The sequence below is a fragment of the Pandoraea pneumonica genome, from assembly GCF_902459645.1.
In the GTDB taxonomy this organism is placed as follows: domain Bacteria; phylum Pseudomonadota; class Gammaproteobacteria; order Burkholderiales; family Burkholderiaceae; genus Pandoraea; species Pandoraea pneumonica.
In genome coordinates this window covers 516,735-971,466 of record NZ_CABPSK010000002.1, presented here as the reverse complement: position 1 = coordinate 971,466, position 454,732 = coordinate 516,735, and the positions used below count along the sequence as shown (strand labels likewise).

Annotated in this window: 428 protein-coding genes, 2 tRNA genes, 4 pseudogenes and 2 riboswitches (2 of these 436 only partly in view); of the genes and pseudogenes, 204 read left to right on the top strand and 230 right to left on the bottom strand. The window is 63.1% G+C overall.

Annotation, left to right across the window (positions count from 1 at the left end; genetic code table 11):
• The 6 genes from uvrA to PPN31114_RS13480 form a co-directional block, all read left to right on the top strand.
• Positions 1-2,069: the 3' portion of an excinuclease ABC subunit UvrA gene (uvrA, locus tag PPN31114_RS13505; protein WP_150679982.1), read on the top strand. It extends 796 nt beyond the left edge of the window; 2,069 of the gene's 2,865 nt are visible here — the last part of the coding sequence; its start codon lies off the left edge, out of view; it ends in the stop codon at positions 2,067-2,069.
• Between the two features lie 60 nt (positions 2,070-2,129).
• Positions 2,130-3,158 (top strand): AI-2E family transporter, encoded by a 1,029-nt coding sequence (locus PPN31114_RS13500; RefSeq protein ID WP_150679981.1) that lies wholly within the window; start codon positions 2,130-2,132, stop codon positions 3,156-3,158.
• Positions 3,159-3,277: 119 nt separating this feature from the next.
• On the top strand, positions 3,278-3,952 hold the full coding sequence (locus PPN31114_RS13495) for a helix-turn-helix transcriptional regulator (protein WP_150679980.1): 675 nt from the start codon (positions 3,278-3,280) through the stop codon (positions 3,950-3,952).
• The gene (locus PPN31114_RS13490) at positions 3,949-4,929 is read left to right on the top strand and encodes a threo-3-hydroxy-L-aspartate ammonia-lyase (RefSeq protein ID WP_150679979.1); all 981 of its coding nucleotides are present in this window, start codon (positions 3,949-3,951) and stop codon (positions 4,927-4,929) included. The genes PPN31114_RS13495 and PPN31114_RS13490 overlap by 4 nt, the downstream gene beginning before the upstream one ends.
• Positions 4,926-5,324 (top strand): RidA family protein, encoded by a 399-nt coding sequence (locus tag PPN31114_RS13485; RefSeq protein ID WP_150679978.1) that lies wholly within the window; start codon positions 4,926-4,928, stop codon positions 5,322-5,324. Before PPN31114_RS13490 ends, PPN31114_RS13485 begins: the two co-directional genes overlap by 4 nt.
• Before the next feature lie 253 nt (positions 5,325-5,577).
• Entirely contained in the window at positions 5,578-6,495 is a 918-nt protein-coding gene (locus tag PPN31114_RS13480; protein WP_150679977.1) for a hypothetical protein, read from the top strand.
• Positions 6,496-6,565: 70 nt separating this feature from the next.
• Here the strand turns inward: PPN31114_RS13480 and PPN31114_RS13475 are convergent, their stop codons facing one another.
• The 5 genes from PPN31114_RS13475 to PPN31114_RS13455 all read right to left on the bottom strand — a co-directional run bounded on the left by PPN31114_RS13475 (position 6,566) and on the right by PPN31114_RS13455 (position 12,686).
• The gene (locus PPN31114_RS13475; RefSeq protein ID WP_150679976.1) at positions 6,566-7,114 is read right to left on the bottom strand and encodes a phosphonate degradation HD-domain oxygenase; all 549 of its coding nucleotides are present in this window, start codon (positions 7,112-7,114) and stop codon (positions 6,566-6,568) included.
• A complete protein-coding gene (locus PPN31114_RS13470; RefSeq protein WP_150679975.1) occupies positions 7,074-8,876 on the bottom strand; it encodes a Na/Pi cotransporter family protein in 1,803 nt (600 codons plus the stop codon). The genes PPN31114_RS13475 and PPN31114_RS13470 overlap by 41 nt, the downstream gene beginning before the upstream one ends.
• 317 nt (positions 8,877-9,193) lie before the next feature.
• The gene (gene phnY, locus PPN31114_RS13465; RefSeq protein ID WP_150679974.1) at positions 9,194-10,648 is read right to left on the bottom strand and encodes a phosphonoacetaldehyde dehydrogenase; all 1,455 of its coding nucleotides are present in this window, start codon (positions 10,646-10,648) and stop codon (positions 9,194-9,196) included.
• A gap of 18 nt (positions 10,649-10,666) precedes the next feature.
• Complete coding sequence (phnA, locus tag PPN31114_RS13460; protein WP_150679973.1) at positions 10,667-11,920, bottom strand: phosphonoacetate hydrolase; 1,254 nt, start codon at positions 11,918-11,920, stop codon at positions 10,667-10,669.
• A gap of 46 nt (positions 11,921-11,966) precedes the next feature.
• The gene (locus PPN31114_RS13455) at positions 11,967-12,686 is read right to left on the bottom strand and encodes a phosphonate utilization associated transcriptional regulator (protein WP_150679972.1); all 720 of its coding nucleotides are present in this window, start codon (positions 12,684-12,686) and stop codon (positions 11,967-11,969) included.
• 358 nt (positions 12,687-13,044) lie between these two features.
• On the opposite strand from PPN31114_RS13455, the gene PPN31114_RS13450 reads away from it, so the two are divergent.
• From PPN31114_RS13450 to PPN31114_RS13420, 7 genes are all read left to right on the top strand, one after another.
• Positions 13,045-14,073, top strand: a complete 1,029-nt coding sequence (locus PPN31114_RS13450; protein WP_370865884.1) for a putative 2-aminoethylphosphonate ABC transporter substrate-binding protein — start codon at positions 13,045-13,047, stop codon at positions 14,071-14,073.
• A 100-nt stretch (positions 14,074-14,173) separates the two neighbouring features.
• Positions 14,174-15,256, top strand: coding sequence for a putative 2-aminoethylphosphonate ABC transporter ATP-binding protein (locus PPN31114_RS13445; RefSeq protein WP_150679970.1), 1,083 nt, complete (start codon positions 14,174-14,176; stop codon positions 15,254-15,256).
• 7 nt (positions 15,257-15,263) lie between these two features.
• Positions 15,264-17,084 (top strand): putative 2-aminoethylphosphonate ABC transporter permease subunit, encoded by a 1,821-nt coding sequence (locus PPN31114_RS13440; RefSeq protein WP_150679969.1) that lies wholly within the window; start codon positions 15,264-15,266, stop codon positions 17,082-17,084.
• Between the two features lie 88 nt (positions 17,085-17,172).
• Positions 17,173-18,306 carry a 2-aminoethylphosphonate--pyruvate transaminase gene (locus PPN31114_RS13435; protein WP_150679968.1) on the top strand — a complete coding sequence of 378 codons (1,134 nt, stop codon included), beginning with the start codon at positions 17,173-17,175 and terminating at the stop codon, positions 18,304-18,306.
• 117 nt (positions 18,307-18,423) lie between these two features.
• Complete coding sequence (locus PPN31114_RS13430) at positions 18,424-18,813, top strand: DUF488 domain-containing protein (protein ID WP_150679967.1); 390 nt, start codon at positions 18,424-18,426, stop codon at positions 18,811-18,813.
• A 233-nt stretch (positions 18,814-19,046) separates the two neighbouring features.
• Entirely contained in the window at positions 19,047-20,417 is a 1,371-nt protein-coding gene (locus PPN31114_RS13425) for an MFS transporter (protein WP_150679966.1), read from the top strand.
• A gap of 151 nt (positions 20,418-20,568) precedes the next feature.
• Entirely contained in the window at positions 20,569-21,996 is a 1,428-nt protein-coding gene (locus tag PPN31114_RS13420) for a serpin family protein (RefSeq protein ID WP_150679965.1), read from the top strand.
• Between the two features lie 82 nt (positions 21,997-22,078).
• On the opposite strand, the gene purU is transcribed toward PPN31114_RS13420, so the two are convergent.
• The 6 genes from purU to phnF all read right to left on the bottom strand — a co-directional run bounded on the left by purU (position 22,079) and on the right by phnF (position 28,915).
• Positions 22,079-22,951, bottom strand: coding sequence for a formyltetrahydrofolate deformylase (purU, locus tag PPN31114_RS13415; protein ID WP_150679964.1), 873 nt, complete (start codon positions 22,949-22,951; stop codon positions 22,079-22,081).
• A gap of 117 nt (positions 22,952-23,068) precedes the next feature.
• On the bottom strand, positions 23,069-23,920 hold the full coding sequence (locus PPN31114_RS13410) for an NUDIX hydrolase (RefSeq protein ID WP_150679963.1): 852 nt from the start codon (positions 23,918-23,920) through the stop codon (positions 23,069-23,071).
• A gap of 179 nt (positions 23,921-24,099) precedes the next feature.
• A complete protein-coding gene (locus PPN31114_RS13405) occupies positions 24,100-26,580 on the bottom strand; it encodes a GcvT family protein (protein ID WP_150679962.1) in 2,481 nt (826 codons plus the stop codon).
• A gap of 138 nt (positions 26,581-26,718) precedes the next feature.
• The gene (phnN, locus tag PPN31114_RS13400; RefSeq protein WP_150679961.1) at positions 26,719-27,306 is read right to left on the bottom strand and encodes a phosphonate metabolism protein/1,5-bisphosphokinase (PRPP-forming) PhnN; all 588 of its coding nucleotides are present in this window, start codon (positions 27,304-27,306) and stop codon (positions 26,719-26,721) included.
• The gene (locus PPN31114_RS13395) at positions 27,303-28,157 is read right to left on the bottom strand and encodes a DUF1045 domain-containing protein (RefSeq protein WP_150679960.1); all 855 of its coding nucleotides are present in this window, start codon (positions 28,155-28,157) and stop codon (positions 27,303-27,305) included. The genes phnN and PPN31114_RS13395 overlap by 4 nt, the downstream gene beginning before the upstream one ends.
• Positions 28,154-28,915 carry a phosphonate metabolism transcriptional regulator PhnF gene (phnF, locus tag PPN31114_RS13390; RefSeq protein WP_150679959.1) on the bottom strand — a complete coding sequence of 254 codons (762 nt, stop codon included), beginning with the start codon at positions 28,913-28,915 and terminating at the stop codon, positions 28,154-28,156. Before phnF ends, PPN31114_RS13395 begins: the two co-directional genes overlap by 4 nt.
• Positions 28,916-29,009: 94 nt before the next feature.
• On the opposite strand from phnF, the gene phnG reads away from it, so the two are divergent.
• From phnG to PPN31114_RS13355, 7 genes are read left to right on the top strand one after another with little or no spacing between them, the layout of a single operon-like run.
• Positions 29,010-29,492, top strand: coding sequence for a phosphonate C-P lyase system protein PhnG (gene phnG, locus PPN31114_RS13385; protein ID WP_150679958.1), 483 nt, complete (start codon positions 29,010-29,012; stop codon positions 29,490-29,492).
• Positions 29,493-30,128, top strand: coding sequence for a phosphonate C-P lyase system protein PhnH (phnH, locus tag PPN31114_RS13380; RefSeq protein WP_246182534.1), 636 nt, complete (start codon positions 29,493-29,495; stop codon positions 30,126-30,128). It abuts the gene before it with no gap.
• Complete coding sequence (locus PPN31114_RS13375) at positions 30,128-31,420, top strand: carbon-phosphorus lyase complex subunit (RefSeq protein ID WP_150679957.1); 1,293 nt, start codon at positions 30,128-30,130, stop codon at positions 31,418-31,420. Before phnH ends, PPN31114_RS13375 begins: the two co-directional genes overlap by 1 nt.
• Entirely contained in the window at positions 31,417-32,358 is a 942-nt protein-coding gene (locus PPN31114_RS13370; RefSeq protein ID WP_150679956.1) for an alpha-D-ribose 1-methylphosphonate 5-phosphate C-P-lyase PhnJ, read from the top strand. The genes PPN31114_RS13375 and PPN31114_RS13370 overlap by 4 nt, the downstream gene beginning before the upstream one ends.
• A 53-nt stretch (positions 32,359-32,411) precedes the next feature.
• Positions 32,412-33,197 carry a phosphonate C-P lyase system protein PhnK gene (phnK, locus tag PPN31114_RS13365; protein WP_150680411.1) on the top strand — a complete coding sequence of 262 codons (786 nt, stop codon included), beginning with the start codon at positions 32,412-32,414 and terminating at the stop codon, positions 33,195-33,197.
• Entirely contained in the window at positions 33,194-34,012 is an 819-nt protein-coding gene (gene phnL / locus PPN31114_RS13360) for a phosphonate C-P lyase system protein PhnL (protein WP_150679955.1), read from the top strand. The genes phnK and phnL overlap by 4 nt, the downstream gene beginning before the upstream one ends.
• 17 nt (positions 34,013-34,029) lie before the next feature.
• Positions 34,030-35,175, top strand: coding sequence for an alpha-D-ribose 1-methylphosphonate 5-triphosphate diphosphatase (locus PPN31114_RS13355; RefSeq protein ID WP_150679954.1), 1,146 nt, complete (start codon positions 34,030-34,032; stop codon positions 35,173-35,175).
• A 184-nt stretch (positions 35,176-35,359) separates the two neighbouring features.
• Here PPN31114_RS13355 and phnE read toward each other — a convergent pair whose 3' ends face one another.
• The 7 genes from phnE to PPN31114_RS13320 all read right to left on the bottom strand — a co-directional run bounded on the left by phnE (position 35,360) and on the right by PPN31114_RS13320 (position 42,897).
• Positions 35,360-36,184, bottom strand: a complete 825-nt coding sequence (phnE, locus tag PPN31114_RS13350) for a phosphonate ABC transporter, permease protein PhnE (protein WP_150679953.1) — start codon at positions 36,182-36,184, stop codon at positions 35,360-35,362.
• Between the two features lie 135 nt (positions 36,185-36,319).
• Positions 36,320-37,288 (bottom strand): phosphonate ABC transporter substrate-binding protein, encoded by a 969-nt coding sequence (gene phnD, locus PPN31114_RS13345; protein WP_150679952.1) that lies wholly within the window; start codon positions 37,286-37,288, stop codon positions 36,320-36,322.
• A gap of 16 nt (positions 37,289-37,304) precedes the next feature.
• Positions 37,305-38,174 carry a phosphonate ABC transporter ATP-binding protein gene (gene phnC / locus PPN31114_RS13340; RefSeq protein ID WP_150679951.1) on the bottom strand — a complete coding sequence of 290 codons (870 nt, stop codon included), beginning with the start codon at positions 38,172-38,174 and terminating at the stop codon, positions 37,305-37,307.
• Positions 38,175-38,701: 527 nt separating this feature from the next.
• Entirely contained in the window at positions 38,702-39,457 is a 756-nt protein-coding gene (locus tag PPN31114_RS13335; RefSeq protein WP_069340321.1) for a DeoR/GlpR family DNA-binding transcription regulator, read from the bottom strand.
• Positions 39,458-39,537: 80 nt separating this feature from the next.
• Positions 39,538-40,152 (bottom strand): LysE family translocator, encoded by a 615-nt coding sequence (locus tag PPN31114_RS13330; protein ID WP_150679950.1) that lies wholly within the window; start codon positions 40,150-40,152, stop codon positions 39,538-39,540.
• Positions 40,153-40,216: 64 nt separating this feature from the next.
• Entirely contained in the window at positions 40,217-40,768 is a 552-nt protein-coding gene (locus PPN31114_RS13325; RefSeq protein ID WP_150679949.1) for an adenine phosphoribosyltransferase, read from the bottom strand.
• A 146-nt stretch (positions 40,769-40,914) separates the two neighbouring features.
• Entirely contained in the window at positions 40,915-42,897 is a 1,983-nt protein-coding gene (locus PPN31114_RS13320) for a monovalent cation:proton antiporter family protein (protein ID WP_150679948.1), read from the bottom strand.
• A 180-nt stretch (positions 42,898-43,077) separates the two neighbouring features.
• Between PPN31114_RS13320 and PPN31114_RS13315 the strand changes: the two genes are divergently transcribed.
• The 11 genes from PPN31114_RS13315 (at position 43,078) to rapZ (ending at position 52,207) form a co-directional block, all read left to right on the top strand.
• Entirely contained in the window at positions 43,078-44,058 is a 981-nt protein-coding gene (locus PPN31114_RS13315; RefSeq protein WP_150679947.1) for a KpsF/GutQ family sugar-phosphate isomerase, read from the top strand.
• 11 nt (positions 44,059-44,069) lie between these two features.
• Positions 44,070-44,645, top strand: a complete 576-nt coding sequence (locus tag PPN31114_RS13310; RefSeq protein ID WP_150679946.1) for a KdsC family phosphatase — start codon at positions 44,070-44,072, stop codon at positions 44,643-44,645.
• Positions 44,646-44,669: 24 nt separating this feature from the next.
• On the top strand, positions 44,670-45,356 hold the full coding sequence (gene lptC / locus PPN31114_RS13305) for an LPS export ABC transporter periplasmic protein LptC (RefSeq protein WP_150679945.1): 687 nt from the start codon (positions 44,670-44,672) through the stop codon (positions 45,354-45,356).
• 50 nt (positions 45,357-45,406) lie between these two features.
• The gene (gene lptA, locus PPN31114_RS13300; protein ID WP_370865883.1) at positions 45,407-46,081 is read left to right on the top strand and encodes a lipopolysaccharide transport periplasmic protein LptA; all 675 of its coding nucleotides are present in this window, start codon (positions 45,407-45,409) and stop codon (positions 46,079-46,081) included.
• Positions 46,082-46,124: 43 nt separating this feature from the next.
• Positions 46,125-46,877: an LPS export ABC transporter ATP-binding protein gene (gene lptB, locus PPN31114_RS13295; RefSeq protein ID WP_150680410.1), complete on the top strand. Its 753-nt coding sequence runs from the start codon at positions 46,125-46,127 to the stop codon at positions 46,875-46,877.
• Positions 46,878-46,971: 94 nt separating this feature from the next.
• Entirely contained in the window at positions 46,972-48,462 is a 1,491-nt protein-coding gene (locus PPN31114_RS13290; RefSeq protein WP_150679943.1) for an RNA polymerase factor sigma-54, read from the top strand.
• A 139-nt stretch (positions 48,463-48,601) separates the two neighbouring features.
• On the top strand, positions 48,602-48,955 hold the full coding sequence (gene hpf / locus PPN31114_RS13285; RefSeq protein WP_150679942.1) for a ribosome hibernation-promoting factor, HPF/YfiA family: 354 nt from the start codon (positions 48,602-48,604) through the stop codon (positions 48,953-48,955).
• A gap of 236 nt (positions 48,956-49,191) precedes the next feature.
• Entirely contained in the window at positions 49,192-49,647 is a 456-nt protein-coding gene (gene ptsN / locus PPN31114_RS13280) for a PTS IIA-like nitrogen regulatory protein PtsN (RefSeq protein WP_150679941.1), read from the top strand.
• Positions 49,648-49,704: 57 nt separating this feature from the next.
• Positions 49,705-50,670, top strand: coding sequence for an HPr(Ser) kinase/phosphatase (hprK, locus tag PPN31114_RS13275; RefSeq protein WP_058377146.1), 966 nt, complete (start codon positions 49,705-49,707; stop codon positions 50,668-50,670).
• A gap of 153 nt (positions 50,671-50,823) precedes the next feature.
• Positions 50,824-51,153 carry a PsiF family protein gene (locus PPN31114_RS13270; RefSeq protein ID WP_150679940.1) on the top strand — a complete coding sequence of 110 codons (330 nt, stop codon included), beginning with the start codon at positions 50,824-50,826 and terminating at the stop codon, positions 51,151-51,153.
• Between the two features lie 181 nt (positions 51,154-51,334).
• On the top strand, positions 51,335-52,207 hold the full coding sequence (rapZ, locus tag PPN31114_RS13265) for an RNase adapter RapZ (RefSeq protein ID WP_150679939.1): 873 nt from the start codon (positions 51,335-51,337) through the stop codon (positions 52,205-52,207).
• A gap of 81 nt (positions 52,208-52,288) precedes the next feature.
• Here the strand turns inward: rapZ and mutY are convergent, their stop codons facing one another.
• The gene (mutY, locus tag PPN31114_RS13260; RefSeq protein WP_150679938.1) at positions 52,289-53,416 is read right to left on the bottom strand and encodes an A/G-specific adenine glycosylase; all 1,128 of its coding nucleotides are present in this window, start codon (positions 53,414-53,416) and stop codon (positions 52,289-52,291) included.
• Positions 53,417-53,437: 21 nt separating this feature from the next.
• A complete protein-coding gene (gene mutM, locus PPN31114_RS13255; protein ID WP_150679937.1) occupies positions 53,438-54,268 on the bottom strand; it encodes a bifunctional DNA-formamidopyrimidine glycosylase/DNA-(apurinic or apyrimidinic site) lyase in 831 nt (276 codons plus the stop codon).
• 79 nt (positions 54,269-54,347) lie between these two features.
• Between mutM and PPN31114_RS13250 the strand changes: the two genes are divergently transcribed.
• The 7 genes from PPN31114_RS13250 to pth all read left to right on the top strand — a co-directional run bounded on the left by PPN31114_RS13250 (position 54,348) and on the right by pth (position 60,580).
• Positions 54,348-56,288 (top strand): tetratricopeptide repeat protein, encoded by a 1,941-nt coding sequence (locus tag PPN31114_RS13250; RefSeq protein ID WP_150679936.1) that lies wholly within the window; start codon positions 54,348-54,350, stop codon positions 56,286-56,288.
• On the top strand, positions 56,288-56,908 hold the full coding sequence (locus tag PPN31114_RS13245; protein WP_246182533.1) for an outer membrane lipoprotein LolB: 621 nt from the start codon (positions 56,288-56,290) through the stop codon (positions 56,906-56,908). The genes PPN31114_RS13250 and PPN31114_RS13245 overlap by 1 nt, the downstream gene beginning before the upstream one ends.
• Before the next feature lie 171 nt (positions 56,909-57,079).
• Positions 57,080-57,949, top strand: a complete 870-nt coding sequence (ispE, locus tag PPN31114_RS13240; RefSeq protein ID WP_150679935.1) for a 4-(cytidine 5'-diphospho)-2-C-methyl-D-erythritol kinase — start codon at positions 57,080-57,082, stop codon at positions 57,947-57,949.
• Positions 57,950-58,003: 54 nt separating this feature from the next.
• Positions 58,004-58,080, top strand: a tRNA-Gln gene (locus PPN31114_RS13235).
• 49 nt (positions 58,081-58,129) lie between these two features.
• Positions 58,130-59,077, top strand: a complete 948-nt coding sequence (locus PPN31114_RS13230) for a ribose-phosphate pyrophosphokinase (RefSeq protein WP_150679934.1) — start codon at positions 58,130-58,132, stop codon at positions 59,075-59,077.
• A gap of 159 nt (positions 59,078-59,236) precedes the next feature.
• Positions 59,237-59,857, top strand: coding sequence for a 50S ribosomal protein L25/general stress protein Ctc (locus tag PPN31114_RS13225; RefSeq protein ID WP_150679933.1), 621 nt, complete (start codon positions 59,237-59,239; stop codon positions 59,855-59,857).
• A gap of 126 nt (positions 59,858-59,983) precedes the next feature.
• Positions 59,984-60,580, top strand: a complete 597-nt coding sequence (pth, locus tag PPN31114_RS13220; RefSeq protein WP_150679932.1) for an aminoacyl-tRNA hydrolase — start codon at positions 59,984-59,986, stop codon at positions 60,578-60,580.
• A 75-nt stretch (positions 60,581-60,655) separates the two neighbouring features.
• Here the strand turns inward: pth and PPN31114_RS13215 are convergent, their stop codons facing one another.
• The 3 genes from PPN31114_RS13215 to rsmD form a co-directional block, all read right to left on the bottom strand.
• Positions 60,656-60,913 carry a YfhL family 4Fe-4S dicluster ferredoxin gene (locus PPN31114_RS13215; RefSeq protein WP_150679931.1) on the bottom strand — a complete coding sequence of 86 codons (258 nt, stop codon included), beginning with the start codon at positions 60,911-60,913 and terminating at the stop codon, positions 60,656-60,658.
• Positions 60,914-60,989: 76 nt separating this feature from the next.
• Complete coding sequence (gene coaD, locus PPN31114_RS13210) at positions 60,990-61,484, bottom strand: pantetheine-phosphate adenylyltransferase (RefSeq protein WP_150679930.1); 495 nt, start codon at positions 61,482-61,484, stop codon at positions 60,990-60,992.
• Positions 61,485-61,539: 55 nt separating this feature from the next.
• Positions 61,540-62,133: a 16S rRNA (guanine(966)-N(2))-methyltransferase RsmD gene (rsmD, locus tag PPN31114_RS13205; RefSeq protein WP_150679929.1), complete on the bottom strand. Its 594-nt coding sequence runs from the start codon at positions 62,131-62,133 to the stop codon at positions 61,540-61,542.
• 248 nt (positions 62,134-62,381) lie between these two features.
• Here rsmD and nodI point away from each other — a divergent pair, with 248 nt between their 5' ends.
• Positions 62,382-63,299, top strand: a complete 918-nt coding sequence (nodI, locus tag PPN31114_RS13200) for a nodulation factor ABC transporter ATP-binding protein NodI (protein WP_150679928.1) — start codon at positions 62,382-62,384, stop codon at positions 63,297-63,299.
• Positions 63,292-64,137, top strand: a complete 846-nt coding sequence (locus PPN31114_RS13195; protein WP_246182532.1) for an ABC transporter permease — start codon at positions 63,292-63,294, stop codon at positions 64,135-64,137. Before nodI ends, PPN31114_RS13195 begins: the two co-directional genes overlap by 8 nt.
• Positions 64,138-64,258: 121 nt before the next feature.
• Here PPN31114_RS13195 and PPN31114_RS13190 read toward each other — a convergent pair whose 3' ends face one another.
• Positions 64,259-65,662 carry a M16 family metallopeptidase gene (locus PPN31114_RS13190; RefSeq protein ID WP_150679927.1) on the bottom strand — a complete coding sequence of 468 codons (1,404 nt, stop codon included), beginning with the start codon at positions 65,660-65,662 and terminating at the stop codon, positions 64,259-64,261.
• 11 nt (positions 65,663-65,673) lie between these two features.
• A complete protein-coding gene (locus PPN31114_RS13185; protein ID WP_150679926.1) occupies positions 65,674-67,092 on the bottom strand; it encodes a M16 family metallopeptidase in 1,419 nt (472 codons plus the stop codon).
• A gap of 191 nt (positions 67,093-67,283) precedes the next feature.
• Here PPN31114_RS13185 and ftsY point away from each other — a divergent pair, with 191 nt between their 5' ends.
• A complete protein-coding gene (gene ftsY, locus PPN31114_RS13180) occupies positions 67,284-68,753 on the top strand; it encodes a signal recognition particle-docking protein FtsY (protein WP_150679925.1) in 1,470 nt (489 codons plus the stop codon).
• 207 nt (positions 68,754-68,960) lie between these two features.
• Here the strand turns inward: ftsY and PPN31114_RS13175 are convergent, their stop codons facing one another.
• Entirely contained in the window at positions 68,961-69,587 is a 627-nt protein-coding gene (locus PPN31114_RS13175; protein ID WP_150679924.1) for a LysE/ArgO family amino acid transporter, read from the bottom strand.
• Positions 69,588-69,595: 8 nt separating this feature from the next.
• Positions 69,596-70,243: a maleylacetoacetate isomerase gene (gene maiA / locus PPN31114_RS13170; protein ID WP_150679923.1), complete on the bottom strand. Its 648-nt coding sequence runs from the start codon at positions 70,241-70,243 to the stop codon at positions 69,596-69,598.
• A gap of 190 nt (positions 70,244-70,433) precedes the next feature.
• Between maiA and ybiB the strand changes: the two genes are divergently transcribed.
• Positions 70,434-71,390 carry a DNA-binding protein YbiB gene (ybiB, locus tag PPN31114_RS13165; RefSeq protein ID WP_150679922.1) on the top strand — a complete coding sequence of 319 codons (957 nt, stop codon included), beginning with the start codon at positions 70,434-70,436 and terminating at the stop codon, positions 71,388-71,390.
• A 342-nt stretch (positions 71,391-71,732) separates the two neighbouring features.
• Here the strand turns inward: ybiB and PPN31114_RS13160 are convergent, their stop codons facing one another.
• Positions 71,733-72,116, bottom strand: coding sequence for a nuclear transport factor 2 family protein (locus tag PPN31114_RS13160; protein WP_150679921.1), 384 nt, complete (start codon positions 72,114-72,116; stop codon positions 71,733-71,735).
• Positions 72,117-72,339: 223 nt separating this feature from the next.
• Between PPN31114_RS13160 and rpoH the strand changes: the two genes are divergently transcribed.
• The 7 genes from rpoH to PPN31114_RS13125 all read left to right on the top strand — a co-directional run bounded on the left by rpoH (position 72,340) and on the right by PPN31114_RS13125 (position 78,794).
• Positions 72,340-73,278: an RNA polymerase sigma factor RpoH gene (gene rpoH, locus PPN31114_RS13155; RefSeq protein ID WP_150679920.1), complete on the top strand. Its 939-nt coding sequence runs from the start codon at positions 72,340-72,342 to the stop codon at positions 73,276-73,278.
• Positions 73,279-73,674: 396 nt separating this feature from the next.
• On the top strand, positions 73,675-73,986 hold the full coding sequence (gene cydP, locus PPN31114_RS13150; protein WP_150679919.1) for a cytochrome oxidase putative small subunit CydP: 312 nt from the start codon (positions 73,675-73,677) through the stop codon (positions 73,984-73,986).
• Positions 73,976-75,577: a cytochrome ubiquinol oxidase subunit I gene (locus PPN31114_RS13145; protein ID WP_087724032.1), complete on the top strand. Its 1,602-nt coding sequence runs from the start codon at positions 73,976-73,978 to the stop codon at positions 75,575-75,577. The genes cydP and PPN31114_RS13145 overlap by 11 nt, the downstream gene beginning before the upstream one ends.
• A 27-nt stretch (positions 75,578-75,604) precedes the next feature.
• Entirely contained in the window at positions 75,605-76,741 is a 1,137-nt protein-coding gene (gene cydB, locus PPN31114_RS13140) for a cytochrome d ubiquinol oxidase subunit II (RefSeq protein ID WP_150680407.1), read from the top strand.
• 15 nt (positions 76,742-76,756) lie between these two features.
• Complete coding sequence (gene cydX / locus PPN31114_RS13135) at positions 76,757-76,873, top strand: cytochrome bd-I oxidase subunit CydX (protein ID WP_064675025.1); 117 nt, start codon at positions 76,757-76,759, stop codon at positions 76,871-76,873.
• Positions 76,874-77,035: 162 nt separating this feature from the next.
• Positions 77,036-77,851 (top strand): hypothetical protein, encoded by an 816-nt coding sequence (locus PPN31114_RS13130; RefSeq protein ID WP_150679918.1) that lies wholly within the window; start codon positions 77,036-77,038, stop codon positions 77,849-77,851.
• Between the two features lie 28 nt (positions 77,852-77,879).
• Entirely contained in the window at positions 77,880-78,794 is a 915-nt protein-coding gene (locus PPN31114_RS13125; RefSeq protein ID WP_150679917.1) for a hypothetical protein, read from the top strand.
• On the opposite strand, the gene PPN31114_RS13120 is transcribed toward PPN31114_RS13125, so the two are convergent.
• The 5 genes from PPN31114_RS13120 to PPN31114_RS13100 form a co-directional block, all read right to left on the bottom strand.
• Positions 78,733-79,335, bottom strand: a complete 603-nt coding sequence (locus tag PPN31114_RS13120) for an SCO family protein (RefSeq protein WP_150679916.1) — start codon at positions 79,333-79,335, stop codon at positions 78,733-78,735. The genes PPN31114_RS13125 and PPN31114_RS13120 overlap by 62 nt on opposite strands.
• Positions 79,336-79,458: 123 nt before the next feature.
• On the bottom strand, positions 79,459-80,364 hold the full coding sequence (gene cyoE / locus PPN31114_RS13115) for a heme o synthase (RefSeq protein WP_150679915.1): 906 nt from the start codon (positions 80,362-80,364) through the stop codon (positions 79,459-79,461).
• A gap of 18 nt (positions 80,365-80,382) precedes the next feature.
• The gene (locus PPN31114_RS13110; protein ID WP_150679914.1) at positions 80,383-81,615 is read right to left on the bottom strand and encodes a COX15/CtaA family protein; all 1,233 of its coding nucleotides are present in this window, start codon (positions 81,613-81,615) and stop codon (positions 80,383-80,385) included.
• Between the two features lie 75 nt (positions 81,616-81,690).
• Positions 81,691-82,335 (bottom strand): SCO family protein, encoded by a 645-nt coding sequence (locus PPN31114_RS13105; protein WP_370865871.1) that lies wholly within the window; start codon positions 82,333-82,335, stop codon positions 81,691-81,693.
• A complete protein-coding gene (locus PPN31114_RS13100; protein WP_150680405.1) occupies positions 82,332-83,069 on the bottom strand; it encodes an SURF1 family protein in 738 nt (245 codons plus the stop codon). Before PPN31114_RS13100 ends, PPN31114_RS13105 begins: the two co-directional genes overlap by 4 nt.
• 142 nt (positions 83,070-83,211) lie before the next feature.
• Between PPN31114_RS13100 and PPN31114_RS13095 the strand changes: the two genes are divergently transcribed.
• Positions 83,212-83,415: a twin transmembrane helix small protein gene (locus PPN31114_RS13095; protein ID WP_058377116.1), complete on the top strand. Its 204-nt coding sequence runs from the start codon at positions 83,212-83,214 to the stop codon at positions 83,413-83,415.
• Between the two features lie 263 nt (positions 83,416-83,678).
• On the opposite strand, the gene PPN31114_RS13090 is transcribed toward PPN31114_RS13095, so the two are convergent.
• The 7 genes and pseudogenes from PPN31114_RS13090 to PPN31114_RS13065 all read right to left on the bottom strand — a co-directional run bounded on the left by PPN31114_RS13090 (position 83,679) and on the right by PPN31114_RS13065 (position 88,984).
• On the bottom strand, positions 83,679-84,539 hold the full coding sequence (locus tag PPN31114_RS13090; RefSeq protein ID WP_150679913.1) for a cytochrome c oxidase subunit 3: 861 nt from the start codon (positions 84,537-84,539) through the stop codon (positions 83,679-83,681).
• Positions 84,540-84,574: 35 nt separating this feature from the next.
• Positions 84,575-84,796, bottom strand: coding sequence for a DUF2970 domain-containing protein (locus PPN31114_RS13085; protein ID WP_150679912.1), 222 nt, complete (start codon positions 84,794-84,796; stop codon positions 84,575-84,577).
• A complete protein-coding gene (locus tag PPN31114_RS13080; protein WP_246182530.1) occupies positions 84,789-85,406 on the bottom strand; it encodes a cytochrome c oxidase assembly protein in 618 nt (205 codons plus the stop codon). Before PPN31114_RS13080 ends, PPN31114_RS13085 begins: the two co-directional genes overlap by 8 nt.
• 72 nt (positions 85,407-85,478) lie before the next feature.
• Positions 85,479-85,598: a cytochrome oxidase small assembly protein gene (locus tag PPN31114_RS26305; RefSeq protein ID WP_217426946.1), complete on the bottom strand. Its 120-nt coding sequence runs from the start codon at positions 85,596-85,598 to the stop codon at positions 85,479-85,481.
• 2 nt (positions 85,599-85,600) lie between these two features.
• Positions 85,601-87,193 carry a cytochrome c oxidase subunit I gene (gene ctaD, locus PPN31114_RS13075; RefSeq protein WP_150679911.1) on the bottom strand — a complete coding sequence of 531 codons (1,593 nt, stop codon included), beginning with the start codon at positions 87,191-87,193 and terminating at the stop codon, positions 85,601-85,603.
• 38 nt (positions 87,194-87,231) lie between these two features.
• Positions 87,232-88,467, bottom strand: a pseudogene (coxB, locus tag PPN31114_RS13070) (cytochrome c oxidase subunit II); the annotation flags it as partial.
• 43 nt (positions 88,468-88,510) lie between these two features.
• Positions 88,511-88,984: a DUF2244 domain-containing protein gene (locus tag PPN31114_RS13065; protein WP_150679909.1), complete on the bottom strand. Its 474-nt coding sequence runs from the start codon at positions 88,982-88,984 to the stop codon at positions 88,511-88,513.
• Between the two features lie 588 nt (positions 88,985-89,572).
• Between PPN31114_RS13065 and PPN31114_RS13060 the strand changes: the two genes are divergently transcribed.
• A complete protein-coding gene (locus PPN31114_RS13060; RefSeq protein ID WP_150679908.1) occupies positions 89,573-90,346 on the top strand; it encodes an autoinducer binding domain-containing protein in 774 nt (257 codons plus the stop codon).
• Here PPN31114_RS13060 and PPN31114_RS13055 read toward each other — a convergent pair.
• The 10 genes from PPN31114_RS13055 to PPN31114_RS13010 form a co-directional block, all read right to left on the bottom strand.
• Positions 90,321-91,172 carry an NHL repeat-containing protein gene (locus tag PPN31114_RS13055; RefSeq protein WP_150679907.1) on the bottom strand — a complete coding sequence of 284 codons (852 nt, stop codon included), beginning with the start codon at positions 91,170-91,172 and terminating at the stop codon, positions 90,321-90,323. The two genes, PPN31114_RS13060 and PPN31114_RS13055, sit on opposite strands and share 26 nt — an antisense overlap.
• Positions 91,169-91,852: a flavin reductase family protein gene (locus PPN31114_RS13050; protein WP_150679906.1), complete on the bottom strand. Its 684-nt coding sequence runs from the start codon at positions 91,850-91,852 to the stop codon at positions 91,169-91,171. The genes PPN31114_RS13055 and PPN31114_RS13050 overlap by 4 nt, the downstream gene beginning before the upstream one ends.
• A gap of 89 nt (positions 91,853-91,941) precedes the next feature.
• The gene (locus PPN31114_RS13045; RefSeq protein ID WP_174988008.1) at positions 91,942-92,901 is read right to left on the bottom strand and encodes an FAD-dependent oxidoreductase; all 960 of its coding nucleotides are present in this window, start codon (positions 92,899-92,901) and stop codon (positions 91,942-91,944) included.
• Positions 92,898-94,064 carry a threonine synthase gene (locus PPN31114_RS13040; protein WP_174988005.1) on the bottom strand — a complete coding sequence of 389 codons (1,167 nt, stop codon included), beginning with the start codon at positions 94,062-94,064 and terminating at the stop codon, positions 92,898-92,900. The genes PPN31114_RS13045 and PPN31114_RS13040 overlap by 4 nt, the downstream gene beginning before the upstream one ends.
• 104 nt (positions 94,065-94,168) lie before the next feature.
• Positions 94,169-95,215, bottom strand: a complete 1,047-nt coding sequence (locus tag PPN31114_RS13035; RefSeq protein ID WP_150679903.1) for an ornithine carbamoyltransferase — start codon at positions 95,213-95,215, stop codon at positions 94,169-94,171.
• A 99-nt stretch (positions 95,216-95,314) separates the two neighbouring features.
• Positions 95,315-96,211, bottom strand: coding sequence for a diiron oxygenase (locus PPN31114_RS13030; protein WP_150679902.1), 897 nt, complete (start codon positions 96,209-96,211; stop codon positions 95,315-95,317).
• Positions 96,204-97,697 carry an adenylosuccinate synthetase gene (locus PPN31114_RS13025; RefSeq protein ID WP_150679901.1) on the bottom strand — a complete coding sequence of 498 codons (1,494 nt, stop codon included), beginning with the start codon at positions 97,695-97,697 and terminating at the stop codon, positions 96,204-96,206. The genes PPN31114_RS13030 and PPN31114_RS13025 overlap by 8 nt, the downstream gene beginning before the upstream one ends.
• Complete coding sequence (sbnB, locus tag PPN31114_RS13020; protein ID WP_150679900.1) at positions 97,694-98,728, bottom strand: 2,3-diaminopropionate biosynthesis protein SbnB; 1,035 nt, start codon at positions 98,726-98,728, stop codon at positions 97,694-97,696. The genes PPN31114_RS13025 and sbnB overlap by 4 nt, the downstream gene beginning before the upstream one ends.
• Positions 98,725-99,810: a 2,3-diaminopropionate biosynthesis protein SbnA gene (gene sbnA, locus PPN31114_RS13015; protein ID WP_150679899.1), complete on the bottom strand. Its 1,086-nt coding sequence runs from the start codon at positions 99,808-99,810 to the stop codon at positions 98,725-98,727. Before sbnA ends, sbnB begins: the two co-directional genes overlap by 4 nt.
• Before the next feature lie 174 nt (positions 99,811-99,984).
• A complete protein-coding gene (locus tag PPN31114_RS13010) occupies positions 99,985-100,896 on the bottom strand; it encodes a methyltransferase domain-containing protein (RefSeq protein ID WP_150679898.1) in 912 nt (303 codons plus the stop codon).
• A gap of 444 nt (positions 100,897-101,340) precedes the next feature.
• Here PPN31114_RS13010 and PPN31114_RS26430 point away from each other — a divergent pair, with 444 nt between their 5' ends.
• Both PPN31114_RS26430 and trmL read left to right on the top strand, forming a co-directional pair.
• Positions 101,341-101,835: a ComF family protein gene (locus PPN31114_RS26430; RefSeq protein WP_246182529.1), complete on the top strand. Its 495-nt coding sequence runs from the start codon at positions 101,341-101,343 to the stop codon at positions 101,833-101,835.
• 26 nt (positions 101,836-101,861) lie between these two features.
• A complete protein-coding gene (gene trmL, locus PPN31114_RS13000) occupies positions 101,862-102,332 on the top strand; it encodes a tRNA (uridine(34)/cytosine(34)/5-carboxymethylaminomethyluridine(34)-2'-O)-methyltransferase TrmL (protein WP_150679897.1) in 471 nt (156 codons plus the stop codon).
• A 58-nt stretch (positions 102,333-102,390) separates the two neighbouring features.
• On the opposite strand, the gene PPN31114_RS12995 is transcribed toward trmL, so the two are convergent.
• The 5 genes from PPN31114_RS12995 to PPN31114_RS12975 all read right to left on the bottom strand — a co-directional run bounded on the left by PPN31114_RS12995 (position 102,391) and on the right by PPN31114_RS12975 (position 105,327).
• Positions 102,391-102,912 (bottom strand): O-acetyl-ADP-ribose deacetylase, encoded by a 522-nt coding sequence (locus tag PPN31114_RS12995; protein ID WP_217426952.1) that lies wholly within the window; start codon positions 102,910-102,912, stop codon positions 102,391-102,393.
• Positions 102,913-102,978: 66 nt separating this feature from the next.
• Complete coding sequence (locus tag PPN31114_RS12990; protein ID WP_150679895.1) at positions 102,979-103,989, bottom strand: NAD(P)H-dependent glycerol-3-phosphate dehydrogenase; 1,011 nt, start codon at positions 103,987-103,989, stop codon at positions 102,979-102,981.
• An 80-nt stretch (positions 103,990-104,069) separates the two neighbouring features.
• The gene (secB, locus tag PPN31114_RS12985; RefSeq protein ID WP_150679894.1) at positions 104,070-104,576 is read right to left on the bottom strand and encodes a protein-export chaperone SecB; all 507 of its coding nucleotides are present in this window, start codon (positions 104,574-104,576) and stop codon (positions 104,070-104,072) included.
• 65 nt (positions 104,577-104,641) lie between these two features.
• Positions 104,642-104,902, bottom strand: a complete 261-nt coding sequence (grxC, locus tag PPN31114_RS12980; RefSeq protein WP_150679893.1) for a glutaredoxin 3 — start codon at positions 104,900-104,902, stop codon at positions 104,642-104,644.
• A gap of 17 nt (positions 104,903-104,919) precedes the next feature.
• On the bottom strand, positions 104,920-105,327 hold the full coding sequence (locus tag PPN31114_RS12975) for a rhodanese-like domain-containing protein (protein ID WP_150679892.1): 408 nt from the start codon (positions 105,325-105,327) through the stop codon (positions 104,920-104,922).
• A 233-nt stretch (positions 105,328-105,560) separates the two neighbouring features.
• Here PPN31114_RS12975 and gpmA point away from each other — a divergent pair, with 233 nt between their 5' ends.
• From gpmA to PPN31114_RS12960, 3 genes are all read left to right on the top strand, one after another.
• Positions 105,561-106,307: a 2,3-diphosphoglycerate-dependent phosphoglycerate mutase gene (gpmA, locus tag PPN31114_RS12970; RefSeq protein WP_150679891.1), complete on the top strand. Its 747-nt coding sequence runs from the start codon at positions 105,561-105,563 to the stop codon at positions 106,305-106,307.
• 436 nt (positions 106,308-106,743) lie between these two features.
• Entirely contained in the window at positions 106,744-108,312 is a 1,569-nt protein-coding gene (locus PPN31114_RS12965) for a S41 family peptidase (RefSeq protein WP_150679890.1), read from the top strand.
• Between the two features lie 141 nt (positions 108,313-108,453).
• Positions 108,454-109,206: a HesA/MoeB/ThiF family protein gene (locus tag PPN31114_RS12960; RefSeq protein ID WP_150679889.1), complete on the top strand. Its 753-nt coding sequence runs from the start codon at positions 108,454-108,456 to the stop codon at positions 109,204-109,206.
• A 118-nt stretch (positions 109,207-109,324) separates the two neighbouring features.
• Here the strand turns inward: PPN31114_RS12960 and ptsP are convergent, their stop codons facing one another.
• The 9 genes from ptsP to PPN31114_RS12915 form a co-directional block, all read right to left on the bottom strand.
• Positions 109,325-111,061 (bottom strand): phosphoenolpyruvate--protein phosphotransferase, encoded by a 1,737-nt coding sequence (ptsP, locus tag PPN31114_RS12955; RefSeq protein ID WP_150679888.1) that lies wholly within the window; start codon positions 111,059-111,061, stop codon positions 109,325-109,327.
• A 146-nt stretch (positions 111,062-111,207) separates the two neighbouring features.
• Positions 111,208-111,477 carry an HPr family phosphocarrier protein gene (locus PPN31114_RS12950; protein ID WP_150679887.1) on the bottom strand — a complete coding sequence of 90 codons (270 nt, stop codon included), beginning with the start codon at positions 111,475-111,477 and terminating at the stop codon, positions 111,208-111,210.
• A 3-nt stretch (positions 111,478-111,480) separates the two neighbouring features.
• On the bottom strand, positions 111,481-111,894 hold the full coding sequence (locus tag PPN31114_RS12945; RefSeq protein WP_150679886.1) for a PTS sugar transporter subunit IIA: 414 nt from the start codon (positions 111,892-111,894) through the stop codon (positions 111,481-111,483).
• Between the two features lie 181 nt (positions 111,895-112,075).
• Entirely contained in the window at positions 112,076-113,014 is a 939-nt protein-coding gene (gshB, locus tag PPN31114_RS12940; RefSeq protein WP_150679885.1) for a glutathione synthase, read from the bottom strand.
• Positions 113,015-113,172: 158 nt separating this feature from the next.
• Positions 113,173-114,453, bottom strand: a complete 1,281-nt coding sequence (locus PPN31114_RS12935) for a helix-turn-helix transcriptional regulator (protein ID WP_150679884.1) — start codon at positions 114,451-114,453, stop codon at positions 113,173-113,175.
• Positions 114,454-114,824: 371 nt separating this feature from the next.
• Positions 114,825-116,114 (bottom strand): glutamate--cysteine ligase, encoded by a 1,290-nt coding sequence (gene gshA / locus PPN31114_RS12930; protein WP_150679883.1) that lies wholly within the window; start codon positions 116,112-116,114, stop codon positions 114,825-114,827.
• 242 nt (positions 116,115-116,356) lie between these two features.
• Positions 116,357-117,901: an ammonium transporter gene (amt, locus tag PPN31114_RS12925; RefSeq protein WP_150679882.1), complete on the bottom strand. Its 1,545-nt coding sequence runs from the start codon at positions 117,899-117,901 to the stop codon at positions 116,357-116,359.
• A 24-nt stretch (positions 117,902-117,925) separates the two neighbouring features.
• A complete protein-coding gene (locus tag PPN31114_RS12920) occupies positions 117,926-118,264 on the bottom strand; it encodes a P-II family nitrogen regulator (RefSeq protein WP_150679881.1) in 339 nt (112 codons plus the stop codon).
• Between the two features lie 13 nt (positions 118,265-118,277).
• Entirely contained in the window at positions 118,278-119,120 is an 843-nt protein-coding gene (locus PPN31114_RS12915; protein WP_150679880.1) for a TorF family putative porin, read from the bottom strand.
• A 385-nt stretch (positions 119,121-119,505) separates the two neighbouring features.
• On the opposite strand from PPN31114_RS12915, the gene PPN31114_RS12910 reads away from it, so the two are divergent.
• Positions 119,506-119,754, top strand: a complete 249-nt coding sequence (locus PPN31114_RS12910; RefSeq protein ID WP_150679879.1) for an accessory factor UbiK family protein — start codon at positions 119,506-119,508, stop codon at positions 119,752-119,754.
• Between the two features lie 219 nt (positions 119,755-119,973).
• Positions 119,974-121,515, top strand: a complete 1,542-nt coding sequence (locus tag PPN31114_RS12905) for a YifB family Mg chelatase-like AAA ATPase (RefSeq protein ID WP_150679878.1) — start codon at positions 119,974-119,976, stop codon at positions 121,513-121,515.
• Positions 121,516-121,530: 15 nt separating this feature from the next.
• Here the strand turns inward: PPN31114_RS12905 and PPN31114_RS12900 are convergent, their stop codons facing one another.
• On the bottom strand, positions 121,531-122,070 hold the full coding sequence (locus tag PPN31114_RS12900; protein WP_150679877.1) for a hypothetical protein: 540 nt from the start codon (positions 122,068-122,070) through the stop codon (positions 121,531-121,533).
• Positions 122,071-122,192: 122 nt separating this feature from the next.
• Between PPN31114_RS12900 and PPN31114_RS12895 the strand changes: the two genes are divergently transcribed.
• Positions 122,193-122,804, top strand: a complete 612-nt coding sequence (locus PPN31114_RS12895; RefSeq protein ID WP_174988002.1) for a thioredoxin domain-containing protein — start codon at positions 122,193-122,195, stop codon at positions 122,802-122,804.
• A gap of 85 nt (positions 122,805-122,889) precedes the next feature.
• Positions 122,890-123,414, top strand: a complete 525-nt coding sequence (locus PPN31114_RS12890; RefSeq protein WP_150679876.1) for a TlpA disulfide reductase family protein — start codon at positions 122,890-122,892, stop codon at positions 123,412-123,414.
• A 70-nt stretch (positions 123,415-123,484) separates the two neighbouring features.
• Here PPN31114_RS12890 and PPN31114_RS12885 read toward each other — a convergent pair whose 3' ends face one another.
• From PPN31114_RS12885 to PPN31114_RS12830, 12 genes are all read right to left on the bottom strand, one after another.
• Entirely contained in the window at positions 123,485-124,828 is a 1,344-nt protein-coding gene (locus tag PPN31114_RS12885; RefSeq protein WP_150680403.1) for a sigma-54-dependent transcriptional regulator, read from the bottom strand.
• Complete coding sequence (locus PPN31114_RS12880) at positions 124,828-126,822, bottom strand: sensor histidine kinase (protein WP_150679875.1); 1,995 nt, start codon at positions 126,820-126,822, stop codon at positions 124,828-124,830. The genes PPN31114_RS12885 and PPN31114_RS12880 overlap by 1 nt, the downstream gene beginning before the upstream one ends.
• Positions 126,823-127,030: 208 nt before the next feature.
• Positions 127,031-128,317, bottom strand: a complete 1,287-nt coding sequence (locus PPN31114_RS12875) for a dicarboxylate/amino acid:cation symporter (RefSeq protein WP_150679874.1) — start codon at positions 128,315-128,317, stop codon at positions 127,031-127,033.
• A gap of 44 nt (positions 128,318-128,361) precedes the next feature.
• On the bottom strand, positions 128,362-129,156 hold the full coding sequence (locus PPN31114_RS12870; RefSeq protein WP_150679873.1) for an ABC transporter ATP-binding protein: 795 nt from the start codon (positions 129,154-129,156) through the stop codon (positions 128,362-128,364).
• Positions 129,157-129,166: 10 nt separating this feature from the next.
• Positions 129,167-130,000: an ABC transporter permease gene (locus PPN31114_RS12865; protein ID WP_150679872.1), complete on the bottom strand. Its 834-nt coding sequence runs from the start codon at positions 129,998-130,000 to the stop codon at positions 129,167-129,169.
• 13 nt (positions 130,001-130,013) lie between these two features.
• Positions 130,014-130,985, bottom strand: a complete 972-nt coding sequence (locus tag PPN31114_RS12860; RefSeq protein ID WP_150679871.1) for an ABC transporter substrate-binding protein — start codon at positions 130,983-130,985, stop codon at positions 130,014-130,016.
• A 380-nt stretch (positions 130,986-131,365) separates the two neighbouring features.
• A complete protein-coding gene (locus tag PPN31114_RS12855; RefSeq protein WP_150679870.1) occupies positions 131,366-132,145 on the bottom strand; it encodes an IclR family transcriptional regulator in 780 nt (259 codons plus the stop codon).
• Positions 132,145-133,029 carry an N-formylglutamate amidohydrolase gene (locus PPN31114_RS12850; RefSeq protein ID WP_150679869.1) on the bottom strand — a complete coding sequence of 295 codons (885 nt, stop codon included), beginning with the start codon at positions 133,027-133,029 and terminating at the stop codon, positions 132,145-132,147. The genes PPN31114_RS12855 and PPN31114_RS12850 overlap by 1 nt, the downstream gene beginning before the upstream one ends.
• Positions 133,030-133,437: 408 nt before the next feature.
• On the bottom strand, positions 133,438-134,442 hold the full coding sequence (lipA, locus tag PPN31114_RS12845) for a lipoyl synthase (protein WP_150679868.1): 1,005 nt from the start codon (positions 134,440-134,442) through the stop codon (positions 133,438-133,440).
• A 23-nt stretch (positions 134,443-134,465) separates the two neighbouring features.
• Entirely contained in the window at positions 134,466-135,191 is a 726-nt protein-coding gene (gene lipB / locus PPN31114_RS12840) for a lipoyl(octanoyl) transferase LipB (RefSeq protein WP_150679867.1), read from the bottom strand.
• A gap of 81 nt (positions 135,192-135,272) precedes the next feature.
• Positions 135,273-136,265 carry a DMT family transporter gene (locus PPN31114_RS12835; protein ID WP_174987999.1) on the bottom strand — a complete coding sequence of 331 codons (993 nt, stop codon included), beginning with the start codon at positions 136,263-136,265 and terminating at the stop codon, positions 135,273-135,275.
• Between the two features lie 210 nt (positions 136,266-136,475).
• Positions 136,476-136,808, bottom strand: coding sequence for a DUF2917 domain-containing protein (locus tag PPN31114_RS12830; RefSeq protein ID WP_150679865.1), 333 nt, complete (start codon positions 136,806-136,808; stop codon positions 136,476-136,478).
• Positions 136,809-136,908: 100 nt separating this feature from the next.
• On the opposite strand from PPN31114_RS12830, the gene PPN31114_RS12825 reads away from it, so the two are divergent.
• Complete coding sequence (locus tag PPN31114_RS12825; protein ID WP_150679864.1) at positions 136,909-137,949, top strand: transcriptional regulator GcvA; 1,041 nt, start codon at positions 136,909-136,911, stop codon at positions 137,947-137,949.
• Positions 137,950-137,957: 8 nt separating this feature from the next.
• On the opposite strand, the gene PPN31114_RS12820 is transcribed toward PPN31114_RS12825, so the two are convergent.
• The 10 genes from PPN31114_RS12820 to PPN31114_RS12775 all read right to left on the bottom strand — a co-directional run bounded on the left by PPN31114_RS12820 (position 137,958) and on the right by PPN31114_RS12775 (position 146,692).
• On the bottom strand, positions 137,958-138,230 hold the full coding sequence (locus PPN31114_RS12820; RefSeq protein ID WP_150679863.1) for a DUF493 family protein: 273 nt from the start codon (positions 138,228-138,230) through the stop codon (positions 137,958-137,960).
• Positions 138,227-139,075 carry a D-amino acid aminotransferase gene (locus PPN31114_RS12815; protein WP_150679862.1) on the bottom strand — a complete coding sequence of 283 codons (849 nt, stop codon included), beginning with the start codon at positions 139,073-139,075 and terminating at the stop codon, positions 138,227-138,229. The genes PPN31114_RS12820 and PPN31114_RS12815 overlap by 4 nt, the downstream gene beginning before the upstream one ends.
• Positions 139,076-139,239: 164 nt before the next feature.
• Entirely contained in the window at positions 139,240-140,463 is a 1,224-nt protein-coding gene (locus PPN31114_RS12810; RefSeq protein ID WP_370865870.1) for a D-alanyl-D-alanine carboxypeptidase family protein, read from the bottom strand.
• 213 nt (positions 140,464-140,676) lie between these two features.
• Complete coding sequence (locus PPN31114_RS12805; protein WP_150679861.1) at positions 140,677-141,306, bottom strand: alpha/beta hydrolase; 630 nt, start codon at positions 141,304-141,306, stop codon at positions 140,677-140,679.
• Between the two features lie 96 nt (positions 141,307-141,402).
• Positions 141,403-141,732: a (2Fe-2S) ferredoxin domain-containing protein gene (locus tag PPN31114_RS12800; RefSeq protein ID WP_150679860.1), complete on the bottom strand. Its 330-nt coding sequence runs from the start codon at positions 141,730-141,732 to the stop codon at positions 141,403-141,405.
• 43 nt (positions 141,733-141,775) lie between these two features.
• Positions 141,776-142,948: a VanZ family protein gene (locus PPN31114_RS12795; protein ID WP_150679859.1), complete on the bottom strand. Its 1,173-nt coding sequence runs from the start codon at positions 142,946-142,948 to the stop codon at positions 141,776-141,778.
• 13 nt (positions 142,949-142,961) lie between these two features.
• On the bottom strand, positions 142,962-143,699 hold the full coding sequence (locus PPN31114_RS12790; RefSeq protein WP_174987993.1) for an ABC-type transport auxiliary lipoprotein family protein: 738 nt from the start codon (positions 143,697-143,699) through the stop codon (positions 142,962-142,964).
• Positions 143,700-143,731: 32 nt separating this feature from the next.
• Positions 143,732-144,691 (bottom strand): MlaD family protein, encoded by a 960-nt coding sequence (locus tag PPN31114_RS12785; protein WP_150679857.1) that lies wholly within the window; start codon positions 144,689-144,691, stop codon positions 143,732-143,734.
• Positions 144,681-145,571 carry an ABC transporter ATP-binding protein gene (locus PPN31114_RS12780; protein ID WP_246182527.1) on the bottom strand — a complete coding sequence of 297 codons (891 nt, stop codon included), beginning with the start codon at positions 145,569-145,571 and terminating at the stop codon, positions 144,681-144,683. The genes PPN31114_RS12785 and PPN31114_RS12780 overlap by 11 nt, the downstream gene beginning before the upstream one ends.
• A complete protein-coding gene (locus PPN31114_RS12775; protein ID WP_370865869.1) occupies positions 145,571-146,692 on the bottom strand; it encodes an MlaE family ABC transporter permease in 1,122 nt (373 codons plus the stop codon). The genes PPN31114_RS12780 and PPN31114_RS12775 overlap by 1 nt, the downstream gene beginning before the upstream one ends.
• Positions 146,693-146,898: 206 nt before the next feature.
• Here PPN31114_RS12775 and PPN31114_RS12770 point away from each other — a divergent pair, with 206 nt between their 5' ends.
• The 3 genes from PPN31114_RS12770 to PPN31114_RS12760 are packed head-to-tail and all read left to right on the top strand — an operon-like array spanning position 146,899 to position 149,919.
• On the top strand, positions 146,899-147,903 hold the full coding sequence (locus PPN31114_RS12770) for a biotin--[acetyl-CoA-carboxylase] ligase (RefSeq protein ID WP_174987990.1): 1,005 nt from the start codon (positions 146,899-146,901) through the stop codon (positions 147,901-147,903).
• Positions 147,900-148,985, top strand: coding sequence for a type III pantothenate kinase (locus PPN31114_RS12765; protein ID WP_150679854.1), 1,086 nt, complete (start codon positions 147,900-147,902; stop codon positions 148,983-148,985). The genes PPN31114_RS12770 and PPN31114_RS12765 overlap by 4 nt, the downstream gene beginning before the upstream one ends.
• Position 148,986: 1 nt before the next feature.
• Entirely contained in the window at positions 148,987-149,919 is a 933-nt protein-coding gene (locus PPN31114_RS12760; protein ID WP_174987987.1) for an SPOR domain-containing protein, read from the top strand.
• Positions 149,920-149,965: 46 nt separating this feature from the next.
• Here PPN31114_RS12760 and PPN31114_RS12755 read toward each other — a convergent pair whose 3' ends face one another.
• The 3 genes from PPN31114_RS12755 to PPN31114_RS12745 all read right to left on the bottom strand — a co-directional run bounded on the left by PPN31114_RS12755 (position 149,966) and on the right by PPN31114_RS12745 (position 152,479).
• Positions 149,966-150,973, bottom strand: coding sequence for an asparaginase (locus tag PPN31114_RS12755; RefSeq protein ID WP_150679852.1), 1,008 nt, complete (start codon positions 150,971-150,973; stop codon positions 149,966-149,968).
• A complete protein-coding gene (rfaE2, locus tag PPN31114_RS12750) occupies positions 150,970-151,464 on the bottom strand; it encodes a D-glycero-beta-D-manno-heptose 1-phosphate adenylyltransferase (RefSeq protein ID WP_150679851.1) in 495 nt (164 codons plus the stop codon). Before rfaE2 ends, PPN31114_RS12755 begins: the two co-directional genes overlap by 4 nt.
• Positions 151,465-151,594: 130 nt before the next feature.
• On the bottom strand, positions 151,595-152,479 hold the full coding sequence (locus tag PPN31114_RS12745) for a ferritin family protein (protein WP_150679850.1): 885 nt from the start codon (positions 152,477-152,479) through the stop codon (positions 151,595-151,597).
• A gap of 701 nt (positions 152,480-153,180) precedes the next feature.
• On the opposite strand from PPN31114_RS12745, the gene PPN31114_RS12740 reads away from it, so the two are divergent.
• From PPN31114_RS12740 to PPN31114_RS12730, 3 genes are all read left to right on the top strand, one after another.
• Complete coding sequence (locus PPN31114_RS12740) at positions 153,181-153,750, top strand: chalcone isomerase family protein (protein WP_150679849.1); 570 nt, start codon at positions 153,181-153,183, stop codon at positions 153,748-153,750.
• Positions 153,751-154,010: 260 nt separating this feature from the next.
• Positions 154,011-154,448 (top strand): nuclear transport factor 2 family protein, encoded by a 438-nt coding sequence (locus PPN31114_RS12735; RefSeq protein WP_174987983.1) that lies wholly within the window; start codon positions 154,011-154,013, stop codon positions 154,446-154,448.
• A gap of 199 nt (positions 154,449-154,647) precedes the next feature.
• On the top strand, positions 154,648-155,232 hold the full coding sequence (locus PPN31114_RS12730; RefSeq protein ID WP_150679847.1) for a LysE family translocator: 585 nt from the start codon (positions 154,648-154,650) through the stop codon (positions 155,230-155,232).
• A gap of 6 nt (positions 155,233-155,238) precedes the next feature.
• On the opposite strand, the gene PPN31114_RS12725 is transcribed toward PPN31114_RS12730, so the two are convergent.
• The 6 genes from PPN31114_RS12725 to PPN31114_RS12700 all read right to left on the bottom strand — a co-directional run bounded on the left by PPN31114_RS12725 (position 155,239) and on the right by PPN31114_RS12700 (position 162,072).
• Entirely contained in the window at positions 155,239-156,105 is an 867-nt protein-coding gene (locus PPN31114_RS12725) for an AraC family transcriptional regulator (RefSeq protein ID WP_150679846.1), read from the bottom strand.
• Between the two features lie 24 nt (positions 156,106-156,129).
• A complete protein-coding gene (locus PPN31114_RS12720) occupies positions 156,130-157,422 on the bottom strand; it encodes a patatin-like phospholipase family protein (protein ID WP_150679845.1) in 1,293 nt (430 codons plus the stop codon).
• A 109-nt stretch (positions 157,423-157,531) separates the two neighbouring features.
• A complete protein-coding gene (locus PPN31114_RS12715) occupies positions 157,532-158,650 on the bottom strand; it encodes a PhaM family polyhydroxyalkanoate granule multifunctional regulatory protein (RefSeq protein WP_150679844.1) in 1,119 nt (372 codons plus the stop codon).
• Positions 158,651-158,743: 93 nt separating this feature from the next.
• Positions 158,744-159,565, bottom strand: coding sequence for an enoyl-CoA hydratase/isomerase family protein (locus PPN31114_RS12710; RefSeq protein WP_150679843.1), 822 nt, complete (start codon positions 159,563-159,565; stop codon positions 158,744-158,746).
• Between the two features lie 138 nt (positions 159,566-159,703).
• Positions 159,704-160,855 carry an ABC transporter substrate-binding protein gene (locus PPN31114_RS12705; RefSeq protein ID WP_150679842.1) on the bottom strand — a complete coding sequence of 384 codons (1,152 nt, stop codon included), beginning with the start codon at positions 160,853-160,855 and terminating at the stop codon, positions 159,704-159,706.
• A 230-nt stretch (positions 160,856-161,085) separates the two neighbouring features.
• Positions 161,086-162,072: a fumarylacetoacetate hydrolase family protein gene (locus PPN31114_RS12700; RefSeq protein ID WP_150679841.1), complete on the bottom strand. Its 987-nt coding sequence runs from the start codon at positions 162,070-162,072 to the stop codon at positions 161,086-161,088.
• 246 nt (positions 162,073-162,318) lie between these two features.
• Here PPN31114_RS12700 and PPN31114_RS12695 point away from each other — a divergent pair, with 246 nt between their 5' ends.
• From PPN31114_RS12695 to PPN31114_RS12680, 4 genes are all read left to right on the top strand, one after another.
• On the top strand, positions 162,319-163,185 hold the full coding sequence (locus tag PPN31114_RS12695) for an IclR family transcriptional regulator (protein WP_246182574.1): 867 nt from the start codon (positions 162,319-162,321) through the stop codon (positions 163,183-163,185).
• 108 nt (positions 163,186-163,293) lie between these two features.
• Positions 163,294-164,433: a DUF3108 domain-containing protein gene (locus tag PPN31114_RS12690; RefSeq protein ID WP_150679839.1), complete on the top strand. Its 1,140-nt coding sequence runs from the start codon at positions 163,294-163,296 to the stop codon at positions 164,431-164,433.
• Positions 164,434-164,644: 211 nt separating this feature from the next.
• Complete coding sequence (gene pcaD, locus PPN31114_RS12685) at positions 164,645-165,439, top strand: 3-oxoadipate enol-lactonase (protein WP_150679838.1); 795 nt, start codon at positions 164,645-164,647, stop codon at positions 165,437-165,439.
• Positions 165,440-165,617: 178 nt separating this feature from the next.
• The gene (locus PPN31114_RS12680) at positions 165,618-165,875 is read left to right on the top strand and encodes a BTH_I0359 family protein (protein WP_150679837.1); all 258 of its coding nucleotides are present in this window, start codon (positions 165,618-165,620) and stop codon (positions 165,873-165,875) included.
• Between the two features lie 122 nt (positions 165,876-165,997).
• Here PPN31114_RS12680 and PPN31114_RS12675 read toward each other — a convergent pair whose 3' ends face one another.
• A complete protein-coding gene (locus tag PPN31114_RS12675; RefSeq protein WP_150679836.1) occupies positions 165,998-166,390 on the bottom strand; it encodes a rhodanese-like domain-containing protein in 393 nt (130 codons plus the stop codon).
• A gap of 172 nt (positions 166,391-166,562) precedes the next feature.
• Here PPN31114_RS12675 and PPN31114_RS12670 point away from each other — a divergent pair, with 172 nt between their 5' ends.
• The 4 genes from PPN31114_RS12670 (at position 166,563) to PPN31114_RS12655 (ending at position 171,887) form a co-directional block, all read left to right on the top strand.
• Positions 166,563-167,669 (top strand): homocysteine S-methyltransferase family protein, encoded by a 1,107-nt coding sequence (locus PPN31114_RS12670; RefSeq protein WP_150679835.1) that lies wholly within the window; start codon positions 166,563-166,565, stop codon positions 167,667-167,669.
• 23 nt (positions 167,670-167,692) lie between these two features.
• A complete protein-coding gene (gene metH, locus PPN31114_RS12665; protein ID WP_150680400.1) occupies positions 167,693-170,398 on the top strand; it encodes a methionine synthase in 2,706 nt (901 codons plus the stop codon).
• Positions 170,399-170,659: 261 nt separating this feature from the next.
• A complete protein-coding gene (locus PPN31114_RS12660) occupies positions 170,660-171,370 on the top strand; it encodes an MgtC/SapB family protein (RefSeq protein WP_150680399.1) in 711 nt (236 codons plus the stop codon).
• A gap of 193 nt (positions 171,371-171,563) precedes the next feature.
• Complete coding sequence (locus tag PPN31114_RS12655; protein WP_150679834.1) at positions 171,564-171,887, top strand: hypothetical protein; 324 nt, start codon at positions 171,564-171,566, stop codon at positions 171,885-171,887.
• Between the two features lie 213 nt (positions 171,888-172,100).
• Here PPN31114_RS12655 and PPN31114_RS12650 read toward each other — a convergent pair whose 3' ends face one another.
• Positions 172,101-172,424, bottom strand: coding sequence for a DUF1840 domain-containing protein (locus PPN31114_RS12650; protein WP_150679833.1), 324 nt, complete (start codon positions 172,422-172,424; stop codon positions 172,101-172,103).
• 172 nt (positions 172,425-172,596) lie between these two features.
• Between PPN31114_RS12650 and argS the strand changes: the two genes are divergently transcribed.
• The 6 genes from argS (at position 172,597) to PPN31114_RS12620 (ending at position 179,557) form a co-directional block, all read left to right on the top strand.
• Positions 172,597-174,360 carry an arginine--tRNA ligase gene (gene argS, locus PPN31114_RS12645; protein ID WP_150679832.1) on the top strand — a complete coding sequence of 588 codons (1,764 nt, stop codon included), beginning with the start codon at positions 172,597-172,599 and terminating at the stop codon, positions 174,358-174,360.
• A 63-nt stretch (positions 174,361-174,423) separates the two neighbouring features.
• On the top strand, positions 174,424-175,116 hold the full coding sequence (locus PPN31114_RS12640) for an SPOR domain-containing protein (RefSeq protein WP_150679831.1): 693 nt from the start codon (positions 174,424-174,426) through the stop codon (positions 175,114-175,116).
• A gap of 242 nt (positions 175,117-175,358) precedes the next feature.
• The gene (locus tag PPN31114_RS12635; RefSeq protein ID WP_150679830.1) at positions 175,359-176,057 is read left to right on the top strand and encodes a thiol:disulfide interchange protein DsbA/DsbL; all 699 of its coding nucleotides are present in this window, start codon (positions 175,359-175,361) and stop codon (positions 176,055-176,057) included.
• A gap of 45 nt (positions 176,058-176,102) precedes the next feature.
• A complete protein-coding gene (locus tag PPN31114_RS12630) occupies positions 176,103-176,942 on the top strand; it encodes an SDR family oxidoreductase (RefSeq protein WP_150679829.1) in 840 nt (279 codons plus the stop codon).
• A gap of 316 nt (positions 176,943-177,258) precedes the next feature.
• Positions 177,259-178,578, top strand: coding sequence for an MFS transporter (locus PPN31114_RS12625; protein ID WP_150679828.1), 1,320 nt, complete (start codon positions 177,259-177,261; stop codon positions 178,576-178,578).
• Between the two features lie 142 nt (positions 178,579-178,720).
• Positions 178,721-179,557, top strand: a complete 837-nt coding sequence (locus PPN31114_RS12620) for a hypothetical protein (protein ID WP_150679827.1) — start codon at positions 178,721-178,723, stop codon at positions 179,555-179,557.
• Positions 179,558-179,614: 57 nt separating this feature from the next.
• Here the strand turns inward: PPN31114_RS12620 and PPN31114_RS12615 are convergent, their stop codons facing one another.
• On the bottom strand, positions 179,615-180,697 hold the full coding sequence (locus tag PPN31114_RS12615) for an MBL fold metallo-hydrolase (RefSeq protein ID WP_150679826.1): 1,083 nt from the start codon (positions 180,695-180,697) through the stop codon (positions 179,615-179,617).
• Between the two features lie 161 nt (positions 180,698-180,858).
• Between PPN31114_RS12615 and PPN31114_RS12610 the strand changes: the two genes are divergently transcribed.
• The 16 genes from PPN31114_RS12610 (at position 180,859) to PPN31114_RS12535 (ending at position 198,764) form a co-directional block, all read left to right on the top strand.
• Entirely contained in the window at positions 180,859-181,311 is a 453-nt protein-coding gene (locus tag PPN31114_RS12610; RefSeq protein ID WP_370865868.1) for a MerR family transcriptional regulator, read from the top strand.
• Positions 181,312-181,482: 171 nt separating this feature from the next.
• Positions 181,483-181,938: a PaaI family thioesterase gene (locus PPN31114_RS12605; RefSeq protein WP_150679825.1), complete on the top strand. Its 456-nt coding sequence runs from the start codon at positions 181,483-181,485 to the stop codon at positions 181,936-181,938.
• Positions 181,939-182,062: 124 nt separating this feature from the next.
• Positions 182,063-183,244, top strand: coding sequence for an isovaleryl-CoA dehydrogenase (locus PPN31114_RS12600; protein WP_150679824.1), 1,182 nt, complete (start codon positions 182,063-182,065; stop codon positions 183,242-183,244).
• A gap of 115 nt (positions 183,245-183,359) precedes the next feature.
• A complete protein-coding gene (aceK, locus tag PPN31114_RS12595) occupies positions 183,360-185,177 on the top strand; it encodes a bifunctional isocitrate dehydrogenase kinase/phosphatase (protein WP_150679823.1) in 1,818 nt (605 codons plus the stop codon).
• Between the two features lie 48 nt (positions 185,178-185,225).
• Complete coding sequence (gene can / locus PPN31114_RS12590; RefSeq protein WP_058377007.1) at positions 185,226-185,906, top strand: carbonate dehydratase; 681 nt, start codon at positions 185,226-185,228, stop codon at positions 185,904-185,906.
• 136 nt (positions 185,907-186,042) lie between these two features.
• Positions 186,043-187,224: an acetyl-CoA C-acetyltransferase gene (locus PPN31114_RS12585; RefSeq protein WP_150679822.1), complete on the top strand. Its 1,182-nt coding sequence runs from the start codon at positions 186,043-186,045 to the stop codon at positions 187,222-187,224.
• Positions 187,225-187,288: 64 nt separating this feature from the next.
• A complete protein-coding gene (locus PPN31114_RS12580) occupies positions 187,289-187,966 on the top strand; it encodes an SDR family oxidoreductase (protein WP_150679821.1) in 678 nt (225 codons plus the stop codon).
• A gap of 159 nt (positions 187,967-188,125) precedes the next feature.
• Positions 188,126-188,731 carry a 2-hydroxychromene-2-carboxylate isomerase gene (locus PPN31114_RS12575; protein WP_150679820.1) on the top strand — a complete coding sequence of 202 codons (606 nt, stop codon included), beginning with the start codon at positions 188,126-188,128 and terminating at the stop codon, positions 188,729-188,731.
• A gap of 14 nt (positions 188,732-188,745) precedes the next feature.
• A complete protein-coding gene (locus tag PPN31114_RS12570) occupies positions 188,746-189,168 on the top strand; it encodes a YchJ family protein (RefSeq protein WP_150679819.1) in 423 nt (140 codons plus the stop codon).
• Positions 189,169-189,252: 84 nt separating this feature from the next.
• On the top strand, positions 189,253-190,860 hold the full coding sequence (locus PPN31114_RS12565) for a carboxyl transferase domain-containing protein (RefSeq protein ID WP_150679818.1): 1,608 nt from the start codon (positions 189,253-189,255) through the stop codon (positions 190,858-190,860).
• 31 nt (positions 190,861-190,891) lie between these two features.
• On the top strand, positions 190,892-191,683 hold the full coding sequence (locus tag PPN31114_RS12560; RefSeq protein WP_150679817.1) for an enoyl-CoA hydratase/isomerase family protein: 792 nt from the start codon (positions 190,892-190,894) through the stop codon (positions 191,681-191,683).
• Between the two features lie 356 nt (positions 191,684-192,039).
• The gene (bioA, locus tag PPN31114_RS12555) at positions 192,040-193,476 is read left to right on the top strand and encodes an adenosylmethionine--8-amino-7-oxononanoate transaminase (protein WP_246182526.1); all 1,437 of its coding nucleotides are present in this window, start codon (positions 192,040-192,042) and stop codon (positions 193,474-193,476) included.
• A complete protein-coding gene (bioF, locus tag PPN31114_RS12550; protein ID WP_150679816.1) occupies positions 193,473-194,681 on the top strand; it encodes an 8-amino-7-oxononanoate synthase in 1,209 nt (402 codons plus the stop codon). Before bioA ends, bioF begins: the two co-directional genes overlap by 4 nt.
• Complete coding sequence (bioD, locus tag PPN31114_RS12545; protein WP_150679815.1) at positions 194,674-195,429, top strand: dethiobiotin synthase; 756 nt, start codon at positions 194,674-194,676, stop codon at positions 195,427-195,429. The genes bioF and bioD overlap by 8 nt, the downstream gene beginning before the upstream one ends.
• Positions 195,430-195,462: 33 nt before the next feature.
• Positions 195,463-196,527: a biotin synthase BioB gene (gene bioB, locus PPN31114_RS12540; protein ID WP_150679814.1), complete on the top strand. Its 1,065-nt coding sequence runs from the start codon at positions 195,463-195,465 to the stop codon at positions 196,525-196,527.
• Positions 196,528-196,742: 215 nt separating this feature from the next.
• Positions 196,743-198,764, top strand: a complete 2,022-nt coding sequence (locus tag PPN31114_RS12535; RefSeq protein ID WP_150679813.1) for an acetyl-CoA carboxylase biotin carboxylase subunit — start codon at positions 196,743-196,745, stop codon at positions 198,762-198,764.
• Between the two features lie 30 nt (positions 198,765-198,794).
• Here the strand turns inward: PPN31114_RS12535 and PPN31114_RS12530 are convergent, their stop codons facing one another.
• Positions 198,795-199,601 carry an AraC family transcriptional regulator gene (locus PPN31114_RS12530; RefSeq protein WP_150679812.1) on the bottom strand — a complete coding sequence of 269 codons (807 nt, stop codon included), beginning with the start codon at positions 199,599-199,601 and terminating at the stop codon, positions 198,795-198,797.
• Positions 199,602-199,859: 258 nt separating this feature from the next.
• Between PPN31114_RS12530 and PPN31114_RS12525 the strand changes: the two genes are divergently transcribed.
• Both PPN31114_RS12525 and PPN31114_RS12520 read left to right on the top strand, forming a co-directional pair.
• The gene (locus PPN31114_RS12525; RefSeq protein WP_246182525.1) at positions 199,860-201,062 is read left to right on the top strand and encodes a porin; all 1,203 of its coding nucleotides are present in this window, start codon (positions 199,860-199,862) and stop codon (positions 201,060-201,062) included.
• A gap of 283 nt (positions 201,063-201,345) precedes the next feature.
• Positions 201,346-201,531: a hypothetical protein gene (locus tag PPN31114_RS12520; RefSeq protein WP_150679810.1), complete on the top strand. Its 186-nt coding sequence runs from the start codon at positions 201,346-201,348 to the stop codon at positions 201,529-201,531.
• Between the two features lie 266 nt (positions 201,532-201,797).
• On the opposite strand, the gene PPN31114_RS12515 is transcribed toward PPN31114_RS12520, so the two are convergent.
• Positions 201,798-201,980, bottom strand: coding sequence for a hypothetical protein (locus PPN31114_RS12515; protein WP_150679809.1), 183 nt, complete (start codon positions 201,978-201,980; stop codon positions 201,798-201,800).
• A gap of 124 nt (positions 201,981-202,104) precedes the next feature.
• Here PPN31114_RS12515 and PPN31114_RS12510 point away from each other — a divergent pair, with 124 nt between their 5' ends.
• Complete coding sequence (locus tag PPN31114_RS12510) at positions 202,105-202,350, top strand: hypothetical protein (protein WP_150679808.1); 246 nt, start codon at positions 202,105-202,107, stop codon at positions 202,348-202,350.
• Positions 202,351-202,433: 83 nt separating this feature from the next.
• Here PPN31114_RS12510 and PPN31114_RS12505 read toward each other — a convergent pair whose 3' ends face one another.
• Positions 202,434-203,615, bottom strand: a complete 1,182-nt coding sequence (locus PPN31114_RS12505) for a diguanylate cyclase (RefSeq protein WP_150679807.1) — start codon at positions 203,613-203,615, stop codon at positions 202,434-202,436.
• A 288-nt stretch (positions 203,616-203,903) separates the two neighbouring features.
• Here PPN31114_RS12505 and PPN31114_RS12500 point away from each other — a divergent pair, with 288 nt between their 5' ends.
• The 3 genes from PPN31114_RS12500 (at position 203,904) to PPN31114_RS12490 (ending at position 206,748) form a co-directional block, all read left to right on the top strand.
• The gene (locus tag PPN31114_RS12500) at positions 203,904-204,827 is read left to right on the top strand and encodes a DMT family transporter (RefSeq protein ID WP_150679806.1); all 924 of its coding nucleotides are present in this window, start codon (positions 203,904-203,906) and stop codon (positions 204,825-204,827) included.
• A gap of 129 nt (positions 204,828-204,956) precedes the next feature.
• On the top strand, positions 204,957-205,775 hold the full coding sequence (locus tag PPN31114_RS26570; RefSeq protein WP_306439715.1) for a helix-turn-helix domain-containing protein: 819 nt from the start codon (positions 204,957-204,959) through the stop codon (positions 205,773-205,775).
• Between the two features lie 595 nt (positions 205,776-206,370).
• A complete protein-coding gene (locus PPN31114_RS12490) occupies positions 206,371-206,748 on the top strand; it encodes a helix-turn-helix domain-containing protein (RefSeq protein WP_150679805.1) in 378 nt (125 codons plus the stop codon).
• 58 nt (positions 206,749-206,806) lie between these two features.
• Here the strand turns inward: PPN31114_RS12490 and PPN31114_RS12485 are convergent, their stop codons facing one another.
• A complete protein-coding gene (locus PPN31114_RS12485; protein ID WP_150679804.1) occupies positions 206,807-207,643 on the bottom strand; it encodes an alpha/beta fold hydrolase in 837 nt (278 codons plus the stop codon).
• A gap of 162 nt (positions 207,644-207,805) precedes the next feature.
• Here PPN31114_RS12485 and PPN31114_RS12480 point away from each other — a divergent pair, with 162 nt between their 5' ends.
• The 11 genes from PPN31114_RS12480 to PPN31114_RS12430 all read left to right on the top strand — a co-directional run bounded on the left by PPN31114_RS12480 (position 207,806) and on the right by PPN31114_RS12430 (position 218,834).
• On the top strand, positions 207,806-208,357 hold the full coding sequence (locus tag PPN31114_RS12480; protein ID WP_150679803.1) for a YaeQ family protein: 552 nt from the start codon (positions 207,806-207,808) through the stop codon (positions 208,355-208,357).
• Between the two features lie 133 nt (positions 208,358-208,490).
• Positions 208,491-209,435, top strand: coding sequence for a 2-hydroxyacid dehydrogenase (locus PPN31114_RS12475; RefSeq protein ID WP_150679802.1), 945 nt, complete (start codon positions 208,491-208,493; stop codon positions 209,433-209,435).
• A 58-nt stretch (positions 209,436-209,493) separates the two neighbouring features.
• Positions 209,494-210,429 carry a hydroxymethylglutaryl-CoA lyase gene (locus PPN31114_RS12470; protein ID WP_150679801.1) on the top strand — a complete coding sequence of 312 codons (936 nt, stop codon included), beginning with the start codon at positions 209,494-209,496 and terminating at the stop codon, positions 210,427-210,429.
• Positions 210,430-210,471: 42 nt separating this feature from the next.
• The gene (locus tag PPN31114_RS12465) at positions 210,472-210,990 is read left to right on the top strand and encodes a YbaK/EbsC family protein (protein ID WP_150679800.1); all 519 of its coding nucleotides are present in this window, start codon (positions 210,472-210,474) and stop codon (positions 210,988-210,990) included.
• Between the two features lie 124 nt (positions 210,991-211,114).
• On the top strand, positions 211,115-211,552 hold the full coding sequence (locus PPN31114_RS12460; protein WP_150679799.1) for a thioesterase family protein: 438 nt from the start codon (positions 211,115-211,117) through the stop codon (positions 211,550-211,552).
• Positions 211,549-211,815: a DUF1289 domain-containing protein gene (locus tag PPN31114_RS12455; protein WP_281350967.1), complete on the top strand. Its 267-nt coding sequence runs from the start codon at positions 211,549-211,551 to the stop codon at positions 211,813-211,815. The genes PPN31114_RS12460 and PPN31114_RS12455 overlap by 4 nt, the downstream gene beginning before the upstream one ends.
• A gap of 43 nt (positions 211,816-211,858) precedes the next feature.
• Positions 211,859-212,299 (top strand): MaoC family dehydratase, encoded by a 441-nt coding sequence (locus tag PPN31114_RS12450; protein ID WP_150679798.1) that lies wholly within the window; start codon positions 211,859-211,861, stop codon positions 212,297-212,299.
• 11 nt (positions 212,300-212,310) lie between these two features.
• A complete protein-coding gene (locus PPN31114_RS12445; protein ID WP_150680395.1) occupies positions 212,311-213,228 on the top strand; it encodes an MBL fold metallo-hydrolase in 918 nt (305 codons plus the stop codon).
• Between the two features lie 431 nt (positions 213,229-213,659).
• Complete coding sequence (locus tag PPN31114_RS12440) at positions 213,660-214,607, top strand: NAD(P)H-dependent flavin oxidoreductase (protein ID WP_150679797.1); 948 nt, start codon at positions 213,660-213,662, stop codon at positions 214,605-214,607.
• 527 nt (positions 214,608-215,134) lie between these two features.
• Positions 215,135-216,760, top strand: coding sequence for a hypothetical protein (locus tag PPN31114_RS12435; RefSeq protein ID WP_150679796.1), 1,626 nt, complete (start codon positions 215,135-215,137; stop codon positions 216,758-216,760).
• Between the two features lie 307 nt (positions 216,761-217,067).
• Complete coding sequence (locus PPN31114_RS12430) at positions 217,068-218,834, top strand: hypothetical protein (RefSeq protein WP_150679795.1); 1,767 nt, start codon at positions 217,068-217,070, stop codon at positions 218,832-218,834.
• A gap of 1 nt (position 218,835) precedes the next feature.
• Here PPN31114_RS12430 and PPN31114_RS12425 read toward each other — a convergent pair whose 3' ends face one another.
• From PPN31114_RS12425 to PPN31114_RS12410, 4 genes are all read right to left on the bottom strand, one after another.
• Positions 218,836-219,684, bottom strand: a complete 849-nt coding sequence (locus tag PPN31114_RS12425; protein WP_150679794.1) for a 3-hydroxybutyryl-CoA dehydrogenase — start codon at positions 219,682-219,684, stop codon at positions 218,836-218,838.
• A 229-nt stretch (positions 219,685-219,913) separates the two neighbouring features.
• Positions 219,914-220,942, bottom strand: a complete 1,029-nt coding sequence (locus PPN31114_RS12420; RefSeq protein WP_246182573.1) for a porin — start codon at positions 220,940-220,942, stop codon at positions 219,914-219,916.
• A gap of 440 nt (positions 220,943-221,382) precedes the next feature.
• Positions 221,383-221,646: a hypothetical protein gene (locus PPN31114_RS12415; RefSeq protein ID WP_150679792.1), complete on the bottom strand. Its 264-nt coding sequence runs from the start codon at positions 221,644-221,646 to the stop codon at positions 221,383-221,385.
• A 304-nt stretch (positions 221,647-221,950) separates the two neighbouring features.
• Positions 221,951-222,460: a hypothetical protein gene (locus PPN31114_RS12410; protein ID WP_150679791.1), complete on the bottom strand. Its 510-nt coding sequence runs from the start codon at positions 222,458-222,460 to the stop codon at positions 221,951-221,953.
• 604 nt (positions 222,461-223,064) lie between these two features.
• On the opposite strand from PPN31114_RS12410, the gene PPN31114_RS12405 reads away from it, so the two are divergent.
• The 7 genes from PPN31114_RS12405 (at position 223,065) to PPN31114_RS12375 (ending at position 228,534) form a co-directional block, all read left to right on the top strand.
• Entirely contained in the window at positions 223,065-223,415 is a 351-nt protein-coding gene (locus PPN31114_RS12405) for a hypothetical protein (protein ID WP_150679790.1), read from the top strand.
• Positions 223,412-223,816: a hypothetical protein gene (locus PPN31114_RS12400; RefSeq protein WP_150679789.1), complete on the top strand. Its 405-nt coding sequence runs from the start codon at positions 223,412-223,414 to the stop codon at positions 223,814-223,816. The genes PPN31114_RS12405 and PPN31114_RS12400 overlap by 4 nt, the downstream gene beginning before the upstream one ends.
• Before the next feature lie 68 nt (positions 223,817-223,884).
• Positions 223,885-224,364 (top strand): hypothetical protein, encoded by a 480-nt coding sequence (locus PPN31114_RS12395; protein WP_150679788.1) that lies wholly within the window; start codon positions 223,885-223,887, stop codon positions 224,362-224,364.
• A gap of 216 nt (positions 224,365-224,580) precedes the next feature.
• Positions 224,581-225,090 carry a hypothetical protein gene (locus tag PPN31114_RS12390; protein WP_150679787.1) on the top strand — a complete coding sequence of 170 codons (510 nt, stop codon included), beginning with the start codon at positions 224,581-224,583 and terminating at the stop codon, positions 225,088-225,090.
• Positions 225,087-226,682, top strand: coding sequence for a TolC family protein (locus PPN31114_RS12385; protein ID WP_246182524.1), 1,596 nt, complete (start codon positions 225,087-225,089; stop codon positions 226,680-226,682). The genes PPN31114_RS12390 and PPN31114_RS12385 overlap by 4 nt, the downstream gene beginning before the upstream one ends.
• Positions 226,679-228,025: a multicopper oxidase family protein gene (locus PPN31114_RS12380; RefSeq protein ID WP_150679786.1), complete on the top strand. Its 1,347-nt coding sequence runs from the start codon at positions 226,679-226,681 to the stop codon at positions 228,023-228,025. The genes PPN31114_RS12385 and PPN31114_RS12380 overlap by 4 nt, the downstream gene beginning before the upstream one ends.
• Positions 228,022-228,534, top strand: a complete 513-nt coding sequence (locus tag PPN31114_RS12375; RefSeq protein ID WP_150679785.1) for a cupredoxin domain-containing protein — start codon at positions 228,022-228,024, stop codon at positions 228,532-228,534. The genes PPN31114_RS12380 and PPN31114_RS12375 overlap by 4 nt, the downstream gene beginning before the upstream one ends.
• A gap of 51 nt (positions 228,535-228,585) precedes the next feature.
• Here PPN31114_RS12375 and PPN31114_RS12370 read toward each other — a convergent pair whose 3' ends face one another.
• Both PPN31114_RS12370 and PPN31114_RS12365 read right to left on the bottom strand, forming a co-directional pair.
• Positions 228,586-229,164: an IMPACT family protein gene (locus tag PPN31114_RS12370; RefSeq protein WP_150679784.1), complete on the bottom strand. Its 579-nt coding sequence runs from the start codon at positions 229,162-229,164 to the stop codon at positions 228,586-228,588.
• A 49-nt stretch (positions 229,165-229,213) separates the two neighbouring features.
• Positions 229,214-230,083, bottom strand: a complete 870-nt coding sequence (locus PPN31114_RS12365) for a PhzF family phenazine biosynthesis protein (RefSeq protein WP_150679783.1) — start codon at positions 230,081-230,083, stop codon at positions 229,214-229,216.
• A 354-nt stretch (positions 230,084-230,437) separates the two neighbouring features.
• On the opposite strand from PPN31114_RS12365, the gene PPN31114_RS12360 reads away from it, so the two are divergent.
• Positions 230,438-231,157 carry a pirin family protein gene (locus tag PPN31114_RS12360; RefSeq protein WP_150679782.1) on the top strand — a complete coding sequence of 240 codons (720 nt, stop codon included), beginning with the start codon at positions 230,438-230,440 and terminating at the stop codon, positions 231,155-231,157.
• 119 nt (positions 231,158-231,276) lie between these two features.
• Here PPN31114_RS12360 and PPN31114_RS12355 read toward each other — a convergent pair whose 3' ends face one another.
• Together PPN31114_RS12355 and PPN31114_RS12350 are read right to left on the bottom strand one after the other, a co-directional pair.
• The gene (locus PPN31114_RS12355; RefSeq protein ID WP_306439714.1) at positions 231,277-231,777 is read right to left on the bottom strand and encodes a 6-pyruvoyl trahydropterin synthase family protein; all 501 of its coding nucleotides are present in this window, start codon (positions 231,775-231,777) and stop codon (positions 231,277-231,279) included.
• Positions 231,774-233,024 carry a GTP-binding protein gene (locus tag PPN31114_RS12350; protein ID WP_150679781.1) on the bottom strand — a complete coding sequence of 417 codons (1,251 nt, stop codon included), beginning with the start codon at positions 233,022-233,024 and terminating at the stop codon, positions 231,774-231,776. Before PPN31114_RS12350 ends, PPN31114_RS12355 begins: the two co-directional genes overlap by 4 nt.
• Positions 233,025-233,520: 496 nt before the next feature.
• Here PPN31114_RS12350 and PPN31114_RS12345 point away from each other — a divergent pair, with 496 nt between their 5' ends.
• From PPN31114_RS12345 to alkB, 5 genes are all read left to right on the top strand, one after another.
• Positions 233,521-233,973 (top strand): copper resistance CopC family protein, encoded by a 453-nt coding sequence (locus PPN31114_RS12345; protein WP_370865867.1) that lies wholly within the window; start codon positions 233,521-233,523, stop codon positions 233,971-233,973.
• The gene (locus tag PPN31114_RS12340; protein ID WP_150679780.1) at positions 233,973-234,962 is read left to right on the top strand and encodes a copper resistance D family protein; all 990 of its coding nucleotides are present in this window, start codon (positions 233,973-233,975) and stop codon (positions 234,960-234,962) included. The genes PPN31114_RS12345 and PPN31114_RS12340 overlap by 1 nt, the downstream gene beginning before the upstream one ends.
• Before the next feature lie 203 nt (positions 234,963-235,165).
• Positions 235,166-236,299, top strand: coding sequence for a bifunctional DNA-binding transcriptional regulator/O6-methylguanine-DNA methyltransferase Ada (gene ada, locus PPN31114_RS12335; RefSeq protein WP_246182523.1), 1,134 nt, complete (start codon positions 235,166-235,168; stop codon positions 236,297-236,299).
• On the top strand, positions 236,296-237,042 hold the full coding sequence (locus PPN31114_RS12330) for a 2OG-Fe(II) oxygenase (protein ID WP_150679778.1): 747 nt from the start codon (positions 236,296-236,298) through the stop codon (positions 237,040-237,042). The genes ada and PPN31114_RS12330 overlap by 4 nt, the downstream gene beginning before the upstream one ends.
• Positions 237,039-237,719 carry a DNA oxidative demethylase AlkB gene (alkB, locus tag PPN31114_RS12325; RefSeq protein ID WP_150679777.1) on the top strand — a complete coding sequence of 227 codons (681 nt, stop codon included), beginning with the start codon at positions 237,039-237,041 and terminating at the stop codon, positions 237,717-237,719. Before PPN31114_RS12330 ends, alkB begins: the two co-directional genes overlap by 4 nt.
• 109 nt (positions 237,720-237,828) lie before the next feature.
• Here the strand turns inward: alkB and PPN31114_RS12320 are convergent, their stop codons facing one another.
• On the bottom strand, positions 237,829-238,449 hold the full coding sequence (locus tag PPN31114_RS12320) for an NAD(P)-dependent oxidoreductase (RefSeq protein ID WP_150679776.1): 621 nt from the start codon (positions 238,447-238,449) through the stop codon (positions 237,829-237,831).
• A gap of 74 nt (positions 238,450-238,523) precedes the next feature.
• Positions 238,524-239,273 (bottom strand): DsbA family protein, encoded by a 750-nt coding sequence (locus PPN31114_RS12315; RefSeq protein WP_150679775.1) that lies wholly within the window; start codon positions 239,271-239,273, stop codon positions 238,524-238,526.
• 147 nt (positions 239,274-239,420) lie between these two features.
• On the opposite strand from PPN31114_RS12315, the gene PPN31114_RS12310 reads away from it, so the two are divergent.
• Together PPN31114_RS12310 and PPN31114_RS12305 are read left to right on the top strand one after the other, a co-directional pair.
• Positions 239,421-240,332, top strand: coding sequence for a LysR family transcriptional regulator (locus PPN31114_RS12310; RefSeq protein WP_150679774.1), 912 nt, complete (start codon positions 239,421-239,423; stop codon positions 240,330-240,332).
• Positions 240,333-240,489: 157 nt separating this feature from the next.
• Positions 240,490-242,199: an acid phosphatase gene (locus PPN31114_RS12305; RefSeq protein ID WP_150679773.1), complete on the top strand. Its 1,710-nt coding sequence runs from the start codon at positions 240,490-240,492 to the stop codon at positions 242,197-242,199.
• 138 nt (positions 242,200-242,337) lie between these two features.
• Here PPN31114_RS12305 and PPN31114_RS12300 read toward each other — a convergent pair whose 3' ends face one another.
• The gene (locus PPN31114_RS12300; RefSeq protein WP_150679772.1) at positions 242,338-242,793 is read right to left on the bottom strand and encodes a MarR family winged helix-turn-helix transcriptional regulator; all 456 of its coding nucleotides are present in this window, start codon (positions 242,791-242,793) and stop codon (positions 242,338-242,340) included.
• Between the two features lie 104 nt (positions 242,794-242,897).
• Here PPN31114_RS12300 and PPN31114_RS12295 point away from each other — a divergent pair, with 104 nt between their 5' ends.
• From PPN31114_RS12295 to PPN31114_RS12275, 5 genes and pseudogenes are all read left to right on the top strand, one after another.
• Positions 242,898-244,595: an FAD-dependent monooxygenase gene (locus PPN31114_RS12295; RefSeq protein ID WP_150679771.1), complete on the top strand. Its 1,698-nt coding sequence runs from the start codon at positions 242,898-242,900 to the stop codon at positions 244,593-244,595.
• Between the two features lie 66 nt (positions 244,596-244,661).
• Positions 244,662-244,847 carry a DUF2783 domain-containing protein gene (locus tag PPN31114_RS12290; protein WP_150679770.1) on the top strand — a complete coding sequence of 62 codons (186 nt, stop codon included), beginning with the start codon at positions 244,662-244,664 and terminating at the stop codon, positions 244,845-244,847.
• Positions 244,848-244,997: 150 nt separating this feature from the next.
• Positions 244,998-245,789 (top strand): annotated as a pseudogene (locus PPN31114_RS12285) (NYN domain-containing protein); the annotation flags it as partial.
• An 85-nt stretch (positions 245,790-245,874) separates the two neighbouring features.
• Positions 245,875-245,951 (top strand) — tRNA-Val (locus PPN31114_RS12280).
• A 373-nt stretch (positions 245,952-246,324) separates the two neighbouring features.
• Positions 246,325-246,621 (top strand): PXPV repeat protein, encoded by a 297-nt coding sequence (locus tag PPN31114_RS12275; protein ID WP_150679768.1) that lies wholly within the window; start codon positions 246,325-246,327, stop codon positions 246,619-246,621.
• A gap of 183 nt (positions 246,622-246,804) precedes the next feature.
• On the opposite strand, the gene PPN31114_RS12270 is transcribed toward PPN31114_RS12275, so the two are convergent.
• Positions 246,805-247,698 carry a LysR substrate-binding domain-containing protein gene (locus PPN31114_RS12270; RefSeq protein WP_150679767.1) on the bottom strand — a complete coding sequence of 298 codons (894 nt, stop codon included), beginning with the start codon at positions 247,696-247,698 and terminating at the stop codon, positions 246,805-246,807.
• Between the two features lie 168 nt (positions 247,699-247,866).
• Here PPN31114_RS12270 and PPN31114_RS12265 point away from each other — a divergent pair, with 168 nt between their 5' ends.
• From PPN31114_RS12265 to PPN31114_RS12235, 7 genes are all read left to right on the top strand, one after another.
• Entirely contained in the window at positions 247,867-248,535 is a 669-nt protein-coding gene (locus PPN31114_RS12265) for a glutathione S-transferase family protein (protein ID WP_150679766.1), read from the top strand.
• Between the two features lie 126 nt (positions 248,536-248,661).
• On the top strand, positions 248,662-249,570 hold the full coding sequence (locus PPN31114_RS12260; RefSeq protein ID WP_370865882.1) for a pyridoxamine 5'-phosphate oxidase family protein: 909 nt from the start codon (positions 248,662-248,664) through the stop codon (positions 249,568-249,570).
• Between the two features lie 536 nt (positions 249,571-250,106).
• Positions 250,107-250,913 carry a DMT family transporter gene (locus PPN31114_RS12255; RefSeq protein ID WP_246182522.1) on the top strand — a complete coding sequence of 269 codons (807 nt, stop codon included), beginning with the start codon at positions 250,107-250,109 and terminating at the stop codon, positions 250,911-250,913.
• Positions 250,914-251,001: 88 nt separating this feature from the next.
• Positions 251,002-251,898 carry a LysR family transcriptional regulator gene (locus tag PPN31114_RS12250; RefSeq protein WP_150679763.1) on the top strand — a complete coding sequence of 299 codons (897 nt, stop codon included), beginning with the start codon at positions 251,002-251,004 and terminating at the stop codon, positions 251,896-251,898.
• A gap of 102 nt (positions 251,899-252,000) precedes the next feature.
• Positions 252,001-253,335, top strand: a complete 1,335-nt coding sequence (gene argG / locus PPN31114_RS12245) for an argininosuccinate synthase (RefSeq protein WP_150679762.1) — start codon at positions 252,001-252,003, stop codon at positions 253,333-253,335.
• A 232-nt stretch (positions 253,336-253,567) separates the two neighbouring features.
• A complete protein-coding gene (locus PPN31114_RS12240; protein ID WP_150679761.1) occupies positions 253,568-254,968 on the top strand; it encodes an HdeD family acid-resistance protein in 1,401 nt (466 codons plus the stop codon).
• Positions 254,969-255,053: 85 nt separating this feature from the next.
• Positions 255,054-256,226 (top strand): alpha/beta fold hydrolase, encoded by a 1,173-nt coding sequence (locus tag PPN31114_RS12235; protein WP_150679760.1) that lies wholly within the window; start codon positions 255,054-255,056, stop codon positions 256,224-256,226.
• 279 nt (positions 256,227-256,505) lie between these two features.
• Here the strand turns inward: PPN31114_RS12235 and PPN31114_RS12230 are convergent, their stop codons facing one another.
• The 5 genes from PPN31114_RS12230 to PPN31114_RS12210 form a co-directional block, all read right to left on the bottom strand.
• Positions 256,506-256,700, bottom strand: a complete 195-nt coding sequence (locus tag PPN31114_RS12230) for a DUF6726 family protein (RefSeq protein WP_306439726.1) — start codon at positions 256,698-256,700, stop codon at positions 256,506-256,508.
• Between the two features lie 122 nt (positions 256,701-256,822).
• A complete protein-coding gene (locus PPN31114_RS12225) occupies positions 256,823-257,113 on the bottom strand; it encodes a DUF1653 domain-containing protein (protein ID WP_150679758.1) in 291 nt (96 codons plus the stop codon).
• 91 nt (positions 257,114-257,204) lie between these two features.
• Complete coding sequence (locus PPN31114_RS12220) at positions 257,205-257,996, bottom strand: bestrophin-like domain (RefSeq protein WP_150679757.1); 792 nt, start codon at positions 257,994-257,996, stop codon at positions 257,205-257,207.
• Between the two features lie 257 nt (positions 257,997-258,253).
• On the bottom strand, positions 258,254-258,745 hold the full coding sequence (locus PPN31114_RS12215) for a GNAT family N-acetyltransferase (RefSeq protein ID WP_150679756.1): 492 nt from the start codon (positions 258,743-258,745) through the stop codon (positions 258,254-258,256).
• The gene (locus tag PPN31114_RS12210; protein ID WP_150679755.1) at positions 258,732-260,816 is read right to left on the bottom strand and encodes an ATP-dependent helicase; all 2,085 of its coding nucleotides are present in this window, start codon (positions 260,814-260,816) and stop codon (positions 258,732-258,734) included. The genes PPN31114_RS12215 and PPN31114_RS12210 overlap by 14 nt, the downstream gene beginning before the upstream one ends.
• A 137-nt stretch (positions 260,817-260,953) precedes the next feature.
• On the opposite strand from PPN31114_RS12210, the gene PPN31114_RS12205 reads away from it, so the two are divergent.
• The gene (locus tag PPN31114_RS12205) at positions 260,954-262,003 is read left to right on the top strand and encodes a DUF72 domain-containing protein (protein ID WP_150679754.1); all 1,050 of its coding nucleotides are present in this window, start codon (positions 260,954-260,956) and stop codon (positions 262,001-262,003) included.
• On the opposite strand, the gene PPN31114_RS12200 is transcribed toward PPN31114_RS12205, so the two are convergent.
• Positions 261,989-263,326 (bottom strand): voltage-gated chloride channel family protein, encoded by a 1,338-nt coding sequence (locus PPN31114_RS12200; RefSeq protein WP_150679753.1) that lies wholly within the window; start codon positions 263,324-263,326, stop codon positions 261,989-261,991. The genes PPN31114_RS12205 and PPN31114_RS12200 overlap by 15 nt on opposite strands.
• Positions 263,327-263,482: 156 nt before the next feature.
• A riboswitch (Fluoride riboswitch) is annotated at positions 263,483-263,569 on the bottom strand.
• Between the two features lie 166 nt (positions 263,570-263,735).
• Here PPN31114_RS12200 and PPN31114_RS12195 point away from each other — a divergent pair.
• Together PPN31114_RS12195 and PPN31114_RS12190 are read left to right on the top strand one after the other, a co-directional pair.
• On the top strand, positions 263,736-264,302 hold the full coding sequence (locus tag PPN31114_RS12195; RefSeq protein ID WP_246182521.1) for a restriction endonuclease: 567 nt from the start codon (positions 263,736-263,738) through the stop codon (positions 264,300-264,302).
• 5 nt (positions 264,303-264,307) lie between these two features.
• Positions 264,308-264,853 (top strand): hypothetical protein, encoded by a 546-nt coding sequence (locus tag PPN31114_RS12190; RefSeq protein ID WP_150679751.1) that lies wholly within the window; start codon positions 264,308-264,310, stop codon positions 264,851-264,853.
• A gap of 96 nt (positions 264,854-264,949) precedes the next feature.
• Here PPN31114_RS12190 and PPN31114_RS12185 read toward each other — a convergent pair whose 3' ends face one another.
• Together PPN31114_RS12185 and PPN31114_RS12180 are read right to left on the bottom strand one after the other, a co-directional pair.
• A complete protein-coding gene (locus PPN31114_RS12185; RefSeq protein ID WP_150679750.1) occupies positions 264,950-266,419 on the bottom strand; it encodes a catalase in 1,470 nt (489 codons plus the stop codon).
• 138 nt (positions 266,420-266,557) lie between these two features.
• The gene (locus tag PPN31114_RS12180) at positions 266,558-267,334 is read right to left on the bottom strand and encodes an SDR family NAD(P)-dependent oxidoreductase (protein WP_150679749.1); all 777 of its coding nucleotides are present in this window, start codon (positions 267,332-267,334) and stop codon (positions 266,558-266,560) included.
• A gap of 125 nt (positions 267,335-267,459) precedes the next feature.
• Between PPN31114_RS12180 and gcvA the strand changes: the two genes are divergently transcribed.
• Complete coding sequence (gene gcvA / locus PPN31114_RS12175) at positions 267,460-268,377, top strand: transcriptional regulator GcvA (RefSeq protein ID WP_150679748.1); 918 nt, start codon at positions 267,460-267,462, stop codon at positions 268,375-268,377.
• On the opposite strand, the pseudogene PPN31114_RS12170 reads toward gcvA, so the two are convergent.
• The 3 genes and pseudogenes from PPN31114_RS12170 to PPN31114_RS12160 form a co-directional block, all read right to left on the bottom strand.
• Positions 268,356-269,513, bottom strand: a pseudogene (locus PPN31114_RS12170) (cysteine desulfurase family protein); the annotation flags it as partial. The gene gcvA and the pseudogene PPN31114_RS12170 overlap by 22 nt on opposite strands.
• Positions 269,514-269,644: 131 nt before the next feature.
• The gene (locus PPN31114_RS12165; protein ID WP_150679746.1) at positions 269,645-271,057 is read right to left on the bottom strand and encodes a sensor histidine kinase; all 1,413 of its coding nucleotides are present in this window, start codon (positions 271,055-271,057) and stop codon (positions 269,645-269,647) included.
• A gap of 26 nt (positions 271,058-271,083) precedes the next feature.
• Entirely contained in the window at positions 271,084-271,782 is a 699-nt protein-coding gene (locus tag PPN31114_RS12160) for a response regulator (protein ID WP_150679745.1), read from the bottom strand.
• 169 nt (positions 271,783-271,951) lie between these two features.
• Here PPN31114_RS12160 and PPN31114_RS12155 point away from each other — a divergent pair, with 169 nt between their 5' ends.
• The 4 genes from PPN31114_RS12155 (at position 271,952) to PPN31114_RS12140 (ending at position 277,172) form a co-directional block, all read left to right on the top strand.
• On the top strand, positions 271,952-273,040 hold the full coding sequence (locus PPN31114_RS12155; RefSeq protein WP_150680391.1) for an ABC transporter substrate-binding protein: 1,089 nt from the start codon (positions 271,952-271,954) through the stop codon (positions 273,038-273,040).
• A 138-nt stretch (positions 273,041-273,178) separates the two neighbouring features.
• Entirely contained in the window at positions 273,179-274,942 is a 1,764-nt protein-coding gene (locus tag PPN31114_RS12150) for an ABC transporter permease (RefSeq protein WP_150679744.1), read from the top strand.
• The gene (locus tag PPN31114_RS12145) at positions 274,935-276,005 is read left to right on the top strand and encodes an ABC transporter ATP-binding protein (protein ID WP_150679743.1); all 1,071 of its coding nucleotides are present in this window, start codon (positions 274,935-274,937) and stop codon (positions 276,003-276,005) included. Before PPN31114_RS12150 ends, PPN31114_RS12145 begins: the two co-directional genes overlap by 8 nt.
• Positions 276,006-276,086: 81 nt before the next feature.
• Positions 276,087-277,172 (top strand): porin, encoded by a 1,086-nt coding sequence (locus PPN31114_RS12140; RefSeq protein ID WP_150679742.1) that lies wholly within the window; start codon positions 276,087-276,089, stop codon positions 277,170-277,172.
• Between the two features lie 105 nt (positions 277,173-277,277).
• Here PPN31114_RS12140 and PPN31114_RS12135 read toward each other — a convergent pair whose 3' ends face one another.
• The 9 genes from PPN31114_RS12135 to PPN31114_RS12095 all read right to left on the bottom strand — a co-directional run bounded on the left by PPN31114_RS12135 (position 277,278) and on the right by PPN31114_RS12095 (position 286,989).
• Entirely contained in the window at positions 277,278-278,810 is a 1,533-nt protein-coding gene (locus PPN31114_RS12135; RefSeq protein ID WP_150680390.1) for an ABC transporter substrate-binding protein, read from the bottom strand.
• A 65-nt stretch (positions 278,811-278,875) separates the two neighbouring features.
• The gene (locus PPN31114_RS12130) at positions 278,876-279,562 is read right to left on the bottom strand and encodes a GntR family transcriptional regulator (protein WP_246182520.1); all 687 of its coding nucleotides are present in this window, start codon (positions 279,560-279,562) and stop codon (positions 278,876-278,878) included.
• Positions 279,559-281,250: an ABC transporter ATP-binding protein gene (locus tag PPN31114_RS12125; protein WP_150680388.1), complete on the bottom strand. Its 1,692-nt coding sequence runs from the start codon at positions 281,248-281,250 to the stop codon at positions 279,559-279,561. Before PPN31114_RS12125 ends, PPN31114_RS12130 begins: the two co-directional genes overlap by 4 nt.
• A gap of 56 nt (positions 281,251-281,306) precedes the next feature.
• Positions 281,307-282,128 carry an ABC transporter permease gene (locus PPN31114_RS12120; RefSeq protein WP_150679741.1) on the bottom strand — a complete coding sequence of 274 codons (822 nt, stop codon included), beginning with the start codon at positions 282,126-282,128 and terminating at the stop codon, positions 281,307-281,309.
• Complete coding sequence (locus tag PPN31114_RS12115; RefSeq protein ID WP_150661940.1) at positions 282,125-283,069, bottom strand: ABC transporter permease; 945 nt, start codon at positions 283,067-283,069, stop codon at positions 282,125-282,127. Before PPN31114_RS12115 ends, PPN31114_RS12120 begins: the two co-directional genes overlap by 4 nt.
• A gap of 41 nt (positions 283,070-283,110) precedes the next feature.
• Complete coding sequence (locus PPN31114_RS12110) at positions 283,111-283,980, bottom strand: alpha/beta hydrolase (protein ID WP_150679740.1); 870 nt, start codon at positions 283,978-283,980, stop codon at positions 283,111-283,113.
• Positions 283,981-284,024: 44 nt separating this feature from the next.
• Positions 284,025-285,158, bottom strand: coding sequence for a C45 family autoproteolytic acyltransferase/hydrolase (locus PPN31114_RS12105; RefSeq protein WP_150679739.1), 1,134 nt, complete (start codon positions 285,156-285,158; stop codon positions 284,025-284,027).
• Between the two features lie 156 nt (positions 285,159-285,314).
• Complete coding sequence (locus PPN31114_RS12100) at positions 285,315-285,944, bottom strand: FMN-binding negative transcriptional regulator (RefSeq protein ID WP_150679738.1); 630 nt, start codon at positions 285,942-285,944, stop codon at positions 285,315-285,317.
• A gap of 52 nt (positions 285,945-285,996) precedes the next feature.
• Positions 285,997-286,989 carry an alpha/beta hydrolase fold domain-containing protein gene (locus tag PPN31114_RS12095; RefSeq protein ID WP_150679737.1) on the bottom strand — a complete coding sequence of 331 codons (993 nt, stop codon included), beginning with the start codon at positions 286,987-286,989 and terminating at the stop codon, positions 285,997-285,999.
• 156 nt (positions 286,990-287,145) lie between these two features.
• On the opposite strand from PPN31114_RS12095, the gene PPN31114_RS12090 reads away from it, so the two are divergent.
• Entirely contained in the window at positions 287,146-287,964 is an 819-nt protein-coding gene (locus PPN31114_RS12090) for an AraC family transcriptional regulator (RefSeq protein ID WP_150679736.1), read from the top strand.
• A gap of 36 nt (positions 287,965-288,000) precedes the next feature.
• On the opposite strand, the gene PPN31114_RS12085 is transcribed toward PPN31114_RS12090, so the two are convergent.
• Positions 288,001-289,071, bottom strand: a complete 1,071-nt coding sequence (locus tag PPN31114_RS12085) for a porin (RefSeq protein ID WP_150679735.1) — start codon at positions 289,069-289,071, stop codon at positions 288,001-288,003.
• A gap of 261 nt (positions 289,072-289,332) precedes the next feature.
• A complete protein-coding gene (locus PPN31114_RS12080; RefSeq protein ID WP_150679734.1) occupies positions 289,333-290,361 on the bottom strand; it encodes a histone deacetylase family protein in 1,029 nt (342 codons plus the stop codon).
• Positions 290,362-290,493: 132 nt separating this feature from the next.
• Here PPN31114_RS12080 and PPN31114_RS12075 point away from each other — a divergent pair, with 132 nt between their 5' ends.
• Positions 290,494-290,979 (top strand): Lrp/AsnC family transcriptional regulator, encoded by a 486-nt coding sequence (locus tag PPN31114_RS12075; RefSeq protein WP_150679733.1) that lies wholly within the window; start codon positions 290,494-290,496, stop codon positions 290,977-290,979.
• Positions 290,980-291,041: 62 nt separating this feature from the next.
• Here the strand turns inward: PPN31114_RS12075 and PPN31114_RS12070 are convergent, their stop codons facing one another.
• On the bottom strand, positions 291,042-292,139 hold the full coding sequence (locus PPN31114_RS12070; RefSeq protein WP_150679732.1) for a saccharopine dehydrogenase family protein: 1,098 nt from the start codon (positions 292,137-292,139) through the stop codon (positions 291,042-291,044).
• A 574-nt stretch (positions 292,140-292,713) separates the two neighbouring features.
• Here PPN31114_RS12070 and PPN31114_RS12065 point away from each other — a divergent pair.
• The 3 genes from PPN31114_RS12065 (at position 292,714) to PPN31114_RS12055 (ending at position 296,113) form a co-directional block, all read left to right on the top strand.
• A complete protein-coding gene (locus PPN31114_RS12065) occupies positions 292,714-293,865 on the top strand; it encodes a porin (protein WP_150679731.1) in 1,152 nt (383 codons plus the stop codon).
• Positions 293,866-294,056: 191 nt separating this feature from the next.
• On the top strand, positions 294,057-295,154 hold the full coding sequence (locus PPN31114_RS12060; RefSeq protein WP_174987973.1) for an asparaginase: 1,098 nt from the start codon (positions 294,057-294,059) through the stop codon (positions 295,152-295,154).
• Between the two features lie 200 nt (positions 295,155-295,354).
• Positions 295,355-296,113 (top strand): COG4705 family protein, encoded by a 759-nt coding sequence (locus PPN31114_RS12055; RefSeq protein ID WP_150679730.1) that lies wholly within the window; start codon positions 295,355-295,357, stop codon positions 296,111-296,113.
• Between the two features lie 364 nt (positions 296,114-296,477).
• Here the strand turns inward: PPN31114_RS12055 and glmS are convergent, their stop codons facing one another.
• From glmS to PPN31114_RS12030, 5 genes are all read right to left on the bottom strand, one after another.
• Complete coding sequence (gene glmS / locus PPN31114_RS12050) at positions 296,478-298,307, bottom strand: glutamine--fructose-6-phosphate transaminase (isomerizing) (RefSeq protein WP_150679729.1); 1,830 nt, start codon at positions 298,305-298,307, stop codon at positions 296,478-296,480.
• A gap of 97 nt (positions 298,308-298,404) precedes the next feature.
• Complete coding sequence (gene glmU, locus PPN31114_RS12045) at positions 298,405-299,766, bottom strand: bifunctional UDP-N-acetylglucosamine diphosphorylase/glucosamine-1-phosphate N-acetyltransferase GlmU (protein WP_150679728.1); 1,362 nt, start codon at positions 299,764-299,766, stop codon at positions 298,405-298,407.
• 110 nt (positions 299,767-299,876) lie between these two features.
• A complete protein-coding gene (ttcA, locus tag PPN31114_RS12040; protein WP_150679727.1) occupies positions 299,877-300,833 on the bottom strand; it encodes a tRNA 2-thiocytidine(32) synthetase TtcA in 957 nt (318 codons plus the stop codon).
• Position 300,834: 1 nt separating this feature from the next.
• Complete coding sequence (locus tag PPN31114_RS12035) at positions 300,835-301,230, bottom strand: dihydroneopterin aldolase (protein WP_150679726.1); 396 nt, start codon at positions 301,228-301,230, stop codon at positions 300,835-300,837.
• Between the two features lie 21 nt (positions 301,231-301,251).
• The gene (locus tag PPN31114_RS12030) at positions 301,252-302,097 is read right to left on the bottom strand and encodes an SDR family oxidoreductase (RefSeq protein ID WP_246182519.1); all 846 of its coding nucleotides are present in this window, start codon (positions 302,095-302,097) and stop codon (positions 301,252-301,254) included.
• 226 nt (positions 302,098-302,323) lie between these two features.
• Between PPN31114_RS12030 and PPN31114_RS12025 the strand changes: the two genes are divergently transcribed.
• The 4 genes from PPN31114_RS12025 to PPN31114_RS12010 all read left to right on the top strand — a co-directional run bounded on the left by PPN31114_RS12025 (position 302,324) and on the right by PPN31114_RS12010 (position 306,103).
• On the top strand, positions 302,324-303,538 hold the full coding sequence (locus tag PPN31114_RS12025) for a class I SAM-dependent methyltransferase (protein WP_150679725.1): 1,215 nt from the start codon (positions 302,324-302,326) through the stop codon (positions 303,536-303,538).
• A 30-nt stretch (positions 303,539-303,568) separates the two neighbouring features.
• Positions 303,569-303,763: a DUF2905 domain-containing protein gene (locus PPN31114_RS12020; protein WP_150679724.1), complete on the top strand. Its 195-nt coding sequence runs from the start codon at positions 303,569-303,571 to the stop codon at positions 303,761-303,763.
• Between the two features lie 252 nt (positions 303,764-304,015).
• On the top strand, positions 304,016-304,921 hold the full coding sequence (locus PPN31114_RS12015) for a glutamate/aspartate ABC transporter substrate-binding protein (protein WP_370865881.1): 906 nt from the start codon (positions 304,016-304,018) through the stop codon (positions 304,919-304,921).
• A 171-nt stretch (positions 304,922-305,092) separates the two neighbouring features.
• The gene (locus PPN31114_RS12010) at positions 305,093-306,103 is read left to right on the top strand and encodes a YopJ family acetyltransferase (protein WP_174987970.1); all 1,011 of its coding nucleotides are present in this window, start codon (positions 305,093-305,095) and stop codon (positions 306,101-306,103) included.
• A gap of 6 nt (positions 306,104-306,109) precedes the next feature.
• On the opposite strand, the gene PPN31114_RS12005 is transcribed toward PPN31114_RS12010, so the two are convergent.
• The 4 genes from PPN31114_RS12005 to PPN31114_RS11990 form a co-directional block, all read right to left on the bottom strand.
• Positions 306,110-307,360 (bottom strand): multifunctional CCA addition/repair protein, encoded by a 1,251-nt coding sequence (locus PPN31114_RS12005; protein ID WP_150679721.1) that lies wholly within the window; start codon positions 307,358-307,360, stop codon positions 306,110-306,112.
• Positions 307,357-308,001 carry a glutathione S-transferase family protein gene (locus PPN31114_RS12000; RefSeq protein ID WP_150679720.1) on the bottom strand — a complete coding sequence of 215 codons (645 nt, stop codon included), beginning with the start codon at positions 307,999-308,001 and terminating at the stop codon, positions 307,357-307,359. The genes PPN31114_RS12005 and PPN31114_RS12000 overlap by 4 nt, the downstream gene beginning before the upstream one ends.
• A 114-nt stretch (positions 308,002-308,115) precedes the next feature.
• A complete protein-coding gene (locus PPN31114_RS11995; RefSeq protein WP_150679719.1) occupies positions 308,116-309,066 on the bottom strand; it encodes a complex I NDUFA9 subunit family protein in 951 nt (316 codons plus the stop codon).
• Positions 309,067-309,117: 51 nt separating this feature from the next.
• Positions 309,118-311,133 carry a lytic transglycosylase domain-containing protein gene (locus PPN31114_RS11990; RefSeq protein WP_150679718.1) on the bottom strand — a complete coding sequence of 672 codons (2,016 nt, stop codon included), beginning with the start codon at positions 311,131-311,133 and terminating at the stop codon, positions 309,118-309,120.
• 24 nt (positions 311,134-311,157) lie between these two features.
• Here PPN31114_RS11990 and PPN31114_RS11985 point away from each other — a divergent pair, with 24 nt between their 5' ends.
• From PPN31114_RS11985 to pxpA, 4 genes are read left to right on the top strand one after another with little or no spacing between them, the layout of a single operon-like run.
• Entirely contained in the window at positions 311,158-311,862 is a 705-nt protein-coding gene (locus tag PPN31114_RS11985) for a 5-formyltetrahydrofolate cyclo-ligase (RefSeq protein WP_246182518.1), read from the top strand.
• A gap of 3 nt (positions 311,863-311,865) precedes the next feature.
• Positions 311,866-312,519, top strand: coding sequence for a 5-oxoprolinase subunit PxpB (gene pxpB / locus PPN31114_RS11980; protein WP_150679717.1), 654 nt, complete (start codon positions 311,866-311,868; stop codon positions 312,517-312,519).
• Positions 312,516-313,526: a 5-oxoprolinase subunit C family protein gene (locus PPN31114_RS11975; protein ID WP_150679716.1), complete on the top strand. Its 1,011-nt coding sequence runs from the start codon at positions 312,516-312,518 to the stop codon at positions 313,524-313,526. Before pxpB ends, PPN31114_RS11975 begins: the two co-directional genes overlap by 4 nt.
• A gap of 35 nt (positions 313,527-313,561) precedes the next feature.
• On the top strand, positions 313,562-314,302 hold the full coding sequence (gene pxpA / locus PPN31114_RS11970; protein ID WP_150679715.1) for a 5-oxoprolinase subunit PxpA: 741 nt from the start codon (positions 313,562-313,564) through the stop codon (positions 314,300-314,302).
• Between the two features lie 111 nt (positions 314,303-314,413).
• Here pxpA and PPN31114_RS11965 read toward each other — a convergent pair whose 3' ends face one another.
• Both PPN31114_RS11965 and aptA read right to left on the bottom strand, forming a co-directional pair.
• Entirely contained in the window at positions 314,414-315,940 is a 1,527-nt protein-coding gene (locus PPN31114_RS11965) for a CoA-acylating methylmalonate-semialdehyde dehydrogenase (protein WP_150680384.1), read from the bottom strand.
• 84 nt (positions 315,941-316,024) lie between these two features.
• Complete coding sequence (gene aptA / locus PPN31114_RS11960) at positions 316,025-317,353, bottom strand: omega-aminotransferase AptA (RefSeq protein ID WP_150679714.1); 1,329 nt, start codon at positions 317,351-317,353, stop codon at positions 316,025-316,027.
• Positions 317,354-317,665: 312 nt separating this feature from the next.
• Here aptA and PPN31114_RS11955 point away from each other — a divergent pair, with 312 nt between their 5' ends.
• Complete coding sequence (locus PPN31114_RS11955) at positions 317,666-319,114, top strand: aminotransferase-like domain-containing protein (protein WP_150679713.1); 1,449 nt, start codon at positions 317,666-317,668, stop codon at positions 319,112-319,114.
• 2 nt (positions 319,115-319,116) lie between these two features.
• Here PPN31114_RS11955 and PPN31114_RS11950 read toward each other — a convergent pair whose 3' ends face one another.
• On the bottom strand, positions 319,117-320,115 hold the full coding sequence (locus tag PPN31114_RS11950) for a GlxA family transcriptional regulator (protein WP_150679712.1): 999 nt from the start codon (positions 320,113-320,115) through the stop codon (positions 319,117-319,119).
• Positions 320,116-320,141: 26 nt separating this feature from the next.
• The gene (locus PPN31114_RS11945; RefSeq protein WP_246182517.1) at positions 320,142-321,422 is read right to left on the bottom strand and encodes an MFS transporter; all 1,281 of its coding nucleotides are present in this window, start codon (positions 321,420-321,422) and stop codon (positions 320,142-320,144) included.
• Between the two features lie 515 nt (positions 321,423-321,937).
• On the opposite strand from PPN31114_RS11945, the pseudogene urtA reads away from it, so the two are divergent.
• The 17 genes and pseudogenes from urtA to ureG form a co-directional block, all read left to right on the top strand.
• A pseudogene (gene urtA / locus PPN31114_RS11940) lies at positions 321,938-323,104 on the top strand (urea ABC transporter substrate-binding protein); the annotation flags it as partial.
• Between the two features lie 100 nt (positions 323,105-323,204).
• Positions 323,205-324,833, top strand: a complete 1,629-nt coding sequence (urtB, locus tag PPN31114_RS11935) for an urea ABC transporter permease subunit UrtB (RefSeq protein WP_370865880.1) — start codon at positions 323,205-323,207, stop codon at positions 324,831-324,833.
• Positions 324,833-326,044, top strand: a complete 1,212-nt coding sequence (urtC, locus tag PPN31114_RS11930; RefSeq protein ID WP_150679709.1) for an urea ABC transporter permease subunit UrtC — start codon at positions 324,833-324,835, stop codon at positions 326,042-326,044. The genes urtB and urtC overlap by 1 nt, the downstream gene beginning before the upstream one ends.
• On the top strand, positions 326,041-326,919 hold the full coding sequence (gene urtD, locus PPN31114_RS11925; RefSeq protein WP_150679708.1) for an urea ABC transporter ATP-binding protein UrtD: 879 nt from the start codon (positions 326,041-326,043) through the stop codon (positions 326,917-326,919). The genes urtC and urtD overlap by 4 nt, the downstream gene beginning before the upstream one ends.
• 2 nt (positions 326,920-326,921) lie before the next feature.
• Entirely contained in the window at positions 326,922-327,623 is a 702-nt protein-coding gene (gene urtE / locus PPN31114_RS11920) for an urea ABC transporter ATP-binding subunit UrtE (RefSeq protein WP_150679707.1), read from the top strand.
• A 79-nt stretch (positions 327,624-327,702) separates the two neighbouring features.
• Entirely contained in the window at positions 327,703-328,572 is an 870-nt protein-coding gene (locus tag PPN31114_RS11915) for an urease accessory protein UreD (protein WP_174988111.1), read from the top strand.
• A 418-nt stretch (positions 328,573-328,990) separates the two neighbouring features.
• Positions 328,991-329,761 carry a transporter substrate-binding domain-containing protein gene (locus tag PPN31114_RS11910; protein WP_246182570.1) on the top strand — a complete coding sequence of 257 codons (771 nt, stop codon included), beginning with the start codon at positions 328,991-328,993 and terminating at the stop codon, positions 329,759-329,761.
• A gap of 71 nt (positions 329,762-329,832) precedes the next feature.
• Positions 329,833-330,513: an amino acid ABC transporter permease gene (locus tag PPN31114_RS11905; protein WP_150679704.1), complete on the top strand. Its 681-nt coding sequence runs from the start codon at positions 329,833-329,835 to the stop codon at positions 330,511-330,513.
• Positions 330,510-331,160 (top strand): amino acid ABC transporter permease, encoded by a 651-nt coding sequence (locus PPN31114_RS11900; RefSeq protein ID WP_150679703.1) that lies wholly within the window; start codon positions 330,510-330,512, stop codon positions 331,158-331,160. The genes PPN31114_RS11905 and PPN31114_RS11900 overlap by 4 nt, the downstream gene beginning before the upstream one ends.
• A complete protein-coding gene (locus tag PPN31114_RS11895; protein WP_150679702.1) occupies positions 331,147-331,869 on the top strand; it encodes an amino acid ABC transporter ATP-binding protein in 723 nt (240 codons plus the stop codon). The genes PPN31114_RS11900 and PPN31114_RS11895 overlap by 14 nt, the downstream gene beginning before the upstream one ends.
• A gap of 179 nt (positions 331,870-332,048) precedes the next feature.
• Positions 332,049-332,351, top strand: a complete 303-nt coding sequence (ureA, locus tag PPN31114_RS11890) for an urease subunit gamma (protein ID WP_150679701.1) — start codon at positions 332,049-332,051, stop codon at positions 332,349-332,351.
• Between the two features lie 37 nt (positions 332,352-332,388).
• Positions 332,389-333,024, top strand: coding sequence for a HupE/UreJ family protein (locus PPN31114_RS11885; protein ID WP_150679700.1), 636 nt, complete (start codon positions 332,389-332,391; stop codon positions 333,022-333,024).
• 35 nt (positions 333,025-333,059) lie between these two features.
• Positions 333,060-333,365, top strand: coding sequence for an urease subunit beta (locus PPN31114_RS11880; protein WP_150679699.1), 306 nt, complete (start codon positions 333,060-333,062; stop codon positions 333,363-333,365).
• Entirely contained in the window at positions 333,362-335,062 is a 1,701-nt protein-coding gene (gene ureC / locus PPN31114_RS11875; RefSeq protein ID WP_150679698.1) for an urease subunit alpha, read from the top strand. Before PPN31114_RS11880 ends, ureC begins: the two co-directional genes overlap by 4 nt.
• Positions 335,063-335,173: 111 nt before the next feature.
• On the top strand, positions 335,174-335,917 hold the full coding sequence (ureE, locus tag PPN31114_RS11870; protein WP_150680382.1) for an urease accessory protein UreE: 744 nt from the start codon (positions 335,174-335,176) through the stop codon (positions 335,915-335,917).
• Positions 335,886-336,611: an urease accessory protein UreF gene (locus PPN31114_RS11865; RefSeq protein WP_150679697.1), complete on the top strand. Its 726-nt coding sequence runs from the start codon at positions 335,886-335,888 to the stop codon at positions 336,609-336,611. The genes ureE and PPN31114_RS11865 overlap by 32 nt, the downstream gene beginning before the upstream one ends.
• A gap of 84 nt (positions 336,612-336,695) precedes the next feature.
• A complete protein-coding gene (gene ureG, locus PPN31114_RS11860; RefSeq protein ID WP_150679696.1) occupies positions 336,696-337,334 on the top strand; it encodes an urease accessory protein UreG in 639 nt (212 codons plus the stop codon).
• Between the two features lie 105 nt (positions 337,335-337,439).
• Here ureG and PPN31114_RS11855 read toward each other — a convergent pair whose 3' ends face one another.
• The 14 genes from PPN31114_RS11855 to PPN31114_RS11790 all read right to left on the bottom strand — a co-directional run bounded on the left by PPN31114_RS11855 (position 337,440) and on the right by PPN31114_RS11790 (position 350,518).
• Positions 337,440-337,730, bottom strand: a complete 291-nt coding sequence (locus PPN31114_RS11855) for a type II toxin-antitoxin system RelE/ParE family toxin (RefSeq protein WP_150679695.1) — start codon at positions 337,728-337,730, stop codon at positions 337,440-337,442.
• Complete coding sequence (locus PPN31114_RS11850) at positions 337,727-338,008, bottom strand: hypothetical protein (RefSeq protein ID WP_150679694.1); 282 nt, start codon at positions 338,006-338,008, stop codon at positions 337,727-337,729. Before PPN31114_RS11850 ends, PPN31114_RS11855 begins: the two co-directional genes overlap by 4 nt.
• A gap of 146 nt (positions 338,009-338,154) precedes the next feature.
• Entirely contained in the window at positions 338,155-339,102 is a 948-nt protein-coding gene (locus tag PPN31114_RS11845; RefSeq protein WP_306439712.1) for a TraB/GumN family protein, read from the bottom strand.
• 50 nt (positions 339,103-339,152) lie between these two features.
• Positions 339,153-340,199: a peptide ABC transporter ATP-binding protein gene (locus PPN31114_RS11840; RefSeq protein WP_246182516.1), complete on the bottom strand. Its 1,047-nt coding sequence runs from the start codon at positions 340,197-340,199 to the stop codon at positions 339,153-339,155.
• Positions 340,196-341,218, bottom strand: a complete 1,023-nt coding sequence (locus PPN31114_RS11835; protein WP_150679692.1) for an ABC transporter ATP-binding protein — start codon at positions 341,216-341,218, stop codon at positions 340,196-340,198. The genes PPN31114_RS11840 and PPN31114_RS11835 overlap by 4 nt, the downstream gene beginning before the upstream one ends.
• Positions 341,215-342,135: an ABC transporter permease subunit gene (locus PPN31114_RS11830; protein WP_150679691.1), complete on the bottom strand. Its 921-nt coding sequence runs from the start codon at positions 342,133-342,135 to the stop codon at positions 341,215-341,217. Before PPN31114_RS11830 ends, PPN31114_RS11835 begins: the two co-directional genes overlap by 4 nt.
• A 12-nt stretch (positions 342,136-342,147) precedes the next feature.
• Positions 342,148-343,152 (bottom strand): ABC transporter permease subunit, encoded by a 1,005-nt coding sequence (locus PPN31114_RS11825; RefSeq protein ID WP_150679690.1) that lies wholly within the window; start codon positions 343,150-343,152, stop codon positions 342,148-342,150.
• 201 nt (positions 343,153-343,353) lie between these two features.
• Complete coding sequence (locus tag PPN31114_RS11820) at positions 343,354-344,994, bottom strand: ABC transporter substrate-binding protein (protein WP_150679689.1); 1,641 nt, start codon at positions 344,992-344,994, stop codon at positions 343,354-343,356.
• Positions 344,995-345,322: 328 nt separating this feature from the next.
• Complete coding sequence (metF, locus tag PPN31114_RS11815; RefSeq protein ID WP_150680380.1) at positions 345,323-346,153, bottom strand: methylenetetrahydrofolate reductase [NAD(P)H]; 831 nt, start codon at positions 346,151-346,153, stop codon at positions 345,323-345,325.
• A 37-nt stretch (positions 346,154-346,190) separates the two neighbouring features.
• On the bottom strand, positions 346,191-347,051 hold the full coding sequence (locus PPN31114_RS11810; RefSeq protein ID WP_150679688.1) for a TlyA family RNA methyltransferase: 861 nt from the start codon (positions 347,049-347,051) through the stop codon (positions 346,191-346,193).
• A gap of 45 nt (positions 347,052-347,096) precedes the next feature.
• Positions 347,097-347,456: a phage holin family protein gene (locus PPN31114_RS11805; protein ID WP_150679687.1), complete on the bottom strand. Its 360-nt coding sequence runs from the start codon at positions 347,454-347,456 to the stop codon at positions 347,097-347,099.
• Between the two features lie 137 nt (positions 347,457-347,593).
• Positions 347,594-349,009 carry an adenosylhomocysteinase gene (gene ahcY / locus PPN31114_RS11800; RefSeq protein WP_150679686.1) on the bottom strand — a complete coding sequence of 472 codons (1,416 nt, stop codon included), beginning with the start codon at positions 349,007-349,009 and terminating at the stop codon, positions 347,594-347,596.
• Between the two features lie 32 nt (positions 349,010-349,041).
• Positions 349,042-349,169, bottom strand: a riboswitch (S-adenosyl-L-homocysteine riboswitch).
• A 134-nt stretch (positions 349,170-349,303) separates the two neighbouring features.
• Positions 349,304-349,987, bottom strand: coding sequence for an LrgB family protein (locus PPN31114_RS11795; protein WP_058376859.1), 684 nt, complete (start codon positions 349,985-349,987; stop codon positions 349,304-349,306).
• 78 nt (positions 349,988-350,065) lie between these two features.
• The gene (locus PPN31114_RS11790) at positions 350,066-350,518 is read right to left on the bottom strand and encodes a CidA/LrgA family protein (protein ID WP_150679685.1); all 453 of its coding nucleotides are present in this window, start codon (positions 350,516-350,518) and stop codon (positions 350,066-350,068) included.
• 198 nt (positions 350,519-350,716) lie between these two features.
• Between PPN31114_RS11790 and PPN31114_RS11785 the strand changes: the two genes are divergently transcribed.
• The gene (locus PPN31114_RS11785) at positions 350,717-351,670 is read left to right on the top strand and encodes a LysR family transcriptional regulator (RefSeq protein ID WP_150679684.1); all 954 of its coding nucleotides are present in this window, start codon (positions 350,717-350,719) and stop codon (positions 351,668-351,670) included.
• Between the two features lie 73 nt (positions 351,671-351,743).
• The gene (locus PPN31114_RS11780; RefSeq protein WP_150679683.1) at positions 351,744-352,517 is read left to right on the top strand and encodes an exodeoxyribonuclease III; all 774 of its coding nucleotides are present in this window, start codon (positions 351,744-351,746) and stop codon (positions 352,515-352,517) included.
• A gap of 72 nt (positions 352,518-352,589) precedes the next feature.
• Here the strand turns inward: PPN31114_RS11780 and PPN31114_RS11775 are convergent, their stop codons facing one another.
• The 20 genes from PPN31114_RS11775 to PPN31114_RS11680 all read right to left on the bottom strand — a co-directional run bounded on the left by PPN31114_RS11775 (position 352,590) and on the right by PPN31114_RS11680 (position 372,501).
• Positions 352,590-353,885 carry an AmpG family muropeptide MFS transporter gene (locus PPN31114_RS11775; RefSeq protein ID WP_150679682.1) on the bottom strand — a complete coding sequence of 432 codons (1,296 nt, stop codon included), beginning with the start codon at positions 353,883-353,885 and terminating at the stop codon, positions 352,590-352,592.
• Between the two features lie 114 nt (positions 353,886-353,999).
• Positions 354,000-354,674 (bottom strand): methionine biosynthesis protein MetW, encoded by a 675-nt coding sequence (metW, locus tag PPN31114_RS11770; protein WP_246182515.1) that lies wholly within the window; start codon positions 354,672-354,674, stop codon positions 354,000-354,002.
• Positions 354,671-355,861 (bottom strand): homoserine O-succinyltransferase MetX, encoded by a 1,191-nt coding sequence (gene metX, locus PPN31114_RS11765; protein ID WP_150679681.1) that lies wholly within the window; start codon positions 355,859-355,861, stop codon positions 354,671-354,673. The genes metW and metX overlap by 4 nt, the downstream gene beginning before the upstream one ends.
• A 381-nt stretch (positions 355,862-356,242) precedes the next feature.
• Positions 356,243-356,899: a nucleoid occlusion factor SlmA gene (gene slmA, locus PPN31114_RS11760; protein ID WP_150679680.1), complete on the bottom strand. Its 657-nt coding sequence runs from the start codon at positions 356,897-356,899 to the stop codon at positions 356,243-356,245.
• A gap of 10 nt (positions 356,900-356,909) precedes the next feature.
• Positions 356,910-357,728, bottom strand: coding sequence for a pyrimidine 5'-nucleotidase (locus PPN31114_RS11755; protein ID WP_174987967.1), 819 nt, complete (start codon positions 357,726-357,728; stop codon positions 356,910-356,912).
• A 179-nt stretch (positions 357,729-357,907) separates the two neighbouring features.
• A complete protein-coding gene (locus tag PPN31114_RS11750) occupies positions 357,908-359,284 on the bottom strand; it encodes an MFS transporter (RefSeq protein ID WP_150679679.1) in 1,377 nt (458 codons plus the stop codon).
• 442 nt (positions 359,285-359,726) lie between these two features.
• Positions 359,727-360,773 (bottom strand): porin, encoded by a 1,047-nt coding sequence (locus tag PPN31114_RS11745; RefSeq protein WP_174988108.1) that lies wholly within the window; start codon positions 360,771-360,773, stop codon positions 359,727-359,729.
• A gap of 182 nt (positions 360,774-360,955) precedes the next feature.
• Positions 360,956-361,426, bottom strand: coding sequence for a nuclear transport factor 2 family protein (locus PPN31114_RS11740; protein WP_246182514.1), 471 nt, complete (start codon positions 361,424-361,426; stop codon positions 360,956-360,958).
• Positions 361,423-362,169, bottom strand: coding sequence for an alpha/beta fold hydrolase (locus PPN31114_RS11735; RefSeq protein WP_150679677.1), 747 nt, complete (start codon positions 362,167-362,169; stop codon positions 361,423-361,425). Before PPN31114_RS11735 ends, PPN31114_RS11740 begins: the two co-directional genes overlap by 4 nt.
• Positions 362,166-363,302, bottom strand: coding sequence for a 4-oxalomesaconate tautomerase (locus PPN31114_RS11730; RefSeq protein WP_150679676.1), 1,137 nt, complete (start codon positions 363,300-363,302; stop codon positions 362,166-362,168). The genes PPN31114_RS11735 and PPN31114_RS11730 overlap by 4 nt, the downstream gene beginning before the upstream one ends.
• A gap of 2 nt (positions 363,303-363,304) precedes the next feature.
• The gene (locus PPN31114_RS11725; protein ID WP_174987964.1) at positions 363,305-364,009 is read right to left on the bottom strand and encodes a 4-carboxy-4-hydroxy-2-oxoadipate aldolase/oxaloacetate decarboxylase; all 705 of its coding nucleotides are present in this window, start codon (positions 364,007-364,009) and stop codon (positions 363,305-363,307) included.
• Positions 364,006-364,764: a PIG-L deacetylase family protein gene (locus PPN31114_RS11720; protein ID WP_217426945.1), complete on the bottom strand. Its 759-nt coding sequence runs from the start codon at positions 364,762-364,764 to the stop codon at positions 364,006-364,008. Before PPN31114_RS11720 ends, PPN31114_RS11725 begins: the two co-directional genes overlap by 4 nt.
• Positions 364,765-364,822: 58 nt before the next feature.
• Positions 364,823-365,533 carry an ABC transporter ATP-binding protein gene (locus PPN31114_RS11715; protein ID WP_150679674.1) on the bottom strand — a complete coding sequence of 237 codons (711 nt, stop codon included), beginning with the start codon at positions 365,531-365,533 and terminating at the stop codon, positions 364,823-364,825.
• Positions 365,526-366,275, bottom strand: coding sequence for an ABC transporter ATP-binding protein (locus PPN31114_RS11710; protein WP_150679673.1), 750 nt, complete (start codon positions 366,273-366,275; stop codon positions 365,526-365,528). Before PPN31114_RS11710 ends, PPN31114_RS11715 begins: the two co-directional genes overlap by 8 nt.
• Positions 366,272-367,333, bottom strand: a complete 1,062-nt coding sequence (locus PPN31114_RS11705; protein ID WP_150679672.1) for a branched-chain amino acid ABC transporter permease — start codon at positions 367,331-367,333, stop codon at positions 366,272-366,274. Before PPN31114_RS11705 ends, PPN31114_RS11710 begins: the two co-directional genes overlap by 4 nt.
• A 13-nt stretch (positions 367,334-367,346) precedes the next feature.
• Positions 367,347-368,219, bottom strand: a complete 873-nt coding sequence (locus PPN31114_RS11700; RefSeq protein ID WP_150679671.1) for a branched-chain amino acid ABC transporter permease — start codon at positions 368,217-368,219, stop codon at positions 367,347-367,349.
• Between the two features lie 82 nt (positions 368,220-368,301).
• Positions 368,302-369,498, bottom strand: a complete 1,197-nt coding sequence (locus PPN31114_RS11695) for an ABC transporter substrate-binding protein (protein ID WP_150679670.1) — start codon at positions 369,496-369,498, stop codon at positions 368,302-368,304.
• A gap of 449 nt (positions 369,499-369,947) precedes the next feature.
• Positions 369,948-371,288, bottom strand: a complete 1,341-nt coding sequence (locus PPN31114_RS11690; protein WP_150679669.1) for a LysR family transcriptional regulator — start codon at positions 371,286-371,288, stop codon at positions 369,948-369,950.
• Positions 371,289-371,302: 14 nt separating this feature from the next.
• Positions 371,303-371,662: a protocatechuate 3,4-dioxygenase gene (locus PPN31114_RS11685; protein WP_150679668.1), complete on the bottom strand. Its 360-nt coding sequence runs from the start codon at positions 371,660-371,662 to the stop codon at positions 371,303-371,305.
• On the bottom strand, positions 371,659-372,501 hold the full coding sequence (locus PPN31114_RS11680) for a gallate dioxygenase (RefSeq protein WP_150679667.1): 843 nt from the start codon (positions 372,499-372,501) through the stop codon (positions 371,659-371,661). The genes PPN31114_RS11685 and PPN31114_RS11680 overlap by 4 nt, the downstream gene beginning before the upstream one ends.
• A 214-nt stretch (positions 372,502-372,715) precedes the next feature.
• On the opposite strand from PPN31114_RS11680, the gene PPN31114_RS11675 reads away from it, so the two are divergent.
• The 3 genes from PPN31114_RS11675 to PPN31114_RS11665 all read left to right on the top strand — a co-directional run bounded on the left by PPN31114_RS11675 (position 372,716) and on the right by PPN31114_RS11665 (position 375,486).
• Entirely contained in the window at positions 372,716-373,384 is a 669-nt protein-coding gene (locus tag PPN31114_RS11675; protein ID WP_058376836.1) for a GntR family transcriptional regulator, read from the top strand.
• A 93-nt stretch (positions 373,385-373,477) separates the two neighbouring features.
• Positions 373,478-374,536, top strand: coding sequence for an aromatic ring-hydroxylating dioxygenase subunit alpha (locus PPN31114_RS11670; RefSeq protein ID WP_150679666.1), 1,059 nt, complete (start codon positions 373,478-373,480; stop codon positions 374,534-374,536).
• Positions 374,533-375,486, top strand: coding sequence for a PDR/VanB family oxidoreductase (locus PPN31114_RS11665; RefSeq protein ID WP_150679665.1), 954 nt, complete (start codon positions 374,533-374,535; stop codon positions 375,484-375,486). The genes PPN31114_RS11670 and PPN31114_RS11665 overlap by 4 nt, the downstream gene beginning before the upstream one ends.
• A gap of 81 nt (positions 375,487-375,567) precedes the next feature.
• On the opposite strand, the gene PPN31114_RS11660 is transcribed toward PPN31114_RS11665, so the two are convergent.
• The 3 genes from PPN31114_RS11660 to mdlC all read right to left on the bottom strand — a co-directional run bounded on the left by PPN31114_RS11660 (position 375,568) and on the right by mdlC (position 380,199).
• A complete protein-coding gene (locus tag PPN31114_RS11660) occupies positions 375,568-376,932 on the bottom strand; it encodes an MFS transporter (protein ID WP_150679664.1) in 1,365 nt (454 codons plus the stop codon).
• A 93-nt stretch (positions 376,933-377,025) separates the two neighbouring features.
• The gene (locus PPN31114_RS11655) at positions 377,026-378,486 is read right to left on the bottom strand and encodes an aldehyde dehydrogenase (RefSeq protein WP_150679663.1); all 1,461 of its coding nucleotides are present in this window, start codon (positions 378,484-378,486) and stop codon (positions 377,026-377,028) included.
• A gap of 84 nt (positions 378,487-378,570) precedes the next feature.
• A complete protein-coding gene (mdlC, locus tag PPN31114_RS11650; protein WP_150679662.1) occupies positions 378,571-380,199 on the bottom strand; it encodes a benzoylformate decarboxylase in 1,629 nt (542 codons plus the stop codon).
• Positions 380,200-380,397: 198 nt separating this feature from the next.
• Here mdlC and PPN31114_RS11645 point away from each other — a divergent pair, with 198 nt between their 5' ends.
• On the top strand, positions 380,398-381,303 hold the full coding sequence (locus tag PPN31114_RS11645; RefSeq protein ID WP_150679661.1) for a LysR substrate-binding domain-containing protein: 906 nt from the start codon (positions 380,398-380,400) through the stop codon (positions 381,301-381,303).
• A 6-nt stretch (positions 381,304-381,309) separates the two neighbouring features.
• Here PPN31114_RS11645 and PPN31114_RS11640 read toward each other — a convergent pair whose 3' ends face one another.
• From PPN31114_RS11640 to argB, 3 genes are all read right to left on the bottom strand, one after another.
• Positions 381,310-382,269, bottom strand: a complete 960-nt coding sequence (locus tag PPN31114_RS11640; RefSeq protein ID WP_150679660.1) for a hypothetical protein — start codon at positions 382,267-382,269, stop codon at positions 381,310-381,312.
• 106 nt (positions 382,270-382,375) lie between these two features.
• Positions 382,376-383,074, bottom strand: a complete 699-nt coding sequence (locus PPN31114_RS11635; protein ID WP_150679659.1) for a Dph6-related ATP pyrophosphatase — start codon at positions 383,072-383,074, stop codon at positions 382,376-382,378.
• A gap of 115 nt (positions 383,075-383,189) precedes the next feature.
• Positions 383,190-384,080, bottom strand: coding sequence for an acetylglutamate kinase (argB, locus tag PPN31114_RS11630; protein WP_150680375.1), 891 nt, complete (start codon positions 384,078-384,080; stop codon positions 383,190-383,192).
• A gap of 480 nt (positions 384,081-384,560) precedes the next feature.
• On the opposite strand from argB, the gene PPN31114_RS11625 reads away from it, so the two are divergent.
• Positions 384,561-384,830 (top strand): hypothetical protein, encoded by a 270-nt coding sequence (locus PPN31114_RS11625; protein WP_150679658.1) that lies wholly within the window; start codon positions 384,561-384,563, stop codon positions 384,828-384,830.
• A 143-nt stretch (positions 384,831-384,973) separates the two neighbouring features.
• Here PPN31114_RS11625 and PPN31114_RS11620 read toward each other — a convergent pair whose 3' ends face one another.
• A complete protein-coding gene (locus PPN31114_RS11620) occupies positions 384,974-385,474 on the bottom strand; it encodes a copper chaperone PCu(A)C (RefSeq protein ID WP_150679657.1) in 501 nt (166 codons plus the stop codon).
• A 219-nt stretch (positions 385,475-385,693) separates the two neighbouring features.
• Here PPN31114_RS11620 and PPN31114_RS11615 point away from each other — a divergent pair, with 219 nt between their 5' ends.
• The 3 genes from PPN31114_RS11615 to PPN31114_RS11605 all read left to right on the top strand — a co-directional run bounded on the left by PPN31114_RS11615 (position 385,694) and on the right by PPN31114_RS11605 (position 391,980).
• Positions 385,694-386,962: an ATP-binding protein gene (locus PPN31114_RS11615; protein WP_150679656.1), complete on the top strand. Its 1,269-nt coding sequence runs from the start codon at positions 385,694-385,696 to the stop codon at positions 386,960-386,962.
• Complete coding sequence (locus tag PPN31114_RS11610) at positions 386,959-387,501, top strand: response regulator transcription factor (protein ID WP_150679655.1); 543 nt, start codon at positions 386,959-386,961, stop codon at positions 387,499-387,501. Before PPN31114_RS11615 ends, PPN31114_RS11610 begins: the two co-directional genes overlap by 4 nt.
• Before the next feature lie 222 nt (positions 387,502-387,723).
• On the top strand, positions 387,724-391,980 hold the full coding sequence (locus PPN31114_RS11605; protein WP_150679654.1) for a hypothetical protein: 4,257 nt from the start codon (positions 387,724-387,726) through the stop codon (positions 391,978-391,980).
• A 63-nt stretch (positions 391,981-392,043) separates the two neighbouring features.
• On the opposite strand, the gene hslU is transcribed toward PPN31114_RS11605, so the two are convergent.
• From hslU to PPN31114_RS11570, 7 genes are all read right to left on the bottom strand, one after another.
• Positions 392,044-393,402 (bottom strand): ATP-dependent protease ATPase subunit HslU, encoded by a 1,359-nt coding sequence (hslU, locus tag PPN31114_RS11600; protein ID WP_150679653.1) that lies wholly within the window; start codon positions 393,400-393,402, stop codon positions 392,044-392,046.
• 178 nt (positions 393,403-393,580) lie between these two features.
• Complete coding sequence (gene hslV / locus PPN31114_RS11595; RefSeq protein WP_150679652.1) at positions 393,581-394,132, bottom strand: ATP-dependent protease subunit HslV; 552 nt, start codon at positions 394,130-394,132, stop codon at positions 393,581-393,583.
• 284 nt (positions 394,133-394,416) lie between these two features.
• Positions 394,417-396,600 carry a TonB-dependent receptor gene (locus PPN31114_RS11590; protein WP_246182513.1) on the bottom strand — a complete coding sequence of 728 codons (2,184 nt, stop codon included), beginning with the start codon at positions 396,598-396,600 and terminating at the stop codon, positions 394,417-394,419.
• A 195-nt stretch (positions 396,601-396,795) separates the two neighbouring features.
• Positions 396,796-397,173 carry a hypothetical protein gene (locus tag PPN31114_RS11585; RefSeq protein WP_150679651.1) on the bottom strand — a complete coding sequence of 126 codons (378 nt, stop codon included), beginning with the start codon at positions 397,171-397,173 and terminating at the stop codon, positions 396,796-396,798.
• 352 nt (positions 397,174-397,525) lie between these two features.
• A complete protein-coding gene (gene dksA / locus PPN31114_RS11580; protein WP_150680373.1) occupies positions 397,526-397,945 on the bottom strand; it encodes an RNA polymerase-binding protein DksA in 420 nt (139 codons plus the stop codon).
• Between the two features lie 389 nt (positions 397,946-398,334).
• Positions 398,335-399,426 (bottom strand): CobW family GTP-binding protein, encoded by a 1,092-nt coding sequence (locus PPN31114_RS11575; RefSeq protein WP_150679650.1) that lies wholly within the window; start codon positions 399,424-399,426, stop codon positions 398,335-398,337.
• A gap of 91 nt (positions 399,427-399,517) precedes the next feature.
• A complete protein-coding gene (locus PPN31114_RS11570) occupies positions 399,518-400,012 on the bottom strand; it encodes a Fur family transcriptional regulator (RefSeq protein ID WP_150566077.1) in 495 nt (164 codons plus the stop codon).
• A gap of 135 nt (positions 400,013-400,147) precedes the next feature.
• On the opposite strand from PPN31114_RS11570, the gene PPN31114_RS11565 reads away from it, so the two are divergent.
• Entirely contained in the window at positions 400,148-401,023 is an 876-nt protein-coding gene (locus PPN31114_RS11565; RefSeq protein WP_150679649.1) for a DMT family transporter, read from the top strand.
• Positions 401,024-401,044: 21 nt separating this feature from the next.
• On the opposite strand, the gene PPN31114_RS11560 is transcribed toward PPN31114_RS11565, so the two are convergent.
• The 5 genes from PPN31114_RS11560 to PPN31114_RS11540 all read right to left on the bottom strand — a co-directional run bounded on the left by PPN31114_RS11560 (position 401,045) and on the right by PPN31114_RS11540 (position 406,065).
• The gene (locus PPN31114_RS11560; protein ID WP_150679648.1) at positions 401,045-402,259 is read right to left on the bottom strand and encodes a class I SAM-dependent rRNA methyltransferase; all 1,215 of its coding nucleotides are present in this window, start codon (positions 402,257-402,259) and stop codon (positions 401,045-401,047) included.
• Between the two features lie 145 nt (positions 402,260-402,404).
• Positions 402,405-403,310 carry a tyrosine recombinase XerC gene (gene xerC / locus PPN31114_RS11555; protein ID WP_150680372.1) on the bottom strand — a complete coding sequence of 302 codons (906 nt, stop codon included), beginning with the start codon at positions 403,308-403,310 and terminating at the stop codon, positions 402,405-402,407.
• Between the two features lie 117 nt (positions 403,311-403,427).
• A complete protein-coding gene (locus PPN31114_RS11550; protein WP_150679647.1) occupies positions 403,428-404,105 on the bottom strand; it encodes a DUF484 family protein in 678 nt (225 codons plus the stop codon).
• Between the two features lie 169 nt (positions 404,106-404,274).
• Entirely contained in the window at positions 404,275-405,126 is an 852-nt protein-coding gene (dapF, locus tag PPN31114_RS11545; protein WP_150679646.1) for a diaminopimelate epimerase, read from the bottom strand.
• Between the two features lie 42 nt (positions 405,127-405,168).
• Complete coding sequence (locus PPN31114_RS11540) at positions 405,169-406,065, bottom strand: lipid A biosynthesis lauroyl acyltransferase (protein ID WP_150679645.1); 897 nt, start codon at positions 406,063-406,065, stop codon at positions 405,169-405,171.
• Between the two features lie 191 nt (positions 406,066-406,256).
• Between PPN31114_RS11540 and metK the strand changes: the two genes are divergently transcribed.
• The gene (gene metK, locus PPN31114_RS11535; protein WP_150679644.1) at positions 406,257-407,435 is read left to right on the top strand and encodes a methionine adenosyltransferase; all 1,179 of its coding nucleotides are present in this window, start codon (positions 406,257-406,259) and stop codon (positions 407,433-407,435) included.
• Positions 407,436-407,569: 134 nt separating this feature from the next.
• On the opposite strand, the gene PPN31114_RS11530 is transcribed toward metK, so the two are convergent.
• Together PPN31114_RS11530 and PPN31114_RS11525 are read right to left on the bottom strand one after the other, a co-directional pair.
• Complete coding sequence (locus tag PPN31114_RS11530) at positions 407,570-408,958, bottom strand: coniferyl aldehyde dehydrogenase (RefSeq protein WP_370865879.1); 1,389 nt, start codon at positions 408,956-408,958, stop codon at positions 407,570-407,572.
• Positions 408,959-409,106: 148 nt separating this feature from the next.
• The gene (locus PPN31114_RS11525; protein WP_150679642.1) at positions 409,107-410,771 is read right to left on the bottom strand and encodes an isovaleryl-CoA dehydrogenase; all 1,665 of its coding nucleotides are present in this window, start codon (positions 410,769-410,771) and stop codon (positions 409,107-409,109) included.
• A 258-nt stretch (positions 410,772-411,029) separates the two neighbouring features.
• Between PPN31114_RS11525 and PPN31114_RS11520 the strand changes: the two genes are divergently transcribed.
• On the top strand, positions 411,030-412,709 hold the full coding sequence (locus tag PPN31114_RS11520; RefSeq protein WP_150679641.1) for a GMC family oxidoreductase: 1,680 nt from the start codon (positions 411,030-411,032) through the stop codon (positions 412,707-412,709).
• On the opposite strand, the gene PPN31114_RS11515 is transcribed toward PPN31114_RS11520, so the two are convergent.
• From PPN31114_RS11515 to gatC, 15 genes are all read right to left on the bottom strand, one after another.
• Positions 412,680-413,573, bottom strand: coding sequence for a prepilin peptidase (locus PPN31114_RS11515; protein WP_150679640.1), 894 nt, complete (start codon positions 413,571-413,573; stop codon positions 412,680-412,682). The genes PPN31114_RS11520 and PPN31114_RS11515 overlap by 30 nt on opposite strands.
• Positions 413,573-414,664, bottom strand: a complete 1,092-nt coding sequence (locus PPN31114_RS11510) for a type II secretion system F family protein (protein WP_150679639.1) — start codon at positions 414,662-414,664, stop codon at positions 413,573-413,575. The genes PPN31114_RS11515 and PPN31114_RS11510 overlap by 1 nt, the downstream gene beginning before the upstream one ends.
• 64 nt (positions 414,665-414,728) lie before the next feature.
• A complete protein-coding gene (locus PPN31114_RS11505) occupies positions 414,729-416,453 on the bottom strand; it encodes a GspE/PulE family protein (protein ID WP_150679638.1) in 1,725 nt (574 codons plus the stop codon).
• Entirely contained in the window at positions 416,437-416,889 is a 453-nt protein-coding gene (locus tag PPN31114_RS11500; RefSeq protein ID WP_150679637.1) for a hypothetical protein, read from the bottom strand. Before PPN31114_RS11500 ends, PPN31114_RS11505 begins: the two co-directional genes overlap by 17 nt.
• A complete protein-coding gene (gene pilO2 / locus PPN31114_RS11495; protein WP_150679636.1) occupies positions 416,879-418,258 on the bottom strand; it encodes a type 4b pilus protein PilO2 in 1,380 nt (459 codons plus the stop codon). The genes PPN31114_RS11500 and pilO2 overlap by 11 nt, the downstream gene beginning before the upstream one ends.
• Before the next feature lies 1 nt (position 418,259).
• Positions 418,260-420,020, bottom strand: coding sequence for a secretin N-terminal domain-containing protein (locus PPN31114_RS11490; protein WP_150679635.1), 1,761 nt, complete (start codon positions 420,018-420,020; stop codon positions 418,260-418,262).
• A gap of 50 nt (positions 420,021-420,070) precedes the next feature.
• Positions 420,071-420,577, bottom strand: a complete 507-nt coding sequence (locus tag PPN31114_RS11485; RefSeq protein WP_150679634.1) for a toxin co-regulated pilus biosynthesis Q family protein — start codon at positions 420,575-420,577, stop codon at positions 420,071-420,073.
• 37 nt (positions 420,578-420,614) lie between these two features.
• Entirely contained in the window at positions 420,615-421,232 is a 618-nt protein-coding gene (locus PPN31114_RS11480; protein WP_174987961.1) for a type 4 pilus major pilin, read from the bottom strand.
• Positions 421,233-421,702: 470 nt separating this feature from the next.
• On the bottom strand, positions 421,703-424,864 hold the full coding sequence (locus PPN31114_RS11475; protein WP_150679632.1) for an efflux RND transporter permease subunit: 3,162 nt from the start codon (positions 424,862-424,864) through the stop codon (positions 421,703-421,705).
• A complete protein-coding gene (locus tag PPN31114_RS11470; RefSeq protein WP_150679631.1) occupies positions 424,861-426,132 on the bottom strand; it encodes an efflux RND transporter periplasmic adaptor subunit in 1,272 nt (423 codons plus the stop codon). Before PPN31114_RS11470 ends, PPN31114_RS11475 begins: the two co-directional genes overlap by 4 nt.
• A 191-nt stretch (positions 426,133-426,323) precedes the next feature.
• Positions 426,324-427,130, bottom strand: coding sequence for a polyphosphate kinase 2 family protein (locus PPN31114_RS11465; RefSeq protein WP_150679630.1), 807 nt, complete (start codon positions 427,128-427,130; stop codon positions 426,324-426,326).
• Between the two features lie 211 nt (positions 427,131-427,341).
• Positions 427,342-428,814 carry an Asp-tRNA(Asn)/Glu-tRNA(Gln) amidotransferase subunit GatB gene (gene gatB, locus PPN31114_RS11460; protein WP_150680371.1) on the bottom strand — a complete coding sequence of 491 codons (1,473 nt, stop codon included), beginning with the start codon at positions 428,812-428,814 and terminating at the stop codon, positions 427,342-427,344.
• Between the two features lie 154 nt (positions 428,815-428,968).
• Positions 428,969-429,424 (bottom strand): hypothetical protein, encoded by a 456-nt coding sequence (locus PPN31114_RS11455; RefSeq protein WP_150680370.1) that lies wholly within the window; start codon positions 429,422-429,424, stop codon positions 428,969-428,971.
• A gap of 75 nt (positions 429,425-429,499) precedes the next feature.
• Positions 429,500-430,990 carry an Asp-tRNA(Asn)/Glu-tRNA(Gln) amidotransferase subunit GatA gene (gene gatA / locus PPN31114_RS11450; protein ID WP_150679629.1) on the bottom strand — a complete coding sequence of 497 codons (1,491 nt, stop codon included), beginning with the start codon at positions 430,988-430,990 and terminating at the stop codon, positions 429,500-429,502.
• A gap of 131 nt (positions 430,991-431,121) precedes the next feature.
• The gene (gene gatC, locus PPN31114_RS11445; protein ID WP_058376796.1) at positions 431,122-431,421 is read right to left on the bottom strand and encodes an Asp-tRNA(Asn)/Glu-tRNA(Gln) amidotransferase subunit GatC; all 300 of its coding nucleotides are present in this window, start codon (positions 431,419-431,421) and stop codon (positions 431,122-431,124) included.
• Positions 431,422-431,973: 552 nt separating this feature from the next.
• Between gatC and PPN31114_RS11440 the strand changes: the two genes are divergently transcribed.
• The 10 genes from PPN31114_RS11440 to PPN31114_RS11395 all read left to right on the top strand — a co-directional run bounded on the left by PPN31114_RS11440 (position 431,974) and on the right by PPN31114_RS11395 (position 442,718).
• On the top strand, positions 431,974-433,017 hold the full coding sequence (locus PPN31114_RS11440) for a rod shape-determining protein (protein WP_010805637.1): 1,044 nt from the start codon (positions 431,974-431,976) through the stop codon (positions 433,015-433,017).
• Between the two features lie 184 nt (positions 433,018-433,201).
• Positions 433,202-434,170, top strand: a complete 969-nt coding sequence (gene mreC, locus PPN31114_RS11435) for a rod shape-determining protein MreC (RefSeq protein WP_150679628.1) — start codon at positions 433,202-433,204, stop codon at positions 434,168-434,170.
• Between the two features lie 9 nt (positions 434,171-434,179).
• On the top strand, positions 434,180-434,692 hold the full coding sequence (mreD, locus tag PPN31114_RS11430; RefSeq protein ID WP_010805639.1) for a rod shape-determining protein MreD: 513 nt from the start codon (positions 434,180-434,182) through the stop codon (positions 434,690-434,692).
• A 52-nt stretch (positions 434,693-434,744) separates the two neighbouring features.
• Positions 434,745-436,979, top strand: a complete 2,235-nt coding sequence (gene mrdA / locus PPN31114_RS11425; RefSeq protein WP_150679627.1) for a penicillin-binding protein 2 — start codon at positions 434,745-434,747, stop codon at positions 436,977-436,979.
• The gene (gene rodA, locus PPN31114_RS11420; protein ID WP_150680369.1) at positions 436,979-438,127 is read left to right on the top strand and encodes a rod shape-determining protein RodA; all 1,149 of its coding nucleotides are present in this window, start codon (positions 436,979-436,981) and stop codon (positions 438,125-438,127) included. The genes mrdA and rodA overlap by 1 nt, the downstream gene beginning before the upstream one ends.
• A 166-nt stretch (positions 438,128-438,293) precedes the next feature.
• Positions 438,294-439,154, top strand: coding sequence for a hypothetical protein (locus PPN31114_RS11415; protein ID WP_150679626.1), 861 nt, complete (start codon positions 438,294-438,296; stop codon positions 439,152-439,154).
• A 180-nt stretch (positions 439,155-439,334) separates the two neighbouring features.
• Positions 439,335-440,690: a protein-tyrosine phosphatase family protein gene (locus PPN31114_RS11410; protein WP_150679625.1), complete on the top strand. Its 1,356-nt coding sequence runs from the start codon at positions 439,335-439,337 to the stop codon at positions 440,688-440,690.
• A gap of 131 nt (positions 440,691-440,821) precedes the next feature.
• Positions 440,822-441,697, top strand: a complete 876-nt coding sequence (locus PPN31114_RS11405; RefSeq protein WP_150679624.1) for a hypothetical protein — start codon at positions 440,822-440,824, stop codon at positions 441,695-441,697.
• Positions 441,669-442,055: a CesT family type III secretion system chaperone gene (locus PPN31114_RS11400; RefSeq protein WP_150679623.1), complete on the top strand. Its 387-nt coding sequence runs from the start codon at positions 441,669-441,671 to the stop codon at positions 442,053-442,055. The genes PPN31114_RS11405 and PPN31114_RS11400 overlap by 29 nt, the downstream gene beginning before the upstream one ends.
• Before the next feature lie 30 nt (positions 442,056-442,085).
• Complete coding sequence (locus PPN31114_RS11395) at positions 442,086-442,718, top strand: hypothetical protein (protein ID WP_150679622.1); 633 nt, start codon at positions 442,086-442,088, stop codon at positions 442,716-442,718.
• Between the two features lie 64 nt (positions 442,719-442,782).
• Here PPN31114_RS11395 and PPN31114_RS11390 read toward each other — a convergent pair whose 3' ends face one another.
• The 3 genes from PPN31114_RS11390 to PPN31114_RS11380 all read right to left on the bottom strand — a co-directional run bounded on the left by PPN31114_RS11390 (position 442,783) and on the right by PPN31114_RS11380 (position 446,005).
• Positions 442,783-445,092, bottom strand: coding sequence for a hypothetical protein (locus tag PPN31114_RS11390; RefSeq protein ID WP_150679621.1), 2,310 nt, complete (start codon positions 445,090-445,092; stop codon positions 442,783-442,785).
• A 173-nt stretch (positions 445,093-445,265) separates the two neighbouring features.
• Entirely contained in the window at positions 445,266-445,604 is a 339-nt protein-coding gene (locus PPN31114_RS11385) for a hypothetical protein (RefSeq protein ID WP_150679620.1), read from the bottom strand.
• Positions 445,601-446,005: a hypothetical protein gene (locus tag PPN31114_RS11380; RefSeq protein ID WP_150679619.1), complete on the bottom strand. Its 405-nt coding sequence runs from the start codon at positions 446,003-446,005 to the stop codon at positions 445,601-445,603. Before PPN31114_RS11380 ends, PPN31114_RS11385 begins: the two co-directional genes overlap by 4 nt.
• A 286-nt stretch (positions 446,006-446,291) precedes the next feature.
• On the opposite strand from PPN31114_RS11380, the gene PPN31114_RS11375 reads away from it, so the two are divergent.
• Entirely contained in the window at positions 446,292-447,950 is a 1,659-nt protein-coding gene (locus PPN31114_RS11375; RefSeq protein WP_174987958.1) for a winged helix-turn-helix domain-containing protein, read from the top strand.
• A 60-nt stretch (positions 447,951-448,010) separates the two neighbouring features.
• Here the strand turns inward: PPN31114_RS11375 and PPN31114_RS26175 are convergent, their stop codons facing one another.
• The 6 genes from PPN31114_RS26175 to PPN31114_RS11345 form a co-directional block, all read right to left on the bottom strand.
• Positions 448,011-448,541, bottom strand: coding sequence for a hypothetical protein (locus PPN31114_RS26175; protein ID WP_174987954.1), 531 nt, complete (start codon positions 448,539-448,541; stop codon positions 448,011-448,013).
• Positions 448,538-449,566 (bottom strand): IpaD/SipD/SspD family type III secretion system needle tip protein, encoded by a 1,029-nt coding sequence (locus tag PPN31114_RS11365; protein WP_150679616.1) that lies wholly within the window; start codon positions 449,564-449,566, stop codon positions 448,538-448,540. Before PPN31114_RS11365 ends, PPN31114_RS26175 begins: the two co-directional genes overlap by 4 nt.
• 27 nt (positions 449,567-449,593) lie before the next feature.
• Positions 449,594-450,688 (bottom strand): hypothetical protein, encoded by a 1,095-nt coding sequence (locus PPN31114_RS11360; RefSeq protein ID WP_150679615.1) that lies wholly within the window; start codon positions 450,686-450,688, stop codon positions 449,594-449,596.
• A gap of 18 nt (positions 450,689-450,706) precedes the next feature.
• Positions 450,707-452,428, bottom strand: coding sequence for a type III secretion system translocon subunit SseC family protein (gene sctE, locus PPN31114_RS11355; protein ID WP_150679614.1), 1,722 nt, complete (start codon positions 452,426-452,428; stop codon positions 450,707-450,709).
• Positions 452,425-453,597, bottom strand: coding sequence for a type III secretion system translocator chaperone SicA (gene sicA, locus PPN31114_RS26550; RefSeq protein WP_281350965.1), 1,173 nt, complete (start codon positions 453,595-453,597; stop codon positions 452,425-452,427). Before sicA ends, sctE begins: the two co-directional genes overlap by 4 nt.
• Positions 453,598-453,714: 117 nt before the next feature.
• Positions 453,715-454,732, bottom strand: the 3' portion of a protein-coding gene (locus PPN31114_RS11345) for an EscU/YscU/HrcU family type III secretion system export apparatus switch protein (protein ID WP_150679613.1). It continues 140 nt past the right edge of the window; 1,018 of the gene's 1,158 nt are visible here — the last part of the coding sequence; the start codon falls outside the window, past its right edge; it ends in the stop codon at positions 453,715-453,717.

Genomic DNA, 454,732 nt, shown 5'->3' with positions numbered 1-454,732 from the left:
ATTCGCTGCAAGAACTCGAGCCGCGTCTGTTCTCGTTCAACAACCCGATGGGCGCGTGCCCGACCTGCGACGGCTTGGGCCAGATGACGTTCTTCGATCCGAAGCGCGTCGTCGGCTTCCCGGCACTGTCGCTCGCCTCGGGGGCCATCAAGGGTTGGGATCGCCGCAATCAGTTCTATTTCCAGATGCTGCAAAGCCTCGCGGCGTTCTACGACTTTGACGTGGATACGCCGTTCGAGGAGTTGCCCGAAGAAACGCAAAAGATCGTGCTGTACGGCTCGGGCGAGCAAACCATTCCGTTCACGTACGTGAACGAGAAAGGACGCACGTCGGTGCGCCAGCACGAGTTCGAAGGCATCATTCCGAACCTGGAGCGCCGCTACCGCGAGACGGACTCGGTCGCGGTACGCGAAGAGCTCGCCAAGTATCAGAACAACCGCGCTTGCCCCGATTGCGAAGGCAGCCGCCTGCGCCGCGAGGCACGCTTCGTCAAAGTGGGCGAAGGCCCACAGGCGCGAGCGATCTATGAAATTGGCAACCTGCCGCTGCGCGAGACGCTTGGTTACTTCCACGAGCTCGTTCTGCACGGTTCGAAGCGCGAAATCGCCGACAAGATCGTCAAGGAAATCGTCGCGCGGCTGTCGTTCCTGAATAACGTCGGTCTCGACTATCTCTCGCTGGAGCGTAGCGCCGACACGCTCTCGGGCGGTGAAGCGCAGCGCATTCGACTCGCGTCGCAGATCGGCTCGGGCCTCACAGGTGTGATGTACGTGCTCGACGAGCCGTCCATCGGCTTGCATCAGCGCGACAACGACCGTCTGATCGGCACGCTCAAACATCTGCGCGATCTCGGCAACTCGGTGATCGTGGTCGAACACGACGAGGACATGATTCTCGCGAGCGACTACGTCGTCGACATGGGGCTGGGTGCCGGCGTGCACGGCGGGACGGTGATCGCACAAGGCAGCCCGCAGCAGATTGAAAATTCGCCGGAGTCGCTCACCGGGCAATACCTGTCGGGCGCACGCCGCATCGAAGTACCGCACGAGCGCCGCGCGCCGGGCGAGGATCGTCTGCGCATCATCGACGCCACCGGCAACAACCTCAAGCATGTGAGTCTCGACCTGCCGGTCGGCTTGCTCACCTGCGTGACGGGCGTGTCGGGCTCGGGCAAGTCGACGCTGATCAACGACACGCTTTATCACGCCGTCGCGCGGCATCTCTACGGCTCGCAGGCCGAACCTGCGCCGTACGAGCAGATCGAGGGGCTAGAACACTTCGACAAGGTCATCAACGTCGATCAATCGCCCATTGGCCGTACGCCGCGCTCGAACCCGGCCACGTACACGGGCCTGTTCACGCCGATTCGTGAGCTCTTTGCGGGCGTGCCCGCTGCCAAGGAACGCGGCTACGATCCGGGGCGCTTCTCGTTCAACGTGAAGGGCGGGCGTTGCGAAGCGTGTCAGGGCGACGGCGTCATCAAGGTGGAAATGCACTTTCTGCCCGACGTCTATGTGCCGTGCGACGTTTGCCATGGCAAGCGCTACAACCGCGAAACGCTCGAAGTGCAGTACAAAGGGCGCAATATCTCGGAAGTGCTGGACATGACGGTCGAACAGGCGCATGAGTTCTTCAAGCCTGTGCCGGTCGTGGCGCGCAAGCTCAAGACGCTGCTCGATGTGGGCCTCGGTTATATCCGGCTGGGTCAGTCGGCCACCACGCTCTCGGGCGGCGAGGCGCAGCGCGTGAAGCTGTCGCTCGAACTCTCGAAGCGTGATACGGGCCGCACGCTGTATATCCTGGATGAGCCGACGACTGGGCTGCATTTCCACGATATCGAACTGTTGCTTACGGTCATTCACCGTTTGCGCGATCAAGGCAATACGGTCGTCATCATCGAACACAACCTCGACGTGATTAAGACGGCGGACTGGGTGATCGATCTTGGGCCGGAAGGCGGCGCGGGTGGCGGGCAGATCATCGCCCAGGGCACCCCTGAGGACGTGGCAGCGAGCAAAGCCAGTTTTACCGGCAAATATCTCGCGCCGCTGCTCAAGCGCGGCTCGTAAGGTCAAATAAGCGCAAATAAGAGCAAACTGAGCGCTAGGTCTTAGACAAGGATGTAACGCATGGAACCGCGTTCTGGCTGGAATCCGGATCGAGCCTTTTGGGTCGAGCTGACGAGTTATGTTTTCGCTGCGGTCGCACTGTGGTTGGTGCTGAGCATTCACCTGCTTTCGGCTGTGCTCGCGGGGATGACGGTCTTTCAACTCGTGCACGTGCTCGGACCGCGTTTGCAATTGCGCATTTCGAGCGAGCGGGCGCGGCTCGTGGCGGTGGCGTTGCTCTCGGCGATCATCGTTGCGCTGATGACGGCGTTGATTTTCGGCATCGTGGCGTTTTTCCGCAGCGACGCCGGTCATCTGCAACACATCAATGGCCGAATGATGGAAGCGGTGGAGCAGGCGCGCACGCAATTGCCCTCGTGGATCACGGCACGGATGCCCGCCGATAGCGACGATATCCACCAAGCCGTGACCGGCTTTCTGAAAGACCACACGCAAGAGATGTCGCTGGTGGGCAAGGAAGCGCTCAACGCGATGGTGCACATCGTCGTTGGGCTGGTGCTGGGCGCGCTCGTCGCGCTCTCGACGATTCGCCCGGTGCAGCACATGCAACCGCTCGCCGCTGCGCTCTCGCGGCGCGTGACGCGCTTTGGCGACGCGTTCCGCCGCATCGTTTTCGCGCAACTCAAGATTTCGGCCATCAACACCGTGTTCACGGCGATCTTTCTGCTCGCTGTGCTGCCAATGTTCGACATTCACGTGCCGCTGCGCAAGACGATGATCGTGGTGACGTTCGTCGTCGGTTTGCTGCCGGTGGTGGGCAACCTGATCTCGAACACCTTCATCGTGGTACTCAGCCTGTCGGTATCGCTATACGTGGCGATCGCGTCGCTGGTGTTCCTGATCGTCATCCACAAGCTCGAATACTTCCTGAATGCCCGCATCGTCGGCACGCAAATCCAATCGCGCGCGTGGGAGCTACTGCTCGCCATGATCGTGATGGAAGCCGCCTTCGGCCTGCCCGGGCTCGTCGCCGCACCGATCTACTACGGTTATCTCAAGAGCGAGTTGGCGGAGAAGCAGTTGGTGTAACGGCTGTGTCGACTGTCGCACTTTGCCTGCGGCAGTCCGCTCGTCCCCTGCTCGCACCAGAACGGGATAGATTCAACATCGATTTGACATTTTGTTACTCAGTGACATAATGTCAAATCATGAAATCCACCAAACTCCCCGGCACGGCTAAACGCGACGAGAACGCCTTGTTGTTGCGCGAAGGCCGCAAGATCGTCGAGGCGCTCGGCCAGACGTTCGCGCCGCTCGTCGAGGTTGTGCTGCACGATCTGACCGACCCCGACCACGCGATTGTCGCCATCGCCAACAATTTGTCAGGCCGTCAGCCGGGCGACGCGGTGACCGAGATGGGGCTGGCGCGTATCGCCGACCCCGCGTTTCCGGAAGTCATCGCCAATTACGCGAACCGTTTCCCGGACGGTCGGCCGGCCAAAAGCACCTCCATCGGGCTGAAAAACAGCAGCGGCGATTACGTCGCAGCCATCTGCCTGAACATGGACATCTCGATGCTCGCTGCCGCCGCCGCTAGCGTGCAGCAACTGGTGAGCATTCAGACGACCTCGCCCGCCCCCGTGCGAGAAACGCTTGCCACGCGCCGACTCGACGATATCGGCCCGCTCATCACCGACTTTGCCGCGCAGCGCAACACCACCCCGCAAGGCCTCACGCTGACGCAGCGCCGCGAAGCCATCCAGATGATCGAAGCCCGCGGGCTGCTCGACCTGCGTCACGCCCACGCGGAAGTCGCACGCGCGCTGGGCGTGGCCCGCTCCACCGTGTACACCTACCTCTCCGACCCGAAAGGCACATCATGACTGCTCCCCATTTGGCGATCACGTACGGCGATGTCGCGGCCGCGCACGATCGGATTCGTGAAGCCGCTCACCGCACGCCTGTGCTGACGTCGCGCACCGCCGATGCATTGACCGGCGCGCAACTGTTCTTCAAAGCAGAGAACTTCCAGCGCATGGGCGCGTTCAAGTTCCGTGGCGCCTACAACGCGATTTCGCAGTTCACGGCCGAGCAAAAGCGCGGCGGCGTGCTGGCCTTCTCGTCGGGCAACCACGCGCAGGCCATTGCCCTTGCCGCACGCGAGCTCAGTGTTGCCGCCGTCATTCTGATGCCGCAAGACGCGCCGCAAATGAAGATCGACGCCACGCGCGGCTATGGCGCGGAAGTGGTGCTCTTCGACCGCTACAAGGAAGACCGCGAAGCGCTGGCCACTCGCCTTGCCACCGAGCGCGGCATGACGCTGATTCCGCCGTACGACCATCCGCACGTCATGGCGGGTCAAGGCACGGCGGCCAAAGAATTGATCGAAGACGCCGGTGAACTGGACATTCTCGTCGTCTGTCTCGGTGGCGGCGGGCTCTTGTCGGGCTGCGCTGTCGCGGCACGTGCACTGAACCCGAACATCGCCATCTACGGCGTGGAGCCAGAAGCTGGCAACGACGGGCAGCAGAGCTTTCGCAGCGGCAGCATCGTGCACATCGATACGCCGTGCACGATTGCCGATGGCGCGCAGACGCAGCACCTTGGCAACTTCACGTTCCCGGTTATCCGCTCGCTCGTCGACGACATCTTGACCGTGACCGACGACGAACTCGTGCAGACGATGAAATTCTTCGCAAGCCGTATGAAGATCGTGGTCGAGCCGACCGGCTGTCTGGCCGCTGCTGCCGTGCTGCAAGGCAAACTCGACGTGAAAGGCAAACGCGTCGGCGTCATCTTGTCCGGCGGCAACGTCGATCTGGCCCGTTTCGCAAAACTGACCCTGGGGGAAGCCGTATGAGCGCTCAAGAACGCGGTATCGAAGAAGTGAACGTCCCGACGCTGCAACCGCCGCGTGGCCACTACTCGCACGGTGTTTGCGCCAACGGCTTCGTGTTCGTCTCGGGGCAATTGCCGATCACGCCGGAAGGCGAGCGCCTCGTCGGCGCGCCGTTCGCCGTGCAAGCCAAACAAGCCCTGAATAACGTTGCCGCCATTCTGACGGCATGCGGCACGCGTATCGAACGGCTGGTGCAAGTGCGTGTGTACATCACAAATGTCGACGACTGGGGCCCCTTCAACGAGGTGTACACAGAATGGGCTGGTAACGCGAAGCCTGCGCGCGCCGTCGTGCCGGTACCGGCACTCAGTCATGGTGTGGCCGTTGAAATCGAAGCAACGGCGTTGGCGGGGTAACCCGTCCGCCAACAACGGGTGTGTCGATGTTGGCATCGATACACCCGTGCCGGGAATCCGCAGTGAACTGTTCCGCATTCAAGTCGCGCTCATTGCGGAAGTCACTGAATGTTGCATCTAATGCAGGCCCGTGAGTCCGCCGCGCAGTTACACTGCCAGTGACTTTCACGGATTCTCAAAGTACATGACGACACCCGGCGTTCCGCCTACCTCCGCTTCAAATCCCACTCCGAACACCCCTGCACGCGACGCGATGGACCCGGCGTTGCAACAACAGCGCGTCGACGACGAACCGCTGCGGCTGGTCACGAGCTTCAACGATGTCTTCGTCGTGGTGGCCTCGTGGTTGCTCTCGTTCGGTACGATCTGGCTCACCGCTTCGCTGCCGTCGTGGTTGCAGTTGCTGATCTCGGCAGCCATCACGTGGGGGCTTTCGGAAATATTCGTGCGTCAGCGCCGCATGGCATTGCCCGCGCTCTGTTTCAGTTTCAGCTTCATTAGCACGGTGGCGATGATCGGCTTCGGCAATGCATCGTTTTTGATGAACGGCGCCGACGGCGTACGGCAGTCGATGAACTGGTTCACGCTCATCGGCACGGCGCTCTTCACCATCGCGGGTGCGGCGCTGTATTGGTGGCGCTTCCGGGTGCCGGTGGTAATCGCACTCGGTGTCGGTGGCGTTGTGCTCACCGCATGGGCGCACATCGTGGTGCTCAACGAGAATTTCCTGGACTGGATTCTGCTGGCGAACATGATCGCAGGGCTGGCGATTTTCGTGTGGGCGCTTCGGTGGGATGCGCAAGATCCGCAGCGCGTCACGATCCGCTCGGATGTCGCTTTCTGGCTCCATTTGCTCGCAGCGTGCATGGTCACGCATCCGATCTTCTGGACGCTGATGCCTGAGCACCCCGTCGCGGCGATCGCCGTGTTTCTGGTGCTGACGGTGGTGTCGCTCGTGATCGACCGGCGCGCGCTCATGCTCTCGTCGCTGCTCTACGTCATCAGCGCGATCATGAAAGTGCTGGTGACGTCGTCCGCTGCGCAAGGGCTGCCAGTGGTGGCTGTCGTGGTGGGTGCCGCGCTGTTGCTGCTGTCGGTGTTCTGGCAGCCGTCACGCGCGCTGGCGCTGCGCTTGTTGCCTGCGGCTTGGCGCGCGCGTCTGCCGCGCTGACCTTCAAGATCGTCTCAGCATGCCGCGCCCGTTCGTTCGGCGCGGCAGCCTCTTCTCATCCCCTCTCGCCTCACTGAATCGTGACGCGCTCCAGCACCTTCATAAAGTGATCGAGCGACGGCGTCTCCATACCGGCGATCTTTGCGCGGTCGTCCCAGCGGCGCAGGCGCATGGCCGCCTCGGCGTGCTCACGCGCGAGAAACGTTTTCGCTTCCTCGTCGTTGAACACCCCGCCCTGCAACGCAAGACTGCGCACAGAATCGGCGGAAAGCTGGCTGAAGTATTCAGGGTCGACCGCGCACAAGCAGCGCTTGGCATCGACGTGTAACCGGATCGGTTCGAGAACGGCATCGCCGAACAGCGGCCGCAAAAAAGGCAAAGCGTAATACTGATGCAGATCGTCGATGCCGCGCTCGGTGGGCGTCTCGCCCTGAAGATTGAGCAAATGGCCGAGATCATGGAGAAAGCTGGCGGCGACGAGCGCCTCGTCGGCGCCCTCGCTCTGCGCTAACGCGCCGCTTTGCAGCGCGTGCTCCAACTGGGTGACAGGCTCGCCGCTGTACGCCAGCGAACCAAATTTATCGAACAGGGTGCGGATGTCCGGCAGGCTCAGGGCCATCGTGTGAACTCTCGTTGTCGTCGCGCGAATCCGATGAGGCGGCCGCCGTCGCGACGTCGGCCAGCGCCGCCAGTTTCGACACCTTCGTTTCCTTCGGCGCCTTGGTTTCTTTCACTTCCTTCGGCTTGTCGCGCATGCGGCTCTTGCGCAGCGCACCCGCATCATCGAGCACCGCATACGCCGTCGAGCAGAACAGCGAGTTCAGGCGCTTCATGTCGCTAATGATGTCCAGATGCAACGAACTCGTCTCGATACTCTGCACCGACTGGCCCGCCAGTCGATTCAAGTGCGTGTACGAATACGCCCGCTCCAGATCGCGAAAGCTCTCCTTCTCGGCCATCAACCGCTGCGCGCTCTTGAGGTCGCCGTTCAAAAACACCGACAAGCCAAGCTGCAAGTTGGTCACCAGTCGCGCATGCATGTCGCAAATCTCTTGGAGGCCCGCCTCGGAGAACGACAGCTTGTGTGAAATTTTCTTTTCTTCGACTTCGGTCACCATGCGCTCGATGATGTCGCCCGCATGTTCCATATTGATCGTGAGCGAAATGATGTCCGTCCAACGGCGGCTGTCAGGCTCGCTCAAGTTCTCGCGAGACACGCGCGTGAGATACATCTTCACCGCCGTGTACAGATGATCGACGTCGTCGTCCATACGCCGAGTTTCGCGCGCACGCGCCACATCGTTGCTGCGAATGACTTCGAGCAGCCCGTTGAGCATCTGCTCCACGATGTCGCCCATGCGCAACGTTTCGCGTGTCGCGTTCGCCAACGCCACCGATGGCATCGACAACGCACTTTCATCCAAATGGCGAGGCCGCGCGCTGGTATCGGCTTCCGGCTTCTCAGCCAACAGACGCACACACAGGCGCGCCATCGGCTCGGTGAAGGCGAGGAAAACCAAGCAGCGAATCAGGTTGTAGATGACGTGGAAATTCACCACCGCTTGCGCAGGCTGGTCCGAGAGCCAACTCACCATCAGCGGCGCGTAGTCGACGAACGGCAGCACGATCAGGCAGCCGATCAGCTTGAAGATGAGACTGCCGAACACCACCCGTCGCCCGGCCGCATTCTGCCCAGCAGACGTCAGCATGGCGAGCATGCCGCTGCCCAGATTCGCGCCAATCACGAGACACAGCGCCACCTTGAGCGAAATCACGCCCGACGAGGCCAGCGTGGCGGTGAGCAACACCGCCGCCAGGCTCGAATACGAGATCATCGCGAAGAGCGCGCCGATCAGCGTATCGAGCATCACGTCGCCGGTGAGCGAGCCGAACAGCACTTTGACGCCCGCGGCCTGTGTCATCGGCGTGGTCGCCCCGACGATCAATTGCAAGGCCAGAATGATCAGGCCAAGACCGATCGACACGCGGCCCAGTTGTCCGGCGCGCGTTTGCTTACGCGAGAGGAAAAAGATGACGCCGAAGAAAATCAGCAGCGGCGAGAGCCAGTGCAGGTCGAACGTCAGGATCCGCGCCATGATGGCCGTACCGACATCGGCACCCAACATGATGGCGAGCGCCGGTGCCAGCGCGATCAACCCCTGCGCGCCGAACGACGACACGATGAGCGCGGTCGCGTTGCTACTCTGCACCAGACCGGTCACGAGCACACCGGCCGCGAAGGCCAGAAAGCGGTTCGAAATGCTGTGAGAAAGAATGCGCCGCAAATCGGCGCCGTAGACGCGCAGGACCCCGGTACGCACGATATGCGTACCCCAGATCAGCATCGCTACGCCGGAGAGAAGGTTGAGCAGTGTCAGCATGCCAGTGTTCCGTGATCTTGTTGTCGACGGGACCGGCAGCGCCGTGCGCCGCCGACATGACGCGCCCACTGGTTTGCCATACCGGCATCCCGCGTCAGATCAGAACTGGCGTCGGGATGCGTATGAAGTTCACGCGTCATGCGTATCCCCAATCGGTACACCGTACACCAAAATGACGAGCGCAACAATCGTGTCATGAATTTGTCACAATTTTTGCGCCGACTCTGCTAAGCCTTGTTGCGTAAGGGGGACAGCCCGGCGACCAGGCGTCAAAAACGCGTCGCCGCCTGCCTTGCCGACGTCCCCCGGGACTCACATTAGATGCCCCACGGCAGCGTGAAGGTTTTGGTGTTGGTGAAGCTCTTCATCGCCTCTTGCACCCCTTCTTTGTAGCCAAGGCCCGAATCTTTGATGCCGCCAAACGGCGTCAGCTCGATGCGATAGCCCGGCACTTCCCACACGTTGACCGTGCCCACCTGCAAGTCGTTGGTAAAGCGCGTGACGTAATCGAGCCGGTTGGTACACACCCCCGACGACAGGCCGAACGCCGTGCCGTTGGAGATCGCAATCGCCTCGTCGATGCTGCCGAACGTGATGATCGGCGACACCGGCCCGAAGGTTTCTTCACGCACCACGGTCATCTTCGGGTCGACCCGGTCGATCACCGTCGGCGAGTAAAGCGCACCTTCGCGCTTGTTGCCCACCAGCAGACGCGCGCCTTGCGCGACGGCTTCGTTCACGCGGGCCTCGAACAGGCGAGCCGCCTCTTCATCGATGACGGTGCCCATGTCGTTGTTGCCATCGCTCGGATCGCCGTACTTCCACGCGCGCGTCTTCTCCACCACCATTTCCGTGAACTGCGCCGCAATATCGCGATGCACCAGCATGCGCTTGACGGCCGTGCAGCGCTGGCCCGAGTTCTTGTACGAGCCTTGCACCGCGAGATCGGACGCACGATCGAGATCGGCGTCTTCCATCACGATCAGCGGATCGTTGCCGCCCAACTCCAGCACGATGCGGCGATAACCGGCCTTCGACGCAATGTACTTACCGATCGACACGCCACCCGTGAAGGTAATCATGTCGATGTTCTCGTTGGTGAGCATCTCGTCGGCGATCTCCATCGGATCGCCCGTAATCACTTGCAGCATCTCCGGAGGCAGACCGGCCTCGTAGAGCGTGTCGGCAAGATAATAGGCCGAGAGCGGCACCTTCTCCGACGGCTTGAGCACCATGCGGTTGTTGGTGGCGACCGACGGCGCGACTTTGTGCGCGACCTGATTCATCGGGTGATTAAACGGCGTAATGGCCGAAATCGCACCGAGCAGCGGCTCGCGCTGCGTCACCACACGGCGCTTCTTGCCGTGCGGCGTCAAATCGCACGAGAACGCCTGCCCGTCGTCTTTGAGCGCTTCGGTCGCAGCAAAGCCCAGCACGTCGGCCACGCGGCCAATCTCGTACACCGCATCCTTCTTGCACAGGCCCGACTCCATCGTGATGATGGCGGCAGCCTCGGCGGTGCGCTCACGCAACAGGGCCGCGGCCTTGTCGAGAATATTGGCCCGCTCGAAGCGGGTGAGCGTCGAGCGGTATTGCTTGGCAATCGAGAACGCGCGGCGCACGTCGTCGAGCGAGGCCTTGGGTACGGTGCCAACCAGATCGCCCGTGTACGGGTTGAAGACTTCGATGATCCGTTCGCGGGTGACTTTCTCTCCGCCGATACGCAGGGCTTCGGCGCGAAACTCGGGATGCAGCTTGTGCGGCGCGTTCATGGGGTTCTCCAGTTTGGCTTAAACGTGGTTCAGCGCGACATCGAGAATGTCGAAGTTGCGCAGGCGCGCCTTGCCCGGAATGCCTTCGGTCTTGCGGTTGAACAGCAGCGGCACGGTCTGCTCCGAGATACCGCCATGCGAGCGCAGCGGCACGGTCAGGCCCGTGAGGTCGTGACGGCTGGCGCTGGTGCCGAGCACCACCGACTGATCGCTCACCACCACCAGATCGCCCACGCGATCGGGCGGCAGTTCGAAGCGCGCACAAGCTTCGGCATTGGTCAGCACCACTTCGATGCCCGGCATGGCGGCGATGCGCGCACGGATGGCATCGCGGTCGATATCGCGCGGCAGATAAATCGTGGCGAACGAGCCAAGCGCGCCGTGATGCACCACATACGGATCGGTAATCGGCAGAATCACGCGCGCACCGCCCGCTTCCACCCCCTTGCCAAGCCAGTCGTCGAGCAGATCTTGCAAATAGATGACGTTGGGCTGGCCGGTCTTCGGATCGTGCTTGGCGTTCATGCCGTGGTCGGCAGTCAGGCCGATCACAGCGCCCAGTTCGTCCATGCGGCGCAGGTACTTGTCCATCATCGCGTAGAAGGCATTTGCGCCTTCCGTGCCCGGGGCCCACTTGTGCTGCACGTAGTCGGTGGTCGACAGATACATCAGGTCGACGTGACGCGTCTCAAGCAAGCGCACGCCCGCGGCAAACACGAACTCGGAGAGCGCTGCGCTGTAGACGTCCGGCACGGGCATGTCCACGAGGCCCAACACGTCTTCGATGCCGTTCTCGGCGAGCGTGACCTGATCGGCCTTCTCCGACGAGAAGCAGATGCCCGCCATGCGGTGACCGAGCAACTTGCGCAGCTTGTCTTTAGCCGTGACGACAGCGACCTTGGCACCGGCGTCTGCGGCGGCGGCCAACACCGTCCCGGCGCGCAGATAAGCGGGGTCGTTCATCATGACTTCCGCGCCCTTGCCGCCATCGGCCGCCGGGTCGTAGAAATAGTTACCGCAGATGCCATGCACGGCCGGGGGGGCACCGGTCACGATGGAGAGATTGTTCGGATTGGTGAACGACGGCACCACGCAGTCGCCCTGAAACACCGCGCCTTCGGCGAGCAGGTGCTTGATATACGGCGCAACGCCGGCCTTGGCCGCCGCTTCGAGATACTCGAACTGGCAACCGTCGACACACACGATGACGGTGGGCTGTTGCGGCAGCCGGTACTGGCGGCCATTTACTTGGATCTGCACGGGCTGGGTCACGTCGGTCTCCTCAAGAGCAATTCGTTCGAACACGTCAATTCTTCAATTAGCCGGCCTTCGCCTGCGTCGGCGCCGCCCCCGGGGCGCGTGCCAACGCTTCGCGAATGCGCGCCTGGCCTCGCGACAAATGCTCGCGAATGACCTGCGCAGCCCGCGCCGGATCGCGCGACGCGATGGCGCTCACGATGTCGCGGTGCTCACGCTCGGACTTCGGGGGGGCCGACGTATCGGCGGTCAGCGCTTCGTGGCGGAACAGGCTCAACTCCTTCACCAGCCGGCGATAGGTTTCGAGCAGCTTGCGGTTGCCGACCATCTCGACGAGCGCGTCGTGAAACGCCAGGTTCAACTGGTAATACGCCTCGCTGTCGCCGGTTTCCACCGCCTGATGCATCGCTTCAACCGACTCACGCAGGCGCGTGAGTTGCTCCGACGTGATGACCTCCGCCAGCGTGCGCCCCACGTATTCGTCGAGTACGCCGCGCAGCGTGTAAATCTCTTCGGCTTCTTCGAGCGAGATCACCCGCACGAACACGCCGCGATTCTTTTCGGTGCGCAACAGCCCCGCTTCTTCCAGCGCACGAAACGCTTCGCGTACCGGGCCGCGCGACACACCAAGACGCCCCGCCACTTCAATCTCGTTGAGCTTGGTGCCCGGCGTGAGCGTGCCGGCCATGATCTGGCGTTCGATCTCGTGCTGCACGAGGGTGGTGAGCGACTGGCTTTGCAGCAACTCGATGGCCGTGGGCGAAGTGGGCTTAGGGGTCATACCGGTCTTCCTTATCTCTGAACTCTGATGCGAACATTCAGCTAACCGCGTGATGCGTTTTGTGGCATTACGTGATTATTTTTGTTGCTTGACATTCAAGCACAGCAGTTTGTAGATTGTCAACAAAACACATCCGACATCGCAGGCGAATTTTGCAACACTGTCGGGGTGAGTCGGTGCAGGCAGCGACAAAACCCTATCTGAATCAATGATTTCCATACTATTGGAGGTATTTGACGAGCAGATGACAAACGCAAAGGGTTTCAAGAAAAAGACATAATTTGCCAATAATATGCAACACACCGCCTCAGAGAAGGCGTTTTTGCCCGACCCACAGGAGCCATCCATGAACCAACCGATGCGCCGCGCCCTGCGTGCCGCTGCCGCCCTCGCCGCCGGACTTGTCTGTGCTGCACAGGCCGGTCATGCCCTCGCCAAGACCACGTTGACTGTCTACACGGCGTGGGAGGTCGAAGTGATGCGGCCGTACGCCGAGGCTTTTCAGAAAGCGAACCCCGATATCGAGATCAAGTACGTGCGCGACTCCACCGGCGTGGTCACCGCCAAGGTGCTCGCCGAAAAGGCCAATCCGCAGGCCGACGTGATTGCCGGGCTCGCTGCATCGAGCCTGGAATTGATCAAGCAGGAAGGTTTGCTCACGCCGTATTCGCCCAAGGGCTTCGACCAGCTCACGCGTGCCTATAGCGACAAGGCCACGCCGCCGTCGTGGATCGGGCTCGACGTGTGGGGCGCCACGGTGTGCTTCAACACGGTAGAAGCGGCCAAGCGCAATTTGCCGAAGCCCACGTCGTGGGAAGACCTCGCCAAGCCGATCTACAAAGGGATGATCGTGATGCCGAACCCGGCCACCTCGGGCACCGGCTTTCTCGACGTGACCGCATGGCTCCAGATGTTCGGTAAAGACGGCGGCTGGAAGTACATGGACGCGCTCGACAAGAACATCGTCAAGTACACGCACTCGGGCTCGAAGCCGTGCCGCGATGCGGGCGCGGGCGAGTACCCGATCGGCATCTCGTTCGAATTCAACGCGCACCGCACCAAGGCCGCTGGCGCACCGATCGATCTGGTGTTCCCGAAGGAAGGGCTCGGCTACGACATCGAGGCGGCCGGCATCGTGAAGACCACCAAGAAGCTCGATGCGGCGAAGCGCTACATGGATTGGCTCGCCACCAAGGAAGCCAACGAGATGTATGCGAAGGACTGGGCCATCGTGGCGTATCCGGGCGTGGCGAAGAAGTTCGACACGATTCCGGCCAATTACCAAGACATGCTCGTGAAGAACGATTTCACGGAAATCGCGAAGAGCCGCGAGTCGGTACTTGCCGAATGGCAGAAGCGTTACGGCGCCAAGTCGGAGAAGAAGTAACGTGAGTGGCGCTGGGCAGGGTTCGCACGAATGCCCAGCGCCGCTTGATATCTCCGTTTAATCGCACCGGACACAACGCCCATCGCAGGAGGTCCCCCGAATGAGCGACGACACGTATCTGAGCCTCGCCGGCATCCACAAACGGTTCGACAACACCGTGGTGCTGGGCGACATTCATCTCACCGTCCGGCGCGGCGAGATGCTCTGCTTTCTCGGCCCGTCGGGCTGCGGCAAGACCACCCTGCTGCGTATCATCGCCGGGCTCGAAGCGCAGACCCACGGCAGAATTTCGCAAAACGGCCGCGACATCTCCACCCTGCCGCCCATGCAGCGCGACTACGGCATCGTCTTCCAGTCGTATGCCCTGTTCCCGAACCTGAGCGTGGCGCAGAACGTCGCCTACGGCCTGACGAATCGCCGCGTGCCACGCGCCGAGCGCGATCAACGCGTCGCCGAATTGCTCGAGATGGTCGGCCTGCCCGACGCAGGCCGCAAGTTCCCCGGGCAACTCTCGGGCGGACAGCAGCAGCGCATCGCCATTGCGCGCGCACTCGCCACGTCCCCCGGTTTGCTGCTGCTCGACGAACCGCTTTCCGCCCTCGATGCGCGCGTGCGCGTGCGGTTGCGCAGCGAAATTCGCGCGCTGCAACAGCGTCTGGGCATCACCACGATTCTGGTCACTCACGATCAGGAAGAAGCGCTGTCGATGGCCGATCGCATCGTGGTGATGAACCACGGCATGATCGAGCAAGTAGGCACGCCCGGCGAGATTTATCAGCACCCGGCCACGCCATTCGTCGCGGACTTCGTCGGCAAGACCAACATCTTGCCCGCGCGTCTGGGCGACGCCGGGCGCGTGCAAGTCGGCCAATACGAACTCACTTGCGGCACGCTCAACGGCTGTCGCACCGGTGAAGACATTCGCGTGTTCTTCCGCCCGGAAGACGTACGCGTGCGCGATCTCGACGAGCTCGACGACGAGGCCAACCTCTTCGACGGCGCCGTGGAGAAAATCGAATTCCTCGGCGCGTTCTCTCGTGTAACGCTGCGCATGCCCGCGTGCGACCACCCGCTCTACGCCGACCTCTCGCCTGCCGACATGCAGGCCCTGCAACCGGCCACCGGCGGCGCGTTGCGCTTTGCCGTGCCGCGCGCCGCCGTGCGCGTCTTCCGTCAAGGGTGAAGCCGCGATGAGCTCCGTACCGTCGACATTGACCGCCGCCTCGTCAGCGCAAGCCACCGCGCCGCTCTCTCATCACGCCGCCCATGTGCCTCAAGCGGGGCCAGCCGGTAGCGCGCCACCGTCGACGCTGCGGCCTGCACGGCTGGCGTCGCACTGGACGGATCGTCTGGCCCAAGCGCTGCTGCTGGTGGCCGCGGCAGCGGGCGTGCTGTTTCTGCTCGCGCCGATGGCCGCCATTCTCATCAAGAGCGTGCAGGACAACGACGGTCACTTCGTCGGCTTGCGGCACTTTCGCGAGTACTTTCATTCCCCTGCCCTGTTCGGTTCGATCTGGAACAGCGTGTGGATTTCGATCGTGACGACGGGCATCACGGTGCCGCTCGCCTTCATCTTTGCCTACGCCCTCACGCGTAGCTGCATTCGCGGCAAGACGTTGCTGCGCAATATCGCGCTCATCCCGATTCTCGGACCCACGCTGCTGCCAGCCATCTCGTTCATTTTCTGGTTTGGCAATCAAGGCGTGCTGCGCCCGTTCATGGGCGATATCGATATCTACGGGCCGCTGGGCATCGTGATGTCTCTGGTGAATGCCACGTTCCCGCATGCGCTGATGATCATGATCACGGCGCTCTCGCTCACCGACGCACGGCTTTACGAAGCGGCCGATGCACTCGGCACGCCGATGTTGCGGCGCTTCTTCACGATCACACTGCCGGGCGCGAAGTATGGCGTGATCAGCGCGGCGATGATCGTCTTCACCTATGCGATTTCCGACTTCGGTATTCCGAAAGTGATCGGTGGCGACTTCAACGTGCTGGCCACCGACATTTACAAACTCGTCATCGGACAGCAGGACTTCTCGAAGGGTGCCGTCGTCGGCCTCGTGCTGCTCGTGCCCGTGGGCATCACCTATCTGGTCGACGCCGTGGTGCAGCGCAAGCAACAAGCGCTGCTCTCGGCACGCGCCGTGCCTTACGTGCCCAAACCCTCGCGCGGCTTCGACTGGGCGATGGCGGTGCTTTGCTGGGGGATGGCCGCCATCATGCTCGCCATTCTCGGCATGGCGGTCTACGCCTCGTTCGTGAAATTCTGGCCGTACAACTTCAGCCTCTCGCTGGGTCACTACCAGTTCGGGCTGGTGGAGAGCGGCGCGGTCGATGCCTATATCAACAGCGTGCAAATGGCGTTCTGGTGCGCGGTATGGGGCACGGCAGTGATCTTCGTCATTGCATATCTGCTGGAGAAAACGCGTGGCCTCGCCTGGCTGCGCGGCTTCATCCGCATGATGGCGGTGCTGCCGATGGGTGTGCCCGGTCTCGTGCTCGGGCTTGGCTACATTTTCTTCTTCGTGCCCGAAGGGAATCCGCTGCACAGTCTGTATGGGTCGCTGGCGATTCTGGTGATCGTCAACGTGGTGCATTACTACTCGTCGAGCCATCTCACCGCAGTGACCGCGCTCAAGCAGATCGACCCGGAATTCGAGTACGTGTCGGCCTCGCTCAAAGTGCCGTTCTACCGCACGTTCTGGCGCGTGTCGGCACCGATCTGTTTGCCGTCGATCATCGATATCAGTCGCTATCTCTTCGTCAATGCGATGACCACGGTGTCCGCCGTGGTCTTCCTGTACTCGGCCGATACGTCGCTCGCCTCGGTGGCCATCGTGAACATGGACGAGACGGGCTCGATCGGTCCCGCCGCCGCCATGGCCACCCTCGTCGTGCTCACGTCGATGCTCGTGTGCCTGCTGTATCACGGCATTCAGCTCGTGGTGGAGCGCTACACGCAAGCGTGGCGGCGGCCCGCCGCGCTCGCGCGCAAAGGTCATTGATGGTCGGTATGTGCATTCGCTGCGCTTCGCTGCTTTTCGCTTATCTCGCTTGATTTCGTTTGATTCCCCCGCTCAATAGGAGGCGGTCATGATTCTCGGTCAGGAACCGATTCTGCTCACCCCCGGCCCGCTCACCACGTCGCCGGCGACCCGACAAGCCATGCTGCGCGACTGGGGCTCGTGGGACACCCAGTTCAACCAGATCACGGCGTCGCTGTGCCGCGACCTCGTCGATATCGTGCACGGCGGCGACGACTACGCGTGCGTGCCGCTGCAAGGCTCGGGCACGTTTTCCGTGGAAGCGGCCATCGGCACACTCACGCCGCGCAATGCCCGCATTCTGGTGCCCGATAACGGCGCGTATTGCCAGCGCATTCTGAAAATCTGCCGTTATCTCGGCCGCGATGCCATCGCGCTTCCCGTTCCCGAAGATCAGGCCGCAAGCGCCGTCGCGATCGACGAAGCGCTCACGCGCGATCCGTCGATTACGCACGTCGCGCAGGTGCATCTGGAGACAGGGGCGGGCGTGCTCAATCCGCTCGCGGAGATTGCCCGCGTGTGCCAGAAGCACGGCAAGGGGTTGATCGTCGATGCGATGAGTTCGTTCGGTGCCGTGGAAATCGACGCGCGCACGATGCCGTTCGATGCGTTGATCGCGGCAAGCGGCAAATGCCTCGAAGGCGTGCCGGGCATGGGCTTCGTGATCGTGAAGAAGTCGGTGCTCGACGCGTCGGCGGGCAATAGTCACTCGCTGGCGATGGATCTGCACGATCAGTACACGTATATGCAGAAGACGACGCAGTGGCGCTTCACGCCGCCCACGCACGTGGTGGCGGCATTGCGTGCGGCAGTCGATCAGTTCCTCGCAGAGGGCGGGCAACCGGTGCGTGGCGAGCGTTATCGCCGCAACTGCCGCGCCCTCGTCGACGGCATGGCGTCGCTCGGCTTCCGGCCGTTCCTCTCGCCGGAGGTGCAGGCCCCGGTGATCGTCACGTTCCACGCGCCTGCCGACGGCAAGTACGACTTCAAAGCGTTTTATGCCGCCGTGCGCGAGCGAGGCTACATCCTGTACCCCGGAAAGCTCACGCAACTGGAGACGTTCCGCGTGGGCTGCATCGGCGCCATCGACGACAACGAAATGCGCAACGTCGTCACCGCGATTGCCCAAACGCTGACGTCGCTCGGCATCCGGCAAGTCGCGCCGCTCACGAAGGCGGCATAACCTCGCAACACTGGTGAGCGCCGTCGCACTTCGCGCGGCGCTCGCCTCGTCTCGTATCCTCCGGTAAGCTTCCGCCTATCACACGCGTGCGCGTGGCCCTCGCGGAGGCTGTCCCCCATGCCGTCATCGAAAGCTGCCGACATCCATTTCAAACGCGTCTACGACGCCCCGTCCGCCGACGATGGACAGCGCGTGCTGGCCGACCGCCTGTGGCCGCGCGGTCTGGCCAAAGCGAAAGCGCAGGTCGACTTCTGGGCAAAAGACGTCACGCCGAGTACCGATCTGCGCAAGTGGTTTCATGAACATCCGGAGCAGTTCGACGAGTTTCGAACGCGGTTTCTGAAAGAACTGAAGACGCTCGACGCCGATCACAACGAGATGCTCGCCGCCTTGCGCACCCGGTTGACCGAAGGCCGCGTCACGCTGCTGACCGCAGCGCACAAACTCGAAGACGGCGACAAACAAACACACCTGGACGTGCTGCGCGACTTTCTCGAATCGCGATGAAGCGCCATGACGCCGTATCGCGCTTCAACACGGCATTCCGCCCTTCAAAACGGCAGCATTCGGCGAGCATCGCCTGAAAACCCGCATGATCTCGGGCATCCGGCGAAAGCGGCGCGAGGGGCGGCAAATTTTGCTATAACGTTTGGCAGCGCGCTGCGCCAGACCTTCGACATTCGCGCGCCCGTCTCACCCCATTCGCTTATCCGGCTGCCGCTACGGCCGCCCGCCGCCTCATGCTAGTTCCACTGATTGTTGCCTGCGCGCTGTTCATGGAGAACATGGATTCCACCGTGTTGTCCACCTCGTTGCCGCTGATCGCCAAGGATCTCGGCGAGAGCCCGATCACGCTCAAGCTCGCACTCACGACCTATCTCATCAGCCTCGCCGTCTTCATCCCGATCAGCGGCTGGATCGCCGACCGCTTCGGCACGCGCAACGTGTTCCGCTTCGCCATCGGTGTGTTTGTGCTCGGTTCGATCTGCTGCGGCATTTCGACGAACCTGCCGGAACTGGTGATCGCACGCTTCGTGCAAGGCATGGGCGGCGCCATGATGGTGCCGGTCGGACGGCTCGCCTTGCTCAAGTCGGTGGAAAAGCGCGAGATGGTGCGCGCGCTCAACTATCTGACGATTCCCGCACTCGTCGGCCCGGTGCTCGGCCCGCCGCTCGGTGGCTTCATCACGACGTATTGGCACTGGCGTTGGATTTTCTTCATCAATATCCCCATCGGCATTCTCGGCTTCGTGCTCGCCACGAAGTACATCCCCGATCTGTTTGAAGACGATGTGCCGCCGCTCGATGTCAAGGGCTTCATCCTCTCCGGGCTCGGGCTGTCGATTCTGATGCTCGGACTCTCGACCATTGGCAGGCATCTGATTCCGACGCCGCTTGCCCTCGGGCTCGTCGCGATCGGCGCGGTATTGCTGTGGTGGTATCTGCGGCATGCGCGCGGGCTTGCGCATCCGCTGCTGCGGCTCGATCTCTTCCGCATCCCAACGTTTCGCGCCGGGGTAGCAGGCGGCACGTTGTTCCGCATTGGCGTGGGCGCAACGCCGTTTCTGCTGCCGCTGATGCTGCAACTCGGCTTCGGTATGACGCCGATGGAATCGGGTGCGCTCACCTTCATCTCGGCGGCGGGCGCCATGTTCATGAAGACGCTCTCGCTGCGCATTCTGCAACGCTGGGGCTTTCGCCGCGTGCTGATGACCAACGCACTGATTGCGTCGGCCACCATCGGCGGGTACGGACTCTTCACGGACCAGACGCCGCACCTGGTCATTCTCGGCACGCTGCTGTTCGGCGGCTGCTTCCGTTCGCTGCAATTCACGAGCCTGAACGCCATCTCGTATGCCGACGTGCCCGCACATCGCATGAGTCAGGCGACGAGTCTGGCCAGCGTGGCACAGCAGGTGTCGCTCACGCTCGGCATCACCATCGGTGCGGCCGTGCTGCAAACGTCGTCGTATTTGCACGGGCGCGATCACGTCACTGCGGTCGACTTCCCGTGGGCATTCCTGACCGTCTGCCTGATCGCCGTGAGTTCGACGATCTCGATTGCCCGCCTCGCCCGCGACGCAGGTGCCGAACTGGCACAACGCAGCTGACGGAGTAAAACTGATAGGTCGGCACGCGATCCAGAAGCGAAGTGCCGGTTGCGTTCGCAGAATGTCGATTCCATTCAGCGCTCGTCTGCACTATCGGCGCCGGGGGGCGCCGGTGAGTTAGCGCGAGCCATTTCCTCTTCTGGATCGAATCATGTTCCCATCGAACAAGCTCACGCCCACCGGCACGAAAACGAACACGTCGCACTCACCAGAAACAAACGAGCCACGAGAAGGCATACATCACGAAATTCGCCGCTGCTTGGTCCGTGCCGACAACTTGCAGCAAGTGTCTCAGGCGCTTCACCCAACGATGCTCTTCGCGCAACGCGAACACCTCGGCGCCGCACGGCAACGGCGCTTGGGAAACGTCCAGCCAGCCCTGAACCTGCCCACAGAAAATCGTCACGCCTCTTTTGCCAGCGACATACGTGGAACTACCGCTGCGCGTGTAGCGCCCGACCAACATTCCACCCCACTGGCAAAAGCACGATCGCTTGTATTCGGTGCGCTCCGGGCTCAGCGCATTCCCGCCAACGGCAATTGGGTTTTCGAAACCCGGTCGTGTCTGCATGCGAGTGCCTTTATCGCCAATGCTTACAACGGCGAGCTTCCCCGTTTGTTTGACGCGCTGACCGCCCTGAGGGAGCGTCTTGGCACGAATCTTGGCAAGTCTATTCAGATCAACGACACCATGATGGTCATCGGCGACACGCGGACACTGGCGCAAGCCGACCATCGCCGTGCCATCGACGCCGCACAACGATTGGTTGACACGCATGGCATCGCCATTGACGCCTTGTCACCGGGTGAAACGATCGAGACAGTGGTCGATAAGCGTGTCCAGGCCATCACCAACGGTGCGGTATCCCATGTCGAGCTTCCGGCCCCAACGCCGGGCAAGCCAATGTTGCTCAATTGCTTCCTTTTCGAGGCCCCTTGGTTAGAAGCCTTTCCGAAAGAAGGTACGCAGCGGGCCTTCTTCCAACTTCAGGACGGTCGGAGAAAGGTCGTGGACATGATGCGCGATTCCGATGGCGCGTATAACGTCGGACTGTCAGTCGCGGGGTTCGATGTCGTCATCGAGAAGCCGCTCGGGAATGACTCACGAGCAGATCGCCTGCGGATGATCTATGCCCTTCCGTCGCGCTCCGCCGCCTCGAGTCACGAGGCATTTCATGCGTTACTGGAGCGGCTCCGCGCACCTGACACGCCCTCCAAGACGCTGGGTCTCAAGACACGGAACGCCGACTTCCGAGTACCGCGCTTCGACCTCACGGTGAAAACCGACGTGACTCCCGGTGTTCATCTTGCGCAGACCGACCTCGCGGCCTCCCATAGCCCGGCCAATATCCAAATGCAGCAAGTCATCTGCGTGGGGCACAGCGAAAAGGGATTTCGCGCAGCAGGGACTCAGCGCACGGTGTTCATGGACGGTGCCGGGGAAAAAATACGAATCACGCTGGGTCGACCTTTCTACATGTTGCTAACCACAAAGGGCGGACTGCCGCTGCTCGCGATGCACATCGCGGACCCGTCGCCTGCCCAGAATGACGCCGTCAGCGAGTCGCCCGCGCGCTAACGCACCAGTTGCGCGCGTCAAAAAGCAAAACGCCCGGAGGGACTTCTTCCGGGCGTTTTTTTCATCGCATGCGCTTCGCCAATTAGCGGAAGATCACCGTCTTGTGGCCGTTGAGCAGAATGCGGTGCTCGGCGTGATAGCGCACTGCGCGAGCGAGCGCCACGCACTCCACATCGCGCCCGATGGCCGTGAGTTGTTCCGGGTCCATCGTGTGATCCACGCGTTCGACTTCCTGCTCGATGATCGGGCCTTCGTCCAGATCGGACGTCACGTAATGCGCCGTCGCCCCGATCAGCTTCACGCCGCGATCGAACGCCTGATAGTACGGCTTCGCGCCCTTGAAGCTCGGCAGGAACGAGTGGTGAATGTTGATCGCGCGCCCGGCCAATTTCTTGCACAGGTCGGACGACAGCACTTGCATGTAACGCGCCAACACCACCAGATCGATGTTGTTGTCGTTGACCAACTCGAACACCTTCGCTTCCTGCGCCGCCTTCGATTCCGACGTGGAATTCATGAGCGGCAGGTGATGGAACGGGATGTTGTAGCTGGCGGCGAGCTGATAGAAATCTTTGTGGTTCGAGACGATCACCGGAATCTCGATGTTGAGCTGACCGGTCTTGTAGCGGAACAGCAGATCGTTCAAGCAGTGACCGATCTTCGAGACCATGAGCATGACGCGCGGCTTGATCGCGGCATCCACCAACTCCCACTGCATTTCATATTGCGTGGCCAGCGGCGCGAAGTCGCGCTGCAACGTGGCGAGATCGCTCTCGCCCGGCAGTTGCTGGAAGTGCACGCGCATGAAGAAGCCGCCCGTGAAGCGATCGTTGAACTGGGCCGAGTCGAGAATGTTGCCGCCGCGCTCGACCAGGAAACCGGCCACCGCGTGGACGATGCCGGGACGGTCCGGGCAGGACAACTTCAGAATGTAGCTATTTTCGATCGGTGCCATGATTGCTCCTGGGCAAATGCTTGCAATGACGTTGCAGTGTGGAAATTCTGTTTGGGGCACCGGGTGCGGCAGGCATGCCGAGTACTGCGCATGCATCGCACCACCGGGGCACCGTGATTATTCGTCGGCCGGTTTGAACAGCGCGTCGATGCCGGCGCAGTCTTTCGCGCGAACCGCGCCTTCTCGCAGCAGAAAATCGAGGCTCGCGAGACTCGCGTCGACGGTCATCTTGCCGCGCGCGATCACGTCGCGCACATCTCCGGCAGAACACAGCCAATGGGCGCTCGCCTCGCCGTCCTGATTCTCGGGCACGAAGCCTCGGGGCAACGCCAGGTCGTAGACGAAAATCTGCTCCGACTGCACGCCCTCCGGAATCTCCGCGAGGATATGCAGCGTGCGCCCCGGCCGGGCTTCGCCCACCAGATACGCCGGAATCCCCGCCTCTTCCCAGCACTCTTTGACGAGCGTGTCGCCCACGCCGATACCGTTGCCGATACCGCCCGCGGCCGCATTGTCCAGACAGCCGGGATCGGTCGCCTTGTGCACGCTGCGGCGAGCGATCCACATCTTCGGGGCTTCGCCCACAAAACGCGCCGGGACATACCCGTTCACATGCACGGCAAACGTACGCGTGCCGAAGAAGCGCGATGCCGCACGCTCGATCCACGCCAGCGGTGCATCGTAGAGCCGCTGACGGATCGCATAGCGTTCGTTGCGCCAGCCGGTGATGAGGCCCTCGGCAGCCAGCGTCTCGATGACCGGTGCGAGCGCCGCCGTGCGGGCTTCACACGTGTCGTGACGCGGATGAATACGCACCGCGAGCGAGCTGATTTCGAAAACCTCGGGCCAGCGGCACAGCGCCTCGGCGTCGCGGCGGCGAATCCAGCCATAACGCTGCGAACCGATCACGAGCGGCAGGTGTGCCGTGTCGTCGAAGCGGCGCGCTGCCGCAATACAAGCAAAAGACATACGGGAAGACCGGACGCACCCTCACCGGACAGGTGCGAAAACGAGGCAAAAGCGGCATTTTACAGAAGCGGCGGGGAATCCGCCCGAGTCTGAAGCGATTCGGACGAACGCACACGCCGTCTTGCGCCCGGCCTACGCCCTTCCTGAGTCCCCGCTTTGCGCCCCTCTTAAGCCGCCTCTTAGGCTTTCACGCGCTCGCCCTTCGGGTCGTAAAGCGCGCGCAATTGCACCCGTGCGTCGTGCAATTCACCGGCCAGATCCACTTGATAGCGCCCCGCCTCGACGAACGCGGCATCCACCGCACCGTCGGGGTTGGTGAGGAAAGCCAGTCCGACCGGTGCGTCGATCGTATGCCCATAGGCCGCCGACGAAATGAAGCCTACCGGCTGCCCGTCGCGCAATACGGCTTCGCCGCCCCACAACATGCTGCCGGTCGCGCCGTCGAGCGCCACACTGACCAGCTTGCGCCGCACGCCTTGCGCACGCGCTTGTTCTACCGCCGTGCGGCCAGCGAAGGGCAGATCGCTCGCAAGCTTGCAGGCGAACGTCAAGCCCGCTTCGACGGGGTTCGTGTCGGGCGTCAGTTCACGGCCCCACGCGCGATAGCCCTTCTCGATGCGCAGCGAATCGATGGCGTAGTACCCCGCGTCGCGCAAGCCGAATGCCTTGCCTGCTGCATGCAACGCCTCGTAGACGCCCACCGCGAATTCGACCGGCACATACAACTCCCAACCCAGTTCGCCGACATAGGTCAGACGCGTGGCGCGCACCGTCGCATAGCCCAGATCAATCTCGCGGCTCGTGCCGAACGGGAACGCTTCGTTGGAAAAGTCTGCCTTCGACACTTGCTGGAGCAAGGCGCGCGAATTCGGACCCATCAACGCGAGCACCGAATATTGGCCCGTCACATCCACCACCGTGCAGTGTGCATCGGCGGGAATGCGGCGCTCGACGTAGTCCATGTCGCGGGTGGTCTGCGCCGACCCGGTGACCATCAGGTACTGGTCCGGTGCGAGACGTGTGAGCGTGAAGTCCGACTCGTAGCCGCCGCGCTCGTTGAGCATGCCGGTGTAGACCGTGCGGCCCGGAGCCACGGCCACGTCATTGGTGCACAACGATTGCAGCACACGCTCGGCGTCGCGCCCTTTGATCAGCAGCTTCGAGAACGAACTCATGTCGAACAGCGCCACGGCCTCGCGGCACGCCCGATGCTCGGCGGCACTCCACGCATGCCAGTTCTGCTGACCGAAGCTGTACTCAATGCGCGCTTCGTCAGGCGACGGTGCAAAGAAATTCGGCCGCTCCCAGCCCATCTTGCTGCCGAAGCAAGCCCCCTTCGCAAGCAGCGTGGCGTACAACGGCGAACGGCGGAACGGACGTGCCGTGTCCAGTTCGCGATTCGGCCAAGGCATCGCGTAGTGCAGGCCGAGGGTTTCTTTCACGCGGTCGTGCAGCCACGTGTCGTTGCCGTTGAAGCCTGCAAAGCGGCGAATGTCGACCGGCCACAAGTCCATCGTCGGCTCGCCCGCGACGATCCACTCCGCGAGCGCCATACCCGCGCCGCCCGCCGACGCAATGCCCATCGAGTTGAAACCCGCGCCGACATAGAAATTGCGTAACTCCGGCGCTTCACCAAGGATGAAGTTGTTATCCGGCGTGAACGATTCGGGGCCGTTGTAGAACTGGCGAATTTGCGCGGTCTCCAGTGCGGGCACGCGAATCAGCGCGTTCTCCATGAGGATCTCGAACTGGTCCCAATCGTCGGGCAGTAGTTGAAATTCAAAATTCTCGGGAATGCCGTTCATGCCCCACGGCTTGGCATTCGGCTCGAAGCCGCCCATCACCAACCCGCCCACCTCTTCCTTGAAATAGATGTAGCCATCGGGGTCACGCATCACCGGCAAGTCGGGATGCACCCCCGCGATGCGCTCGGTCACGATGTAGTAGTGCTCGGCGGAATGCAGCGGTACCGTCACGCCGCACATGCGGCCCACGGCCTTCGCCCACTGCCCTGCGCAGTTGACGACGATCTCGGCGTCGATGCGGCCGTGATCGCCGTCTTTGTTCTGCCACGACACGCCGGTGGCGGTGCGTACGCCATTCGGCGACGCAGTGTGAATTTCGGTAATGCGGGTGTTCTCGGCAATGCGCACGCCGCGGCTGCGCGCGCCACGCGCCAACGCCTGCGTGAGATCGGTCGGATTGGCCTTGCCGTCGCCGGGTAGCCAGACCGCGCCCACCAGGTCGTCGGTGCGCATGACCGGCCACAACTCACCCGCGTCGCGCGGCGAGATCACGTCGCATTGCACGCCATAAGCACGCGCCACGGCGGCCGTGCGTTTGAGTTGCGTCATGCGCTCGGCCGTTCTGGCCACCGACAACGAGCCGCACTGCTTCCACCCGGTGCCCAGCCCCGTCTCCGCTTCGAGTTCGCTATAGAGCTTGGTCGAATAGCGGATGAGCTTGGTCATGCTCTCTTGCGAGCGCAATTGCCCAACGAGCCCCGCCGCATGCCATGTCGTGCCGCACGACAACTGGCCTTGTTCGAGCAATACGACATCGGACCAGCCGAGTTTGGCCAGGTGATAGGCGACGGAACATCCGACGATGCCGCCGCCGACGATGACGACGCGGGCATGAGTGGGCAAGGCTGTGGCCATGAGGGGCTCCGGAAAGCGGCCCGCGCCGACAACGGCGCGGACGGTGTCGTGGTGGATGTCGTGAGATTACGCAAAGCTTGCCCATTTTGCAATAATTTGCAAAATAACGACACACAACGCCACACCGCTACCGGATTGTTACCGTGACATCGGCGCGTCACCTTGTTGGGTCAGCGCCGCCACCAACCGCTCGCCCGCGTCAGCCAGCGTGCCGTTGTTGGCAATGGCGGTAAAGGGGATGCCCTCGGGCGGCGTCCATTGCACGCGATGCGCCACGCGCTTGTCGAGCGCATCGCCCGACTCTCTGCCACGACTGGCGAGCCGTTGCGCACGCACCAGCGGATCCACTTGAATTTCGACGAGCGACAGTCGCGCGCCGTACCGTTGCACCGCGCGCGAGAGAAACGCGCGCGAGCCGTTCATCACGACACTCGCGCCTGCGGCCAGCCACGCGTCGATTTCGACGCCAATGCCGTAGCGGCAGTCGTGACTGTCCCAATCGAGGGCAAACGCGCCCAACGCCTGGCGTTGCGCAAATTCCGCTAGCGACAGCGCGATGTGGTTTTCGCCGTCGCCCGTGGGCGGGCGGGTGATGTAGCGATGAGCGAATAGGACGGGCGAACCGGTTTCGGTGCTTACACCAATGCGCTCGCGCGCATAGGCCAGCAATGAATCTTTACCGGCCCCCGACTCGCCCATCACGTAGAACAAGCGAGCGCGGCTCATGCGCCACCTCCGGCCGTATCAATCTGCCCCATCACACCACCCTGCCCGAGCGCGAACCGCTCTGCGAGCACGAACGGTGCATCGGGCGTCGGTTGCACAAACAACGCCAGCGCATCGACACGCATGGCACCGAGCGCCTGCACGCGCGGCTTCCACCAATCGGTAATCGCCGCTGCATCGGCAGCATTCACACGATCGGTGAGTGTGATGTGAAAACGGAATTCGTCAAACACGAACGGATACCCCCAATGCGTGAGCAATTCGCGTTGACGTGTGGTGAGCGGTTGCGCAAGGCGGCGTGCCAGTTCCGCGTCAGTCGGCGGTGCGCGCAGGCCGTCGAAAGCTTCCACGCAATCGAACGCGAGCGCATCGATCTGCTTCGCGGCCGACGCCCCAGCGGCACTCACCACGCCCGGCACGCCAGCGACATTCGTCTTCGGGCGCAGCGCGACAAACCCCGGCCGCTTGCCGTTGTCGGTATCCACCACATCGATGGTCAGCGGCAGATCGAAAGCGGCGTGCCGTGCGGCGACTTGCGCTGCGATGGCGGACAAGTCTTCGAGCTTCGCGCCCGCAGCAAGACGCATTGGCGCTTTGAGCGTGCCGTGCAGACCGTAGCGACGCGCGTCGACGGTGACCTCCGATAACGCGCTCGATAGCCCGGCGACCTGTGGCGCATTGAGTGCCCGGTTCGTGATGGCGTCGCGCCCCAGCCAGCGGCTGCCTTCGTGCCACCAACATGAGCCCGCAGGGGGTACGTAGTACACCGCAAATCGCGCCACATTCAGATCGAGTGCCGCCAACATGTCATGCGCAGACGCCAGATGCGTTGCATCGAAACCGCCGCTCATGCCGCGTCTCCTTGCACCACGAGTTGCATGCGGTCGGCCGGGAAGTACGCAATGCCGTATTTGATCGGCTTGCCCTTCACATCGACATCGGTGCTCTCCACGCTCAACACCGGCTGCTGCCGATTGATGCCGAGATGCCGCGCGATGTCGGCGTCCGGCAAGCGTGCGCCGATGCGGCTTTCGCGTCGCGTGTAATCGGTCACGCCATACGTGGCGAGTGTGGCGCTGATCGTCGTGTACTGCGCAAAGACATCGGGGAAATCGACGAAGCGTGCCGCCGGAAACCAATTCTCGCTGTAGGCCAGCGGCAACTCGATGCCCTGATCGTCGAGACTGCGGCGTGCCAATTCCACGCGGTACACCGGCGTACCTGCGGGCACTTCCAGCGCCAGTGCCACATTCGCTTCGGCGCTCACTTTGTGCGCCGACAGAATCTGCTGCGCGACCTTGAGGTTGTGCTGGGAAAGATTTTCGGAAAAGCGCGTACGGCGCCCGATAACGTAATCGATCGCGCCCGCCTGCACGAAGGTGCCCCGGCCATGCTCGACGTTGACGAGCCCTTGCTCGGCCAGACCAAGAATAGCGCGCCGCACCGTGTGGCGATTCACGCCGAAGCGGTGAGCCAGATCGGTTTCGCTCGGCAGGCGGTCGTCGGGCAGGCCTTCGCCATAGCGGCGCTGGCCGATTTCGGTGGCGAGAATCTGCGCAATCTGTCGCCAAACGGCCACGCCGCCACCGCGTTCGAGTTGTGCTGTCATGAAATTGACACCCGGCAAAGTTGTAATGAGTTCGCGAGTCCTACCCCATTCATTGCCAAAGCGATCATACACACGTCTATACGACTAGACAATCATGCCAAACACAACTTTCGATGGTTCGCACGAAGCGCCTGCCGCCGCCCCGCAGGCTCGGCAGCGCTGGCTGGCGCTGCTCGCCCGCGCCACGCGCGACGAGCTCGACGACGCCCTGGCGCGCTGTCCCGATGCGCCCGAGTTCGTCTGGCTGCGTGCGCCGCAGACCGGGCTCGTGCTGGTGCAGGGCCGGGTCGGCGGCAGCGGAGATCGCTTCAATCTCGGCGAGACCACGGTCACGCGCTGCACGTTGCGTCAGCGCGATGGCGTGGTCGGCACCGGCTACGTGCTCGGACGCGACGCCGATCGCGCCGTGCGTGTCGCCCGGCTCGACGCACTCATGCAAATGCCGCAGCACCACACGACGCTCGCCGCAGGACCGCTCGCGGCCATTGCGCAGCGTGTTGCCGACACGGTCGCACAGGCCGAAGCCGACACCGCCGCGAGCCGCGTCGAATTCTTCACCATGGTCCGGGAGGCCTGAATGTTGATGGCATCGATGCCCGACTGGTCGCAACTGCAACCCGGTTTCGCCGACCCCATTCACGATGCGCAAGGCGTGTTTCGCGCCGTGCTCGACGCGCTGGCCCGCCCCGGTCAACTGCGCAGCGTCGGCAGCCGACTCGCCCATAGCGACGAAGCCAGCGTCGCCGCACGTGCCACGTTGCTGGCACTGGCCGACGCGACCACACCCGTCTGGCTGCAAACCCCGCTGGCAGAAGTGGTCAGCGCGTTGCGCTTTCATACCGGTGCGCCGCTGCTGTACGGCGATGCCGCACTCGCCACCGCACAGTTCGCGCTGCTGACCGACCCGGCGCGCTGCCCGGCGCTCGATCGGTTTGCGTTCGGCACGTCGGAATCGCCCGAACACTCGGCCACGTTGATCGTCGACGTGCCGACGCTGGCCGTGGGTCATGCGAATGACGGCGGCCTTCACCTGCGTTTGCGTGGGCCGGGTATCGCAACGCATACGGATGTGAGCGTTAGCGGTCTCGACGCAGCGTTCTGGCAAGCGCGCGCGGCACTCGCGCCGCGCTTTCCTGCCGGGCTCGATCTGTTAATCGCGGCAGGTGACACGGTGCTCGGCCTGCCGCGCACCACGCAAGTGGAGGTGTGCTGATGTACGTGGCCGTCAAAGGTGGCGAACGCGCCATCGAACAATCTTGGGATTTGCTCGCCAAAGCGCGCCGCGGCGACACGTCGATTCCCGCACTCACCGTTACGCAAATTCGCGAGCAGATGCGTTTGGCTGTCGCGCGCGTGATGAGCGAGGGCGCGCTGTACGACGAGACGCTGGCGGCACTGGCGATCAAGCAGGCGGCGGGCGATCTGGTCGAAGCGATCTTCTTGCTACGCGCGTATCGCACGACGTTGCCGCGACTGGGCACCACCACGCCGATCGACACGGCTGCGATGCGTCTGTCGCGCCGCATCTCCGCAACGTTCAAGGACGTACCGGGCGGACAACTGCTCGGCGCGACTTACGACTACACGCAGCGTTTGCTCGACTTCGCGCTGCTGGCCGAAGACGACGCCACGACCGCACCGCTCGCAGGTGAAGTACGCGAGCCGCGGGCCGATGCAGTGGCTGCGCAGGCGCACGCCGCTGGGAATACAGCCAAGTCAGCATCCTCGCATGCCGACAGCGCGAATGACGGCGACGCCGCCACCGGCTCGAACATCCCGCCACTGCCGCCCATCGATACCACGCCGCGCGTGACCGACATTCTCGGGCGCGACGGCCTGCTCGAATCGCTGCGCGCAACCGACCTCGATCCCGAGCCGCACGATCTCGTGCACACGCCGCTCTTCACACCGGCCTCGCGTACCGCGCGTTTGCAAAACCTTGCACGCGGCGACGAAGGCTTTCTGCTCGCGCTCGGCTATTCGACGCAGCGCGGCTACGGCAACGATCACCCCTTTGCGGGCGAAATCCGCATCGGGCACGTCGCCATCGAAATCGAGCCCGAAGAGCTCGGATTCCCGATCGACATCGGGGAGATCGCGGTCACGGAATGCCAGATGGTCACGCAGTTCGGTGGCAATCAGGATGTGCCGCCGCAGTTCACGCAGGGGTACGGCCTCGCCTTCGGACACAACGAGCGTAAAGCGCTGGCGATGTCGCTCGTCGACCGCGCGCTGCGCACGCAAGAACTGGGGGACGCCATCACGTCGCCCGCGCAGCAGCAAGAGTTCGTGCTCTATCACAGCGACAACGTCGAAGCCTCGGGCTTCGTACAGCACTTGAAGCTGCCGCATTACGTCGACTTTCAAGCCGAGCTGGAACTGGTGCGCCGATTGCGCGCCGAGCACGCGGCCAAATACGGCGCACAAGCCGCGCCAACCGCTGGCACCGACGAGGCCGAGGGCGATCTCGCCCCGGCTGCCCAAGACAAGCAGGAGGCCGCATGAACGACGCTGCCACAATCGATTCGCAACACACCTCGCGCGCCGCATCTGGCGCCACCCTCGGCGCTGCACCGCTCGCGGAAGGCTACAACTTCGCGTTTCTCGACGAGCAAACCAAGCGCATGATCCGCCGCAGCCTGCTCAAGGCCGTGGCGATTCCCGGCTATCAGGTGCCTTTCGGCAGCCGCGAGATGCCGCTGCCCTATGGCTGGGGAACCGGCGGCATTCAGGTGAGCGCTGCCGTGATCGGTGCCGACGACACGCTCAAGGTGATCGATCAGGGCGCGGACGATACGACCAATGCGGTCAACATTCGCCGCTTCTTCGCACGCACCGCCGGTGTCGCGACGACCACGAAAACGGCCGATGCGACGGTCATCCAGACGCGTCACCGCATTCCCGAAACCCCGCTGCGCGAAGGCCAGATCATGGTCTATCAGGTGCCGATGCCCGAGCCGCTGTTCCGGCTGGAGCCGCGTATCGCCGAGTCGCGCAAGCTGCATGCGCTCGGGGAATACGGGCTCATGCGCGTGCGTCTGTACGAAGACATCGTGCGCCACGGTGCGATTGCCACGACTTACGACTATCCGGTGATCGTGGGCGGCCGCTATCTCTCGTCGCCGTCGCCGATTCCGAAATTCGACAACCCGAAGCTGCATATGAACCCGGCGCTGCAACTGTTCGGTGCGGGCCGCGAGCGGCGTCTCTACGCCATTCCGCCCTACACCCCGGTCGAGAGTCTCGACTTCGACGACCACCCGTTCGAAATCCAGAAGTGGGACGCGCATTGCGCGCTGTGCGGCGCGACCGAAAGCTTCCTCGATGAAGTGATTACCGACGACGCTGGCACGCGCATGTATGTGTGCTCGGACAGCGATTACTGCGGCAGCCGCACCGACCCTGCGCCGGACACGAGCAGCGCAGCGAAGGAGGCCGTATGAACGCCGTGACCCATGCCGCCCTCGATATGAGCGGTGCCACGAATACCATGGGCATGGTGAGCGCCGCAGACCAACCGCTGCTGCGCGTGTCGGGCCTTGCCAAGCGTTATGGCGACCGGATCGGTTGCGAAGGCGTGTCGTTCGATTTGTGGCCGGGTGAAGTCATTTGCGTGGTCGGTGAATCGGGCTCGGGCAAATCGACGTTGCTTAACGCGCTTGCGCTGCGTCACGACATCGACGCCGGCACGCTCCACTATCGCGGCACCGACGGCGCGCTGCACGACTTGCTCGCGCTCGACGAAGCGCACAAGCGCCGCCTGCTGCGCACCGAATGGGGCTTCGTCGAACAGAATCCGCGTGATGGCCTGCGGATGAACATCTCGGCGGGCGGCAACATCGGCGACCGGCTGATGGCCGTCGGCGCGCGCCACTTCGGCGATATCCGCAGCAAGGCCCGTCATTGGATGGCGCAAGTCGAGCTCGATCCGGCGCGCGTCGACGAGATGCCCGGCGCGTTCTCCGGCGGTATGCAACAACGCTTGCAGATCGCACGCAATCTCGTGACGGAGCCGCGTCTCGTCTTTATGGACGAGCCGACGGCCGGTCTGGACGTGTCGGTACAAGCCCGTTTGCTCGATTTACTGCGCTCGCTCGTCGAGCGCCTTCATCTTGCCGCCATCATCGTCACGCACGATATCGGCGTCGCACGCCTCATTGCGCATCGATTGATCGTGATGCAAGGCGGGCGCGTGGTCGAAGCCGGGCTGACCGATCAGGTGCTCGACGATCCGCAACATCCCTACACGCAACTGCTCGTCTCATCGGTGCTGCCCGTATGACTTCCGGAACGACACCCCAAACCCTTCATCCGAATGCGTCGTCGAACGCACTGCGGCACGAATCGCTCACGCTCGCGACGCGCGAACACGACGTCATGCTGCGCGCGCAGGGGCTGCACAAGACGTTTCATCTGCATGCCCATGCGGGTGCCGTCGATGCACAAATCCCGGCACTCGAGAGCGTCGACCTCACCGTGCGCCGCGGCGAATGCGTGGCGCTCGTCGGGCCGTCCGGCGCGGGCAAAAGCACATTGCTGCGCTGCCTGTACGGCAACTACCTCGCGAACGCGGGACGCATCGAAATTCGTCACGACGATGGCAACGGCCAAGGCGAGCGCTGGGTCGATCTCACGACCGCCACGGCGCGCGAAGTGCTGTCAGTGCGTCGCACCACCCTCGGTTATGTGAGCCAGTTTCTGCGCGTGATTCCGCGAGTCACCACACTCGACATCGTGGCCGAGCCGCTGCGCCGTCTCGGTGTTGACGCCGAAGAGGCCACCGCCAAAGCGCGCGACCTGCTCGCACGGCTCAACATTCCCGAGCGGTTGTGGACACTGGCACCCGCCACGTTCTCGGGCGGCGAACAGCAGCGCATCAACATCGCGCGCGGGTTGATTGCCGCCGCCCCCGTGTTGCTGCTCGACGAACCCACTGCGTCGCTCGATGCACAGAACCGCGCCGTCGTCGCGCAACTGATTGCCGAAGCACGCGCGGCAGGCAGCGCCATCGTCGGCATCTTCCACGACGAAGCCACCCGCGACGAAGTGGCCACGCGCACGCTTTCCATGCGCCCCGTCCTACGCCCCGCTCATTGATTTCGGAGTTTTCGTCCATGCTCATCAAGAACGCCCGCATCGTCACGCCGGAAACCACCTTTACCGGCGTGGTGGAAGTGCGCGACGGCCTCATTCGGTCGGTGGAGGAAGGCACCACGCAAGCGCCGGAGGCAATCGACTGGGAAGGCGACTATCTGGTGCCCGGCCTCGTCGAACTGCATACCGACAACCTGGAGAAGCATCTGGCACCGCGTCCTGGCGTGTACTGGAACACGCATGCCGCATTCGCAATTCACGATGCTCAGGTCGCGGCCGCTGGTATCACCACAGTTTTCGATTCGCTGGTGATTGGCGAGCGCGACGCTTCGGGCCTGCGCAGCCGCAAACTGCAAGCCGAATGCGGGCAGGCGCTGCTCGACACTATCGACGCCGGTCTCTTCCGTGCCGACCACTTCCTGCATCTGCGCTGCGAGATCGCCACGGAAGACGCGGCCGACACGTTTGCCGATATGTGCGATCACCCGCTGCTGCGACTCGTCTCGGTGATGGATCACACGCCGGGGCAGCGACAGTGGCACGACCCGGCGTTGCATCGTCAGTATCACGAGCGCAACGGCAAGATTCCAGACGCGCAGTGGGACGCCATGCTCGCCGATCTGAAAGCGCAGCAGGAGAAGTACGCCATCCCGCATCGGCGCGCCATCGTGGAGATGAGCCGTGCCCGGGGCTTGTCGCTGGCGAGTCATGACGACACGTCGCTCGAACATGTGGAGGAAGCCGCCCGCGATGGTGTGGCGCTTTCCGAATTCCCCACGACGCTCGTCGCCGCGCGCGCGGCACATGAGAAGTCGATTGGCGTGATCATGGGCGCGCCCAACGTCGTGCGCGGCGGATCGCACTCGGGCAATGTGGCGGCGTCGGCACTCGCCCGCGAGGACGTGCTCGACATTCTGTCGTCGGACTACGTGCCCGCGAGCCTGTTGCAAGCGGCGTTTCAGTTGCACAACGATCACGCCGATTGCGGCTGGACACTGTCGAGGGCGATGCGCACGGTGTCGTGGAACCCGGCGCAATCGGCCGGGCTGACAGACCGTGGTGGCATTCAGGCCGGGCTGCGCGCGGACATGGTGCGTGTGGCGGTGCGCCCCGGAATGCCGCCGATTCCGCGTGCCACGTTTATGGTGGGCCAGCGGATCGCTTGAGTCCTGCAAGACCTGTCTGTACGAAACAAGGGCGCTACGGCGCCCTTGTGCTTTGTGCTCGCGGCGACATGCAGAGTGCGTGGCAGCCCCGTGCCGCCGAGCCGTTAATCCGGCAGCAAACGCTTCACAAAAAAAGGGCGCCGAAGCGCCCTTTTTCATCCACACGAGACTGACGTTTTCGGCCTCAGATCACCATCTTGCGCACGCGTGCCGAGAACACGTCGATGCAGGTGACGACAACGATCATGATGAGCATCACGGCACACGTCTGGGCGTACTGGAAGCTGCGAATCACTTCGTACAGCACGACGCCGATGCCACCTGCGCCGACCATCCCCACCACCGACGCCGAGCGCACGTTCGACTCGAAGCGATACAGCGTGTAAGAGATCCAAAGCGGCATGACTTGCGGCAGCACACCGTACAAAATTTCATCGATCGAGCGTGCACCCGTAGCGCGCACCCCTTCGACCGGACGCGGATCGATCGCTTCGACGGCTTCGGCGAACAGCTTGGAGAGCGTGCCCGTCGTATGCACCCACAGCGCCAGCACACCGGCAAACGGGCCCAGCCCCACGGCCACGATAAACAGCATCGCGAAAACCATTTCGTTAATCGCGCGGCAGGCGTCGAGCACACGGCGCACCGGCTGATACACCCACGCCGGCACCATGTTCGAGGCCGAGAGCAACCCCATCGGAATCGAACACACTACCGCCAGCACCGTGCCCCACACCGCGATGTGGATGGTCACGAGCATCTCGTGCACATACACGCGCCAATCGTGGAAGTCGGGCGGGAAGAAATCGTGCGCGAACTGGCTCATGTTGCCCGAGTCGCGAATCAGATCGAGCGGACGCATATCGGCACCGCCCCACGACCACACCAGAATCAGGAAGAAAGCGCCCCAGCCGATCAACGACAGCCACGAGCGCTTAGGCGGCTCGCCCGGCAGGCGGCCCGTCGCGCCAACAGTGGTGCTTGCAGTGGAGGTTACGCTGGTGTTCATGTCGTGTACCACGTGTAGTACCGGCAACGTGCGCCGGTGAATGAATCGGACTACTGAGACTATTCAGACTGCGGGTTCCGGCAGTGGGGGCACGCTTACCACTCGCGCCCCCGCCGCCGGTACCGACTTACTGCATTACTTCGTCTTGCTGGTTTCTTGCTCGAGCGCGGCCAGCTTGCTTTCGATATCAGCCAGTTGCGTTTGCTTCTTGGCGGCATCGATGTTGGCGTCGGCTTCGATCTGTTGCTTTTGCTTGAACAGTTCGAGCTGGCGGATCGGCAACAGCTGAGCGTTGGTCGAAGCGCGGAAGCCACCGTAGTTGTAGATGTTCTTCAGCACTTCCTTCTCGTGCGCGTCCTTACCGTAGGCCAGGAAGAAGTCACGAAGCTTCTTCTTGGTGGCTTCCGGCAAGTCCTTGCGCCACAGCAGCGGGTCCGACGGGATCAGCGGCGACTTCCAGATCACCTGCACTTGCTTGGCCTTTTCCGGCTGCGTGGCTTCGAGCTTGTCGAGCTCTTCGGTGTTGTTGGTCGCGACGTCGATCTGGTTGTTCAGCACAGCCATCAGGTTGGCGCCGTGGTTCGAGCTGCGAGCCGTCTTGAAGTACGTGCGCGGGTCGATGTTGTTCTTCGCGAACACGTAGTAACCCGGCACCAGCGTGCCCGACGTCGAGGTCGGATCGCCCAGACCGAAGTTGATCTTCTTACCGTTCTTGAGCACGTCGTCGAGCGTCTTGTACGGGCTCGACTTGTTGGCGATCAGCAGCGAGTAGTAGCCTTCCGAGCCGTCGGCGTAAATGATCTTCGCGAAGATCTCGCCTTGCGAACGGTCAACGGCTTCCATCGCGCCCTTGTTGCCCATCCATGCCAGTTGCACCTTGTTGAAGCGCATGCCTTCGATCACACCGGCGTAGTCGGTGGCGAAGAACGGGGTCACCTTCAGGCCCGTTTGCTTCTCCAAGTCGTCGATCAGCGGCTGCCAGCGTTGGCGCAAGGCAGCGCTGGAGTCGGTCGAGATGATGCCGAAATTGATTTCCTGCGCGTGCGCAACCGCCACCGAGGCGAGCATGGCCGCGCCGGCCAGCAGGGTTTTCCACAGTTTCATGAGAGCAAGCTCCTGGTCAGGTCAAGCTAAGAGACATCGAGGTGAGAAAAGGGGTATCGGGGGCTTCCGCTTCGTCGGCCTGAGCCGTCGAGCCTTCCGATGCTTCGGAATCTTCATTGAGCAATTCGCTGGCTTGCACGCCGTACAAGCGTCGCAACAGGTCGGGCGTGAGCGCCGCCGACGGGCCGTCGTACACCACGCGCCCTTGGTGCAGCGCGACGGTGCGCACGCAATAGCGCATGGCCACGTCGACCTGGTGCAGCGAGACGACGACGGTGAGTTTGTGATCGCGATTCATGCGCGCGAGCATGTCCATCACCTTGCGGGCCGACTCGGGGTCGAGCGAGGCAATCGGTTCGTCGGCGAGAATAATCTTCGCGCCCTGCACGAGCGTGCGTGCCAGTGCCGCACGTTGCTGCTGGCCGCCCGAGAGCGTGCTCGCACGCTGGAACGCCAGATCGGCAATGCCCACTTCGGCGAGCGCGGCAATCGCGGCCTGACGCTCTGCCGTCGTGAAACGGAATATCAGGCTGCGCCACAGCGGCACTCGGGCGAGCAAACCCGTGAGGACATTGGTGATGACCGGCAAGCGGCCCACCAGATTGAACTGCTGGAACACGAAACCGATATCGCGGCGAATCTGGCGGACTTCGCGCACGATGCGGCCGTCGCGTTGAATCGGACGGCCCAGAATTTCAATGCTGCCCGGCTGGGCATCGGCCGGCACGAAGCCCGCGATGTGACGCATCAGCGTCGACTTGCCAGAACCCGACGCCCCAATCAGGGCCACCATCTCGCCCGGCATGATCTTGAGCGCCACTTCGTCGAGGGCGCGTCGGCTGCCAAAGGTCTTGGTCAGTCGCTCGATTCGAATCGCTTCGTCCACGGTTCACCTGTGAGTCGACGCCGGTCGGGACCGATGCTCGCTCGCGTTCTTCACTCCCGGACAGGAGGCCGCGCCCGCATCTCTCGACTAGCTGTTTTGTGGCAATTTGTGCCAAAAGTGAACGCAGTCTAAAAAGCGCGGATGACAAGACAGTGACAATCGATCAGCTTTTCGCTCGGCGTTGAAAAGCCTTATTGCGTCAATGATTTGGAAGTGTTCCCGAGAACGCACCAGGGGCTGTCACGAGGCCGACACGGTCGCGTCAGATGAGACGAGCAAGCGTTCGGCACGAGGCATCGCACCGGTTTTGTCTACATCTTTTGGGTCGGCGAAAGGCACGAAAAATGCCCCGAATTGGCGCGTCAGGGCCGTGGCGTGCGGGTCTTGAGCGAGGAGATGTGCCGCAGCGCGGCGGCGGCCGATCCGTCGTTTGGCGACGTGTGGCGATTTGAGGGAATGTGATGGTGTCGATGGCTACGGGCGTCGCGTACGCGACACGCGTAGCCAGTCGACGGAAGCCGGGCTGATTAGGCGATCAGCAGTTCCGGGCCGCGTGCGCGCAACTGCGCGAGCATCGATTTGTGCGGCGCAGCGTCGCTGATCAGGTAGCGAGCCGCCTCGAAGTGGCGAATACGTACGGGGGTGACGCGGCCGAACTTCGTGTGGTCTGCCACCACCGCCGAGACATTGGCGCACAGCAGCATTCGGGCGCGCAATTCTGCGGCCGCGCGGTTGAAGTCGGTAATGCCGCCGTCTTCCGTCACGCCGCCCACGCCGATGAACGCGAAGTCGGCGTGATATTGGGCGATCTGGTTGATGGCGTCCCAGCCCTGCACGGCATCTTCGTTGTCTTGCAGCTCGCCGCCGAGCAACGTGACGCGATTGTCGTGATGGCGGCCCAGCAGGCGCGCAATCTGCCAGTCGTTCGTGTAGATACGCAGCCGATGCTTGGAGAGCAGCGCCTGCGCCACGGCGCGCGTGGTGGTGCCGTAGTCGATGATGACCGACGCGCCGTCGGGCACGAGCTCTGCCGCGCGCACGCCGATGGCGCGTTTGCCCACCGCGTTGACGTTCTCGCGCAGCGTCCAGTCGGGCTCGCTGCGATCGGCGGCGAGCGCGCCGCCGTGCGTCATCAGCAGCAGCCCGCGTGCCGCGAGCGTGTTCAGGTCGCGGCGCACGGTCTCGCGCGAGACCCCCAGCTCACGCACCAAATCACTGATGGCGAGCGCCCCGGTCTTGGCGAGTTGTTCGAGCACGTATTGTTGGCGTTGTTCGGCAAGCATGGTCGGACAGTGACGGTTGGACTACGAAATCTTTTTTGGGAACGCACGAATGCGCTTGTGGCGACACGGTGCGGCGTACGTTACCCCTGCAACGCGACGCGCACACCCAGCCCGATGAAGATCATCCCGGCCACGCGATCGAGCCAGCGCCCTGCCCCCGGCCGGCGCTTGAGCCACGTGCCCAGCACGCCCGCGAACCAGCCGTACAGGCTGAATACGACGATGGTCTGCGCCATGAAGACCAGCCCCAGCAGGAACATCTGCGCGCCCGGATGGGCCGCGTCAGCGGTGGCGAATTGCGGCAGAAACACGAGGAAGAAGAGCGTGACCTTCGGGTTCAGCATGTTCGCGAACACGCTCTGGCGAAAGACGCCCCACAGCGGTTGCGGGGCTGCGCTGCTCGCCATCGTCAGGCCGCCGCGCGCACGCAGCGCCTTGATGCCGATCCAGACGAGATAAGCCGCGCCGACCAGCTTGATCGCTTCAAACGCGAACGGCGACGAGCGCAAGACGGTTGCCAGACCGACGGCTGCAATGGTCGTGTGGAACAGGCAACCCGCGGTAAAGCCAGCCGCCGCTGCGAGGCCCGCGCGGCGCCCCTGCGCGATGCCGCGCGCAATGACCTGCATGTTGTCGGGGCCCGGCGCGAGCGTGATCGCCACCGAGGTCAGCAAAAACAGCCAGAGGTTGGGCATCGCAGCGTCCGGGTCGGGTGGCGAAAAGGCGAAAGGTAAGGCGGGCGCGAGGTCGACGGTAAGGTCAGTGGCCCTCGAACGAGCACAGCAGGAAAAGCGGCAAACCGGCGTCGCGGATCAGACGCGAGCCGCCGAGTTCAGGCAAATCGACAATGGCCGCGCCTTCGATAACGGTGGCACCCAGCCGTTCGAGCAGCTTCTTGCCCGCGAGCATGGTGCCGCCAGTGGCGACCAGATCGTCGATCAGCAGCACGCGATCGCCGGGGCCGCACGCGTCGGCATGGATCTCGACGGTCGCGCTGCCGTATTCCAGTTCGTACTCTTCAGCTACGGTCTGGTACGGCAGCTTGCCTTTCTTGCGGATGGGGATGAAACCGATGTTCAGCTCGTACGCGAGGATCGAGCCGAGGATGAAGCCCCTTGCGTCGAGTCCCGCGATGTAGTCGGGACGATGGTCCATGTAGCGATGCACGAACACGTCGATCAGGACCCGCAGCGTGCGCGGGTTCTTGAGCAGCGGCGTGATGTCGCGGAACTGCACGCCGGGCGCGGGCCAGTCGGGGACGGTGCGAATCTGGCTCTTGATATAGGCGGCAGGGGACTCGTCGATCTGCACGGGGATCCTTCTTTCTGGATGCTTGGTGGAATTCACTCGGGCGGACGCCCGAAAGTCCACATTATGCCAAAACGACGGTTCCCGCTTGATGACGTGCGCTGAGACAGGTTGGCGTGGGTGGCGCCGGGAGGGCGCCGACCTCGGCGTCAGCCCCGGCCAAGTAGCCGCTGCTCTGCCGCCGCGAGTTTTTCGGGTAGGCCGCGCAGCACGACGATGTCTTCGGCCATCAGCCGCGTTTCGGCGACTGGCTCTACGCCGCGAATGCCGTGGCGGCGAATGGCCGTGACCGTCACGCCCAGTTTGTCCAGTTTCAATTCGCCCAGCGTGCGGCCCACCGCGTCGGCGTTGAGCGTGAGCGGTACCGATTGCAGGCGAACCTGCTCGCGCTCGCCGCCTTCATCGTCATCATCAAGACCGTGGAAGTAGCCGCGCAACAGGCTATAGCGCTCGTTACGGGCCTGCGCCACGCGGCGCAAGACGCGGCGCATCGGCACGCCCATCAGCACGAGCGCATGCGACGCGAGCATCAGGCTGCCCTCGACGATTTCGGGCACGACTTCGGTGGCGCCCGCAGCGATCAGGTCGTCGATATGGGTGTCGTCGACGGTGCGCACCACCACCGGCAACGTGGGCTCCAACGCCTGCACCTGTGCCAACACTTTGAGCGCGGCCGGTGTGCTGTCGTACGTCACGACGATACCGGCAGCGCGATGGATACCGGCAGCAACGAGCGCTTCACGGCGCGCCGCGTCGCCGAACACTACGGTTTCGCCCGAGCTAGCGGCTTCCATGACGCGGTCGGGGTCGAGATCGAGCGCGACGTAGCCGATGCCCTCTTGTTCGAGCATGCGCGCCAGATTCTGGCCGCAACGACCGTAGCCGCAGATGATCACGTGGCCCGAGGTCTTGATGCTCTGCGTGGCGATGCGCGTCATTTGCAGCGACTGCATCATCCATTCGTTCGCGACGAAGCGCAGGGCGATACGGTCGGCGTTGATGATGAGGAACGGTGCGCACAGCATCGAGAGCAGCATGCCCGCGAGCACCGCCTGTGAGAGCGACGGGTCGAGCAGGTTCCGGTCGATCACGAGGTTGAGCAGCACGAAGCCGAATTCGCCCGCCTGCGCCAAGCCGAGGCCGGTACGGATCGCGGTACCCGGCGCACTGCCGAAAATACGCGCAAGGCCTGCGATCAACGTGAATTTGACGAGCAGCGGTCCGACGAAGAAGAGCAGCACGAGCAGCGGCTGCTTCACCACGATGACCGGGTCGAGCAACATGCCCGTCGTGATGAAGAACAGGCCCAGCAAGACGTCGCGGAACGGCTTGATGTCGTCTTCCACTTGGTGCCGGAACGGTGTCTCGGCGATCAGCATGCCCGCGATGAACGCGCCCAATGCCATGGAGAGGCCCAGATGCTCGGTGATGTAGGCGAGGCCCAGTGTCAGCAGCAACAGGTTGAGCATGAACAGCTCTTGCGAGCGGCGAGCCGCGACGATGTGGAACCAACGCCCCACCAATTTCTGCCCGACCCACAGCAGCAGCGCGAGAGCGCCCGTGATCTTGAGCGCCGCCAGCGACAGCGCCAGCACCAGGGCTTTCGAGTTGCCGCCCAGCGCCGAGATCACGATGAGCAGCGGCACCACGGCCAAGTCCTGAAACAGCAGCACGCCCATGATGTTGCGCCCGTGCTCGGTCTCGAGTTCGAGCCGCTCGGCCAGCATCTTGGTGACGATGGCCGTCGACGACATGGCCAGCGCGCCGCCCAACGCGACCGATGCCTGCCACGAGAAGGACCAGAACAAGTTGACGAGCGCACCGATGCCCACCGCCACGAGCAACGTGCCTAGAACCTGCGAGACCCCGAGGCCAAGCACCACCCTTCGCATGCTCTTTAATTTAGGCAGCGAGAATTCGATACCGATGGAGAACATCAGAAACACCACGCCAAACTCGGCGAGGTACTGCACGCGTTGCGAATCGGACGCCAGCCCGAGCGCATGCGGGCCGATGACGATGCCCACGCTCAGATAGCCGAGCATCGGCGGCAAGTGCAGCATGCGGAACAGCACCACCCCGACGCAGGCGGCAAACAACAGAACGAGAGTGAGTTCGAGCGGTGAAGCCATCAGCGGAGGTGGGTTTCCTGGGTGAGCTCGGCACTTGCGACGCAAGTGTCGTGCCAGTTTGAGTCCCGATGACGGAATCGGATCACGTCGGCGGCAGGAGGCGGCATGAGCTAGGCGTCGCACGCCTAAGCCTGGCGCGGCTGTCCCTCGGTGCCGCAGCCATTTTGATATACTCCGCGCATGATAGCGAAAATCAATCCAGGCCGGGCACTCGAGGTCGCCCGGGAGGTGTTGCGCACCGAAGCGGACGCCATCGAACGCGTCGCCGCGCACCTCGACGGCAGCTTCTTTGAAGCGGTCTCGCTGCTGCTCGCCTGCCGCGGCCGCGTCGTCGTAACCGGCATGGGCAAATCGGGCCACATCGGCCGCAAGTTGGCGGCCACTTTCGCCAGCACCGGCACGCCCGCTTTCTTTGTACACCCCGCTGAAGCCAGCCACGGTGATCTGGGCATGATCACCGCAGACGACGTTGTCGTCGCGCTCTCCAACTCCGGCGAGACCGGCGAACTGGTGAGCGTGCTGCCGATGGTCAAGCGCCTCGGCGCGAAGCTGATCGCCATGACCGGCAATGCGAATTCAAGCCTCGGGCGCCTGTCGGACGTGCATCTCGATGCGCACGTCGAAAAGGAAGCCTGCCCGCTCAACCTCGCGCCCACCGCCAGCACGACCGCCGCACTCGCCCTTGGCGATGCACTTGCCGTCACCTTGCTCGACGCGCGTGGCTTCGGTGCAGAAGATTTCGCCCGCTCGCATCCGGGTGGCTCGTTGGGCCGCCGCCTGCTCACGTTCGTGCGCGATGTGATGCGCACCGGCGAGCGCGTGCCGCGTGTGCGCGCCGATGCCAGCCTGTCGGACGCGCTCCTTGAAATGACGGCCAAGGGGCTCGGCATGACCGCGATTGTCGATGCCGACGATCATGTGGTCGGTATCTTCACGGACGGTGACTTGCGCCGTTTGTTCAAGCGCACGCTCGACTTCAGCGCGCTGAAACTGGCCGACGTGATGACCGCCGGCCCGCGTACCATCGGCCCCGATCAACTGGCCGCCGAAGCCGCGGAGCTCATGGAGCGCTTCGGCATCATGCAATTGCTCGTGACCGAGAACGACCGCCTGGTAGGCGCGCTGAACGTCCACGACCTGTTCGCCGCTAAGGTCGTGTGAGTCTGCGCCCCATGAATCAACCTCGCACCTCCCCTGCTACCCCTCCCACCGCTGATTTCGATCTGGACGCCGCTACGGCGCGCGCCGCGAAGCTGCGTGTGATGGTCTTCGATGTCGACGGCGTACTCACCGACGGTGGCCTGCGCTACGGCCCGACCGGCGAGACGTTCAAAACGTTCGACTCGCTCGACGGCCATGGCCTGAAACTGCTCGCGGAAGCGGGCATCGTCACGGCCATCATCACGGGCCGCAAGTCGGACATCGTGGCCAAACGGGCCGCCGATCTGGGCGTTGCTCATGTTTATCAGGGTGTGCACGATAAGCGAGTTGCCTTCGAAGACCTGTGCGCCAAAGTGTCGGTAAGTGCCGACGCCTGCGGCCATATCGGTGACGACTGGCCCGACTTGCCCGTGCTGACCCGCGTAGGGTTTGCCGCGTGCCCGGCCAACGCCCACGCCGAAGTGCAGTCGCGCTGCCATTGGATCGCCAGCATGCGCGGCGGCAACGGTGCTGTGCGCGAGCTGTGTGACTTCATTCTGCGTGCGCAGGGACGTTACGACGCCCTGCTCGCGGCAGCCCTCGCCTGACGCGCCTACGGAGCCGAAGAACCCATGGCCGTACAACGCGTCTCGCCTGCTTCACTCATCGCCATCACGGTGCTGGCCGGCCTCGCCGCAGGCACCTACTGGCTCGTGCAACGCACGCTGCCGTCCGATGCCGATCGCACACCTTATGTGAAAAAGCACGTTCCCGATTACTACGCCGACAACATGGTGATCTCCATGCTGTCGCCGACCGGGCTCACGCAGTACCGCGTCAATGCCGTGCACATGACGCACTTCGAAGACGACGCGACGACGGCTATGACGTTGCCCGCCGTGCGCGCCTTCACCCCCGATTCGCCGGAAGTCACCGCCACCAGCAAGCGCGGCACGCTCAACGCCGACATGTCGGTCGTCGATTTGTACGACGATGCCGTCGTGGTTCGCCAGCCGGGCCCGCGCGACCCGGAAATGCGCGCATTGTCCGAGCACTTTCAGGTGCTCGTGAACGAAGACATCGTGCGCACGGAACTGCCGGTTACGCTCTACCGTGGCCAGTCGGTGATGTATGGCGACGGCATGATTTTCAATAACATCTCGCGGGCCGTACAATTGCTCGGCAATGTGCATGGCACAATTCAGCCGGCCGAGCTTGGCAAGAAGCCGCCAGTGCAGCCCGCCGCAACAACCGGCGCTCCGGCAGCCCCCGCTCCGAGCGCGCCACCCCCGACCACACAGGGCCCCAAGACCCCATGACCGATCGCCCTTACCTGCGACCCGCTTTCCATCGTCCGCTCGGCGGCTCGCTGCGCCAATCGTTTGGCCGCTCTGTGCGCGCTCTGGCCACCGCCTTCGCGGTGCTCGGCGCACTCGCCTCGCCGCTCGCCCATGCCGAACGCGCCGACCGCGACAAGCCGCTCAATATCGAAGCGGATCACCTGAGCTATGACGACCTCAAGCAGGTCAACATCTTCACCGGCAACGTGACGATGACCAAGGGGACCATCATCCTCAAGGCCGATCGCGTGGAAGTGACTCAGGACCCCGAAGGCTATCAGTACGCCACCGCTTACTACAAGCCGGGCGGCCCGCTCGCCTATATGCGCCAGAAACGCGATGGCCTGGACGAGTACATCGACGGCTGGGGCGAGACGATTTACTACAACGGCAAGACCGAAGTCGCCACGCTGACCACGCGGGCCACGCTCAAGCGGCTGGCCGGTGGCACGAGGGTGCTCGACGAGGTGCACGGCAGCGTGATCACGTACGACACCTACAACGAGGTCTACACCGCCAATAGCGGTGCCGACCAGATCAATTCGAACAATCCGAAGGGCCGTGTGCGCGCCACCCTCGCGCCCCGCAATGCGACCGGCGACAGCCAAGCCCAGCCCGGCGGCGCAAGCAAGCCCGCTGCGGCGCCCAAAGGCGACCTGCCGGCGCTAGCCCCTTCCAAACGCATCGAGAATCCGCGTGAGTAATCCTGCCCAAAGCAACGCCTCCAGCATCAACCAGAGCGCCGGTATGGCGGGCAAGCCGAGCGCGCTCGTTGTGCGCTCGCTCAAGAAGCAATACGGCGCGCGCACGGTCGTCAAGGACGTCTCGCTCGACGTGAAAAGCGGCGAAGTCGTGGGTCTGCTCGGGCCGAACGGTGCTGGCAAGACCACGTCGTTCTACATGATCGTGGGGCTGGTGCCCGCCGACGACGGCGAAATTCAGCTCGACGGCAATTTGATCAGCGAACTGCCGATTCACGAGCGCGCCCGCATGGGCGTCTCGTATCTGCCGCAGGAAGCCTCGGTCTTTCGCAAACTGACGGTCGAAGACAATATTCGCGCCGTGCTCGAATTGCAGGTCGATGCGCAGGGCAAGCCGCTCAAGCGCGATGAAATCGAGCGCCGCATCGAAGCGCTGCTCGACGAACTGCAAGTCGCGCATTTGCGTGAAAACCCGGCCATGTCGCTCTCGGGCGGCGAACGCCGCCGCGTGGAAATTGCCCGTGCTTTGGCCACGCAACCGCGCTTCATCCTGCTCGACGAGCCGTTTGCGGGCGTGGACCCGATCGCCGTGCTGGAAATTCAGCGGATTGTGCGCTTCCTGAAGGACCGAGGTATCGGTGTCCTGATTACCGACCACAACGTGCGCGAAACGCTGGGTATCTGCGATCACGCGTACATCATCAGCGAAGGCTCGGTGCTCGCCGCCGGCACGCCTGACCAGATCGTTGCCGACGAAAGCGTCCGGCGCGTGTATCTGGGCGAAAATTTCCGGATGTAAAGCTAATTTTTCGCATGTAAACCCTGCCTCCGATAGCGAGGCAGGCCGGTTTCGCTGACGTGACAAAGCCTCTACAATGAAGGCGAGAAACGTTATGAAACCGACCCTCCAACTTCGCACCTCGCAACACCTGACCCTCACACCGCAGTTGCAACAATCCATCCGGTTGTTGCAACTGTCGACGCTCGAACTGCAACAAGAAGTCGAGCACGCCCTCACCCAGAACCCGATGCTCGAGCGCGAAGACGACTGGCTCGCCGGGTCGGTGCGCGTGGGTACCGATGGCTCGCTGCGCAACGAACGCACGTCATCGGTCAGCAGCACGAACGACGCGCCCAGCGAAGGTAACGGTCACGACGAGGCACGCGAGCTCGATGGCGAAACCCGCTTCGACGACAACGGCCAAGACAGCGGCAGCGACTGGAGCCTGAACGACTTCGCCCGCACGGGCAACGCCACCGACGACGACGACAACAACGCGCGCCCGCAATTGCACGTCGATCATCCGAATCTGCGCGAGCATCTGCTCGCACAGTTGCGTGTGACCAAGGCGGCGCCGCGCGATCGCGCGTTGGTGGAATTTCTCATCGAGTCGCTCGACGAAGACGGCTATCTGGGCACGACGCTCGACGAAATTCAGGCAGAAGTGACCGAAGAGTTGTCGCTGGAAGCCGAAGAAATCAACGCCGCGCTGGCATTGCTGCAAAGCTTCGACCCCGCCGGCGTCGGTGCCCGCACCCCCGCAGAATGCCTGCGGCTGCAATTGCAGCGGCTGCCCGCGAGCCCGATCCGTACCATCTCGCTGCGCATCGTCTCCGATCATCTGGAATTGCTGGCTGCGCGCGATTACACGCGCCTGCGCCGCGTGCTGGGGGTTGGCGAAGATAGCCTGCGCGCCGCACACCAACTCATTCGCTCGCTCGATCCGTTCCCCGGCGCCGCTTACGGCACGCCGCAAGCCGACTACGTCGTCCCCGACGTGCTGGTGCGCCGGCAGGGCAGCGGCTGGACCGCAGAGCTCAATCCCGAAGTGATGCCGCGTCTGCGCATCAACGAAATGTATGCCCGTATTCTGCGAAATAACCGCAACGATCCGGGCACCGGGAATCTGCAACAGCAATTGCAGGAAGCGCGCTGGCTGATCAAAAACATTCAGCAGCGTTTCGACACGATCCTGCGTGTGGCGCAGGCGATTGTCGAGCGTCAAAAGAACTTCTTTTCCCACGGCGAAATCGGCATGCGCCCCTTGGTTTTGCGCGAGATTGCTGATACGCTGGGATTACACGAATCCACGATTTCGCGCGTGACAACCAGTAAGTACATGCTCACTCCATTCGGAACTTTCGAGCTTAAGTACTTCTTTGGTTCACACGTCGCGACGGAAGCCGGAGGGGCCGCGTCATCTACGGCCATCCGTGCCCTCATCAAGCAACTGATAGGAGCCGAAGACCCGCAGAGCCCCCTTTCCGACAGCCGTATCGCGGAACTGCTGGCAGAGCAAGGGTTCGTGGTCGCGCGACGCACCGTCGCCAAGTACCGCGAAGCCATGCGAATTCCCGCAGTCAACTTGCGCAAATCTTTGTAGGACAGTCCTGGTGAGCCGTGTTGGCCTGCTGGGGCATAACGCCGCAGTGCGACATTGCGTCACATGTTTGGCTCGCACTCCCGCTAGCCCGTCTATGTGACGTGGCCCGCACTTCGGCATTTCAGCAAGGAGAGCAGCTATGAATCTGAAGATCAGTGGACACCATCTCGAACTCACGCCTTCGCTGCGCGAATTTGTGATCAACAAGCTTGAACGCGTGTTGCGCCATTTCGACCAGTTGATCGGAGCCGAGGTGATCCTATCTGTCGACAAGACCAAAGAGAAAACGGGGCGCCAAGTTGCTAGCGTTACCGTGTATCTCAAGGGTAAGGAGATTTTCGTCGAGAAGTGTGACGAAGATATGTACGCCGCCATCGACAAGCTGATCGACATGCTCGACCGCAAGGTAATCCAGTACAAGGACAAGGTTCAGGATCACGGCCGCGAGGCCCTCAAGCATCAGCAACCGCCCGAACAGGAACCGCTGCAATGAAAGCTTCCTGGCGTGGTAGTCGCGTCGACTGACATTAGCGAAAACCCGCGCGGAACCTCGCGCCTGCAATTGCGTCTGTCATAGTCTGGCATCACCCACCGCGGGGCCGTAGAACGGCCCCTTTTATATGGTTCGGCGCATCGTCTGGTGATTGGCGCGGGGCCGGCGGCAGGTGGTCTATAATGCGAGGTCAATCGGGGGTTGGAGGGCGACTACGCGTTCGCCCGCATTACAAGATGAACCGTTTAGTCAAACTCTTACCTGCGTCCAACATCCTGCTTGGACTCTCCGTCACCAGCAAGAAGCGCGTCTTCGAGCAAGCCGGGCTCCTTTTCGAGAGCAATGCCGGCCTCACCCGCGCTGTCATCACCGACAATCTCTTCGCGCGCGAGCGGCTCGGCTCGACCGGATTGGGCGAAGGCGTGGCGATTCCGCATGGACGGATCAAGGGCCTGAAGCATCCCATGGCAGCCTTCGTGCGCCTGGAAGCGCCGATTCCCTTCGAGGCTCCGGACGGCCAGCCCGTGTCCCTGCTGTTCTTCCTGCTAGTGCCCGAACAAGCCACCCAGCAGCATCTTGAAATTCTGTCCGAGATCGCGCAATTGCTCTCGGACCGCTCGATGCGCGAGACGTTATCGAACGCACCGAGTGCCGAAGACGTGCATTCGGCGCTCGCGAACTGGCAGCCCTGAGCCCACACGCCAGGCAAACCCCGTAGACCCACACCCCCAACCGAACGAGGCGACGCGGTGGAACTGACCGGCATCAACGCGCAGAGCATTTTCGACGACAACGCCGCCACGCTGCGACTGTCGTGGCTGACCGGCCATGAGGGGTGGGAACGCGGCTTTACGCCGGAGAGCGTGGCCACCGCCACGTCGAGCGCCGACCTCGTCGGTCACTTGAATCTCATCCACCCGAACCGTATTCAGGTGCTGGGCGAAGCCGAACTGCGCTACTACCAGCGGCTGACGGAAGAGAACCGCAAGCGTCATATGGGCGAGGTAATTGCGCTCGAACCGCCGTTCCTCGTCGTGGCCGACGGCCTCGAAGCACCGCCCGATCTCGTACTGCGCTGCACGCGCTCCTCGACCCCGCTGTTCACCACCCCGCTGTCGACCGCATCGGTCATCGACAGCCTGCGTCTGTACATTTCGCGCGTGTTTGCGCCGCGTTGCACGATGCACGGCGTTTTTATCGACATTTTGGGCATGGGAGTGCTGCTCACGGGCGATTCCGGCCTCGGTAAGAGCGAACTGGGTCTGGAACTCATCAGCCGTGGGCACGGCCTGGTCGCAGACGATGCGGTCGATTTCGTGCGTCTTGGCCCCGATTTCGTGGAAGGCCGCTGTCCGCCGCTGTTGCAAAACCTGCTGGAAGTGCGCGGTCTCGGGCTGCTCGACATCAAGACGATCTTCGGTGAGACGGCCGTGCGCCGCAAAATGAAGCTCAAGCTGATCGTGCAACTGGTGCGCCGCCCCGACGGCGAATTCCAGCGTCTGCCGCTCGAAGCGCAAACGGTCGACGTGCTCGGCCTGCCGATCAACAAGGTGATTCTGCAAGTGGCCGCCGGGCGAAACCTCGCCGTGCTGGTCGAAGCCGCCGTGCGCAACACGATACTGCAACTGCGCGGCATCGATACGCTCAAGGACTTCATGGAGCGCCAGCGCCAGGCCATGCAAGACCCAGACGGCATGCAGGGCAAGCTGCTCTGAGCTTCCACGCCCGGGGCACCCCAATTCCCCCCGGGTTTACCGCAATTTCTGCGTTTTTCTGTCAACGCCGCGCGATTGCGGCGCGTTTTCTTTCATGTTGTAATCGCCACGCAGTCCTTCCGCTCGCGTGTCCGACCCTATGGAGAGACGACCATGAAGAAAGCACTCGCTGCACTGCTCCTGCTGTCCCCGCTGCTCGCATCGCCGGTTTTTGCTCAATCGGCCTCGGCACCGGCAGCCCCCAAGGCGAACTCGCAAAACAACAAGATGACCGCCTGTAACCAACAGGCTACCGGCAAGACGGGCGACGATCGCAAGGCGTTCATGAAGCAGTGTCTGTCGGCCGCCGGCACCCCTGCCCCCGCTGCCAAGCAGACCCAGCAAGACAAGATGAAGTCCTGCAACACCGCTGCCACTGGCAAGAAGGGCGATGATCGCAAGGCGTTCATGAAACAGTGCCTGTCGAACCAACCGGCGGCCTAAGCGCCGGAACCTGGCTCGCGAACGGCGCCCCGACGGGCGCCGTTTTCATTGGTGCCCCCGGTATTACGTCAGGCACACATGAGCGCAAGTCTGAATAACGCGCGGAACCATTCACGCAATTACAGGCCCGACACCCGAACGACACAATCGCTTACCATCATGGTTGTATCCGGGAAATGCCATGAAAATCGTATTGATTACCGGCGTTTCGGGTTCGGGCAAATCGCTCGCCCTGAACGTCCTCGAGGATGCGGGCTACTACTGCGTCGACAACCTGCCGTCGCGCTTTCTGCCTGAGCTCGCCGAGTATCTCGAAACACAGAACTACACACGTCTTGCCGTCGCCATCGACGCGCGCAGCGGCGGCTCGCTCGCCGATCTGCCGCCGATCATCGGCGGCCTGCGCCGTTTCGGCCACGATGTGCGCGTGCTGTTCCTGAACGCGAACACGCAAACGCTGGTGCAGCGCTTCTCGGAAACGCGTCGTCGCCATCCGCTCTCTGCCGCAGCGACTGATCCGCTTACCGCGAATGGATCGCTCGTGGAAGTGATCGAGAAAGAGCGCGAGATGCTCAACAGCGTGACGGAGCTCGGCCATCAAATCGACACCAGCAATCTGCGCGCGAGTGCCCTGCGCCGCTGGATTCGCGAGTTCGTGCAGCACGATCACACGGGCCTCACGCTGATGTTCGAATCGTTCGGCTTCAAGCATGGCGTGCCGCTCGATGCCGATCTGGTGTTCGACGTGCGCTCGCTGCCCAATCCGTACTACGACACGCAGTTGCGCCCGCTCACCGGACGTGACCAACCTGTCATCGACTTCCTCTCCGCGATTCCGGAAGTCGACGAGATGATCAACGATATCGGCGCCTATTTGCAGAAGTGGCTGCCAAGCTTCATGCGCGATAACCGCAGTTATCTAACCGTAGCGATCGGCTGCACCGGCGGACAGCACCGCTCGGTGTTTATCGCAGAAACGCTCGGTGAACGCTTTCGCGCAGAGTCGAGCGTGCTAGTGCGCCATCGCGAACTCGTCGACAGCGACGTCGGCTGAGATCATCGATTTGTGGGCGGCCGAGCTCGCCGCTTATCGACCCGATGAATTGGTGCGGCGCCGTCGAATAGCTCGAACGTTTCAGGCCGGTAGCGACAACTGCCCGTTGTCCGGCGCGAGCGCGTCGGCAATCTTGCGAATCGGTGACGGCAACCCTGCCCCTGCCGCTTCTCCCGCACTCAACCATGCCCGCTGCGAATCCGTGGCCTCGCTAGAGGCGGCGGATTGCGCCATCGTGACCAGCCACGGGCGAAGATGCAGCTTGAAGTGCGTGAAGACGTGCGTGAGTCCTAGCAGCGGCACCATCTCCCGCACCACACCGTGCGCAGCGCCCAACGTGGCCGCGCGTGCGCCCAACCGGTCGCGCAGCGCGGCATCGTCCGGCTCAAGCGTGTCGAGCGGCGGCGTGAGTTCCGGCAAGCTCCACAACCCGCCCCAAATTCCGCTGTCGGGACGCCGCTCGAACAGCACACGATCGCCCGCCCGAATCACCAGCACGTCCACATAACGCTCCGGCTGCGCCTTCTTCGGCTTCGAGGTCGGCAGCGTGCGTTCGCGTCCCGTCGAATGAGCAACACAGTCGCCATCGAACGGACATTCACCGCAGCGTGGCTTGCCACGGCCGCACAACGTCGCGCCGAGATCCATCATGCCCTGCGTATAAGCGGGCAAATTGCGCTCGGGCAGCAGCGATTCCGCCAACGCCCACATCTCGCGTTCGATCTTCGGCGTGCCCGGGAACCCTTCGATACCGAATACACGCGCCAGCACACGCTTCACGTTGCCGTCGAGAATCGCGGCATGAGCGTCGTACGCGAACGCGGCGATCGCCGCTGCGGTCGAGCGGCCAATGCCCGGCAGCGTGGCAAGCGTTTCAGGGTCTGACGGGAAGCGTCCGCCGTGATCGGCCACGACGGCCTGTGCGCACCGATGCAGATTTCGCGCGCGAGAGTAGTAGCCAAGGCCAGCCCAAAGCGCCATGACGTCGTCTTGTGGCGCGGCGGCCAGTGCCGCGACATCAGGGAAACGCTCGAGAAAACGCGCGTAATACGGGATGACGGTGGCCACCTGCGTCTGCTGCAACATGATCTCCGAGAGCCAGATGCGGTAGGCGTCGCGCGTGTTTTGCCACGGCAGATCGTGGCGGCCGTGTTCGGCCTGCCATGCGATCAGACGCTCGGCGAAGGTGTCGGTCAGCGATTCGGTCATGAGTAGTTTTGGGGACGCTTTCTATTTCTGGCAATGCGGGCAGAAAAACGTGGAGCGTTGCTGCTGCACGATCTGCCGAATCGGGGTACCGCACACGCGGCAGAGTTGGCCCGCGCGGTCGTAGACAAAATATTCGAGTTGAAAATAGCCGCTCTTGCCATCGCTGCCGACAAAATCGCGCAACGTGCTGCCGCCTTTTTCAATCGCGGCGGCGAGCGTCTCTCGCACGGCGACGGCCAGCTTTTCGCAGCGCGGACGCGACAATTTGCCAGCGGCGAGCCGCGGATGGATGCCCGCGCGAAAGAGGCTTTCTGACGCGTAAATATTGCCCACGCCAACGACGATCGAACCGGCCAGCAGGGCTTGCTTGATCGCGACCGAGCGCCCACGCGTACCGGCATATAACCAGTTGCCGTCGAATTCGTCGGAGAACGGTTCGACGCCGAGGTTCGCGAGCAACGGGTGCAGCAACACGTCGCCGGAGGTGCGCGGATGAAACAGCACGGCACCGAAGCGGCGCGGGTCACGATAACGCAACGCGCAGCGCTCGAAGACGAGATCGATGTGATCGTGCACGCCTGCCGCCGGGAGTGCGTTGGGTTCAGGCAAGACGCGCAGCGTCCCGGTCATGCCGAGATGCACGAGCAACCAGCCGGGCGCGTATTCGAGTAGCAGGTATTTGCCGCGACGGGTCACGTCGATCAGCGTTTCGCCGCGCAACAGGGCGTCGAGCCCTGCCGGCACCGGCCAGCGCAGCGACCCATTGCGAACGTCGATGCGAGCGACGCGCGTGCCCGCCACATGCGGCGCGATGCCGCGGCGGGTGACTTCGACTTCGGGGAGTTCAGGCATGCCTGCGAACGTTTGCTGAGGATTTAGACTCTATTGTATCGGGCGCGCTACAATCGCTCGAAACCTGCCGTGGATCCTTATGCCGAACACTCGTCTCCCGTCCGTTCCCACCGCTTCGAAGCCCTCGGTGGCCGTGCCATTCCGCCTGCGCGACGCCTTGGCGCGTGGGGCCTTGGCCGGTGCAACGGCGCTCGGCGTGACCTGCGCCAGCGCGATCATGGCATTTCTGCCATCTTCGAACGCCTTCGCCCAAACCACGCAGGCGCCCGCTGCCCCAGCCACGACACCGGCTACGACACCGGGCGCTGCGCCGGCCAAGGCAGCAAAGCCTGGCGCCGCGAGTAAGGCCGACGCCGATGCCGACACCGAAGACGTGGCCCCCAATGCCGACGTCCCGAAAGAAAAGCTGCCGAACGTGGCACTCAATAGCGAGATCGTCTTCGAAGTGACGGCCGCCGAATTGAGTTTGCAACAGGGCAACCTCGCCCCGGCGTTCAACACCTACATCTCGCTGGCCAATCGCACGAAGGATCCGCGCATGGCGCGCCGCGCCGTGGAGATCGCCCTCGGTGCACGTCAGTTGGGCGACGCCCTTGTCGCCGCCCGCCTGTGGCACTCGTTGGATCCGACATGGCGCCCGGCGACGCAATTGCTGGCTAGCCTAGAAGTCGGCACCGGTCATCTGGCGGAAGCCGAACCGCTGCTCACCGACGAGTTGAACAAGGTGCCGGAAGCGCGCCGCGGGCAAGCCATTCTCGAATTGCAGCAGATGATTGCGCGCAGCCCCGAGCGCGCCACGGGCATCGACTCGCTCAAGCGTATGCTGGCGAACGACTTGCAGCGCCCCGAAGCGCAACTCGCACTGGCGCGCTCGCAGCTCGATGCAGGCGACACGGCCGGCGCACGCACGTCGCTGGAAACCGCCCTCAAACTCAAGCCGGATTACGAAGCCGCCGCACTGCTTTACGGGCAGATGGGGCCAGAAGAACGCGCAAGCGCCATCACCGGGCTCAAGACGTTCCTCGATCGCAATCCGGACGCCAAGGAAGCCCGTTTCGCCTACGCCAAACTGCTGCTCGCCGATAACCAACTCGACGCTGCGCAAAAGCAATTCGAGACGCTCGAAAAGCGCTATCCGCACGAGTTGTCGACGTTGATGGCACTGGCACTGTTGAGCCTGCACGCCAAGCATCCCGCAACGGCCGAACAGTACTTGCAGAAGTACGCATCGGAAGCCGAGCAGCAAAACACCGATGGCGCGCAGGCGTATGTGTATCTCGCGCAAATCGCACAAGATCGCAAGGATTACCCGGCGGCCGACAAGTGGCTCTCGAAGATTCGCGAAGACAGCAACGCGTACCTGCCGGCACAAATCGGCCGCGCGCAGTTGCTGGCCGATCAAGGCAAGGTCGAAGAAGGCCGCGCGCTGCTGCACGGCATCAAGTCGAGCGATCCGCGCGAACAACTCGCGCTCAAGCGTGCCGAGTCCGATCTGCTGGTCAAAGCCAAACGTTACGACGACGCCGAAAAGCTGCTGGCCGTCGAGGTCAAAGACCATCCGGACGACCCCGATCTGCTCTATCAGTACGGCATGGTGGCTGAGCTGAACAAGCATTACGACGTCATGGAAAAAGCCATGCGCCACGTGATGACGACGCAGCCCGACAACGCGCAAGCCTACAACGCACTGGGCTACTCGCTGACCGAGCGCAACACGCGCCTGCCCGAAGCGCTCAAGCTGTTGCAGAAGGCGTCGTCGCTGGCGCCGGACGATCCGTACATCATGGACAGTCTTGCGTGGGTGAAGTACCGCCTTGGCGACAAGCCACAGGCACTCGAACTGCTGCGCCGTGCTTACGGCATTCAGGCGCAGGCCGAAATCGGCGCGCATCTGGGTGAAGTTCTGTGGGAATCGGGGCAACAGGACGAAGCTCGCAAGACCTGGCGCGAAGCGCTCAAGGTCGATAGCGACGACGACACGCTGCGCTCGACCATGAAGCGCTACAACGTGACGCCTTGATGCTGCGCCGCTATCCTTTGTCACGCCCGCGTCTGACGATGCGGGCGGCCGGACTGACGCTGGCCTTGGCAGCCGCCGCCCTCGGCACCGGCTGCGCGAGCCTCGCGCCGCCCACGCCTATCGCACAGAACGCTGGCGACGGCGTCGAGCACTATCGCGGACGCTTCTCCGTTCGATACGAACAGAACGGCGAGACGCGCAACACGTACGGCAATTTCGATTGGCAGCAAAACGGCGCGAACGCCACGGTGCAATTGCTCGACCCGCTCGGGCAAACGCAAGCCATCGTGCGCGAAAGCCCTCGCGGCGCTTCGCTTGAGCTACCGGGCAAGGCACCGCTAACCGGCCCGCGTCTCGAAGACGTGATGCACGACGCGCTTGGTTTCGCGCTGCCCGTGGGCGGCATGCGCTACTGGCTTCGCATGCAGGGGGCGCCGGGATCGCAGGCAAACATCGAGCGCGATCCGCAGACGCAACGGCCCACTCGGCTGATGCAAGACGGCTGGACAATCGACTACCAAGCCTATTTCGACACCACGCCGCTGCGCGTGAAACGCGTCGACCTCTCGCGCGACCTCGGCGGCTCGCCGCTCGCCGTACGGCTGGTGATCGACGAATAACCCCCGGTGGCCCGGGGTGATTGCGCGCAGGCACTACGCGCTCACGTCCCGGTCTTTCACGCACCGCGCCATGCGGTGCTATCCTTGGCGCCTCTTGCTTGGGCGCCCGCGCCCGGCGATTTCTGCATTTCGGCGACCGGTTTGCGCCGCTAGCCCTCACAACGCGTTGCCATGTACGAAATTCTGCGTGACTGCCCGGCCCCGGCCAAGTTGAACCTGTTCCTGCACATCGTAGGACGCCGGCCCAACGGCTATCACGAACTGCAAACCGTCTTCCAATTGATCGACTGGGCCGACACGCTGCATTTCGAGCGCCGGAACGACGGCAAGATCGTGCATACGAACCCGCTGCCCGGTGTGCCGCCCGAGACCGACCTAACGGTACGGGCCGCCCGTTTGCTCCAGGAACACTGTGGCGTGCAATTCGGCGTGGATATCGGTATCGAGAAGCGCCTGCCGGCCGGCGGCGGCATCGGCGGCGGCAGTTCGGATGCCGCGACCACCCTGCTCGCCCTGAACCGCATGTGGCAGCTCGATTTGCCGCGCGCAGAACTCCAGACGTTGGCGCTCAAACTCGGTGCAGACGTGCCGTTTTTCGTGTTCGGACGCAATGCGTTTGCCGAGGGGCTGGGCGAAGAAATGCAGGCCGTCGATCTGCCGCAACGGCACTTTCTGGTCGTCAACCCGCGGGTACACGTCGCAACCGATAAGATTTTTCGCGATCCCCTGTTGACAAGGGATTCGAACGTCGTCACAATGGCGTTCTTTCTTGAGCACGCCAACAAAAACGTGTTCGAAACGGATGAAATTTTCCGTAACGACATGCAGGCTGTAGTCACTCGAGAATACGCGGAAGTCGCTGCTGTGATTGACTGGTTCAGAACCTTCACCACAGCTCGCATGACGGGATCCGGTGCCAGCGTGTTTGCAGCATTCGACACGAAGGCGGAAGCGGAAGCGGCATGTAAGCGATTACCAGAGCGCTGGATCGGTCAAGTGACCACCAGTCTGGACGAACACCCGCTGTTCGGATTCGCGTGAAAAAGTTTTACTTTGTTGCGTATCCTACGACGCAGCAAAGGCATCGGTTAGTGTAGGGGAGTCGCCAAGTTGGTTAAGGCACCGGATTTTGATTCCGGCATACGAGGGTTCGAGTCCTTCCTCCCCTGCCAATTTCTCTGTCGTTCAGTCTCAGCATCAATACGTCCCGCAGGTAGCCAGATGAGTAGTGATAACCTAATGGTATTCACCGGGAACGCCAATCCCGCCCTGGCCCAAGAGGTCGTCAACACTCTCGGCATTCCGCTCGGCAAGGCCATGGTCAGCCGATTCTCGGATGGCGAGATCCAGGTCGAAATCCAGGAAAACGTGCGCGGCAAGGACGTCTTCGTCCTTCAGTCGACGTGTGCGCCGACCAACGACAATCTGATGGAACTGCTGATCATGGTCGACGCGCTCAAGCGCGCTTCTGCCGGCCGGATCACCGCTGCCATCCCGTATTTCGGCTATGCCCGTCAAGATCGTCGCCCCCGCTCGGCGCGCGTGGCGATCTCGGCGAAGGTCGTGGCCAACATGCTGCAAATTGCAGGCGTCGAACGCATTATCACGATGGACCTGCACGCCGACCAGATTCAGGGTTTCTTCGATATCCCGGTCGACAACATCTACGCCTCGCCGCTGCTGCTGGCTGACGTGCGCAAGCAAAACCACGAAAACCTGCTGGTGGTGTCGCCGGACGTCGGCGGTGTGGTGCGTGCCCGTGCACTCGCTAAGCAACTGCACTGCGATCTGGCCATCATCGACAAGCGTCGTCCGAAGGCCAACGTGGCCGAAGTGATGAACATCATCGGTGAAGTCGACGGCCGTACCTGCGTGATCATGGACGACATGGTCGACACCGCCGGCACGCTCTGCAAGGCAGCGCAAGTGCTCAAGGAACGCGGCGCACAGAAGGTCTACGCCTACTGTACGCACCCGGTGCTCTCGGGTGGCGCGGCCGAGCGCATCAACGCATCGGCGCTCGACGAAGTGGTCGTGACGGACACGATTCCGCTGCGCGACGACTCGACGGGCGGCAAGATTCGCCAGTTGAGCTGCGCTGGCCTGCTCGCCGAAACGTTCTCGCGTATTCGTCGCGGCGACTCGGTGATGTCGCTGTTCGCCGAGTAAGCGTTCGGTAAAGTTTTTGCGACGGCGCCTGTGTGGCGCCGTTGTCATGTCGGCGGGGAGCGTTTTCCCCGCCTTTGTCGTTCCTGAAACCCGTGTTTTTTGGCACGGAACGTTCAGGAAGAAATCGCCACCTGGTCGCGGGTGGCACAAGGAGTTGTTATGAAAGTCGTCGCTTTTGAGCGTAATCTGCAAGGTACGGGTGCGAGCCGCCGCCTGCGCAATGCCGGCAAGACCGCAGGCATCGTGTACGGTGGTAACGTTGATCCGCAACTGATCGAACTCGATCACAACGCACTGTGGCACGCCCTGCGTAAAGAAGCTTTCCACTCGTCGATTCTCGAGCTGGAAGTCGCTGGCAAGTCGGAACAAGTGCTGCTGCGCGATGTGCAGTACCACCCGTTCAAGCAACTGGTTCTCCACGTCGATTTCCAACGTGTCGACGCGAACAAGCCGATTCACGTGAAGGTGCCGCTGCACTTCCTGGGCGCTGAAGAGTCGCCGGCAGTGAAGCTGTCCGCTAACGTGATCAGCCACGTCGTCAACGACCTCGACATCAGCTGCCTGCCGGGCAAGCTGCCGGAATTCCTGGAAGTCGATCTGTCGAAGCTGGCTGCTGGTCAAACCGTGCATGCCAAGGACGTCAAGCTGCCGGCCGGCGTGACGCTCACGCTGCACGTCGAGCAAGAAAACCCGGTGGTGGCGCAAGCCGTTCAACCGGCGGGCGCTGCTGCTGATGAAGCGGCTGCCCCGGCTGCCGAAGGCGAAACGCCGGCTGCCTAAGCCTGCGAGTTGTCCTTCAGCGGCGACGCTGGACGCAAAACCCGCCGCGACGTCATGTCCCGGCGGGTTTTTTTATGGCGGTGCGCCTATCCTTGCTAAGGTTGCGCACATGATCCTGATACCGAAATGATCAAGCTGATCGTAGGGCTCGGCAATCCGGGCGCCGAATACACAGCAACGCGGCATAACGCCGGCTTCTGGTTTGTCGACGCACTGGCGCAGCAAAGCGGCGCCTCGCTGTCGAACCAGAAGAACTTTCACGGCTTCGCGGCACGTGCACGCATCGCCGGCAACGAAGTCTGGCTGCTCGAGCCGCAGACCTTCATGAACCGCTCGGGACAGTCGGTCGTCGCGCTCGCACGCTTCTACAAAATTCTGTCCGACGAAATTCTCGTCGTGCACGATGAACTCGATCTCCCCCCGGGCGGCGTAAAGCTCAAGCGTGGCGGCGGCAGTGGCGGCCACAACGGCCTGAAGGACATCGCGGCGCACCTGACCACGCCCGACTTCTGGCGTCTGCGCCTGGGTATTGGCCATCCGCGCACGCTGCAACCGGCTGGCAGTCAGCAGCAAGTGGTGGACTTCGTGCTCAAGCCGCCCCGCAAGGAAGAGCAGGCGCTCATCGACGACGCGATGTCGCGCGCGCTCGACATTGTCGATCTTGTCGTGAAGGGCGAGATGGAAAAGGCGATGATGCGCCTGCACGCTACGCCGGGGAAGTAAGCGCTCCGGCGTGATGCGGCAGACGGTGGGAAGGGTGATGCGGGTGAGCGGCTTCTGACGGCGCGTCAGGGGCCGTCAGGCCGACTTGGCCGCTTGCAGGTGGGTGTACTTCGCGAGCAACTGATCGGGCGTCTCGACGTGTTCCGGATTGATCGGGATGCACTCCACCGGACACACCTGCACGCACTGCGGTTCGTCGAAGTGCCCGACACACTCGGTGCACTTGTTCGGGTCGATTTCATAAATCTCGACCCCCATCGAAATTGCGTCGTTCGGGCACTCTGGCTCGCACACGTCGCAATTGATGCATTCATCGGTAATCATCAAGGCCATACGGCACCTCCATCGGTATCGCGACACCGGCCTGCCGTCAGAGCCAGGCTCTGGGCCAGGCCGGCGCGCACGATACTCATCCCTTCGTCGACAGGTCGCCGACTTTCGTCACCAACCACTTCTCGACGGAAGGGAACACAAACTTACTGACATCGCCGCCCAGTTGCGCGATCTCGCGCACGATCGTGCCCGAGATGAACTGATACTGGTCGGACGGCGTCATGAACATCGTTTCCACGTCGGGCAGCAGATAGCGGTTCATCCCGGCCATCTGGAACTCGTACTCGAAGTCGGACACGGCACGCAGACCACGCACGATCACGCGTGCCTGATGCTTGCGCACAAAGTCCTTGAGCAGCCCGGAAAACCCCTCGACCGTCACGTTCGGATAGTGCCCCAGCACCTCGCGCGCGATATCGATACGCTCTTCCAGCGTGAAGAACGGCTTCTTGTTGCGACTGTCGGCCACGCCGACCACGAGCTTGTCGAAAATGCCCGCCGCGCGGCGGACCAGATCCTCGTGTCCTCGGGTCAACGGGTCGAACGTCCCCGGATAGATCGCCACTACCATGCCAACGTCTCCTCGCGGCTGGGGACCGTTACTACGTACTTGTTCATTGTGGTCTCTAGGTTTTCGGAATCGATTCAAGCAGATGATAATGCACCGCTCCGGCTTTCGCCCGGCGCACACACGTCAGCGCCAGCGTGGCGAGCGTCTCGTCGTCCAGCGGCGTGTCGGATTCAGCATAGATCACGCCGCCCGGCGCCAACAGGCGGGCCGCAGGCACCAGCAGGTCGGTGAGCCAGCCACTCGCGAACGGCGGATCGAGAAACACCACGTCGAAAGCCCCGGGAGACAGTGTGGTTATCAGACGCCGTGCGTCTGCCTGCACGATCTCAACCTGATCGGCTCCGAGCTTGGCCTGATTGGCGCGCAACTGGCGAACGGCCGGTGCCGCGTACTCAAGCATCAAGACACGAGCCGCACCGCGCGACGCCGCCTCGAAACCCAACGCGCCGCTGCCCGCGAAGGCATCGAGGCAGCGCAGGCCATCGAGGTCTTGTCCAAGCCAGTTGAAGAGCGTTTCGCGCACGCGATCGGGCGTGGGACGCAGACCATCGCCCGGTGGCACGGGTAGCGGCGTGCGCTTCCATTGGCCGCCGATGATGCGTACCTGCTGCGGCGCGCCGCGTGCAACGTTTCCGGCGCCCGACTTCATGCCATGCTCCGGGATGTGGCGCTGCATGTGGCGCGGTGTACGGCATCGGCAGGCGATACCCAGGCGGCAAGCGCAGCACGCAAAGCGGTAAAAGAGTGAGGTCGCGCGCGGGTTTGCGCGCGCTGGTCGTCCAAATTCATGGTAATTCACGCTACATTGTTGAGGCGAAACATACCACATCACCCGTAAGACTTGCCCCCTGTGGTTTAGGAAGGCATGCGCTACGACAGGAGATCACCGAATTCGCCATGACCGATGCTGCCATCGAGGTAACCGAACTCTGCAAGGCGTATGACGGGCGTCCCGTCGTCGATCATCTTTCGCTTCACGTGGCACCGGGCGAATGCTTCGGGTTGCTGGGGCCGAACGGCGCGGGCAAAACGACGACGTTGCGCATGCTGTTGGGCCTGGTGACACCCGACGCCGGTCAAATTCGGCTGGGCGGCTTGTCCGTGCCCAAACTTGCACCGGAAGCCCGCCGCCGCATCGGTGTCGTGCCGCAGTTCGACAATCTCGATCCCGATTTCACCGTGCGCGAGAATCTGGCGATCTTCGGACGCTATTTCGGACTCTCCTCCGCCGACGTGCGCGAACGCGTTCCCGCCCTGCTCGCCTTCGCGCGTCTGGAGTCGAAAGCCGATGCCCGCGTCGGACAGCTCTCCGGCGGCATGAAACGACGCCTCACCCTCGCCCGTGCGCTCATCAACAACCCCGATCTGCTGCTGCTCGACGAGCCGACCACCGGACTCGATCCGCAGGCGCGGCATCTGATCTGGGAACGGCTCAAATCGCTGATGAACGAAGGCAAAACGATTTTGCTGACCACGCACTTCATGGAGGAAGCCGAGCGGTTGTGCCATCGCCTGTGCGTGATCGATGCAGGCCGCAAGATCGCGGAAGGCACACCGCCGGAGTTGGTAGCGCGCGAAATCGGCTGCGATGTCGTCGAGGTCTTTGGCGATGTGCCTCACTCATTGCTGGCACATCTTGCGCCACTGGCCGAGCGCATCGAAACGAGCGGCGAAACCCACTTCTGCTACGTGCGCGACGCGGCGCCTGTGGTGAACGCGTTACGCGACCAACCCGGCGTGCGCTATCTGCATCGGCGCGCCAATCTGGAAGACGTCTTCCTGAAACTCACAGGACGGGAGATGCGCGATGACTGACGGCAATCGCCCGGATCAGACCGATCAAGCTAATTCCGCCACGGCGCACTTACCGCACCCCGAAACCCCGCGCTATCTCCCCGGCCTCACGCCGTGGACAGGCGTGTGGCGACGTAACTTCCTCGTCTGGCGCAAGCTCGCGATTGCGTCGATGTTCGGCAATCTCGCGGACCCCATGATCTATCTGTTCGGCCTTGGGTTCGGTCTGGGCATGATGGTCGGGAACGTGGATGGCACGTCCTATATCGCGTTTCTCGCCGCAGGGACGGTCGGTTCCAGCGTGATGTTTTCCGCGAGTTTCGAATCGATGTATTCCGGCTTCTCGCGCATGCATGTGCAACGCACGTGGGAGGCGCTCATGCACACGCCGCTAACGTTGGGTGACGTGGTGCTCGGCGAAGTCGTCTGGGCGGCGAGCAAAGCCGTGCTTTCGGGGCTGGCGATTCTGTTGGTGGCGAGTGTGCTCGGCTACGCGCGACTCGATGCGCTGCCTGTCGTGTTGCCCGCCGTCGTGCTGGCCGGTCTCGCGTTTGCGAGTCTGGCGATGGTGATGACGGCGCTGGCACCGAGCTATGACTTCTTCATGTTCTATCAGACGCTCGTCATGACGCCGATGCTGCTGCTCTCCGGCGTCTTCTTCCCACTCTCGCAATTGCCAGCCGCTGCGCGTCACGTCACCGAATGGTTGCCACTCGCGCACGCCGTGGCTCTGATTCGCCCCGCGATGCTCGGGCGTGCCGTCGATCAACCGTGGTTGCATGTCGCGGCACTCGTGGCCTATGCCGTCATCGCGTTTGCCATCGCGTTGACGTTATTGCGACGACGGATACTGCGCTAATGCGCGACACCTACGCCACAAAGCAAAAACGGCACCGGAAGATTTCCCGGTGCCGTTTTTCTATGGCGAAATACCAAGCCTGAGCCGATCCATTCCAAGCGATCCGGCCGACTCCGGCCGATTACTTCGCCTTCGTCCCAGCGGTGGCCGCATCATTCGCGGCGGCGCCAAACACATTGCTCGGACCCACGACAACCGTCGCCAGTCGGTCCGGCTGCACGTGACGAGCAAACGCGTCCTTCACTTGAGCTGCCGTGACCGCTTTGATCTTCTCGGTCCACGTATCGAGATAATCCAGCGGCAGGTTGTAGAAACCAATCGCGGCAACACTCGCCAGCAGCTTGCGGTTGCTATCTAAGCGCAGCGGGAAGCCGTTGATCAGGTTGTCCTTGGCTGCCTGCATCTCGGCGTCTGTCGGCCCGTCCTGCACGAACTTGCCCAGCGTCTCGCGGACCACCTTCAAGGCCTCCGGTGCCTGTTCTCGACGCGTCTGCAAGCTGATCTCGAACGGTCCTTCTTGCAACTGCGGAATGAACATGCTCGTTACGCCGTAGGTCAGGCCGCGCTTCTCGCGCACTTCCGCCGTCAGACGCGATACGAACCCGCCACCGCCCAGCACATAGTTGCCCACGAGCAGTGCGAAGTAGTCGGGGTCGCTACGTGCCACCGACGCCTGACCGCTCACGATATGCGCCTGCTCTGCCGGATGCGGCAAGTCGATCTGCACGGCACTGCGCAGCGCCGCCACCGGCGGCAAAGCCGGGGGTTGCACGCCAGCGGGCATCGCGTCGGTGAGCGTCGCCACCAGCTTCTCGGCTTGCGCACGGTCGATGTCGCCGACGATGGTGACCACGGCGCGCTTCGGGCTGTACATATCGCGATAGAAGCGCACCAGGTCGTCGCGCTTGACCGCGTTCACGCTGTCGACCGTCGCGCTCACACCGTACGGATGCTTGCCGTAGATAGCGCTGCGAAAGGCTTTCGCGGCAATAGCTTCGGGCTTGGTATTGGCCTCGGCAATCGCGGCCGACAAACGCGCAGCCTCACGCTTGAGCACAACCTCGGGGAACGTGGGGTGTTGCAGGAATTGCGCCATCGTGCTGACGGCCGCGTCGCGCTCGGCAGCCGACGACAGCGTGCGCATCGTGACCGTCGCCGCATCACGCCCGGCACTCGTCGACTCCATGGCGCCCACGTCGGCGAAACGGTCGGCAATTTGCGCTTCGGACAACGCCGGACGACCGTTCACCGCGGTCGCGCCCGAATCGAGCAACCCCGCCGTGAGCAACGCCAGCCCGGATTTGCCGGGCGGATCGTAACGGCTGCCTGCATCGAAATCGATGTTCAGATCGAGCATCGGGATCGAATGACTCTCTACGAGCAGCACCTTCGCGCCCGAAGGCGCCGTCCACGTTTGAATCGGCAACGCCGCGAATGCCGTCATCGGCACAGCCGCCACGGCGGCAACAGCGCCCACGCAGGCGGGCATAACAAGCGCACGCAGTAGTGCGGTAATTTTCATCATCGAGTGGCCCCTTAGCGCATGTTCTTCAGGTCTTCCGCCCCTTGGGCGCGGCGCTTGCGAGTCGCCTCGTCAATCGGCTGCGGCACGAGCGTGGCCACGGTCAGCGTATCGTCGCCGAAGTACTTGCCCGCGACGGCCTGCACTTGCGCCGGTGTCACCGCCTTCACCTTCTCGAGCATGCGGTCGATCTGCCGCCACGAGATGCCGGACATTTCATTGAGGCCAATCTCCATCGCCTGACCGAATACCGAATCACGCTTGTAGATCTGCCCAGCAATGACCTGCGCCTTCACGCGCTTGAGCTCTTCGTCCGTCACGCCATGCGCCGCGATGTCGGCCACTTGAGCGCGCAACGCCTTCTCGATCTGCTCGGGCGTCTTGCCCTGTGCTGGCGTCGCATCGAGGATGAAGAACTGCGGGCCGCGGCCAACGCCGTCGTAACCTGCCCCAACGTCGTTGGCGATGCGCTGCTCGCGCACGAGGCGGCTCGTCAACCGCGCATTGCCGTAGCCGTCGAGGACCGCCGCGAGCACCTGAAGGGCATAAACGTCGTCGTCCTTCTCGACATCGGCCAGACGCGGGGCGCGCCACGCAAGCATCACGTTCGGGTTTTCGGCGGGCGCCTTCACGAACACGCGGCGAACGCCCAGTTGCGCGGGCTCGTTCTGCGGGCGGCGTTCAGGCAGCGCGTGCGACTTGATCGGGCCGTAGTACTGCTCGGCCCAACGGTGCACCTGCTGCGGATCGACATCGCCGCTCACAACAACCACCGCATTGTTCGGCGCGTACCAGCGGTCGTACCACTGACGCGCATCCTCAACCGTCATGTGCTGAAGATCATCCATCCAGCCCACGATCGGACGCCGATATGGGTTAGCCACCAGCGCCGTCGCCATCAGTTGCTCATAGAGCAGCGCGCGCGGCTGATCGTCGGTGCGCAGACGGCGCTCTTCCATCACCACCTGAATTTCCTTGGCGAACTCGTCCGCCGTAAGCGTCAGGTTGGCCATGCGGTCGGCTTCCAAACGCATCATGTCGGGCAGACGCGTTTTCTCGGTCTGCTCGAAATAGCCGGTGTAGTCCTTGCTGGTGAATGCGTTCTCACGGCCGCCGAGTGCAGCGACCTGACGCGAGAACTGGCCCGGGCCGACCGTCTTCGTGCCCTTGAACATCATGTGTTCAAGCGCGTGGGCGACGCCCGTCGTGCCGTTGAACTCATCGAGCGACCCGGCGCGGTACCAGACCACGTGCGCCACGGTCGGCGCGCGATGATCTTCGCGCACGATCAGCCGCAGTCCGTTTGAGAGTGTGAATTCGGAAGTGTTGTCCGTCGTTTTGCTCCCGGTGCTGTCGGCGGCGTGGCCCAGGCCGATCACACCGGCCAAGGTCAGACCAGCCAGAGCGTGAAGCCAGCGCTTGGTTCCTCTCATGGATCCCCTCATGAACTCCCTCATGAACTCCCTCGTGCCCTTGATGGACGTTGATACGCGTCTGATAAAATACATCGTATTTCCCGCGTCGGATGCAGGACCCGCCCATTGTAGGGCGTTTTGCATGACGCGAATGGCACGACAAATCAGCACGTCTCCGAGCGCGCTCCCCACGCCAAGTTCCTCATCCCATGTTCAGTTTCTTCAAGCGCTTCAAGTCGGGCGGTAACAAATCTGCCGAGCCGAGTCCCGCATCGTCCGTCGAAAATGAGGCCGACGAGGTCGCCACGCAGGCGGCGCCCGAGACCGACGCTGCCCCCGCGCAGGCCCCCGCTGCGGCGCCGGTAGCCCCGGAGGCACCGCGCGCACCGGCTGCGACACCTACTGTGCCGACGCACATCACGTCCACGCCAGCCGCTTCGGCTGCGCCGGTCGTGCCTGCCGCACCGCAGGCCCCCGCAACGTCCGCTGATCGCCCGAACGACACCGTACCGTCTATCCCTGCCGCGCCTGCCGCCGCCGAAAATGCGCCGCAAAGCGCACCCGCTCGTGCCGCCGATGTGCCTGAAAAAGCGGAAGTGTCCGAGCCGCCGCTGGCAAATGTCCCGGCGCCTACGATCGTCGAGCCGCATGTTGCGCCCGCCCCGGAGCCCATTCCGGAACCCGCCGCTGTCCCCGCCCCGGTCGCCGCCGTCGTCGTCAAAGACGAAACCGGCGAAGCCATCGGCGAAATCGTCGCAGCGCCCGCCCCTGCCCCGGCAGCCAAGCGTTCGTGGCTCACGCGACTGAAGGCTGGGTTGTCCAAAACCAGCGCAGGGCTCACGGGCATCTTCGTCGGCGTCAAAGTCGACGAAAATCTCTTCGAAGATCTGGAAAGCGCGCTGCTGATGAGCGACGCGGGTGTCGAAGCCACGACATACCTCATCGAAGCGTTGCGCAAAAAGGTGAAAGCCGAGCGTCTGACGGAAGGAGATCAGGTCAAGCGCGCGTTGCACGATCTGCTCGTCGAGTTGCTCTCGCCGCTGGAGCAAAGCCTCGTGCTGGGCCGTGAAGCGCCGCTGGTGGTGATGATTGCAGGCGTCAACGGTGCGGGTAAGACCACGAGCATCGGCAAGCTCGCCAAGCACTTCCAGAGCTATGACCAATCGGTGCTGCTTGCCGCTGGCGACACCTTCCGCGCCGCCGCGCGCGAGCAACTGGCGATCTGGGGCGAGCGCAACAACGTCGCCGTCGTGGCCCAGGAAAGCGGCGACCCCGCTGCCGTGGTGTTCGACGCGGTGAGCGCCGCCCGCGCGCGCAAGATCGACATCGTGATGGCCGACACCGCTGGACGTCTGCCCACGCAGTTGCATCTGATGGAAGAGCTCAAGAAGATCAAGCGCGTACTCGGCAAGGCCGCCGACGGTGCACCGCACGAAGTGCTGCTCGTCATCGACGCCAACACGGGGCAGAACGCGCTCGCGCAGGTCAAGGCGTTCGACGATGCGCTGAAACTCACGGGCCTCATCGTCACCAAGCTCGACGGCACGGCAAAGGGCGGCATTCTCGCCGCGATCGCCCGTCAGCGCCCGGTGCCGGTCTACTTCATCGGCGTGGGCGAAAAGGTGGAAGACCTGCAACCGTTCTCGGCACGCGAATTCGCGGATGCATTGCTTGGGTAACAACGCCTCGATGCCATGACAGACGCAAGATCGTCCGTCTTTATGTCGGCTAGTATCCGCCATCGCAGCAACGGCAAGGGCTAACCTAACGCCCATAACGCCTTACGGGCTCGCAAAAATCAACGGCCCGCACTCATCGAGTGGCGGGCCGTTGTCATTTCATTTGCCGCGGGCAGCGTCGAAACACTGCCCTGCGCCGTCGCGACATCACAATTGCTGCACGACTAACCCCGCGCAAAGCGCCCACATCATCGCGCCGACGATGCCGTCGAGTATCTGCCACGCCCGTGCCCGGGAGAACAACGGTGCCAGCAGCCGCGCGCCATAGCCCAGCGTGGTGAACCACAACACGGATGCCGTCATCGCGCCCGCTGCGAACCACGCGTTCCCGGGGGCCGGTTCACGCGCGCCGATGCCGCCGAGCAGAATCACGGTATCGAGATAGACGTGCGGATTGAGCACCGAGAGCATCAGCACGAGCACGAATGCACGCTGCCATGTCATCTCTTGCGTCGCCGCACGGCTGCCGTCCGCTTGCAAGACTCCGGTGCCGCGAAACGCAGCACGCCACGCACGCAAGCCATACCAGAACAGGAACGCAGCGCCGCCCCACGTGACAATCGTCAGAAAACGCGGATAGGCGGCAATCAGCCCGCCCATGCCCGCTACGCCTGCCGCGATGAGCAACATGTCGCAAACGGCGCATACAACCACTGCCAAGCCAACGTGGCGCTTCAGAATGCCTTGCCGCAACACGAACGCGTTTTGCGCGCCAATGGCAATGATGAGGCTGGCGCCGAGCGCCATGCCCCGCCAAAAAGCCGGATCAATCATCGATGCGCTTACTCCGCGTCGGGCTGCGCTTCAGGCGTGGCGCGCTGGAAGGCGTCGAGCGTCAAGCAATGGGCGTTCACCGCGGAAATGCGCGGGAACTGGGTCATATCGATCTTGAACCGATTGGCGTTGTAGATCTGCGGAACGAGACAGCAATCGGCCAGCGTCGGCGTGTCGCCGAACGTAAACTTGCCGGGCTGCGCCTGCGCCTGCAAACGCGCTTCGAGCGACGTCAGTCCCTCGACCACCCAATGCACGTACCACGCGTTCTTTTGTTCTTCCGTCACACCGAGTTGGTGCTTCAGGTAGCGCAGCACACGCAAGTTATCGATCGGGTGAATATCGGCGGCGATGTCCAGGGCGAGCGCGCGCACCTGGGCGCGAGCGACGGGGTCGGCAGGCAACAGCGCGGGTGTCGGGTGGGTGTCTTCGAGGTATTCGATGATGGCGAGCGACTGATGAATATTCGCTTCGCCGTCGACGAACGTCGGCACCAGTCCGTTGACGTTGAGCGCACGGTACGCAGGCTTAAGCTGTTCACCGCCGTCACGCACGAGGTGCACCGGCACGGTGTCGTAGTCGAGGCCCTTCAAATTGAGTGCGATCCGCACGCGATACGCGGCGGAACTGCGGAAATAGCTGTACAGCGTGGACATGGCTTCCCTCAATGGCAGGAATTTCGGGTATTCGGGCGGCGGTGCATGGCGCTCGCCAAGCCCCGCACAGACACGAGATGGTACTGCAAGCATCGCGCGCTGCAACCCCTGATTGCGTATGATGGAAGCCTGTCTGTGCCTCGCGGCACCACGCCTTAAGTCACCTCTCCACTCGAACACGTAAAGCGTCATGACCTCTGCTGCCCCTTTCGCCTGCGCACCGCTGCTCAAAACCATCGCCCGCGGGGCCAAAGGGGCACGGCCATTGAGCGCCGACGAGACGCGTACGTTGTTCGACGCGATTCTGGCGGACCGTGTGGCCCCGGCCGAGCTTGGCGGCGTGCTGATTGCTTACCGCATCAAGGGCGAGACGCCCGTTGAATTGCGCGCGATGCTCGACGCCGCCCATGCGACGTTCACCCCGCTGACCGCCCCCGAAAACGCACCGCCGCCGGTGCTGCTGCCGAGTTACAACGGGGCGCGCAAACAGCCGAATCTCACGCCGTTGTTGGCGTTGCTGCTCGCCCGGGAAGGCATTCCGGTGTTGGTGCACGGACAGCACCACAGCGGCGCGAATCGCGTGGGGACACAGGCGATCTTCGCCGCGCTCGGACATGACGCCTGCCGCTCGGGCGCCGAGGCCGAAGCCGCACTGCGCGCGCGCCGTGTCGCCTATCTGCCGATTGCCGCGCTGTCGCCTTCGCTCGAACGCCTGCTGGAGATGCGCGCGGCGCTGGGCGTACGGAATTCGGGGCACACGGTCGTGAAACTGCTCCAACCGTTCGCCGGACCGGCGCTGCGGCTGGTGAATTACACCCATCCGGAATACAAAGAGACACTCGGCGAGATGTTCGCCAACGCGGCGAACAGCCCCGCGCCCGGCGTACTGCTAGCGCGCGGCACCGAAGGCGAGCCCGTCGCCGATGCCCGCCGTCAGGGGGCCATCGACGGGTTCTCGGACGGTGCACATCGCGTCTGGCAAGACGCCGAAGAAGGCGCCTCGGGCGCACCGCCCGCCCTGCCGAGCGCTGACGCCGAATCCACGGCGCGGTGGATCGAGGCTGTGCTGGCAGGCGACGTCACCATTCCCGCCCCCATCGCCCGGCAAGTCGAGGTGATTCGGCAGGCGCTTGGTGTGGCCAAGTAAAACGAGGCAGACGAGCCACCGTCCAACCGGACTAGCGGGCTAAAGGACTGACGGACTGACGGACTGATGGACTTACGGGCTAGCGGGCTAGCGGGCTAACAGGCGAAGCGCCCGCCCCATCCGGCCGATTTCCGGCCACAAGCAGGTCCCGCCGCCCGAATATCGGTGATATCAAGATTTTTCGCCAAAATATCGATATTTCCGGAACATTTCATCCCGAAACACATCAAATCTTCTGCTTTGGAGTTCACGCGCGAAGCGTGTCAGAGGGACGGCCGATGTGTCGGCCAGATGAGCACGTGGCGCCCGGCGAACCGCGCTAAGCGGCAAGCCCCGTGGCGCTTACTCGGCCGACGCCATACGCGTTGCCTGCCATGAGATGAGGCGCCAGGCTTCGGCCTCGCGCACATGGACCGCGGTGTAGATCATCTGCGATTCCAGCGAGCCGGTCGCCGTCTCCAACTCGACCAGAAGCTTCCCGATCACGACGACGGTGTCGCCGAACTGATGCAATTGCTGATCCGACGGCTGAATGTCGAGATAGCGGCGGCGTCCGGACGTGAGCGCCCCCAGAAATTGCTGTTTTGTTTCGCATTTGCCGTTCGAATGCACGTATCGAACGCCATCGGCCAGAAGTGAGTCCAGTTTTTCGACATCGACCTCGACCATCGCGGAAAACCGCGCCGCTTCGAGCTCTCGTATTGCGTCGATATGCTTCCCAGCCATGCTGACCTCCCCGTCTCGCCGACACCTGAACACACGCGACTTGGGTTGCAATTTACACCATCCAGGTCACGTTTGCGCCAGTGACTTTTCCCGGAACCCCGGGGCTGCTGGAAAACCCCGAGACCTCGGAAACTTCCCGCCCAGTAAGGGTTCTAACGTCTTTAGCACTCGTCTGGAGAGAGTGCTAAAATGCTTTCCCAGAGGCTAACCAGGAGTCCACCACTTGAGTACTGCCGCCACTTTGCATCCGACGACGCCGGCCACCGGCACGGCGCCGAATTCTCGTGCCCTTGCTCTCGCCCCGTCGGCATTGATGCTGCCGGGCAGTCTGGGCAACATCGACAGCTACATTCAGGCTGTTCACCGTATTCCGCTGCTGACCGCCGAGGAAGAGCAGTCGCTCGCCAAGCGTCTGCGCGATAACGACGATCTCGACGCCGCCCGCCAGCTCGTGCTCTCGCACTTGCGTCTGGTGGTCTCGATCGCGCGTAACTACCTCGGCTATGGGCTGCCGCATGCCGACCTGATTCAGGAAGGCAACATCGGCCTGATGAAGGCAGTCAAACGCTTCGACCCCACGCAGGGCGTGCGGCTCGTGTCGTATGCCATGCACTGGATCAAGGCCGAAATTCACGAGTACGTGCTGAAGAACTGGCGCACCGTGAAGGTCGCCACGACCAAGGCCCAGCGCAAGCTGTTCTTTAACCTGCGCAGCCAGAAGCAAGGCTTGCAGGCGTTCACCCCGGAAGAAATCGATCAGGTCGCCCGCGATCTGAATGTGAAGCGCGAAGACGTCATCGAGATGGAAACGCGTATGTCCGGCGGCGATATCGCCCTCGAAGGGCATAGCGACGACAGCGACAGCGCGAGCTTCGCCCCGATCGCTTACCTTGCCGACTCGCATCAAGAGCCGACGGCAGTGATCGCCGCGCGCGAACGCGATCATCTGCAAAGCGACGGTCTGCAAACCGCCCTCGCCCGTCTGGACCCGCGCAGCCGCCGCATCATCGAAGCGCGCTGGCTGTCGGTCGAAGACGACGGCAGCGGCGGCGCCACGCTGCACGAACTGGCCGACGAATTCGGCGTTTCTGCCGAGCGCATCCGTCAGATCGAGACCGCCGCCATGAAGAAGATGAAGGGTGCACTGCAAGCGTTCGCTTAATCCACACTTAAGCCGCAGCCCGCTCCCCGCAAAAAGCCCCGCGATCCGTCGCGGGGCTTTTTGTTTTCTGGCGTCCGCCCAAGTTCACCCGTCATTTGCTTAGGACTTGATGCATCGCAAGGTCTACCGGCTGACCGGTCGATAGAATCGGTCCGTACGTGGCCATGCTACGTGCGAAGGACGGCCCCGGGGGCCGTTCGACGCGCCGGACCCTAGTCTCGAACCCGCTGCCCCTGTGCTGCCCCAAGGCAGCCGATCCGCATCGATCGGGTGTCATCCGCGTGTTATCTGCCCCCAGTGCGCTGCGGTTTGACATTTTTAAGCGATAAGGCACAATGCCGCGAGAGTCGACGCTGTTCCCAACACACCGACTCTCGACGCCAGGAGCCGTCACGGATGGACACCCACTCTCCTAGCAGTCCGAAGCCTCCCGCCACGGCAACCACGCCGGCGGTGGCGCATTCCGCCCTCGTCGCGTGGCTAATCCGGCGATGGCGTACCCGCCCTTCCCGTTTCATGCTCGAAATCTTGATCGTGCTCGCGATCAAGGTAGTACTCCTTTTCATTCTTAAGAACGCGTTCTTCGACGCCCCGATGGCCAAGCACATGTACTTGCCGCCGGACGTCGTGGCTCGTGCCCTGATCGGGCCGTCAGCCGACAAAACGCCATCCCCCACCCCCAGTCAAGGTGTCCGCCATGATCAGTAGCGAAGTCGTTGACCTCTCGCGCTTGCAGTTCGCCATAACGGCGCTGTATCACTTTCTGTTCGTCCCGCTAACGTTGGGCCTGTCGTGGCTGCTTGTCATCATGGAGTCGGTCTACGTGATGACCGGCAAGCAGATCTACAAGGACATGACCCAGTTCTGGGGCAAGCTCTTCCTGATCAACTTCGCCATGGGCGTGACCACCGGTCTCACGCTCGAATTCCAGTTCGGCACCAATTGGGCGTACTACTCGCACTACGTCGGCGACATCTTCGGGGTGCCACTGGCCATTGAAGGCCTGATGGCGTTCTTCCTCGAAGCCACGTTCGTCGGCCTGTTCTTCTTCGGCTGGAACAAGCTCTCGCGCATCGGCCACTTGGCCACCACATTCGCGGTGGCACTCGGCTCGAACCTCTCGGCGTTGTGGATTCTCGTGGCCAACGGCTGGATGAACAATCCGGTCGGCGCGCACTTCAACTACGAGACCATGCGCATGGAGTTGAACAGCATCTGGGACGTGATCTTCAACCCGGTCGCGCAGGTGAAGTTCGTGCACACGCTCTCGGCCGGTTACGTGACCGCCGCGATGTTCGTGCTCGGCATCTCGGCGTGGTATCTGCTCAAGCGCCGCGACGTACCGTTCGCCCTGCGCTCGTTCGCGGTGGCCGCCGGTTTCGGTCTCGCGTCGACGCTCTCGGTGATCGTGCTTGGCGACGAATCGGGCTACACCACGGGTGAAGTGCAGAAGGTCAAGCTCGCCGCCATCGAAGCCGAGTGGGAAACCGCCAAGCCGCCTGCATCGTTCACGCTGTTCGGTTTCCCGAACCAGAAGGAAGAGCGCACCGATTTTGCGGTGAAGATTCCTTGGGCGATGGGCCTGATTGCCACGCGCTCGGTCGACACGCCGGTGATCGGTCTCACGCAACTGCGTGACGAACACAAGGACAACATCAAGCGCGGCATGATCGCCTTCGCTGCGCTCGAGAAGCTGCGCAACGGCGACACGTCGCCCGCGGTGCGCGCCGAGTTCGACAAGTACAAGGACGATCTGGGCTACGGCCTGCTGCTCAAGAAGTACACGCCGAACGTCGTCGATGCCACGCCGGAACAGATCCACATGGCCGCGAACGACACCATCCCGCCAGTCGCGCCCGTGTTCTGGTCGTTCCGCATCATGGTCGGCCTGGGCTTCCTGTTCCTGTTCACGTTCCTGTGGGCCTTCTGGCTGTGCGCGCGTCGTCGCCTGCTCAAGCCGCGCTCGGCGTGGTTCCTGCGCTGGACGGTCTGGGCGATTCCGCTGCCATGGCTTGCCGCTGAATTCGGTTGGATCGTTGCCGAAATGGGCCGTCAGCCGTGGACCATCGCTGGCATCTTGCCAACCCATCTCTCGACGTCGTCGCTCTCGGCAGGCGATCTGTATCTGAGTCTCGCGGGTTTCATCATCTTCTACACCGCGTTGCTGATCATCGAGATGTTCCTGATGGTGAAGTACGTCAAGCTCGGCCCGTCGTCGCTGCACACCGGCCGCTACCACTTCGAGACGGAAGACGGTGCGAGCGGGGCCATTGGCCGCGACCGCCCGGCCTCGGTCTGATCGTCAGGGAGAAACCACATCATGATGATCGATTACACCGTACTCAAGCTGATCTGGTGGGTGCTCATCGGCGTGCTGCTGATCGGCTTCGCCTTCTTCGACGGCTTCGACATGGGCACCGGCACGCTGCTGCCTTTCCTCGGCAAGACCGACGCGGAGCGCCGCGTCATCATCAACACCGTTGCACCGACGTGGGAAGGCAATCAGGTCTGGTTCGTGACGGCCGGCGGCGCGATGTTTGCCGCGTGGCCGCTCGTGTATGCCGCCGCGTTCTCAGGCCTGTACTGGGCGCTGCTGCTCGTGCTGTTCGCGTTGTTCTTGCGTCCCGTCGGCTTCGACTATCGCAATAAGCTACCGAGCCCGCGTTGGCGTACGTCGTGGGACTGGGCGCTGTTCGTGGGCAGCGTCGTGCCGTCGCTGGTGTTCGGCGTGGCCTTCGGCAATCTGCTGCTCGGCCTGCCGTTCTCGTACGACAACACGCTGCGCTCGACCTACACCGGCTCGTTCTGGGCACTGCTCAACCCGTTCGCGCTGCTGTGCGGGCTGGTGAGCGTGCTGATGCTGGTGACGCACGGTGCGGCGCACTTGCGCATGAAGGCCGACCCGCTGGTGGCCGAACGCGCAGGCCGCATCATGCGGATGACCGCGTTGGGCACGTTGTTGCTGTTCCTCGTCGCGGGTGTACTCGTGGCCACGCATGTGGACGGGTTCGCCATCACGCAGATGGGGCCGACCGACTCACCGGCTAACCCGTTGATGAAGCAAGTCACCACGGGCCCGGGGTTGTGGCTCACGAACTACCACACGTATCCGTGGATGATCGCCGCCCCCGTCGTCGCGTGCCTGTGTGCATTGCTGGCGGCGTTGCTGGCCACCAGCCGCGCCTATGCATGGACGTTCGTGATCACCGGGCTGATGATGGCTGGCATCATCCTCACGGCGGGCTTCTCGATGTTCCCGTTCGTGATGCCGTCGGCCACCGCGCCGGGTAGCAGCCTTACGCTGTGGGATGCCAGTTCGAGCCAGCTCACGCTGCAAATCATGCTGATCGCCGTCGTTGTCTTCTTGCCGATCGTGCTCGCTTACACCGGCTGGGTGTACCGCGTGATTCGCGGACGCGTGACACTCGAAGAGGTCAACGAAAACCCGCACACGATGTACTGATCAAGGAGTTGCGACATGTGGTATTTCTCTTGGGTTCTCGGCCTTGGCCTCGCGCTCGCGTTCGGCATCATCAACGTGATGTGGTTCGAAGCGCATGACGATCTCGAACGGCGCAGTCAGGAAGGCAGCTAAGCCTCGGCATTGACTGGCTAAACATAGCAATGCAAACGCGCCCCTCGGGGCGCGTTTTTTCTTTGCACGCACAAAGAACGAAATTGGCGGTCTGGCGGCCAAGCTGGAGCGATGAACCCTCAGTAACGTTGCGACTCCCTGACCGACGAAACGAGGTTCGCCGTGCTTCCAACCCTTATGGGTGCCCCGTCCTCCAACCAATGCGGAGTGTGCGATCAACGCCACGCAACGCCCGCATTCGAGTATCTCGACTATGTCGCCCGCAGCCAGCGCGGCGCGGCAATCATCAATCGCACACCATTGCAACTGTCTTTCCTCCAGCTCGTTCTCGGCACGCCGCACGCGGCACTACGCCCGGAGCACCTGATCGACGCTGGCATGCTGCCTCGAGGCGCCGCCGATCTTGTTACACGGCTACTTTTCTATCCCGATGGAGAATTGCAACGGCGCATTCGGGCCACGCCAACGCTGCGCGCCTGGTTCGATCAGGCCACCGTGCCATCGCTGGGCGGACCGAATAACGACTCGCTGATCCTCTCGCTGCGCGTGCTCCAACTGTTTGCCCACGCGACCAGTGTGCCGATCGTATTCGACCCAAGACACAGAACCGTCACCTTCTATTACGCCCCCGGACGTTCGCACACGGAAGGCCGCGTCCCGGCCGACGGTGGCATAAGGCGAGCACTGAGCGATGCCGCAGAGGCGCGTGACGCCGACCTCTCCGGTGCCAGCCTAAGCCGCAATGCGCTCGATCTACTCGTGCTGACCAACGATATCGATGGTCAACCCCAGCGCTCCCCATTCTGGCAATGCGATGCCGACTGTTGGTGGCACGGCGCCGATACGGTACGCGCCGTCACTCAGCCACTCTCGGCGGAATTCGAGGCGTGGCTCGAAGCGCGACTCGGCAACGCCGTATCACGCTGTTCATTTCGTACGTTTGGGATCAATCGCGGTGAGCTTCCGCGAACGGCATGATTCACCCCACTTTTTCGCGAGGTTCTCGATGTTTTCGATTTCCAACCGTATCGCGCAAACAGCAAGCAATGGCGTGCGCCAACTCGGTCAGCAGCCCCAGAAACACGATTTGCTCAACTACGTCGCTCGTCGTGAAGACGACGCTCTCGTGGAGTGCCGCAATGGCCGCGAGTTACGTCATCTGCTGGACGTGGTCGGCACGCCGCACGCGGCGCTGACACTGAACGCCATTCTCGACACTGGCATGCACGCCGAAGGCGCGGTCGATTTGCGGGAACGTCTAGCGTCGTGCCGCGATGGCGAAATCGAGCGCCGCATTAAGGCCGTGCCGACGCTGCAACACTGGGCGTCCGATGCCACATGGCAGTTGCCAAGTGAGTCGCACAATCGGTCGCTGATGCTTTCGCTGCGTGTACTGCAACTGTTTGGACACAGCACCAGCGTGCCGGTGGTGTTCGATCCGGAAAACCGGCGTGTCGTATTTCACTATGTGGGGGGAAATGCACCGGACGCTGACGGGCAAGGCCGTTCGGACAGCAATGACGCGTCCAGCAACGATCGACTGCGCGTGTTGCTGCACGACGCTGCCGATGGCCGCAGCCCGAACGACCCGATTCATCGCGCGAGCCTGAATGCATTGACACTGCTAGTGAGCGCCAACGATATCGATGGCCTTCATACGCGCAGCACACATTGGCAACGACACTGGGATCGCTGGCGGCATGGCAACGACAACGTTCGCACGCTGTCGTTGCGCCTCACACCGGAGTTCGAATCATGGCTGGAAGCGCGCACGGAAACCGCCGTGTCGCACAGTCAGGACTACGCGCTCAGACAGCGCCTGACGGAGCAGGCGCGGAATCCCGACGATGTCGTCGAAATTAGCTCAACAGCGTCTTCAGATCCTGCGCCATCGCATCGACCGGCTCATCCGGACGCATGAACAAACGCAGTTGCCCCTTCGGATCGAAGACATAGATACCGGCGGTGTGATCGATGGTGTAGTTCGTCGGCGTCGAGCCCTCGACCTTGTTGACCACGACGCGGAACGACTTGGTCACTTGCTTCAATGCCGCATCGTCGGCCGGACGCAGCCCCACGAACGACGGATTGAATGCCGGAACGTACTGCCCCATCAGGTCTGCCGTATCGCGCTGCGGATCGACGGTCACGAACAGCACCTGCACGTTCTGCGCGTCGGGACCGAGCTTCTGCATTACTTGATTGAGTTCGGCCATCGTCGTCGGGCAAACATCCGGGCAGTGCGTGTAGCCGAAGAACATCACGACGGCTTTGCCCTTGTAATCGGCGAGCGTGCGCGTCTTGCCTTGCGGGTCTTGCAACGAAAAGTCCTGTGCGAACTCCTTGTTACCCGTGATATCGAGACTCTGGAACGTCGGACCTTCCTTGCCGCATGCAGCGAGCAAAACGGTGAGTCCCATCAGAAACATCGCGCGGCGCAACCAGATGACAGCAAGCTTCATGAACAAATGACCCCGAAACGTATGGAATAGATTGCCTGAAAAGACAACAGGCGCGCCGGCAGAGAAAACCGTACGCGCCTGTCATCGTCTGCGTCCGGCCGTGGCCGGATACCGCTCAGACACTTATCCGAGCAAATAGATCTGCACGTAGTGATCGATCAGCAACGCTGCGAACAGCAGCGAGAGATAGACGATCGAGTAGCGGAACATCGAGCGCGAGAGCGCATCGGAATAATTGCGCCACAGCTTCACCGCGTAGCCGAGGAAGATACCCGACAGCACCACCGCCGACGCCAGATACAGATAGCCGCTCATGCGATGCGCAAACGGCAGCAGCGACACGGCAAACAGCACCACGCTATAGAGCAGGATTTGCAGACGCGTGTACTTCTCGCCATGCGTGATCGGCAACATCGGCAGGCCGGAATTCACGTAATCCTGACGGCGGTAGAGCGCGAGCGCCCAGAAGTGCGGCGGCGTCCAGACGAAGATGATGAGCACCAGAATCCACGCATCGGCCGGCACGGCGCCGGTCACGGCGGCCCAGCCAAGGGCGGGCGGCATCGCACCCGCGGCACCGCCGATCACGATGTTCTGCGGCGTCGAGGGCTTGAGGATGATGGTGTAGATGAGCGCGTAGCCAACGAAGGTGCCCAGCGTGAGCCACATCGTGAGCGCATTGGTGAACGTGTAGAGCACGACCATGCCGGCCGCGCCCAGAATCGTCGAGAAGACGATGATCTGCCAAGGCGCGATTTCGCCACGTGCGGACGGACGCCACGCCGTGCGGCGCATGAGCGCGTCGACGCGTTGCTCGATCAGGCAGTTCACAGCGAAAGCGGAACCGGCAAGCAGCCAGATACCGATGGTGCCGCCGATCAGCACCTGCCACGGCACCATACCGCGCGTGGACAGGAACATGCCGATGACGGCGCAGAACACGGCGAGCTGCGTCACACGGGGCTTGGTCAACGCCCAGTATTGTGCGATACGGCTAGCCGGCGGATGGGGAAGGGTCGTGCTTTTCATACACTCAGAGGCAATGCGCTACGCCGAGCCAGTCGGGGCGCCAGCGAGTGGTGCGGCAGCCGGCTCCGCTGCGGGGAGGGGCTTCTGGCGGGCGGGATCGCCGGACTGATCCATCGGATTCAGACCCGTCGAAACAGACGCCGCCCGGGCGGCGCGAATGCGGTAGTTTAACATAACAAGCAATAGCAGCAGGACGGCCGCCCCACCGTTATGGGCAATGGCGTTAAGCAACGGCCACTGGAAAACGATGTTCGACAGCCCCGTCGCAAATTGCACGAGGACAAGGATAAATACCAGAGTTGCGGGCCGCCGTAGCGCGGCATGTCGTCGCAGGCGCGTGGCCAGCCACCCCAGATAAAGCACCACGATGACCGCAAACGTACGGTGCACCCAGTGAATCGCGACGAGCGCCTCCATCGGGATCACCTCCCCGCCGGCCGTCTTGCCCAGCTCACGCCAGAGCTTGAAGCCATTGTGGAAGTCCATCGACGGCACCCACTGACCTTGACACGTTGGGAAGTCGGTACAGGCAAGCACAGCGTAGTTGGTGCTCACCCAGCCGCCTAGCGCGATCTGGAACACCAGCAAGGCCAGCCCAATGAGCGCGGCCCAGCGCCAGCGCAGCGCCCCTGGGTCGGCCGCAATGCTCGACGCCGGTACTTGGCGCGACGCCAGCCAGGCCAATGAACCCAGCAAAGTGAGCGCCAGCATCAGGTGCGTGGTGACGATCACCGGCTGGAGTTTCATCGTGACGGTCCAGGCGCCGAAAGCACCCTGCACGCACACGAGAACGAACAGCCACGTGGCGAGCCACGGCGACTGCACCGGTGCGGCTTGCTGTCCGGCCTGCGTCGGACGCAGCACACGTGCCTGCAACCACTTCCGCCAAGCCATCACCATCAGCACGATGATGAGCACGCCCACGGCCATGGCGAAATATCGGTGGACCATCTCGATCCACGCTTTGACGAACGTCACCGGGCCGGTCGGCAGCAGTAACTGCGCGGCGTGAATATCGGCATGCGCGGCGAACGGCGACGACGTGCCGTAGCAGCCCGGCCAATCGGGGCAACCCAGTCCCGAATCCGTCAGGCGCGTAAAGCCGCCGAACATGATCAGGTCCAGCGTGAGAAAGGTCGTCACCCAAGCCAGCTTGCGGTACTTGTCGGGGTCGCGGCGCAACAGCACCCAGCCCAGCGGCAGCACCGCGATACACAGGCCGATGAAGCCCAGTTCCAAAAGGTAAAGCATCGGTTTTACGTCAATCCTTCGTCATGTCCGGCGCGTAATCGCACCCGGTTTTCCGCATTTCCGTCATTCGACCAATCAACCCGTACCCGACCACTTCAACAGCCGCGTCAGGTCGCTCTTGATGCGGCCCGGATCCGGGTTCTTCGGGAACGCCATCATCAGGTTGCCCAGCGGGTCGACCAGATAGATGTGATCGCGCAGGCCGGTGCCCTCTTGCGTGGGCAGCCAATTGGCCAGTGCCACCGGGTCGGCGCGCAAGCGGCGCGTGTTCTCGTAGGCAGTATCGAGTTTGTCCGATACCGCGTTGTCGTCCGTCACAAGCCAAATGGTTTCTACGCGCGTACGCTCATTGCCCTGCAACACGCGGATCTGCCGCATGTAAAAGAGCTTGCTCACGCAGCTTTCGTCACACGCGGCTGTATCGGCGCTGATCATCAGCCACTTGCCTTTGAGCGCCGTGAGCGGCAGTGTCTCGCCGGTCTCGTCGTCGCGCACAACCAGTGCAGGCAGCGGGCGTTGCGGCTCGATCAATTTGCCGTACGACGACGTGCCGCCCTGCGGCTTGAACACGTAATACATCAAATAGGCCGCCACTGCCGGTGCCGCACACACGACGAACAGTAGCACCAACATGCGCCGCGCCCGGCGACGTTGCACCGGATCGATGGCGGGTGGGTTCTGTGCGGATTTGGCCTGCCCGCTGGTCACCTCTGCACTCATATCTGCCTCATGTTCTGCGCTGGGTTCTCCAGCCGACGGCCACGTTTATACGCCAGACGCAGCCCCAACAACGCGAGGATCAGCGACATGCCGAACCACTGCGCCATATAACCATAGTTGCGATCCGCGCCGCTCGCCGGCGCCGGCCAGTCGCGCAGCAGATGATCGCCCGTGTCGTTACTCTGCATGATCACAAACGGTTGCAGCGGCAACCCGGTCTCGTGCGCATAGTCGTTCACGTCGAGATTCTGCCGGATCATCATGCCCGCTGCCGACCCGCCATGCCCCAGCTCGAACGCGCGCGACGGATCGGGCTGGGCGATGCCCTCGATCGTGACATCGCCCGCGGGCGTGGCGTACGGCATGATCGCGGCGCGATCGCGCAAATCGCGCGGCAGCCAACCGCGATTCACCAGTACGACGCGATCCGGCGTCACCTGCAACGCCATCACCACATAGAACCCGGGAAGTTCGTTACGCGGACGGTTATCCAGATACACCACGCGGTTCTGGAGAAAATGCCCTGTCACGCGAACGCGCCGGTTAGCGACATCGTCCAGCGTGTAGGTCTTGGCGTTGGGCCCACGCTCGAACTCGATCACCGGCGCATGCTCGGCTTGTTCGATCAGCGCCTGACGCGCCAACCGCATATGCGCGCGGTCGAACTGCCACACGCCGAGCGAAGCGGTCAGTGCCACGCCCAGCACGATAAGCAGCGCCGGTACCGGACGCATCCCGCGAAAAAGGGTTTTCAACACTTACGTTCCTTGTCTGGCAGCGCAGTGGGGCCGTGGGGACACTCGCGCACACTGCATTGCAGCGTGCCAGCCGATGTCCATTGCCCGATAATGACGCATTCCCGTCACCCGCCCGATTATGCGCATTCTCGTTGCCATCGCCTTCATCCTGATTCTCGGCAGTCTGGCGTCCGCATTGTTTTTCATGATGCGGGACAAGGGCCGATCGAATCGCACCGTGCATTCGCTCATGGTGCGTGTCGGCCTGTCTGTGACGCTGTTTCTGCTCATCCTGTTTGCTAACTGGATGGGCTGGATTCACAGCACGGGCATACGATACTGAGTCCCGCGCGGGCCCACTGCGGCAAATCGCCGCACCCATCTTCTACTCGCCATCCGATCCGCACCCTGCGTGCGAAAGCGTTCCCCGGATTGATGTCGCGGCGCGCATTGGCTGCGCACTTTGTCGCCCAAATACCGCTGCGACATATGGCCGCATTCTTAGCGCGCTCGCGGCGATTTCCCACGTCAACTGACGCCAGAAACAGAAACGCCGCCGGAATCCGGCGGCGTGTGACACCGAGGGAAGCTAGCTAACGCGACGCGTCAGAGCCAGTACACCACGACGTACAGCCCCAGCCAGACCACGTCCACAAAGTGCCAGTACCAGGCGGCGCCTTCGAAGCCGAAGTGATGCTCCGGCGTGAAGTGGCCCTTCATCAAGCGCACCAACATCACGGAGAGCATGATCGCGCCCAGCATCACGTGGAAGCCGTGGAAGCCCGTGAGCAGGAAGAACGTCGAGCCATACACGCCCGAGGTCAGCTTCAGGTTCAGCTCGGTGTAAGCGTGGTGATATTCATACGCTTGGAAGCCCAGGAACACGAAGCCCAGCACGACCGTGGCGAACAGCCAGAAGATCGCGCTGCCACGATGGTTCGCACGCAGTGCATGGTGCGAAATCGTGAGCGTGACACCCGAGGTGAGCAGCAGTGCCGTGTTGAGCGTCGGGATCGGCCACGGGCCCATCGTCTCGAACGCGTCGACCACGCCCGCCGGACCGGCATTCGGCCACACAGCGGTGAAGTCGGGCCACAGCAGCTTGTTGTCGAGATCGCCAAGCCACGGCATCGCCAGCGTGCGTGCGTAGAACAGCGCACCGAAGAACGCCGCGAAGAACATCACTTCCGAGAAGATGAACCAGCTCATCCCCCAGCGATACGAGACGTCGATGCGCTTGCTGTAGAGCCCGCCCTCCGACTCGGCGATCGAATCGCCGAACCACGAACGCAGCACCCACAGCACCCAAAGCAGACCGGCAAGTGCCGTCCACGGGGCCCACGATTGTCCGTTGACCCATGCCGCCGCCGAGCCGAGCACCACCAGCAGGCCGACGCTGCAACTCACCGGATGGCGCGATGGCGCCGGCACGAAGTAATAAGGCGCCGTTTGGTGTTGACCACTCATTCTTATCTCTCCAGGCTTGGTTCTCTTTATCTGATTTACGTCGCGAGGCGGATGGCGAGCTTCGCCAGCATCACCAACGCCACCACGAACAGGATGCCCCCGATCAGTCCCGCGAGAATCAAATGCACAGGGTTGAGCTGTGCCATGTCGCGGTCGTGATCACGCCCCTTACGCACGCCGAAGAACGACCAGAACACCGCTTTGATGGTCTGTACGAACGACAGCTTGCGACGGGTCGCCTCCTTGAGGTCATCCATTGCTGCCCTTACCTCCGCTTTCACCGGCTATCGCACCCGGCACGGTAGCCGGTGGGGTCGACACGTCCGCACGCTGGTTGGCGTCGGCTTTGCCGAGATCGAAAAAAGTGTAGGACAGCGTAATCGTCGTCACATCTTTTGGCAGCTTCGTGTCAACCACGAACACCACCGGAAACTCTTTGGCCTCACCGGCCTTGAGCGTTTGCTGCGTGAAGCAGAAACACTCGATCTTCTTAAAGTAGCTCGCTGCCTGTGCAGGCGCATAGCTCGGAATGGCCTGCGCACGCACGTCATGCGGTTGCTGATTCGCGACTTCGTACTCGATCGTGGCAATCTGTCCCGGATGAACGGTCAGACTGCTCTTGGCCGGCTTGAAACGCAACGGTCCCTGCGCATTCGCATCGAACTCGACAGTGATCGTACGGCTCTCGTCGACTTGCGAATTACGGGCGGTGATCTCGTTCGTACGATCGCCCAGTTGGTTGATGCCCACGAGATCGCAGAACGCGCGGTAGAACGGCACCATGGCGTAGCCGAAACCGAACATCACCGCGACCAGCAGCAACAACTTGCTGAAGGTACGCACATTGATCCGCCGCAAACCGCCCATATTCGTCCTTTCCGTCCTGCCGATTGCCGCTGACTGCGCTACCGCGCGCGACCTCGTGGGTCGCGCACCGCATCAGATCCCGCCCAACAGCTTGGCCTTGATCATCACGCCGAAGAAGAAGATCGCCACCACCGACGCGAGAATCAATCCCGTGCGCACGTTTTTTGCGCGCTGTTCACGACCGACTGACATGTTCAATGCACCTTCGGCGGCGTCTCGAACGTGTGGAACGGCGCCGGGCTCGGCACGGTCCACTCCAGACCTTCTGCGCCGTCCCACGGCTTGGCTTCGGCAGCCGGGCCGCCACGCCATGCCGGGATCGCCACGAAGAACAGGAAGTACACCTGCATCAGGCCGAAACCGAACGCGCCGATCGTCGCGATTTGGTTGAAGTCGGTGAACTGCGCCGGGTAGTCGGCATAGCGACGCGGCATGCCGGCCAGCCCCAGGAAGTGCATCGGGAAGAACGTCACGTTGAACGTGATGAGCGAGCCCCAGAAGTGGAACTTGCCGCGCCACTCGCTGTACATGTGGCCCGTCCACTTCGGCACCCAGTAATAGAACCCTGAGAATAGTGCGAAGAGTGAACCGGCCACTAACACGTAGTGGAAGTGCGCCACCACGTAGTAAGTGCCGTGCATCTGAATATCGAGCGGGGCCAGCGAGAGAATCAGGCCGGTGAAGCCGCCCATCGTGAACACGAACAGGAAGCCCACGGCGAAGAGCATCGGCGTCTCGAACGTGAGCGCGCCCTTCCACATCGTGGCCACCCAGTTGAACACCTTCACGCCGGTCGGCACCGAGATCAGCATCGTCGCGTACATGAAGAAGAGCTGGCCCGTCACCGGCATGCCGGTCACGAACATGTGGTGCGCCCACACCATGAACGAGAGAATCGCGATCGACGCGGTGGCGTACACCATCGAGCTATAGCCGAACAGCGGCTTGCGCGAGAACGCCGGAATCACCTGCGAGACGATCCCGAACGCCGGCAAGATCATGATGTAGACCTCGGGGTGACCGAAGAACCAGAAGATGTGCTGGTACATCACCGGATCGCCACCGCCTGCTGCGTTAAAGAACGACGTACCGAAGTGACGGTCCGTGAGCAGCATCGTGATCGCACCGGCGAGCACCGGCATCACGGCGATGAGCAGGTACGCGGTAATCAGCCACGTCCACACGAACATCGGCATCTTCATGAGCGTCATGCCCGGCGCGCGCATGTTCAGAATGGTCACGATGATGTTGATCGCGCCCATGATCGACGAAGCACCCAGAATGTGTGCACCGAAGATCGCCAGATCCTGGCCCGGGCCCATCTGCACCGACAGCGGCGCGTACATAGTCCAACCGGCTGCCGTGGCACCGCCCGGCACGAGGAACGACGAAATCAGCAGCAGACCGCCCACCGGCAGCAGCCAGAAGCTGAAGTTGTTCATCCGCGCGAACGCCATGTCCGACGCGCCGATTTGCAGCGGGATCATCCAGTTCGCAAACCCCACGAACGCCGGCATGATCGCGCCGAAAATCATCACCAGCCCGTGCATGGTGGTGAGCTGGTTGAAAAACTCCGGACGAATGAATTGCAGGCCCGGTTCAAACAATTCCGCACGGATCATCAACGCCATCACGCCGCCCGAGAGCAGCATGACGAACGAGAAGATCATGTACATCGTGCCGATGTCCTTGTGATTCGTCGCGAACAGCCAGCGACGCCACCCATGCGGATGGTCGTGCGCGTGATCGTCGTGACCCGCCACGTGATCGTGAGCGATGGAACTCATACCCAATCTCCTTCCTCGACTTGGTCGAACGGCACTTAACTATTCTTCGCTGCGCTAACGGCGGTGGCGGCATCGCCGGCATTGGCCGACTTGTTGCCGCGCGCCTCGCGCACCTGCGCCGGCTGAACGACGTCGCCGGTCTTATTGCTCCACGAGTTGCGCTCGAACGTAATCACAGCGGCCAACTCTACGTCGTTCAGGTGCGACCAATTCGGCATCGCATTCTTGCCATGCAGCACGATACTGATGTGATCGGCCACCGGGCCCGTCACGATCTTCCCGCCATCGAGTGCCGGGAATGCACCGCCGCCCTTACCGTTCGGCTGGTGGCAAACTGCGCAATTCGAGGCGTAGACCTTCTGGCCGCGCTCCATCAGTTCTTGCACGGTGTAGGTCTTGTTGGGATCGTCGGCCGACGCGGCCATGAGCTTCTTCTGCGCATCGACCCACTTGGTGTAGTCCTCTTCCGAGACGACCTTCACCACGACCGGCATGTACGCGTGTTCCTTACCGCACAGTTCGGTACAGAAGCCGCGATACTCGCCGACCTTCTCGGCCTTGAACCACGTGTCGCGCACGAAGCCCGGAATCGCATCCTGCTTGATACCGAACGCCGGAACGTAGAACGAGTGGATCACGTCGTTCGCCGTCGTGATCAGGCGCACCTTCTTGTTGACCGGCACGACCATCGGGTTATCGACTTCTTGCAGGTACGTGTTGCTCTTTGCTTCCTGCCCGTCGATCTGGCTGCGCGGCGTGCTCAACGTCGACAGGAACTTGATGCCCTCGCCGTCGCCCTTGAGATAGTCGTAGCCCCACTTCCACTGATAGCCGGTGACCTTGATGGTCAAGTCGGCGTTGGTGGTGTCTTTCATCGCCACCACGGTCTTCGTGGCGGGCAGCGCCATCAAAATCACGATGATGAACGGCACGACCGTCCAGATCACCTCGACGGTGGTGCTTTCATGGAAATTCGCGGGCTGATGGCCCTTGGATTTGCGGTGCTTGAAGATCGAATAGAACATCACGCCGAACACGCCGATGAAGATCACCAAGCAGATGATCAGCATCATGTTGTGCAGGCTGTGAAGCTCTTCCGCAAGCTTAGTGACCGGCGGCTGGAAGTTGAGCTCGTTGACGGCCGGTCCCCCCGGCATATCGGTGACCGCCGCCACTGCCAGTGCCGGAGCGCCGGCGAGCAGTGAGGCGCCCGCAAGGAAAGCCGCCAAGGCGTGTTTCGTTTTTTTCATAGCTTCCTTACCCAAAATTACCATCCAAATCCTCCCTGGCGGTCGCCCGAGATCGTCTCCATCTCTCTCAGGCCTCTTGGGCAAGACAACGGCGCAGCTCGCGCGCAAAGTGTTCGCGGCGATGCGGCGCAAGATAAGCACCGACAGTGACCGAGCGACCACCCGAGCGCAAGATGATGCGCAAACGCGGCGGCTTCTCGATGTCGATGCGTACCCAGCGGGGATTGAACTCGTATTGCGTCAACCTCTGTGCTGAACGTTGCTCGACCACAAGGCTCACGGGCGACAACCGAATGACCTCGTAATCTGTGGCATGCCGGGCATGAATGACGAACGCAACGCCCACCACGAGCAAGTCCAGGCCTGTGAACGGCAAGACCAACCACCCACCGCGCCACGCCGCAATCAAGGCAACACCCAGCGACACGGCGGCCAACGACAGGTAGAACAGGACAAACTGGCGCGGCGATATCGCGCAGTTGCGCTTGTGCTTCCATTCCTTCGTCACCGATCCGGCTTCGGAAGAAGAGGCTGCGAGCATCGCCGTCACCCGTGGGGCATTTTGGGTCTTTCATGTCCGACGGCCGGGAACTAGTTACGTCCGGGCCGCGACAAACTGCCGCATTATAGAACGCGCCTTCTCGAAGCGACAACATTGATACCGAGTATTTGGCGCGCCATAGCATCCTCCTGAACTCATTGATGCAAAAGGGAAATCCGGTTATTCCCTTAGCCAATGAAGCCCGCGCGAAAGCGTCTACGGGATACTCCCTATGCTTTGTGCGTTTGACACGTTGCAACACGACACAAGTCATTGCGGTGTCCTGAATAGCCGGTCGCAAGTCTTGTCGAACGCTTCGTGCCGCCTTGTTCATGGATAGGATCGCGACACTGTCATGGGCATCGACACGGGACACGCGCACGTTGCGATGCGGGATTCGTCCGATATCCATCAACAGTAGACGCTGTGCCGAATTTCGCGTGCGACGTTATGTCGCGCCCGCCTCCGGGTCGCATCCTGACAACACTCTGATGACGCGCCGATGACCGTGAGCGTCGGCACGCGATATCGCGTGCTACAAGCGACGCATGTTCCCTACATGAACGCCGATGCCGGCGAAACGATGCCATGCGTTGCGCGATCCTTCATGCGTTTGCCGATGGCCTGCAAACGCTTCAGTCGGCCAACGACTTCGACGTCCTTCATGCGAAGTTGCAATCGCTGTGCGAGCTGCTCAGATATCGCCACTTTCGCTATCAAGGGCAATTCACCCTGGCGCGTGGCGACACTGCGCAGCCCCAAGTCTCCAATTACCCCGAAGCCTGGCTGCGCCGTTACGACGAACGCGGCTATGCCGCCCTCGATCCGGTACTCGCCAAGGCGGGCACACAACTCACGCCAGTGGAATGGACGCCAGATCTGTTCACGACGCCCGATGCCGCGCGTTTGCGCAGCGAGCAGGCAGCCGCAGGACTTCGCATGGGCGTGACGTACCCGGTGTTCGCGCCGTCCGGGGCACCCGGGATATTGAGTCTCGCCGCGCCCGATGTTCGTCCGCGACCCCGGCTGCGCGCATGGACCCTTCATCTCGGCGCGACATTGGCCATGCACGTACACGACGCGGCTCGGCGCATCGTGCAACGCGAGGCGGCACCGGCGTCGCCACCGGTATTGACGCCGCGCGAGCGTGAGTGCCTTCAATGGGTGGCACGCGGCAAAACGTCATGGGAAATCGGCCGCATTCTGACCATCTCGGAGCATGGGGTGGTCTTTCATCTGCGCAGCGTCATGCGCAAGTTCGACGTATCGAGCCGTCATCGCGCCGCTACGCTGGCGAGCGAATACGGATTGCTCGACGAAGACTGCCGCGGTGCGCTCACGCAAACCGCCGCAACCTCGTGACGCAGTTCGGCATCATGTTCGCGACATAAATATCGCCGCTCGCGTCGACGGCAAGCCCGTGACCGATGGCACCGAAAGTGCGGCAACGGCCGATCAGTTGCCCACTCGGCGTGTAAGCGCAAAGTCGTGGCGTCTGATCGGTCACGTAGACGATGCCGTCACGACCGATGGCGATGGCTGTCGGCAGATGCAGCCCGCGAAGCTCGCCGCAACACTGTCCGTCGGCAGAAAACCGCTGCACCCGATGATTCTCGCGATCCACCACCCAGACCTGATCGTCGGCATCGACAGCGATGGCATGCGGGTTGCTAAATTGTCCGGCTTCTTCACCCGGACTGCCCCAACTCGCGATGTGGCGGCCCGCTGCCGAAAATCGATGGACGTGTGAATTGCCGTAGCCATCCGAGACGAATATCTCCCCGCTCGGAGCAACCGCCACACCAGTCGGATGATTAAAAGGCTCGCGCCATCTGGGTTCGTCGGCAACGCCAAGCGTGGTGTCGATCTGCGCGTCGGCGCCGAAGCGATGCACGCAATGACGGTCCGAATCGACGACCAGCAGCCTGCCTTGTGCGTCGAAACATGCGCTGTGGCCGTGTGTCATCTGGTCGAGCTGCCATGCGCCCTTCGCTTCCCCTTGTTCGTCGAACCACCGAATGACAGGCGCGCCTCGCATGATCAACGCCACACGGTGCGCCTTGTCGACAGCGACGTCGGAGACGAGTACACCACGCAAATCCTCCGAGAACGGCGAGGCATCGACGTGATACCGTCGCGCCCCGAGCGCCACGACGCGCGCTTCACCACATGCCGGTGCGGTCGTCATGCGTCGGCCCCGTTGCGCGCATCGCCGCGCATCGGATCGCGCCTAGCGGCAAGGTCGGCGAGTGTTTTGTAACGCGTCAGTGTGAAGGTGTCGCTCGCCGCATTCACGAACTCGCCGCCGCCGAGTCTGCCGATGGGTTGGAGCGCGCGAAGATCGACCTGATGCGTCGCCGGGTCGAGCAGCGCATCGTCCACGTGCGCTGCCAGCACCGTGCCAAGGACAACCCACCCTCCCCCGGGCGCCGCGCTGATCTCGATGATGTCGCGAACCACGCATTCGAATGCCACACCCGCCTCCTGAACGCGCGGCGGACGCACCCGCGAAGATGTCACCGGCGTGACACCTGCCAACGCAAATTCCGATTCCCCAGGTGGCAGCGGCGCGGCACTGAGATTCACCGCTTCGATACACGACGCACTCGCCACATTCACCACGAACTCCGGCACGTCTTCGATGTTGCGCAGCGTGTCCTTCTTTTGCATTGGCGGCGGCGGCACCACAGGACAGAACAGCACGGTCATCGGCACGCAGCACACGCCCATGAAGTACGCATACGGCGCGAGATTGGGGCGGCCTTGCCGGTCGACCGTGCTCACCCAGGCAATCGGCCGCGGCAGGATGGTGCTCATCATGAAGTTGTAGATGCGGGCTTCGTCAAGCGTCGTTGGATCGATCTGCATATTGCCCCTCGATAGGTGTGCGGAGTACGCGGTGGTGCGTAGTGCGTCATAAAGCGCGTAATGAGGCACGCAATGAAGCGCATCAACGATCAGTGCACCGCCGATTCGTTCATCAGTCGAAGCACCTGATTGGCGCACCCCCACGACAGCGTGAAGCCACCGCCGCCATGACCATAGTTGTGGAGGAGTCCGGCATGCGTGGCGTCGCGTTCCACGCGCGCTGTCCGGCGCATCGGCCGGAAGCCAACCCGGGCGTCGAGAATGTCGAGCGACGTCACGCCTTCGCAAAGCCCGGCACACCGGCGGACAATGTCACTCACCTGTCGTTCGCCGATCACCGTCGAGGTCATGTCGGGATCTGCGGTGCCGCCGAGAATGATGTCGTGACTCCGCTCAACGATGTAGGTCGGGCGCAGCACGTCCGAATCGTCGACAAAGCATCCCGTGACAGCCTCGTGGCGTCTCGCACGCAGCACCACCGCACGCGAGAGCGACATCGCGCCATCACCGAATGCTGCGCCTCCGTAGCCGCAGCAATTCACCACGCAATCTACGTCATCGAGCAACGCACCTGGATCTTCGACGCGAGCGAGCACGAACCGGCCGCCGAGATCGAGGAACATCGTCGTCAAATAGCCGAGATAGCGCGTCGTGTCCGCAACAGGAACCGGCATTCGGTAGGCGCAGGCGTAGCGCGAAGGCACGCCACCGTCGTTGCCCAGCCGCACGACCTTCGGAACGCATTCCGCCCACCACGGGGTACCGGTATCGCGCGCAAAGTACTCCGTGAGCGGGCGCATCGTGACACCTGACGCCTCGTCCTCGGAGAGCCGCGCCATGGCCGAATAGGTCTGCCGGGCGTTTTCGAGATAGACGAGATCGGGGGCCTGATAGAACGGATGCCAGATCGCGGCAGCCAATGCCGAGGTGGTCTGCGCTGGGGCTTCCGCCGCATGAATCTCGACATCGCAGCCCGCCATCTCGAGCGTGACGGCGGTCGTCAGACCGCTCACGCCCGCACCGACGACGATGACGCGTTGGCGCGTCACGGGCGGCCTCGCACGCGAGCATCGGGCGTGTCGCCGGGGAAGATCGATGACGGCACGGTGTCGCGCGGCTGCGTAATCTCAGGCGTATCGCACGCGACACGCTCGTAGGCGTGCGGGTCTTTCAGGCCGCTGCCGGTGCCGAGTAGGACGACACGTGCGCCCCGCGCGATTCGCCCGCTGGAAATGCTGTCGCTAAGGGCGGCGTGCCCTGCCGCTGCCGACGGTTCGAACCACAAGCCATGGCGATGCGACATCAACTGCGATGACGCCATGATCTGCGCATCGGTCACGATGGCGCAGGCGCCACGCGTCATTCGCAACGCTTGTAACGCCGCGAGATGGTCACGCGGGCGCGCCACCGACAAGCTGTCGGCCACGGTATTTGGCACCATCGGCGTCGGCACCGCGGGCAGCGCACCTGACGCCTCGCTGACCAACCAGTCATGCGCGATGCTGTGCGAACTGCTGGCCTGCGCCGCGAGCAAACGCGGCACTCGCGTCGCGATACCCCACGCATAGAGCGCCAGAAACCCCGCCGCAATACCCGAGAGAATGTTGCCGTCGCCCGTCGGCACCACAACCCAATCGGGCACGTCCCAATCGAGCGCTTCTGCGATTTCGAACGCACAGGTCTTCTTGCCTTCGCGGGTGAACGGATTGAACCCGGTGTTGCGACAGCACACTTCAGGCGCATCGGCCATGCCGGTCGCCAGGTCGAAGGCGTCGTCGTAATTGCCGTCGATCACATGTAACTGGGCCCCGTAGGCGCGTATTTGCGCTAGTTTCACATACGGGGTATGCCTCGGCACCACGACAGTCGCGGGCATCTGTTGTGACGCGGCAATGCAGGCCAGCGATGCCCCCGCATTGCCCGTCGACGCCGCGACTACGCGCGAGCAGCCAAACCACTTGGCAGCCGCCAGGACCAATTCCGTCGCCCGATCCTTGAGCGAACCGCTCGGATTGCGGCTGTCATCCTTGATCCAAAGATGCACGCCTTCGTCATCCCCCAAGGTGAGCAGCGGCGTGCCGCCGACGGCGAGACGACTTGCCCAGCACGCCGACACCGGCAGCAACGGCGCATAACGCCACATGCCTGTGCCGCGAAAGCCAGCGACGATCTCCGCCCCCGATGACGGCGCATCGTCGCCCTTTTCCCGCATGTTTTCGATTCGCAGGTTGTGGCCGCACAAGGGGCATCGATAGCACAACGCCCCCCACGCCTGCGGCGCTGCGCAACTGACGCAGACGTATTGATACGCGACCGTCATGCCAGACACCCCGGGTTGAGCAGATGCGCCATGACCGCGTTCTGCGCGTGCAACCGATTGGCCGCCTGTTGGAATACCCAGGACTGTGGCCCGTCGATCACATCGTCCGTGACCTCCTGCCCCCGATCGGCTGGCAGGCAATGCAAGTATCCGGCGCTGGGTGCGGCTTGGCGCATCACGCTCTGATCGACGCGCCAGTCACGATGCGCCTCGAATGCGGCGCGCATGGCGGCCTCATCCACCGGCTCACCGATGCGCGCCGGGAGATGCGCAAGACTGCACCATGATTTCGCATAGACGGCATGTGCGTCGGCGACGCCATCACGAAAATCATGTGTGACGCGCAAGCTCGCGCCCGTATGCGCCGCAAACTGTTTGGCCGCGCGCATGACGTCCGGGTCCAACGCGAAGGCAGGAGGATGCGCGAGCGTTACATCCATGCCCGATTTCACTGCCGCAAGCAGCAGGCTTTGCGGCACCGCGACCGGCTTGTGCCAACTTCCCGAATACGCCCAACTGATGCAGAGCCGACACCCGGTCAAACCACCCAGTTGCTCGCGTAACGTCATGATGTCGGCGAGCGCCTGGCATGGGTGAAAGCGGTCGAACTCCATGTTGATGACCGGCACGCTCGCCCACTGCCGAAAGGCTTCGAGATGTCGGTGAGCACCGCCATACACCCAGCCAGCCGGATCGCCGTACATCCGAATCGCAATGGCGTCGCCATATGCCGATAAGACACGCGCCACGTCCGCCACGCGTTCCGTCGAATAGGGAACCTCCGCCTCGGGCAGCGCCGGGGTGTAGATGCCATTCTGCGGATCGAGCGTGATGGGATGCCCGCCCATGCGCAAGAGCCCCGTCTGGAAGCTACTCCGTGTGCGCAACGACGCGTTATAGAACAGAAAATAGATCGTTCGGCCACGCAGCACGAGTTCCGTGTGTTGCGGATAGCGTCGTTTGAACGCAAGTGCCGCACCGACCAACTCGCGGTAGTCCGCGGCACTCATCGTCAAGTCAGGGGCAAGCCAGCCGGAAGTCACGGGAATCTCCTTATCGATGCTCTTCGATGCTTATCGATGCGTGTCGATGCTCACCGCCTTTGCGACGCGGCGCTGCGATGGAATCGATTCAGGCAGAGATCAAGGCGGACGCCATCGGCTCGCTTGTTGCGCAAACGTTTGAGCGCATGACATGCCTAACCGCTCGAACAGTCGGCGAGGCACGAGGGCGGCCTCCATCATTTGCACGCCGACTTCCAGTGGATCGACACTCTCGCGAATCACAGTGTCGGCAACGTCCTCGTCGAGCCCAACGGCGCAAAGGTGCGCTCGCCAAGTCGGCAACTCCGGCGCCAGAAACGCCATCATCAAGTCAGGAATCAGCGCATTGAGAAACTCGCGCTCCGTGCGAGACAACGTCGGCAGCCATTCGCCGACGAATCGCACGAATGCCGCCTGATGCCGCATCTCATCGGCCGCGTGGTCCGCCAGCAGAACACCGACCGGCGCATAGACGTCGTCCGACGCGCCCGCGCGTCGTAGCGTCCCCGTGATCAATGTCTCCGTGACCGATGCCGCCGCCATGATCGCGAGTCCTCGGTACGCTAGCGGCACTGCCTCGCACAACGCCAACACCCGAATGACGCTGAGCGACGGTTGTTGTGGCAACGTGCAGCCGGTCTGCCGATGTAGGTCACCGCGAAAGCGCTCCATCATCCAAGTGTGGAAGCCTTCATCGGTGTAGATCGCCAACAAGTCGTCACGATGCACCGATGCGATGCCGGGCACGTCGAGCATGTGTTCGACCGCGCGATTGACGATAAACAACTCGACGCGTTCCGTCTTGCTCAGATAGTCAGCCAGGCGCAGTGCGCTCAACCGCTGACGCACCGGCTGGCCGAGCGCGCAAACGCACGGATGCGTCGCGTACGGCATCAACGACAGGTTGAAAAACAGGTGATCGGGCAATAGCGGCGGAAACGATGCATCGCCGTGGCGACGCCGCACTGCGGCCGATTCATGCCATGGCTCAACCATGGTTTGTCACCTGCGGTACAACGGCGCAGGACGGCACAGTAGGTTTTGCACCGTCGAGCAGTAGCATGCTTGCCCGCTCCGGCCCCAGCCCGATACCGGCGAGCGGCGTGCCAATGTGGCGCTCGACGAAATCGATGAATCCACCGAGCCCCGCGTCCAAGTGCCCTTCGCGGCCGTACGCCAGCGATCGTTCGGTGAGCCCGGGATAAATCAGCACATCGGGAATATGTTCGCTGGGCAGCACATCGCGGTGCACGCGCATCGGCACGCCTTGATACGACGACTGGAGATAGTGGGCCAGACAGTCGACCTTGTTCAAATAAAGACGGTCAACGCCATGTGCCTTGACGACCTCGCGAAGCTGCGCAAGATCGAGCATGCCGATGCGACGCGGCCTGCCGGTACCGGTACCGTATTCGCCTGTCAGCATACGAAGTGCCGCGCCGACCTCGAACGCGTCGTTGGATCGCAATAGCGTATCGGCACAAAATCGCTCGTGTTCGTGCTCGATGCCGATGTGTTTTTCTGCGGCCTCTCGACAATATTTTGCGGAGCGCTCGCCGCCCAACTCAGAAGGAAATGGCCCGCGTCCAACGCGGGACATGATCGCCTTCGCCACACCAATCGTCCGGCGATGGTACTTCGGCGACAGATCGCCGCCCACGTACGCATAGGCGGGCACGGTATGACTCGACGTCACATACGGCTGACTACCGTCGACGACGTCGAGCAAAACCGATTGCGCCCCTTCGAACAACACCCTTGCGCCACATTTCACGCGCCTCGTGAGCCAGTTGCGATCGATTTCGACGTGCGGTCGTAATAGCGTCATGACGTCGGGCAGGCGCAGTAGCAGATCCGACATTTCAGCAACCCACGGCGACGTTCCGCCATCCGCATTGATCATGCCAGTGAGTACCTGGCGCATCGCCCCGACCGTCTCCGCTTCGTTATCGAGCAGATCGCCGAGCATGAAGTTGACTCTTGCTTCATTGCGAACGCGTAATGCGCGGTCAGCGTAGCAAGGCCCGATGCCGTTGCCAGTCGTACCGATAGCGGCACTGCCGCGTCGGTCGAGCGCGATGTGATGCGGTTGCACGATGGCGGCACGTGCGCTGATATGCAGACGTCCGTCGAGCTCCACCCCCATCTCGCGCAATTGCGTGATCTCGTCGGCCAGCTTCCACGGATTGAGCGCGCATCCCGATCCGATGTAGAGCGCCGCGTGCGGATGAAATACGCCGGAAGGCATCTGTTTGAGCGCGATGCGCCCCAGCGGCGTATCGATCGTGTGACCGGCGTTGGCACCGCCATTGAAGCGCGCAATCACGTCGTATTCAGTGGCCAGTACATCGATGATCTTTGCCTTGCCTTCGTCGCCATATTGCAGGCCGACAAGTACGTCGGCATACCCGGCGGGGGCGTCAGGCGGGGCGGGCAACGTGGACGATGCAGAGGAGGTGGTAGAGCAGGAAGCAGAAGTCATGCGCGTTGCATATCGTAGAAGAAACGGGGAATCGGTGCCTGCTGTGCCGCCAGCTTTTCGTAGACCCAACGGCCGACGGCGATATCGAGAATGCCCATGCCGAACGGCGAGAACACGATCGGACGATCGCGTGGGGGTATTTCCCCTCCGCTGAGCAGGTGGGGAAGCGATGTCGTTACGAAGCGTCGATGTCCAGTCGCCACCTCTGCACGATGCAGCGATGTCATCGCCCGCATGCAGTGTTCGATATCGTCGACGACGTTGTAGGACTCGAGCACCACGGCAGGTGCAAGGTCGCGAAGCGACAAGTGCAACACCACAGGGCAATGAGCAAACCAATCGGGGTTGTCGACGTAGGGAACGGAGGCCGTCGTTGTAAAGATCACGACATCCGCTTGTCGAACGACTTGCTCAAGGGAAGTCTCAGTGACGGCTTCGTAACCGAGGTGCGTTTGTATGCGTCCCGCAAGCAGCGCAGCGTAGCCTTCGTTCAAATCGTGCAGTACGACTCGCTCGATCGGCACGTCGGCCAGCGGCAGAGACTCCGCAACGTGTCGCGCGATCAATCCCGTGCCGACAAAAGCGACGCGTACTGCCTTCGTCACCGTTGTCCCGCTGCGGGAGAAACACCGTAACGCACTGATCGCACTCGCCGCCGTGCGTGCTGCGCTGATGATGCTGGCCTCCATGCAGGCCATCGGATAGCCCGTCACGACATCGTTCAGAATCAACACGGCGGATGCGCGCGGCATGCCATGTGTGATGTTCTCCGGAAAACTCGATATCCACTTGATGCCCGTGACGCCATCGCCGTCGCCAGCATCGATGTGAGCAGGTAGCGAGATGATCCGATTCGAGGGTCCGCCGGGAAAATGCAGGAATTGGCTTTCGGGGTTGACGGTGCGGCCAGCATGGTGCGCTCGATAGGCCGTTTCGACCGTATTGAGCACAGCACGACGGCCGTCGCGCACCACGGCGTGAATCTGCTCCCCGGTAAACACACGGAATTGAGGTATCGGAATCGCGCTCATGGCAAGGATGGGGTAACCGTTTCGATGACGGAGGACGCCGGCATGTCGGCGCTGGACATTTGCGGGAAGCACCGCTGCACCCAGCACGCGTCGTAGAGGCCATCCAGATACTTGTCCCCCATGTCGGGCGCGATCGCGACCACGGTCGCGTTGACGTCGATTCGTGCCGCTTCACGCTGCACCGCGCATAGCACGCTGCCCGTCGAACCGCCTGCGAAGTAGCCGCGGCTCGCCAACGCGTGACACATTCGAACCGCCTCGATCTCAGGGATGTGGACAACGGCGTCGGGCAGCGAGGGATCGCACAACTCGGGGCGCCGGCTCGTGCCCAACCCGGGCATGTAGCGACGCCCCGGTGCGGCGCCGAAAGTGACCGAGCCCACCGTGTCGACAGCGATTACGCGCGTCTGCGGATGATTCGCCCGCACATACCGCAAGCACCCCATCAATGTGCCTGTCGTACCGGCGCCGACAAAGAGGTGATCCACCGATGCATAGGCTGCGAATATCTCCGGTGCAGTCCAGCGATAGTGCGCACGCCAGTTGCTGGGATTCGCGTATTGATTGATCCAGAGCCAATCGCCGTCGCTTGCTAATTGCTCGTGAATCCATGCGATACGCGTCGCGAGAAAACCGCCCTGGGCATCGCGACGGTCAACGCGTACGACGCGAGCGCCCAGCGCCTGCATCGTGCGCACAGCGTGCTGAGAGGTGTCGGGGTCGGTCACGCAAGTGAAGCGATAGCCTCGGTGAGCGCAGACCATTGCCAACGCCACGCCCAGGTTGCCTGACGACGATTCGATCAGCCGCGTGCCTTCGCGAATTCCTCCGCTAGCTTCGATATCGTCGATGAGTTGGAGCGCCGTCTTGAGCTTGATGGAGCCCGCGGCGTTAAGCCCTTCCAACTTGAGATGAACCGTCGCGGCGCATAGACCATCGATGTCCGTAAATAGCGGCGGCGAAGGTTGTAGAAAGGAATCGGACACGCGCAGCGGCGGCTCGGCATCGCCACACGGGCCAGACGCGCCACACGCCGTGGGTATGGCGACCGTCGATAGGGTTTCGTGCGGATGCCCCACCATGCCTCTCCTGAAGTCTTGCCCGAAGGCAACGGAATGGCGTGGCAGATCGAAATCGTTCGCTCATGCACGCCGTGAAGCGTCATTTAAGCGAATGGCATCCGCGCCGAACACCTGCATGCTCATGTAGGACGCAGGGTGCGGCGTATTAAAAGGAAGGAAAAAGGAATGCGGGGTTTAGCGCGGGCGCCCGCCGCGGCCGATGTCCTGAATGCGAACCACGGCATTGCCTGCCGCGTCGGTCTTTTCGGGCACCTTCCAGGCGTGCCCGTAGACAAGCTCGAACGTCAATGAAATCGTGCCGTCGCTGCCACGTTGACGCTCCAGCGCGGAGCGCAGCGCAGCCAGACGAGCGCGCCCGGTCAGTCCGCTACGGCGCTCCGGCAACGGATTCACGCCCAGCAAGCGAACGTCTCGCAGCAGCGTGTCCGGCGTCTCGAACGTGAGCGTCAGCCGCTCCATATCCGTTACCGGCGTATCGAAGCCGCTCGCCACCATCATGTCGCCCAGATCATGCATGTCGGTCGGCTCGAGACCGTGCGGCACGTCATCGACTTCGGCCCATGCCGCCCGCAGTTCGCGAAGCGTGTCGGGACCGTACGCGGAAAACATCAGCAGCCCGTCGGTGCTCAGCACGCGATGCCACTCGGGAATCACGCGATGCGGTTCGCGATACCAATGCATCGCAAGATTGGACCAGACGAGATCGAACGCGCGCGGCGCGAACGGCAGCGCAGAGAAATCGGCCTGCACGACACCATACGGCGGGGAGCTACGCAACAGACGGCGCCAGCCGGTGGCGGCCCCCGCCGCAGCGGCCGCACTGGCCATGCCGAACGAGGCGTCGAGGCCAACCCGGTAAGCGTCGGGATAACGCTCGCCGAAGGCCAGCAGATCGCCGCCCGTGCCGCAGCCGATATCCAACACGCGTTTGGGCTTCAATTTGATGTAGTCGAGCCGGCTCGCAAGGCGCGAGGCGACTTCTCTCATCAGGAAATCGGCGTCGGCCCATTTCGTTGCGCGACGATCGAACGCGGTGCGCAAAAAGCGGGCGGGGAACGGGGACGGGGGGGCGGCGGCAGGCTTCATGGGACGGGCAAAAAGGCGAGTCGGCAGTATACTCGCTGCTGCCCGAGCGCATCCGGGCAGCCCCGCGCTCCGCCCGCTCCCCCGTCGCCCGTTATCGCCTTGTCCATCCTCCGCACCGCTCTCCCGCTGATTGGCCGCTTTGCACAGGGGCTGCTGGCTGCCGCGTTGCCCGACCACTGCGCGGTCTGCGAGGCACGTGCACCGCGCCAGCTTTGCCCGCGTTGTGCGCTGGCCTTCGATGCCGCCCGCGCCCCGGCGACAAGACGGTGCGAGCGATGCGCGATTGCGATGCCGATGCCTGCGCTCCCCGACGACACGACGCTCGGCGAAAGTGCGACAATTTGCCGCACCCCATCCGTCGTTTGCGGGGCCTGTCTTCGACATCCCCCCGCTTTCGACGCAGCCATCGCCCTAGCAGATTACGTAGCGCCACTCGATGCACTGATGATTCGTCTGAAATACCATGGCGCGCTGCCACTGGCGCGCGAATTCGGCGAACGGCTCGGCGATGCCCTGTTGCCGTATTGCGGTCGCGTCAATCTCCGTGATGGCGATGGCGATGGCGACCACATTGGGGATGGCGCGCCATGGCTTGTTCCCGTGCCGCTGGCCCCCGCTCGACTCGCCGCGCGTGGCTTCAATCAGGCGTGGGAACTCACGCGCGTTGCGGCTCGACGTACGCAGCGTCCAGCAAGCGCTCGCTGGCTACGCCGCGAGCGTGCGACGGCGTCTCAGCGCGGGCTCACACGAGATGTCCGGCAACGCAATCTGCGTGATGCCTTCATTGCCAGCGATCGGGTTCGCGGCCGACGCATCGTGTTGATCGACGACGTGATGACCACCGGCGCGACGTGTCATGCTGCGGCGCGAGCGCTCAAGCGAGCGGGCGCGGCGCATGTGCTCGCTGCCGTCGTGCTGCGAACCCCATATTCCGAATAACTTTGCCTCCTGACTGCTCATCGACCATGTTCAACGTCGTTCTCGTCTCGCCGGAAATTCCACCGAATACCGGCAATGTGATTCGCCTCTGTGCCAATACCGGGGCACGTCTGCATCTGATCGAGCCGCTCGGCTTCCCGCTCGACGACGCGCGTATGCGCCGCGCTGGCCTCGACTATCACGAGTACGCCGACATGAAAGTGCATAGCAACTGGGAGAATTTTCTGAGTGCGGAGACCCCGGACCCAACACGGATGTTTGCGCTCACGACCCGTGGTTCGCGTCCCTTCGGCGAACTGTCGTTCGCACCGGGCGATTGGTTCATCTTCGGCTCGGAGACACGCGGCCTCGCGCCCGAGTTGCTCGACACCTTTGCAACCACGCAGCGCGTGCGCTTACCGATGCGCCCCGGCAATCGCAGCCTGAACCTGTCGAACACGGTGGCCGTCGTGGTCTTCGAAGCGTGGCGGCAACAAGGTTATGCAGGCGGGGCCTGATAGGCTCGGCGGCGCGCCACGCGCCGCGACTCTCCCCTGATTCGTCCCTACGCGCCCCCTACGCGCTTAACGCGTCGCGATAACATCGCAGCATGGCGGCGTCGAAGCAGACAAACGTCACCCGCTCAATCGTCGGGAAATGCGGCAGCGCGTCGCGCACCGTGAAGACCGCAAGTGGCACGGCCAACTCTGCGGGATAGCCATAGACGCCGCAACTGATCGCCGGAAATGCCACGCTCACGCAGTCATGCGCCGCGGCCAGCCGTAGGCTTTCGCGATAGCAACTCGCGAGCAGCGCAGGCTCGTCACGCGCGCCGCCGTGCCAAACCGGCCCCACCGTGTGAATGACGAACTTCGCCGGCAAGCGGAATCCCGGCGTGAGCTTGGCCTGACCAGTCGCGCATCCGTCCAGCTTGCGGCAGGCGGCGAGGAGTTTGGGGCCCGCAGCCCGGTGAATGGCGCCATCAACGCCGCCGCCACCGAGCAGTGACTCGTTCGCGGCGTTGACGATGGCGTCAACCGGACATTGCGTGATATCGCCTTGGATGGCGTCGAGACGGACAACTGGCGACATGGGCATATCTCCCTTGTGGCGAGTGTCGATGGTCACCATGGACCATCGCAGATGGGCTGCGCGGCGAACGACTTACGCGTCGTCTTCCCGCTCGGCGCGCGCATCGCGCCTCAATAACGCTTCCACGGCTGCACGGGCAGGCAAGCCGTCAAACAGCATGGCGCAAACGGCATCGGTAATTGGCATGCTGACGCCATGCGCATGCGCGAGATCGCGGACGGCACGCGCGCAACGTACCCCTTCCGCCACATGACCCAACGACGCGAGCACGTCATCGAGCGATTTGCCCGTGGCGAGCTGCAATCCGACCGTGCGGTTGCGCGACAAGTCGCCGGTCGCCGTCAGAATCAGATCGCCGACACCGGCCAAGCCCATAAAGGTTTCAGGCTTGCCACCGAGCGCCACACCCAGGCGCGTCATCTCGGCAAGACCGCGTGTCACGAGGGCGGCACGCGCGTTGAGGCCCAGGCCTAACCCGTCGCCGACGCCCGTCGCGATCGCCAGCACGTTTTTCACCGCGCCGCCGACTTCGACGCCAATCACGTCGTCACTCGAATAAATGCGCAGTGCGCCGAAATGGCAGGCGTCGATGGTCAGTTCACACAGCGACGGTTCGGCACTCGCGATGGTCAGCGCGGCAGGCAAACCTTGCGCCACTTCGCGCGCAAAGCTCGGACCGGACAGCGAGCCGCCAGCCACACCCGGGAACACTTCAGCAACGATTTGATGCGGCAGCAGCCCCGTATCGGACTCGAAGCCCTTACACAGCCAGATGAGGTGCTGCGGCGGCTGTGCGGCGCTCGCCAGATGCCCGGCCAGCGCGCGCAGCCCTGCGACAGGGACCGCAGCAACGCACAATGCCCGTTCGCCCGTGCCATGCGCGAGGACGCGCGCGAAGTCGGCGTCGAAACGCAAACGCGGCGACAGCGTGGCACCAGGGAGATAGGTGGAATTTTCGTGGGAGCCGCTGAGTTGCTGCACGAGCGCAGCATCGCGCGCCCAGAGAACAACATCATGGCGGGCGGCCATGTGACTGGCCATTGCAGTGCCCCAGGCACCGGCACCGAAGACGGCAATTTTCATGAGGGTGACCTCGACGCAATGGCGTAGCTCACGCAGCTAAGCGCCCCGCTGGCCATCGCGTCGATCAAGCGCGAGAGCGCTTAGTGAGTCTTGGCGGACGAGCCGTCGGGCATCACGATGCCCGGGGCCGGCGTCTCGCCGTTGGCCGCTTGTTGCTCGGCCAGTTGTGCCAGACGTTGCTCGTAGAGCGCCTGGAAGTTGATTTCGGCCAGATGGATCGGCTGGAAACCAGCGCGGCTGATGGCATCGGCCACGTTCGCACGCAGGTACGGGTAGACGATCGTCGGGCAGGCGATGCCGATGAGCGGATCGAGTTGTTCGACCGGCACGTTGCGGATTTCGAAAATACCGGCTTGCTTGCCTTCGACCAGGAACGCGACCTTGTCTTTGATCTTTGCCGTCACGGTGGCGATCACGGCCACTTCGAAGATTTCGTCGGCCAGACGCTCGGCGGCGACGTCGACTTGCACTTCGACCGTCGGCATTTCCTGCTCAAGGAAAATCGCGGGCGAATTCGGCTGCTCAAGCGACAGATCTTTCAGGTAGGAACGCTGGATGCTGAAAAACGGCTGATTCTGGTCGGACATTTCTTTTCCTTGGGATAAAACAGCCGCGCAAGGGCGCGGCTGGGCGGACTATTTTGCAGGCGGTTTCAGGCGGCTTGCAAGAGCGGCACGAGGCCACCGGCACGATCGAGTGCCGACAGATCGTCGTAACCGCCAACATGGCGTTCGTCGATGTAGATTTGCGGCACCGTGCGACGACCCGTACGCGTCATCATTTCCTCACGACGGGCGGGATCCTTGTCGATCAGAATCTTCTCGATTTCCTGCACGCCGCGCTGGCGCAGCAGGCGTTCGGCCATCTGGCAATACGGGCACACTTGCGTGCTGTACATCACGATCTTCGGCATAACTAGCAACTCCTCGATTACTTCACGACCGGCAAGCCGGCTTCCTGCCAAGCGGCAAGACCGCCCTGGAGGCTGAACGACTCGGCATAGCCGAGATTGCGCAGCAACGTCTGGGCGCGCGCCGAGCGTTGACCGCTCTTGCACACGATGAGTACCGGTGCTGCCTTATTCTTGATGACTTGCCCGACTTTTTGTTCCACGTCGTCGAGCGGCACGTTGCGTGCGGACGGCAAGTGGCCGCCAGCGAATTCCTCTGTCGAGCGCACGTCGAGCACCACGGCGCCTTTGCGGTTAATGAGCTGCGTCGCTTCTATCGTGGACAGACCGCGACCGCCGCGCTTGAAAACCGGCCATGCCAGCATGCCGCCCGAAACGAGGGCAATGGCGATCAGCGCGAGGTTGGTGTAATCGGCAAAGAACTTCACAAGCCACCTGAAAAATATCAAAAGAATCCGATCATTATAAAATATTCCGAGATTGCGCCGACGGGTCGCGTTGCCAATCGTTGCGCCGGACGTCGGCGGCGGCTTTTTTGCCTGCCCCTTCGCCCCTCGGCCGCTGCCGCTACGCCCTTACTGGGCGGTGCTGCGCGGGGTGCTGCGAGCCGCCTCCACCCCCGCTGGCTGCCCCCGCTTTCCTACTCTGACTGAAGCTGCTCATGTACAAGCTCGTTCTCATCCGCCACGGCGAATCGACGTGGAACAAAGAAAATCGCTTCACCGGCTGGGTCGACGTCGACCTCACCGAAAAGGGCGTAGCCGAAGCCAGCCAGGCCGGCAAACTGCTCGCCGAAGCCGGTTTCGCGTTCGATTTGGCCTACACCTCGGTGCTCAAGCGCGCGATTCGCACGCTTTGGCACGTGCAGGACGCCATGGACCAAATGTGGATTCCCGTGGTCCACGCATGGCGCCTGAACGAACGTCACTACGGCGCGCTCGCCGGCCTGAACAAGGCCGAAACTGCCGCCAAGTACGGCGACGATCAGGTGCACGTCTGGCGCCGTAGCTACGACACGCCGCCGCCCCCGCTTGCTGCGGACGACGATCGTAGCTCGTACAACGATCCGCGTTACGCCAAACTCAAACGTGAAGAGATTCCGCTCACCGAGTGCCTGAAAGACACCGTTGCTCGCGTACTTCCGCTGTGGAACGAATCGATCGCCCCCGCCGTGAAAGCTGGCAAGCAAGTGCTCATCGCCGCACACGGCAATTCGCTGCGCGCGCTGATCAAGCACCTGGACAACATTTCGGACGACGATATCGCCGGCCTGAACATCCCGAACGGCACGCCGCTCGTGTATGAGCTGGACGCCGATCTTAAGCCGATTCGCCACTACTATCTCGGCGATCAAGACAAAATCGCCGGCGCACTCGCCGCCGTCGCTGCACAAGGCAAGTCGAAGTAACGCCTCGCAAAGCGCACGCATCGTCTGACGGGCCGCCGGAGCACTTGGGTGTTCCGGCGGCCCGTTCACTTTGTATCGTCGTCACGTCCGCGCCATCGCAGCGCCATCCTCACGCCATTGGCACTGCGTGCAAACCCGCATCGGTAATACGGTGTAACACGCCGATGTGACGGTTTGCGCCGCGTTTGTAGCGGCTGAAAACCCACGCGCTCCGGCTTGTCAGGCGCATCTAGCCTGCGAATGCAACGCGATATCGGGCCACGCTTCACGGAAAATTCACGCAAAGGCCGCATCGGATGGAACTTTTCGGAGAACCACTCCGGAAAACTCCCTGTCGAATGGGCAATGTCCGCCCCGCGGGCAAACGGTTATACTTCGCCAAAGTGCGCGCGCCCATTGGCGGGCGCCCCGAAAAATCCGGAATTTCCACGCCTATATGCGCCAAACCCTCAAACACATCGGCCTGATCGTGCTGGGCCTCGCGACCGGTGCGGCTGCCACCCTCGCGTTTTCGCAGGCTTCCGCACAGAGCGCTACCACGCCGCTGCCGCTCGAGCAGCTCCGTCTGCTGGCCGAAGTGTTCGGTCAGATCAAGCGCGAATATGTCCAGCCGGTCGACGACAAGAAGCTGCTGACCGCGGCCATCAAGGGCATGGTGTCGAGCCTCGATCCGCACTCGTCGTATCTCGACAAGGAAGAATACAAAGAGCTCCAAGAGCAGACGCGCGGCCGCTTCGCCGGTCTGGGCATCGAGATCTCGCAGGAAGACGGCCTCGTGAAGGTCATCACGCCGATCGAAGATAGCCCCGCGTTCAAGGCCGGCCTCAAGCCCGGCGACCTCATCACCCGCATCGACGACAAGCCGGTACGCGGCATGACGCTCGATCAAGCCGTCAAGCGCATGCGCGGCGCGCCGGGCAGCAAGGTCACGCTGACCATCTACCGCAAGGCCGACGAACGCACCTTCCCCGTGTCGATCGTGCGCGCCGAAATTCGCGTGCAGAGCGTTAAGGGCAAGCTGCTGGAGCCGGGTATCGCTTACGTGCGTATCACCAGCTTCCAAGAGCGCACGGTGCCGGATCTGGCCAAGAAGCTGCAAGAACTGTCGAAGGATCAACCGGTCAAGGGCCTGATTCTCGATCTGCGTAACAACGGCGGCGGTATTCTCCAGTCCGCAGTTGGCGTGTCGGCCGCGTTCCTGCAAAACGGCGCGACCGTCGTGACGACCAACGGTCAGATCGAAGACGCGAAGCAGAAGTACACCGCAACGTTCGACAACTATCGCCTGTCGGCCAGCCCGGAAGATCCGCTCAAGGGCGAAGCGCCGATCTGGAAGACGGTGCCGATGGTGGTGCTCGTGAACGCCTACTCGGCCTCGGCTTCGGAAATCGTGGCAGGTGCGCTGCAAGATTCCAAGCGTGCGCTGATCATGGGCAAGACCACGTTCGGTAAGGGTTCGGTGCAAACGGTGCGTCAACTCTCGCCGGATACGGCGCTGCGTCTGACCACGGCGTACTACTACACGCCGAGCGGCCGCTCGATCCAGTCGATCGGTATCAAGCCGGACGTGCCGGTCGATCAGAATCCGAAGGGTGACCCGGACGACGTGCTGGTCACGCGCGAGATCGATTACCAGAACCACCTGCACAACACGCAGACGCCTGACGAGCAGAAGGAAATCGACGCTCGCGAAGCCCGCCGCCTGGAAGAACTGCGCCGCCTCGAGGAAGAGAACGCGAAGAAGACGCCGGAAGAGCGCAAGAAGGAAAGCCAGGAACGTCTGCCGGATCTGGGCAGCCCCGAAGACTTCATGCTCCAACAGGCTGTGCATCAACTGAAGGGCGAACCGGTCCAGCGCACCAAGTCGCGTCTGGAAGCGAATGCCGGTCCGCTGCCGAAGGATGCCGCTGGCAAGGCAGCCCCGGCCGCCACCCCGGCAGCCGGCGCCAAGACCGATCCGAAAACGGATACGGTCGTGCCCGCTAAGCCGACGGACAAGAAGTAAGCATCCGCCTTACACTACGAACCGTGCCCGCGAAAGCCGGCACGGTTTTTTTATTGCCGCGCGGGCGTCATCCCGCCGCTCCGTCCACCGACGGCCGCAGTCCGCCCCCCGATTGCGGTCAAGAAGTCTCTCCGTTTTGCGATGAACGACGATCAGTTGTTGCGTTACTCCCGCCATATCCTGCTCGATGAAATCGGTATCGAGGGTCAGGAGCGCCTCCTGGGCGCTCACGCAGTCATTGTGGGTGCCGGTGGTCTCGGCTCGCCCGCCGCGCTCTATCTGGCGGCCTCGGGCATCGGGCGTATTACGTTGATCGACGACGATGACGTCGATCTGACCAACCTGCAACGCCAGATCCTGCACGACACCCTCAGCGTGGGCCAACCCAAGGTGATCTCGGGCCGCAACCGCATCGCGCAGATCAACCCGGGCGTGGTGGTCGATGTGGTCAATGAGCGTGTGGACGAAGCCCGTCTCACGGCGCTCGCGAAGACGGCCACCGTGGTGCTCGACGGCTCGGATAACTTCGCCACACGCCATGCGGTTAACCGCGCCTGCGTGGCGGCGCGCGTGCCGCTGGTCTCGGGCGCCGCGCTGCGCTTCGACGGTCAGATCAGTGTGTTCGACGTGCGCAACGACGCCTCGCCTTGCTACGAGTGCATCTTCCCCGCCGATGAACCGTTCCCCGAGCAAGCCTGCGCCACCATGGGCGTGCTGGCGCCGCTCGTGGGCATTATCGGTAGCATGCAGGCCGCCGAGGCGATCAAGGTCGTGACGGGCGTCGGCGTGCCGCTGGTGGGCCGTTTGTTGATGCTCGACAGCCGCAAGATGAGTTGGCACACGATGCACTGTGCGCGTAATCCCGAGTGCAAAGTCTGCGGACAGCGGCACTAAGCCTTCACCGCGTTTCTTGTGCCGATTCCGAGAGTGCACGTACGAAACTGAGCACGCATACTAAAAAGCGGGCACTTCGTTACCGAGGTGCCCGCTTTTTTCTTAGCCGCTAGAACCACTAAGCGACCGCCAGACGCGCTAGCGCCGCCTGCATCTCTTCAGGCTCCGTCGCCGCCAACAACTCTTGCACCGGCCGTTCGAGATCCGGCAGATGGGCGCGCAGAATCTCCTGCTTCACTTGAAGCAACTGGCTCGGGTGCATCGAAAACTCGCGCAACCCCATGCCCAGCAACAATCGCGTTGCTGTGGGGTCACCCGCCATCTCGCCGCAAACCGCCACCGGCACGCCGAACGCGTGCGCTTCCCGAATCGTCATGGCGATCAAGCGCAGGACGGCCGGATGCAGCGGATCGTAGAGATGGGCGACGGCGTTGTCGGCCCGGTCGATCGCCAGCGTGTACTGAATCAGGTCGTTCGTGCCGATCGACAGGAAGTCGAGCCGTTTGAGGAACATGGGCACCGTCAGCGCAGCGGCGGGCACTTCGATCATCGCGCCGAGCTTCACGCCCGGGTCGTAGAGCAGACCGGCCGCATCGAGTTGCGCCTTGGCTTCGCGCACCAGTTCGAGCGTCTGATCGATCTCTTGCGCATGCGCGAGCATCGGGAACAGAATCCGCACCTGACCGAACGCCGACGCACGCAGAATCGCCCGCAACTGGGTGAGAAACATACGCGGCTCGGACAAGCTCCAGCGAATCGCGCGCAGGCCGAGCGCCGGGTTCGCCGCAGTTTCGTACGATTCATGGCTATCGAGCGGCTTGTCGGCCCCCACGTCGATGGTGCGAATCGTGAGCGGCAGCCCCTTCATCGATTCCACGGCGCGCTTGTACGCTTCGAATTGTTCCTCTTCCTCTGGCGCCTCTTCCATGTTCATGAACAGGAATTCCGTGCGGAACAGGCCCACGCCGACAGCGCCCGCAGCGACTGCGGTCTTGGCGTCTTCCGGCAATTCGATATTGGCGAACAGATCGATCGGCGTGCCGTCGATGGTCTGCGCGGGCGAGTGCTTGAGCCGTTGCAACCGGCGGTCTTCGAGCGCGCGCTCGCTTTGCCGGTAGCTGTACTCTTCGAGCACGATCGGCGCCGGATCGACGATGACGATGCCGTGATCGCCGTCGATGATGATGACGTCGTCCTGCTTGACCAGCAGACTGGCTTGCGCCACGCCCACGGCCGCCGGAATGCCCAGACTGCGCGCAACGATCGCCGTGTGCGAGGTCTTGCCGCCGAGATCGGTGACGAAGCCCTTGAACGTCTGCGACTTGAACTGAAGCATGTCGGCGGGAGCGATGTCGCGCGCCACGACGATCATGTCGTCGCGCGGCGTCTCGGCAACCACGTGGCGAATGCCGGGGGCACCGGCGAGCGCCTTGAGTACACGCTCGGTGACCTGTTCAATGTCGGCGCGCCGCTCGCGCAGATACTCGTCTTCGATGTCTTCGAAACGGGCAACGAGCACTTCGAGCTGTGTGGTCAGCGCCCACTCGGCGTTGTAGCGGCGCTCGCGAACGAGCTTCACGACTGCGTCGACCAGCAACGTGTCGTTGAGAATCAGTGAGTGGACATCGAGGAACGCCCCCATCTCGCCCGGCGCGTCGTCGGGGAGTTCGGCTTTGAGGGTATCGAGTTCTTGTTGGACGCTCGCCTGCGCATTGCGAAAGCGCGCGATTTCGTCATCGATCTGAGAAGGATCGAGCAGATAGTGCGGCACATCGAGCGTCGCCGGCGCCAGAAGATAGGCGCGGCCGATCGCGATGCCACGCGAGACGGGAATGCCGTGCAGGGTGAAAGACAAGGAAGTCTCCCCAGTTCAAAGGCGGATGATTCGATCCTCCGGGCCAGCGCAGGCCCGATTCCGGCGTTTGGGTGACCTTTTCGACGGCGATTTGGCGACGCACCTGCAAAGCGCCGCCCGATTCGCCATGGGCCACGGCAACGCGTTTATTCCCCTTCGCCGAACTTATTGGCGATGAGGGCCAGGATCTCGTCCATGGCTTGTTGCTCGTCCGAGCCTTCGGTCTCGACTTCGACCTTCGAGCCGATACCGGCCGCCAGCATCATGACGCCCATGATGCTCTTCGCATTGATACGCCGACCGTTCCGGGTCAGCCAGACCTCACTCTGAAATTTCGCCGCCAGTTGCGTCAGCTTTGCGGATGCCCGGGCATGCAAGCCCAATTTATTTACGATCGTCGTTTCTTGTCGAAGCATGTTTCAGTGTGACGTAGAGTGTGTGGCCGGCGCACCTGCGCCGACTTCCAGAATACCTTTAGATCCGCCTGCAAGCACCTTTTCGGCCAGCGTATCGAGCGGCACCGAGCGGTAGCAAACCGACTTGATGAGCATCGACAGATTGACCCCCGCGAGTACCCGCACTTTCGGCCCGACGAGCTGCGCAGCGATGTTCGACGGCGTGGCGCCGAACAGGTCGGTGAGCACGAGCACGCCGTTCTCTTCTTGCAGTTGGGCGAGCTTTTCGCGCGCGGTGCCGAGTAGCGCCGCCGTGTCCTGGTCGGGGGCAACGTCGATCGCGCCGATGCGCGCCGGACAACCGCCGTAAATATGCGAAACACACTCGCGAAGTGCGGTCGCGAGCGGTGCGTGGGCAATGATTAGAATTCCAGCCATGATGCTAGGCACGCCGAGCGCCGGAGTTGTCCGGGGTACGAACACAACGACGAACGCAGGCCTGTCGATTTTGGGATTCTTATTTTAGCAGGCGCGCAAAATCCCCGAATTTTCATCACGTTAGGGACTTCTCCGGGGTGTCACAAATGCGTTGACATGCCCGGCGAAGGCCCGCCAGCGCTCAAACCGCCAGTTCCAGCGCGTCGATGAACATCTTCGGCACGTCGAAACCGGTCTGCTGCGTGATCTCTTGGAAGCACGTCGGACTCGTCACATTCACTTCTGTGAGGTAATCCCCGATCACGTCCAGGCCCACGAGCAGCAGGCCACGTTGCCAGAGCGTCGGTGCGAGCGCTTCGGCAATCTGACGGTCGCGTGCGGAAAGATCGCGCGCTTCGCCCAGACCACCGGCTGCCAAATTGCCGCGAACTTCATTGCCTTGCGGAATTCGCGCAAGCGAATGCGGCACCACTTTGCCGCCGATGATCAGAATGCGCTTGTCGCCTTGCACGATGTCCGGGATGAACCGCTGTGCCATCACCGAGCGGGCACCGTTCTCGCCCAGCATTTCGATGACCGCACCGAGGTTGCGGCCATCCGCACCAATGCGAAAGACGCCCGTGCCACCCATGCCGTCGAGCGGCTTGTAGATGACGTCGTTATGCTCGGCGTGGAATGCACGCAACCGTGCGGCATCGCGAGTCACCAGCGTCGGCGTGACAAATTCGCCAAACTCGGCAATCGCAAGCTTCTCGGAGTGATCGCGAATGGCGCTGGGTTTGTTGAATACGCGGGCACCGGCGCGCTCGGCGATTCCGAGCAGCCACGTGGAGTTGATGTATTCCATGTCGAACGGCGGGTCTTTGCGCATGATCACGGCGTCGAAGGCCGTGAGCGCAGCAACGCGCGTGTCGATGGTCTCGTACCACGTCGTTGGGTCACCGGTCAGCCGAATCTCTTGCACGCGCGCATCGACGCTGGCGCCCTGCCAAGCCATCTCGTGCGGTTCGCACGCGAAGATGCGGTGCCCGCGACGCGCGGCTTCGCGCATCATCGAGAACGTGGTGTCCTTGTAGATTTTGAAGTGGTCGAGCGGGTCGGCGATAAAGAGAATCTGCATCGATCGGCGGGGGTCTTGAGGGTTCGGATGCACACACCGCAAGCTGCGGCGACAGGCGTCTATTCTAGCCGAGCCGCCGTTTTGCCGCTGCGGACGGCGCGGCCAGACGGCTGGCTGCGAACCGCGCATGATCGGCGCATGCTCCGCTTACGGCGGGCTTATGGCTCGCACGTACCCCGCTGCGTCTCGCAGCCGGATCGCTGACCTCCGTGGCCGCCCAGGCCGCGCAGCAAAGCCGCATCACGTACCGGGTCGAGTCGGGCGCGCATCGAGGACAAATGCGTTTTCAGGGTCTGCACGCCGATACCGCAGGCCTCCCGAGTCTGCTCCCGCGTCTCGCCCGCGAGCAACCGCATGGCAATTTCGCGCTGCACAGGCGTGAGCGGCGTCGCCCGCAGGCGCGCCATCAGCCGTAACGCCGATGGCACGGCAAGATGCAGCGCGATGCGTACCCGCTCTGTCGGCCGTGCACTCATATTGCGCAGACGGGTCGCGTGCAGATGCAGGGTGCCGCCAGGCACCCCCATCCGACGGCAGGCCTGCCGCGCAGGCGACGAAGCGTCGTCGGGCTGCGAGGTCAATTCCGCCGCCAGGCCACCGCACGCCTGTACGACGAGACATGCGTCCGGCCAAACCTCCCCCGACGCGCCTCGCCAAACGCGCTGCATCAGCGAAAGCGCTGCGGGGTCGGCCCACTCGGGCCGCTCGTCGTGCCAGATAAGCGTGCCGCTGACGTCGTGACAACTATCGGTAGCGAGGTCATCGGCTACACCTGAAACGACCGGGGACACGCACGGCGCGGCCGTCCCGACCACACCATTCCACTGACCGGGCGACGGCAATACAGAACGTGTCGACGCAGTGGCAAATTCCGCTGCGGCCTGTTCGAACGTCTGCACCTCACGCGCGTTGAAGCGTGGGCGACATCTGGCGCGAGACACCAGCAGGCGCAGCGAGCCCGAGCGGACCGTCGACGGCGACGCCTCCGGCTCACGCCGCAACGCGGGCATCAGGCGAACATCGAGCACGTCGCCGTCGCCGAGACACGCGTCGAGTTCTGCCGAACGGGTAAGAAATGGCTGGGGAATACGCGTGGCGCCCCCGCGCGCCGGTGGCCGCATACGCCGGACATGCCCTCGAATCAACTCACCGCGCGACATCGCCACCCAGCCATCGCTCGACAGTGGCATCGTGGCGTCGCTGGCGGCGAACCGTTCGCACGCCGACATCGACGCCTGCGGCGCAAACCAATATCCGCCCGCCGCATGGCTGCCCTGGCCGCCCTGGCCACTTAGGCCGTCGTGCCACAGCGCCGCCACGGCGTCAGCCGCCAACAGGGTACGCAGCGTCTCCAGCCAAACCGGCAAGTAATCCAGCGTCGACACCGGCAACTGATGCAACTGCCGCAAAAAGGCCCGCAAATCGCCGCGTATCGCCATGCGCCTCCCTGGCCAGATCGCTCTAAGGAAATTTCCTAATCGGATCGAATTTGCAAACATATCCCCCATTCGGGGGATGTTTGTCGTGTCGATCGCCCGCATCATCACGCCATTGCCCGACGCCAAACATGTGTCGGGCAAGTGAACGGCGGGGAAAGTACCTTGAATCGCCGGCGAATGGAGAAACCTGCCAACAGGGAAGTACTAGTAGGAAGACAACTTTGCGGGGGGCCCCGCCCAGGGAAACCCCGATTTCCGGCCGCTGCATGAGGCGGACGGCAAATGTGACGCCCGGCTAGTCGGGGGGCCAGCCGGGCGTCTTTTTATTTCTGATTTCAGAAAGTACTCAATCGAGCGTCACGCTGTAACGTTCAATAGGTTTCCGGATCGGGGTCCGTGCGTTCGAGTTCGATCGAGGACGCGAGCAACGCGAGGCGCGCCACCACGCCATACATATAGAAGCGATTCGGCGGTGCGGCACCCGGTTTGGCATGCACATCCGGCAGCGCCGTGTGTTCGAACGCCAGCGGCACGAAGTGCATGCCCGGTGCGTTCAGGTTCTCGTCGGTGCCGCGCCCGGTATGCACGCGATAGAAGCCGCCCACCACATAGCGGTCGATCATGTAGACCACCGGCTCGGCCACTGCCTCGTTAATACGCTCGAACGTGTAGACGCCCTCTTGCACGATCACGTCGTGCACTTCAAGCCCCTCCTTCACCACGCTCATCTTGGTGCGTTCGCGACGGTTCAGGTTTTTGATCTCGGCGGCGTCATGCACCATCATCACGCCCATGCCATACGTCCCGGCATCGGCCTTGATGACCACGAACGGCTTTTCGGTAATGCCGTACTCGCGATACTTCTTGTTGATCTTCTTGAGTACCGCGTCGACCGTATCGGCCAGCTTCTCTTCGCCCACGCGCTCATCGAAATCGATGCCTTCGCACTTGGCGAAATACGGATTGAGCATCCACTGATCGACGTCGATCATCTTGGCGAACTTCTTGACCACATCGTCGTACGCCGAGAAATGCTGGCTCTTACGACGCACTGCCCAGCCCGCGTGCAGCGGCGGCAGCAGGTACTGCTCGTGCAGCCCTTCCAGAATCGGCGGAATACCGGCCGACAGGTCGTTGTTGAGCAGGATCGAACACGGGTCGAAATTCTTGAGACCCAGTCGGCGCTGCGAGCGCTCCAGCGGCTCGATCACGACATGCTGGCCGTCGGGCAGTTCGATGGTCGTCGGCTCGGTAATGTCGTCCGAGAGGCTGCCAAGACGCACATGCAGACCTGCGTGACGCATGATCGTCGACAGGCGGGCAATGTTCTGGAGATAAAACGAGTTGCGCGTGTGGCGCTCGGGAATCAGCAGCAGGTTCTTGGCGTCGGGACAAATCTTCTCGATGGCGGCCATGGCGGCCTGCACCGCGAGCGGCAGCACTTCGGGGGCCAAGTTATTGAAGCCGCCCGGGAAGAGATTGGTGTCGACGGGAGCGAGCTTGAAGCCGGCATTGCGCAAGTCGACCGAGCAGTAGAACGGCGGCGTGTGCTCCTGCCACTCGAGCCGGAACCAGCGCTCGATGGCGGGCGTCGCATCGAGGATCTTCTTTTCCAGGTCGAGCAAAGGGCCTTTCAGGGCCGTGACGAGATGCGGAACCATGCTTCTCTCATATCCAGATGGAATATCGATTGTAGAGCAAACGCCTGGCGATCCCGCCGTTCGCCATGCCCCGCGAAGGGGCACCGCGTTTTGGCAGGCACACGGGACGATGCCGCGATGAGAAAAGATGGGGGCAGAACCCGCAAACGCAAGCGGGCATAAAAAAACGGGCACCCAACGGGTGCCCGCGCAATACCGGGCCGGCTGTCCGACCGGCGCCGGTAACTCCTCTCGCTCGAATATCAGTTGTGATAGGCCGATTCGCCGTGCGAGGTGATGTCCAGCCCCTCGCGTTCTTCGTCTTCCGGCACCCGCAGGCCCAGCACGATATCGGCAATCTTGAAGGCGATGAACGCCACCACACCCGACCACACCAGCGTGGTCAGCACGCCTTGGAACTGAATCCAGACCTGACCCGCAATCGAGTAATCCGGGGCAACCTTGTTGGCCACATAGTCATAGATGCCCGTACCGCCCAGCGACGGCGCAGCGAACACGCCCGTGAGAATGGCGCCGAGCATCCCGCCCACACCGTGCACGCCGAACACGTCGAGTGCATCGTCGGCCTTGAGCAGACGCTTCAGACCGTTCACGCCCCACAGGCAGACCAGACCAGCAATCAGGCCCAGCACGATCGAGCCCATCGGGCCGACGAAACCGGCTGCCGGCGTGACCGCCACCAGACCGGCCACAGCGCCCGAAGCACCGCCGAGCATCGACGGCTTGCCCTTGCCGATCCATTCACCGGCCGTCCACGACAGCGTGGCAGCGGCGGTGGCGAGCAGCGTGTTCACGAAGGCCAGCGCAGCGCCGCCGTTGGCTTCCAGACCCGAACCGGCGTTAAAGCCGAACCAGCCGAACCACAGCAGCGAAGCACCGATCATCGTCATGGTGAGCGAGTGCGGCTTGAACGCTTCCTTGCCGAAGCCCACACGCTTGCCGACCATGTACGAACCGACCAGCCCTGCGATAGCGGCGTTGATGTGCACCACCGTACCGCCGGCGTAGTCGAGTGCGCCCTTCTGGAACAGCCAGCCTGCGTGTGCCGTTGCGGCGTCGGCGGCAGCCTGATCGGTGAAGGCGTCCGGACCCGGCCAGAACCACACCATGTGGGCCATCGGCAGGTACGAGAACGTGAACCAGATCACGGTGAAGAGCAGCACAGCCGAGAACTTGGCACGTTCCGCGAAAGCACCGACGATCAGCGCGCAGGTAATGGCCGCAAACGCTGCCTGGAAGGCCATGTAGGCGTACTCCGGCACATTCACGCCCTTGCTGAAGGTCGCGGCCACCGAATCCGGCGTCATGCCCTTCAGGAACAGCCGGTCAAAGCCGCCGAAGAATGGCCCGCCTTCGGTGAACGCGATGCTGTAGCCGTAAATCGACCAGAGCACCACCACCAGCGAAAAGATGATGAAACACTGCATCAGCACCGAGAGCATGTTCTTCGAGCGGACCAAACCGCCGTAGAACAGGCCGAGGCCGGGCAGCGTCATGAGAATCACGAACGCCGTGCAGGTGAGCAGCCAGGCCGTGTCGCCTTTGTTCGGCGGCACAGGCGTGGGTTCGGCAGCGGGTGCAGGGGCCGCAGCCGCTGCCGGCGCAGGTGCGGCGGCAGGGGTTGCGGGCGTAGCTGCCGCGGCAGCGGGAGCGGGTGAGGCCGTTTGCGAAGCGGCGGCAGGGGCCGAAGCATCCTGAGCGAGCGCCACGGACGAACCGAGGCCGGCGGCACCGACGACACCCATAAAGGCGCCGGCGAGCAAGAGTTTGGCAAGCAGTTTTTTCATGATTGTTGTCTCTTTTGTAGGACCTTACAGCGCGTCTTCGCCGGTCTCTCCCGTACGGATGCGGACCACGTGTTCGACGTTGGACACGAAGATCTTGCCGTCACCGATCTTGCCGGTTCGGGCAGCCTGTTCGATGGCATCGATGGCCTGATCGAGCAGGGCATCGCTGATTACCGCCTCGATCTTCACCTTCGGAAGAAAATCGACGACGTACTCTGCGCCACGGTACAGCTCGGTGTGGCCTTTTTGGCGGCCGAAGCCTTTAACTTCGGTGACCGTGATACCCGCCACGCCAATGTTCGAGAGGGCTTCGCGCACCTCGTCGAGCTTGAAGGGTTTCACAATTGCGGTAATCAGCTTCATGATGAGTCGCTCCTTAGAATGTCTTCGACACGCTTACGACGACGGTGGCCTTGGAAAGCACTTTGCCCGAATTTGCGGCGGTGTAGTACTGCTCCTTGGCGTTGGTGTCGACGTAGGCGACCGACACGGAGAAGTTCTTGCCCAGGTCTTTCGACAGGCCGATCTTCCAGTCGGTGTAGCTTGCGGCGCTGAAGTTGTGCACCCACTGATGGCCCACGTGACCGACGGCGGAGATACCCCAGAAACCGGTATCGTACGTGCCGGTCAGGTCGAGATAGCCGCTGCCGGACGTGTCTTCACCGTTGGGGCCCACGAGACCGAACAGACGCGTGAGCGAGTGCGAGTACTTCAGCGTGATGGTTTTCCAGCCCACGGCTGCGTACAGCTCGAACGTATGCGGGCGCGGGTAGTAAGCACCGGACGGGTAGCTGCCCGGGTAGTAGTACTGGAGGCCACCGAAGTCGATGGTCCAGTCGGGAATGATTTCCTTCTTCCAGCCGCCGTAGAAGTCCATCTCGATCGGTGCGCTGACCGCCGAGTTGCCATCCGAGATCCAGCTGATATTCGACGCCCACACGCCGGCGTACAGCCCGGATTCGTGCGCCAGGTCGAAGCCGCCCTGCACTGCCGGACGCTTACCCGTTTGCGAAATGCCGCGGAACCGGTAGTCCGAGAACAGACCGATGTTCGCGGTCACCGTCAGCGGTTCAGCGGCCGCATCGGCGGCGGCCGGTGCAGCAGCCGGCGCTGCCGCAGGTGCGCTGCCATCGGCGGCGGCTTGCGCGTATGCGCCTGCCGACAATGCCATTGCACCGAAGAACACACAGCCAGCCATCGCAGTTGACACTTTATTCATCACTTTCCCCTAAGTTGAAATCATTCGTCTTGGTACAGCGTGCGGCAGGTTCCGGGAACAGGTAGAGCAACTCCCGTGCCAGGTCTTGCCATCACCCACGCTGCGACGCGCAAGATACGGATTCCGAGATAAAAAATTGGCAAAATTGCGGGGAACGCGAGGTGGCCTGAGATGCGTGGCGGGCCCGCTGCGCCCCGGGCAGGGGGCGGCTGGGCGGGCCTGAGCGCTGGCTGGACGCAGAAAACGGTGATAGAGTTGCGCCAACGTTGACGGCCCCCGTGCGCGTGCACCACGTTGCAACGGTCAGACGGCCGGACGGCTGGCGCGAAGCACATGGACGGTGCAAGCACCACGTTGGTGCGCAGAAATGATGAGAGGAAGGCTTATGAAACCGAACGAGATCCTGCAAGACATGCAAGCCAAGGTGAGCGAGATGCTCAAGCAATCGCCCGCCAAGGATATCGAGCGCAATGTCAAAAGCCTGCTGAACCAAGGGTTCACGCGCCTCGATCTGGTCACGCGCGAAGAATTCGATGTGCAGGCCCAAGTGCTGGCCCGCACGCGCGAGAAGCTCGAAGCCCTCGAGCAACGCGTCGCGGCGCTGGAAAGCCTGCGTAACGAAGCGCAGGACTAAGCGGTAAAACAAGGGCGCTGCGGCGCCCTTTGTTGTTTCTGGGGATGGGCCATGCGCTCATGTCCGCCTCTGCCCTCGGACGTCTCCGACCGATCGGCAGCTTCTGCCGTAAATCTCCCGCCTCAATTCCGAAAAATCCCCTAACGATGCGATAGGGCGTTGCGACGCGCCGATGCTCTCGGCGACTATCGACCGTCATCGATTGCGAGAGGGGACGTCATGTCATTGGCAGTTGTCAGCAGCCGGGCGCTGACCGGGATGGCCGCGAGGCCGGTGCGGGTCGAAGTTCACCTGGCGAACGGATTGCCCGGGTTGTCGCTGGTCGGGCTCCCCGATACGGAAGTGAAGGAAAGCCGTGAGCGCGTGCGATGCGCGCTTCAAAACAGTCGATTCGAATTTCCGGCGCGAAGAATCACTATCAATCTCGCTCCCGCCGATCTTCCGAAGGCATCCGGCTGTTTCGATCTACCGATTGCGCTGGGTATTCTCGCGGCGAGTGGTCAGTTGCCCGAGGCAGGGTTGCGTACGCACGAATTTGCAGGGGAGTTATCGCTCTCGGGCGAGTTGCGCCCCATTCGCGGCGGACTGGCAATGGCAAGCGCCGTTGCGGCGTCTCCCGGGGACCGCGCACTTGTGCTGCCGCTCGCCAACGCCCAAGAAGCAGCGCTGGTGGAAGACGCGACGATTTATGGTGCGCGCACGCTGCTCGATGTGTGTGCGCATCTCGCCGAGGGCGAAGCGGCAGTGCGACTGTCGCGTGCGTGTGCAATGGGTCGCCGCAAACCAGACAACGCGACCAACGAGGATCGCGATGGCGACCCGCCAGACCTCGGCGACATCAAAGGCCAGGACCATGCCAAGAGGGCAATCGAAGTCGCCGCCGCTGGCGGGCATCACGTATTGCTGCATGGCCCGCCGGGGACTGGTAAGTCGATGTTGGCGATGCGGCTCATCACACTACTGCCGCCCTTAAGTACCGCCGAAGCGGTGGAAGTCGCCACGCTTGCTAGTCTCAGTGCTACTGGTTTCGATATCGAACGTTGCTGGGGCAAACGTCCATTTCGCGCACCGCATCACACGGCATCAGCGGGAGCGCTCGTGGGCGGCGGGAGCGTCCCTCGCCCCGGTGAAATCAGTCTCGCGCATCGCGGCATTTTGTTCCTCGATGAGTTGCCGGAATTTCAGCGACGTGTGCTCGAAGTGCTGCGCGAACCGCTGGAGCTTGGTCATGTGACGATCTCCCGCGCGTCGGCACGTGCAGCGTTTCCTGCCGCCTTTCAATTGATTGCAGCGATGAATCCGTGCCCTTGCGGCGACCTTGGACATCCTTCACGCGCATGCCGCTGTAGCAGCGAAGCGGTCACGCGCTATCGGAATCGTTTGTCGGGACCGTTGCTCGATCGCATCGATCTGCATGTTGGCGTCCCAGCCTTGAGTGCCGAAACCCTCGCAGGCCCAGCGCACGGAGAACGCAGCGCCGTCGTAGCGCTACGGGTGCAGCAAGCGCGCGAGCGCCAACTCACACGACAAGGTCAACTGAACTGCCAGCTATCCGGCCGCTCGCTGGAGACTCACTGCACGCTACGCGATGAGGCGCGCGCGGTGCTTCATCGGGCCGTCGAGCGGCATCACTGGTCGGCGCGCACCTATCACCGGGTACTGCGCGTCGCACGAACGGTGGCCGACCTTGCCGCGTGCGATGCGATCGATGTGAATCACATTGCCGAGGCCGTGCAGTATCGGGAGACGACGGCCGCATAACGCGGCCGCCCCACATCACTCCAACGTGAACGAATCGAGGAACTGATCGACTTGATCTTTGGCAGGCGCTTTCGTCGCGAGGACGACCACCTGATAGACGTGATTGCCGCGCCCGACGAAGCGTGCGGCGACGTAACGCTCGGTCTTGTCGCTTGCCATGCCTTGCGCGGCCACACTAAGCCCTGGGACCGACGGCGCATCGCCCGCCTGACGCACCATCACTTGCGTCGGCGTTGCGGCGGCATCGCTCACGTTCGCCAGCAACCCGTGCTGGAGCTCCGTGAGCACCGTCTGTCGCAAGGTCGCGTCGTCGTTGGGCAAGGTGACGACACCGACGGCAAACAGCGCGGCATCGACACGCGCCGCCTGCATGCGCATCGGCAGCGCGCCGGAGGCGAACTTCACTTCGCGGGCGTCTTGCGTCGGCTTGGCAGGGTACGTCACGGCGTAGGCACCGTCCTTGTCATGCACTTCCCGCCAATCGTAACGAGGCGTGCAGGCGGCCAGCATGACCAAAGTACCGAGAGCGGCAAAGACACGGACAACGCGGTTCATAGCGAATAGCGGGAATCGGTGAAGGAAGTCGGCCATTATCCGTCATCCGGCGTGGGGGTTGAGTCGCGCTGGGGTTGCGCCACAAGAAACGCGCCCTGCCGGAACCCGGTATCATCGGCGCCATGAAACGCCGCTCTAAACTCCTCGCGACCACGCTACGCGCCCCCGCCCGAGCCCTCCGCCATCTTGTTGGCATGGGCGGGCTACGCGCGACGGCGGTACTCGGCGCGATGTTCTGCGCGGTTTTCAGCGTTACGCCGACGTTCACCAGCGCAGCGCCATCGACAGCCCCAACAACCTCAGCGGCCTCGACGGTCAATGCCACCCTCCCCGCTGCCACCGACTTCGCCGCACACGCCCGGCGTGCCGTTGCCCTCGACGCGCCATTGATCGTGCTCGTCTCGCTTCGCGACTGCGTCTATTGCGGCCCGATTCGCCAGCGCGAACTCGCGCCGCTGGTTCGCAGCGGCAAGTACGAAGTGCGCGAAATCGGCATGGACAGCACAGCGCCGGTACGCGATTTCGACGGCACGACAACCACCGGCAAAGCGTGGGCACGTGCCCATGGTGTCAAGGTTTCGCCGACGGTTTTGTTCCTCGATACGAACGGACGCGCCATTGCCGACCCATTGATCGGCGCTGGCCTGCCGGACTTCTATGGCGCGTATCTCGACGACGCCATCGCCAATGCCCGCGCGCGTTTGCACGCTGGGAGCGCCACCACGACGCGCTGAGATTCAGAGTAGAATCGTCGTCACTGAAAGGGGTCTAGGGCCTGTTGCTCCTCACCCCGCCCACGCAACCAACATTGGCAGTTTCATGAGCGCATCGACCTCTCGTAAGTCCCCTCTGGGCAAGATTCTCGCCGTCGCCATCCTCCTGGCTGTGGCCGCTGCCGCGTACTTCACGTTCGCCGGTCCGAAGCGTGCGCCGCAAGCGACCTTCACGTTGCTCTCGGGACAAAAACTGAGCCCCGAGCAACTCAAGGGCAAGGTCTATCTGGTGAATTTCTGGGCGACGAGCTGCGTGACGTGCATGAAGGAAATGCCGACGATGGTGCAGACGTACGAGAAGTACAAAGGCCAAGGGCTGGAATTCGTCGCGGTGGCGATGAGCTACGACCCGCCGATGTATGTCATGAACTACGCGCAGACGCGTCAGTTGCCGTTTAAGGTCGCGATGGATTCCGATGGTAGCGTCGCCAAGCAGTACGGCAACGTGCAACTCACGCCGACGACCTTCGTGGTCGATCGCGACGGCCACGTGCTCAAGCAGTACGTCGGCGAGCCGGAATACGCGGAACTCGACAAGCTGATCGAAAAGGCACTGGCCAAGCAAGCCTAAAGCCGCAAACGACGGTCACAAAAAAAGCGCCCTAGGGCGCTTTTTTGTTGTTCATCACTGGGGGGGCGATTTACCGCTCCCCCTCACCCTGCCCCTTCGTCTGCAAGCCATAGCGCTTGAGCTTTTCATACAACGTGGCCTTCGGCACATGCAGCGCTTCGGCTGTCGCCGCAACGTTGCCCTTGCTGTGATCCAGTGCCTCTTGCAGCACCGCACGTTCGAAACGCTCCACTTGCTCCTTGAGCGGCAGCGGCGCGTGAGAATCGTCTTGCGGCACGCTCGCCACCCCCAGCACCAGCCGGTCAGCGGCATTGCGCAGTTCGCGCACATTGCCCGGCCAGTCGGACTGCATCAACTCTTGTCGCATGCGCTCCGTCACCAACGGCGCAGGGCGCCCGTAGCGCACCGCCGCATCGAGCAAGAAGTGTTCGAACAACGGCACGATATCTTCGCGGCGCTCGCGCAGCGGCGGCAACGCCAGCGTGACCACGTTAAGCCGGTAGAACAAGTCACGCCGGAACGTGCCTTCGCGCACCAGTTGTTCCATATCGCCCTTGGCTGCCGCCACCACGCGACAATCGACGCGAATCAACTGATTCGACCCAAGCCGTTCCAACACACCGTCCTGCAACACCCGCAGCAACTTCACCTGCAACGCGGCAGGCATGCTCTCGATTTCGTCGAGGAAAAGCGTGCCGCCCGACGCGTGTTCCAGCTTGCCGATACGTCGCTTGGCCGCGCCCGTAAACGCGCCCACTTCGTGACCGAACATCTCGCTCTCGAAAATCGCCTCGGGCAACGCGCCGCAGTTCAGCGCAACGAACGGCGCATCGCGGCGTCGTGACAACTCATGCAAACTGCGCGCGACCAACTCCTTGCCAGTCCCGGTATCACCGTTGATCAGCACAGGCGCATCGGTCATGGCCACGTTCGCGATCAGCGTGCGCAGCGTCTCCATCGACGGACTACGCCCGATGATGCGCGACGCCCGCCCGCCCTGCTCCGCCAGTTCCCGGCGCAGCGCTTGGTTCTCCAGCATGAGCTTGCGCGTCTCGAGCGCACGTTTCGCGGATTCGATCAGCCGATCCGGCGCGAACGGCTTCTCGATGAAGTCGTAGGCACCGTCGCGAATCGCCTGCACGGCCATCGAAATGTCGCCGTGCCCGGTCACGAGAATCACCGGCACTTCCGGCGCGTGCTGACGCAAATGCGCGAGCAGTTCCAGCCCGCTCATGCCGATCAGACGAATATCGGAGACCACGATACCGGCGAAGTCCGGCGTAATGCGCTCGCGCGCGGCTTCGGCAGACGCGAGTCCGAAGGCGTCCAGACCTGCGAGTTGCAAGCTTTGCAGCGTGGCACGCCGCACGAGTTCGTCGTCTTCGACGAAGAGGATTTGCAGGTTCTTGTACATCATGCGATTGTCGCGCCGGCGCGATGCACGCGGCGCAGCGTCACGAGAAATTCCGCACCACCACCCGGTACATTACGAGCGACCAGTTGGCCGCCGTTCTCCTGAGCGATGGACGACGAGATGGCGAGTCCGAGTCCCATACCCTGACCGCCCTCCTTGGTACTGAAAAACGGCTCGAACAGTCGCGACATATGCGCCTGTGCGATACCGGGTCCGTTGTCGCGCACATAAATGCGCGCCCACTGCGTGTCGGCATCGACGTCGATCCAAATCGACGGCTGCGGTGGCTGCTGCATCGGCGGCTGCACACTCACCACCGCGTCGATGGCATTGCCGACCACGTTGATCAACACCTGCTCGAGCCGCAAGCTCTCACAAGCGACCTGCACATCGTCGAGCCCCTCGGCAAACGTCACCGACAACTGAATGCCTGCCATGCGCCCGCGCAACAGCATCATCGTGTTATCGAGCGCGCGGCGCACCGATGCCTCGCTATCGCCACGCCGTGCCCGTCCCGCGAACAGCCGCAACTGCCCCGTAATCCGGCCCATGCGATCGGTGAGCGACGCAATCGCTTCGAGGTTCTCGCGCGCCGCACCGTACTCCTCGCGATCGAGCAGCACGCGCGTGTTATCCGAAAAGCTGCGCAGCGCCGACAGGGGCTGATTCAATTCGTGCGTAATGCCTGCCGCCATCTGCCCCAGCGCGACCAGCTTCGACGCCTGCACCAACTCGCTTTGCGCCTCGCGCAACTCATGCTCGGTGCGCGAGCGCTCCTGCACTTCCGTCTGCAACCGCTCGTTGGCCGATTGCAGATCCGCCGTGCGCTCCGCCACCCGCTCGCCCAATTCGGCATAAGCCGATTGCAGCAGCTCGCGGCTCTTCAACATATCGCGCACCCGCTGACGCCGCTGATTCCACGCCACGCCCAGCAAACAAGTGAACGCCGCCAAACACGCCGCCGCCACCGCTGCGATGCGCGCGTTCGCGATGACCTGATCGAGCGGCGCGAAATACATTAGCGTCCAGTCGGGCTCGCCCAATTTGCGCTGCACGGCAAGAAAGCGCCGCGTCTTACCTGCCCCACGGCCATCGCGCACGGTCACCACTTCGCCATCGGCATCCAGACGCTCGTCGGCGCTCCAGTTCAGCGGTGTGATGTGCTGGTTGTAATACTGCCGGGTGCTCGCCAGCGCCGCCGTCACGTCGGGCGCCAATGGCGCGAGCGCCCGATATTGCCAACGCGGCTCCGACGAGAGAAACACCACGCCGTGATCGTCGGCGACGACCACCGGCTCGGATGCATCGGCGCCAGCCCGTTGAAACCATTCCAGATTCAGTTTGACGACGACCACGCCCTGAATCTTTCCGTCGACCAGAATCGGCTGCGAGACGAAATAGCCCGGTTCGCCCGATGTGGTCCCCACACCGTAAAAGCGTCCCAGCGCACCGCCGATGGCATCGATGAAGTACGGGCGGAAGCGATACTCCTGACCGACGAACGTCGCCTTCTCGCGCCAGTTACTCGCGGCCAGCGCCAGCCCGTTGGCGTTAATGACATAAGCCGCCGACGCTTTCGCGCGTTGATTTACGTCGAACAGGTAATCGTTGGCGCGCTGCACGACCGCGCGGTCTTCGGGATGCAGCAGCAAATCGTGCACATACGGGTGCAGCGAGAGCAGATAGGGCAGGAATTCGTAGCGATCGACGGTGCTGCGCAAGCTGCCGGCGTAACGCTCCACGCGAGCACCGGCGTTCACGCGCAGGTCGGCCACGCCGCGCTGCCAGCTCAGCGCGTACGTCAACCAGCAAAACAGGGCGCTCACCACGAGCATGGCGGCGATCCACAACCAACGGCGCATCGGCACGGTCCTCTCAATTTCGATCGAGACTCCGTCGCGCCGGTGCTCCGCGGCGTTCACGTGCGGTGCGGCAGCCCCCGAGGGGCGCTCGCTCTGACGTGCGCGGATCGAATTGTCTTGCAGGGTGGCCATGTTGGCGGTGTTACAGCAATTGCATGCCTTTAGCATTGCCGGTTCAGGCGATTGCCGCAGGCAGCGTGCGGACGCACTGCCTGCGGCAATCGCGGAACCAAAGGACCACCGGGCGGCGAAGCTCAGGCGCTATTGTGCCTGTGCCGCACCGCCCGGTGGCGAATGTTCCGCCAGGCGGGGAAAACCGCTCCCCGCCTGTGCCCTAACTTCAGGCCAGTTCCGGACCCTTCTTGCCCGACATCGCCTCGGCAAGCTTCTTACGGTCCAGTTCCTTTTCCCAGGCCGACACAACGATCGTGGCAACGCCGTTACCGCAGATGTTGGTCAACGCACGGCACTCGCTCATGAAGCGGTCGATACCGAGAATCAGCACCATCCCGGCAACCGGAATCGTCGGAATCACGGCCAGCGTTGCGGCCAGCGTGATGAAGCCCGCGCCGGTCACGCCCGAGGCGCCCTTCGAGGTCAGCATCGCCACGGCGAGCAGCGTGAGCTGCTGGCCCCAGGTCAGGTCGATGTTGGTCGCTTGTGCAATGAAGAGCACGGCCATCGTCATGTAGATGTTCGTGCCGTCCAGGTTGAACGAGTAACCGGTCGGGATCACCAGACCCACCACCGACTTCGAGCAACCGGCCTTCTCCATCTTTTCCATCAGGTGCGGCAGCGCGGCTTCCGACGAGCTCGTACCCAACACGATCAGCAGTTCTTCCTTGATGTACGCGAGGAAGCGGAAGATCGAGAAGCCCGTGAACTTGGCAATCAGACCCAACACGACGATCACGAACAGGAACGACGTCAGGTAGAACGTGCCCATCAGCTTGGCCAGCGGCACCAGCGACGCGATACCGTACTTACCGATCGTGAAGGCCATCGCACCGAAAGCACCCAGCGGGGCAACCTTGGTGATGATGTGCACAACGCGGAACAGCACGCCGGAGACGCTGTCGATCCAGCCCGTCACCACGCGGCCACGCTCACCGATCATGCCCAATGCGGCACCGAACAGAATAGCGATCACGAGGATCTGGAGAATCTCACCCTTGGCGAACGCATCGGTGATGGTGTTCGGGATCAGGTGCAGCAGGAAGTCGACGAACGTATCGCCGTGGGCAGCCTTCTCGGCGTAACCCGCGATCGCCTTCGGATCGAGCGTGCTGATATCGACGTTGAAGCCGGCACCCGGCTTCAGGATGTGCGTCGCCATCAAACCGATCACCAGCGCGAGCGTCGAGACGACTTCGAAGTAGATCAGCGCCTTACCACCGACGCGGCCGACCTTCTTCATGTCTTCCATGCCGGCAATACCGGTCACGACGGTACAGAAGATCACCGGGCCGATGATCATCTTGATCAGCTTAATGAACGCATCGCCGAGCGGCTTCATCTGCACGGCCAGATCGGGCTTGAAATGGCCGAGCAGCACGCCGATCACGATGGCGATCAGCACCTGCACGTACAGGATGCGGTAAAAGGGTTTCTTGGTCTTCGTTTGCATGTTGTTTCCTCTTCAGGCGGCGGGGCAAGCCACCACCCTTGTTATTAATCTGCGGTGACCCCGCGGATCTCGCTTTGCGCGAAGCGCATTTGCTCCTCCATCACCATCTGGGCCAGCTCCTTCTTCAATTCATTGAATTCGCTGCCTGCCGTGTCGCGCGGGCGCGGCAATTCGATTGCCATGTCCCGCTTGACCGTGCCCGGTCGGTACGTCATGACGACGACCCGGTCGGCCAGATAGATCGACTCCTCGATGCTGTGTGTGACGAAAATGATCGTCTTCTTGAATTCCTCCCAAATGCGCAGCAGCTCGTCTTGCAACGTGCGACGCGTGAGGGCGTCGAGCGCGCCGAACGGCTCGTCCATGAGCATGATCGGGCTGTCGAGCGCCAGCACGCGGGCAATCGCCACACGCTGACGCATGCCACCCGACAGGTCGCGCGGAAACCGCTCGCGGAACTCGCGCAAATTGAGTTTGCCCAGCAGCAAGTCCACGCGCTCGTTGATCTCGGCGCGCTTCATGCCCTTGATTTCCAGTCCGAACGCGATGTTCTGCGCCACCGTCATCCACGGAAACAAGGCGTATTCCTGAAACACCATGCCGCGGTCCGGGCCCGGCTCGGCGGCCGCATCGGCGCGGCCGTCGATGCGAATCGCGCCCGACGTGGGTTGCACGAAGCCGGCCAGCGCGTTGAGCAGCGTCGACTTGCCGCAGCCCGAAGGCCCCAGCAGGCAAACGAACTCACCCGTGCCGATGTTCAGATCGATGTTCTTGAGCGCATCGACCGTGCCGCCAGGAACGGCGAACTGTTTGTTGACGTGTTCGATTTCGATCAGCATGTCGTTCGCCTCACTTGGTTTCCAGACCACGATGCCACTTGAGCAGGTGGTTATTGAGACGATCCATGCCGAGGTCGATCACCAGACCCAGCAAGCCGATGGTCAGCATGCCGGCGATGATCTTGTCGGACCACATGTACTCGCGCGCTTCCAGAATGCGGTAGCCCAGCCCGTTGTTCACGGCAATCATCTCGGCCACGATCACCACGATGAAAGCGGTACCGATGCCGATGCGAATGCCCGACAGGATGTACGGCGTCGCGGCGGGCATGATCACGCGGCGGAAGATCGTGAACTGGCCCGCACCGAGGTTGCGCGCCGCGCGCAGATAGATCCCGTCGACGTGGCGCACGCCAGCGATCGTGTTCATCAGCACGGGGAAGAAAGCCCCGAGTGCGATGAGGAAGAACGCGGGCGGGTTACCCAGACCGAACCACAGAATGGCCAGCGGAATGTAAGCGATTGGGGGGATCGGGCGCACCACCTGCACCAGCGGATTGAACAGGCCGTAGATGCGGGTGCTCGTGCCCATGAGCAGCCCGAGCGGCAAGGCGATCACCGTGCCGACCAGAAAGCCCATGACCACGCGATAGAGGCTATTGGCCGCATCGGTGAGCAGTTCGCTCGAATGCAGCCACGCGCCGAAGCCCTCGGCCATCGTGACGGTCGGCTTGAGGTACTGCCACCACTTGGTCACGACCGCGACCGGCGACGGGAGAATGATCGGGTTGATCCACTCGAGGCCGGTGATGATCTGCCAGATCACCACGACCGCGAGCGGAATCAACACGCCGCGTAGCGCGCGCGACGAGCGCGAGCCGGAGGAAGCAAGAACAGCTGCCACTAGTGACCTCGCCTTACTTGATGTTCAGCTTGGTCTTGGCATTGGCGAGCAGGTCGAGCTTGACCCAGTCGTTAGCCTTCGGCACCGGATCTTGCAGCTTGCCCACGCCGTATTGCTTCATCAGGTCGGTGGTGAGCTGCACGTGCGACGTGCTCAGATCGTAGCTGTACGGCGAGTTGCCGATGGCATCGGTGAAGTCTTGCTGCGTGATCTGGTTCTTGAACATGTCTTCACGCACGTACTTCTCGGCCGCTTGCGGGTTCTTGATGAAGTAATCGGTCGCTTCCACGAAGGCGTACATCAGACGTTGGGCCACGTCCGGCTTTTCCTTGTAGAGCTTTTCCGTGATGACGAGGGCGCGCACCGGCTCGCCGATCGGCGTGTCGTACGGCTTGAGCATTTCGACGCCGAAGCCCTTGTTGATGGCTTGCGAAGCCTGCGGCTCCGACTGGCACATGGCATCGATGCTGCCAGCGGCGAGGGCTTGGTTCAGATCGGCGTAGGCCATGAACAGAATCTGCACGTCCTTCGCACCCGGCTGATCCGACCACGTCAGACCGGCCTTGGCCAGTTCTGCGTAGAGGATGAGTTCCTGTGCGCCGCCACGGGCGACACCCACCTTCTTGCCCTTGAGATCGGCCACCTTCGTGACAGCAATGCCCTTCTTCGACACGATGCGCACGCCGCCCTTGGCGAAACCGGCCACAGCGTAAATCGGCGCCCCCTGCGCACGACCTGCGATGGCGGCATCAAGCGCGCTTGCCGACACGTCGATCTGACCGGCAACGATCGCCGGCATGATGTCCACACCCTTGGCGAACATGCGTTCTTCGATCTTCAGACCGTACTTCGGACCAATCACCTTCATGTACGACACAGCACCGTAGTGGGCGAACTTCAGGTTGCCCAGACGCACCAGATCGTCGGCGAAAGCGTGCAGCGAAACCGCGCACAAGGCCGCGGCGGCAAGACATTGCTTGAACATAAGGTCTCCTCTCTTATTAGATCGGCTTGCGCGATGTCGGGAATCCAGACAACGCAGCAGCACGCGCGTAAGAAAGCAATAGTCATGCCAGCAAACTATGTCTTTGATTTATTTGGGAGAAAGTGTGGAAAACCCGATGGTCGGGTATACGGAAATCCAGAAAATCACAGAATATTGTTTCTGGATTTCCGGAATTTTGGGCGAAATGGGGAAATCTCGCGATGCGGATGGGGGCAAACCCCGAGAAGGCTAACGCACAACGGAACGTTGAAAAATCCGTAGCGATTTGGGCGCGTTGTGGGCGGCTAACGCGTTGGCGACGCCACCGCCGGCCGAAGCAGTGAATGCACCGGCCGGTCGATGTGCCGCTGTCGCGGACTTCAGGCCGACAGCACTTCCGGCACTTGCACCTGATAGCCCAGCTCGGCGGAAATTTCCGCGGCGCAGGCCGACAGGCGCGACGAGATATCCGGCAGCAACGCACGGGTCATCCGCGAGGACGGGCCCGAGGCCGACAGCGACGCAATCACTTCGCCCGAGGCATCGCGCACCGGCACGGCGACCGACACGGCTTCCGGGGCCAGCTCACCGAAGCTCACGGCGCAGTCTTGCGTGCGCACGTTGAGCAACTCAGCGGCAAGCTCATCGCGCTCGATCAGCGTGCCTGCCGTGAAGCGCTTACGCGGACGGCCCAACACCTGAGCACGCACGTCGTCCGACGCGAACGCCAGCAACACACGACCCGACGCGCCAACGTATAGCGGGCGGCGGTTGCCCACCACGCCATGCACGCGCAGTTCGTGGGTCGATTCCACGCGCGCCACGCACAGCGACTCAAGGCCGTCGCGCACGCGCAGTTGAATGTTTTCGTTGAGCGCACGGTTGAGCGACTGGATATGGCGATGCGCCACCTTCACCAGGTTCACCTGCTCGTGACCGGCCACGCCGAGCACCAGCGCTTGCGCGCCAAGCACGTAGGTCACGGGGCTGCCCTCTCGCACGACCCAGCGGTGCTGTTCGAGCGTCGCCAACAGGCGAAAGGCACGCGACTTGTTCAGGCCAGCGCGTTGCGCCAGTTCCGTCACACCCAGACCGGGGCATTCCCCGACCAGCGACAGCAGCGAAAGCGCCGTGTCGACCGAAGCGACTGTGTAGTCCATCAAGCTTCCTCGCTATGTTGTTCGGCATACGCGGCAAGCGCCGCCGCAAATTGCCCTAGTTGCGATTGCAGCGACGCGAAACCGTCATGTTTCTCGCCGCGTGATTCATTCATGTAAAGCGCCCGGTTCAGCTCGATCTGCACGCTGTGCCGACGCTCGGCAGGCCGTCCGAAGTGGCGCACGATGTCGCCGCCGCGATAGGGCGTGTTGTATGCCACGCGAAACCCCAGCCGCGTGAACTCGGCGATGAGCCAGCGCGAGAACGCCGGGTCGGCCGTGGTGCCGTCGTAGTCGCTCACGATGACGTCGGCACGCGACATCCCGGCATCGGGGTCGAGCGCACCGCCGCGCGAGCTCATCGAGTGGCAATCGAGATGCCAGACCACGCCGTACTCGTTCCAGGCGGCGTCGAGCGCATCGCGCAACGCATGCCGGTACGGCAGGTAGTAATCGTTGATGCGGCGTTCCACTTCGGCCACGCTCAAGCGCCGGTCGTAGAGCGGCTGGTTCGGCGCGGCAAAGCGATGCAACAGACCGACTCCACGCTCGCTGTACGCCTCGGGGCGCGCGTCGTGCGGCCACAGGCTCGCTAGTAACTCAGGGTCGATATCGTGGACGGCGCGGTTCGGATCGATATAGGCGCGCGGGAAGAGCGCGGCGACGAGCGTGGCACCGTGTTGCGTGACGATGGACCACAGTTCGTCGACGTAGGCGTCGCCACAGGCATGAATCGCAGCCGTCGGTGCGATGGTGTCGAAGTCGGGCGGAAACACGTGGCCGCTGTGCGGGGCGTCGAATACCAGCGGGTGACGGAGCAATTGCCCGCCTCGCCCGGCTTGCGGCGCCTCCACAAAATATCGACCCTCGGTCACCTGACGGGACATGCCGTCTCCTCACGTACGTTCGGAACTCTCACTCGCGTATAGCGAACCCTTCGTTTTGACCAGCAAAACAAGGTTTCAATATTCTGAAACAACGCCGGAGGAGCGGCAAGGTGATGGTTGTTACAACATATTTCGGCGCGGCGTAGGGGGCGGCGCGTTTGCCGTCACGGCGAATGCGCGACGTTAATGGCAGAACGGTGACGGTTCGGTGCGTTTTCCCTGCGGTCGCAGGCGTTTTACGAGCCCGTTGCGAGCGTATTGCGTATCGAACCGGGCGACGTGTGTGATGGCTCGTAATGACTTTTCCCGTCGGCCCAATAAAAAAGCGGACGGTAAGACACCGTCCGCTCTTTCGTCCCCGGGGATGTTGCGGCCCGGGTTATCTGCTTGTCGTGCTTTAGCGCCGCCTTAGATGGCGTCGGCCACACCGGCTTCGTGGGCCTGCACGTCAGCGTGATAGCTCGAACGCACCATCGCCCCAACGGCGGCGTGCGTGAAGCCCATTTTGTAGGCCTCTTCTTCGAACATCTTGAACGTATCGGGCGTCACATAACGGCGCACCGCCAAGTGGTGTTCCGACGGCTGGAGATACTGGCCAATCGTCAACATATCAACGTTGTGAGCGCGCAAATCGCGCATCACTTCCAGAATTTCCTCGTCCGTCTCACCCAAGCCGACCATCAGGCCCGACTTCGTTGCCACGTCCGGATGCTTCGCCTTGAACTCCTTGAGCAGCGTGAGCGAATGCTGATAATCCGACCCCGGGCGCGCTTCCTTGTACAGGCGCGGCACCGTTTCGAGGTTGTGGTTCATCACGTCGGGCGGTGCGGCGTTCAGGATGCCCAGCGCGCGGTCCAGACGGGCACGGAAGTCCGGCGTCAGGATTTCGATGCGGGTTTGCGGCGACAGCTCGCGCACGTGGCGAATGCAATCGACAAAGTGCTGAGCACCGCCGTCGCGCAGGTCGTCACGGTCGACGCTGGTGATCACCACGTACTTGAGGCGCATCGCCGCGATGGTCTTGGCAAGGTTCAGCGGCTCATCGGCGTCGAGCGGGTCCGGGCGGCCGTGGCCCACGTCGCAGAACGGGCAACGGCGCGTGCACTTGTCGCCCATGATCATGAACGTAGCCGTGCCCTTGCCGAAGCACTCGCCGATATTCGGGCAGCTCGCCTCTTCGCAAACGGTGTGCAGGTTGTGCTCGCGCAGAATCTGCTTGATCTCGTAGAAACGCGACGTGTGCGTGGCCGCCTTCACACGAATCCAATCCGGCTTCTTCAGCCGCTCGATCGGCACGATCTTGATCGGAATGCGCGCCGTCTTGGCTTGCGACTTCTGCTTGGCGGTGGCGTCGTAATCGCCATCGATCGTGCGAACTTCCTTGCTCGCGGTGTCGTTCACGGTGGTGGTCATGATGGGGCTTTCCAGGCGTCCATTCAGGCGGCGGTGTTCGCGCTGGCGGCCGCGTCGGCGCTGAGCGCAGAATCGGCAGGCGGCGCGGCGTCAGCCGTCGCGGGGTGCTGTTCGAGGTGATGGCCGAGTTGCTGCGCCAGTCGCGCGGCCACTTCGTCCCAGCGGGCGGCCACGCCGAGCGTGGCCATGTCTACGGTTTGCAAACCGGCGTAACCGCACGGATTGATCCAGTCGAACGGCCGCAAATCCATCCCGACGTTCAACGACACGCCGTGATAACTGCATCCGTTGCGGATTTTCAACCCGAGTGCGGCGATTTTCGCGCCAGCATGCGCTACGGTGCCGTCGCCCGGGCTCACATAGATGCCCGGCGCGCCAGCCCGGCGCTCAACAGCGAGATTATACGCTCCAAGGGTATCAATCACCGCCTGCTCGATTAGCCGCACCAGTTCGCGCACGCCAAGCTTGCGCCGGCGCAGGTCGACGAGCAGGTAGATCACCACTTGGCCGGGGCCGTGGTACGTGATCTGCCCGCCTCGGTCGACTTTGACGAGGGGGATGCCGCTGTCGGCAATCAGCAGGTGAGCAGGGTCGCCCGCGAGTCCCAGCGTGTAGACGGGGGGATGCTGGACGATCCAGAGTTGATCCGGGCCGTGCGCGCCACGCGCATCAGTGTACGCGCGCATGGCGTCGAACGATGTGGCGTAGTCTTCGGTGCCGCGCCAGCACACTTCGATCGGGGAGGTCATGAGCGCGATTTTAACGAAACCCGCCGCGTCTTGCTCGGAGCGCTGCGGCGAAGTTCACGTTCATGGGGTGAAGTTGACGGTTCAGGCCGCCCCCGCCTTCTTCCCCGCCTTCTTCCCCGCTCCCGCGCCCACACCCCTCGCGTAGCAACCTGCCGCGACCAGAATCATCACGCCGCCCAGCCACTGCGTTGGATGCAGCACGATGCCGAACGCGAGAAAGTCGACAGCCACGGCCACCACCGGATACACGAAGCCAAAAACGGCAAGGCTCGACGTCGACGCTTTCTGAAACGCGCCGTACAGCAGCAAGTACATGAACGTGGTGTGGAACAGACCCAGCGTGACGATGGCCCCGATCTGATGCGAGCCGCTGGGCAGGTGGCCGAAGTCGGCCATCCACACGAACACCACCGCGCCGATGACCATGTGCAGCGCGGCGATAATCTCGGGCCGCAGCGTGCCCGCCAGCTTTTTGGTGAACAACGTGGTCGCCGCGTAAAGCGAGGCCGCGGCCAGCGCGCTCGCCACGCCGAGCAGATAACCCGCGCCGTGCACGCCACCCGGCTCGGCCAGAATCACCAACCCGGCGAACGCCAGCCCAAGGAACCCCAGCGTCGCGGCAGACGGCCGCTCGCGCGTGATGATGGCGCTAGCCATCACCAGCAAGAACGGCTGCACGTTATAGACGACGGTCGTAATCCCCACGGACGTGAGCTTGTACGCGCTGAACAGGAAGTACCAGTTCGACACGAGCGTGATCGCACCCAACGCCACGTTCACGATTTGCCAGCGCGCCAGGCGCAGCCCGCGCCAGTAGCCTCGGTAGGCGCACCAAGCGCACAGACTGGCGGCACCGATCAGGCATCGGAAGAACACCACATTGAGCGCAGGCTGCCCGGACATCAGAACGAAGTACCCGATGGTGCCGGAAATCACCATCGCGGCGACCATCAGCCACCGGCCCAAACGCTCGTCAGCCTGTGGGTTCGACGGGCCATGCCCCGCGTTGGCGGGCCTAGCAGCGGATGTAGAAGCGACCGGCGTAGTGCGTGCCGGGCTAGAACCTTGCGTCATTGCGCGAAATCTCCCCATGAAGCGGCGCATTTTCGTTGGATTATTGCGCGCTTTGATGTGAATTCAATTGACATCAAGCCAATGTTTAAAACGACTCACGCGCTCGGTGGCAAGGACTGCCACGCGAGCGCGTGAAATTTGATGATTCAGACACCTCGACGGCTGCGGTCGGACTCGGCGCGATCGCCGCGCATCTGCCGTCACGACACCTCAAGCGGCGGATGCGCAGGAATTCGCTTCACGTGCGGCCCGGCGCCCGGCCAGCCAGCGGCGAAGCTCGCGCACTAGCGGGAAGCGATGCGCCACTTCACGTTCGAGTTGCGCTTCGGCTCCGTCGTCCGACGACACCCAGTAACGGCGTCCCGGTTCCACGGCCAGACGCTGACCCGGCATCAGCCAGTAGTCGCGCGGGTCGCCTGCCCGTGTCACCCAAACTGCCGCACCGCGGGCGACAAGCGTATGCTCGTGGTGCAAGTCGAGACTCACGACTTCGCCCGGCCGGATGCCGTAAAAATATTGCACCTTTGTCAAATTGTTTTGCATTTTACGACCCCCACTCAGTGCGAGACAATGACTGAATCATAGGGACTGCCAAGCGCTACACCAAACGACATATTTTCACGGCCTTGCTAATAAAGCTCACATGGATCTTCGGAGACTTCCCAACCTGAGTGCTCTGCGCGCGTTCGAAGCGGCCGCGCGTCTGGAGAGCTTTTCCCGCGCCGCCGAGGAATTGTTCGTCACGCACGGCGCCATCAGCCATCAGATCCGCGCGCTTGAGCAGGAACTAGGCACCCAACTCTTCGCCCGCAACGGCAAGCGCATCAGCCTGACGGCGGCGGGACGGCAGTACGCGGTATCGATCCGCGCCGCACTTGGCGACATCGCACAAGCCACGCGCAAGTTGCAGGCGGGCACGCGCAGCGAACGGCGCTTGGTGCTCACCACAATGCCGTCGTTTGCGAGCCGCTGGCTGACGCCGCGCATTGGGCGCTTCATCGACCGTCATCCCGAGCTTGAAGTGGAGTTGCGTTGCAGCGCGGAGTTGATCGATTTCGAACGTGACGACGTGGATATCGCACTGCGCATGGGCAAAGGCAACTGGCCCGGCCTGCACATCGAGAAAGTGCTCGAAGACGTGTTCTTTCCGGCGTGTGCGCCCACATACAACGACGGACACCTGCCGCAAACGGCGGACGAGCTCCGGCAAAGCACGCTGCTGCGCTCGGAAGGCGAGCCGTGGTCGCCCTGGTTTGCGGCAGCCGGATTCGACCTGCCCGAGCCGACGCAGGGCATGATGTATCAGGATTCGGGGATGCTGTCGCAAGCGGCCATCGTCGGTCAGGGCGTGGCCCTCGTGCGGCGCTCGCTGGCGGTGGGCGACATCATGGCCGGGCGGCTGGTGCGCCTCTCGGATGTCGATACGCCGTGCGAATGGGATTACTACTTCGTGTGTCCGCAAGGCGTGTTCGAAACGCAGCGCGTGCAGGCGTTTCGCACGTGGTTTCTCGAGGAAATGGGGGCGTTCGAGGCGGTGATGAACATGCAGCGCCGTCCCGCGCAGGCAAGCCCCGAAGCGCTCGCCGCCGGCATGGCGTCGACGGCGGGCACGCTGACCACCGACGCCCAATTGGGGCTCGCCCCGGCGCTACCGCCCGATGACGGTGCGCCGACGCACGCGTGAGCGTGGTGTTACAGCACGACCTTGACCATCGGGTGCCCGTGCAGCGCACGGTAAATGTCGTCGAGGTGCGTTTTGGAGTTGGCGCGCACCGTGACCGTCAGGCCAAGGTAGTTGCCCGAACTCGACGGACGCATCTCGACCGTGGCCGCATCGAACTCGGAATCGAGTTCACGCAACAACGCCACGATGGCATCGGCAAAATCCGGCTGCATCTTGCCCATTACCTTGATGGGAAAGTCGCACGGAAACACCAACAAACTTTCTTTGTTCTCCGGCGTCATAGCGCCTCCTTGGCTCGCTGATAAGCCGCGTACAGTGCGCGGAAGACCGGGCCCGGACGGCCGTCGCCGACCGGCTTGTCGTCCAAACGCACGACGGCCAGGACTTCCTTGGTCGCCGACGTGATCAGCAGCTCGTCGGCGTTGCGCACTTCTTCCTCGCTGACCGGACGCTCGTGGAATGCGACACCGCACTCCTTGGCAAACCCTTCGAGCGCGCCGTAGCGAATGCCTTCCAAAATGCGATTATCACGCGGCGGCGCAAACATTTCACCGCCCTTGATCACCCACACGTTGCTCGACGACGCCTCGGTCAGAAAACCATCGCGGAACTGCACCGTCTCCTGCACATCGTGATCGGCCGCATATTGCGCCATCAGCACGTTGCCCAGCAACGACGTCGACTTGATGTGGCAATTGAGCCAGCGACGGTCTTCGTGCGTCACCGCACCCACGCCGTGCTCGACCTTCTCGCGCGAAGGCAGCGTGAGCGGCGTAGCGATGCCGAACACCGTCGGCGTGATGTCCTTCGGGAACGTGTGCTGACGCGGCGCCACGCCACGTGTGACCTGCACGTACACGCTGTGCGGATCGGCGGCGCAAGTGGCGGACAGGCGCGCAAACAGCGCTTCCCATTCGGCGCGGGTGTACGGGTTGGCGATGCGAATTTCGGCCAGACTGCGCTCGAGGCGATCCAGATGCTGTGCCAGCCGGAACGGCTTGCCGTGGTAGACGGGCACGACTTCGTAAATGCCGTCGCCGAACAAGAAACCGCGATCGAGAACGGAAATCTTCGCGTCACTGAGCGGAATCAGTTCGCCATTGAGCCAGACGGTGGGGTTGTCCATATTTGCGGGGGGCGCGTATCGCGCACGGCTAAATTGCAAAACGCGCCCCTGGGGCGCGCCTCGCGTTTGCCGGCCTGACCTGACCGGCGAGGCGCAGGTCCGCACCGCGAACCCGCCAGACTCACCACACGCCGCCGACGACTCGCCGGCGCGTGGAAACGTCCTTACTTCTTCATGAACATCAAACGCAGCGCATCCCAGGCGCGGCCGATAAAGCTGGCCTGAGCCACATCGGCCAGCGCCACGACCGGGAATTCGGCCAGTTGCTTGCCATCGGCCATGACCTTCACGGTGCCGACTTGCGCGCCGTTCGCGATCGGTGCGATCAGCGGCTCGCGCAGTTCGAGTTGCGGCTTGATCTTGTCGGCCACGCCCTTCGGCACGGTGATGAAGGTGTCCTTCTTCACGCCGATCTTCAACTCGCTATCCTTGCCCTTCCACACCTTAGGCGTGGCGACGACTTGGTTTGCGCCATACACACGCAGCGTGTCGAAGTTTTGATAGGCGTAGTTCAGCGCCGAGAGGCTATCCTGCACGCGCGCGCGCTCGGTCGGCTCACCCACCACCACCGACAACACGCGGCGATTGGCGCCCGGCGTACCCGGCAGCGGACGCGACGCCGTCGACACGAGGCAGTAACCCGCTTCCTTCGTGTGACCGGTCTTCAGACCGTCCACGGTCGGGTCGAGCGAGAGCAGACGATTGCGGTTCGGCTGGCGAATGTTGTTGTACGTGAAGCTCTTCTCCGAGTAGATCTTGTAGTACTCGGGGAAGTCTTGAATCATGTGCGTCGACAGCGCGGCGATGTCGGCGACCGTCGTGTAGTGCTGCGGATCGGTCAGACCGTCCACGTTCGTGTAATGCGTATTCTTCAGGCCCAGACGCTGCGCCGCACGGTTCATCAGTTCGACGAAGCCCGGCTGCGAGCCGCCGATGAGTTCGGCCAGCGCGATCGAGGCGTCGTTACCCGACTGGATGATCATGCCGTAGACCAGATCGTGCACGCTGACCGGCTTGCCCGCTTCGATGAACGTACGCGACTCGTCGCGGCCCACCTTGCGCACCGATTCGCCCGGAATGACGGTTTGATCCATCGAAATGCGCTTGTCGCGCAGCGCTTCGAAAACCAGATACGACGTCATGATCTTCGTGAGCGAAGCCGGCTCCACACGCGCATCCGGATCGCCGGCCGCGAGCACCTGACCACTGGTGACGTCGACGATCGTCCACGCCTTAGCCGACATCGGCGGCGGCGGAATCTGTTGAGCACGGGCCGGGAGTGCAGCAAGCGAGCCGCAAGCGACGAGCGCCGCGGCAGCGGCGGCACGGGACAGCGAAGCGTTGAATTTCATTGGCGAAGAGAGAAACGGTGTGAGACTCAAAGGCATCTGCACTGGATTGAGCACCGCGCGCACCATCGCAACATGAAAAACACGAAAGCGGCACGGTGAAGAGGACAGCGGCACCGAAGCGCCGGTGCCAGGCATGTCGGGAGGAATAGACCCGGCATCGCCTGACAGGTTCAGGGACGAATTATACCCGCCGTGATTTGCGTACCCCAGCGTCGGGAGGGTTACCGCCCGAAATCGGCCCGATGTGTGTCAATAGCGCCACGCATCGACCACGATCTGCTTGAGTAACGGCAGCAGGCCGTGGAAGAAGTGCTCCCCGCCCGGAATGACCACCACCGGCAGGGTTTGCGGGCGTGCCCAGTCGAGTACCGACTGAAGCGGCACGGTGTCGTCCACTTCCCCGTGAATGACGAGGGTATCGGCCGGCACAGGCGCGACGTCCCAGTTGCTAGCGGCCGTACCGACGAAAACGAGGCGTTGTGCGGGCGTACCGGCATCGGCCAACGTTTTGGCCACGTGCGAGAGGACGAACGTGCCGAAGGAGAATCCGGCGAGTGCCAGCGGGGGCGTTTCCCAGCCCGGTTGCTGACGCATCCAGTCGATGACGGCGAGCAGATCGTCGCGCTCGCCAATCCCCTTGTCGTGTTCGCCTTCGGACTTGCCGACGCCCCGGAAATTCGGGCGTACGACGGCGTAGCCGAGTTGCACGAAAGCGCGTGCGAGCGTCTGGGCCACCTTGTTGTCGAGCGTGCCGCCGAAGAGCGGGTGCGGGTGCGCCACCAGGGTGATGCCGCGCAACTCGCCTGCCGGACGGTCGATGGCGATTTCAATGGCCCCGACCGGGCCGTCGATAGTAAAGCGTTCGGTTTGAGCGTTCATGAGTGATGCTTGACGTGAAGCCTGATGAAACGGGTTAGGCCCCGGCGGTTAGGCTCTGGTACGGCTCGTATTGCCTGATAAGACGCGAACGACGTGTCAGTCGATCAGCAAGCGCTCGACGATTTCGCCCTGCGCCAGATGCTTCTCAACGATCTCGTCGATGTCGGTCTCATCGATGTACGTGTACCAGGTGCCCTCGGGGTAAATCACCACGGCCGGGCCCAGTTCGCAGCGATCAAGGCATCCGGCCTTGTTCACGCGCACCTTGCCGGGACCGGCGAGACCCATCTGCTTGACCTTCTTCTTCGCGTATTCCTGCATCGCTTGCGCATTGCAGTTTGCGCAAGAAGGACGGTCTGCGCCCGGTTCGCGCTGGTTCAAACAGAAAAAAACGTGATGCTTGTAAAACTGCGCCTCAGTGGCCATATCGGTCGCTCTGTGGGGGTTGGCAACGTTATTGCGGGCCATTCTAACCGACATGCCCGGTGGTGCGCGCGGGGCCCCGATGGCTCGGATCGAACATCGCCAGCAGGTAGATCAGCACCAAATACGGCCATGTCCACGCGAGCCAGCGTGCCAACACGTTGAAGTGCACATAGCGCCCCTGCCGCCAAGACTGCAACGCGGCCTCGTAGTAGGGGTTCGCTGGCAGCAGATTCACGAACGTCAACAGCACGATCAGCGCCGCCAGCGCCACCGCACCGCGCAGGGCGCGCGGTCCGCGCGCGGCGACCGCGAGAACCAGTGCGCCGACCACGAGCCCGTAGATCGCGCCGGTCGTCACCCAGTCGAACGCCTGCGCTGGCGAAAACTGCCATGCCGACGCGCCCGCCTTGATCGCGAACGCGCTGATGAACATGGCGCACAACAGCGGCACGCGCGGGGCGCCCCGGCGCATGGCCAGCGTGGCAAGCATTCCGGCAAGAATGGTGCCGCTAGCGGTCACCACGGTTTCCCACAGTGCATGACTCGCGACGGCGTCGAGTGCCGAAAGATAGTCTTGCAACTGCCCCAGCCGCGGCACCCAGTCGAGCACGAGATCCGTGATATCCGGGTCTTGCCAGAGCCAGATCTGCCGCACGAGATCGCCGTCGCCGAAGAGAAACTGCTGCGGATACGCCTGCGCCCACGGCCACAACGCCAGCAACACGAGCAACACGCTCGCGTGCCGTTCAAACCATGCAAAGCGCAGATGCCGCAGCCAGCCCCGATCGAGCAACGCGCTCGTGAGCGGCACCGCCATCGCACCGCCGATCAGCGCGCCCAAGGCGTTCGTCGCCAGATCGACGTTCGACGCCACGCGCGTGGGCAGATACGTTTGCAATGCCTCCATGCCGCACGACAGCAACGCCCCGAGTACGAATGCCGCCAGCACGGCACGTGTGCCACGCCACGCCGGGTGCAATGCCAGCACCGTCAGCATGCCCAGCGGCATGTAGCCGAGCACATTGGTGACGACATCGAACATCGTCATCCAACGCGGCAACGGGGCAAAGAGATAGTCGAACGGACCCACGACCGCCCGCTGAAACTCGAACGGATACAAGCTCGCGTAAGCGATGAGCAGGATCAGGCAAAGCAACGCCTGACGCGTGAGCGGCGAGGCGCGTCGTTGCCATGGTTTGACGTCTGACTCGGGCATTGACGCCGATGCGCTAGCGCGCCGATGCCGACGGCGTCGAACGCGTGGTTGCCGACGGCGTTGGAACACGGCCCGCGAGCCACTGAATCAATTGGGTCTGGACGGCATCGCTCGCCACAGCAAGCGCCCGAGCTCCGCCTGCGGCATCCGCAGTGGCCGCAGGGGCTTGCGCGCGTAGCGTCGTCTGCGCCAACAACTTAGGGCCATCGAACAGCGTGGCCCGAATTTGCACGACACCGCGGCTCGCCGTTGCGCTATCGAAGTACTGCGCGAACTCATCGAGCTCGACCCGCAGTGCAGGTGCTGCCGTCGGATCGCCTGCGGCCAGTACCGGCCGGTCGACGGCAAGCGCCACGCGCAAGCGGTCGCCGAACAATCGCGCCGGCGACGCGAGCCAGCGGCTGTTCGCATAGACGCGCGCTTGGTCGCCGTCGCTAGCCGGCAAGCGGTAATAGATCAGTTCCGAGTCCAGCCAATTCGGCGCGTTGACGACTACCTTGAGCGGCGACAACTGCGGCGAGCGCTGCACGCCCGGCGCGGCTGTATCTGACATGCCGTTGGCGGAAGTCGCAGCGTTCGTCGTGCCGACCGAAGTCGAAGCGGAAGCGGAAGCGGCAGGCATCGTCGGCGGGCCGAGATCGTAACGCGTCAGCGAAGCGGAGGGCGAGCTCGTCGCGCATCCGGCCACAAGCGCCGCCGCACCAGCGGCGAGCAGCAGCGCGCGCAGCGCACCGCGAAGGGAATCCAGCATGTCGGTATCCTTTGGCAATTCGGTCTGGCCGCTCATCGTCCCGCACCTCCGGGCCACGCAAAGCCCGATTCACCCGGTCCGGGCGGTGGCGGCGACGTGCCGAAAAGCAGCGCCCGCGGATTGCGATTGATCGTCTCCGCCGCCTGGCCAACGGCCTGTGTCGTCGTGCGCAAATCGTCGGAGAGTGTATTCAACCGCGGCAACGCTTCTTGTTGCAGCGAGCCTTCGAAGGTTTGTGTCGTCGCCTGGAAGGCCGCGAGACTCGACGCGGCCTGATCTGCCGCACGCCCCACGCTATCGAGATTACGCACCAGCGGGCCTTGCGGATCGGTCAATTGATTCGTCAGCTTGTTCGCTCCGGCCAGCGTGCCATTGAGCTCGCGCACGGTCTCCGGCAATTGCTTGGTCACCGGCTCCAGTTGTTGCGCGACACGATTCACACTTTGCGCGGCCATCTTCACGCTATTGACCGAATCGATCACCGCTTGACGATTGTCGGCGGACAGCAATTGATTCACGGACGAGCTCGCCTGCTCAAGCTGGCGAACCAGCGTGTTGCCGCGATTCTGCAACTCATCGAGGAAACTCGGGCGCAGACGCAACTGCGCGACATGCGTTTCCGACGACGGCAGCAGGGTACGGTCGCGGCCATCGTCGTCGAGTTGCACGAAGGCCAAACCGGTCACGCCCTGATAGCTCAGCGTGGCGTACGTCGACTTGGTCATCGGCGTGCCCTCGTTGACGAGAATACGAATCAGGATCTGGCCCGGCGTACGTGGATCGAATTTGATCGAATCGACTTTGCCCACGGCCAGACCGCGATAGCGCACTGCCGACTCGGGATTCAGGCCATTCACGTTTGTGCGCGAGACCAGGTCGTAAGGCACCCGAACCCGGTTATCGCGATTGAAGAAGTACACCGCTGCGGCGACTGTCGCGAGCAGTACCAGCGTGAATAAGCCCGCCATGAAAGCGTGCGATTTATTTTCCATCGTCGAGTAACTCCGAAATCTTTTGGCGCCGCGCCGCGGGCAAGGCCAGCAACGCGCGTCTGCCGCGCTCACCGAGGAAGAAGCTGTTGATGAACGGATGATCGACGCGCACCACGTCTTCGACCGGTGCGTTCACGAGCACCTTACGATCGGCCAGCACCGCCACGCGCGTGGCGAGCATCATCACCGTATCGAGATCGTGCGTGACCATCACAACGGTCAGACCCAGCGAGCGATGCAGGCCGCGAATCATGTCCACGAATTCGTCAGACGCCTGCGGATCGAGCCCCGCTGTCGGCTCGTCGAGAAACAGCAGCTCAGGTTCGAGCGCGATGGCGCGCGCAATGCCGACTCGCTTGATCATCCCGCCCGAGAGCTCCGACGGCATCCGGTTCGCCATACGGCCAGACAGCCCAACCATCTCGAGCTTGTACATCACCACGTCCCGAACCAGATCCTCAGAAAGGGTGTGAAGCTCGCGCAATGGCTGCGCAATGTTGTCGAACACCGTCATCGCCGAGAACAGCGCACCACGCTGAAACAACATGCCCGAGCGGCGGCGCAGCAGGTGTGCCGTGCGCCGGTCGATCATCGTGATGTCGTGACCGAAGATGCTGATATGGCCACTGGTTGGCGCCTCTAGGCCAATGACCTGCCGGATCAGCGTCGTTTTCCCCGACCCTGACCCACCCACCAGCGCAATGATCTCGCTCTGCCGCACGGTGAGATCGAGATGCTCGTGAATCGTGTGGGTGCCATAGCGCTTGGTGAGGTCGCGCACTTCGATGACAGGTTCGGCATCGCCCGGCAGCGTCGCAGCAACCGGCGGGCAACCGGCTGTGCCGGGACGTTCGACTTCCGAGAGTGTGGTTTCGCTCATCAGCCAATCCCCACATTGCGGAAGAGAATCGCGAACACGGCATCCGCAAGAATTACCACCGTAATCGATGTCACCACCGACTGCGTCGTGCCCTCGCCCAGACTCTGCGTGTTCGGTTTGACACGCATGCCGAAATGGCAAGCCACCAGCGCAATCAACATGCCGAAGACCACGCCCTTGCCCAAGCCGATCCAGAGGTTAGCGATGCGCACCGCGTTGGGCAGCGTCGTGAAGAAGTAATGCAAACCAATGCCGAGCTCGTACTTGGCTGCCAGCGCACCGCCCAGCAGCGCGACGATATTCGTCCACATGACGAGCAGCGGCATGGCGATCGCCAACGCAATGACCTTCGGCAAGATGAGCCGCAAACTGTGCGAGATATCCATCACGCGCATGGCATCGAGCTCTTCGGTCACGCGCATCACGCCGAGTTGCGCCGTGATGGCGGACCCGGAACGCCCCGCCACCAGAATGGCCGAGAGCACCGGCCCCAACTCGCGAATGACCGACAGGCCAAGGATGTTCACGATGAACGTGCTCGCGCCATACAGCTTGAGTTGCTGCGCCGACAGATACGACAAGACGATGCCGATCAGAAACGCCACGAGCGCGGTGATACCAAGGGCCTTGGCGCCCGCACTATAAATATTGGCGGACATTTCGAGCCACGGCGCACGCACGGGATGGCGCACGACTCTGCCGAGATCGATGACGAACCGGCCAAACATCGAAATGCCGCCGCGCAAGTGATCGGCGAGAGAAAACAGCGAATAGCCCAGCCGGCTGACGGGATCGACGCGGCGCGTCGGCACAGGGCTCTGGCGCGTGCGATCGAACTCGGCAAGGTGTTCGAAGAGCGCACGCTGCGTGGGCGTGAGCGAAATTTGCTTGGGGAACCGGCGATTCCAATACCGCCAGAGCGCCTGTGCACCCACGTGATCGAGGCGCTCGACGCATGACAGATCCCACGCGAGTTCACCGGTGGGCAGTGCACGCACGAGTTGGAGCAGCATCTTCTTGCGCTGTGAGAGCGCAAGCGCAGTCCACAGGCCGCGCAGCATCACCACCGGGCCTTGCGGCGAGGTAGTGAGCTCCAGGGTGGGCACGGCATCGAGATTCAAAACAGGGGGTCTCCAGAGCGCAGCACGGGGCGGAATCCGGCGAAACGCGGTCATTGTACGGTACAGGTGCTACTACTCGATGGCAACCCGACACTGGCCGAAAACGTGCTGGAATCGGCCGAGTTTGGACTCGGATGATGCCGAAAAATGCCCGTGGTTGCAGCGCACTGCGGCGCAGCGCAGGCCCCGCCGTTACAATAGCAGCCATGAATAAAGCCGCCGATGCGTCGCCCATCGTGACGCCCCAAACCTCACCTCTCGCCTCGCCTTCCGGCGTGTCCGGCGCGTCCACCGACGCCCCCGGCCGCCGTCTCGACCGGGACGGCGTGCGGGCACGCCTTGGCGCGGCCTGCCGCGACTGGCAAATCGAAGTCGTCGACAGTACCGGCTCCACGAATATCGACCTGCTCGCACGTCTGCGCGAAGACGCCACGTGCGCGCCGGTCGTGCGCGCCGCCATGATCCAGACCGCCGGGCGCGGCCAGCGCGGACGCGCATGGCAGAGCGTCCCCGGCGACAGCCTGACGTTCTCGCTGGCGTACGTGTTGCCGGGCGGCCCGGCCGAATTGGCGGGCCTGTCGCTCGCGACGGGTGTCGCCGTAGTCGAGGGACTGTCTGATCTGCCGCTGTCGGCCCCTCAGGCGTTGGGACTGAAGTGGCCCAACGACGTGCTGCTACGTGGCGGCAAGCTCGCAGGTATCTTGATCGAAACGGTGCCTGCTGGCCCGGGGCGCATCGGCGTCGTGATCGGCATTGGCGTCAATCTGCGTCAGGCTAGCGACGTGGCTGCACGCATCGACAATGCGACGGCGACGGCCGCCTCCACGACCCCGACCACATCCGCACCCGCACCCGCAGCCATCAGTGCCACACCGCCCGCCGCCCTCGAATCGATTCTTCCTGAACCGGATATGACGTCGGTGCTCGCCGCGCTGATTCGTCGACTGACAGACATGCTGGCCCGCTTCGGCGAGCGCGGTTTCGACGCGTTTCGCGAAGATTGGGAAGCCATGCATGCTTATCGCGGCGCGTCGATTCGCATGATCGAACACGGCCGCGACGTGTTGCATGGCGTCGCGCTGGGCGTCGATTCACAGGGTTGCCTGCGCGTCGCGACCGATCACGGAGAACGGGCTATCGCGAGCGGTGAAGTCTCTGTGCGCCTCGTGGACGCGGATGCGCCATTGGCCTCGCAAGGAACCCGCCGATGAACGCATCGAAGACGGCGAAGGTCACGACGACGACATCGAAGGGCGTGCCTGCCGCTGCCCCTGCCGATGCCGTTAGGACCCCCCAGGCCGCGAACGCCCCCTGGCTTCTGGTCGATGCGGGCAACAGCAGAATCAAGTGGGCACTGGCCCCTGCGCAGCGTACGGCCGACTGGCGCGCCGCCGCTCCCGCATTTCTCGCGAGTGGCGCTGTCGATCACACCGAATGGCGCACGCTTGCCACGCAGATTCGTGCCGGCTGGTCAGCCATGGCGAACGGCGCCACCGATACCTCGCACTTCGCACCCAACACAACGCCGCTCGCCATCGGTCAAGGCGGACAGGACGACGGTTTCATCTGCCCGGAACCCGCAGGCGTCTGGCTGACCAACGTTGCTGGCGACGCCGCCGAACAGGCCGTGCGCATGACCCTGCAAACGCTGTGGGGGATGGCGTCGGCAGACTGGTTGCAAGTCTTGCGGGCGAGCGACGTGCGCGCCGGAGTGCGCAATAGCTATGACGTACCGGAGCAATTGGGCAGCGACCGCTGGGCAAGCCTGATCGGCGCCCACGCCGCGTGGCCCGGCGAACATCTCTTGATCGTCACGCTCGGGACGGCGACGACGGTCGAAGCCCTGCGCGCTGACGGGCAATATCTCGGTGGTCTGATTGCCCCTGGCCCCGCATTGATGCTCCGCTCGCTTGCACAGGGCACCGCGCAGTTGCCCACGCTCGACGCGGCGATGCCCAGTGGCGGACAAGACTTTGCTCGCAACACGACTGACGCGATTTTGCGCGGCTGCCTCGCCGCCCAAGCCGGTCTCGTCGAGCGCAATCACGCGCAACTGCAAGCCCGGCTCGGGGCGCCGGTACGTTGTGTTTTGTCCGGCGGAGCACGTCAGGCGCTCGCACAAACGCTCACGCTGCCTTTCACCGAACACGACCAGCTCGTGCCCGCAGGCTTGTACGAAGTCGCGCTAGGCTCGGTCGCCGACACGGCACCGCGCAGCGATGCGCATGCCGCTCCCGCCAACACGGCAACGCAAACGCCGCGCGACAACCGGCGCGCGCCAGGGGGTGTCTGACATGTTGCGTGCCTTGCTGTTGATTCTATTTTTGGCCGCCAACGCGGCACTGGCCGCCGTGCAGTTCGGCTTGCTGAAGTGGCGGGATATTCTGCCGACGACGGGGCGTGAGCCAACGCGCGTCACTCAGCAACTGGAACCGGGGCGCATCCGTCTGGCGGGCGCGCAGATCAGTGGCGAGACCGTCGCTGCGACAGCAACGCCGGGAAGTGCGGCAACTGGTGCCGAGACCTCAACCACGTCGAGCACACCGAACACGCCAAACTCGACAACCGCAGCCAACAAGGCCAGCGAGAGCGACGCAGGGCCGAACCCCAACGCCGCGTCGTCGGCTTCCGCTGTGGCGGCCGCCGCAAGTCAGGCGCTGGCGGCCACAGGATCTTCCGCCGTGTCTAGCGATGCGGCGACGACTTCGGCGGCGACTGCGGCCGCGCAGGCGGCAGCCGCATCGACATGCCTGGACGTCGGCCCCTTCGCCGCCACCGATGCGCAGCAGGCGCGAGGCTTGTTGCTTGCCGCGATGCCGTCGGGTCAGGGGGACATACAGTCGCTCGCGGTCGACAAGCGCTATTGGGTGCATCTCGATCCGGTGCCGAACAAAGCCGCGGCGGACAAGCAAATCGCGTTGCTTCGCTCAGCCGGCGTCACCGAATACTTTGTGCTGAATGGCGATGGGTCGAATCTCGTCGTCTCGCTCGGCTTGTTCAACGACCGTGAGCGTGCCGTACGCTTGATGGCGACCGCGCAGAAGAAGGGTATTACGCCGCAGTTGAGCGAACGGCCCAATGCGAAGAGCCGGATCGTCTATCGCATTGCGGGCATCAACGCGAACGCCGCGTCTCAGCTGCGCGGCGTGGTGACGCAGCAGTGGTCAGCACAATTGGTGAAAGCGTGTCCGGCACCGGTGGGCAGCCCGCCTGCGCTCGCCCACTAATTGAAAACACAGACCTTCGGGCGGCGATCGAACCCACCGCCCGGCTTCACCCCACGCGCTTGAGTTCCACCACCGGACGCACAACGCCCGTACGCAGACCTCGGGCGTTTTTGATGGTCGGTTCAACCCACGGAGCGAGACCGGTGGCCTCAGGGGCATCAACCAGTCCGAGGGCTTTGAGAACGGCCACCGCAGCGGTATAAAGCGCCCGCATATTGCCGTCGACGACCTTGATGGCGATGCCCAGTCCGGCGGATCGCACACCGATCGTCTGTACGCCATCGGTGCCGATCTTCGCGACCCAGTCTCCCGGTGCCATGCGCATGAAGGCCAAATCGTTGCGTGCGGTGCCGGACACCATCTCCGGTTGCTGCGTCATCGCCGCGAACAACGTCGAGAGCGCCGGATCGTCACTCGCGGACAACCTCGCATAAGCCGCCGCCAACTTCTCGAGCGGCAGTGCGTAGTTCGGCGCGGAACACCCATCGATGCCTAACGGCAAGGCGTCGCCTGACATCCCGACCACATCGCCCACACGCGCCCGAATCGCCTGCTGCAACGGGTGTGCGGGATCGAGATACGTTTCCAGCGGCAACCCGTGCTGCGCACAGTAGGCCAAAAAACCCGCATGCTTGCCCGAACAGTTGTGATGCAGTGCCGTCGGCTTGAGGTCGGCGGGGGGCCGTTTGCCCGTCGCGGAATAGAACGTCGGCGTGTGGCAGCCGCATTGCAGATGATGTTCATCGCAACCGGCTTTGCTCAACAGGCTTTTCACGCCTTCGATATGGAACGATTCGCCCGAATGGCTCGCGCAGAGCAACGCCAATTCGGCCTGCGTCAATCCGAAATGCGCGACACCATCGCCCTCGACGAACGGCAGCGCCTGAAACGGTTTGAGCGTCGAGCGGGAGAACGTGAGAAACGACGGGTCACCCGCTGCGTAACGCAACCGGCCCGTGGCGTCGACCACGGCGACCGCGCCGTAGTGAACGCATTCCACCGTATCGACGCCATTTGCGCCACGCGTGAGTTCTACCAGCGGTGCCAAATTCATGATTGCGCCCGCACCTTCTTGAGCAGCGACGTCGTCGAGCGTTGGTGCTCGAACGGAATCGCCACGGCCTTGCCGCCCCAGCCCCGCACCAATGCCGACTCCGGCAGCTTGTCCATGTCGTAGTCACCGCCCTTGACCAGAATGTCCGGACGCACGGCGGCGATCAGGGCTTCGGGGGTCGACTCACCGAACGTCACCACATAGTCCACACTCTGCAATGCAGCGAGCAGCGCCGCACGATCGTTCTCGTTGTTGATGGGGCGATCGTCACCTTTGCCAAGCGTGCGCACCGACGCGTCGGTATTCACGGCAACGATTAGGCAGGCACCGAGCGCGCGGGCCTGTGCGAGATAGGTCACGTGGCCGCGATGCAGGATGTCGAAGACACCATTGGTGAACACCAGCGGACGCGGCAATTGCGGAGCGAGTGCCACGAGGGCATCGCGCGAGAGGACTTTGGCCTCGAAATCGGGAGCTTGGGCGAGTTGCATGACTGTCTGTCAAAGTGAACGCGGTATTGTCCCACGGCAGCGCGCGGGCAACAAAAAAGGGGCCGAAGCCCCTTTTTTTGCGCGATACCCCGGTACAACGGATATCGCAAATTGCTGGCGATATCGCCGATTACGCCGACGTCGCAACGGCCGGTGCAGCCGGCGTCGCCACTGCCGCCAAACGCGCGGTGATTTCCTTGCGATAGCGGTTCAGGTCGGTAGCGGTCGCAAACGTGCGCTCGAACAGCAGCGACATGTTGTGCAGAATGCGCTCGACCACCTTCTTTTCCCAGCTGTCGTCGAACTTGATCTGCTCGTCGAGCCAGTGCTCGAGCCATTCCGGTTCCGGCAGGCGCGATTGCACCGTGTCGTTCGGGAACAGGTCCTTGTTCACGTGCAGGTTGGTCGGGTGCAGCGGCTTTTCGGTGCGGCGCGCCGAAGCCATCAGTACGCCGATCTTCGCGAACGCGGCACGCGCGTTATCGCCGAAGCTCGTCAGCGCCTTCTTCATGTAGCGCAGGTAGGCGCCGCCATGGCGGGCTTCGTCGCGCGAAATGATTTCGTAGATGGCCTTGATCACCGGCTCGGTGTGCCATTCGGCAGCGCGGCGATACCAGTGGTTCAGGCGAATTTCGCCGCAGAAGTGCAGCATCAGCGTTTCGAGCGGCGGGGCCGGGTCGAACGGGAAGCGCACGGCGTGGAGTTCGGCTTCGCTCGGCACGAGGTCCGGGCGGAAACGGCGCAGGTATTCCATGAGCACCAGCGAGTGCTTCTGCTCTTCGAAGAACCACACGCTCATGAAAGCGGAGAAGTCGCTGTCGTCACGGTTGTCGCGCAGGAACATCTCGGTCGCCGGCAGCGCCGCCCATTCCGTGATGGCATTCATCTTGATGGTGCGCGCCTGATCGTCGGTGAGTTGGCTCGCGTCGAACTTGTCCCACGGAATGTCCTTCTCCATGTTCCAACGCACTGCTTCCAGCGACTTGTACAGTTCGGGATACAGCATTTCGTTCATTTCAATTACCCCCAAGGTCGCGAGACCTTACACCAGGACTCAAGATAGTATTGTGAAAGTTTACGCCGAATTTCGACAGACAAAACGGTGACCGCGATACGAACGGCCCCCGCCGTCCGGCTTCACGTCTTGAACCCCTGCCGTCGCTGAAGGACGGCGATGAAGCGCCTGTAACTTGGCCGCGTCCTGGCGATATGGCTAGAGCGACCCTACTAAAATATGGGCAAACTCTTGAATCATAACATAAAAGCCTTTCAAAACCCTACGCGCCGGGCCCCACGTGACAGTAATGCGGCGTAATTTTGACGACGGTCAAAATGTCACGCAAAGCTCCTAAGATCAAGGGGCAGCGGGTATCGGGCGCCGACGATTGCCACCCCATCGGCCGTGTCGCGCCACGCTGCAAACGGTGGGCCAAAAGAGGTCGATGCCCATCACGATGCGTCAGGGTTTGTCCTTGTGCGACGGGGCTCAGCAACGCACCTTGCATGGTCTAGGCTAAAAGCAGTCGTTCCGTGCTTGTGATCCGGTTCAGATCGCGGCGGTCGCCGCCTCCGAATTCGCCGTGCCCGATAGTCGAAAAGACGCTCAGTCGCATCCACGCAACAAGCTGTACCGGCCAGCGCGCCGACCGAACGACTCACGCGCTGCCGACGGGCCCCTTTACTCGACTGGATCCTTGAACCGGAAAGGAGCCGAGCATGGCAACTCGTCTTGCTTTGACAGCATGGCTGCGCGCCGCCTGCGTCTGCGCCACCGTGGGTGCGGCAACGGCAGCCCCGAGCGCGCACGCGTTCGATGCCGTGCAACTGGCCTCTCAAGAAGTACCCACCGCGCACCTCGTCGGTCACGGTTCCTTCACCCGCATGGGGTTTCATCTCTACGACGCCGAACTCTTCTCGGTCGCCGACCGCCTCAGTGCCAATTGGGGCTCGCATCCCCTTGTCCTCGATCTGCGTTACGCCCGTAGCTTCAAATCGCACACGCTCGTGCAGCGCAGTCTCATCGAGATGACGAAGCTGCAAGTGGCGACCGATGCCGAGCGTCAGCGGTGGGCGGACGAGCTTGCCCGCATCCTGCCCGATGTGTCGGAAGGCCAGCATCTGACTGGCGTGTACCGCCCGGGCGATGGCACGCGCTTCTTCTCCGACGGCAAACTGATTGGCCAAATCGCAGGCGACGCCTTCGGACGCGCCTTCTTCGCCATCTGGCTCGACCCACGCACGAGCGCACCGGATCTGCGGGCGGAACTGATCAGCGACGTGCGCTGAGTCACGTCGCCGTTGGTTGGCGCTGATTGACGCTGTTTGGCGTGATTGGCGTGATTGGCGCTGGTCGGCTTCGGGCGCCGTCGGTCGGTATCGGTTAGCCCGAGTCGCCACGGATGTCCAACGCGAACCGCGGTGCGCTGTCTCATCCGCGCCACGCCGGGTGCACCGACGCGGTGCGCGCCCGAGCATCGGCTGGTAAGTTACGGCAAGGTTCCCCTGCGCCACGCGCGCCGCCTGCGCGCCCCAAGCGAGACCGTGCCATGGACATCGATCATGCTGCCGCGCTCACCCGTCTGACGCGCTACGTCGAAACCCTCACGCGGCAAAGCGTCGCCAATCTCGGCGAGTTCTATGCGCCGACCGTCTATTTCAGAAGTCCGCTGCATGAAGTGCGCAGCGCCGCCGAGCTCGCCGCGCTCCTCGATCATTTGTTCGAACGGGTCGACGTCCCCCGCTTCGAAATCACGGCCACGCTGCTGCAACACAATCAAGCGCTACTCGTCTGGAATTTCCACTTCCACGCCAAACGCTGGATCGAGGATGAGCAAGTGATTCACGGCGCTTCTCATCTGCGTTTGGCGGTCGACGGGCGCATCGCCTACCAACGCGACTACTGGGACGCCACCGAAGACATCTACGCCAAACTGCCCATCGTGGGCCGTTTGCTCGGCTTGCTAAGGCAGCGCCTGCTTCCGTGACGGCGCAAACCAGCGACAAAGCCCTTCCCCGTTCGCCGCTTTGGCCGCTTTGGCCGCTTTGGCCGCTTTGGCCGCTTTCGCCGCTTTCGCCGCTTTCGCCGCTTTCACCGCTTTCACCCGCTTAGGCAGTTTTCTTCAATACGCCCCGCGACAGCCCCTCTAAATTCGGAACCCTGCATTCTCCGCACAAGGGTTCCCAATGACGCTCTTCTACTCCATGGCCGCGTTTGCGCTGGCCGCCTCGATCACCCCCGGCCCCGTCAACGTTGTGGCACTCGGCTCGGGCGCGCGCTATGGCTTGTGGTCGAGCCTGCGCCACGTCACCGGCGCCACTGTCGGCTTTGTCGTACTGCTCGTCGGCGTGGGCTTTGGTGTGTACGAACTCCTGCAACGCGTGCCCGCGCTGATGCATGCGATCCAATGGTTCGGTGTCTTGTTTCTGCTCTACATGGCCTACAAGCTCGCCGTCGATAACGGCGAACTGGGTGATGCCAACCCGCAGCGCGGCCCGACGATGCTGCACGGCGCCGTCATGCAGTGGCTGAATCCGAAAGCCTGGCTCGCCGCTTTGGCCGGGACAGGGGCATACACCGCAGGCGACCCCGCGCGAATCTGGCAATTCGCCGCGATCTACTTCGTCGTGTGCTGGGTGTCGGTGGGGTGCTGGGTCGTTGCCGGGGCGATGCTTCGGCAACATATGCGCGATGCGCAGCGCGTGCGACGCCTCAATCGCGTCATGGCTGCGCTGCTGGCGGCAAGCGCCGTGTACCTGGTGGCGGGCTGATGCCCTTTACGTTACGTCACGCTGCGTTGCGTTGCGGGTATCCGATGCCCGATAGTGGCCGGGCGTCGCCGCGAGCAGTTGCTTGAACGTGCGTTGGAAATGCGCCTGATCGGCGAACCCGGCATCGAGGGCAACCTCGGCAATCGCGTGTCCGCGACGCAGCCGTGCGCGAGCATATTGAATCCGCTGATTCATCAGGTACGCATGCGGCGTGAGCCCGTATTGCGCCCGAAACGCGCGCGTCAAATACGATGCCGACAACCCCGCCGCGCTGCAAATCTGCGCCAACGTCAACGCCTCACGGCAATGCGCCCGAATGAAATCCGCCGCCTCGCGCAACTTGCGCGGGTCGTCGCGCATCGCACGCGGCGCCGGATTCAGCCGCTCATGCACATCCACGAAAAACTGCTGGACCACACTCTCGCGCTCAAGCTGATCGGCGCTCGAATCGGTGCAAACGTCGTATAGCCGATTCAGCCCGTCGTACAACGTGGCATCCGTCGACGACAGCGGATCGAACAGATGCAGATCTTGCCCGTCGCCAAAGCCCAACTCGCGCTGCAATGCCCCGAGCCAAGCCGTATCGACGAACAACATGCGATACGCCCACGCCTCGTCGCCGATCGGATTGCAAGCATGCACCGCATCGGGGTTCATCACGACGACGCTGCCCTTGCCCACCGTTTCGCGTGCGCGGCCGTTCAGGTAAGTGCTCTGCCCGCCGGTCACCACGCCAATCGAAAACGTTTCGTGGCTGTGCAGCGCATAGCAGACTTGCCGCCCGTCGAGCACTTCGCGGGCTTCGAGAAACGGCAATGCCGGGTCGCGCCAGAACGTCGAGGGATAGGGGCAAGGGACGTGAGTTCGAGACATAGCGACGGTCGGTTCAATCAGATATCAAGCGGCATCGCCACCAACAGCAGGCGCATCCGCGTCGGCCGGTGTCGAGGACATGGGCGAGTTTGCAGGCATATCGACACTCCCCACCGCCCCGGCTTCCACGCTGTCGAGGGGGCTCGTGCCATCGGCCTCGGCCACCAGCCACGCTGCGATGGCGTCACGTTGTGCGTACGCATCGGCTTCGCCCAGCGCGATCAATTCTTGCGTGTACGACGATTCGAACAGGAGGTAGCTCGCGAACGCAGCACCACGCGCCTCATCCGCACCGATCGCCCCCAGCATCGTGCGCACCGCACGCGGCAATTGTTGCAGATGCCGCGCGGCAATCGGCTCAAGGCGCTGACTCGGCGAAATTACCAGCGTTTCGATAGGCCGCCAGCCACTCGATTCGCGCTGCGCAGCGGGCACGTGCCGCAGCACGTTGTTGATGTGTTGCAGACGTTCGAGATCGGCCGACAGCCCGTCGATAAACACGCTGGCGAGCGCCTGCCCGCCGATCTGCGCGAGACTCGGATACCCGGCGATACGCTCGCCGCTGCTATCGAGCCCGTACTGGCCATGCGCCGCGCCGATGATCAAAATGCGCGTCGCCCCCAGATGAATCGGCGGACTGAGCGGTGCGATCTGGCGCATCGACCCATCCCCGAAATACTCGGGCTGACCATCGAGATCGAGTTCAATGGCGGGAAAAAGAAACGGAATCGCGCTCGACGCCAGCAGATGCTCGACAGTGAGCGGCACCGCACGGGCGAGCCGCAGCGAGCGCTTCCATGGCTGGATCGGCTCGCCGCTTTGGTAGAACGTGACGTGCTTGCCCGACGAATACGACAGCGCGGTGACCGACAACGCCGCCAACGCGCCCGAGGCGAATACTTCCGGCAAGCGCTCTAGCCGAATGGCGTTACGCAGCATCTCCGCGAGCGGCGACCAGTCGAACAGTGAACGAGGTGAGCGGCGCAGCGCCCAGCCGAGCGAAATAGCCGCCAGCCAGCGCGCGCCGGTGCCCGCCATGCCCAGCGAATCGGCACGAAACACTTGCCCGGCGTGAAACTGACGCCAGACGGCATCGAGCTTCATCACGCCATGCTGGAAGTCGTCGGCATGCGAGGCGAGCGCCGCCGCATTGATCGCCCCCGCCGAAGTGCCGCACACGATGGGAAATGGGATCGCGCGCCGTGAGGGCAACACTTCGCGCTGAATGGCGGCAATGGCCGCGAGGACACCCACTTGGTAAGCGGCGCGCGCGCCGCCCCCCATCAAGACGAGTCCGGTACGTTCGCCTGAAATCATGGGGTGCCTCCCTGTTGTTGTTATCCCGCGCGGCCGTCACCTCTGTGACTCTGCGAGACGAACGGCCGCGCGCGATGCTGTTACGTCCTACGCTGCCCCTACTCGATGCTTACCAAGCCCATGGCGTCGTTTTGCCGCCGCGCTTAGCCGGTGCCTTGACCGCGCTTTTGGCGGAAGTCGTGGCGTCGGCGGACTTCACCGCCGGGGGAGCCTTGCCCGGTGTCGCGCTGGCTTTCGCCGACTTGGCCGACGCTGCTGCGGACTTCGCCGGAGCTTTCGCGGGCCCCTTCGCCGGTGACTTAGCGGCCGTTGTCTTGCTGCTCGACGAAGCCGTCGACTTCGACGCCTTGCCCGTTGCAGTCTTGCCTGCGGCGGACTTTCCAGCAGCCGTCTTGGTCGCCGCCGTCTTGCCGGTCGACTTCTCTGCGGTCGCCCCACGCTTGCCCGCCGCCATCGCCGCTTCGGTGGCCGCTTGCGTCGCCTTCGTGGCGCTCGCTGCGGCTTCCGACATTTGTGCAGCAGCAGCTTCGGTCATGTGCGTTGCCGATACGCCTGCGGCTTGCGCGGCCGCCGCAATCTGATCGAACTGCGCGCGCATGGCGTTGAACCACATCGACGGATCGAGCGCGCCGTAGGCATTGCTCGCCTGCGCGAAAGGCGATTCGGCACCGGCTGCCGTTTGCTCGCCCGACGCAGCGTCCGGCGCGTCGCTCGCCTGCGGTTCAGGTTCCGGTTCCGGCTCGGGTTCAGGTTCCGGCGCACGGGCCTGCGATTCGACGTCTTGCGCCGGTTCCGATGCAGCAAACGGGGAACGCCAGAAGTTGCTGCCCGCCTGCGCGAATTGCGCGAACTGCGGGGAGAACGGCGACGCGGCCGAGTCTGCACCCGCGCCCCCAGCTGCCCCCGCCTGTCCAAACCCGGCAGGCTCGCCCTGTGCTGCGGCACCGAAACCACCGCTACCGAACGCCCGCAGCGTCGCGTAAGTGGCGCGTTGCACTTCGAAGGCTTGAATCGTCGAGCGCAGCACATTCAGGTTGAGCGTCAGCCATTGCTCGACCGCGCGCATCTCGGCAATCCGGTTCTCGATCTCATTCGGATCGAGTAGCGGTGCAGCGCTCTGCATTAGCTGCGTAAGCGGAGACGTAAAGGTCGCGGGCGGGCTAAATGCCTCCCACATCTTTTTGAGAATGTCGAAGCCGTTGGGCATGGCACTCGTCGAATCGCTCATCTTGGTCTCCGGTCACGGTCGGCGTTGTTTATGGATCATACGCCGAGCCTACGTGAATCGTATGTCAGGTAGCGCTCGGCCCAGACGCCGGGCTCAGAACGGCGCGTCGCCGCTGTAATCGGGCGCACGGCGCTCGCGCAGCGAGGCGATGCCTTCGCGCACGTCGGGCCCGGCAAACCCCATGAATTCCAGCGCCAGTGACGCATCGAACGACGGCCCGGCACTGCGCAGCCAGTTGTTGAGCGCGTATTTGGTCCAACGAATCGCCGTGGTCGATCCGCGTGCGAGTTTGTCCGCCACTTCGAACGCCTTGGGCAGCAGGTCGGCTTCGTCCACCGTCAGCGACACCAGACCGATACGCTCGGCCTCCTCGCCCGACACCGGCTCGCACAGCAGCAGGTAGTACTTCGCCTTCGCCATACCGCACAGCAACGGCCAGACGATCGCCGCGTGGTCGCCCGCCGCCACGCCCAAACGCGTATGGCCGTCGATAATGCGCGCGTTCTTCGCAGCGATGGAGATGTCGGCCAACAGGCCCGCCACCAACCCCGCGCCAACCGCCGGGCCATGCATCGCCGAGACGATCGGCTTGCTGCAATTGATCACGTTGTAGACGAGATCGCGCGCTTCGCGCCACACACGCGCACGCACGTCGAAGTTATCGGCCATGTCTTCCACGAGCGACAAATCGCCGCCACCGGAGAAGCCCTTGCCTTCGCCGCGAATGACCACGGCGCGCGTATCGGGATCGCGGTCGATATCGCGCCACACATCCGCCAGTTCGCGGTGCATGTGGTGATCGGCCGTCGACAAGCCGCTCTTGTTCGCGCCCGCGCCCATGATGACTTCGAGCACGCCGTTCGGATGCCGCTTGAACGCCAGCGACGAGTAGTGTTGATACGGATCTTGCGACATGGTCTACCGCTCCAAAAAAACATCCCCGCATAGGCGGGGATTGGAAAAACGACGGCATCGGGCGAACCCGGCACCGCCGACGGTCATCAATTCATTTCGGGTGAGCAGGCCGTAGCCCGTCTCACGCCAAGCCGTGGCTTACTGTGCCAGCAGCCACTTGCCGTTTTCGATCTTGACCATCACACGGGCGCGCTGATCGAGCCCCAAGTGATCGGTCGCGCTCATGTTGATCACGCCGTTCGTCACGTGCACTTCCTTGCTCTGTTCGAGCGCGTCGCGCAGTGCCTTGCGGAATTCCGGCGTGCCCGGCTTGGCCTTCTGCGCGGCGATCGGAATCGCACGTTGCAGCAGAATGCCGGCGTCCCATGCATACGAACCGAACGCTGCAACCGTGCCCGCACCGTACTTCGCCTCGTACTTCTTGATGTAATCGAGCGCGACAACCTTCGCCGGATGATCGGCAGGCAACTGCGACGCCACCAGCACCGGGCTGGCCGGCAGGTACGTGTTGTTGCAGTCCTTGCCGCAAACGCGCAGGAAGTCGTTATTGCCCACGCCGTGATTGTGATACACGAGGCCCTTATAGCCGCGCTCGGCCAGTGCCTTCGGCGGCAGCGCCGCCGGTGTGCCTGCCGCGCCCACGACCACGGCATCCGGGTTGGTCGCCATGATCTTCAGAATCTGGCCCGTCACGCTCGGGTCGGTGCGCGCAAAGCGCTCGTTGGCGACCATCTTGATCTTTTGCAGCGCGGCGAACTTGGCGACTTCGTCATAGAAGGCTTCGCCCAGTGCATCGCCCTGACCGATGAACGCCATCGTCTTCACGCCATGACGGCTCGCGTGTTCGGCAATGGCCGAGGCCATCTGCGCGTCGGTCTGCGGCGTCTTGAACATCCAGTAACGCTTGGCGTCGACCGGCTCGATGATGCGTGCCGAGGAAGCCAGCGAAATCGTGGGCGTAGTGCCGCTCGCGATCACGTCGAGCATGGCCAGCGTGTTCGGGGTGATCGACGAGCCGATGATGGCGTCGACGTGGTTCTCGGAGATGAGCTTCTTGGTGTTCTGGACGGCGGTCGTGGTGTCCGAGGCGTCGTCGAGAATGATGTAGTCGACCTTCTGACCGCCGATTTCGGTCGGCAGCATGGTGATGGTGTTGCGCGCGGGAATGCCCAACGAGGCGGCCGGGCCGGTGAGCGAAATGCTCACGCCGATCTTCACCTGAGCGGCGGCACCACCGGCCAACGCCAGCAACATCGCGCCCAGCAGTGCGGTGCGCACGGGGTTTCGCATGAAAGTCTCCTGTCCAATCCTGATCTGGTCTGGCCCGCGCTGGTTCTTTTCATACGCGAAGGCCCGGGACGGACACCTCGCGCCGCGCCGGCGAAAGTTCGGGCCGGCCCGCGATCCCGGTAGGGGTACGAACCGACTCAAGGAGACAAAGAATAGCGGAGCCAGAATTGCCCGCCATATCCGGGTTCACCCTATGCCGGTAACTTTCACCGTGCGGCGCATGGCCGGATTTACTCGTCGAGCGGGGAAACCGCCTGATCGATAGCACCGAAAATCGACTTGCCCTGCGCATCGAACATCTCGATGCGCACCCGGTCGCCGTAGCGCATGAATTGCGTCTCGGGCGAACCCTTTTCGATGGTCTCGAGCATGCGCTTCTCGGCAATGCACGCACTGCCCCGGCTGCGATCTTTGTTGGAGATCGTGCCCGAACCGACGATGGTGCCCGCGCGAGCATTACGCGTCTTGCACACGTGCGCGACCAGTTGGCCGAAGTCGAACACCATGTCTTCGCCGCATTCGGGCGCGCCGTACTTCTTGTCGTTCCACTTCACCGTGAGCGGCCGATGCACGCGGCCATCGCGCCACGCGTCGCCCAGTTCGTCGGGCGTCACGGCCACCGGCGAGAACGCCGTCGCCGGTTTGCTCTGGAAGAAGCCGAAGCCCTTCGCCAACTCGGCCGGAATCAGATTGCGCAGGCTCACGTCGTTGACGAGCATCAGCAGGCGCACGCCTTCGAGGGCGCGGGCCGGGCTCGCGCCCATCGGCACGTCAGTGGTCACCACGGCGACTTCCGCTTCGAAGTCGATGCCGAAGTCTTCCGAGGCGCAGACGATGTCGTCCGTCGGCCCGATGAAGTCGTCGCTGCCGCCCTGATACATGAGCGGGTCGGTCCAGAACTCGGGCGGCATTTCCGCGCCACGGGCTTTGCGCACCAGCTCCACGTGGTTCACGTAAGCGGAGCCGTCGGCCCACTGGTACGCGCGCGGCAGCGGTGCCATGCACTCGTCGGGTTCGAACTTGAAGGTGTTGCGCGCGCGTTGATGATTGAGCTCGGTGTACAGCGTTTGCAGTTGCGGCGCGTAAAAGGTCCAGTCGTCGAGCACACGTTGGAGCGTGGGGGCGATGGCGTCGGCAATGCAGGCGCTCGTCAAATCGCGCGACACGACGATCAGTTGACCGTCGCGCGTGCCGTCCTTACGGGTAGCGAGTTTCATGTGATGGAGTCTGCGGGCGGTCTCAGGCCCGATAGAATGGCGCGTGAAGCCGACGATTCTACCTGAGGGCAACGCCCGCGCAGCCCCTCGAAAAAAGCGCGGGCAGCACCGGTGGCCGCGCTAATTTCGCAGGACGGCCACCGCGACGAGGACGAGACAGACATGACAAGCAAGACTGCGGGCACACGTAGCGCCAAGCGCACCACTCGCACCGCCAGCGCCGACCATACGGACAATACTGACGATATGCGCGAGGCAGACGACGCCGAGATGGCCGCGAGCGCCGCCCCCGAAGAAGAAAAGCTTCGCTCGGGCATTCAATCGATCGAGGTGGGCTTCCGGCTCATCGAGGTACTGACCGAAGCCTCGAACGCGATGATGCTGCGCGACCTCGCGCACGCGGCCGACATGAACCCTGCCAAAGCTCACCGTTATCTCGTGAGCTTTCAGCGACTGGGACTCATCGTGCAAGACCCCGTGAGCGGGCGCTACGACCTGGGGCCGTTCACGCTGCGCATGGGGCTGGCCCATTTGGCGCGCATCGACGCGTTCAAGGCTGCCCGCTTTGCACTCGGCGAACTGCGCGACGCCATCGACCAAACGGTGGGCATCGCCGTCTGGGGCAATTCGGGGCCGACCGTCGTGCATTGGCTCGACTCGACGTTCCCGATGCGCGTACCGCTGCGTCTGGGCGACGTCATGCCCATGCTCGAATCGGCCGCCGGACGCCTGTTCGCGGCCTATCTGCCAACCCGTCAGACCGCGCCGCTCATCGACACGGCGCTGGCCACCTTGCAACATGCGTCGCGCCATCATCTGCCTGCCACACGCGCGCAGTACGATGCCGTGCTCGACGACGTGCGTGCACACCGGGCCGCGCGGGTGGAAGGCACGGTGCTGCCGTCAGTCAATGCGTTCTGCATGCCGGTATTCGACGCGACCGGGCAGTTGGTGATGGGGCTGATGGCGCTGGGCCCAGAAAGCCGCTTCGACGCCAGTTGGGGCGGCCCGATCGACACCGCGCTACGCACGCTCGCGCAACAACTGTCGGCCGATCTCGGGCAGGCACAGGCACCGCGACACCCCGCCGCGCCAGCGACTAACGCGCGGTAACGGTTCCGAACCAGGCGGTGACGCGCGGGTCGAAACAGATTCCACGCAATATGAGATGCTGACGTCCTGACGTTCCGGCCCTTTGTTCCAGCCCTCTAATTCGTCCCATTGCCTGCCAACCGCCCGCCTCGCCAAGCTGCGCCCGATGCACCCGCCGATGCCGCCTTCAGTGCGCCCGCCGGTCCGACGCCGCCCGCACGGACCGGACGGCGCTGGCTGAAGTGGGCAGGCGTGGTGCTGGCGGTGTTCGCCGTGCACGTGCTCATCGCCCTGTGGGTCGCGGTGCACCGCACGACGCTCGATGACACGCCGCCGATTCACGACATTCCGATCACGCTCATTCCTCTCAAGCCGGTCGAACCACCGGCGCCGCCTGCGCCCCCAGAACCCAAGCCGGTGCCCAAGCCTCGGCCGAAGCCTGTCGCGCCGCCAGCAAGCCCCGACACGCTCGCCGCGCCCCAGACAACGGACGAACCTGGCCCACAGGCGGCATCCGCCACCGAGGCAGGCCAAGGCGACACCCCGGGCGCTCCGGCCAGCGGCGCCGCGGCCCAACCACCCGGCCCGGCCCTCACGGCCGCTGCCGCCAATGGCGACAAGTTCGACCCGCCGCCCTCCGTCACGCTCACCTACGACGCGCTGATGAACGGCGTGCGCAACCAAACCGGCGAGCTGCACTGGGTCAATCAAAACGGCCACTACCAATTGCGGGTGGCGGTGCCGATCATCTTCTTCGGCACGTTCGAATTCATCAGCGAAGGCGGCTACGACGCCAACGGCATCGCCCCCACGCGCTATGTGGAAAAACGCGGACGCCGCGCCGAGTACGTCACCGACTTCCATCGCGACGGCGCTGCGCCCACGCTGTCGTTCTCGCGCTCGGGCCAATCGGTGCCGCTGGCCCCCGGCGCGCAGGATCGGTTCAGCGTGATGATGCAGTTGGCGGGCTACGCGCGCGGCAACCCAGAGCGCTACACGCAGGTCGGCGTCACGCACGAGTTCACCGTCGTGGACACCGACAGCAGCGAAGTCTGGCCGGTGCAATACGTGGGCAGCGAAACCCTGCAAACGCCGCAGGGCTACCTCGAAACGCGCCACTTCACGCGTTTGCCGCGCCGAAACGGCGACGAGCGGCGCGTCGACATCTGGCTCGCCCCGTCGCTCGACTGGCTGCCGGTGCGGGTCAAGCAAGTCGAACCGTCGGGCAACGAGTTCGAATTGATCTTCACGCAGAAGGCTCAGCCCTAAGGCCTAGTCCTCTTAGACTTCCCCCCCGCCAATCAAGACTGATCGTCTCAAACTAGCGACTCAACATTGCTTAGATCATTGAGTGATCTAGCATTGATGCGGCTTCGCGTGAGAGCTGTTGCCCCACTGCGACGATTCGATGAGCAGAAGTTCATTGTTCCTGACATAATCAGAAACATCCCACGGGATTGACGATAAAGGGCCGAACACGATGAAAGTAAGTGCTAACGGCGTATCGATTCATTACGCGGTGGAAGGCCACGGACCGTGGCTGACGCTAGCGCATCCGTTGGGTGCAGACCTCACCGTCTGGGACGACCTGGTCCCGCCGCTTGCTGCCCACTTCCGGGTACTGCGCTACGACAGCCGGGGTCACGGGCAAAGCGATGTCCCGCACGGCCCGTACACCATCGGGCAACTGGCCGCCGACGCGGCTGCGCTGCTCAATTCGCTGGAAATTCCAAGTACGCACTTCGTAGGCATTTCGATGGGGGGTGCCGTCGCGCAACAGCTTGCGCTCGACGCGCCCGAACGCATCGAAAGCCTCACGCTGATCGATACGACGTCCGGCTACGACGCCGCCGATGCCGCGACATTCCGTGAACGCGCCGCCAAGGCCCGCCACGGTGGCATGAAGGCGCTGGCGGAAGGCACCATGGAGCGCTGGCTCGGCAAGCGATTCCGCAAGCACGAGCCGGAGGTGACCGAGCGCATTCGCCACCGCGTCGCCCATACCGATCCGGAGGGCTTTGCGGCGTCGTGCGAGGCGCTGGCCGCCTTCGATGTGCGCTCTCGCCTCTCGGAAATCGAGCTGCCGACGCTGGTACTGGTGGGAGAACACGACCCCAGCACGCCGCCTGCCGTCGCCCGCCGGATCGCCGAGGGCATTGCCGGGGCAAGGCTGGAAATCGTGCCCGATGCGGCCCACCTATCGATCGTCGAGCAGAAACAGTTCGTAACTAATGCGCTTGCAACGTTTTTGCAGGGAGCCGCATCTAACGTATGACCTGCACAAGGCAGGCCGTCCTGAATTGCTGGAACTTGTCGATAAGGAGGACCCAAACCATTGAATTCGTCAGCCGGTGTGCCGATAAGCGAATCATGGGGTCATGCCTCTTGAAATCGCGCCGCGTCGCCCCTATGTGGGTTACCAAGGACCATGCAGGAACACCAGGAGAGTTGCCATGCTCATGATTTACAACAGCCCAAATTACTGTGTCGTCGAGTTTGCCGCGGATAACGGCAATCACTCGCTGTCTGCGGGTGGCTATGAAATCGTGGACAAAACCGCTGGCCGTGAGATTTTTCTCGACGGCTCGCTTGCCCGGCAATTCCGTGAAGAAGTGCAGAAGTTGATTGCCAGCGAGCCGTCCGAGGACGAAGTCGATGAATTCCTCGGGCAGTTCGACACCTTCATGACGAACCCGGTAGTGCTCCACTGACGCAAACACCGTACGCGGTGCCGCCACACGAAAAACCCTCGCCACGGCGAGGGTTTTTTCATGATGAAGCTTGCCAGCGTGTCAGGCTTGCCTTGGCATCGCGCCGCCGCAGCCGCCCCGCTTTAGCACTGCTCCCACGGCAGCCCGTCGAAGCGCCAGCCGTTCACGGCATTGCGGTGATGGGTGGCATTCAGATCGCCCTCGAAGCCGTGCAGCACCCCATAGACGTTCAGAAAGCCCGCCGCCTCGAGCGCCTCACCGGCAGCCGAGCTCCGGTTGCCGCTGCGGCAGATCAGCACGACTGGCCGGTCGCCGCCTGCGCCCGCCAGCTTGCGCACGCTTTGCACGAAATGCGGGTTGACCTCCCAGTCCGGGCCGTCGTTCCAAGCCACATGAATGGCCCCGGCCGGGTGCCCGACGAACAGGTATTCCATCTCGCTGCGGCAGTCGACGAACAACGCGTTGGCGTTGGCTTGCAGAAACTTGTTAGCAGCATTCGGGAGCAGGAATTCCATGGCTTGGGTGTCAGTGGTCGATCTGAGAACGTGCCCTGTGAGCGAGATGTCACTCGCCGCTAGGGTCGGTGCGGGGTGTCCGGCGCCCGCCCGGCGCGGCCAGAGGCCAAGCGGGGCGCGCCAAAACCATTACAATTATAGGTTTTCCGGCCACTCCAAGGCGACGCTCGTCATGACCACCGCTTCCCCCACCACCGCCAACGCGGGCGTTGGCACCGCGCCGACCCGGCTCGCGCAGCCGCGCTACACCCGCGGGCAGGCACTGCCGGCGCTGCTCGAATCGCGCATTCTGATTCTCGATGGCGCGATGGGGACGATGATCCAGCGGTACAAGCTCGATGAAGCGCAGTATCGCGGCGAGCGCTTTGCCGACTTCGCGCACGACGTGAAGGGCAACAACGAGTTGCTCTCGCTCACGCGTCCCGAGGTCATCAGCGAAATTCACCGCCAGTACCTGGCCGCCGGCGCCGACATCCTCGAGACGAACACGTTCGGGGCGACGACCATCGCGCAGGGCGACTATCACATGGAAGACCTGGCCGACGAGATGAACCGCGAGTCGGCGCGTCTGGCCAAGGAAGCCTGCGCCGCCTTCAGCACGCCGGACAAGCCGCGCTTTGCCGCAGGCGCCATCGGCCCGACGCCTAAGACCGCCAGCATCAGCCCCGACGTGAACGATCCGGGCGCACGCAACGTCGACTTCGACCAACTGCGCGATGCGTACTACGCGCAAGCCAAATCGCTGATGGAAGGTGGCGTCGATCTGTTTTTGGTCGAAACCATTTTCGACACGCTCAACGCCAAAGCGGCGCTCTTCGCCATCGACGAACTGTTCGAAGACACCGGCGAAGTGCTGCCGATCATGATCTCGGGCACCGTGACCGACGCGTCGGGCCGCATTCTCTCGGGCCAGACCGTCGAAGCGTTCTGGAATTCGCTGCGCCACGCCCGCCCGCTCACGTTCGGCCTGAACTGCGCGCTGGGTGCCACGCTCATGCGTCCGTACATCGCCGAGCTGGCCAAGCTGTGCAACACCTACGTGTCGGTGTATCCGAACGCCGGGTTGCCCAACCCGATGAGCGACACGGGTTTCGACGAAACGCCGGACGTCACCTCGGGCCTGCTCAAAGAATTCGCACAAGCCGGTCTCGTGAATCTGGCCGGTGGCTGCTGCGGCACCACGCCCGAACACATCGCCGAGATTGCCAAGGCGCTTGCCGACGTCAAGCCGCGCCGTTGGCCGTCGCAGTACCGTAATGATGAGGATCAAGCAGCATGAGCCAAACGCACAACGTGCCACCGATGCGCCTGTCCGGCCTCGAGCCCTTCAACATCGGCGACGGCACACTCTTCGTGAACGTCGGCGAGCGGACCAACGTGACCGGCTCCAAAGCGTTCGCGCGCATGATTCTGAACGGTCAATTCGACGAGGCGCTCGCAGTGGCGCGTCAGCAGGTCGAAAACGGCGCGCAGGTCATCGACATCAACATGGACGAAGCCATGCTCGATTCGAAGGCCGCCATGGTGCGCTTCATGAATCTCATCGCGTCCGAGCCGGATATTGCGCGCGTGCCGATCATGATCGACTCCTCGAAGTGGGAAGTGATCGAAGCAGGTTTGAAGTGCGTGCAAGGCAAAGCGATCGTCAACTCGATCTCGCTCAAGGAAGGCCGCGAAGCCTTCGTGCATCACGCGAAGCGCATTCGCCGCTACGGTGCGGCCGCTGTCGTAATGGCCTTCGACGAACAAGGCCAAGCCGACACGTACAAACGCAAGACCGAAATCTGCGAGCGCAGCTACCGCGTGCTGGTCGATGAAGTGGGCTTCCCGCCGGAAGACATCATCTTCGACCCGAACATCTTCGCGGTCGCCACCGGCATCGAAGAGCACAACAACTACGCGGTCGACTTCATCAACGCCACGCGCTGGATCAAGGAACACCTGCCGGGTGCGAAGATCAGCGGCGGCGTGTCGAACGTGTCGTTCTCGTTCCGCGGCAACGACCTCGTGCGCGAAGCGATTCACACCGTGTTCCTGTATCACGCGATTCAGGCCGGTATGGACATGGGCATCGTCAACGCCGGTCAGTTGGGCGTGTACGAAAACCTCGACCCCGAACTGCGCGAGCGCGTCGAAGACGTGGTGCTCAACCGCCGCGACGACAGCACCGAGCGTCTGCTGGAAATTGCCGACCGCTTCAAGGGCGGTGCGGCAAAGCGTGAAGAAAACCTCGAGTGGCGCAATCAGCCCGTGGAAGCGCGTCTCGCGCACGCGCTGGTGCACGGCATCACGACTTTCATCGTCGAAGACACCGAGGAAGTGCGCCAGAAGATCGACGCCGCAGGCGGGCGCCCGATTCAAGTCATCGAAGGCCCGCTCATGGACGGCATGAACGTCGTGGGCGACCTGTTCGGCGCGGGCAAGATGTTCCTGCCGCAGGTGGTCAAGAGCGCGCGCGTGATGAAGCAGGCCGTGGCCCATCTGGTGCCGTTCATCGAAGAAGAGAAGGCGCGCATGGCCGCGGCCGGTGAAGACGTGCGCTCGAAGGGCAAGATCGTGATTGCCACGGTCAAGGGCGACGTGCACGACATCGGCAAGAACATCGTGACCGTGGTGCTCCAGTGCAATAACTTCGAAGTCGTGAACATGGGCGTGATGGTGCCGTGCGCCGAAATTCTCGCCAAAGCGAAGGAAGAAGGCGCGGACATCATCGGCCTGTCGGGGCTCATCACGCCGAGTCTCGAAGAGATGGCTTACGTGGCCTCGGAAATGCAGCGCGACGACTACTTCCGCCTGCGCAACATTCCGCTGCTCATCGGCGGGGCGACGACCTCACGCGTGCACACGGCCGTGAAGATCGCGCCGCACTACGACGGCCCGGTGATCTACGTGCCGGACGCCTCGCGTTCGGTCTCGGTCGCCTCGAACCTGCTCTCGGACGACGCCGCCACCAAGTATCTCGAAGACGTGAAGGCCGACTACGAGCGCGTGCGCGCTCAGCACGCCAGCCGTAAGGCCACGCCGATGGTGTCGCTCTCGACCGCGCGAGAAAACAAGTACAAGGTCGACTGGTCGACCTATGTGCCGCCCAAGCCGAAGTTCATCGGCCGCCGCGTGTTCAAGAATTACGATCTGGCCGAGCTGGCGCAATACATCGACTGGGGTCCGTTCTTCCAGACGTGGGATCTCGCGGGTCCGTACCCGGCCATTCTCAACGACGAGATCGTCGGCGAATCGGCGCGGCGTGTGTTCTCCGACGGCAAGGCGATGCTCAACCGCCTGATTCTCGGCCGCTGGATCACTGCGAACGGCGTGATCGCGATGCTGCCCGCCAACGTGGTGAACGACGACGACATCGAGATTTACACCGACGAGTCGCGCACCGAAGTCGCGTTCACTTGGCACAACCTGCGCCAGCAGAGCGAGCGTCCGGTGGTGGACGGCGTGCGCCGCCCGAACCGTTCGCTGGCCGACTTTATCGCGCCGAAATCGAGCGGCGTGGCGGATTACATCGGCGTCTTCGCCGTGACCGCCGGGCTGGGCGTGGATGCCAAGGAAGCGACCTTCCTCGCCGATCACGACGACTACAGCGCGATCATGCTCAAGGCGCTGGCCGACCGCCTCGCGGAAGCCTTCGCCGAGTGCATGCACGCACGCGTGCGCCGTGACTTCTGGGGCTACGCGAGCGCCGAGACGCTCGATAACGACGCGCTCATCAAAGAAGAGTACGTCGGCATTCGTCCGGCACCGGGCTACCCGGCTTGCCCGGAACACTCGGTCAAGGGGCCGATGTTCCACTACCTGCAAGCCCATGAAATCAACATGAGCGTGACCGAGTCGCTCGCCATGCTGCCGGCGGCAAGCGTGTCGGGCTTCTACCTGTCGCATCCGGACAGCACGTACTTCAGCGTGGGCAAGATCGGTCCCGATCAGGTCGAAGACTTCATGGAACGCATGGGCGTTGACGAAGCGACGGCTCGACGCCTGCTCGCACCGCAACTTTCGTAACGCTATGAAGGCATGAGGTGGCATGGGTGGCATGACGCTGCATAACACGCCAAAAGGCACCGCTTGGCACCGTTATGCCGCCCTACCGCCTCGTGACATAATCGCGGCGGCGTGACCCGGGTCACTGACCTGCGTGTCACGCCGTTGTCGCAACTTGAGCGTAGTGTCGCGCCCGATCAGGTTGCCGCCCAACGGCCCGCCCGCCCCGCGCGGCGACGGGCTTGCACCGTGACCGTCAATTCGAGACGTCCCATGCACGCACTGCAAAACATTCAAAACTTCCAGCTTTATCCGCTGCTCAACACGCTGCTCTCGCTCGCCGTGGCGTTCGTACTCGGCTGCATCATCGGCGTGGAACGGCAGGTACGCCAACGCACGGCGGGCCTGCGCACCAACGTGCTGGTGGCCGTGGGTGCCGCCGCCTTTGTCGACTTGTCGATGCGATTAATGCCGGGCGATACGCGCGTGATTTCGTACGTGGTGTCGGGGGTGGGCTTTCTCGGCGCGGGCGCGATCATGAAGGACGGCGCCTCCGTGCGCGGCCTGAACACCGCCGCAACGCTGTGGGGATCGGCCGCTGTCGGTGCGGCGGCGGGTGCAAGCATGCTGTTCGAAGCGGTCATCGTCGCCGCGTTCGTGCTCGCGGCCAATACGCTGCTGCGTCCGGTCGTCAACCGCATCAACCGCGCGCCTATCAACGAGGCGACGTCCGAAGCGACATACGCGCTATCCGTCATCTGCGCACGCACAACGCAGCGTGAAGTCCTCGACAAGGTCGAAGCGTGGCTCGAAGCGTCGAACTATCCGGTGCGCGCGCTCGACATCCACCCATTCGGTGAAGCGGAAGTCGAAATCGAGGCACTGTTGCTGCCGACCGCCGTGAAGGCTGGCGAACTCGATGCGCTGACCGATCATCTCGAGACGCTGCCGGGGGTCAATCAGGTCTTCTGGTCAAGTCGTTCGGACGACTGACGATTACGCGCCACACGCGTACCCGCTTCCCGCGTGCAACGCTCTTCGCGTGGGAAAAAGCCGAATTACAATCGATTACAAAGCCTTACAGCACCGCAGATTGCGGACTCTTAGACTGGAATCTCACTAACGCAAGTGAGGCCTGCACCAGTTTTTCCTTTGAGGTGCAGTGCAATGCAAAGGAGTCCATCTGATGAAGAAGCTGATCATTTCGGTTGCTGCCCTGACCCTCGCCGGCGCTTCGGCACTGAGCTTTGCCCAAGGTGCCGCTGGCGGCGGCGCGGCAGGCCCGGGTGGCGGCAGCACGACCGCACCGACCACGCCGATGCCGAGCCAGGCGGACCCGACTTCGCCGGCAGCCCCGACGCCGGGTGCTCAAACCATGACGCCGTCGAACCCGCATCCGAACTCGCATGCGCAGCAGCCGCGTCACAGCACCAAGAAGACGCCCACCAACGGCAACACCGGCAACGGTGCCACCAACGCACCGGATAACGCACCGGGCAAGGCCCAGTAAGCGTTCTCGGTGCCCAGGATGACCGGTCTGTAGGCGTCGCCACTGCAAGACATTGCCCCTCGCCCGGGGGCGACGCCTTCCGACCGGACATAAAAAAAGCAGGCCCACGATTCGTGGCCTGCTTTTTTTGCCGTGCGGGGTTTCTGGATCTGCGGCTGTGCTTGCGCGACGTATGCAGCGCTGCCGGTCGTTAGCGCCCCGGCGAGCGTTGCCTCAATGGCTGGAGATTTCCCACATCACTGCGACATTCATCTTGTTGGATTCGCGCAGCATGTCGAGCAGCGGGTAGGCGCGTTGTGCGAGGCGTGGACCTTCGTCATCCCGCTCGGCGGCCGTCTTGCCTTCGTTCTCTTTCTTTGCAGTCTCTTTGTCTTCTGCGATGGCCGCTTCCAGCTTGGCGATCGCCGCCCCGGTTTCGTCGTCGCCAATCGCGCCGCGCTCGCCAACCTTCTTGCCGACGATGCCGAGCAAATACTGCGCGAGATTCTCCAGCATGGCGACGTCAGGTGACGCTCTCGACTTGAACGTTATCAGCATGGTTGCCTCCATATTCGACTTATTCGACTAATCCCCACCGCCGCTGCCCCACCATGTCACGCAATGAGGGGTGCCGCGGGCACCGTGAGATCATCATACACCTGTTAAAATCCGTTGCTAACGATTCAACTGCCTGTCTGGACGCCGTCCGGACGCACCTGAAACACCCGCCATGCTACCCGCACAAAAGAATGCTCTCGTCGCGCTGATCGGCGACGTCGTCACCGGCCTGATGCCGACGGACGGCACCGCACCGGCTGCGCCGACGATCCTGCTCGAACGCCCGAAAGTCGCCGCTCACGGCGATCTGGCCTGTAACGTGGCGATGCAACTCGCCAAGCCGCTGCGCGCCAATCCGCGCGAGCTGGCACAGAAGATCGCCGATGCGATCCTCGCCGACGCCCGCGCCAAGGGCCTGGTCGACGCCGTCGAAATTGCCGGCCCCGGCTTCATCAACCTGCGACTGGCCAACGCCGCCAAGCAGTCGGTGGCCGCCGCCATCCTGACCGAAGGCGCTGCTTTCGGCCGCCGCGCCGCCAGCAACGAGGCTGCCCCGGTACTCGTCGAGTTCGTCTCGGCCAACCCGACCGGCCCGCTGCACGTCGGCCACGGCCGCCAGGCCGCGTTGGGAGACACCATCTCGGCGCTGCTCGGCACGCAAGGCCGCCCGGTGCACCGCGAGTTCTACTACAACGACGCGGGCGTGCAAATTCAGACGCTGGCGACTTCCGTGCAGGCGCGTGCGCGCGGTTTCAAGCCGGGTGACGCCGAGTGGCCCGAGTCGGCCTACAACGGCGACTACATCGGCGATATCGCCCAAGATTTCCTCGCCAAGAAGACCGTGCAAGCCTCCGATGGCGAACCGGTCACCGGCAGCGGCGACGTCGAAGACATCGAATCGATTCGCGCGTTTGCCGTGGCGTATCTGCGCCGCGAGCAAGACATCGATCTGCAAACGTTCGGTGTGATCTTCGATCAGTACTACCTCGAGTCGTCGCTGTATGCCGACGGCAGCGTCGTGCGCACGGTGCAGGCGCTCATCGACGCAGGCGTGACGTACGAGCAGGACGGCGCGCTCTGGCTGCGCACGACCGATTACGGCGACGACAAAGACCGCGTGATGCGCAAGTCCGACGGCACGTTCACGTACTTTGTGCCGGACGTGGCCTATCACACGCGCAAGTGGGACCGCGGCTTCCATCAGGTCATCAACGTGCAGGGCTCGGACCACCACGGCACCATCGCCCGTGTGCGCGCCGGCCTGCAAGCGCTGGGCATCGGTATTCCGAAGGGTTACCCCGACTACGTGCTGCACAAGATGGTCACCGTCATGCGCAATGGCGAAGAGGTGAAGATCTCCAAGCGCGCAGGCAGCTACGTGACCGTGCGCGACCTGATCGAATGGTCGGGCGGCATCACCGCCGAGACGCCGGTCACCGACCCCGTCGCGCGTGAAGACGCCTTGCGCCGTGGCCGCGATGCCGTGCGTTTCTTCCTGATTTCGCGCAAAGCCGACACCGAATTCGTCTTCGACGTGGATCTCGCGCTCAAGCAAAACGACGAAAACCCGGTGTACTACGTGCAGTACGCGCATGCGCGTATCTGCTCGATCCTCACGCAATGGGGCGGCGACGAAGCCCAGCTCGCGAATGTGGACCTCTCGCCGCTCGACAGCGAACGGGCCCTCGCGCTGCTGCAATTGCTCGCCGAGTATCCGGACATGCTCACGCGTGCCGCCGAAGAACTGGCCCCGCACGCCGTGGCGTTCTATCTGCGTGACCTCGCGGGTGCCTTCCACTCGTTCTACAACGCCGATCGCGTGCTGGTCGACGACGAGACCGTCAAGCATGCGCGTCTCGCGTTGCTGGCGGCCACGCGTCAGGTGCTGCGCAACGGTCTGGCTGTGCTGGGTGTGTCTGCACCGGCCAAGATGTAACTCTTCCACCCACTTTCCGAACCGTAATACGCAACGGAACTCTGTAAGGACGGAATCGACTCGATGGCAAACAAACGTCGGCAGCCCCGCCAGCGGGGCGGCACATTTCTGGGCATCGTGCTCGGCCTGATCGTTGGGCTGGCCGTTGCTGTCGTCGTCGCGCTCTACATCACGAAGACGCCGACCCCGTTCGTCGAAAAGACGCCGCCGCGCCCCGCCGATAACTCGCCGGCCGCGCAGCCGCCCGATCCGAACAAGTCGCTCCAGCCGCGCACCCCGCTGCCGGGCGCTGTGCCGGGTGCCGTGACGCCGGACACCGCGTCGCAACCGGCCGTCACGTCGCCGCTGGTGCCGGGCACGCCTGTCACGCCGGAAGCGACGGCACCGACCACACCGCCGGCGACCCAGCCGACGACGCCGCCGGCCAAGCCGTCGCCTTCGGACATTCTGAACGGCAAGTCGACGGTGCCGGTGGCCCCGCCGACCACGCCGCCGGCGAGCGCCACGGATAACGCCAGCACGGGTTATTACCTGCAAGTGGGCGCGTTCAAGTCCCAAACCGACGCTGAGCAACTGCGCGCCAAGCTGGCCCTCTCGGGCTTCGAGGCGAAGGTCACGCAGCGCGACGCCAACGGCCTCACGCTGTTCCGCGTGCGCTTGGGCCCGTACGGCAAGCTCGACGAGATGAACCACGTGCGTCAACGCCTGCAAGACGGCGGCTACGACACGGCAGTGATCCGTTTCACGAAGCAGTGAACGTAAAAGGCGTTGCACCTGGTGCAACGCCTTTTGTCCGCGCTTGCGCCAGCACGGCAGGCGTTGGGGAAATGCCCCATCATGCGGGGGCAATCGGCAGTATCGGCACTCTCGGTGCGTTGAACCCGGCGAACGCTGCCCGGTCATACGCACTGGCGAATGTGCCTTATTCCGGGATATGGTTTCGCAGAGGCGCGGCAACATTAGCGCTGGCGCGTCTGCTTCACTCCTACACAACGATCATGAAAAAACTTCTTGGTGCCGTTCTGATTTCTTTCGGGTTCCTCTCGGGTGCGGCGGTTGCCTCGCCGGAAGCCCCGGTCGCGGGGACCGACTATCTGACGATTTCGCAGCAGCCCCTCTCGGCGGGCGCTGGCAAGATCGAAGTCACTGAATTCTTCTGGTATGGCTGCCCGCACTGCAACGCCCTCGAGCCGTCGCTCGAGAAGTGGGTGAAGGCGCAGGGTAAGGACGTGGTGTTCAAGCGCGTGCCGGTGGCGTTCCAAAGCCGATTCGAACCGCATACGCGCATGTTCATTGCGCTGACTGCGCTGGGCAAGGAAGCCGAACTCACGCCGAAGGTGTTCAACGAAATTCACGTCAAGCACAACTACCTGCTGACGAAGGACACACAAGCCGATTTCCTCGCGCAGTTCGGCATCGATAAGACGGCTTACTCCAACGCGTACGATGCCGCTGGCAAGCCTGCCATGGCGCGCAAGGAAACGCCTGTGGAGCTGGCCAACAAGATGTGGCAAGACTACAAGATCGACGGCGTGCCGACGATCGCGATTCAAGGCAAGTACCTCGTCTCGCCGGCCACCTCGGGCGACGCGCTGCAAAAGGCCGGCAAGCCGGCCACGACCGAGCAGCAGACGTTCGACGCGGCGCTCAAGACGGCCGATTCGATCATCAATCAGATCCGCGCGAAGAAGCTCTAAGCTTCGCGCCTCACAAAGCCCGGCTCCGGCCGGGCTTTTGCGTTCATGGCGACACATACTGCATCACCGAAGGTCTTCATCACGGGCGCCTCCAGCGGGCTGGGCGAGGCGCTCACACGGCATTACGCCGCCGAGGGCGCCATTCTCGGCTTGGTCGGCCGGCGCGGTGACAAACTCGCCGATCTAGCCGCGACGCTGCCGCATCCGCACGCCGTGCATTGCTATGCGCTCGACGTGCGCGACACGGTCGCGCTGCGTGCCGCCGCCGAAGACTTCATGTCGCGCCACGGCACCCCGGACATCGTCATTGCCAACGCCGGGATCAGCCACGGCGTGAACACCGAAGACGCCGCCGATCTGCCACATTTCGCGTCGGTCATGGACACCAACTGGATGGCCATGGTCGCGACCTTCAGCGCGTTTGTCGGCCCCATGCGCGCACGCAAACGCGGCACGCTCGTAGGTATCGGCAGCGTGGCGGGTGTGCGCGGTTTGCCCGGGCACGGCGCGTACAGCGCGTCGAAAGCGGCAGCGATGACGTATCTGGAAAGCCTGCGCGTCGAACTGCGCGCCGATAAAGTCGCCGTGGTCACGATCGCCCCGGGCTACATCCGCACGCCGATGACGCACGGCAACCCGTTCCCCATGCCGTTCCTGATGGACGCGGACAAGTTCGCCCACAAGGCCGCGAGCGCGATCGCCCGGCGTAAGCGCTTCGTCGTACTGCCGTGGCAGATGGGCGTCGTGGCTTGTCTGCTGCGTCGCCTGCCGCGCTGGCTGTACGACATGGCTTTCGCCAAAGCACCACGCAAACCACGTATAGCGGATCGGCAGAAACCGGCCGACACCACCGCCAGTTCGCGCACTGACGGCGACGCATCGTAAGACATCCCCGGGGGGGCGCTTAAGCGCCCCTTCCTCTTGGCGCGGCCCGCATGCTGCCCTGCCGACGCTCTCCCGCCCGTTCGCCCTCCCCGTCCCACCCCTGAAACAATTCACCGCCAGCGGAATATTGACCCGTTGTGGTGCATCGCGTACCTGCGCTAGAGTGGATAAGTAACTCGAGTAGAGGTCACACAAACGACGCACACACGTCATTCGAACGGTTTTGCCGCCACCAGAGAGAAGACCCATGCCGGGCGCATTTCAGCGGCGTGAGGCTTCCGAGTGCGGCGCTCCCAACCAAGAGCAGGAGAGGCACATGCAGGCAACCCCCACCGGCACGCCGGTCATCGATCCGGCGCTGCGACGCAAGGCTGTGATCGGGTCTACGCTGGGCAACGCATTCGAGTGGTTCGACTTCACCGTCTACGGCCTGTTCGCCGTGGTCATCGCCAAGCTGTTCTTTCCCGCCGTCGACGACACCAACTCGCTGCTCGCGAGCGTGGCATCGCTTGGCGTTGCGTTCTTTTTCCGTCCGATCGGCGGCATCGCCTTTGGCTTGTATGCCGACCACGCGGGCCGCAAGTCAGCGCTCTCGGTGATGGTGCTGCTTATGGCGTTGGGCACCGGGCTCATCGGTATCGCCCCGACCTACGCGACCATCGGTTTTGCCGCGCCGCTGCTGATTCTGCTGGCGCGGGTGATTCAGGGCTTCTCCGCCGGGGGTGAATTCGGCGGCTCGACGGCCATGCTCATCGAGTTCTCGCCGCCGCACCTGCGCGGGTTCTACGGCAGTTTCCAGATGTGCTCGCAAGCGCTGGCCGTCGCCCTCGCCGGGCTGTGCGCTTACTTGCTCAACACGGGGCTGACGAAAGAAGCGCTCGAATCGTGGGGCTGGCGTCTGCCGTTTTTGTTCGGGATTCTGATCGGGCCGGTGGGCTTCTACATTCGCCGCCGCATGACGGAATCGCCGGAATTTCTGGCCTACGCAGCAGTACGTGAGCCCGCGCGCCGCACGCCGCTCGCGGAAGTCTTCGCGAATCACTACCGTGCGCTTATCGCCGGTTTTGGCCTGACGGTCGCGGCGACCACGTCGTTCTACGTCACGCTGATTTACACGCCGATTTACGCCGTCAAGCAACTGGGATTGACGCAGGGCGCGGCGAGCCTGTCGACGTTTGTTGCAGCCATGCTGATCGCCGTGCTGTGCCCGCTCACGGGTTGGCTTTCGGACCGTGTGGGCCGCAAGCCGCTGATTCTGCTGTTCGTGCTGCTCTACGGTCTGGTGTCGTTCTGGATGTTCACGCGGCTGCATAGCGCGCCGTCGATGGGCAATTTGCTGCTCGCCCAAATTCTCCCGGCGATTTGCATGGGCTTCGTGTGGGGCGCGTTCCCGACGGCGGTGACTGAAGTGTTCCCGGTGGGCGTGCGCTCGACGGGCGTGTCGATTCTGTACAACGTGTCGGTCATGCTCTTCGGCGGCCTCGCGCCGTTCTGGATCACGTACCTGATCAAAGCGACGCAAAACGAACTGGCCCCGGCGTATTACATCTTGCTGACCGTGGCGATCAGCTTGGTGACGTACGGGTTGCTCGGCCGTGACGGCCGTCACATTCCGTCGGCTGCGCAGCACGCCTAACGGCGTGGCAATTCGATGTCAGCGCCGCCCCGCGATGACTGACATCGGCATGCGACCTAAAACCCCGCGCTCGCGTTTGCGACGGCGGGGTTTTTTCTTGGACCTCCGGTGCTTCGGCGCCCAGCACTAAAACGTCTGCCCCATGTTCGAGTATCAGGATTGGCTACCCTTCAAGTTCGCGTCGGCGCGCCTGGACGGCAAACTGCATGAGCGCACCGCGATCTTCATCGAAGCGACGTTAGCGACGACGGGGCAGCGCGTGTGTTTTCAATGGGATACGGGCGCACCGTCGAATCTGCTTTACGGTCGTGCCGCCGCTCCGGCGTTAGGTGTGACCGACGACGCACTGCCCACGGAGATGAGCCTCGTTTTCGACAGCGGGTTGCGCATGCAAGTCGACTTCGAGACACGCGCCGCACTGGGTAGCGCACCGCGCTCGCCCGACGAGATACCGCTGATTGGCACACTCGGCTACGCCTTTACGCGGGGCATGGCCATCGCCATCGACTATCGCGAGCAACGCATTTACTGGCTGAATGCGGATCAGATGGACACGTTGAGCGCGCGCTGGCCGGCGCACTTCTCTCGATACCGGGAAAGCGCGGGCAACTTACGCGACAAGATTCTGGTGGATTACAGCGCCCCGATGTTCAGCGGGCTGGCGATCTTCGATACCGGCAGCAGCATGTTCGAACTGGTGGTGCCGCCAGACCAATGGGCCTTGATTCCCGACACGGCGACGGCAGAAGACCGTCCCGCACCGATTACGGTCCCCGCGTGGGGCAATCCGCTGGTGATGCTGCCCAAGCGCACCGACCTTGCGCTGCAAGTCGGTGGTCAGCCAGTGCACGTGACACTGGCCTACACGTTGCGCGATGACGACCGCATGGCCCCGACGATCGGCAACGCGCCGTTCTTCGATCGCATCGTCGTCATCGACACCGTAGGCAAACGCTTCGGCGTGCTGCCGCGAGATTGATACCGAGCGACAGCGCACCATCACGCGACGCCATTCAGCGACTGCGCGATTCCCTCATCAAACCGGCGAAAACCGCCACACACCCTTCTCATCGCGCGCACGCTTGAGTTCCCCCGTACGCCACAGCAAATGCAAGTGCGCCAGCGCTTCGCCCATCGCGAACGTGGTCTGGTGCGCATCGAGCTTGCGGTGGAACATGATCGGCACGATATCGCCCGCGCTTTGCGGCGAGCGGGCACACGCCTCGCGCACTTCCTGCAAACGCGCCGCGTGGTGATCGCGCAGTTGCCGGATACGCGTGTGCAACCCCGTGAACGGTCGGCCGTGCGAGGGCAGCACGAGACAGTCGGCAGGTAGTTCGAGATAAACGCCGAGCGAGTCGAGGAACAGTTGCAGCGAGTTCGCTTCGGGCTCGATGTCAAACACGCTGACGTTCGTGGAAATGCGCGGCAGCACCATGTCGCCTGAGATAAGCAAATTGTGCTGCTCGCTGTACAACGCCATGTGTTCCGGCGAGTGGCCGTAGCCCGCAATCAGCCGCCAGTCACTTCCACCGATGCGCAACGTCTCGCCATCGCGCAGGCGATAAAAGCGTGACGGCACTTCTGGCACGAGATCGCTGAAATAGGTCTTGCGATGGCGAATCTGGTCGATCATCGCTTCGTCGGCAAGGCCGTGCGCAATGAAGTGCGCGACGGCAAATTCGCCCCCGGCGTTCGAACTATTGTTGTTATCGCCCGACGACATCAAGCGGCCCCATGCATAGTCGCCCAGCGACATCGCGAGACGCGCATCCCAACGCGGTTTATCGCCGCCCTTGCAGATCCAGTGCGCCAGACCGAGGTGATCGGGGTGGCAATGCGTCACGACGACGCGCAGCACCGGGTCGCCACCGAGGGCCGTCTCGAATACCTGCTCCCAATACGCTTTGATTTGCGGATGCGTGATGCCGCAATCGACCACCGTCCAGCCTTTGACGCCATCGATTTCGTCGCGCAGCAGCCACAGATTGATGTGATCGAGCACGAACGGCAGGGGCATGCGCACCCAGAAGACGCCCGGCACGACTTCGTGCACGGTGCCGCCGTCGGGCAGGAGATCGCCAAAGGGGTAGTTCAGTTGTTGTTCGAGGGCATTCACGGGGGCCACGCTCCAGATGGGCTTGTTTTGTTGTGCTTTCAGTTGACGCCGTCACCGATTGCATACGATGCGACTTGACGCTAACGTAAACGGCAATTCTATCTGCAATGGTAAGCGCCCGCTTAAACGTGACCGGGGCATACCTCAGCCACGCGCACACCATGCCTGCCAATACGATGCTGACCTACACGATTACCGATCTCGCGCGCGAATTCGACATTACGCCCCGAGCGATCCGCTTTTACGAAGACCAGGGGCTGCTCACGCCGGCGCGCGAAGGCCCGGGCGGACGCCATCGCGTCTACACCGGTCAAGACCGCACGCGCCTGAAGCTCACCCTGCGCGGCAAGCGCCTCGGACTGACGCTCTCCGAAATCAAGACGATTCTCGATCTCTATGAATCGCCCAAAGACACCGTGCCTCAGCTCAAGGTGTTTCTGGAAACGCTCTCGCAGCATCGCCAAGTCCTCGAACAACAACTCGAAGACCTGCACGCCACGCTCGACGAGGTGTCGCAGCACGAAGCCCAATGCCTCGCACTGCTCGAAGCGGCCGGGGAATCGGCACCGCCCGCGCTGTCGCGCCGTGCGAAGGTGCCCGCGCCGTCGCACTGAGCTCGTTTCATTGAGCTCGCCGTCCTGACGCCGGGCTGAGCGGCACGCAGCGGGTGCCCGGTGACGGCCGGGCCTGCGAACCACATTCCATTTCTGGAAAGTCCCTACTTTACGTTTACGTAAACGTAAAGTAGTATTTCCGCACTTGTGGTCTCAATGCCGCCCATCGCCATGAACGTTTCCGTCTCTCAAGCCGCGCCGCTCGACGACGCCATCGCCGCGAAAATTCGCGCCAGCTTCGATGCCCAGGGCGTCATGACGCATTGGGGCGCGCACATCACGCATCTGGCCGACGGACACTGCGAGATCACACTGCCGTTCTCCGACAAGGTCAACCAGCAGCACGGCTTCTTTCACGGTGGTGTCATCGGCGCGATCGCCGACTCCGCCGGTGGCTACGCGGGCTACACCCGCATTTCGCCCGAGCACGAGCTGGTCACGGCCGAATACAAACTGAACATTTTGGCGCCGGGCAAGGGCGATACACTGGTCGGACGCGGTCAGGTCGTCAAAGCCGGACGCTCGCTCATCGTCGCCACCGCCGAACTTTTCGTCATCGACGACGGCAAATGGACGCTGTGCGCACTCATGCAGCAAACGCTGTTCGTGCTTCCGCCCTCGCGCTGATCCGCACGGCCCAGCTCACACGCTGCATCCGCTGAATTCGCCCCACTCCGCATTCGAACGCACACAACACCATCGAACATACGCGCGGGCCATAAGCCACGCGCCATCTTCTGGAGACTGCCTCATGACTATGCTGCCCGGCCTCAACTTCATGCTCGGCGAAGACTTGGACATGCTGCGCGACTCGGTCGCGAACTTCGCGGCGAAGGAAATCGCCCCGCGTGCCGCCGAAGTCGACCGCACCGACCAATTCCCGATGGATCTCTGGCGCAAGATGGGCGATCTGGGCGTGCTCGGCATGACGGTCTCGGAAGAGTACGGCGGCGCCAACATGGGCTACGTCGCGCACATGATCGCGATGGAAGAAATCTCGCGCGCCTCGGCCTCCGTAGGCCTATCGTACGGCGCGCACTCGAATCTCTGCGTCAACCAGATCCACCGCAACGGCACGGCCGCGCAGAAGGCGAAATATCTGCCGAAGCTGGTCTCGGGCGAACACGTCGGTGCGCTGGCCATGAGCGAGCCGAACGCGGGTTCTGACGTCGTCAGCATGAAACTGCGCGCCGAGAAGCGCGGCGACCGCTACGTACTCAACGGCACGAAGATGTGGATCACCAACGGCCCGGATTGCGACACGCTGGTGGTCTACGGCAAGACCGATCCGGAAGCCGGTGCGCGCGGTATGACGGCCTTCATCGTGGAAAAGGGCATGAAGGGCTTCTCGGTCGCGCAAAAGCTCGACAAGCTCGGCATGCGCGGCTCGCACACCGGTGAACTGGTCTTCGAGAACGTGGAAGTGCCGGAAGAGAACGTGCTGGGTCAGGTCGGCGGTGGCGTCAAAGTGCTCATGAGCGGCCTGGACTACGAGCGCGCCGTGCTCGCCGGCGGCCCGCTGGGCATCATGCAGGCCGCCATGGACGTGGTGGTGCCGTACATCCACGACCGCAAGCAGTTCGGCCAGTCGATCGGCGAATTCCAGCTCATTCAGGGCAAAGTCGCCGACATGTACACGATTCTGCAAGCCAGCCGCGCGTATCTGTACGCGGTGGGCCGCCAACTGGATTCGCTGGGCAGCGATCACGCTCGCCAAGTCCGCAAAGACTGCGCTGGCGTGATTCTGTACACCGCTGAAAAAGCCACGTGGATGGCCGGTGAAGCGATCCAGATTCTCGGCGGCAACGGCTACATCAACGAATATCCGGTCGGCCGCCTGTGGCGCGACGCCAAGCTCTATGAAATTGGCGCCGGTACGTCGGAAATCCGCCGCATGCTGATCGGCCGCGAGTTGTTCGCGGAAACGATGTAATCGACGGAAATTCAAGACTCTCAGGGAGGCAGCAAGGGCGACGCCATATCGATACGGGGGCACCTCCGAAGGCTACAATCAGCCGAAGATCGCCCCTGCGCCCTTCCCGACCGGTATGAATCACTTTCCGAAACTCCTGTCGTCGCAGATTGCTTACGATGTCGCCCGCACGATGCTGGACGGCTTCGATAAGCACTACCGCATCTTTCGCGAGGTGTGCGTGGCGGCGCAGGCGTGTTTCGAGGCGGGTGATTTCATGGGCATCCAGAAGCTCCAGCGCGACCGCATTGCGTATTACGACGAGCGCGTGCGCGAATGCATTGCCACGCTGGAGGGCCGCTTCAACGCGCAGTCGCTCGACGACGATGTCTGGCAGCAAGTGAAACTGCACTACATCGGGTTGCTCACCGAGCATCGTCAGCCGGAACTGGCCGAGACGTTCTTCAACTCGGTGTGCTGCAAGATGCTGCACCGCTCGTACTTCAACAATCGCTTCATCTTCGTGCGCCCGGCCATTGCGACGGAATACATCGAAAACGATGCCCCCGCCGCCAAGCCGACTTACCGCGTGTACTACCCCGCGCAGGACGGCATGGCCGCCACGCTCTCGCGCATCGTCACGAATTTCCAACTGAAGCGCCCGTTCGCCGATCTGCCGCGCGACGTGGCCTACGTGATGCGCGCGATCGACGAAGCCTTCGGCGACTTCGACGCCGCGCCGAACTTCCAGATTCACGTGCTCGCGTCGCTGTTCTTCCGTAACAAAGCCGCGTACATCGTGGGCCGTATCGTCAATGGCGACGTGAGCACGCCGTTCGCCATTCCGATCATGCACGACGCCGACGGGCATCTGGCGCTCGACACCGTGCTGCTGCGCCGCGACGAACTGCGCGTGGTGTTTAGCTTCACGCATGCGTATTTCATGGTGGATATGGAAGTGCCGTCGGCTTACGTGCACTTTCTGCGCACCATCATGCCGAGCAAGCCGAAGGCGGAGCTCTACACGTCGGTCGGTCTGCAAAAGCACGGCAAGAACCTGTTCTACCGCGATTTTCTGCATCACTTGAAGCATTCGAGCGACAAGTTCGTCACGGCCCCGGGCATTCGAGGGCTGGTGATGCTCGTCTTCACGCTGCCGTCTTACCCGTACGTCTTCAAGCTCATTCGCGAGCGCTTCGCGCCGCCCAAGGAGACGACACGCGAGCAGGTGAAGGCCAAGTATTTGATGGTCAAACAGCATGATCGCGTGGGGCGCATGGCCGATACGCTGGAGTTCTCGAGCGTCGCGTTTCCGCTCGCGCGCTTCGACGATGCGCTACTCGCCGAGCTTCAGGCCGAAGTGCCGTCGCTGCTGGAGTACGACGGCGACTCGCTCGTCATTCGACATTGCTACATCGAGCGCCGCATGACGCCGCTCAATCTCTGGCTGCATCAGGCCGCGTCGGACGCCGAGATCGATCACGCCATGCGCGAGTACGGCAATGCGGTCAAGGAGTTGATGGCGGCGAATATCTTCCCGGGCGACATGCTGTACAAGAATTTCGGTGTCACGCGCCATGGCCGGGTGGTCTTCTACGATTACGACGAACTGGAATATTTGACGGATTGCCACATCCGTCGAGTGCCAGAACCGCGTAACGAAGAAGAGGCGATGTCGGGGGAAGTCTGGTACCGTGTAGGCCCGCACGACGTGTTTCCGCAGACGTTTGAGACGTTTTTGACCGGCGACCCGCGCGTGCGGCACTCTCTGAGCCAGCATCATCCGGACTTCTTCGACCCGGCCCTATGGCAAAGCCATCAGGAACGGGTGCAAGCCGGTCAGATGCACGACTTCTATCCGTACGATGTCTCGCTGCGTTTCGTCAATCGCTACGGCACCGGCAGCGGTGCCACGCAAGCCACAGCCCGCCCTGCCCGGGCGGCTGCGGCTTGAGCGGTCGACCTCACACAGCGCACGACACGCCTGCCGGATGACACGATCATGACTGAAGACAAAGACCAACCCCTGATCCATCTGCTCGACAACAACCGCGCCTGGGTTGCCAGCGTGAACGCGGAAGATCCCGCGTTTTTCGAGCGATTGGCCAAACAACAAGCCCCGGAATACCTCTGGATCGGCTGCTCGGATTCGCGCGTGCCGGCCAACCAGATCACTGGGCTCGCCCCGGGCGAGGTGTTCGTTCACCGCAACATCGCCAACGTGGTGGTGCACAGCGACCTGAACTGCCTCTCGGTGCTGCAATTCGCCATCGAAGTGCTCAAGGTGCGTCACATCATGGTGGTCGGCCACTACGGCTGCGGCGGTGTGGGCGCGGCGCTCGACGGCGCGAAGATGGGTCTGGTCGACAACTGGCTGCGCCATGTGCGCGATGTCTACGAGCGCCACCTGGATCAGATCGACGCGCTGCCCTCGCGCGACGCCCGCCACGACCGCCTGTGCGAACTCAACGCCATCGAGCAAGTGGTCAACATTTGCCACACGACGGTATTGCGCGACGCGTGGGCTCGCAACCAGCCGGTGACGGTGCATGGCTGGGTGTACGGCCTGCGCGACGGCTTGGTGCGCGACCTGCGCATGTCGGTGAACAGCCTTGAAGCCCTGCCGCGCGTGTACGAACGCTGCGTCGCGGCATTTGCAGAACTGCGTAATCCTCGCGCATAGCAACCCTTAGCGGGCGCCGCCACGGTAGCGGCACCCACCCTTGCAGCGCGCGGACGACGCAACGACTGAAGCATTGGATAACTCGGTGCCAACGGCCAACGCCGACGGCACCGATTCACGGTTACAGGAGACCGCCATGCAAGACCCGATCGTTATCGTTTCCGCCGCCCGTACGCCGATGGGTGGCCTGCAAGGAGTGTTCGGCGACGTTGCCGCCCCGCAACTGGGCGCAGCCGCCATTCGCGCGGCTGTCGAGCGCGCCGGACTCAAACCCGAACAAATCGACGAAGTGGTGATGGGCTGCGTGCTGCCCGCCGGTCAGGGGCAAGCGCCTGCGCGTCAGGCCACGCTCGGCGCGGGGCTCCCGCTCGCCGCCGGTGCCACCACCGTCAACAAGATGTGCGGCTCGGGCATGCGCGCGGCGATGTTCGCGCACGACATGCTCGCCGCCGGTAGCGCCGATGTCATCGTCGCAGGCGGCATGGAAAGCATGAGCAATGCGCCGTATCTGCTGCCCAAGGCGCGCGCCGGCATGCGCATGGGGCACGGCCAGGTCATCGACCACATGTTCTACGACGGTCTGGAAGACGCCTACGACAAGGGCCGTCTGATGGGCACGTTCGCCGAAGAATGTGCCGACCGTTACGCCTTCACGCGCGAAGCGCAGGACGCCTTCGCGATCGCCTCGCTCGAACGCGCGCAGAACGCCACGAAAGATGGCTCGTTCGCGTGGGAAATCACCCCCGTGACCGTGCCGGGCCGTAAGGGCGACACCGTGGTCGAGCAGGACGAGCAGCCGTTCAAAGCCAATCCCGAAAAAATTCCGACGCTCAAAGGTGCCTTCCGCAAAGACGGCACGGTGACCGCCGCCAACTCGTCGTCGATCTCCGACGGCGCAGCGGCCCTCGTGCTCATGCGCGAATCGACGGCCAAACGCCTCGGTCTCACGCCGCTCGCGCGCATCGCGGGCCACAGCACCTTCGCACAAGCCCCGGGCCTGTTCACCACGGCCCCGGTCGGCGCGATTCGCAAGTTGTTCGAAAAGACCGGCTGGTCGTCGAACGACGTCGATCTGTACGAAATCAACGAAGCGTTCGCCGTCGTCACGATGGCCGCGATGCACGAATTCGATTTGCCGCACGAGAAGGTGAACATCCACGGCGGTGCCTGCGCCTTGGGTCACCCCATCGGCGCGTCGGGTGCGCGTATTCTGGTCACGCTGATCGGCGCACTGCGCAAGACCGGCGGCAAGCGCGGCGTCGCCAGCCTGTGTATCGGCGGCGGCGAAGCGACGGCCATGGCCATCGAACTCGTCTGACACACTCCGGCTGCCGCGCGTGCGTCTCGCACGGCGGCAGCACACCAACAAGGACTCACGCGTCATGAAAACTGCCCTCATCATCGGTGCTTCCCGCGGTATCGGTCTCGAATTCGTGCGGCAATACCGGGAAGACGGCTGGCGCGTGATTGGCACTGCGCGCAACGACGAGGGTCTGGCCGCCTTGCGCGAACTCGGTGCCCAACCGCTCAAGCTCGACGTCACGCGTATTGAGTCGGTGGCGGGCCTCACGTGGCAACTCGATGGCGAAACCCTCGATGTCGCGGTCTACAACGCCGGTGTGAACTCCGAACGCACCACGGGCCTCGCCGCGATTACGCGCGAAGAATTCGACCGTGTCTTTCACACGAACGTGCTGGGCGCGATGCAGGTCGCGCCGCTCGTGCTGCCGTTCGTCGACGAAGCGAAGGGCTCCTTCGGCTTTCTGTCGAGCCGCATGGGCAGCGTGGCACTCATGGATTCGAACGGCAGTTGGTTGTATCGCGCCAGCAAAGCCGCAGTGAACTCGGTGGTCAAAGCCACCTCGCTCGAAGCGCAGCAGGCGACGTGTGTCGCCATGCACCCGGGCTGGGTGCGCACGGATATGGGCGGCGAGAACGCCGACATCGACGTGCAGACGAGCGTTGCCGGTATGCGCCGCGTGCTTGCCCGTGCCCCGGGCGAGCGCGCCACGCACAACGGCGGCTTCTTCAATTACGACGGCAACGCACTGGCTTGGTAAGCCGCGACGTTGCCGTATGTGGCGCGTTGCCGTCGCATCCGAACACCTGCTGCGAACGCTGTTTTGTACTGCTGCTGTGGACCGAATAACAAGCTGTACGCCATACCGCCGTATCTTTTGATAAGCGGGCCAGAAACGTCATTCTGAAACGGAGCCACCATGACGTCCGCCATCGACTTTTATTTCGACTTCGCATCCCCGTATGGGTATTTTGCGAGTACCTGCATCGACGACATCGCGAACAAACATGGCCGCGGTGTCGCTTGGCATCCGATTCTGCTCGACATCGTCTACAAGGTGAACGGCACGGGCGCGCCGGTGCAGCATCCGATCAAAACCGAGTACATGCGCCGCGACGTCGAGCGCACCGCTCGCTTTCAAGGCATTCCGTTCAACCGCCCGTCGCACTTCCCGATCCCGACGCAGGTCGCCGAGCGCGCCGTGCTGTGGGTGCAGGACCATCGCGGTGGGGACCTCGCGGCGGAATTCGCCAAGAAGATTTACCGAGCGCTTTACGTCGATGACGTGAACATCGGTGAGCCGGCGGAACTCGTCAAACTCGGCGAAGACCTCGGCATCGATGGTGCGGCGCTCGACAAGGGCATGCACTCGCCCGCCGCGAAAGATCATCTGAAAGCGGAAATCGATCTCGCCATGGCGCGCGGTGTGTTCGGCTCGCCTTTCGTGATCGTGGACGGCGAGCCGTTCTGGGGCTACGACCGCTTCGGTCAGGTGGAAGCCTGCCTGAAGAACGGCAAAATCTGACGAGCCAACACATCATGGCAAGCCCCCGAAACACGCCCACCGCCACCACGTCGGACAACGAGCGCGAAGGCTGCCCCTGCGGCGGCCTTGCGTTCGACGCCTGCTGTGGCCGCTACATCGACGGCGGTGAATTGCCGCCGACGGCCGAAGCGCTGATGCGTTCGCGTTACACCGCATTCGTGCGTCAAAACGCGCCGTACCTGCTCGACACGTGGGCCGCGCGCACGCGCCCGACCACGCTGGATTTCGACGACGCCCCGCAATGGCTCGGCCTGCAAGTCAAAGCGCATTTGCAGCGCGACGACGCCCACGCCGAAGTGGAATTCGTGGCGCGCTACAAAGTGGGCGGCCGCGCCCACCGGCTGCATGAGCGCAGTCGCTTCGAGCGCACGGCCGATGGCCGCTGGCGCTATATCGACGGCGATTTGTTCGACTGACCACAAGTCACGTTCGCACCCTCGCCCGAGACAAGTTTCCGATCCGAACCTAACGACAACTCACTCTCCACCGGATTTCGTCACATGCCGATTCTCGAAAGCAAGCTCAACCCGCGCGGCGAAGACTTTGCACGCAACGCGGCCACGATGCAAACGCTGGTCGACGACCTGCGCGAGCGCATTGCGCAACTCTCGGGCGGCGGCGGCGAAGCCGCTCGCAAGAAGCATGTGGCGCGCGGCAAACTGCTGCCCCGCGAACGCGTCCAGCAATTGCTCGATCCGGGCTCGCCGTTTCTCGAACTCTCGCAACTCGCCGCGATCGGCATGTATCACGACGACGCGCCGGGCGCGGGCATCATCACCGGCATTGGCCGCGTGTCGGGTCAAGAGTGCGTGATCGTCTGTAACGATGCCACGGTCAAGGGCGGCACCTACTACCCGATGACGGTCAAGAAACACCTGCGCGCGCAGGAGATCGCCGAGCAGAACCATCTGCCGTGCATCTATCTCGTCGACTCGGGCGGTGCGAACTTGCCGAATCAGGACGACGTGTTCCCCGATCGCGATCACTTCGGCCGCATCTTCTACAACCAGGCGACGATGTCCGCACAGGGCATTCCGCAGATCGCCGTGGTGATGGGCTCGTGCACGGCAGGCGGCGCCTATGTGCCCGCGATGAGCGACGAGTCGATCATCGTGAAAGACCAAGGCACGATTTTCCTCGGCGGCCCGCCGCTGGTGAAGGCCGCCACGGGCGAAGAAGTGAGCGCGGAAGACCTTGGCGGTGCCGACGTGCACACGCGACTGTCCGGCGTGGCCGACCACTTCGCGCAAAACGATGCGCACGCGCTGTCGATCGCCCGCAGCATCGCGGCGAATCTGAATCGCCGCAAACCGGCCACGGTGGCCGTGAAGACGCCGGTCGAACCGAAATACGACCCGCGCGAACTCTACGGCGTGATTCCCGCCGACACGAAGAAACCGTTCGACGTTCGCGAAGTCATCGCGCGTCTGGTCGACGGCTCGGAATTCGACGAATTCAAAGCGCGCTATGGCACCACGCTCGTGTGCGGTTTCGCGCATCTGTGGGGCTATCCGGTCGGCATCGTCGCGAACAACGGCATTCTGTTCTCGGAGTCGGCGCAAAAAGGCGCGCACTTCATCGAACTGTGCTGCCAGCGCAAGATTCCGCTGATCTTCTTGCAGAACATCACCGGCTTCATGGTCGGGCGCAAGTACGAAAACGAAGGCATCGCCAAGCACGGCGCGAAGATGGTCACGGCGGTGGCCACGGCCAACGTGCCGAAGTTCACCGTCATCATCGGCGGCTCGTTCGGCGCCGGTAACTACGGCATGTGCGGGCGCGCGTATTCGCCGCGCTTCCTGTGGATGTGGCCGAACTCGCGTATCTCGGTGATGGGTGGCGAGCAAGCCGCCTCGGTGCTGGCGACCGTCAAGCGCGACGGCATCGAAGCCAAGGGCGGTCAGTGGAGCGCCGCCGAAGAAGACGCGTTCAAGCAGCCGATTCGCGAACAGTACGAGCGTCAGGGCCACCCGTATTACGCCAGCGCCCGCTTGTGGGACGACGGCGTGATCGATCCGGCGGATACGCGCACGGTGCTCGGGCTTGGCCTGTCGGCCGCGCTCAACGCCCCGATTCCGGAAACGCGCTTCGGCCTGTTCCGCATGTAATCGCCCCGACGCCACCGAGAGATTTGCTGTCATGAACCTTGCCACGCTCAAACTCAGCGTCGACGCCCACGTCGCCACGGTCACACTCAACCGGCCCGACGTGCGTAACGCTTTCAACGAAACCGTCATCGAAGAATTGACGGGCGCGTTTCGCGCGCTCGCCACCAACGACGACGTGCGCGTGATCGTGCTGGCCGCCGAAGGTGTGGCCTTTTGCGCCGGTGCCGATCTGAACTGGATGAAGAAGATGGCCGGTTATTCGGACGCCGAGAACCGTGCCGACGCGATGACGCTCGCCGTCATGCTCAACACGATCTATCGCTGCCCGAAGCCGGTGATCGCGCGCGTGCAAGGCGATACGTATGCGGGCGGCGTCGGCCTTGCTGCCGTGGCCGATATCGTCGTGGCCGTCGACACGGCGCACTTTTGCCTGTCGGAAGCGCGCCTTGGCCTGATTCCCGCGACGATCGGCCCGTACGTCATTCGCGCATTGGGCGAACCGGCCTCGCGTCGCTACTTCCTCACCGCAGAACGCTTTACCGCCGCCACTGCGCAGCGTCATGGCCTCGTGCATGAAGTGGTCGCCGCCGATGCGCTGGACAGCACTGTGCAAGCACTCGCCAAGGCGCTGGCCGACAACAGCCCGAACGCCGTGAAGGAGTGCAAACGCCTCGTCCAAGACTTCGCTACCCGCACCATCGACGACGAAGCCATCGCCGAGACGGCCGACCGTATTGCCACGATTCGCGCCTCCGACGAGGGCCGCGAAGGGGTTCGATCCTTCCTCGAGAAGCGTTCGCCGTCGTGGCGCGACGCGTCCTGAGCCTGCAAAACACGGGGGATTTCGCGACGTAGGGCCGCTTGAGGCCCATGCCACGCGGAATCGCCTGCAATACGGTTACAAAATTTTTTTGGGAGGGGTGACGGCGGAGAAGCCGCAACGTTATCGACGCGTTTTCAGAATTTATCGATAACGTCTTGCTATAGCTCGCAAGAGCACGAGATTTCACGCCATTTCCGCCTATTGCCCTGCCAAAACGCTTTGCCTACCATGCGCCCATCCCCACCTCCGGTCTCGTTCAGAAACGCACCCTGCGTACGTCTGACGACGGCCAGCCGGGCGACTCGGCAACGGTGCATCCGCACCTGCGTCGTTCGCCTCGGTGCACGAAGGAGTCAATGATGGACGCCCAAATCCGGCAAGCTCAAGGGCACCCCCCCGCCATCGCCGACCAGACTGCACGCGTTGACGCGTCAGGCCCCGGCAACCTCGCGGCCCGCAGTCAGCGGCAGGTCTGGCACCCCTGCACGCAGATGAAGCAACAGGCCAAGCTGCCCCTCGTCGCGCTCTCGCACGGCGAAGGCCCGTGGCTCGTCGATACCGACGGCCAGCGCTACCTCGATGCGATCAGCTCGTGGTGGGTCAACCTGTTCGGCCACGCCAATCCGCGCATCAACGCGGCGTTGATCGACCAACTCGGCCGCCTTGAACACGCCATGCTCGCGGGCTTCACGCACGAGCCCGTCGTGGCGCTCGCAGAACGTCTGTCTGCACTGACTGGCGGCGTACTAGGCCATGCGTTCTTCGCGTCTGACGGCGCATCTGCCGTCGAGATCGCGCTCAAGATGAGTTTTCACGCGTGGCGCAATCAAGGCCACAGCGACAAGCGTGAATTCGTTTGCGTGAAAAACGGTTATCACGGCGAGACGCTCGGCGCACTTGCGGTGACCGATGTTGCCCTCTTCCGCGACGCTTACGACCCGCTGCTGCGTCACGCGCATGTGGTGGCATCGCCCGATGCGCGCCTCGCTCGCGATGGCGAAACGGCGGCGGATGTGGCCAAGCGTGCCGCCGCTGAACTCGACGCGCTGCTCACGCAATGCGAGGGCCGTGTGGCCGCCGTCATCGTCGAGCCGCTGGTGCAGTGCGCCGCCGGTATGGCGATGCACGACCCCGCTTACCTGCGTGAAGTGCGTGCGTTGTGCGATAAGCACGGCGCGCACATGATCGCCGATGAAATCGCCGTCGGCTGCGGCCGTACCGGGACGTTCTTCGCGTGCGAGCAGGCCGATGTGTGGCCCGATTTGCTCACGCTGTCGAAAGGCATCAGCGGCGGCTATCTGCCGCTCTCGCTGGTGCTCTCGCGCGACGCGATTTACGACGCGTTCTACGACGACGACACCGCGCGCGGCTTCTTGCACTCGCATTCGTACACGGGCAACCCGCTCGCGTGCCGCGCCGCACTCGCCACGCTCGACATCTTTGCCGACGACGACGTGCTAGCTAACAACGTCACGCGTGCGGCACGTTTGACGCAAGCCCTTGCACCGCTTGCGAACGATGCCCGCGCACAGCACTTCCGCCAACGCGGCATGATCTGGGCCTTCGATGCGAAGCTGCCCGAAACGCCCGGCGCGGCCGGTGCGTTCGCCAAGCGGTTCTACAGCGAAGCGCGCGCACGCGGTGTGCTGCTGCGCCCGCTCGGCGCGACGGTCTACCTCATGCCGCCGTATGTGCTCGACGAGAGCACCAGCGATTGGCTCGCGCAACAAACGATCGCGGCATTCGATGCCACGATGCGTCAGGACTTCGACAGCACGGAGATGGCAGCATGAGCGCACATCCCTTGCTCGAACGCATTGAATCCGGCTTAGCCGATATCGATCGCGCGCACCTGCGCCGCACGCATCGTGTGGTGTCGACGCCGTGTCAGCCGCATTTGCGCGCCGATGGTCGCGACGTGCTCGCCTTCGCCAGCAACGACTATCTCGGCCTCGCCGCGCACCCGAAGATCGTGGAAGCATTGATCGACGGCGCGCGTCGTTACGGCGCGGGCAGTGGCGCGTCGCACCTGATCAGCGGTCACTCGCAGGCGCACGCGGAACTCGAAGCGGCGCTGGCCGACTTCATGTCGCCGCATTTGGTCGATGGCCGTGCGCTGTACTTCTGCACGGGCTACATGGCCAATCTGGCGACGATCTCTGCGCTGGCCAACAAGGACGCCGAGATTTTCTCCGAGGAACTCAACCACGCCTCGCTGATCGACGGCGCACGCCTGTCGCGCGCCCGCACGCATGTTTATCCACATGGCGACGTGGCCGCGCTTGCCGCGCTGCTCGAAGCCAGCGAGGCCGAGACGAAGCTGATCGTGACGGACGGCGTGTTCTCGATGGATGGCGACATCGCGCCGCTGCCGCAGTTGCTGGCACTCGCCGAGAAGCACAACGCGTGGCTCGTCGTCGACGATGCGCACGGATTCGGTGTGGTCGGTGAAAACGGCCGAGGCGTGTTCGAGCCCTTCGATCTGCGCTCGCCGAATCTCGTCATCATCGGCACGCTCGGTAAAGCGGCGGGTGTTGCCGGGGCTTACGTCGCGGCGCATAAGAGCGTGATCGAGTGGTTGATCAATCGCGCGCGTCCTTACATCTTCACCACCGCGGCCGCGCCTGCGCAGGCCCAAGCGTTGCTCGCCAGCCTCGCACTGATTCGCGGCGACGAAGGCCGCGAGCGCCGCGCCGCGTTGCAGGCCCGCATCTTCCAACTGCGCAGCTCGCTCAAGCTCAAGCACTGGCGGCATATCGCATCGCCCACGGGCGTGCAGCCGATCATTCTTGGCGAGAATGCGGCAGCTTTGCACGCGCAGGCCGGCCTGGCTGAAGCCGGGCTCTGGGTGCCGGCCATCCGGCCGCCGACCGTGGCCCCGGGGACATCGCGTCTGCGCGTGACGCTCTCGGCCGCCCACACGCAAGACGATGTCGCGCGGCTCACGTCAGCGATCAATCAACTCGACCACGACTGGACGGCGCACGCGCATGGCTAATCAAGACCTCATTACGCCGATGGCCGAGCGCGCCACGCCCGCCCGCCACGCTTTCTTCGTGACCGGCACCGACACCGAAATCGGCAAGACGCTCGTCTCGTCGGCGCTGCTGCATGCGTCGGCCCGCCGCGGTTTGGTGTGTGCCGGGCTGAAGTCAGTCGCAGCAGGTGCGGTAGAGAGCGGTGGCCGCCTCGTCAACGAGGATGTCGAGCAGTTGCACGACGCGAGCAGCCTCAAGTTGCCCGACGATTGGTACTGCCCGTATGTGCTCAAGGACGCGACGGCGCCGCATATCGCCGCCGAAGAAGAAGGCATCGACCTCGACTGCGAAGTGATCCGCTCGGGTTATGCCCGTGTGGCCGCGCGCGCCGATCTGGTGATCGTCGAAGGCGTCGGCGGCTTTCGTGTGCCACTGGGCGTCGGCAGCAATGCGCTCGATACCGCCGATTTGGCCCGTCAACTGGGTCTGCCGGTGATTCTCGTGGTTGGCCTGCGGCTCGGTTGTATCAACCACGCGTTGCTCACGGCGGAAGCCATCGCCGCACGCGGCCTGACGCTGGCCGGTTGGGTCGCCAACCATGTCGACCCCGACATGCGGCACGTCGAGGCGAACATCGACGCCATTGCGCAACGTTTGCCCGCGCCGCTGCTCGGCCGCATTCCCCATTTGCCGCATCCCGATGCGGCCACGGCCTCCGGCTATCTCGACATCGCGCCGCTGTTGGCACACACCCAAGCCGCGCGTTAATTACCGAATACACAGAATTCAAGGACACCCACGATGCAAGTTCATGCCCACACCGCCGAACACGGTCACGACGAAGCCCTGCGCCGCAACGACAAGCCTTGGCGCGTCGAAGAGATCGAAGCGCTGTTCGCATTGCCGTTCAACGATCTGATCTTCCGTGCGCAGCAAGTGCATCGCGAGCACTTCGATGCCAACGCAGTGCAACTCTCGTCGCTGCTCTCGATCAAGACCGGCGGCTGCCCGGAAGACTGCGCGTACTGCCCACAGTCGGCCAAGTACGACACGGGCGTAGATGCCGAAAAGCTCATGCCGATCGACGAAGTGATTGCTGCCGCGCAAGCCGCCAAAGACGCGGGCGCGACGCGCTTCTGCATGGGCGCGGCATGGCGCAGCCCGAAGCCGCATCAGGTCGATGCCGTCGGCGAGATGGTGCGCAGCGTGAAGGCGCTCGGTCTCGAGACGTGCGTCACGCTCGGCATGCTGCGCGACGGTCAGGCGGAGCAGTTGCGCGAAGCCGGTCTCGACTACTACAACCACAACCTCGACACGTCGCCCGAGTTCTACGGTCAGATCATCACGACGCGTACGTATCAAGACCGCCTCGACACGCTCGCTCGTGTGCGCGAAGCGGGCCTGAAGGTCTGCTGCGGCGGCATCGTCGGGCTGGGCGAGACGCGTCGCGAGCGCGCTGGCCTGATCGCCCAACTGGCGAACATGTCGCCGTACCCGGAATCGGTGCCGATCAACAACCTCATCAAGATCGACGGCACGCCGCTGGAGAACAACGAGAGCGTCGATCCGTTCGATTTCGTGCGCATGATCGCGGTCGCCCGCATCACCATGCCGCGCGCGATGGTGCGTTTGTCTGCCGGTCGCGAAGAGATGGACGAAGCGCTGCAATCGCTGTGCTTCCTCGCCGGGGCGAACTCGATGTTCTACGGCGACAAGCTGCTCGTCACGCAGAACCCACAGGCCGAAGCCGACCGCCAGTTGCTCGCGCGCTTGGGCATGCGCACGTCGACCGAAGCGAAGCTGGGCACGGACGCCGCCGGTTGCGGCGAAGCCGAAGGCGGTTTGTCGGCTTGCAAGACGCATTAGGACAGTGACGCGTTGACGGCGGCACGATAGGTTTGAAGCCGGTGTCGCGGCGAGCATCGCAACAGACGATGCCGTGACACCGGCGGCGACAGATAGCAAGAAAGTAGCGATATAGCAGCAGGACAGAGAAGCAGGCGCGAGTGCGTCGGCGGCTTGCCACAAGCGAGCCTGCCGGACGCGAACGTCGCCCCAATCGATCATTTTCCGGAGGCAATATGTTCGACAAGATCCTCATCGCCAACCGCGGCGAAATCGCCTGCCGTGTGGCAGCCACTGCCGCACGTCTGGGCATTCGCACGGTCGCGGTCTATTCCGACGCCGACGCGCAAGCCAAGCACGTCGCCGTGTGCGACGAGGCCGTTCACGTGGGCGGCGCCGCCGCACGCGACAGCTATCTGCGCATCGACGCCATCATCGCCGCCGCCGTTGCCACCGGCGCGCAAGCCATTCACCCCGGTTATGGTTTTCTGTCCGAGAACGAAGCCTTCGCGAAAGCGTGCGACGACGCGGGCATCGTCTTCATCGGACCGCCGGTCGGTGCCATTCACGCCATGGGCAGCAAGAGCGCTGCAAAGACGCTCATGGAAGGCGCTGCCGTGCCGCTCGTGCCGGGTTATCACGGCGACAATCAGGACGCCGCTTTCCTGCACGCCCGCGCCGACGAGATCGGCTACCCGGTGCTGCTCAAAGCCAGTGCAGGCGGCGGTGGCAAAGGCATGCGCGTGGTCGAGCGCAGCGAAGAATTCCGCAGCGCGCTGGCGTCGTGCCAGCGTGAGGCCGCCAGCAGCTTCGGCGACGAGCGCGTGCTGGTCGAGAAATACCTGACGCGTCCGCGTCACATCGAAATTCAGGTGTTCGCCGATACGCACGGCAATTGCGTCTATCTGTTCGAGCGCGATTGTTCGGTGCAACGCCGTCACCAGAAGGTGCTGGAAGAAGCGCCTGCGCCGGGCATGACCGCCGAGCGCCGTCAGGCCATGGGCGACGCCGCCTGCAACGCCGCACGGGCGGTGGGATACGTGGGCGCGGGCACCGTCGAGTTCATCGCCAATCAGGACGGCTCGTTCTACTTCATGGAGATGAACACCCGCTTGCAGGTGGAGCACCCGGTCACCGAAATGATCACGGGTCTCGATCTGGTCGAATGGCAACTGCGTGTGGCCGCCGGTGAAGTGCTGCCGCGCAAGCAAGACGAACTGCGCATTCACGGCCATGCGCTTGAAGCGCGCATTTACGCCGAGAATCCGGACAACAACTTCCTGCCGTCGACGGGCACGCTCTCGACACTGCGCCCGCCCGCTGCCGTGCAATTCGAGATTGGTGCGGGGGCGACGCCCGCCGCTGTGCGCATCGACTCGGGTGTGCGCGAAGGCGACACGATCTCGCCGTTCTACGACCCGATGATCGCGAAGCTGATCGTGTGGGGGCAGGACCGCGACGAAGCGCTTGCCCGCATGCGCCGCGCGCTCGGCCAGTACCGCGTGGTGGGTGTGCAAACGAACATCGCGTTCCTCGGCCGTCTGGTCGCGAGCGAGCCGTTCGCCGGTGCCGATCTCGACACGGGCCTGATCGAGCGCCATCGCGACACGCTGTTCCCCGGCGTGGCCCCCGTCCCGGCGACCACGCTGGCGCTGGCGGTGGCGGCTCAGCTTTCTCGCGAGGCCATCGTCGGCCGCCGCAAGTATCAGGACAGCATCGATCATCACTCACCTTGGCAACTCGCTACCGGCTGGCGTCTGAATGGCGACTACCGCCGCACGTTGTCGTTCGATCAGGGCGAGACGCGTCATGACGTCGTCCTCACGAGCGGCGCGCAGGCCAGCACGCTCACCGTCGACGGGGAAACCTATTCGTATCGCTACACCCACGATGGCGGCGTGTATCGCGTCACGCTCGGTGAGCGCCGCGTGCAGGGACACGTCGACTTCGAGCACGAAGTGGCGCACGTATTTGCCGATGGTCACGCATGGGCGTTGCGCTGGCACGACCCGCTCGCGCAGGCTGGCGCGCAGGAAGGGGGCGAAGGCCGCCTGACCGCACCGATGCCCGGCAAGGTCATTGCCGTGCTGGCACCGGCCGGGACGAAGGTCGAGAAAGGTGCGCCGCTGCTCGTGATGGAAGCCATGAAGATGGAACACACCATCAGCGCACCGGCCGACGGCGAAATCGAGGAGGTGTTGTACGCCGTGGGCGATCAGGTGCCCGAAGGCGCGCAGTTGCTGGCGTTCAAACGGTAAGGTTTATGCGGCGAGGTGATGCGTTGAGATTCACGCGGTGAGCCCGACGCGTCCCTCGCCGAGAATCGTCTGACGCCGGAAATGCTCCGGCGTCAGTCCCGACTGTCGCGTGAACATCTCGATAAATGCCGACGGCGTCGCGTAGCCCAGATCGAACGCGATCGACTTGACCGTCTGCCCCGCCTCCAGCCCCTCGATGGCGCGCAGAAAGCGCATGCGCTGCCGCCATTGCCCCAACGTCATCCCCAATTCCACCCGGCAGTGACGCGCAAGCGTGCGCTCGGTCATGGACGCTACCTGCGCCCACTGCGCCAGCGTACGGTTGTCGCCAGGCTCGCTTTGCAGCGCCTGCAAGATGCGCACGAGCGCAGGGGAATTGGCCTGCGGTAGAAAGCGCGGTTCGGCGGGCGCGAGCGCAAGTTGATCGACGAGCACCTGCGCGAGACGCTTGTCGGCATCGGTTTTCGGCGACGCCACCCCGCGCTCTGCGAAGTCCGACAGAATGGCCCTCAGCAAGCCGCTGATGCGCAACGTGGCCGCATGCGCTGGCAGCACGGTCGCGAGCGACGCATCGATATATACCGAGCGGTAGATCACCGCGTGCGCGTTGAAGCTGGCGTGCGCCGCTTTCGGCGGAATCCAGACGGCGTACTGCGGGGGAGAGAGATAGCGCGCGCCTTCGATTTCAAGCTGCATCACGCCATTCGCCACGTAGTTGAGCGTGCCCCAGTCATGGCGATGCGGCACCCACGCCGTCTGCGCGTCGAACTCGTCGTAGCGGAAGTACACCGGATACGGCAGCGTCTTGAAGGTGGGCCAGTTGTAGCGAACGGTCATTGCTCGGTTTCCGCATTTTTTGGCATCTTACCCGCTCCGCCGAATTAGAAGCGCCGCGAATTGCGGCGTTTTTTCATTCTTTTTGGGGACTGTTCTTAGAAACGTGGTGAGTGAATTCGCGATGTCGTCGCTGTGACGGGCCTCACGGGCTAATAGGAATTTTCATCAGGATTCCGAACCGGTATTCAACAATATTCTCGGTGTCGATATCAACCACGCGCAGCCACGCTGCCCGACACCATGACACAACGTCTTCCTATGTTTACCGGTCCGCGTGCCCTTGCGCTCGCGGCAACCCTCGCACTGTTCACCGTACCGGCGGGCGTCCATGCGCAGAGCAACGTCACACTCTACGGCACGCTCGACTCCGGCTTCGTTCACGCCAACAATGTCGCACAAGGCAACGGCTCGGTCGCGTTGTCGCAAATCACCAGCAACATACTTTCCGGCAGCCGTTGGGGCCTGCGCGGCACCGAGTCGCTTGGCAACGGGCTCACCGCACTATTCCAAATCGAGAGCGGCTTCAACGCGGTGAATGGTCAGCTCGGTAATGGCGGCCTCGCGTTCGGGCGCAAAGCGATCGTGGGCTTGCGGGGCGATCGATGGGGTGAAATCACGATCGGGCGCCAGTACGATCCGGTCGTCAATCTCGTGCAAGGACTGACCGCCGACGGTTACTTCGGCGGGTTCTTTGCCACGCCAGGCGATGTCGACAACTACGACAACGGCGCGCGCATCAACAACGCGATCCGTTACGCCACGCCCAACTACGGCGGCCTTCAATTCGAAGGCATGTATGCGATGGGGAATGTCGCAGGCAAGGCGGGCTCGGGGCGCTCGTATGGCGTTGCCGGGGCTTACAGCAACGGGCCGCTCGCACTCGGCGCTGGCTTCTTCTTCGCCGATGGCGGCAGCAAGGTGGATCAGGTAGCGGGCTCTCAGGACGAAGGGCTGCGCCAGTGGTCTAGCAGCGCGGGTTCGCTGTTCAATTCGTCGATCAACATCGGTTTGCGTACGGCGAGCAAAGTGCGAATCGCGCGCGTGGGCGGTAAGTACGCCGTGGGCCCGGCGATTCTCGGCCTGTCGTATTCGCACGCGGAATACGCCAGCGACGGGCTGTCGGCATTCAGCGGCACGGCCAAGTTCGATACGGTCAATGCCTTTGCCAGCTATGCGCTGACGCCAGCGGTGAGCACCGGGGTGGGTTATAGCTACACGCGCCTGCGTGGACCTCGCCAGACGGCGGCGCATTACAACCAGTTCAACGCCGGCGTCACGTACGCGCTATCGAAGCGTACGGCCACGTATGTCATTGGCGGCTACCAACGGGCTTCTGGCACGACGCTCGATGCGTCGGGTACGCAAACCGTCGATGCCACCGCCTCTGTCGGCTCGTACGGACTCAACGCAGGTGCGCGCTCACAACTGTTGCTCGGCATGGGCTTGAAACACAGCTTCTGATTCCGGCCATCGCCATCGGCCCATTCCCGAGGATTCATGCGGGTTTGGGCTGATTTTCCAAATGAAGACAGAGACTTAGAATTCAAACGACCGTTTGGATGTTTTGAACTGAATTGCTTATCTGAATACAGTATTTCTAATTTCAAGGGTTTACCCTATTCGGGAAAATCATTAGAATTCGTTTTCATCAAAGTTTGAAGCAGACGCAACCGACGGTACCCCAAGCTTTTGGAATCGATTCGCTCCGGTTGGGTTGGCAGCGAAAGTATTCAGGAGAAGGGTTGTGAGTTTCGTCAGTTGGTCGTTGATTGCCCTCGTCGCCATCGCTATTTCGGGCGCACGCGTGCGTCAACTGCATCGTAAGGCGACGCGTCTGGCCGCGTCGGCGCATGTGGATCGCGTCTTGCGCTATCGCCGCAGCCACCGCCGTACGCCGTGCACACGCATTCAGTTCAAAGACGCCGCGTAAGTCTCATCACGCAGCGCCAGCAGTAGCAGTAGCAGTAGCAGTAATTGGCAGTTCAGTAAGTTGGCCGTTCGGCTTTATCGCTGTACTCGCATCACCCGCAGTCCTGTCGTTCAGAAGGTCTTGCATCAACGCAGTCCCCGTCGACGTTAGACGGCTCGCGCAGTCGTAGTGAAATCTAGCTTTACCCGCAGTGGTAGTCCGCAGTACTCATTGCTGTTCTCCGGCGCTTTTGTCACGGCCGGATGGAGAGTCATCCCTCCCTGCTGTTACGAGGCATCGCTCTCACGCGTCGAAGCCGTACCGCCGCCAATGTTCTCGGCGGCGGAGCGCGCGCCCACAGCCTCGTATTGCCCACGCGTTGCATCAGACAACCCGACGCCCCGAATCTCGGAGCGCGCATTCGCAAGCCCCGTACTTGTGCCATCGGTACCCGGCTGCGAATTCGCCATGCACTCTCTTCCGAGCGATCTCGTGCGTTTGTGGTCACGCACGCCCGCGTTATCGCGTGGGCGCCCGGCATGTGCCTACCCGCGCAACATGCCCGCCGTATTCGTATAAGAGAAGATTGTCGTCATGAACACCGACCCAGAACGTATTACCGTCACCCTCACGCTGCACCCGAACGACCTGAAGCAACTCGACCGAGCCTGCCACCGCGTGGGCATGAAGCGCGAAGATTTCTGCGTACTGGCGACGCATCTGGAAGGCTCGCGCGTCCTGAATGGCGAGGGGCTGGCAACGCTGGCCCGCCCGTTCGGCTTCGCTGCCGCCATTCCCGCCGCCTTGCGCTCGGCATTCTCGCGCCTCTGCGTGCGCTGATCGGTCACCGATCCCGCGCTGTTGGCGCGCTGTCCGAGACCACAGCGCTAGCGCCAGCCGATCACTGGCGCTCGTCACCGACCCTAGCGGTTCAGCTCGAACACGACCATGCCGTCGCGCCCGTCGCGTTTGGCGCGATAGAGCGCGCGGTCGGCCTGTTGCAGCCACGCCTGCGGCGAGTCGAAACCCGTCGAGAACGGCACCAGTCCGATGCTCACGGTGCATTCGGTCAGCGACAGCGTCTGGCCGTCCGTGACCGGCATTTGCGTCTGCAACTGGGCTTCGGCCTGCGCCACGCGCGCGCGCAGATCGGCCAGCAGATGATGCATCAGGTCCTGTCCAGCCACGGCACCTGTATTCACCAGCACGGCGCCGAACTCCTCGCCACCGTAGCGGCCTACGGCATCGATGTCGCGCAGCCGTTGACGCAGCAACCCTGAAAAGCGGCGCAACGCCGTGTCGCCCGCGGCATGGCCCAAGGTGTCGTTGATGCGCTTGAAGTGATCGAGATCCATCAGCACCAGACACGCAGGCTGTCCCGTCGCCATGCAGTGCGTATGAATATCGGCCAGACGCTGCTCCCACGCGCGCCGGTTAAGCAAGCCCGTCAAGCCATCGTGTTGCGACAGATATTCCATCTCGCGCGAGCGATGTGCGAGCTTCTGCGCGAGGTCGTAGGTCACCTTACCCAACGCAATGGGGTAAAGGATGATCATCGGCAAGCACGTCAGTACGTTGAACGTGTCCGACGCCGGCGCCCATACGAAACCCACTAACGCGATACCGACCAACACGCCCGCCACGTTGGCGAGCACCCCCTGCAAGAACAACTTCACGCCACCGGCGCCGATGTTGTCCATCGACATCATCGCCAGCACGACCACGCTCGGCAGCACGTTGAAATGCATCGCCGCGACCCAGAACCCACCGAACGCCGAATCGATCAGCAAGTTCATCCGTTCGGCGCGATACGGCACCGGGCGCGAAAGCGCCAAGGCGCACGCCACGTGCGGCCAGACAAACCCGTTGACGATGAGAAGTACCCAAAGCCAGGACGCGATGGGCGGATCGTGACGGTAGAAAACGCCCGCGACGCAGAAGAACCCAATCGCTAGGCCGATGGTGCGCAAGCGGTAGATGCGGCGCACGAAGCGCTTGCCCTTGCCCGCGACCGAAGAATCAACACCGAAAGAAGACGATGCAGCACGACGCTGCTGCGCGCCGTCGGCATGCGCCGACCGGCCTTGTGGACTCACTGACACCATGCTGCTCCGATCACCTGTCACGAAACGCGCACGATGCGAGTGCACCGTGGGGCGGCAAATGGCCGCGCACTTGGCGTATACCGCCTAACGTGCACATGTCCATCCCCGCACCGCGCCATTCTACCTGCGCGCCATGACGCGCGGACGAGGATCGAGCGATAAACGTCGCGTCTTAAACCACGTATCATTTGTCCGAAATTCGCTATCTTGCGGACACCCCTCGGGCGGACAATTCGCCGCATACCGTGCAGTGTGCGCGGTGCGACCCCAGTGCCCCCTTATCAACTCATGTTTAATTTCATCCTGCCGTTGACCGCCGTGCTGATCTGGTCGGCCAACGTGATCGTCAACAAGCTCGCCGTCGGTCACATCTTCCCCGCCGAAATCGCTTTCCTGCGCTGGTTCGCTGCCGGGGTGATTCTCACGCCGTTCGCGCTGCCCTCGCTCTGGCGTCAGCGCAAAGCGTTCCTCCCTCATCTGGCGCAATACGCGACGCTCGGCGTTTTGGGCATGGCGATCTACCAGGGCCTCGCCTACTCGGCCGCGCACTATACGAGCGCGACGAACATGGGGATCATTCTGTCGCTGCTGCCGCTCACCACACTCACGCTGGCCGTCGTTGTGTTGGGCGACGTACTGACTGCGGGCGCCATCGCCGGTGGCCTGCTGTCCATTTTCGGTGTGCTGCTGGTCGTGGGTCACGGATCGGTCATGCACCTCGCCGATCAAGGCATCGGCATCGGTGACGCGATGATGGTGTTCGCCATGCTCGCGTACGCGATCTACTGCGTGCTGCTACGCAAGTGGCGTCTGCCGCTCGCGCCGCTGCCGTCGCTCTACGCACAAATCGTATGTGCGGTGATCGCGCTGCTGCCCTTCTATCTCATGTCGCAAAAGGCCGGGGTGTCGATGGACAACCTGCCTGAACTCGCGTTTGCCACGATCCCCGTGTCAATCGCAGCCCCCTTTATCTGGATGATCGGCGTCGCCCGTATCGGGCCGCGCCGCGCCACCGTCGTCATCAATCTGGTACCGATCTTCACCGCGTTGATCGCCGCCTTCGGTCTCGGCGAGCATCTTGCGGCCTACCATCTGCTCGGCGGCGCCCTGATTCTTGCGGGTGTCGCGTTGGGCGAGTGCTGGCACCTGCCGATCCGGAAAGCGCGAGAACTGACACAGAAACTGCAAGAAGACTTGGGAAGTGTCCGATAAATTTTGTGCGAAAAAAGTGGCCCACTCTTTATAGAGGGCCACCTGTCACGCATGGGGAGGAAAGCGATATAACGTCGCAAGACGCGGGGGGATTGATTAGGCTGTGTGACTCGTCAACGGAGTTCCGCCATGCAAACGAACCCACTCGCGCTGTTTGGAGACCATCTGGCGCACTTGCGTAAAGCACGTGGCTGGTCGCAGGAGAAGCTGGCACTCGAAAGCGGTCTGGCCCGGTCGTACGTCAGCGGCATCGAGCGGGGGCGCCGCAATGTCGCCCTCGTCAATATCTGCGTACTCGCCGACACGCTCGGCGTGTCCACGTCCGAGATGCTTCGCTTCTCGCAAGCCCCCACCGGCACCGACGCGAACGCCATCGCGGCAGAGCGCACACCACTACCGCAAATCAGCCGCTCGCTCGGGCGGCTCGAAAACCGCGACCAAGTCTGGCTCGCAGAAATCATCCGCAGTCTGAGTTCCCGCCTGAGTCACGCCGGAACACCCGCCAGCGTGTCGCAGCTTTTGCATAACGGCGATTCCGGTCGCGATCGCAGCCTCGATGCAGGGTACGGCGGTGCCTACGCAAGCGGCATCCCCGCCGAACCTAGCTTGAGCGATGCGATAGAAGAAGACGAAGACGAAGACGACGAGCGTGAGGACGCGTTTAGCAATGTCGGCCGAAGCGAAACCGGCGATCTCGACGCTGCACGCCACGGCGATGCCGACCGCGACGATCTCGATGCCTGCGATGCACGCGATTCCCGTATCGAACCGCTCGCCGAACCGCGTACCGAACCGCGTATTGATCCGCGTATTGATCCTCGTATCGAACCGCGCTTCGACAATCGCTACGCAGCGCCTCAACACCCCGCCGATGGCGAGCGATTTCTCGCACCGGGCGAGATCGCCCAAGACGATTCGCATCGCACCCCAACCGTCGACGAGGAATGATCGACGGCACGGCAAGAGGCATATAGGACATCGCGCAAAGTCCGTTCGCATGACAACGGCTTCGCGCGATGTTTCGTCTTATCGGCGTGTCGGTGCAACGACCACCATCGCCGTATTCCCGTCGCATTGCCCACGTATCGACACGACTGCCCATCCAGTTCTTGGCAACGCGTGACTTCCGAAAAGACGCGGCATTGCGCCGCCCATCGAGACGAAATCGCTCACGCGCGTGTCATATCAAAACCCATTCGCATTGTCCGATATCAGATACGACGCATTGGCACTGAGTGACATCCCGAAAGCCGACAAAGAGAGTCATCTCCCGGCGTCATGGGCATCCGCCGATGTCACACTTCGCGTTTCCCATTTGACCGGAAGGGCGACTACGCGAGTCACCGAGCGATCGTGACTACGCAGCGTAGCGTGACGTCTGCTTTCGGAACCCCGCACTGCTTGTGCCTTCTCCGAAAGTCAGCCCCAAGGTGACGTTGCACACTATGCAGTTCGTGCCTCGCGACCGGGTATACCCAAGAGGCCGTCCCCGATGCCGGTTTTTTGCTTCAATCTTCCTGTCCCCAACAAGGAAATTTTTAGTATGGACTCCAATTTATTTAGATTCGGCAGACACCTAGCCGGCTTGCGTAAGAAGTACAACTGGGCACAAGACAAGCTCGCACTCGAAAGTGGGCTTGCTCGTTCATATCTCAGTGGGGTGGAACGCGGCAAACGCAACATATCGCTGCGCAATATTTGCATCCTGGCCGATACGCTCGGCTTGCCGCCTCACGAACTGCTCGCATTCGACGGCGCACACGGGACTGCGGCCGACGGCACGCTGTCCCCACCTTGTGATCCGTATCCGTCGCTCAACCGGGCGATGCAGAAGTTATCGGATCGCGATCAGGCGTGGATGGCCGATCTGGTCCGCACGCTCAGCCTTCGCTTGGGGCCCAGCATGTTGCGTGACGAGTGACGAGTAAGGGGTTCGATGTCGAAAGCAGGACGTGGACGCGATAGCCGATCCGGTGGCGTCAGTCATTCCCGAGGAACGCATCCACGGCAAGATGAAAAGCGATCGGATTGGCCAGATTCATGCCGTGCGAGGCGTCCTGAATCAGCATGCGGCGCGCTTCCGGCATGGCATGCGCCAGCGCATTGAGGACATCCGGATAGGGTGCCGGGCTCTCGGCCCCTCCCATGAGCAGCACGGGGGCGTGCAATGCGCCCAGCGCGTCGATGGGGAGCGGCGTACGCGGCTCTGCCACCTGCCCGATCAACGTGCGTGCGTTGTCTCTCACCATCTGTTTGAACCACGGCACCATGCGGCGCCACGTGTCGGGGCCACTCACGGTGTCGATGAAGATCGCGAGTCCGCCATCGATATCGCCGGCCTCAATCAACTCGAGTGCCTTTTCGCGGAAATTGCCCCGTTCGCTGTCGAGCGGGACCTGAATGGGGCCACCGCTGATCTCTACGCCCGGGTCCGCCAAAATCAACGACCGTACCGTGTCGGGCGCCAGCAGCGCCGTGCGCAGCGCAACGTACCCGCCGCGCGAGTGACCCAGCACGTGCACCGGGCCGACATCCAACGCCGTAATGAACGCCGCGAGATCTTCCGCATGCTGCTCGCCGGAGAACGTGCCGTCGTGCCCGTCCCATGCCTCGGGCCAGTAGTGCCGCAGGCTGACCGAAATAACGCGTCGGCGTTGGCCCAGCGGTGCCATGTTCGGCTTGAAGTAGCGCAGATCGCAAAGCGAGCCGTGAACCAGCACAAGGGGCGCGCCAACGGCATCGGCGGGTGCGGGCGTTTCGACATACGCCATCGGATAGCCGTTGACGTCGATCGTTTGCGGGATAGGGGCCGGCATGGGGGGGTGACACTTTCGATAAGACGGACTCGCCAGTATACCGAGCTTGTTGCGAGCTTGCCGTCGGCATGCTGCGGCGCGGCAAGGCTAGCGGCGCCAGTCCGGGCACCGCAAGACGCTGGTGTATCCTTGCGACTTTCCTCATTCCAGCGGCACCACGTCATGGCACTCAAAGCCACCATCTATAAGGTCGAGGTGCAAATCACCGACCTCGATCGTCACTACTACGCCACGCACAACCTAACCCTCGCCCGTCATCCGTCGGAAACCGACGAGCGCATGATGGTGCGTCTGCTCGCCTTCATGCTTTACGCGGCAGAGCGCCTGTCGTTCGGTAAAGGCATCTCGACTGCGGATGAACCCGATCTGTGGGAACTCGATTACGGCGACGACATCGTGCGCTGGATCGACGTCGGCCAGCCCGACGCGCGCCGCCTCATCAAAGCGGCTGGCCGTGCCGAGCACGTCGACGTCATCGCGTACGGCGGCAAACCGGCCGGCATCTGGTGGCAAACCACCGAAAAAGAGATCTCGCGTTTGTCGAACCTGACCGTGCGCATGCTCGACGACGCCTCGGCCGAAGCGCTCACGGCACTGGCCTCGCGCACCATGCGCCTGCAATGCACGATTCAAGACGGTGAAGTCTGGATCGCCGACGATAGCCACAATTTCGCCGTCAACCTCACCACGCTGCGCGAAGCCAAGCAGGACTGAGCCCGGGATGGGGTGCGCCCGACTACGCGGGGTGACACAAGCTGCGTTACACTTGACGTTAACGTAAATCGAGTGAACCCGTCCGCGCGGTGCCGCGCGGCGGCTTTGCTGCCTCGTGCCCGCCCCGCCGCTCATGGACATCCTGATCTTTTCGCCCGACGGCAAGACTGCCCCGTATGAAACGGGCATCGCCGAACACCTGCCGCACGCCAACATCCGCAGCTGGCAACCGGGCGACAGCGCCCCCGCCGATTACCTCGTACTTTGGAAGCCAAACGCCGAGGTGCTGCAACCTCGCGAGCGTCTGAAAGCCATTTTCAATATGGGAGCCGGTGTCGACGGCGTGCTCGGCACGCGCGGCGAAGGGGCCGAACGCCTGCCCGCCGGTGTGCCGCTCGTGCGTCTCGAAGACGCGGGCATGGCCGATCAAATGGCGCAGTACGTCAGCGCCGCCGCCTTGCGTTATTTCCGCCGACTCGACGAGTTCGGCGCACAACAAACGCAAGATCAGTGGAAATTTCTCAAGCCGAATCGCCTCAGCGACTTCCCCATTGCCGTCCTCGGCTATGGCACGCTCGGCGCGCACGTGGCCAAAGCCCTCGCGAGCTTCGGCTTCCCGGTACGGGCATGGAGCCGCAGCCAGCGTAGCGACGAAAGTGGCGTCGCCTTGCATCACGGCGATGCCGGTTTCGATGCTTGCGTCAGCGGCGCGCGCATTCTCGTCAATCTGTTGCCGCTCACGCCGCAAACAGTCGACGTACTGAACGCCAACCTATTCGCCAAGCTGGCCTTTGGCGCGTTCCTAATCAACGTCGCTCGCGGTGCCCATCTGGTCGACGCCGACCTGCTGACTGCACTCGACAGCGGCCAAATTGCCGGTGCCACGCTCGACGTGTTCCGTACCGAGCCGCTGCCGGCCGACCATCCGTTCTGGCACGCGCCGCGCGTGACGGTCACGCCGCATATTTCCGCCCTGACGCTGCGCGACGAAACGGTGGCACAGATCGCCGGGAAGATTGCCGCACTCGAGCGCGGCGAAACGATTACGGGCATCGTCGACCTGACGCGCGGTTACTGATACTGCGCGTGTCACGCGAGCCGAGCCCGGCCAGGACAACACCGAGGAGACACCCACAATGACTCAGCCTCAACTGCCGCAACGCGTGAAAGTGGTCGAAGTCGGCCCGCGCGACGGACTTCAGAACGAGAAGCAACTCGTGCCCGCCGACATCAAGATCGCGCTCGTCGATCAACTGTCCGCCGCCGGGTTTGCCAATGTGGAGACGACCTCGTTCGTCTCGCCGAAGTGGGTGCCGCAGATGGCCGACGGCGCCGAAGTGATGACAGGCATCACGCGCCGTCCCGGCACGATCTACTCGGTGCTCACGCCGAACATGCGCGGCTTCGAAGCCGCAGTGGCTGCCGAGGCCGACGAAGTGGTGATCTTCGGCGCGGCAAGCGAAGCCTTCTCGCAACGCAATATCAATTGTTCGATTGAAGAGAGCATCGCGCGCTTCGCCCCCGTGGCACAGGCGGCGAAAGACGCCGGTCTGCGCCTGCGCGGCAGCATCTCGTGCGCACTCGGCTGCCCGTATCAAGGCGAAGTGCCGGTCGCCAGCGTGGTCGACGTCGTGCAACGCATGGCGGCTCTGGGCTGCGACGAAATCGACATCGCCGACACCATCGGCGTAGGCACCCCGACGCGCACGCGCGAAGTCATGGAAGCCTGCGCACGCGCGTTCCCGATCGAGCGTCTGTCCGGCCACTTCCACGACACCTACGGGCAAGCGACGGCCAACATCTATGCGGCGCTGCTCTCCGGCATCTCGATTTTCCACTCGTCTGTCGCGGGCCTCGGCGGTTGCCCGTACGCGAAGGGCGCGACCGGCAACGTCGCCACCGAAGATGTGCTCTATCTGCTGCAAGGACTGGGCATCGAGACGGGCATCGATCTCGAGGCCGTGGTGCGCACGGGCGACTTTATTTCGAAGGCCATCGGCCGCAACAATGCCTCGCGCGTGGGTCGCGCGATGCTCGCCAAGATGCAAGACGCCGCACCCGCTGCGGCCTAATTCATCCTGATCGCCCTGACTGCCCCAACAGCGCCAACCACCATGAGCCAGACACCTCATAACGCCACGCCAGCCGACGCGCACGAGTTGCCCGAAGGCGCTCGCCACGTTGCGCGCCTGTTGGCGGGCATGGGGCACGATCAGCCGATCGTGCTGCTGCCTGCCACGGGCAAGACGTCGGCCGAAGCCGCTGCCGGACTGGGCTGCGAAGTGGCGCAAATCGCCAAGTCGATCATCTTCCGCCGCGCCGACGATGACACGCCAGTGCTGGTCATCGCGAGCGGCGTCAATCGTGTGGACGAGAAGAAGGTTGCCGCGCAGGTTGGCAAACTCGCGCGCGCCGATGCCAAGTTCGTCAAAGAGAAGACCGGTTATTCGATTGGCGGCGTGAGCCCCATCGGCCATGTCGTCTCGCCGGTCACGCTGATCGACGAAGATTTGCTCAAACTTGCCAGCCTCTGGGCCGCCGCCGGACACCCCCACGCCGTGTTCAACCTGACACCCAAGCAACTCGTCGCGATGACGGGCGCCCCGGTCGTCGACGTCGCATTGCGCGACTGAACCGACTGAACGGACTGAGCGCCGTCGGCACACAACGGCGTACGGAAGATGCAAGCCATGTTCAGTGCGCGGACATAGCGCCGCAGTACCGCAGCACCGCAACATCGAAAAAAGGAGACCTGCCATGCCGAGTCCCGAACTCGTCGCCGGACTGACATTCGAGTGGACGTATCGCGTGCCGAAGAAGGCCGTGGTGCCCGAACTCTACGACGACGTGGAACTGTGCCGCGACATGCCCGCCGTGCTCGCCACCGGTTATCTCGCGGGCATTCTGGAATGCGCGTGCCTTCAGGCGATTCGGCCCTATCTCGATTGGCCGCGCGAGCAATCGCTCGGCACGCTCGTCTCGTTCTCGCATCTGGCAGCGACGCCCGCGGGCGACACGTTGCGCATTCACGGCAAGCTCATCGAGGTCAATGGCCGTCAACTGCGCTTTGAAGTGGCCGCGTGGGATGGCCTCGACAAAGTGAGCTCGGGCACCCACGAGCGCGTGATCGTCGATCAGGAACGCTTTTTAACCAAGCTACGCGAGAAAGCCGACAAGCTCGACTTGCCACTGTGACCTCGAATCCCGCCACGCGCACGAAGCCGCCAACGGACGACGTACCGTCCCCGTGCACCAACATCTGCCGCATGAACCCGGCAACGGGCTGGTGTTCGGGCTGTTGGCGCACGCTCGCCGAAATTGCCGCGTGGTCGACAATGGCCGCCGACGACAAGCGCCACGTATGGTCGCTGTTGCCGCAACGCCGCGAAGCCCACGCCGAGCCGCCTGTCATGCATCGCCGCGTGGAAGCGGGCGGTGGCAGCGCCGGTGACGCCTAGCGCGCCTTCTCACTCATTACGCCAGACCTCTTCATCACCGCTCATGGGAAAAATCGTCACTGCCGGCGAAACGTTTAGCGCCACTCACGCGTTCACGCCCGCATCGATCCGCGAGTTTTCCGCACTCGCGCACGACTTCAACCCGCTGCACCACGACGCCGAATATGCGGCGGCCGACCCGCGCTTCGGTGGACTGATTTCGTCGGGCACGCAGCAAATGTCGTATCTGGCTGCGTTGCTCGCCACGCACTACTCGAAGACGGCGCAGCCGCTCGGGTTGGAATTCGATATGAAGCTGCGGCGCGCCGTGCGCGCAGACGACGTCATCACCGTGCGCTGGACCGTCACCGATAGCCAGTGGAAAGACAAGCTTGCAGGCGACATCGTCTCGCTCGACGGTGAGGCCGTGAATCAGCGCGGTGAAACCGTGATTGCCGCCACGGCGAAGATTCTCGTGTGCGCGAAGCCGGGGACACGCGCATGACCTCGCCCGCCCTGCCTCCCCTGCCCAATGGCATGCGCTTGTTCGAGCGTGGCTGGCTGTCGTCGAACAACATTTTGTTTCTTGGCGACGAACCGGCGCTGGTCGATAGCGGCTACGTCTCGCATGCCGCGCAAACGCTTGCCCTCGTCCAACACGCGCTGCCGCCCGGACAACCGCTCGCGCGCCTGATCAACACGCATCTGCATTCCGACCATTGCGGCGGTAACGCGGCCTTGCAGGCGCACTACGGTTGCCGCACGTGGGTTCCGGCGGCCGAGGCCGATCCGGTTCGGCATTGGGACGAAGCGCGCCTGTCGTATCGCGCCACGGGGCAGCAATGTGCACGCTTCGTTTTCGACGAGACGCTCTCGCCGGGCGACACCGTCCCGCTCGGCGATCGTGAGTGGCTCGTGCTCGGCGCGCCGGGTCACGATCCGCATGCGCTGATGCTCTACAGCGCCGCCGATGCCGTCCTGATCTCGGCCGACGCCCTGTGGGAACGCGGCTTCGGCGTGATCTTTCCTGAACTCGACGGCGAGTCGGGATTCGCAGAACAAGCCGCTGTGCTCGATCTCATCGAGCAACTGGATGTCTCGCTAGTCATCCCCGGGCATGGTAAGCCGTTCACCGACATCGACGGCGCGCTCGCCGCCGCGCGCAGCCGGCTCGACTACCTGCGCAGCGACCCTGCACGCAACGCGCGCAATGCCCTCAAGGTGCTGATCGTGTTCCGGCTGATGGCAGAAATCGAGATGACGTGCGACGCACTCAAGACCACGCTCGACACCGCACGCGCGTGGCGTGGGGCGGCAGCGATGCTCGCACCACCCTCGGCTTGGCCCGAACTGCTCGACACCCTCATCGCGGAATTGGCGAAAGCCGGTGCGCTGCGCCACGATGCCGACGCAGGCAAGCTCTACGCAGTGTGAACTGGCCGCCCAGGCTAGCCGAGGGCACGAAAAAAACAACGCCGCTTGCCGGTGAAGGCAAACGGCGTTTGAGGACGTGACGTGCCGGTCGAATGCTGCGGTCGCTAACGCGGCACCCGTCCTGCGGCGCCTTGTTACCGGCACCGCGTGGCACGCGACTTCATCGTAGTCGGCACGGCGCGGCACACCAAGAGGGCTTTCCCTGATGCGAGGCCGACACCTTGCTCGGGACCACGAACACAAGACGCCGCGCGGCGCACAATCCGAAGCTTTCTTCGAGTGTCCGCCTCGCGAGAGACAAACGAATCCCCCTATAATCGAACGATCGTTCGCGAAATAATTTCGAAGGCACATCCGCCACCTGCATCGCCAGCCAACGTGCCGACCGGCGTCGCTCCCACACGCGGGAGCGCCCAGCACAAGGAGACTTCATGGCCCTTCCCAAGATTCTGCAAAACCTGGCGCTGCCCGTCGTGGCCTCGCCGATGTTCATCGTGAGCTACCCGGAACTGGTGCTCGCGCAGTGCAAGGCTGGCATCGTCGGTTCGTTCCCTGCGCTCAACGCGCGCGAACCGCAGATTCTCGAAGACTGGCTCGCCCGTATCACGGAAGAGTTGGCGTCCTATAAGGCCGCGAACCCCGACGCCGTCGTCGGCCCGCTCGCCGTCAATCAGATCGTGCATCAATCGAATCAGCGCCTCGAACACGACGTGCGCGTGTGCGTCGAGCATCGCGTGCCGATCTTCATCACGAGCCTGCGCGCACCGCCAAAAGAAGTGCTCGATGCGGTGCACAGCTACGGCGGCATCGTGCTGCACGACGTGATCAACCTGCGCCATGCCAACAAAGCGCTCGAAGCGGGCGTCGACGGACTGATTCTCGTCGCAGCAGGGGCGGGCGGTCATGCGGGCACGCTCTCGCCGTTCGCGCTCGTGGGCGAAGTGCGCAAGATTTTCGATGGCCCGCTCGTGCTGTCCGGCTCGATCGCCAATGGCGGTTCGATTCTCGCGGCGCAAGCCATGGGTGCAGACCTCGCCTATATCGGCACGCGCTTCATCGCATCGAGCGAGGCCAATGCCACCGACAGCTACAAGCAAGCCATCGTGGATGCCAGCGCCAACGACATCGTCTATACGAACCTGTTCACAGGGGTGTCCGGCAACTACATTCGTCAGAGCATCGTCAACGCGGGCCTCGATCCGGACAACTTGCCGACCGCCGATAAGACCGCGATGAACTTCGCCAAAGCGAAGGCGTGGAAAGACATCTGGGGTGCCGGGCAAGGCGTGGGATTGATGGACGATGTGCGCCCGGCCGCCGAGATCGTGGCGCGTCTCAAACAGGAATACGACGAGACGCGTCAACGTCTTGCACGTTAAGCGCTCGCTCACGGGTCGCTGATCGGCTCGAACGAACAGAACGAATAGAGCGAATACCACAGCGCGGCCGTCGGTCGCGCAAGCCTAATCGTCGTGGCGGGACGAGTCTCTCCGATCCGGGCTGCGTGTTGTGCGTGCCCGCCAGCGAATCGATACGCTGGCGGGCACGCCACATGCGCGGCCCTCTTCCCGGAGAGACCACCATGACGCATGTCTCGCATCGACGTGCCATCACCACGGCACCGCACTACGGATTGACTGCCAGCGCGCCGCACCGCCAATCAACACAGGCCAGACCTCACTGCGCCACCGGACACCGGTCGCGCACGCATTCGCCCCCCCACGCGCATCGTTCAACACGCGCGCTCGCCATGTCCGGCCCACCGTCGTTGGCGCGCGAGCCATCCGGCGTCTCAACATCGAACGGCCGGCAAATCGCATGGACACTGCTGCTCGTTGCCAACGTCGCAGCGCTTGCCCTGCCCGTGCATGCGAACGTGCCTCGCTGCCCAGCCGAAGCATCGCCAGTGCGCAACATCGGTCTGTGCCCCGAGGGCGCCGAACCCGTCGGCTCGGCATTGTCTGCCACCACGCTCGTCACCCCGGCGTGGCCCGACGTCGTCATCAACAGAATGGCACCTGAACCGATAAAGCTGGACTACAGCTTCGACGACGTCCTGAAGGCGCTGGCATCGGCACGCGAGCCGTTCCGCAATCTTGGCGAATCGATGGCCGACGTCTACACGACGCTGACTGGCAATGAAGTCGACCCGGAGGTCCGCGCACAATTGCGCATGGGCACGACCGCCGTAGACCTTCTCACCAGCCTGCTGCCCGGTGTAGCGCTACCGCGTCTCGGTGGCGAGATCGCACAAATCGTGGCAGATCAGCGTGAGGGCAAACCGGTCGACAGCTCCCGCCTCATCTCGGTGCTGATCAATACCAACCTGCGCGGCATGGAGTCACTTTCGGACACATCCGTGAAGCAAGTCCACAGCGTCGCGCGAGGCCATCAACCCATGCCCAAGCCATATCGCGAGCGCTTGCATGAGCCACGCGACACGTTGGCGCCCCAATCTCAGGAACTCGTGATAGGGGAATCGGAATATTTGCAAGGCTACGCGCAACCGCTCGGCGCCCATGTGCTCAGCCCTGAAGCGATTCGCCCCGTCAGCACCGACACAGAGCAAGGCATCCTCGTCGCGAGAGGCGATTACTTCATTCGCGGGACGGGCGGCTATTACCGCATGCAGCGTCAGAAGTCCGACAACCAATGGCTCGTCGCCGCGCGCGGGCCCGGCAAGCCACAGGTTCCGGTGACTTACGACGCCGCGACCCAAAAATGGCGCGCGCACGCACCGTTACGGTTATACGGCGGCGGTGGCGGCATCAGCAAGGAAGCATCGCCCCCCGCGGCCAAGACCACCGAGCGCGAGCGCGACAGCGTTTTCTCAGTGCTGTTCGATCTCGTCGGAATTCCTGAACCTGTAGTGCGCGCGGCGATACGTCGAGCCTTCTTGGACTTGGGCTATCTGCGCCTGCTGCGCACAAATCGCGCTGACCTTCGGCAACTGCGCGACAACTCTATCGTGGCAATCAGAGAGCGCCTGACGAACAGGATGCGCGACATCGACCGTCATGCGTCTTTGTTCGATCAACAGCGTCAGGCCGCGAAACACACGGCGCTCTACTATTTGGAGCATCCCAATTCTGAGGCGTTTTGTCAGGAAAACGCGGAAGTGCTCCTTTACTTCATGCTCATGTGCGGCGTGCCGTCGAGCCGCATCCGCATGATCACACTGCACGCGCAGAATCGGCCCGCACACGTCATGCTGCTCTACACGGAGTCACCCGCGCTGATCGGAATGTTGGAAACGGCAACGCCACAACCGCCCATCGATGGGCAGATAGACGGCCTGACGCAGTTGGAGTTTGAGTCGGCGATTCTGTCCGCACGCTACCGCAGTCGGCTGTTCGATCCATGGAGCCGGACCAAGATGGTGACGTTCGAGCACGCGCGCAGCGAACGGGAGGTAAGCGAGATGCTCGCACCGACGCTCGAAGACATGGGCTTCCAGCGGGGCGAGCCTTATCGCATTTCGATCACGCGTCCGCTGGGCAAGCCTGCGCAAAAAAAGCTACCCGGTCACTAGCGAACCGAACGAAAACCACAGCGCGATTCTCAGGCCAGCAAGCCTGATCGTCGCGCTGTCACTAATCTCTCCGGCCCGGGCTGCATGAATTGCCAGCGGTGTCAGCGAATCGATAGGTTGACGAGCGCGGCGCATGCACAGCCCTCCTCACGGAGAGACCAACTTGACGCACCTGCCGCACCTCCCCCATCGACGCGCCATCACCCCGTCACCCCGCTACGGATTGCCCGCAAGCGCTGCACGGCACCCATCGCGGCCAGCCAGTCGTCACGGCCGCGCCAAATGCCTCTCACAGGCAAAACCGCCGATGCATGCGGTCAGCGCCGCCACCACGGCTTCAGCGCCGACGACGCCTGGCAGCGCCGCCACCGGCCCACGGCAAACGGCATGGCCGATGGCGCTCGCACTGTTATGCGCGATGAACATCGCAATGCCAATCGCCGCTGCACGACCCCACTTCTCGCCCGACACCAGCGACACCGCATTCCCCGGCGACGCCTCCGATTCGGATTCGGGCATTCTCATGCGGCCGATGGCGTACGCCCCGATCAAGACGGAATACAGCACCAACGATGTGTTGAAAGCGGTGGCGAGCGGCGCGTCTCCGTTCACGAACTTCGCCGAATCGGTCAACGATGCCATCGCCGTCTCCACGGGTCGAGACATCCCTGCGCAAACACGCGGGCAACTGCGCGAAACCATGCAAGTGTTGGACTATGGGACCGGCGTAATGTCCAAGGTGCAACTGCTTCGCCTGCCCGCCGACGTAGCACAGCTCGTGTCCGAACAGATCGCGGGGCGTCCACCGGACGTCTCCCGCGTGATTTCGGTACTCTTGAATTCCGATTTGCGCGGTTTAGACACGCCAGGCCAACCACGTCGACAAACAGATACAACCGTGCACCACAGGGCGATTGCCCACAAAGCCAATGCCGCCCAAGGCCTGCCGGTAGCCGCATTTGACGAGATGGCGAAGTGGCGAACAGCGCCAAAGCTTCGCAAGCCGAATCAACCGAACGCCGCCTCGACAAGCACGATTCACGGCGAGCGCGAATTTCTTCAAGACTATTCGCAGTGGCCGCTGGGAATGGGACCACTCACAGAGTTGCGTCACGGACTCGTTCTGATGGGCGGCCAATTCTTCTTGCGCAGACCCCATGGTTTTTATCGCCTACAGCGCTCGAAGGTCCGCAATCACTGGCTCGTCGACGCCCCGACGCCGGGGAAACCGCAGGTCCCCATAAAACTCGACCCCGCCACGGGTGAGTGGCATGCATACGCGCCACTGCGCTTGTGCGGCGGCGGTTGCTCACAAAGCCGGATGGGCGCGCCGCAGCTCGTCGCTGACAGTGTTTACAGCTATGAGTTCGATCTAGATGGAATTATCGACACGCGGGTGCGCGACGCGATTCGGGACGCATTCGATGCGCTGGGTGACCTAAATCTGTTACGCAGCAATCGTCAAGACATGCGACCGTTTCGAAACAACTCGATCTCCGAAATTCGCAAACATCTGTGGACGAGGCAGCGCGAGATCGATCCGAGTGAGCCTCTGGACCGACAACAGCGGCGCGCAGCCTCAATGACGGCGAACTTTTACATCGATAACCCCGGCCGCGAGGCGTTCTGCCACGAAAATGCGGAGATCCTGCTTCACTTCATGCTGGTGCACGACGTGCCGAAATCGCGGCTGCGCATGGTGACGTTGCGCCCCCAGAACCGGCCGGCACACGTCATGGTGCTCTACACAGAATCGCCTCTGGTTATCAAAGCGCTGGATTTGGCGACGCCACAACCGCCCATCGAAGGGCAGGTAGACGGCCTGACACATCAGGAGTTCTCGAAGGCCATTTTGTCGACACGCGATCACACTTGGCTGTTCGATCCGTGGAGCCGAATCAAGATGGTGACGTTCGAGCGCGCGCGGAGCGTACAGGACGTGAGCGACACGCTCGCGCCAACGCTGGAAGCCGCCGGCTATCGGCGCAGCGAGCCCTATCGGATTTCGGTGACGCGCACGCTGAGCACGCCCGCAAACGAGCGGGGTGCCCAGTTGAACCGCGACCGGTCTTGACTTAGTACGTGTAGACGCCGCGCCCGGTCTTACGGCCGAGATACCCCGCAGCGACCATTTCCTTGAGCAGCGGGCAGGCGCGGTACTTCGAGTCTTCGAACTCTTCGTAGAAGACGTTCATCACCGAGAGACACACGTCGAGCCCGATCATGTCGGCTAGTGCGAGCGGCCCGATCGGGTGATTGCAGCCGAGCTTCATGCCTTCGTCGATTTCTTCCGGCGTCGCGAGGTTCTCCGCCAATACGAAGAACGCTTCATTGATCATCGGCACGAGAATACGGTTCACCACGAAGCCCGGCGCATTCTTCACAGTAATCGGCGACTTGCCGAGTTGACGGGCCAGCGCTTCGACGCGGGCATGCGTCTCGTCGCTCGTTTGCAGACCGCGAATGATCTCGACGAGCGCCATGAGCGGCACCGGGTTGAAGAAATGCATGCCGATGAACTGCGACGGGTTCGCGACGATGGCGGCAAGCTTGGTGATCGAGATCGACGAGGTGTTCGACGCGAGAATCGCATCGGCCTTCGCCACGCCTTCGAGTTGCTTGAGAATCTTCACCTTCAGGTCGAAGTTCTCGGTGGCCGCTTCGATCACGATATCGGCACCGGCGAGCGCGGCGTAGTCGGTCGACGTGGAGATGCGGGCGAGCGCCGCGTCTTTTTCCGCCGTCGTGAGCTTGTCCTTTTTGATCAGGCGATCGAGACTGCCAGCGATCGTCGCCAGCCCCTTGTTCACGGCGGCGTCGCTGATGTCGACCATCGTGACCGGCAGACCCGCCACGGCACACGCCTGTGCAATGCCGTTACCCATCGTGCCCGCGCCAATGATGCCAACGTGTTGAATCGTCATGTCGTCTCTGCTCCGTCTATGGTGGATTTTCGGTGCACAAATCATAGCGCGGACACGCCGGATCGGTGACACATGAAACCGCTCTGCGGAACTCGGCAGCGGCGGGCAAGACGCGTGTGGCGCGACATCTCGGGCGGAAAAAAGAAAGGGGACAGACGCACCCCAAATTGGCGCCTGCCCCCTCTCTGGAACCGGACGGTGCGCGCGTCGCCGCGCACACCGCGCGCGATCAGAACTTCATGCGAATGCCGCCGCCGGCCGTGTTGCCGGTCGAGAGCGTGCTGACCTTGTCCATCATGTACGCGGCATAGATGTCGGTACGCTTGGACAGCGGGTAGTCGTAACCCAGCGCCCAGGTCTTGCGGTTGACGTTGGTCGCGCCCGAGCTCTTCGTGTACGCATACGACGCGAGCACGCTGCCGTTACCCAGCGGCACCGACACGCCGAGCTGGCCGCCGTTTTCCGACACGCCGCCGCCCGTCACGTTGTTACGGATGTATTGGTACTGACCGAACAGCTTCACGATCTGGAAGTCGTACGTCGCGCCCAATTGCACGGCTTGCTGGCTGCGGAAGCCCGGCATACCGGCCATATCGTCAGGCACCGAGTCGAACTTCACTTGCTGATAGGCGACGGTCGCAGCGAACGGACCGTTGAAGTACAGCGCCGAGGCGCTCCACTTGTTCTGGCCGGTTTCGCCAGCCTTGTTGCCGAACGCGTACGAGACGCTGCCCGACAGGCCCTTGAAGTTCGGCGTGGTGTACATCACGGCGTTGCTCCAACCCGAGTCGCCGACGATACCTTGGCCGGCCTGACCGATGAAGGTGTGGAACACCATCGGGCTGAACGTGTACGAATCGACGAACGGGTTGAACAGAATCGTCGAGACAAAGTACGACGTGGTCAGACGGCCGATCGTGACGGTACCGGCGGTGTCCGACGACAGGCCGACGTACGCGTTGCGCGAGAACATCGAGTCGCCCTGGAAACGACCGTACTGGCCCGTCTGCGGACGGAAGAAGTCTTCGAGCACGAACACGGCTTTCAGGCCGCCACCGAGGTCTTCATTGCCCTTCATGCCCCAGTACGACGTCGACATACCGCCGCCGCCCTGCGTCCATGCCGTATTGCCGCCCGGGTTCTTCACCGCGCCCACAAAGGCATCCACCTGACCGTACAGCGTGACGTTCGACTGTGCGAACGCCGACGTGCTCATGCACGCGCCCAGAATGAGTGCCCCGCCCAGGCCCTTGGCCATGCTCCGCTTCATTGACTTCTCCTTGGTTTGAGTATTTTGTGTGCCTGCTCCCGCCCCTGCGCGGGCCCTGCCGGCGCTCACTTGCGAAGCGCCTCCCTGTTGAACGGCCGTGATTCTCGCACAGCACCTGCGGCCTCGGTACGCCGAAACCGCAGAGAAAAATCGCCACATGAAGCGGCTGGGAAATGGTGGGGAGACAAAATTCAGACGACCACCCGCGCCACAATTAACCTCGGTATAACGGGATCGATATATCCCTTATATTGCCGGGTTAGCGAACGCTCACATACGCCGTGACATGCGCGATTGATGGGCAGTCATGAAGCGCGACCTAGAGTCGGCATTGGGTGCGAGCGCACGATTCCGATGTTGCACATATGCAACATTCGGTGCACTCAGGGGAAAGCGGAAGGGGGTTTTGCCGGAAACGGGCTAGCGGGTCAGCGTCCGCGGCGTCCACCGCCGCCTTGAGGGCCACGCGGGGCACCTTGCGGGGTGTACTGCCGCTCGCGCGGCTCGGCCGGGGCGGCCCAGTTCGGGTAAGCCTGCTGACCGCGACCGCGGTCGGCGCTGAAGCGGCTGATGTCTTCGCGCAGCGACGCCTTGTTCACATCGAGGGGGTCGCGCCCGCGCCCGCCTTCTGCCCAGGCAGGATAGGCGCACACCAGCAGCAATAGGAGACAACAGCGAATACGGGCACTCATTTCGATACCGCCGGCTTTCGACCGACATCGTCCGGCCCGAGGGTGGGGCCGGTTGGCACGAGGCGTCCTTGGCGCGAAGCCGCAGCGGCATTCGCGCGCGCAGATCATGCCTGCGCCATACGCCTCAAGAATGAATGTACCGGGACAGCCGAACGAGCGTCGACCGAAAAGATGTTAACGCGCGCGGCGGTGTGCAACCGTTTGTAACCGCCTGATTCGCATACGACAACCAACACGCGCGACGCGCCAACGCACGTCGCCGGATGACGGCGGCCACCATGGGGCCGGTGCCGCTTCGCTTCAGTTACTGCTTCTCGACCGACAGCGAAATCTCGCGAATGCGCTCAGCGCGCGGCGTCACCAGGTCTTGCGCCGTAACCGTGAAATTGACCGGGCGCGCGTACTTCTTGCTCGCGCTCTGCCACTCGGCGGGCAGCCCTGCCGGGTTGGTCGTCGTCGTGCGCAGGGTGGTCACGCCGCGCGTGCAGCGCGAGACTTGCGTGGCGAAGCTTTGCGCCTGCGTGCGCAGATCCATCGGCGTGATCTTCTGGTAGTCCCAGATGCACTCGTAGGTCGGTGCGAGACCGGTCGCGCGAAACACCTTGCAGTCGCCGCCGGGCACCGAATAGGTCGCCTGGTAGCTCTCGCCGCGATCGTTCTTAGCCGCGAGCGGGCCGGTGATGTCTTCAAAACCGTTCTGCGCGCTCTTGGCCAGCAGGAGGATGCCCTCGCACTGATCGGCGGCAAAGGCCGTCTGCGCCGCGCACAGGCAAGCGAGCAGAGCCCATCGTTGTAGAGAATTCGTTGCCATCATAGGAATGTTTGACTGTCCTGCCTCGGGCAAAAACGGCGCAATCGGGCGCAATCGAAAGCCATCGGGCGCGATTGGGCGCGATAGGGTGCGGCATCAAAAGCGTCATTAGAACGCAAACGCCGCGAAGGCGAAACCACGGTGACAGGGGAAATGGTGCGCCAATTCGAGTGCTGACACGTCAGTTAGTTCGCGCGGGTGCTCCGCTCATCCAAAAGGCCGATTGTCACGTCAGCTTCGCGACCTATACTCGGATGGCAGTCCAACTGCATGGGCGCGACCGGAACCGGCGACGGTTCAGCGCATTGTGGCAGCGCCCCCTGGTGCCAAGTCTCCTTGGCCCTTACCATGCCGCGCCGGTACACGCGGCTGGCGATGCCCCGATGGGGCCTCAACCGGCGGCTTAGCCCGCCGGTTTCCTTATGTGCGGCAGGTTCTCTGCCAACGCATGACGACGCACTACGCCGCAGACTCATGACGACGGATTAAGCGAAAGTGCGGATATCGTCCGCCGCCTTCGTCTGCAACTATCAAAGCACAAGAGCAATATTCACCGGGCACGCAACTTCGGGAAGTCAACGGAGTGATTGTGGACACTTGTCTGTCGTTGACAGTGGACCCCTTCGTGCGCGGACACGGCGGCACGCTCGCCCACGTGCTCGGCGCCCTCGGCAAGTTTCGCCGGCGCCATGGACATTGGCCGCGACGACTCTATCTCTATCCCGAAACCCTGGCTGCGCTGGTGCAAGACCTGACGCCGCTCGGCTTCTACCGGTTTCAGCAGCGACTCGACGTCATTGCCGATCTCGAACGCGATATGTTCTGCGCGGACGATGCGGGCAACGTCACCATCTACCGCGTGCAGGCCGCGCAAGACCCTGCGGCCATCGACGCCGCGACTGGCTGGCTCAACCTGTGCGGTCCCGAGGCACCACCCCCTGTCGGAGAGATGTCATGAACCGACTCGCGATCATTCTTGATGGTTTGATGCTGCTCTATCTCGCTGCGGCCACGGTGGTCGGTGTGCAAGCGAGCGCCGCCGACGGGCACGGTATGCTCGCCAGCGTGCTGGGTGTGATGCTCGCCGTCTTCGCACTGGCGCTGTTGGCCGCCCCGTTCTACGTGTCGCTGGTCGTGTTGGTCGCGCAATCCGAGCGGCTGCTTCGGCTCGCTGCTGTGCTTCACTGGCTATTGCTCGGACTGATGGCCGCGCTCACGCTCATCTCGTTTCTCGCGAGCGACACCATCGAAGTGTCAGCGACGTTGTTCGTGCTCGTGGCCGTCGTGTGTATCGTCAATCTCGTCGTCCTCTCGCGACGGCGCATGCTCTTCGAGTCGTTCCATCTGTTCGAGCACTGACGGCAAACATCGGCAGCACGCCCCTGCATATTTGCGAGCGGCAACTCGTCAATGCTAGACTGCGCGGCATGAATCGCTGGCGCAAACTCCTCGTGCTGTGGCTGCTGTGCGTGACCATGCCTTTACAGGCCATGGCCGCGCTGCGTACGCATTGCGCGCCGGATGCCACTGTAGCGACCTTGGCGCGACTCGCTGTCCCGATGGCGACACTGACGCTGGGGATGTCGCACAGCGATGCCACGATGCAACACGCGATGCACGGCGGCCATCATGATGCGATGGCGGGCAGCGACGGGGCGCACGACATGACGCTTCACGCGTCGAGTCACGACAGCGCGCCCGACACCGCCGACAAATCTGCCTCGCACTCGCAACACGCCAGTTGTTCGGCCTGTGCGGCGTGCGTCGTCTGCACCGCGCTGCCGCAAAGTCTGGCCATTCGCACGCCCGACGCGCAGCCTTCTGCTGCCATTCCGTTCCTGCGCACGTCCGCCGCCAGCGCGTTCGTGGCCACCTTGGAACGTCCTCCCAAAGCCGTCCTCGTCTGACAGCCTGACGTTCGCGCGAAACTTGCGCGCCGTCACCGTTCCCGTTCGAACCGACCGTTTTCCCGCTTCGCACATCCGCACACTGCGCTGAATCGCGCTGTCGTGTGCTGTCTTGCAGCGAGTGCAACGCGTCCGTTCGTCAGATGACCTTGCGATGTTTGTTGCCCGGCCGGATTACGCGGGCCACTGACATCGTCATGCTCGACGAGTCTTTCGATGACGTATCTTTTTCTGCGACGGCACGCGCTCACCGTGCCCGCCGCGCTATCGGTGTGGATGGCCTTCACGGCACTCCCGGTCAGCGCGGCCACCGAGATGGCATCGGCCCCTGCCGCCGCTGCGCATCCCCAACCGGCGAACGATCCCGCCAACCCGGACGCGCCCGCAGGTCCCGCGCCCCAACACGGCGTGATGCATGACTTCACACGCCCTGCGCTTTCCGTACCGCCCGGCGATTGGCGCGCGGTGAACGCCAGCGTATCCAGTGGCGGGCCGATGGATCACAGCGCGATGGGCCATGCCATGCCGATGCCATCGGCACCCGCCGCCGCCCACAGCGGGCACGCAGCAACGCCCACACCCGCCGCTGCCGCCAGCCACACCGGACACGGCACAGCGCCCGCAACGCAACCAACCGCAGCGCCCGCAACGCCACCAACGCCGCCAGCCGCAGCGCCCGCCGCCGATCCGCATGCTGGGCACAACATGAGCGGAGGCACGCGATGATGGCCTCGTCCCGCCTCATGCCAAATGCGGGTCATGTGGCGCCGGCTCGGCACCGCCGTCGCACGCAAGGCGCACTCATCGCCATCGCCACGCTGGCCCTCACGGGCTGCGCGACCTTTAGCGACGATGGCGGCTTTGACCCCGTTGCGCAGGCCACACAGCAGCGATTAGGCAAATCGGCGGTCTGGGCGCGCGACGACGCCGCAACGCAAGCGCTCGCCGAACAACGCGACGCCCTGCTCGCCAAACCGCTCGACATCGACACCGCCGTGCAACTCACGTTGATCAACCATCGCGGTTTGCAGGCGACTTATGCGGAACTCGGCATTGCGGAAGCGTCGCTGGTGCAGGCCGGTCGTCTGCCCAACCCGCGCTTTGCCTTCCAGCGCGTGCAAGGTGGTGGTGACATCGCCATCGAGCGCACGTGGGGCATCGACTTCGTTCGCGTGCTGACGATGCCGCTCGCCTCGCGCATCGAGGCGCGGCGTTTCGCGCAGGTGCAAGCGCAGGTCACCCAAGCCATCGTCGAACAAGCCACGCTCACCCGACGGGCATGGATCGATGCCGTCGCCGCACAAGAGCGCGTGGAGATTCTCGAGCAAACGAGCGTCGCCACACAGGCCGCCAGCGAACTGGCCGACGGCATGGCGCGTGCGGGCAACTTCAGTGCGATGCGCCGAACGCAAGAGAATCTGGTCTACGCCGATACCGCGGCACGATTGGCACGTGCGAGAGAGCAAGCCAACACGGCGCGCGAGCACCTCGCTCGGCAGATGGGGTTATGGGGTCAACAACTCGCGTTCACGTTGCCGTCGCGTCTGCCCGCGTTGCCGCGCGTGCGTCCGGCGTGGCCCGATGCCGAAGCTCAAGCGATGCGCGAGCGCCCGGATATTCGCGAGGCGCGCGCAGCGCTCGACGCGACGGCCAGCGACCTCGGTCTCACGCAGGCGACGCGCTTCATCAATGTGCTCGACACGTCCTATCGCGACAACAGCGCGACGGGGTCACCCAATGAGCGGGGCTATGAAATTTCGCTGGAAGTGCCGCTCTTCGATTGGGGCAGCGCACGCGTGGCCGGTGCCGAAGCGCGCTATCGGCAGCGGGTCGATCGATTGGCCGACACCGCCGTCGCAGCGCGCGCCGATGTGCGCACCCGTCGCGCCCAGGCGCTCGCTGCGTGGGACATCGCCGAGCACTACCGCACTACCGTTCTGCCGCTGCGCCAACGCGTCTCGGACGAACTGCTGCTGCGCTACAACGGCATGCTCGCGAGCGTGTTCGATCTGCTCACCGACGCCCGCGAGCAACGCGACACCGTGCTGGCCTACATCGATGCGACGTCGGACTTCTGGCTAGCGGATGCCGCGTTCAGGGAAAGCCTCGGCGGCGGCGACGCGCATGCCGACTCACCAGCGATGCCTGCGACGCCTTCGACGCCTGCTGCGCCCACAGCCGCCACAGCGCCCACAGCGCCCACAGCGGCACAGCATGACGCAGCACCCGCGGCGCAGACCGGGGCACAAAACGGGGCGCAAAACGCTGCGCCCTCGCCTTCCTCATCTTCAACACATTCCCATGGAGGTGGCGCATGACGTCGCGCCGACGATTCCTGCGTGATGCCAGCCTCGCCGTGATGGGCGCGGCCGCGGTCGAGCGCACCAGCCTTGCCGCCTTGCCCGAGGCGGCCACACGCAGCGACGCCAGTACGGCGTCTCCGCACAGCCCGCCCACCGGGCGTCCGTATCGCCCTGTCGTGACGCTCAACGGCTGGACGCTGCCATGGCGCATGCGCAACGGCGTCAAAGAGTTCCACCTGATTGCCGAACCCGTCGTGCGCGAGATTGCCCCCGGCATGCAAGCGAACCTGTGGGGTTACAACGGCCAGAGTCCGGGACCGACCATCGAAGTCGTGGAAGGCGATCGTGTGCGCCTGTACGTCACGAACCGCCTGCCCGAGGCGACGAGCGTGCACTGGCACGGCCAGCGTCTGCCCAATGGGATGGACGGCGTCGCCGGGCTCAACCAGCGTGCCATTGCGCCCGGCCAAACGTACGTCTACGAGTTCGAAGCGAAGCGGGCGGGCACGTTCATGTACCACCCGCATGCCGACGAGATGATGCAGATGGCGATGGGCCTGATGGGTTTCTGGGTCACGCATCCGAAAGATCCGGCGGCGATGCCCGTCGATCGCGATTACGTGTTCCTCATCAACGCGTATGCCATCGATCCGGGCACCCGCACGCCGCGCGTGAACGAGATGACGGACTTCAATCTGTGGACATGGAACAGTCGCGCATTTCCGGGCATCGATCCGATGGTGGCGCGCCAGGGCGACCGGGTACGCATACGTGTGGGCAATCTCACGATGACCAATCACCCCATCCATCTGCACGGACACGAGTTCAAGGTGACGGGCACCGATGGCGGATGGGTGCCGCCCTCGGCACAGTGGCCGGAAGTGACGACGGATGTCGCCGTGGGCCAGATGCGCGCCATCGAGTTCGACGCTACCGAGCTTGGCGACTGGGCTTTCCACTGCCACAAATCGCACCATACGATGAACCCCATGGGCCACGAGGTGCCCACGATGCTCGGCGTGAATCAGCGCGAGATTGCGGGCAAAATTGCGCGCATCATTCCCGACTATATGGCGATGGGGGAAACCGGAGGGTCGATGAACGGCATGGAAATGCCACTCCCCGAGAACACGCTGCCGATGATGACCGGCACCGGCCCGTATGGACCGATCGAAATGGGCGGCATGTTCACCACCGTGAAAGTGCGGCGCGACCTGCCGCGCGACAGTTATCGCGATCCGGGCTGGTATGCCCAGAAACCCGGCGCGCCACGGGGCTCGGTCGCGAGTCCGTGGCAAGGCAATGCTGCAACCCTACCTTCTTCTCACCGTCCGCCCGTTACCGGAGGCAAATCATGATTCGTTCGTCTTTCGTCCGTCTGTTGCTGTCGCGCCTGCTCATTCCTGCCACGGCACTCGGTCTGAGCCTGCCCGCGTTTGCCGATGATCCGCATGCCATGCATGGCATGCAACACAGCCATGGCGACAGCGCCGCCGCCAACATCGGTGAAGCGGGTGACGAGGCCCAAGCGACGCGCACCGTCGAAGTCGACATGCGCGACACCATGCGCTTCTCGCCGGGCACGCTCACGGTACGTCGTGGCGATACGGTACGTTTCGTCGTCACCAATAGCGGCAAGGTTCGTCACGAGATGATGCTCGGAACGTCGGCCACGCTGGCCGATCACGCGAAGATGATGCAGCAGATGCCCGGCATGGCACACGCCGAGCCCAATGCGGTGACCGTCGATCCGGGTCAGCGCAAAACGCTTGTGTGGCACTTCACGCAGGCGGGCACAGTGGACTTCGCGTGTCTTGAGCCAGGTCACTACGAAGCAGGCATGAAGGGCGTCATCAACGTCCGGTAATCCCGGCAACCGGGCCTTGGCGACACGACAAGTGCTGGAACAATCTCTCGCCTAGACGCGTTCGAGTCCGCCGCTGAGGGCTTCAGTGGCCTCGGCCTCGAACGCGTCGACGTCACGCGCCTTGAGGCTCAAGGTCAGGGTGACGCCGTCGTCGTAGCTGACGTCGAGCACCGTGGCCGCATGGCGTTCGGCAATCCGGCGCAGCATCGCTTCATGGGCGAAGCTGCACCGGTATTGCGGCTCGGCCATCGGTTCGACCGCGGTGAGCGTGGCCAGCTTCAACGCTTCGCTCACCGCTTGTCCGTACGCACGCGTCAAGCCGCCCGCGCCCAATTTGATGCCGCCGTAGTAACGCACCACGACGGCGAACACATTGGCCAATTCCTTGTGCATCAGCACGTTGTACATAGGCTTGGCCGCCGTGCCGCCTGGCTCGCCATCGTCGTCGAACCCCGACGCGCCCTCGCACAGCAACACCCAGCAATAGTGCGTGGCGTTGGGATAGCGCACGCGCAACGCGTCGAGTTCGCGCATCGCCGCTTCGCGCGTGGCGACAGGCATGACGATGCCAATGAACCGGCTCTTCCTGATGTCCAGTTCAACCTCGACCGGTGCTGCCAATGCGTACATCCGTTGAATTCTCCCTGCGCGGCTTTCGCCGCGCGTCTTCCCTAGGGCCTTACAGGCTCACTTCGCCACGCGCGAGTTCGATCACGTTACCGCCGACACGAATCTCACGCTCGGCCGTCACTTCCAGCGTCAACCGGCACGGGCGCTCAATGGCGTCGCCCTGCGACACACGCGCACGTACGGGCAACGGGTAACCTTGGCCGATCAGCCAGCCGCCCAGATTCGCGCACGCCGAACCGGTGCCCGGGTCTTCGCTCACGCCACCACCCTGCGTGGTGAAGAAGTAGCGTGCCGTCACCTCCAACTCGCCGCCCTTCTCGCTGTCGATGGAGAACACATAGCCCGTCTTGCGCTCGAGGCTCGAAAGCGGCCAGCGCTCCAGTCGTGCGCTGTCCGGCGTTGCGCGGGCCACGGCATCGGCGTTCTTCAACGGAATCAACAATTGATCGGCACCGGTGTCGACCCACTGCGGCGATTGCGCCAGATCGTCACGCGACAGACGGACCAATGCCGCGATGTCAGCATCCGCTTCTTTTGCTTTGGCGATCTTCGGCTCGCCGTGCGACGGCGCTGTGAGTGTCCAGTGATCGCCGTTGGCCTGCACCGGCACGAGGCCTGCGGCGAATTGCAGCGTCAGCGCATCGCCGAGGTTACGCATCGCGCGCAACACGTGGGCCGTGCCCAGCGTCGGGTGCCCGGCAAAGCGCATTTCATACCCCGGCGTGAAGATCCGCACGTGGGCGTCGGCAGTCTCCGACGGCAGGATGAACGTCGTCTCGGACAGATTGAACTGTCGCGCCAGCGCTCGCATCTCGTCGTCGCTCATGCCACGCGCGTCCTCGAACACGCACAGCGGATTGCCGCCGAAAGTGGTCTCGGCGAAAACGTTGACGATGCGAAAAGCAAAAGTGCGGCTCATGACGAATCTCCAGGTTGGGGGCGGTCAGGCTGACAGGTCCGGCGGTGTCGCAAGACGACCGGTGGGTCATGCGAAAGAAGGCTCGTAGTCTCGCACATCGTGCGGCAATGTGCGCGGCGACCGCACAGCTTTGCCATTTACACGCGACTTTTCGGCAAATCTCACCGATGCGGTCGGAATGTTCCGCCACCGCACGGGAAAACTCGCGGATTCAACGCGAATCAATTGTCACCTATGACATGACAATAATTCACAATTCAGACGGATTGTAGTTCTGCGTGGGGACCCTAAAATGTGAGTCATCGAGGCAATCAACACCGCCTCTTACTGATTCAGATCCCCAAGGAGCCCATCATGCTGGACATCAGAAAAGCTGCTGACCGAGGCGTTGCCAACCACGGCTGGCTCAATTCGCACCATACGTTCTCGTTCGCCAACTATTACGATCCGAAGCAAGTCGGCTTCTCCGATCTGCTCGTGATCAACGACGACCGCGTGGCACCGGCACAAGGTTTCGGTAAGCACCCGCACCGCGACATGGAGATCTTTTCGTACGTGCTCGAAGGCGCGCTCGAACACAAGGACACCATGGGCACCGGGTCGGTCATCGAGCCGGGTGACGTGCAGTTGATGAGTGCCGGGCGCGGCGTGGCGCACAGCGAGTTCAATCACTCGCCGACGTCGCCGGTGCACTTCCTGCAAATTTGGATCGTGCCGAACGAGAAGGGCATCACGCCGGAGTATCAGCAACAGCGTTTCACGCCGGAAGAAAAGCGCGGCCGTCTGCGCCTGATCATGTCGCCGGACGGCGCCGACAACTCGCTGCACATTCATCAGAATGCGCGCGTGTATGCGGGACTGTTCGACGGTGACGAATCGGCCACGCTGAGCATTGCACCGAACCGCTATGCCTATGTGCACGTTGCACGCGGCAGTGTGGAACTCAACGGTGTGGCGCTGGGCGAAGGCGATGGCGTGCGAGTGCGCGAAGAAACGGCACTCACGCTCTCGAACGGACGCGATGCCGAAGTGCTGGTATTCGATCTGCGTCCGATCGAAACGCCCGACTTCTAAGACTAGGTGACGTGACTTGCGGCGAAGGGTTGCCGCAACGCGCGAATCATCGATGGCGGACGGCTCCCACGGGGCCGTCCGCTTTTTTTATGGCGCGTTGCCATTAGAGCACTACGCCACTACGACGGGCTAACCACGAGCGAACACGCGTCGCCGCGCGCATCGCGGCTTACCGTCACACGCGATAAACCCGCGAGCTGCGGTGCCAGTGTTCGCCAGATATAACTGCAAAGATTTTCGAGCGTGGCAGGGCCAAGGCCTGCAACGTCGTCGAGCAACCGGTGGTCCAGCCGCTCGCGCACGCGCGACAACTCGTCGTCGAAGATGGCGAGATCGAGCACCATGCCCGTCTCGCCCTGCGGCTTGCCGGTCACCTCGACCGTCGCCCGATAGCTGTGGCCATGAATGCGACGGCTCGCGTCGATGCTCGGCGGATCGATATCGCGGCGTGCCAGCGTATGCGCCGCTTCAAAAACGAAGCTGCGCGACAGCGTGAACTGCGCGCGGTCAACAGCCCCGTTCGCGTTCGCCGCCGCCTTTGCCGACATTTCCGCGCCGCCGTGCGACCCGCCCACGCCCCCCCTTCCCTTGAAGCCGCCCATCAGCCCCACACCACTCATGCAGCGTCGCTCGGTATGTCGAGTTGCAGCGCGTGCTGCGAGTCGCGCCACGCGGCGTCGCCCTGCGCCAGTTCGACCACGCCAAGACGGCACGCCTCGAACGCCGACTCGATGGCGACGCGATCCATGTCGCGGCCAATGAACACGACTTCGTTGATGCGATCGCCCCACGGGGCTTCCCAACTGGCTTCGATCGCGTCGCGCTGCGGATCGCCGTACGGCGGCCACACGTCCGGGTCTGCCGCTGCCCACCATTGACCGACCGGCTCCAGCGTCGCCGTATTCCCGGCACGCGAATACGCAAGCGCCCATGCCGGACGATTCGCCACCCATACGTAACCTTTCGCGCGCATCAGCCCTGGCAGCGGCATGCCCATGAAGGCGGCAAAGCGCGCCGGGTGCAGCGGCTCGCGCTGGCGCAACACGAAGCTCGTCACACCGAAAGTGTCGGCTTCCGACGCGTGATCGCCCGCGAGCGCTTGCGCCCAGCCCGCCATCTGCTCGGCGCGCTCGGGGTCGAAGCGGCCCGTGCCCAGCACTTCGTTCAACGGCACCTGCCCGCGCTCGCCCAACACGATGCGTGCCGACGGATTGAGCCCAGTGATCAACGCCTTCACCGCGTCGAGCCGCGTGGCATCGACGCAATCGACCTTGCTCACCACGACCACGTCGGCGAACTCGATTTGCTCGGTGAGCAGTTCCGCCAGACGGCGCTCGTCCTCTTCACCGGCCACTTCACCGCGCTGTGCCAGCGTATCCAGACCGTTGAAGTCTTCGAGCACGTGCAGCGCGTCGACCACCGTCACCATCGTGTCGAGACGGGCCACATCGGCGAGCGATTGGCCCGCTTCGTCGCGAAATTCGAACGTCGCGGCCACCGGCATGGGCTCGGCGATGCCCGTCGATTCGATCAGCAGATAGTCGAAGCGTCCGTCCTGCGCGAGCTCGCGCACCGCAATCAGCAAGTCTTCGCGCAGCGTGCAGCAAATGCAGCCGTTGCTCATTTCCACCAGCTTCTCTTCGGTACGCGAGAGCGCTGCGCCCGCGTTCTCGGCACCCCGCGCGACGAACGAGGCGTCGATGTTGACCTCGCTCATATCGTTGACGAGGACAGCCACGCGCAAGCCGTCGCGGTTACCCAGCACGTGATTGAGCAAGGTGGTCTTGCCAGCACCGAGGAAGCCGGAAAGCACGGTGACGGGCAGACGGCGGTCGGCACCACCGGCAGCAGTGAGTTGAGAAGTCATGGTGGATCGATCCTGTGGTAAAGCCCCGGAGGGATGCACGCCGACGACGCTCGCGAGGGGTGTGGCGCTGCCGGAGCCTGGGTGAGGCTGGAAGCGGCCAGCAGCGCACAGGGCGGGACGCCGGTGGCGCGCGCCGTCGGGGGGACCGGCGCAGGCGTCGGGCCGAAACGAAACGCGTCGGCGCGCATACGGGGCTGCAACGAAATGTCGCCGCAAAAATGCAATTGAGTTGCAATATGGCGCGATCATACGGGGAGAATCTTATTTTTGCAACTCAGTTGCAAAAATAGAACAAGCCCCCGGTGCGGCGCTATTCGTCCCGCTTTCATCCCGCTTAGATCCCGCTTCTCATCCCCCTTATTGCGGAACCCGCGAGCGGCTGCATCGGTCATCAAGGTCTGCGATACTGCGCGAGCGGCACAGGCCGCTGATGGTGAGGCGGCCGATGCTCAACATCGCCCTGCCAATCACCCTTGTCACCCCACTCGATACGCGTATGCCAAAGACCTCTTACGCCACGCCCACCCAACGTGCTTCAGGCACTCCGAGCAAAATGATCGATCTGTTCACGCCCGCAATGCAGTCGCTGCGCCACGCGGCACGTGGGCTCGCCGTCGCCGCCGTCATCGGGCTGATGGGCGCGTCCCAAGGCGCGTGGGCCCACGCGCACCCGGTATCGAGCGAGCCTGCTGCGCAAGCGAGCGTCGACGCGCCGAAGTCGGTACGCGTCACGTTCGACTCGGCCCTTGAAGGGGCCTTTTCGACACTGACCGTCGTCGACGCGCAAGGCAAGCCGGTCACGCAGACGAAGGCCGAACTCGACGCCGCACGCAAGACGCTTACGGTCGCGTTGCCGCCCCTCAAGGCGGGCGACTATCAGGCGAACTGGGTCGCCGTGGCGAATGACGGGCACCGCACGAAAGGCAGCTTCAAGTTCACTGTGAAGTGATGCCGTCCGATCTCGCAGCGGGCACCTGGCAACCGGCGACCGCCGGGTTGCTGAACCTTGCGCTCGCGCTGGCGCTGGGGGTATTGCTGCTGCGCAGCCCACACGCGGTGCGACGCGGGCTGACCTTACGGGTACTGCCGGGGTTTGCTGCCGGGTTGGCCGTCGTCGCGTGGGTTGCCTACGTACTGGCGAGTACGCAGGCGATGACTGGTGGCGACTGGGAAACCACGACGGCGATGCTGAGCGACGTGTGGCAGGTCCTCACGCTATCGCATTACGGCCGCATGCAATGGGTGGCGGGCCTCGGCGTCGCGCTGCTCTGCGCAGGCGCGTGGACGTGGTTCGATGCGCGTCGGCGTTTGCGCAATGCCCCGCCGGTCGCCGACGATCCGCGTGATCGTCATCACCGCCGCGAGCATCAGCAGGAACGGCATGCCCGGATGATCTATGCGGCCGGCGCCGTGTTGCTGGCGCTCGCCCGCGCAGGCACGGGCCATGCCGCCGACGCCGCGATGCCGTGGCTTGCCATCGGGGTGCACACGCTGCACGTGGGCGCGGCCGCCACATGGACGGGCGTGCTGCTCGTCGCGGGTTGCGTGATTCCGGGCTGGCGGCATTGGCCGGTCGGCGCGCGCGCGGCCTATGGCGAACGCCTGTCGTCGGTGGCGACGCTGGCGATGTTTGTCGCGCTTGTCACCGGTGCGTTCAACGCGTGGCGCACGTTGGGCGAAACCCCGTCGACGTGGTTCGAGCCGCAGAACGCGCCGTATCTCGCGTGGCTGATTACCAAGCTGATACTCGTCGCTTGCGCTGCGCTGCTTGGCGCATGGAATCGCTGGCACTTTCTGCCGCGCCTGGTCCTCGATACCGGGGAGACGCATTTGGACACGACGGCCTTCGCGCGTGTCATCGCCATCGAAGCGCTCGTCCTGGTCATGGTCATGAGCCTTGCCGCCAAGCTCGGCACCACCATGCCGCCAGGGGTCTGACCCGCGCGGGCGGCCTCGGCAGAATTCAATAGCAAGAACCGGAGCGCGGCATCGTCACCCGCTCCCTAAACTGAAGGCAAGTCATCAGTCATTGGGAGAACACTGCGATGTGTGCCAATCAAGTGAGTACCAAGTCTTCAGTCCGTGAACCGCGTGCAGGAAGCTCGACGCAACCCGGCCCGACGCAATCTCGTTCGAAGGCTGTGCGTGAACCTTCCATCGCAGTACACGCTTCGGATGATTCCGCCACGCGCTATGCCACGGATGCCGCCAAGTGGGCCGCCGTCGCGGCGCGCGACAAAGACGCCGATGGTCAATTCTTCTATTCCGTGCGCACGACCGGGGTGTATTGCCGCCCGTCGTGCGGCGCGCGCCTTGCCCTGCGTGAGAACGTTGCGTTTCACGCCGATATGGCTGCCGCCGAGCGGGCGGGCTTTCGTCCGTGCAGGCGTTGCAAGCCGGACCAGGGCTCGCTCGATGCGCGTCATGCGGCACTCATTACTGCGGCATGCCGTCGTATCGACACCGCCGATGTCGCACCGCGCCTGGAAGATCTCGCCGCCGAGGCCGGTCTGAGCTCGCACTACTTCCATCGCCTGTTTCGCACGGTAACCGGCGTGACGCCGCGCGCCTATGCCAACGGTCGCCGAGCCGAGCGTGTACGTGACGCGCTGCCCGCTTCCGGTAGCGTGACGTCGGCGTTCTACGACGCCGGCTTCAATTCCAATGGCCGCTTCTACGAAAACGCCGGGGCATTGCTTGGCATGAAGCCCGCTGCATTTCGCGCGGGCGGGCAGGCGGAGACGATTCGCTTCGCCGTCGCGCAGTGCTCGCTTGGCGCGCTACTCGTTGCCGCGACGCCGCGTGGCCTGTGCGCAATCTCGCTTGGCGACGATCCGGAAACACTCGTGCACGAACTGCAAGATCGCTTCCCGAAGGCGGAACTCACCGGTGCCGACGCCGAGTTCGAGCGCTGGGTGGCACAAGTGGTGGGGTTTGTGGAATCGCCGCGTGTTGGGTTGTCGCTGCCGCTGGACGTGCGCGGCACCGCGTTTCAACAGCGTGTGTGGCAGGCGCTGCGCGATGTGCCCGCAGGTGAAGTCGCGAGTTATTCCGATATCGCCGAGCGCATCGGGTCGCCGCGTGCGGTGCGTGCTGTAGCACAGGCCTGCGCCTCGAACACACTGGCCGTGGCAATTCCATGCCATCGGATCGTGCGTCACGACGGCGGCTTGTCAGGCTATCGCTGGGGTGTGGAGCGCAAACGCGCGCTGCTCGCTCACGAACAGGCAGACGCGGGCGGCGCAGCCGGTATGGGCACAAAGGGGAAGCTATGACGGCGCGCGAACCCTTGAACCGGGTGCAGACCCTCGATTGGCAAACCATCGAAGACGAGCTCAACGGCGTTGGCGCTGCGTGCGTACCGAAGCTGCTGAGCGCCGACGAATGCGCTGCCATCGTGGCGATGTACGGCGACACCGATGGTCGACCAAGTATTACGCCGACGTCGTCGCGTTTTCGCAGCCGGGTGGTGATGGCGCGTCACGGTTTCGGTCTCGGCGAGTACCAGTACTTCGCCTATCCGTTGCCGCCGCTCGTGGCGGAACTGCGCGAGGGGTTTTACGCGCCGCTGCGCGAGATTGCGCACCGTTGGCATGCCGCAATGGGCATCGACGTGCGTTACCCGCCGACACACGCCGAGTTTCTCGCCAAGTGTCATGCGGCGGGCCAGCGCCGCCCTACGCCGCTGCTGCTGAAATATCGCGCGGGTGACTACAATTGCCTGCATCAGGATCTCTATGGGGAACACGTGTTCCCGTTGCAGGTGGCCATTCTGCTTTCACAACCCGGCGACGATTTCACTGGCGGCGAGTTCGTGCTCACCGAGCAGCGCCCGCGCATGCAGTCGCGCGCCGAAGTGGTGCCGCTCACGCGCGGCGATGCCGTGGTATTCGCCGTCAATCACCGGCCGGTGAAGGGCACGCGAGGCGTGTATCGCGTCAATCTTCGACACGGCGTGAGTCGGCTTCGCAGCGGTCATCGGCACACACTGGGTTTGATTCTGCACGACGCCACATGACGCTCGATCTCTTTGCCCACGACGCGCACGATCCACGCGACCCCCACGCTACATCCGGCGAGCGTGGCATCTCCTCCGATGAACTCGCCCCGGGGGCCTTTGTGCTGCGCGGCTATGCCCGCACAGCCGTTGCCGCGCTACAGAGCGATATCGACGCGATCGTCGCGCAAGCGCCGCTGCGCCACTGGCTCACACCAGGCGGCAAGCGCATGTCGGTCGCGATGACGAATTGCGGCGAGGTGGGCTGGATCAGCGACCGGATGGGGTATCGCTATGGCAGCCACGACCCGCTCTCCGGCCGCGAGTGGCCTGCGATGCCCGCATCGTTCGTGACACTGGCATGCGAGGCTGCGCAAGCGGCCGGGTATGACAACTTCAAACCCGACGCCTGTCTTATCAATCGCTATTCGCTCGACGCGCGGCTCACGCTCCATCAAGACCGTGACGAACGCGAGATGGGAGCACCGATCGTCTCGGTGTCGCTGGGGTTGCCAGCGATCTTTCTGTGGGGCGGCTTGCAACGCAGCGACCGCACGCGCAAAGTGCGGCTCGAGCCGGGGGACGTGGTGGTGTGGGGCGGGCCGTCGCGGCTCGTCTATCACGGCATCGCCAGCGTGGAAGGCAGCTTCGACGCCAACGCCGTGCGCTATAACCTGACCTTCCGGCAAGCGCGCTGACATCGGCCTTCTGGCGCGGGACGAATACATCGCGCTCAGATAAACCGCCGCCTGAAAACGACGAGGGGCGGTCAGCGACCGCCCCTCACAAGCCCCCGCCAACGATCGATCAATACCCGATCGTGAAACGGGCGCGCGGATGCTGGTTCTTTTCGAGTTCGTCGACGAGCGCGATGGCGTAGTCTTCCATCGAAATCCAGCTCTTGCCGTTGGCGTCGACGAGCAGGCCATCGCCGCCCAGACGGAACTTGCCCGTGCGCTCGCCCGGCTCGAACAACGCCGACGGCGACAGGAAAGTCCAGTTCAGCGACGAATCTTTCGGCTCAGCGCGCAACACGTTCAGGAAGTCGCGCCCGGCGCTGGCTTCCGCCTTGTACGCTTCGGGGAATTCCGGCGTATCGATGAGCGCCTTACCCGGTGCGATCTCCAGACTCCCAGCACCGCCAACGACGAGCAAACGCGGCACGCCTGCACGCTTCACAGCGTCGATCAGCTTGGCGGCGTCCATCGAGACAAAGCGCCCGGCGCTGATCACGGCATCGTTTCCGGCGAGCAACGGCGCGAGCGATGTGGGGTCGGCGGCGTCGCCCTTCACCACGGTCAGGCCCTTTTCGGCCTCGACGCGCTCAGGGTTGCGCGCAATGCCCGTGACCGTGTGACCACGTTGCAGCAATTCGGCGGCCACACGCGTACCCACGCGGCCGGTAATACCAATCAATGCGACTTTCATCGGGAAACTCCTTGGGGTGAGGGGAAATTCGGCCGACGCCGCGCCGTCTTGCGATGCTGCGTCTGCCGCTGTGATCAGATTGCGCAGCCGTCGGGGCCGCATTGCGGGGGCGTGTTCGTCTCGTCGCCCGTGCCAGCGGTAGCACCGGATTGGGCCGATTGTGCCGATCGGGCTGATTCGGCCGCCAGCAGACGCTCACGCAACGCGTCGCGCCAAGCCTCGGGCTTGCCGAGATAGCGGCCCGGTTCCAAACGTTCGAGCTGACCATCGATTTCCAGCGCAAAGGTCGGAAAACCGCTGCCGCCCACGCGGGTCAGCCACGCGCGGCTCTCGCGGAAATGGCGCATGAGCGCGGCGTCGTCTTGTGCGTCGAACGCATCGGCGAATGCCTGCCGATCGAGGCCGAGTTCTGTGGCGATGTCGATGAGTACGTCACGATCCGCAATGCGTCGGCCGTCGACGTAGTGCGCCTTTTGCAGCGCCGCGAACATATCGAGCCCCCGCCCGGCCAGCGCCTCGGCGGCCAGTGCGGCAGCCGTCGGCGGTGCTGAATCGAACACGGCGGAGCTATCGCGCAACAGGCCTTCGAAATAGGCGTCGCCAAACGGCTGTCCGGTGAGCGCCGCGATGCGGTGGTCGTGCGGCATGACGTAGTTGCGAAGTTGCGGCGTCACGGCCTGCGCGTTCGGGCCCGCCATCATGCCGCCGCCGTGCAGCGCGACGTCCAGACCTGCCACATCGCGGGCAGCACGCACGAGCGGCGCGGCGGCGTAGCACCAGCCACATAGCGGATCGGCGATGTAATGCAAACGGGCTTGCGTCATTGCGGGGTGTCCTCTTGAACGGTAGTGCCAGCAGTCTTGCGTCGACACACTCACCTCGACGCGCTCTATGAATGACATCGTAGACACTCCAATCGCTCAGAAAAAGCCCATAATGACGATCACTTTGTTGCATCGATCGAGCAAATCATGGACCGGCTGACTGCCATGCGTGTCTTTACCGAGGTAGCTGAGCGCGGCTCGCTCACGGCGGCGGCGCAGCGGCTCGACATGTCGCGCGCGATGGTCTCGCGCTATCTGGCGGAACTAGAGGCGTGGCTCGGCACGCGCTTGCTACACCGCACGACGCGCGCGGTGAGTCTGACGGAGGCCGGGGTCGATGCGCTGCCACGCTGCCGCGAAATGCTCGGGATCGCGGACGATCTTGCCAGCGTGTCGCACGACGACACCACCCCGCGCGGTTTGTTACGCGTTGCGTGCAGTACGTCGCTGGGGCAGGCGTTTCTTGCGGCGGCAGTCACGCGCTTCATTGCGCGGCATCCGGGCGTGGCCATCGACCTCGTGGTGGCCGACCGCACCGTCGATCTCGTCGACGAACGCATCGATCTGGCGATTCGGGTCACGTCTGAGCCAGCGCCGGGTTTGATCGTGCGACGGCTGGCGACGTGCCATTCCGTCGTGTGCGCCGCGCCGTCGTATCTGCAACGCCACGGCACCCCGACGCGCGCCGAGGATCTGGCTTTGCACAACTGTCTGACCTACACGTATTTCGGCAAGAGCCTGTGGCAGTTCACGCATGAGGGCACGCCGCTCGGTGTGCCGGTCGGCGGCAACCTCTCGGCGAACGAGGCGAATGTGCTGCTGTCGGCGACGCTCGCCGGTGCCGGTATCGGCATGCAGCCGGTCTACGCAGCGTTGCCTTACTTACGCGACGGTTCATTGCGTGCGCTATTGCCCGGCTATGTGCCACGGGAAATGACGGTGTACGGCGTCTACACGTCGCGCAAACAAATGCCGAGCGCCCTGCGCGCGCTGCTCGACGATTTGGTCGAGCAATTCCACACCGGTTTGTTTGAAGACAGCGGTTACTCCGGCAAGTGACTCGATTTCGTCACTTAATTGTCACAATCCCCGCGTAAAAACGTCGTCTGCCTCGCCCGCCCGGGCAGGGTGACGACTTCACTCGTACGTCGCACCTTGCCGACCCTTGCGGGCGCCCACGCGCGCACTAAAGCCCGACCGGTCAAACAAGGACATCATGACGCACGACGCCACGCCCCAGCCGCACGATCCCGCCCTCGACAGCCAGGACGACAATCCGTCGGACCCGTCGCGCCGCCGCATTCTGCAAGGGCTGGCCGCCATCGGCGCCGCCGGTGCTGCCGGTGCCACCACGGCCCTCACGGGCTGCGCCGCCGAAGGCGGTGCCGGTGCCCCGACCGCTGTCGCCGCAGGCGGCACGTTCGACGCCCAGCTCAAGGCCAATATCAAGACCGTGGTCGTGATCTACCTCGAGAACCGCAGCTTCAACAACCTGTTCGCCGACTTCCCCGGCGTCGAAAAGCCGCTCTCGAAAGTACCCGCCTCCGCCTACACGCAAGTCGACCGCGACGGCAAGTCGCCGATGTCGCTGCTGCCGCCGATCTTCGACGGTCTCGTGCCCCGTGCCCAGACCATCGGCGGCAAGAAGTACCACATCACCGAAAAAGACATCGCCCGCCAGCCGAACGCCCCGTTCATGCTCAAAGACACCGAAGGCAAGCTGCTGCCGGAATCGGTCATCACGCGCGATCTCTGGCACCTGTTCTGGCAAAACCAGATGCAGATCGCCGACGGCACGAACAACCAGTTCGCCGCATGGGCCGACTCGGGCGGCCTCGTCATGGGCTACTACGGCGAAACCGCCAAGACGCTCAACATGTACAAGATCGCGCAGCAGTACACGATGTGCGACAACTTCTTCATGGCGGCCTTCGGCGGTTCGTTCCTGAATCACCAGTTCCTGATCACGGGCCGTCCGCCGGTCTATCCGAACGCCGCGCAAAGCCCGGCCAAGGACAAGATCGCCGTACTCGCCGACGGCCCGCAAGGCGTGCGTCTGGCCGTGCATGCGGAATCGCCGGCCTCCGCCGCCGATGGCAAGCCGAAGTTCGTGCGCGATGGCGCGATCACGCCCGATAACTTCGCAGTGAACACAATGATGCCGGCCTACCAGCCGTCGCCGATCAAGCCGTCGGCCACCGGCGACAAGCGCCTTGCCGATGCGTCGAACCCGAGCACGCTGCCGCCGCAAAACTACGCCACCATCGGCGATCTGCTCTCGGCGAAGGGCGTGTCGTGGGCGTGGTATGCGGGTGCATGGCAAGCCGCGCTCGATCACAAGGGCGGCCCGGATACGCCGAACTTCCAGTACCACCATCAGCCGTTCAACTACTTCGCACAGTTCGCGCCGGGCACTGCCGCGCGTGAAGAACACCTGCGCGACGGCGGTCTGGGCGACGGTCCGATTTCGAACAAGTTCATTGCCGACGCCATTGAGGGCAAGCTGCCCGCCGTGACGTTCTACAAGCCGCAAGGCAACCTGAACCAGCACGCCGGTTATTCGGACGTCGAGTCGGGCGATCAGCACGTGGCGAACATCCTCGCGCACTTGATGAAGTCGCCGCAGTGGCAAAACATGATGGTCGTGATTACGTACGACGAAAACGGCGGCTGGTGGGATCACGTCGCACCGCCCAAGGGCGACCGCTGGGGTCCGGGTTCGCGCATTCCGGCGCTCGTCGTGTCGCCGTTCGCCAAGCGCGGCAACGTCGATCACACGTTCTACGACACCACGTCGGTCCTGCGCTTCATCACGCGCCTGTACGACCTGCCCACGCTCGAAGGCCTGGCCCATCGCAATGCGGCCTTCGCTTCGCGCGGCGCGATGCCGCCGGGCGATCTGACGAAGACGCTGTCGTTCTCGTAATGCGGTTGGGGTGGCGGTAATTCACGCGCAACCCCAACGCTGAATCGAAGCAAGCGAAATGCAAGAAGGGCACCGCGAGGTGCCCTTCTTCTTTGCTACTGCCGTCGCCGTCTGACGGACGCGCAGACGCGGCTGGCGTCAGTCCTGCCCGTCCAGTTCATCGGAGCGCAGCAGTAGCTTGTCGAGCAGCCGCTCGTACACGCGCATCTCGTCATCCGTGAGCGCCGCGAACAGGTGTTCGTAATGTTCGCGCGCGGCGCCGATCACCACGCGCCATACCGCCTCGCCTTCCGGCGTGAGCGTGACCTTCACCGCACGGCCATCGAACTCGTCGGGCGCGCGCTTCACGAGACCCCGCGACACCAACCCATCGGCGCCCCGGCTCGCCTGACTCTTGTCGAGATTCGCGCGCCGCGCCAGTTCCGAATTCGATAACGCCCCCGCCGAGCCCACCGCCGCCAATACACGCGATTCGGCAAGGCTCAGTTGCGCCGCGTCCGCATACGACTGCGCAATGCGCTTGTCGTGCTGCTTCATCAAGCGGTGCATCTTGTAAGTCAGGAACTGATCGAGCGTCTTATGAGCGGGCCGCATTTCGGTGTTTTCCCCTAGTGGAAACGGGTCGATATTTGGTTGCGGGCGCAACCTTAGCACACTAGAATGGTTGCGTTAGCAACTAAATGTTGGAAGGCCGCATCATGCATCGACCGGAGACTTCCCCGCGCGCATCGCTGTATCACGCATACCGCGTTCATCCGTACTTCGCGCCACAAGGCGAGCCGACCGAAGTGCCCGTCACCATCGTCGGCGGTGGCCCTATCGGCATGGTGACGGCGCTCGCACTCGCGCGCCATGGCGTGCGCTGCGTGGTGCTGCAAGCCGAGCAACAAGTCTCGGAAGGCAGCCGCGCCATCGTCTTCACGCGGCGCTCGCAAGAGATTCTGCAAGCGGTCGGTGTGGCCGACGCCGTGGTTGCCAAGGGGCTGCCATGGACGAGCGGCAATTCGTTCTATCGCGGCCAACGTGTGTTCCGTATGGAATCGCCCGTCAGCGAAGACGATCGCTTCGCACCGCTCATCAACCTGCAACAGAACGTGCTCGAGAGCTATCTGGTGGACGCTATCGAGCGTGAACCGCTCGTGGACATTCGCTGGGGGAACAAGCTGGTCGGCCTAACTCAAGACGGGCAGGACGGCTGCGGCGGCGTCACGATGCAAATCGATACGCCCGAGGGCGAGTACACGCAGCGCACGCAATGGCTCGTGGCCGCCGACGGTGCGCGCTCGACGGTGCGCACTGCCATGGGCCTGCGCTTCGAAGGCGCGAGCTACGAAGGGCGTTTCGTGATCGCCGACATTCGTATCGATCTCGACCTGCCGACCGAGCGTCTCGCCTATTTCGCGCCGGACTGGAACCCGGGCAACACCGTGCTCATGCATCGCGAACCCGACGGCATCTGGCGCGTGGACTATCAGTTGCCAGCCACGGAAACGTCGGAACACGCGCTGAAGCCGGAGACCATCCGCGAGCGCATCGACGCGCAACTCGAGATGATGGGTCTGGGCGGCAAGCCGTGGGAACTCGATTGGTGCTCGGTGTACTCGGCACGCGCGCTCACGCTGCCCGACTACGTTCACGGGCGCATTCTTTTCGCGGGCGACGCCGCGCACTTGCTGCCGATCTTCGGCGTGCGCGGGGCGAATACCGGCTTTCAGGACGCGATCGATCTGTCGTGGAAATTGGCGGCTGTCGCGAAAGGCGTGGCGCCCGAGGCGCTGCTCGCGTCGTATACGCACGACCGCGTGGGCGCAGCCCGGGAAATCATTGCCGAAGCGGGCAAAAGTACCCGCTTCATGACACCGCCCTCGCATGGTTTTCGTGTGCTGCGCGATGCCGTGCTCGACCTCTCACTCGATCACGAATTCGTGCGGCCGTTGTTCCATTGGCGCACATCGCGCGCGCACGACTATCGCGACTCGCCGCTCAACAGCCCGAGCGACGACAACGCCCGCATGAACGCCGGGCCGACGGTCGGCGCACCGGCTCCCAATGTGAAGCTCGGTGAGAACGACTACCTCTACGATCATTTCGGTGCCGCCTTCCATCTGCTGACGTTTGGCGATGCACCGCTCAATGACGCGCTGCACGACACGCTCTCGACATGGCGCGACCAAGGCATACCGGTGACGGTGATCGCCTTCGCCAGCACGCGAGATGTCGTGCCGGGTGCCGACATCACGTTGCCCGATGCATCGGGCCATGCGCCCGCGAAGTACGGCGCACAGCACGGCACCGCGTATCTCGTGCGTCCCGATCATCACATCTGCGCGCGCTGGCAAACGCTCGACGCGGCGCAGCTTTCCGATGCGCTCACCCACGCCACGGCGCGCGTCTGAACAGTGCCGCGTGCCGGGCAGTGCGCTGCGCGGCACGCATCACGTCTCTTTGGATAGGGTTTTGTCATGACTGCACCACTTACCGCCATCGCCGGGCTCGAAGAAATTTACGACACGCTGGCCCTGGCTATCGATGCCACGCCCGAGGACCAGCGTGAATTGTTACTCGCGAAACTCGCGCTACTGCTGGCCAACGAGATCGACGATCCGCAGCGGGTGATCGCACTCATTGGCGAGGCGGCACGGACTTAATCGCTGATTGGGCGGTCAAGCCGATTGGGGCAGTTAGGGCGGTTGGGGTGGTTAGCGAGCAATCCCCTGTGGTGGTTTGCCGCGCTAGGACGGCGCACACATCATTCCGCGCCATAATGCGTGACATCTTCGCCCACAAGGAACCCATCCATGTCCTCGACTTCCGCAGTGGCCGTACAAGGTTCGACGCTCGTCGTACTGATCGATGCCGATAACGCCGCACCCGCCATCGTCGAAGGTCTGCTCACCGAGGTGGCCAAGTACGGCGTGGCGAGCGTGAAGCGCATCTATGGCGACTGGACCAAGCCGAATCTCGACGGCTGGAAGAAGTGTCTGCTCGAATATTCGATTCAACCGATCCAGCAGTTTCGCTACACGGTCGGCAAGAATGCGACCGACAGCGCAATGATCATCGACGCGATGGATCTGCTCTACACCGGGCGCTTCGACGGCTTCTGCCTCGTGTCGAGCGATAGCGACTTCACACGACTCGCCTCGCGTATTCGGGAACAGGGGCTGATCGTGTACGGCTTTGGCGAGCGCAAGACGCCGCAACCGTTCGTCACCGCCTGCGACAAGTTCATCTACACCGAGTTGCTCCGTCAGGACAACGAACGCGACGACGATGACGACGAAGCCCCGGCACCGCGCAAACGCCGCAGCGCCGCCGAGCTCAAACGCGACGCCCGTCTGGTGCGACTGCTGCGCAATGCCGTGACCGACGTGTCGGACGAAGACGGCTGGGCGAGTCTCGGGTCCATCGGCAGTCACGTCGCCAAGCAGGCCCCCGACTTCGATTCGCGCAACTACGGGTTCGGCAAGCTGAGCGACCTGGTCTCGACCATCGGGTTGTTCGACGTGGAGCAACGCGCAGGCACCGGCGGGAAGCAAGGCATTTGGGTGCGGCTCAAGCCGCGACGCGGCAACGCCAAACGCGGCGAATGAGCCCGCCGCTCAAAATTTTTTAGGAAATTTTCGCCAAAGGCTTGCCACCTTTCGAAATTGACCCTATACTCGCGGTCTTTCTAGGCTCGTAGCTCAGCTGGTTAGAGCACCACCTTGACATGGTGGGGGTCGTTGGTTCGAGTCCAATCGAGCCTACCAACGAACAAAAGCACAAGGCGTCCCGCGTTTTTCGCGTGACGCCTTTTGTTTTTTCCGCCGTGCTTTTTCCCGCAGTCTCCCGCTTCTGCGTTTCCCCGCCCTCCCCTCCAGCGCCGCACTTCACGGCGACACGATGCGCGTGACGTGACACCGTTTTAGCGTGTCTATCCGCGTTACAAAACGACACATCCCCGACAGACTCGTTGCACCTGCCACGCGATGCGATCGCTACACTTGCCTCAACGATTCGACGACAAGCCAACACTGCGCAAGCACAGCTCACCGCGCGAATCGATCCGACTCATCGCAAGCGCTCGTCATATTTCGCACCGGACTATTCGTCACCGATTCGCGAGCGCCACTGGAGGACACCATGAAACGTTTTCTCATCATTGCTGCCGCGGGCGTTGCTGCTGCGGCTGCATCGAGTGCCGCATCGGCCCATGTCGACGTGGGCGTGTATCTCGGCGTACCGGCACCGGTCGTCGCGGCCCCTGTCTACGTCGCCCCGCAGCCGGTGTATGTGCAGCCGCGCCCGGTGTATGTCGAGCCGAGCCCCGTCGTCTACTACGGCCGCGATCGCTGGGATGACTGGCGTGAGCGCCGCTGGGACGATCGCCACGACCGTGGTTGGCATCGCGGCTGGCGCGGTGACCATGACCGTGACTGAAACCAGTGCTGCCTGACGCTTGGCGCTCACTAGCTGCACAAAGCGAACGGCATCAAGAACGAAGCGGCCCGCCGGTTGGCGTCGGCGGGCTTTTTAGCGGAGAGCGGCACTGTCGCTTTCCGCGTTCTTTTATGTGCGGTCTGAGATTCGCCCCACACGTCCACATTGCATTCGCAACGCGGCTCAAACCATCGGCACTTCCCGCAATTCCTTCTTCATCCATTCGACGAACGCCCGTGTGCGCGACGGCAACAGCCTTGCATGCGGATACACGATGCTCACAGGACGCGCCGGTCCTTCGTAGTCCGTGAGTATGCGTTTGAGGCGCCCGTCGGCCAGCGGCCCGGCCACCTGATACGACAGAAAGCTGCCGAAGCCCAGCCCACCGATGCACGCCTCGATCGCGGCAAGTCCGTGGTTCACTTCGAGATTCCCGTCGACCGGCACGGCGAACTCTCGCCCGTTTTCCCAGAACCGCCACTGCACATAGCTCGCGCCATAGGCACGGATGCAGTTCTTGCCGATCAAGTCGCGCGGGTGCGTGACTTCGCCCTGCTCTGCCAAACAGGCCGCGCTCGCCACCACCACACGCCGGATAGCACCGATGTTTTGCGCCACCAGCGTCGAGTCGTCGAGCGGCGAGATGCGAATGCCCACGTCGATACCCTCCTCCCACAGGTTCACCACGCGGTCGTTGAGCAACAAGCGGCATTTGATGGCGGGATACGCCCGCAGGAAACGATGCAGCGCAGGGGCGACGTGCAGCTGGCCGAAGAGCACCGGCGCCGTGACCACGAGCGTGCCTGTCGGTGCCTGATGCCGTGCGGCAAGCCGCGCCTCGGCGTCGTGCACTTCGCTCAGGATCTGGCGGCAACTCTCCAGATAGGAATGCCCTTCCTCGGTAAGCGCCAGACGGCGCGTAGTGCGATTGAGCAACCGCACGTCCAGCGACGTTTCTAGCGCCGCCAACGTGCGCACCACGGCGGGCAACGACGATTCCAGCACGCGCGCCGCCGCGCTCAGGCTGCCCTGATCCACGATCGCAACGAACGTCTGCATAGCGCGAAGTTTGTCCATGGCGAGCATCATTACTCCACTTATCGGAGTAGTCAAATCAGTTCTTCGCCATTTATCCGGAATTCAATAGGAATAACAATGCAGATGTGGAATGCGTGAACCCCCGACAGCGCAACAGATGCGCCGGTCCGGAGTTCACCCGCCTCGCGACTTCACCGGAGATTCTTCATGACTGCACACGCCGCAACACCCCACCCCAGCCGCCCGATCCGGCTCTATCGCTTCGCTCTGTCTGGCCATTGCCACCGCGTAGAGCTGATGCTGAATTTGCTCGGCTTGCCGTTCGAGGCGATCGACGTCGACCTCGTCGGCGGGGAGCACCTTCAATCGCCGTTCCTCGCGCTCAATGCCTTCGGGCAAGTGCCGGTCATTGATGACGACGGTGTGGTTCTCAGCGACTCGAACGCGATCCTCGTCTATCTCGCCTCGCGTTACGACCCCACCGGGACGTGGCTGCCGCGCGACCCTGTCGCCGCTGCGCACGTGCAGCGATGGCTGTCGGTCGCCGCGGGGGATCTGGCCTTTGGCCCGGCCGCCGCACGCATCGTCGTGGCGTTCAAGCGCCCGGGCGACTCCGAGACGATGATCCGCCTGGCCGAGCGCTTGCTCACGCGGATGGAGGAGCATTTGACGGCACCGACAGCGACGCGTTTCCTGACGGGCGACACGCCGACGATTGCTGACTTGGCGTGCTATGCCTACCTCGCGCACGCGCCGGAAGGAAACGTAACGCTCGAGCCGTATCCCGCCGTGCGCGCGTGGCTCGCACGCGTCGCGGCCTTGCCGGGGTTCGTCCCGATGGCGTCGCTGCCATGCGGGTTGAACGCAGCGGCATAACTTGACGCCGAGACGATCATGAACGACATCCGCCATGCCAATGTTGCCGCGACAGCGCTGGTCTTCGACGCGCTCCCGACGCTGAGTCCCGACTCGCCGTTCCATGCGGGGGAAGCCGTTGTGCAAATGCTCGCTGGATCCCGCGAGGCCATGGCGGAAGTCGGACCGAAAGTGATTCGCACGGCAATGCCCGAGCAACATCGGCAGTTTTTCCCGCAATTGCCGTTTCTGGTGGTCGGCGGACTCGATCACACCGCACAGCCTTGGGCGACATTGCTCAGTGGCACGCCGGGTTTCGTGTCCTCACCCGATCCGACCGAGCTGCGCGTCGATGCATTGCCGCCACCGACCGATCCACTGTTCGGCACGATGACTCACGGCGCACCGGTGGGTGTGCTCGGGCTCGAACCGTCGACACGGCGTCGCAATCGCATCAACGGCCCCGTGATCGAGAGCGATGAGCGGGGGTTTGCAGTGCGCGTTGCGCAGAGCTTCGGCAATTGTCCGCAGTACATCCGCAAGCGCGAAATCACGCCGGACGCGCACAGCGCACCGCCGCAGGCCGAGACGCCACAAGCCATGCTCGATGAAGACGCGCAATGGCAGATCGCCAGCGCCGATACATTCTTTGTCGCCACGTTTTACGCGGGCGACGGTGCGAGCGAGCGCAGCGCCGGGGCAGATGTGTCGCATCGTGGCGGCAAGCCGGGGTTCGTGCGCGTCGACGACGCCCACACCCTGACGTGGCCCGACTTTCGCGGCAACGCATTCTTCAACACACTGGGCAACCTGCTCGTGAATCCGCGTGTGGGGCTGCTGTTCGTCGACTTCGCCTCGGGCGATTTTCTGCACGTCGCGGGCGACGCTGAAATTCTTTGGCATGACGAAACACAAAGCGGCTTCACCGGCGCCTTGCGATTGGTGCGCGTGCACGTGCGTGAAGTGCGCCGTGTGCGCGGGGCGTTGCCTGCGGCGTGGCGCGACGGCGAGACATCGCCGAGCGTGGAACGTACCGGTGATTGGCCATCCGCGTGATGGCCTCGCCGCTTCGCTTGCCGCGAACGAACGCCCCGTGTAAAGTACGTTCACGCACGTTGAGTGACGTGCGCTTATTTCTCACCGATTTCCTCTCATGACTGCTCACGCGTCCGTCCGTCTTGCCGTATCGCCGCCCTCGCGCGGTGCCGGCTCGCGCCTGCGCGGACGCTTTGCAGCCGTAGCGCCTCCCCCGCCGGCCGGCGTGGCAACTCACGACGTAGCAGTGGTCGTGGCAGTTGCCAGTGTCGTGGCAACGGTGGCAGTCGTCGCCGTGGCCTGACGCCACCAGACGCGCTTGGGTGATTCACACCCATAGCACCGCGTCTCGCTTCAATTCCGAATTCTGATCCGCCTGTTGTCTTGCGTCGTGTCGTCTCGACATGACGGCTTGTGCCGCGTCGTGTGCGCTTGCGCGTGAGGTTTTTCGCGCGCGAATCCACGTGTCGGCGCAAGGCACCACAGGCCGGACATCCTGTGTAGGGGAAAGCACAATGCAAGTCGATGGTCTTTGGTTGCGCCGAAACGGCACAACGATGCTGTTTGTTTTGTTGTGGAGCGGCGGTGCACTCGCCGCCAAATGGGGGCTGACGCACGCGTCGGCGTTCGCGTTTCTGGTGATACGCCTCGGCGTGGCGCTCGCCGCGCTCACGCTGCTGGCCATGACCCGGCGTCAGTGGTGGCCAGCGCCCGGTACTTGCTGGCGCGTGGCAGGCACGGGCGTGCTGCTGATCGGCGGCTATCAAGCGGCGTATCTGCTCGCGCTAGCTAACGGCATTACGCCCGGCGCGCTGGCCACCGTGCTTGGCGTGCAGCCGATCCTCACCCTCGTGGCGCTCGAACGCTCGCACAGTGGACGACGGCTCGCGGGCCTCGCGCTCGCCTTGGCCGGTCTGGCACTGGTCGTCGCGCAAAGCCTAGTGTCGGCACGGCTCTCGGCCGCTGGGTCCGTCTGGGCGCTCACCGCCCTCGCCTGCATGACCCTCGGCACCATCGCCCAGAAAGGCAGCCGACAAACGCCGCTCGACGTACTGCCGCTTCAGTACGCCGTCGGCTTGGCGCTCGCGGTACTGATCGCGCCAACGCAGCCGTGGCATTTCGATAACACCCCCGGCTTCTGGCTGCCGCTGCTCTATATGGGCGTGGTGATCTCGGTCGGCGCGACGCTGCTGCTCTACCGCATGATCGCGTCGGGCAATCTCGTCACCGTGACCAGCCTGTTCTATCTCGTGCCAGTGGTCACGGCGCTGCTCGACTGGGGCATCTTCGGACACCAACCGACGATGCTCGCCGTGGCTGGCACAGGGGCGATCCTGCTCGGCTTGCGGCTGGCACTGCGTTGAACGGTTAAGATTGTCGGCACATGGGTGACAATGACGCGGCATTGCCGAGTGTTGTCACCCTATTTCATACACGACCGGACACTGACCGATGGACCTGCTCGACGACATGCGAATCTTCGTGAGCGCGGTGGAAGCGATGAGCTTTACCGGCGCGGCGGCCAAACTCGGGCTGTCGAAGCAATTCGTGAGCCGCCGCATCTCGGCCCTCGAACAGAGTCTCGGCGTGCGCCTGCTGCTGCGCACGACGCGGCGGCTGGCCGTCACTGACCTCGGGCAAATCTATTACGCCCGCGCGCGGCGCATTCTCGATGACGTCGAAGCGGCGAACCTGGCGGTGAGCAGTCAGGGGGAGCGCCCGCGCGGCAATTTGCGCGTCTCGGCCCCGATGTCGTTCGGCACGATGTTTCTCGGCTCGGTCATTCCGTCGTTTCTCGCGACGTATCCCGACGTCACCATCGAATTGGAGCTGAACGACCGCACGGTGGACATCATCGGCGAAGGCTACGACGTGGCCGTGCGTATCGGCGCGCTTGCCGATTCGTCGCTGATTGCCCGCGCCGTGGCCCCGATGCGGATGGTGACCTGCGCGAGCCCGCGCTATCTGGATGCCCACGGCACGCCCCAGACGCCGGAAGACCTGCGCGAACACGCCCTGCTGCCTTACGGCCATAGCCAGCGCGTGAGTTGGACGTATGCCCGCGACGGCCATCCGGTGGAAATTCCCGTGTCGGGACGCCTGCGGGTCAACAACGGGGAATTGGCCCGCGACGCCGCCGTGGCCGACCTCGGCCTCACCTTCCTGCCGGTCTTCATCGTGGCGCCAGCCTTGCTGGGCGGGCGTCTGGTGACAGTGCTCGACGACTTCGCGCCGCCGCCGACGGCCATTCACGTCGTCTATCCGCAGCATCGTCAGGCTTCGCTCGTGATTCGGGCGTTTTCGGAGTTTTTGGCCTCGGCATGTCACGTGGCGGGCGCGCAGTGGTAGCCCGAAGTGCATCCCGATGCATGGGAATCGGCCATCAGACTTGACCATCCATAGCCCGGACGGGGATACTTGTCAGGTTAAAAATCCCGCTTTTCCACGCCGATGACCACGATTCTGCAACACATTCCCACGGGCCAATCGGTCGGTATCGCCTTCTCGGGCGGTCTCGACACCAGCGCTGCGCTGCTTTGGATGCGCAAGAAAGGCGCGATTCCCTACGCCTATACGGCCAATCTGGGTCAACCGGACGAACCCGATTACGAAGACATCCCGCGCCGCGCGATGGCCTACGGCGCCGAAAAGGCCCGTCTGGTCGACTGCCGCGCGCAACTCGTGGCCGAAGGCATCGCCGCCCTGCAATCGGGCGCGTTCCACATTTCGACCGCCGGTGTGACGTACTTCAACACCACGCCGATCGGCCGCGCCGTCACGGGCACGATGCTCGTGGCCGCCATGAAGGAAGATGGCGTCAATATCTGGGGTGATGGCAGCACGTTCAAGGGCAATGACATCGAGCGCTTCTACCGCTACGGTCTCTTGACCAACCCGAGCCTGCAAATTTACAAGCCGTGGCTCGACCAGCAGTTCATCGACGAACTGGGCGGCCGCAAGGAAATGTCGGAATTCCTGATCGCCAACGGCTTCGACTACAAGATGTCCGTCGAGAAGGCCTATTCGACCGACTCGAACATGCTCGGCGCCACGCACGAAGCCAAGGATCTGGAACACCTGAACTCGGGCATCAAGATCGTGCAGCCGATCATGGGCGTGCCGTTCTGGCGCGACGACTGCGTGGTCAAGGCTGAAGAAGTCACCGTGCGCTTCGAAGAAGGCCAGCCGGTGGCGCTCAACGGCAAGACGTTTGCCAACGCCGTCGAACTGTTCGAAGAAGCCAACCGCATCGGCGGCCGTCACGGTCTGGGCATGAGCGATCAGATCGAGAACCGCATCATCGAAGCGAAGAGCCGCGGCATTTACGAAGCCCCGGGCCTGGCACTGCTGTTCATCGCTTACGAGCGTCTGGTGACCGGCATCCACAACGAAGACACCATCGAGCAATATCGTGAAAACGGTCGCCGTCTGGGCCGCCTGCTGTATCAAGGCCGCTGGTTCGACCCGCAGGCCATCATGCTGCGCGAATCCGCCCAACGCTGGGTGGCACGCGCCGTGACCGGCGAAGTGACCATCGAGCTGCGCCGCGGCAACGATTACTCGCTGCTCAACACGGTGTCGCCGAACCTGACGTACAAGCCGGAACGCCTGACGATGGAAAAGGGCGAATCGAGCTTCACGCCGCTCGACCGTATCGGCCAACTGACCATGCGCACGCTCGACATCGTCGACACGCGCGAGAAGCTGATGACGTACGCCAAGGCCGGTCTGCTCACCTCGACGAGCGACGACGCCCTGCCGCAACTCGAAGGCAAAAAAGACTAAGACGCGTTGCCCCGCGCTGCCGTCCTGCAAGGGACGGTAAGCACGTCGACACCGTCTAGCCGCAAAAGGCGGCGCGTTCCTCACGGAGCGCGCCGCCTTTGTTTTTGGCCTGTAACAGTACACGCGCTAACATAGCACCACATAACAAGCCTTTTCCCACACTCCCGGTGAGCGGGATGCGCACAACGCCACGGACTGTCGGCGTTGCGACGCACGCGATGGAGACCTTGCGTTGGTACGTCTGATCTTATTGTTGCTTGGCGTCGATTACTTACGCCGTCGAGCCCGCGCGCTGATTTGGATTGGCGCGCTGTTCTTTGCCTTCGGGCTGGCATTGATCATCGATGCCCTCGACGGCGTGGTGCATTTTCCGTTGCAGGTGTTCGCTTGGCTGCTGCTTGCCGAAGGGCTGGCAACGCTCGCCATCGTCAGCATCGGCGTGGGCGGCCAGCGCATCGTCCGTGGCCTGAAGGGCGGCACCTTTACGCTGACCGCGCTGCTCGTGCTCTTTTTCCATCAGCAGAACGGCAACTTCTGGCTGTCGATGCTGTTCGGCACGCTGTTCCTCGCCGATGGCCTGCTTCAATGCGTGGCGGCGTACGTCGTTCGCTATCCGCGCTGGGCGTGGGCGATGGCCGGGGGAATTTTCGAAATCGCCGTCGCGGTGTTCTTCTATCAGCCATACCCCACGCACTACAAAGGCACGCTGCCGTACGCGATTGGCTTGGGCCTCGTCTTCACCGGCTGGAATGTGCTGGTACTGGCAATGCGTGCGCGCCGTATGCGCAGCAGCTTCCGTGTCGAGCAGATTCTTGGCAGCCCGGAAGAAAAGCGCAAGTTATGGCGTGAGCGTCCGCGCGCACCGCGCTGGGAAGGGCCCCCTTCGGAAGGCGAACCGGCACTGACCGTGCACGTCTGGACACCCTCCGGTTCCGCCAAAGCACCCGCACGACGCCAGCCGCTGATCGATCGCTACATCGCCGCCGTCGACAAGAATGGCGTGATCTCGACCGGACACGCCGCGCTCGAGAGCCATGAAGGGGTGTATCTGAGTTTGTATCCGGCACAGGAAATCGACCGCTCGCCCGACCAATTCGGCCAGTTGCTGCGCGCCACGCGCGAGAACGACGTGCCCGGCGTGTTCCAGCCCGACTATGCGACCGAGTCGAAAGCGTGGTGCCCGTCGACGGTCAAGGTGCGCATTCGCAATTACAGCCCCCAGCAGCTAAGCGCTTTCTGGGAGATGTACCGGCAGAACCCCACGTATAACCTCACGCATCGCAACTGTTCGAGCAGCGTGGCCAAGGCGCTCGAAGCCGCCATCGAAGGGCGCGTGGGCCGACTGACCAACGGCGACGACGCGGGGTGGTGGACCTTCGTTCGTTTGTGGCTGACGCCCGAGTTGTGGGTCGCGGCACAGTTGCGCAAGCGGGCGAAGACGATGGCTTGGACGCCGGGCCTCGTACTCGATTACGCCCGTGCGGTGAGCATGCTGGTGGACCCGCGTCCGTTTGGCTGGATCACCATGTCGTCGCTGGCGTTGCGCCGTATGCGCCGATCGCGCCGCGCGTGGCGCGAAGCCGCCGAGCAGGCCGCCGCGCAAGCGCAAGGTAATCAGGCATCGCACGGTTAACATCACGGCTAACGTCACGACAAACACGTAGCCCATTAGCGTGAACAGACCCTAACAGCAGTCACTTCCAAGAGGACAGCTCAACATGTTCAACCGCCTGTGGCGCTACGCGAGCGCCGCCCTGTTCGCCAGTCTGGTCATCGGCCGTGCCGCACACGCGGTCACGCCCGAAGCCGCTCCCGCCGTCATTCCGCACGGTGCCATCGTCGAGCGCGTGCCGCTCGAAGCCGACCACGGTTTACCGGAAGCGGGAGAACAGTTCCGCATTCGCTTTAGCTCGATCGACGGCGTCGGCGGCATCGAAGCCCGCGAAGATACCGGCGCCGTGTTTCTGCCGAAGGGCCCCACCCCCGCCGGTGGCTGGCCCGTTGTGCTCTGGGCGCATGGCACGGTGGGCGTGGCGAGTGCCTGCGCGCCATCGCTCAATGTGCGCAGTCAACGCGACATCCAGTACCTCGGCACGTGGCTCTCGCTCGGCTTCGCTGTGGTGGCCCCCGACTATGCCGGGCTAGGCTCGCGCGGCCTGCATCACTATCTGGATGCGCGCGCCGAAGCGTACAGCGTGCTCGACAGCCTGCTGGCCGCCCGCAGCGTGTTCCCGTTGCAGAACCGTGTGCTGATCGTCGGGCAATCGCAAGGCGCCCATGCCGCGTTTGCCGCCGCAGGGTTTCAGCCGCAATACGCGCCCGATGTGAAGGTGATCGCCACGGTGCTGACGGGCACGCCGTACTTCAATGCCCAGACTTCGGCGGCTGCCATCTTCGCGGGTCAGCCCGACCCCGGTGCGCCCGACCCGAAGATTCCCTACGCGATGTACATCTTTCTGTCGGCTGCCGATCGCGATCCGTCGCTGCAAGCCGCACGCTACTTCTCGCCGCAAGCCCTGCCGGTGCTGGATATGGCACGCACGCTGTGTATCGATGAATTGACCGACCGCTCGACAGCCGCCGGCCTGAATGGCGGCAACAGCATGCAGCCAGCGATTCAGAAGCTCATGCACAACCAGACGCCCTCGCTGCGCTACCCCACGCTGCGGATCAAGCACCCGGTATTCATCGGCATGGGGTCGGACGATATCGACGTGCCGGTCATGATGCAGCAGGCCTTTGCGCGCGATGTCGCGGCGGCGGGAACGACGACAGTAGTACGCGTCTACGAAGGACTCGATCACGATGCGGCGGTCAATCCCTCGCTCAGAGACTCGGTGCCGTTCGTGCTGAAGTTGATGGCACCCGAGAAGCGTGCACGCGCACAATAAATAGAGGGGTGATTCGGAATTACGGAAGGAGCATGGTGGGACGAGTTGGCAAGCAGAGAAATAAGTGTTTGATTTATTTGAATTTATTTATCGTTGCATGAACGCAACATACGGACACTTACGCAAAACTACATATGGTGCATCGCAACACGTTGTCCTATACTGAACTCGTCTCCTCCATGTCTCCTCCTGATATGGATTAAGCCCGCACCTCGCGGGCTTTCTTTTTTTCTACGGTCGCTAAGGTTGGGCTCGTACGCCGAGCCGACACGTCGAATCTCAGTCGATCACTGCCGCACAGGCATCGGTCGGCGCGGCTAACACCCCTCCCACGCCCGGCACGATCTTCAAGCCCGCCGACGCCACACGGCACGGTGCAGCCATCAGTCCGCATCCCGCGACAGACGTCACAAACGGCAGAATCGCAAACAGTGCCCACCAACGACGCAAGTTACGCGGCGCGGGCTTCGACATGGCATTCGCGTCGCCCGACGGCGCAGGCAAGGCAGTCACCGGCGAGCGGCGCATGGGAGCTACGGTGTTCATGATCGTCAAGCGTCCTGAAAAGAGACTCGGGAATCTGCGAACCACGCCGGTCATTCGGCAGGCGTCGTGTGACCGACGTAAGTGAAACGTGCCACCGGCCCCGATTCGGTCGTGACCGGCTCGTTCCAGATGCGCAGCAACCGGGTGCTCATCGGCAGCCCTTCACGCGGATAAAGCCGGGTATAGACGACCACCGGTTCATCGGTCTCGTCGGCCCGGGCAATGCCGAGTGCGAGGTAAAAATTGCCTTTGTAATGGCGATAGACGCCCGGACGGAAAGCCTCGATTTCAGGCGTGGACTCGGCCGACGAGGTCGGCTGGGTCGGGGTATGGGAAAACATCGTCTTCAACTCCTACTTCAATACGTGCTAACGGCTCGCCGCGACCCGATGGGGGGTAGGCGGCGGAAAACTTGTGCGCCCGCTGCGGGCGTCACTTCGGCAGAACAATGCCGACCGACTTCGCCAGCGGCGCGGGCGAAATCCCGGACACGCCGCGAAACGGCTCGTCCAGATTGATGATCAGCGCGACGACCATGCCGATCGCGCCCATGTGCAGGGCGATGATGAAGTTACTTTTCCACGAACCGGGATAGCGTCCATTCATCGCCATGGCCGCCACCAAAAACAGCGTGATGACCCACCAGAAGACGGACGGCACCGTCTTCGTCGCATTCTCGAAGCGGCCTTGCCGTGCTTCTTCCAGACGATCGAGCAGCGTGCGTATCGAACTCGCGCTCTCCTCGTGTTGCTTTAACACCTTGCGCGTTGCGCCGACGAACGCGGTCAGCACTTCTTCCGTACGCGGTGAGAGATCGGGGTCGGCAGTGCTCAGCGTCTGCCACTCGTCGTCGACGGCGGACCTCACGTAACTGCGGAGCAACACGCGGGCGGCTTGCGCATCGGCGTCGCCGACAGCCTTCAATTCGCGGTCCAGACGCCGCACCACCGACGCTTCGTGCAACGCCTGATCGTCGGCATGGCCGAGATTCGCGCGCACATCGGTCAGCACGTGGGCCAGCACGAAAACGATGAAGGCCAGCAGACTGCCGTGCACCACGTCGGCCACGGTGCCGCGCACTTCCGAGGGATCGGCCAGCCGATCGAATAACCAGACGCGCGCCAGCCAAGCCACGAGGACTGCCGTGAGCGCCGTCACGATCGCCAACGACACGAGCAACAAGCCCGTGGGCATCAGCGTCATTTGGTCAACCAGCCATTGCATCCGTTCCTCTCTCCTGAGCGCTCGACGTGCGTAATGACAACCTGGGGCAACCTACATTGGGCTGCCCGCCGCCGATGCGGCGACTATACCTGATGCGCCAAGGACGGCAACCTTGGGAACATTACCGCGCATGTCGGTGGAAAGGGAAAAGAAGATAGGCGCTCGGCGCGCCATGTGAAGTGCCTTTGAGAAGGCCGCCTGATGGCTCGCTGAAGCGCCGCCGAAAGGGGCGCCCAAAGCGCCACCTACAGCGCCACCTACAGCGCCTTCGTGAGCAATACGGTAGTGAAGCCGCTATCCCACTCCTCGTCGGGATAAGTCGCCACCTCGGCATAACCGTACTTGCCGTAGAACGCGCGGCTCTGCGTGTTGAACGTATCGGTTTCCAGCCGCGCCTGCGACTGTCCGCTAGCACGCATCTGCGCCTCGGCGTGCGAGAGCAGACCAGCACCGATGCCGAGTCGCTGATGCCCGGGCGAGACGTGCAAAGCGTCGATGAAATCGCCAACCACGTGCACCATGCCGACCAACACGCCCTCAAGCGTCGCGACCGTGAACTCCGGCCAGTGCGCCTCGATGTACGCGCGAGTGCTCTCGCCCGACGCAAACTTGGCGGCGACTTCCAGGCGAAGCTCGGGCGCCCACGTCGTGTGATAGGTCTGCATGAGCAGCGACGTCAGCGCATCGATATCCGCCGCACACGCCGCGCGCAGTTTCACTTCAGGACCACGCACTTCACGACCACGCATTCCGCAGCCTCCTTGCGACGTCGATGTGTACCGTGACATCCGCGACCGGCCCCGAAGGCGCGTCACCTTCGCGCGGCTTGGGCAGCATCTCGAAGAGCGGCAACATCTTGTCCGAGACGAAACGGCTGCGCGTGCCGTAGACATGCCGGTCGCCCAGCCCGGTTTGCTGATGCACGTAAAAGCGCTGCGGCACGACGAGTTGCAACGACGACTTCGCACGCGTCATCGCGACGTACAGTAGACGGCGCTCCTCCTCGATATCCTCGTCGTCGCCGGTACTCATATCGGACGGAATGCAACCGTCGACCACGTTGAGCACGTAGACAGAATTCCACTCCTGCCCCTTCGCGCTGTGAATCGTCGAGAGAATCAGATAGTCCTCGTCGAGCAGCGGCGGGCCGGATTGTGCGCTCGTCGCATCGGGTGGATCGAGCGTCAGCTCCGTCAAAAATTGTTCGCGCGAACCGTAGGTGCCCGCAATACGCGCCAGTTGTTCGAGATCGGCCTGACGAACCGCCGCATCGTCGAAACGCTGCGTGAGCAACGGTGCGTACCAGCGCAAAGCAAGATCGACGTCGGCGGGCCACGCAAGCCGCGTGTCGTGCAAGGCGAGGAACACCTCCACGAAACCGCGCCAGTCATGCGCAGCGGCCGATGGCGGTTTGAACTCGGCCAGCACTTGCGCGGGCGTGGCCGATTGCGCCATCGCATCGAGCAGGCGCGTCGCGCTCACCGGCCCGATGCCGGGAATCAATTGCGCCACGCGAAACCCCGACAGACGGCTCGCCGGATTGTGTGCCCAGCGCAGAATCGACAGCATGTCCTTGACGTGGGCGGCTTCGAGAAACTTCAACCCGCCGAATTTCACGAACGGAATATTGCGCCGCGTGAGTTCGAGTTCGAGCGCTGCGCTATGGCTGCCGGTACGAAAGAGCACAGCCTGCTGCATCAGCCGCGTGCCCGTCTCGCGTTGCTCCAGCACCTGATCGGCCACCCACCGCGCTTGCCCCGATTCGTCGCTGACGTTGACGAGTTGCGGCAATTGCGTCGACGCGCGATCGGTCCAAAGCGCCTTTGCATAGCGTTCGGTGGACTCCGCAATCACCGCATTCGACGCGTCGAGAATCGGCTGTGTCGAGCGGTAATTGCGCTCTAGCGTGACCACGTAGGCGGGTTCGGCAAACTGGCCGGGGAAGTCGAGAATGTTGCGGATAGTGGCCGCACGAAACGCATAGATCGACTGCGCATCGTCACCGACGACGGTGAGGCCTCGTCCGTCGGGTTTCATCGCGAGGAGAATCTGCGACTGAAGGCGGTTGGTGTCCTGATACTCGTCGACCAGCACGTGATCGAAGCGCGCGCCTAATTCGCGCGCCAACGCGGGCGCGGTCATCATTTCCGCCCAATACAGCAGCAGATCGTCGTAGTCGAGCACGTGCTGCGCCTGCTTAGCGTCGACGTATGCGCCGAACAACGTCTTCAACTGCGCTTCCCACTGGGCACACCACGGGAAGTGTTTCGCCAGCACCTCCGCAAGCGGCGCCTGGCTGTTCACCGCGCGCGAGTAGATCGACAGGCAGGTGCCTTTGAGCGGAAAGCGCGATTGCGTGGCCGAGAAGCCCAACTCGTGCCGCGACAAACCGAGCAGGTCTTCTGCGTCACTGCGATCGTGGATGGTGAACGCTTCCGAGAGCCCGATGCGGGTGGCGAAATCGCGCAGCAAGCGCGCGCCGACGGCGTGGAACGTGCCCGCCCATGGCAGCGACGGCGGTTGCGACGACGCCAACCCCAACACCTTTTGCAGCACAGCGCCCACGCGGCGCTCCATCTCACCGGCGGCACGCCGCGAAAACGTCAGCAGCAAGATCCGATTGGGATCGGCCCCTCGGGCGATCAGATTCGCCACGCGATGCGCAAGCGTGCTGGTCTTACCGGACCCCGCCCCTGCGATGACCAGCAGCGGGCCGCCGGGCGCCCCATCGTCGCCGACGCCGTAGTCGACGGCTTCGCGCTGGCGGTCGTTGAGTTCGGCCCACGGGTCGCGGGCGGCGGGAGTCGGCTTATCTGACATGCAAGACAAGGGAGGCGAGCAAAGGGTGAACGGTCGAGAAATCGGGCGGCGGCGGGAAATGCGCCGCGCCAACTACTGTATATTTATACATTATAACGGGCGCATCGACGCTCATCGAGTCACTGGATTTTCGCGTTATGACATTGCGCGTCGGCACCTCGTCCTGGACCGACCGGACACTCATCGCCTGCGGGCGGTTCTACCCGCCGGGCGTCGACACGCCCGAAGCCCGGCTGCGTCACTACGCGTCGCAGTTCGATCTGGTCGAAGTCGACAGCAGCTATTACCGGCTGCCCGATGCGGGGATGGCATGGCGCTGGACGCAGCGCACGCCGCCGTCGTTCCGCTTTCACATCAAGGCTTTTCGCGCCTTCACCGGACACACGACGCCTGCCAGCGCGCTGCCCCGTGATATTGCGGCCGCACTGAATATGGCGCCCGGTGAACCGGTATCGCAAGACGAGCTATCGATGCTGGTCGATCCCACGCCCGACGCCTTGGTCGATCCCCACGTCGATCTCCATGTCGGTCTTCCCACGGAGCTACGCGACGAGCTATGGCGGCGGTATCTCGAAGCGATCGAGCCGTTGCGCCAAAGCGGTCAGTTGGCAGCGATCCATTTCCAGTTCTCGCCACGCGTGCAGAACGACCGGGCCGGACGGGCACTCGTGTTCGACACGGCCAGACGCCTCGACGGCGAGCGTCACGCCATCGAATTCCGGCATCGCAGTTGGTTCGATACGCCCTCGCGCGAAGCGGCGACCCTCGCCATGCTGCGCGAGACGGGCGCGGCCCACACCATCGTCGATAGCCCCACCGGTTTCGATAACACCGTGCCCGCCGTGTGGGCAACGACGCGCGACGACCTCTGCGTCGTCCGTCTGCACGGGCGCAATGCCGCTGCGTGGAACCGGCGCGGCATCAAGGCATCGTCAGGAAGATTCGTCTACGAGTACAGCGCGAGCGAGTTGATCGATATCTCTGCACGTGTGGCGCGCATTGCCGCCAAGGCTGACGACACGCACGTGCTCTTCAACACCAATCACGAAGATCAGGGCATGCGCAATGCCGCAGCTTTTCAACGCACGATTGCGGCGCTCGCACGCGGCGATATCACCGTGAACACCACCGACGCGCAAGACGTGTGGGATGTGCTCGATCAAGGCGACATGTCAGCGTGGCGGTGACTCGTCCGCTGCCTGCGTACGCGCGCGTTGGGCTTCACGCCACGCGGGCAGATCGGCCAGACGTGTGCCTTCGGGGACGACGCCATGCTTGCCGTGTCCGACGCGCTGCGCCTTGTAAATGCCGGTGTGCCCGGAACACAGATACGCCAACACACAAGCGATCGCGGCATAGCTCCCGATCTGCGGGCCGAAGATTTCGATCGCCATCAGCGTAGAAGCAATCGGCGTATTCGCCGCCCCGGCAAACACCGCGACGAAGCCGATCCCAGCGAGTACCGGCGCCGGCAGCGTCAGCACGTGCGACAGTGCGTTGCCGAGCGTTGCACCGATATAGAACAACGGTGTGACTTCCCCGCCTTTGAAACCCGAGCCGAGTGTGACCACGGTGAAGAGCGTCTTGCCGAGGAAGTCGTACCAGGGCAGCGTCGTGTGAAACGCGTCGACAATCGTCGGAATGCCGAGCCCCAGATACTGCGGCGTGCCGAGAGCAGTTGCCGCTGCGGCGACCGCAACCCCGCCCACCACGGGACGCAATGGCGCGTAAGCAATGCGCCGCTTCATGAAGCCAGACATCGCGTGCGTAGCCTGCGCGAAGCCCATGCCGACCAAACCGCACGCCACACCAGCCGCCGCGGCGCTCATGGCACCTGACAGCGAGATCGACGCACCGAACCATTGCGGTGCGATGGTGTAAGCCGTGTGATGCACGCCCCATGCGCGCGTCACGGCATCGCCCACGAGTGCGGCCACAACGCACGGTAACAGTGCGTCATAGCGCAACCGGCCGATGGCGAGCACTTCGAGACCGAATACCGCACCGGCAAGTGGCGTTCCGAACACCGATGCGAAGCCTGCCGCAATCCCCGACATCAGCAACACACGACGCTGCTCGCCCGAGAGCCGGAAGACGTGCGTGAGTTGATCGGCGAGCGCCCCGCCCATTTGCACGGCGGTGCCTTCGCGCCCTGCCGAGCCGCCAAACAGATGGGTGATGACCGTACCGGCAAGGACCAGCGGCGCCATGCGCAGCGGCACGACGCGGCGAGGGTCATGAATCTCGTCGATCAACAGGTTGTTGCCCGCCTCCACACTCGCGCCGAGCCGTAAGTAAAGCCAGCCGACGGCGAAGCCAGCCACCGGCAGCAGCCAGAGCAGCCACGGGTGAAGTAAGCGCGTATCGGTGGCGATTTCGAGCGCGACAAGCAGCAACGCACTGGCGCTACCGGCCATCACGCCGACGAGCGCAGCGACAGCGCTCGCGCGGGCGGCGCGCGGCAGCACGTCGGCAAGCTCGCGCAAAGGGGAACGGTCAAACATCTTCATGGTGTGTACACACAGGGCAACGCATCGAATCGGTCGATGCCATTGACGAATCGCCTGAACGCCGCCGGAAGGACGCGAGTCAGTCGCGAGGAACCGCATGGGGAAGTGAAACGAAATCCGTCCACACACATAGCCCGCAACCTCCCGGCACGCCAGGATCTTGCAGGCATCATCAGCCCCATTGCAGGGCGGTTTGCGTATGAACATCAAGCACGCCGGAGGTATGCCATCTCCGTTGAAGCTGCCGTCATGCTATCAGGAAGCGAGGACACTCACAATGCGTGACATCTGCGCCCCGTTTTTTGTGCCGAAGTGTCATAGCCCATCAGGACTTTCCGATATATCGGCGTTGCTGCGTTTTCGCAGCGCAAGCGCCCCTAGAATCGGCACCAGTTCGTTGGAGATGGGTATGACAGCAGACACGCAATACATCGATCGAGTGAGCCGTTACGACTGGCCCGATATCACGCAACTATGGGATGCCGTAGTGACATGCGCGACGCCCGGCTGGGATCCAGGCAAGGCACTGGAATATCTCGTGCTCAAGGGATTCGAGTTGAGTGGTGCGCAGGTGAGGTGGCCGTATAGCGTCAGCCTGTTGGATACCTCGAACATCGAGCAGATCGATGGGCTGGTGTACATCGCGGGTATCAGCGCGATGATCGAGTGTAAGGATCACTCGAATCTTCAGTCGCGCACCAAGCGGCGCATCGACTTCGCGCCTATCGCGAAGCTACGCAATCAGTTGACGCGCCGGCCATCGACATTGATCGGATGCATGTTCACCAGCGGCGACTTCACGAGCGCTGCAAAACTGATGGTGAATTTCACCAAACCCCAAACGATTCTCTGCTGGAACGGCCAGGAAATCGACGAGTGCATCCGCAAACGCGACTTTGCCTTTCTGATGCAATCGAAGTATCAGGCCTGCATCGAGCGTGCGGAGCATTATCTTGAGACGAAGAGCGAGGACTGATCGAAATGAAACGCAGCATCGTCTGCCCGTCAAACGACGGTTTCACTCTCCTGCAATCGTGGTTGCCCCGCAGCGTCGTGAATTCTTCTTGGTTCATCACATGCCGCGGCATGTGGGACGCTACCGATTGCACGTGGCGCACACTCAAACGATTTAAGGCGCCGACGCTTCTCATACACAACGCCTATTGCGTCTACCCCGATTTAGTCAGCGACCAGATCGGTAGTGCTGAATCGATCTTGGAGGCGCATTTCGCGAAACATTGCGAGGTTAGGATTGCCGTTCCAACACTCGAAGTCATGCTCTTCGAGACGCCGGAAATCATTGATGCCGTGTTCGGCGAGCGCGCGACGGAAACCGTGCGCGTGATGGGAATCTACGATCCGGTGCGTGCGATACAAGTCGCCGGTACGACGATGGCACGAATCACCGAGCGCTTTGACACTGCGACTATCGACATGCTACGTGCCACACCAACCGGCAAAGACATCCTCGAAGGCATCGCGGCATTGGATGCGAAGAACACGACTTGCACCTGCGTCAAACACTAGCGCCAATAAAAACGGCGGGCGCGATGTCATACATCGTCACCCGCCGTCTACGCCTCGATGTCGCTGGGGCGTTTACTGCGATCACATCAACGCCATTTACTTCTTAGCGCTCTTCACCGCTTTCTCGATGCGTGCACCGACATCGGCGTCGATCTGTTTCCAGTAGTCGAAAGCACGCTCCAGCACCGGACTGCGCACGCCCGCGAGCAATGCACCCGACACCGTTTCTACCAAGCGCTCGCGTGCCGCATCGTCGAACACATTGCGCACCAGATTCCCCGGCTGCGAGAAATCGTCGTCTTCCTTGTGCAAGGTGTAGGCGTTGCGCACCATGTCGCCGTCCGACTCCCAGCCGTCTTCCGCCGCACCGGTCTGATCGGCGTACGGGCGCCCACCGCTGTTCGGCACATATGTCGGTGCATTGCCGCTGTGCTCGAAGGCCATATGACCGTCGAACATATACGACTGCACCGGCACCTTCGGACGGTTGACCGGCAGTTGATGGAAGTTGGTGCCGATGCGGTTGCGTTGCGCATCGTTGTAAGCGAATGCACGGCCCAGCAGCATCTTGTCGGGCGACAAACCAATGCCCGGCACCGTGTTGCCCGGCGAGAACGCCGCCTGCTCAATCTGCGCGAAGAAATTCTCCGGATTGCGGTTGAGCGTCATCTTGCCCACCTTGATCAGCGGATAGTCCTTATGCGACCACGTCTTCGTGAGATCGAACGGGTTGAAGCGGTATTTCTTGGCGTCGGCATACGGCATCACCTGCACCGACATGATCCAGCTCGGATGCTCGCCGCGCACGATGGCGTCGAACAAATCGCGGCGATGAAAATCAGCGTCCTGACCGGACATCGTCGCGGCTTGCGCATTGGTGAAGAACTCCATCCCTTGTTCGGTATGGAAGTGATACTTCACCCAGAATTTCTCGCCGCTGGCATTGACCCACATGTAGGTATGCGAACCATAGCCATTCATGTGCCGCCACGTGCGCGGCAAGCCACGATCGCCCATCAGGTACGTCACCTGATGCGCGGACTCCGGATTGTTCGTCCAGAAGTCCCACTGCATGTGGCTATCGCGCAGGCCCGAGTCGGGCAAACGCTTTTGGCTGCGGATGAAGTGCGGAAACTTCATCGGATCGCGAACGAAGAAGATCGGGGTGTTGTTGCCGACGAGATCGTAGTTGCCTTCGTCGGTATAGAACTTCAGAGAGAACCCGCGCACATCGCGCCAGGTATCGGGGCTACCGGCTTCGCCCGCGACGGTGGAAAAACGCGCGAGCATTTCGGTTTTCGCGCCTTTCTTGAACAGCGAAGCCTTCGTGTAACGGCTGACATCCTCAGAGGTTTCGAAGACACCGAAGGCACCGGCACCTTTCGCGTGGGGCTGGCGCTCGGGCACCTTCTCACGGTTGAAATGCGCCATTTGTTCAATGAAGTGAACGTCATGGAGCAGCAGCGGACCGTCTGGGCCGACCGACAACGTATTGCGATCGCTCGCCGCCGGGGCGCCTGCACCGGTTGTCGATCCGGTGTCCAGACGTTCTTTCTCTTTGCTCATACATACCTCCAAACATCAAGGTGGGTGGGGAGAGGGAGAGAATAGATTTGCAAGTGGATCAAAGCATAATACAGGACGTCGACTTTGACCCCTCAGGGCGACGCGCGTTGAATATTCGTCAACTTGCGATAGATCAACTCACGCCTGACGTCCCGCCATCACGCCCCCATCTACCGGCAGCACGGTGCCCGTAATCCACGACGCCGCATCCGACGCGAGAAACAGAATCGCCTCGGCAACATCGCGCGGTTGGCCGTTGCGCCCAAGAGGATGGAACGCATTGAACGCGGGCAACGTGGCCTTCACCTCGTCATCGCTCATGAACGTGTTGTAGACCGGCGTCTCGACCACAGCGGGTGCCACCGTGTTGATGCGGATATCGAGCGGCGCGAGTTCGATCGCCAGATTGCGCGTCAGCGCGTGCACACCGGCATTCGCCGCCGAGTAGGCCGACGAAGGCGTCGCACCAATGGCCTGCAAGGCCCACAGCGAGCCCGTCTGCACGATGGCACCGCCGCCGCGCTGCGTCATCGCCTTGGCGGCGGCTTGCGCCATGAAGAACTTGCCTTTGAGAATGATGTCGAGAAAGCCGTCGTATTCGGCCTCGTTCAACTCAAGAAACGCCTTGGGGCGGAACACCCCGGCATTGTTCACAAGAATGTCGACACCGCCGAATGCCGACGTCGCCAATGCGACCAGCGCCTCGGCCGTGGCAGGCTTCGCGATGTCTCCCGCGAGATAGCGCACATTCGCCCCGCTCGCGTCGATTTGCGCAGCGGCGGCGGCAAGCTTCGCCTCGTCACGCCCGCCGATCACGACCTTGGCACCCGCAGCCACGAGCCGCGTCGCCACTTCTTTACCGATCCCCGAGCCGCCACCCGTAACAATCGCCACCTTGGAAGAAAAACTTTGCATTTTGCTGACTCCTGAAAATCTGCCGGTTACTAAAAACACGCCTTTTGATGGAGATATTGTTGGCGTCCGGCGATGTCTTCACAAATCAGTTATTCTGCGTCGCATTGAAAGAAAATCTTTCCATCATGAAAGCACCGGTCTTCCTCAATGCATTGCGGGCGTTCGAAGCGAGCGCACGGCATCAGAGTTTTTCTACGGCCGCTGCCGAATTGAACGTCACGCCCGCCGCCGTGGGACAAATGGTGCGCAGTCTCGAAGCATGGCTGGGCGTGCCGCTGTTCGAGCGCAGCAACACCGGGCGCGCGCGACTCGTGCCGACGCAAGCGGCGCAGCGAGCGCTACCCGACATTCGCGACGGATTTGACCGGCTCAATCTGGGTTTTGCGAAATTGCGCGAGGGCTCAGCGGTCGGTGTGCTGACGGTCACGGTGAGCCCCGCCTTTGCGGCGAAATGGTTGCTGCCCCGCATCGACAGCTTTCAGAGCGCATGGCCAGACACCGATGTGCGGCTCGACACCAGCCTCAAGCTGGCCGACTTCGTTGCACAAGGTATCGATATCGGGGTGCGTTACGGTCAGGGGCACTGGCCCGGACTCGTGGCAGAGAAGTTGATGGACGAGCAGGTCTTTCCGGTCTGCGCCCCATCGTGGCTTCGCGAACATCCGGCGCTACAGCACCCGGAGGATCTGCGCGGCATGCCGTTGATTCACGATCTCTCGGTGGACAAAGACGAGGGATTTGTCACGTGGCCGTCGTGGCTGGTCCGCGCGGGTGTGTCGGGCGTGCCCACGCGCACCGGTCTGAAGATCAATAACTCGGCGGCAGTGCTGCAAGCGGCCATCGACGGCCACGGCATCGCGCTGGCGCGCAGCGTGCTGGTGCGAGACGATCTCGCGGCGCAGCGGCTGGTCCGGCTATTTCCCGATGTCGATTGTTCGTCACCGCTTGCGTACTACATCGTCTATCGCGCCGAATGCGCCACGTTGCCCAGGCTGGCGGCATTTCGCGAGTGGCTAACTCAAGCCGCCAACGCACGACACTGACAAAGCGCGCGTTCGAAACAGGCGATGGCGAAATCGACCGATGCTTCGTCGGTAAACCGCCCAAGACTCACGCGCACCGTGCGTCTTGCGGCTTCGCTGTCCAGTCCGATCGAACTCAACACGTGCGACGGTTGCCCCGATGCCGAGTTGCAGGCCGACGTCGACGAGACCGCCAGATTGGTATTGAGCATGAACGTGAAGAACCCCGGGTGATTCACCGTAAGGCTCAGCGTGTGCGCAATGCGACGTGCACTCGCGGCGTTGTGCGTCACATTGCCCAGCGGCAGCACCCCATCGAGCAAGCGTCGGCTCAACTTGGCGATGCGCTCGTTATCCACCGTCATCCCGCGCATGGCCAGCTCGCAAGCCGTGCCCATGCCGACGATCTGATGCGTAGCGAGCGTGCCTGAACGCAAACCGCGCTCATGACCGCCACCGTGAATCTGCGGGGCAATACGCGACATCACGTCCTTGGCGACGAACAGCGCGCCAATCCCCTTCGGCCCGTACACCTTGTGCGCGGACATCGACAGCATATCGATCCCCATGGCCTTCACGTCGATCGGCGTCTTGCCCAATGCCTGCGCGGCGTCAACATGCAACAGCGCGCCAGCGGCGTGCACCACCTTCGAGATGGCCGCCACATCGGTCAACGTGCCGAGTTCGTTGTTGACGAGCATCAGCGACACCAGCCCCGTGTCCGGGCGCATGGCCGCCGCCACAGCATCGGCGGTAATTTCGCCCGTGGCCGACGGCGTCACGTACGTGACCGGCACACCGCGCTTCTCCAGATACGCCGTCGTGTCCAGAATGGCCTTGTGCTCCATCACGCTGGTGATCAGGTGCGGACGGGCCTGCGCCAGTTCGGCAAACCCTTTGAGCGCGAGATTGTTCGATTCGGTGGCGCCAGAGGTCCAGATGATCTCAACGGCGTCTGCGCCGATCAGCGCCGCCACCTGCGCACGCGAGCGCTCCACGAGCCGCCGGGCGCTGGTGCCTGCGGCGTGCGAACTCGACGCCGGGTTGCCGAACACGCCGTCCACGCCAAGGCAGTCTGCCATCGCGGCAATCACGGCCGCATCGGCCGGAGTGGTGGCTGCGTAATCGAAGTAATGAAGTTGTTCTTTTTCGCGCATGATCGGGTTCCCTGCAAAAATGTGCATCGATCGTACGCGCGACAACAGGGAAAAGGCTTGCGAAATCACTCGCAAATTCCTCATCCACGGCAAATTCATTCCTAAAATCCAGATACCCGGGGAAATTCCTTCTACACCCCAGTGAGCGGCGCATCCAACCCGGGAAACCGCACCGTAACGGCCAGCCCGCCGCCCGGAGCATCCGCCAGCGAGACTTCCGCCCGGTGCATGCGTGCAATTTCGCGCACGATAGCCAGTCCGAGCCCCGAGCCGTCCACCGCCTGCCCGGTCGTCTCGCTGCGATAAAACCGCTGAAACACCGCGTCCCGCTCATGCGCAGGAATGCCCGGACCGTTATCGACCACATGCAGCACCGCCGCCCCCGCAATCGCATCGACGCGCACGGTAATAACCGCGCCGTCGCCTGCATAACGAATCGCGTTGTCGATCAAGTTGCCGCACATCTCGGCCAATAGTTCGCGCTGGCCCAGCACTTCGACAGTGCCGTCGTTTTCAAACCCGAGATCGATGCCGCGCGAACGTGCAACGGGCGACCAATCCAATGTCGTGCTGCGTGCGAGCGCATCGAGTCGCAGCGGCACTTTGGTCGCCGGTGCGCCAACGTCGGCTTCCAACCGAGACAGTGACAACAACTGTCGAACACTTTTCGCCGCCTGCTTCACCGCCAGATTCAGACGCTCGACGCGCTCCCGCGCGCTGGCGCTCAGCGTCTCGCGCAGCGTCAGCTCCGACTCGGCCTGAATGATGGCCAGCGGCGTCTTCAACTGATGCGCCGCGTCGGCAAAGAAGCGCTGACGAGACGCCTGCATACGCCCGACGCGCCCCACGTACTGATTGATCGACTCCACCAGCGGCTCGACTTCCGTCGGCAAGTCGACGTTATCGAGCGGTGTCGTGTCGTCTTCGCTGCGCGCCGCCACCTTCGCTGACAGCCGGTTGAGCGGGCGCAAGCCACGCGTCACGCCCAGCCACACGATGGCCAGCGCCAACACGACGAGCAGCACCTCCTGCTGCAACGCCCCCGTCAAAATCTGACGCGCTAGCTCATGGCGCGACTCGGTGGTCTCGCCCACCACGATCCACACGACACGCGTCTTTGCGTTCGGCACGTCGTGCACCGGCAGCCGCAGCGCCCCCATGCGCAACGATTCGCCGCGATAGGCCGCGTCGTAGAACACCGAGTGATACGGCTCCGGCGTGACGTCCGGCGGCGGTAACGGCAGATCGTGATACCCCGTGACCGCCCGCTTGCCGTCTTCGCGAATCACGTAATAAATCTTGCCGCCGCGATCCGATTCGAACATCTCCAGCGCGAGATACGGCAGATTGACCTGCACCTCGCCGTCAATGAGTTGCGTACCCTCGCGAATCGACTTGATCGAGAACTCGAGCGAGCGGTCGAATGCCGAATTGGCCGCACTCATCGCGCGCTGATACGTGAGCCACGTGTCGAGCGCGAGCAGCCCGAGCAGCGGGAACAGCAGCCATAGCGCCAGTTGGCGGCGAAGATTCGGTTGCGGCATCGGGGATGGAAGAAGTGAGTGCGCGACTACGAGGCTGTCGGCAGCGGGGGCGCCGCGTCGGGTTTGGCTTCGAGCAGATAGCCGAGCCCGCGCAGCGTGACGATGGCGACACCGCTTCCTTCGAGCTTTTTGCGCAGCCGGTAGACGTAGATTTCGATGGCGTCCGGATTCACCGATTCGTCGATACCGAAGAGCTTCTCGGAGAGCGCCTCTTTGTTGATCGCCCGCCCGGCACGCAGAATCAGCACTTCGAGCACCGCGCGTTCGCGTTTGGTCAGGGCCAGCAGTTCGCCGTCGAGCCGGAAGCTGCGCTCCACTCCGTCGAACACGAGCGGCCCGCAAGCCACATCCGCGCTCTCATGACGCTGCGAACGGCGAATCAGCGCACGCGCACGCGCCTCCAACTCATCGAGTTCGAATGGCTTTGAAAGGTAATCGTCCGCGCCGAGATTGAGCCCCTTCACGCGGTCTTCAAGCGAGCCGTGCGCCGTGAGAATCATCACCGGCACCATGTTGCGCCGCTGACGCAGCCGGCGCAGCAGCTCCAGCCCGTCGAGACGCGGCAAGCCCAAATCGAGGATGACGAGCGAGTATTCCTGCGTGCGCAGCACGTGATCGGCGGCTTCGCCATCGTGCATGCAATCGACGGCGAAATGCGCCTGCGTCAGCGCTTCGGTGAGCGATTTGGCCAGACTCGGATTGTCTTCGACAAGCAGGATACGCATGAAACTGGACCAGACCCTAGGGAAATCCATGACCCGAAAAAACGCTCATGGGCCGGATTCGACACGGAATCGAAAGCGAATTGAAAGTTTCGGCAAATTACCATGCGCCACGCGAAAACGACAAACCCCGTTCAAGGGGTCTCTGGAGGAAGACATGAAGCAAACGCAAATGCTCGGCGCCTGCGTGGCCGCCGCTGCACTCTTCGCGAGCGCCTTACCCGCCGCTCACGCCCAAGTGCCCGCCGGCTACCCGGCGAACTATCAGGCCACCATCGACGGCGCGAAGAAAGAAGGCAAGCTGATCGTGTATTCGGTGACCGACACGGCCCTCGTGCGCCCGCTCATCAAAGACTTCGAGGCGCTCTACGGTGTGAAGGTCGAGTACAACGACATGAACAGCACCGAGCTGTACAACCGCTACATCAGCGAATACGCCGCCAACAGCACCAGCGCCGACGTGCTCTGGAGCTCGGCCATGGACCTTCAGGTCAAGCTGGTGAACGACGGCACGATGGCAAGCTACGAGTCGCCCGAATCGACGCACATCCCGCAATGGGCGCAGTACCAGAAGCAGGCTTACGGTACGACTTACGAGCCGCTCGCCATCGTCTACAACAAGCGCCTTCTGCCCGCCGATCAAGTGCCGCAAACGCGCGTCGAGCTCATCAAGCTGCTGCAATCCGACCCGGCGAAGTTCAAAGGCAAGGTCACGACTTACGACATCGAAAAGTCGGGCGTGGGCTTCAACTACCTGACGCAAGACGCGCGTGTGAACCCCGAAGTGACGTGGGAACTCGTCGGCGCGATGGGCGCACTCAACCCCAAACTGCAATCGAGCACGGGCGCGATGATGGAGCGCATTTCGTCGGGCGAGAACCTGATCGGCTACAACATTCTCGGCTCGTACGCGTTCGCCAAGGCGAAGAAAGACCCGTCCATCGGTTACGTCTACCCGCGTGATTACACGCAAGTCGTGAGCCGTCTGGTCACCATCTCGAAGAAGGCGAAGAACGTCAACGCCGCCAAGCTGTGGGTCGACTATCTGCTCTCGAAGCGCGGCCAAACGCTGCTGGCGAACCAGGCCAACCTGTTCTCGATTCGCGCCGATGTGGAAGGCGAAACCTCGATGGCGAACCTCACGCAGCAACTGGGCGCCGCCCTCAAGCCGATTCCGATCGGTGCAGGCCTGCTCGTCTATCTCGATCAATCGAAGCGCCTCGAATTCCTGAAGCGCTGGCAGCAGTCGATCAAGCGCTGATCGCCCCCTGCGCACTCACTCTGATGCACCCCTGATGCACCAGTAATGCCGGCGGGCCGCGCACGCGGCCCGCCTCTCCCCTAGGGACTGTTCCCCCTAATTCCTGATATGCGCCCTGCGTGGCGCAGGGAGACCTTCATGCTGTCGTCTACCACCGACTCCCGCTCTGCGGTGCCGCCCGCGCGTTCGCGCAGCGGTGTGCCCCATCTCGTCGCGTCGCCATGGCGCGCACTCGCCGCCACTTCGCGCTGGCTCGTTATCGCGGTGCTCACAATTGCTGTGCTGCTGCCGCTGTCGTTCATCGTTTTGCAGAGCCTGCTCTCGGCGCCGTTCTTCGACGCGAGCCGCACATTCGGTATCGACGGTTATCGCTTCATCTTCACCGACCCCGATTTTTGGTCGGCAGTGAAGAACTCTTTCATCATCGCGTTCGGGATGCTGTTCATCTCGATCCCGCTCGGCGGCATTCTCGCGTTCCTGATGGTGCGCACCGACCTGCCGGGCCGCCGCTGGCTCGAACCGCTGCTGCTCACGCCGGTGTTCGTCTCGCCGATGGTGCTCGCGTTCGGCTACGTCGTGGCCGCAGGCCCGGTGGGCTTCTACTCGGTGTGGTTCCGCGAACTCACGGGCATGGACGCACCGTGGTCGGTCTATTCGATCTTCGCGATCACCGTGATCGTGGGCCTCACGCATGTGCCCCACGTTTATCTCTACTCGTCGGCTGCACTGCGCAACCTCGGCTCGGACGTGGAAGAAGCCGCCCGCGTCGCCGGTGCGCGCCCGTTCCGCGTCGCACTCGACGTGAGCCTGCCGATGACCATGCCTGCACTGCTGTTCGCGGGCGTGCTGGTGTTCTTCCTCGGCTTCGAAGTGTTCGGTCTGCCGCTCGTGCTGGGCGACCCGGAAGGTCACCTCGTGCTGGCGACCTATCTGTACAAGCTCACCAACAAGCTCGGCGTGCCCTCATATCACCTGATGGCGGCCGTGGCGATGTGCATCGTCGCGATCACTTTCCCGCTCGTGCTGCTGCAACGCCACCTGCTCAAGCGCGCCAACAAGTTCGTCACGGTCAAGGGCAAGGCCGGGCGTCAAACCGTGCTGCCGCTGGGCGTGTGGCGCTGGATTGCGCTGGGTACCGTCGTCGCGTGGCTGCTCGTGACGGTGGTCGTGCCGATCTCAGGCATCGTGCTGCGCTCGTTTGTCACGCACTGGGGCGAAGGCGTCGCATTGAGCGAAGTGCTCACGCTCGCCAACTTCGAAGAGTTGTTCGAACAAGACAACCTCGTGCGCGCCATTCTCAACACGCTGGGTATCGGCGTGATCGGCGGCGCAATGGCCGTGGGCTTCTATTCGCTCGTGGCCTTCGCGGGTCATCGCCGCAACGATTGGGCAGCCAAGCTGCTCGACTATCTCGTGCTGCTGCCGCGCGCCGTGCCGGGTCTGCTGGCGGGTCTGGCGTTCCTGTGGATCTTCCTGTTCGTGCCGGGCTTGAAGGAACTCAAGAACTCGATGTGGAGCATCTGGGTGGCCTACACGGTGGTGTGGCTCGCCTACGGCATGCGGCTCATCCAGAGCGCGCTGTTGCAAGTCGGCCCCGAGTTGGAAGAAGCCGGGCGCAGCGTTGGCGGCACGCGCAGCCGCGTGAGCCTCGACGTCACCCTGCCGCTCGTGCGCTTCGGCCTGCTCGCTGCCTGGCTGCTCATTTTCATGATCTTCGAGCGCGAGTACTCCACTGCGGTGTATCTGCTCTCCCCGGGTACCGAAGTGATCGGTTCGCTGCTGGTGTCGCTGTGGGCGACCGGCGCGGTCGATCAAGTGGCCGCGCTCTCTGTCATCAACATCGCGATGGTCGGCGCCGGTCTGGGCGTGGCGTTGCGCTTCGGAGTCAAATTGCATGGATAAGCTCGTCGTCGACAACCTCTTTCTGAGCTACGGCACCAACCCCATTCTCAAGGGCGTGTCTTTCGAACTCAAAGCTGGCGAAGTCGTCTGTCTGCTCGGCGCATCGGGCAGCGGCAAGACCACGCTCCTGCGTGCCGTCGCCGGTCTCGAACAACCGTCGGATGGTCGCATCGCGCTCGACGATCAAGTCTTCTTCGACGGCGAAAAGGGCATCGATTGCCCCGTCGAACAACGCTCGCTCGGTCTCGTGTTTCAGTCGTATGCCCTCTGGCCGCACCGCACGGTGGCCGACAACGTCGGCTATGGCTTGAAGCTGCGCAAAGTGGGTGCCGCCGAGCGCCGCGAGCGCGTGCAAAGCGCGCTCGACCAACTCGGTCTCGGTCATCTTGCTGAGCGCTTCCCGTTCCAGTTGTCGGGCGGCCAGCAGCAGCGTGTGGCCATCGCACGCGCCCTCGTCTACAACCCGCCGGTCATTCTGCTCGACGAGCCGCTGTCGAATCTCGACGCCAAGCTGCGCGAAGAAGCCCGCGCGTGGCTGCGTGAACTGATCGTCTCGCTGGGGCTTTCGGCCCTGTGCGTGACGCACGATCAGACCGAAGCGATGGCGATGTCCGATCGCATTCTGCTGCTGCGCAACGGACGCATCGAACAGGAAGGCACCCCGGCCGAACTCTACGGCTCGCCGCGCTCGCTTTACACGGCGGAATTCATGGGCAGCAACAACCGCATCGACGCGACCGTGAGCGCCATCGACGGCGAATTCGTCACGCTCGCGGGCGACGGTTTCTCCTTGCAGGCACGCGCACGCGACACGCTGGCGCCGGGTCAGGACGCACAAGCGGTGATTCGCCTTGAGCGCGTGCAAGTCGCCGACGGCCCCGGTCACAACCGCGTGGGCGCGCAACTCGTCACGTCGATGTATCTGGGCGACCGCTGGGAATACCTGTTCCATTGCGGCGCGCTGCGCTTCCGCGCATTCGGTCACGTGCCACGCGACCCCGGCCACCACTGGGTCGAATTCCCCGCCAACGACTGCTGGGCATTCGCGCAATCGAACGCGTAAGCCCACTCGAGTTCACCCCAAGCGACGCGCGGGCGCTCTCCCGCGCAACCCCAAGAGAAACAGAAGAAAGAGGAGACAACAATGAAACGAAGCAGTATCGGTCTGGCCGCGACGACGGCACTCGGTGTGCTGGGCGCGGCGCTGGCCGGCCAGGCGCACGCGCAATCGAACGTGACGATTTACGGGATCGTCGACGCCGGCGTGGAATACGTGAACCACGCCAGCGATAACGGCGGCGCCGCGCGTGCGGTGTCCGGCGGCAAGAACACGTCGCGCTTCGGCTTCAAGGGCAGCGAAGACCTCGGCGGCGACCTCAAGGCGGTGTTCCAGTTGGAAAGCGGTATCAACGTGGCCAACGGGCAGTTCGACGACGGCCCCGGCGCCATCTTCGATCGCCGCGCCACTGTCGGTCTCGCGCACAAGAAGTGGGGACAAGTCACCCTCGGCCGTACGTTCACCACCACGTACGACTTCATGCTCCCGTTCGACCCGATGGGTTACGCACCGAACTATTCGTGGGCCACCAGCTCCACGGCCACGGGCGGCCGTAAAGACGGTCTGTTCTCGCGTTCGGCCAACGCCGTTCGCTACGACGGCGAATTCAACGGCCTGAAGCTCGGCGCCATGTACGGCTTCGGCAACGTGCCGGGCAGCATGAAGACGAGCTCGAAGTACGACTTCGGCATCGGCTACGAAAACGGCCCGTTCGCAGTCGTTGCCACGTACGACCGCCAGAACGGCGCAGGCACGAGCGCGAGCCCCGCCGACACGACCGATTACATTCAGGGCATTCACGCAGGCGCGAGCTACAGCTTTGGCCCCGCGAAGATCATGGCCGGGTATCGCAACTACAAGAAGACGTTCATCACGGCAGGCACGGCGTCGCTGCGCAGCGATATGTACTGGCTGGGCGGTTCGTACGACTTCACCCCGGCGTTCACGCTGTATGCCGCGATCTACCATCAGGACATCAAGGACGCGGGCGACGCCGATCCGACGCTGATCTCGCTGCGTGCGCAATACGCGATGTCCAAGCGCACCTCGTTGTACCTCTCGGGCGGCTACGCATTTGCGAAGCACGGCCAGAAGGTCAGCCTGTCGCGTGACCTGACCGGTGCGGCCGACAACCAAGTCGGCGTGACCGCCGGTATCCAGCACCGCTTCTGATCGCGCTAAAAATGTCTCGAACGTCTCGCTGACGTTTTCCTCAAGCGACGGCCTGGCAACGGCGGGGGGTACCGCCAAATGCGCACGCCGGGCCGTCGCCTTTTTTTATTTCGCGAGTCGCGTCTGCCACAGGCGCGGCTTGCCCTCCCAAGCCGAGAAGCCTTCCACCTTGCGGCCTACGGCCCAAGGCTCCATCCCGTTGCTCAGCAGAATCAGCGGTACCTGATCGAGCATCATCGTGTGCAGTTGATCGAACATCGCCTGCCGCTTGACCGGGTCGGCTTCCTCTCGGCTCTGATCGATCAACGTCAGCGCGCGCGGATCATCCCAGACCTTCTGCGGCTGCTTCGTCTTGTCGCCCGAGAATTGCTCGTAACTCAACGCCGGATCGATGCGCGACGAATACGAGAACGAGCTGATTTGATACGCGCCGCTGTAATAGCGATCCAGTTGCGTCGTCCACTCCAGCACTTCGATCACCGCGTTGATGCCCACGGCCTGCATCATGGCCTGCGCGATCACGGCAATGGTGTAGCTCGGCACATTCACACGCTTGTTAGCGAAGATCACGATCTTCTGGCCCTTGTAGCCTGCCTCTTTCAGCAGACGTTTGGCCAGCGCCGGATCGTAGGTGTAGCCCTTCTTCTGTGTCGCGTCGTAATACGACGACGTCGTCGGCACCGCCGATGAATTCGGCCCGCCGTGGCCCTCTGAAATCGCCTCGGCGATCTGCGGAATATCGAGCGAGGCGGCGATGGCCTGACGCAGCTTCTGATTGCCGACGACCGGATCGCGCGTCTGGATCAGCAGCGCGTTCTTCGACGCCAACTGACCGACGATGATCTTCAGCCGCTTGTCGGCCTGAAGCTCCACCACGTCCGAAGGTGCTACGCGGGCGACCGACAACGCCCCCGATTGCAGCCCTGCCTTAGCGCTCGCGGTATCGGGCACGATGGCGAACTTCAATGTGTCGACCAGCGGTGCCTTCGCGCCAACATAGCCATCCGGTCGATTGCCCGGCGGCGACTTGTAGCCGGTATAGGCGGACATCAGCACGTACTCGCCGCGCTTCCACTCCGTCAGCTTGAACGGCCCGGTGCCGATGGGTTTGTCCCACGTGCCGTCGGGCTTCACCGAGGCTTTGTTGATGACGGCCGTCATGCCGCAATACGTGCGCGCCAGCGTATCGAGAAACAGACTGGCGGGGCGGTTGAGTTGCATGACCACGGTGTATGCGTCCGGCGCACTGACCTTCGTCACCTTCAACCCCTTGCGGCCATCGAACTCATCCAGACACGCCCAACCCGTCTTCGGATTGGTATAGCGCTGCCAACTCCAGAGCACATCGGCAGACGTGAGCGCTGCGCCGTTGTGGAAGTGCACGTCGCGACGCAGCTTGAACGTGTACGTCATGCCGTCTTTGGAGACATCGACCGACTCGGCCAGCAACGGCGCGACCGTGCCGTTCTCGCGATAGCCGACCAGCCCTTCGACCACGTGCAACACCACGGCGTCGGTCATGTCGTCGCGATTCACGCCGGGGTCCGTCGAGCGGATGTCGGCCGCCAGCGCAACGTTGAGCGTTTGTGTCTGCGCGACAGCCATGCCCGGCAGACACAACGCACCGGCCAGTGCCATCGCCCCCACGGCGCGCACGCCCGGAATGTTGCTAATTACCTGCCAGCCAGACAACAAACGATCACTCATTTCTTTCCCCCGGACGACTTGGTTTTGACGGTGCTGCACGACTTACCGGCACTGGCGGACTTGGCTGGTGTGGCCGGTTGCCGCACGTGCGCGGCGATGACGCGTTGCAAGGCTTTGAGATCGCGCGCTTCGACGGCATCGACGATGGCGAAGTGTTCCAGCGCCGAGGCTTCGATACGCGCGCGTGTGCGGTTCTGCGTGGCCAATACCGACGGCATGCGCGTACGCAGTTCCAGAATCAGCTTGGGCAGTTCCTTGTTCTGGCAGGCCGAGTACAGCAAGCCGTGAAACTCGGCGTTGACGGGGTGCATATCGAGCACCGTGCCGTCGAAAGTGAGTGCGTGGAACTGTGCCGCCAACTCGCGCAGGCGGACTATCTGGGCCGGTGTTACGTGATCGATCAGATCGGCGGCCGCCCCGAGTTCGACGATGACGCGCATTTCTCGAATGTCGTACAGCCGCTGCTCATCGATCGACTCGATGTGATAGCCGCAGTTCGGCACATGGGCCGTCACGCGCATGACCGTCAGTTGATCCAGCGCGCGACGCACCTCCAGTCGGGTGACGTCGTAACGCGTCTGCAAGTCGATTTGCTTGAGCCAACTGCCGGGCGTGAGAATGCCCGCCTGAATGTCCTGGACGATACGGTCCACAAGGTTTTGTGCGCTTTTTTCGGTACTCACGATGTCGATGTCTCCGGTCCACACGAACGCTGACGCAGCGCGACACCCCCACCGGACGTGGGCGTAAGCATCGGGATCGCGCGCAGCAACTCGCGAGTGTATTCGTGCCGGGGCGAATCGAACACCTCGTCGCGCGTTCCCTGCTCGACGATCGCCCCATCGCGCATCACGATGACCCGGTCGGCCAACTGCTCCACCACGCCCAGATCGTGACTGATGAACAGACACGAGAAGCCGTGACTGCGCTGGAGCTTGGCGAAGACCTCCAGCACCTGCGCACGCACCGTGACGTCGAGCGCCGAGACGGGCTCGTCGGCAATCACGAACGACGGACGCCGCACGATGGCACGGGCAATCGCCACGCGCTGGCGCTGTCCGCCGGAGAGTTCATGCGGCAGGCGCGTCCCGTGCGCCGGTTCCAGCCCGACTTCCGTCAGAACTTCGTCGACACGGCTTTGCACGTCCGCGCGCGACAGGCCCGAGACGTGACGCAGCCCTTCGCCCACCAACTGACGCACGGTCATTCTGGGATTGAGCGACGCGCTTGGGTCTTGAAACACCATCTGGCAGTTCAGGCGGTACTCACGCCATGCGGCGTCGGACCGATGAATGGCGCGGCCATCGAACAGAATCTCGCCGCCCGACGGCTTGATCAGTCCGGCAATCGTGCGGCCCAGCGTCGTCTTGCCGGACCCTGAGGCGCCGACCACGGCAACTACTTCGCCCGGGCGGACATGAACGCTCACGTCTTTCAACGCCTGCTTGCGTTGCGCTTTAGCAAAGAGCCGCTGATGGCCCGCGTATTCGACGGAAAGCCCCTTCACGTCGACCACGGGGGCTAGCGTGATCGGCTCGCGCGCGGGCAGCCGGTGCGGCATCGCCATGAGCAGCTTGCGTGTGTACGGTTCGCGCGGCGCTGCCAGCACTTGCGCGGTCGTCCCACGCTCCACCACCTTGCCGCGCTCCATCACCACCATGCGCTCGGTGTAGCGGGCCACCATCGGCAGGTCGTGGCTGATCATCAGCACCGCCGTGTCGTGTTCGCGGGTAAGCGAGACCAGCAGTTCGAGCACGTCGCGCTGAACCAATGCGTCGAGCGCAGTGGTCGGCTCGTCGGCAATGAGTAGCGCGGGGGCCAGCAGCATCACCGACGCGAGCATGATGCGCTGACGCATCCCGCCCGAAAACTCATGCGGCCAAGCGCTGAGCGCGCCCTTGGGGTCACGCATGCCGATGCGATGCAGCATGTCGAGAATGCGCTCGTTACGCTCGGCCGCCGACATCTTAGGCCGATGCAAACGCAGCGCTTCGCCCAGTTGCCGCCCGATGGTCATCGACGGATTGAGCGAAGTCATCGGCTCCTGAAACACCATTCCGATGCTGCCGCCGCGCAATTCACGCAACCGCTTCACGCTGGCGGACGCCATGTCTTCGCCCGCGAACACGATGCGCCCGCCTGCCCGCACCACCGGCTCGGGGTTCAGGCGCAGCACGGCACGCGCCGCCTGCGTCTTGCCGCTGCCCGACTCGCCCACGATGCCGACAATCTCGCCGGGCGCGATGTCGAACGACACGTCGGAGACGATCTCACGGCCACCCTGACCAATCGTCAGCGTGAGGTTTTCGACGCTCAGCACCGACTTTGCGGGGGTCGTTCGAGCGACGGGAGAAGACGACGAAAGCGGCATCGAAGAAGACCCTGACGAGAAGTCGATGTGATCGGAGAGCTCGGTACGCGCAAGACTCATTTCATCCCCCGCATGCGTGGGTCGAGACGATCTCGCACGGCGTCGCCAGCGAGGTTGATGGCCAGCAGCGTGAGCGCGATGCACAAGCCCGGGAAGATCGACAGATAGCTCGCCTGCGAAATGAACGGACGCGCCGACGCGAGCATGTTGCCCCACGTGGGTGCCGGCGGCGGCACACCCAGACCGAGGAACGACAGCGCGCTCTCGGCCAAAATCACCCAGCCGAACATCGACGTGGCCAGCACCGAAATCGGCGCGATGCAGTTCGGCAACACGTGACGGAACATCGTGTACAGATCGGAATTGCCCAACACGCGCGACGACTCCACAAACTCGCGCTCACGCAACGACATCACTGCACCGCGCACCACCCGCACCACCGACGGCGTATAAGCCAAGCAGAGTGCCAGCACGATGCCGTACTGATTCGGCCCCACGATCGTGAGCAGACCGAGCGCCAGCAGCAGCCCTGGAAACGCCAGCATGGCGTTGTTGAACGTCATGATGATGCGATCGGTCCAGCCGCGGGCGAACCCCGCCAGCAAGCCGATAGTGCACCCCAGCACGATCGCGAAGAACACGGTCAGCGATGCAATCAGGAAACTCGTCGCCGCACCGCTGAGCAATCGCGACAGCTCGTCACGCCCAAACTCGTCGGTACCGAGCAGGTGCACACCGCCGGGCGGATGCAACCGCGTGGGGAAATGAATGCGCAGCGGATCGAACGGCGTCCACACCGCCCCCAGAATTGCGCAGACGACGAGGAATGCCAGCAGCAGGCCACCAACCGTGGCATTGGAGAAGTAGCGTTTTCTCATTGCACCGTCACCCGGGGATCAAAGATGGGATAGCAAAGATCGATCACGAGGTTCACCACGACATACACGGTCGCCACGCAGAGCAAGCACCCCTGAATGACCGGATAGTCGCGCGCAAAGATCGAGTCGACGAGCAGACGGCCGAGCCCCGGGATCGTGAACACCGTCTCCACCACGGCGATCCCGCCGAGCAGATTGCCGAGTACCAGACCGATCAGCGTCCACGTCGGGCCGAAGGAATTGCGGAACACGTGATTCATCAGCACCGCGCGCTCCGACAACCCTTTCGCCCGGGCATGGGTCACGTAATCGAGCCGCAGCACGTCGAGCGTGCTGGCGCGCGCCATGCGAATCAGCACGCCGATTTCATGCAGAAACAGCGTGAGAATCGGCATCACGAGATACAACATGCCTGCTTTCCAATCGTCGGCGATGGAGACGTAGCCCACCACCGGCAGCCATTGCAGCTTCAGGCCGAAGAACAGCAAGATCAACAGGCCCAGCCAGAACGCAGGCATCGACACTAGCAGCGTGGCGCCGCCCACGAGCAGCAAATCGGGCAGCTTGTTTTGCTTCCATGCGGCGATCATGCCTGCCGGTACGGAGACAAGGGCTGCAAACAACACGGCGCACAAGACGACCTGCGCGCTCGTAATGAAGCGCGCCCAGACCAGCGAGCGCACCGGTTCACCGGTGGTGATCGAGGTGCCCAGATCGCCGTGCAATGCGCCGGAGAACCAGATCCAGAATTGCGTCGTCCACGGCTGATCGAGCCCCATCTTCACGCGCATGGCCGCGAGCGAGACCGGGTCGGCCAGATCGCCGAGCAGCAACTGCGCGGGGTCGCCAGGCACCAGCCGGATCATCACGAACACCGACACCGTCACGATCAACAGCGTGGGCGTCGCGGCGAGTATCCGGGACAAAAGGAAACGAAGCATGTTCGCGCTCCAGAATTAGGACGACAGCGTGGGACGACGGCTTAGGCCGCCGCGCGCTTTTTACGCAGCACGTCGGCGAGGAAGTCCTGCACGGCGGGCACCGACTGCATGCCGTCGTGCGGCATGTTGTCGATCACGTCGAACGTGACATCGACGCCCGCGCGCTCGAACGAATCGCGCAACGACGCGAGCCGCTCTTGCCGGTTGGCACCCGCTGAATTTGCGCCCGGCATGTAGTGCGGGCCGCCCTCGCGGTGCGTGATCTCCCAAGTCTCGATGTCGGCCTTACCGACCACCATGTGCACCGGCACGCGACGCAACGTTTCGAGATCGAAGGCTTTGCCGTAGCGTTGCTCGATGTCACCGATCCCCACCCACCAGTTCTGTTGCGTGTCGAGCAGCGTGACCGAGCCCGGTGCGCCGATCGACAGCGCCCACAGACGCTCCGGGTGGAGATAGCCGAAGCGATTGACGAACTGGCCGCCGCCGGAATAGCCGAACAATGCGAACTTGTCGAACGACGTTTCATACTTGCGGCCCACTTCGTCGACCATGTTTAGCAGCACTTCGTCGTAGCGAATATCACCTTCCGCCAAATGCTTGAAACCGCCGGGGTTGCCATCGCCGCGCACGCCAACCGGGAACAGCGGGCACAAGATCAGGCAGTCTTGCCAACGGCCAAACTCGGCGAAGGCATCGCGGTAGTTGGTGAACTGGCGGCCCGTGCCGTGAACGACCACCACCAATTCGACGCGATGGCCGGGCTGCGTGATGGCCTTCGGCACATACAGGGCATAAGCGAAGCGCGGGTCGCCCGCGTGCGCGAAGATCGTCGTCGAGCCCAGATCGTAGAGGTTGCGGGCACGGGCTTCGGTGCTCAAACCGGCGGAATTTGCAGTGGTTTTGGACATAGTCGTTGCGGATATCGGTGGTATTGGGGTGTGCTGTATGAGCTTTACGCGTCGAGCAGCGTGGGCTCGCCTTCGAGGCGATAACGGGTGAAGACGCGATTGAGCGCGGGCATCGGGGCGACGTCCATTTCACCGACGGCCGGCTCCATCACGACCATCGCGACCGACGCCGTCATCGAGTGCCGCACGCCTTCGCGCGGCGGACGGGCCACAGAGAACGGCGTGCCGAAGTCGTCGAACAGGGCTTGCTTAAGGGTGTCGCGCGAGATCATCGGCGTGCTGTTGAGCAGCTTGCGCACGCGCCAATCACGGTAATAGCTGTCGGCCGAGTTCTCGCAGCCCGTATCGACGAGCTTGGTGCGCGCCACGGGGCTCAGCCAGTGATTCGCATGCACGATCAGGTTGTCGTCGCCCGGATACAGCGGGAAGGCCTCGTTGGTGGTGCACTCGAAGTCGATGGCAAACCCTTGCGCCATACCGAGCATGATGTTGTTCGAGCACGACTTCGGCGTCGTCGCCACGGCCTTGAGCGCATTGGCGAACACCGGCTGATCGAGCACTTTGCGACGCAGAATCGCCAGCGGCACGCCCAGTTGCTTAAAGTCGCGATCCGATTCGAGATAGTTCGCGGTAATCGACACGCCCGCGCTGTTCATGCCGCTGCGCGCAAGGCCGCCCGCTTCCACGAACGTCAGAAAGTCGGGGCCGTCGTCGCGCTGTACGCGCAGCACCACGCCAGTGTTGACGCAATCGGCACGCCAGTCCCAGTTTTGCGCGTGCAACAGGTTGCCGCTAGCAGAGCGCTCCGGCAGCACCACTGCACCGGTGCAACCGTCCTGAAGCTCTTCACCCTCTGCGGTGGCCTGGTCTGCGCGGGCCTTAGCCAGCACTTCGGTGCGGGCGTTGATCATCAAGATATCGGCAAACGGCACACCGGCGCCGTCGGCGATGCCGTGCATTTCATCGAGATAGGTCGAATCGACGTTGCCGATATGCCCTTCGAAATGCTTGAACAACGCCGCGCGGGCACTGGCGGTGTAACCGAGTTCGTCGATCGTGCGGCCGTACATGGCAGCGCTCGCGCGCACACGGTCTTGCGCCAACTTGCCGTACTGCACACCCCGATCGTAGGGGCGGCCGCTCACCGAGATGAAGGGGAACTGCTGGAATGTCGTCATCGTTTGACTAAGCTCCGGAAGGCCAGAATCTGTGACGCCGCGACCATCGGCAGCGCTGTTCGCACAGATCCGGATATGATTTAGTCAATCATATTGGCGCCAATATCGGGAAAAAAATTATTTACGTGGGGGTTTACGCTGACGGTCATCAAACGGTCACGACGCACGCAACGTCTCGCGCATGAGGGCTGCAATCTCCCGCCCGCCCGCGTCGTCGCGCGATTCCAGCGCCGCGATGACCCCGTACTTGTCGGCATCACTGTGGTCTTGATTGAGCTTGAGCGCCCCATCCAGCCGCGAGACTTTCATCACCACCCCGGCGATTTTCGGCAGGCGCAGCGCCGTCATCTCCGCTGGAATGCCAGCGAATGTCCACTCGCCCGCGACGGGACCGTCGAAGGTCTCGACCACACGATCGAGGATGTCCTTGATGCCATCGGCATCGTCGACCACCCGAATGTCGCCATAGGCGTGAATCGCGGCGTAGTTCCACGTGGGGAACGTGCGCTTCTCGTCGTACCAGCTCGGCGAGATGTAGGCACTGGGCCCCTGAAAGATGACCATGGCCGGGCAGCCTTGGCGCAGGTCGTCGTACTGGGCGTTGCGGCGCGACAAATGCGTGGTCAGTAGCGTGTCGCCCTGCGCATCGATGTCGATCAGAAACGGCAGATGGGTTGCCGTCATCCCCGACGCGCCGAACGTCACGAGCGCAGCGAAGGGCCAGCGGCGCATCAGCGCGCGCAGCGTGTCGGGGGAATTCTCTTGATAGGGTTCCGGGCGGTACATCAGTCATCCTGTTGGCAAAGGGCGGGAAGGTGCGCGAGGTCGAAGCGGCGGCTCATGCGGTGCCGACCCGTTGCTTGATCCACGTGGCCTGCTCGGCGAATGCGCGGTCGCTGACGCTGGCGATCGATACTGCCTCGAGAAAGCTATGCACGGTGCCCGGGTAGACGGTTGCGCTTACTGGCACACCAGCGGCTTGCAGTCGCTCAGCCATCTCGACGTTCTCGTCGTAGAGCGGGTCGAGTTCTGCGATGGCGAAGCACGCTGGCGGCAGATGATCGAGATTGGCGGTAATCGGGCGGCAGCGCGGATCGGACAGCTCATCGCGATGACTGATGTAGCGATTCACGAAGCACACCATGTCGTGCGACGACAGCGAATACTCGCCGCCGCCGAAGCGCGCATACGAATCGCGCCACGGAATCATGTCGAACGCGCCGTAGTTGAACACCATGCCGCGCAGCAACGACTGGCCTGCGTCGCGTAGCTGAAGCGCCGTGCCGAGCGACAAGTTGGCACCTGCGGAGTCGCCACCGATCAGGAGCGCCTGCGCATCGATTCCGAGCGATTCCGCATGACGATGCAGCCAGCGGGTCGCGTCGACAATCTCTTCCAGCGCCTGCGGGAAACGCGCTTCCGGCGCACGCGAGTAATCGATACCGACCACGGCAACACCGGCACGCGCCGCGTACTCGCGCATCACACGGTCATGCGTGTCGAGACTGAAGACGACGAAGCCGCCGCCGTGCAGGTAAATCAAGGCGGGCAGTGTTGCGCGCTCGCTCGGGTAATACACGCGGATGCGCACATCGCCGTGAACTGTCGGCACATGGTGCTCGACGGTGCTGTGCATTTGCGGACCACCGCTGGCCCAACGACGGCGAATCACTTCGAAGGCTTCGCGCGCTTGCGTGGCCGTGCCGAGATCCCATCGCGCGAACGCGGCACCGTCTTCGCTTTGCAGTGCCATGAAGCGCGTCATGTCGGGATCGATTACCGGCAGCACGGCATCATCGACGGACAGGGCTAGGTAATTCTCTTTATTCATTTCGTGGTTCAGCTTGCTAATGTTTCAGTGAGGTAGCAGATGTCGTGACGTTCGAGATGACATGCCAATGACAACGAACCGAAAAAATTTTAGAGTTCCAAAAATCTCGCCGCCTCGCGTGCAGGGACATCCAGTAGCGAAATCGGGCCAACATCCATGCAGAAAAGCACTCACTCCGTCGACTATCAGGACTTGCCCCGGCCGGTGGCCGTCATGGTGTCCGATTTCTCCGACTCCACGCTGCTCGACGCCGACCCGCCACACTCACACCCGCGCGCGCAGTTGCTCTTCGCGGTCGAGGGCGTGTACACCATCGAGACAGCGACCGGCACATGGTTGGTGCCGCCGCATCGCGCCGCATGGATTCCCGCTGGCGTCACGCACAATTGCAATGGCCGGGGTCAGGCGATCCTCGCGTGTTCGCTCTACATCGAACCCGACGCATCGTCGGAGCTTCCCACCGACTGCTGCATCATCGAAGTCTCTGCCCTGCTGCGCAGCCTCATCTCGGAGGCCATCGAGATTCCCTCGCTTTACGAAACGCAGGGACGCGACGGGCGTGTGATGTCGCTGATCGTCGACGAAATCTGCCGTGCACCGACGGTGCCACTGCACCTGCCCATGCCGAAAGACCCGCGCCTGCTGCGCATCTGCCGCATGCTGCTCACCGAGCCGGGACACGACGGCGATCTCGACGATTGGGCGCGCGTAGGCAACATCGGCCGCCGCACGCTCACGCGGCTGTTCCGTAGCGAGACCGGCATTACGTTCTCACTCTGGCGTCAGCAATTGCGCTTGATGGTGGCCCTCTCGCGTCTAGCCGCAGGTGATGCGGTCACGACCATTGCGCTCGATCTTGGCTACGAAAGCCCGAGCGCCTTCACGTCGATGTTTCGCACCGCCATGGGCCGCACGCCCAAGGAATACCTCGGCGGACTAGCGCTTTCATCGGCAGCGCGCCACGGCAAAGACTGAAGCGTCTCGCACGTAGGCGCGCGCCCTGCGCCATCGTCAGAACCGGTGGCGCACGCCAGCCACGGTGCCGAACTGGTTTTGCCCCGCGATCACATTCACCCCCATGCCATCGACGCCGAGATTCGACCCGTTGCGGTTGAGCGCGTAAGACAGATTCCAATACAGGTCAGTGCGCTTGGATAAGTAGTAGCCCAGCGCCAACACGAACGACGTCGGGTCTTGCCCCGAGCCGACGACATCGGTGTGATACACCGCGCCCGAGAGCGTGAATGCAGGCGAAAAATGTTGCGTGACACCGGCCCAGTACAAATGCGTGTGCGTTTGCGTGGTACCGACCGTCTGTTGCAAGTAGCGATAGGCCGCGTAGAGATCGGTGTTCGGCAGCTTGTAGGCAATGCCGACGATCACGCGCCGCGCTGTATCGTCGGCGGAATCGATCGAGGAACCCTGGCGCTGGTCGTAGACGAGGCCGACGTCGAGCGGACCGTTCTGGTACATCACGCCTGCGCCCATGTCACGGCCCACTTTCGTATGCCCGGGCACTTGCGCCCCATTGGCAATGGTCGAGTCGTAGCCGCTGCTGTACATCGTCGAGAACGTGAGTCCGCCGAACTTTCCGGTGTACTTGATCGTGTTGTCGGTGCGCGCCGCGAGATACGGATCGTGCGCGTAGGCGGAATACGCCGCTGCGTAGAACATCGGGTCGTAACGAATGGAGATGTCGTACAGCAGGTTCTGCTGACGGCCGAGCATCACGGTGCCGAAGCCGCCGCTCAACCCGACGAACGCCTTGCGGCCGAATTCTCGCCCGCTCTGCCCGCTAACGCCGGTGTTTGCACTGAAGCCGTTTTCCAGCACGAAGATCGCTTTGTAGCCGCCGCCAAGGTCTTCGGAGCCGCGCAGGCCCCAACGCGAGCCAGCCATATTGCCCGACGTCTGACGTAAGAGTGTGGTCTTGCCGCCATCGGCCCCGGGCACGTTCGTGAGGAACTCGAGGCCAAGGTCGACAATGCCGTAAAGCGTGACATTCGACTGCGCGTGCGCGGCGGAAGTGAGTGCGGCCAGCGTGCCCAAGGCCACGCTCAGCCGGCAAAGGTGATGTTTCATATCGGTCTTCTCTGTGAGTGAAAAATCAAACTGCCGGAACTGATGTTAGGGGGCTGTTTTTTTGATCGCCCCGCTAACGAGGTCATCAAATCTCGAAATCGGGCCACGCTATGCCGACAGGAAAAATTGCCAATTTGTCTTTCAGTTTCTTTAAATCAAATGGACGAACGCACCCCACCGGCGGCGCGAATTTCACGCGCTGGATGTGAGGAAAATCAGGGATTAGGTGGCCTAACGCCCCCCGTTTAGCTTGGCGTTCGGCTAACCATTCGAGAACCCAACGAGGGTATTACTGACATTGACGCCGATGTCTTCGACGCAATAACCGCCTTCAAGAACGAATAATGTTTTGCATCCGATTTTTGATATTTCTTTTCCGACGCGCAAATAATCTTCGCTCTCCATTGCGAAGCGACTGATCGGATCTTTTTTAAATGTGTCGACGCCGAGAGAGATCACAACGGCATCTGGGGCGTACTCGGCAATGCGCTTGCAGGCGTGCGTGAGTGCGACGCGATAGCCTGTCCAATCCGTCCCGTGCGGTAACGGTAGATTCATCGTGTAGCCAAGGCCGTCGCCGATGCCGCGCTCCTGCGCGTGGCCGTAGTAGTAGGGGTAGGACTTGTCGGGTTCGCCGTGAATCGACACGAAGAGCACGTCGTCGCGAGCCTCGAAAATGCTCTGCGTGCCATTGCCGTGGTGGTAATCGATATCGAGCACGGCAACGCGCGACGCGCCGCGCTCGATGAAACCCTGTGCAGCGACCGCGGCGTTATTGAGATAGCAGTAGCCGCCCATCGCCTCGCGCGATGCGTGATGCCCGGGCGGGCGGCACAATGCGAACGCATTCGACGCGTCCTGTGCGACCACACGCATCGCACTAAGCGCTACGTCCGCGCTGGTGCGCGCGGCTTCCCACGTGCCCGATGTGATGGCGGCAAACGCGTCCGCAGCGTAGAAGCCCAGCTTGCCTTCGATATGCTCGGGCTCCGTCTCCAGCGCCGCGCCTCGCACGGGCCACACGAGCGGCAATGCGTGGTGCGTGCGCCCTTCTGCTTGCCAGTGTTGCCAAGCATTTTCGAGAAAGCGGACGTAACGCTCGCTGTGCACAGTCATGTAGGCACTGCTGTCATGGCGCTCGGCCACGCGGCATTCTCCAAGCGCGGCAGCGCGAATCGATGCGAGGACATTGGCCGCGCGCGCGGGCGATTCCACACTGGGATGTTGCTCGCCGTTCACCCATTCGGTGCCTTGGTGAATCAGATGTGCGTCGCTGTAAATGGTGAGCATGCTGGCTGAAAAACTGGAGCAGTTAAGTGGGTTTGAGCAGGCATCAGTATGTGGATCGGGGGGTGAAATTGCTTTGCTTTTCTTTTTGTCTGACTTAGATTTTTTGTAAAAATCGACTCACCGACGAGACAAATGAAAAACAATCGACTCTATTCCGAGCTAGATGGCACCGATCGGCAAATTCTGAGCCGTTTGCAGGAGGACGGCAGCATCTCAACCGCGCAACTCGCCGATGCGTTATCGCTAAGCGTTACGCCATGCTGGCGTCGGCTCAGGAAGCTCGAAGACGAAGGTTTCATCACCGGCTTTCAGGCAAATTTGGATCGGCGGCGCATGGGGTTCGGGCTGCTCGGTTTCGTACAGATCGATTTCGACATTCATACCGATCACGACGCGCCTGCGCAGTTCGAGTTGGCGATTCGGCAGTGTCCGGAGGTGCTCTCGTGTCACAAGGTGACGGGACAAGCCGATTACATGCTGGTGGTGGTGAGCGAGGATCTCGATGCGTACGGCGTCTTTGTCGATACCGTGCTGAAGATGCTGCCGGGCGTGACCGGCATTCACTCCACGCTGTCGTTGAAGGAGGTCAAAGCCTCGAGCCGGGTGCCGGTTCGATAGAAACGACACTGCCCGCAGCGAAGTGCGGGCAGTGATAGCGGCTAATGCCCTACGGGCGCGTCTTACGACAACGATTCGATATGGGTCGAATGCGCGTAAGCCTGACCGAAGCGGTTTGCCAGAAACTCGGGCAACGCAATTTGCTCCTGACGAATGAAGCCACGCTGCGGCAGCTTGCCTGCGAAGAACAAATCTACCGCTGCGCACACGGCCGACGCCGTCGTGATCTGAATGGCGCTGGCGCTGTGCCCGTTGTTGCGCTCGGCAAAAATCTTGCGCGCGAACACTTCCTGCGTCAGCACACCGCTGCGCAATCCGCTCACGACAACGAACACCAGCACCACGTCTTGCAGCGTGCTCGGCACGGCGCGCTTGAGCAGCGTCTTGAGCGTTTCTTGATCGTCTTTGAGACGCAACTCGCCAAGCAGCACTTTCATCAACGCACCATGCCCCGGATAGCGCACCGACTTGTAGTCGAGATCGCGCACACGGCCCGCGAGCGTTTCGCATAGCGTGCCGAGGCCACCCGAAGTGTTGAACGCTTCGTACTCGACGCCGTCGAGCGAGAAGTGTTCGAGGTCTTCGAGCGGTTGCACCGTGATCGATGCGCCATCGCGAATGGCCTCGCACGGCTGACAGTACTCGTTGATCAGACCGTCCACGCTCCACGTCAGGTTGTACTTCAGCGAGTTCGTCGGGAACGCGGGCAGCGCGCCGACACGCATTTTCACGACGTCGACCTGATCGAAGGCCGCAGCGAGGTGATGCGCAGCAATGGAGATGAAGCCGGGGGCGAGACCGCACTGCGGCATGAGTGCTGTGTTGGCACCTTCAGCGAGTTGAGCGATTGCGTGCGTTGCGGCGACATCTTCGGTCAGATCGAAGTAGTGGCAACCGGCGGCCACAGCGGCCGTCGCCGCGCTCGTCGCCATCGTGTAGGGCAACGCGTTGACGACGGCGTCATAGCCCGCGATTGCCTTTTGCAACGTACCCGTGTCGCTGTCGGTGAGCTCGTACACGGCATCGGCGTTCTCTCGTACGTGCGCCAGCGCCTGCGCGCTGCGATCGAACACGCTCACGTGGTAATCGCCGCTGTCGCGCAACAAACGAGCGATGGTTTGGCCGATGTGGCCAGCGCCGAGCAAGGCAATCTTTTTCATGGTTTTTCCCCTGTCTTAGTGGTGATGGATGCCGCGCGGGGCGACGACGCCGATACCGCGAAAAGCCCCGTGTGGCGGGCGTTTTCGCGGCGGCGGTGTCTCGCGCCGTTGCATCGATTCTAAGGAGAGGTGCTGATGAAATGTAGCGTGAAATCGTCGTAAGTTCGGCGTTTATTGACGAATTGACGATTTACGCCGACGAATCGTATTAGCGCGCTCAAATTGAAGGCGACGAAGACCGATTCGCCACATTCGTAAGCGAAGTCGCGCGAGGGGTGAATCGCAGGTGCGGAAAGGGGAATTCGAAAGCAGGAGGGGGAGATGGCGGTACATCGTGCAAGACGCACGATTGCTCAGTTATACGGCGCTTTCGTGTCATCCGCATGAAACGGTATGGGAAACGGTTATCTTCGTTTCGCTCGTTGCAACAGCGATACAGGGTGTATGAAATTTCGTCGGTACACCTACAGATTCACGGATGGCTTCGATATAGTTCGGCCCGAACCCACGGGGCGCCTGATAACAGGCGATGGGGTTCGCATCATTTCAAAGCTATCGAATAAGGAATCGACCGATGAAAAAGACGCATTTGGCCGCGGCGCTGTGCGCACTTCTTGCTGCTGGCGCAGCCCAAGCCCAAAGCAACGTCACCCTTTACGGTGTTCTCGACGGCGGCTTCGCCTATGTCAACAACGTCGGCGGCAACAAGAACACGACCACGGCCGACGGCCTGCAATCGGGTAACCGTTGGGGCCTGAAGGGCTCGGAAGATCTGGGCGGCGGTCTGTCGGCAGTCTTCACCCTCGAGAACGGCTTCAACTTGATGAACGGCCAACTCGGCCAGGGTAGCCGCGAGTTCGGCCGTCAGGCCTTCGTGGGTCTGTCGAGCAAGTCGTTCGGTACGCTCTCGATAGGCCGTCAGTACGACTCCGTGGTCGACTTCGTGAGCGGCCTGACCTCCGCCAAGCAGTTCGCGACCAAGCTCGGCGCGCACGTCGGTGACGTCGACAACCTGTACAACTCGTTCCGTATCAACAACTCGATCAAGTACACGAGTGCCAACTACGCGGGCTTCACGTTCGGTGGTCTGTATGGCTTCTCGAACCAAGCCAGCAACAGCACGAGCGGCTCGGGCTTCGCGAACAACCGCGCGTTCAGCGTGGGTGCCGCATACGCCAACGGTCCGATCAAGTTCGGTATCGGTTACTTGGAAGTGAGCACCCCGTCGAGCACCGTCAACACGGGCGGCGCAGTGGTGGGTGACTACAGCGGCGATTTCTACTCGACGCGCGTCGGCACGACGTCGTACGGCGTGGACAAGCAACGCGTGCTCGCCACCGGCGGCAGCTACAACTTCGGTCCGGCAACGGTTGGCTTGGTGTACAGCAACACGCAGCTCAAGTATCTGAGCGGCACCGGCGCACGCGTGTCGAACTATGAAATCAACGGCACGTACAACCTGTCGCCGACGCTGCTGCTCGGCCTCGCCTACACGTACACCGACGCCAGCACGCGCAGTGCCACGCTCGCCAACCTGAGCCCGAAGTATCACCAGATCAACGCGGCCGTGGACTACCTGCTCTCGCGCCGTAGCGACGTATATCTGGTCGGTATCTATCAGAAGGCCGCCGGTGACGCCGCTGCCGCTTCGATCAACGGCGCGGGCGGTGCATCGAGCACCAAGAGCCAAGCTGCCGTCATCGCAGGCCTGCGCCATAAGTTCTAAGGCTTCGTCTTCGCGAGACGTGTAGTACCTCGTTTGAGTGCTCCAGCTTTGAGGGAGGCCCCACAAGGGCCTCCCTTTTTTAATGGGGCGTGCGTCTGAGCCTTTCGTTGAATCGGAAATGTCGCCAATATGACAGGGATCGCACCGGCCTCCGGGGCGATACCCCCCAACGAGAAGAGAGGAGCACACCTATGACGTTCGCGAAGCACCGCAAAGCTGTCGTACCGCAAACCATCATGGCGGCCGCGTTGGCCTTGGCCGCTGGCAGTCATGCGTTCGCCGCCGATACCGCACCGGCCAAGCGCACACCGCGCATTCTGGTGCTGGCCACCGGCGGCACCATCGCGAGTACTGGCGATGCGCGCTCGGCAATCGGCTACAACGCCGGTGGCGTCACTGGCGAGCAACTGACCGCTAGCGTGCCGGGCCTCGACAAGCTCGCGTCGATCAAGGCCGAGCAGATCTCGAACATCGGCTCGCAGGATATGAACAGCAAGGTCTGGTATCAGTTGGCGGCGCGCATCAAGCAAGCCTTCGAGCGCGACGAAGCCGACGGTATCGTGATTACCCACGGCACCGACACCATGGAAGAGACGGCCTTCTTCCTCGATAACGTGCTGGCCACCGGCAAACCCGTCGTGCTGGTCGGCTCGATGCGCCCGAGTACCGCCGTGAGCGCCGATGGTCCGGGAAATCTATATGAAGCGGTGGAAGTCGCGGCCAGCCCGCAATCGCTGAATCGCGGTGTGCTCGTCGTGATGAACGACACGATTCACGGTCCGCGCTGGGTCACGAAGACGAATACGACGTCGGTTCAAACATTCCATAACCCGAATGCGGCCCCGGTCGGTTATGTCGATCCGGCGTCGATCCGCTATCTCTCGCCAGCCCCCGCAGGCCGCAAGTCAGCGCTCGGCGTGCCGACGGGCGGTTTGCCGCGTGTGGACATCGTCTACGCACACGCCGACATGGATGCCGTGCAGATAGACGACGCGGTGAAGCACAACGCGAAGGGGATCGTGCTCGCGGGCGTCGGTGACGGCAATGCGTCTAAAGCGGCACTCGATGCGTTGGAGGCCGCTGCGCGCAAGGGCATCGTGGTGGTTCGGTCGTCGCGCGTGGGCAGTGGCTTCGTCAATCGCAACGTGGAAGTCTCGGACGACAAGACTGGTTTCGTCGTGTCCTACGATCTGAATCCGCAAAAGGCACGGGTGCTCACGCAATTGTTGATCGGTAACGGCGTGACGGCTGCGGACAAAGTGCAGAAGGCGTTCGATGTGACGTACTGACGCTGCGGTATTTCTGCGCACTACAAAGGCGGGTTGCCACGTTGGCAACCCGCTTTTTTGTTGTTTTCGCGTGGCAAATGCGGCCCCGAGCCCCCCGTCTACACGGCACTATGTGTGAACTAAGAAAGCCGCGAGACACTTCACTTGTTCAATAGTGACCTTCGCGCCAAGTGCGGGGTGTCCTAACAACAGGGGCAAACATGAATACAAACGTGCAGAAGACGCTCGCTAAGGTTCCGGAAATCACGCTCATGTTCTGGGTGGTGAAGATTGCGGCGACCACGCTGGGCGAGACGGGTGGCGACGCGGTCTCGATGTCGATGAACCTCGGCTACCTTGTCGCCACGGGCATTTTTGCCGTGATCTTTGCGGTACTCGTTTCGGCGCAGATCCGTGCGAAGACCTTTCATCCGGCGTTGTACTGGGCGACGATCATCGCCACAACGACTGTCGGCACCACGCTTGCGGACTTTGCCGACCGGTCGCTGGGTATCGGCTATGCCGGTGGCTCGACGCTTCTGCTCGCGCTGCTGCTGGGCTCGCTCTGGCTCTGGCATCGCACGATGGGATCGGTGTCGGTGAACACGGTCGACTCCCCGAAGGCGGAAGTGTTCTATTGGGTCACGATCATGTTCTCGCAGACGCTGGGCACCGCGCTTGGCGACTGGACGGCAGACACCGCAGGGCTCGGCTATACCGGTGCGGCCGTGGTATTCGGTGCGCTGCTGCTGATTCTCGTGGGAGCGTACTTCTGGACGAAAACGTCGCGCGTATTTCTCTTCTGGGCGGCGTTCATTCTGACGCGACCGCTAGGCGCAGTCGTTGGGGACTTTCTGGATAAACCAGTCAGCGCAGGCGGGCTCGCGCTCAGCCGGTACTCGGCGTCATTCGCTCTGCTGGCGTTTATTCTGACCAGTCTGTTGCTGGTGCGGCAGCGGGCGGCGGCGAAAGCGCATTGACAATGCACGCGCTGACGGCTTGACTTCATTGCGACCGCCGTAATAGCATTCCGCCTGAAAACTACGTACAAGCGGGTGCAAAAAACGTAGCGCCGCCTAGGAAACTAGGTCCCACCTGGAGTGGGAGTTCCACAGAAATGTGGATAGAGAATCCCGCATGCGACGGCCACCGAAAGGTGGCCGTTGGTCTTTCTGGTTCTGGTGCTCACGCAACTGTCCGCACATAAAAAAGGCCAACGGCGGAATCGCCCGTTGGCCTTTTAGCGCCCGCTCCCGGGAAGCGTCGCCCTTACGTTTTTACGGTAGTTCACGCGAGATTGGATGCACTTCTTTTTTGCACAATACCGCGTGAATCTCCAACCACTTACTCGACCGTCACCGACTTCGCCAAATTGCGCGGCTTGTCGACATCGGTGCCGCGTGCGCAGGCGGTGTGATACGCCAACAACTGCAACGGCACGACGTGCAGAATCGGCGACAGCTGACCGTAGTGCTCCGGCATGCGAATCACGTGAATGCCTTCGGCGTTCGAGATCTGCGTGTCCGAATCGGCAAACACGTAGAGCTGACCGCCGCGCGCACGCACTTCCTGCATGTTCGACTTGAGCTTCTCGACCAGCGCGTCGTGCGGCGCCACCGTAACCACCGGCATCTGATCCGTCACCAGTGCGAGCGGGCCATGCTTCAACTCGCCCGCCGGATACGCTTCCGCGTGGATGTACGAGATTTCCTTGAGCTTGAGCGCGCCTTCCAAAGCGATCGGATAGTGCAGCCCACGGCCTAAGAACAACGCGTTCTCGCGACGCGCGAAGTCTTCCGCCCACGCGATGATCTGCGGCTCCAACGCCAGCACGCTATGCAGCGCCACCGGCAGATGGCGCAACTGCGTCAGGTATTCAGCCTCTTGCGCCTCGCTCAGACGGCCACGCAGTTTGGCAATCGTGAGCGTCAGCAGGAACAGCGCGGTCAACTGCGTCGTGAACGCCTTCGTCGATGCCACACCGATTTCGGTGCCCGCGCGCGTGAGGTAATGCAGCGCCGTCTGACGCACCATCGCGCTCGTGCCCACGTTGCAGATCGCGAGGGTGTTGGTCATGCCGAGCGACTGGGCGTGTTGCAGCGCCGCCATCGTGTCGGCCGTCTCGCCCGACTGCGAAATGGTGACGACCAGCGTCTTCGGGTTCGGCACGCTCTCGCGATAGCGATATTCGCTGGCGACTTCGACCTGCGTCGGAATCTTTGCCAGCGCTTCGAGCCAGTACTTCGCCGTCAGCCCCGAGTAATAGCTCGTGCCGCACGCCAGAATCAGAATCGAATCGACATTGCTCAGCATCGCTTCGGCCTTCTCGCCGAACAGCGTCGGCGAGATACCCTCCACGCCTTCCATCGTGTCGCCGATGGCACGCGGCTGCTCGAAGATTTCCTTCTGCATGTAATGGCGATACGGGCCCAACTCCACCGCGCCCGAATAGGCCTGCACGGTGCGAACTTCGCGCTCGACCACGGCATCGTTGCGATCGACGATCTTCACGCCATCGAGCGTGAGCTCCGCCACATCGCCTTCTTCCAGATAGATGAACTGATCGGTCGTGCCTGCGAGTGCCAGCGCATCGGAAGCGAGGAAGTTCTCGCCCTCGCCCACGCCCACCACCAGCGGCGAACCGGCACGCGCGCCGATGACGCGATGCGGCTCTTGCTTGCGGAACACGGCAATGGCGTACGCACCATGCAAGCGACGCGTTGCCAGACGCACGGCTTGATACAGGTCGCCCGCAGCGCCATTCGTCAGCAAATGATGAATCAAGTGCGCGATGACTTCCGTGTCGGTTTGCGACACGAAGTCGTAACCCAGGCCGCGCAATTCGTCGCGCAGGCTTTCGTGGTTCTCGATGATGCCGTTATGCACCAGTGCCACTTCATCGCGCGAGAAAATCGGGTGCGCGTTGTTCGTGACCGGCGCGCCGTGCGTCGCCCAGCGCGTATGGGCAATGCCCGTCTCGCCCGACAATTGCGTCTGCTTGACCTGCTCGTCGAGATCGGCCACACGCGACACGCTACGCGCGCGCTGCGGCACGCCGCCCTGCAACACGGCCACGCCGCAGGAGTCATAACCGCGATACTCCAGACGGCGCAAACCCTCAACCAGCACCGGTACTACATTACGTCGCGCAACCGCGCCGACAATGCCGCACATATTCGCTTTCCCTTACGCCAGATGCTCTGGCCGATTCGATTCTCGTAACCCACCGGCGCGCGCTCCTGCCCCGCGCGCCAGCACATAACCGCCGATTTTACTGCTTCTGCTTACGCGGGCGAACGTAGCCGTCTTTCGCCACCTGCGTTTTCTCGTTCATGACCAGGGCATTCTCCGGCGTGTCTTTCCACACGGTGGTGCCCGCCGCGACGGTGGTGCCGCGACGCACGGTCACCGGCGCGACCAATTGCGTGTCCGATCCGATGAAAACGTCGTCCTCGATCACCGTGCGGTGCTTGTTCGCGCCGTCGTAGTTGCAGGTGATCGTGCCAGCACCGATATTCACCCGCGCGCCCACGGTCGAATCGCCCACGTAAGCCAGGTGATTCGCCTTGGATCCCTTCGCGAGCGTGGCATTCTTCACTTCCACGAAATTGCCGATATGCACGTCGTCGGCCAAATCGGCCCCCGGACGCAGGCGCGCGTACGGGCCGATGTGCGCATTGGCACCCACCACGGCACCGTCGAGATGGCTGAACGCTTCGATATGCGTGTCTGCACCGATCGTGGTGTTGCGAATCACGCAGTTCGCGCCAATGGTCGCGCCGTCGCCAATCACGACCTTGCCTTCGAAAACACAGTTCACATCGATCGACACGTCGGTGCCGCAGGCGATCTCACCGCGCAAATCGAAACGGTTCGGATCGATGAGCGTGACGCCCGCCGTCAACAGCGCCGCCGCCGCGTTGCGCTGATAGTCGCGCTCCAGTTCAGCGAGCTGCGCCTTGTCGTTCACGCCGTTGGGCTCCCAAGCAAAAGCCGGTTGCGTGGTGACCACCGGCACGCCGTCCGCCACGGCACACGCGATCACGTCGGTCAGGTAGTACTCGCCTTGGGCGTTCTGGTTCTTCAGACCGCCCAGCCAGCCCTTGAGGTGACGCGTCGGCGCCACGAGAATGCCCGTGTTGATTTCGCGAATGGCACGCTCGGTCTCGTCGGCATCTTTCTGTTCGACGATACGCAGGACGTTGCCCGCCGCATCGCGCACGATCCGGCCATATCCGGTGGGATTCTCAAGATCGACCGTCAACACGCCGAGTTTTTCGCTACCGGCCGCGTCGAGCAGGCCTTGCAAGGTTTCTGCACGAGTGAGCGGCACGTCGCCATAAAGCACCAGCGTCGGCACCGACTCATCGAGCAATGCGACCGATTGCTGTACGGCATGGCCCGTGCCCAATTGCTGGGCTTGCTCGGCAAAGAACACGTCGTCGGCTGCCACCGCCTCACGCACGGCCTCACCGCCATGACCGATTACCACGATGAGCTTGCCCGGCGAAAGTTTGCGCGCCGTTTCGATCACGTGCGAGAGCAACGGGCGGCCCGCCAGCGGTTGCAGAACTTTGGGCAGCTTGGAGCGCATGCGCTTCCCCATGCCGGCCGCGAGAATCACAATATTCATGGCAAGGTGACGAGTCGAAAAGTAGAAATTCTTCTGTGGAATGCTTGTCGTGCGCATCACATCGTTCGATGCACACGATGGCGTTTAGCCCTTCGTCGAGCGAAGTTGTCTTAGTCGTCGAATTGAGCGATGCGGATGATGCCGGCGTCGTTCTCGTCGCCGCACGGCACTTCGTCGAACGCCGTGTCGCCCAGCGGGTCGGGTTGGCCCGTGGCACGCAGATTCTTAAAGTCGTGAATGCCCGTGTCCATCAAGTGCGACGGGATCACATTCGACAATGCACTGAAAATCGACTTGATGCGGCCCGGGTGTTGCTTTTCCCATTGGCGAATCAACGCCTTCATCTCCGCACGCTTCAGGTTCGGCTGGCTGCCGCATAACGTGCACGGAATGATCGGGAACTGCTTGTACTCGGCATAGCGCTCGAGATCCGGCTCGCGCACATACGCGAGCGGACGGATCACCACGTTCTTGCCGTCATCGGACTGCAACTTGGGCGGCATGCCCTTGAGCTTGCCGCCGTAGAACATGTTCAAGAAGAGCGTCTCGATGATGTCGTCGCGGTGATGGCCCAGCGCGATCTTGGTCGCCCCGAGCTCACCCGCCACGCGGTACAAAATGCCGCGGCGCAGGCGCGAGCACAGCGAGCACGTGGTCTTGCCCTCGGGCACCACGCGCTTGACGATGGAGTACGTGTCCTGATTCTCGATATGAAAATCCACGCCGATGGCGCGGAAATAATCGGGCAGCACGTGCTCAGGGAATCCCGGCTGCTTCTGGTCGAGGTTCACCGCGACGATCGAGAAGTCGATCGGCGCACGCTCACGCAGCTTGAGCAGGATGTCGAGCATGGCGTAGCTGTCTTTACCGCCCGACATGCACACCATCACGCGATCGCCCTGCTCGATCATGTTGTAGTCGCCAATGGCCTGCCCGGTCAGACGGCACAGACGCTTCTCCAGCTTGTTGTTCTCGAAGGCGAGCTTCTGCGCTTTCTTCACGCTGTCGGCAGCAGCATGACCGGTCGCGGCCGTTGCGGCGCCGGTCTCGGAAATCACGGCACTCATCTCAGGCACCCTTCATCTTGAACACTTCGATGCCTACCGAGTGGCAATCGGGGTAGACGTCGGGCTTCTCGGTCGACACGCCCACGGCGCGCACGCGCGGATGGGCCAGCAGCGCTGCGGCGACGTCGTCGCACAGCGTTTCCTGCAAGTGGATATGGCCTTGTCCCACGCGCTTGGCGATGGTCTCGCGCATGAAGTCGTAATCGACCACTTCGTCGAGCTTGTCGGCCACGGGCGTGCTCTCGGCAAGCGGCACGAACAGTTGCACGTTGATCAGCACGCGCTGCTCGCCACGCTTCTCGTGATCGTGCACGCCGATGTTGATGAACACTTCATAGTCGCGCAGGAACATGCGACGGCAGTCCATCAGGCGAGGGTGAGAAAGAGCGCTATGCATTTTGAAAACTCTTAAAGACTATCAACGAGACCGGTCGGCGTCGGCCGGCTCGGTCAGAAATTTTACGTCCCGCGACGACGACGCGAGATGCTGCCCGCCATCGACATACAGCACCGTGCCGGTCACTGCCGGGGCGTCGGCCAGATAGGCCACCGCCTGTGCGATGTCTTCCGGTGTCGACGACGCGCCCAGCGGCGTTGCGGCATGCGCGGCGGCAAAACCGGCGGGGGTCTGGTCGACCGACACCAGCGTCACGCCCGGCGCCACGCCAACCACGCGAAGCCGCGGTGCGAGGGCTTGCGCCAGCAGCGTTGTGGCCACGTCCAATGCCGCCTTCGACAACGTGTACGAGAGGTAATCGGGATTCGGATTGGCCAGCTTCTGATCGAGCAGATTGATGACCACGCCGCGTCCCGACTCGCCCAATGCCGCGTGCATCTCGCGCGCGAGCACCAGTGGCGCGCCTGCATTGACGCGCATGTGGCGCTCGAGCGCCTGATAGCCGAAATCTGCGGCGCTATCGTACTCGAAGCGTGAGGCGTTATTCACCAGGCAACCCGGCACGCCCAGCGCCTCGGTGCAACGGGCGATCAGGCCCGCCGTGGCAGCCTCGTCGGCCAGCGATGCCTGCAAAGCCACCGCACGGCGGCCCAGGGCTTCGATGGCGGCCACCGTTTCGAGCGCCTCATCGTGCGAGCGCTCGTAATGCACCGCCACGTCCCACCCCATGCCAGCCAACCGCAGCGCAATCGCGCGGCCGATACGGCGCGCGCCACCCGTGACAAGCGCCACGCGCGGCACGGCGGGCGTGCGGGCATTGGCGTCGCCGGGAGCAGGCGAGAAACGTGGCGTGGGTGCAACGGTCATGCGTCGGTTTCCTGTCAGGGGCAGGTGAAATCAGGGTTTTGCAGGCACTTTCGACGGCGCTGGCCCAGGGGGCCGCCCGGCACCGGCCGACGGAGCAGCTTGTGCGGTCATGGCGCGACTATCCGGGAACGCACGTCAATGGGCTGAAAACGGCCTATTGGCGGGGCCTCGCGCCAGATGACAAGGCGCGGCAGATAGTCTGCGCCGACTCCGTTACAATGCCCGCATGAATCAGGCCGCACCGAAACCCCATAGTTTACCCGTTCCAGAGGCCGACGCGCTCGAACACTCGCGCCGCCTCACGGCCCATCTTGCCGACGCCATCGACGCGGCCGGCGGCTGGCTGCCGTTCGATCGCTTCATGGAACTCGCACTCTACGCGCCCGGGCTGGGCTATTACGCCGCTGGCGCCGCCAAATTCGGGCGTCTCGCGGCCGATGGCAGCGACTTTGTCACCGCGCCGGAACTCACGCCGTTCTTCGCCCGCACGCTCGCTCGTCAAATCGCCGAGGTTTTTGAGCAGACCGGCGACACGCAAGTATTGGAGTTCGGTGCAGGCTCGGGACGGCTCGCCGCCGACCTGTTGCTCGCCATGGAAGCCGACGGCACGCCGTGCGAGCGCTACTCGATCATGGAGCTCTCGGGCGAACTGCGGGCCCGCCAGCGCGACACCATCGCCCGCCTCGCCCCCCATCTGCTCGATAAGGTGACGTGGCTCGACCACCTGCCGGACGCCTTCAAAGGCGTGATGCTCGGCAACGAAGTGCTCGACGCCATGCCCGTGCGACTCTGGGCACGCCGTCCGGACGCCGCGAGTCAGCCGGTCTGGTTCGAGCGCGGCGTTGTCGTCACCGACGACGGCTTCGCTTGGGAAGAACGGCCGCACACTGGCCTGCTGCCCGAAGCACTGACCGCCCTCGACGTGTTGCCACCCACGCAGGAATACCTGACGGAAACGCACGAAGCCGGGATGGCCTTCGTGCGCAGCGTGGCGCCGTTGCTCGCTCGCGGCGTGTTGCTGCTCATCGATTACGGCTTCCCGGCGCGCGAGTACTACCACCCGCAGCGCGGACAGGGCACGCTGATGTGCCACTACCGCCATCACGCGCACGACGACCCGTTCTATTACCCGGGCCTGCAAGACATCACCGCACACGTGGAGTTTTCCGGCATCGCCGACGCGGGCGTAGAAGCCGGCCTCGACCTGCTGGGCTTCACCTCGCAAGCGCGATTCCTGATGAACGCGGGCATCGTCGACCTGATGAGTGCGCTCGACCCGACCGACCCGGCCACCTACCTGCCGGCGGCCAATGCCGCGCAGAAGCTGCTCTCCGAGGCGGAAATGGGCGAGCTCTTCAAGGTGATTGCCTTCGGACGCGGCATGGACGAATGGGCCGGTCTCATCGGCTTTGCCACCGGCGACCGCAGCCACGCGCTCTGATCGTCCTTCTCTCTTAATAAGGCCACGCCGATGTTCCGCTGGATGTTTACGATCTTCTTCGCGGTCTGCATCCTCTCGGCGGCCTCTCCCTGGCTGTCCAAACTCGGCATCGGCCGCCTGCCCGGCGATTTGCGCGTGCGCTGGCGCGGCCGGGAAATGCTCTTCCCGTTCGGCTCGACGGTCCTCCTGTCGCTCGTCTTCAATCTGCTGATTCGCCTGCTCTGACCGCTGCCCCACCTGCAACACCTGTTGCAGTCACAATCCGGCAGCAGACTTCCCTCATCGACCACACGTCTCGCCCCGCCCTGCGCCGCCGCACAGGGCGCGCAGGCTTGCGCGCGTGCAAAGCGCCCGCTGAACCCCGTCACCGCTAGGGTTAACAAGTATTTGATCATTTGTTGCAAAAAAATTAGTATGAAACAAATGATTCAGTCGTGAATCACGGTGAGACCTTTTCAGGAGCAGGGCATGATCAAGATGCAGACCAAGGCGCGATGGACCGGGGTGGTGCTGGGCGTGGCGATGGGAATCGCGGCGGGCGCAGCGCAAGCACAGAGCGCATCGGAAACGCTGCAAAAGATCGAGAGCAGCGGCGTCATTTCGATCGGCCACCGCGAATCGTCGATTCCGTTCTCGTACTACGACAACAATCACAACGTCATCGGCTACTCGCAGGACCTCTGCAACAAGGTCGTCGACGCGGTGAAAACCAAGCTCAAGAAGCCCGATCTGCAAGTGCGCTTCATCCCCGTGACGTCGCAGAACCGCATCGCCCTGGTGCAGAACGGCACGGTCGACATCGAGTGCGGCGTGACGACCAACCTGAAGGCGCGTCAAGCGCAGGTCAACTTCTCGGATACCTTCTTCGTGGCCGGCACGCGTCTGCTGGTGAACAAGAATTCGGGCATCAAAGACTTCCCGGACCTCGCCGGTAAGGCCGTTGTGACCAACGCGGGCACCACGTCGGAGCGCATCCTCAACAAGATGAACAACGACAAGAAGATGAACATGAGCGTGATCGCAGGCAAGGATTACGGCGAATCGTTCATCATGCTGCAAGGCGGACGCGTGCAAGGTTTCATGATGGACGACGTGCTGCTCGCCGGCGCGCGCACCATGGGCCGCAACCCCGACGACTGGGTTGTCACCGGCACGCCGCAATCGTTCGAAGCGTACGGATTCATGATGAAACACGGCGACACGGAGTTCAAAAAGCTCGTGGACGACACGCTCGCCAGCGTGATGAAGAGCAGCGAGATCAATACGATGTATAAGAAGTGGTTCGAATCGCCGGTGCCGCCGAAGAACACCAACTTCAACTTCCCGATGAGCGAGCAACTCAAGCAGCTTTACGCGAATCCGAACGATCACGCGTTCGAATAAGCACTAAGAACGATCGAGCATCGCGGCGCGGGTCGACAAAAGCCCGAAAGCCGTACTTGAGTAGCAAAGCGAGCGAGACGAAGAGGCCGTCATCATGGCGGCCTCTTTTTATTCCCCGGATGCTCGCTCATGCACCCCACATCCGCTGGCTTACGCGCCAGAAGCTGCTCCGTGCCGATATCGACTGCCGACGCACAAGCCGTGGCATCTCAGTCAGACGTCACGCTCGCCACGCTGCGCTCGGCACGTAATGTCGACGCCGCCAACGCCAAGCAGTATTCGTTGCCCCGGACATTGCGCGGCTACTACAACTTCGCCGTTTCATTCCTCCGCGCGCAAAAGCAATGTTTGAGCATGGCCGACGCCGACGCGAAGTTTTTGCCTAGGCTGCTCGCGTCTGAAGCCGCGCTCCACCCTGGCATGCGGCTGTCTCAACATCGTTCGCCATGGGCATTGGTGGAATACATGCGGCAACGGTGCCACTTGCCGGATGCCGAGGGCCGGGAGCAGGGCATCGTCAACATGGGGCCCGACGGCATCCACTTCGCGGCCTTCGATCTCGCCATTCGCGCGGGTCAGCCGTCGTTGATTCTTATCGAGCCAGGGTCGATGAACACCGGAGGCGGAGCGCGGCTTGCATACCGCCTGGGGCGAGCGATGGCGCGGCTTGCCCCTCAAGGGCAAGATTGGCCCCATCGAAGTCTGATGATCTTCGAGACGCAAACGCAACAGAGCGAAGTCGATTGCGGCATGTTCAGCCTCGCGACGAGTAAGACGATGTTTGAGGAATCTGGTGCCTTCGAATCGCTCCACACACGCTTGCGAATGGGTGAATTCGACAAGGTCTCAGCGTTTGACCCCTTCCCATTAGAGAAGAGCGACGAATTGCTGCCGCCATCGATCATGCGACATACCCAATCGAGGGCTCGCCTGAATATATATGCAGTGCGCCATGCCTGCGCCAACGAACGCGCCATCGCTGCTATGCCTGCGCTGCTCGACTATCAGAGCGCGCTCACCTTCGCGCGCGGCGACCGCAGCTACAGCGTGTCGATCGAATTCGAACGGATCAAAGTGGCTGGGCGTGCGTTGCCGCCCTCACTCGAATCGCTAGGCGATACCTTTTTGCAGGATTCGGGAGATGACGTGCCTCTGCCTGCCGGGCTCGGGCATCGTCCTTAACGATCCTCAACTATCTTGAGCGCCGAGGCCCGCAGCTTCGACTGCCTCAATTCGCGCGGCTTGTACGGCCTCGCGAATCTTCGTTGGATTGTCTGCATATTGACGGGCAACAGCGCCCGCATCGACAGACCGTGCGGCCGCCAGCGCCGCCATTAAACGGTCTCTTTGCACATACGGCGCATTCGGAAAGTCACCGCCTCTGCCACGCGCATCCGCTTCACAGGCTTGCAGAATTTCGACAAACCGCTCGGGCTTGCGCAACGCGTCGCAACGCTCAAGCAAGCGCACCAGCGCCGATGCTCCGAACTTCCCGCTCGCATGAATGTTGCCGTGTTCGCGCGCAACCACCTGCGCTAACTCGCGGCACTCGACCGGCACGCGCAAACGAGCGCACAACGGTCCCAACAGATCGACGCTGCGTCCTTCGTGGCCGATATGGCGCGGCAGTACGTCGTCGGGCGTCGTGCCTTTCCCGAGATCGTGCGTGAGTGCTGCAAAGCGCACCGGCAACGAATATCCCTGCGCCGCCGCGAAGTCCAACACCATCATCACGTGCACGCCCGTATCGACTTCCGGGTGATAGTCGGCACGCTGCGGCACACCCCATAGGCGGGCCAACTCGGGCAGGATGCGCTCCAGCGCCCCCGCGTCGCGCAACACGTCGAACATGCGCGACGGGCGGGCTTCCATCAGTCCGCGTGAAAGCTCTTGCCAGACCCGCTCGGCGACCAACGCGTCGACTTCGCCATTGGCGGTCATCTCACGCATCAGGTCGAGCGTCTCGTCGGCCACGGAGAAATCGGTGAACCGTGCCGCAAAGCGGGCGCAGCGAAGGATACGCACCGGGTCTTCGGCAAACGCCACGCCAACGTGACGGAACAGCCGCGCCTTCAAGTCGCGCTCGCCTCCGTAGGGGTCGACCAGTGTCTCGGACAGGCTGTCGTCAGGCAACACTTCGCGTGCCATCGCGTTGATCGTGAAGTCGCGCCGGATCAGATCTTCTTCCAGCGTGACTTCAGGAGCGAAGTAGAACGAAAACCCGTGATAACCCCGCGCGGTCTTGCGCTCGGTGCGCGCAAGCGCATATTCGGCGCGGGTTTTCGGATGCAGAAAAACGGGGAAGTCGCGGCCGACGGGCTTATAACCCAATTGCACCATCTGCTCGGGCGTGGCGCCCACCACGACGTAGTCGCGGTCTTTCACCGGCAGGCCCAACATGGCGTCGCGAATGGCGCCACCGACTGCGTAAATCTTCATGGGCGCGATTCGTAGTAAGCCACACGCTGCGTCTCGCCCTTGCCCCCCGCCACCCACGCCTGCACGGCAGGCACTTCGCGAATGCGGTCGGCGTATGCCTGTGCATGGGCCGAGAGCGCCGGCTCGAACGTCGCGAAGCGCATCACCACCGGGGCGTAGAACGCGTCGGCAATCGTGAAGTCGCCAAACAGGAACGGGCCGTCATAGCGTGCGAGACAGTCTTCCCAAATCGCCTCGATCCGGCGCGCGTCGGCAAGCGTCTCGGGCGATGCCGCAGCGCCCGGCCAATGCGCACCGACGTTCATGAACATGCTGTTGCGCAGCGCACCGAACCCGCTATGCATTTCGGCGCAAATGCTGCGCGCGTGCGCGCGAGCCTCACGCGCGGCAGGCCACAGCGGCAGGTGCGGATAGCTCTCCGCGAGGTATTCGCAGATCGACAGCGAATCCCACACGGTAATGCCGTTATCGATGAGACACGGCACTTTGCCCGTGGGCGAATAGCGCAGAATCTGCTCGCGCGAATCGGGCTGCGCAAGCCACACATTGCACTCTTCGAACGCGATGCCGAAATGTTTGAGCAGAACCCACGGGCGCATCGACCACGAGGAATAGCGCTTGTTGGCGACGATCAGTTGCATGAGGACTTTCCTTGCGTGCGCATTTTGAGCGCGCGAAAACGGTCAATTTGCGATCAGTTTGCGATCAATTTTGCGAAAGCGATTGAGGAGCGGCACAGCGCCCTTGCGCCATCGTCAGCGTCCGGCGTAGCGCCGGTAATCCGACAACCGCCGCTCCCAATTGTCGCCATCGAGATAGTCGACGGCAATCTCGAGGCCATTGGGCGTGAGGTTGAGTTCGGGCGCGAGCGGCCCTGTCATCACGTTGTCGACGCGCATCGAATCGAGATTGTCGCGCGTGATGATCGGCTCGCCAGGCAGCTTCTCGAAGACCGCCGCCTGTAAGCGAGCCGCGCCGTCGGTCAGCGGCAAGATCGGCCGTTCGCAGCCGCACACGGCACCGGCAAAGCGCACGAGCTCTTCCAGCGTATACACCTGCGGGCCGCCCAACTCATAGGTCTTGCCCAGCGTGGCGTCATTGTCGAGCGCACCGGCGAACGCCTGTGCCACGTCGATGACGTAAATCGGCTGAAAGCGCGCTTTAGCGCTCGCAAGCGGCACCACTGGCAAGCGGCGCTGCAAACGGGCAAACGTATTGAGGAAGTTGTCGCCGGGACCGAAGACGACCGAGGGGCGGAAGATCGTGACCGGGATGCCGGTCTCGCGAATCGCCTTCTCGCCGTCGCCTTTGGAGCGCTGATACATGCTTGGGCCGTTCGAATCGGCACCAAGCGCGCTCATATGCAGCAAGCGATTGATACCGCGATCGCTGCATGCCTGTGCAATCTTGCGCGGCAGTTCCACGTGTGCACGGGCGAAGGCTTGGCCGTAGGGCGTACCGCGGTCGCTGTGCAACACACCGACCAGATTGATCACCGCGTCGCTGCCCGCGATCACGCGCTCCAGCGCGCGGGGGTCGTGCACATCGCACTCGACGAGCTCTACGCCCGGCAGCACGCCGAGGGCCTTGGCGGCCTCGACACGCCGCGTCGGCAGACGCACGGCGTGCCCCGACGACACTAACCGTGCGACCAGATGGCCACCGATGAAACCGGTGCCACCGACGACACAAACGTTATAGCGCATGCGTCACCTCCGAGTCATGACCTTGGGCGCGCGGCCCGCGCCCCGGGTGCGTCACTGGGGCAGAATTACGCCAAGCCGCTCCTTGAGCGATTGCGGACGGCCCGTGATGAGGGCCGAGTAATACGTGGTGTTCGACAGCACATTTTCGACATAAGCCCGCGTTTCATTAAACGGGATCGTCTCGGCGAAGATCGCGCCTTCCACCGGGCGGTCGAGCGTAGAACGCCACGTGCGCGGACGCCCCGGACCGGCGTTGTAACCGGCCGACGCCAGCACGGCCGAGCCGTCGAACTGGTTGTAGATCGACGACAGATAGCTCGTGCCCAGACGAATATTGACGTTGATGTCGTGCATCATGCCCGGCTCGTAATCCATGCCGATCTTCTTGGCGACCATCTTGGCCGTCGCGGGCATGATCTGCATCAGGCCACCGGCACCGGCCGACGAGCGCGCATCGATGATGAAGCGTGATTCCTGACGAATCAGGCCGTAAGCCCACGCCTCATCCAGATCGACGGCGGCGGCATTGCGCTCCAGCACATCGCGGAACGGCATCAGATAGCGCAGCGTGAAGTCGTGCTCGACCTTCGTGCGGTCGGCCGTATTGACCGTGCGATCGAAGAGTTCGATGTTCTTGGCGTACTGCGCGGCGGCCAGCAACTGCCGGTCCGTCATGTTGCGCAGCTCCCAGTTCCATTCGCGATTGCCTTCGAACCGCAGGCCCAGCGCATAGAACTTCGCAGCGCGTTGGAAGCCTGGGTTTGCGCGGTTGGCATCGATCTCGGCTTGCGTGACGCTGGTGCGCGGCGGCACCGACGTCTTGTTGCCCAACTCTTCATTGGCCAACTGACCGTAGAAATTCGGCTGCATCGCAATCTTCTGGAATTGCGCACGCGCCGCATCGCCCTGCCCCGCTTCGCGCAGCGCACGGCCGTACCAGTACGTCCACACACCGTCGTCGCGCAGACCGGCAGGCATGGCTTCGATGCCGGTGCGCACGAGACTCCAATCACCTGCGCGAAGTGCTGCGCGAATCTTCCATTCTTGCGCCGTGTTCGAGAGCTTGGCGGTGCCCGCCTGACGGTACCAACTGATCGCCATCGGGTTTTGCGAGAGCGCCCCGCGCATGCCGATCGCGCCCCAACCGATAGCGCGTTCCTCCTGCGAAAGGCTGCCTGCTACGCCCGCGAAGCTGCTCGCGGCCAGACCGGCATCCGAGCGCGCCATGCGCACAGTCGCCAGCAACGCCAGTTGGCGCGACGGCTCCGAGCCGTCGATACCGCGCGCGAGGATCTGCGCCGGACGGTTGGCCGCCATGTCGAGCAGGCTGTCGTCCGGGCGCACGGCACCCAGCGCATCCGCAATCTGCTTGCCGAGCGAGGTGTAGTTCTCTTCATAGGCCAGACGGATCTGATGCCAGACTTCCTTGCGCGGCAACTGCCCGTTCGCGGCCAACGTGTTGATCATGTCGACGCAGCCTTCGCCGTAGTACTTGGGCGTGGTCAGCAGATCGGTCGCGGCCTGCGTCACGTTCTCGCCGCGCGCTGCGCGCGACATCAGCGCATAGCACTTGACCTGCGTGTCGTCGTCGAGCGCGAACTTCGGGTATTCCGTGTCGAACGTCTGCCAGTCGTGGCGCTTGCCCAGCACCAGCAGCCAGTCGTTGCGCATGCGGTCGGCAATGGCCTGACCGTCATACGTGCGCAAGAAGGCGCGGATATCGTCGTCGGGCGTATCGATGAGCGCCTTACCCGAGCGATCGAACATGCGCGACTTGATTTGAAAGTACTGGACGTACGACGGCACGTCGTAGTCGGAGAGCATGGCCGCGAGCGCGGTTGCGCGCGGTGCATCGTTGGTGCGGGCGGCTTCGCGAAGCTGTACGAAGATGTCGTCCGGCGCGCGTTGCGAGAGGGCATCGGCAGACGCCGCCGTTGGTGCCGAGCGGCTTGCCGCCGGTTGCGCCTTGGGGCGGCCGGTCGCCTGCGTGGTGCTGCACGCGACAAGCGCCGCGGCGCTCAGGGCAAGCGCGGCGGCGCGATATACTCGGGTCAAACGTTCGGACATCTTCGGGGGAGCGTCGGGTAAAAAGTGGATTCAAGCATAGCACGGGACATCGCCCAATCGGCGGCCGGCGCCCAGCAGAAAAGGGCGCTGCGCCGCACGCTGCTGGCCACACGCGAAACGCTCGCCGCACGCGACGCACTCGATGCCGCGCTCGCGCAACGCCTCACCGACGAGATCGCCCGGTGGGCGCCGCGCTGTATCGGCTTCTACTGGCCGATTCAAGGCGAATTCGATGCACGCGCCATCGTCGGCGACTGGCTCGCCGAGGCGGGGGTGGTCGAAGGTGGCACGAGCAGCGCGGACAAAATGAGCGCCGCCATCGCACCGCGCCTCGCCGCCCTGCCGGTGGTCACGGCTCCTGCCGCGCCGCTCGTCTTTCATCGCTGGACGCCGGACACGCCCATGACCGAAGGCCAATACCGGATTCCCGTGCCGCAGGACACCGAAGTGCTCGTCCCCGACCTGCTCCTCGTGCCGTGCGTCGGTTTCACCCGCGACGGCCTGCGCCTGGGCTACGGCGGCGGCTTCTACGACCGTACCCTGCACGCGCTCTCACCGGCCCCCCGGACAATCGGCATCGCCTACGACGCGCTCGAAATCAGTCAATTGAATGCCGAAGCCCACGACCTCGCGCTCGATGCCATCGTGACCGAATCGGCCACCTACCGCAGACCCGGCGCACCGGACACCCCCGGCACCACCTCCCGCTCTCACAGCACTCCTCGCTAATTCATGACGACGCTTAAGATCCTGCCGCTTGGCGACAGCGCCCTCGTTTGCGAAGCCGGTACCGCGCCCAGCCTCGGTGCGCAGCGCCGTGTCTGGCATGTGGCCTCGCTCGCCCGCGACTGGCCCGACGTGCGTGAAGTCGTACCGGGCATGAACAACCTGACGCTGCTGTTCGACCCGCTCGCCACTGATCAGGAATCGCTCGCCGAGCGCCTGCGCGAGGCATGGCAATCGCAACCGCCGACGGGCGATGTCGGCCGCGATATCGAAATTCCGGTGCATTACGGCGGCCAGCACGGCCCCGACCTGCACGACGTCGCGAAACACGCGCGGCTGCAACCCAAGACCGTCGTGCAACGCCACACGGCCCCCGAATACATCGTGTATTTCGTCGGCTTTCAGCCGGGCTTCCCGTATCTGGGCGGGCTCGACGAATCGATCGCCATGCCGCGGCGCGCCGAACCCCGACTCACGGTGCCAGCTGGCTCCGTCGGCATCGGCGGCAGTCAAACCGGTGTGTACCCCCTGACGTCGCCCGGCGGCTGGCAGATCATCGGCCATACCGCCAGCGCCTTATTCGACCCCGCCGCGAGCCCGCCCGCCTTGTTGGCGCCGGGCGATCGCGTGCGCTTCACTATCGCGAGCCTCGACCTGTGATCGATATCCTGCGTGCCGGCCTGCTCACCACGGTTCAGGATCTGGGCCGAACCGGTCAGCGTGAATTCGGCGTCGCCAGCGGCGGCGCCGTCGACCCGCTTGCCTGCGCGGTCGCCAATCGACTCGCCGGCAACGAACTAAGCGCCGCCACCCTAGAAATCACGATGGGCGCGTGCGCCATCCGCTTCTCGTCGGCGACCATCGTCGCCCTCACCGGTGCCGACTGCCACGCCGATCTCGACGGCGTGCCCGTCTGGTCATGGTGGCGCTTTCCCGTCGGCCGCGGTCAGACGCTCACGCTGCGCCCCGCCCGCTTCGGCATGCGCACCTACCTTGCCGTCGCGGGTGGCATCGACGTACCCGTTGCCCTCGGATCGCGCAGCACCGATCTGGCCGCAGGCTTCGGTGGCCACGAAGGCCGCGCGCTGCACGATGGCGACCGCCTGGCTATCGGCCACGCCAGCACCGACATCCACAAGGTCGGGCCGTTGGGTGTGCGTCCGCCGCTGTGGCTGTCCGACCCGCTGGCGCATCGCGTGCGCGTGTTGCCTGGCCCCGAATACGACGACTTCACAGCCGCCACGCACAAGACATTCTGGGAAAACCCGTGGCAAGTCACGCCCAACAGCAATCGCATGGGATACCGACTTGCCGGTCCGGAAGCGCTCGCGCGTAAGAAAAATCGCGCTCATGACTTGCCCTCGCACGGTGTACTGCCCGGTGTCGTTCAGGTGCCGCCGTCGGGGCAACCGATCATTCTGCTGGCCGATGCGCAGACCACGGGGGGATATCCCAAAATTGGCACGGTGATCAGTGCCGACCTTTGGCGCCTGGGCCAAGCACGGCTGGGCAGTACCCTCTATTTCTCGGAGTGCACGCAGGCCGAGGCACGTGAAGCGTGGCGCGAGCAATTGCGTTACCTTGCGCAGATTGAGCGCGCCCTCGCGTGGCATGACCGCGGCATTCTCGACACTTCACGTCGGCCGGCCATTTCGCGAAAACGCTAACGCTCGCCCCCGCGTCCCCGCAGGAGAACCCCACGATGAAAATCGACCTCAACGTCGACCTTGGCGAAGGTTGCGATTACGACGAGCCGTTGCTCGCCCTTGTCAGTTCGGCCAACGTTGCGTGCGGTTGGCACGCTGGCGACGCCGGCACCATGCAGCAGGTGGTGCGCTGGGCGCTTGCCAACGGCGTCGCCATCGGCGCGCATCCGAGCTTTCCCGATCGCGAAAACTTCGGCCGCACTGAGATGCAACTGCCGCTCGATGAGATTCGCGCCGGCATGCTGTACCAGATTGGCGCACTCGCGGCGATGGTACGCGCGCAGGGCGGCTGGCTCTCGCACGTGAAGCCGCACGGCGCGCTCTATAACCAGGCCGCGCGCGACCCGGCGCTTGCCGAGACGATTGTCGAAGCGATTCGCGCATTCGACACCGATCTGGCGGTCTTCGGACTGGCAGGTGGTCAATTAGTGAAGGCCGCGAGCGCCGCCGGCATGCATGCGGTGGAAGAAGTGTTTGCCGATCGCGGTTACAACGCCGACGGCTCGCTCGTCAAACGCGGCACCCCCGGGGCCTTGATCGAGCGCGAAGAAGACGCGCTGGCGCAAACGCTGATGATGGTGCGCGACCAGCGCGTGCGCGCGATCGACGGCACGCTGGTGCCGATCAATGCGCAAACCGTTTGCCTGCACGGTGACGGCGATCATGCCCTTGAATTCGCGCAACGCATTCGCACGTTTCTGATCGACGAAGGGATCGACATCGCCCCGGTGCGCTAGGGCGCCCGGACAGCCTTATCCCCATGAAAAATGCCGCGAGTGAAACGAAGTTCACACGCGGCATTTTTTACGTACGCGCGACGCCCAGCGGACGTCGTGACCTACCTTCCGTTACTGCCCCAGCGTCGGCATCACGAGCGACGACGTGGCATTGGCCGGACGTCCTTCCGACCAGCGGCGCGTCACCACCTTCGAGCGCGTGTAAAAGCGCACCGATTCCGGCCCGTAGATGTGTTGATCGCCGAACAGCGAGTTGCGCCAGCCGCCGAACGAGAAATACGACACCGGCACCGGAATCGGCACATTCACACCGACCATACCGACTTCGATTTCGTCTTCGAAGCGTCGCGCAGCGCCGCCTGACGTCGTGAACACTGCCGTGCCGTTGGCGTACTGATTGCGGTTGATGAGCGCAATGGCGTCTTCCAACGTATCGACGCGCACCACCGAGAGCACCGGACCGAAGATTTCATTCCGGTAGATCGACATCTCTGGCGTGACGTTATCGAACAAGCAAGGTCCGATGAAGAAGCCGTCGTCGCGTTGCGCCACCTTCAAACCGCGTCCGTCGACGACCAGCTTTGCGCCCTCATCGACACCGGCGTCAACGAAGCCGCTCACCTTATCGCAATGCGCGCGCGTAATCAGCGGGCCCATTTGCGCCACCGGGTCGGTGCCGTCGCCCACGGGCAGCGACTTCGCCACGTTGGCCAATCGCGCGACCAGCTTGTCGCCAACGTCGCCCACCGCCACGGCCACGGAAATGGCCATGCAGCGCTCACCGGCCGAGCCGTAAGCCGCACCGATCAACGCGTCCACCGTGAAATCGAGATCGGCATCGGGCATGACGACACCGTGATTCTTCGCGCCGCCCAGCGCCTGCACCCGCTTGCCGTGCGCCGACGCCGTGCTGTAGATGTACTGCGCAATCGGCGTCGAGCCGACGAACGACACTGCGTTCACCTCAGGGTGCGTCAGCAGCGCGTCGACGGCAGCCTTATCGCCATTCACCACGTTCAGCACGCCATCGGGCAGCCCGGCTTCCTTCGCCAAGCGCGCGAGCAACAGCGCAGCCGAGGGCACCTTCTCCGACGGCTTGAGCACGAAGGTGTTGCCGCAAGCCACGGCCATCGGGAACATCCACAGCGGCACCATGGCGGGGAAGTTGAACGGCGTGATGCCCGCGCAGACGCCCACCGGCTGGTGAATCGAATAGGTGTCGACACCGGTGCCCACTTGCGGCGCGATCTCGCCCTTGAGCAAGTGCGGAATGCCGATCGCAAACTCCACCACTTCCACGCCGCGCGTGACTTCGCCGCGCGCGTCGTCGAGCGTCTTGCCGTGCTCTTGCGTAATCAGTTGCACGATGGCTTCGCGATTCGCATCGAGCAGTTCGCGGTACTTCATCATCACGCGGGCGCGCTTCATCGGCGGCGTGGCACGCCAGCCGGGCAGCGCGGCGCGCGCAGCCGCAACGGCACGTGCGACATCCGTGGCACCGCCCAGCGCCACTTGCCGAATGACCTCGCCGGTGGCCGGGTTGGTCACTTCGCCAAAGCGCTGCTCTGCTTCATCCGACGCCACGCTCGCGCCGCCAATCCAATGCTCGATACGTTCCGTGCTGACTCGTTGATTCATGTCGATTTCCGTAAATTCCATGTCGCCGGCCAGCACCGCGAGGCGCTGGCCAGTGTTGTTCGTCATGCAGGTTCGGCGACGGCGTTATGCCGTTTCGCGAATGGCTTCGGCAACGATGCCGAACAGCTCGTCGATTTGCGCTTCGCTGATGATGAGCGGCGGCGAGAACGCCAGAATGTCGCCCGTGTAACGCACCAGCGCGCCTTTCTCGAAGCACTTGACGAAGATTTCGTGCGCGCGTGCGCCCGGCTTGCCGTCGCGCGACGACAACTCGATACCGCCGACCATCCCCAGATTGCGGATATCGACAACGTTCGGCAGATCGCGCAACCCGTGGATCGCCTTTTCGAAATGCGGCGCCAGTTTTTCGGCACGCTCGAAAAGACCGTCGCTCTTGTAGAGATCGAGCGCAGCGCACGCTGCCGCAGCGGCCAGCGGGTGGCCCGAGTAGGTATAGCCGTGGAAGAACTCGATGGCACCGGCGTTACCGGCGTTGACGATGGTGTCGTGCACGCTGGTCTTCACGGCGACCGCGCCCATCGGCACGGCGGCGTTGTTCACGCCCTTGGCCATCGTGATGATGTCCGGCGTCACACCGAAGTACTGGGCAGCGAACGGCTTGCCCAATCGGCCGAGGCCGGTAATCACTTCATCGAAAATAAGCAGAATGCCGTGCTTGTCACAGATCTCGCGCAGCTTTTGCAGATACCCTTGCGGCGGCACCAGCACGCCGGTCGAGCCCGCCAGCGGCTCAACGATGACGGCGGCGATGGTCGAGGCATCGTGCAGCGTCACCAGCCGTTCGAGGTCTTCGGCCAGATGCGCGCCCCACGTCGGCTGCCCCTTGGTGAAGGCGGCTTCCTTGATGTTGAGCGTGTGCGGCAAGTGGTCGACGGCGGGCAGCAGTTGGCCCGAATAGGCTTTGCGGTTCGGCGAAATACCGCCCACCGAGATACCGCCAAAGCCCACGCCGTGATAACCGCGCTCACGGCCGATAAGGCGCGTGCGCTGGCCTTCGCCACGGGCGCGATGGTACGCAAGAGCCATCTTCAGCGCCGTGTCGACCGACTCCGATCCCGAGTTCGTGAAGAACACGCGGTCGAGGCCTTGCGGCGTAATCTCGGCAATCTTGCTGGCGGCTTCGAAGGCCTTCGGGTGTCCCATCTGGAACGTCGGCGCGAAGTCCATTTCTCCGGCTTGCTTGCGAATCGCCTCCACGATCTCGGTGCGGCAATGGCCCGCATTCACGCACCACAGACCGGCCGTGCCGTCGAGAATCTTGCGCTGGTCCGACGACGTGTAATACATGCCCTCGGCACCGACCAGCAGGCGCGGCCCGCTCTTGAATTGACGGTTGTTGGTGAACGGCATCCAGAACGCCGTCATGTCGAGGTTCAGCTCATTCATGTTCATCGCGGGTCTCCCCCAGTCTCTCTCGATCAGGAATCCCGTCGCCCGCACGCCATGCGCGCACCGCTTCGGGTAGATGGAGCGATCCTACGAGAGCCGGACCGGTACAGACATGTACAGTGACTCGGAAAATGTATATTCTGTATCGGTCAATCGCCTCAACTGTATTGGCAACAGCCGATAGGGCGTGCTCCCGGCAAAGCGCCGCTGCACTGAGCGATCCACGTTTTTAGCGGGTCCGTGGCGCGTCGACCGCCTGTACAGGCCGCCGCCAGCCCAAAGTCCTTTCTTCCGCCCCTGCCGCGCCCTGTTGCCATGGTCCAACCGCTCGCTTTTGCTCTGAACCGCGCCCAGCCCGAAGCCTTAGTCGACCAATTGGTCCGCGAGGTTGAACGGGCGCTGCAACGCCAGACCTTGCATGCGGGCATGCGCATGCCATCGATCCGGTCGTTGGCGAAGGCGCACGGCATCAGCACGTTCACGGTGGTGGAAGCCTACGATCGGCTCGTTGCGAATGGCACGCTGGTGGCGCGACGCGGTGCGGGATTCTTCGTGGCCGGGTCGCCGGATGCCCGTGACACGGGGAGCGCCAGCCCCGGCACCGCACGAACGGTGGGGGCGGCGGCCAGCGAAGTGACCAACGCGTGGCTACTTTCCGAAATTTTCGCGGACGACAGCATTGCCGTGAAAAGCGGCTGCGGCTGGTTGCCGGACAGTTGGCTCGACGAGGATGGCTTGCACGGCGCGCTGCGCACGCTCTCGAAGGGCCCGGGGGCGCACTTCGCTCACTACGGGCATCCGCACGGTTACGGGCCGCTGCGACAGTGGCTCGCCCGCCGTCTGGGCGAACTCTCCATCGACGCGCCGCCAGAGCACATCGTGCTCACGCAGGGAGCGACGCAAGCCCTCGACCTTGTGGTGCGAACGTTGCTCAAACCGGGCGACACCGTGCTGGTCGAAGCCCCGGCTTACTGCAACTTGCTGGCGGTGTTGCGACTCGCCGGGCTGAATGTCGTCGGCATTCCTCGCACGGAGGCAGGTCTCGATCTGGCTGCGCTGGAACAAGCGGCGCAAACCCACCGTCCGCGCGCTCTGTTTGTGAACCCTGCATTGCAGAACCCGCTGGGGACGTCGCTCACACCGGCGTGCGCGCATCGCATCCTGCAATGTGCTGAACAGCATGGCTTCTGGATCGTCGAGGACGACATCTACCGCGAGTTGGCCCCGGCGGGCACCCCATCGCTGGCGGCCATGGATGGTCTGTCGCGGGTCATCTACGTCTCGAGCTTCTCGAAAACGATTTCGCCATCGGTGCGCGTGGGCTATCTCGCTTGTGCGCGTGAACTGGCGCACGAGATCGCGCGCAGCAAGATGGTGGCGGGGCTGACGTCGTCGGAAATCAACGAGCGCATCGTGCACTCGATTCTGACGGAAGGACGCCATCGCAAACATATCGAGCGGCTGACGGACCGCCTCACGCGCTCGCGCGCCCGCCTCATCACGCAACTGCAATCGCACGGCGTGACGTTGTTGGCGCAACCCGAAGGCGGCATGTTCGTGTGCGGCAGTCTTCCCGATACGGCGCTACCGGCCCGTGAGCTCGCGGAAGCGGCGCTGTCGGAGAGCATCATGCTCGCGCCGGGCGAATTTTTCCTTGCGCACAACGAGCCCTGCCGGTGGTTCCGCTTCAATGTGGCGTATTCGGACGATGCGCGCCTGTTCCGATTTCTGGATCGGGCGGCGGCGGGAAAGCAGGCGGCTTGAAGTCAGACAGCCACCGTCAATCCAAACCGCTCTCGATACGCAGCGGGCGTAACCCCGTACTGACGCACGAACGCGCGGCGCAGATTCTGTTCATCACCGAATCCCACACGCGCCGCAATGCGTTTGAGGGGGGCTTCCGAGTCGAGCAACGCAAAGCGCGCCGCTTCCAGACGCATGCGCTCCACTGCCTTCGCGGGCGTTGAACCAGTCTTCGCGAGATAGCTGCGGGCAAACGTGCGCGGACTCATATTGGCTTGTTCAGCCAAACGCACGACCGACAAGTCGCCGTCCAACCGGTCTGCCATCCAGCCATGCAACTCGCCAAACGGTGCCCCCGCCGCGAACTGCTCTTGCAACGGCGGGCTGAACTGTGACTGCCCGCCAGCGCGCTTGAGAAACACCACGAGGCGTCGTGCGGCTTGTAGCGCGATATCCACGCCGAGGTCGTCTTCCACGAGTGCCAGCCCCAGGTCGATACCGGCCGTAATCCCTGCCGACGTCCAGACCGGGTCTTCTCGCACATAAATCGGGTCGGACTCGACACGCGCACTCGGATAGCACGTCTGCAACATCGCCGTGTCCAGCCAGTGCGTCGTGGCGCGACGCCCATCGAGCAGTCCTGCGGCGCCAAGAATGAATGCCCCCACGCAGACGGAACACACGCGACGCACGCGCGGTGCGTACGCCCGCAACCACTCACCGACCGCATCGGGCACCGCAGGCCGATGCTTCACGGCACCGCCCACGGCAATCAATGTGTCGACATCCATGTCGGCTAGGGCATGCATCGGTTCCGTGTGCAGCGTGATGCCCGACCCGGTCTCCACCGGGCCGCCGTGCGCCGACACGACGACCGTGCGATACGGTGCCGGTTGGCCCAACTCCGTCAAATTCCTGATGACCGCATGGAACGCGTCGAGCGGCCCGGCAAGATCCAGCAGCACGAACGGCGGGACGATGAGGAAAGCGATGAGACGAGGTTCGGTCCGAGGCTCACTCATAAGCGCAGTCATAGGTCAGTAAATTTTCAAGCCGCCACCGCGACCGTACGTCGCCGCGCGTCGACGGCGTACCAAAGGGTTGCGAGTGCGGCAAGCGCAAGCAGTGGGAACGTCGCCTGATTGATCGTGGCCCAGCCGAAGCGCGCCAGCAGTTGCCCGGCAAACAGACTCGCCAGCGCGGTCCCGGCAAACGTGATGAATTCGTTAGCCGCTTGCGCACGCGCGCGCTCGGCGGGTCGATACGACATCGTGAGCAACGTCGTGCCGCCCACGAACATGAAGTTCCAGCCCACACCAAGGAAGGCAAGCGCCGCATAGAAGTAAGGCAGGCTCGTCGACATAAGCGCCAACACGCCGCACAGCGCGCTCATGCCAATGCCGATGAACAACACCGGCACCACGCCCCAACGCTTGACCAGATGCCCGGAGAAGAACGACGGCGCGTACATCCCCACGAGGTGCCATTCGATGATGTGTGCGCCGTCGTCGATGCTGTGTCCGCACGCCACGGCCGCAATAGGCGTCGCCGTCATCACGAACATCATCACCATGAAGCCGATCAGATTGTTCGCGAGCGCCGCCATATAGATCGGCTGACGCATGATCTCGCCGAGTCCGCGCGCGGGTAACGCGGCGGCGTCTCCCGCCGCACCGCTCGCGCTATGCACCGGCAGATCGCGCAGAAAGCCGAGCAACAGCAGCAACGAGATACCCGACAGCAGCGTGACCACGAGGTACGAGCCCGCAAACGTCACGGGCGCCAGCCAGTCCTTGCTGCCCGCCGCTAATGCCGGGCCGACCACTGCGGCAAGCACGCCGCCCGTGAGCACGATAGAAATCGCACGCGGCTTGTCCTCCACAGGGACGACATCGGCAGCGGCCAGCCGGTAGTAGCGTGCAAACGCCTGAAACACGCCCACACACGCCGTCCCCGCACAGAACATCGCGAAGTGCTGCTGATAGATCGCCATCACCGAGACCAGCCCGCCCACCGTACCGAAGGCCGCGCCCAAGGCGAACCCGAAGCGTTGACCGATCCGTTGAATCAGCATCGACGCGAAGATCGTCGTAATGGCCGACGCCACGGTAATCAGCGAGAACGGCAACGTGGCGTAGCCCTTGTCCGACGCCAGCATGTATCCGACTAGCCCGGTGAGGGTGAGATCGACGGAGAGCGCCGCCGTATAGAGCGCCTGACAGGCCGCCAACACGGCGGCATAACGGCGTCCTAACCGGCGGCGTGTGGCGGATTCGTCGTGTTCGGGTTGAATGGGCGGTGTGCTGCGCCCTGCGATGGCATCGGTCATAGGCTTGTCGCTATGTTTTGGCGAGAGGTTGGACTTCGGAAGTCGTCATCTTGCCGTCGGCCGATTTGGCACGAATGCCAATCATGCATCAAAAAATGCCACCGCATGTCCGCCGATGGCAGACCGCGCCATGTCCTTGCACGTCCCTGCGCGGCCCCAAACGACGCCACCCTGATGCCGCCCTAACCCCACACGCGCCAATTCAGTGCGCACCAACTCGGCGCGCGTCCGCACCAACGTGCTTCGTGGGAGGCGCCAGCCATCAGCCGAAAGTCCGATGCCGGTTGCCGCGCGCACGCACTGGTGAGGCCGGTCTGACGTGTCGACATCAATAAGCACGCCGAAGACACGGCGCTGGCACGCCCCTTGCGTAAGTCCTCAGGTACCGGATCCACCGGACTAACCAGGAAAGGGGAAGACGTATCATGAAACGACGCACGCTACTCCAGATGGCGGCCCTCTCGGGCGCCGCTTCGCTTACCGGCATGGCGCCCAACTTGTTCGCACAGAGCAAGCAGCCCATCAAGGTTGGCATCCTGCACTCGCTCTCGGGCACGATGGCCATCTCGGAGACGTCGCTCAAGGATGTCGCGCTCATGACCATTGCCGACATCAACGCCAAAGGTGGCGTGATGGGCCGCCCACTCGAAGCGGTGGTGGTCGATCCGGCCTCGAACTGGCCGCTCTTCGCAGAGAAGGCGCGCCAGTTGCTCACCAAAGACAAAGTCTCCGCCGTGTTCGGTTGCTGGACCTCGGTCTCGCGCAAATCGGTGCTGCCGGTCTTCGAAGAACTCAACGGCCTGCTGTACTACCCGGTGCAGTACGAAGGCGAAGAGATGTCGAAGAACGTCTTCTACACCGGCGCGGCACCGAATCAACAGGCCATTCCGGCCGTCGAATACGTGATGAGCAAAGAAGGCGGTGGTGCCAAGCGCTTCTTCCTGCTGGGCACCGACTACGTCTACCCGCGCACCACGAACAAGATCCTGCGCGCGTTCCTGCATTCGAAGGGTGTCGACGATAAGGACATCCAAGAGGTCTACACGCCGTTCGGTCATAGCGACTATCAAACCATCGTCGCGAACATCAAGCAGTTTGCCCAAGGCGGCAAGACCACTGTCATCTCGACCATCAACGGCGACTCGAACGTGCCGTTCTACAAAGAACTCGGCAACCAAGGGCTCAAAGCCACCGACGTGCCGGTCGTCGCCTTCTCGGTGGGTGAAGAAGAATTGCGCGGCATCGACACCAAGCCGCTCGTGGGCCACCTGGCCGCATGGAACTACTTCATGACGGTGAAGAACCCGACCAACGACGCGTTCAAAAAGGAGTGGTTTGCCTACGTGAAGGCGAAGGGCCTGCCCGGCGGCGACAAACGCGTGACCAACGACCCGATGGAAGCCACCTTCGTCGGCATGCATATGTGGAAGCAGGCCGTCGAGAAGGCGGGCAGCACCGATGTGGACAAGGTCCGCACGGCGATGATCGGCCAGACCTTCAAGTCGCCAGACGGCTTCGACATGGTGATGGACGGCAACCACCATCTGCACAAGCCGGTGATGATCGGCGAAATCCGCCCGGACGGTCAGTTCAACGTCGTGTGGAAGACCAAGGCCCCGATCCGCGCCCAGCCGTGGAGCCCGTTCATCGCGGGTAACGAAGGCAAGCCCGACAAGGTCTGACGCCGCCTCCCGCGCGCCGACCGGTAGCGGTTGGCGCGCTGCATCCATTGTTCGCGCTGGGCACCGGTGCATGCTGCCCATGCACGGAGACGTTTCGATGATAACGATAAGACGCTGGACCGCTGCCACCCTTGTCCTGCTTTCTCTGGGTGCTGCGCTGATAACGCCGATGGCCGCGCGTGCTGCGGTCACCGATGCCGATGTTGCCGCGCTGGCTGGCGACGACTTCGACGCCAAAGCCCAAGCCATCGACCACCTCGCGGCCGACGCCTCGCCGCAAGCCGTCGCACTGCTCAAAGCCCTCGCCGACGACTCGGCCGTGACAGTCGGCGACACGAATCCACGCCTTGCCATTCAAAGCGGCGACAAGTACGTCGATCCGATCACGGGGGCGACGGTCAACGCCGACAACGCCCAATCGCTCACGCTCAACAACGTGTTGCGCGCGAAAGTCGCTACCGCCGCTGCGGCGGGTGCATTGCTCTCGTCCGATCACGATGCGCGCGCCCAAGCCATCGACACGATGTTGCAGAACCCGTCGCCAGCCTTCAAGACGATCATCGAACAGGCGCGCGTCAAAGAATCCGATCCTGCGCTGAAGAAGCGACTCGATCAGTTGTGGGCGCAATCGGCGCTGCACGATCCGTCGCCCGCGAAACGACGCGAAGCCATCGATCTGATCGCCTCGGCAGGCGACCCGCAAATGCGTGACCTGCTGCTGCCCATCGTGGCCAAGCAGCCCGACGGAAGCTATGCAGAACCAGACGCCAACGTGCGCAGCGCTGCCGACATCGCCCTCACGCAACTTGCCGCAGCACAACGCCGCAGCGAGTTCTTTGGCACGATCTTCGCCGGTCTGTCGCTGGGCAGCGTGCTGTTGCTCGCCGCGCTGGGGCTGGCCATCACGTACGGCCTGATCGGCGTCATCAACATGGCGCACGGCGAATTTCTGATGGTGGGCGCGTATGCCACGTACGTCGTACAGACGCTCTTTCATCGCTTCGCCCCCGGCGCGTTCGACTTCTATCTCGTCGCCGCCGTGCCCGCCGCATTCTTCGTGGCGGCCGCGCTCGGCTTCGTGCTGGAGCGCACCGTCATCAAGCACTTGTATGGCCGCCCGCTCGAAACGCTGCTCACCACGTTCGGTATCAGCCTGCTGCTGATTCAGGCGGTGCGTACGCTGTTCGGCGCGCAGAACGTGGAAGTCGTGAACCCCACGTGGATGAGTGGCGGCATCGCTGTGCTGCCCAATTTGATCCTGCCTTACAACCGCATCGTGATTCTCGTGTTCGCGCTGGTCGTCGTGGCGCTCACCTGGGCGGTACTCAATCTCACGCGGCTGGGCCTGTTCATCCGGGCAGTGACGCAAAACCGCAAGATGGCCGCTTGTGTCGGCGTAAAGACCGGTCGCGTCGACAGCTATGCCTTTGCGTTCGGTGCGGGCATCGCCGGGCTGGGCGGTTGTGCGCTCTCGCAAATCGGCAACGTGGGCCCGGACCTCGGCCAGAGCTACATCATCGATTCGTTCATGGCGGTGGTGCTGGGCGGTGTCGGTCAGCTTGCCGGGACCATCGTGGGCGCCTTCGGCCTGGGCGTGGCGAACAAACTGCTCGAACCGATGTGGGGTGCCGTGCTCGCCAAGATCGCCGTGCTGATTCTGATCGTGCTGTTCATCCAGAAACGCCCGCAGGGCATGTTCGCGCTCAAAGGGCGCAGCGCGGAGGCCTGATGCAGACACCTAACTTTCTGCCGCCCGGCATTGTGCCGTCGCTATCGCTCGACGTGCCGTCCCGTGCCCGCTTGCTGCCCAAACACGTCGCGCCGGTGTTGTTCGCGTTCGTACTCGCCGTGCTGATCCTCGTGCCGGTCTGTGCGCTGGCGCTCCCGCCGTCGCATCCGTTGCATCTGTCGGCTTATGCCATGACGCTCGTCGGCAAGATCATGTGCTACGCGATTGCCGCGCTCGCGCTCGATCTGGTCTGGGGCTATTGCGGCATTCTGAGCCTCGGTCATGGCTTGTTCTTCGCGCTCGGCGGTTATGCGATGGGCATGTATTTGATGCGCTCCATCGGCCGCGACGGCGTGTATCACAGCGACCTGCCCGACTTCATGGTGTTTCTCGATTGGAAGTCGCTGCCGTGGTACTGGACCGGCACCGAACACTTCGCGTGGGCGATGTTCCTCGTCGTGGCGCTGCCCGGCGCGGTCGCGTGGATCTTCGGCTATCTGGCGTTCCGCTCGCGGGTCAAAGGCGTGTATCTATCGATCATCACGCAGGCGCTCACCTTCGCGGCGATGTTGCTTTTCTATCGCAACGAGACGGGCTTCGGCGGGAATAACGGCTTTACCGATTTCAAGCGCATTCTCGGCTATTCGGTCACGTCCGCCAGCACACGCACCGTGTTGTTTCTCATCACCTTCGCGGTGCTGGTCGGGGCGCTGCTACTGTGCCGCGCACTGGTCGTCTCGAAGTTCGGCCGCGTGGTCACCGCCATTCGCGACGGCGAGTCGCGTGCGATGTTCCTCGGCTACCGGCCGCTGGGCTACAAGCTCTTCGTCTGGACCCTGTCGGCCATGCTGTGCGGGATTGCGGGCGCGCTGTACGTGCCGCAAGTGGGCATCATCAATCCGAGCGAAATGGCACCGGTGAATTCGATCGAAATGGCGATCTGGGTGGCCATCGGCGGGCGCGGCTCGCTCGTGGGTGCGATCGTCGGCGCGTTTCTCGTGAACGGTGCGAAGAGCTACTTCACGGCCTATTTCGCGGAGTATTGGCTGTTCTTCCTGGGCGCGATGTTCGTGCTCGTGCCGCTGCTATTGCCGCAGGGGGTCATGGGGCTTGTCGCGCAACTCTCGCGCAAGCGTCATAACCAAGCGCAGCACGCCCCGGCCCACGCCGAGGGCGATGCGCCCCACCCCGCCACCGGAGACCGCGCATGATTCCCGCAATCGTTGCCTCCCCGCTGGCCGATGAGGCTGGCAAGACCAAAGAAACGTCGGTGAGCGGCGATACGACCGGCATGTCGCACTTCGTCGTGCCGGGCGAGATCGACACGTCGCACGGACTGATTCTCTATCTCGAAAACATCTCGGTATCGTTCGACGGCTTTCGCGCGCTGAACGACCTGTCGTTGTCGATTCACACCGACGAACTGCGTTGCATCATCGGACCGAACGGCGCAGGCAAAACGACGATGATGGATGTCATCACCGGCAAGACGCGCCCCAATGCCGGACGCGCGTTTCTCGGCCAAACCCTCGATCTCACCCGACTCGACGAACCCGCCATTGCGCAAGCCGGTGTGGGCCGCAAGTTCCAAAAGCCGACGGTCTTCGAGCAGCACAGCGTTTGGGAAAACCTCGAACTCGCCTATACGGGAGATAAGGGCGACAAGGGCTGGTTCCGTGCGCTGTGGGCTACGCTCACCCCGGCGATTCGCCGCCGTATCGAAGAAGTGCTGGCACTGACACATCTCGAACATCAAACGCATGTGCAGGCGGGGCAGCTCTCGCATGGTCAGAAGCAGCGGCTCGAGATCGGCATGCTGCTGATGCAACAACCGCAACTGCTACTGCTCGACGAACCCGCCGCCGGGATGACTGACGAGGAAACCGCGCAGCTCGCCGACTTGCTCAACCGGCTGCGCGGACACTGCTCGATGATGGTGGTGGAACACGACATGGCGTTCGTCGCGGCACTCTCCGGCGAGCGCGGACTCGTGACGGTGATGGCCGAGGGCCGCGTGCTCGCCGAAGGCACGCTCGACGTCGTGCAGCGCGACGAGCGCGTGATCGAATCGTATCTGGGACGCTGATCATGCTGGAAATTCACGCACTCAATCAGTACTACAGCGGCAGCCACATTTTGCGAAACGTGGAGTTCACCGTCCCCGACGCGCAACTCACCGTGCTGCTCGGCCGTAACGGCGTCGGCAAAACCACTTTGCTCAAATGTCTGATGGGCGTGGTGCCGGTGAAATCGGGCAGCATCGCTTGGCGCGGCAAAGCGCTCACGTCGGTGCCCTCGTATGCACGCGTGGCCGATGGGCTGGCTTACGTGCCGCAGGGGCGCGAAATTTTTCCGCGCCTGACGGTGGAAGAGAACCTGTTGATTGGCGCAGCGAGCAAGCCCGCGCGCGAAGCGAAGCGCGGCGTGCCGGACCACATCTACGATCTGTTTCCGGTATTGCGCGATATGAAGCAGCGCCGCGGCGGCGACCTGTCCGGCGGTCAGCAGCAGCAACTCGCCATCGGCCGCGCGCTCATGAGCGACCCGCAACTGCTCATCCTCGATGAGCCGACCGAAGGCATTCAGCCATCGATCATCAAGGACATCGGTGCGACGTTGCGTCGGCTGGTCGATGAGCGTGGCATGACGGTGTTGCTCGTCGAGCAGTATTACGATTTCGCGCTCGCGCTTGCCGATCACTATCGCGTGATGAGCCGGGGCGCTATCGTGGCCAGCGGCCTCGGCAAAGACATGGAAGCGGATGGTGTGCGCCATATGGTGGCAGTTTGACGTCGACCTGCGAATACCGGATGAACGGGAACGGTATGGCGCGTGCTAGATTGCGGGCAGTCCGATTTCGCTGATGGTTATGACTATCCCGTCTTCTTCTCCGGCCAGCCCGATTAGCCCGACTGGCTGGCACGCATCGCTGACGCTAGGCTTCGCACGCACCGGTGAGCGCACCGTCCTCGCGACGCGACGCCATCACGGCCCGCTCGTCGTGCAGAAATCGCTGCACCCCGAAGGTCCGGGCATCTGCCACGCCGTCGTCGTGCATCCGCCGGGTGGCATCGCGGGCGGCGACAGTCTCGACATCGACGTGCGCCTCGACGATCAGGCGCACGCGGTGCTCACCACGCCGGGCGCGACGAAGTGGTACAAGTCGCAAGGCCGCGTCGGCACGCAAGACATCGCGCTCACGCTCGGCGCAGGCGCCAAGCTCGACTGGCTGCCCCTTGAGAACATCGTGTTCGAACAAGCCGATGCGCGGCAGAACATTCGCGTGAAGCTGGGTGCCGATGCCACCGTCATCGGCTGGGACGCCACGTTGCTCGGCCGTCAGGCCGCCGGTGAGCAATGGACGCAAGGCCAATGGCGTGCCACGTTCGAATTGCGCGATGCGCACGATCGTCTGCTGTGGGCCGAACAGGCGGTACTCGGGGCCGACGATGCGCAACGCACGGGGACCACGGGTCTGGCGGGCTTTCCGGTGTTCGCCACGTTGTGGGCGGTCGGCCCGGCGTGCACGCGCGAACTTGCCGAGACACTCGCGGCCGACTTGCCATTTCGAGACGACTTGCGCGCGGGCATCACCTGCCTACCCGGCAACGTCCTCGTGTTGCGCGTGCTCGGTCACGATATGGAAACGGTGCGTCAGTTGATGATCCAGCATTGGCTCGCGCTGCGCCCCATCGTCCACGGCGTAGCCGCCGAGCCGCTGCGACTTTGGGCGACCTGAACCTGCGTTACTGCGTTATTGCGTTAGGCGGCGGCACACCACGTCATTCACTAGCCTTGACGATTACACCGCCCACCTCGGCACCAAATTGGTGACCACTCCCTTCCGGCCACACCGCTAGCGCACCATTTCGGGGCCATATCGGGGCGTGCGGGGCGGCGTGTGGGCCCACCCCGCATGCCAGCAAGGCCTCGGCGCGCTGTCCGCCACTCAGGCACGATTCCTGCTACCTCACTGTATCGACCGGTCAGACCAGATGATCCGGCCGCCGGGACGCTCCTGTCACCGGATCACTCGCCCCCGATACCCCCGAACTGAGGTTGCCATGCTGCCGTTCACCCGTACTGCCGTCCCGCACCACGCCGTTGTCGCCACCGTCGGCGCGCGCGCCCGCGCCCGCCGCGCGTTCACTGCCCTGATGCTTTCGATGAGCGCCGTTGCAGCGCTCGCCGTCGCCATGCCGCGTGCGGCGCATGCCGATGGATTGGACGACATTACTAAGCGCGGCACGCTGCGTGTCGCCGTCCCCGCCGACTTCCCGCCCTTCGGCTCGATCGGCCCGGACATGAAGCCGGTCGGCTACGACATCGATACCGCGGCATTGCTCGCCAAAGGCATGGGCGTGAAGCTCGAACTCGTGCCGGTGACCAGCGCCAACCGCGTGCCGTACCTCACGACGAACAAGGCCGATCTCGTGATTTCGAGCCTCGGCAAAAACGCTGAACGCGAGAAAGTCATCGACTTCTCCGAAGCCTATGCGCCGTTCTACAACGGCGTGTTCGGCCCGAAGGACATCGCCGTCGCGAAGCCTGCCGATCTCTCGGGCAAAACCATCGGCGTGACGCGCGGCGCAGTGGAAGACCTCGAACTCTCGAAGGTCGCCCCGGCGGATGTGACCATCAAACGCTTCGAAGACAACAACGGCACGATCTCGGCGTTCCTCTCGGGTCAGGTGCAATTGGTTGCCACGGGCAACGTCGTGGCCGCCGCCATTCTCGCCAAGCATCCGCCCAAGCTGCCGGAGCCGAAGTTCCTCATCAAGAACTCGCCGTGCTTTGTCGGCCTGAACAAGAACGAGCCGCGCTTGCTCGCCAAGGTCAACGACATCCTGAGCGCTTCGAAGAAAGACGGCTCGCTGAACAAGATTTCGCAGAAGTGGCTGAGCGCCCCGCTGCCCGCCGATCTTTGATTTGTTCGTGAGCGATCGAATGCATCGCTCACCCGCTGCTTCGCTTGTGCTGCTCCTCTGATGCGCCTCTGATGCACTACGTTCTCGACTTTGCCGATCTGCGGCAATACCTGATGCTGTTCGTGAAGGGTGCCGCGCTGACGGTCGCACTGACCGCCGTATCCACGGTGATCGGTGTGGTCGTCGGCGCTCTGTGCGCCGTCGCTCGCGAAGAAGGCCCGCGCTGGCTCAAAGCCATCGCAGGCCTCTACGTCGAGCTGATTCGCAACACCCCCTTCATCGTGCAGTTGTTCTTTATCTTTTTCGGTCTGCCGAGTCTGGGCATTCATATCGATGAAACCTCGGCGGCCGTCATCGCCATGAGCGTGAACCTCGGCGCCTATGCCACCGAAATCATCCGGGCGGGCATGCGCGCCGTGCCGCGTGGATTGTCGGAAGCCGGTCAATCGCTCGCGATGACACGCGCGCAGATTCTGCGCCACGTGGTGTTGCCGCAGGCGTTCGCGAAGGTGTTTCCCGCGCTCGCGAGCCAGATCGTCATCGTGATGCTCGGCTCGGCCGTGGTGTCGCAGATTTCGGTGCCCGATCTCTCGTATGCAGCCAACTTCGTCCAGTCGCGCACGTTCCGTGCTTTCGAAAGCTATTTGATCGTCACCGCCGTTTATCTCGTGTTGGCGATCGTGCTGCGACGCGTGTTGATGCGCTGCGCACGCCGCCTGTTTCGCGGCACGGTGAAAGGAGGCGCGCGATGATCGAGTTCTCGATTTGGGACATGCTGCGCGGCCTGTTGCTCGCCGGTCGCTGGACGCTGGCGCTCTCGGCCATCGCCTTCGTTTGCGGCGGGCTCGTGGCGCTGGTGCTGCTCGTCATTCGCGTGGGGCGTGTGCAGTGGGCCGCGCGTGCGGTAGCGCTGTACATCGAAGTGTTTCAAGGCACGCCGCTGCTTATGCAGTTGTTCCTGGTGTTCTTCGGTTTGCCGCTGCTCGGCCTGGAAGTCTCGCCGTGGGTGGCTGCGGCAGTGTGTCTGACGCTCTACACCAGCGCCTATCTCACGGAAATCTGGCGCGGGTGTGTCGATGCCATTCCGCACGGGCAATGGGAAGCCTCATCCAGTCTCGCCATGCGTTACGGCGAGCAACTGCGCCATGTGATTCTGCCGCAGGCGCTGCGCATTGCGATTGCGCCTACGGTCGGCTTCTCGGTGCAGGTGGTCAAGAGCACCGCGCTCGCGTCGATCATCGGCTTCGACGAGCTGACCAAGACCGGCACTATGCTCACCAATGCGACCTTCCAACCGTTCACCGTCTACGGTCTGGTCGCCCTGTTCTACTTCGCTGCCTGCTATCCGCTGTCGTTATGGGCGCGTCATCTCGAAAGGAAACTCCATGTCGCTCATTGAAGTCAGGGGCATGCAAAAGCGCTTCGGCGAAAACCCCGTGCTCAAGGGCATCGATATGGATGTCGAGCGCGGTCAGGTGGTGTCGATCATCGGCAAGAGCGGCTCGGGCAAGAGCACGCTGCTGCGCACACTCAACGGGCTGGAGTCGTTCGATGCGGGCAGTGTGGCCGTCGACGGCGTGCACGTCGGTGCGCGCGATACCGACCTGCGCGCGCTGCGCCTGAAGGTCGGCATGGTGTTTCAGCAGTACAACCTGTTTCCGCACCTGTCCGCAGGCGAAAACGTGATGCTCGCGCAAAAGGTCGTGAAGAAAACGGCGTCCGGCGAAGCGCGCGAAGTCGCTCGCGCCATGCTCGCCAAGGTGGGCCTTGCCGACAAATTCGACAGTTATCCGTCGCAACTCTCGGGCGGACAGCAGCAGCGCGTGGCCATTGCACGCTCGCTCGCCATGTCGCCGTCGGTACTGCTGTGCGACGAAATTACCTCGGCGCTCGATCCGGAACTGGTCGCCGAAGTGCTCAAAGTGCTGGAGGATCTCGCCGCCGAGGGCATGACGTTGATTCTGGTCACGCACGAGATGCGCTTCGCACGTCATGTGTCGGACCGGGTGGTGTTCATGCATCAGGGGAAGATCTGGGAATCGGGCGAACCGGAGGCGTTATTTACGCGCCCGACGACGCCGGAATTGCAGCGTTTTATCTGTCAATAAGACACCGGCGACAAGACTTGAAAAGGGCTCGAATGGCCGCTCATTCGCACGATTTTGGTGCGCACTCTAATCGTGTCAAAGAGCAGTGGCGCGCCGTTGGCGTCCTGCTTATGATGAGCGGCAACGGCGCTCGGCGCTGGCCCCTTTCGTACTCTTCGCACTGACATTCACTCATCAAGATGAAGCTCACTCCTCGCGAAAAAGACAAGCTGCTCATCTTCACCGCTGCCCTGCTCGCCGAGCGCCGGCGCGCGCGCGGACTGAAGCTGAACTACCCGGAGGCGGTGGCCTTCATCAGTGCTGCGCTCATGGAAGGCGCGCGCGATGGCCAAACCGTTGCCGAACTCATGCACTACGGCACGACGCTGCTCACCCGCGACGACGTGATGGACGGTGTGGCCGACATGATTCCCGATATTCAAGTGGAAGCCACGTTTCCCGACGGCACGAAACTCGTGACCGTGCATCACCCGATTCCGTAACGCCCAAAACACCAATAACAGCCCCGAAGGACGCATCATGTCAGCCGACCGTTCACTCTCCGTATCCGGTTCCACTTCCGCACGTCGTTGGACGCGCGCAGCCACCGGCCTCGCGTTGCTCGCCGCTTCAGGTGCCGCCATGGCACACCCGGGCCACCCCGGTCATGACGCCGCGAGCAGCTTCGTCGCAGGCTTCGTGCATCCGCTCACAGGGGCCGACCATTTGTGCGCCATGATCGTCGTCGGTCTATGGAGCGCCCTGACCTCGCGCCGCGTCTGGCTCGCGCCCATCGCCTTCGTCGCGATGCTCGCCGCTGGCGGCTTGCTCGGGATGTCGCACTGGTTTGCGCTGCCGGGTGTCGAGCCGATGATCGCCGTCTCGCTGCTCGTGCTCGGCCTGATGCTCGCCACGCGTGCCAAGTTGCCGGGCTGGGCTGGTGCCGCAGTGGTCGGTGCGTTCGCCATCTTCCACGGTTTCGCGCACGGTGCCGAGTTGCCCGACGAGGCCAGCGCCATGCACTACATGGCGGGGTTCCTGCTCGCCACGGGCACGCTGCACGGCATTGGCATCGCAGCGGGGGTTGCGCTGCGCGAGCGCACCGTGTGGGTGCCGCGTTTGCTGGGGGCTGGCGTGCTGGCTTACGGCGTGTCGTTGCTCGCTGTGGCGGCCTGATTGCAGGTCGGCCACTGGCCCTTGAGGAGGCACGCATGATTCCCGGAGAACTGCTCCCCGCCGCGGGCGAGATCGAACTGAACGTGGGCCGCCCCACGATCAGTGTGACGGTCGCGAACACCGGCGACCGGCCGATTCAGATCGGCTCGCATTTCCATTTCTATGAAGTCAACGATGCGCTGCACTTCGATCGCGAGGCCGCACGCGGCTTTCGTTTGAACATCGCTGCCGGTACGGCGGTGCGGTTCGAGCCGGGTCAGCAACGCACGGTCGAGTTGGTTGCGCTGGCAGGCGATCGCCGGGTCTTCGGTTTCGCCGGGCGTGTCATGGGGGCCTTATGAAAATTTCACGCCGCGCTTATGCGGAAATGTTCGGCCCCACCACGGGCGACCGGCTGCGGCTGGCCGATACGGAACTCATCATCGAGATCGAACGCGATTACACGATCTACGGCGAAGAAGTGAAGTTCGGCGGCGGCAAGGTGATTCGCGACGGCATGGGGCAATCGCAACGCGTGCGCGCCGATGTCGTCGACACCGTCATTACCAATGCGGTGATCGTCGATCATTGGGGCATCGTCAAGGCCGATATCGGGCTGAAGGACGGACGCATCTGGGGGATCGGCAAGGCGGGCAATCCCGACATTCAGCCGGGCGTGACGATTCCGCTGGGCGCGGCGACGGAAGTCATCGCGGGCGAAGGCATGATCGTCACCGCGGGCGGTATCGATTCGCACATCCACTTCATCTGTCCGCAACAGATCGAAGAGGCGCTCTCGTCGGGCGTCACCACGTTGCTCGGCGGCGGAACCGGTCCCGCGACGGGCACCAACGCCACCACCTGCACACCGGGGCCGTGGCATATCGAGCGCATGTTGCAGGCGGCAGACGGCTGGCCGATCAACCTCGGCTTTCTCGGCAAAGGCAACGTGAGTCAGCCGGAGCCGCTGACCGAGCAGATCGAAGCCGGTGCCATCGGGCTGAAGCTGCACGAGGACTGGGGCTCTACGCCTGCGGCGATCGACGCCTGCTTGTCGGTCGCCGATGCTACCGATACCCAGGTTGCCATTCACACCGACACGCTCAACGAGGGCGGCTTCGTCGAAGCGACGGTTGCGGCCATTGGCGGGCGCACGATTCACACGTATCACACCGAAGGTGCCGGTGGCGGCCATGCGCCGGACATTCTTAAGGTGTGCGGCGAGCCTAACGTGTTGCCGTCGTCGACCAACCCCACGCGGCCCTACACCATCAACACGCTCGACGAGCATCTCGACATGTTGATGGTGTGCCATCACCTCGACCCCGCCATCGCGGAAGACATTGCCTTCGCCGAGTCGCGGATTCGCCGCGAGACGATTGCTGCCGAAGACATCCTTCATGATCTGGGCGCGCTCTCGATGATCTCGTCAGACTCGCAAGCGATGGGACGTGTGGGCGAAGTGGTGCTGCGCACGTGGCAGACGGCGCACAAGATGAAGGTGCAGCGCGGCGCACTCGGTACGGATTCGTCGCAAGCCGACAACTTCCGCGTGAAGCGCTACGTTGCGAAGTACACGATCAACCCCGCGATTACCCACGGCATGGCCCATGAAATTGGGTCGATCGAAGTGGGCAAGTGGGCGGATTTGGTGTTGTGGGAACCGGCGTTCTTCGGCGTCAAACCGTCATTGATTCTCAAGGGCGGCATGATCACGTCGGCGTTGATGGGCGACCCGAATGCGTCGATCCCGACGCCGCAGCCGGTGCACTACCGAGAGATGTTCGGGGCACGCGCCGGAGCGATGGCACGCACCTCGCTCACGTTCGTGTCGCAAGCGGCGTACGATGGCGACGTGGCGGGCCGCTATGGCCTGACCAAGCGCATCGTGCCGGTGCGCAATATCCGGCAGGTGACCAAGGCCAACATGATCAACAACGACTGGCTGCCGCAGATCAGCGTCGACCCCGAGACCTATCAGGTCATCGCCGACGGACAACTGCTGACGTGCGAGCCAGCGACCGTGCTGCCGATGGCGCAACGCTATTTTCTCTTCTAGACCATGTCGCACGACGTCGATTCTTCTTCCCATTCGCACGCAGCCCCTGCGGCGGATTCCGCTTCTCCTTCGGATCAATCTGAGGGCACATCCGCCTCTGCGTCGGCAACGCTGCGCCGCGTCGAGAAGCGCTTCGAAGCAGGACGCATTGCGGCCACACTCGCGCGCCGAGCCCCTGCACTGGTTTTGCCTTTCGATGCGCGCGGCAAAAGCCGTCTGCGCGCGACGCTGGAGACCGGTGAGGAAGTCGCCCTGTTTCTGCCACGCGGCACGGTACTGCGCGGCGGCGACGTGCTGGTCGCTGACGACGGCGGCATGATTCGCGTGGAAGCCGCCCCGGAAACGGTCCTGCTGGTGACGGCTGCCACGCCGCTCGCGCTCACGCGTGCCGCTTATCACCTTGGCAATCGCCATACGCCGGTGGAAGTCGGCGACGGATATCTCAAGCTCGAATTCGATTCGGTACTGCGCGATATGCTGCTGCGGCTCGACGTCGATGTGGCTGAAGCCTTGATGCCGTTCGAGCCGGAAGCCGGGGCTTATGGCGGCGGTCACAAGCACGGCCACGATGCCACCTTCGCGGAAGACTACGCGCTCGCGCAGCAAGTGTTCCACGAGCATCACGGGCATTCGCATGGGCACGTGCATGGTCCAGACTGCGGGCATGACCACTCGCATGGACACGTGCATACCGCCGAGTGCGGCCACGATCACGGTCATGTTCATGGCCCCGGCTGCGGGCACGATCACTCGCATTCGAACCCACCGGCGAGCGATGACAGCGTCTCATCGAATCATTCCGCCACACCCTCGAGCGTTCCCGATGACGGCAAGTCTGGCCAGTCCTCTCACTGAACCCGTTGCGGCCGCGTCGCTGCAATCGCTTGCGGCGCTGCTTCATCTTGCGTCGCCTGCGCTGCCTATCGGGGCGTTCAGCTATTCGCAAGGGCTGGAAGCAGCGGTCGAGCACGGCATCATCACGGACGCCCCGAGTGCGGAGCGTTGGATCGGGAGCCAACTCGACGGCGTGTTCACCACCGGCGAAATGGCATTGCTGGCAAGACAGTGGCGACATTGGCAGGCGGGTGATTTCGCGGCGCTAGTCCGGATCAACGACTGGCTGCTGGCGACGCGTGAAGCGGCCGAACTGCGTGCCGAAACCGAGCAGATGGGCTGGTCGCTCACGCAACTGGCGATGTCGCTCGAATGGGGCACTGCGGCTCAACGCGAGCAACTGGCTTCGATCCGACCGATTGCCTTGCCGACCGCGTTTGCCTTTGCGGCCCTCACGCACGGTGCGCCGCTCGCCGACATGCTGGTCGCTTACGCGTTTAGCTGGCTGGAGAATCAGGTCGCCGGTGCGCTCAAAGCCGTACCGTTGGGGCAACTCGCCGCGCAACGTGTGATCGTGGCGCTGCGGCCTCGCATCATCGACGCCGCGCATCGCGCCGCCACGTTGCCCGACGACCGCATCAACACGTTTTCCCCGGCGCTCGCGATCCTTGCGTCGCGCCACGAGACGCAGTACTCAAGGCTGTTCCGTTCGTGAGGTGCCGTCGCTTCGAACCTGTGAACCGGCACACCTTCGCCCCCATTGGCCCCCTATCACTCTGCGCCACTCACCACACTTGTTATGACGACATCTTCCAACGCCCGACGTACCAAGAAGAATCCGCCGCTGCGTGTCGGTATCGGCGGCCCGGTCGGCTCCGGCAAAACGACGCTGACCGAGATGCTCTGCAAAGCGATGCGCGAGCGCTACGATCTCGTGGTCATCACCAACGACATCTACACGAAGGAAGATCAGCGTCTGCTGACGGTGGCAGGGGCGCTGGAACCCGAACGCATTTTGGGGGTGGAGACGGGCGGCTGCCCGCATACGGCCATTCGCGAAGACGCATCGATCAATCTCGAAGCGGTCGAGCGCATGCTGGAGCGCTTTCCGGATGCGGACGTCGTCTTCATCGAATCTGGTGGCGATAACCTCGCCGCGACGTTCAGCCCCGAGCTATCCGATCTGACGATTTACGTGATCGATGTGGCGGGCGGCGAGAAGATTCCACGCAAGGGCGGCCCCGGCATCACCAAGTCGGACCTGCTGATCATCAACAAGACGGATCTCGCACCGTACGTTGGCGCGTCGCTCGACATCATGCGCGCAGACACCCAGAAGATGCGCGGCATGCGCCCCTTCGTCATGGGCAACATGAAGGAAGGCAAAGGCCTTCAGGAAATCATCCAGTTTATTGAAGCGCGAGGGATGTTGGCTTGAGGGGGATTGTCGGTAACCGGAAGGCCTACCCGTTACGGGCGCCGGCGAAGCGAGCTGCGGGCAAGAGGCGTTTAGATGTCTGCGAAACGCCCCCGCCCTTCAAAGTTATGAAGAGAATGCCGACTGTCGTTTGACGTGATCGATCGCGAGCACCTCCAGATACTCGTCTTCAATCGCGTAGACGATGCGGTAGTTCTTGTGGACGCTCAGATCACGCGTTCCCTTGACTAAACCCGGGCGGCCAAACGCCGGAAATGTTTGCAGTCGCTCAACTGATTTTTTAAACAACAAGTTCATGCGCCAAGCTGCCGATCTATTTTTCTCGGCGATATTGCGCAAGATACGGACTCGCTCGTGTCCCGCATCGACGTCCCACAGAATCGATCGGCAGCTCATTCCACCCTCTCTTCGGCTGTAAACAAGGCATCACACTCTGCCTCGACAGCTTCACCGTACATAAAGCGTCCCGCCGCAATATTCGCGAGGCCACGCATCACTTTCTCCCGAAGAATTCGCTCATCTTCGAGCACTGCAAGTGACTCAAGAATTTCCGGAGAGAGAAAATCGTCGTCGATCGACGGATCTACGTCGTGGTGGTCGTCGGGATGAGGCGCGGGTAAATGCGAGGGAATCTGCGTGGGAGATTGAGCAGGGAATTGTGTCGAAATTTGCATCGTGGTTAAGGCGTTCCGTTGGCTGGGGGGCCACTCAAGCGAGTGATCACAAATTAACCGTCCACGATGGGGAGCGTCAATGCAGGCCGGGGATATCTCGGGCGATTCCCAAAAGAACCGCCCTCATTGCCAAAGCGAGATTCCGACTACCGCTGCGCGACCGAAAAACCATGTTCTCGGAGCAATTGCAGCACCCCATGCGGGCCGCCCAGATGCAGCGTGCCGATGGCGACGAACACCGGCTTGCCCGGGTCCGCGAGGAACAACATCCGCGCTAAAAAGCGTCGGTTGCGCGAGTACAAAATGCGCTCGTCGATCGCATCGGCCAACGCCACGTTGCGACGTACTTGCGCCGCCTTGCCCTGCGACCAATCGAACACCAGCTCGGCATCACCCGCACGCCACAACCGGTGCAACTCCTCCACCTGCGCCGTGGCCTTCTTCGGCGTCAGCACCAACTCCTGCGCCAACAACTCGTTTTGCTGCGCGGCCGACAACCCCGTGAACGCGTCCATCTGCTCGGCCAGCGACTCCAGCCCGACAATGCGCCCCCGGTAGATGTTCTCCAACTGATTCTCGGTGCCGTACTCCGTTTGCAGATCGGCCCCCATCGAGTCGAGCGTCTCCACCAGCAACGCCGCCAGCCATGGCCGCATATGCCGAATCTCGTTGAGCATCGCCGGGTTGCCCTTGAGACGGTCGCGCAACTTACGCCACAAAGGCGCGGGAATCATCCGCGGCAGACACGCGCGCGTACACATGCCGTATTTCTGCACATCGTCCTGCGACATGGTGAGATCGTCCGGCGAGAGCTCGAACGCCACCACCTTCGATACGCGCAGCGCATCGACCACCACTTTCCGGAACGGGTAATCGTCAGGCTTGCCGACGTGCAGCGTGCCCATGACGTAGATCGTCATGTCGCCCTTGCGGGCTTCGTAGAACGGGAGATTCGCACCCGGCGGCGATTCGCCGGGCTCGGGGACCACCAACGGTATCGCACGCGGTGCCACGACGCGCGGCGTCACCGTCGATGCGGCATCGAGCGTGACGGCGAGCGTCATCAGCAGGCAGCCCAGCAGCCAACCGGTCAAAGCGACGCCCCGACGGACATGCGTCGCGCGTGGTGGTCCACCCAATCTCGTCATCCCTCAATGTCTTCAACCCGATGGCACGCCACCAGACGTCCCTCGAGCTTGCGCAATTGCGGCACTTCCTCGCGGCAATGGTCGACAGCATACGGACACCGCGGCGCAAACGCACACCCCGGCGGCGGACGCAGCGGCGACGGCAACTCGCCGATCAGCGGAATCTTCACGCGCCGCTCGCTAGCCTTGATGGCCGGTGTCGCCGACATCAGCGCCTTGGTGTACGGATGCAGCGGCTTGCCGAACACGGCGGCCTTAGGACCGTGTTCGACCGCGCGGCCGAGATACATCACCATCACGTCGTCGGCCACATGCTCGACCACGGCGAGATTATGCGACACGAACACGTAACTCGTCGCGTACCGGTCCTGCAAATCCATGAAAAGATTCAGGATCTGTGCCTGAATTGAGACATCCAGCGCCGAGACCGGCTCATCCGCCACCACGATCGCCGGCGACAAAATCATCGCCCGGGCAATCGCCACGCGCTGACGCTGCCCGCCCGAGAACATATGCGGATACCGCGCCACATGCTCAGGCCGCAGCCCCACCGTGCGCATCATCGCGGCAATCTTCTCGCCCCGCTCAGCGCGGCTGAGCGCCGTATTGATGGCCAACGGCTCGTCCAGCGCCTGCCCAACGGTCTTGCGCGGATTGAGCGACGCATAAGGGTTCTGAAACACCATTTGCACCCGCGTGCGCAGTGGCGCCAAATCGCCTGTCGACGCCCCCGTGGTCTCGGTCGCGTCGATGGCGAGTGTGCCGGACGTCGGCTGCTCGATCAATGTCAGCACCCGGGCCAGCGTCGATTTGCCGCACCCCGACTCACCGACCACGGCCAGCGTGCGCCCCGCCGACAACTCGAACGACACCCCATTGAGCGCCTTGACGGTGGCTTCGCCACGGAATAATCCGCGGTTCACCGCATAGAAACGCTTCAGATCGCGGGCGGCAAGCACCGTACGATTCGGCTCACCCGCTTGGGGCGTGGCCTGCGGCGCGTCCGGGCCACCCGGCGGCGTCGCGAAAACGGTTTCACTCATTGCGCACCTCTCGAAGCCAAATCACCTGCCACGCCACTCACCCGCCCGGTTTCGTGCGGCAACGGCTTGAAACAACGCACCCACGGCGTCCCGACGGCACTCGGGCCCGTGTAGGGCTCAAGCGCGGGCTGCACTGTGCGGCAATGGTCATCGGCGTACGGGCAGCGCGGCGACAACAGACACCCCGCCGGACGGTCGTCTCGCCCCGGCACGACGCCGGGCAACGTATGCAGACGACGCACGCCACGGTTGTGTTCGGGAATCGCGGCGAGCAAGGCCTCGGTGTAGGGATGATGCGGCGCGTCGAACAGCGCCGGCACCTGCTGGACTTCGATCACTTGCCCGGCGTACATGACCGCCACGCGATGCGCGACTTCGGCCACCACGGCCAGATCGTGTGAAATCAGCACTAGCGACATGCCGTGATCGCGCTGCAACCGCAGCAGCAGCGCCATGATCTGCGCCTGAATCGTCACGTCGAGCGCCGTCGTCGGTTCGTCGGCAATCAGCAGCTTCGGCTGGCACGCAATCGCCATCGCGATCATCACGCGCTGGTTCATGCCGCCCGAGAGTTGATGCGGATACGCGTCGAGCCGGTTGGCGGCGTCCGGAATTTCCACCTGTTCGAGCAGTTCGACGATACGGTCGCGCAACGCACGGCCGCGCAGGCCCATATGGCGGCGCAGCACTTCGCCAATTTGATAGCCGATGGAATAGCTCGGGTTCAGGCTGGAGAGCGCGTCCTGAAAGATCATCGAGACATCGCGGCCGACGATGTTGCGGCGCTGGCGAGCGCTCGCGTGCAACAGATCGCGTCCGTCGAAGGTCACTTCGTCGGCGCGCACACGCCCGGGCGCGTCGATCAGCCCCATGAGCGCGAGCATCGTCACGCTCTTGCCGGAGCCGGACTCGCCGACCACGCCGAGGATCTCGCCTTGACCGACATCGAGGTTGATCGCTTCGACCGCGCGCGCGCCGTCGAAATCGACCGAAAGATTGCGGATGGTAAGCAGACTCATGCGATTCGCTTCAGTTTGGGGTCGAGGGCGTCGCGCAGGCCGTCACCGACCAGGTTGATCGCAAGGACCGAGATGACGATCGCAAGGCCGGGCAGCGTCACAATCCACCAGGCACTTTCCATATAGTCGCGCGCCGAAGCGAGCATCGAGCCCCATTCGGCGAGCGGCGGCTGCACGCCCAGCCCGAGAAAGCCGAGCGCCGCCGCATCGAGAATGGCCACCGAAAAGCTCAGCGTCGCCTGCACGATCAGCGGTGCCGCGCAGTTCGGCAACACCGTCGAGAACATCAGCCGCAGCGTGCCCGCCCCGGCCATGCGCGACGCAGTCACATACTCGCGCTGCAATTCACCGATGGCCGCTGCACGCGTGAGACGCACGTACGCGGGCAACGTCACGATGGCAATCGCGATGGTGGTATTCGCCAGCCCCGGGCCGATGATCGCCACCACGGCCACGGCGAGCAACAGCGACGGCAGCGCCATCATCATGTCCATCAGTCGCATGATCGGCGTGTCGAGCCAGCGCGGAAAGAACGCCGCGAGCAAGCCGAGCAGAATGCCCGGAATCAGCGACAGCACCACCGACGACAGACCAATCCAGAACGACAGACGCGCACCGAAAATCAGGCGGGAAAGAATGTCGCGCCCGGCTTCGTCGGTGCCCAGCAGAAAGCTGGCATTGCCGCCCTCGAACCACGCGGGCGGAATTTTCACGAAGTCGCGGTACTGCTCGATGGGACTGTGCGGCGCGATCAGCGGCGCAAAGATGGCCGCAATGAACATCAGAATCAAAATAATCGCGGCAAACGTCGCGCCGCGATTAGCGGTAAAGCTGCGCAGGAACTCCCGAACCAGTCGCCCACGAGGCGTGGCGGTAACAGCGGCGGGAGGCGGCAGCGTGGCAGGTGCGTCACTCATGGTTGACCTCCTTCAGTGCCGAATGCGCGGGTTGACGACGCCATAGAGCACGTCGACCAGCAGGTTGACCAGAATGACGCCCGTCGCGATGAGCAGAATGCCGCCCTGCACCACCGGATAGTCGCGTCGCAAGATGGCATCGATCAGCCACTTGCCGATGCCGGGCCACGAGAACACGTTCTCCGTGAGCACCGCACCCGCGAGCAGCGTGCCGACTTGCAGCCCGATCACCGTAATCACCGGAATCAGCGCGTTACGCAGCGCATGCACGACAATCACGCGCCACGGCGACAACCCCTTCGCACGCGCGGTGCGAATGTAGTCTTCGCGCAGCACTTCGAGCATGGCCGAGCGCGTCATCCGGGCAATCACGGCGAGCGGCACCGTGCCGAGCACGATGGTCGGCAGAATCAGGTGGCTGACCGCAGACGAGAATGCCCCTTGATCGCCCGAAAGCAAGGTATCGATGAGCATGAAGCCGGTCACGACCGGCACGTCGTATTCCACGCCGATGCGCCCTGACACGGGGGTCCATTGCAGATCGACCGAGAACAGCATGATGAGCAACAACCCCCACCAGAAGATGGGCATCGAATAGCCCGTGAGCGCCGCCCCCATCGTGGTGTGATCGAGCATCTTGCCGCGCCGCAGCGACGCGGCCACCCCAGCGGGCAGGCCGACGATCAGCGCGAACAACATGGCGCAGGTGGCCAGTTCGAGCGTGGCGGGAAAGCGCGCGAAGAACTCGTGGAGCACGCCTTCGTTAGTAACGATGGAGCGCCCGAGGTCGCCTTGCGCGGCGTGCTTCAGGTAGACGAAATATTGCGTGGTGAGCGGTTGATCGAGCCCGAGCCGTTTCATGGCTTCGGCGTGCATCACGGGGTCGAGATTACGCTCGCCCACAAGCACTTCGATCGGATCGCCGGGAATGAGGTGAATCAGCGCGAACGCCAGGACGGTGATGCCGATAAAGGTCGGGATCACCATGCCCAGTCGTCGCAGGACGAATCTCAGCATATGAGGGTTCCGTGGGCTTGCGCACCGCCCGCCCCCGGCGGCAGGACGGGTGGCGCTGTGCCGCGTTAATCAGTCGTAGACGGTCTTATGTCTTGGTGCGGCAAGCAGACCCAGGCGCGGCGGCCAGGTCTGCCTGCTTGATACCAATCTATTGCGTGCTACCGGCGACGGTCGTGGCCGTCGCCTTGAGGGGAAGCCCGATCAGTCGAGCGACACACCGGCAAAGCTGTTGCGGCTAAACGGGCTGAGCTTGAAGCCCTTCACGTTCGTCGCCATCGGCTTGTATTGCGTCGAGTGTGCGATCGGCGAGAACGGCAGTTGTTGCGCGAAGATTTCCTGCGCTTGCGTGTACAGCTTCGTACGCGCGCCAACGTCCGTGGTCTGACGGGCTTGCTTGATGAGATCGTCGAACGGCTTGTAGCACCACTTCGAGAAGTTGTTGCCGTTCATCGAGTCGCAGCCGAGCAGCACGCCGAGCCAGTTGTCCGGGTCGCCGTTGTCGCCAGTCCAGCCGATCAGCAGTGCGTCGTGCTCACCCGCCTTGGCGCGCTTGATGTACTCACCCCACTCGTACGTGACGATGTTGGCCTTCACGCCGATCTTCGCCCAGTCGGCCTGAATCATTTCCGCCATCAGCTTGCCGTTCGGGTTGTACGGACGTTGCACCGGCATCGCCCACAGCGTGATTTCGATATTCTTCACGCCTGCTTTCTCGAGCAACGCCTTGGCTTTCTCGGGGTCGTAGCCGGCCGGCTTGATGTTCTTGTCGTAGGACCATTGCGTCGGCGGCATCGGCGCGCCGTTCGACAACTGCCCTGCCGAGCCGTACACCGACTGGAGAATCGCCGGCTTGTTGATCGCCATGTCGAGTGCCTGACGCACTTCCACGCGATCGAGCGGCTTCTTCTGCACGTTGTACGCCACGTAGCCGAGGTTGAAACCGACCTGATCCGGCATCTTGAGCTTCGATGCCTTGCCCTGCGCCGAGATATCGGCCTTGAGCGAATCGACGTCGGCCGGACGCGGATACGTCGCCACTTGGCACTCGTTGCGCTTGAGCTTCTGGATACGCACGTTCGCGTCGGTCGTGATCGCGAAGATCAGCTTGCTCACCTTCGGCGGCAGGTTCGTATTCCAGTAGTCCTTATTGCCGTCCAGTCGCAGCGTGGCGTCCTTCGTGTAGCTACGGAAAATGAACGGGCCCGTGCCGACCGGCTTGAGCGCGATATCGCGCGCGTTGTTCGCGGTGAGCAGCTTGTCGGCGTATTCCTTCGACAGGATCGACGCGAACGACATGGCCAGATTCTGGATGAACGGCGCATCGACTTGCTTCAGCACGAAGCGGACGGTGTACGGATCGACGATCTCGATACGATCGATGTCCTTCTGAAGGCCCATGTCGACGAAATACGGGAACTCAGCCGGATACGCCTTGCGGAAGGCCATCTCGCGATCGCCCATGCGCTCGAACGTGAACTTCACGTCTTCGGCATTGAAGTCACGCGTCGGCGTGAAGTACTCGGTCGTGTGGAACTTGACGCCCTTGCGCAGATGGAAGGTGTAGACCTTGTTGTCCGGTGAGATATCCCACTTCTCTGCGAGCGACGGCATGACACCGGTTTCGCCCGGTACGAAGGCGATCAGGCGGTTGTAGATCGCGTCGGCGGGATCGAAGTCGGTGCCGGTGGTCAGCTGTCCCGGATCGAAACCGGCGGGACTGCCCTCGGAGCAATACACGAGGGTCTTGTTCGGGAGCTCGACTGCTGAGGCGGGCTGGATCACGGCCGCGCCGGCAAGCAGGGAGGCCGCCAAAAGCAAACGCAGGGTGTGGGTTCGTTTCATAGGCTCCTCGGAATAGTATTTTCGAGGCTCAGGATCGGGTCCCCCGGTTCGGGGTCGCCGCCGAGCACCCGGGAATATTACTGAAGGTTACCTCGCGTCACAACACGCCAAATCCCTAGCGAATTGCCGATTTGCAGCGTTTTCTTTTAGGAAAACACTTAATTTTGATTGGGATTGACATTCATGCACCGGATCTGCGCAATCGGCGACCTGCTTGGCACAGGGCGTGCGCGCCGGAAATACGAGGAGGTGGAGGGAGGAAAAGGGAGGAGACGGGAAGGGTCGGAAAGAAAATCGGCCCGGACGTCGATCCGGGCCGCAGGCCAGCTTACAGGCCGAGCCGCTGCCACATGGCCTTGGTGGCCGATGCCGCATTAAGCGTATAGAAGTGCAGACCCGGTGCGCCGTCCGCGAGCAAGCGCTCACACAGGGCCGTCACCACGTCGAGGCCAAACGCGCGGATCGACTCGCGGTCGTCGCCGAAGCCTTCGAGGCGTTTGGCAATCCAGCGCGGCACTTCCGCGCCGCACATTTCCGAGAACCGCATCATCTGCGAGTAATTCGTGATCGGCATGATGCCCGGCACGATCGGCACGTCCACGCCGAGTCGCTTGGCGTCATCGACAAAGCGGAAGTACGCATCCGCATTGAAGAAGTACTGCGTGATCGCGGCGTTCGCCCCGGCCTTCACCTTGTTGGCGAAGTGTTCGAGATCCAGACGCGGCGACTTCGCCTGCGGGTGGTACTCGGGGTAAGCGGCCACTTCGATGTGGAACCAGTCGCCGGTTTCCGCACGAATGAATTCCACCAGTTCCGACGCGTAGCGAAACTCGCCGATCTCGCCCATGCCCGACGGCAAATCGCCGCGCAACGCCACGATGTGACGGATGCCATGGCTGCGGTACGTCTGCAAGATGTCGCGAATGTTCTCTTTGGTCGAACCCACGCACGACAAGTGCGGCGCCGCTTCGACGCCTTCGCGTTGGATTTCCACCACCGTATCGATCGTGCCCTGCTGGGTCGAGCCACCGGCCCCGAACGTCACCGAGACGAATTTCGGTCCCAGCGGGAACAGTTGTTGGCGCGTCGCGCGCAGCTTCTCCGCGCCCTCGGCGGTCTTGGGCGGGAAGAATTCGAAGCTGAAGGAAGGTTGCGTCATGATCTTCTGATTATCGAGAGAGTCGTTCATGCGGCACTCATGCGGCGTTGGCACGCGTGGCGTGCACGAAAAACTCTCGGTTACCGTCACCGCCCGTGATCGGGCTGTCGAACCAGCCGGCCACCTCAGCCACCATTAGGCCGAGCGACTCGCAGGCAGTGCGGATCTTTGTCTCCACTTGCGCGTATTGCGCGGCGTCGCGTACCAGCCCGCCGCGCCCGATGTGTTCGCGCCCCACCTCGAACTGCGGTTTCACCAACATCAGCAAGTCGCCATCGGCGGCGAGCAGCGGTGCAAGCGCAGGCAACACCAGCGTGAGCGAGATGAACGACACATCGCCCACGATCAAATCGAAGCCGCGTTCCGGCACCGACGTGAGCGCCGGTGTCGGGGCATGCTCATCGCCGCGTTGCGCCAGACTCGCCAATTGCTCGTCGAGCATTTCGCGCGACAAATGCCGCGCGTTGATGCCTTCGAGCGAAATCAAGCGCGGCTCAGCGGCGAGCCGCGTGTGCAATTGCCCGTGACCGACATCGACACCGACCACCTGCGCAACACCAGCCTGCAACAGACAGTCCGCGAAGCCCCCGGTCGACAGCCCCACATCGAGCGCGATGCGGCCGTTCAGCGCGTCGGCACCGAGCCCAGCGGCGGCGAGCGCCCCTTCGAGCTTCAACCCGCCACGCGACACATAGCGCTCTTCGCCCGGCAGCCCGTCGGCCGCTGCACGCACTTCGAGCTCTTCGTCGCTCGCGACGAGCTGGCTGGCCTTCTTGAGCACCGTGTCGGTGTTCGCGAAGTACACCCGCCCGGCGTCGATCAGCCGTTGTGCAGCAGTCCGCGACGCCGCGAGGCCTCGCGATACGAGGGCCTGATCGACACGAAGGGCTGGCAACATAACGGCAAATTCCTGCGGATGAAAACTGACGCGCCGGTGCGCGAATTAAACGTTCGTGGCGCGATCGCCGCCGAACACCAGCGCCGACAGAATCCACGAAATCAGGCTGTACAGCAGCGAGCCGAAGAGCGCCGCCCAGAAGCCTGACACTTCAAAGCCCTTGACCACGTGAGATGCCAGCCAGAACAACAGCGCATTGATCACGAAGATGAACAAGCCGAGCGTGACGACCGTGACCGGCAGCGTGAGGATCACGAGCAGCGGACGCAGGAAGGCGTTGATGAGGCCGAGCACGACCGCAACGATCAGCGCAGTACCAATCCCCTTGAGCTGAACGCCCGAGATGACGTGCGGCAAAACGAGAAGTGCGATGGCATTGATGAGCCAAATCAGCAGCAGACGCATAGCAAGCTCCGAAGGACGCGCCGGTGAACAATGCCGATCTGTGTCGGCGTCACCACCGGCAGTGACAAAATCTTGCGCGGCCGCACCCAAGGCACGGCCGCGCGGTTACCGGCAATCAATCGCTAACGGCTAGCGAATTAATAACGGTAGTGCGCCGGCTTGAACGGACCGTTCTTCTCGACGCTGATGTACTTCGCCTGATCGTCGCTCAACACGGTCAGCTCGGCACCGATGCGGCCCAGGTGCAGGCGCGCAACCTTCTCGTCCAGATGCTTCGGCAACACGTACACGCTGTTCTTGTACTTGGCGCCGTCCACGAACAGTTCGATCTGCGCGAGGGTCTGGTTGGTGAACGAGTTGCTCATCACGAACGACGGGTGACCGGTGGCGCAGCCCAGGTTCACGAGGCGACCTTCCGCCAGCAAGATGATGCGCTTGCCGTCCGGGAAGATGATGTGGTCGACTTGCGGCTTGATGTTTTCCCACTCGTACTTGCGGGTCGACGCGACGTTGATTTCCGAGTCGAAGTGGCCGATGTTGCACACGATGGCCTGATTCTTCATCGCGGCCATGTGGTCGTGATCGATCACGTGGAAGTTGCCCGTGGCGGTCACGAAGATGTCGGCCTTGTCGGCGGCGTATTCCATCGTCACGACGCGGTAGCCTTCCATCGCGGCTTGCAGCGCGCAGATCGGGTCGATTTCGGTGACCCATACGGTGGCGCCCAGACCACGCAGGCTTTGTGCGCAGCCCTTACCCACGTCGCCGTAACCGGCCACGAGCGCGATCTTGCCAGCGATCATCACGTCGGTCGCGCGCTTGATACCGTCGACGAGCGACTCGCGGCAGCCGTACAGGTTATCGAACTTCGACTTGGTCACCGAGTCGTTGACGTTGATGGCCGGGAACGGCAGCGTGCCGTCCTTTTCCATCTGGTACAGGCGGTGCACGCCCGTGGTCGTCTCTTCGGTCACGCCCTTGATCTGCGACAGACGCTTGCTGTACCACTGCGGATCGATGGCGATGTGACGCTTGATAGCGGCATACAGCGCCACTTCTTCTTCGTTGGTCGGGTTGCCCACGACCGAGATGTCCTTCTCGGCCTTGCTGCCCAGAATCAGCAACAGCGTGGCGTCGCCGCCGTCGTCGAGAATCATGTTGGCGAACTCGCCGTTCGGCCATTCGAAGATCTTGTGGCTGTATTCCCAGTACTCGTCGAGCGATTCGCCCTTGAAGGCGAACACGGGAATGCCAGCGGCAGCGATGGCGGCAGCGGCGTGATCTTGCGTCGAGAAAATGTTGCACGAGGCCCAGCGCACTTCGGCGCCCAGCGCGGTCAGCGTCTCGATGAGCACGCCCGTCTGGATCGTCATGTGGAGCGAACCGGCGATGCGGGCGCCCTTGAGCGGCTGGCTGGCCTTGAACTCTTCACGCGTGGCCATCAGACCCGGCATTTCGCTCTCGGCGATGCGCAGTTCTTTGCGGCCCCAATCGGCCAGCTTGATATCGGCTACGTGGAAATCGTTGAATTTCGAATCGACTACGGCGTTCATCACGCCTCCTTTCTCTAAATGTCTAGATAGTTGGGACGTGAGCGCCGTTCTTGGGGCTGACGCGCCGAACTATCCGGGTTGAACCGGGGGCCGGCGGGGGCCAATGGGAAGGATCTTGAGCCTGGCAACGCTAATCGTTGTCGCAACGCTCCTCAAGACTGGCGCATTGTAGCAAAACTCATGCGGCGCGTCGGCCCAGGGGCGACGCTCGAAGGGTTATTTTTTTGCAGCGCAGGAAGCGACGGACGAGGCTTGAGAGAAACTCGGAAGGTGCAGCGAGGCACCTTCCAGCCGTTAGATCGGCAAGTGTGTCAGCAGCGGCGCGGCGAACACCATCACGATGCCGTTGATCATCATCACGAGGCTGGCGACCACGCCTTCTTCGCTGCCGATTTGGCGCGCCTTGGCCGTACCGAAGCCGTGAGCCCCGGCACCGAACGGTGCCCCGCGTGCCATGCGCGTGCGCAGCGGCAGCCACGACAGCAACGCTTCGCCGAGCAGCATGCCGATGAAGCCGGTCACGATCACGAACAAGCCGACCAGGTCGCGAGATCCACCCACCTTGTCGGACACGACCAGCGCGAACGGCGTCGAGATCGACCGGGCGAGCAGACTGCGCGCCATCTCCGGCGGCAGTTCAAAAAGACGGGCCAGCACGAACGAGCTGCCCACCGCCACGATCATCGCCACCAGCACGCCTACGGTGAGCGCAAACGCATGACGCCGAATGATGTCGCGGTGTTCGTAAATGGGCACGGCGAACGCGATGGTCGTGGGACCGAGCAGCCAAACCAGCCAGCGCGAATCCGAGATGTAAGTGGTGTACGAGATATCGCCGCCGACCATCACGGCGATGAGCAGCACCGGCGCGAGAATGGCCGGGCCGAGCCACACCTTGCCGAAACGCGCGTAAAGGCGCTTCGACACGTAATAAAAGACAACAGTAAGAGCGAGCAGCAGGAGCGCCGTATGATTCATGACATTAATCCGGCGAGAGGTGACAACAGGGTTTGCGAAAGCCCATCGGGCTCCCGCAGGCGCTCAAGGGGCGTTGATTTAGCGTGCGTTGTGCGCAGCGCGACGTGCCGGAATGCGCACGAAGACGGCCTTCATCCGGCGCTCGGCGCGGCACGCGAGGTCCACGGCGAGTGCGGTCGAGATCATCACGAGCACCGTGCCCACGCCGATCACGGCGAGCAGTTGCAGGCCTTCGTGGCGCAGCAAATCGGTGTATTGCATGACAGCGGCGACCATCGGCACGAAGAAGAGAATCATCTCGGCCAGAAACCAGTCGGCACCGCGCTTGATCTTGTCCGCCTTGAGCACGCCGCTCATGAGCAGACCGACCACCGCGAACAGACCGAGAACGCCACCCGGCAGGGGCAAGTGAAAATGACGCGACGCAGCATCGGCCACCAGATAGATGCCAGTGAGCAATGCGATCTGCCACACCACGTCCAAGGCGCGCTTGCTACGGCTATACAGACGGCTGGCGATCATCTTGGTCATGGCACTCTCCTGGGGGTTTGGCTGCAACATGGAGAGCAGTATAGGAAGCGCTGCAACATAAATATAATGAATTACAATCATCAAATCGATTCCATATTGGAATAATTTAAGTATTAACCCTAATAGTGCATGAGAAAGCCTTATACGACGGGGCTTTGCGGCGGATAGCACCATATTGGTGCAATCGGGAGACCCAAAATGGAACTGCGTGCGTTGCGAGGATTTGTGGAAGTTGTGCGACAGCAGAGCTTCACGGCGGCGGCCGAGGCGCTGTTTGTGACGCAGCCGACGGTCAGCAAGATGGTCAAAGCGCTCGAAGACGAACTGGGCACGCCGCTCATGTTGCGCGAAGAACGCGGCATGGGTCGTCGCCTGCAACTAACCGATGCGGGCCGGGTGGTGTTCGAGCGCGGTCAGGATGTGCTCGCGGCTTATGCCCGCTTGCAGCAGGAGCTGGCTGACCTCGAGACGGTCGCGCGTGGCGAGTTGTCGATCGGCATTCCGCCGTTGGGTGGTGACCTGTTCATTCCGGTGATCGGAGCGTTCCATCAGCACTATCCGGATATCGAGATGAAGCTGTTCGAGACCGGCTCGCGGGCCATCGAGCAGGCGCTGCTGGCGGGCGAAATCGAACTGGGTGCCGTGTTGCTGCCGATCGATCCGGCGATTCTCGACGTCCTTCCCGTGTGTCATTACCAGTTGCGGCTGATCGCGCCGCGCGAGTCGACGTGGGAGGGGCGCGCGTCGGTCGGCTTAGGCGAACTGCGTGACGAGCCGTTTGTGTTTTACGGCGAGGGGTTTGCGCTGTCTGAGTTGGTGATTGCGGCGTGCCGGCGAGCGGGTTTCACGCCGAAGATTGCGGGACGTTCTAGTCAGTGGGACTTCATTGCCTCGATGGTCGATAACGGCGTCGGTATCGCGTTGTTACCGGAGCCGTTCTGTGCGCGGCTCGATCCGAAGCGGTTCGTGATCGCAGATATCCGCGATCCGGAAATTCCGTGGGATCTGGCGATGGCGTGGCGGCGCGATTCGTATCTCTCGCATGCGGCGCGGCGCTGGCTCGCGTTGGCGCGCGACATTCTCGGGCCGGGCGGCGATGGCGATGCGAAGGCGGCCATCGCGGGGGCAACGAGGCGCCAACCGGCGCGCTAAATGACGATGCGGTATCCTTGCCGCTGACATTTTCTTCCCCCGGCTGCGCGGCAAGCGCGGCACATCGAGACCTATGCGCATCATCACCGCGAATCTGAACGGCGTGCGATCGGCCGCCAAGAAGGGCTTTTTCGAGTGGTTCGGCAAGCAGGATGCCGACATCTTGTGCGTGCAAGAAATCAAGGCGCAGTTGCCCGACATGACGCCCGACTTTCTCAAGCCGCACGACTATCAGGGCTACTTCCACTACGCCGAGAAGAAGGGTTATAGCGGTGCGGGCGTGTATGTGCGCCGCGAGCCCGACGACATCCTCATCGGCTGGGGACAAGACGAGTTCGATGCCGAAGGCCGTTATGTGGAAGTGCGTTACGGCAACCTGTCGGTGATCTCGGTGTACATCCCCTCGGGGTCGAGCGGTGAAGAGCGTCAGGCGGCGAAATTCCGTTTCATGGCCGATTTCATGCCGCACTTGCTGGCGTTGAAGGCGGCGGGCCGTGAAGTCGTGTTGTGTGGCGACGTGAACATCGCGCACAAGGAAATCGACATCAAGAACTGGAAGGGCAACCTGAAGAATTCGGGCTTCCTGCCGGAAGAGCGCGCGTGGCTCACGCAGTTGTTCGACGATCACGGGTATGTGGATGTTTTCCGCACGCTGGATCAGCGCCCGGAGCAATACACGTGGTGGAGCAACCGCGGTCAGGCGTATGCGAAGAACGTCGGCTGGCGCATCGATTATCAGATCGCGACGCCGGGGATTGCTGGCAAAGCAAAGACGACATCCGTCTTCCGCGACATCAAGTTCAGCGATCACGCGCCGCTGACGGTGGACTACGATCACGCGCTGTAAGCAAATCGCGCAGTTGAAATAGCAAGGGGCCAATCCGCAAGGATTGACCCCTTTGTCGTCACCACCTGACGACTACCGTGCGCCGCTTGTTTGCGGCACGCCGTCGCCGCCATCATCGTCTGCGCCCCAAGGCGCGACCTTCGGCAGCAGCAGCATGCCGGGCACGGCGAGCACCGTGCAGATCAGGAAGAACGTCAGCCAGCCCACGCCGTCGACGATATAGCCCGTGCCCGCATTGGCGAACGTGCGTGGCACCGACGCCAAACTCGTGAACAGCGCGAACTGCGTCGCCGTATAGCGCGGGTCCGTCGTGCGGGCGATATACGCCGTAAATGCCGCCGTGCCCAACCCCGCCGTGAACGCCTCGAACGCGATCACCGCCCCAAGCCCCGCCACCACCGCACCGGCTTCCGCCAGCCACGCGAAGCCCAGCACCGATACCAGTTGCAGCACGCCAAACACCCACAGCCCACGATTGATGCCCAGTTTGATGAGCCAGATGCCGCCAATGATCCCGCCCGCCACGCTCGCCCACAGGCTCGTCGCTTTCGCCACGACACCGATCTGCGTCTTGGTGAACCCCAAATCGAGATAGAACGAAGTCGCCAGCGACGTCGCCATCGAATCGCCCAGCTTGTACAAAAAGATGAACGCCAGCACCAGCAGCGCTTTCGTCCAGCCACCACGCGTCACGAACTCATGGAACGGCTCCACCACCGCCTCGCGCAGCGTCTTCGGCGGCGTGCCGCGAATGGCTGGCTCCTTGACGACCAGCGTCATCACCAGGCCCGGCAGCATGAACGCCGCCGTCACGAAGAACACCTGCGACCACGGCAGATGGTCCGCCATGATCAGCGCGAGCGACCCCGGCACCAGCCCCGCCACCTTATAAGCATTCACGTGCATCGCCGTGCCCAAGCCTTGCTCACGGTCGGAGAGCAACTCCCGGCGATACGCGTCGAGACAGATATCGAGACTCGCGCTAAAAAACGCCAGCGCCGCCGCGAGCGCGGCAATCGTCATTAAATCGCGTTGCGGCGAATACGTCCCCATCAGCGCCACTGCGCCCGCCACCAACAACTGCGTGACGAACATCCAGCCGCGCCGCCGCCCCGGCTTCCAGCCGAATAAATTCGGCGCGAAGCGATCCATGAGCGGTGCCCACAGAAACTTCCACGTATAGGGGAATTGAATCAGCGCGAAAAGGCCAATCGCTTTGAGATCCACCTGCTCGCTGCGCAGCCATGCCTGCACGAGATTGAGCAGGATGAACAAGGGCAAACCGGAGGTGAAGCCGAGAATCACGCAGATGATCATCCGCGTGGGGTGAAACACTCGCCCGTCGTCGGGCGGCAGCGAATCGGTCATGGACAGGACAGTTGGGGCCAGCTGCGCGCGACGTACGGCACCCGATCGCCCCTGACCGTCAACTGTCGATCATCATGGCACCCGGCGCGCCGCTCCGCCGCCGCAACCGTCGGTTCAGGAACGCTTGACGCGATAGACCGCAAGACTACCACGCCAGTTCGCGCCCACCGACACGAGACGCCCGTTGTGCAACACCGCGCGATCCAGAATCTCGACGCCGACTTCCGGCGCCAACGCTTCGAAATCCTTAATCGTCAGCACACGCACGTTCGGCGTGTTGTGCCACTGGAACGGCAAACTCTTCGACACCGGCATACGTCCCTGCAACACCGACAACCGGTGCGGCCAGTAGCCGAAGTTCGGGAACGACACAATCGCCTCGCGTCCCACGCGCACCGTCTCGCGCAGAATGTCCGCCGTGCGATGAATGGTTTGCAGCGTCTGCGACAAGATGACGGTGTCGAAGCTGTTGTCTTCGAACAGCGCCAGCCCGCCTTCCATGTTCTGCTGAATCACATTGATGCCGCGCTTGGCCGACGCCAACACACCGGCGTCATCGATCTCGACACCGTAGCCGCTCACATCCAGTTCGTCTGACAGCAGACGCAGCAGCGACCCGTCGCTGCAACCGAGATCGAGCACTTGCGAGCCCGGCTCGATCCAGCGTGCGATCACCCGAAAGTCGGCGCGATCGGCCAGCGACGCCGTAATCTGGTTGCCAGAAGCCGCCAGTCGCGCGGCTTGCGCGCTGGTCGTCGGGGTTGTGGTTTGATCCGTGGACTGACTCATACCCCGACCTCCTCGGCGATACGTTCGTAGTAAGCGCGCACCAGATTGTGATAGCGCGCGTCGGTAAGCAGGAATGCGTCGTGACCATGCGGCGCGTCGATTTCGGCGTAGCTCACGGTGCGGCGCGTGTCGAGCAGCGCCTTGACGATTTCACGTGAGCGGTTCGGCGCAAAGCGCCAGTCGGTCGCGAACGACACGATCAAATACTTCGCCGTCGTGTGCGCCAGCGCGCGCGACAAATCGCCGCCGACCGTGCGCGCCGGATCGAAATAGTCGAGCGCCCGCGTGATCAGCAAATACGTATTGGCGTCGAAGTACTCGGCGAACTTGTCGCCCTGATAGCGCAGATACGACTCCACTTCGAACTCCACATCGAAGCTGAAGCGATAGCCGTCGTCCTGTGCCGCAGCGGCACCGTCTGCGCCCTTCACCCCATCCACCAACGCTTCGGCACGGCGCAGCGCGCGGCCGAATTTGGTCGCCATGTCCTCGTCGGACAGATACGTGATGTGACCGATCATGCGCGCCACACGCAGGCCGCGACGCGGCACGACACCGTGCGCGTAGTAGTCGCCGCCGTGGAAATCGGGGTCGGAAAGAATGGCCGAGCGGGCCACTTCGTTGAAAGCGATGTTCTGTGCCGAGAGCTTCGGTGTGGATGCGATCACCAGACAGTGCCCGACGCGCTCGGGATACATGATGCTCCACGCCAACGCCTGCATGCCGCCGAGGCTGCCGCCCATCACTGCCGCAAATTTCTGAATGCCGAACACGTCGGCCACGCGGGCTTGCGCATTGACCCAGTCTTCGACCGTGATGACGGGAAAACGAGCGCCGTAGGGCGTGCCCGTGCTTTCATCGAGACTCATCGGCCCGGTCGAACCGAAGCACGAGCCGAGATTGTTCACACCGATGACGAAGAAGCGATTGGTGTCGAGCGGCTTGCCGGGCCCGACCATGTTGTCCCACCAGCCGATGTCCTTGGGGTTATCGGCGGCGATGCCCGCCACGTGATGCGACGCGTTGAGCGCGTGGCACACCAGCACGGCATTGCTGCGATCGGCATTCAACTCGCCGTAGGTCTCGACCATCAGGTCGTAGCCCGCGAGGGTGCTGCCGTTTTGCAGTGCCAGCGGCTGCGCAAAATGCATCCGCTGTGGCGTGACGATTCCGATTGACGATTCCATATTTCCTGTCCGAAACGTGCCAGATCACGCTGTCCGTAGCGACGGCAGCGCCTCTTAGGCGTTCTTTGCGGGGAAAAAGGTCGACGAAAAACGGGCGGGGTGCGCGAACGACCTCTTTAGCCGCATTTGTATTGAATGCCTTCGGCGGAGCCCAGCCCCTGTCGAAGTCATTCGCGCGCCCGCAAGCGAGTCACCAAATCGGCGCGCCAATCATCGCGATTGCACCAGCTGCACCATCAGCTTGGCAGCGGCCCCATCACGAGTTCCAAAAGTATAACGTAATCTGCGTAGCTGACATTGGGTCCATACATGCACCCTACATACGTTCGGCCGTCAGCAGACGCGACAAGGGCGAGCGATAGCGTTCGCCCTTGTTTGGCCTTAGCGCAGCAGCGCCGCCACTTGCGGCTCGGCGCCTTCCGTCGGCGTGCGCTTGAAGCCGCTCTTGGCAAAACGATGCCAGCGGCCCAACACGTACGACACCAGCAGGTTCGCGCGCGAGTTCGCGTCGAACGTTTCCGGCAGCGTGCCTTGCGCAGACGCCAGACGCAGCACCTGACGCAATGACGCCTCGATGCGGTCGAGCAACTGGTTCATGCGCTCTTGCAGGCGCTCATGCTCGCCCACCAGCGCTTCGCCCGTCAGCACACGGGTCATGCCCGGGTTCTTCTCGGCGAAACCAAGCAGCATCAACACGATGGCGCGTGCTTGCGTCACACCGTCCTGATCCTGTGCGGAGATCTGATTGATCAGACCGAAAATGGTCTGTTCGATGAACTCGATGAGCCCTTCGAACATCTGGGCCTTGCTCGCGAAGTGGCGATAGAGCGCCGCTTCGGAGACATCCAGGCGCGCGGCGAGCGCGGCCGTGGTGATCTTCTCGCCCTTAGGCGTCTCGAGCATGGCCGCGAGGGTTTGCAGAACCTGCACACGGCGCTCGCCCGGCTTGGGGCGAGTGGTCTTCACCGGCGCGGGTGCGGCCTCCAGCGCATCGGCGGTGCCGTAACCGGCTCCGCTCGAAGAGTTTTCCTGCTGCATCGTCTGGTCGTTATCGGTAGGGATTTGATTGTCGGGCGGCCCGGGCGATTCGTCTCGCGCCGGCCCCGGTCGCAAGGCGCGCCCGTAACTCGCGCAGAGATTGTACTTTGATATCCACATAGTGTGGGCGCCCACTGCGCGGCATCACGTCGCCGTGGCTGTTTCTCGTCGGCAGATGTCCCGTAATCCATACGGTGCCGATACCGAAATGCCGCAGGTGCTTGAGATGCGAACGGGTGTCCTCGACCAGCCAAGTGCGGTGCGGCGCCAACCCCTCGCGCACCAGCAGCCGACGCAGCATGATCGCGTCGGGTTTGGCCCGCCACGCGCGGCGATCGGCCATGTCTTCGATGCTCACGCAGCGTTCGAAGTGTCGGCGAATTCCCAAGGCGTCGACAATCGCCATGGCGTAGCTTGCGGGGGCGTTGGTCAGCAGAATCTTGCGCCCGGGCAACCCGGCGAGCAGGCGTCCCAGCCCGCGCTCGGCGCGCAGCACCTCGGCCAGCGGCGGCAACTCATGCACACGCGCCAGAAAATCGTGCGGATCGATCGCGTGGTGCTTGATCAGCCCCAGCAGCACGGCGCCGTAACGTTGCGTATAGGAAAACCGCAGATGGTTCGCCTCGTCACGGGGCACGCCCAGCTTCTCTTCGATATACGCCGTCATCGCGCGGTTAATGCGCGGAAAGATCGCGTGCGACGCGCGGTGCAGCGTGTTGTCGAGGTCGAACAGCCAGACCGGACCGCGTCCGCCGTGTTCGCTGCGGGCGCGGTTCGCTCGGCGGCGTCGGCTCAGTACGTGAGAAGGGGACACGGGGGACACCGGCATTTGGGAAGACGGCGCCCGGCGGGCACCGCAGCAGACCACGGAAAGGCAAGATGCTATCGCGCAAGCCCCGCTTTGACAAATCGGCTCAGCCTGCCTTACGCCTACCTTATTCGCGCCATCCCTTCATCACCTCGATGGCGAGCGCTCACCACGCTTCCCCGCGCCATGCCCCGCACCGCCTACGCGCTTGCGTTGTCTTTCGCCCTCACCCGCAACAGGCTCACGACACCACCCAGCGCAGCAAGTACCGTTGCCGCCACCATCGCGGCGCGGGCACCGTCATCGCCATAGACATCGAAGAGCAGCGCGACGAGCGCCGCACCGAGCGTCATGCCCACGGTGCGCGCAATCGTCATCAGCCCGCTCGCCGCCCCACTGCGCTCACGCGGCGCGCCCATCATGATGATGCGATTGTTGGGCGTCTGGAAGAAACCGAACCCCACACCGCACACCGCCATGCGCGCGGCGATACCCCAGTTCGACACATCCGCCGGGAGCCACGCCAGCGACGCCAGTCCCACCGCAAACACCCCGAGCCCCAGCGCACTCATGCGCGCACTATCGAAGCGGTCCGACCAGCGTCCCGCGAGCGGTGCCACGAACACGATCACCAACGGCCAAGGTGTAATCAACAGACCGGTCACCGCCTCACTGCGCGCCATCGCATGCTGCAACAAGAACGGCATGCCGACATACGACAACGTCTGCGCCATATAACAAGCCACCGACGTCAACGACGACAGCGCCAAGACCGGCACGCGCATCAAATCCAGCGGCAGCAGCGGTGCCGTCTGCGCACGTTGATGTCGAACGAGAATGACGGCCACCACAAGCCCCAGCACGATCTGCAATGCCGCGACGCCATGGTGACCGGCTTCACCGACATGCCCCAGCCCGATGATGATGAGCGCCAATGCCACCGCATTGAGCAGTGCGCCGGGCACATCGAGCCGCCGTTCGGCCCCCGGCGTCGCGGGCAGGAAACGCGACGACGCGGCGAACGCCGCCAGTCCGATCGGCAGATTGATCGCAAAGAGCCAACGCCAGTCGCCCAGCGAGAGAATCAGCGCGGCGGCACTCGGCCCCGCCGCCGTCGACAACGCCACCGTCAGCGCGAGCAAAGAAATTGCCCGGCCGCCCATATTCGGTGGAAAGACCATACGAAGCAGCGCGGGCACGATGGTCGACATGCACGCACCGCACAAGCCCTGCACCACGCGTGCCGCGACGAGCCACGCCAAGTTCGGCGCCAGCGCACAGCCGAGCGACGCCACCGTGAAACCGGCCACGCCGAACAGAAACACGCGCCGATAGCCAAGCTTCTCGCCCAACGCGGCGAGCGGCAGCACTGCCATGGCGAAGATCAATTGATACGCGTTGACCACCCATACCGTCGCCGCGGGGTCGGCCATCAGATCGCGTGCGATGGTCGGCAACGCGACATTAGCGATAGAGGCGTCGAGATTACCGAGGAAAGTGCCGAGCAGAATCGACGGCACGGCGATGCGCCGCGCGCGAGCGCTCAGTCCGTCGGCCAGTGGCGCGGAAGCAGGCATGGATTGGGTCACGCTTTTGGACATGCGCAGATTACCGGAAATGCGTGAAACGCGAGAAACGCGAGAAACACCAGAAACACGTGAACGAGCCGCGCCAGCGAAGGCCAAGCTGCCGGGCTGCACAGCGAGGAAAAATGGACGGCCCGGGAGAACGGTTGACTGGACCACCCGGGCCGGGCAGGAAGATCGCGTGCGATGGTGCAGCTCGGGGAATGTACGGCTGCACACGGGGCGGCCACGCGACGTCTGCCGGATCACTCTCTCGTGGTGCGCGGCACCGCCACCACGTCGTATGCCGCAGCAAGAGGGAGTGACGCGGTGCCGCGCGTCATGTGAACCGCCCCCCCGGACGAATTCACGCGCACAGCACCGCGTATCTGGCTAACGCGAACCGAGGTTCGCGTCAGAACATCGACAACAAAAAGCCAACGGGTTAGCCCGATCAGAACGTGTGCTGAATACCCAGCATCGTGCCGAACTGGTTACCGCCCGTGACCACCGAACCGCCAGCGGCAATCGCCACCGCACCGTTCTGGCTATTCGCCACCCAGCCGGCCATGCCGTACAGCGACGTACGCTTGGACAGCGAGTACGTAGCGCGCCCGATCAGCATCGTCGCGTTGGCGCGGCTCTTGAGTTGGTAGCGAATCGCCTGTGCGTCGAACGCCCACGTGATCGTCGGCAAATACGTGAAGCCGATGAAGTAGATGTCCGAGCGCAGCGATGCGGCATCGGCGCTCACGTTGCGGTGAATCCAGCCACCGCCCACGCGGCCCGTCGACCACTTGTAGTACGCGTTGATCACCGAGTGCGAATCGGTGTACTTCGAGCTCGTGAGCGGTGCGGCGGCGCCCGTGTTGCCGTTCATCTGGTCGTACGAAGCCGAGATACCGAAGTTCTCGTAGTCGTAGCCGATCAAGCCGGTGAATTGCTTACACGCTTGGTAGTTGCCAGCCACGTTGCCCGCGCAGTTCGTCGCCGACGGACCACCCGCGCTCGACGCATCTCGCCCGAAGCTGTACGTCGCACCCAGCGTCACGCCGGAGAACTTGCCCATGTAGCCGACGGCGCTGTCGCTGCGCGCATTGGCGATGTACGGGTCGATACTGGCGAGCGAGAAGATCGACGGTCCGATCACGTCGGCGTTGCCGGTCACGTAGAACGTCATGTTGTTCTGACGGCCGATGAGCAACGTACCCCACGAACCCGACAGACCGACGTTAGCCTGACGGCCGAACAGACGCCCGCCGTAGTTCAGACCGCCCGTGCCCGGCTGGAAGCCGTTTTCCAACGTGAAGACGGCCTTGAGACCGCCGCCCAGATCTTCCACACCCTTGAAGCCGAAGCGCGACGGCACCTTGCCGGTGAGCGTCGGTTCGCCGATGAAGCTGCCGCCGTTGGCGGCATTGTTGTAATAGGCGATGCCGGTATCGACAATCCCGTACAACGTGACGTTGCTTTGTGCTTGTGCCAGGCCTGCACCCAGCATCAGGCCAGCGGCCAATGCGTATTTCAATTTCACTTCTGTCCCCTTGTTTTATAAATACACAGCTACTACCCCACGCCAAACGTCGGACTGATGGCGTCAACGCGCCGGCCCGCCTTTTGACTTCTTTTGCCCTGCTACCTCCAAATTGCCTAAATTGCCCAACTTGCGCGCGGCGTGACCCCTCACGCCTCGCGCACAAACGTGAACCGCGCTTCGCGTCGCGCGATACGCCAGCCTTGTGCCGTTTTCACGAACGTGTCTTCGAACTCGCCCATGACTTGACGGCCCTGCGCCGGACGGCCAAACGGCCCCGGCGAGGCTTGTGTCGACCCGCTCCACAGCAGCACCGTGCTGCTGCCGATGGCGCCGGTGGGCGACGTCACGTCGATCAGCACGTTGCCCATGAGATGCCGCGTCATCCGCTCGGCAGGACGATCGGCATACGCCGCCGCAATCGCCGCTGGCCCCACCAGCGGCGCTGCGCCCGGACGCACGAGTACGCCGTTCTCGGCAAACAACGCGGCGAGTCCTTGCGGATCGCGTCGGTCGTTGCAAGCGGCAAAGCGCATCACGAGGTCCTGACACGCCTGCTTGGCGAGCATCGCGTCGAGCGTGTTCTGATCGAGGGTGTGTGTCATATCGGGAAAGGTCATGCCTGCACTCCGGCCATGCCGTGCGTGCGCGTATCTAGCCACGCTTGCAATGCAGCGGCCACTTCCTGCGGGCGCTCCATCGGGCTCATGTGGCCGCTGTCTTCGATCACGCTCAGCTTTGCGCCGGGAATCGCTCCGGCCATGATTTCGTGACGAGCGAGCGGGCTCCACGTGTCTTGACGGCCACACAACACGAGCGTCGGACAATGAATGCCGCCGAGTTGCGGCGTGGCTTCCGGACGGCCCAGCAGCGCGTGAATCTGCGCAGCGAATTGATCCGGGTTGCTGCGCTCGATCATGTCGAGAATCGCGTCGAACAGCGGCGTGCCGATCTGGTCCGGATGCACCATGCCGGTGGCCCACACTTGGCCCATCGCGCGCATCCCGGCTTCGCGCGCACGTGCGAGCAACGCCGCGCGGCCAGCGCGCTCCTTCTCGGCGGCTTCGCCTTCAGGCAATGCCTGATAACCGGTGTCGAGCAATGCGAGATGCGTGACACGCTCGGGTGCGAGGCGCACCACTTCCAGCGCGATGCGCCCGCCCATCGAATGCCCGGCCACCGCGAAGCGCGGCTCGGCGACACTCGCGAGCACGTGGCGCGCCATCGCTTCGATGGAATCGAGCATGCCCCACGCAGGCACGCGGCAATCGTGTTGCGGCAGCAAGGCGGCGGTGGCGGCCCACGCCACTTGATCGCAGAGCAAGCCGGGAAGCATGAGCAACGGGGGACGCGCGGTGCTCATGCGTTCCCTCCCTGCGCCCAAACGCTACGCGCAATACACACCTGACCGTCGAAGAGCCAGCGTGCAGTGCGCAACAAGCCCGCGCCAGTGACTTCGCTGTCACCGGCTTCGTTGCGCGCCAGCGTCAGGCGCACGGTAAATTCGCCCGTCGGGTGTTCGATCGACATCAGCGGCGCGGCGTCATCCGGCACCACGGCCAAGTCGTGACAGACGGTGCCCGGCAGCGCAGCGGCCGTCGCCACACTCACCGCTGCCAGCACGCCAATGGACGAGTGGCAACGATGCGGAATAAAGCAACGCGTCAGCAGCGCCCCGCCTGCCTGCGGTGATGCCACGAGACACATCTTTGGCACGGTGCGCGAGCGCACGTCGCCGAGGTTCATGCGCGGGCCGACGGCCAGTCGAATCGCTTCGATCTTCTCGCGCAGCGCTTGAAACTGCGCACCGCTTTCCAGTTGCTCGCACGACTCGGTGCCCGTGCAGCCCAGATCCGCAGCACGCATCAGCACCAGCGGCATCCCGTTATCGATGCACGTCACCGCGACACCATCCACGACGTCCTGACGGGCACCCGTCGGAAACAACGCGCCGCACGTCGAGCCAGCGGTATCGCGGAACATCAACGGAATCGGTGCGGCAGTGCCCGGCACCCCGTCGATGGCCACGTCGCCGTCGTACTTCACCGAGTGCGCGGGTGTTTGCACCGTCGCGAGTGCGACCTGCCCCGTGTTGACCATATGAATCGCGACATCGGTCACGTCGCCCGTCACCACCACGAGCCCGCGCTCGATAGCAAACGGCCCCACGCCTGCGAGCAAATTGCCGCAGTTCTGCCCGTAGTCGACACGCGCCTCATCGACCACGACTTGTGCGAAGAGGTAATCGACGTCGGCATCGGGCCGCGTCGCGCGCGAGACAATCGCGACCTTGCTGGTCAGCGGATCGGCACCGCCCATGCCGTCGATTTGCCGCGCGTCGGGCGAGCCCATCGCAGCGAGCAACACGGCATCACGCGTGGCGGCGTCGGCGGGCAGATCGTCGGCGAGAAAATACAGCCCCTTCGACGTGCCGCCGCGAATGACCGCCGCGTCGATGCGTGTTTGCGAGTGCTTCACGAGTTCGCCCACGGTCATCGTCACTCGCCTTGCAGTTCGTCGAGCGAGTCGACATAGCGCAAGCCCTTCGCGGCCAGACGTTCGCGCATCTTGTAATAGTCCAGCCCCAACGTGCCGCCTGCGAGCACGCCGCGCTTGTAGGCTTCGTCGGCACCGCGTGCAGCCGCAGCCTTCGCCACCGTCTGCGCCGTGGCGTACGGCACGACCGTCACGCCGTCGTCGTCGGCCACGATCACGTCACCCGGGTTCACGATCTGGTTGGCGCACACCACCGGCACGTTCACCGAGCCGAGGGTTTCCTTCACCGTGCCCTGCGAGGAGATGGCCTTCGACCAAACGGGGAATTTCATCTCGGTGAGCGTGGCGATATCGCGGCAGCCCGCGTCGATCACAAGCCCTGCAACGCCGCGCGCCTTCATCGACGTCGCAAGCAAGTCACCGAAGTAACCGTCGTCGCACGGCGAGGTCACGCCGACGACCACGATGTCGCCCGGTTGTGCCTGTTCGACGGCGACGTGCAGCATCCAGTTATCCGACGGCGGTGCCAGCACGGTCACTGCGCTGCCCGCCACCGCGGCACCGGCGTAGATGGGACGCAGATACGTCGCCATCAGGCCTAGGCGGCTTTGCGCTTCGTGCACGGTGGCACTGCCTGCGCTGCGCAGAATGTCGAGCGTTGCGGCATCGACGCGGGGAATTTGACGAACGACGACGCCGCGAATCATGACAGTTGCTCCGTAACGACGGGCGTCAGACGCATGAGCCCTTCTGCATATTTGATGTCGCGCGAGGCCGTGATGCCGATGTTGCGCTTGGCCTGCACGCCGCGCTGCAAGGCCACGCGCGTGTAGTAATCCCAGAGGTGTTCCTGACCGGCCATGCATTCGATGGCCGCGCGCTTCGTTTCCCACACCGGGGTGATGTCCACGAAGGTGTTGGGAATCCACTCGCACTGTTCGGTCTGATGCGGCTCGAACGCCAGCACGGCGGGCGCGCCGATCACTTTCTCGCCCGGCTTGTGGCCTTCGGCCTGTGCAATCACGCGTGCTTCCTGCGTGACGTGCATCGCGAGCGGATGGTCGAAGTTGTACGGGTCTTTTTCCGAATGGCTCAGCACGAACGACGGCTGCAATTCGCGATAGATGTCGACAAGTCGGAAGAGCGTTTCGTCGGACACGCGCATCGGGTAGTCGCCGATGTCGAGGAATTCGATTTCTGCGCCGAGAATGTCGGCCGCGCGCTGCGCTTCTTCACGGCGTGCTGCCTTGACCTTCGCTTCGGTCATCTCTGCGCCCTTGCGCCAGAGCTTGGCCGACTCGCCGCGCTCGCCGAACGAGAGGCACACGACCTTCATGCGATAGCCCTGCGCCACGTGCGTGGCGATGGTGCCCGCCGCACGCCAGACGAAGTCTGCCGAGTGGGCGCTGACGACGAGGCCGGACAGGCCCGTCGTGTTCGTGTTGTTCTGTGATGTCGTCATGATGTTCATCAATTCCTAATGCATGGGGACGTGGGGACGTGCGGTCCAGCCCCGCCGATCAAACGCTTTCCAAGCCAACCAACGCGCCGAGCAATTCCGGCGAAGCGGCGAGTTCGCTGCTGCGCCCCGCCCACACCTCGCGGCCCCGGTCGAGTACCAGCGCGCGATCGGTCAACTCCAGCCCCAATTCCGCGTGTTGCTCCACGAGCACCACGCCCATGCCACCGTCGGCACGCAGCTTCCAGAACGCATCGACCAATTGATCGACGATCACTGGCGCAAGCCCTTCGAAGGGTTCGTCGAACAGCACCACTCGCGGGTTGCCGATCAGCGCGCGGCCGATGGCGAGCATCTGCTGCTCGCCGCCGGAGAGTTGATTGCCGAGATTGCGACGGCGCTCGGCCAGACGCGGGAACAGGTCGTACACGCGCTCAAGCGTCCACGCCTCGCCCATCGCCGAGACTTGCAGGTTCTCTTCGACGGAGAGAGATTTGAAAATCTCGCGCTCTTGCGGCACCAGCGCGAGCCCGGCGCGCGCCCGCTTGTACGCGGGCCAGTGCGAGATGTCGTTCTCGAGATAGCGAATCACGCCACCGTGGCGCGTGGTCAACCCGAGCAGGCTGAGCAGCAACGTGCTCTTGCCCACGCCGTTGCGACCAAGAATGGCGATGGCTTCGCCAGCGGCCACGCGCAGGCTCAAGTCTTCGAGCACGATGGTCTCGCCATACCCGGCGGACAGGCCACCGGCTTCGAGCAGAATGTCAGTCATGGCGACGCCCCAGATAAATGTCTCGCACGCGCGGGTCGCGGCGCACTTCTTCCTTCTCGCCTTCCATCAGCACGGCGCCTTCCACCAGCACGGTGATGCGGCGCGCAAAGCGGAAGACCAGATCCATGTCGTGTTCGATCACCATCACCGCCACGTCTTCGGGCAGGCGTTCGAGCAGATCGAACAACTTGCGACCTTGCCCGGAAGGCACGCCTGCGACGGGTTCGTCGAGCAGCAGCACTTTCGGATCGAGCGCCAGACCGAGGGCGATTTCCACCTGACGGCGCTGGCCATAAGCCAATTCGTCGATGCGACGGCCTGCCAGATCGAGCATGCCCAGTGCGCGCAGACGCTCGGCGGCTTCTTCCACCACCTCTGGGCGATTCGCCAGCGGCTTACCGATGCGGCCATCGAGCCCGCGGCGCGACGTGAGCGCCAGCGCGACGTTCTCGGCCACGGTGAGCGTGTTGAACAGCGTATTGAGCTGGAACGTGCGTGCGAGGCCCAGCTTCACGCGCTTGTGCGACGCCATCGACGTGACATCCGTGCCGCCCACACGCACCACGCCCGAGTTGGGCTTGAGCACGCCGGTCAGCAGGTTCATCAACGTGCTTTTGCCTGCACCGTTCGGCCCGATCAGTGCATGACGCGCACCGGCTTGCAGCGAGAGGCTGACATTGCGGGTCACGTCGAGCTGGCCGAAGCGCTTCGACAGCCCTTGAATTTCGAGTGCAGCGCTCACGACGTCACCTCCTTATCGGTGCTCGCCTTGGGCTGGGTTTCGGCAGGCACCGGCACGTTGCGACGGCGCGCACGCAAGGCAAAGCGATCGACCACACCGATCAACCCGTCCGGCGCGAACCGCACTACGACGATCAGCAGCACGCCAAGCGCCGCCAGCCAGTTCGTCGGATCGATGGCCGCGATACGGTCGGACAACACCATGAACACCACCGCACCGAGCACCGCGCCGTAGAGGCGTCCCGTGCCGCCGAGTGCGAGCATCACCAGCACGTTGGCCGACAGCGTGAACGAGAGCGTGTCGAGCGCCACGATGTTGTTGACCTGAGCGGAGAGCGCACCGGCCACACCGGCCACGGCGGCCGCAATCGTGTAGAGCATCAGGCGGCGGAAGCCCACGCGCACGCCAAGCAGCGACATGCGCATGGCGTTCTCACGAATGCCCTGCACCGTCAGACCGAACGGCGAATTCACGAGGAATTGCGTGAACAGAAACACCACCACCAGCACCACGAGCGCGTAGATGTAAGCGGTATGCCCGTAGATATCGAACTCGAACAGGCCCAGCACCGGCGCGATGGTGTAACCGGTCAGACCGTCGTCGCCCATCGTGATCGACTTGGCGATGTTGCCCGCTTCGTACAGCAGCGTGGCGCACGCGAGCGTGAGCATGATTTGCGTCAGCCCACTCACGCGCAGCACAACGACGCCGGTAATCAGCCCGACCACGGCGGCAACGACAGCGCCAGCGACGAGACCCAGCAACGGGTTCGGCGAGACGTGCAGTGCGAACAACCCGGCGGCATAAGCCCCGCTGCCGAAGAACGCCGCATGGCCGAGGGTTTCGATACCGCAGTAGCCCTGCACGAGATCGAGCGAGAGCGCAAAGATGATCATGATCACCACGCTCGTGGCGAGCGCGAGATACAGATCGGCGAAGAAGTATGTGGCGACCGCCGCCACCAGCAGGAACGCGTCGAGCAGGCCAAGCCGCTTGCGGCGCAGTGCCGGGGCGACTTGGGCCGCACCACCAAGCGTCGAGGGATTCGTGTTTTGCATCGTCACCCTCCGCTCACGCACGGCCGACCAACCCTTGCGGGCGGATCAGCAGAATGGCCAGCACGGCCAGATAGATCATGAAAGCACCGAGCGCGGGAACGTAGTAGCGGCCCAGCGTGTCGATCAGACCGAGCAGCAGACCGGCGTACAGCGAGCCGCGCAGGCTGCCCAAACCGCCCGCCGCCACGACGATCAGCACCAGCACGAGGTACTTCAGGCCGTAGTACGGCTCCAGCGGCAGAATCTGGCTGGAAAGCGCACCGCCCAGACCCGACAGGCCGCAGCCGATCGCGAACGTGATCGAGAACACGAGCGGCACGTCGATGCCGACGCAGCGCGCCATACGCGGGTTGTCGACGGCGGCGCGCAGCTTGGCACCGAACGGCGTGCGCTCCAGCCCCCACCAGATACCGAGGGCGACGACCGCGCTGCACACCAGCGCGAAGATGCGATAGACCGAGACCGAGAAGCCGCCCAGATCCCACGTACCGCGCAGTCCTTGCGGCACCGGAATGGTTTGCAGTTCCGTCCCGGCGAGATGCTTGGCGATGGCGCAGATGATGAACGCCAGCCCGATGGTCATGAGCAACTGCCCGAGACCGTTCGCGGTGTAGACCCAGCGATACAACGTGCGCTCGAGCACGGCGCCGAGCACCATCGTGCCGGCCACGCCGACGAGGAGCGCGACGAAAAAGTCGAGGCCGGCGTGTTGCATGGCCCACAAGGTGAAATAGCCGCCGATCATGGCAAAAGCGGAATGCGCGAGGTTGACAACGCGCATCACGCCGAGCGTGACCGTGAGACCTACAGAGATGAGAAACAGCAGCATCCCGTAAGCCACACCGTCGATCGACAACGACAGGAAGGTGGCAAGCGATTGCGTCATGAGGAATTACCGGGGCGGGGGGAGCGAGCGCGTGGGCGCTCGCTGTCACATCGATTGCGTTGAAAAGCTTCGATTGGGTGGCTTACTTGGCGGCCACTTGCGGGTGGCTGATATGCCACGGCTCGACCACCGACTTGAACGTTTCGATGGGCTTGTTGCCCAGCTTGCCGTCGATGGTTTCCACGCGGCGGATGTACACGTTCTGGATGATTTCGCGCGTCTTCGGATCAATCGACACCGGCCCGCGAGCGCTCGTCCAGGCATAGCCCTTCACGGCGGCGATGGCCTTATCGGCGTCCTTCTTGCCCTTGGTCGCCTTGATCATCTGCGCGATGAGCGTCATCGAGTCGTAGGCCGAAACCGAAGCGATCGACGGCAGTGCACCCGGGCCGTACTTCGCCTTGTAAGCCTTCACGAACGCGACGTTTTCCGGCGACGTGAGGAACGGCGAGTAATGCAGTGCGGTGATGGTGCCCAGTGCGCTGTCGCCAATGGCGGGCAGGTCGGACTCCATCGTCTCGGTCGTGGCGAAAAGCTGAATGCCTGCCTTGTCGAGTTCACGCTCCTTGAAGGCCTTCACGAAACCGGCCGACATCGGGCCCACCGGCATGAACATGAAGACGGCTTCGGGCTTGGCATCGCGCACGCGTTGCAGGTAGCTCGAGAAGTCCGTCGTGCCCAGCGGCACCTTCACTTCCACGCTGATCTTGCCGCCAGCCTTCTTGAAGGTTTCCGAATATGCGTCGATCGCGTCGTAGCCCGTGGCGAAGTCGGCCACCACGATGGCGGCGTTCTTGATGCCCTTGCTCGCGGCGTATTCGACGAGCGGCACGCTCACGGTCCATTGCGTGAAGCCGGTGCGCACGAAGTACGGCGACTTGAGCGTCACGCTCGACGTGCCCGAGTTACCGATCACGAGCGGCGTCTTGGTTTGGTTAGCCACGTCGGCCATCGCCAGCACGTTCGGCGTGAACGAGCCGCCGAACAGGTATTGCACCTGATCGCGCACTACGAGTTCCTGCGCCAGTTGACGCGTGCGTTGCGGGTTCACGCCGCCTTCGTCGCGCTCGAGAATCACGAGCGTGTCGTCGCCGACCTTGTTCTTGTTCTGCTCCATCCACAGGTTGATGCCGCGGCGGTACTCGGTGCCCCACCACGAAGCCGAACCGGAGAACAGGCCCAGCACGCCGATCTTGATATCGTCGGCGCGAGCCGCCATAGAGGTGAACTGGCAAACGCTCGCAAGTGCCACAGCGAGCCACAAGTGGCGCTTCATCATGGTGTCGTCTCCTCGTCGGCGTCGCGCGCCGCTCCGTTTTTTGATGAGGTCCACGCCGGGGAGGCGGGCCTTTTCGATGATGTCCGGAACAGCTTAGGCAGCCGAAATGGTGGCGTCGAATGAAAGTCCCGCGTCGAGCGTTGCGTTTTTCGTATATCCCCGAGATTTCCCCTACGTAATCGAGGGAATTTGGGCACGCTAATTTCGCGCTGCGGGACACGCGCGGCACCACCGGTGGAACGCCCGCAGCGTAAGGCTGTGCGGGCAGGTGGCAATGCGCGCGTTAAGGAGAGCGGCGCACTCGCGCGAGCGTGTCGCGCGACATGCAAGTCATGGCGAATCCGGCGAATTTCGCCGCGCTCGCCAAGGCCATCATGCGTGGGTGCCGCATGGGCCAGCACAGTGGGGTGTAAGCAAGGACGTACGCAAGCTACGCCCCACGCATCCGCTTAGTTCGGATGCATCACCGACGGGGCGAGGGCTCGCAATTCGTCGAGGAGTTGTTCCGCTGCGGGCGAGAGCAAACCGTCACGGCGCGTGGCGAGCCCAATGGCCCGGCGCGCGTGCTGAAGCGGCACCGGCACGACCACCAGTTCGCCGGTGCGCAACTCCGATGTGATCTGCACCGGGGATAGCAACGCCAGCCGATCGCTGGACAGCAACAGTCCACGCACCACGGGTGAACTGCTCGCATGCACCTGCGTCTGCGGCAACGCCAGCCCTTCCGCACGGAACACGCGCTCGAACACGCCACGCGCGGGCGTGCACGGCAGTGGGCTCACCCAGCCGTACTCCGCAAGTTCCGCGAGCGTCGGTTCGCGGCCCATGGTCAGGCACGGATGGCCCGCACGCGCGACCACCGACAGGTGATCTTCGAAGAGCGCTTCCTGCCGGATATCCGCAGGGACATCGTTCGCACGCAACGCGCCGACGATCATGTCGACGTCCGCTTGGCGCAACTGACGCACCAGCGCTTCGTAAGTGCCGTCGACCACGGTCACCGTGAGATACGGCGATTTGTGCAGCAGGCTGTCGATGGCCTTCGGCAACAGAAAGCCGCTGGACAACGGCAGAGCGGCCACGATCACGGTGCCCTGCTGGCGTCCGCCGAACGGCGCGAGTTCGTCTTCCGCAATGGCGAGTTCCGCGAGCGCGCGTTTGACCGGGCCGAGCAATGCCTGCGCTTCGTCGGTCAGACGCGTGCCGCGCGGCGTACGCCGGAACAGCTTGATGCCGATGAGGTCTTCGAGTTGATCGAGATTGCGTTGAATCGTCGGCTGCGAGCATTGCAGCCGGTTCGCCGCGAGCGAACCGCTGCCGAGTTCCGCCACCGCAATGAAGCTGGTGAGTTGCTGCGGGGCCACCACGGCAGCGAAGCGGCTCGCCGCGCGCGCGCCGCCGTCGGCTTGCGACGCCGTCGCAGCAAACGCTTCGCGGTAGCCATTGGCCAACTCCGCAAGTGCACGCGTCGCCCGCACGCCCAGACGCTGCCCGGCCGCGTTCGGAATCAGGCCGCGCCCGCTGCGATGAAACAACGGGAAACCCAGTTCGGCCTCGATGTCCGAGATCGACCGCGCCACCGCCGACTGCGACAGGTGCAACATGCGCGCCGCCCGTGCGACGGAGTCGCATTCGAGCACGGCAACCATGGCGCGCAAGCCGCGCAACTTACGGCACAGCAGCGAGGCGTCGTTGTTTTGCGGCGCACGGCTCCACGTGCCGCGCTCGTGACAGGCGAGACTCGACGTCGGCGGGGCGTTGGTGAGACTGATGGCGGTGTCGATCGACATGCAAGGCGTCCGGCTCAGCGCATGGTCGGCACGCGACGCGTTGCCATGAAGTCATCGAACGACTCGCCACGCATGATCGCGTACACCTCCAGATTGGTCTTGCGCACCACACGCGCAAACTTCTCCAACACGAAGAAGTTCACGCCGTGGCGCACGAGCCCGAGCCAGTCCTGCGCTTGCACCAGCGCCTGCTCTTCGGCGGACAAGCCTGCCGCCGTCATCGCCGTCACGGGGTCGCTCAAGTACGTCTCGCGGTTTTCGGCGCGAATCATGTGCCAAAAGAACCGGTTGAGCGCGAGCGTGCGATTGCTCACGCGCAAGTCGAATGCGTAAGTCCCGGTGATCGTCTCGATGCCTTCGAGTTGCGGATTCATGCGGCTTCCTCCTCGTAAAGCGCGACGGTCATCGCGGTCGTCGTGGCCAAGTAGTAGTTCAGATGCAGGCGTTTGATCTTCGGGCCGAGCGCGCCGCGCATCGACAGCCACATGATCTGCTCGACGCTTTCCGCGCCACCGCGTCGCACGTAGTCGACGTGCTTGAGTTCGGCCAGCGTCTCGGGTTCGTGCTGAAGCAGTTCGAGGAATTCGCGATCCCACGATTCATCGTTGAAGCCCGTGCGTTCGCCGTGAATCTGATGCGAGAGGCCACCGGTGCCGACCACGACCACGCGCAGGTCTTCCGGATACGATTCGATGGCGCGGCGCACCGCCTGCCCCAGGCGGTAACAGCGACGGCCGGTCGGCAGCGGGTACTGCAACACGTTGATGGCGATGGGCACCACCGTGCCGGGCCAGTCCGGCTTATGCGGCCAGAGCAACGGCAGCGGCGACGCGCAGCCGTGATCGATGGGTTTGTCCTGAAAGACCGTGAGGTCGAATTCGTCGTTCACGAGCGATTCGGCAATGTGCGCTTGCAACGCCACGTCGCCGCGAATCGGCGGCAGCGGACGCAATCCGGCGCCCTCATCGGCAATCGGGAACGACTCGCCCACGCCCAGCGCGAACGTCGGATACATGTCGAAGAAGAACGTCGTGGCGTGATCGTTGTAGAAAAACACGAGGACGTCGGCCTGCTTCTCGGCCAGCCATTTCGCCACAGGCTCGTAGCCCTGAAACAGCGGCGCCCACGCGGGATCCTGCTGCTTGCCCTTGTCGTACGCCACGCCGATGGTCGGCACGTGCGACGTGCCAATCCCCCCAATGATCTTTGCCACGATAAGTCTCCGTCTCTTGTCTTGTAGTGCCGAGAGGGTGCCGCGCTCACGCATGGCTCCCCCCGCATTTATGCAGGGCCGAGTCTAAACGGGATCCCGTATTTGCATAAACAAGGGTATCTACTGATGCGTTTTGGATTTATGGGATCCCATAATGAAAAAAAGGCGGTATCCGGGAGACCGGCAACGCCATCCAGCGATCACGAGGAAATGCATGCTTCACCCCACGCCGACCACCGTCCAACTGCGCGAGATGATTCTCAAGGGCGAGCTCGCCCCGGGCGAACGGCTCGCCGAAGCCAAGCTCGCCGAGCAACTGGGCGTCTCGCGTATGCCGATTCGGCAAGCGCTGCCGGTACTCGCCGAAGAAGGGTTGGTGGTGCGTGCCGGGCAACGCGGTTACGCCGTGCGCGCGCACACACGAGACGAGAGCGTCGAAGCGCTGCACTTGCGCGGCGCGCTCGAAGGTTATGCCGCGCGTCTGCTCGCCGAGAAGGGCGCGAGTGCCGAGTTGCTGAAGCAACTGCGCGACTTGCTCGCCGAGGGCGATGCGCTGCTGGCCGATCACACGATGACGCCCGAAGTGCAAATCGGCTACGCGTCGCTCAACGCGCGCTTTCACGATCTGCTCGTGACCGGCGCCCATAACCCATTGCTCGAAGGCTTTATCGCGCGCTGCAATCTGGTGCCGTTTGTCGCGCCGCGTACGGTCGCCTTCGGTCACGAGGACCGCCGCCAGTACGCGGACATCATCGCGTACGCGCATCGTCAGCATCACGCCATCGTCGAAGCGATTGCTGCGCGCCAGCCTGATCGCGCCGAATTCATGTGCCGCGAGCACATCGTGACCCAAGAACACAGCATGGGGGCGCAGTTGCTTTGAGGCGTCGCCACGCCCTGCCCGGCTGAATTTTTCTCTATCCCGTATCGAAACAAGAGTGCGCCATCCCCAGGCGCGCCAAGGAGACAAACGATCATGTTCCTCAAAAACACTTGGTATGTGGCCTGCACGCCCGACGAGTTCGCCGACAAGCCGCTGGGCCGCAAGGTCTGCAACGAGCCGATGGTGTTCTTCCGCGATGGCGACGGTAAGGTCGCTGCGCTCGAAGACTTCTGTCCGCATCGCGGCGCAGCGTTGTCGCTCGGGTTCGTGAAAGACGGGCAACTGGTGTGCGGCTATCACGGCCTGACGGTCGATGGCGGCGGCAAGTGCACGAAGATGGTCGGTCAACGCGTGGGCGGCTTTCCGAAGACGCGCGCGTATCCGTGCGTGGAGCGTTACGGCTTCGTGTGGGTCTGGCCGGGTGATGCCGCGCTGGCCAACGCCGACGAGATTCCGCATCTGGAATGGGCCGTGAGCGATCAATGGGCGTACGGCGGCGGCCTGTATCACATCAAGTGCGATTACCGCCTGATGATCGATAACCTGATGGACCTCACGCACGAGACGTACGTGCACGCGACGAGCATCGGGCAGGAAGAAATCGAAGAGGCCCCGCCGAAGACGGTGGTGGAAGGCGACAGCGTGATCACCGCGCGTCACATGGAAAACATCAAGGCGCCGCCGTTCTGGGCGAGCGCGCTGCGCGCTAATGGTCTCGACGATCAAGTGCCGTGCGATCGCTGGCAAATTTGCCGTTTCACGCCGCCGAGTCACGTGATGATCGAAGTGGGTGTCGCGCATGCGGGTCATGGCGGTTACGAAGCCCCAGCGGACAAGAAGGCCGGCAGCATCGTGGTCGACTTCATCACCCCCGAGACCGACGAGTCGATCTGGTACTTCTGGGGCATGGCCCGCAACTTCAAGCCGGACGACGCGGAACTGACCGCCGCGATCAAGCGCGGCCAAGGCGGCATCTTCGCTGAAGACCAAGAAGTGCTCGAAGCGCAGCAACGCAATCTGTCGGCGTATCCGGAGAAGAAGATTCTCAAGCTCAACATCGATGCCGGTGGTGTGCAGTCGCGCAAGGTGCTCGATCGTCTGATCGATGCAGAGCGCGCAGGGGCGGCGCAAGGTTCGGAGCACGCAGCATGAAGGTCAGGCTGGCGAACAAGCGAGATGTCGCGACCGACATCTGCGCCTTCGAACTGGTGAGTCTGGACGGCAGTGCGCTGCCGGGCTTTACCGCTGGCGCGCACGTGGACGTGCATCTGCCGGGCGGCCTCGTGCGGCAATACTCGTTGTGCAATGCGCCGGGTCATACAGGCGACGTGCCGCACTATCGTCTCGGCGTGCTGCGCGACCCCGCGTCGCGCGGCGGGTCGACCGGCATGCACGCGTTGACGGCTGGCACCGAGTTGGAGATTAGCGAGCCGCGTAATCACTTTCCGCTCGCAGATACCGCGAAGCACAGCATTCTGCTTGCCGGGGGTATCGGCGTGACGCCGATTCTGGCGATGGCGGAAGCACTGGCCGCTAGCGGTGCGTCGTTCGAAGTGCATTACTGCACACGCGAGCCCGCACGCACCGCGTTTGGCGAACGTTTCGCGCAAGCGGATCTCGCCGACAAGACCCGCATTTATCACGACAGCGAAGGCGCTCGCGCCGATCTCGACGCGATTCTCGCGCAGCCCTCGGGCGGCAAGCATCTGTATGTGTGCGGCCCGGCGGGGTTCATCGACGCCGTGCTCTCGCGTGCGGAAGCCGCGCAATGGCCGGAAGGCAACGTGCATCGCGAGTATTTCGCTGCGCCCATCGCTACCGATGGCGCGAGCGATGCGCCGTTTCAGGTCAAGCTGCATTCGAGTGGGCGCGTCATCGACGTGAAAGCCGGTGAGACCATCGTGGCAGCGCTGGCAGCACAAGGTGTCGAGATTCAGATGTCGTGCGAACAGGGCGTTTGCGGCACCTGCCTCACGCGCGTGATCGACGGCACGCCCGATCATCGCGACGTCTATCTGACCGATGATGAACGCGCTGCCAACGATCAAATGCTGCCGTGCTGCTCGCGCAGCAAATCGGCCATGCTGGTGCTCGATTTGTAGTTCGCTTCGCATCGTTGAACGACAAAACAAAACGCCCTGCTTCGCGACGCGAGCAGGGCGTTTTGTTTGATACATGACGGCTTACAGCGTCCGGTCTTTCGTCTCTCGCACGAGGAACGTCGAAACCAGCGCCATCGCCGCTAGTACGAGGAAGTACGCGATGACCGGCCAAATCTGACCATGACTCCATGCCAGCAAGCTCGCCGCGATCATCGGGGCGAGTCCGCCGCCGAGCACCGTGCCAATCTGCTTGCCCAGCGATACGCCGGAGAAACGCACACGCGTGTCGAACAACTCCGAGAAGAAGCTCCCTTCCGGGCCGAACATCATCGGGTGAATGACACCGGCACCAATCACGATGGCCATCACCACCAGTGCGGTTTCCTTGCTGCCCATCATCAGGAAGAACGGATAGATGAAGATCGCCGTCGCAGCCAACCCCATCAAGAACATCGGACGGCGGCCCAGCTTGTCGGAGAGCATACCGAACGCGGGAATCGTCAGCATCGCCAGGATGTTCGCGTAGAGCACGCCGTCGGCCATCATGCCGCGCGGCAGACCCAGCGTCTTCGTGCCGTACGACAGCGAGAAAATCGCCACCAGATAGAAGAAGCTCGTCTCGGCCAGACAGATGAAGAACGTGACGAGCGTCGGACGCCAGTAGTGCGTGAGCACTTCCACGACCGGCACCTTCGCAATCTCGCGGTGTTTCTCCACGGCCTTGAAGGTCGGCGATTCTTCCACTTTCAAGCGCACGTAAGTGCCAAGCGCAACCAGCAGCAAGCTCACAAGGAACGGAATGCGCCAGCCCCAGCTAAGCAAATCGTCTTCCGGTAGCCGCGTGATGAGGACGATGGCGAGCGACGCGCCCACAATCGACGTCGGCCCCGCCGCCTGAATCAATCCGCCGAACAGGCCACGCAAATGCGCAGGCGCGCCCTCGACGGTCATCAGCAATCCGCCAACCGACTCCCCGCCCAGCGCGAAACCCTGCACGAAGCGCAGCGTGACGAGCATGATCGGCGCCCACATGCCGATCATGTCGTACGTCGGCAGCAAGCCAATGAGTGTGGTTGCCACGCCCATCAGAATGAGCGTGAAAAGCAAAATCGACTTGCGCCCGATGCGATCGCCGAAGTGCCCGAACACGATACCGCCGATGGGACGTGCGACGAAGCCGACCGCAAACGTCGCGAATACCGCGATCATCCCCGCCATCGGGTCGAGCTGCGGGAAGAACAGCCGGTCGAAGACGATGGGCGCGAGAAACCCGTAGACGAAAAAGTCGTACCACTCGATAGCGGTGCCGAAACAGCTTGCCGCCACCACGCGGCCGTAGCCCGCAGCGGCACCCTGCGGCGCGCTTTGGGTTGCCGCGTCGTTGCGCTGCGATTCCGACATCGGGTTGCCGCCGCCCGCAGGGGCGGTCTCATAAGGTTGTGACACGGTTGTCTCCTCCGGCCGTCTGTTCCGGTCTCCCGGCTGCGGCGGTATGGTGGTCTTGCGTTGCGAAACTTTTGGCTGGCGCGCCGGTTCGCCTTAGAACGGGTAGTGGCGCGGCGTCGTCTGCACCGTCACCCAGCGCAGATCGGTGAATTCTTGAATGCCCGCCTTGCCGCCGAAACGTCCCCAGCCGCTCGCCTTCACGCCGCCGAAAGGCATCTGCGCTTCGTCGTGAACGGTCGGGCCGTTGATATGGCAAATGCCGGATTCGATACGTGCGGCCACTTGCATCGCGCGGGCGATGTCGCGGCTGAATACCGCCGACGACAGGCCGTAGACGTTGTCGTTGGCACAGGCAATCGCCGCTTCGTCGTCCTTCACACGCACGATGCCCTTGACCGGTCCGAACGATTCTTCGCTGTAAATCTTCATGTCGGGGGTGACGTGATCGAGCAGCGTTGCAGGCATCAGCGTCGTCTCGGCACGGCCGCCGCAAAGCAGCTTCGCGCCTTTCGTCAACGCGTCGTCGATGAGGGCGTTGCAGCGCTCGACGGTCGCCATATCGATCACCGAGCCAAGCACGACCGGCCCTTTGCGCGGATCGCCCAGCGGCAACGCTCGGGCCTTGGCGGCCAGCTTTTCTGTGAACGCGTCGGCAATGGCTTCAGCCACTACGATGCGTTCGGTCGACATGCAAATCTGGCCCGAATTGGCGAATGCGCCGAAGGCCACGCCATTCACGGCAGCCTCGAGATCGGCATCGTCGAGCACCAGACACGGCGCTTTACCGCCCAACTCCAGCACCGCCGGTTTGATGTGTTCGGCACAGCGCGTGGCGATGATGCGGCCCACACGTGTCGAGCCCGTGAAGTTCACGCGACGCACGGCCGGTTCGGCAATCAACGCGTCGACAATCGCACCGGCGTCTTGCGGCGCGTTCGTCACGAAATTCACCACGCCCGGCGGCAGACCGGCTTCTTCCAACGCGTCTGCGATGAGTCCGTGCGTCGCGGGACACAACTCGGAACCCTTGAACACGACCGTATTGCCGCACGCAAGCGGCAGCGCCAACGCACGCACGCCCAGAATGACCGGCGCGTTCCACGGGGCGATGCCCAGCACCACGCCCGCGGCCTGACGCAATCCCATCGCGAGACTGCCGGGAACGTCCGACGGAATCACTTCACCCGCGATTTGCGTCGTCATCGATGCGGCTTCACGCAAGCCTTGTGCGGCCAGATGCACGTTGAATCCCGCCCACAAACCCGACGCCCCCGTCTCTGCCGCCATCGCGGCTTGAAACTGTTCGATCTTGGCTTCCAACTGGTCGGCGGCTTTCATCAGCAGCGCGCGACGCTCGGTCGGGCCCGTGCTCGACCACGCCGGGAATGCGGCCCACGCCGCACGAACGGCGGCGCGTGCATCGTCGACGGTCGCGGCAGGGGCACGCGAGGCGACTTCACCATCGAGTGGGTTGCGACGCTCGAACGTTGCGCCGCTGCTCGCGGCAACACGTTGACCGCCGATCAGCATGGTGAGCGTCTGAGGGGTTTGCATGAATATCTCCTTGTTCTCTCGATTCGCGGAATTCGATGATTCGTCACGGCGCAAGCGTCTACTCGCGCCTGCGCGCGCTGTGCATCATGCCACCTCGATCTCCACGAGTCGGGTCTCGCCACTCGCGATCGCCTGCGACAAGACGTCGCGCAGCGCAAGCGCCTGCGTCACGCGCTCGCCGCGCACGCCCATGCCCGCCGCGAGATGTACGAAATCCAGATCGGGCAAGTCGGTGCCCTGCACCGGGTCTTGCGGGCCGAAGCCGAACGACGGTGCAAAGTCTTGCAACGCGGCATAGCGGCGGTTGTTCAGAATCACGAACGTAATCGGCAAGCGCAATTGCGCGGCGCTCCACAACGCCTGAATCGAATACATCGCGGAGCCGTCGCCGATCAGTCCGATGACACGGCGTCCCGGGCTGGCCATCGCTACGCCGACGGCTGCGGGCATCGAGTAGCCGAGGCCGCCGCTGTTCATCGTGAAGAACGTACCGGCCTGCGTGAACGGCAGATACTGCTGCATCACGGAGCGCGCGCTCGGGGCTTCTTCGACGACGATGTCTTCAGCATTGCGCAGGCTCGCCAAGGTTTGCAGCGCGAAGGCGGTCGACATCGGCGCATCGCCTTCGCCCGGTGTCGCGACGGGCGGCACCGCACGCAACATGGGTAGGGCTCGCAAGCGCGGTGCGGCGCGTGTGAGCAGTGCCTCGACACCGAGACGCACATTGCCGACGACCGATGCACCGACCGGCGTCCACGCTGCGACGCCCGGGTCTTCAATCAACTGGAATAGCGCGGCGCCCTCTGGCACGTGCGGTCCCGCGCCTTCCACGTGATACGTGAACGCCGGGGCGCCGATCACCAGAATCAGATCGTGACCGCTCAGCAGGCCGACGATCTTCTCGCGCATCGGCGGCAGGAAACCCGCGAACAGGCGGTGATCTTCCGGGAATGCGCAGCGAGCGCACATCGGCGCCGTAAAGACACGCGCGTTGTGACGCTCGGCCAGCGCGACCACGGCGTCGAATGCGCCCGCCCGGTCGATCGACGAACCGACGACGAACACCGGCCGCTCGCTCGCGTCGAGCGCCGCCCCGAGTTGATCGAGTGCCTGCGCATCCGGCTGCACCCGCGTGCTCACCTGACGCGGCGGCACCGGCTGCGCGGGGCGGTCCCAATCGTCCACCGGGATCGACACGAAAACCGGCCCCTTCGGTTCCTGCATCGCGACGTGATACGCACGGGCGAGGGCCAGCGGCACGTCTTCGGCACGCGCCGGTTCGAGACTGAGTTTGACGTACGGTTGCGGCAATTCCGTCGCGCGCACGGAGGCAAGGAACGGGTCGAACGGCAGGATCGAGCGGGCTTGCTGACCGGCCGTCACGATGAGGGGCGTCTGGTTCTTGAACGCCGTGAAGATGTTGCCCATGGCGTTGCCGACACCGGCCGCCGAGTGCAAGTTGATGAATGCCGCGTTGCCCGTCGCTTGCGCATAGCCATCGGCCATACCGACGACGACCGCTTCTTGCAGGCCCAGCACGTATTCGAAGTCAGGCGGGAAATCGCGGAACAACGGCAATTCCGTCGAGCCCGGGTTGGCAAACACTTTGGTCATGCCGTGGCGTCGCATCAGGTCGATGACGACCTCGCGCACGGTGAGTTGGGAGGTCGTGCTGGCGGCTTCGCCCACACGCAGTTCTCGGCTGTCGTTCATAACTTGCGCTTGTCTCGTTGATCTTGTTGGCCCCGACGGTCTGCGCGATCCGGGCGATCGTCGCGTGTCAGGTAATGCGACCGAGTATAGGCAGCCGATATATGCACTGGAATTGCTTTTGTGTGCCGAAGTCATTACGCTTTTGCATGACTTTGCCGAGCGGATTTCCGTGACGGCTTTCCTTGAGAACGCACGCCCATGAGCCTCAATCTCCAGCAACTGAGAGCGTTTACCACCATCGTCGCGACGGGCAGCCTCGGGCGCGCGGCAACGGAGTTGCATCTCACCCAGCCCGCATTGAGTCGCACCATCAAGCGGCTGGAAACGGATCTGGGCGCGCCGCTTTTCGAGCGTCACAGCAAGGGGATGGAACTCACCGCCGTCGGGCACGCGTTGTTGCCGCACGCGATGCTGCTCGCGCGTGAAGCCGAACTGGCGCGCGAAGAAATCGATGCGCTGCGCGGGTTGTCGAAAGGCACGATCAAGGTCGGCGCGGTCGGGGCTATTGCCAGTCACGTGCTGCCGCTAGCTATCGACCGCGTACTGACACGGTGGCCGAATCTGCGCGTGGAAATCATCGAAGGGGTTTGGGACCGGCTGGCGCAAGGGTTGATGCGCCACGAGATCGATCTGGCGTTATCGACCGTCGCCCCCGACACCGAAGACATCGTCGCGATCAGCGATTGTCACTGGCAGGACGACAGCTTCGTGGTGGCAGGTTGCGATCATCCGCTGCGGCAGAAAAAACGCATTGCGCTCGCTGACACGCTCGGCGAGCGCTGGGCGATTCCGCCGCGTGGCACGGCACCGTATGCGCATATGCAAGGCGTGTTCGAAGCGCATGGGTTGGGCTTGCCGAACATCGTCGTGGAAACGCGTTCAGTGCCGGTGCTCAAGAGCATGGTGGCGCGCTGTGGCTTTCTCACGTGGATGCCAGAGCCGATGTATGACGTAGAAGCCAAAGCGCGCGTGATGGATACGCTGCCGATTCCGACGGTGCGCGCCACGCGCACGTTGACCGCGTTTCGTCGCCGTCAGGGCATTCTGCCGAGCCCTGCGGTGAAACTGCTCGATGAGCTGCGGCGGTTGACGGCGAGTGCTTGAGGGGCTTTATCCCAAGACGTGGTACGCCAAAGTCGGCCGGGGTGTCTTGGGCTCACAGCTGCGCAAATGCTTGGCAAGTAACTTCCCGTCGTCCGCTAACAGCTTGGCCGCTCGGTAGAGTCCGGTCATCGGATAGCCATAGGATGCGTCGCTGGTGATCCGATCGAGCATGTCGGCGGCATCTTGCAGCCCGTTGGCATGCGCGTGGAATTGCAGCGGTTTGAAGTAGGGGGAGAACCCGTTAAATCCATCGCGACGGTCCGAGGGGTTCATCAATATGTCTTCCACGGTAAGCCTGCCGATATGTTCGATTTCTTCTGCCTCGAGCGACGAAGCATCGATGCCAGCGCGACGTGCGGCGTCATATCCGATGTCGTAGAAGGTCGCCTCGACTGAGCCCGGAAAATATCTCTCGCCATCGACCAGCAGCGACGGAATTCTATGCGCGCGCACCACGTCCTCAACGGACGTGCGTTGGTTAATTTTCAGGCAGACGATGCGTTGCTGGAGTTCGTCTCCGATTTCTGAATTGTCACGATACCGGCGGTTCGGGCACCCCTTCACCGGCCGTAGCATTTCCAGTAATTCGCCGAACGCGGCGCTCTGGGCGTTCGCGCGCAGGAACGGCGTGTGGTCTTGCGGCGAGACCTGCTGAGACGACATCAGGCCCCGGCGCGTAAATCCGCCTGAAATCGGATAGCGAGGGACGGTGTGGCAAGGTTCGGCGAAGTCAGCGCCGTCCTCGGGCGCCCGCTTTGCCACGCGCGTATCGCGCGCCTGATGTGAATGCGACGCCGGCGCACCGCCCTGAGCGTCCATCAAACGGTTTGAAGCGGCGTCGAGATTGTCGGCAATCGATCTTTCGAGTGTCGACGTAGCAACGCCGGGCGCGATCGGCACGATCGTCGGGCCAACGCCGGGAGCGCGTTCAGAGATGGGCGGCCAAAAGAAGTTCGCGGTATCCATATCGATCCTCCGAAAAAGATCGAATGATGTTGCCTCGCGCTGAAGGCGGCTATCGTCGCCGAACGTGCTAGTTGCGCAATTGCGCCGTGGTCGCGCCGCGCCCGTCTTATGCGTTGCCCGCGACGATGCTCGCCCGGTGATACGGCGTGCCGCCATACTCGGCTGGGCCGTGGATCGTCTCGACACGTTCGATATGCCACGGCACCGGCTGTGCAAAGCGCGGGCCCGCATAGGCAAACGTATGGAACTCGCCGTTTTCGCCGCACGCATCGACGTTAGACGGCAAGTCGGCCAGCAACGCCTCGTCGTATTCCCGGCCGACAAATTCCGGCCCGAGATAGCGGCCGTCGACACACACGATCACCGCGCGGTATCCCAGCGAAATGAATTCGTTAGCGAGTACCAGACGCTCGCGCTGCCACAACGGCAGTACCGCCGTCATGCCCGCCGCTGCGCAGACTTTCTCTTCCCAATCGCGATGCGGCTGCAAATCGATGTCACCGAATAAACCGTGCGTGATGCCTTCTGCCCGCATCGCTTGCAAACGCGCAACGAATTCGGCTTCGTAACCCTTCCAGCCCGCTTGCCCGATGTCGAGGGCGATGCCCAGCGCATCGGCCTGCGCCTGCATCAACTCGCGCGGCAAGCCGTGCGAGCGCGAACTGTCGCCCGTCTCGTCGAACATCGCGAGCAAACGGCGTACGTCGAAATGCGGTGCACCGGACGCATCGCAGGACAGCTCGTGATGCAGGGCAAGGCACGAGTCCTTGCCACCGCTCCAGGAAAAGAAGGCGGGCGTGGGCATGGTGGTGAATTCACACGATCAAAAGCAAAGCGGACCCCGCAGGGTCCGCCAGTAATACTTGCAGGGTGTCGAGCGAATCGGAAGATTGTGCCGTCACCCGCATGACGTCGCCCGCTTAGTGCGAGCGAATCATCGTGCCGAACGGTTGCTCGGTCAGAATTTCGAGCAGCACCGAGTGTTCGATACGGCCATCGACGATGTGCACCGACTTCACGCCGCTCTTGGCCGCGTCGAGCGCCGACGAAATCTTCGGCAGCATGCCGCCCGAGATCGTGCCATCGGCAAACAGTTCGTCGATTTCGCGCGCCGACAGGTCGGTGAGCAGATTGCCTTCGCGATCCATCACGCCCGGAATGTTGGTCATCATCACCAGCTTTTCGGCGCCGAGTACCGTGGCGAGCTTGCCCGCCACGAGGTCGGCGTTGATGTTGTACGCCTGACCGTCTTCGCCCACGCCGATCGGCGAGATCACCGGGATGAAAGCGTCGTCTTGCAGCGCACGCACCACGGCCGGGTTGATCGAGTCGACTTCGCCGACGAAACCGATGTCGATGAACTGACCGGCGTTCTCACGATCCGGCATGAGCATCTTGCGGGCGTTGATCAGACCGCCGTCCTTGCCGGTGAGACCCACCGCCTGGCCGCCGTATTGGTTGATCAGCATCACGATGTCCTGCTGGACTTCGCCGCCGAGCACCCATTCGACCACTTCCATGGTCTCTTCATCCGTGACACGCATGCCCTGAATGAAGGTGCCCTGCTTGCCGATCTTCTTGAGCGCCTGGTCGATCTGCGGGCCGCCGCCGTGCACCACGACGGGGTTGATCCCCACGAGCTTGAGCAAAATGACGTCGCGCGCGAAGCCCTGTTTCAGGCGCTCCTCGGTCATCGCGTTGCCGCCGTATTTGATCACCACGGTCTTACCGTGATATTTGCGGATGTACGGCATCGCCTCGGCCAAAATCTCGGCTTTGAGAGCGGGTGCGATGTCGTCGATGGAATTCATTTGCAGATCGGACATGGCGGGAACGTTTTCGCAGGTGGACCAGAAACACGGCGCATTGTACAGCCAAGAAGCCCGTGCGTGCTGGGCTTTGCCGGGTTTTGGAAGGGCAATTCGCTTGCGTCGGTGCGGGCGCGCCAGTACCCTTCGGCACGGCTCGGGCAGTAACCGCAAATGCGGTCAATTCGGCCCCGTGACCGGGCTACGGCGTCATCCGCGTATCACCCCTTTCACTTGACCGAAGACGCCCTCTGACGCCCGATTTTTCCCGATCGTCTTCCAATGTCCGTCTCAAGGGCGTTTAATCGGCCATCGTCGGGCGCTCTGTGGCGAACGGGTGACAGCGCGGCCGCTGTTGCAGTTGTGCAACTTAGCTAAGGTTAAAGAGGGCGCGCGGCGGGAACGACAGGGGTGGCTTCTCACAGGCTGGAAATGAAGGCACCGCAGGCTGACCAGGCTGACTTATTGGAGGATCGAACAGCGATGGATGGGGAAGTGAAGAAGCCTGCGGGCGGTAGCGCCACCCGCTGCCCGCAATGCGGCGGCGAGGTGTCGTGCGGCGCGCAGGGGATGGTGGCGGGCGCGGCCGAGGCGGCTGATGCGGCAGGCGTGACCTGCTGGTGCCTCGACTGGCCGCACCTACCGGCCTCGGCACGAGTGGGCGTCGGCGCGTGCCTATGCCCCGCCTGTCTTCGTGCCGCGCTGCTTGCGGCGGGCGTTGCGCTCAAGGGCACGCCCGCCGATCTGCCCTGAGCCGGGCTGCCGCCCCGGCGGAATGCCACGCGGTGCCGGTGAACCGACACCACCGCCCGCGCGATTGCCGCCACCCGCGCCGCCCACGCCGCGAAACATCAGCTTCTGCCGGGTACCGAGCGACTTGTTCGCCATGGCGCGGCTTACTGGCTATGCGAACCGTGTGCCATCCCCGGCATGGCGCTCATCGCACCGCCCGCGGGAGGGGCCGCCGCCGTCAGGTCGCGCACCTGAACTTGCACCTGCTGCTCCGTCTTCTTGTGATCGGCGCTCTCGAAGCGCAGCGTGACCGGCACGGTGTCGCCCTTCTTCAGTTGCGCCTTCAGGGCGTTGAGCATGATGTGATAGCTGCCCGGCTTGAGCTGCACCGGCTGATTGGCAGGCAACGGCAAACCGTTCGGCAGCGCCCGCATCTTCATCAGCGTGCCTTCGAGCTTCATCTCGTGCACTTCGGCCGTGGCCGCCGCCGGGGTACTCACCCCCACGAGCGTGGTGGCCTGATGCGATTGCAACGTCATGAAGACGCCGGTGGCGGTCTGCCCCGGCACGGTGCCGCGCGCCCATGCGTCGGAGACGTCGACCTGCGCAAAGGCCGATGCGCTCGCCAAGGCCAGAGCGGCAGCCACCCAAATCTTGTGTTTCATGCAAACTCCTTTTGGTTGTCGGCCGGAAGTCACCGGCCTTGTATCGCATGAGGCGCTGCGCGACGATGTGCCGCACAGGACGTGGACAATCATTGTAGTCGCGGCCTGCCGACGATGTCGTCACGCCTATGTAATACGCGGAATTTCGGCGTGCGGCAGAGTGTCGCAGCGCCCAGGCCTGCCGGACGGCCGGTGAGCCGCTCTTGGTACACTTGTCGGATGACTCATTTCCCTATCGAGCGAACCAACGTCGTTCAGCTTTTCTGGCTGCGCTGTCTGGCTATCGTCGGCCAGTTGGCCACTATCGGTGTCGCACAACTCTGGCTCGGTGTGCGTCTGCCGCTCGAACCGATGCTCACCATCGTGGCGCTCGAAGTGCTGTTCAATGTGCTGACCTGGATTCGGGCGCGACGCGGCGTGGAGCGCGCCAAGCGGCGCACCGATCTCGATCTAATGGGGCAATTGCTGGTCGATCTGGCCGCGCTCACCGCGCTGCTATTCTTCTCGGGCGGTGCCACCAACCCGTTCGTCTCGCTGTTCCTGCCCGGCTTGGCCATCGCCGCCGCCGTGCTGCCGTGGCGCAACGCGTCGCAACTCGCCTTGCTCTCGCTCGTGGCCTACGGTGCCCTGAACTTCCAATACGTACCGCTCGACCTCGCCGACCCGGGCAACCTGCTGCGGCTGCACCTCGCCGGGATGTGGGTCAACTTCGTGGTGAGCGTGCTGGTGATCGCGTGGTTCGTGTCGCGCATGTCGCGTGCCCTGCGCGCGCGTGACGCCCAACTGGCACGCGCGGAACAACGGCTGCTGCGCGATGAGCGCATGGCCGCGCTCGGCGCACAAGCGGCGAGTGTCGCGCATGAACTCGGCACGCCGCTCTCGACCATGGCCGTCGTTGTCGGTGAGCTACGCAGCGAAAGCGTGGGCAGTGCCGCGCTCAAACCGTTCGAACCCGATTTGCAAACGCTGGAGCAACAGATCGCGCTGTGCAAGAGCGCCATCGGTCACGTGCAGATGCGCGCGGCCGCCCCGGTGCGTCAGGCGCTCGCGGAATGGCTGCCGGCCTTCACGACGCAATGGCGATTGCGGCACCCCCAGGTGCTGTTTCAATTGCACGTGCCGCCGCAACTGACGGCACGCATCGAAGACACCGTGCAAGTCGGCCAGATTCTGACCATCCTGCTCGATAACGCCGCGTACTTCAGCCCATCGTCGGTCACGCTCGACGTGGCCGTGGCCCCCGACGATTTGCGCTTCACCGTCTGCGACGAGGGCCCCGGCATGAGCGCCGAGCTACGCACGCGGCTGGGCAACTCGCCCGTCATGAGCACGCACGGCGGGCACGGCATGGGCCTATATCTCGCCTTCGCCAGCGCACAGCGTCTCGGCGGTGACATCATCCTTACCCCCAACACGCCGCAAGGCACGCGCGCCGAGCTGCGCCTGCCGATGGCCACCTTCTTCTTCGGCTCGCGGAGTCAGACATGAACGCCTCCCACTTTCTTCTCATCGACGACGACGTCGTCTTCGCCGAAACGCTGGCACGCGCCCTCACCCGCCGCGGCTACGACGTGCAAATTGCCGGTGACGGTGCGGCTGCGCTGCTCGCCGCACGCACGCGCCAGTTCGATCTGATTTCGGTCGATCTGCATCTGGGCCACGATTCGGGTTTGCCGCTCATTGCGCCCCTACGCGCCTTGCAACCGAAAGCCCGCATGCTGGTGCTGACGGGTTACGCCAGCATCGCCACGGCCGTGCAGGCGGTGAAGGACGGCGCCGATAACTATCTCGCGAAGCCCGCCAACGCCGACACGATCCTCGCCTCGCTGCGTAACGACGCGAGCGAGACGCAGGCCGACGAAGCGATCGAGAACCCCTCGCCGCTGTCGGTTGCCCGGCTGGAGTGGGAGCACATCCAACGTGTGCTCGCCGAGCACAACGGCAACATCTCGGCGACCGCTCGCGCGCTGAACATGCATCGCCGCACGCTGCAACGCAAACTGCTCAAACGGCCGGTCAAACAGTAAGCAATGTCACCGGCAGCGCGTTCATCGCATGCCGGTTGTCCGAGCGGCCGAATAGCCATTCCTAGCGCCGCCTCGGACAGATCCGAAAATCCTCTCCGAGCCCATTCAAAGGCTTCGCAGCGCGCATTTCGAAGCGCAATATCAGCACTCCTTATTTAGCCGAGAACGAACGCCGCCGAGCGCTTGCGCGGGCGCGTTACGTTATTGGGACGGAGAGCTGATATGCCGCAACCCTGGATCGCTTCGCATCACGCGCGCGGACGGATTTCGCGCAACACCGCGTCACAACGTGCAGCGCCTGGGCGTGGCGAGCGTCGGCGGGCGCGGCATTCGAACCGATCCAGAGACTCGCCGACGCACACCATAGTGGCGTTAAGTCCGTTACACCCGTTGAGCCCGTTAAGCCGACGCGACGGCTTTACCGGCGCTCATGCGACGAATATCGGCAGCCGGGCGGCGACATCGAGACATCCGTCGAGTCGGCACGCTGCCCAACTGCCACCGAGTTCACGCAACGTCCCCCCGGTACTTGCCGGAATCTCGTTCCTCACGGCCTTCGCCGCGGTGCTAGTCGCGGTCGACGCCTATGGCGCGAATTCCACCACGTCGCTAGCCGATTCGCGCTCCGGCGACAATTTCTTTGCCCTCGCGCGCCCCGGGCGACTGGGATATCCCGATGATGATTCCACGGTCGTGCAGCCGTTCCCCGCGTCTACCAGTTCCGATGCCATCGCCGTCGTCGACGGGGATTTGAACCCGCCGCTGAGCACGACCCAGTGGCCGACGGCGGTGTTCAGGCCGGTGTCACAATCCACACGCACACCAGAAGCCATTTTCGAGAGCCTTAACGGCACCGAGCGATGGCGGCGGCAGGTCACTTATTCGCGCCCATTTGTTGCCAGCGAGTTACTTGACGCATCGTTAGTTACTGCGCGTCTACAGGCCGAGTTGCAGGACGCGCTTCGTGTCGCGGGGATCACAGAACCGCAAACGCAACGTAGCGTCTACAGCGTTGCAGTACATCGGTGGGAACGCGAACTCAGACAGCCCTTGCTGCTTTCCGATTTGATCGTTGACGACAGGGGCAATTCGCTCCCGGCACTTAACCTCACGCGCTTGGCGGCACACCGCCCGCTACCGCTCGACATCCTTCGCATCGTGCACTTTCGTCATGGGGCATCCATGCAGGACGTCGTGTCGGACGATTACCGCTTAAACAGCACACGCAACGACCCACTCACGACGGAGGCCGCGCTGTTGTACGAACGCGTTTCATTGACGGTACCCTTGGATCCGGAAACCCCGGTCGACGTCGTGGTTCAGCAGTTCATATCAGCGCTTGAGCAACATGTCGGCATACTGCGGGCCGGATACCTTTTGCTGCCCCCCTCGGCACCTGCGGAACTAGGCCCGTGGTTCGACGGCATGGCGGTACGCGATGCGCAAGACCAGACGGTCGCTGCGTTAGCAAGCGCACTAGTAAAAAACACGACGCGCATCGACAATTTGCGAGCGCAATGCATTGACGAACGCATTGATTGGGCGCTGCCCGCCAGCGACGCTTCTCCCGAAACGACACGCGACGGCATCGAGACACTGCTCAGCGTTCGCTTGGCAGAGCTCGCCGAGAATACGGACTATCCGTTTGGTACGCCGCTTCAGTCGATGGCAACCATCCTGATGCGGCTGGGTCCGGCACACGGCATCGAAGCGACAGGCCTGCACAACGCCAGCGTCTTGGTCAAGAATTTCAACCGTCTCGCCGCCGACTGGAAGCATCAAAAGTCCTGGCCCGTCGACCCGCTGTTGGTGAGTGCCGCCCATATGCTCACGGCGAGTACGCCTTCGGATGCGATGGGGAATGCCACGGCATTGCACACATTACTGGCGAATGAGGCGAGTGGAGCGGATGGGGAAAACGCAACGAGCGCAACCCGGCAACAACAACTCACCCAGCTTTGGGAGCGGTTCGAGCAACGCCTTCGCGCGTACGATCCGTTGCCCGTTTTCAACGAAACCCGTGCGGCCGAGCAGATACTGCTACGGTTCGGATTTAACTCCACCGATTTGAGCCAGCCAGTGCGAGCGACACTTCACGTCGGGCCACCATCGCGAGTGGGGGTCGGCGCGACTCTCGCCACCCCAGTCAAACATTGCCTTGGCTCCGTTAAGACACGCATTCCGCTCTACTTCCTTGGGCCTCCCCTTCGGCGAATTGACTGTTTCACGTTCATGGAAAATGCGTTGGATCGATTCAACAAGCGCCTGCAAACGCGCGCCGAGATGCCCGCCAAGATCGATGAGCTCATTCGACTTGCTGGTGTCAAGAACTCGCCGGAGATCCGCGCGTCGGCCGTGAAGCTCATTGTCACCGTGAACAATCTCAGCGCCCGTGCCGAGTCGCTCGATCCACCGGACTGGCTGCTGTTCATCGAAGACGTCCGCGATTTTCTCCAACGTCTTACGATTGCGGAGCCGATGTTTTACGTTGCCGAACAGGTGAAGCAAAATAACTGGCGCGCCGTCGCTGAAATGGTGCCGTTTCTGGTGCCCGCATGGGAGACTGGCGAAGGTATCGCGCGGCGTAACTTCACCGAATTCCGCGAAGGAGTCATCGGCCTGGGTGTCGATGCATTCATGGCCTGCCTGACCCACACGTCACAACGTTTTCTAACGCGGAACATGGAACGGGCCTTTGCCGAGACGATGCGCATGCCCCCCTCCCACCGATCGGCGATGTCGATGCTCGACATGCTCTCAGAGCCGCTAGCCGATCACGGCTCGGACGCGAGAACGACAGATATCTCGTTGGCAAACTTCGATTTTCTCTCTCAAGACGCCATCTCAGCGTCGTCCGAACCTCGTGCTTCGGGCATCGACCCGTACGACGTCTTTGTCGATCCTGCGCAATTGCCGGAGAACGTCCGGCGACTACCGTCGATTAAGCGAGTGGACGAAAGACCACGGCGCACGACGCGAGACGAACCATCGTTCGAACTCATCTTCAACGAAGATATCAAGATCTTCGCCGCGCAAACACCGCCCCTCGAGCCGAACGTCCCATCACCGCCACATACCCATCTCTCACCCGTGGCACTTGGGCAGCAGCCCACGGTGGTCGATATCAAGCGATGGATCGAAGGGTCGCGCCGGGCCTCACTCACCGAAGTGCTGCGCATCGTCCACGACTACGTCTCGGCGCCCGCCCCGTTGACCGGGCGCGTGCTGTCGGAGTTGATAACGAGTACTTCGGACGCGGGGAATGCGGTGATTGCTCGGCTCGAAGCGTTAGCCGAGAAGTCACCCACCTTTCGCGCGATCATCGACAGGTCGTCGTTGCCGGAGAATGGGCAGCCGTGGAAGCTCGAAGTTGTCGAGGGATTCGATCCCAAAGTGCAGCCCGATGCTGGTCGGATATGGATATGCACAGACGAGGAGTTTGGCCGTAAGCAGTACCAGACACAATCGGGCACGACCCCGTTTTCGCCCGAGCGCGGATGGTTGCATGAGTGCCTTCACGCACTGACCGATCTCGATGACCCCGTAGACGCCACCCAGCATCGGGGGGCGATCGTGTATCTCACCGATCGCATCGGTTTCGAAGCAGGCTGGCGCTACGAGGAGCGTGTTATCTACCGGTCATCGTCATCGTCGGGCAGCTCCGTGAAGTCGCCCGAGCACTCGCATCCCAGCGGAGGAGATGGCCCGGTCGAGCCCGTTTCGGACGACGTCGTCGCACGCATGCACGACGAAAACCGATACCTCGATCGTATGCTCGACCGGCAAATGAACTTACGCCCCTCGACGCACGCCCTCACTCAGGAGGTGACTTCGCGCGCCACCGTAGCGGATGGCTTGCGATTGGAGCAGACCTTGCGATTCGAGCGACTTTGGGTGACCTCGCAGCGGAGTCCGCTAACGAGTCCAGACTTACATGCGCCGGGAAGATTGCTGGGTGCCAATGCAGATCTAACCGACGTTTCGCAACGCCTCATCTCGCGCAGCCGCTTGTTTCGCTTTCTCTATCAGCGCTGGGCGTCCGGCGATAACGTGGGCGCTTGGCGCATCGTGGCCCGCGCGGAATCGGAGATGCCCTGCTCGAGCGGAGCATCGACCCGCGCGCCGTGGCGTATTAACCGCGCATTGGGCGAGATTGAAATGCACTCTGGGCCGGTGTACTACCTTTCGAGCTCGGGGCCGCGGTACATGACGATGACGCATCGCACGGTAGGTGCCCTCACGGAATTGATTACGGGCGACTTACGCATCCGGCCCGTCGAGGACGCGACAGTCGAACGCGGATTGCGCGTCGTGCTCGAGAACGCACTGATGCAACATGCCGACGACAACGTTCGGATCTCGTCCGCCTACGCGCGCGAGCCCAGCGCGTTGCTCGAATACACCACACGCGCCAACCGAATCGCGCAAATCGAAGATCGCGAACTACGCGACTTGCTCCGTATGCTCAAATTTTCCTGAACGGCAAAAGAAAACGGCCCCGCGAGGGGCCGTTACTCACATCAGACTTACCGACGTCTGCAATTACAGCACGTAACGCGACAAGTCTTCGTTCTGCGCCACTTCACCCAGCGACTCGTTCACGTAAGCCGCGTCGATGGTGACGACCTGATTGGCCTGCTTGCCGGCGTTGTACGAAATGTCTTCAAGCAGCTTTTCAATGACGGTGTAAAGACGACGTGCCCCGATGTTTTCCGTCTTCTCGTTCACCGAAAATGCGATCTCAGCGAGACGCTTGATACCGTCTTGCGCGAATTCGAGCGCCACATCTTCCGTCGCGAGCAGGGCTTGATATTGCTTCACCAGGCTTGCGTCGGTTTGCGTAAGAATCGACTCGAAGTCTTCGACCGACAGCGAATCGAGTTCGACGCGGATCGGGAAACGGCCTTGCAATTCCGGAATCAGATCGCTCGGCTTGGCCAGATGGAAGGCACCGCTCGCAATGAACAGGATGTGATCCGTCTTGATCATGCCGAACTTCGTGCTTACCGTCGTGCCTTCGACCAGCGGCAGCAAGTCGCGCTGCACACCCTGACGCGACACGTCGCCGCCGCCCACTTCGCTGCGCGTGGCGATCTTGTCGATTTCGTCGAGGAACACGATACCGTTCTGCTCGACGTTACGCAGGGCCAATTGCTTGACCTCTTCGTCGTTGAGCATCTTCGACGCTTCTTCGTCGGTCAGCACCTTGAGCGCGTCCTTGATCTTGAGCTTCTGGCGCTTTTTGCGCTGGTTGCCCAGATTAGCGAACATGCCCTTGATCTGCTCGGTCATCTCTTCCATGCCCGGCGGGCCCATGATCTCCATGCCCTGCGCCGGAATCTCGACTTCGAGCTCGACTTCCTTGTCATCGAGTGCACCTTCGCGCAGACGCTTGCGGAACGTCTGACGCGTGGCGTTATCTTCGGTGCTGGCTTCCGGCTCATGCGAGACCGAACCGAAACGGATATCACGCGAGGACTCGCGGCCCGTCGGCAACAGCAGATCGAGAATGCGGTCCTCGGCACGGTCTTCGGCCTTGGTACGCACCTTCTTCATTTCGGCTTCGCGCGTCTGCTTGATGGCGATTTCCGCCAGATCACGCACGATACTGTCCACGTCGCGGCCCACATAGCCCACTTCGGTGAACTTGGTCGCTTCAACCTTGATGAACGGCGCATCGGCCAGCTTGGCCAGACGGCGGGCAATCTCGGTCTTGCCCACGCCGGTCGGGCCGATCATCAGAATGTTCTTCGGCGTGATTTCCTGACGCAGCGGGTCGGCGACCTGCTGACGGCGCCAGCGGTTACGCAATGCCACCGCGACGGCCTTCTTGGCCTTGTTCTGGCCGATGATGTGTTTGTCGAGTTCGGAAACGATCTCGGAGGGGGTCATATGGGTCATGACGTTCGCCAAATTAGAGGTTCGATCAGGGTGACGCCCGGCCGGTCATACCCCGGCCGGCAAGTCACGTCGCAGGAGTCCACCTGCTGCGGCGTGCGCGTCGACCGTCGTCACTTGATACTCGTTTAGTCGTTGCGTGAATCGTGGCTTCAAGCGTTGCCAAGTGCGCAGCTGCGCGTTACTTGGCAGCCTTGGGCGGCAGCGATTCGATGATGTGGTTCTGGTTCGTGTAGATGCACATGTCGCCAGCAATCGTCAGCGCTTTCTTGACGATCTCAGCAGGCGACAAGTCGGTGTTTTGTACCAGCGCACGTGCCGCAGCTTCTGCGTACGAACCGCCCGAACCGATCGCCGCCACACCGCCTTCCGGATCGAGCACGTCGCCATTGCCCGTGATTACGAGCGTGGTCTCCGCGTCGGCGACGATCATCATCGCTTCGAGACGGCGCAGCATGCGGTCGGTACGCCAGTCCTTCGCAAGTTCGACGGCGGAGCGCGTCAGGTGACCCTGGTGTTTTTGCAGTTTCGCTTCGAAACGATCGAGTAGCGAGAACGCGTCGGCCGTTGCCCCGGCGAAACCGACCATGACCTTGCCGTCATAAACGGTTCGCACCTTGCGGGCGGTGCCCTTCATCACGATATTGCCGAGCGTGACCTGTCCGTCACCGCCGAGCGCGACCTGATCGCCGCGCCGAACGGAGACGATAGTGGTGCCGTGATATTGCTCCATGCCTGTTCCTTTTCGGGGGGCGACATGCGCCCCGTAACGATTGGCCCGGACTTCACGCGCGCCCCCTCGTCGTTGAGGGAAGACGCCCGACCGGGCGAGACGTGACTGTAGTTTAGGGCAATCGAAGGAATATCAAGAGGCGTCGACGGCAGTGTGTGGCACGCGTTTCACGGGCTGAGAGGCGAGTCATCAAACATGCCATCTGCGCGGCATTGCGCCGCACTTAATGTGAGATGACGGGGTAATTTCTCGGAAATTACCCCGTTTATGCGGCAAGGTCCCGCTTAGAACGTGGTGCGCAACCCCACTCGCACCGCGCGTCCGCCCTGCGGTGCAATGTCGCGCAGGAACGAGCTGGCCAGACGCACTTCCTGATTCGTCAGGTTCTCGCCCTTCAGATACGCGAGCCACTGCGCGCCACCCGTCTTGAACTGATAGGTGAGCGCCGCCCCGAGCGTGGTGTAGCCGTTGGTCGTCAGATCGCCCGCTGGTACGCGCCCTTGATTGCTCGCGTGCACCACTTCCACACGGGCACCCCACGGACCGAGGCCGTACGCCAACGCCGCCGTCAAACGCAGCGGTGCGATGCGCGGCAGCGGCTCGCCGGTGTCGCGATTGCGGCCCAGCGTGTAGTCGCCGCGCAACTCCAGATCGACATTGCCGTAGCCCTGCCACACGCGCGCGCGTCCTTCCGCTTCCACGCCGTAGAGTTCAGCAGGCACTCCCGCGTATTGATAAACCGGCAGGCCGCCGGAGGTCACCGCTTCGCCCTCCTCGTTCACGGAGCGGCCGGTGTTTTCCAGTGCGATGAAGTTCGAGAAGCGGCTGTAGAACACACCGACGCTGCCCTTGTTCGGGCCATTCACGTAACGCAGCGACAGGTCCGTCGAGAACGCCTTCTCCAGCTTCGATTGCGCGTTGCCGATTTCCCAGATGCCGGTCGCCACGTGCGGGCCATTGGCATACAACTCGTAGAAGGTCGGCGCGCGTTCGGTATACGACGTGTTCAACGCCACCGACCACGCCGGAGCCAACGCGAAGACCGCGCCCGCCGAGACGCTGCCCGGCGTGAAGTTGCGCGTGGGCAAGTTGTCGAATCGCTCGTTGCCACCCGCCGACGGCTTCACGTGTGTGTGCTCGATGCGTGCGCCGAAAGAGAGCTTCACCGCTTGATTCACCGCCCACTCTTCGAGCGCAAACAGTGCCACGTTGCTCGTATCGCTCTTCGGCACAAACGCCTCTTCGCCCAATGCCGAGAACGTATTCTGCGAGAACTGCACACCCACTGCGCCTTCGAGCGGGCCGATTTTCGCGTGACGGGCTTCGATGCGGCCCTCAAAGCCGTGGTTCTTGAAGGTCGTCCCGGTCTCGCCGTTTTCGATCTCCTTGTGTTCGTAATCGGTGTAGCCGAAGTTGAATTTGAGCGCGGTGAACGGGCCGCTCAAGTCGCGCACTTCACTCGCCAACGCGAGGCGTTGCTGACGCAACCGGATGCGCGTGTTTTCTTCTGCCACCGTGCCGTAGTCGGAGTCGTAGCCGGAGTAAGACAAGCCGGTGTAGCCGTTCGCCCACGTCCACGACGCCCCGACGGCGGCACCGCTCGCCTGCCCGTTGCTGTTGGGCAAGGTGCCGGACGGTTGCTCGGTGCCCTCGGGGTCGCGCGCGCGTTGCTGCGCAGAACGGGCGAAACCCGGGATGCGCAAGTCGGTGCTCTTACGCGCGAAGCCATCGACGTGGAACGCGAACTGGCCGTTGCCCACTTCGATCAACGCGGCGCCCGCGCGCTCGCGATTGGCTCCGCCGTAGCTCACGTCTGCCGCGCCCGATACGCCGTCGATCGGTTCGCGCGGAATTCGGTTGTCGATGGTGTTGACCACACCGCCCACGGCGTTGCCGCCATAGAGCAGCGCCGCCGGGCCGCGCACGATTTCGATGCGCTCGATGGAGAGCGGATCTTGCGCGACGGCATGGTCGTACGACAGCGACGAGGCATCGAGCGCGCCCGTGCCGTTTTGCAGCAGGCGGATGCGGTCGCCATCGAGACCACGAATGATCGGGCGGCTGACGTTCGGGCCGTATGACGTCGACGAGACACCGGGCAGGCCGTCGAGCGTCTCGCCTAAGGTGCCGGCGCGGCGCAGCACTAGGGCTTTGCCATCGAGTTCTGTGACGGGGACGGTCAGGTCGGCAGCCGCCCGGCCGAGCGGGTTGCCAGTGACGAACGTCGTCGACAGCGCTAAAGGATCGCCGCCGAGTCGTTCAGCGGCAGACGGCTGTGTTTGTGTGACCGCCGGTGTCTGCGCAGGGGTGTCCTCAGCCGCGTGCGCTTGCACGGCAGCGAAGGCCAGAGTCAGGCAGGCGGCCAGCGGCAGCGGCGCGAAAGCGAGGGAGGTGGGCGAGGAAGCGGACGAAGCGGTGAGCGAAGAAGCGGCGCGCACGCGCGCGGCGTTCGAAGTAGGAGATGCCATGTCGTTGTTGTGTCGTAGGTCTGCGACGGCGTTGCCGTCGATCAGCACGCACGAACGCCTGCGCGGCACCCGACGCAGCCGTTTAGGCGCGAACGAGTGACTGCACCGCGAAGGCGGTCGTCGGCTACGCCGACGATGCGCATGCGGTATGCGGAAACGTTTCAGCAGGAATTCGCGCGGGCAGCGCGTGGAAGGTCAGACCGGGACAGGCGGGGCGCGGGAACGAAACGCCAGTGCGAGCGCGCTGGCGTGAGAACGTCCGGTGGCAAGCGATGGCGCGAGCGCTGCGGTGGTATCGGCGCGCCATGCCAGCACGGCCACCGCCATCGCGGCGGCAAGCGTCGCGCCTTCGAACAGATGGCAATGATGGTGATGGTTGCCGTAATCGACATGGGCAAGACGCGCGCTGGCTGGCGCCCATGCAGTCTGCGCGTCGGCATCGTCTTCCGGGTCAGTGTCGTTAGCGTTGGTGCTAGTCAGCGCTGTCGACACCACGCCGCCCGTCAGTTGCCGGGCATGCACGATCTCGTGCTGCAAGCCCCACATCTGCACGCACAAGAGTGCAACGACCAACCAAGCGATCCAACCTGCGCGCCCACGACTCGCCCGCGTGCGCATACGGGCACGCCAATGGCGGAAGGAGAACGGGAAGGACGGCATGGGCAGGACGAATTGCAACTGAGTTGCAATTCTGCCATAAAGCGGGGGCGGCCGCGAGCGTTGTGTCGCGTGATGTCGCGTTGTGTGCAGGCGACATCTGAAGACATCGAGGTCGCGAGCCGATCAAAAAAGAAAACAAAAAGGGCATGTCACGAGGACATGCCCTTTGCAAACCGAGGGGCCTTGAGCGCCGCCACCGCGCGGCGTCAGGCCGTACTACCTTGCATTCGAATCAGATTCGAACCAAGTTCACATCATGTTCGAATCAATCGCCGAACAGCTTCTGGCGCAGTTCGCGGCGTTCCTGCGCTTCGAGCGACAGCGTGGCCGTCGGACGAGCGAGCAAACGCGGCACGCCAATCGGCTCACCGGTTTCTTCGCACCAGCCGTAATCACCTGCGTCGATGCGGGCGAGCGACTGTTGCACTTTCTTCAGCAGCTTGCGCTCGCGATCGCGGGTGCGCAGCTCCAGTGCGTGTTCTTCTTCGATCGTGGCGCGGTCGGCCGGATCGGGCACGAGAATGGTTTCGCGGAGGTTCTCGGTCGTCTGACCGGCGTTACGCAGAATTTCCTCTTGCAGCTTTTCCAGACGATCCTTGAAGAAGGCGAGTTGATCTTCATTCATGTAGTCCTTCTCGCCCATCTTCAGAATTTCGGCCTCGGTCAAAAGTCTTTTCTTGCTCATGGGTTTTTGTGGCGTCTCTTTCGGATAGTCCGGCGACGCTCCCTTAGCGGGTCGAGCGTCTTGCTTGCCGGCGGTGCCGCTGGCGGCTTCCTGGGTTACGTTCCTGCCGGGTGATTTGGGCGGCCCCTTCTTGGCGGCGGCTTTCTCACCCGTCTTCGGCTTGCCTGCTGGAGCACGCTTGGCGCCCGCATCCGGCGCCGGTTCTGCCCGGCGCGTGGGGCGTGCGGTGGCTGTCTTGCGAGAGGCGGTGGCCATTGCGGTGCTCCCCTGCCTTCCCCCCGGTATGCCGCGTGAACTCGCTGGCGGCAGCCCAGTGGGCAGGTATTGTAACCGAATCGGTCAACAGTCCCGGTTAAGGGGTTTCCCGTTGCCCTAAACGGCGGTCCCGCTTAGACCAGACAGCGCTCCAGCCCTTGCAGGATGATGTCTTTCGGCAGCTCGGCACCGATGAATACCATCTTCGTATTCGGTGTCTCGCCCGGTTGCCATTTCGTGCCCACGTCGCTGCCCATCATCTGGTGCACGCCCTGGAACACGACCCGGCGGTCGATGCCGCGCATGTTTAATACGCCTTTATAACGCAATAAGCGTTCGCCGTACACCTGGAGGATGCTTCCCAGGAAATCCTCCAGCTTGGCCGGATCGAACTGCTTCTCGCTGCGGAACACGAACGACTTGATCGCGTCGTCGTGATGCGCGTGGTGATGGTGATGATGGCCGTGATCGTGACCTTCATGGTCGCAATGGCCATGGTCGTGATCGCAATGCGAATGGTCGTCGCGATTGTGCTCATGACCGTGCGCATGACCATGGTCGTGGTCATGATCGTCGGCGGCGAGGAATTCCGGATCGATATCGAGCTTGTCGTTCAGGTTGAAACCGTGAATGTCGAAGATCTCTTTGAGATCGGCCTGACCGAAATCGACCACCTGCTGCGGCGCACGCGGATTCATGTGGGCCAGACGGTGCTTCAGATCATCGAGCGCTTCCGGCGTGACCAGATCGGCCTTGGTGATGAACAGGCGATCGGCAAAGCCGACCTGACGCTGCACCACTTCATGCTCGTCGAGCTGCTTTTGCGCGTGCTTGGCGTCCACCAGCGTGATGATGGCGTCCAGACGGTAGGTATCGGCCACTTCGTCGTCGATGAAGAACGTCTGCGCGACCGGGCCCGGATTGGCCAGACCGGTGGTTTCGATGACCACGCGATCGAATTGGATCGTGCCGGCATCGCGCTGGCTGTTCAGGTCGGAGAGCGCCTGCACCAGATCGCCGCGGATCGTGCAGCAGATGCAACCGTTGCTCATCTGCACGATTTGCTCGGCGTTGTCCTGCACGAGGATGTCGTTGTCGATGTTCTCTTCGCCGAATTCGTTCTCGATCACGGCGATCTTCATGCCGTGCGCTTCGGTCAGGATGCGCTTGAGCAGCGTGGTTTTCCCGCTGCCGAGAAAGCCGGTCAGGATAGTGACGGGGGTCATGAATGCAATGTCCTGTAGTGATGCGGTATGTCGCGAGCCGCCAGAATGCCGCTCAATGTACCCGAGCTGGCAGAAAGCGGCTTAGCACGCGTCAGTTGGGGGCGCCCGCGCACTGGGCGCAAGTGCCGTGAATCAGTAGTTCGACCTGTTCGCCCACAAACCCCTTGGGCAGGCGCTTAAGTTCGCGCTCACTTAATTGGGGATGCTGGGGCCAATCGTCAAGGCAGAACGTGCGATGGCAGCGTACACAGCGGAAATGACCGTGCTGCGTATGCGGACGCGGCGACGCGGCCCGTTGCGGGTCGACGTGCTCGGCCATGACGAAGCGGAAGATGCGGTCGTCGCCCGCCTGCTTGATCGCCCAGCCCTGCGCGACCAGCCAGTCGAGCACACGGTAGGCGGTCACGCGATCGAGCGGATCGGCGTCGGTCGCCAAATCGGCCAGCACTTCCTGATGGGTGAGTGGACGGCCCGCCTTGAGCAGCAGCGCCAATACACGGACACGCCCCGAAGTCACGCGCCCCGATTGCTCCTGCAAGCTCGCGCGGGCGGCTTCCAGATACGGTTGTAGTTGAGTAAGGCTCATGAATCGATTTAAGCACAGCGCCGTGAACGCTGCAACCGAGTTGCAAAAGTGGGCATTTCACGGGATGTCCACCGAAATTGGCTGAAAGTGGACAGGCGAAGCGTCATACAATTGTCACAAAAAACGCCCCCCGCCATGTCGCCCACCGCCCTCGCCCTTGTTGTTACCGCCGCATTTCTGCATGCCACGTGGAATTTTCTGGCCAAACGCATCGACACCACCGAAGGTGGCGGCCCGCAACTGGTCTTTCTGTACGCGCTGCTGACCGTCGTTCTCTATACGCCGCTCGCGCTCTTCTTTCTGATTGGCTCCCACGCCGACTGGCCCGACTGGCGGGGCTGGGCGGTGATTACGCTGAGCGCCCTGCTGCACTACGGCTACACGCTGGTGCTGCAACGTGGCTACCGGGTGGGCGATTTATCGGTCGTCTACCCGCTCGCACGCGGCACCGGGCCGTTGCTCTCGTCGCTCGGCGCCATTTTGCTGCTGGGGGAACGTCCGGGGTGGGTGGCGCTGGTCGGCATCGGCCTAGTCGTCGGCGGCGTGCTGATCATCGCAGGCGGCGAGCGCCTGTTCCGGCGCGGCAGCATGCACGCTGGAGCCGGTTGGGGAGTGCTCACTGGCGCGTTCATCGCGGCGTATACACTGGCCGATGCCTACGCCGTCAAGACGTTGATGCTCGTGCCACTCGTCTACTACTACCTCGAGAACGTGGTGCGCGTAGTGCTTTCCGCCCCGGTGGCCTGCGCCCGCCCGGCGCACGTCGCCCTGCTCTGGCGGGCCAACTGGCGCAAGATCATGCTGATTTCGCTGATCTCGCCCATTTCGTACTTTTTGATTTTGACGGCGCTGAAGTACGCCCCGGTCTCGCACGTCGCCCCGGCGCGCGAGATGTCGATGATGGTGGCCGCCCTGCTCGGCGTGCGGCTGTTAGGCGAGGGTGAGATGCGCCGCCGGGTCGGCGGCGCGGTGCTGATTGCGCTGGGTGTGGTGGCGCTAACGCTGGGCTAACCGGCTGGCCCTTCGACCGCCTCAGATGCGCTGAAGCCAAAGCCCCTTGAGGTACTCGCCTTCGGGGAATTGCGTGAGCATCGGGTGATCCATGCCGGCCGACAGGCGGCGCAGAATCCGCGCGTCGACACCGGCATCGACGGCCGCACCGGCCACGATCTTCTGGAACAAATCGGCGTCGATCGCCCCCGAGCACGAGTACGTCAGCAACTGACCGCCCGGGCGCAGCAGCTTGAAGCCCGCCAAATTGATGTCCTTGTAAGCCCGTGCCGCCCGGTCGATGTGATGGGCTGACGGTGCGAACTTCGGCGGATCGAGCACGATCATGTCGAACGTGCGTCCCTCTTCGCGCAGCGCGCGCAGCGTCTTGAACACATCGGCGTCGCGCCACTCGGCACGCGCGGCATCGAACCCGTTGAGTTCCACGTTGCGTGCCCCGATGGCCAGCGCATCGCCCGACGAATCGATCGACAGCACGCTCTGCGCGCCGCCCGCCAACGCCGCCAGCGAGAAACCGCCGGTGTAGCAGAAGCAGTTCAGCACATCGCGGCCCTTGGCTTGTTGCTTGACCAGCAGGCGGTTATCGCGCTGGTCCACGTAGAAGCCGGTCTTGTGACCGTGGCGCACGTCGACGTAGTACTTCACGCCGCATTCGTGCGTGGTGAGCGACTCGGGGGCTTCGGGCGGCTCGGCGCCAGCCAGCACGCCGGTGATGCTCGGCAGCCCCTCGCGCTCGCGCACTGCGGCGTCGGAGCGTTCATAGACATTCGGGCAGCCGGTCGCGCCGACGAGCGCCTTCGTGATGGCGTCTTTCCACATCTCCACGCCCGCCGCCATGAACTGACACACGAGCTGGTCGCTCTCAGGCTCACCCGGTGCGGACTGGTAGCGGTCGACGATCAGCCCCGGCAGGCCATCGGCCTCGCCGAAGATCAGGCGGGTCGCGCCGGTGTCGTGCACCATCTGCTCGCGATAGGCCAGCGCCGCCGACACGCGACGTTTGAAGAAGGCGTGATCGACGGGCTCGTTTTCGTCGAACGTCCAGACGCGGGCACGGATTGCCGAGACGGGGCTAAACGCCGCGCGGGCGAGAAAACGGCCATCGGCAGCGCGCACCACGACCGTCGCGCCGGAGGCCGGTTTGCCTTCCACATTGGCCACGGCGGTGGCGTAAATCCAGGGATGGCGGCGCAGCAAGGACTTCTCTTTGCCGGGCTTGAGGATCAAGGTGTTCATGCGGAGCAGGCCAACAGTTGCATTCGGAGAGCGGCAAGTCTTGCGGCACGGCGTACGGCGCTGCCACGACTGGGCGTCGGCGCACGGGCGGGACTTGCAGGGGAAGGCGCGATTCTACACCGAGTCGGGGGTGCCGCCGGGCGGCTCAAGTCTTCTTGCGGGCGCGCGGATGCGCCTGATCGTAGACCTTGGCCAGATGCTGGAAGTCGAGTTTCGTGTAGATCTGCGTGGTCGAGATATTGCTGTGGCCGAGCATTTCCTGCACGGCGCGCAGATCGCCGGACGATTGCAGCACGTGCGTGGCGAACGAATGCCGCAGCATGTGCGGATGGACATGCGTGGGCAAGCCAGCCGCCAGCGCATGACGCGACAGCCCCTGTTGCACGGCGCGCGCGCCAATGCGTTGACCGCGCGCCGACAGGAACAAGGCATTCGGCTCGGCCGCTGTCAGCGCGGCACGGGCCGTAAGCCAGTCGGTCAGCGCCTGCACGGCTTTCTCGCCGACAGGCACACGACGCCGCTTGTTGCCCTTGCCGGTGACGATCACTTCGCGCTCGGCCAGATCCAGCCAGCTTGCCGACCGGTAGCCTTCGGCTTCGACATATCGATGATCGAGCCCAGTGAGTTCGGAGAGCCGCAGCCCCGACGAGTACAGCAGTTCGAACATCGCCCGGTTGCGCAGCGCTTCGGCCGAGGTGCCGGTCGAGTGCTCGACCAGTGCGGACGCCTGATCGGGCGACAGCGCCTTGGGTAACGGCTTGGGCTGTTTGGGCGCGCGCACGCCGTCGACCGGGTTCGCCGCCAGTGTCGAGCGTTGGGCAAGCCACGCGTAGTAGCCGCGCCATGCCGAGAGCTTGCGGGCGATCGAACGACCGACCAGTCCTTGGCTGTGCATCTGCATCACAAACTTGCGGATGTCGCCATGCGCCAGTGTGTCGAGCGGGCGGCCGCCCGCCATCACCTGCAACTGCCGCAGGTCGCGCGTGTAGTTTTCGAGGGTGAGCGCGGCGAGCTTGCGCTCGCTCGCCAAGACGGTGAGATAGGCCCGGATGCCGGGCTGGAGGGGGACTTCGGGGGTGTCGGGCGCTACAACGGCGCCCGTGTGGCCATTCGGCTTACCGCTAGGCTTAGCTGCTTTTGGTTTGGCCACAATCGCGCCCAGCGCGGCTCAGTCGTCCGCGCGCAGCTTGCTCAGCGCTGCGCCCGCGAGTTCACCGATTTGCGACAGGAAGTCGGTCGCCATGCCTTCGTGGAAGCGGCGTGCATCGTCCGAGCCCATCACGAGCAGGCCGAACACCGGCGCTTCTGCGCCTTGCGGTGCCAGCGGATCGCGCAGCGCGAGCAGCGCCACAGAGGCCGGATCGCTCGGTGCCCCCAACCACGTAACCGCTTCAAAACCAGTGTTCGCGCCGCAATACGGCGTGACCAGGCTCGACGCGAAAATCTTGACCTCTTCGCTCACGCTGCGGGCAAATTCGGCAGGTTGATACGGCGCGGAGACATTCCACACGCGCACGGCGGCAAACGGCACGTCGAAGACGTCGCGCAACCCGCGGGCAATGGCGTCCGGCAACGCATGCGGATCGCGCTCGCCGAGCAGGCCGAGGGTCCAGCGGTGCAATTTCGCCGAGATATCGTCGTTTTCGTGGCCGTAGCGCAGCAATTCGGCGAGGCGTCGCTCGATCTGCTTGGTCTTCTCGCGCTGCATCTCGATCTGACGCTCTTGCAACGACACCGCCCGTTGTCCGTGGGGGCTCGTCAGCCGCACGCCGGCCAGCAATTCGGCGTGGCGCTCGAAGAAGTCAGGATGCGCGATCAGGTATTCCGCAATATCTCGGTCGTTCATGAGTGTCCGTCTGCTGTTCATCGAAAACCGCACCACGCCCAGTTTGCACAAGGAGAGCGTGCGGCCGTCAGGGTCGCGAAATCAGAAGCTTCAGAAACCAAATCGGTCTTGCGAGCGCCCCGTTCCAACGTTGGCCGATGCCAAGGGGCGCCTTGCGGGCAACACGGTATCAGATCTCGATGGTGCCCTCGAAGACCGTTGCGGCGGGCCCCGTCATGATGACCGGGCCGGCGGCGCCATCCCACTCGATAGTGAGCGTGCCGCCATGCGTTTCGATGGCGACCGGCGAGGCCAGCAAGCCCCGGCGGATGCCCGCCACCGCTGCCGCACAAGCGCCGGTGCCGCAGGCAAGCGTCTCGCCCGCCCCGCGCTCGTACACGCGTAGGCGCGCTTGATGCTGATCTACCACTTGCAGGAAACCGGCGTTCACCCGGCGCGGGAAGCGCGCGTGACGCTCAACGAGCGGGCCATCCGTCTCGACCGGCGCGGTATCGACGTTATCGACCACCTGCACGGCGTGGGGGTTACCCATCGATACGACCGAAATCCACGTCGTCTTGCCCGCCACGTCCAGCGGCCAGAGCGTGTCGGCACCCTCGCGGCGGCCTTCCAGCCCGTTCGCATCGAACGGCACGTCGGACGGCGTCAGAATCGGTGCGCCCATATCCACGCTGACCTGCCCGTCTTCGCGCGCGGTGAGCGTAATCACGCCCTGCTGCACTTCGACGCGCACCGAGCGCTTGTCGGTGAGGCCCGTATCGCGCACGAACTTCACGAAGCAGCGCGCACCGTTGCCGCAATGCTCCACCTCGCCGCCATCGGCGTTGAAGATGCGGTAACGGAAGTCCACACCCGGCAGCGCCGAGCGTTCGACGAGCAAAAGCTGGTCCGCGCCGACGCCGAAATGGCGGTCGGCCAGCGCACGCCACTGCTCGGGCGTGAAATCGATGGTCTGCGAGATGCCGTCGATCACGACAAAGTCGTTCCCGGCGCCTTGCATCTTGGTGAATTTGAGCTTCATGCCGCTATTGTAGAGGAGAAGTCGACGCGCATCCGGTGCCGCTCAATAGACGCCTGGCTGGCCTTCCGGCCGGGTCTTGAAGCGCTTGTGCACCCAGTAGTACTGCTCCGGCATCTTCAGAATCTGTTCTTCCAGAAACGCGTTCATGCGACGGGCGTCGGCATCGGGGTCGCCGCTCGGGTAGTTTTCCCACACGGGGAAGACTTTGAGCCGGTAGCCCTTGTAGTTCGGCAGCACTTCGCCGATGAACGGCAGAATCTGCGCGCGGCCCACTTCGGCCAGCCGCGAAACCGACGTCAGCGTGCAGGCTTCGACGCCGAAGAACGGCACGAACGTGGAATTTCGGGCGCCGTAGTCCATATCGGCCGCCAGCATGACCGGCTTCTTCTTGCGGAACATGCGCAGCACGTCGCGCGCGCTGTCGCCACGCGGAATCATCTCGGCGTCGAACCGGCCGCGCTGCTCCTTGGCCATCGCGTCGAACGCCGGGTTCGACATCGGCGTGTAGAGCGAAGCGCACGGGCGGTGCAGCGAGTAGTTGATGAAGACCGAGCCGGCTTCGATGCCCACGAAGTGAAAGCCGAGCAGGATGGTCGGCGGCATGTTCGGATCGCGCAGATCCACGGCGGAATCGAGCTCGATCAGGCGTTCGAGCTTCTTGCCGTCGGCAAACCACTGCACGCTGCGCTCGGCGTAGCTGCGAATGGCGTGCACGAACGACGCCCGGGCCACGCGCTCGCGGGTCGCGTCGTCCCAGTGCGGGAAACACAGGCGCAAATTGGTATGCACCACGCGCTTTCGCGAGCTGGGAATCAGGTACAAAAGTTGTCCAAGGCCCGCGCCGAAACGCGCGACCCAGCTATAGGGGAGCAGGTTGAGCCCCCGCAACAGGCCTACGCTCAGGTAGTACCCGATGGATTTCTTGGGAGTGGTTGCCATGTCGCCAGCAGATTTTCTACAGGGGCGTATAATAAGCGACATCGCCGAGTTAACTGACAACTTGCGGGGCGATTCGGATGAGCCACCCTTTAAAGGCAGCGCATCCGATTAATTTATCCGCTAAAGCGTCGCCGCTTCTACTCCGATGACGGCGCGTGAGTCGCCAATCATTCGTTATAGAGGAGCCTGAAGTGGCGAACGACTATCTCTTTACCTCCGAATCGGTATCCGAAGGTCACCCGGACAAGGTCGCTGACCAGATTTCGGATGCTGTCCTTGACGCGATCCTGACCCAGGACAAGTACGCGCGCGTCGCCGCCGAAACGCTTTGCAACACCGGTCTCGTCGTGCTCGCGGGTGAAATCACCACGACCGCCACGGTCGACTATCAGCAAGTTGCGCGCGACACCATCCGCCGCATCGGCTACGACAACACCGACTACGGTATCGACTACAAGGGCTGCGCCGTGCTGGTCGCCTACGACCGCCAGTCGCCCGACATCGCCCAAGGCGTTGACCGCGCCCATGACGACAATCTCGATCAAGGTGCTGGCGACCAAGGCCTGATGTTCGGCTACGCCTGCGATGAAACGCCGGAACTGATGCCGCTGCCGATTCACCTGTCGCACCGTCTGGTGGAACGTCAGTCGCAAGTGCGCCGCGACGGCCGCCTCAACTGGCTGCGCCCGGACGCGAAATCGCAAGTCACCATCAAGTACGAAAACGGCCGTCCGCACAGCATCGACACCGTCGTGCTGTCGACGCAGCATTCGCCGGACATCGCCCTCGACGTCCTGCGCGAAGCCGTCATCGAAGAAATCATCAAGCCGGTGCTCCCGGCCGACCTGATCAAGGGCGACATCAAGTTCCTCGTGAACCCGACCGGTCGCTTCGTGATCGGCGGTCCGCAAGGCGATGCTGGCCTCACCGGTCGTAAGATCATCGTCGACACGTACGGCGGTGCCGCACCGCACGGTGGCGGCGCCTTCTCGGGCAAAGACCCGTCGAAGGTCGACCGTTCCGCCGCCTACGCTGGCCGTTACGTCGCGAAGAACATCGTGGCCGCCGGTCTGGCCTCGAAGTGCGTGATTCAAGTGTCGTACGCCATCGGCGTGGCACGCCCGACGTCGGTGATGGTGAACACGTTCGGCACCGGCAAGATCAGCGATCAGCGCATCGCGGAACTCGTCGAGAAGCATTTCGACCTGCGTCCGAAGGGCATCATCCAGATGCTCGACCTGCTGCGCCCGATCTACGAGAAGACGGCTGCTTACGGTCACTTCGGCCGTGAAGAGCCGGAATTCTCGTGGGAAGCCACGGATCGCGCCGACGCCCTGCTGGCCGACGCCGGTCTGCGCGCCGTCGCGTAAGTCTCAGACGCGCTCGACTCGCCGTCGGCATCTGCTGGCGGCCAGTTGAGCAACGTCATGAAAAAACCCCGCCCGGGTCTCCCCGGCGGGGTTTTTCTTTGTCCGCTTTGTCCGCGTTGCCTGTGTACGCCTCGTCAGCCGAGCAACTGCCGGATCATCATCGCGAAACGCTTGCCGTAGGGCGGATTGAGCAGCCCGGCGCCGTTGAACCGCGCTTGCCGGAAGATCGGTTTCTCTTTCGAGAACGTGCGGAAGCCGACTTCGCCGTGGTATCCGCCCATCCCCGACGCCCCCACGCCACTGAATGGCAGCCCGTGTTCGGCGGCGTGCAGCAGTGTGTCGTTGATCGTCACGCCGCCGGATATCGTGCCGTCAACGACCCGGTCGATGCGTGTCTCGTCGGTATCGAAGATGTAGAGCGCCAACGGGCGTGGACGCTCGTTAACATAGGCGATGGCAGCGTCGAGATCGTCGTAAGGCACCACCGGCAGCAACGGCCCGAAAATCTCCTCGCGCATCACGCGCATCCCTTCGTGTACGCCCGTGAGCACCACCGGCGGCAAGCGCCGACGCTCGGCTTGTGCGGGCGCATCGAAGAGCGCATGCGACGTCGCGCCCTGCGCGGCGGCCTCGCCTGCCAGCCCCATCAGCCGCTCGAAATGGCGCGGTGACACGATGCTCGTGTACTGCGGATTGTTCACCGCATCGGGATAGAGCCGTGCCGCCACCTCACGTGCCGACGCCACGAACGCGTCGAGCTTTTCGCGCGGCACGAGTACGTAATCGGGCGCGATACACGTTTGCCCAGCGTTGACGAGCTTGCCGAACATGATGCGTTCTACCGCGTGGTCCCAGCGTGCGCCGGGGCCGATAATCGCGGGCGATTTGCCGCCGAGTTCGAGCGTGACCGGGGTGAGATGCTCGCTCGCCGCGCGCATGACGTGATGCCCGATCGACGTCGCGCCGGTGAACAGCAGATGATCGAACGGCAGCGTAGAAAACGCGCGAGCCACTTGGGCGTCGCCCGAGACCACCGTCACCCAGTCGGCGGGGAAAAATTCGGCGATAGCTTTGGCGAACACATCGGCAAAACGCGGCGCGACTTCAGACACTTTGATCATCACGCGATTGCCCGCCGCCAACGCATCGGTCAGCGGACCCACCGCCAGAAACAGCGGGTAATTCCACGGCACGATCACCCCCACCACCCCTAGCGGTTGGGGCACGATGGCGGTGCGCGCAGGCAGCAGCCAGAGATTGGCCCACCCGTGCGTGCCGCGCATCCATTGGCGCGTGTGGGCCAGCGCATGCTTGAGATTGCCGTGCGATGGGAACAACTCCAGCATGTCGGTTTCCTGCGCCGAGCGTCCGCCGAAGTCCTCATCGATGGCCGTCGCGAACGCCTCACGATACTTGCGCAGCATCGTCTGCAACGCCTTCAAATGCCCCTTGCGCGTGGGCCAGTCGACATGCGGCGCGCTGTCGTGCGCGCGGTGCATCGCGTCGAATCGGGGCAACAGCATGGCCCGCGCGCTATCGTCTTCGGAAGCCGCGTGCAATGCAGGCGGAACGTCGTGCAAACCGCCTAGTTCGTGGTTATGTCCCATGCCGTCTCCCTGTGGCCGCCGGTGGCAGCCATCGTCCTTGTTGTTATCTAGCGAATCCTGCCGTTCAGCCTAAAAACGCGCGATCCAGCCACGCCCGTTGCACACCCACCGCCAGCGAATCCGGCATGACGCCGTAGATGCGCCCGCCGCGATTCGACAGCCGGCTCTCGGCAAATCCATGCGCCAACTCGGCTGGTGCATGTTCGAGCAGCAACGCCGCTTGGGCGAGCAACACGATCTGTTGAGCAATGGCGCGTGCGCGCACCGCATGCGTCGCTGGGTCGGCCGCGAGCCAGCCATGCAGCTGCGCCAGCGCCTCGCGCAACGGCGCATGCGAGCCTACACGCTCACCCAGCCAATCGAACCATGCCTGCGCCACTTCCGGCTCGCGCCCGATGGCGCGCAGCACGTCGAGGCACATCACGTTACCCGAGCCCTCCCAAATGGAATTCACCGGAGCTTCGCGGTACAGGCGTGCGAGCGGTCCGGTTTCGACATACCCGTTACCGCCCCACACTTCCATGCATTCGCCCGCGAGTTCGAGCGCACGCTTACACACCCAGAATTTGGCGGCGGGCAGCACGATACGACGCCACGCACGCTCGAGCGGTGCATCGTCGTCAGACTCGGCGGCATCGAACGACTGTGCCAGCCGCATCGCGAGCCATGTGGCGGCTTCCGACTCCAACGCCAGATCGGCGAGCACCGTCGTCATCAAATCCTGATCGACGAGCTTCGCGCCGAATGCCGTGCGATGCCGTGCATGGTGAATGGCCTGAACCACGCCCGTGCGCATCATGGCTGCGCTGCCGATCACGCAATCGAGCCGCGTATAGGTCGCCATTTCGATGATGGTGGGAATCCCGCGCCCATGCGCGCCCACAAGCGTGCCGTAAGCCCCTTGAAACTCCACTTCGCTACTCGCATTCGAGCGGTTGCCGAGTTTGTCTTTCAAGCGCTGAATTTGCACGGCGTTTTTGCGCCCGTCCGGGGTGTAGCGCGGCACAAAGAAGCACGACAATGCATCGCTATCGTCAGCGCGAGCGAGCACGAGATGCGCGTCGCATTGCGGCGCCGAGAAGAACCATTTATGCCCGACCAGCGAATACGCATCGCCGCCAAGCGCATGGGCCACGGTGGTGTTCGTGCGAACGTCCGACCCACCCTGCTTTTCCGTCATGCCCATGCCGACGAGCATCGCGTGCTTCTGCGCGAGCGGAATATCGCGCGGATCGTGCTGTGGCGCGAGCAGTTTGTCCTTGATGGTGGGATAAAGCGACGGCACTTTGGCCAGCACGGGAATGCTCGCGAACGTCATCGTCGTGGGGCACAGCGACCCGGCCTCGTTCTGCGCGTGTAGAAAATACGCCGCTGTGCGGGCCGCCATGGCGCCCACCTGCGGGTGCGCCCACGGCAACGACTGCAATTGTGCACCGCGCAAAAGGCCCATCAGCGCGTGCCATGCCGGGTGAAATTCCACATGATCGATACGGTTGCCGCGCGCATCGAAGGTCTGCAACTCGGGCTCGTGCCGGTTGGCCGTCTCGGCCCACTGCTGCACTTCGGCGTCCCCCAGCCGCGCCCCTTGCCGATGCAGTTCTTTCGCATGCCAGCCAGCGTTGAACGCGCTCACAGCGGCCTGCAACGCGGCGTCGGTAGCGTACAGGTTGTAATCGACAAGCGGCGGCACCTGATTGGTGACGTCGTGGGTGTGCCAAGCCTCAGTCATCCATGTCTCCGTAGCCGAACGGGCGTTCACGCAAAGTGAATCATTTCATCATAGTGGTTGAACTTCTTCGCCCGTACAAATTAGAGGAATGCTTCACATCACGCTCGAATACGGGAAATGTCTGCCTACAATGAGTGCCGCCGCTTCGGGTCACCGAAACTTAGGACGTAGGACGCATCCGATCTGGCGAATAGCAGTGCACAAGAACGATAACTACAAAGCAGGCAATGCAGTGCCCATCCAAGGGAGGATGTCAGCATGGACTATGACTACGTCATCGTCGGTGGCGGCTCGGCGGGCTGTGCGCTCGCGGCTCGCTTAGCCGACGGCTTGCCCGGGCGCACGATCGCGCTCATCGAAGCCGGACCGCCCGACAACAGTTTTCTCGTCAGGCTGCCGCTCGGACTCGCCGCGCTGGTGCCGTTTCGCTCGCGGCGAAACTACGGGTATCGCACGACGCCACAGACGGGTCTCACCGGGCGGCAGGGCTACCAGCCACGCGGGCGCGGCCTGGGCGGATCGAGTTCGATCAACGCGATGATCTACACCCGCGGCCATCCCGACGATTACAACGATTGGGCACAGGCCGGCTGCACAGGCTGGGGCTGGAATGACGTGCTGCCCTACTTCCGCCGCAACGAAAACAACGAGCGCGGTGCCGACGATTGGCACGGCAGCGGCGGCCCGCTCAACGTGGCAGACCTGCGCACCGTCAACCCGTTTTCGCGGCACTACGTCGACGCGGCGCGCGAGGCGGGCTTTCCCGTCTCCAGCGACTTCAACGGCGCGCAATACGAAGGCGCGGGCATCTATCAGGTCACGCAGAAAGACGGCGAGCGATGGAATGCCGCACGCGCGTATTTGCACGGTAAAGCCCGCGCCAATCTGCACGTCATCACCGACGCTCTCGTGCAGCGCATCACGTTCGAAGGCATGCGCGCGACGGGCGTGACGCTGCAACGTCAAGGCGCGCTCGAGACGCTGCGCGCCCGCGCAGAAGTGATCCTCAGCGCCGGAGCTTTCAATTCGCCGCAGTTGCTGATGGGATCGGGCATCGGCCCCGCCGCGCAATTGCAGGCGCATGGCATCGCGGTGCGCGTCAATGCGCCGAATGTCGGCGAAAACCTGCAAGACCACATCGACTTCATCATCAACAAATACGTCGCGCATCGCGATCTGGTCGGCTACACGCCGCCCGGGCTATGGCATCTGCTGATGCAGGGCGTGGCGTATCTGCGCGACAAGCGCGGCTTGCTGGCGAGCAACGTGGCCGAGGCCGGTGGATTTCTCAAGAGCGACCCGAGCCTCGCGCGGCCCGATTTGCAAATGCACTTTCTCGTCGGCATTTGCGACAACCACAATCGCCGGTTGCATCTGCGGCGCGGTCTGTCGTTGCATGCGTGTGTATTGCGTCCGAAGAGTCGTGGCCGCGTCACGCTGGCGTCGGGCGATATGCGCGATGCGCCGCTGATCGATCCGGCGTTCCTGCAAGCGCAGGAAGACGTCGACACGTTATTGCGCGGCGCGCGCGTGATACGCCGGATATTGGCGGCACCGTCGCTGGCGCGCTTTGGCGGAAAAGAATTGCACAGTCGCGGCGTGGAATCCGACGAAGCGCTCACGGCGCTGATTCGCGAGCGGGCCGACACCATCTATCACCCCGTCGGCACCTGCCGCATGGGCAGCGATGCGGCGTCGGTCGTCGATACGGAACTGCGCGTGCGCGGCGTCGAAGGATTGCGCGTCGTGGACGCCTCGATCATGCCCACGCTCATCGGCGGCAACACCAACGCGCCGTCGATGATGATCGGTGAAAAAGCGGCTGACATGATCCTGAAGCAAGCGCAGCGCCCGTCCGGCAATGCAGACCTTAGCCACGGACGAGCCGCCAACGCAGGCCATGCCGTGTTAGCCGCGCGTGTACAACCACAGCCCTAGAAACCGGTCGCCCCACAGCGCACTCGCGACAGCCCCGGCACACAGCCACGGGCCAAACGGCAGCGGCCCGCACAGCGTGCGGCCGCGCCACACGCCGAGCGCGCCGAAAGCGAGTGTCGCGGCCAGGGCACCAAACGCCAGAGTGAGCGGCACCCCGATCCACCCTAGCCAGGCCCCACAGGCGGCGACGAGTTTCACGTCGCCGCCGCCCAGCCCTTCTTGCCCGGTCAATAGGAAGTAGCTGCCCGAGACCAACCACATCGCGACATAGCCGAGCGCGGCACCAAGCACAGCGTCGTCGACAGGTATCGTCACACCCGCCACGCTCAGCAGCAGCCCGCCCCACAACAGCGGCAACGTGATGGCGTCAGGCAACAGACGCGTATCGGCATCGATGATGGACAGTGCCAGCAGTGCCGCTCCGAAGCCACACCACGCGAACATCGTCGCGTATTGCATCGACGGCGCGAATGTCCAGCCGATGGTGGCGAACATGGCAGCCACGCTCAACTCCACCAACGGGTAACGCAGGCTGATCGACGTACAGCAATAGGCGCAGCGTCCGCGCAGCAGCAAGTAACTCAGCACGGGGAGGTTATGCCGTGCCGGAATCGTGCTATCGCAGCGCGGGCAACGTGAGGGCGGCCATGCCAGATTGAAGGTCGGTGTGACCGGTGGCGTAAGTCCGGCCCAGTGAGCAGCTTCCCGTGCCCACTGCACTTCGAGCATGCGCGGCAGCCGCCAAATCACCACATTGAGAAAGCTGCCGATAAACAGGCCGAAAACGCCCAGCATCGCAGCGAGGGCTTCGCGCGGCAGCGCATTGACGGAATGCGTTAGCAGATCGAAAAAGGGTGTACTCATCAAATCATCGACTGCGCGTGTTCGCCAGCGGCGTGCCCAATTTGCAACATGCCCCCCACCGTCATCACGATGGTCAGACCGACCAATGCCATCAGCACGGAGCGTGCGGCGGCCGCGCGCACCTTGATCCGCTCGGCGGTCTCCTCGATGGTCATCAATCCGATCTTGCGAATGCCGACGTCGAAGTTGGTTCGCCCGGAATACTCGACGAGACGATCGAACACTTCCTCGTTGAAAAGCCCGGTGTCCATCGCCTTGATCATGCTGCGATCGCTCCTGAGCGATGCGCGCATGCGCAACAGATGTGAACGCATCCACGGCGACGCGCCCGACAGCAGCAGCGAGATGGCGTCAAAGACCGACGTCTTGGCGCTGGTCAACGCCGCCAACGCGACGAGAAACTCACCGGAACGCACGTCGCGATAGACCGCATACGGACCGAAATTGTCGAAGTGACGTCGCAGCGGCCCCGTCCATCGACTCAGCGACCAAGACATCAAAATGACCAGCGCCAACGGCACGCCGTAGAGCATCGGCCACCAGTTGGCGACGAAACCCGACATCGCATACAGCCACGCGCCGACCATCGGAAATTTCTCGGGCGGCATGATCTCGGTCATGATCGGCATCATGCCGTACGCCACGCCGAGTTGAATCGCGGCCAGCAGCACCGACATGAAGATCGGCAGCGTAATCGCACCGGAGATCGCCTTGCGAGTTTGCTGTTGCAGCGTGACCACGCGCGCGAGAAAGCGCAGCGTACTCGGCAGATCGCCTTTTTCACCTGCGGCGATGACGACAAGATCGGCCTCCGGAATCGTGCCCTCCAGCGACTTGCGCAAGTTCTTGGAACTCGCTCTGTCGCGCCATACCGCGTACAAGGGTGCCATCACGTTGCGGCGCTCCTTCGCCCGAGCACACCGGCGAGAGAACAAATCGAACGGATTCGCGCCGTCTTCGATGGCATCGGCAAAATCGCTGTAGAACTTGGCGCGCGTCTTGAGAAAGTGTCGCTTTGCCTTGGCCAACCCGGGATACGCGTCGCGCGCCGGAGAAAGTTTGGCAAGCAATCGATTGGCAGCTTCGAGCATGGCGAGAAGGGGGAGAAGGGAGCGTCAACGCGTGGTGACAGAGAACGTGAAGGGCCGCGATGGCTCACACACTGGCGAGTCGCCGCGACGTCGCAGGCGTCGGCGTACTCGCTTGCGGCAGGTGATACTTCTTGAGCTTGTAGAACGAGGCTTCGATGTCGCGCGGGTCGATGCGTCCTTGCGACATCTTGTAAATGGCGTGTTCGATGGCCGACTTGCCGGTCATGTTCGGGCTGGTGAGGTCACCGTCATGACCCGCGCGCCACTGCCGCTCCGCCTCCCAGAAATGGGACTCGCGCAGCAAATCGAGCATCTCGTCGTTAAGTTCGCAAACTTCGGCGACGACGGTTTGCCCAGCGGTACCGCGCCCTTTGCACCGGTCGCACCCTGGCCCTTCCACGCAAACCTTGGTGACATCGATGCCGAGCGCCGCAATGACGGCAACCGTTGGTACGTCGAGGTTGTCGGTGGCGGGCAGCTTGCAGTGTTCGCATAGCACCGGGATCAATTTCTGATACACCATCGCGGTCAGAAAATTAGGCGACGTGACGGCTGCCAGCGGCATGCCGATTTCATCGCTCACCAGACGCGGAATGATGCCGAACGCACTCGACGCGTGCACCGTAGACAGCACCTGATGCCCGGTCTCGGTCATCGACTTCGCGAACGACCCCGTCTCGGCATCGCGAATCTCGCCGGGCATGAGCTTGTCGGGATCGCCGCGCAACAGCACCTTGGCGGCCGCACCGAACGCCGACTCTCCCACGCCATCTTCTGCTCGCCGCTGGATCGGGATTTGCGTCATGTGCGGTTGGATGTACTCGACCGGATCTTCGATCGAGAAGAATTTCTTACCCGAGTCGCGCTCGTACATCATCAGCGTGCGAAGCGTGGTCGATTTCCCTGACCCGGTCTCGCCCGCAATGATCGTGAGGCCCGGGCTGCGATGCACCGCGTCTTCGAGCACTTCGACCTGATCGTCGGAATAGCCGAGTTGTGAGAGCGACAGCACGTCGCCTTCCACGGCTTCGTTGAGCAGCAAGCGCAGCACCACATCCACGCCGCGATTCTCTTTCACGCTTTGAAACCGCAATTGATACTTGCGCTGACGAATGGAGAGCGGAATAGAACAACTCTGATGCTGATCTTCGTCGAAGTGGTTGTGACTGCGACTGCTCGGGTCGGCGCGAGAGTTGTAAGCAGCAGAGACGGCATCGAGCATGGCGTGATAGTCACGGGAAAGCCGGTCGCTATCGCTCGTCACGCGCAGCTTGCCGTGAATGCGCATGCGCACCTTCACGTGCTGCCCATCGCGGAATTCGAAGTGAATGTCCGACGTGCCCGCTTCAACGGCCTTCTCGATAATCAGATCGAAGTTGCGGTACGCGCCGGTGCGTTGCTCGTCGGATCGACCGTCGTCGTCGCCTTGCTGCTGCAACTGCGACTGCATAAGCAGAATTTCTTCGGTCGTCCCGACATAGATACCTTCGAGATCGAGGCGATGTGTCGCGCGCACGGCTTGGTCGAAGCGTTCGAGCAGATCGGAGCCTTGCATGCGCACGAACGTCGTGTGTTCGATCAACACCAGATAGAGGCGGGGCTTCATCGCCACGAGTACCAGCGACCCTTGTTCGGCGCCCGCCAGCGTCAGGCCGAGATCCTGACGCCAGCCGAACGTCTGAATCTCCTCCGAGCGGAGGTCGGCCACTGGCCGGGCGACCGGGCGCGTGCCGCTACGCCCGTTGGCACGCGCCCAGGCAAGGCGAATACGTTCACCGAACGTTGCCATCGCGCCGCCCCTGTGTGGTGTGCTCGGCAGCCAAGGTATCTGGCAGCAGCAGCCGTGTTCGCTTGCCGTGACGCTTCACGTCGACAAAGTCGTCGCCGATGGCGACCACGTTCCACTCGCCGACGCTATCGCCTCGTTTGACGGTGTGCCCAAAGCGTCCGTCGACGCGTAAGTACGCGACGGTCGTGTTATCGACGCCTTGAATGAACAGCAACTCGGGCGGACTGTCGACGCGGGCCGACTTCGCAGTCGCGTCGACAGCGCTCTCGTTCTTCGAAGGGTCGGCGGCAGTGGCTTTTCCTTCCTGTGCTTCCTGCGACGCTTTGAGGTGGGCGCGCGCGAACGCGTCGATATTCTCTTCCGCATGGACAGACGCGCCGAACACTGCCGCGCAGGCCAACGCAAGCCCGGCGAGGTGACGAGAACTAGTGGACATAGTAGGTACCTTGAGCGGTGAAGACAGGCTTGCCGTCGCCGATATCGATCTTGAGTTCGCGTAACGACATGTTGCCCGCGCGCATCATGAGACCGGCGACCGAGTCGAGAAACGCGAGATGACCCGCCATCTGCCACTCACCCTTGGCGATGGGCGGCGGCACATCTTGGCGGGTGGACGCTGCGGCAGGCGGCTTGACCAGCGGTTCGGCCATCGTGAGCGAGATGTCCATGCCGTAGTCGCCGAGCGACTGCAAACGCGCCCCGGCGGTGCGTAAGAATTGATTGCGAGGGATCGGCGTCACGCGCGCGTCGATACCGTCGCTCGGGTCGGTTGCACCGGCTGGGTCGGTCGGGTCGCTAGCGGTATTGCTACCGTCGTCACTGGCGATGGCTTCGTCCGCGCTATCCACGCTATCCACGCTCTCCCCCGAGGCAATCGTCATGACCTCTTTCGCATGATCGAGATCGACGATCTGCGCGCTGGGCCGTTGCGAGAGAAGCAGATCGAACGTGCCGCCCTCTTTGCGCAACCAGTCGATGTTGCAGCGTTCGGCGTTGCAGTCGATGACGGCCGGACGCCATCCCCCGGCGCTAGCGGGCAAGGCTTGCACCGCGTGTTGCACCCGCAGCGCGTAGCTGGCACCCGACGCAAACGGCTCGGCGGCGATCGCACGAGCGAGGGCCCGTTTGTAAGCGGTGACGGGATCGACGCGGTTGGCATCCGCTTGTTTTTGTTTTTGCACGTCGTCGTACCAAGACCAGGCGAACCACCCTGCACCGCCGAGTCCCGCGATGATCGCAAACGCCACGGCCGCGATAGCCAGTTCGCGCGTCGGCAAGGGCTTGCGAACGAGTTGCAAGCGCGCCTCTGCGGGGCGTTCACGGCGCGTGTGGGACGCGATGTCATTAAGTGACAGAGGAACATCGGGCGCAGGCAAATCGCCGAGCGCCATCCCGGCGATCGTCACCGGCCCTTCGACTTCAGCCGTCCATCCAGACAGACGGGCTTTCAACTGCGCGAGGGGCACGACGGTATCGACTTCCGGGCGCCGGTCGCGCAGCGCGACGAACACGGCGGAGGTGGGGTCATCCGGGTCGGCATGCACGAACGCCACGTTCGGCGCTTCGACCAGTTGACCGAGCACAGCGGCAAGGGCGTAGTGCTCCTGCACGGCCTCGCCTTTGGCCGCAGCGGGTAACGACATGAGGCCGACCGTGCGCGTGCCCGAGCCGTCGTCGGCGACTGCGAAGTGCGAGGCGTCGCGGCTTTTGGCGAGCCCACGAATCTCGGTCGGCTCCTTCTGCAAGCCGATGAGCGTCTCCCACTGCGCGCCGACGACGAGATGATTAGCGAGTGCGCGTGTCATCTCACGCGCCCTCGGTGAGTTCCGGCGAGATCACGATGACGACCTCGTTCACTCGCTGGCGCGCTTCTTTCGTACCGCCTTCGTAGGCAAAGATGCCGTCACGATCGGTGCTGTCGTCCTTACGACGGAAGCCGCTGAGCACTAGCGTGTCGCCCGACTTGAGTGAAGCGCGCTGCATCGTCTGAATCGACGCGGTGAGCGGCAGTTGCATGAACGTGCCGACGCCGAGACCGTCGTCGTGACGGGACTTGTCGTCCTCGTCCTTGCTACCGTCGACGGCCACCCTCACGCCTTTCCCGTCGACGCCGACACTGGTTCCGCCACTGCCCTTTCCACCCGCATCGCTGCCACTGGGGGCTTCTTTGCCGGTGCGAAGGTTGATCTTCTCCAGCTTCTTCAGATCGGACATATCGATCTGCACCTGCAACATCACGCTACGGTTATCCATCAACGTGGGCAGCAGATTCATCACGAAACCGGTGGTCAGCACCGATTGCTCGGCGGTGACGACTGCCTGCCCGCCGAAGTTGCCGGGCGTCATTTTGGTTTCCGCAACGAAGCCTTGGTTTTGCGTGACGGCGACTGGCGCGGGTTGGTTGTTCAGCGTGACGACCGTCGTGTCGATGACGGTGCTCACGCGTCCTTGCTGGCTAAGTGCTTTGATGAAGGCCGTGGAACCCGCCAATACCCCGCGTGGAATTTTGCTGACGCTCAAACCGCCCTTACGCGACATGAGCGCGCCACCGAGCGCCGGGCCGCCAAGACCGGCGACAAAACCGCTGGCGGACTCGTAGACCAGATTCCAGTCGATACCCGCAGCAGAATTCTCTTCGAGCGTGACGGAGTAAACCTGCACACGCAGCTTGACCTGACGGCCAAGGACGGCGTTTTCGGCATCGATGTAGCGCTTTACACGCTCCATGACTTCGGCCGTATCGGTCACCACGAGCGAGCTTGTCACCACCGACGGCGTGACGCGTCCGCCGTCGGTCAGCATGTCGGAGACGGTCTTCACGAGATCGGCCCAGTAGTCGAGTCTGGATTCGGTGCTGACTTTGGCGTCGGCATTGAAATCGAGCTTGACGCCGCCTGCCGAACCTCCACCGCCACTGCCGCCGGACGCACCGCGATCGGCTTGCATCTCCGACTTCTTGCCGACCGATGCGGTAATGGTCGAGCTCCCCGGCATCATCTTGATTTGGAAGCTGCGCGTGATGTAGCGGGAGAATTGCACGACGCCGTCGCGATACGACCAATGCGTGCCCGAGCGATGGGCGATGGCGTCGAGCAAACCGGAAAGCGTGCCGTTGTAGTGCAGTGGCACGGCAGGTTCGCCGCTTTCGGTGCAGTTCATCTGGAAGCGCTTTGGCGACCCGCCACCGCCACGGCTTCCCCCTCGCCCTGCGCTTGCGCCCTCGTCGCAAGACACATCGGCCGAGACGCGAATGGTCAGGCCATTGCCGCGTGCAATTTGCGCGAGCACTACCGACATTGCGAGTGGCGCGCCGGTAGAGAATCGGACATTACGTTTGAAGAAATCGGGAAGGGATTCGGTGGCGTCGATCGCCACGGAGCGGCGCGCCAGCCATGCCCCATCGACATGCTCGATGGCGCGAATCGGAGTGGCGGATTTTGCGTCGAGAGCCGTTTGCGCAGCTTGCTGCGTTTGCGTAACGTTCGCGTCGGTTTTGCTAAGCATTCCCGGCGTACCGCACGCCGCCAGTAACGTGGTGGCGCACAATACGCCGAGTCGCTTTCTCATGAGTTGCTGGTCTTGTTTATGGTGAACTGCCGTGTAACGCACGACCGACGTTATTGCGTGGCATGCACGACGCGCAGCACGCGATTGGCCTCGTAGACTTTCACGCGAATCGGTGCGTCGCTGTTTTGCAGCGACAACACCACCTGCTCGATAACGCCGAGGAAGTCGCCGGTGAATATCGCTGGATACTCGATGGGGAAATCACGTTCGATTTCCCAGGCGAGTTGCCAGCCGTGGGCTTCGGCGTAACGTCTGATGGCTTGGGAGATGCGGCCATCGGCGGGCTGCATAGCGAGTTCGACAAGCACAGGCAGCGTCTTAGCCGCAGCGAGCGTGGGCGTTCGGTTCGACGTTGTATCTTCCGTCGCTCGTGCTGTCGAGTCGTCGATAGACGATGGCTGTGACGGTGCGGCCAGTGTTGTCGCCATCAGCGGCTGGTGACTCGCGAACATCAGATCCGTGGGCGCGGCTTGCACCACCGATTTCGCAAGCACTACGGACGCGCCACTGCTCATGACGGCGAAAATAGCGACGACTCCCAATCCTCGAAATACCATGGTCTTTTTGTCTCGTTCGTGATGCTCGTCGAGTGCGTTAGCCGGAAATCGTGAAGGTCACGTTGGTTGCCGAGATGGCTGGCGCGGCCCCCCCGCCAACAGGAACCGGGCCCGTTGTGCAGGCTGTCTGAATTCCACTCATGTCATTGCTGTCCTTCGTTTTTACCGCGATCGAGCCAACCGTGATGGTTGAAAATGTCGGATACATCTTCGTGACGAAGTCCACGCATTGGGCTGACGGATACCCTTCCGATACGACTTGCATGCCGGTCGAGGGATAGTCGCCCGGGACCGAGTCGAAACTCACGGCGCCTCCGAAACGATTGAGGATCTTTGTGCCATTGCGGTTAAACCCTTCCACCACCGGACTCGTGGGGATGTTGGTAGCGAGGTCTGTTGTGGGAAACGATCCGCCCATCACCATGTTCTGCACCGCCAACGACGCCATCTGCCAATCTTTGATTTCCTGATTGAGCTTCACACTTGCCATCAATCTCGGCACCCCCACCATCGCCCCGGCCATGATCAGCCCCATCACCGCGACGGCCACTGCCAGTTCCACCAGCGTCACACCGCGTTGACGGCGCTTGTTCAGCCGCTGGGTCATGTTTGTCTTGAATTGCGCGAGCGCGCCCGCGTTCACGTGCATGGTCATAAGTCCTCGTTCGACATTGGAGATGGGTGAGATGCGATGCGGAAAAAATCGCCCCCCGCAACGACAGGGCCGATTTATGCCTGAACGCAACGCCCCTCGTTGTCGGGGGTGAACGCGGTCTTTAGCAAATTGACAATTGAGACGGGCGTGAAAACACCCATTTGGGCTCGGTTTCCGATACATCGCTTCGCGCAGCGGCAGCAACGCTTGACGTCGCGTGTACTCGGCACATCAAGGCGAGACAGGGAGAACTACCGCGGGAAGTGGAGACGTCCGCCGGGACGTTCTTAAGAATTCGACCAACCGCAGAATGAGTATTCGCGACGAACGGCAGAATCGCGGCGAATCAGCGGTTTCACAAGCCACGTTGCGTGTTCGCGGGGAACGACAGCCCAAACAAAAATGGCGGTGGATCACGCGACACCGTCACGCCATCCACCGCCACCCTCACCAACCTTTCACATCAACCGTCAGTGCACCCCAGCGGCATGTCGCGCATCGGCCCGCGCCACTTCGTGCCCAGCGTCACCATCGCTACGTCCGTCGCCGCCACCGTCATTTGCGGCGCGATCCCCCGGCAGCACCAGCGGGCCTTTTCCGGCAAACCGATCCAGATACAGATAAATCACCGGCGTGATGTAAAGCGTAATCACCTGCGAGAACAGCAACCCGCCGACCACGGCCAAACCCAGCGGCTGACGCAATTCCGCGCCGGCCCCCAAGCCCAATGCGATCGGCAAAGCGCCCATCAACGCCGCGAGCGTGGTCATCATGATCGGCCGGAAGCGCAGCGCGCACGCCTGACGAATCGCCTCGTCCGGCGTCATGCCGCCGTTGCGCTGCGCGTCGAGGGCGAAGTCGATCATCATGATGGCGTTCTTCTTCACGATGCCGATGAGCATCAAGATGCCGATCACCGCGATCAACGACAGATCCATGCCGAAGATCCGCAGCGTGAGCAGCGCCCCGACCGCCGCCGACGGCAAGCCCGCCAAAATCGTGATCGGATGGATGTAGCTCTCATAGAGCACGCCAAGCAGCACGTAGATCACCAGCAACGCGCCGACCAGCAGCACCACCTGACTCGACTGCGACGCTTGGAATGCGGCCGCGTCGCCGCCCCAGCTCGTGATGATGCTCGGCGGGAAACCGAGTTGCCGCTGGAACCCGACAATCTTCTTCGACGCATCGCCCAGCGCCGCCCCCGGCGCCAAGTTGAACGACAACGTGACCGCCTGCAACTGCCCCTGATGGTTGACCGATACCGGCCCCATCTTTCGCTCCACCGTCGCCACGGCCGACAACGGCACTAACGCACCGCCCTTACCGCGTACATAGATTTTGTCGAAGGCGCCTTCGTCGCGACGGTCGTTATCCGCCGCTTGCAGAATCACCTGATAGCTGTCGCTGGGCGTGTAAATCGTCGATACCTGGCGCTCGCCGAACGCGCTATACAACGCGCTGCGAATATCGCCGATCGCCACGCCCAGCGTGTTGGCCTTGTCGCGGTCGATCGTGAGTTGCGCTTGCAGCCCCTTCATCTGCGCGTCGGTCGTCACATCGCGGAAGATCGGGTCGGCGCGCATCAGGTTCATCAGCTTGTCCGACCACACCTGCATCTCGCCCGGCTTCACGCTCTGCATCACGTACTGATAGCGGCTCTTGCTCTGCTTGCCGCCCAGTTGCAGATTCTGCACCGGGTTGAAATACACGTTCAGGCCCGGCACCTGCTTGACCTCGCGACGCAGCGTCTCCAGCACCTCGCTCATGTGCGGGCGCTCGCCGTGCGGCTTCAGGTTGATAAACATGCGGCCCTGATTGCTGTCGTTGGCCGACACGATCACCGTATCCACCGCCGGATTCGCGCGGACGATGTCGGCCGCCTGACGCAGCAGCGTCGACATCGCCGTGAACGAGATATCCTGCGCGCCTTCGGCCGTGACCTGCACCTGCCCGATGTCTTCGCTTGGGAAGAAGCCCTTCGGAATCGTGGCGAACAGCACCCCGGTAGCGATAAACGTCGCGCCCGCCGCGCCCATCACCCACTTGCGATTCGCCAGACACCAATCGACGCTGCGTACGTAGCGATCCTGCACCCACACGAAGCCGTCTTCGAACCATTGCGTCGCGCGCAGCCCCAAGCCTTCGCTCTGCTCGTGCTTCAGATAGCGGCTGCACAGCATCGGAATCAGCGTGAGCGATACGGCCGCCGAGACGAGAATCGCCAGCGACACCACCACCGCGAACTCGTGGAACATCAGCCCGATCACGCCCGGCATAAAGAAGATCGGAATAAACACGGCCACCAGCGAAATCGAGATCGACAGAATCGTGAAGCCCATTTCCCGCGACCCGACGAGCGCCGCGCGCAGCGGCGGCACGCCGTTTTCGATGTGGCGCACGATGTTCTCGAGCATCACGATGGCGTCGTCCACCACCAGCCCCACCGCCAGCGTGATGCCCAGCAGCGAGATGTTGTCGATGGAGTAGCCCATGCCCTTCATGAGCGCGACCGTGCCGATCAGCGACACCGGCAGCGACATCACCGGAATCATGGTCGCGGCCAGTCGGCGCAGGAACAGGAAGATCACGAGCGTCACCAGAATGACCGTGAGCCCCAGCGTGAACTGCACGTCGTCGATCGATTCACGAATCGACACCGACCGGTCGTTGAGCAACTTGACCTGAATCGACTGCGGCATCTGTTCGGCCAAACGCGGCAGCGCCGCCTTCACCTGATCGACGGTCGCCACCGTGTTGGCGTTGGGCTGGCGCAGCACGGCCAGCACGATCGAGCGCTCGCCGTTGACCCAGCTGCCGGTCTTGACCGACTCCACGCTGTCTTGCACCTCGGCCACATCGCGCAGATACACCGGGCTGCCGTTCACGCTCGCGATGATCAGGCTCGCGAACTGGTCGGCTTTGGTCATCTGACGGTTGGCCTCGATGGTCAGCGTCTGACGATTGCCGTCGAGCGTGCCCACGGGGCTATTGGCGTTGGCGGAAGCCAGCGCGCGTGCCACGTCATCAAGGGTGAGCTTGCGGGCGGCGAGCGCATCGGGGCGCGCCTTCACGCGCACGGCGAAACGCTTCTGCCCGAAGATCAGCACCTGTGCGACACCCGGCAGGGTCGAGAGCGTAGGCGAAACGAGGTTTTCGGCGTAGTCGTCGAGTTCGGCCAGCGACATCGACGGCGAATTCATCGCGAGGAAGAGAATCGGCGCGTCGGCCGGGTTCACCTTGCGGTAAGACGGCGGTGTGGTCATCTCCACCGGCAGCTTGCGCTGCGCGCGGAAGAGCGCGGCCTGCACGTCGACGGCGGCCGCATCGATATCGCGGTCGCTATCGAATTCGATGATGATCGACGTGGTGCCTTGGGTATTGGTCGAACTGATGACCGCGACGCCCGCAATCGTCGAGAACTGCTTCTCCATGGGGGCCGCAACCGACGCTGCCATGGTCTCGGGACTCGCCCCGGGCAGCGTCGCCGTGACCTGAATCACCGGCGAGTTGTAGCTCGGCAGAGCCGAGATCGGAATCTGGCCGTAAGCGATCAGCCCGGCGATCACTGCTGCTACGCACAGCAGAATCGTCATCACCGGGCGGCGGATACAGAGTTCGGAGAGGTTCATGGCGCGCTCTTCGGCGAGGCGGCATCGGCCGTGCGCACTTCGGCAGCCGGTGTGTTGGTGTTGGTGTTGGCTGTCGCGCCACCCTCACGCGCCGCCACCACGGTCACCTTGTTGCCCGGGCGCAGGTTCTCCGCGCCTTCCTGCACGACGCGCACGCCTGCGGGCACACCGTCGATGACCGCAAGCTTGGCTTCCACATAGCCCACCTTGACCGGCTTGGCCGTCACTTTCCCGTCAGCACCGATCACGTACACGAACTTGCCGTCCGGGCCAGTCTGCACCGCCTGCGGCGGCACCACATTGGCCTGCTTGAGAATGCGTCCGATCACGGCGATGTTCAGATACATACCGGGCCACAGCTTGGCATCGCGGTTGTCGTACGCAGCCTTCAAGCGAATGGTGCCGGTTTGAGAATCGACCGCGTTATCGATGAAGCTCAACTGGCCGGTTGCCGTCATGCCCGTCGTGCCCAGCGTGGCGGTCACCGCCACGGGCCCGCCGGTGCGGGCGGCCTGCAATTCGGCCAGTTCGCCTTCCGGCAGCGTGAAGCTGATATCGATCGGATCGAGTTGGGTGATGGTCACGAGCGCTGCGCCGCCCGGCGTGACGAGACTGCCCGGGTGCACGTTGATCGCACCCGTGCGCCCGTCGATGCCCGCACGAATCTGGTTGTAGTCGACGGCGACCTGACTGGCCGAGATGGCGGCACGGTCGGCGGCGACTTGCGCGGTGAGGCTGTCGACGCTGCTCTGCGCCGTGTCGAGCGCGCTTTGCGAGACGAAATGTTCGGCGATCAGTTGCTTCGTGCGCGCCAGTGTGCGGCGGGCATTCGCCAGATCGGCTTCGTCCTTGGTGAGTTGCGCCTGTACCTTCTTGAGATTGGCCTCGTCCATGCGCGCATCGAGCGAGAACAGCAACTGCCCGGCTTTGACGAAGTCGCCTTCCTTGATATGGACCTGACGAATGGTGCTGGAAATCTGCGGCCGGACTTCGATGGTCTGACGCGCCGTGACCGTGCCGTTGGCGATCAGCCGTACCGGCACGTCGCGCACTTCGACCGTCGCGGCCGTCACGGAAGGGGCTAGCGCCGCCTTCACCGGCTTCTCGGCCCCGCGCGAGCGCAGCCACATACCGGCGCCCGCGACAACGGCAATCGCCAGCACCGCGACGACCCAGCGGCGCGGGCGTTTGCCGCCCGGCGGCGTCGCTGCGTCGGCAGCCTGATTCCCCGCCGCCGACTTGGCCCGGCGCGCGTTCTCGTCACTCATCTTCTTCCCCGTTTCCCCATGCGGCGCGGTCGGCTCGAATCGATCTCGATCGATCCAAATCGATAAGTCCGTTCAGCCTAACGAACCCCCGTTCGCCCGGCTGCGCCCGTTTCTTCTATTAAAACGGCCATGGATCCTCATGGCCGCAACGCATCACTTCAACACCACCCGGCATCGACAGCCGATAGATCTCATTCCACCTTCATGCCTGTCAATTCGGGTCTTGCCGGTGGATAGGACAACTTCAGGTCAGTCAGCGCTTGCACCAGCAACTCTGCCACCATCAGGTTACGGTGGCGCTTCGAGTCGGAAGGCACGATATACCACGGCGCATTTTCCGTCGAGGTCGCCGATAAAGCCGCTTCGTACGCCTTGGTGTATTGCGGCCAGAAGCTGCGCTCCTTGAGGTCGCCCAACTCGAATTTCCAATGTTTGTTCGGGTCGTCGATGCGCTCTTGCAAGCGCTTGCGCTGCTCTTCGTTCGAGATGTGCAGGAAGCACTTGATGATGGTCGTGTGGTTGTCGACCAGTAGTTGCTCGAAGTTATTGATGTGCGTGTAGCGGCGCTTGCACTCGTCGGCGTCGATCCAGTCGTGCACGCGGGTGATCAGCACGTCTTCGTAGTGGCTTCGGTTGAAGATCGCCAACTCGCCCGCGGCGGGCACCACCATGTGCACGCGCCACAGAAAGTCGCGGGCTAACTCGATGGGCGTAGGCGATTTGAAGTTGGCGACACGAATGCCGAGCGGGTCTACGTTCTGGAACACGGCGCGAATGGTGCCGTCTTTGCCGCTGGTGTCCATGCCTTGCAGCACGAGCAACACCCGGTGTTTGCTGTTCGCATGCAGGATGGTCTGCAACTCGTCGAGCTTGGCTGCCAGGTCCGCCAGCCGCTCCTTGTCGTCGTCCTTGCTGTCGCCCGAGAAGGGCTTGTCGGCCGGATCGTAGTCCGACAGGTCGAGCTTCTTGCCGAACGGCACGCGGTATTTCTCGAACATCGCCAACTCCTTCGTGACAAGCACGCGCCCTTGGGGCGCCAGAGTGGCAGTATCGCGCAAATTGCGGGGGGTGGAAAAAAAGCGCGATATAAGCGAATCGCCGCCGAAGCTAAGGCGCATTTTCCGAGGCGGAAATGCAAAAGCGCGGCACCGAAACGGCTGCCGCGCTTTTGACGAGCTACTGCGTTTGCATTGGGCTTATGCGTCGAGCTTATGCGCCCAGCTTCTTCTTCAGCAGTTCGTTGACTTGCGCCGGGTTGGCCTTGCCCTTGGTGGCCTTCATCGCCTGACCGACCAGCGCGTTAAACGCCTTTTCCTTACCCGCGCGGAATTCCTCGACCGACTTCGCGTTGGCGGCCAGCACTTCGTCGATGATCTTCTCGATCGCGCCCGTGTCGGTGATCTGCTTCAGACCCTTCGCTTCGATGATTCGATCGGCAGCGCCCTCGTCGGTGGCGCGCTCTTCCCACATCAGTTGGAAGACTTCCTTGGCGATCTTGTTCGAAATCGTGTTGTCGGCAATCCGGGCCAGCAGCCCCGCCAACTGCGCGGCCGAGACCGGGCTGGCGTCGATGCCGATGTCTTCACGATTGAGCAGCGACGAGAGCTCGCCCATGATCCAGTTCGCGGCCGGTTTGGCGCTGGCCGGACCGGCCTTGGCCACCACGGCTTCGAAGTAACCCGCTTGCGCCTTCGACTGCGTGAGCACAGCCGCGTCGTATGCCGACAACCCGTATTGCTCGACAAAGCGCACCTGCATACCGGCAGGCAGTTCCGGCAGCGCCGCACGCACGCGCTCGACCCATTCGGCGTCGATCACGAGCGGCATCAGGTCCGGGTCCGGGAAGTAACGGTAATCGTGCGCGTCTTCCTTGCTGCGCATCGAGCGCGTTTCCTTCTTGTCCGGATCGTACAGACGCGTTTCCTGCACCACCTTGCCGCCGTCTTCGATCAGTTCGATCTGACGGCGCACTTCGTACTGAATCGCCTCTTCGAGGAAGCGGAACGAGTTCAGGTTCTTGATCTCGGCGCGCGTGCCGAATTCCTTCTGACCGACCGGGCGCACCGACACGTTGGCGTCGCAGCGGAACGAGCCTTCCTGCATGTTGCCGTCGCAAATGCCCAGCCACACCACCAAACCGTGCAGCGCCTTGGCATACGCCACGGCTTCGGCCGCGCTGCGCATTTCAGGCTCGGTCACGATTTCGAGCAACGGCGTGCCGGCGCGGTTCAAATCGATGCCCGTCATGCCCGCGAAGTCTTCGTGCAGCGACTTGCCCGCGTCTTCTTCCAAATGCGCGCGCGTGAGCGTCACCACCTTCTCGTAGGCCTCGCGGCCCGTGCGGGGGTCGGCTTCGACCTGAATCGTCAGCGAGCCGCCCTGCACGACCGGAATCTCGTACTGGCTGATCTGGTAGCCCTTCGGCAGATCGGGATAGAAGTAATTCTTGCGCGCGAAAATACTGCGCGGCGCGATGGTCGAGCCGATGGCCAGACCGAATTCAATCGCACGCTCGACGGCGCCGCGATTGAGCATGGGCAACACGCCGGGCAGCGCCAGATCCACCGGGCAGGCCTGCGTGTTGGGGGCCGCGCCGAATTGCGTCGATGCGCCCGAGAAAATCTTGGAAGCGGTGGAGAGCTGTGCGTGCGTCTCCAGACCAATAACGACTTCCCATTGCATAAGGTTCACCCTGTCTCAACTTGTCGGCACGGCGCGCTCGCCCTGCCCATTACGCTGGTTTGCCGGTTCGCTCCCGGTGCCGCCACATCGTGTGATGCGAGCCGCCGGGCGATCGCCCCAGCCTGTTCGTCAAATCAACGGCGCATATCCGCCATCAACGGCGTGTATCCGCCGCACAAACGCCCGAATGCGGATCGAAGCTCACCGGCCACGCATTCTCGTAAACGCCCGGCGTGCAGTACGCCTCGCAATTCGCGTGACCGATCGTCACGTTGCCCGGGTCTTGCCAGATCAGCAGCTTGCAACTACTGCCGCTGTTGGCACGCAACTCGATACTCGGGCGCGACTGCGTTTGATGGAAATCCGCCAGATTGAAGTGGCAACTACCGCGCTTACCCACCCACAAACGCCAATCGAGTGCCTGCACCTGATTGGCCGACACCTTCAACGTGGCCTGCTCGCGAAAACCGTCTTCGTCCGTCTGCGAGCAATAGCCCGACAGATTGATTTCGCGGTAGGCGATCGGCGTCGGGCGGCTGAACGGCAGACTGCACGATGCGAGCGTGAGCACCATCGCGGTCAATGCCGCCAGACGGCCCGTGCGCTGCATCAACGTCACGGGACGTGCGCTCTCATCATTGGTGCTGGCGCGCGGCGAAGTCACTACGTGCTGGCGGGCCATCGATTACACGCCCGCCGGGGCGCGCTTGTGCCAGTCGGTCGCGCGTTGGAACGCGTCGGCCACTTGCAGCAGGCGGGCTTCGTCGAAATAGTTGCCGATCATTTGCAAGCCGACCGGACGCGCATCGCGCCCTTGGCCCACCGGCAAGCTCATGCCCGGCAAACCGGCCAGGCTCACCGACAGCGTGTAGATATCGGCCAGATACATCTGCACTGGGTCGGCGCTCTTCTCGCCCAGATTCCACGCGACCGACGGCGCGACCGGCCCCATGATCACGTCGCACTGCGCGAACGCATTCTGGAAATCTTGCGCAATCAAGCGGCGAATCTTCTGCGCTTGCAGGTAATAGGCGTCGTAGTAGCCGTGCGAGAGCACGTACGCGCCCACCAGAATGCGGCGCTTCACTTCGGTGCCGAAGCCCTCGGCGCGCGACTTCTTATACATGTCGAGCAGATCGCCGTACTCGGCGGCGCGATGACCGAAACGCACGCCGTCAAAGCGCGACAGGTTCGACGACGCTTCCGCCGGGGCGAGCACGTAGTACACCGGAATCGACAACTCGGTCTTCGGCAGCGTCACCGGCACGCGCACGGCGCCCAGCTTCTCGAATTCGACCAAGGCGTTGTCGATGGCTTCGCGCACGTCGGCGTCGAGCCCTTCACCAAAGTATTCGGCGGGCAGGCCGATGCGCAGACCCGCGAGCGGCTTGTCGGCCGTGGCGCCGTCGAGCGGCTTGCCCAGACCGCGGGCGAAGTCTTCGTCGGCACGCTCCAAGCTCGTGGAGTCGCGCGAATCGAAACCGGCCATGCCGTTGAGCATCCATGCGCAATCCGCTGCGCTATGACCGAACGGGCCGCCCTGATCGAGCGACGATGCGAAGGCGATCATGCCGTAACGCGACACGCGGCCATACGTCGGCTTGATACCCGTCACACCGCAGAACGCTGCGGGCTGACGAATCGAGCCGCCCGTGTCCGTGCCCGTGGCCACCGGGGCGAGACGCGCCGCGACTGCCGCCGCCGAGCCGCCCGACGAACCGCCGGGCACTGCGCGCTTGTCCCACGGGTTTTTCACCGGGCCGAAGTACGAGTTTTCGTTCGACGAGCCCATTGCGAACTCGTCCATATTGGTCTTGCCCAGCGTGACCATGCCAGCGCCGCCGAGACGCTCGACAACGGCAGCGTCGAACGGGCTCACATAGTTTTCGAGCATGCGCGAACCGGCGGTGCTGCGCCAGCCGCGCGTGACGAACACATCCTTATGCGCGACGGGGATGCCCAGCAACGGGTGGTTCGCACCTTCGCCAGCGGCAATGCGTGCGTCGGCCGCGCGGGCTTGCGCCAGACTCGCCTCGGCGTCGACCTGCACGAAAGCGTTGAGGTCGGCGGCGGCGTCGATGCGCGCCAGATAGTGTTGGGTGAGCTCGACGCTCGACACACGCTTGGCGTCGAGCGCAGCGCGCAGGTCCTGCAAATGAATCAGATCTTGTTCCATGGTGGCGGCAATAGAGCGCTTAAGGGAATGACGGAGCGTGGTGGGCGCGAAGTGGGCGGTGAAGCCCGCGCCGCGCCGCAACGTGTCGCGCAGCGCGCCGGACTACCCGGTGCATGCGCGCGCGGCGGCTGTCACTCGATAACCTTCGGCACCAGATACAGGCCGTCCTGAACGGCGGGCGCCGGACGCTGATTGGCGTCGCGATCGACCACTTCGGTCACGGCATCGGTACGCAGTCGCTGGGCAACTGCTTGAATTTGCTCGATGGGATGCGCGAGGGGGGCGACACCTGTGGTGTCCACCGACTGCATCTGCTCGACGAGCGCGAAGAAGCCGTTGAGCTCCTTTTCCATGTGAGCCGCCTCGTCATCCGCCAGCTCCAGACGTGCGAGATGGGCGATGCGTTTGACGTCGGAGAGATTCAAAGCCATGAAGAAATCCCGAAAAAATGCGCATTGGAGAGCAGCCGGATGCAGGCCTGACGCCGAAATTAGGGACAGGATGCGGAGAATGCGCGGCACCCGGGGGTGCCAGTGCGTTGTTTTACTCCGCGCACCGGGCTGCGCAGGAGGGCTGGCGCGCCGTGCCACGGGGCTTTCGGCGCGAGGGCCGGGGGAGCCGAATGTGGTGTCAACGTGCTCGTTTTTCCTGCAAAACCTGCGAAATTATAAGGTATCATTGCGCATTAAATTTGCGTCGGAGCGTGTTTTTGCACCCTTCGCCGCTGTCGCGCAGGTGGGCCACGGTAGGTACGGAGGGCGCGACAGACGATCGCGCAGTCCATTGGAAGACCCTGACGCGACGAATTTACGAAGGCAGCCCCGCCTCCTGCCGGTACAGCATTCCTCGGTTTGTCCGCACGATTCGCGAGCCGCCGCGTGGCGCCTGGCGATTTTTTTGCGAACAGTCCGGAACCCAGACGACAGGCAGCCGTCCCAGTCACATCCCTTGGGGCGGCCTCTCACGCAAACACAGGATTTTGCATGTTCGGTTTTCTTCGCAGCTATTTCTCCAACGACCTGGCCATCGACCTGGGCACGGCCAACACTCTGATCTACATGCGCGGCAAGGGCGTCGTTCTCGACGAACCGTCAGTCGTTGCTATTCGTCAGGAAGGTGGCCCGAGCGGTAAGAAGACGATTCAGGCCGTCGGCAAGGAAGCCAAGCAAATGCTTGGCAAGGTCCCGGGCAACATCGAGGCGATCCGCCCGATGAAGGATGGCGTAATCGCCGACTTCACGGTCACCGAACAGATGATCAAGCAGTTCATCAAGATGGCGCACGAGTCGCGCCTGTTCTCGCCTTCGCCCCGCATCATTATTTGTGTGCCCTGCGGTTCGACCCAAGTCGAGCGCCGCGCTATTAAGGAAGCCGCGCACGGTGCCGGCGCCTCGCAGGTGTATCTGATTGAAGAGCCGATGGCCGCTGCAATCGGTGCCGGCCTGCCGGTCTCGGAAGCAACGGGCTCGATGGTCGTCGACATCGGCGGCGGCACGACCGAAGTTGGCGTGATCTCGCTGGGCGGTATCGTCTACAAGGGTTCGGTGCGCGTCGGTGGCGACAAGTTCGACGAAGCCATCGTCAATTACATCCGCCGCAACTACGGCATGCTGATCGGCGAACAGACGGCAGAAGCCATCAAGAAGGAAATCGGTTCGGCCTTCCCGGGTTCCGAAGTCAAGGAAATGGAAGTCAAGGGCCGCAACCTGTCGGAAGGCATTCCGCGCGCCTTCACCATCTCCAGCAACGAAATTCTCGAAGCCCTGACCGATCCGCTGAACCAGATCGTGTCGTCGGTGAAGATCGCGCTCGAACAAACCCCGCCGGAACTGGGTGCCGACATTGCCGAGCGCGGCATGATGCTCACGGGCGGCGGCGCATTGCTGCGTGACCTGGATCGCCTGCTCGCCGAAGAAACCGGTCTGCCGGTGCTCGTCGCCGAAGACCCGCTCACCTGCGTGGTGCGTGGTTCGGGCATGGCGCTCGAGCGCATGGATAAGCTCGGCAGCATCTTCTCCTACGAGTAAGCCAACGTGCGTGGTCCGTCGTCAGGCGCGGTGGGGCAACACCATCCACACCCCGCCGGACACGACGGGCTGCGTAGCACTCATACGCGCACGGGGGGCATTGCCATGCCGCCCGGTCGCGCCCGACTGACACCATTCGCGCACCGCAGCCCTTTGCTGCGCGTGCTCCCCTGAAGGGCCCACCATGCAGTACAGTCCGCCGCCACTGTTCAAACAGGGTCCGTCGGCGTTGGCCCGGCTGATCTGTTTTGTCGCGCTCGCCATCGGCCTGCTCGTGGTCGACTCGCACTACAACACGCTCGAGCGTGTGCGCACTGTCGTCGGTACCGCCCTCTATCCCGTGCAGCGCATGATGCTGCTGCCGCGCGATGCCATCTTGAGCGTTGCGGGTTTCTTCTCGACCGAAAACCAGCTCACCACCGAGAACGGTGCCCTGCGCGAGCAAAACCTCGAACTCGCCGTTCAGGCCCAGCGCAATAACCAGCTCGTGGCCGAAAACGAACATCTGCGCCAGTTGCTCACCCTTCGCGAGCGCCTGCCGGTGCCCAGCATTCCCGCCGAAATCGAATACGACACGCGCGATCCGTTCACGCAGCGTGTGGTGATCGACCGTGGCACGAAGCATGGCGTCAAACTCGGCGCGCCGGTCGTGACCGAACAAGGTCTGCTCGGCCAAGTCTCGCGCGTGTTCCTGCTGCAAAGCGAAGTGACGCTGCTCACCGACAAGGAACAGGCCGTGCCCGTGCAAGTGACCCGCAGCGGCGTGCACAGCGTGATTTATGGCGGCCTGCGCGGCGACGTGCTCGACCTGCGCTTCATCCCGCTGTCGGCCGACGTGAAAGTCGGTGACGAAATTGCCACCAGCGGGCTCGACGGTATCTACCCGGCCGGTCTGCCTGTCGCACGCATCACCAAGGTCGACCGCGTATCGGACACCGCCTTTGCGCGCATTCTGTGCCAGCCGGTCGCCAACCTTCGCAGCCAGCGTCAGGTGCTGGTTCTGCAATACACCACGCCGCTCGCCCTGCATCCGGACGCCGCCGCCGATCTCGCGCGCGCCTCCGATCCGTCGGCCAGCGGTGAAAAGCCCGGTCAGAAGGGCGCGACGCGTGCCGATCCGAAGCGCGCGCCGACGCTCAAGAAAGGCCACTAAGGAACCGACATGTCACGACCGCAATACATTCTGCTGCCGGTCAATCCGTACTTCATCGCGCTCAGTCTCGTGGTGGCGTTTCTGGTCAACCTGATGCCGTGGGGCCATGCCCCCGCCATGCCCGACTTCGTCGCGCTCGTGCTGATGTTCTGGAACATCCATCAGCCGCGCAAAGTCGGTATGGGTGTGGCGTTCCTCGTCGGCCTGCTCATGGACGTGCACAACGCTGGCTTGCTGGGTGAGCATGCGCTCGCTTACACGCTGCTGTCGTACGGCGCTATCATGATCCACCGCCGAGTGCTGTTTTTCACGCTGCTCGGCCAGGCGTTGACTGTCTTGCCGTTGCTGTTACTTGCCCACGTGGTGCCGTTTATCATCCGGCTCGCCACGGGTGCCGCGTTCCCGGGTTGGTGGCCGCTCGCTGCCAGCTTTGTCGAAGCGCTGCTCTGGCCCGTGATCAGTATCCTGCTGCTGGCGCCTCAGAAGCGCGCCGTCGACCGCGACGACACGCGTCCGATCTGATGGGCTACCGCCCGAACGATCGCACCACCGAGGCCCGCCCGTACCCGCCAGCATGACCGAGTTCAAGAATCCCCAGCAGCAACTACAGACGTTTCACCTACGGGTAACGGCGGCCGCGCTCTTTGTGCTGATCTGTTTCAGCCTGCTCGCGGTGCGCTTCGTCTATCTGCAAGTCTTCCGTCACAACCAATACGCGCTGCAAGCCGACGAAAATCGCGTCTCGCTGGCCCCGATCGTGCCCAATCGCGGCGTGATCATGGACCGCAACGGCGTCGTGCTCGCGCGCAACTATTCCGCCTATACGCTGGAAATCACGCCGTCGAAGATCGGCCGTCCACTCGAAGACCTGATTACCGATCTGTCCGACGTGATCGAAATCACGCCGCGCGACCGTGCTCGCTTCAAGAAGCTGATGGACGACAGCAAGAGCTTCGAGAGCCTGCCGATCCGCACCCGTCTGACCGACGACGAAGTGGCCCGCTTTACCGCGCAGCGCTTCCGATTCCCCGGGGTCGATGTGCACGCGCGCCTGTTCCGGCAATACCCGCTCGGCGAAACGGCGGCGCACGTCATCGGCTACATCGGCCGTATCTCGCAGCGCGACCGTCAGCGCATCGAGGCGATGAGCGAGGAAAACGATAGCGACAGCGCGAAGTACGACATTCGCCGCGACGTGAACAACTACAAGGGCACGGACTACGTCGGCAAGATCGGCGTGGAACAGAGCTACGAGACGCAACTGCACGGCATCACCGGTTTCGAAGAAATCGAAGTCACGGCAGGCGGCCGCCCGGTGCGCACCATCTCGCGCACACCGGCGACGCCGGGCGACAACCTCGTGCTGTCAATCGACATCAAGCTTCAGCAGGTGGCCGAGCAGGCGTTCGCAGGCCGCCGCGGTGCCGTGGTGGCCATCGAGCCGAAAACCGGCGACGTGCTCGCGTTCGTGTCGGCGCCGAGTTTCGACCCGAACATGTTTGTCGAAGGTATCGATCAACAGAACTGGGACGCCCTGAACAATTCGCCCGACCGCCCGTTGCTCAACCGTCCGCTGCGCGGCACGTACCCGATCGGCTCGACGTACAAACCGTTCATGGCACTCGCTGCGCTCACGCTGGGCAAGCGCACCACGAACTGGGGCTTCCAGGACACGGGCTCGTTCACGCTTGGCAACCACACGTTCCGCAACGACGTGCGTAACGGGCAGGGCTGGATCGACATGTACCGCTCGATCGTGGTGTCGAACGACACCTATTACTACATGCTCGCGCACGACCTCGGTGTGAACGCGATCCACGACTTCATGAAGCCGCTCGGCTTCGGCCAGTTGACCGGCATCGACATCGAAGGCGAGGCGCGCGGCATCCTGCCGTCGACCGAGTGGAAGCGCAAGGCGTACAAAACGGCGGCGCAGCAGAAGTGGTACGACGGCGAGACGATCAGTCTGGGCATCGGCCAGGGCTACAACTCGTTCACGATTCTGCAACTGGCGCACGCCACGGCCACGCTGGCCAATAACGGCGTGGTGATGAAGCCTCACCTTGTGAAGGCCGTCGAAGACCCGGTCTCGCACTCGCGCCAGCTCACCGTGCCGAAGGAAAGCGCCCGTTTGCCGTACAAGCAATCGGATATCGATTTCGTCAAACGCGCGATGGTCGGTGTGATCAAGGAAGGCACGGGCCGTCAGGCTTTCGCAGGCGCGCCGTACGACGCTGGTGGCAAGACCGGTACGGCGCAGGTGTACTCGCTGGGCAAGAACGAGAAGTACAACCACAACGCGATTCCCGAGTTCAAACGCGACCATGCGCTGTTTATCGCGTTCGCGCCGGCGGAAGAGCCGAAGATCGCCATCGCCTTGATCGTTGAAAACGCCGGTTGGGGTGGCGCGCAAGCGGGTCCGGTCGCCCGTCGCCTGCTCGACTACTACCTGATCGACGAACCGAAGGAACGCGCTGCCGAAGCGGCCGCCTTGCAAGCCGGGGCATCTGTGCCCGGTGCGGCTTCCGGTGCCACGGTGTCGGCTGCGCCCGACGCACCGCCGGCCAGCGCCGCCGAACTGGGTCTGCGCGCCGCCGCGTACGGTGGCACGGCCACGACGGCGACGGTGCCACGCGTGGCATCGGCAGCGACGTCGACATCGGCAGCGGCCAACGCACCGAACCCTGCTAGCACGCCGAATGCGCCCAAGGCCCCGCAGCGTCAGCCTGCCGTGAGCCCGACCGTTGCCGACGAGGCTCGCCATCGCGCCGCTATCCGTGCCCAAAGCGCGCAAGGAGGAACGCCATGATGGCGCTCGACAAACATACGTGGAAAGAGCAGGTCAAGCGCCTGTTCGCCGCCTTCGACAAGCCGCTCGCGCTCATCGTCTTTCTGCTGTTGTGCGTGGGGCTCGTGACGCTCTACAGCGCCAGCATCGATGTGCCCGGGCGCGTCGAAGACCAGATTCGCAACATCGTGCTGACGTTCATTCTGATGTGGGTGCTCGCGATGATGCCCACGCAGACATTGATGAAGTTCGCGGTACCGCTCTACACGGCCGGGGTTGCGCTGCTCATTGCGGTCGCGATGTTCGGTCTGACGAAGAAAGGCGCCAAGCGCTGGCTGAACGTCGGCATGGTCATCCAGCCGTCCGAAATCATGAAGATCGCCATGCCGCTGATGCTGGCGTGGTACTTCCAGAAACGCGAAGGCAATATCCGCTGGTTCGACTATCTGGCCGCGCTCGCGCTGCTGGGCATTCCGGTGGGACTGATCGCCAAGCAGCCCGACTTGGGCACGGGCCTGCTCGTGGCCGCCGCCGGTCTGTACGTGATTTATCTGGCCGGGTTGTCGTGGAAGCTGATTCTGCCGGTGCTCGTCGCGGGTGTGATCGGTATCGGCACGATCCTCGCGCTCGAAGACAAGATTTGCCAGCCCGATGTCGAGTGGCACATCCTGCACGACTACCAGAAGCACCGCGTGTGCACGCTGCTCGATCCGACGTCCGACCCATTGGGCAAGGGCTTCCACACGATTCAGTCGGTGATTGCCATCGGCTCGGGCGGCACCATGGGCAAAGGCTGGCTTAAGGGCACGCAGGCGCATTTGGAGTTCATCCCCGAGAAGCACACCGACTTCATCTTCGCCGTGTTCGCCGAAGAGTTCGGGCTGATCGGCGAAGGCGTGCTGATCTTGCTCTATTTGCTGCTGGTCGCACGCGGACTGATGATTGCCGCCTCGGGGGCGACGCTGTTCGGCCGCCTGCTGGCGGGCGCGGTGACGATGATCTTCTTCACCTATGCGTTCGTGAACATGGGCATGGTGAGCGGCATTCTGCCCGTGGTGGGCGTGCCGCTGCCGTTCATGAGCTACGGCGGCACGGCGCTCGTCACCCTCGGCCTCGGCGTGGGCATTCTGATGAGCGTCGCACGCGAAAAACGCTTGATGCAGAGCTAGCGCCGCTCGGCCACGCGTCGCTTCACAACAACGGCAGAGCCTTCGCTCTGCCGTTTGTTTTTGCCTCGTGGGCGCATGACCACGTCGATGAGCGTTATCTGCGAGTCGGTCGTACAGGCATCGCGTAAAAACAATCCTATTCCCACACCGGAAAAGGAAAAACGCCATGTCGATTACGCTGCATTCACTCGCCAACAACTCCACCCCGGCGATGGAGTACCTGAGAACCGAAGCGTTCGACACGCACGAGCGCCGTATCGGCATTCGTAAAGATGGCACGCTCGCGATTTACAAGGGCATGCAGTATCTGCTGCACCCTCACGAGACACATCGGGCGTTGAAGTTTCTCAAAGAGCACCGGCTCAGCGAGAGCGCCAAATCGACGTTCCAACAGGACACGCTTCGCCTGAGCCACCGAGCGACGCAAGAGCTTGTCATGACGTTGAGAAAGCACCGCGATTCTTACGTGGGCACGCCTCTGTTAGTGCGCAAATCGTCCGTGGCACATCGCGCCGCGGAACGAACCCCGGAACGCGCGCCAATCGTCGATGCGAAGCGGACGTCCCTGCCCCGCTCCGAAAGTGCGCCCCAATTGACGTCGCAGTCACTCGTATCGCCGCTCACCTCGTCGGGCGCGCCGTCCCCATCGATCGCGCAACCCCACGAAGACGACACGCCGCCGCCATTGCCCCCCAAGATGAACCGACCCGCGCTGCTGCGTCACTACATGGCGTATCTGCAAACTGAAGTCGAGCAATCGCACTCACCGGCAGTGACCGAAGCCCCGATACCGAAGCCCCGTTCGCGCACGCCGTCGAACACGTCGGGTAATGACAGCCCGCCGTCGGTGACGGTGCCGGTACCGAAACCGCGCCCCGATCTGCTTGCGCGACGCGCCACGTTCACGCCTGGCGATCGGACGGCACCCCCGACGACGCAACCCGCCGCCTTCGTCGAACAGTTGCAGATGCAGCCAAGCTTCAGCCCTGAACTGCTCCGGCTCCTGATGGCCACCGGCAGCCTCTGATCCGGCGAGGTGGCCCGTCAGTGCCAACACACGAGGAATGTCGAGCGGGCGCGAGTTCGATCGCGCCCCCTCGGCCCCGACGGGCCACCGTATACGATGAGCCAAACCTGCAAGCGTCATTGCGGCGCGCCGACGACCATTGGTCCATGCTCGTTCTGGATTTTGGAGGAAACCCAGCGCATGGCCTCGATCCACACGCAGATCAACGCCGCGACCATGACCAGTCATGAAGTCGAGCGTCTGCACCGCCTTATTTGCCGCCACGCGATCGATCCGGCCCGCACCACCATCGGCGTGAGCCATGACGGCTACCTGATGTTGCTCGTCGGTTGGAGCGTCTATCGGCATCCGCGGCAGTGGCGGCGCGCGCACGAGATGATCGCGGCGTCGTTCAAGCAACTCACGCCCTTCAGCGCGCGGGCCCAGAGCAACGCTGGCTTCCTCGCGAGCACGCGAACGATGCGGCTCGACCAGTCGCATGTGCTCGTCTGGCTATTACGTAACGCCACGGCCAGCGTGAAAGACCGAATGCTTCAGGGCATCAAACGCCAACTCAGTTGGCGCGGCAACGATAGCCTGTGCACCGTCGACATCGCCGAGCGGTGTCTGCCACGCGATGCCCCGTCGGAACTTCGGCTGCGCATGGGGTCCGCGCAGAGCGCGACCGGCTTGTACAAACTGCTCACTGATCGAAGTTCGCCCTACCGCGATCACTTTCATCGCGAGTTGTCGACCAGCCGCGATCGATCGCTCTGGGTCGCACGTCAGACCGTGCTGCGCGCACGCAATGGTGCGTTGCTGCCCGCGAACGCCATCTACGTCGGCGACCGGCTCGTCGCGGTGGCTTGTCAGGCCCCGCTGCCCGCCGACGTCGAACGTCATCTCGAAATGCTGATGACGCTGCGCCCGGCGGTCGTTGTCCATGTCGGCGCGCAGGCGACTCCCTGCGGCCTGGCGCCAACGGATGGCGGCACCCCTCGTGTCAATCGCACCGGTCACGCCACGCACGACTGGCGAACCCCAGAAAGTCGGGAGCAGAGCCGGGTACAGATTCAGGTCGACACCCAGCATGTCGCCACGAGTGCCGCAGCAACGTGTATGACCGACTTCAGCATCTACGCAAGTACCTTGAGATCGGCATCGCGGGAAGTCGCGTTTGCCGTTTTGCATGCGCCGTATCGCCATAAGCCGGAAGTGACGACCGACAAGTTGTACGTCACCCAAACGCTTCAATTCATCGAAGACGCCACACGGCATGTGCCACCGCATGCCAAACCGTGCGGCAAAGCTGAGTACCCGGTGAGCGGCTGTCCCGTCATCGTGTTCGACGACATTCAGGGCATTGCCGGTGTGCTTATCGCCGCCATCGCGTTGTACGCCGAATCGCCGGGGCAAAGCCAGCCGGTGAGTGTTGAAGAGGTGATTACCGATATCCGTTTGACGGGGTCGCCGCAGTTGATCGGCACGGCACATCAGATCGACGTCATCAGTGCCTTTGCCGATGACCTCCGATTGCCGTTGCTCAAAAACCGCTAAGACGCTCAAGCATCGCGGTGCACAAGTCGGCACGGCAGTACCGTGATCGGCCTGCCGCACTTTTGTACGAACCAAGTACGAACCACGCACGAACCACATCACGCGACGCGCTCGCGTGCGGGAGATCCGCCATGCTGCTCGATGCCATCGACACCTCGTCACCCCGGACCGCCGGAAACCAGACCGCCGCGCGCCCCGCCGCGTGCCATTACCCAGCGCTGCGTCACGCTGGCCGCATACTGGCCGTGCGGCGCGAGCCGCCCCGATCGGGAGGCATCGAACGATACCTGCACCGCTGGTTCACCGACCCGCCATCCGTGCTGGTCACACTCGCCTCGGACAGCGAGCTGCAATCGCGCAACGCCGACTACCCGACGTTGTCGTGTACCAGCCAGCGCTTCGGCGACATCGCCTATTCGACGTATTTGCTCGCACAGAACGTGAGTCCGATGGATGGTATTCGCATCCGTACCGGCGTCGTTTCGCTCACGCACGGCTCGGGCATCGTCACCTTTCCCGCAGTCCAGGCGTGGACACGGGACGGGCACCCCATCATTCACGCCGATGCGCTCGCGTATCTACACCAGATTACCGAGCGGCTCAGAACGGACACGCCCGCACAACACACGCGCCGCAGCAGCGTTTATCACGTCGAGACGCGCCCACTCAAGTCGATATGTCTGGCGGTACAGGCCACGCATCGGAGTGCGCGGCTAGGCATGTGGCTGGCGACAGCCGCCCTGTACGAGCGCGGCAACGTATCGCTCGACAGCGTGCTCAGAGACATCCGCATCGGCACGCTCACGTTCGACCCCACCTTCGGCCAGTATCAGGAACTGTCGCGGTTCGCCAAAGCACGCCATCGCCGCTGCCATTGCGCCGAGAGGGACGTGATGGTCTCTCCCGTGCCGTTGACGTCTGCCGCATCGCGCTTCGCTCCGCCCTCGATCGATTCCCCACCCACGCCAAGGACGCTCCATGATGCAAGATCTTCACCCCTTTCATAACGTTGTCGGCGAGCTGTTGCTCCATATCGGCTTTCCCGCCTTCGCGCCGGAGCCGGATCAGGAAGTCGTGAGTCTCGATGTGGAAGACCGGCTATGCGTGCACTTTGGCGCTATCGATCAGGTGTCATGGTTCATGTTGGCCGAGGTCAACAAGGCCCCCTCGACAGATTCGATCGTTACGGCGCTTCAGGCCAATCACTTGCGCGCCACCATTTATCAGCCCGTGGTCTCGCTCAACGATGACGGCAAGCTGAACTGCTGGCTGAAGATGCCGCTCTCCGGACACGATCGAGTGTCGCTCGCCGATGCCTTTGGCGAGCTCATCGACGTCGCCCAGACCCTGCCTGGTGCCGGATGACTTCCCTCTTCCCTTCACGGAGATCACACGATGACAACCCCCATCCAATCCCCCCCCCGCAACCCAACCGTGGCTCAACTGATCAGTCTGCCGCCGGACATGCGAATCGGCCTGACCAAGAAGGGCGGCTTTGTGTCGTACGGCGGCACCAGCTTCTACCTCCACCCTAAGCAGACCATGCGGGTCAGCCGCCTCATGCAAAGCTATCGAAAAGCCGACTCAAGTGGACGGGTAGAACGCACGAGACCATGGCAGCAACTGTTTGCCCACGTACGGGCCGTCTTGTTGGGCGTTAAGGCAAGGCACTTCGTCAAACGGTTTATGGGCGACATGACTGACCCAAGGCCACCCGTCGTCGTCCCTACTCGGCCGCATACGGCAAATTTGCGCAACGCGCTGAACGTCGTGAACGCCGCCAATCGTCTCAATGCGGGCGCGCGCCACGCGATGTTCACCCGCACAGTGCCGCTGAATGTGCCCACGGCGAAGGCCAAGCTACCGAGCGCGCTGGTGCCGGAGTCTCGGGCAAGCGCTCCCCCCGATGTGACCTTGCGTTCACACTCCCAGCAGGCCCGCTCGGCGTTGACCCTCTTGTCCGGAAATCCCGGCTGGTCGAGCGCACCGCAACTCACGCCACCGGCGAGCTCGCAGATCAATTCCTAACGCACCACATCGCGCCACATCGCTTGCCAAGCATGGCGCGGGCATCAGCCCGCGCCATGACGGTTTATGCGGCAAGCTGCCGACGACTGAACGGTCTCGGTTCGAGGCGTGGCCGTTGCGGTACCGGTGTGGCGGCAGTATCGCTGTCGTCCTCGTCACGCTCCCGTTTGCGCTCCGACGCATGCTGCCACTCGCTGTTGACTTTCGCCTTGTAGCCGCCCTCGATATAAGCCAGAAACACATCGGCCAGTGCCTCGTGGGCCTTTTCGCGGTGCGAAGGTGTCGGCGCCAGCGCCATACGTTGTGCGCACACTTTCAGCGTTTTGATCAGCGGTGCCGTCGACGGCACTTCCAGCTCAATACGGCGGAAGTCGGCGTGTAAAGGGCTATCCGAACGGCCTTCCGCGAGATTGAAGAACAGCTTGTCGAACGTCTCCCGCTGGCGTTCGGTGAAGTTGGTCCACCAGCTTCGGCCGCCGTGGTTCGACTCCACCAGTCGCTGCCTTGCAATGGGCATCAGCATGTCGAGACAACCGCCGCCGAACGTCAGCGCCTCCACCATCGTCGATGACGACGTCGACGTTACGCTCCCCGAGACCGGTGCGAACGGCGCGCGTGTCGTCGAACGATAGTTCGTGGCAGCGGCAGTCGTGGCGTACAGAAGGGCCATGCCCTCCGGCTTGAGTTTGTAGCGCAGCGTGGTCTGCACACCAGCGTCGTAAGCGATGTCGCCCGCTTTGACGGCGTCGACGATATGCGCGACGTCCCACGCGCTCTCGAGGCTCACGCCGGACAGCGTTAGCGCCTCTTCGATGCCGCCAATGAAATTGACCGCACCCCCGACTTTGATGTCGAGAAAACTACCGCAGTTATAGGGATCTTCGTCGCGAGTCACCTTCTCGTACGTCACCTGCACCGCGGCGCCATTCGGCAAGACGTTGCCGTACCCAACGTGCAGGCCCAGCGCCGCTTGCCATTTGTCCTGCAAGCTTTGAATTTCATGCGTGGCCAGCGACTTCGGACGGAGTATCCGCTCAAACTCATCGATGAGCGCCATGTAATGCGTCTCTTCGTCAGGTGTCAGCTTGTTCTCGATTTTGAGCAGCGCGAGTTGTTCAAGCAACGTGCGCGCGCCCGATTCCATGTTGGCAATCGCGTTGCGTTTCACGCCGCTCATCAGTTCGAGGGAAACCTCCGCGCTGGAATTTTCGATGTGACGCTTCATCGCGTAAAACAGCGACTTCGAATCCTGTTTGAGCGTCACGCCTCGCAAAACACTTCGCGCCGCGTTAGGCCGCGACATGGCGAGCTCGAGAACATCGACCTTGACCACCTTGGTCGTTCTGAACTTGCGAGCAGATGCGGTGACGTTGGCCGAAACGAAAAAATTCGCCGACGCGCCGATATCGACCGAGCCCGCGATGGTGTGGTGTTGTTCAAGCGGTGCCGGCATCGGCTTTCGCTGGGCGATGTTGATACTGCGGCAACCGATCTTGGCCAGGTGTTCATCGAGAAATGGCCGGCTGAAGTCTGCGCGCGCCAAATCGCGTTCGTAAGTGGAGGACAGCGAGAACAGGTCGCGCACCTTGCCGAGCAACGCAATTGGCCCCTCGTTGATCCACGCTCTGAACTTGTGACTCGCACTGGCCACGTAGTCCGACAGCGAGGCATAAATATCGGCCCGCGTCGAACTCGCCCCGGCCGAACAGTGGGCCGACAGGAAACTCAGCACTTCCGCATCCGCCGAGAGCGATGCCGAGCGGCTGTCGCTCTCGACATACCACTCCGTCGGGGTGAATTCGACACCGGCGTCGTAGCCGAAATTGAGACCAAGACCGACGCCGGGCACCACCTCGCCCCGAACGTTGAACGACACGCCCCACGAGGTGGACGAGCCCGGCATCATCGATACCAGCCGGGCGTAGTAAGCATTGTTGAGTGTCTCTTTGATCATTTCGTGCGCACTGGCACGAAACTGCCACTTCATCACCCGGCTGACATAGAGCGCGCTGGTGAGCACCAAGTCGGTTCCCGGATGCCTGCGCGCGAGTCTTTCCAACGCGTGTTGCATGGTCCGGAAGAACCGGTAGGTCTCGATCATCTCAGCGGCATCGCCCCTTTGGTTCGGGCCACGCATCATCAAGCTTTCGTAGCGCTCGGCGAGCCTTCGCTCCACCCCGCCGCTCCCCGCGATATTGTGGGTTTCACGAATATTCATGAAAACCTGGGCCAGCGATATCGCGACGCTGCGGACATCTTCATAAGAAACCGGCACCTCCACGCCCGAGAGATGAAGTTCGCGCAGGGCGACCAAGTCGTTGTTATTGCTGTCGTTAGCAGCCAGGGACGGGAGGACCTCGAGGCCAATCTCCATGTCGCCAATGTCATATGAGACGTCGGCGGGGACGCGCGATCTTTGAAGCGTTGCGTCGACCCACGGGGTCAACGGAATATTCGCCCGGTCAAACTGAATCATCGGTTGATGCTCCTTCATGAAAATTCATGCGGCAGCATCCCCGGGTCAGGTGCGCCGCACAGATCTCAATGTCAGAGAGACTCGTTGAGGAATCTCTCGACTAAGGCAACAATGGCCGCCCTCGTGGGGCTCACATTGCTGGCATGAATCAACTGCACCCCTTGCGAGCGGTAACGCGCGGGACAGCACAGCCATAACTCGCCGTCCACACTGTGCTCGCCGAAGCGAACCGCCGGCAGCGGCGCGTCGTCAGGCATGGACAGCATTAACGTCAAGTGGCCGTGTACGTATTCCAAGATCCAAAACGGTGCGAGACCGGCAAGCGAGCGCACCTGAAAGAACGCCCCCACGTCGTCTGGCAGTTCCGCTTCCAGCGTCGGCACAAGGAAAGCAAATCCGTCGTCGGTCATCGCGCCGCCACCTCCCGTTTGATGGCGCTCGATATGGCGAGAAATTCGCGCAGAGCGACAAGGCGGCTGTCCGGATCCATCGGCCCCGGCACATAGCCATGCAGCGTCAACCCATCGCAGTCGGCATCGAAGGCCATCTGTTGACGGCATAACGCCGCATTCAATGTCATCGCATGGGCTGCCGTGGCCTCGTCGACCCCGGCCATGTGGCGCTCGACGCGCGTGGCGCCCGCGTGACGAACCACGCAGACATCGCCATCGCTAGCCTCGAAATAGATCACGTCCCCGCGCAGCGTCACGTCGACGCCCCAGCGCGCTCGCATCGCATCGCACAACCATCGTGCGGTGCACGTCGGCACAGGCACCACCAGTGCGGCCCACTCCCCGTGAAGTCCTCGCATGCGCCGCAGTTCGGAGGACGAGATCGACCGTTGGGGCTGAATTGGCGCTTCCATGATTTCTGATAGGGGGACGATTTTTTGGAATACGTCTTGCTGGCAGCCATGATCCAGGTGTTGTTGCTTTGCTGAATTCCATCTTTCGCCCACCTAAACCGGGCATATAGGTCGCGCACATCCGCCCCTCGCGGGAAATCACCCATTTGTGACGCACCGCTACGGTGAAAGCGTGGTTTCTTCGAATAGTCTCCACGCTTTGAGGAACATGGGCGGGCAGGAGAGACGGCAGATGAATCAAATCAGCACCCCGCACCAAGGCAAGACGTTTCTGTTCGACGATTTTTCGCTCGATGCCAATGGTGTTTTGAAGCAGGCAGACCGGCAGACGTGCCTGCCACCTAAAGAGGCGGCCGTGTTGCGCGTGCTGCTCGAGGCGGCGGGGGAAACCGTCAGCAAAGACAAGCTGCTCAGCCTCGTCTGGCCGCAGCAGGACGTGAGCGAGGAGTCGCTCACGCGTTGCATTTACGCCGTACGGCGATTGCTTCGCGAGAAGAAAGCCGACCGTATCGTCGAGACGGTCTACGGCACGGGGTACCGCATCCGGCGCTCCGTCGCTATCGTGTCTGCCGCGTCGCGCGCGGCCGCCCTATGTACGCTGGCCGTCATGCCGTTTCGCATGCAGAACACGTCGCAGGCGCTGCTGTTGCATGACCGGCTCGTCACGCGGCTCTTCGAATACACCGCCTACGGGCTGCGTGTCCTCCCGGCGTCGATTACCCGCACATCGCTCGAATGCCACGACATCGCGACCTTCGTCGAACGTTTTTCCCCCGATTTTTATGTGTGCGGACATCGCATCGACGACGATCGCCTGCGTATCGAGCTGGTGCACTCGGCCGGCCATCAGTTGCTCTTTAGCGAAGATTTTTCGCTGACGGAAAAGTCCGGCACCCTCCCGATCGAGATTCGCGTCACGGACATGATCACGAAACATGTCCCCGGCCTCACGGCATCGGTGCATTTTTCGCACTCGTTCGACACCTTCGATACCGCGACGACGTTTCTTCACGCTCGCTTCAAACTCCAACAACACACGCCATCCAGCCTGCGCCAGTCGTTGCAGTTGTTTCATCAATGCGTGGGCGATGGTGCGTCGCGCACGTCGCCGTATTGCGGCCAGGCGGAGTGCTATCTTGCGCTCGCCCATCTGGGCTTGTTCGATCAAAAAGCGGCCATGCAAGGCGCGCGCGGCGCGGTGGAAGCGGCGCTCGCCCTCGCGCCGCGCGACCCGCACGCCATCAGCCTGCTGGCGATTTTGCACAGCATGAAGTTCGAGAGCAGCGTCGCGAATATTCTGTTCGATCGCGCTTTGTGGTCGGCCCCGATGAACCCTTACGTGCGCTATCACCACGCATGGCACTGCGTGCTGGCAGGACAGGCCACGGCTGCCGAAGCCGCACTCGATATGGCGCTTGAGCACGATCCGAGTTTTGTCGGGGCGGTCATGCTCAAAGCATGGGCGATGTTCTTCGACCGGCGCACCGATGAGGCAATCGTTTTCACGCAGGAGAATTTGCATCGGCATGGACAGCATCACCCGGTACTCACCAGCACGATGGCGGTCATGCTTTCGCATCAGGGCCGCCACGATGCAGCCGAAGCCCTCGTTCGCACCGTGCGCGAGACCGGCGACGATACGGGGCTGCTGCTGATCAATCGCCACTATGTCGAAGCGGGGGGTGGCGATCCGGCGGCCAAACGGGCGGGCGAACAACTGCTCGCAGGGGTCGATTGCCGCCAAGTGCGCGCCGGACTGCTGCCCCTGATCTTGCGCGTACAGGGTGTGGCGGCTGCGCGCGAGACGTGGCGAAAAATGCGGATGGACTGGTATCCGTGGCAACGCTTCTACCGGAATGACCCGCGTCTGGACGCGCTTTTTTCCCTCTGAATTACGCTCTAAGGAAAAAGCCCCCACCGGTGAAAGTGGGGGCCGCTTCACGTCACGCTGTTACATCACGCTGCTGCCACGGCAAGACGGCATCCCAAACACCCCGAGTCCCGCAAGCATGGCCGCTACGAGCGGATTCCGACAAATTGCGCGACTCGCCGTTGAACCGCGCAAGATCAACTCCGAAGCAAAGGCGTGCAACGAATCACGTTGCGGATGCTCGGCGAGCAACGTGATCAGCCCCCCCAACGCGTCGGACAGTCGGCGCGCTTCTCCGCCGGCAAACTGCTCGAGAATCGCCCGCTGCCGCATTGCGTCGCGCGGCAAGATAGCGTCGCGCATGGCCATGTACCGGCGGCGCAAGGCAATGTCGTCGAGCGGTGTCGGATCGAGCGCGTCCCGTATCACCATCATCAGCGCCACGCCGATCGACGCGGCGTCGCCGCTGGCGAGCACGCCCGAGAGATACCGTTGCGACGGGAGATTGCGCAACGGCCCGGCGCGAAACCCCGTGCGGTGTGCAAAGGGCAGCAACGCCGGTGGCACGCGCTGCCGCGCGGCCTCGCCGAGAACACCGATCGCGCGACTCACCGCAGATACCCTTTGCAGGCTTCGAGCGTGGTGTTGATCGTGGAACTCAGCACCTTGACGAGATTGTCGTAGACGGACGTCGCTGTCGAGAACCGTTGCAACATCGACTGCATCGACGTTTTCACCAGGTTCTCTTGCGACGTAAAGCCGGAGCGCCAGATATCGAGCTCGAAGGGATTCATTTCGCCGTCCTTGGGCACGTTGTCGATCATGCGCTGGACCGGGCCGGTGTCGATCACGACGACATACTTGCCGCTGCCTTCCGGTTGCTCCTTCACGCAGTCCTCGGGAACGCCCATATCTTTGGCCCACTTCTCAGCGGCTTCCTTGCTCGTGCCCTCGATACCTTCAGCATCCTTCTTCTGCGGCGGATACAGCACCGCAGCGGGGTTCGGCAACGAGAACGATTGCTTCACCTCCTCCAGTGCCGCCTTCAGCGCTGCGATGTCTAGCGTGACCTTTTCTCCCTTGCTATCCGCTTTGATCCACGACGACAGCTGCGCCACGATCTTGCTGATTGCCTCGTTGAACTTGAGATATTTGTCGGCCGCATCGCCGTAGGCGTCGAGATACTCGCTTTTGATCTGGGCGATGGCCTCGGCGATCTGATCCCAGAAGTCCGCATTGTTCATACGGGGATCGTCCTCCGGTTTGGGCGCCTCGTTGAGACTCATCAATTTGGACAGGTCGTCGCGCACCTTATCGGGAACCGGCACATCGATAGCCGCCAGCCCTCGAAGACGGCGCGACAGATCATGCGCACTCACCGCTACCGCGTCGACAGTTGCCGGCGTGGGAGATTGCAGGCGAATCTCGCGATCGAGCGAGCGAAGGCGATCTCCCAAACCGCTCGCTGCCTGAAGTGCCCCTGCCAGCAGAACCTCGTCGCCCGCACGGTCTTCATCGGATGCCGGATCTTGTATCTCAGCTATCGGCTCGCTGGGCGGGCGCTTCTCAGGCGTCAACATATCGGAACTCACCGGTACCCACGCGGGCCGGTAGTTAGCATTCACCGCTTCGCTCATGTGATTTGTCTCCCCACGTTACAGCCCTCAGGCACGAATGTTTCCAGCGACCACACCCATCGCGCTGGTGCGAGATTGCATCGCCGTCTCGATGGCTTTGATCATGTCGGTAATCGACGCGTGATCGCGGTTGGCCTGCTCCTGCGTCGAACTAGCTGAGTCCTTGTGGACTTGGACCGCGGAGTCCTTCTGCTGCCGGTCGGCTTGCGCGATGGCCGAGGCGTAATTGCCGCCGCCGGTCGCGACACCGCCGGTCGCGCTCGACAGTTGCAACAGCGCCTGCGCCTTGAAGCGCTGATCGTCGAGCGGATGGCGTCCCTCGGGCGTTGCGGGCGTCGGCGTGCTCGCTTCGGGCACGTCCACGTCTGGCGTCGCTGACGGTGGCGCGCCGCCTTCGGGCATGTCCACGTCGGGCGTCGCAGGCGATGGCGATGGCGATGGCGGGATGGTCGACGCGGGAGCGTCGACGTCGAGCGTCCCTGCGGGGTTCGGCGAATTCGCCCCCGCTCCCGTCGCCGGTGTCGGAGCCGGTGCGGGAACGTCAACCTTCGCGCCGTCTTTCAGCGCGCTCGCTTCCGGTACCTTCTTCAATTGTTGATATGCGCCTGCCCCCGCCATGCCAACCGAGATCAGCGCGCCTGACAGATTGCCCATCATCGTGGCCATGCCGCCGCGCTTGATGGCGTCGACCGACCCTTTGAGCGTTTCCGACTGCAACTGCGTCAACGCGGCGCGAAACTTGACGTCGTTCTCGAAAGCCTTCTGGAAAAAAGCGAAGTACCGCATCAGCACTAATGCCTGATCCGACATGATCCCCCCTATCCCACCCATCCCCCCCGTCCCGTCATTACCCGCGAGCGGGTCGCCCCCCGGGGGCTTTTCACCGTTACCGGCAGCATTCAACTGGCGCAACCATTGATGGGCCGAATCGCGATCGGCTTGCGACGAAGGGGTATTCAACGCCGGGGCATGGATGTCGTGCGGGGAGTTCGCCCTGTTGTTCGCTTTCGCGTCGGCGTCGAATAGCTGAGGGATGTCGGCCTTCGGCCCGATGGCGTCCCACGTCGGCAACAACTGGCTCGGCGCGACGTACGCCGAGCGGCTCTCAACAACAGTGTTCATGGTCTCTCTCCGGATTCATCAGGCACGGACGTTGTTCAAAATGAAGCGCCCCGCTTCGTTCTGATTCTTGGCGGCATCGGACATCGAGCTCAGCAGACTGGTGATGGTGTTATCCGACGACGTAAAGCTTTGCGCGGCCTGCTTGACCCACTCGCTAATCTTGGCAAGCACCTCGCGCGAGACGACCATCTCCGCGGAGATGTCTGCTGCGTTCTTCTCGAAAACACCGGCAGCGACCTGACCGCCTGATTGCGTGCCGACCAGCCCCACTTCGCCCAACGCGGCCGTCTTCGTCAGCATGTTGCCCACGACCTGCCCCATGCCGTCGTTGATCCCCAAGCGGGCGGCCAGCGACGACATGCTCTGACTCAACATCTTGGTCCCCGACTTGAGCGATTCGCGGATCAGATCGGGCACGATCTTCTTCACCGTCTCGCTCACGAGATTGCCGATGGTGCCGCCAAGCTTGCTGGCAACGGCGGAACCGGCCACCAGCGTGACCGCCAGCACCGCAATGACGACCAGCGCCGCCAACACGGCCCCGACCACGCCGCCGACGATTTCCGCCGTCGCCTTGGGCACCCCCATCTTTTCGAGAAAGCCCCCGATGGCGCCGCCAATGGCCGTCGCCATGGGCTGAATCACGCTCGTCATCAACGGCTTGAGCGCTTCGCCCAATAGCGAAAAACCGGTCGCCGCACCGACGGTGGTATCGGCGAGCATCGCGCCGCCCAGCGCGACCATGGGCGTGCTCAGGCCACCGGTAAATGCCGCACCGACGATGCCGACCACGGTGATGATGGCGCCGAGAATTTTGCCCAGCCACCCCATCGCCTTGTTGAGGCTCTCCGCTTTGCGCACTTGCTCCCGGTATTCTTCGTTGCGTTTCTGAAGATCGTTCTCGCGGGCGTCGCGCACGGTCTCGAAGAACTTCATGTCCTCTTCGATGGCGGTCTGCGCCGAGTCCCCCAGCAGCTTGGCGTACATCGCCATCATGGCGATCAGCGATTTGATCTGCTCGAGATGCTCTTCACCTTCAGCACCCGGTTTGGCGTCGGGTACGGACATCACATCGCTGAGCAGCGCATCGCTTTTTTTGAGGGCAGCGGTCGCGGCATCCTGCGCCTTGTTCTGTGCGGTCTTCGCGTCTTCGAAATGCTTGGTGGCTGCATCAAACTCCGCTTTGGCGGTGTCGAGAGCGGTTTTTGCGGCGATGGACTCCGGGGTATCGGGCGCGGCGGCATCGAACGCGGCCTGCGCTTGCGCAAGCTTGTCGCGTGCCCGGTCAAGCGCCGCGCGCGCTTCGTTTGTCGACTTTCCGGCGCCCTCGAATGCGGCCAGCGCATCCTGTGCCTCACGCACGGCATTGAGGAACGCTTCGTTTTCCTTAGTGCGGATTGCCTGTTTAGAGGATTCCTGTGACTGCCACTGCGCCAGACGTGTCTCGATCTCGGCAAGCGAGCGCTCGCCCAACACCTGCATCAGGCGACCGATCAATGCCGTGAGGTCGCCCTTGTCATGCGAGCGGGGTGGGGTTAGCGCCGGGGCGTCGGTCGTCTCGACCGGCTTGCCGGGCAACGGCGGCGTCTTGTCGATGCTCGCCATCAGCAGGTCGCGCAGCAGCTGCGCATTGCTCGGCGGGAGCGACGGGGCGGCTTGAGCCGTAGCCGAAGCGTCGCCGCCATCTACTGGCAGGGGTGCGGGCGCGGGCGCCCGGGCGTCGATAGCGGTTGAGCTCATGCGGCCTCCTTGGCGCTCGCGCCGGTGTCCTGCGCGGGCTCCCCATCAATGACACTCAGATAGGCTTTGGCCTTACTACGCAAATCACCATCGAAGCTGCTCTCGCATACCTGTGAGAAGCACTCGCGTGCGGCGGTCGCGTCTTGCATCATCATCTGACATTGGCCTGCGTAAAACACCGGGCGATAGTCGTTCTTACCGACCGCAAACGCCATGGCGTACAGGTCGACGGCCTTCTGGTATTCCCCTTTCAACTGGCAAACGGCAGCCAGACCGACGATGTACTCGGGGTTGTAAAAGTCATAGATGCACAAGAAGCGGAAAAAGGCTTCCGCCTGTGCCAACTGCCCCTTGCTATAGAAGTCGTACGCATGGGCATACAACCCCTCCATCGTCTCGCTGGAAATGCCTTGAATGTCTTTCAGGCTGGCCCCGGCGATTACTGCATCCCAAATCGCGCTGGTCGCGCGAACGTCTTCCGTCTCCAACTGCTTTGCCGCATTTGCCATCGCTTTTGCTCCTTCCGATACCCGACACCGGGTGAGTCGTCGACCGGCGAGTTTTCCGGTCGGTAGAAATCCGCACGGCGTCCCGCCAGCCATGCGCCAGTTGGCGCCCTTCGTCGTCTTGCCAGTGAGGTGTGACTTATTCGCCTGCGTCGTCACCACCGGTAACGGCATGGCCGCCAGACAGCGAACCCACCCGTCGGGGCTGCCCGCGCGTACGGCCCGATAACAGGCATCGGCACGCGTTGCTGCCTCACGCGCCGACACCAGCGCGGTCTTCGATTTGTGGGTGGCGCGCGCGTATTGCGGGTCGCCCGGCGATAGCACATCGAGGACGACCTGCGCCTCAGCGACGGTGTAGTCGGCCTGAATCGCCACCTTCTGGCTCGCGCAAAACGCCTCACGGGCACGCGCGTGGTTCGCCTCGGTGCGGCGCGCGCAAACACGAAGCGCCAGCGTCGCACTGCGCTGGCGAAACGACGGCTCCGCGGGCGCAGGGGCGTTGGCTGGTGCGTTGAACGGGCGCTCGAGTTCGCTCGACAACTCGACACGGTGATCGCTCGCCACTCGCACAAGACCCGACATCGCGTCGCGCACGACAACGTTCAATACCGCCTGCATGCCGCCGGGCGTCGTATCTGTGCGCTCGTCCTGTCGTTTCATCCGTCCTCCCGAGTGCCCGATTCATGGGGTGTCGTCGCGGCTGCCTCTGGCAGTCAGCGGCATCCCGATGCGTTTCATTAAACCAATCCACCTCCTGAAAAACTTGCAGAAAGCGGCTTATTCCTCGTGAACTTTCGACGGGCCATTCGATCCCGTCTCCGCTGCACCGGTCTCCTCGACCACGTCACCCACGTCACCCACGTCACCCACGTCACCCGCGTCGTCGGGGCTAACCTCGCCGTCTTGTGCACCCGCACGCTCCACGTCTTCCAGCCATTGCAGCAAGCGCATGATGGCGTCGAGCGCATCGAGCGTGACGAACGTGTAGCGCCGATGCGTGCGATGCAACAGCCGCGCGAGCCGCACGTCGCGAATCACCGGCACGCCCACCGATTCGGCATACGTTCTGACCGCCAACGCGCGCTGGTTGGTTTCCATCACCGAGATGAACGGCAGCGCGATGATGTCTGGGCGGAAGTAGATGCCCACCGCGATATGCGTGGGGTTGGCGATGATCAAACGCGAATCGCGAATGTCGGCGCGCATGGGTTCGGACAGCAGCTCCCGATGCGCATCCTTACGCTTCGCTTTGATTTCGGGATTGCCTTCGCTCTCCTTGTGCTCGCGCTTGACCTCCTGCACCTCCATTCGGTGTTCGCGAATGAACAGCCAGAATTCGATCATTGCGTCGAGCACTGCGATGGGGGCGATGCACGCGAGCGTGATCCACGCGAGTTTGCCGACGAGCACCAGCCACGCGGCGGCAACGCCCGCAGGGCTCATATACACCTGAGCAAACAGCAGGCCCCGCGCGTTGAACCACAGCGCCGTGGCGATGCCCACGAAGCTCGCGAGGTACAGCACCGACTTCACGGCGTCCTTCACCGTGCGCAAGCTGAAGATCTTCTTGGCCCCTTGCAACGGACTCAACGCACCGAGATTGAGCTTGAGGGCTTCGCTCGCCCAAACGAAGCCCGTTTGGAGAAGTGCGGGCAGCACCGCCGCTGCGGCGCACACGAGCAAGACCGGCGCGATCATGCGCAAGCCGTGTTGAAAGAGGCTGAGCGCATACGCCTGCGGATTCGCAAACGTGCCGTCGGCAAGCACTTGCCGATATTCCTGCATGAGCCAGACG

What these genes read in the sequence shown, in the direction of transcription:
- PPN31114_RS13500 (WP_150679981.1), top strand. Translation starts at nt 2,130, where the DNA reads ATGGAACCGCGTTCTGGCTGGAATCCGGATCGAGCCTTTTGGGTCGAG.
- PPN31114_RS13495 (WP_150679980.1), top strand. Translation starts at nt 3,278, where the DNA reads ATGAAATCCACCAAACTCCCCGGCACGGCTAAACGCGACGAGAACGCC.
- PPN31114_RS13490 (WP_150679979.1), top strand. Translation starts at nt 3,949, where the DNA reads ATGACTGCTCCCCATTTGGCGATCACGTACGGCGATGTCGCGGCCGCG.
- PPN31114_RS13485 (WP_150679978.1), top strand. Translation starts at nt 4,926, where the DNA reads ATGAGCGCTCAAGAACGCGGTATCGAAGAAGTGAACGTCCCGACGCTG.
- PPN31114_RS13480 (WP_150679977.1), top strand. Translation starts at nt 5,578, where the DNA reads ATGGACCCGGCGTTGCAACAACAGCGCGTCGACGACGAACCGCTGCGG.
- PPN31114_RS13475 (WP_150679976.1), bottom strand. Translation starts at nt 7,114, where the DNA reads ATGGCCCTGAGCCTGCCGGACATCCGCACCCTGTTCGATAAATTTGGT.
- PPN31114_RS13470 (WP_150679975.1), bottom strand. Translation starts at nt 8,876, where the DNA reads ATGCTGACACTGCTCAACCTTCTCTCCGGCGTAGCGATGCTGATCTGG.
- phnY (WP_150679974.1), bottom strand. Translation starts at nt 10,648, where the DNA reads ATGAACGCGCCGCACAAGCTGCATCCCGAGTTTCGCGCCGAAGCCCTG.
- PPN31114_RS13455 (WP_150679972.1), bottom strand. Translation starts at nt 12,686, where the DNA reads ATGACCCCTAAGCCCACTTCGCCCACGGCCATCGAGTTGCTGCAAAGC.
- PPN31114_RS13450 (WP_370865884.1), top strand. Translation starts at nt 13,045, where the DNA reads ATGCGCCGCGCCCTGCGTGCCGCTGCCGCCCTCGCCGCCGGACTTGTC.
- PPN31114_RS13445 (WP_150679970.1), top strand. Translation starts at nt 14,174, where the DNA reads ATGAGCGACGACACGTATCTGAGCCTCGCCGGCATCCACAAACGGTTC.
- PPN31114_RS13440 (WP_150679969.1), top strand. Translation starts at nt 15,264, where the DNA reads ATGAGCTCCGTACCGTCGACATTGACCGCCGCCTCGTCAGCGCAAGCC.
- PPN31114_RS13435 (WP_150679968.1), top strand. Translation starts at nt 17,173, where the DNA reads ATGATTCTCGGTCAGGAACCGATTCTGCTCACCCCCGGCCCGCTCACC.
- PPN31114_RS13430 (WP_150679967.1), top strand. Translation starts at nt 18,424, where the DNA reads ATGCCGTCATCGAAAGCTGCCGACATCCATTTCAAACGCGTCTACGAC.
- PPN31114_RS13425 (WP_150679966.1), top strand. Translation starts at nt 19,047, where the DNA reads ATGCTAGTTCCACTGATTGTTGCCTGCGCGCTGTTCATGGAGAACATG.
- PPN31114_RS13420 (WP_150679965.1), top strand. Translation starts at nt 20,569, where the DNA reads ATGTTCCCATCGAACAAGCTCACGCCCACCGGCACGAAAACGAACACG.
- purU (WP_150679964.1), bottom strand. Translation starts at nt 22,951, where the DNA reads ATGGCACCGATCGAAAATAGCTACATTCTGAAGTTGTCCTGCCCGGAC.
- PPN31114_RS13410 (WP_150679963.1), bottom strand. Translation starts at nt 23,920, where the DNA reads ATGTCTTTTGCTTGTATTGCGGCAGCGCGCCGCTTCGACGACACGGCA.
- PPN31114_RS13405 (WP_150679962.1), bottom strand. Translation starts at nt 26,580, where the DNA reads ATGGCCACAGCCTTGCCCACTCATGCCCGCGTCGTCATCGTCGGCGGC.
- phnN (WP_150679961.1), bottom strand. Translation starts at nt 27,306, where the DNA reads ATGAGCCGCGCTCGCTTGTTCTACGTGATGGGCGAGTCGGGGGCCGGT.
- PPN31114_RS13395 (WP_150679960.1), bottom strand. Translation starts at nt 28,157, where the DNA reads ATGAGCGGCGGTTTCGATGCAACGCATCTGGCGTCTGCGCATGACATG.
- phnF (WP_150679959.1), bottom strand. Translation starts at nt 28,915, where the DNA reads ATGACAGCACAACTCGAACGCGGTGGCGGCGTGGCCGTTTGGCGACAG.
- phnG (WP_150679958.1), top strand. Translation starts at nt 29,010, where the DNA reads ATGCCAAACACAACTTTCGATGGTTCGCACGAAGCGCCTGCCGCCGCC.
- phnH (WP_246182534.1), top strand. Translation starts at nt 29,493, where the DNA reads ATGTTGATGGCATCGATGCCCGACTGGTCGCAACTGCAACCCGGTTTC.
- PPN31114_RS13375 (WP_150679957.1), top strand. Translation starts at nt 30,128, where the DNA reads ATGTACGTGGCCGTCAAAGGTGGCGAACGCGCCATCGAACAATCTTGG.
- PPN31114_RS13370 (WP_150679956.1), top strand. Translation starts at nt 31,417, where the DNA reads ATGAACGACGCTGCCACAATCGATTCGCAACACACCTCGCGCGCCGCA.
- phnK (WP_150680411.1), top strand. Translation starts at nt 32,412, where the DNA reads ATGGTGAGCGCCGCAGACCAACCGCTGCTGCGCGTGTCGGGCCTTGCC.
- phnL (WP_150679955.1), top strand. Translation starts at nt 33,194, where the DNA reads ATGACTTCCGGAACGACACCCCAAACCCTTCATCCGAATGCGTCGTCG.
- PPN31114_RS13355 (WP_150679954.1), top strand. Translation starts at nt 34,030, where the DNA reads ATGCTCATCAAGAACGCCCGCATCGTCACGCCGGAAACCACCTTTACC.
- phnE (WP_150679953.1), bottom strand. Translation starts at nt 36,184, where the DNA reads ATGAACACCAGCGTAACCTCCACTGCAAGCACCACTGTTGGCGCGACG.
- phnD (WP_150679952.1), bottom strand. Translation starts at nt 37,288, where the DNA reads ATGAAACTGTGGAAAACCCTGCTGGCCGGCGCGGCCATGCTCGCCTCG.
- PPN31114_RS13335 (WP_069340321.1), bottom strand. Translation starts at nt 39,457, where the DNA reads ATGCTTGCCGAACAACGCCAACAATACGTGCTCGAACAACTCGCCAAG.
- PPN31114_RS13330 (WP_150679950.1), bottom strand. Translation starts at nt 40,152, where the DNA reads ATGCCCAACCTCTGGCTGTTTTTGCTGACCTCGGTGGCGATCACGCTC.
- PPN31114_RS13320 (WP_150679948.1), bottom strand. Translation starts at nt 42,897, where the DNA reads ATGGCTTCACCGCTCGAACTCACTCTCGTTCTGTTGTTTGCCGCCTGC.
- PPN31114_RS13315 (WP_150679947.1), top strand. Translation starts at nt 43,078, where the DNA reads ATGATAGCGAAAATCAATCCAGGCCGGGCACTCGAGGTCGCCCGGGAG.
- PPN31114_RS13310 (WP_150679946.1), top strand. Translation starts at nt 44,070, where the DNA reads ATGAATCAACCTCGCACCTCCCCTGCTACCCCTCCCACCGCTGATTTC.
- lptC (WP_150679945.1), top strand. Translation starts at nt 44,670, where the DNA reads ATGGCCGTACAACGCGTCTCGCCTGCTTCACTCATCGCCATCACGGTG.
- lptB (WP_150680410.1), top strand. Translation starts at nt 46,125, where the DNA reads ATGGCGGGCAAGCCGAGCGCGCTCGTTGTGCGCTCGCTCAAGAAGCAA.
- PPN31114_RS13290 (WP_150679943.1), top strand. Translation starts at nt 46,972, where the DNA reads ATGAAACCGACCCTCCAACTTCGCACCTCGCAACACCTGACCCTCACA.
- hpf (WP_150679942.1), top strand. Translation starts at nt 48,602, where the DNA reads ATGAATCTGAAGATCAGTGGACACCATCTCGAACTCACGCCTTCGCTG.
- ptsN (WP_150679941.1), top strand. Translation starts at nt 49,192, where the DNA reads ATGAACCGTTTAGTCAAACTCTTACCTGCGTCCAACATCCTGCTTGGA.
- PPN31114_RS13270 (WP_150679940.1), top strand. Translation starts at nt 50,824, where the DNA reads ATGAAGAAAGCACTCGCTGCACTGCTCCTGCTGTCCCCGCTGCTCGCA.
- rapZ (WP_150679939.1), top strand. Translation starts at nt 51,335, where the DNA reads ATGAAAATCGTATTGATTACCGGCGTTTCGGGTTCGGGCAAATCGCTC.
- mutY (WP_150679938.1), bottom strand. Translation starts at nt 53,416, where the DNA reads ATGACCGAATCGCTGACCGACACCTTCGCCGAGCGTCTGATCGCATGG.
- mutM (WP_150679937.1), bottom strand. Translation starts at nt 54,268, where the DNA reads ATGCCTGAACTCCCCGAAGTCGAAGTCACCCGCCGCGGCATCGCGCCG.
- PPN31114_RS13250 (WP_150679936.1), top strand. Translation starts at nt 54,348, where the DNA reads ATGCCGAACACTCGTCTCCCGTCCGTTCCCACCGCTTCGAAGCCCTCG.
- PPN31114_RS13245 (WP_246182533.1), top strand. Translation starts at nt 56,288, where the DNA reads ATGCTGCGCCGCTATCCTTTGTCACGCCCGCGTCTGACGATGCGGGCG.
- ispE (WP_150679935.1), top strand. Translation starts at nt 57,080, where the DNA reads ATGTACGAAATTCTGCGTGACTGCCCGGCCCCGGCCAAGTTGAACCTG.
- PPN31114_RS13230 (WP_150679934.1), top strand. Translation starts at nt 58,130, where the DNA reads ATGAGTAGTGATAACCTAATGGTATTCACCGGGAACGCCAATCCCGCC.
- PPN31114_RS13225 (WP_150679933.1), top strand. Translation starts at nt 59,237, where the DNA reads ATGAAAGTCGTCGCTTTTGAGCGTAATCTGCAAGGTACGGGTGCGAGC.
- pth (WP_150679932.1), top strand. Translation starts at nt 59,984, where the DNA reads ATGATCAAGCTGATCGTAGGGCTCGGCAATCCGGGCGCCGAATACACA.
- PPN31114_RS13215 (WP_150679931.1), bottom strand. Translation starts at nt 60,913, where the DNA reads ATGGCCTTGATGATTACCGATGAATGCATCAATTGCGACGTGTGCGAG.
- coaD (WP_150679930.1), bottom strand. Translation starts at nt 61,484, where the DNA reads ATGGTAGTGGCGATCTATCCGGGGACGTTCGACCCGTTGACCCGAGGA.
- rsmD (WP_150679929.1), bottom strand. Translation starts at nt 62,133, where the DNA reads ATGAAGTCGGGCGCCGGAAACGTTGCACGCGGCGCGCCGCAGCAGGTA.
- nodI (WP_150679928.1), top strand. Translation starts at nt 62,382, where the DNA reads ATGACCGATGCTGCCATCGAGGTAACCGAACTCTGCAAGGCGTATGAC.
- PPN31114_RS13195 (WP_246182532.1), top strand. Translation starts at nt 63,292, where the DNA reads ATGACTGACGGCAATCGCCCGGATCAGACCGATCAAGCTAATTCCGCC.
- PPN31114_RS13190 (WP_150679927.1), bottom strand. Translation starts at nt 65,662, where the DNA reads ATGATGAAAATTACCGCACTACTGCGTGCGCTTGTTATGCCCGCCTGC.
- PPN31114_RS13185 (WP_150679926.1), bottom strand. Translation starts at nt 67,092, where the DNA reads ATGAGAGGAACCAAGCGCTGGCTTCACGCTCTGGCTGGTCTGACCTTG.
- ftsY (WP_150679925.1), top strand. Translation starts at nt 67,284, where the DNA reads ATGTTCAGTTTCTTCAAGCGCTTCAAGTCGGGCGGTAACAAATCTGCC.
- PPN31114_RS13175 (WP_150679924.1), bottom strand. Translation starts at nt 69,587, where the DNA reads ATGATTGATCCGGCTTTTTGGCGGGGCATGGCGCTCGGCGCCAGCCTC.
- maiA (WP_150679923.1), bottom strand. Translation starts at nt 70,243, where the DNA reads ATGTCCACGCTGTACAGCTATTTCCGCAGTTCCGCCGCGTATCGCGTG.
- ybiB (WP_150679922.1), top strand. Translation starts at nt 70,434, where the DNA reads ATGACCTCTGCTGCCCCTTTCGCCTGCGCACCGCTGCTCAAAACCATC.
- PPN31114_RS13160 (WP_150679921.1), bottom strand. Translation starts at nt 72,116, where the DNA reads ATGGCTGGGAAGCATATCGACGCAATACGAGAGCTCGAAGCGGCGCGG.
- cydP (WP_150679919.1), top strand. Translation starts at nt 73,675, where the DNA reads ATGGACACCCACTCTCCTAGCAGTCCGAAGCCTCCCGCCACGGCAACC.
- PPN31114_RS13145 (WP_087724032.1), top strand. Translation starts at nt 73,976, where the DNA reads ATGATCAGTAGCGAAGTCGTTGACCTCTCGCGCTTGCAGTTCGCCATA.
- cydX (WP_064675025.1), top strand. Translation starts at nt 76,757, where the DNA reads ATGTGGTATTTCTCTTGGGTTCTCGGCCTTGGCCTCGCGCTCGCGTTC.
- PPN31114_RS13125 (WP_150679917.1), top strand. Translation starts at nt 77,880, where the DNA reads ATGTTTTCGATTTCCAACCGTATCGCGCAAACAGCAAGCAATGGCGTG.
- PPN31114_RS13120 (WP_150679916.1), bottom strand. Translation starts at nt 79,335, where the DNA reads ATGAAGCTTGCTGTCATCTGGTTGCGCCGCGCGATGTTTCTGATGGGA.
- cyoE (WP_150679915.1), bottom strand. Translation starts at nt 80,364, where the DNA reads ATGAAAAGCACGACCCTTCCCCATCCGCCGGCTAGCCGTATCGCACAA.
- PPN31114_RS13110 (WP_150679914.1), bottom strand. Translation starts at nt 81,615, where the DNA reads ATGCTTTACCTTTTGGAACTGGGCTTCATCGGCCTGTGTATCGCGGTG.
- PPN31114_RS13105 (WP_370865871.1), bottom strand. Translation starts at nt 82,335, where the DNA reads ATGAGTGCAGAGGTGACCAGCGGGCAGGCCAAATCCGCACAGAACCCA.
- PPN31114_RS13100 (WP_150680405.1), bottom strand. Translation starts at nt 83,069, where the DNA reads ATGCGTCCGGTACCGGCGCTGCTTATCGTGCTGGGCGTGGCACTGACC.
- PPN31114_RS13095 (WP_058377116.1), top strand. Translation starts at nt 83,212, where the DNA reads ATGCGCATTCTCGTTGCCATCGCCTTCATCCTGATTCTCGGCAGTCTG.
- PPN31114_RS13090 (WP_150679913.1), bottom strand. Translation starts at nt 84,539, where the DNA reads ATGAGTGGTCAACACCAAACGGCGCCTTATTACTTCGTGCCGGCGCCA.
- PPN31114_RS13085 (WP_150679912.1), bottom strand. Translation starts at nt 84,796, where the DNA reads ATGGATGACCTCAAGGAGGCGACCCGTCGCAAGCTGTCGTTCGTACAG.
- PPN31114_RS13080 (WP_246182530.1), bottom strand. Translation starts at nt 85,406, where the DNA reads ATGGGCGGTTTGCGGCGGATCAATGTGCGTACCTTCAGCAAGTTGTTG.
- PPN31114_RS26305 (WP_217426946.1), bottom strand. Translation starts at nt 85,598, where the DNA reads ATGTCAGTCGGTCGTGAACAGCGCGCAAAAAACGTGCGCACGGGATTG.
- ctaD (WP_150679911.1), bottom strand. Translation starts at nt 87,193, where the DNA reads ATGAGTTCCATCGCTCACGATCACGTGGCGGGTCACGACGATCACGCG.
- PPN31114_RS13065 (WP_150679909.1), bottom strand. Translation starts at nt 88,984, where the DNA reads ATGCTCGCAGCCTCTTCTTCCGAAGCCGGATCGGTGACGAAGGAATGG.
- PPN31114_RS13060 (WP_150679908.1), top strand. Translation starts at nt 89,573, where the DNA reads ATGCGTTGCGCGATCCTTCATGCGTTTGCCGATGGCCTGCAAACGCTT.
- PPN31114_RS13055 (WP_150679907.1), bottom strand. Translation starts at nt 91,172, where the DNA reads ATGACGACCGCACCGGCATGTGGTGAAGCGCGCGTCGTGGCGCTCGGG.
- PPN31114_RS13050 (WP_150679906.1), bottom strand. Translation starts at nt 91,852, where the DNA reads ATGCAGATCGATCCAACGACGCTTGACGAAGCCCGCATCTACAACTTC.
- PPN31114_RS13040 (WP_174988005.1), bottom strand. Translation starts at nt 94,064, where the DNA reads ATGCGGGAAAAGGGCGACGATGCGCCGTCATCGGGGGCGGAGATCGTC.
- PPN31114_RS13030 (WP_150679902.1), bottom strand. Translation starts at nt 96,211, where the DNA reads ATGGTTGAGCCATGGCATGAATCGGCCGCAGTGCGGCGTCGCCACGGC.
- PPN31114_RS13025 (WP_150679901.1), bottom strand. Translation starts at nt 97,697, where the DNA reads ATGACTTCTGCTTCCTGCTCTACCACCTCCTCTGCATCGTCCACGTTG.
- sbnB (WP_150679900.1), bottom strand. Translation starts at nt 98,728, where the DNA reads ATGAGCGCGATTCCGATACCTCAATTCCGTGTGTTTACCGGGGAGCAG.
- sbnA (WP_150679899.1), bottom strand. Translation starts at nt 99,810, where the DNA reads ATGGTGGGGCATCCGCACGAAACCCTATCGACGGTCGCCATACCCACG.
- PPN31114_RS13010 (WP_150679898.1), bottom strand. Translation starts at nt 100,896, where the DNA reads ATGAAGCCTGCCGCCGCCCCCCCGTCCCCGTTCCCCGCCCGCTTTTTG.
- PPN31114_RS26430 (WP_246182529.1), top strand. Translation starts at nt 101,341, where the DNA reads ATGATTCGTCTGAAATACCATGGCGCGCTGCCACTGGCGCGCGAATTC.
- trmL (WP_150679897.1), top strand. Translation starts at nt 101,862, where the DNA reads ATGTTCAACGTCGTTCTCGTCTCGCCGGAAATTCCACCGAATACCGGC.
- PPN31114_RS12995 (WP_217426952.1), bottom strand. Translation starts at nt 102,912, where the DNA reads ATGCCCATGTCGCCAGTTGTCCGTCTCGACGCCATCCAAGGCGATATC.
- PPN31114_RS12990 (WP_150679895.1), bottom strand. Translation starts at nt 103,989, where the DNA reads ATGAAAATTGCCGTCTTCGGTGCCGGTGCCTGGGGCACTGCAATGGCC.
- secB (WP_150679894.1), bottom strand. Translation starts at nt 104,576, where the DNA reads ATGTCCGACCAGAATCAGCCGTTTTTCAGCATCCAGCGTTCCTACCTG.
- grxC (WP_150679893.1), bottom strand. Translation starts at nt 104,902, where the DNA reads ATGCCGAAGATCGTGATGTACAGCACGCAAGTGTGCCCGTATTGCCAG.
- gpmA (WP_150679891.1), top strand. Translation starts at nt 105,561, where the DNA reads ATGTACAAGCTCGTTCTCATCCGCCACGGCGAATCGACGTGGAACAAA.
- PPN31114_RS12965 (WP_150679890.1), top strand. Translation starts at nt 106,744, where the DNA reads ATGCGCCAAACCCTCAAACACATCGGCCTGATCGTGCTGGGCCTCGCG.
- PPN31114_RS12960 (WP_150679889.1), top strand. Translation starts at nt 108,454, where the DNA reads ATGAACGACGATCAGTTGTTGCGTTACTCCCGCCATATCCTGCTCGAT.
- PPN31114_RS12950 (WP_150679887.1), bottom strand. Translation starts at nt 111,477, where the DNA reads ATGCTTCGACAAGAAACGACGATCGTAAATAAATTGGGCTTGCATGCC.
- PPN31114_RS12945 (WP_150679886.1), bottom strand. Translation starts at nt 111,894, where the DNA reads ATGGCTGGAATTCTAATCATTGCCCACGCACCGCTCGCGACCGCACTT.
- gshB (WP_150679885.1), bottom strand. Translation starts at nt 113,014, where the DNA reads ATGCAGATTCTCTTTATCGCCGACCCGCTCGACCACTTCAAAATCTAC.
- PPN31114_RS12935 (WP_150679884.1), bottom strand. Translation starts at nt 114,453, where the DNA reads ATGGCGATACGCGGCGATTTGCGGGCCTTTTTGCGGCAGTTGCATCAG.
- gshA (WP_150679883.1), bottom strand. Translation starts at nt 116,114, where the DNA reads ATGGTTCCGCATCTCGTCACGGCCCTGAAAGGCCCTTTGCTCGACCTG.
- amt (WP_150679882.1), bottom strand. Translation starts at nt 117,901, where the DNA reads ATGAAAAAACTGCTTGCCAAACTCTTGCTCGCCGGCGCCTTTATGGGT.
- PPN31114_RS12920 (WP_150679881.1), bottom strand. Translation starts at nt 118,264, where the DNA reads ATGAAGCTGATTACCGCAATTGTGAAACCCTTCAAGCTCGACGAGGTG.
- PPN31114_RS12915 (WP_150679880.1), bottom strand. Translation starts at nt 119,120, where the DNA reads ATGAATAAAGTGTCAACTGCGATGGCTGGCTGTGTGTTCTTCGGTGCA.
- PPN31114_RS12910 (WP_150679879.1), top strand. Translation starts at nt 119,506, where the DNA reads ATGAAACCGAACGAGATCCTGCAAGACATGCAAGCCAAGGTGAGCGAG.
- PPN31114_RS12905 (WP_150679878.1), top strand. Translation starts at nt 119,974, where the DNA reads ATGTCATTGGCAGTTGTCAGCAGCCGGGCGCTGACCGGGATGGCCGCG.
- PPN31114_RS12900 (WP_150679877.1), bottom strand. Translation starts at nt 122,070, where the DNA reads ATGAACCGCGTTGTCCGTGTCTTTGCCGCTCTCGGTACTTTGGTCATG.
- PPN31114_RS12895 (WP_174988002.1), top strand. Translation starts at nt 122,193, where the DNA reads ATGAAACGCCGCTCTAAACTCCTCGCGACCACGCTACGCGCCCCCGCC.
- PPN31114_RS12890 (WP_150679876.1), top strand. Translation starts at nt 122,890, where the DNA reads ATGAGCGCATCGACCTCTCGTAAGTCCCCTCTGGGCAAGATTCTCGCC.
- PPN31114_RS12885 (WP_150680403.1), bottom strand. Translation starts at nt 124,828, where the DNA reads ATGTACAAGAACCTGCAAATCCTCTTCGTCGAAGACGACGAACTCGTG.
- PPN31114_RS12880 (WP_150679875.1), bottom strand. Translation starts at nt 126,822, where the DNA reads ATGGCCACCCTGCAAGACAATTCGATCCGCGCACGTCAGAGCGAGCGC.
- PPN31114_RS12875 (WP_150679874.1), bottom strand. Translation starts at nt 128,317, where the DNA reads ATGCAAACGAAGACCAAGAAACCCTTTTACCGCATCCTGTACGTGCAG.
- PPN31114_RS12870 (WP_150679873.1), bottom strand. Translation starts at nt 129,156, where the DNA reads ATGCTGATCGAAATCGAACACGTCAACAAACAGTTCGCCGTTCCTGGC.
- PPN31114_RS12860 (WP_150679871.1), bottom strand. Translation starts at nt 130,985, where the DNA reads ATGTTCAAGCAATGTCTTGCCGCCGCGGCCTTGTGCGCGGTTTCGCTG.
- PPN31114_RS12855 (WP_150679870.1), bottom strand. Translation starts at nt 132,145, where the DNA reads ATGGACTACACAGTCGCTTCGGTCGACACGGCGCTTTCGCTGCTGTCG.
- PPN31114_RS12850 (WP_150679869.1), bottom strand. Translation starts at nt 133,029, where the DNA reads ATGTCCCGTCAGGTGACCGAGGGTCGATATTTTGTGGAGGCGCCGCAA.
- lipA (WP_150679868.1), bottom strand. Translation starts at nt 134,442, where the DNA reads ATGACCACCACCGTGAACGACACCGCGAGCAAGGAAGTTCGCACGATC.
- lipB (WP_150679867.1), bottom strand. Translation starts at nt 135,191, where the DNA reads ATGACCTCCCCGATCGAAGTGTGCTGGCGCGGCACCGAAGACTACGCC.
- PPN31114_RS12835 (WP_174987999.1), bottom strand. Translation starts at nt 136,265, where the DNA reads ATGACGCAAGGTTCTAGCCCGGCACGCACTACGCCGGTCGCTTCTACA.
- PPN31114_RS12830 (WP_150679865.1), bottom strand. Translation starts at nt 136,808, where the DNA reads ATGCAAAACAATTTGACAAAGGTGCAATATTTTTACGGCATCCGGCCG.
- PPN31114_RS12825 (WP_150679864.1), top strand. Translation starts at nt 136,909, where the DNA reads ATGGATCTTCGGAGACTTCCCAACCTGAGTGCTCTGCGCGCGTTCGAA.
- PPN31114_RS12820 (WP_150679863.1), bottom strand. Translation starts at nt 138,230, where the DNA reads ATGACGCCGGAGAACAAAGAAAGTTTGTTGGTGTTTCCGTGCGACTTT.
- PPN31114_RS12815 (WP_150679862.1), bottom strand. Translation starts at nt 139,075, where the DNA reads ATGGACAACCCCACCGTCTGGCTCAATGGCGAACTGATTCCGCTCAGT.
- PPN31114_RS12810 (WP_370865870.1), bottom strand. Translation starts at nt 140,463, where the DNA reads ATGCCTTTGAGTCTCACACCGTTTCTCTCTTCGCCAATGAAATTCAAC.
- PPN31114_RS12805 (WP_150679861.1), bottom strand. Translation starts at nt 141,306, where the DNA reads ATGAACGCTCAAACCGAACGCTTTACTATCGACGGCCCGGTCGGGGCC.
- PPN31114_RS12800 (WP_150679860.1), bottom strand. Translation starts at nt 141,732, where the DNA reads ATGGCCACTGAGGCGCAGTTTTACAAGCATCACGTTTTTTTCTGTTTG.
- PPN31114_RS12795 (WP_150679859.1), bottom strand. Translation starts at nt 142,948, where the DNA reads ATGCCCGAGTCAGACGTCAAACCATGGCAACGACGCGCCTCGCCGCTC.
- PPN31114_RS12790 (WP_174987993.1), bottom strand. Translation starts at nt 143,699, where the DNA reads ATGCTGGATTCCCTTCGCGGTGCGCTGCGCGCGCTGCTGCTCGCCGCT.
- PPN31114_RS12785 (WP_150679857.1), bottom strand. Translation starts at nt 144,691, where the DNA reads ATGGAAAATAAATCGCACGCTTTCATGGCGGGCTTATTCACGCTGGTA.
- PPN31114_RS12780 (WP_246182527.1), bottom strand. Translation starts at nt 145,571, where the DNA reads ATGAGCGAAACCACACTCTCGGAAGTCGAACGTCCCGGCACAGCCGGT.
- PPN31114_RS12770 (WP_174987990.1), top strand. Translation starts at nt 146,899, where the DNA reads ATGAATAAAGCCGCCGATGCGTCGCCCATCGTGACGCCCCAAACCTCA.
- PPN31114_RS12765 (WP_150679854.1), top strand. Translation starts at nt 147,900, where the DNA reads ATGAACGCATCGAAGACGGCGAAGGTCACGACGACGACATCGAAGGGC.
- PPN31114_RS12760 (WP_174987987.1), top strand. Translation starts at nt 148,987, where the DNA reads ATGTTGCGTGCCTTGCTGTTGATTCTATTTTTGGCCGCCAACGCGGCA.
- PPN31114_RS12755 (WP_150679852.1), bottom strand. Translation starts at nt 150,973, where the DNA reads ATGAATTTGGCACCGCTGGTAGAACTCACGCGTGGCGCAAATGGCGTC.
- rfaE2 (WP_150679851.1), bottom strand. Translation starts at nt 151,464, where the DNA reads ATGCAACTCGCCCAAGCTCCCGATTTCGAGGCCAAAGTCCTCTCGCGC.
- PPN31114_RS12745 (WP_150679850.1), bottom strand. Translation starts at nt 152,479, where the DNA reads ATGAACGAAATGCTGTATCCCGAACTGTACAAGTCGCTGGAAGCAGTG.
- PPN31114_RS12740 (WP_150679849.1), top strand. Translation starts at nt 153,181, where the DNA reads ATGGCAACTCGTCTTGCTTTGACAGCATGGCTGCGCGCCGCCTGCGTC.
- PPN31114_RS12735 (WP_174987983.1), top strand. Translation starts at nt 154,011, where the DNA reads ATGGACATCGATCATGCTGCCGCGCTCACCCGTCTGACGCGCTACGTC.
- PPN31114_RS12730 (WP_150679847.1), top strand. Translation starts at nt 154,648, where the DNA reads ATGACGCTCTTCTACTCCATGGCCGCGTTTGCGCTGGCCGCCTCGATC.
- PPN31114_RS12725 (WP_150679846.1), bottom strand. Translation starts at nt 156,105, where the DNA reads ATGTCTCGAACTCACGTCCCTTGCCCCTATCCCTCGACGTTCTGGCGC.
- PPN31114_RS12720 (WP_150679845.1), bottom strand. Translation starts at nt 157,422, where the DNA reads ATGATTTCAGGCGAACGTACCGGACTCGTCTTGATGGGGGGCGGCGCG.
- PPN31114_RS12715 (WP_150679844.1), bottom strand. Translation starts at nt 158,650, where the DNA reads ATGAGCGATTCGACGAGTGCCATGCCCAACGGCTTCGACATTCTCAAA.
- PPN31114_RS12710 (WP_150679843.1), bottom strand. Translation starts at nt 159,565, where the DNA reads ATGTCGCAAGATCCGTATCAACACTACTCGTCGCTGGCGTTCAAGCGG.
- PPN31114_RS12705 (WP_150679842.1), bottom strand. Translation starts at nt 160,855, where the DNA reads ATGCGAAACCCCGTGCGCACCGCACTGCTGGGCGCGATGTTGCTGGCG.
- PPN31114_RS12700 (WP_150679841.1), bottom strand. Translation starts at nt 162,072, where the DNA reads ATGAAACTCGCTACCCGTAAGGACGGCACGCGCGACGGTCAACTGATC.
- PPN31114_RS12695 (WP_246182574.1), top strand. Translation starts at nt 162,319, where the DNA reads ATGCGCGAGGCAGACGACGCCGAGATGGCCGCGAGCGCCGCCCCCGAA.
- pcaD (WP_150679838.1), top strand. Translation starts at nt 164,645, where the DNA reads ATGAAAGTAAGTGCTAACGGCGTATCGATTCATTACGCGGTGGAAGGC.
- PPN31114_RS12680 (WP_150679837.1), top strand. Translation starts at nt 165,618, where the DNA reads ATGCTCATGATTTACAACAGCCCAAATTACTGTGTCGTCGAGTTTGCC.
- PPN31114_RS12675 (WP_150679836.1), bottom strand. Translation starts at nt 166,390, where the DNA reads ATGGAATTCCTGCTCCCGAATGCTGCTAACAAGTTTCTGCAAGCCAAC.
- PPN31114_RS12670 (WP_150679835.1), top strand. Translation starts at nt 166,563, where the DNA reads ATGACCACCGCTTCCCCCACCACCGCCAACGCGGGCGTTGGCACCGCG.
- metH (WP_150680400.1), top strand. Translation starts at nt 167,693, where the DNA reads ATGCGCCTGTCCGGCCTCGAGCCCTTCAACATCGGCGACGGCACACTC.
- PPN31114_RS12655 (WP_150679834.1), top strand. Translation starts at nt 171,564, where the DNA reads ATGAAGAAGCTGATCATTTCGGTTGCTGCCCTGACCCTCGCCGGCGCT.
- PPN31114_RS12650 (WP_150679833.1), bottom strand. Translation starts at nt 172,424, where the DNA reads ATGCTGATAACGTTCAAGTCGAGAGCGTCACCTGACGTCGCCATGCTG.
- argS (WP_150679832.1), top strand. Translation starts at nt 172,597, where the DNA reads ATGCTACCCGCACAAAAGAATGCTCTCGTCGCGCTGATCGGCGACGTC.
- PPN31114_RS12640 (WP_150679831.1), top strand. Translation starts at nt 174,424, where the DNA reads ATGGCAAACAAACGTCGGCAGCCCCGCCAGCGGGGCGGCACATTTCTG.
- PPN31114_RS12635 (WP_150679830.1), top strand. Translation starts at nt 175,359, where the DNA reads ATGAAAAAACTTCTTGGTGCCGTTCTGATTTCTTTCGGGTTCCTCTCG.
- PPN31114_RS12630 (WP_150679829.1), top strand. Translation starts at nt 176,103, where the DNA reads ATGGCGACACATACTGCATCACCGAAGGTCTTCATCACGGGCGCCTCC.
- PPN31114_RS12625 (WP_150679828.1), top strand. Translation starts at nt 177,259, where the DNA reads ATGCAGGCAACCCCCACCGGCACGCCGGTCATCGATCCGGCGCTGCGA.
- PPN31114_RS12620 (WP_150679827.1), top strand. Translation starts at nt 178,721, where the DNA reads ATGTTCGAGTATCAGGATTGGCTACCCTTCAAGTTCGCGTCGGCGCGC.
- PPN31114_RS12610 (WP_370865868.1), top strand. Translation starts at nt 180,859, where the DNA reads ATGCCTGCCAATACGATGCTGACCTACACGATTACCGATCTCGCGCGC.
- PPN31114_RS12605 (WP_150679825.1), top strand. Translation starts at nt 181,483, where the DNA reads ATGAACGTTTCCGTCTCTCAAGCCGCGCCGCTCGACGACGCCATCGCC.
- PPN31114_RS12600 (WP_150679824.1), top strand. Translation starts at nt 182,063, where the DNA reads ATGACTATGCTGCCCGGCCTCAACTTCATGCTCGGCGAAGACTTGGAC.
- aceK (WP_150679823.1), top strand. Translation starts at nt 183,360, where the DNA reads ATGAATCACTTTCCGAAACTCCTGTCGTCGCAGATTGCTTACGATGTC.
- can (WP_058377007.1), top strand. Translation starts at nt 185,226, where the DNA reads ATGACTGAAGACAAAGACCAACCCCTGATCCATCTGCTCGACAACAAC.
- PPN31114_RS12585 (WP_150679822.1), top strand. Translation starts at nt 186,043, where the DNA reads ATGCAAGACCCGATCGTTATCGTTTCCGCCGCCCGTACGCCGATGGGT.
- PPN31114_RS12580 (WP_150679821.1), top strand. Translation starts at nt 187,289, where the DNA reads ATGAAAACTGCCCTCATCATCGGTGCTTCCCGCGGTATCGGTCTCGAA.
- PPN31114_RS12575 (WP_150679820.1), top strand. Translation starts at nt 188,126, where the DNA reads ATGACGTCCGCCATCGACTTTTATTTCGACTTCGCATCCCCGTATGGG.
- PPN31114_RS12570 (WP_150679819.1), top strand. Translation starts at nt 188,746, where the DNA reads ATGGCAAGCCCCCGAAACACGCCCACCGCCACCACGTCGGACAACGAG.
- PPN31114_RS12565 (WP_150679818.1), top strand. Translation starts at nt 189,253, where the DNA reads ATGCCGATTCTCGAAAGCAAGCTCAACCCGCGCGGCGAAGACTTTGCA.
- PPN31114_RS12560 (WP_150679817.1), top strand. Translation starts at nt 190,892, where the DNA reads ATGAACCTTGCCACGCTCAAACTCAGCGTCGACGCCCACGTCGCCACG.
- bioA (WP_246182526.1), top strand. Translation starts at nt 192,040, where the DNA reads ATGATGGACGCCCAAATCCGGCAAGCTCAAGGGCACCCCCCCGCCATC.
- bioF (WP_150679816.1), top strand. Translation starts at nt 193,473, where the DNA reads ATGAGCGCACATCCCTTGCTCGAACGCATTGAATCCGGCTTAGCCGAT.
- bioD (WP_150679815.1), top strand. Translation starts at nt 194,674, where the DNA reads ATGGCTAATCAAGACCTCATTACGCCGATGGCCGAGCGCGCCACGCCC.
- bioB (WP_150679814.1), top strand. Translation starts at nt 195,463, where the DNA reads ATGCAAGTTCATGCCCACACCGCCGAACACGGTCACGACGAAGCCCTG.
- PPN31114_RS12535 (WP_150679813.1), top strand. Translation starts at nt 196,743, where the DNA reads ATGTTCGACAAGATCCTCATCGCCAACCGCGGCGAAATCGCCTGCCGT.
- PPN31114_RS12530 (WP_150679812.1), bottom strand. Translation starts at nt 199,601, where the DNA reads ATGACCGTTCGCTACAACTGGCCCACCTTCAAGACGCTGCCGTATCCG.
- PPN31114_RS12525 (WP_246182525.1), top strand. Translation starts at nt 199,860, where the DNA reads ATGTTTACCGGTCCGCGTGCCCTTGCGCTCGCGGCAACCCTCGCACTG.
- PPN31114_RS12515 (WP_150679809.1), bottom strand. Translation starts at nt 201,980, where the DNA reads ATGGCGAATTCGCAGCCGGGTACCGATGGCACAAGTACGGGGCTTGCG.
- PPN31114_RS12510 (WP_150679808.1), top strand. Translation starts at nt 202,105, where the DNA reads ATGAACACCGACCCAGAACGTATTACCGTCACCCTCACGCTGCACCCG.
- PPN31114_RS12505 (WP_150679807.1), bottom strand. Translation starts at nt 203,615, where the DNA reads ATGGTGTCAGTGAGTCCACAAGGCCGGTCGGCGCATGCCGACGGCGCG.
- PPN31114_RS12500 (WP_150679806.1), top strand. Translation starts at nt 203,904, where the DNA reads ATGTTTAATTTCATCCTGCCGTTGACCGCCGTGCTGATCTGGTCGGCC.
- PPN31114_RS26570 (WP_306439715.1), top strand. Translation starts at nt 204,957, where the DNA reads ATGCAAACGAACCCACTCGCGCTGTTTGGAGACCATCTGGCGCACTTG.
- PPN31114_RS12490 (WP_150679805.1), top strand. Translation starts at nt 206,371, where the DNA reads ATGGACTCCAATTTATTTAGATTCGGCAGACACCTAGCCGGCTTGCGT.
- PPN31114_RS12485 (WP_150679804.1), bottom strand. Translation starts at nt 207,643, where the DNA reads ATGCCGGCCCCTATCCCGCAAACGATCGACGTCAACGGCTATCCGATG.
- PPN31114_RS12480 (WP_150679803.1), top strand. Translation starts at nt 207,806, where the DNA reads ATGGCACTCAAAGCCACCATCTATAAGGTCGAGGTGCAAATCACCGAC.
- PPN31114_RS12475 (WP_150679802.1), top strand. Translation starts at nt 208,491, where the DNA reads ATGGACATCCTGATCTTTTCGCCCGACGGCAAGACTGCCCCGTATGAA.
- PPN31114_RS12470 (WP_150679801.1), top strand. Translation starts at nt 209,494, where the DNA reads ATGACTCAGCCTCAACTGCCGCAACGCGTGAAAGTGGTCGAAGTCGGC.
- PPN31114_RS12465 (WP_150679800.1), top strand. Translation starts at nt 210,472, where the DNA reads ATGAGCCAGACACCTCATAACGCCACGCCAGCCGACGCGCACGAGTTG.
- PPN31114_RS12460 (WP_150679799.1), top strand. Translation starts at nt 211,115, where the DNA reads ATGCCGAGTCCCGAACTCGTCGCCGGACTGACATTCGAGTGGACGTAT.
- PPN31114_RS12450 (WP_150679798.1), top strand. Translation starts at nt 211,859, where the DNA reads ATGGGAAAAATCGTCACTGCCGGCGAAACGTTTAGCGCCACTCACGCG.
- PPN31114_RS12440 (WP_150679797.1), top strand. Translation starts at nt 213,660, where the DNA reads ATGGCCCTTCCCAAGATTCTGCAAAACCTGGCGCTGCCCGTCGTGGCC.
- PPN31114_RS12430 (WP_150679795.1), top strand. Translation starts at nt 217,068, where the DNA reads ATGCATGCGGTCAGCGCCGCCACCACGGCTTCAGCGCCGACGACGCCT.
- PPN31114_RS12425 (WP_150679794.1), bottom strand. Translation starts at nt 219,684, where the DNA reads ATGACGATTCAACACGTTGGCATCATTGGCGCGGGCACGATGGGTAAC.
- PPN31114_RS12420 (WP_246182573.1), bottom strand. Translation starts at nt 220,942, where the DNA reads ATGGCCAAGGGCCTGGGCGGGGCACTCATTCTGGGCGCGTGCATGAGC.
- PPN31114_RS12415 (WP_150679792.1), bottom strand. Translation starts at nt 221,646, where the DNA reads ATGAGTGCCCGTATTCGCTGTTGTCTCCTATTGCTGCTGGTGTGCGCC.
- PPN31114_RS12410 (WP_150679791.1), bottom strand. Translation starts at nt 222,460, where the DNA reads ATGATGGCAACGAATTCTCTACAACGATGGGCTCTGCTCGCTTGCCTG.
- PPN31114_RS12400 (WP_150679789.1), top strand. Translation starts at nt 223,412, where the DNA reads ATGAACCGACTCGCGATCATTCTTGATGGTTTGATGCTGCTCTATCTC.
- PPN31114_RS12395 (WP_150679788.1), top strand. Translation starts at nt 223,885, where the DNA reads ATGAATCGCTGGCGCAAACTCCTCGTGCTGTGGCTGCTGTGCGTGACC.
- PPN31114_RS12390 (WP_150679787.1), top strand. Translation starts at nt 224,581, where the DNA reads ATGACGTATCTTTTTCTGCGACGGCACGCGCTCACCGTGCCCGCCGCG.
- PPN31114_RS12385 (WP_246182524.1), top strand. Translation starts at nt 225,087, where the DNA reads ATGATGGCCTCGTCCCGCCTCATGCCAAATGCGGGTCATGTGGCGCCG.
- PPN31114_RS12380 (WP_150679786.1), top strand. Translation starts at nt 226,679, where the DNA reads ATGACGTCGCGCCGACGATTCCTGCGTGATGCCAGCCTCGCCGTGATG.
- PPN31114_RS12375 (WP_150679785.1), top strand. Translation starts at nt 228,022, where the DNA reads ATGATTCGTTCGTCTTTCGTCCGTCTGTTGCTGTCGCGCCTGCTCATT.
- PPN31114_RS12370 (WP_150679784.1), bottom strand. Translation starts at nt 229,164, where the DNA reads ATGTACGCATTGGCAGCACCGGTCGAGGTTGAACTGGACATCAGGAAG.
- PPN31114_RS12365 (WP_150679783.1), bottom strand. Translation starts at nt 230,083, where the DNA reads ATGAGCCGCACTTTTGCTTTTCGCATCGTCAACGTTTTCGCCGAGACC.
- PPN31114_RS12360 (WP_150679782.1), top strand. Translation starts at nt 230,438, where the DNA reads ATGCTGGACATCAGAAAAGCTGCTGACCGAGGCGTTGCCAACCACGGC.
- PPN31114_RS12355 (WP_306439714.1), bottom strand. Translation starts at nt 231,777, where the DNA reads ATGAGTGGTGTGGGGCTGATGGGCGGCTTCAAGGGAAGGGGGGGCGTG.
- PPN31114_RS12350 (WP_150679781.1), bottom strand. Translation starts at nt 233,024, where the DNA reads ATGACTTCTCAACTCACTGCTGCCGGTGGTGCCGACCGCCGTCTGCCC.
- PPN31114_RS12345 (WP_370865867.1), top strand. Translation starts at nt 233,521, where the DNA reads ATGCCAAAGACCTCTTACGCCACGCCCACCCAACGTGCTTCAGGCACT.
- PPN31114_RS12340 (WP_150679780.1), top strand. Translation starts at nt 233,973, where the DNA reads ATGCCGTCCGATCTCGCAGCGGGCACCTGGCAACCGGCGACCGCCGGG.
- PPN31114_RS12330 (WP_150679778.1), top strand. Translation starts at nt 236,296, where the DNA reads ATGACGGCGCGCGAACCCTTGAACCGGGTGCAGACCCTCGATTGGCAA.
- alkB (WP_150679777.1), top strand. Translation starts at nt 237,039, where the DNA reads ATGACGCTCGATCTCTTTGCCCACGACGCGCACGATCCACGCGACCCC.
- PPN31114_RS12320 (WP_150679776.1), bottom strand. Translation starts at nt 238,449, where the DNA reads ATGAAAGTCGCATTGATTGGTATTACCGGCCGCGTGGGTACGCGTGTG.
- PPN31114_RS12315 (WP_150679775.1), bottom strand. Translation starts at nt 239,273, where the DNA reads ATGACGCAAGCCCGTTTGCATTACATCGCCGATCCGCTATGTGGCTGG.
- PPN31114_RS12310 (WP_150679774.1), top strand. Translation starts at nt 239,421, where the DNA reads ATGGACCGGCTGACTGCCATGCGTGTCTTTACCGAGGTAGCTGAGCGC.
- PPN31114_RS12305 (WP_150679773.1), top strand. Translation starts at nt 240,490, where the DNA reads ATGACGCACGACGCCACGCCCCAGCCGCACGATCCCGCCCTCGACAGC.
- PPN31114_RS12300 (WP_150679772.1), bottom strand. Translation starts at nt 242,793, where the DNA reads ATGCGGCCCGCTCATAAGACGCTCGATCAGTTCCTGACTTACAAGATG.
- PPN31114_RS12295 (WP_150679771.1), top strand. Translation starts at nt 242,898, where the DNA reads ATGCATCGACCGGAGACTTCCCCGCGCGCATCGCTGTATCACGCATAC.
- PPN31114_RS12290 (WP_150679770.1), top strand. Translation starts at nt 244,662, where the DNA reads ATGACTGCACCACTTACCGCCATCGCCGGGCTCGAAGAAATTTACGAC.
- PPN31114_RS12275 (WP_150679768.1), top strand. Translation starts at nt 246,325, where the DNA reads ATGAAACGTTTTCTCATCATTGCTGCCGCGGGCGTTGCTGCTGCGGCT.
- PPN31114_RS12270 (WP_150679767.1), bottom strand. Translation starts at nt 247,698, where the DNA reads ATGGACAAACTTCGCGCTATGCAGACGTTCGTTGCGATCGTGGATCAG.
- PPN31114_RS12265 (WP_150679766.1), top strand. Translation starts at nt 247,867, where the DNA reads ATGACTGCACACGCCGCAACACCCCACCCCAGCCGCCCGATCCGGCTC.
- PPN31114_RS12260 (WP_370865882.1), top strand. Translation starts at nt 248,662, where the DNA reads ATGCTCGCTGGATCCCGCGAGGCCATGGCGGAAGTCGGACCGAAAGTG.
- PPN31114_RS12255 (WP_246182522.1), top strand. Translation starts at nt 250,107, where the DNA reads ATGCTGTTTGTTTTGTTGTGGAGCGGCGGTGCACTCGCCGCCAAATGG.
- PPN31114_RS12250 (WP_150679763.1), top strand. Translation starts at nt 251,002, where the DNA reads ATGGACCTGCTCGACGACATGCGAATCTTCGTGAGCGCGGTGGAAGCG.
- argG (WP_150679762.1), top strand. Translation starts at nt 252,001, where the DNA reads ATGACCACGATTCTGCAACACATTCCCACGGGCCAATCGGTCGGTATC.
- PPN31114_RS12235 (WP_150679760.1), top strand. Translation starts at nt 255,054, where the DNA reads ATGTTCAACCGCCTGTGGCGCTACGCGAGCGCCGCCCTGTTCGCCAGT.
- PPN31114_RS12230 (WP_306439726.1), bottom strand. Translation starts at nt 256,700, where the DNA reads ATGTCGAAGCCCGCGCCGCGTAACTTGCGTCGTTGGTGGGCACTGTTT.
- PPN31114_RS12225 (WP_150679758.1), bottom strand. Translation starts at nt 257,113, where the DNA reads ATGTTTTCCCATACCCCGACCCAGCCGACCTCGTCGGCCGAGTCCACG.
- PPN31114_RS12220 (WP_150679757.1), bottom strand. Translation starts at nt 257,996, where the DNA reads ATGCAATGGCTGGTTGACCAAATGACGCTGATGCCCACGGGCTTGTTG.
- PPN31114_RS12215 (WP_150679756.1), bottom strand. Translation starts at nt 258,745, where the DNA reads ATGCGTGGTCGTGAAGTGCGTGGTCCTGAAGTGAAACTGCGCGCGGCG.
- PPN31114_RS12210 (WP_150679755.1), bottom strand. Translation starts at nt 260,816, where the DNA reads ATGTCAGATAAGCCGACTCCCGCCGCCCGCGACCCGTGGGCCGAACTC.
- PPN31114_RS12205 (WP_150679754.1), top strand. Translation starts at nt 260,954, where the DNA reads ATGACATTGCGCGTCGGCACCTCGTCCTGGACCGACCGGACACTCATC.
- PPN31114_RS12200 (WP_150679753.1), bottom strand. Translation starts at nt 263,326, where the DNA reads ATGAAGATGTTTGACCGTTCCCCTTTGCGCGAGCTTGCCGACGTGCTG.
- PPN31114_RS12195 (WP_246182521.1), top strand. Translation starts at nt 263,736, where the DNA reads ATGACAGCAGACACGCAATACATCGATCGAGTGAGCCGTTACGACTGG.
- PPN31114_RS12190 (WP_150679751.1), top strand. Translation starts at nt 264,308, where the DNA reads ATGAAACGCAGCATCGTCTGCCCGTCAAACGACGGTTTCACTCTCCTG.
- PPN31114_RS12185 (WP_150679750.1), bottom strand. Translation starts at nt 266,419, where the DNA reads ATGAGCAAAGAGAAAGAACGTCTGGACACCGGATCGACAACCGGTGCA.
- PPN31114_RS12180 (WP_150679749.1), bottom strand. Translation starts at nt 267,334, where the DNA reads ATGCAAAGTTTTTCTTCCAAGGTGGCGATTGTTACGGGTGGCGGCTCG.
- gcvA (WP_150679748.1), top strand. Translation starts at nt 267,460, where the DNA reads ATGAAAGCACCGGTCTTCCTCAATGCATTGCGGGCGTTCGAAGCGAGC.
- PPN31114_RS12165 (WP_150679746.1), bottom strand. Translation starts at nt 271,057, where the DNA reads ATGCCGCAACCGAATCTTCGCCGCCAACTGGCGCTATGGCTGCTGTTC.
- PPN31114_RS12160 (WP_150679745.1), bottom strand. Translation starts at nt 271,782, where the DNA reads ATGCGTATCCTGCTTGTCGAAGACAATCCGAGTCTGGCCAAATCGCTC.
- PPN31114_RS12155 (WP_150680391.1), top strand. Translation starts at nt 271,952, where the DNA reads ATGCTCGGCGCCTGCGTGGCCGCCGCTGCACTCTTCGCGAGCGCCTTA.
- PPN31114_RS12150 (WP_150679744.1), top strand. Translation starts at nt 273,179, where the DNA reads ATGCTGTCGTCTACCACCGACTCCCGCTCTGCGGTGCCGCCCGCGCGT.
- PPN31114_RS12145 (WP_150679743.1), top strand. Translation starts at nt 274,935, where the DNA reads ATGGATAAGCTCGTCGTCGACAACCTCTTTCTGAGCTACGGCACCAAC.
- PPN31114_RS12140 (WP_150679742.1), top strand. Translation starts at nt 276,087, where the DNA reads ATGAAACGAAGCAGTATCGGTCTGGCCGCGACGACGGCACTCGGTGTG.
- PPN31114_RS12135 (WP_150680390.1), bottom strand. Translation starts at nt 278,810, where the DNA reads ATGGCACTGGCCGGTGCGTTGTGTCTGCCGGGCATGGCTGTCGCGCAG.
- PPN31114_RS12125 (WP_150680388.1), bottom strand. Translation starts at nt 281,250, where the DNA reads ATGCCGCTTTCGTCGTCTTCTCCCGTCGCTCGAACGACCCCCGCAAAG.
- PPN31114_RS12120 (WP_150679741.1), bottom strand. Translation starts at nt 282,128, where the DNA reads ATGAGAAAACGCTACTTCTCCAATGCCACGGTTGGTGGCCTGCTGCTG.
- PPN31114_RS12115 (WP_150661940.1), bottom strand. Translation starts at nt 283,069, where the DNA reads ATGCTTCGTTTCCTTTTGTCCCGGATACTCGCCGCGACGCCCACGCTG.
- PPN31114_RS12110 (WP_150679740.1), bottom strand. Translation starts at nt 283,980, where the DNA reads ATGTCCAAAACCACTGCAAATTCCGCCGGTTTGAGCACCGAAGCCCGT.
- PPN31114_RS12105 (WP_150679739.1), bottom strand. Translation starts at nt 285,158, where the DNA reads ATGACGACATTCCAGCAGTTCCCCTTCATCTCGGTGAGCGGCCGCCCC.
- PPN31114_RS12100 (WP_150679738.1), bottom strand. Translation starts at nt 285,944, where the DNA reads ATGTACCGCCCGGAACCCTATCAAGAGAATTCCCCCGACACGCTGCGC.
- PPN31114_RS12095 (WP_150679737.1), bottom strand. Translation starts at nt 286,989, where the DNA reads ATGAATAAAGAGAATTACCTAGCCCTGTCCGTCGATGATGCCGTGCTG.
- PPN31114_RS12090 (WP_150679736.1), top strand. Translation starts at nt 287,146, where the DNA reads ATGCAGAAAAGCACTCACTCCGTCGACTATCAGGACTTGCCCCGGCCG.
- PPN31114_RS12085 (WP_150679735.1), bottom strand. Translation starts at nt 289,071, where the DNA reads ATGAAACATCACCTTTGCCGGCTGAGCGTGGCCTTGGGCACGCTGGCC.
- PPN31114_RS12080 (WP_150679734.1), bottom strand. Translation starts at nt 290,361, where the DNA reads ATGCTCACCATTTACAGCGACGCACATCTGATTCACCAAGGCACCGAA.
- PPN31114_RS12075 (WP_150679733.1), top strand. Translation starts at nt 290,494, where the DNA reads ATGAAAAACAATCGACTCTATTCCGAGCTAGATGGCACCGATCGGCAA.
- PPN31114_RS12070 (WP_150679732.1), bottom strand. Translation starts at nt 292,139, where the DNA reads ATGAAAAAGATTGCCTTGCTCGGCGCTGGCCACATCGGCCAAACCATC.
- PPN31114_RS12065 (WP_150679731.1), top strand. Translation starts at nt 292,714, where the DNA reads ATGAAAAAGACGCATTTGGCCGCGGCGCTGTGCGCACTTCTTGCTGCT.
- PPN31114_RS12060 (WP_174987973.1), top strand. Translation starts at nt 294,057, where the DNA reads ATGACGTTCGCGAAGCACCGCAAAGCTGTCGTACCGCAAACCATCATG.
- PPN31114_RS12055 (WP_150679730.1), top strand. Translation starts at nt 295,355, where the DNA reads ATGAATACAAACGTGCAGAAGACGCTCGCTAAGGTTCCGGAAATCACG.
- glmS (WP_150679729.1), bottom strand. Translation starts at nt 298,307, where the DNA reads ATGTGCGGCATTGTCGGCGCGGTTGCGCGACGTAATGTAGTACCGGTG.
- glmU (WP_150679728.1), bottom strand. Translation starts at nt 299,766, where the DNA reads ATGAATATTGTGATTCTCGCGGCCGGCATGGGGAAGCGCATGCGCTCC.
- ttcA (WP_150679727.1), bottom strand. Translation starts at nt 300,833, where the DNA reads ATGAGTGCCGTGATTTCCGAGACCGGCGCCGCAACGGCCGCGACCGGT.
- PPN31114_RS12035 (WP_150679726.1), bottom strand. Translation starts at nt 301,230, where the DNA reads ATGCATAGCGCTCTTTCTCACCCTCGCCTGATGGACTGCCGTCGCATG.
- PPN31114_RS12030 (WP_246182519.1), bottom strand. Translation starts at nt 302,097, where the DNA reads ATGACCGTTGCACCCACGCCACGTTTCTCGCCTGCTCCCGGCGACGCC.
- PPN31114_RS12025 (WP_150679725.1), top strand. Translation starts at nt 302,324, where the DNA reads ATGAATCAGGCCGCACCGAAACCCCATAGTTTACCCGTTCCAGAGGCC.
- PPN31114_RS12020 (WP_150679724.1), top strand. Translation starts at nt 303,569, where the DNA reads ATGTTCCGCTGGATGTTTACGATCTTCTTCGCGGTCTGCATCCTCTCG.
- PPN31114_RS12015 (WP_370865881.1), top strand. Translation starts at nt 304,016, where the DNA reads ATGCAGACCAAGGCGCGATGGACCGGGGTGGTGCTGGGCGTGGCGATG.
- PPN31114_RS12005 (WP_150679721.1), bottom strand. Translation starts at nt 307,360, where the DNA reads ATGAAGATTTACGCAGTCGGTGGCGCCATTCGCGACGCCATGTTGGGC.
- PPN31114_RS12000 (WP_150679720.1), bottom strand. Translation starts at nt 308,001, where the DNA reads ATGCAACTGATCGTCGCCAACAAGCGCTATTCCTCGTGGTCGATGCGC.
- PPN31114_RS11995 (WP_150679719.1), bottom strand. Translation starts at nt 309,066, where the DNA reads ATGCGCTATAACGTTTGTGTCGTCGGTGGCACCGGTTTCATCGGTGGC.
- PPN31114_RS11990 (WP_150679718.1), bottom strand. Translation starts at nt 311,133, where the DNA reads ATGTCCGAACGTTTGACCCGAGTATATCGCGCCGCCGCGCTTGCCCTG.
- pxpB (WP_150679717.1), top strand. Translation starts at nt 311,866, where the DNA reads ATGACGACGCTTAAGATCCTGCCGCTTGGCGACAGCGCCCTCGTTTGC.
- pxpA (WP_150679715.1), top strand. Translation starts at nt 313,562, where the DNA reads ATGAAAATCGACCTCAACGTCGACCTTGGCGAAGGTTGCGATTACGAC.
- PPN31114_RS11965 (WP_150680384.1), bottom strand. Translation starts at nt 315,940, where the DNA reads ATGAATCAACGAGTCAGCACGGAACGTATCGAGCATTGGATTGGCGGC.
- aptA (WP_150679714.1), bottom strand. Translation starts at nt 317,353, where the DNA reads ATGAACATGAATGAGCTGAACCTCGACATGACGGCGTTCTGGATGCCG.
- PPN31114_RS11955 (WP_150679713.1), top strand. Translation starts at nt 317,666, where the DNA reads ATGGTCCAACCGCTCGCTTTTGCTCTGAACCGCGCCCAGCCCGAAGCC.
- PPN31114_RS11950 (WP_150679712.1), bottom strand. Translation starts at nt 320,115, where the DNA reads ATGAGTGAGCCTCGGACCGAACCTCGTCTCATCGCTTTCCTCATCGTC.
- PPN31114_RS11945 (WP_246182517.1), bottom strand. Translation starts at nt 321,422, where the DNA reads ATGACCGATGCCATCGCAGGGCGCAGCACACCGCCCATTCAACCCGAA.
- urtC (WP_150679709.1), top strand. Translation starts at nt 324,833, where the DNA reads ATGCAGACACCTAACTTTCTGCCGCCCGGCATTGTGCCGTCGCTATCG.
- urtD (WP_150679708.1), top strand. Translation starts at nt 326,041, where the DNA reads ATGATTCCCGCAATCGTTGCCTCCCCGCTGGCCGATGAGGCTGGCAAG.
- urtE (WP_150679707.1), top strand. Translation starts at nt 326,922, where the DNA reads ATGCTGGAAATTCACGCACTCAATCAGTACTACAGCGGCAGCCACATT.
- PPN31114_RS11915 (WP_174988111.1), top strand. Translation starts at nt 327,703, where the DNA reads ATGACTATCCCGTCTTCTTCTCCGGCCAGCCCGATTAGCCCGACTGGC.
- PPN31114_RS11910 (WP_246182570.1), top strand. Translation starts at nt 328,991, where the DNA reads ATGCTTTCGATGAGCGCCGTTGCAGCGCTCGCCGTCGCCATGCCGCGT.
- PPN31114_RS11905 (WP_150679704.1), top strand. Translation starts at nt 329,833, where the DNA reads ATGCACTACGTTCTCGACTTTGCCGATCTGCGGCAATACCTGATGCTG.
- PPN31114_RS11900 (WP_150679703.1), top strand. Translation starts at nt 330,510, where the DNA reads ATGATCGAGTTCTCGATTTGGGACATGCTGCGCGGCCTGTTGCTCGCC.
- PPN31114_RS11895 (WP_150679702.1), top strand. Translation starts at nt 331,147, where the DNA reads ATGTCGCTCATTGAAGTCAGGGGCATGCAAAAGCGCTTCGGCGAAAAC.
- ureA (WP_150679701.1), top strand. Translation starts at nt 332,049, where the DNA reads ATGAAGCTCACTCCTCGCGAAAAAGACAAGCTGCTCATCTTCACCGCT.
- PPN31114_RS11885 (WP_150679700.1), top strand. Translation starts at nt 332,389, where the DNA reads ATGTCAGCCGACCGTTCACTCTCCGTATCCGGTTCCACTTCCGCACGT.
- PPN31114_RS11880 (WP_150679699.1), top strand. Translation starts at nt 333,060, where the DNA reads ATGATTCCCGGAGAACTGCTCCCCGCCGCGGGCGAGATCGAACTGAAC.
- ureC (WP_150679698.1), top strand. Translation starts at nt 333,362, where the DNA reads ATGAAAATTTCACGCCGCGCTTATGCGGAAATGTTCGGCCCCACCACG.
- PPN31114_RS11865 (WP_150679697.1), top strand. Translation starts at nt 335,886, where the DNA reads ATGACGGCAAGTCTGGCCAGTCCTCTCACTGAACCCGTTGCGGCCGCG.
- ureG (WP_150679696.1), top strand. Translation starts at nt 336,696, where the DNA reads ATGACGACATCTTCCAACGCCCGACGTACCAAGAAGAATCCGCCGCTG.
- PPN31114_RS11855 (WP_150679695.1), bottom strand. Translation starts at nt 337,730, where the DNA reads ATGAGCTGCCGATCGATTCTGTGGGACGTCGATGCGGGACACGAGCGA.
- PPN31114_RS11850 (WP_150679694.1), bottom strand. Translation starts at nt 338,008, where the DNA reads ATGCAAATTTCGACACAATTCCCTGCTCAATCTCCCACGCAGATTCCC.
- PPN31114_RS11840 (WP_246182516.1), bottom strand. Translation starts at nt 340,199, where the DNA reads ATGAGTGAAACCGTTTTCGCGACGCCGCCGGGTGGCCCGGACGCGCCG.
- PPN31114_RS11835 (WP_150679692.1), bottom strand. Translation starts at nt 341,218, where the DNA reads ATGAGTCTGCTTACCATCCGCAATCTTTCGGTCGATTTCGACGGCGCG.
- PPN31114_RS11830 (WP_150679691.1), bottom strand. Translation starts at nt 342,135, where the DNA reads ATGAGTGACGCACCTGCCACGCTGCCGCCTCCCGCCGCTGTTACCGCC.
- PPN31114_RS11825 (WP_150679690.1), bottom strand. Translation starts at nt 343,152, where the DNA reads ATGCTGAGATTCGTCCTGCGACGACTGGGCATGGTGATCCCGACCTTT.
- PPN31114_RS11820 (WP_150679689.1), bottom strand. Translation starts at nt 344,994, where the DNA reads ATGAAACGAACCCACACCCTGCGTTTGCTTTTGGCGGCCTCCCTGCTT.
- metF (WP_150680380.1), bottom strand. Translation starts at nt 346,153, where the DNA reads ATGACGCAACCTTCCTTCAGCTTCGAATTCTTCCCGCCCAAGACCGCC.
- PPN31114_RS11810 (WP_150679688.1), bottom strand. Translation starts at nt 347,051, where the DNA reads ATGTTGCCAGCCCTTCGTGTCGATCAGGCCCTCGTATCGCGAGGCCTC.
- PPN31114_RS11805 (WP_150679687.1), bottom strand. Translation starts at nt 347,456, where the DNA reads ATGCGTCTGCTGCTGATTTGGCTCATCAATGCCATCGCACTTCTCGTT.
- ahcY (WP_150679686.1), bottom strand. Translation starts at nt 349,009, where the DNA reads ATGAACGCCGTAGTCGATTCGAAATTCAACGATTTCCACGTAGCCGAT.
- PPN31114_RS11795 (WP_058376859.1), bottom strand. Translation starts at nt 349,987, where the DNA reads ATGAATCATACGGCGCTCCTGCTGCTCGCTCTTACTGTTGTCTTTTAT.
- PPN31114_RS11790 (WP_150679685.1), bottom strand. Translation starts at nt 350,518, where the DNA reads ATGACCAAGATGATCGCCAGCCGTCTGTATAGCCGTAGCAAGCGCGCC.
- PPN31114_RS11785 (WP_150679684.1), top strand. Translation starts at nt 350,717, where the DNA reads ATGGAACTGCGTGCGTTGCGAGGATTTGTGGAAGTTGTGCGACAGCAG.
- PPN31114_RS11780 (WP_150679683.1), top strand. Translation starts at nt 351,744, where the DNA reads ATGCGCATCATCACCGCGAATCTGAACGGCGTGCGATCGGCCGCCAAG.
- PPN31114_RS11775 (WP_150679682.1), bottom strand. Translation starts at nt 353,885, where the DNA reads ATGACCGATTCGCTGCCGCCCGACGACGGGCGAGTGTTTCACCCCACG.
- metW (WP_246182515.1), bottom strand. Translation starts at nt 354,674, where the DNA reads ATGAGTCAGTCCACGGATCAAACCACAACCCCGACGACCAGCGCGCAA.
- metX (WP_150679681.1), bottom strand. Translation starts at nt 355,861, where the DNA reads ATGGAATCGTCAATCGGAATCGTCACGCCACAGCGGATGCATTTTGCG.
- slmA (WP_150679680.1), bottom strand. Translation starts at nt 356,899, where the DNA reads ATGCAGCAGGAAAACTCTTCGAGCGGAGCCGGTTACGGCACCGCCGAT.
- PPN31114_RS11755 (WP_174987967.1), bottom strand. Translation starts at nt 357,728, where the DNA reads ATGCCGGTGTCCCCCGTGTCCCCTTCTCACGTACTGAGCCGACGCCGC.
- PPN31114_RS11750 (WP_150679679.1), bottom strand. Translation starts at nt 359,284, where the DNA reads ATGCCTGCTTCCGCGCCACTGGCCGACGGACTGAGCGCTCGCGCGCGG.
- PPN31114_RS11745 (WP_174988108.1), bottom strand. Translation starts at nt 360,773, where the DNA reads ATGCTGGGTGCAGGCCTGGCACAAGCACAAAGCAACGTCACGTTGTAC.
- PPN31114_RS11740 (WP_246182514.1), bottom strand. Translation starts at nt 361,426, where the DNA reads ATGACCTTTCCCGATATGACACACACCCTCGATCAGAACACGCTCGAC.
- PPN31114_RS11735 (WP_150679677.1), bottom strand. Translation starts at nt 362,169, where the DNA reads ATGAGCACCGCGCGTCCCCCGTTGCTCATGCTTCCCGGCTTGCTCTGC.
- PPN31114_RS11730 (WP_150679676.1), bottom strand. Translation starts at nt 363,302, where the DNA reads ATGACCGTGGGCGAACTCGTGAAGCACTCGCAAACACGCATCGACGCG.
- PPN31114_RS11725 (WP_174987964.1), bottom strand. Translation starts at nt 364,009, where the DNA reads ATGATTCGCGGCGTCGTCGTTCGTCAAATTCCCCGCGTCGATGCCGCA.
- PPN31114_RS11720 (WP_217426945.1), bottom strand. Translation starts at nt 364,764, where the DNA reads ATGACGACATCACAGAACAACACGAACACGACGGGCCTGTCCGGCCTC.
- PPN31114_RS11715 (WP_150679674.1), bottom strand. Translation starts at nt 365,533, where the DNA reads ATGACTGACATTCTGCTCGAAGCCGGTGGCCTGTCCGCCGGGTATGGC.
- PPN31114_RS11705 (WP_150679672.1), bottom strand. Translation starts at nt 367,333, where the DNA reads ATGCAAAACACGAATCCCTCGACGCTTGGTGGTGCGGCCCAAGTCGCC.
- PPN31114_RS11700 (WP_150679671.1), bottom strand. Translation starts at nt 368,219, where the DNA reads ATGACGCAATCGCTTGCCACCTTCCTGTCGTTGTCGATCGACGGTGTG.
- PPN31114_RS11695 (WP_150679670.1), bottom strand. Translation starts at nt 369,498, where the DNA reads ATGATGAAGCGCCACTTGTGGCTCGCTGTGGCACTTGCGAGCGTTTGC.
- PPN31114_RS11690 (WP_150679669.1), bottom strand. Translation starts at nt 371,288, where the DNA reads ATGTCGATCGACACCGCCATCAGTCTCACCAACGCCCCGCCGACGTCG.
- PPN31114_RS11685 (WP_150679668.1), bottom strand. Translation starts at nt 371,662, where the DNA reads ATGAATCCGCAACTCGAAGGCATCGAGACGATCACCGGGACTTACGCA.
- PPN31114_RS11675 (WP_058376836.1), top strand. Translation starts at nt 372,716, where the DNA reads ATGCTTCACCCCACGCCGACCACCGTCCAACTGCGCGAGATGATTCTC.
- PPN31114_RS11670 (WP_150679666.1), top strand. Translation starts at nt 373,478, where the DNA reads ATGTTCCTCAAAAACACTTGGTATGTGGCCTGCACGCCCGACGAGTTC.
- PPN31114_RS11665 (WP_150679665.1), top strand. Translation starts at nt 374,533, where the DNA reads ATGAAGGTCAGGCTGGCGAACAAGCGAGATGTCGCGACCGACATCTGC.
- PPN31114_RS11655 (WP_150679663.1), bottom strand. Translation starts at nt 378,486, where the DNA reads ATGCAAACCCCTCAGACGCTCACCATGCTGATCGGCGGTCAACGTGTT.
- mdlC (WP_150679662.1), bottom strand. Translation starts at nt 380,199, where the DNA reads ATGAACGACAGCCGAGAACTGCGTGTGGGCGAAGCCGCCAGCACGACC.
- PPN31114_RS11645 (WP_150679661.1), top strand. Translation starts at nt 380,398, where the DNA reads ATGAGCCTCAATCTCCAGCAACTGAGAGCGTTTACCACCATCGTCGCG.
- PPN31114_RS11640 (WP_150679660.1), bottom strand. Translation starts at nt 382,269, where the DNA reads ATGGATACCGCGAACTTCTTTTGGCCGCCCATCTCTGAACGCGCTCCC.
- PPN31114_RS11635 (WP_150679659.1), bottom strand. Translation starts at nt 383,074, where the DNA reads ATGCCCACGCCCGCCTTCTTTTCCTGGAGCGGTGGCAAGGACTCGTGC.
- argB (WP_150680375.1), bottom strand. Translation starts at nt 384,080, where the DNA reads ATGAATTCCATCGACGACATCGCACCCGCTCTCAAAGCCGAGATTTTG.
- PPN31114_RS11625 (WP_150679658.1), top strand. Translation starts at nt 384,561, where the DNA reads ATGGATGGGGAAGTGAAGAAGCCTGCGGGCGGTAGCGCCACCCGCTGC.
- PPN31114_RS11620 (WP_150679657.1), bottom strand. Translation starts at nt 385,474, where the DNA reads ATGAAACACAAGATTTGGGTGGCTGCCGCTCTGGCCTTGGCGAGCGCA.
- PPN31114_RS11615 (WP_150679656.1), top strand. Translation starts at nt 385,694, where the DNA reads ATGACTCATTTCCCTATCGAGCGAACCAACGTCGTTCAGCTTTTCTGG.
- PPN31114_RS11610 (WP_150679655.1), top strand. Translation starts at nt 386,959, where the DNA reads ATGAACGCCTCCCACTTTCTTCTCATCGACGACGACGTCGTCTTCGCC.
- PPN31114_RS11605 (WP_150679654.1), top strand. Translation starts at nt 387,724, where the DNA reads ATGCCGCAACCCTGGATCGCTTCGCATCACGCGCGCGGACGGATTTCG.
- hslU (WP_150679653.1), bottom strand. Translation starts at nt 393,402, where the DNA reads ATGACCCATATGACCCCCTCCGAGATCGTTTCCGAACTCGACAAACAC.
- hslV (WP_150679652.1), bottom strand. Translation starts at nt 394,132, where the DNA reads ATGGAGCAATATCACGGCACCACTATCGTCTCCGTTCGGCGCGGCGAT.
- PPN31114_RS11590 (WP_246182513.1), bottom strand. Translation starts at nt 396,600, where the DNA reads ATGGCATCTCCTACTTCGAACGCCGCGCGCGTGCGCGCCGCTTCTTCG.
- dksA (WP_150680373.1), bottom strand. Translation starts at nt 397,945, where the DNA reads ATGAGCAAGAAAAGACTTTTGACCGAGGCCGAAATTCTGAAGATGGGC.
- PPN31114_RS11575 (WP_150679650.1), bottom strand. Translation starts at nt 399,426, where the DNA reads ATGACCCCCGTCACTATCCTGACCGGCTTTCTCGGCAGCGGGAAAACC.
- PPN31114_RS11570 (WP_150566077.1), bottom strand. Translation starts at nt 400,012, where the DNA reads ATGAGCCTTACTCAACTACAACCGTATCTGGAAGCCGCCCGCGCGAGC.
- PPN31114_RS11565 (WP_150679649.1), top strand. Translation starts at nt 400,148, where the DNA reads ATGTCGCCCACCGCCCTCGCCCTTGTTGTTACCGCCGCATTTCTGCAT.
- PPN31114_RS11560 (WP_150679648.1), bottom strand. Translation starts at nt 402,259, where the DNA reads ATGAACACCTTGATCCTCAAGCCCGGCAAAGAGAAGTCCTTGCTGCGC.
- PPN31114_RS11550 (WP_150679647.1), bottom strand. Translation starts at nt 404,105, where the DNA reads ATGAACGACCGAGATATTGCGGAATACCTGATCGCGCATCCTGACTTC.
- dapF (WP_150679646.1), bottom strand. Translation starts at nt 405,126, where the DNA reads ATGAAGCTCAAATTCACCAAGATGCAAGGCGCCGGGAACGACTTTGTC.
- PPN31114_RS11540 (WP_150679645.1), bottom strand. Translation starts at nt 406,065, where the DNA reads ATGGCAACCACTCCCAAGAAATCCATCGGGTACTACCTGAGCGTAGGC.
- PPN31114_RS11530 (WP_370865879.1), bottom strand. Translation starts at nt 408,958, where the DNA reads ATGCTGTTGCCCCGATTCGACGCGATGCACCGCGCGCACGACAGCGCG.
- PPN31114_RS11525 (WP_150679642.1), bottom strand. Translation starts at nt 410,771, where the DNA reads ATGACTGAGGCTTGGCACACCCACGACGTCACCAATCAGGTGCCGCCG.
- PPN31114_RS11520 (WP_150679641.1), top strand. Translation starts at nt 411,030, where the DNA reads ATGGACTATGACTACGTCATCGTCGGTGGCGGCTCGGCGGGCTGTGCG.
- PPN31114_RS11515 (WP_150679640.1), bottom strand. Translation starts at nt 413,573, where the DNA reads ATGAGTACACCCTTTTTCGATCTGCTAACGCATTCCGTCAATGCGCTG.
- PPN31114_RS11510 (WP_150679639.1), bottom strand. Translation starts at nt 414,664, where the DNA reads ATGCTCGAAGCTGCCAATCGATTGCTTGCCAAACTTTCTCCGGCGCGC.
- PPN31114_RS11505 (WP_150679638.1), bottom strand. Translation starts at nt 416,453, where the DNA reads ATGGCAACGTTCGGTGAACGTATTCGCCTTGCCTGGGCGCGTGCCAAC.
- PPN31114_RS11500 (WP_150679637.1), bottom strand. Translation starts at nt 416,889, where the DNA reads ATGTCCACTAGTTCTCGTCACCTCGCCGGGCTTGCGTTGGCCTGCGCG.
- pilO2 (WP_150679636.1), bottom strand. Translation starts at nt 418,258, where the DNA reads ATGACACGCGCACTCGCTAATCATCTCGTCGTCGGCGCGCAGTGGGAG.
- PPN31114_RS11490 (WP_150679635.1), bottom strand. Translation starts at nt 420,020, where the DNA reads ATGAGAAAGCGACTCGGCGTATTGTGCGCCACCACGTTACTGGCGGCG.
- PPN31114_RS11485 (WP_150679634.1), bottom strand. Translation starts at nt 420,577, where the DNA reads ATGGTATTTCGAGGATTGGGAGTCGTCGCTATTTTCGCCGTCATGAGC.
- PPN31114_RS11480 (WP_174987961.1), bottom strand. Translation starts at nt 421,232, where the DNA reads ATGACCATGCACGTGAACGCGGGCGCGCTCGCGCAATTCAAGACAAAC.
- PPN31114_RS11475 (WP_150679632.1), bottom strand. Translation starts at nt 424,864, where the DNA reads ATGAACCTCTCCGAACTCTGTATCCGCCGCCCGGTGATGACGATTCTG.
- PPN31114_RS11470 (WP_150679631.1), bottom strand. Translation starts at nt 426,132, where the DNA reads ATGAGTGACGAGAACGCGCGCCGGGCCAAGTCGGCGGCGGGGAATCAG.
- PPN31114_RS11465 (WP_150679630.1), bottom strand. Translation starts at nt 427,130, where the DNA reads ATGTTCGAGAAATACCGCGTGCCGTTCGGCAAGAAGCTCGACCTGTCG.
- gatB (WP_150680371.1), bottom strand. Translation starts at nt 428,814, where the DNA reads ATGCAATGGGAAGTCGTTATTGGTCTGGAGACGCACGCACAGCTCTCC.
- PPN31114_RS11455 (WP_150680370.1), bottom strand. Translation starts at nt 429,424, where the DNA reads ATGCAGCGCACGGGCCGTCTGGCGGCATTGACCGCGATGGTGCTCACG.
- gatA (WP_150679629.1), bottom strand. Translation starts at nt 430,990, where the DNA reads ATGGAACAAGATCTGATTCATTTGCAGGACCTGCGCGCTGCGCTCGAC.
- gatC (WP_058376796.1), bottom strand. Translation starts at nt 431,421, where the DNA reads ATGGCTTTGAATCTCTCCGACGTCAAACGCATCGCCCATCTCGCACGT.
- PPN31114_RS11440 (WP_010805637.1), top strand. Translation starts at nt 431,974, where the DNA reads ATGTTCGGTTTTCTTCGCAGCTATTTCTCCAACGACCTGGCCATCGAC.
- mreC (WP_150679628.1), top strand. Translation starts at nt 433,202, where the DNA reads ATGCAGTACAGTCCGCCGCCACTGTTCAAACAGGGTCCGTCGGCGTTG.
- mreD (WP_010805639.1), top strand. Translation starts at nt 434,180, where the DNA reads ATGTCACGACCGCAATACATTCTGCTGCCGGTCAATCCGTACTTCATC.
- mrdA (WP_150679627.1), top strand. Translation starts at nt 434,745, where the DNA reads ATGACCGAGTTCAAGAATCCCCAGCAGCAACTACAGACGTTTCACCTA.
- rodA (WP_150680369.1), top strand. Translation starts at nt 436,979, where the DNA reads ATGGCGCTCGACAAACATACGTGGAAAGAGCAGGTCAAGCGCCTGTTC.
- PPN31114_RS11415 (WP_150679626.1), top strand. Translation starts at nt 438,294, where the DNA reads ATGTCGATTACGCTGCATTCACTCGCCAACAACTCCACCCCGGCGATG.
- PPN31114_RS11410 (WP_150679625.1), top strand. Translation starts at nt 439,335, where the DNA reads ATGGCCTCGATCCACACGCAGATCAACGCCGCGACCATGACCAGTCAT.
- PPN31114_RS11405 (WP_150679624.1), top strand. Translation starts at nt 440,822, where the DNA reads ATGCTGCTCGATGCCATCGACACCTCGTCACCCCGGACCGCCGGAAAC.
- PPN31114_RS11400 (WP_150679623.1), top strand. Translation starts at nt 441,669, where the DNA reads ATGATGCAAGATCTTCACCCCTTTCATAACGTTGTCGGCGAGCTGTTG.
- PPN31114_RS11395 (WP_150679622.1), top strand. Translation starts at nt 442,086, where the DNA reads ATGACAACCCCCATCCAATCCCCCCCCCGCAACCCAACCGTGGCTCAA.
- PPN31114_RS11390 (WP_150679621.1), bottom strand. Translation starts at nt 445,092, where the DNA reads ATGGAGATTGGCCTCGAGGTCCTCCCGTCCCTGGCTGCTAACGACAGC.
- PPN31114_RS11385 (WP_150679620.1), bottom strand. Translation starts at nt 445,604, where the DNA reads ATGACCGACGACGGATTTGCTTTCCTTGTGCCGACGCTGGAAGCGGAA.
- PPN31114_RS11380 (WP_150679619.1), bottom strand. Translation starts at nt 446,005, where the DNA reads ATGCGAGGACTTCACGGGGAGTGGGCCGCACTGGTGGTGCCTGTGCCG.
- PPN31114_RS11375 (WP_174987958.1), top strand. Translation starts at nt 446,292, where the DNA reads ATGAATCAAATCAGCACCCCGCACCAAGGCAAGACGTTTCTGTTCGAC.
- PPN31114_RS11365 (WP_150679616.1), bottom strand. Translation starts at nt 449,566, where the DNA reads ATGAGCGAAGCGGTGAATGCTAACTACCGGCCCGCGTGGGTACCGGTG.
- PPN31114_RS11360 (WP_150679615.1), bottom strand. Translation starts at nt 450,688, where the DNA reads ATGAACACTGTTGTTGAGAGCCGCTCGGCGTACGTCGCGCCGAGCCAG.
- sctE (WP_150679614.1), bottom strand. Translation starts at nt 452,428, where the DNA reads ATGAGCTCAACCGCTATCGACGCCCGGGCGCCCGCGCCCGCACCCCTG.
- sicA (WP_281350965.1), bottom strand. Translation starts at nt 453,597, where the DNA reads ATGAAACGACAGGACGAGCGCACAGATACGACGCCCGGCGGCATGCAG.